The 323014-nt window shown below is 71.5% G+C and carries 277 protein-coding genes, 3 tRNA genes, 2 pseudogenes and 2 riboswitches (1 of these 284 cut by a window edge); of the genes and pseudogenes, 134 read left to right on the top strand and 148 right to left on the bottom strand.

Annotation, left to right across the window (positions count from 1 at the left end):
• Positions 1-119: 119 nt before the first annotated feature.
• The 12 genes from ettA to ABWI07_RS10645 all read right to left on the bottom strand — a co-directional run bounded on the left by ettA (position 120) and on the right by ABWI07_RS10645 (position 14313).
• Positions 120-1784, bottom strand: a complete 1665-nt coding sequence (gene ettA, locus ABWI07_RS10700; RefSeq protein ID WP_149261436.1) for an energy-dependent translational throttle protein EttA — start codon at positions 1782-1784, stop codon at positions 120-122.
• A gap of 46 nt (positions 1785-1830) precedes the next feature.
• Complete coding sequence (locus ABWI07_RS10695) at positions 1831-3120, bottom strand: sensor domain-containing diguanylate cyclase (protein ID WP_149261435.1); 1290 nt, start codon at positions 3118-3120, stop codon at positions 1831-1833.
• A gap of 386 nt (positions 3121-3506) precedes the next feature.
• Complete coding sequence (locus tag ABWI07_RS10690) at positions 3507-3974, bottom strand: single-stranded DNA-binding protein (protein ID WP_149261434.1); 468 nt, start codon at positions 3972-3974, stop codon at positions 3507-3509.
• Positions 3975-4058: 84 nt separating this feature from the next.
• Positions 4059-5771: a GTPase family protein gene (locus ABWI07_RS10685; protein WP_235037065.1), complete on the bottom strand. Its 1713-nt coding sequence runs from the start codon at positions 5769-5771 to the stop codon at positions 4059-4061.
• Positions 5768-7879, bottom strand: a complete 2112-nt coding sequence (locus ABWI07_RS10680) for a GTPase family protein (RefSeq protein ID WP_235037064.1) — start codon at positions 7877-7879, stop codon at positions 5768-5770. The genes ABWI07_RS10685 and ABWI07_RS10680 overlap by 4 nt, the downstream gene beginning before the upstream one ends.
• Complete coding sequence (gene cobA / locus ABWI07_RS10675; protein ID WP_235037062.1) at positions 7876-9114, bottom strand: uroporphyrinogen-III C-methyltransferase; 1239 nt, start codon at positions 9112-9114, stop codon at positions 7876-7878. Before cobA ends, ABWI07_RS10680 begins: the two co-directional genes overlap by 4 nt.
• A 126-nt stretch (positions 9115-9240) precedes the next feature.
• Entirely contained in the window at positions 9241-10353 is a 1113-nt protein-coding gene (cobT, locus tag ABWI07_RS10670) for a nicotinate-nucleotide--dimethylbenzimidazole phosphoribosyltransferase (RefSeq protein WP_235037061.1), read from the bottom strand.
• A complete protein-coding gene (gene cobC, locus ABWI07_RS10665; protein WP_353818407.1) occupies positions 10337-11362 on the bottom strand; it encodes an Rv2231c family histidinol phosphate aminotransferase CobC in 1026 nt (341 codons plus the stop codon). Before cobC ends, cobT begins: the two co-directional genes overlap by 17 nt.
• Positions 11359-11955: a precorrin-8X methylmutase gene (locus tag ABWI07_RS10660; protein ID WP_149261431.1), complete on the bottom strand. Its 597-nt coding sequence runs from the start codon at positions 11953-11955 to the stop codon at positions 11359-11361. The genes cobC and ABWI07_RS10660 overlap by 4 nt, the downstream gene beginning before the upstream one ends.
• A complete protein-coding gene (locus ABWI07_RS10655) occupies positions 11952-13199 on the bottom strand; it encodes a bifunctional cobalt-precorrin-7 (C(5))-methyltransferase/cobalt-precorrin-6B (C(15))-methyltransferase (RefSeq protein ID WP_353818406.1) in 1248 nt (415 codons plus the stop codon). The genes ABWI07_RS10660 and ABWI07_RS10655 overlap by 4 nt, the downstream gene beginning before the upstream one ends.
• Positions 13200-13201: 2 nt before the next feature.
• Positions 13202-13681 (bottom strand): hypothetical protein, encoded by a 480-nt coding sequence (locus tag ABWI07_RS10650; protein ID WP_353818405.1) that lies wholly within the window; start codon positions 13679-13681, stop codon positions 13202-13204.
• A complete protein-coding gene (locus ABWI07_RS10645) occupies positions 13678-14313 on the bottom strand; it encodes a GNAT family N-acetyltransferase (RefSeq protein WP_353818404.1) in 636 nt (211 codons plus the stop codon). The genes ABWI07_RS10650 and ABWI07_RS10645 overlap by 4 nt, the downstream gene beginning before the upstream one ends.
• A gap of 76 nt (positions 14314-14389) precedes the next feature.
• On the opposite strand from ABWI07_RS10645, the gene ABWI07_RS10640 reads away from it, so the two are divergent.
• A complete protein-coding gene (locus ABWI07_RS10640; RefSeq protein WP_149261427.1) occupies positions 14390-14995 on the top strand; it encodes a TetR/AcrR family transcriptional regulator in 606 nt (201 codons plus the stop codon).
• A 7-nt stretch (positions 14996-15002) separates the two neighbouring features.
• On the opposite strand, the gene ABWI07_RS10635 is transcribed toward ABWI07_RS10640, so the two are convergent.
• The gene (locus ABWI07_RS10635) at positions 15003-15506 is read right to left on the bottom strand and encodes an ATP-binding protein (RefSeq protein WP_235037079.1); all 504 of its coding nucleotides are present in this window, start codon (positions 15504-15506) and stop codon (positions 15003-15005) included.
• A gap of 213 nt (positions 15507-15719) precedes the next feature.
• Here ABWI07_RS10635 and ABWI07_RS10630 point away from each other — a divergent pair, with 213 nt between their 5' ends.
• The 4 genes from ABWI07_RS10630 to ABWI07_RS10615 all read left to right on the top strand — a co-directional run bounded on the left by ABWI07_RS10630 (position 15720) and on the right by ABWI07_RS10615 (position 19758).
• Complete coding sequence (locus ABWI07_RS10630; RefSeq protein ID WP_149261425.1) at positions 15720-16565, top strand: helix-turn-helix domain-containing protein; 846 nt, start codon at positions 15720-15722, stop codon at positions 16563-16565.
• Complete coding sequence (locus ABWI07_RS10625; protein ID WP_149261424.1) at positions 16562-16762, top strand: DUF397 domain-containing protein; 201 nt, start codon at positions 16562-16564, stop codon at positions 16760-16762. Before ABWI07_RS10630 ends, ABWI07_RS10625 begins: the two co-directional genes overlap by 4 nt.
• Positions 16763-16902: 140 nt before the next feature.
• Positions 16903-17922 (top strand): LLM class F420-dependent oxidoreductase, encoded by a 1020-nt coding sequence (locus ABWI07_RS10620; protein ID WP_149261423.1) that lies wholly within the window; start codon positions 16903-16905, stop codon positions 17920-17922.
• A 126-nt stretch (positions 17923-18048) separates the two neighbouring features.
• On the top strand, positions 18049-19758 hold the full coding sequence (locus tag ABWI07_RS10615) for an acetolactate synthase large subunit (protein WP_353818403.1): 1710 nt from the start codon (positions 18049-18051) through the stop codon (positions 19756-19758).
• A gap of 22 nt (positions 19759-19780) precedes the next feature.
• Here the strand turns inward: ABWI07_RS10615 and ABWI07_RS10610 are convergent, their stop codons facing one another.
• The 5 genes from ABWI07_RS10610 to ABWI07_RS10590 form a co-directional block, all read right to left on the bottom strand.
• Positions 19781-20581: a methyltransferase domain-containing protein gene (locus ABWI07_RS10610; protein WP_149261421.1), complete on the bottom strand. Its 801-nt coding sequence runs from the start codon at positions 20579-20581 to the stop codon at positions 19781-19783.
• A 144-nt stretch (positions 20582-20725) separates the two neighbouring features.
• Complete coding sequence (locus tag ABWI07_RS10605) at positions 20726-20932, bottom strand: hypothetical protein (protein WP_149261420.1); 207 nt, start codon at positions 20930-20932, stop codon at positions 20726-20728.
• Between the two features lie 174 nt (positions 20933-21106).
• Positions 21107-23101, bottom strand: a complete 1995-nt coding sequence (locus ABWI07_RS10600) for an ABC transporter permease family protein (RefSeq protein ID WP_353818402.1) — start codon at positions 23099-23101, stop codon at positions 21107-21109.
• Positions 23101-23784 (bottom strand): ABC transporter ATP-binding protein, encoded by a 684-nt coding sequence (locus ABWI07_RS10595; RefSeq protein ID WP_149261419.1) that lies wholly within the window; start codon positions 23782-23784, stop codon positions 23101-23103. The genes ABWI07_RS10600 and ABWI07_RS10595 overlap by 1 nt, the downstream gene beginning before the upstream one ends.
• Entirely contained in the window at positions 23781-23972 is a 192-nt protein-coding gene (locus tag ABWI07_RS10590; protein WP_149261418.1) for a hypothetical protein, read from the bottom strand. Before ABWI07_RS10590 ends, ABWI07_RS10595 begins: the two co-directional genes overlap by 4 nt.
• Positions 23973-24091: 119 nt before the next feature.
• On the opposite strand from ABWI07_RS10590, the gene ABWI07_RS10585 reads away from it, so the two are divergent.
• The 4 genes from ABWI07_RS10585 to ABWI07_RS10570 all read left to right on the top strand — a co-directional run bounded on the left by ABWI07_RS10585 (position 24092) and on the right by ABWI07_RS10570 (position 27164).
• Complete coding sequence (locus tag ABWI07_RS10585; RefSeq protein ID WP_353818401.1) at positions 24092-25285, top strand: sensor histidine kinase; 1194 nt, start codon at positions 24092-24094, stop codon at positions 25283-25285.
• 42 nt (positions 25286-25327) lie between these two features.
• Entirely contained in the window at positions 25328-25975 is a 648-nt protein-coding gene (locus ABWI07_RS10580; protein WP_200842089.1) for a response regulator, read from the top strand.
• Between the two features lie 70 nt (positions 25976-26045).
• On the top strand, positions 26046-26393 hold the full coding sequence (locus tag ABWI07_RS10575; RefSeq protein WP_235037059.1) for a hypothetical protein: 348 nt from the start codon (positions 26046-26048) through the stop codon (positions 26391-26393).
• Between the two features lie 96 nt (positions 26394-26489).
• Positions 26490-27164 carry a DUF4328 domain-containing protein gene (locus tag ABWI07_RS10570; RefSeq protein WP_149261415.1) on the top strand — a complete coding sequence of 225 codons (675 nt, stop codon included), beginning with the start codon at positions 26490-26492 and terminating at the stop codon, positions 27162-27164.
• 15 nt (positions 27165-27179) lie between these two features.
• On the opposite strand, the gene ABWI07_RS10565 is transcribed toward ABWI07_RS10570, so the two are convergent.
• The 3 genes from ABWI07_RS10565 to ABWI07_RS10555 all read right to left on the bottom strand — a co-directional run bounded on the left by ABWI07_RS10565 (position 27180) and on the right by ABWI07_RS10555 (position 31195).
• Positions 27180-30542 carry a DNA polymerase III subunit alpha gene (locus ABWI07_RS10565; RefSeq protein WP_353818400.1) on the bottom strand — a complete coding sequence of 1121 codons (3363 nt, stop codon included), beginning with the start codon at positions 30540-30542 and terminating at the stop codon, positions 27180-27182.
• Between the two features lies 1 nt (position 30543).
• Positions 30544-30819 carry a DUF6504 family protein gene (locus tag ABWI07_RS10560; protein ID WP_149261413.1) on the bottom strand — a complete coding sequence of 92 codons (276 nt, stop codon included), beginning with the start codon at positions 30817-30819 and terminating at the stop codon, positions 30544-30546.
• A 103-nt stretch (positions 30820-30922) separates the two neighbouring features.
• Positions 30923-31195 carry a hypothetical protein gene (locus ABWI07_RS10555; RefSeq protein ID WP_353818399.1) on the bottom strand — a complete coding sequence of 91 codons (273 nt, stop codon included), beginning with the start codon at positions 31193-31195 and terminating at the stop codon, positions 30923-30925.
• Positions 31196-31509: 314 nt separating this feature from the next.
• On the opposite strand from ABWI07_RS10555, the gene ABWI07_RS10550 reads away from it, so the two are divergent.
• The 4 genes from ABWI07_RS10550 to ABWI07_RS10535 all read left to right on the top strand — a co-directional run bounded on the left by ABWI07_RS10550 (position 31510) and on the right by ABWI07_RS10535 (position 36474).
• Positions 31510-32202, top strand: a complete 693-nt coding sequence (locus ABWI07_RS10550; protein ID WP_353818398.1) for a TetR family transcriptional regulator — start codon at positions 31510-31512, stop codon at positions 32200-32202.
• A gap of 111 nt (positions 32203-32313) precedes the next feature.
• Positions 32314-33276, top strand: a complete 963-nt coding sequence (locus tag ABWI07_RS10545) for a quinone oxidoreductase family protein (RefSeq protein WP_149261411.1) — start codon at positions 32314-32316, stop codon at positions 33274-33276.
• 72 nt (positions 33277-33348) lie between these two features.
• Positions 33349-34692 (top strand): DUF4389 domain-containing protein, encoded by a 1344-nt coding sequence (locus ABWI07_RS10540; protein ID WP_353818397.1) that lies wholly within the window; start codon positions 33349-33351, stop codon positions 34690-34692.
• Positions 34693-34773: 81 nt separating this feature from the next.
• Positions 34774-36474 (top strand): serine/threonine-protein kinase, encoded by a 1701-nt coding sequence (locus ABWI07_RS10535; RefSeq protein ID WP_353818396.1) that lies wholly within the window; start codon positions 34774-34776, stop codon positions 36472-36474.
• Between the two features lie 15 nt (positions 36475-36489).
• Here the strand turns inward: ABWI07_RS10535 and ABWI07_RS10530 are convergent, their stop codons facing one another.
• Positions 36490-37440: an alpha/beta hydrolase gene (locus ABWI07_RS10530; protein ID WP_235037056.1), complete on the bottom strand. Its 951-nt coding sequence runs from the start codon at positions 37438-37440 to the stop codon at positions 36490-36492.
• A 108-nt stretch (positions 37441-37548) separates the two neighbouring features.
• Here ABWI07_RS10530 and ABWI07_RS10525 point away from each other — a divergent pair, with 108 nt between their 5' ends.
• Positions 37549-39420: a serine/threonine-protein kinase gene (locus ABWI07_RS10525; protein ID WP_353818395.1), complete on the top strand. Its 1872-nt coding sequence runs from the start codon at positions 37549-37551 to the stop codon at positions 39418-39420.
• A 9-nt stretch (positions 39421-39429) separates the two neighbouring features.
• On the opposite strand, the gene ABWI07_RS10520 is transcribed toward ABWI07_RS10525, so the two are convergent.
• From ABWI07_RS10520 to ABWI07_RS10500, 5 genes are all read right to left on the bottom strand, one after another.
• Positions 39430-40068 (bottom strand): LysE family translocator, encoded by a 639-nt coding sequence (locus ABWI07_RS10520; RefSeq protein ID WP_149261409.1) that lies wholly within the window; start codon positions 40066-40068, stop codon positions 39430-39432.
• A gap of 64 nt (positions 40069-40132) precedes the next feature.
• The gene (locus ABWI07_RS10515; RefSeq protein WP_353818394.1) at positions 40133-40768 is read right to left on the bottom strand and encodes a DUF1444 domain-containing protein; all 636 of its coding nucleotides are present in this window, start codon (positions 40766-40768) and stop codon (positions 40133-40135) included.
• A 37-nt stretch (positions 40769-40805) separates the two neighbouring features.
• Entirely contained in the window at positions 40806-42317 is a 1512-nt protein-coding gene (locus ABWI07_RS10510; RefSeq protein ID WP_353818393.1) for a cobyric acid synthase, read from the bottom strand.
• Positions 42314-43219 carry a cobalamin biosynthesis protein gene (locus ABWI07_RS10505; protein WP_235037054.1) on the bottom strand — a complete coding sequence of 302 codons (906 nt, stop codon included), beginning with the start codon at positions 43217-43219 and terminating at the stop codon, positions 42314-42316. Before ABWI07_RS10505 ends, ABWI07_RS10510 begins: the two co-directional genes overlap by 4 nt.
• Positions 43194-43985 (bottom strand): phosphotransferase enzyme family protein, encoded by a 792-nt coding sequence (locus ABWI07_RS10500; protein WP_353818392.1) that lies wholly within the window; start codon positions 43983-43985, stop codon positions 43194-43196. The genes ABWI07_RS10505 and ABWI07_RS10500 overlap by 26 nt, the downstream gene beginning before the upstream one ends.
• A 105-nt stretch (positions 43986-44090) precedes the next feature.
• On the opposite strand from ABWI07_RS10500, the gene ABWI07_RS10495 reads away from it, so the two are divergent.
• Positions 44091-44167: transfer RNA gene (locus ABWI07_RS10495), tRNA-Arg, on the top strand.
• 125 nt (positions 44168-44292) lie between these two features.
• Here ABWI07_RS10495 and ABWI07_RS10490 read toward each other — a convergent pair.
• The 4 genes from ABWI07_RS10490 to ABWI07_RS10475 form a co-directional block, all read right to left on the bottom strand.
• The gene (locus ABWI07_RS10490; RefSeq protein WP_149261406.1) at positions 44293-44721 is read right to left on the bottom strand and encodes a DUF5959 family protein; all 429 of its coding nucleotides are present in this window, start codon (positions 44719-44721) and stop codon (positions 44293-44295) included.
• A gap of 128 nt (positions 44722-44849) precedes the next feature.
• Positions 44850-45974 carry a TRM11 family SAM-dependent methyltransferase gene (locus ABWI07_RS10485; RefSeq protein WP_353818391.1) on the bottom strand — a complete coding sequence of 375 codons (1125 nt, stop codon included), beginning with the start codon at positions 45972-45974 and terminating at the stop codon, positions 44850-44852.
• Positions 45975-46133: 159 nt separating this feature from the next.
• Positions 46134-46877 carry a hypothetical protein gene (locus tag ABWI07_RS10480; protein WP_353818390.1) on the bottom strand — a complete coding sequence of 248 codons (744 nt, stop codon included), beginning with the start codon at positions 46875-46877 and terminating at the stop codon, positions 46134-46136.
• 82 nt (positions 46878-46959) lie between these two features.
• On the bottom strand, positions 46960-48228 hold the full coding sequence (locus tag ABWI07_RS10475) for an MFS transporter (protein ID WP_353818389.1): 1269 nt from the start codon (positions 48226-48228) through the stop codon (positions 46960-46962).
• Between the two features lie 255 nt (positions 48229-48483).
• Here ABWI07_RS10475 and ABWI07_RS10470 point away from each other — a divergent pair, with 255 nt between their 5' ends.
• The 5 genes from ABWI07_RS10470 to ABWI07_RS10450 all read left to right on the top strand — a co-directional run bounded on the left by ABWI07_RS10470 (position 48484) and on the right by ABWI07_RS10450 (position 54037).
• On the top strand, positions 48484-49650 hold the full coding sequence (locus ABWI07_RS10470) for a cytochrome P450 (protein ID WP_353818388.1): 1167 nt from the start codon (positions 48484-48486) through the stop codon (positions 49648-49650).
• Positions 49651-50025: 375 nt separating this feature from the next.
• On the top strand, positions 50026-51387 hold the full coding sequence (locus ABWI07_RS10465; RefSeq protein ID WP_353818387.1) for a M28 family peptidase: 1362 nt from the start codon (positions 50026-50028) through the stop codon (positions 51385-51387).
• A 5-nt stretch (positions 51388-51392) separates the two neighbouring features.
• Complete coding sequence (locus ABWI07_RS10460; RefSeq protein ID WP_353818386.1) at positions 51393-52382, top strand: aspartyl/asparaginyl beta-hydroxylase domain-containing protein; 990 nt, start codon at positions 51393-51395, stop codon at positions 52380-52382.
• Between the two features lie 74 nt (positions 52383-52456).
• Positions 52457-53230 (top strand): class I SAM-dependent methyltransferase, encoded by a 774-nt coding sequence (locus ABWI07_RS10455; protein WP_353818385.1) that lies wholly within the window; start codon positions 52457-52459, stop codon positions 53228-53230.
• A 42-nt stretch (positions 53231-53272) separates the two neighbouring features.
• Positions 53273-54037, top strand: coding sequence for a sulfotransferase family protein (locus ABWI07_RS10450; protein ID WP_149261398.1), 765 nt, complete (start codon positions 53273-53275; stop codon positions 54035-54037).
• A gap of 238 nt (positions 54038-54275) precedes the next feature.
• Here the strand turns inward: ABWI07_RS10450 and ABWI07_RS10445 are convergent, their stop codons facing one another.
• The 5 genes from ABWI07_RS10445 to ABWI07_RS10425 all read right to left on the bottom strand — a co-directional run bounded on the left by ABWI07_RS10445 (position 54276) and on the right by ABWI07_RS10425 (position 70206).
• A complete protein-coding gene (locus ABWI07_RS10445) occupies positions 54276-54533 on the bottom strand; it encodes a hypothetical protein (RefSeq protein WP_353818384.1) in 258 nt (85 codons plus the stop codon).
• A complete protein-coding gene (locus ABWI07_RS10440; RefSeq protein WP_353818383.1) occupies positions 54530-54829 on the bottom strand; it encodes a DUF6247 family protein in 300 nt (99 codons plus the stop codon). The genes ABWI07_RS10445 and ABWI07_RS10440 overlap by 4 nt, the downstream gene beginning before the upstream one ends.
• 840 nt (positions 54830-55669) lie before the next feature.
• Positions 55670-62692 (bottom strand): polymorphic toxin type 17 domain-containing protein, encoded by a 7023-nt coding sequence (locus ABWI07_RS10435; RefSeq protein ID WP_353818382.1) that lies wholly within the window; start codon positions 62690-62692, stop codon positions 55670-55672.
• A 138-nt stretch (positions 62693-62830) separates the two neighbouring features.
• The gene (locus ABWI07_RS10430; RefSeq protein ID WP_149261393.1) at positions 62831-66949 is read right to left on the bottom strand and encodes a LamG-like jellyroll fold domain-containing protein; all 4119 of its coding nucleotides are present in this window, start codon (positions 66947-66949) and stop codon (positions 62831-62833) included.
• Positions 66950-67488: 539 nt separating this feature from the next.
• Positions 67489-70206, bottom strand: a complete 2718-nt coding sequence (locus tag ABWI07_RS10425) for a helix-turn-helix transcriptional regulator (protein WP_353818381.1) — start codon at positions 70204-70206, stop codon at positions 67489-67491.
• Positions 70207-70330: 124 nt separating this feature from the next.
• On the opposite strand from ABWI07_RS10425, the gene ABWI07_RS10420 reads away from it, so the two are divergent.
• Positions 70331-71578, top strand: coding sequence for a M24 family metallopeptidase (locus ABWI07_RS10420; protein WP_353818380.1), 1248 nt, complete (start codon positions 70331-70333; stop codon positions 71576-71578).
• Between the two features lie 65 nt (positions 71579-71643).
• Here the strand turns inward: ABWI07_RS10420 and ABWI07_RS10415 are convergent, their stop codons facing one another.
• The gene (locus tag ABWI07_RS10415; protein ID WP_353818379.1) at positions 71644-72114 is read right to left on the bottom strand and encodes a nucleoside deaminase; all 471 of its coding nucleotides are present in this window, start codon (positions 72112-72114) and stop codon (positions 71644-71646) included.
• Positions 72111-72926, bottom strand: coding sequence for an LLM class flavin-dependent oxidoreductase (locus ABWI07_RS10410; RefSeq protein WP_353818378.1), 816 nt, complete (start codon positions 72924-72926; stop codon positions 72111-72113). The genes ABWI07_RS10415 and ABWI07_RS10410 overlap by 4 nt, the downstream gene beginning before the upstream one ends.
• Positions 72927-73019: 93 nt before the next feature.
• Here ABWI07_RS10410 and ABWI07_RS10405 point away from each other — a divergent pair, with 93 nt between their 5' ends.
• Positions 73020-73466, top strand: coding sequence for an Lrp/AsnC family transcriptional regulator (locus tag ABWI07_RS10405; protein WP_149261388.1), 447 nt, complete (start codon positions 73020-73022; stop codon positions 73464-73466).
• A 25-nt stretch (positions 73467-73491) separates the two neighbouring features.
• Here ABWI07_RS10405 and ABWI07_RS10400 read toward each other — a convergent pair whose 3' ends face one another.
• From ABWI07_RS10400 to ABWI07_RS10390, 3 genes are all read right to left on the bottom strand, one after another.
• Positions 73492-75159 carry a SpoIIE family protein phosphatase gene (locus tag ABWI07_RS10400; RefSeq protein ID WP_353818377.1) on the bottom strand — a complete coding sequence of 556 codons (1668 nt, stop codon included), beginning with the start codon at positions 75157-75159 and terminating at the stop codon, positions 73492-73494.
• 71 nt (positions 75160-75230) lie between these two features.
• Positions 75231-75503: a DUF1876 domain-containing protein gene (locus ABWI07_RS10395; RefSeq protein WP_235037053.1), complete on the bottom strand. Its 273-nt coding sequence runs from the start codon at positions 75501-75503 to the stop codon at positions 75231-75233.
• A 116-nt stretch (positions 75504-75619) separates the two neighbouring features.
• Positions 75620-76747 (bottom strand): helix-turn-helix domain-containing protein, encoded by a 1128-nt coding sequence (locus ABWI07_RS10390; protein WP_149261385.1) that lies wholly within the window; start codon positions 76745-76747, stop codon positions 75620-75622.
• A 131-nt stretch (positions 76748-76878) separates the two neighbouring features.
• On the opposite strand from ABWI07_RS10390, the gene ABWI07_RS10385 reads away from it, so the two are divergent.
• Positions 76879-78219, top strand: a complete 1341-nt coding sequence (locus tag ABWI07_RS10385; RefSeq protein WP_353818376.1) for a flavin-containing monooxygenase — start codon at positions 76879-76881, stop codon at positions 78217-78219.
• Positions 78216-79046 (top strand): SDR family NAD(P)-dependent oxidoreductase, encoded by an 831-nt coding sequence (locus tag ABWI07_RS10380; protein WP_353818375.1) that lies wholly within the window; start codon positions 78216-78218, stop codon positions 79044-79046. The genes ABWI07_RS10385 and ABWI07_RS10380 overlap by 4 nt, the downstream gene beginning before the upstream one ends.
• 58 nt (positions 79047-79104) lie before the next feature.
• Here the strand turns inward: ABWI07_RS10380 and ABWI07_RS10375 are convergent, their stop codons facing one another.
• From ABWI07_RS10375 to pdxH, 4 genes are read right to left on the bottom strand one after another with little or no spacing between them, the layout of a single operon-like run.
• Positions 79105-79734 carry a DUF2461 domain-containing protein gene (locus ABWI07_RS10375; protein ID WP_149261383.1) on the bottom strand — a complete coding sequence of 210 codons (630 nt, stop codon included), beginning with the start codon at positions 79732-79734 and terminating at the stop codon, positions 79105-79107.
• A gap of 14 nt (positions 79735-79748) precedes the next feature.
• Positions 79749-80891, bottom strand: a complete 1143-nt coding sequence (locus ABWI07_RS10370; RefSeq protein WP_235037052.1) for a 3-deoxy-7-phosphoheptulonate synthase — start codon at positions 80889-80891, stop codon at positions 79749-79751.
• Positions 80888-82453, bottom strand: coding sequence for a (2,3-dihydroxybenzoyl)adenylate synthase (locus ABWI07_RS10365; RefSeq protein ID WP_149261382.1), 1566 nt, complete (start codon positions 82451-82453; stop codon positions 80888-80890). The genes ABWI07_RS10370 and ABWI07_RS10365 overlap by 4 nt, the downstream gene beginning before the upstream one ends.
• 10 nt (positions 82454-82463) lie before the next feature.
• Positions 82464-83054, bottom strand: a complete 591-nt coding sequence (gene pdxH, locus ABWI07_RS10360; protein WP_149261381.1) for a pyridoxamine 5'-phosphate oxidase — start codon at positions 83052-83054, stop codon at positions 82464-82466.
• Between the two features lie 56 nt (positions 83055-83110).
• On the opposite strand from pdxH, the gene ABWI07_RS10355 reads away from it, so the two are divergent.
• Positions 83111-83773, top strand: a complete 663-nt coding sequence (locus ABWI07_RS10355; RefSeq protein ID WP_353818374.1) for a methyltransferase — start codon at positions 83111-83113, stop codon at positions 83771-83773.
• Positions 83774-83810: 37 nt separating this feature from the next.
• On the opposite strand, the gene ABWI07_RS10350 is transcribed toward ABWI07_RS10355, so the two are convergent.
• The 9 genes from ABWI07_RS10350 to ABWI07_RS10310 are packed head-to-tail and all read right to left on the bottom strand — an operon-like array spanning position 83811 to position 101755.
• Positions 83811-84560, bottom strand: a complete 750-nt coding sequence (locus ABWI07_RS10350) for an ABC transporter permease (protein ID WP_353818373.1) — start codon at positions 84558-84560, stop codon at positions 83811-83813.
• Complete coding sequence (locus tag ABWI07_RS10345; protein ID WP_353818372.1) at positions 84557-85336, bottom strand: ABC transporter permease; 780 nt, start codon at positions 85334-85336, stop codon at positions 84557-84559. Before ABWI07_RS10345 ends, ABWI07_RS10350 begins: the two co-directional genes overlap by 4 nt.
• The gene (locus tag ABWI07_RS10340; RefSeq protein ID WP_353818371.1) at positions 85336-86280 is read right to left on the bottom strand and encodes an ATP-binding cassette domain-containing protein; all 945 of its coding nucleotides are present in this window, start codon (positions 86278-86280) and stop codon (positions 85336-85338) included. The genes ABWI07_RS10345 and ABWI07_RS10340 overlap by 1 nt, the downstream gene beginning before the upstream one ends.
• Positions 86281-86326: 46 nt before the next feature.
• Entirely contained in the window at positions 86327-86698 is a 372-nt protein-coding gene (locus tag ABWI07_RS10335; RefSeq protein WP_353818370.1) for a nuclear transport factor 2 family protein, read from the bottom strand.
• A 37-nt stretch (positions 86699-86735) separates the two neighbouring features.
• Positions 86736-87515 (bottom strand): thioesterase II family protein, encoded by a 780-nt coding sequence (locus tag ABWI07_RS10330; RefSeq protein ID WP_353818369.1) that lies wholly within the window; start codon positions 87513-87515, stop codon positions 86736-86738.
• Positions 87512-88648 carry a Gfo/Idh/MocA family oxidoreductase gene (locus ABWI07_RS10325; RefSeq protein ID WP_353818368.1) on the bottom strand — a complete coding sequence of 379 codons (1137 nt, stop codon included), beginning with the start codon at positions 88646-88648 and terminating at the stop codon, positions 87512-87514. The genes ABWI07_RS10330 and ABWI07_RS10325 overlap by 4 nt, the downstream gene beginning before the upstream one ends.
• Positions 88645-89679 (bottom strand): saccharopine dehydrogenase NADP-binding domain-containing protein, encoded by a 1035-nt coding sequence (locus ABWI07_RS10320; RefSeq protein WP_353818367.1) that lies wholly within the window; start codon positions 89677-89679, stop codon positions 88645-88647. The genes ABWI07_RS10325 and ABWI07_RS10320 overlap by 4 nt, the downstream gene beginning before the upstream one ends.
• Positions 89676-95126, bottom strand: a complete 5451-nt coding sequence (locus ABWI07_RS10315; protein WP_353818366.1) for a non-ribosomal peptide synthetase — start codon at positions 95124-95126, stop codon at positions 89676-89678. The genes ABWI07_RS10320 and ABWI07_RS10315 overlap by 4 nt, the downstream gene beginning before the upstream one ends.
• Complete coding sequence (locus ABWI07_RS10310) at positions 95123-101755, bottom strand: non-ribosomal peptide synthetase (protein ID WP_353818365.1); 6633 nt, start codon at positions 101753-101755, stop codon at positions 95123-95125. Before ABWI07_RS10310 ends, ABWI07_RS10315 begins: the two co-directional genes overlap by 4 nt.
• Positions 101756-102201: 446 nt before the next feature.
• Between ABWI07_RS10310 and ABWI07_RS10305 the strand changes: the two genes are divergently transcribed.
• Genes ABWI07_RS10305 through pabB form a run of 5 tightly spaced genes read left to right on the top strand, consistent with a single transcriptional unit; the run spans position 102202 to position 107977 of the window.
• Entirely contained in the window at positions 102202-102918 is a 717-nt protein-coding gene (locus ABWI07_RS10305; protein ID WP_149261372.1) for a Phenylacetic acid catabolic protein, read from the top strand.
• Positions 102897-103481 carry a hypothetical protein gene (locus ABWI07_RS10300; protein ID WP_149261371.1) on the top strand — a complete coding sequence of 195 codons (585 nt, stop codon included), beginning with the start codon at positions 102897-102899 and terminating at the stop codon, positions 103479-103481. The genes ABWI07_RS10305 and ABWI07_RS10300 overlap by 22 nt, the downstream gene beginning before the upstream one ends.
• Complete coding sequence (locus tag ABWI07_RS10295; protein WP_353818364.1) at positions 103474-105027, top strand: benzoate-CoA ligase family protein; 1554 nt, start codon at positions 103474-103476, stop codon at positions 105025-105027. The genes ABWI07_RS10300 and ABWI07_RS10295 overlap by 8 nt, the downstream gene beginning before the upstream one ends.
• Before the next feature lie 2 nt (positions 105028-105029).
• On the top strand, positions 105030-105854 hold the full coding sequence (locus ABWI07_RS10290) for an aminotransferase class IV (protein ID WP_353818363.1): 825 nt from the start codon (positions 105030-105032) through the stop codon (positions 105852-105854).
• Positions 105842-107977 carry an aminodeoxychorismate synthase component I gene (pabB, locus tag ABWI07_RS10285; protein WP_353818362.1) on the top strand — a complete coding sequence of 712 codons (2136 nt, stop codon included), beginning with the start codon at positions 105842-105844 and terminating at the stop codon, positions 107975-107977. The genes ABWI07_RS10290 and pabB overlap by 13 nt, the downstream gene beginning before the upstream one ends.
• Here pabB and ABWI07_RS10280 read toward each other — a convergent pair.
• From ABWI07_RS10280 to ABWI07_RS10270, 3 genes are all read right to left on the bottom strand, one after another.
• Positions 107922-108656, bottom strand: coding sequence for a helix-turn-helix transcriptional regulator (locus tag ABWI07_RS10280; protein ID WP_149261367.1), 735 nt, complete (start codon positions 108654-108656; stop codon positions 107922-107924). The two genes, pabB and ABWI07_RS10280, sit on opposite strands and share 56 nt — an antisense overlap.
• Before the next feature lie 399 nt (positions 108657-109055).
• Positions 109056-109496, bottom strand: a complete 441-nt coding sequence (locus tag ABWI07_RS10275) for an SRPBCC family protein (protein ID WP_149261366.1) — start codon at positions 109494-109496, stop codon at positions 109056-109058.
• A gap of 95 nt (positions 109497-109591) precedes the next feature.
• A complete protein-coding gene (locus ABWI07_RS10270) occupies positions 109592-110179 on the bottom strand; it encodes a TetR/AcrR family transcriptional regulator (protein ID WP_353818361.1) in 588 nt (195 codons plus the stop codon).
• A gap of 149 nt (positions 110180-110328) precedes the next feature.
• On the opposite strand from ABWI07_RS10270, the gene ABWI07_RS10265 reads away from it, so the two are divergent.
• Complete coding sequence (locus ABWI07_RS10265; protein WP_149261365.1) at positions 110329-111399, top strand: DUF1214 domain-containing protein; 1071 nt, start codon at positions 110329-110331, stop codon at positions 111397-111399.
• On the top strand, positions 111399-112613 hold the full coding sequence (locus ABWI07_RS10260) for a sulfotransferase family protein (RefSeq protein WP_353818360.1): 1215 nt from the start codon (positions 111399-111401) through the stop codon (positions 112611-112613). Before ABWI07_RS10265 ends, ABWI07_RS10260 begins: the two co-directional genes overlap by 1 nt.
• 30 nt (positions 112614-112643) lie before the next feature.
• Here ABWI07_RS10260 and ABWI07_RS10255 read toward each other — a convergent pair whose 3' ends face one another.
• The 3 genes from ABWI07_RS10255 to ABWI07_RS10245 form a co-directional block, all read right to left on the bottom strand.
• Positions 112644-113258 carry a class I SAM-dependent methyltransferase gene (locus ABWI07_RS10255; protein WP_353818359.1) on the bottom strand — a complete coding sequence of 205 codons (615 nt, stop codon included), beginning with the start codon at positions 113256-113258 and terminating at the stop codon, positions 112644-112646.
• 106 nt (positions 113259-113364) lie between these two features.
• On the bottom strand, positions 113365-114273 hold the full coding sequence (locus tag ABWI07_RS10250; RefSeq protein ID WP_353818413.1) for a sulfite exporter TauE/SafE family protein: 909 nt from the start codon (positions 114271-114273) through the stop codon (positions 113365-113367).
• Positions 114273-114848: a rhodanese-like domain-containing protein gene (locus ABWI07_RS10245; RefSeq protein WP_353818358.1), complete on the bottom strand. Its 576-nt coding sequence runs from the start codon at positions 114846-114848 to the stop codon at positions 114273-114275. The genes ABWI07_RS10250 and ABWI07_RS10245 overlap by 1 nt, the downstream gene beginning before the upstream one ends.
• Before the next feature lie 318 nt (positions 114849-115166).
• On the opposite strand from ABWI07_RS10245, the gene ABWI07_RS10240 reads away from it, so the two are divergent.
• Entirely contained in the window at positions 115167-115436 is a 270-nt protein-coding gene (locus ABWI07_RS10240; RefSeq protein WP_353818357.1) for a metal-sensitive transcriptional regulator, read from the top strand.
• 373 nt (positions 115437-115809) lie between these two features.
• Here the strand turns inward: ABWI07_RS10240 and ABWI07_RS10235 are convergent, their stop codons facing one another.
• The gene (locus tag ABWI07_RS10235) at positions 115810-116007 is read right to left on the bottom strand and encodes a ferredoxin (RefSeq protein WP_353818356.1); all 198 of its coding nucleotides are present in this window, start codon (positions 116005-116007) and stop codon (positions 115810-115812) included.
• Between the two features lie 107 nt (positions 116008-116114).
• Here ABWI07_RS10235 and ABWI07_RS10230 point away from each other — a divergent pair, with 107 nt between their 5' ends.
• Positions 116115-117344, top strand: a complete 1230-nt coding sequence (locus tag ABWI07_RS10230) for a cytochrome P450 (RefSeq protein WP_353818355.1) — start codon at positions 116115-116117, stop codon at positions 117342-117344.
• Between the two features lie 64 nt (positions 117345-117408).
• Here the strand turns inward: ABWI07_RS10230 and ABWI07_RS10225 are convergent, their stop codons facing one another.
• The 5 genes from ABWI07_RS10225 to ABWI07_RS10205 form a co-directional block, all read right to left on the bottom strand.
• Positions 117409-117906, bottom strand: coding sequence for a MarR family winged helix-turn-helix transcriptional regulator (locus ABWI07_RS10225; protein ID WP_353818354.1), 498 nt, complete (start codon positions 117904-117906; stop codon positions 117409-117411).
• A gap of 63 nt (positions 117907-117969) precedes the next feature.
• On the bottom strand, positions 117970-118899 hold the full coding sequence (locus ABWI07_RS10220) for an NAD(P)-dependent oxidoreductase (RefSeq protein ID WP_502912811.1): 930 nt from the start codon (positions 118897-118899) through the stop codon (positions 117970-117972).
• Positions 118900-118939: 40 nt separating this feature from the next.
• A complete protein-coding gene (locus tag ABWI07_RS10215; protein WP_353818352.1) occupies positions 118940-119779 on the bottom strand; it encodes a TauD/TfdA dioxygenase family protein in 840 nt (279 codons plus the stop codon).
• Between the two features lie 132 nt (positions 119780-119911).
• Positions 119912-120676, bottom strand: coding sequence for an enoyl-CoA hydratase/isomerase family protein (locus tag ABWI07_RS10210; RefSeq protein WP_353818351.1), 765 nt, complete (start codon positions 120674-120676; stop codon positions 119912-119914).
• Positions 120677-120827: 151 nt separating this feature from the next.
• Complete coding sequence (locus ABWI07_RS10205) at positions 120828-121580, bottom strand: FadR/GntR family transcriptional regulator (protein WP_353818350.1); 753 nt, start codon at positions 121578-121580, stop codon at positions 120828-120830.
• A 359-nt stretch (positions 121581-121939) separates the two neighbouring features.
• On the opposite strand from ABWI07_RS10205, the gene ABWI07_RS10200 reads away from it, so the two are divergent.
• Positions 121940-123202: a cytochrome P450 gene (locus ABWI07_RS10200; protein ID WP_353818349.1), complete on the top strand. Its 1263-nt coding sequence runs from the start codon at positions 121940-121942 to the stop codon at positions 123200-123202.
• Between the two features lies 1 nt (position 123203).
• Positions 123204-124172, top strand: a complete 969-nt coding sequence (locus ABWI07_RS10195; protein WP_353818348.1) for a PDR/VanB family oxidoreductase — start codon at positions 123204-123206, stop codon at positions 124170-124172.
• Positions 124173-124210: 38 nt separating this feature from the next.
• Here the strand turns inward: ABWI07_RS10195 and ABWI07_RS10190 are convergent, their stop codons facing one another.
• Genes ABWI07_RS10190 through ABWI07_RS10180 form a run of 3 tightly spaced genes read right to left on the bottom strand, consistent with a single transcriptional unit; the run spans position 124211 to position 127394 of the window.
• The gene (locus ABWI07_RS10190; protein WP_353818347.1) at positions 124211-125284 is read right to left on the bottom strand and encodes an alpha/beta hydrolase; all 1074 of its coding nucleotides are present in this window, start codon (positions 125282-125284) and stop codon (positions 124211-124213) included.
• Positions 125285-125305: 21 nt separating this feature from the next.
• Entirely contained in the window at positions 125306-126394 is a 1089-nt protein-coding gene (locus tag ABWI07_RS10185) for a zinc-dependent alcohol dehydrogenase (RefSeq protein ID WP_353818346.1), read from the bottom strand.
• 31 nt (positions 126395-126425) lie between these two features.
• Complete coding sequence (locus ABWI07_RS10180; RefSeq protein ID WP_353818345.1) at positions 126426-127394, bottom strand: substrate-binding domain-containing protein; 969 nt, start codon at positions 127392-127394, stop codon at positions 126426-126428.
• 247 nt (positions 127395-127641) lie between these two features.
• Between ABWI07_RS10180 and ABWI07_RS10175 the strand changes: the two genes are divergently transcribed.
• The 6 genes from ABWI07_RS10175 (at position 127642) to ABWI07_RS10150 (ending at position 132530) form a co-directional block, all read left to right on the top strand.
• Positions 127642-128787 (top strand): acyl-CoA dehydrogenase family protein, encoded by a 1146-nt coding sequence (locus tag ABWI07_RS10175; protein ID WP_353818344.1) that lies wholly within the window; start codon positions 127642-127644, stop codon positions 128785-128787.
• Between the two features lie 71 nt (positions 128788-128858).
• A complete protein-coding gene (locus tag ABWI07_RS10170) occupies positions 128859-129776 on the top strand; it encodes an alpha/beta fold hydrolase (RefSeq protein ID WP_353818343.1) in 918 nt (305 codons plus the stop codon).
• Between the two features lie 4 nt (positions 129777-129780).
• A complete protein-coding gene (locus ABWI07_RS10165; RefSeq protein WP_353818342.1) occupies positions 129781-130095 on the top strand; it encodes a Dabb family protein in 315 nt (104 codons plus the stop codon).
• On the top strand, positions 130092-131546 hold the full coding sequence (locus ABWI07_RS10160; RefSeq protein ID WP_353818341.1) for an aldehyde dehydrogenase family protein: 1455 nt from the start codon (positions 130092-130094) through the stop codon (positions 131544-131546). Before ABWI07_RS10165 ends, ABWI07_RS10160 begins: the two co-directional genes overlap by 4 nt.
• 67 nt (positions 131547-131613) lie before the next feature.
• Positions 131614-132099, top strand: coding sequence for a VOC family protein (locus ABWI07_RS10155; protein WP_353818340.1), 486 nt, complete (start codon positions 131614-131616; stop codon positions 132097-132099).
• On the top strand, positions 132096-132530 hold the full coding sequence (locus ABWI07_RS10150) for a VOC family protein (RefSeq protein WP_353818339.1): 435 nt from the start codon (positions 132096-132098) through the stop codon (positions 132528-132530). The genes ABWI07_RS10155 and ABWI07_RS10150 overlap by 4 nt, the downstream gene beginning before the upstream one ends.
• Positions 132531-132584: 54 nt before the next feature.
• Here ABWI07_RS10150 and ABWI07_RS10145 read toward each other — a convergent pair whose 3' ends face one another.
• Complete coding sequence (locus ABWI07_RS10145; protein WP_353818338.1) at positions 132585-133355, bottom strand: SDR family NAD(P)-dependent oxidoreductase; 771 nt, start codon at positions 133353-133355, stop codon at positions 132585-132587.
• Between the two features lie 129 nt (positions 133356-133484).
• Here ABWI07_RS10145 and ABWI07_RS10140 point away from each other — a divergent pair, with 129 nt between their 5' ends.
• Genes ABWI07_RS10140 through ABWI07_RS10130 form a run of 3 tightly spaced genes read left to right on the top strand, consistent with a single transcriptional unit; the run spans position 133485 to position 137418 of the window.
• Positions 133485-134531 (top strand): ABC transporter substrate-binding protein, encoded by a 1047-nt coding sequence (locus ABWI07_RS10140; protein WP_353818337.1) that lies wholly within the window; start codon positions 133485-133487, stop codon positions 134529-134531.
• Positions 134532-134560: 29 nt separating this feature from the next.
• The gene (locus tag ABWI07_RS10135) at positions 134561-136291 is read left to right on the top strand and encodes an ABC transporter permease (RefSeq protein ID WP_353818336.1); all 1731 of its coding nucleotides are present in this window, start codon (positions 134561-134563) and stop codon (positions 136289-136291) included.
• Positions 136288-137418, top strand: coding sequence for an ABC transporter ATP-binding protein (locus tag ABWI07_RS10130; RefSeq protein WP_353818335.1), 1131 nt, complete (start codon positions 136288-136290; stop codon positions 137416-137418). Before ABWI07_RS10135 ends, ABWI07_RS10130 begins: the two co-directional genes overlap by 4 nt.
• 89 nt (positions 137419-137507) lie before the next feature.
• On the opposite strand, the gene ABWI07_RS10125 is transcribed toward ABWI07_RS10130, so the two are convergent.
• From ABWI07_RS10125 to ABWI07_RS10100, 6 genes are all read right to left on the bottom strand, one after another.
• Positions 137508-138068 (bottom strand): cysteine hydrolase family protein, encoded by a 561-nt coding sequence (locus tag ABWI07_RS10125; RefSeq protein ID WP_353818334.1) that lies wholly within the window; start codon positions 138066-138068, stop codon positions 137508-137510.
• A gap of 109 nt (positions 138069-138177) precedes the next feature.
• On the bottom strand, positions 138178-138984 hold the full coding sequence (locus ABWI07_RS10120; protein WP_353818333.1) for an SDR family NAD(P)-dependent oxidoreductase: 807 nt from the start codon (positions 138982-138984) through the stop codon (positions 138178-138180).
• Positions 138985-139204: 220 nt separating this feature from the next.
• On the bottom strand, positions 139205-140458 hold the full coding sequence (locus ABWI07_RS10115; protein WP_353818332.1) for a CaiB/BaiF CoA transferase family protein: 1254 nt from the start codon (positions 140456-140458) through the stop codon (positions 139205-139207).
• Positions 140459-141310 (bottom strand): VOC family protein, encoded by an 852-nt coding sequence (locus ABWI07_RS10110; RefSeq protein WP_353818331.1) that lies wholly within the window; start codon positions 141308-141310, stop codon positions 140459-140461.
• An 86-nt stretch (positions 141311-141396) separates the two neighbouring features.
• A complete protein-coding gene (locus ABWI07_RS10105; protein WP_353818330.1) occupies positions 141397-141987 on the bottom strand; it encodes a MarR family winged helix-turn-helix transcriptional regulator in 591 nt (196 codons plus the stop codon).
• Entirely contained in the window at positions 141984-142811 is an 828-nt protein-coding gene (locus ABWI07_RS10100; protein ID WP_353818329.1) for a TauD/TfdA dioxygenase family protein, read from the bottom strand. The genes ABWI07_RS10105 and ABWI07_RS10100 overlap by 4 nt, the downstream gene beginning before the upstream one ends.
• 286 nt (positions 142812-143097) lie before the next feature.
• On the opposite strand from ABWI07_RS10100, the gene ABWI07_RS10095 reads away from it, so the two are divergent.
• Positions 143098-144510, top strand: a complete 1413-nt coding sequence (locus tag ABWI07_RS10095; protein ID WP_353818328.1) for an MFS transporter — start codon at positions 143098-143100, stop codon at positions 144508-144510.
• Between the two features lie 74 nt (positions 144511-144584).
• On the opposite strand, the gene ABWI07_RS10090 is transcribed toward ABWI07_RS10095, so the two are convergent.
• Both ABWI07_RS10090 and ABWI07_RS10085 read right to left on the bottom strand, forming a co-directional pair.
• The gene (locus ABWI07_RS10090) at positions 144585-145193 is read right to left on the bottom strand and encodes a TetR/AcrR family transcriptional regulator (RefSeq protein WP_353818327.1); all 609 of its coding nucleotides are present in this window, start codon (positions 145191-145193) and stop codon (positions 144585-144587) included.
• Positions 145194-145202: 9 nt separating this feature from the next.
• Positions 145203-146006, bottom strand: coding sequence for an IclR family transcriptional regulator (locus ABWI07_RS10085; protein WP_353818326.1), 804 nt, complete (start codon positions 146004-146006; stop codon positions 145203-145205).
• 209 nt (positions 146007-146215) lie between these two features.
• On the opposite strand from ABWI07_RS10085, the gene ABWI07_RS10080 reads away from it, so the two are divergent.
• Positions 146216-147439 (top strand): NAD(P)/FAD-dependent oxidoreductase, encoded by a 1224-nt coding sequence (locus tag ABWI07_RS10080; protein WP_353818325.1) that lies wholly within the window; start codon positions 146216-146218, stop codon positions 147437-147439.
• 99 nt (positions 147440-147538) lie between these two features.
• Here ABWI07_RS10080 and hcaB read toward each other — a convergent pair whose 3' ends face one another.
• Genes hcaB through ABWI07_RS10055 form a run of 5 tightly spaced genes read right to left on the bottom strand, consistent with a single transcriptional unit; the run spans position 147539 to position 151553 of the window.
• Positions 147539-148348, bottom strand: coding sequence for a 3-(cis-5,6-dihydroxycyclohexa-1,3-dien-1-yl)propanoate dehydrogenase (hcaB, locus tag ABWI07_RS10075; RefSeq protein ID WP_353818324.1), 810 nt, complete (start codon positions 148346-148348; stop codon positions 147539-147541).
• Position 148349: 1 nt separating this feature from the next.
• Positions 148350-148736 carry a non-heme iron oxygenase ferredoxin subunit gene (locus tag ABWI07_RS10070; RefSeq protein ID WP_353818323.1) on the bottom strand — a complete coding sequence of 129 codons (387 nt, stop codon included), beginning with the start codon at positions 148734-148736 and terminating at the stop codon, positions 148350-148352.
• Positions 148733-149329: an aromatic-ring-hydroxylating dioxygenase subunit beta gene (locus ABWI07_RS10065; protein ID WP_353818322.1), complete on the bottom strand. Its 597-nt coding sequence runs from the start codon at positions 149327-149329 to the stop codon at positions 148733-148735. The genes ABWI07_RS10070 and ABWI07_RS10065 overlap by 4 nt, the downstream gene beginning before the upstream one ends.
• A complete protein-coding gene (locus ABWI07_RS10060; protein WP_353818321.1) occupies positions 149326-150648 on the bottom strand; it encodes an aromatic ring-hydroxylating dioxygenase subunit alpha in 1323 nt (440 codons plus the stop codon). The genes ABWI07_RS10065 and ABWI07_RS10060 overlap by 4 nt, the downstream gene beginning before the upstream one ends.
• A complete protein-coding gene (locus ABWI07_RS10055; RefSeq protein ID WP_353818320.1) occupies positions 150645-151553 on the bottom strand; it encodes a VOC family protein in 909 nt (302 codons plus the stop codon). The genes ABWI07_RS10060 and ABWI07_RS10055 overlap by 4 nt, the downstream gene beginning before the upstream one ends.
• A gap of 154 nt (positions 151554-151707) precedes the next feature.
• On the opposite strand from ABWI07_RS10055, the gene ABWI07_RS10050 reads away from it, so the two are divergent.
• Positions 151708-152559 (top strand): alpha/beta fold hydrolase, encoded by an 852-nt coding sequence (locus ABWI07_RS10050; RefSeq protein WP_353818319.1) that lies wholly within the window; start codon positions 151708-151710, stop codon positions 152557-152559.
• Between the two features lie 39 nt (positions 152560-152598).
• On the opposite strand, the gene ABWI07_RS10045 is transcribed toward ABWI07_RS10050, so the two are convergent.
• From ABWI07_RS10045 to ABWI07_RS10030, 4 genes are all read right to left on the bottom strand, one after another.
• Positions 152599-153267, bottom strand: coding sequence for a DNA alkylation repair protein (locus ABWI07_RS10045; RefSeq protein WP_353818318.1), 669 nt, complete (start codon positions 153265-153267; stop codon positions 152599-152601).
• A 59-nt stretch (positions 153268-153326) separates the two neighbouring features.
• On the bottom strand, positions 153327-154466 hold the full coding sequence (locus ABWI07_RS10040) for a CapA family protein (protein ID WP_353818317.1): 1140 nt from the start codon (positions 154464-154466) through the stop codon (positions 153327-153329).
• Between the two features lie 282 nt (positions 154467-154748).
• Positions 154749-155294, bottom strand: a complete 546-nt coding sequence (locus ABWI07_RS10035) for a hypothetical protein (RefSeq protein ID WP_353818316.1) — start codon at positions 155292-155294, stop codon at positions 154749-154751.
• Positions 155295-155322: 28 nt separating this feature from the next.
• A complete protein-coding gene (locus ABWI07_RS10030; RefSeq protein ID WP_353818315.1) occupies positions 155323-156468 on the bottom strand; it encodes an FAD-dependent monooxygenase in 1146 nt (381 codons plus the stop codon).
• 71 nt (positions 156469-156539) lie between these two features.
• Here ABWI07_RS10030 and ABWI07_RS10025 point away from each other — a divergent pair, with 71 nt between their 5' ends.
• The 3 genes from ABWI07_RS10025 to ABWI07_RS10015 all read left to right on the top strand — a co-directional run bounded on the left by ABWI07_RS10025 (position 156540) and on the right by ABWI07_RS10015 (position 158893).
• Positions 156540-157097 carry a TetR/AcrR family transcriptional regulator gene (locus ABWI07_RS10025; RefSeq protein ID WP_353818314.1) on the top strand — a complete coding sequence of 186 codons (558 nt, stop codon included), beginning with the start codon at positions 156540-156542 and terminating at the stop codon, positions 157095-157097.
• Between the two features lie 67 nt (positions 157098-157164).
• On the top strand, positions 157165-157974 hold the full coding sequence (locus ABWI07_RS10020) for an alpha/beta fold hydrolase (RefSeq protein WP_353818313.1): 810 nt from the start codon (positions 157165-157167) through the stop codon (positions 157972-157974).
• Positions 157975-158011: 37 nt separating this feature from the next.
• Positions 158012-158893: a helix-turn-helix domain-containing protein gene (locus ABWI07_RS10015; protein WP_353818312.1), complete on the top strand. Its 882-nt coding sequence runs from the start codon at positions 158012-158014 to the stop codon at positions 158891-158893.
• 4 nt (positions 158894-158897) lie between these two features.
• Here ABWI07_RS10015 and ABWI07_RS10010 read toward each other — a convergent pair whose 3' ends face one another.
• Positions 158898-159296 carry an aldo/keto reductase gene (locus ABWI07_RS10010; RefSeq protein WP_353818311.1) on the bottom strand — a complete coding sequence of 133 codons (399 nt, stop codon included), beginning with the start codon at positions 159294-159296 and terminating at the stop codon, positions 158898-158900.
• Between the two features lie 252 nt (positions 159297-159548).
• Here ABWI07_RS10010 and ABWI07_RS10005 point away from each other — a divergent pair, with 252 nt between their 5' ends.
• The 3 genes from ABWI07_RS10005 to ABWI07_RS09995 are packed head-to-tail and all read left to right on the top strand — an operon-like array spanning position 159549 to position 162312.
• Complete coding sequence (locus tag ABWI07_RS10005) at positions 159549-160397, top strand: peptidoglycan-binding domain-containing protein (RefSeq protein WP_149261353.1); 849 nt, start codon at positions 159549-159551, stop codon at positions 160395-160397.
• Between the two features lie 41 nt (positions 160398-160438).
• Entirely contained in the window at positions 160439-161329 is an 891-nt protein-coding gene (locus tag ABWI07_RS10000) for a peptidase inhibitor family I36 protein (RefSeq protein ID WP_149261352.1), read from the top strand.
• Between the two features lie 35 nt (positions 161330-161364).
• Positions 161365-162312 (top strand): SpoIID/LytB domain-containing protein, encoded by a 948-nt coding sequence (locus ABWI07_RS09995; protein ID WP_353818310.1) that lies wholly within the window; start codon positions 161365-161367, stop codon positions 162310-162312.
• A gap of 51 nt (positions 162313-162363) precedes the next feature.
• Here ABWI07_RS09995 and ABWI07_RS09990 read toward each other — a convergent pair whose 3' ends face one another.
• The 3 genes from ABWI07_RS09990 to ABWI07_RS09980 all read right to left on the bottom strand — a co-directional run bounded on the left by ABWI07_RS09990 (position 162364) and on the right by ABWI07_RS09980 (position 165738).
• Entirely contained in the window at positions 162364-163401 is a 1038-nt protein-coding gene (locus ABWI07_RS09990; protein ID WP_353818412.1) for an NBR1-Ig-like domain-containing protein, read from the bottom strand.
• A 238-nt stretch (positions 163402-163639) separates the two neighbouring features.
• Positions 163640-164485, bottom strand: a complete 846-nt coding sequence (locus ABWI07_RS09985; protein ID WP_353818309.1) for an SAM-dependent methyltransferase — start codon at positions 164483-164485, stop codon at positions 163640-163642.
• Positions 164486-164586: 101 nt separating this feature from the next.
• Positions 164587-165738, bottom strand: a complete 1152-nt coding sequence (locus tag ABWI07_RS09980) for a DUF5753 domain-containing protein (protein ID WP_353818308.1) — start codon at positions 165736-165738, stop codon at positions 164587-164589.
• A 544-nt stretch (positions 165739-166282) separates the two neighbouring features.
• Between ABWI07_RS09980 and ABWI07_RS09975 the strand changes: the two genes are divergently transcribed.
• The 3 genes from ABWI07_RS09975 (at position 166283) to ABWI07_RS09965 (ending at position 169241) form a co-directional block, all read left to right on the top strand.
• On the top strand, positions 166283-166849 hold the full coding sequence (locus ABWI07_RS09975; protein WP_149261348.1) for a hypothetical protein: 567 nt from the start codon (positions 166283-166285) through the stop codon (positions 166847-166849).
• Positions 166850-166978: 129 nt separating this feature from the next.
• Positions 166979-167746 (top strand): peptidoglycan recognition protein family protein, encoded by a 768-nt coding sequence (locus ABWI07_RS09970; RefSeq protein ID WP_353818307.1) that lies wholly within the window; start codon positions 166979-166981, stop codon positions 167744-167746.
• 172 nt (positions 167747-167918) lie between these two features.
• The gene (locus ABWI07_RS09965) at positions 167919-169241 is read left to right on the top strand and encodes a metal-dependent hydrolase family protein (RefSeq protein ID WP_353818306.1); all 1323 of its coding nucleotides are present in this window, start codon (positions 167919-167921) and stop codon (positions 169239-169241) included.
• Here ABWI07_RS09965 and ABWI07_RS09960 read toward each other — a convergent pair.
• From ABWI07_RS09960 to ABWI07_RS09935, 6 genes are read right to left on the bottom strand one after another with little or no spacing between them, the layout of a single operon-like run.
• Complete coding sequence (locus ABWI07_RS09960) at positions 169170-170822, bottom strand: SpoIIE family protein phosphatase (RefSeq protein ID WP_353818305.1); 1653 nt, start codon at positions 170820-170822, stop codon at positions 169170-169172. The two genes, ABWI07_RS09965 and ABWI07_RS09960, sit on opposite strands and share 72 nt — an antisense overlap.
• Positions 170819-172594: an ATP-binding protein gene (locus tag ABWI07_RS09955; protein ID WP_353818304.1), complete on the bottom strand. Its 1776-nt coding sequence runs from the start codon at positions 172592-172594 to the stop codon at positions 170819-170821. Before ABWI07_RS09955 ends, ABWI07_RS09960 begins: the two co-directional genes overlap by 4 nt.
• Positions 172548-173603: an ATP-binding SpoIIE family protein phosphatase gene (locus tag ABWI07_RS09950; protein WP_353818303.1), complete on the bottom strand. Its 1056-nt coding sequence runs from the start codon at positions 173601-173603 to the stop codon at positions 172548-172550. Before ABWI07_RS09950 ends, ABWI07_RS09955 begins: the two co-directional genes overlap by 47 nt.
• A complete protein-coding gene (locus tag ABWI07_RS09945; protein ID WP_353818302.1) occupies positions 173591-174001 on the bottom strand; it encodes an anti-sigma regulatory factor in 411 nt (136 codons plus the stop codon). Before ABWI07_RS09945 ends, ABWI07_RS09950 begins: the two co-directional genes overlap by 13 nt.
• Entirely contained in the window at positions 173998-174384 is a 387-nt protein-coding gene (locus ABWI07_RS09940; RefSeq protein ID WP_353818301.1) for an STAS domain-containing protein, read from the bottom strand. The genes ABWI07_RS09945 and ABWI07_RS09940 overlap by 4 nt, the downstream gene beginning before the upstream one ends.
• Positions 174384-175217 carry an STAS domain-containing protein gene (locus tag ABWI07_RS09935; protein ID WP_353818300.1) on the bottom strand — a complete coding sequence of 278 codons (834 nt, stop codon included), beginning with the start codon at positions 175215-175217 and terminating at the stop codon, positions 174384-174386. The genes ABWI07_RS09940 and ABWI07_RS09935 overlap by 1 nt, the downstream gene beginning before the upstream one ends.
• 391 nt (positions 175218-175608) lie before the next feature.
• Between ABWI07_RS09935 and ABWI07_RS09930 the strand changes: the two genes are divergently transcribed.
• The 3 genes from ABWI07_RS09930 (at position 175609) to ABWI07_RS09920 (ending at position 178338) form a co-directional block, all read left to right on the top strand.
• The gene (locus ABWI07_RS09930; RefSeq protein ID WP_353818299.1) at positions 175609-176217 is read left to right on the top strand and encodes a DUF1989 domain-containing protein; all 609 of its coding nucleotides are present in this window, start codon (positions 175609-175611) and stop codon (positions 176215-176217) included.
• An 89-nt stretch (positions 176218-176306) separates the two neighbouring features.
• Entirely contained in the window at positions 176307-177437 is a 1131-nt protein-coding gene (locus ABWI07_RS09925) for an oxidoreductase (protein ID WP_353818298.1), read from the top strand.
• 34 nt (positions 177438-177471) lie between these two features.
• The gene (locus ABWI07_RS09920; protein ID WP_353818297.1) at positions 177472-178338 is read left to right on the top strand and encodes a polysaccharide deacetylase family protein; all 867 of its coding nucleotides are present in this window, start codon (positions 177472-177474) and stop codon (positions 178336-178338) included.
• A 15-nt stretch (positions 178339-178353) separates the two neighbouring features.
• On the opposite strand, the gene ABWI07_RS09915 is transcribed toward ABWI07_RS09920, so the two are convergent.
• Positions 178354-179910, bottom strand: a complete 1557-nt coding sequence (locus ABWI07_RS09915) for a PucR family transcriptional regulator (RefSeq protein WP_149261341.1) — start codon at positions 179908-179910, stop codon at positions 178354-178356.
• Positions 179911-180065: 155 nt separating this feature from the next.
• Here ABWI07_RS09915 and ABWI07_RS09910 point away from each other — a divergent pair, with 155 nt between their 5' ends.
• The 3 genes from ABWI07_RS09910 to ABWI07_RS09900 all read left to right on the top strand — a co-directional run bounded on the left by ABWI07_RS09910 (position 180066) and on the right by ABWI07_RS09900 (position 184227).
• Entirely contained in the window at positions 180066-181460 is a 1395-nt protein-coding gene (locus ABWI07_RS09910; RefSeq protein WP_353818296.1) for a cytosine permease, read from the top strand.
• A gap of 339 nt (positions 181461-181799) precedes the next feature.
• Positions 181800-182357 (top strand): hypothetical protein, encoded by a 558-nt coding sequence (locus ABWI07_RS09905; protein WP_353818295.1) that lies wholly within the window; start codon positions 181800-181802, stop codon positions 182355-182357.
• A gap of 142 nt (positions 182358-182499) precedes the next feature.
• Positions 182500-184227, top strand: a complete 1728-nt coding sequence (locus tag ABWI07_RS09900; protein ID WP_353818294.1) for a serine/threonine-protein kinase — start codon at positions 182500-182502, stop codon at positions 184225-184227.
• 27 nt (positions 184228-184254) lie between these two features.
• Here the strand turns inward: ABWI07_RS09900 and ABWI07_RS09895 are convergent, their stop codons facing one another.
• Both ABWI07_RS09895 and ABWI07_RS09890 read right to left on the bottom strand, forming a co-directional pair.
• Positions 184255-185799: an AMP-binding protein gene (locus ABWI07_RS09895; protein WP_353818293.1), complete on the bottom strand. Its 1545-nt coding sequence runs from the start codon at positions 185797-185799 to the stop codon at positions 184255-184257.
• 23 nt (positions 185800-185822) lie between these two features.
• Complete coding sequence (locus ABWI07_RS09890; RefSeq protein WP_353818292.1) at positions 185823-186737, bottom strand: oxygenase MpaB family protein; 915 nt, start codon at positions 186735-186737, stop codon at positions 185823-185825.
• A gap of 125 nt (positions 186738-186862) precedes the next feature.
• Here ABWI07_RS09890 and ABWI07_RS09885 point away from each other — a divergent pair, with 125 nt between their 5' ends.
• Complete coding sequence (locus tag ABWI07_RS09885; protein WP_353818291.1) at positions 186863-187480, top strand: TetR/AcrR family transcriptional regulator; 618 nt, start codon at positions 186863-186865, stop codon at positions 187478-187480.
• 24 nt (positions 187481-187504) lie between these two features.
• On the opposite strand, the gene ABWI07_RS09880 is transcribed toward ABWI07_RS09885, so the two are convergent.
• Positions 187505-188431 carry an NAD-dependent epimerase/dehydratase family protein gene (locus tag ABWI07_RS09880; RefSeq protein ID WP_353818290.1) on the bottom strand — a complete coding sequence of 309 codons (927 nt, stop codon included), beginning with the start codon at positions 188429-188431 and terminating at the stop codon, positions 187505-187507.
• A 118-nt stretch (positions 188432-188549) separates the two neighbouring features.
• On the opposite strand from ABWI07_RS09880, the gene ABWI07_RS09875 reads away from it, so the two are divergent.
• Positions 188550-189122, top strand: coding sequence for a cysteine hydrolase family protein (locus ABWI07_RS09875; RefSeq protein ID WP_235037042.1), 573 nt, complete (start codon positions 188550-188552; stop codon positions 189120-189122).
• A 58-nt stretch (positions 189123-189180) separates the two neighbouring features.
• Here the strand turns inward: ABWI07_RS09875 and ABWI07_RS09870 are convergent, their stop codons facing one another.
• Entirely contained in the window at positions 189181-189909 is a 729-nt protein-coding gene (locus tag ABWI07_RS09870; RefSeq protein WP_353818289.1) for a hypothetical protein, read from the bottom strand.
• Between the two features lie 226 nt (positions 189910-190135).
• On the opposite strand from ABWI07_RS09870, the gene ABWI07_RS09865 reads away from it, so the two are divergent.
• The gene (locus tag ABWI07_RS09865; protein ID WP_353818288.1) at positions 190136-191704 is read left to right on the top strand and encodes a cellulose binding domain-containing protein; all 1569 of its coding nucleotides are present in this window, start codon (positions 190136-190138) and stop codon (positions 191702-191704) included.
• 141 nt (positions 191705-191845) lie between these two features.
• Complete coding sequence (locus ABWI07_RS09860) at positions 191846-192280, top strand: Fur family transcriptional regulator (RefSeq protein ID WP_149261333.1); 435 nt, start codon at positions 191846-191848, stop codon at positions 192278-192280.
• A 102-nt stretch (positions 192281-192382) separates the two neighbouring features.
• Here ABWI07_RS09860 and katG read toward each other — a convergent pair whose 3' ends face one another.
• On the bottom strand, positions 192383-194596 hold the full coding sequence (gene katG, locus ABWI07_RS09855) for a catalase/peroxidase HPI (protein WP_149261332.1): 2214 nt from the start codon (positions 194594-194596) through the stop codon (positions 192383-192385).
• A gap of 30 nt (positions 194597-194626) precedes the next feature.
• The gene (locus tag ABWI07_RS09850; RefSeq protein WP_200842112.1) at positions 194627-195031 is read right to left on the bottom strand and encodes a Fur family transcriptional regulator; all 405 of its coding nucleotides are present in this window, start codon (positions 195029-195031) and stop codon (positions 194627-194629) included.
• Positions 195032-195441: 410 nt separating this feature from the next.
• Between ABWI07_RS09850 and ABWI07_RS09845 the strand changes: the two genes are divergently transcribed.
• The 5 genes from ABWI07_RS09845 to ABWI07_RS09825 are packed head-to-tail and all read left to right on the top strand — an operon-like array spanning position 195442 to position 202927.
• Complete coding sequence (locus tag ABWI07_RS09845) at positions 195442-197019, top strand: chitinase (RefSeq protein WP_149261330.1); 1578 nt, start codon at positions 195442-195444, stop codon at positions 197017-197019.
• A 10-nt stretch (positions 197020-197029) separates the two neighbouring features.
• Positions 197030-198793 carry a chitinase gene (locus tag ABWI07_RS09840; protein ID WP_353818287.1) on the top strand — a complete coding sequence of 588 codons (1764 nt, stop codon included), beginning with the start codon at positions 197030-197032 and terminating at the stop codon, positions 198791-198793.
• 53 nt (positions 198794-198846) lie between these two features.
• Complete coding sequence (locus ABWI07_RS09835; protein WP_353818286.1) at positions 198847-199722, top strand: lytic polysaccharide monooxygenase; 876 nt, start codon at positions 198847-198849, stop codon at positions 199720-199722.
• Between the two features lie 13 nt (positions 199723-199735).
• Positions 199736-200356, top strand: a complete 621-nt coding sequence (locus tag ABWI07_RS09830) for a DUF305 domain-containing protein (protein WP_149261327.1) — start codon at positions 199736-199738, stop codon at positions 200354-200356.
• 9 nt (positions 200357-200365) lie between these two features.
• Positions 200366-202927 (top strand): glycosyl hydrolase family 18 protein, encoded by a 2562-nt coding sequence (locus ABWI07_RS09825; protein ID WP_353818285.1) that lies wholly within the window; start codon positions 200366-200368, stop codon positions 202925-202927.
• A 338-nt stretch (positions 202928-203265) separates the two neighbouring features.
• On the opposite strand, the gene ABWI07_RS09820 is transcribed toward ABWI07_RS09825, so the two are convergent.
• Both ABWI07_RS09820 and ABWI07_RS09815 read right to left on the bottom strand, forming a co-directional pair.
• The gene (locus tag ABWI07_RS09820) at positions 203266-203934 is read right to left on the bottom strand and encodes a nitroreductase family protein (protein WP_353818284.1); all 669 of its coding nucleotides are present in this window, start codon (positions 203932-203934) and stop codon (positions 203266-203268) included.
• Between the two features lie 63 nt (positions 203935-203997).
• Complete coding sequence (locus tag ABWI07_RS09815) at positions 203998-204525, bottom strand: VOC family protein (protein WP_160161015.1); 528 nt, start codon at positions 204523-204525, stop codon at positions 203998-204000.
• 131 nt (positions 204526-204656) lie between these two features.
• On the opposite strand from ABWI07_RS09815, the gene ABWI07_RS09810 reads away from it, so the two are divergent.
• The 3 genes from ABWI07_RS09810 (at position 204657) to ABWI07_RS09800 (ending at position 209252) form a co-directional block, all read left to right on the top strand.
• Positions 204657-205928 carry an acyltransferase family protein gene (locus ABWI07_RS09810; protein WP_353818283.1) on the top strand — a complete coding sequence of 424 codons (1272 nt, stop codon included), beginning with the start codon at positions 204657-204659 and terminating at the stop codon, positions 205926-205928.
• Positions 205929-206000: 72 nt separating this feature from the next.
• Positions 206001-208157 (top strand): TerD family protein, encoded by a 2157-nt coding sequence (locus ABWI07_RS09805; protein ID WP_353818282.1) that lies wholly within the window; start codon positions 206001-206003, stop codon positions 208155-208157.
• A gap of 183 nt (positions 208158-208340) precedes the next feature.
• Positions 208341-209252 carry an SLAC1 family transporter gene (locus ABWI07_RS09800; protein WP_353818281.1) on the top strand — a complete coding sequence of 304 codons (912 nt, stop codon included), beginning with the start codon at positions 208341-208343 and terminating at the stop codon, positions 209250-209252.
• Here ABWI07_RS09800 and ABWI07_RS09795 read toward each other — a convergent pair.
• The 3 genes from ABWI07_RS09795 to ABWI07_RS09785 form a co-directional block, all read right to left on the bottom strand.
• On the bottom strand, positions 209225-210676 hold the full coding sequence (locus ABWI07_RS09795) for a DHA2 family efflux MFS transporter permease subunit (RefSeq protein ID WP_353818280.1): 1452 nt from the start codon (positions 210674-210676) through the stop codon (positions 209225-209227). The two genes, ABWI07_RS09800 and ABWI07_RS09795, sit on opposite strands and share 28 nt — an antisense overlap.
• Before the next feature lie 203 nt (positions 210677-210879).
• Positions 210880-211212, bottom strand: coding sequence for a hypothetical protein (locus ABWI07_RS09790; RefSeq protein WP_149261320.1), 333 nt, complete (start codon positions 211210-211212; stop codon positions 210880-210882).
• A 32-nt stretch (positions 211213-211244) separates the two neighbouring features.
• Positions 211245-211622, bottom strand: a complete 378-nt coding sequence (locus ABWI07_RS09785) for a hypothetical protein (protein WP_149261319.1) — start codon at positions 211620-211622, stop codon at positions 211245-211247.
• A gap of 371 nt (positions 211623-211993) precedes the next feature.
• On the opposite strand from ABWI07_RS09785, the gene ABWI07_RS09780 reads away from it, so the two are divergent.
• A complete protein-coding gene (locus tag ABWI07_RS09780; RefSeq protein WP_353818279.1) occupies positions 211994-213955 on the top strand; it encodes a SpoIIE family protein phosphatase in 1962 nt (653 codons plus the stop codon).
• Here the strand turns inward: ABWI07_RS09780 and ABWI07_RS09775 are convergent.
• Complete coding sequence (locus ABWI07_RS09775) at positions 213952-214902, bottom strand: suppressor of fused domain protein (RefSeq protein WP_353818278.1); 951 nt, start codon at positions 214900-214902, stop codon at positions 213952-213954. The genes ABWI07_RS09780 and ABWI07_RS09775 overlap by 4 nt on opposite strands.
• Positions 214903-215432: 530 nt before the next feature.
• Between ABWI07_RS09775 and ABWI07_RS09770 the strand changes: the two genes are divergently transcribed.
• Genes ABWI07_RS09770 through ABWI07_RS09755 form a run of 4 tightly spaced genes read left to right on the top strand, consistent with a single transcriptional unit; the run spans position 215433 to position 218505 of the window.
• Positions 215433-215867, top strand: coding sequence for a hypothetical protein (locus tag ABWI07_RS09770; protein ID WP_353818277.1), 435 nt, complete (start codon positions 215433-215435; stop codon positions 215865-215867).
• Complete coding sequence (locus ABWI07_RS09765; RefSeq protein WP_353818276.1) at positions 215854-217023, top strand: hypothetical protein; 1170 nt, start codon at positions 215854-215856, stop codon at positions 217021-217023. The genes ABWI07_RS09770 and ABWI07_RS09765 overlap by 14 nt, the downstream gene beginning before the upstream one ends.
• Positions 217020-217616 carry a hypothetical protein gene (locus ABWI07_RS09760; RefSeq protein ID WP_149261314.1) on the top strand — a complete coding sequence of 199 codons (597 nt, stop codon included), beginning with the start codon at positions 217020-217022 and terminating at the stop codon, positions 217614-217616. The genes ABWI07_RS09765 and ABWI07_RS09760 overlap by 4 nt, the downstream gene beginning before the upstream one ends.
• A 1-nt stretch (position 217617) precedes the next feature.
• On the top strand, positions 217618-218505 hold the full coding sequence (locus ABWI07_RS09755) for a hypothetical protein (RefSeq protein WP_353818275.1): 888 nt from the start codon (positions 217618-217620) through the stop codon (positions 218503-218505).
• Here ABWI07_RS09755 and ABWI07_RS09750 read toward each other — a convergent pair.
• Positions 218491-219099 (bottom strand): TetR/AcrR family transcriptional regulator, encoded by a 609-nt coding sequence (locus tag ABWI07_RS09750; protein ID WP_353818274.1) that lies wholly within the window; start codon positions 219097-219099, stop codon positions 218491-218493. The two genes, ABWI07_RS09755 and ABWI07_RS09750, sit on opposite strands and share 15 nt — an antisense overlap.
• Positions 219100-219204: 105 nt before the next feature.
• Between ABWI07_RS09750 and ABWI07_RS09745 the strand changes: the two genes are divergently transcribed.
• Both ABWI07_RS09745 and ABWI07_RS09740 read left to right on the top strand, forming a co-directional pair.
• Positions 219205-219588, top strand: a complete 384-nt coding sequence (locus ABWI07_RS09745) for a nuclear transport factor 2 family protein (protein ID WP_149261312.1) — start codon at positions 219205-219207, stop codon at positions 219586-219588.
• Between the two features lie 104 nt (positions 219589-219692).
• On the top strand, positions 219693-220166 hold the full coding sequence (locus ABWI07_RS09740) for a GNAT family N-acetyltransferase (RefSeq protein ID WP_353818273.1): 474 nt from the start codon (positions 219693-219695) through the stop codon (positions 220164-220166).
• A 100-nt stretch (positions 220167-220266) separates the two neighbouring features.
• On the opposite strand, the gene map is transcribed toward ABWI07_RS09740, so the two are convergent.
• Positions 220267-221049 (bottom strand): type I methionyl aminopeptidase, encoded by a 783-nt coding sequence (gene map, locus ABWI07_RS09735; protein ID WP_353818272.1) that lies wholly within the window; start codon positions 221047-221049, stop codon positions 220267-220269.
• A 65-nt stretch (positions 221050-221114) separates the two neighbouring features.
• Here map and ABWI07_RS09730 point away from each other — a divergent pair, with 65 nt between their 5' ends.
• Complete coding sequence (locus tag ABWI07_RS09730; protein ID WP_353818271.1) at positions 221115-221402, top strand: helix-turn-helix domain-containing protein; 288 nt, start codon at positions 221115-221117, stop codon at positions 221400-221402.
• Positions 221403-221583: 181 nt separating this feature from the next.
• Positions 221584-222243 (top strand): dihydrofolate reductase family protein, encoded by a 660-nt coding sequence (locus ABWI07_RS09725; protein ID WP_353818270.1) that lies wholly within the window; start codon positions 221584-221586, stop codon positions 222241-222243.
• A 53-nt stretch (positions 222244-222296) separates the two neighbouring features.
• Here the strand turns inward: ABWI07_RS09725 and ABWI07_RS09720 are convergent, their stop codons facing one another.
• Together ABWI07_RS09720 and ABWI07_RS09715 are read right to left on the bottom strand one after the other, a co-directional pair.
• On the bottom strand, positions 222297-222869 hold the full coding sequence (locus tag ABWI07_RS09720) for an RNA-guided endonuclease InsQ/TnpB family protein (protein WP_353818411.1): 573 nt from the start codon (positions 222867-222869) through the stop codon (positions 222297-222299).
• Positions 222870-222911: 42 nt separating this feature from the next.
• Complete coding sequence (locus ABWI07_RS09715; RefSeq protein ID WP_353818269.1) at positions 222912-223478, bottom strand: RNA-guided endonuclease InsQ/TnpB family protein; 567 nt, start codon at positions 223476-223478, stop codon at positions 222912-222914.
• A 110-nt stretch (positions 223479-223588) separates the two neighbouring features.
• Between ABWI07_RS09715 and ABWI07_RS09710 the strand changes: the two genes are divergently transcribed.
• Positions 223589-224095, top strand: a complete 507-nt coding sequence (locus ABWI07_RS09710) for a hypothetical protein (protein WP_353818268.1) — start codon at positions 223589-223591, stop codon at positions 224093-224095.
• 581 nt (positions 224096-224676) lie between these two features.
• Here ABWI07_RS09710 and ABWI07_RS09705 read toward each other — a convergent pair.
• Both ABWI07_RS09705 and ABWI07_RS09700 read right to left on the bottom strand, forming a co-directional pair.
• Positions 224677-224871, bottom strand: coding sequence for a DUF397 domain-containing protein (locus ABWI07_RS09705; RefSeq protein ID WP_353818267.1), 195 nt, complete (start codon positions 224869-224871; stop codon positions 224677-224679).
• Positions 224868-225683 (bottom strand): helix-turn-helix domain-containing protein, encoded by an 816-nt coding sequence (locus ABWI07_RS09700; RefSeq protein ID WP_353818266.1) that lies wholly within the window; start codon positions 225681-225683, stop codon positions 224868-224870. Before ABWI07_RS09700 ends, ABWI07_RS09705 begins: the two co-directional genes overlap by 4 nt.
• Positions 225684-225863: 180 nt before the next feature.
• On the opposite strand from ABWI07_RS09700, the gene ABWI07_RS09695 reads away from it, so the two are divergent.
• The gene (locus ABWI07_RS09695) at positions 225864-226214 is read left to right on the top strand and encodes an ATP-binding protein (RefSeq protein WP_353818265.1); all 351 of its coding nucleotides are present in this window, start codon (positions 225864-225866) and stop codon (positions 226212-226214) included.
• Positions 226215-226300: 86 nt separating this feature from the next.
• Here the strand turns inward: ABWI07_RS09695 and ABWI07_RS09690 are convergent, their stop codons facing one another.
• Entirely contained in the window at positions 226301-227890 is a 1590-nt protein-coding gene (locus ABWI07_RS09690; RefSeq protein WP_353818264.1) for an MFS transporter, read from the bottom strand.
• Positions 227891-228109: 219 nt separating this feature from the next.
• Between ABWI07_RS09690 and ABWI07_RS09685 the strand changes: the two genes are divergently transcribed.
• Together ABWI07_RS09685 and ABWI07_RS09680 are read left to right on the top strand one after the other, a co-directional pair.
• A complete protein-coding gene (locus ABWI07_RS09685; RefSeq protein ID WP_353818263.1) occupies positions 228110-228703 on the top strand; it encodes a helix-turn-helix domain-containing protein in 594 nt (197 codons plus the stop codon).
• 120 nt (positions 228704-228823) lie between these two features.
• Entirely contained in the window at positions 228824-229702 is an 879-nt protein-coding gene (locus ABWI07_RS09680) for a class I SAM-dependent methyltransferase (protein ID WP_502912810.1), read from the top strand.
• Between the two features lie 40 nt (positions 229703-229742).
• Here ABWI07_RS09680 and ABWI07_RS09675 read toward each other — a convergent pair whose 3' ends face one another.
• Positions 229743-230219, bottom strand: a complete 477-nt coding sequence (locus ABWI07_RS09675) for a MarR family winged helix-turn-helix transcriptional regulator (RefSeq protein ID WP_353818262.1) — start codon at positions 230217-230219, stop codon at positions 229743-229745.
• A 98-nt stretch (positions 230220-230317) separates the two neighbouring features.
• Between ABWI07_RS09675 and ABWI07_RS09670 the strand changes: the two genes are divergently transcribed.
• On the top strand, positions 230318-231400 hold the full coding sequence (locus ABWI07_RS09670) for an epoxide hydrolase family protein (RefSeq protein WP_353818261.1): 1083 nt from the start codon (positions 230318-230320) through the stop codon (positions 231398-231400).
• Between the two features lie 312 nt (positions 231401-231712).
• On the opposite strand, the gene ABWI07_RS09665 is transcribed toward ABWI07_RS09670, so the two are convergent.
• On the bottom strand, positions 231713-232441 hold the full coding sequence (locus ABWI07_RS09665; RefSeq protein WP_353818260.1) for an NUDIX domain-containing protein: 729 nt from the start codon (positions 232439-232441) through the stop codon (positions 231713-231715).
• 643 nt (positions 232442-233084) lie between these two features.
• Between ABWI07_RS09665 and ABWI07_RS09660 the strand changes: the two genes are divergently transcribed.
• Positions 233085-233765 (top strand): hypothetical protein, encoded by a 681-nt coding sequence (locus ABWI07_RS09660; protein WP_200842074.1) that lies wholly within the window; start codon positions 233085-233087, stop codon positions 233763-233765.
• Positions 233766-233800: 35 nt separating this feature from the next.
• Here ABWI07_RS09660 and ABWI07_RS09655 read toward each other — a convergent pair whose 3' ends face one another.
• Positions 233801-234211 (bottom strand): HIT family protein, encoded by a 411-nt coding sequence (locus ABWI07_RS09655; protein WP_200842073.1) that lies wholly within the window; start codon positions 234209-234211, stop codon positions 233801-233803.
• 136 nt (positions 234212-234347) lie between these two features.
• Here ABWI07_RS09655 and ABWI07_RS09650 point away from each other — a divergent pair, with 136 nt between their 5' ends.
• Genes ABWI07_RS09650 through ABWI07_RS09640 form a run of 3 tightly spaced genes read left to right on the top strand, consistent with a single transcriptional unit; the run spans position 234348 to position 238058 of the window.
• Positions 234348-236810 carry an McrB family protein gene (locus ABWI07_RS09650; protein ID WP_353818259.1) on the top strand — a complete coding sequence of 821 codons (2463 nt, stop codon included), beginning with the start codon at positions 234348-234350 and terminating at the stop codon, positions 236808-236810.
• Positions 236810-237667, top strand: a complete 858-nt coding sequence (locus ABWI07_RS09645) for an McrC family protein (protein WP_353818258.1) — start codon at positions 236810-236812, stop codon at positions 237665-237667. The genes ABWI07_RS09650 and ABWI07_RS09645 overlap by 1 nt, the downstream gene beginning before the upstream one ends.
• Positions 237615-238058, top strand: coding sequence for a 5-methylcytosine restriction system specificity protein McrC (locus ABWI07_RS09640; protein WP_353818257.1), 444 nt, complete (start codon positions 237615-237617; stop codon positions 238056-238058). The genes ABWI07_RS09645 and ABWI07_RS09640 overlap by 53 nt, the downstream gene beginning before the upstream one ends.
• 15 nt (positions 238059-238073) lie before the next feature.
• Here ABWI07_RS09640 and ABWI07_RS09635 read toward each other — a convergent pair whose 3' ends face one another.
• The 7 genes from ABWI07_RS09635 to ABWI07_RS09605 form a co-directional block, all read right to left on the bottom strand.
• Positions 238074-238328 carry a hypothetical protein gene (locus ABWI07_RS09635; protein WP_353818256.1) on the bottom strand — a complete coding sequence of 85 codons (255 nt, stop codon included), beginning with the start codon at positions 238326-238328 and terminating at the stop codon, positions 238074-238076.
• The gene (locus tag ABWI07_RS09630; protein WP_353818255.1) at positions 238325-239848 is read right to left on the bottom strand and encodes a hypothetical protein; all 1524 of its coding nucleotides are present in this window, start codon (positions 239846-239848) and stop codon (positions 238325-238327) included. Before ABWI07_RS09630 ends, ABWI07_RS09635 begins: the two co-directional genes overlap by 4 nt.
• A gap of 75 nt (positions 239849-239923) precedes the next feature.
• Positions 239924-240964, bottom strand: coding sequence for an SRPBCC family protein (locus tag ABWI07_RS09625; RefSeq protein WP_353818254.1), 1041 nt, complete (start codon positions 240962-240964; stop codon positions 239924-239926).
• A gap of 592 nt (positions 240965-241556) precedes the next feature.
• Entirely contained in the window at positions 241557-242231 is a 675-nt protein-coding gene (locus ABWI07_RS09620; protein ID WP_502912809.1) for a formylglycine-generating enzyme family protein, read from the bottom strand.
• Positions 242232-242261: 30 nt separating this feature from the next.
• A complete protein-coding gene (locus ABWI07_RS09615) occupies positions 242262-243575 on the bottom strand; it encodes a HEAT repeat domain-containing protein (protein WP_149262666.1) in 1314 nt (437 codons plus the stop codon).
• A gap of 15 nt (positions 243576-243590) precedes the next feature.
• Positions 243591-246092, bottom strand: coding sequence for a multicopper oxidase domain-containing protein (locus ABWI07_RS09610; RefSeq protein WP_353818253.1), 2502 nt, complete (start codon positions 246090-246092; stop codon positions 243591-243593).
• The gene (locus ABWI07_RS09605) at positions 246089-247231 is read right to left on the bottom strand and encodes a DUF8744 domain-containing protein (protein ID WP_353818252.1); all 1143 of its coding nucleotides are present in this window, start codon (positions 247229-247231) and stop codon (positions 246089-246091) included. Before ABWI07_RS09605 ends, ABWI07_RS09610 begins: the two co-directional genes overlap by 4 nt.
• A 55-nt stretch (positions 247232-247286) precedes the next feature.
• Here ABWI07_RS09605 and ABWI07_RS09600 point away from each other — a divergent pair, with 55 nt between their 5' ends.
• On the top strand, positions 247287-248051 hold the full coding sequence (locus ABWI07_RS09600; RefSeq protein ID WP_149262664.1) for a DUF2249 domain-containing protein: 765 nt from the start codon (positions 247287-247289) through the stop codon (positions 248049-248051).
• Positions 248052-248123: 72 nt separating this feature from the next.
• Here ABWI07_RS09600 and ABWI07_RS09595 read toward each other — a convergent pair whose 3' ends face one another.
• Positions 248124-248825, bottom strand: coding sequence for a helix-turn-helix transcriptional regulator (locus ABWI07_RS09595; RefSeq protein WP_353818251.1), 702 nt, complete (start codon positions 248823-248825; stop codon positions 248124-248126).
• A 35-nt stretch (positions 248826-248860) separates the two neighbouring features.
• Entirely contained in the window at positions 248861-252466 is a 3606-nt protein-coding gene (metH, locus tag ABWI07_RS09590; RefSeq protein WP_353818250.1) for a methionine synthase, read from the bottom strand.
• Between the two features lie 24 nt (positions 252467-252490).
• A riboswitch (S-adenosyl-L-homocysteine riboswitch) is annotated at positions 252491-252573 on the bottom strand.
• Between the two features lie 67 nt (positions 252574-252640).
• Here metH and ABWI07_RS09585 point away from each other — a divergent pair.
• Positions 252641-253270, top strand: coding sequence for a nucleoside/nucleotide kinase family protein (locus ABWI07_RS09585; protein ID WP_353818249.1), 630 nt, complete (start codon positions 252641-252643; stop codon positions 253268-253270).
• Between the two features lie 10 nt (positions 253271-253280).
• On the opposite strand, the gene ABWI07_RS09580 is transcribed toward ABWI07_RS09585, so the two are convergent.
• From ABWI07_RS09580 to ABWI07_RS09570, 3 genes are all read right to left on the bottom strand, one after another.
• Positions 253281-253655 carry a DUF6221 family protein gene (locus ABWI07_RS09580; protein WP_149262660.1) on the bottom strand — a complete coding sequence of 125 codons (375 nt, stop codon included), beginning with the start codon at positions 253653-253655 and terminating at the stop codon, positions 253281-253283.
• Positions 253656-253728: 73 nt separating this feature from the next.
• Positions 253729-254982, bottom strand: a complete 1254-nt coding sequence (locus ABWI07_RS09575; RefSeq protein WP_353818248.1) for a lipase family protein — start codon at positions 254980-254982, stop codon at positions 253729-253731.
• 80 nt (positions 254983-255062) lie between these two features.
• Positions 255063-256256: a glycosyltransferase gene (locus tag ABWI07_RS09570; RefSeq protein ID WP_149262696.1), complete on the bottom strand. Its 1194-nt coding sequence runs from the start codon at positions 256254-256256 to the stop codon at positions 255063-255065.
• An 87-nt stretch (positions 256257-256343) separates the two neighbouring features.
• Here ABWI07_RS09570 and ABWI07_RS09565 point away from each other — a divergent pair, with 87 nt between their 5' ends.
• From ABWI07_RS09565 to ABWI07_RS09535, 7 genes are all read left to right on the top strand, one after another.
• Positions 256344-257732 (top strand): type I restriction-modification system subunit M, encoded by a 1389-nt coding sequence (locus ABWI07_RS09565; RefSeq protein ID WP_353818247.1) that lies wholly within the window; start codon positions 256344-256346, stop codon positions 257730-257732.
• Positions 257725-258762: a restriction endonuclease subunit S gene (locus tag ABWI07_RS09560; protein ID WP_353818246.1), complete on the top strand. Its 1038-nt coding sequence runs from the start codon at positions 257725-257727 to the stop codon at positions 258760-258762. Before ABWI07_RS09565 ends, ABWI07_RS09560 begins: the two co-directional genes overlap by 8 nt.
• Before the next feature lie 357 nt (positions 258763-259119).
• A complete protein-coding gene (locus ABWI07_RS09555) occupies positions 259120-259608 on the top strand; it encodes an ATP-binding protein (RefSeq protein ID WP_353818245.1) in 489 nt (162 codons plus the stop codon).
• The gene (locus tag ABWI07_RS09550) at positions 259593-260429 is read left to right on the top strand and encodes an SAM-dependent methyltransferase (RefSeq protein ID WP_149262655.1); all 837 of its coding nucleotides are present in this window, start codon (positions 259593-259595) and stop codon (positions 260427-260429) included. The genes ABWI07_RS09555 and ABWI07_RS09550 overlap by 16 nt, the downstream gene beginning before the upstream one ends.
• 167 nt (positions 260430-260596) lie before the next feature.
• A complete protein-coding gene (locus ABWI07_RS09545; protein ID WP_160161090.1) occupies positions 260597-261643 on the top strand; it encodes a hypothetical protein in 1047 nt (348 codons plus the stop codon).
• Positions 261644-261669: 26 nt separating this feature from the next.
• Positions 261670-262431: a class I SAM-dependent methyltransferase gene (locus tag ABWI07_RS09540; protein ID WP_353818244.1), complete on the top strand. Its 762-nt coding sequence runs from the start codon at positions 261670-261672 to the stop codon at positions 262429-262431.
• Positions 262432-262441: 10 nt separating this feature from the next.
• On the top strand, positions 262442-263050 hold the full coding sequence (locus ABWI07_RS09535; protein WP_149262654.1) for a methyltransferase domain-containing protein: 609 nt from the start codon (positions 262442-262444) through the stop codon (positions 263048-263050).
• On the opposite strand, the gene ABWI07_RS09530 is transcribed toward ABWI07_RS09535, so the two are convergent.
• Entirely contained in the window at positions 263020-263835 is an 816-nt protein-coding gene (locus ABWI07_RS09530) for an exodeoxyribonuclease III (protein WP_353818243.1), read from the bottom strand. The genes ABWI07_RS09535 and ABWI07_RS09530 overlap by 31 nt on opposite strands.
• 223 nt (positions 263836-264058) lie before the next feature.
• On the opposite strand from ABWI07_RS09530, the gene ABWI07_RS09525 reads away from it, so the two are divergent.
• Both ABWI07_RS09525 and ABWI07_RS09520 read left to right on the top strand, forming a co-directional pair.
• Positions 264059-265207, top strand: coding sequence for an FKBP-type peptidyl-prolyl cis-trans isomerase (locus tag ABWI07_RS09525; protein WP_149262652.1), 1149 nt, complete (start codon positions 264059-264061; stop codon positions 265205-265207).
• 216 nt (positions 265208-265423) lie between these two features.
• Positions 265424-268306, top strand: coding sequence for a transglycosylase domain-containing protein (locus ABWI07_RS09520; protein ID WP_353818242.1), 2883 nt, complete (start codon positions 265424-265426; stop codon positions 268304-268306).
• Between the two features lie 35 nt (positions 268307-268341).
• On the opposite strand, the gene ABWI07_RS09515 is transcribed toward ABWI07_RS09520, so the two are convergent.
• Positions 268342-268713, bottom strand: a complete 372-nt coding sequence (locus tag ABWI07_RS09515; RefSeq protein WP_149262651.1) for a DUF8711 family protein — start codon at positions 268711-268713, stop codon at positions 268342-268344.
• 49 nt (positions 268714-268762) lie between these two features.
• Positions 268763-268879: riboswitch (SAM riboswitch) on the top strand.
• Positions 268880-268920: 41 nt separating this feature from the next.
• On the opposite strand from ABWI07_RS09515, the gene ABWI07_RS09510 reads away from it, so the two are divergent.
• From ABWI07_RS09510 to ABWI07_RS09490, 5 genes are all read left to right on the top strand, one after another.
• Positions 268921-270180 carry an aminotransferase class V-fold PLP-dependent enzyme gene (locus tag ABWI07_RS09510; RefSeq protein WP_353818241.1) on the top strand — a complete coding sequence of 420 codons (1260 nt, stop codon included), beginning with the start codon at positions 268921-268923 and terminating at the stop codon, positions 270178-270180.
• A 101-nt stretch (positions 270181-270281) separates the two neighbouring features.
• Positions 270282-274625 (top strand): SseB family protein, encoded by a 4344-nt coding sequence (locus ABWI07_RS09505; RefSeq protein WP_353818240.1) that lies wholly within the window; start codon positions 270282-270284, stop codon positions 274623-274625.
• Positions 274622-274990, top strand: coding sequence for a UCP033725 family protein (locus ABWI07_RS09500; protein ID WP_149262649.1), 369 nt, complete (start codon positions 274622-274624; stop codon positions 274988-274990). The genes ABWI07_RS09505 and ABWI07_RS09500 overlap by 4 nt, the downstream gene beginning before the upstream one ends.
• 256 nt (positions 274991-275246) lie before the next feature.
• The gene (locus tag ABWI07_RS09495) at positions 275247-276143 is read left to right on the top strand and encodes a hypothetical protein (RefSeq protein ID WP_353818239.1); all 897 of its coding nucleotides are present in this window, start codon (positions 275247-275249) and stop codon (positions 276141-276143) included.
• A gap of 547 nt (positions 276144-276690) precedes the next feature.
• Positions 276691-277110 (top strand): hypothetical protein, encoded by a 420-nt coding sequence (locus tag ABWI07_RS09490; protein ID WP_149262647.1) that lies wholly within the window; start codon positions 276691-276693, stop codon positions 277108-277110.
• 175 nt (positions 277111-277285) lie between these two features.
• Here the strand turns inward: ABWI07_RS09490 and ABWI07_RS09485 are convergent, their stop codons facing one another.
• Positions 277286-278098 (bottom strand): TrmH family RNA methyltransferase, encoded by an 813-nt coding sequence (locus ABWI07_RS09485; protein ID WP_353818238.1) that lies wholly within the window; start codon positions 278096-278098, stop codon positions 277286-277288.
• A 330-nt stretch (positions 278099-278428) separates the two neighbouring features.
• Between ABWI07_RS09485 and ABWI07_RS09480 the strand changes: the two genes are divergently transcribed.
• The 3 genes from ABWI07_RS09480 (at position 278429) to ABWI07_RS09470 (ending at position 284216) form a co-directional block, all read left to right on the top strand.
• Entirely contained in the window at positions 278429-280711 is a 2283-nt protein-coding gene (locus tag ABWI07_RS09480) for a substrate-binding domain-containing protein (protein WP_353818237.1), read from the top strand.
• 291 nt (positions 280712-281002) lie between these two features.
• Positions 281003-282517 (top strand): RNA polymerase sigma factor, encoded by a 1515-nt coding sequence (locus tag ABWI07_RS09475; RefSeq protein ID WP_353818236.1) that lies wholly within the window; start codon positions 281003-281005, stop codon positions 282515-282517.
• A 211-nt stretch (positions 282518-282728) separates the two neighbouring features.
• Positions 282729-284216, top strand: a complete 1488-nt coding sequence (locus tag ABWI07_RS09470) for an RNA polymerase sigma factor (protein WP_353818235.1) — start codon at positions 282729-282731, stop codon at positions 284214-284216.
• Positions 284217-284225: 9 nt separating this feature from the next.
• Here ABWI07_RS09470 and ABWI07_RS09465 read toward each other — a convergent pair whose 3' ends face one another.
• Positions 284226-285311: a phosphotransferase family protein gene (locus ABWI07_RS09465; protein ID WP_149262642.1), complete on the bottom strand. Its 1086-nt coding sequence runs from the start codon at positions 285309-285311 to the stop codon at positions 284226-284228.
• A gap of 438 nt (positions 285312-285749) precedes the next feature.
• Here ABWI07_RS09465 and ABWI07_RS09460 point away from each other — a divergent pair, with 438 nt between their 5' ends.
• Positions 285750-286463 (top strand): hypothetical protein, encoded by a 714-nt coding sequence (locus ABWI07_RS09460; RefSeq protein WP_200842220.1) that lies wholly within the window; start codon positions 285750-285752, stop codon positions 286461-286463.
• A gap of 5 nt (positions 286464-286468) precedes the next feature.
• On the opposite strand, the gene pdxR is transcribed toward ABWI07_RS09460, so the two are convergent.
• On the bottom strand, positions 286469-287752 hold the full coding sequence (gene pdxR / locus ABWI07_RS09455; RefSeq protein WP_502912813.1) for a MocR-like pyridoxine biosynthesis transcription factor PdxR: 1284 nt from the start codon (positions 287750-287752) through the stop codon (positions 286469-286471).
• 153 nt (positions 287753-287905) lie between these two features.
• On the opposite strand from pdxR, the gene ABWI07_RS09450 reads away from it, so the two are divergent.
• The 5 genes from ABWI07_RS09450 (at position 287906) to ABWI07_RS09430 (ending at position 290212) form a co-directional block, all read left to right on the top strand.
• Complete coding sequence (locus tag ABWI07_RS09450) at positions 287906-288556, top strand: pyridoxamine 5'-phosphate oxidase family protein (protein WP_353818234.1); 651 nt, start codon at positions 287906-287908, stop codon at positions 288554-288556.
• Positions 288557-288608: 52 nt separating this feature from the next.
• Positions 288609-289205, top strand: coding sequence for an oligoribonuclease (gene orn / locus ABWI07_RS09445; protein WP_353818233.1), 597 nt, complete (start codon positions 288609-288611; stop codon positions 289203-289205).
• 54 nt (positions 289206-289259) lie between these two features.
• Positions 289260-289335 (top strand) — tRNA-His (locus ABWI07_RS09440).
• Positions 289336-289485: 150 nt separating this feature from the next.
• A complete protein-coding gene (locus tag ABWI07_RS09435; protein WP_149262637.1) occupies positions 289486-290055 on the top strand; it encodes a response regulator transcription factor in 570 nt (189 codons plus the stop codon).
• Positions 290056-290139: 84 nt separating this feature from the next.
• Positions 290140-290212: transfer RNA gene (locus ABWI07_RS09430), tRNA-Lys, on the top strand.
• A 449-nt stretch (positions 290213-290661) separates the two neighbouring features.
• Here ABWI07_RS09430 and ABWI07_RS09425 read toward each other — a convergent pair.
• Positions 290662-291051 carry an ATP-binding protein gene (locus tag ABWI07_RS09425; protein WP_353818408.1) on the bottom strand — a complete coding sequence of 130 codons (390 nt, stop codon included), beginning with the start codon at positions 291049-291051 and terminating at the stop codon, positions 290662-290664.
• Between the two features lie 138 nt (positions 291052-291189).
• Between ABWI07_RS09425 and ABWI07_RS09420 the strand changes: the two genes are divergently transcribed.
• Positions 291190-292005 carry a helix-turn-helix domain-containing protein gene (locus tag ABWI07_RS09420; RefSeq protein WP_353818232.1) on the top strand — a complete coding sequence of 272 codons (816 nt, stop codon included), beginning with the start codon at positions 291190-291192 and terminating at the stop codon, positions 292003-292005.
• Positions 292002-292196 (top strand): DUF397 domain-containing protein, encoded by a 195-nt coding sequence (locus ABWI07_RS09415; RefSeq protein ID WP_353818231.1) that lies wholly within the window; start codon positions 292002-292004, stop codon positions 292194-292196. The genes ABWI07_RS09420 and ABWI07_RS09415 overlap by 4 nt, the downstream gene beginning before the upstream one ends.
• Positions 292197-292475: 279 nt before the next feature.
• Here the strand turns inward: ABWI07_RS09415 and ABWI07_RS09410 are convergent, their stop codons facing one another.
• Both ABWI07_RS09410 and ABWI07_RS09405 read right to left on the bottom strand, forming a co-directional pair.
• Entirely contained in the window at positions 292476-293828 is a 1353-nt protein-coding gene (locus tag ABWI07_RS09410) for a DNA cytosine methyltransferase (protein WP_353818230.1), read from the bottom strand.
• A gap of 186 nt (positions 293829-294014) precedes the next feature.
• A complete protein-coding gene (locus tag ABWI07_RS09405) occupies positions 294015-294668 on the bottom strand; it encodes a KpnI family restriction enzyme N-terminal domain-containing protein (RefSeq protein ID WP_353818229.1) in 654 nt (217 codons plus the stop codon).
• Positions 294669-294826: 158 nt separating this feature from the next.
• On the opposite strand from ABWI07_RS09405, the gene ABWI07_RS09400 reads away from it, so the two are divergent.
• From ABWI07_RS09400 to ABWI07_RS09390, 3 genes are read left to right on the top strand one after another with little or no spacing between them, the layout of a single operon-like run.
• Positions 294827-296242 carry a ParB/RepB/Spo0J family partition protein gene (locus tag ABWI07_RS09400; RefSeq protein ID WP_353818228.1) on the top strand — a complete coding sequence of 472 codons (1416 nt, stop codon included), beginning with the start codon at positions 294827-294829 and terminating at the stop codon, positions 296240-296242.
• A gap of 2 nt (positions 296243-296244) precedes the next feature.
• Positions 296245-298074, top strand: coding sequence for a DEAD/DEAH box helicase (locus ABWI07_RS09395; protein WP_353818227.1), 1830 nt, complete (start codon positions 296245-296247; stop codon positions 298072-298074).
• 28 nt (positions 298075-298102) lie between these two features.
• A complete protein-coding gene (locus ABWI07_RS09390; RefSeq protein WP_353818226.1) occupies positions 298103-298897 on the top strand; it encodes a protein NO VEIN domain-containing protein in 795 nt (264 codons plus the stop codon).
• Here ABWI07_RS09390 and ABWI07_RS09385 read toward each other — a convergent pair.
• A complete protein-coding gene (locus ABWI07_RS09385; protein ID WP_353818225.1) occupies positions 298883-299377 on the bottom strand; it encodes a very short patch repair endonuclease in 495 nt (164 codons plus the stop codon). The two genes, ABWI07_RS09390 and ABWI07_RS09385, sit on opposite strands and share 15 nt — an antisense overlap.
• Before the next feature lie 4 nt (positions 299378-299381).
• Positions 299382-299600 (bottom strand): DUF6881 domain-containing protein, encoded by a 219-nt coding sequence (locus ABWI07_RS09380; protein ID WP_353818224.1) that lies wholly within the window; start codon positions 299598-299600, stop codon positions 299382-299384.
• A gap of 89 nt (positions 299601-299689) precedes the next feature.
• Here ABWI07_RS09380 and ABWI07_RS09375 point away from each other — a divergent pair, with 89 nt between their 5' ends.
• From ABWI07_RS09375 to ABWI07_RS09355, 5 genes are all read left to right on the top strand, one after another.
• Entirely contained in the window at positions 299690-299851 is a 162-nt protein-coding gene (locus tag ABWI07_RS09375; protein ID WP_353818223.1) for a hypothetical protein, read from the top strand.
• A gap of 213 nt (positions 299852-300064) precedes the next feature.
• On the top strand, positions 300065-300196 hold the full coding sequence (locus ABWI07_RS09370) for a hypothetical protein (RefSeq protein WP_353818222.1): 132 nt from the start codon (positions 300065-300067) through the stop codon (positions 300194-300196).
• 114 nt (positions 300197-300310) lie between these two features.
• On the top strand, positions 300311-302404 hold the full coding sequence (locus tag ABWI07_RS09365) for a hypothetical protein (RefSeq protein ID WP_353818221.1): 2094 nt from the start codon (positions 300311-300313) through the stop codon (positions 302402-302404).
• A complete protein-coding gene (locus ABWI07_RS09360) occupies positions 302394-303314 on the top strand; it encodes a hypothetical protein (protein ID WP_353818220.1) in 921 nt (306 codons plus the stop codon). The genes ABWI07_RS09365 and ABWI07_RS09360 overlap by 11 nt, the downstream gene beginning before the upstream one ends.
• 18 nt (positions 303315-303332) lie before the next feature.
• Positions 303333-308819, top strand: coding sequence for a DEAD/DEAH box helicase (locus ABWI07_RS09355; protein WP_353818219.1), 5487 nt, complete (start codon positions 303333-303335; stop codon positions 308817-308819).
• A 422-nt stretch (positions 308820-309241) separates the two neighbouring features.
• On the opposite strand, the gene ABWI07_RS09350 is transcribed toward ABWI07_RS09355, so the two are convergent.
• Complete coding sequence (locus ABWI07_RS09350) at positions 309242-311047, bottom strand: RecQ family ATP-dependent DNA helicase (protein WP_353818218.1); 1806 nt, start codon at positions 311045-311047, stop codon at positions 309242-309244.
• Positions 311048-311353: 306 nt separating this feature from the next.
• On the opposite strand from ABWI07_RS09350, the gene ABWI07_RS09345 reads away from it, so the two are divergent.
• Complete coding sequence (locus tag ABWI07_RS09345; RefSeq protein WP_353818217.1) at positions 311354-311968, top strand: class I SAM-dependent methyltransferase; 615 nt, start codon at positions 311354-311356, stop codon at positions 311966-311968.
• Here the strand turns inward: ABWI07_RS09345 and ABWI07_RS09340 are convergent, their stop codons facing one another.
• Positions 311969-312913, bottom strand: coding sequence for a TIGR01777 family oxidoreductase (locus tag ABWI07_RS09340; protein ID WP_353818216.1), 945 nt, complete (start codon positions 312911-312913; stop codon positions 311969-311971).
• 172 nt (positions 312914-313085) lie between these two features.
• On the opposite strand from ABWI07_RS09340, the pseudogene ABWI07_RS09335 reads away from it, so the two are divergent.
• Positions 313086-313892: pseudogene (locus tag ABWI07_RS09335) on the top strand (serine/threonine-protein kinase); the annotation flags it as partial.
• A gap of 108 nt (positions 313893-314000) precedes the next feature.
• Positions 314001-315491, top strand: a pseudogene (dnaK, locus tag ABWI07_RS09330) (molecular chaperone DnaK); the annotation flags it as partial.
• A 41-nt stretch (positions 315492-315532) separates the two neighbouring features.
• Here the strand turns inward: dnaK and ABWI07_RS09325 are convergent.
• On the bottom strand, positions 315533-316831 hold the full coding sequence (locus ABWI07_RS09325) for a hypothetical protein (RefSeq protein ID WP_353818215.1): 1299 nt from the start codon (positions 316829-316831) through the stop codon (positions 315533-315535).
• 484 nt (positions 316832-317315) lie between these two features.
• Here ABWI07_RS09325 and ABWI07_RS09320 point away from each other — a divergent pair, with 484 nt between their 5' ends.
• The 3 genes from ABWI07_RS09320 to ABWI07_RS09310 all read left to right on the top strand — a co-directional run bounded on the left by ABWI07_RS09320 (position 317316) and on the right by ABWI07_RS09310 (position 320532).
• Positions 317316-318266, top strand: a complete 951-nt coding sequence (locus ABWI07_RS09320) for an RNA ligase family protein (protein WP_353818214.1) — start codon at positions 317316-317318, stop codon at positions 318264-318266.
• Between the two features lie 197 nt (positions 318267-318463).
• A complete protein-coding gene (locus tag ABWI07_RS09315; protein ID WP_353818213.1) occupies positions 318464-319048 on the top strand; it encodes a dihydrofolate reductase family protein in 585 nt (194 codons plus the stop codon).
• Positions 319049-319113: 65 nt separating this feature from the next.
• A complete protein-coding gene (locus ABWI07_RS09310) occupies positions 319114-320532 on the top strand; it encodes an MFS transporter (protein ID WP_353818212.1) in 1419 nt (472 codons plus the stop codon).
• A gap of 111 nt (positions 320533-320643) precedes the next feature.
• Here the strand turns inward: ABWI07_RS09310 and ABWI07_RS09305 are convergent, their stop codons facing one another.
• The 3 genes from ABWI07_RS09305 to ABWI07_RS09295 all read right to left on the bottom strand — a co-directional run.
• Positions 320644-321588 carry an NADP-dependent oxidoreductase gene (locus tag ABWI07_RS09305; RefSeq protein WP_353818211.1) on the bottom strand — a complete coding sequence of 315 codons (945 nt, stop codon included), beginning with the start codon at positions 321586-321588 and terminating at the stop codon, positions 320644-320646.
• A gap of 271 nt (positions 321589-321859) precedes the next feature.
• On the bottom strand, positions 321860-322363 hold the full coding sequence (locus ABWI07_RS09300) for a MarR family winged helix-turn-helix transcriptional regulator (RefSeq protein ID WP_353818210.1): 504 nt from the start codon (positions 322361-322363) through the stop codon (positions 321860-321862).
• Positions 322364-322409: 46 nt separating this feature from the next.
• Positions 322410-323014, bottom strand: the 3' portion of a protein-coding gene (locus ABWI07_RS09295) for a lantibiotic dehydratase (protein WP_353818209.1). Its footprint extends 1492 nt past the window's final position; only the last 605 of its 2097 coding nucleotides appear in the window; its start codon lies off the right edge, out of view; the stop codon is at positions 322410-322412.

Genomic DNA, 323014 nt, shown 5'->3' with positions numbered 1-323014 from the left:
GTCCAGTGAGTGCACATGAGCGCCTCCCGGCCAGGGCCGACAGATCCCGTTCAGGACCCAAGGTCAGTCAGTCGCTGGGTCAGACCCCCGCCGGGGGGCGCTCACCTACATCATCTCTGTCAGTCGCGGGTCAGCTTGCGGTGGGTGACCCGGTGCGGGCGGGCGGCGTCGGCGCCCAGCCGCTCGATCTTGTTCTTCTCGTAGTCGGCGAAGTTGCCCTCGAACCAGAACCAGTTCGAGCCCTCCTCCCACGCGAGGATGTGCGTGGCGATGCGGTCCAGGAACCACCGGTCGTGCGAGGTGATCACGGCGCACCCGGGGAACTCCAGGAGGGCGTTCTCCAGGCTGGACAGGGTCTCGGTGTCCAGGTCGTTGGTCGGCTCGTCCAGCAGGAGGACGTTGCCGCCCTGCTTGAGCGTCAGCGCCAGGTTGAGCCGGTTGCGCTCGCCGCCGGACAGGACGCCGGCGGGCTTCTGCTGGTCGGGGCCCTTGAACCCGAACGCCGCGACGTAGGCGCGGGACGGCATCTCGACCTGGCCGACGTTGATGTGGTCCAGGCCGTCGGAGACGACCTCCCACACCGTCTTCTTCGGGTCGATGCCGCCGCGGCCCTGGTCGACGTAGGAGATCTTGACGGTCTCGCCGACCCGCAGGTCGCCCGCGTCCGGCCGCTCCTCCCCGACGATCATCCGGAACAGCGTGGTCTTGCCGACGCCGTTGGGGCCGATGACGCCGACGATCCCGTTCGGGGGGAGGTTGAACGTCAGGTCGTCCATCAGCAGCCGGTCGTCGAAGCCCTTGGTCAGCTTGTCGGCGATGATCACCGTCTGGCCGAGGCGCGGGCCCGGCGGGATCTGGATCTCCTCGAAGTCGAGCTTGCGGTGCTTCGCGGCCTCGGCGGCCATCTCCTCGTACCGCTCCAGGCGGGCCTTGCTCTTGGTCTGGCGCGCCTTCGGGTTCGAGCGGACCCACTCCAGCTCGTCCTCGAGGCGCTTCTTGCGCTTGGCGTCCTTGTTGCCCTCGACCTTGAGCCGGTCGGCCTTCTTCTCCAGGTAGACGGAGTAGTTGCCCTCGTAGGGGTAGCAGCGGCCCCGGTCGAGCTCAAGGATCCAGGTGGCCACGTTGTCGAGGAAGTACCGGTCGTGCGTGACGGCCAGGACGGTGCCCTCGTACTTGGCGAGGAACTGCTCCAGCCACTGGACGCTCTCGGCGTCCAGGTGGTTGGTGGGCTCGTCCAGCAGCAGCAGGTCGGGCGCCTCCAGCAGCAGCTTGCACAGCGCGACGCGCCGGCGCTCACCGCCCGACAGCTTCGACACGTCGGCGTCGCCGGGCGGGCAGCGCAGCGCGTCCATCGCCTGGTCGAGCTGGCTGTCGAGGTCCCACGCGTTGCGATGGTCGAGCTGCTCCTGCAGCTTGCCCATCTCCTCCATCAGCTCGTCGGAGTAGTCCGTCGCCATCAGCTCGGCGATCTCGTTGAACCGGTCGAGCATCGCCTTGGTCTCGGCGACGCCCTCCTGGACGTTCCCGAGGACGTCCTTCTCCTCGTTCAGCGGCGGCTCCTGCTGGAGCATGCCGACGGAGAAACCGGGCATGAGGCGCGCGTCGCCGTTCGAGGGCTGTTCCAGACCGGCCATCATGCGCAGCAGCGTCGACTTACCGGTGCCGTTGGGCCCCAGGACGCCGATCTTCGCGCCCGGAAGAAAATGCAGGGTGACGTCGTCGAGGACGACCTTGTCGCCATGTGCCTTGCGCACACGCTGCATCGTGTAGATGTACTCGGCCATGTCGTCAAGACTAGGGGGTCCTGGAACCTGTTTATCGCGTCGCGCCTCAGTTGTCGGACGGCTTGGGCCCCTCCAGGGCGGGGAGGCACACCCGGTCGCGCCCCGAGGACTTGGCGCGGTAGAGCGCCAGGTCGGCCGCCGCGAGGAGTTCCAGGAGGTCCTGGCCGTGGGTGCGGAACAGCGAGACGCCCACGGAGACCGTGACCGTGACGGTGCCCTCCTCGGCCGGGACGGCGAGGCGGCGCACCCGTCCGCGGAGGCGCTCGGCGACGCGGCAGGCCTCCACGGTGTCGGCTCCTGGCAGCAGGACGACGAACTCCTCGCCGCCGAACCGGCCCACCACGTCGTAGTCGCGCAGCTGGTGGCCCAGGGTGCTGGCCACGCCGACCAGCACCTGGTCGCCGACCAGGTGGCCGTGGGTGTCGTTGACGCGCTTGAAGTGGTCGATGTCGATCAGCAGGAGGGCGACGGCGTCGTGGGTGCGCAGGGCCCTGGACAGCTCGGTGTCGGCCTCGCGCTGCCACGCGGCGGCGTTCAGCAGGCCCGTCTTGGCGTCGGTGCGCGCGGCGGCCTGGAGCTGCTGGTGCATCAGGCTGCGCTGCAGGAGCATCACCGGCGGCAGGGCGAGCAGCAGCAGCCCCAGCGACAGCGCGCTCGTGATCGCCACGAGGATGCCGACGCAGAGCTCGACCACGTCGAGCAGGAGGCTCTCGCGCGTCCACAGGACGTCCCGCCAGCGGCTCTCGGGATCGGCGGCGTGCGCGGCGACCGCGACGATCGCCGTGTTCACCACCGTGAACAGCGCCGCGCAGCCGACGGCCGCCGGGATGCCCGGGTAGGCGTCGACGACCCACTGCGGCGCGCCCTGCAGCGGATCGGGCACCACGAGGTGGAACACCACCGACGCGCCCGCCCCGGCGATCCCGTGCGCCGCGGCGACGAGCGCCCGCCTGTAGATCAGCGTCCGGCGGACGCGGAACTGCAGCAGCGCCTGCAGCGGCACCGGGATCAGCAGCGCGTACACCGGCGGCAGCAGCAGCGCTACCGGCAGCCACCAGGCCGACAGCAGGTCGCGCGCGACGCCCGCCGGCATCCCCAGCCTGCGCGTCGCCTCGATGCACACGGCGCTGCACGCCAGCAGGGCGCCGAAGGTCATCAGATCGTCGCCCCGGAACGGGGTCTCCAGGAGCCCCGCGACGGTGAGCCCCAGATGGACGGCGACGACCACCGGCACGTAGACCACGAGCAGGGACGGACGCTTGAGTCGCGCCCTGCGCCTCGGCCTGCGCGCCAGCTCCCCACCCCGGTCCTCGGCGGACGACTGCACTGCCGTCATCCTTCCCCCTTACGCACATCACGTTGTGTAATACGATAGTTGCAACGTGTGCGGAACGGGCGTGAAACAGGTACGTTCGGGAACGCCAAGCGGGTGACCGATCTGATCACCGGCGTCCGGGCCTGACATCTCACGGCGCCCGGCACATCCTGAGGGGGACCATCATGCGCGGCGTTTCCTGGATCTGACCTGCCAGAAAGCCACCAAAGCAGCGGGCACGCCCACACGGACCCACCACCTGCGACCCGCGACCTCCCCCCACCCGGACATCCCAGCCCACCCCTGCTCGCCACGAAAAACTCCGCGGCCAGGCAGGCCCCCGGGGTTCCAGCGCGCCCGAACGGGCGGCCGGGGCTTTGAGGTCGGGATCGACTGCGCGGGGTGGGTCAGGCGGCCTTGGGTTCCTCCTCCTGGTCGGTGGGGGTGGTCAGGGCCCATTGGTCGGCGGTTTCGCGGGCCAGTTGGCGGTCTTCGTCCGTCAGGGGGCCGCTGCGTTGGGCGGGGCGGTAGTCGACCGTGCCGCGGGACAGGTCGGGGCCCAGGGTGGTGGCCTCCACCTCGGCGGAGAAGCGCCACTGGTCGTCGCGTTCGTACTGGCGGATGCGCAGGCGGCCGGTGACCAGGACCGGGGTGCCGCGCTGGAGGTCGGACGCGTTGATGTTGTCGGCGAGGCCGCGCCAGCAGTTCACCGTCACGAACAGGGACTCGTCGTCCTGCCACTGGTTGGTCTGGCGGTCGAAGCGGCGGGGCGTGCAGCCCACCCGCAGCGACAGGAAGGGGTGGCCGTTGGCCGTCACGGCGTAGCGGGGCTCGGCCGCTACCCAGCCGGTGATGGTGACAAGCGCCTCGTTCATCGCGTCCTCCGTTGTCTCGCGTACGAGGACAACGGTGGCTCAGTGGCGGCGGCCCCGGCCGGGCGTCGCGGAATTGTGGATAACTCAGCCGCGACCGAGGGCGACGTCGACGTCCCGGCGGAAGCGGGCGTAGACCTCCAGGTCGTCCTCGATGGGGACGATCACCTTCTCCCGGGCGACGCGCTCGATGCCCTGGCGCATGTGGAGCTCCATCTTCTCGCCGTGTTTGGCGGACGACAGGGCGACCATGTTGCGGCAGGCGGACGCGGTGAGCCAGCCCATCCCGAACGTGCAGACGGCCAGGATGGCGACGTACGGGATCAGCCCCGCCTGGCCGAGGAGGCCGTCGGGGTCGTCGCCGCCGAGGCCGAGCAGGCCGTAGGCGACCAGGAAGCCGATCCACACCACGCTGAGGGCGGCGACCAGGATCAGGAAGTACTGCCAGGTCTTCACGAGCCACCACCAGCGCGGCACCACGTTGAACGTCGGCAGGGCCTCCTTGAGGGACTCGCCGAGCGCCTCCGGGATCTCGCCGGCGTGGGAGCGGGCCGCCGCGCGGACCGAGCGGCCCCAGTGCGGCGGCAGCTCGGCGGCCACGCCCTCGGTGACGGCCTGGAGCGCGTTGTCCACGTCGCCCTGCTGGGCGCCGATCGGGCCGGTGAAGGCGTTGCGCAGCTCCTCGCGCAGCTCGGTGAGCCGCATCCGGCGCAGCGGGTCCGACCGCAGCCGGGTGATCATGGCGGTGACGGGCCAGCCGATGAAGTCGGCGGCGCGCAGCTCGTAGGCGCTCTCCATGGCCTCGGCGACGGCGGGCGCGCCCGCGGCGTCGGTGAAGGCCTGGATGAGGTCGGCCTTGCGCCCGTCGTCGACGGTGACGGGCGGCTCGGCGTCGAAGCGGTAGCCGGTGAAGCTCTCGGCGGCCCGGTCGACGTCGGCCGACAGCCGCTCGGTGCGGGCGCGGCGGGCGGCGACGGTGTCGACGAGGGTGTCGCGGAAGCCGTGCACGCCGTCCTCGGCGACCGCGGAGGTGGTGACGATCCGCGGGTCGGCGAGCCCCTCGGCCTCCAGGAGGCGGCGCAGGTCGGCGACGCAGTCGTCGATCTCGTGCGGGGCGAGCCGGTCGACCTGGTTGAGGACGATCAGGGTGACGCCGGTGTGCCGGGCGAACGGGACGATGTAGTTGCGGTGCAGGGCCGCGTCGGCGTACTTCTGCGGGTCGACCACCCAGACCAGCAGGTCGGCGATGGTGACGAACCGGTCGACCTCGGCGCGGTGCATCGCCTGGATGGAGTCGTGGTCGGGCAGGTCGATCAGGACGAGGCCCTGCAGGGAGGCGTCGGCGCGCTCGTCGAGGGCGCTGGCGCGGGCGTAGCGGTGGCGCTTGTCGACGTCGAGCCAGTCGAGGAGGGGGCCCGCCCCGTCCAGCCCCCAGACGCACGCGTGCGCCTGCGAGGTCATCGGGCGGCGCATCCCGGTCGGCGACAGTTCGAGCCCGCAGATGGCGTTGAACAGCGAGGACTTGCCGCTGCCGGTGCCGCCGGCGAGGGTGACGACGGTGTGGTCCCCGGACAGCCGCAGCCGCTGCCCGGCACGCCGCAGCAGCGCGTCGGCGTCGTCCAGGACGGGCTGGTCGAGCCGCCCGAGCCCCGCCTGGACGAGCCGGTCGAGGCCGTTGAGCCGGTCGACCAGCGCGGGCGGGCCGGCGGGCTCGGCGGGGGCGTCGGGCGCGGGCGCGCCGGGGAGCGGGGTCTCGCCGGTTCCCGCCGGGGAGTTCGCGGGGATGGCCGAGGTGGTCATCGGGCAACCTCGAGGTTGTAGGTGGCCTGGTACAGCTGGACGGGGACGGTCTCGTCGGGGATGCCGGCCGAGTCGAGCACCTGCCCGAACCGGATGGCCTCCTCGTCGAACAGCATCCCGATGCGGCTGCGCAGGTCGGCACGGGCCTTGGCGCCCATGCCGCGCAGGGACTCGGCGCCGAACAGGGCCTTCAGCAGCCGCTGCGGGACGGCGCTGTTGCCGCCCTCCACGGCCACGTCGGACGTCCCGTAGCCGAGCAGGCCGACCATCAGGACGAGCGAGACCGCCTCGGTGTCGAACGAGACCAGCTTCGCGACCGAGCGCTTGGTGACGCCCTGGGTGCGGATCAGCTCCTGGACGTGGTCCTGCCAGGCGCTGACGGCCCGGGTGACGCGGCGCGACAGTTCCGGGGAGACGTGCCCGAGGCTCGCGTCGGCGCGGGCGAGCACCTGCGGGCCCGCCGGGTGCTCGCGCCAGCGGGCCATGACCTGCTCGGCGCCGTGCTCGGCGGACGCCATGATCAGCGACTCCAGGCCGCTGCGCAGCGCCGCCTTGAGGGCGCGCACGCGGGCCGGGCTGCGGTGCCGCCGGTTCGCGGCGCGGCCGCGCCGGGACCGCTGGACGTGCAGGGCGCGCAGCAGGTCGCCGGTGCCGGCGAAGTCCTGCCAGCGGGCCAGCACCTCGCCGCGCAGCAGCGAGCCGTTGCGGGTGGCCTCGTCCAGTTCGGCGAGGGCGGTGCCGTATCCGGCCTCGACCTCCCTGGCCAGCTCGGTGCGCTGCTCGACCTGGGCCTCGACCTGCCGGGCGACCTCGGGGACGCGGGTGCGGAAGCTGTCCAGGACGGCGGCGAGGGTGTCGCTGACGACGATCTCGCGGTCCTCGGCGTCCTCGGCGACGCCGGTCAGCCAGGAGCGGATGTCCTCGACGGTCTCCTCGGGGAGGCGGCTGTCCTCGACCCGGGTCTCCGGGATGGTGAAGCGCCGCGCGTCGCCGACCTCGTGCTCGTCCAGCATCTCGGCGAAGTGCTCGACGATCTCGCCGCCGCCCGCGCCGGCGCCCTGCGGGACGCGGGACAGCACGACGCCGATCGTGGCGCCGTTCTCCTTGGCCCGCTGGAGCATCTGCCAGACCTGGGCGTCGGCGTACCGGGCCGCGGTGGTGACGCACAGCCACAGGTCGGCGGCGGCCATCAGCTTGGTCGCGAACTCGTAGTGGTCCTCGAAGACGGAGTCGAAGTCGGGGCTGTCGAGCAGGGCGAGCCCCGGCGGGAGGACGTCGCTGGCGATGATGACCAGCTGGTCGCCCGCGATGGCGTCGGGCGCGGGGCCGCGGACCCGTCCCATGCCGGGCAGGAGCGGGCCCTCCATGAACCACTGGACGTGGTCGGGGTGGCAGACGAGGATCGGGCTGCTGGTGGTGGGGCGCAGCACGCCGGTCGCGCTGACGCGGGCGCCGACGAGCGTGTTGACCAGGGTGGACTTGCCCGCTCCCGTGGAGCCGCCGAGCACCACCAGCATGGGGGCGCCGGCGGCCTGGACGCGGGGCAGCACGTAGTCGACGAGCTGGCCGCGCAGCTCGTCGCGGGCCTCGCGGGCCTGCTCGACGCCGGGGACGTCGAGCAGGAAGTCGAACGCGCCGAGCTGCTCGCGCAGCGCGGTCAGGGCGCGCACCAGTTCGCCCTGGTTGACCGTGGCCCCGGCCCTGGGGGCGCGCCGCCTGCCGCGCTTGGGCTTGGGCTGGGCCATCGCGACGTTCTCGACTACCTCGGGCGTCTCTGCGCCTTCGGAGGTCTCGGTCTCGGGGGTCTGGACGTCCTTCGCCTCGTCCTCGGGCACGGCGTCATCTCCCGCCCTGCCCTTCTTCGAGGTCTCCTTCTTCCGTGCCGTGGCGCGGCCTCCCGTGTCCTCGACCCGCCCGCGCTCGGCGGACGCGTCCTCGCCGGACGTGTTCTCGCCGGACGCCGTCTCACCGGACGCCCCGCTCTCACCGGACGTGGCGGTCTCGCCGGTCGCCGTGGTCTCGCCGGGGGCGGGCTCCTCGACCCCGCGCCCCGAGCCGGCGCCGGCCTCCTCGTCGTGGACCGTGCTCTGCTCTGCGGGGGGTGTCACGGATCCCGTCCCAAGTCCGCTCGAATCATGTCGATCTCTCGTGCCACGTTGACCACGTCGCCCACGACCACGATCGCCGGGGGCCGGACCTCACCGGCGGCCATCTCGTCGGCCACCGTGCCCAGCGTCGCCGTCAGCGCCCGCTGGCCGGGAAGGGTGCCGTCCTGCACCACGGCCACCGGCGTGCCGGACGACCGACCATAGCGCATGAGGGCCGCCGCGATGAGCCCCATCCGCTCCACCGCCATGAGCAGGACGATCGTGCCGTTCGCGCGGGCGAGCGCCTCCCAGTCGACGGTCGAGTCGGGGTGCCCGGGCGGGACGTGCGCGGAGACGACGTGGAACTCCTGCGCGACGCCCCGGTGGGTGACCGGGATGCCGGCGGCGGACGGCACGGCGACCGCGCTGGTGATGCCGGGGACGACCGTGACGGGGACGCCGTGGCGGGCGCAGTACAGCGCCTCCTCGCCGCCGCGCCCGAACACGAACGGGTCGCCGCCCTTGAGCCGGACGACGAAGCGGCCCTGCCGCGCGTGCTCGACCAGGTACTCGTTGATGCGGTCCTGGGTGACCGTGCGGCCGTAGGGGATCTTGGCGGCGTCGATCACCTCGACGTCGGCGGCCAGCTCGTCCAGCAGCCCGCCGGGGGCGAGCCGGTCGGTGACGACGACGTCGGCCATGGCGAGCAGCTGCCGCCCCCGCACGGTGATCAGGCCCGGGTCGCCCGGCCCGCCGCCGACGAGCGCGACGCCCGCGGGCTTGCGCCGGGAGTGCCGGGATTCGAGGGCGCCGTCGCGGAGCCCTTCCACCACCGCGTCGCGGATGCCCGCGGCGCGCCGGGGGTCGCCGCCGAGCAGCACCCCGACGGTCGCGTCGCCCGCGTGCCCGCTGGCGGGCGTCCAGGCCGGGGACGACTCGGCGTCGTCGGCCCGGACGGACCAGATCCGCGCGGCGTCGGCCTCCGCCACCACGTCGCCGTTGACCTTGGCGTCGTCGGTGACGGCCTGCACCAGCCAGGCGCCGGCGCAGTCGCCGTGCTCGTAGCGCCGCCGGCGCCAGGTGATGCGGCCATGGTCGGCGAGGCCCTCCAGGGTCGCGGTGACCGAGGGGGACACGAGGACCACCTCGGCGCCGGCGTCCAGCAGGGCGGGCACGCGGCGCTGGGCGACCCGCCCTCCGCCGACGACGAGGACGCGTCGCCCGCCGAGTCGCAGGCCAAGCAGGTACGGGGGCACGGTGGTTCTCTCGGACGGGGTGGCGGACAGTGGCTTTGTGGAACAAAGGTACTCGGCCCGGGGAGTCGGTGGAGAGGGGCTCCGCCCGTTCGATAGCCGAGCGTGACTCATTCCGTGATCACGTTGTTACGGCCGCCCGGCGTCCTTCTCGCTCACCCCGGCGGAGTCGAACGTGGCGACCTCGTGCAGGACCCGCGCCGCGCCCTGGACCAGCGGCAACGCGAGCAGGGCGCCGGTCCCCTCGCCCAGCCGCAGCTCCAGGTCGACCAGGGGCCGCAGGCCGAGGGCCTCGACGGCGGCGGAGTGGCCGGGCTCGGCCGAGCGGTGTCCCGCGACGCAGGCGCCGAGGGCGTCCGGGCACAGCGCGGCCGCGACCAGGGCGGCGGCGCCGGCGATGACGCCGTCCAGGACGACGGGGACGCGCAGGGCCGCCGCGCCGAGGACGAATCCGGCGATCGCCGCGTGCTCCAGCCCGCCGACCGCCGCGAGGACCTCCATCGGCGCCTTGCCGTGCCCTTCCGCCAGCCCGTGCTTCGCCAGCGCGGCGCGCACCACCTCGACCTTGCGCGCGTGGGTGGCGTCGTCGATGCCGGTCCCCCGGCCGGTGACCCGCTCGGGCGGCAGGCCGGTGAATGCGGCGATCAGCGCGGCGGACGCGGTGGTGTTGGCGATCCCCATGTCCCCGGTGATCAGGCACCGGGCGCCCCGCGCGCGGAGCTCTCCGGCGGTCTCGATGCCCGCCTCCACGGCGCGCCGCGCCTGCTCGGCGGTCATCGCGGGCCCCGCCGTCATGTCGGCGGTACCGGGCGCGATCTTGCGGAGGAGCAGGCCGGGGGCCTCGTCCAGCTCGGCGGCGACGCCGATGTCGACCACCGTGACGTCCGCGCCGACCTGCGCGGCGAACGCGTTGACGACGGCGCCGCCGGCCAGGAAGTTGGCCACCATCTGCGCCGTGACCTCCTGCGGCCACGGCGTGACGCCCTGGGCGTGGACGCCGTGGTCGGCGGCGAACACGGCCACCGCGGCGGGCTCCGGCAGCGGCGGCGGGCACTGCCCGGCCAGCCCGGCGAGCCGGACCGACACCTCCTCCAGGACGCCGAGGGACCCGGGCGGCTTGGTGAGCCGGGCCTGGAGGTCGCGGGCGTCCCGCATGGCCGCCTCGTCCAGGGGGGCGATGGAGGCGACGGTCTCCTCGATCAGGTTCATGGCGTCCTTTCCGATGTCAGATGCCCAGCTCACCGAGCACCTCCAGCAGCCGGTCGTTGGACGGGCGGTCGCGCACGGCGATCCGCAGCCAGTCGGAGCCGAGCCCCGGGAAGGTGTCTCCGCGCCTGACGGCGTAACCGCGCTGCCTCAGCAGGGCCCTGATGCCCAGGGCGTCCGGCACGCGCAGGCACAGGAACGACGCGCGCGCTCCGGGCACGACGTACAGGCCCCTCGCCGCAAGCTCCGCGGCCAGCCGGTCGCGTTCGGCGGCGAGCTCGACGGCCCACGCCTCCCCTTCGGCGACGGCCTCGGGGCCGGAGCAGGCCTCGATGGCGGCGAGCGCCGGGGTCGACACCGCCCAGAGCGGCTGCGCCTCCGCCAGCCGTCCGATCAGGGCGGGCTCGGCCAGGACGTAACCGGCGCGCAGCCCGGCGAGGCCCCACGTCTTGGTCAGCGAGCGGATGACCACGACGCCCGGGGGCAGCCGCGCGGCGAGGCTCTCCGGCTCGCCCGGGACGCAGTCCATGAAGGCCTCGTCGACCACGACGGTCCGGCCGGGCGCGGCCAGCGCGGTGAGCGCGCCGGCCGGGTGCAGGACGGAGGTCGGGTTGGTCGGGTTGCCGATCACGACGAGGTCCGCGTCGTCCGGGACGGCTCCGGGGTCGAGGGTGAAGTCCTTCCCGAGGACCAGCCGCTCCACCTCGTGCCCGGCGCCGCGCAGCGCGGCCTCCGGCTCGGTGAACTGGGGGTGCACCACGACGGCCCGGTGCGGGGTGAGCACCCGTGCGAGCAGCACGAACGTCTCCGCGGCCCCGGCGGTGAGCAGCACCTCCTCGGTCGACCTGCCGTGCCGGGCGGCGACCGCCTTGCGGGCCGGGCGGGGGTCGGGGTAGGCGGCGAGGTCGGCGACGGACGCGCGGATGCGCTCGGCCAGCCACTCGGGGGGCGTCCCGGTGCGGACGTTGACGGCGAAGTCGGCGAGGCCGTCGCCGACCTCCGCGTCCCCGTGGTGGCGCAGGTCGACATCGGCGGGCTCGGTCACGGCCGCTCCGCCTCGTAGTAGAGCAGCGCGTTGACGGCGGCGGCCGCGACCGCGGACCCGCCCTTCTCCGAGACGTTGCTGAGCTGCGGCAGCCCGCTCGCGCGCAGGGCGTCCTTGGCCTCGCAGGCGCCGACGAAGCCCACCGGCATCCCGATCACCAGGGCGGGGCTCACCCGGCGGGTGATGATCTCGAAGAGCGCCTCCGGCGCGGAGCCGACCACCCAGACCGCGCCCGGGCCCACCTCCGAGTACGACAGCCGGACGGCCGCGGCGGACCGGGTGATGCCGGCGGCGCGCGCCATCCGGGCGGCGGCCGGGTCGGCGGCGTGGCAGACCGCCTCACGGGCGGTGATCCCGGCGGCGACCATGCCCTCGTCGGCGACGATCGGCGCACCGGCGCGCAGCGCGGCCCAGCCCTGGGCGAGGGACTCCTCCGTGGTCACCAGGTCGACCGCGTACTCCAGGTCGGCGGTGGCGTGGATCACCCGCTCGGCCACCGCCCGCCAGAGCGGCGGCATCGGGGAGAGGTCGACACGGGACCGGAGGACCTCATACGAGCGGACCTCGATCGGGTGGGGCCGGCGGACGGTCAACTGCGCTCCTCCACAACTCCGGGCAACGCGGAGATGGTCTCGATGGGGCGGCTCGTCCGGGAGGTCGGCCGCTCGGGGGTCCGGGCGTCGCGCTCGCCCCAGACGACGATCACGGGCTCCCCCGCCTCCGCCCGCGGGTCCAGCGGGGCGGCCTGGAGCCGGACGGCGTCGGCGGCGAAGCCCTGCCCGCCCAGTTCGTCCAGTATGGCGCGAACCTCGGCGGGCGTCGCCAGGACGACGATCCGTGCCGGGCGGAGGGCCGCGCAGACCTGGACGGCCTCCGGCCCGCCGCGGCCGAGGAAGACGGCGTCGGGCACGGGGAGGTGCTCGGCGCTGGACCGGACGTCGCCGGACGCCATCGCCACCTTGACGCCGTGCAGGCGGACGTTCTCCCGCACCCGCGCGCACGCGGCGTGGTCGCGGTCGACGGCGACGACGGCCGCGCCGAAGCGGGCGCACTCGATGCCGACCGAGCCGTCGCCGGACTCCACGTCCCACACCATGTCGCCGACCTTGGGGCCGAGCTTGGCCAGGACGAAGGCGCGCACCTCGGGGCGCGGGCCCGGTCCGCCGCCGAAGGCATCCGCGGGCAGCGCCCACCCGGCCGGGCCCGGCGCCGGCCCGCCGACCCAGCCCGCCTCTCCCAGCGCATGGCGGTTGTCCAGGACGAGCACGACCTCGGGGTCGTTCCACGGACGGGTGGTCGCCTCCGCGGGGCGGACGTAGACGACACGCTCCTTGGGGCCGCCCAAGTCCTCGCAGACGACGAACGAGCGCGGTGTGACGGGGAACAGCGCGCGTGCCAACTCGGATGGCCCAGCGCCCGGCTCGGTGAGGACGGCCACTTTCGGATGGGCGCGGCACGCGTTGACGGCCTGCCTCAGATGCCCGTCCTTGGCGGAGACGACGAGAGCGTCGTCCCAGGGCAGGCCTGCTTGGGCGAAAGCCCGCGCCACCAGGGGCGTCCCGGGAAAGGCTTCAGGCGCGTGCCCCTCTTCGAGCAGTTCGCGGACGACTCCGAAGTAACCGGGGTCGCCGTCCACGACGAGGACGACGTCCTCTTTACTGACGTCGACACCTTCGAGTGCTTCCAGGAAATCCGTGGTGGCGACCGTGCGGGCATCCGGCGCCAGGGGAAGCCCGTCGAGATGCCCGGCGGCGCCCACCACCAGCGTGGCGCTCTCCAGAGCCGCCTTGGCCCCCTCCAGAAGGGGCGACCCGTCGCGGCCGACGACCGTCAGCATCGCTACCTGGCCATTCGCCCGTACATGCCGACCATGCGGTCTCCTGCCGCGTCCAGGAGCACCACCTGGGCGGCGACCGGACTGGCCGCCGTGCCCGCCGCCTCTGCGGCGAGGCGTTCGAGGCCCTCGGCCGTCCTGCGGCACAGCTCGCGCCCGCACGGGCCGAGCTTGCCGGCGGCGTCCCACAGCGCGTAGACGTCCTGGGCCGCCTCGGCCTGCGCCACGCGGCCGGCCAGGGCGGGCCCGCAGTCCATGTCCAGCGTGATCGATTCCAGCAGGCCCGCGGCGCCGCCGAGGAACGCGGCCTGCTCCGCGATGCGGGCGACCATGACGACCTGCCCGTACCCGGCCTTGACCGCCTCCCGCAGCCGCTCCGCCGAGACCGGGACGAAGCTCGCCTCCGGCAGGTTCGGCAGCATCCGGCGCGCGGCCTCGCCCGCGCCCTCTCCGTACATCACGAGCGTCCTGTCAGCAGCGGTCACCTGTGCCGTCCCTCCTGGTCGTCGGCGACGAGCTTTCCCGAGGCGCCGCCGGAGCGGCGCGCTGGCGCGCCGACGAGAGGCGGATCGGTCGCGATGCGGCTGAAGACGACCATGTCGCGGCTGACGCCCTCGGCGTCGCGCTCGCCGCCGCGCGCGACGCCCTCGCGCACGTAGCCGGCCTTCTCCGCGACCCGGATCGAGGCGGGGTTGGTGACCATCGCGCGCAGTTCGATGCGGAACAGCCCGCAGGTGCCCAGCGCCCAGTCGGAGATCAGGGAGAGCGCCTCGGTGGCGTGGCCCCGCCCGCGCGCGCTCGGCCGCATCCCGTACCCGACCTCGCACGTCAGGTGCGTCCAGTTCACTCTGAACAGCCCGATGGTGCCCACCAGGGCGTCGGTCTCGCGGTCCGCCGCCGCCAGATGGACGCCCAGGCCGAACCGCTGGACCTTGTGGACGCCCTCCCGCAGGAACCAGGCGATGGGCTCGGCCTCCAGGACGTCCGGGAAGTTGGGGGGCAGGTAGTCCTCCCCGGCGCGGATCGCCTCGATCAGCGCGGGCGCGTCGTCGAGGCCGAACGGTCGCAGGACGAGCCGCTCGCCTTCCAGGCGCACGCCCTCCTCGAACGCGTTCACGCGCGCTCCCCTCACGTCGCCCGCCGCGCACCGCCGACCGTACTGCGCCGGCCGCCCCACAGAATAGGCTGTCGCGGTGAGCTACCAGCGCCTGTCCCCGGACGAGCGGCGCGCCCAGATCCTGGACGTCGCGCGGCGGATGTTCACCGAGCTGCCGTACGCCGAGGTGTCCACGGCCGCGATCGCGCGGGAGACCGGCGTGCAGCGCGGGCTGATCCACTACTACTTCGGGACGAAGCGGGAGCTGTTCCTCAAGGTCGTGCAGGGCCTGACGGCGTCGGCCGCGATGCAGGCCCCGCCGCCGGACGAGCGGCTGACGCTGCCCGCGGCGGTCGAGCTGTGCGTCGACCTGTTCCTCGACACGGCCGAGCGCAACGCGACGACGTGGTTCGCGGCGCTGGACGCCGAGGGCTTCGGTCAGGACCCCGAGCTCCTGCGCATCGTCAACCGGTTCCGGGACGAGACGGTCGAGCACATGCTCGCCGTGCTGCGGGTGCCCGAGCCGACCGAGACGCTGCGGGCCGTGCTGCGGGCCTACTCGGGGCTGGCGGACGCGGCGACGCGCCAGTGGCTCCAGGAGAAGACGCTCGACCGCGACCAGGTCCGCACGCTGCTCACCCGGTCGCTGCTCACGCTCGTCAGCGACATCGGCCCCGCGCTGGAGAAGCCCCCGCAGGGTTAGCGGCGGGCTAGGCGACGGGGGTCTCACCGGTACCGGGGACGGCGAACCAGACGGCCTTCCCCCGCACGGGCGGCCCGAGCCGGGAGAGGGTGCGCCGCAGGCCCCAGCGTCCGGCCGACAACTCCCGGACGATGCTGAGCCCGCGCCCGCAGTCGCCGGACGTCCACGAGTAGCCGGGCAGGCCGGCGTCGGCGTAGGTGTCGAAGACGGCGCACCGCACCTCGCCCGCCGCCCCGTCCCCCATGTAGAGCCACAGCTCGTGCGGGCCGTGCTCGCCGGCGTGCTGGTGGGCGTTGGTGGCCAGTTCGCTCACCATGAGCTGGGCGTCGGCGATCCCGTCCGCCGGCGCCCCGAGGGAGGCGAGGGCGTCGCGCAGGACGCGCCGGGCGTGGCCCGCGCCTCCCGGGCCGCCCGGCAGGGCCCACACCCACCCGGGCGCGCCGTCGCCACGGACGGGCTCGACGCCCGTCATGGCGTCGGCCATGGTCTCCGCCGTCAGGTCGGCTGGCATGCTCTTCACGGTTCCTCCCGCGGAATCGTGCGAGTGGGACGGACCGGGCCGGCGGACCGCGGTCGTCACTGTGGGTCCACGGCCGATCACGCATCCCAGCGTGACGTGAGATTCTCACAACCGCAACACCCTTCATGGAATTGCTCTGCCCTTCCTGCCGGGTTCGTCAATCGCGTTGTGACGGGCGCCGGGAGTGATAAAGACTCCACTCCCATGACCTACCGCCCCACCGTCCGTGGCCGCCGTCTCGCCCGGGAGCTCCGCAAGCTGCGCGAGGAGCAGGGCCTGACGCTGCAGGAAGTGGCGGACCGGCTCGACTGGTCGAGAGCCACCGTCTCCCGCCTGGAAACCAGCCAGACCCGCCCCAAACCCGGCGACATCGCCGACATCCTCGACCTCTACGGAGTGCCGAGCCCGGACCGCGACGCGCTCATCACGCTGGCCCGGCAGGCCGGCCAGCGCGGCTGGTGGACCGCCTACCAGGACGTCTTCGCGGGCAGCTACGTCGCGCTCGAGGACGAGGCCTCCCACATCCGCACCTGGGACCCGCAGCTCGTGCACGGCCTGCTGCAGATCGAGCCGTACTCCCAGGCCGTCATCAGGGCGGGCCGGCTGCTGCCCTCCGAGGAGGAGATCGAGCGCCGCATCGCCGCCCGCAAGATCCGCCAAGCCCTCCTGGACCGCGCCGACGCGCCGCGCCTGGAGGTCATCTTCGACGAGGCGGTGCTGCACCGCCCGATCGGCGGCCGGGAGGTGATGCGGGCCCAGCTGGAGGCCCTCGCCACCGCCGCGAAAATCCGCCCATCCGTGACGATCCAGGTACTTCCGTTTACAGCAGCGGAGCATGCGGGCTTGGACGGACGTTTCACCATATTGTCGTATCCGGACCCCGCAGACCCCGATATCGCCTACGTCGAGGGGACCATGGGTGACGTTTACCTTGAGAGCGCCGAGGCAATAGCAAAACATAGGGATCGCTTCCAACGGATCGTGGACGCGGCCCTGTCCCCCGAGGATTCCGCGCACCTCATCGCCGAGGCAGCAAGGAGCAGCCTGTGACCCACCTCCACCGCGAACTCACCCTGGCCGTCTGGCGCAAGTCGTCCCGCAGCGGAAGCGGAGACCAGTGCGTCGAGATGGCGGCCCTGTCCAGCGGCCTTCGCGCGGTGCGCGACTCCAAGGACCCCGCCGGCCCCGCCCTGGTGCTGACGCCGTCCGCCTGCCGGAGCCTGCTGGACACGATCAAGGAGAGCTAGCGAGCGGTGGCGGGGCCGCGGCGGAGGACGCCGCGGCCCCGTTCCGTGCCCGCCGGGGGCCGCGGCGGGCCCGCACCCCTTCCCGAGAAACTAGAACGTGTTCTAGTATCGCCGGTGCGTCGACTACCGGAGGGTGCAACGTGACCGCGGAACTCAAGCTCGGCATCAACGTCGGCTACTGGCAGCGCGACCCCGACGACCAGACCGAGACGGTCCTGGCCGCCGAGCGCTGCGGCTACGACTCGGTGTTCACCGCCGAGGCGTACGGCTCGGACGCGTTCACCGCGCTCGCCTGGTACGGCGCCCGCACGTCCCGGATCAAGCTGGGCACGGCCGTGGTCCAGATGTCGGCGCGGACCCCGGCCGCCACCGCGATGCACGCGCTCACGCTGGACGCCCTGTCGGGCGGGCGCGTCATCCTCGGGCTCGGCGCCTCCGGCCCGCAGGTCGTGGAGGGCTGGTACGGGCAGCCGTTCCCGAAGCCGCTCGCCCGCACCCGCGAGTACCTCGACATCGTGCGGCAGGTGTGGCGCCGCGACGCCCCGGTGACCAGCGAGGGCCCGCACTACCCGCTGCCCTACCCCGGCGGGTCGGGCCTCGGCAAGCCGCTGAAGTCGATCGCCCATCCCGTCCGCCCGGAGATCCCCGTCTACCTGGGCGCGGAGGGGCCGAAGAACGTCGCGCTGTCCGCCGAGATCACGCAGGGCTGGCTGCCGCTGTTCGTCGACCCCGAGCAGATCGAGCCCGTGTTCGGCGCGTCGCTGGCCGGCCGCCCGGAGGGCTTCGAGATCGCCGCGACCGTCACCACGATCGTCACCGACGACCTGGCGTCCGCGCTGGAGTTCGCCAAGATCCCGCTCGCCTTCTACATCGGCGGGATGGGCGCCAAGGACCGCAACTTCCACCTCGACCTGATCGGCCGGCTCGGCTACGCGGAGGAGGCGGGGCGCGTCCAGGAGCTGTTCCTGAGCGGCCGGCGCGACGAGGCGATCAAGGCCGTCCCGGACGGGCTGGCCGACGCCATCTCCCTCCTCGGCCCGCTCGGGCGGATCAAGGAGAGGCTCCAGCTGTGGCGCGACAGCCCGGTCACCACCCTCCTGATCGCCGGGGTGAAGGACGAGCCGACCCTGCGCGCCATCAAGGAGATGGCCGACGCCTGAGCCGCCGGGCTCCCGGACGGCGGGCCCTGGAGATCAAGAACACATCATCGCGTGGAATGGAGGTAGGGACCTGGGTGCTGCACGGAATGCACCCAGGAGAGACGCAGACTGGAGATGGGACACACGATGTCCACGCAGGAGGACGCCGCCCGGCTTCTCGTCAGGATCCTCGAGGCGGAGGGCGTCGAGTACGTCTTCGGCATCCCGGGCGAGGAGAACATCCATTTCGTCGACGCGCTGAACGACTCGCCGATCCGCTACATCCTCGTCCGGCACGAGCAGGGCGCCGCGTTCATGGCGGAGATCTACGGCCGCCTCACCGGCAAGGCGGGCGTGGCCTCCGCGACGCTCGGCCCCGGCGCGATCAACCTCCAGCTCGGCGTCGCGGACGCCACCACCAACAGCACGCCCGTCGTCGCGATCTCCGCCCAGGTCGGCCTGGACCGCATCTACAAGGAGTCGCACCAGATCGTCGACCTGGTCTCCCTGTTCCGCCCGATCACCAAGTGGTCGGAGCTCGCGCCCCGGGCGGAGGCACTGCCCGAGATGGTCCGCAAGGCGTTCAAGACGGCGCAGACCGAACGCCCCGGCGCCGTCTACCTGGCGATCCCGGAGGACGTGGAGTCGGCCAAGGTGCCCGCCGACCTCGGTCCCCTGCCGGTCAACGTCGTCCGCCCGCAGGAGCCGTCGGCGTCCCAGATCGCCCGCGCCGCCGACGTGCTCGCCCTCGCCCGGCGGCCGATCGTCCTGGCCGGCCACGGCGCCACCCGGGCCCGCGCGAGCGACGCCCTCGTGTACTTCTCCGAGCACCTCGGCCTGCCGGTCGCCACCACCTTCAACGGCAAGGGCGTCTTCCCCGACGACCACCGCAACGCCCTCGGCGCGTTCGGCTTCATGCGCCACGACTACGTCAATTACGGCTTCGACGAGGCGGACGTACTGATCGCGGTCGGCTACGAGCTCCAGGAGTTCGACCCCGTCAAGATCAACCCGAACGCGGACAAGAAGATCATCCACATCCACCAGTCGCCCGCCGAGGTCGACGACCACTACCCGGTCGAGGTCGGCATCCAGGGCGACATCTCCCGGTCGCTGCGCGCACTCGCCGACTCGGTCCACCGCCGCTTCGACGTGAACGGAACAGACCGTCCTCCAGCCCCCACCCACCACCATCCAAAGGACGAGCTCCGCTCGACCGGCCAGAGGATCCGGGAGATGCTCCGGGAGGAGCTGGCCGAGGGGGCGGCCGAGGACGGCTTCCCGCTCTCCCCCCGCCGCATCGTCGCCGACGTCCGCACCGCCATGGGCCGCGGCGACATCGTCCTCGCCGACACCGGCGCGGTGAAGATGTGGATGGCCCGCATGTACCCGACCTACGAGCCGAACACGCTGCTGGTCTCCAACGGGCTGTCGTCGATGGGCTTCGCCGTCCCCGGCGCGATCGCCGCCAAGCTCGCCCACCCCAACCGCAGGGTCCTGGCCGCGACGGGCGACGGCGCGTTCATGATGAACTCCCAGGAGCTGGAGACGGCCGTCCGCGAGAACATCCCGATCACCGTGCTGATCTGGGACGACTCCGCCTACGGCCTGATCGAGTGGAAGATGGACCTCGACCTCGGGCGCAGTTCGAACATCAGGTTCGGCAACCCCGACTTCGTCCGGTACGCCGAGAGCTTCGGCGCCCGCGGCTACCGCGTCGAGTCGGCCGCCGAACTGCTCCCCACCCTCCGCAAGGCCCTCGCGGACGACGCGGTCTCGGTCATCGCCGTCCCGGTCGACTACTCCCACAACCTGCAGCTGACCGACAAGCTGGGCGACCTCACCGGCCCCTTCTGACCGGGGCTCCGGTGACGGACGGTCACGCGCGGCAGACGATCTCGCCGTGGGTGACGGAGTACCAGCCGTCCTCGGCGGCGGCCCACGCCTTCCAGCCCTCGTAGACGCGCTGGAGTTCGGCGCGGGTGGCGTGGCCGCCCGCCACGGCGTGGTCGGCGACGGACGACCTGATCAGGCGGCCGCCCCACGACTCGCTCCACCACTCGCGCTCCTCCGGGGTGGCGTAGCACCAGGCCGAGGCGGACGCGGTGACCTCGGTGAACCCGGCGGCGCGGGCCCAGGAGACGAGGCGGCGGCCGGCGTCGGGCTCGCCGCCGTTGCCGCGCGCGACCTTGTAGTAGATCGGCAGCCAGGCGTCCATGCCGGGCGGGTCCGGGTACCAGGCCATGGTGCCGAAGTCGGCCTCGCGCACGGCGACGATCCCGCCCGGCCTGGCGACGCGGCGCATCTCGCGCAGCGCCTGGACGGGATCGCCGACGTGCTGGAGGACCTGGTGGGCGTGGACGACGTCGAACGTGCCGTCCGGATGGTCCAGGGCGTGGACGTCGGCGACCGCGAACTCGACGTTGTCCAGGGAGGCGGTGTTCCTGCGGGCCTCGTCCAGGACGGTCTCGGCGGAGTCGGCGGCGACGACTCGTCCCGGCGCGACGCGTTCGGCGAGCCCGGCGGTGATGGTGCCCGGCCCGCACCCGACGTCCAGCACCGACAGGCCCGGACGCAGGTGCTCGATCAGGTAGGCGGCGGAGTTCTCGACCGTGCGCCACTGGTGCGCGCTCAGCACGCTCTCGTGGTGGCCGTGGGTGTAGGTCGCCTTCGCGGTCATCGGGGTCGCCTCTCTGTGTCCGGGTGCCCTCCACCGTACGACCACTTCTCATAATTTGAGAAGTACGTATCATTATTTGAGATGAGCAGGCGCGAAAAAAAGGGACCGAGGTGTCGGCCTCGGTCCCTCTGCGGGGTCGGTTCGTCAGGCCGCCACGGGGACGCGGCGGCGGGGCATCGGCTGCGGGCGCACGGGCAGTGCCTCGACCACCGCGAGCGGGGGCGCGGTCTCGGCGTAGGCGTTCAGCGCCGCATGGGGAAGCTCGGTGAGCCACGGCTCCACGACGGTCCGCTCGGCGGGCCCGTACAGCCGCGGGTGAGTGAGATGGAACGTGCCGGTCGCTGCGCTCACTGCCAACGCCCCTTCCTTGGCCGGTGGGGCCGCGCCTGTGCGAACACCACCGTCTGTCACATACCCCTAGGTACGTAGTTGAAAGCAACCTGGTTCGACACTTGTTCCCGGTGTCTCCCAAATCACAAGGTCAACGCTACGCGGAGGGTCTGACATTCTCGAACCCTTATCCGGCTAGTCCGGACGGGGCGCCGGGTCCGCGGTCACGGAGCGCAACAGCGGGCGGCTCAGCGCGCTCGCGCCGATGATGCCGCCGAAGCCGAGGACGACGAACCCGGCGAGCCCCGCCAGCCCGGAGAGCCCGAACCCCTGCGCGAACGGCAGGCTGAAGAACAGGCCCGCCAGCAGGGAGCCGCCGCCCATGACGGCGAGCGGGATCAGCGTCTCCTGGCGGCGCGCCCGGTCGAGCACGGACAGTGGCGTCCCGGCGAGGCGCAGCATCGCGTACGCCTGCCTGCGGTCCAGGACGGCGGACGCCCCGGTGATGCCCGCGCTGGTGATGGCGAGCAGGAACGAGACGGCGAGGACGATCAGCGCGCCGGTGCGCAGGTCGGCCAGCAGCCGGTCCCCGGTCACCTCGTCGTCCGCCGGCGCGGTGGCCGTCCTCCCAGGGACGAGGCCGCTCAGTGCCGTGCGCGCCCGGTCGACGGCGGCGGCGCCGGAGACCTCGACGACCACCACACCGGTCGCGGTGGCAGGACCGGCGGCGGCCGGCGCGCCGTCCCCGGTCTCGGTGCGGCGCACCGACACGTCCGCGTCGAGGCCGGCGAGCCTGCCCCGCGCCTGCTCGGCGACCGCGGCGGACCGCGCGTACGGGACGGCCAGCCTCAGCTCGTCCCGCGCCTCGCCGGTGGACGCGGGGGTGTTCAGCAGGGCGAAGAACCCTGCGATGAAGCCGGTGAGCGCGACTCCGGCGACCGTCCGCCAGGCCGAGCGCGGGTCGTCCACGAGGCGGCGCCCGGCGAGCAGCCGGGCCGGGCCGCGGGCCGCCGCGACCGTCAGGTGGCCGATGACCGCCACCACCCATGGGCCCGCGAAGTTGATCGTAAGGAAGGCCAGCATGAGGAAGACCATCAGGATGACCATCCCCGCGCGGCCCATGTCGACCAGGCCGCCGCCCACCGCGCCGAACGCGGCGACGACGGCGAGCAGCGCGACGATCCGGGCCGCCCGCATGCCGGGCGGGGTCTCGCGGCGCGCGACGCCGAGCGGGCCGACGACCACGCGGCGCAGGCCCGCGACGGCGCTGGCGCCGACGAGCAGGGGCACCCCCGCGAGCACGCCCGCGAGGACGGCCGGACCCGGCCACAGGTCGCCGGCGAACCAGCCGCCGCCCGCGATCGTGATGCGGGCGAGCGCCGGGACCGCCGCCGCGTAGAGCGCGAGCCCCGCCACCGCGCCCGCCGCCGCCGTCAGCACCGCCTCGGCCGCGGTGATCGCCACGACCTGCCCCGGGGTGGCGCCGACCAGCCGCAGCGCCGCGAGCCGGGCGTCGCGGCGGGCCACGGTGAGCCGGGCCGCGGCCCCGCCGAACACCAGCAGCGGGACGACCATCAGCACCGAGGCCAGGCCCGCGAGCCACAGGTAGATGCCGGCGCCCCAGGACGCGCCGGTCGCGAACCGGTCGATGCGGGTCGGGCCTCCGCTCGTGCCCAGGTGCTCGACGGCGTCCCGGTCGGCGGTCATGGCGGGGTCGTCGGCGGTGCGCCCGACCACGGCGACGAGCTCTCCGGGATGGACGAGCGCGCCGCGTCCGAGCGTGCCCGCCCGATGGGGGAACCGCTCGGCGAGTTGGTCGGCGGGAAGCTCCCTCATCAGGCGGGCCAGTGCGGGCGACGTCCAGACCTCGCCGGGCTTCGGGAACCGGGGCATGCCGGGCGGCACCGGGGCGTCGCCCTTCAGCGCGGCCAGGTCGACGACTGTGATCGGCTTGCCCTGGACATAGTCGGTCGACAGCGCCTCTATCGCGGAGGGGTCCGCGCTCGTCCCGCCCGGATGCCGCCAGGCGTCGGCGTGGGCGCGCTGGAGGAACGCGTGGTCGGCGCCCACCGCGAACAGCAGGAGCCCCGTCGAGACGGCGACGGCGGCGAGGGTGAGGAACGTGCCGAGCATGCTGTTCCGGCCGCCGCCGCGCAGCAGCCGCCAGGAGAGTTGCACTGCCGTGCGCATCAGGCCGTCCTCCGCATGGGGTGCTGGATGCGGCCGTCGCGGACCTCCAGGACGCGGTCGCACCAGGCCGCCACGGCGGGGTCGTGGGTGACGACGACCAGGGACGCGCCGTTGTGCTTGGTCGCGTCCACGAGCAGCCGCATGGTGTCGTGGCCGGTCGCCTGGTCGAGCGCGCCCGTCGGCTCGTCCGCGAACACGACCGCCGGGCGCGGCACGAGCGCGCGGGCGATCGCGACGCGCTGCGCCTGACCGCCCGACAGCTCGCCCGGACGCCGGCGCTCCAGCCCGTCCAGTCCGAGGGGCCGGAACCAGGACCGCGCGGCCTGCTCCGCCTCCCGCCTGGACGTGCCGCCCAGCATCAGCGGCAGCGCGACGTTCTCCACGGCGGGCAGCTCGGGGAGCAGCTGCCCGAACTGGAACACGAACCCGAACCGGCTGCGCCGCAGCGCGCTGCGCCGGCGCTCGCCGAGCGTGTCGATCCGCTGGCCGAGCAGGTGCACCTCCCCCGCGTCCGGCGGCAGGATCCCGGCGAGGCAGTGCAGCAGCGTCGACTTGCCCGACCCGGACGGCCCCATGATCGCGACGGCCTCGGCGCGGTCCACGGCCAGGTCGACGCCGTCCAGGGCGACGGTCACCCCGAACCGCTTCACCAGCCCGCGGCCGGACAGGACGGGCTCGCTCACGCCGCCTCCCCCCGCTCACCCGACGGGCTCGGCTCGCCCGAGGGGCGCAGTTCCACGACGTTGTCGGGCGGACGGGTGCGGCGGCGGTTCCGGATCGACTCGGCGATCTCCATGGCGGGCATCACGACGCCGCCGTAGACCACGAAGACGGCGAACGCGGCGGCGAGGGGAAGGTAGATCAGGTACATGCCCCCAGCGTGCGCGGCGCCGCCGCCCGGCCGCATCGGACGCGGGGCCACGCCCTGAGGCGCCGTATCGGCCGAACGGCCGATACGGCGGTCCGCATCGAGTCGTACGCTGCGTGAACGTGAGCGACATAGGGGCACGGCTGGACCGCATCCACTCGGTGGGCGGCTGCCTGATGCGCGCGGCGTACGCCGGTTTCGCGGCCCTGTACCTGCTGGGGTGCGCGGCCGCCGGGATCGGGCACGCCCCGATCCTGGGGATGGTGTTCATCGCGGCGGTGGCCAACGCCGCGGCGGTCTCCGGGCGCCGCCTCCTGCTGTGGGCCGCCGCGGCCGGGGCGCTGTCGGCGTTCGGCACCCTCTACTTCGGGACGGCGGTCCGGCCGGAGCTCGCCGCCCCGAGCCTGTTCGCGGAGATCGGCGGCCTGCTGATCGTCCTCGCGCGGGTGGTGTGGAAGGCCCACCGCGACCGGCTCGTCCCGCTCGCGGTGCTGCTCGGCGCGGCGGTCCTGGCGACGCCGCTGCGCTGGTCGCTGATCGCGGCGGCGCTGTTCACCGCCCCGCTCGGCATCACCGTGGCGGTCGCGCTCGGCGTCGGCCTCTACCTGCGGGCGCTGGACGCGCGGCGGGCCAGGTCGCTGGCGGCGGCGCGGCGGGACGAGCGGCTGGAGCTGGCCCGCGACCTGCACGACTTCGTCGCCCACCACGTGACCGGCATCGTCGTCCAGGCGCAGGCGGCGCGGTTCACGGCGCAGTCGGGCGCCGCGCAGACGCAGGAGCAGCTCGACCGGATGCTCGGCGAGATCGAGAAGGCCGGCACCGAGGCGCTCACCTCGATGCGGCGCATGGTCGGGCTGCTGCGGGACGCCCAGAACGTGAACGCGCCGGACGGGGAGGCCCTCCCCTCCGGCGGCGCCGGAACCCGGCCCGTCGGCGGCCTCGCGCAGCTCGAAGAGCTCGTCGAGGGGTTCGCGCACCCGCCCGCCGGACTCACGCTGGAGCCCGGGCTCGGCACGCTGCCGCCCGAGGTCGCGGCGTCGGCGCACCGCGTCGTCCAGGAGGCGCTGACCAACGTCCGCAAGCACGCCGCCGACGCCGCGAGCGTGCGGGTCTCGCTCGCGCGGGTCGGCGGCGACGTCGAGGTCGCCGTGCGGGACGACGGGCGCGGGCGCGGCGGCAGGCGGCTGCCGTCCGGCGGGTTCGGGCTCACCGGGCTGGCCGAGCGGGTCGGCGCGCTCGGCGGGCGGCTGCACGCGGGCCCGCGCCCCGAGGGCGGGTGGGAGGTCGTCGCGCGCCTGCCCGTTCCGGACGGATGACCGTATCGGCCGATGACTGGGGATGCTGACACAATCGGCAGGGTGACCATCCGCGTACTGATCGCCGACGACCAGGAGATGGTCCGGACCGGGTTCCGGATGATCGTCGATTCGCAGCCCGACATGGAGGTGGTCGGGGAGGCCGCCGACGGCGCCGAGGCCGTCGCGCTGGCCCGCCGGCTGCGTCCCGACGTGTGCCTGTTCGACGTCCGGATGCCGCGGATGGACGGCCTGGAGGCGACCCGCGCCCTCGCCGGCCCCGGCGTCCCCGACCCGCCGCGCATCGTGATCGTCACCACGTTCGACATGGACGAGTACGTGTACGGGGCGCTGCGCGGCGGCGCGGTCGGGTTCCTGCTGAAGGACAGCGGGCCCGCGCTGCTGGTCGAGGCCGTCCGCGCGGCGGCGAACGGCGGGTCGCTGGTGTCGCCGTCCATCACCGTCCGGCTGCTGGAGCGGCTCGCGAAGCCGCCGGCGCGGCCCGTCCCGCCGCGCGAGCCGCTCACCGACCGGGAACTGGACGTGGTCCGGCTCGTGGCGCGCGGCAGGACGAACGAGGAGATCGCCGCGGAGCTGTACGTGTCGCTCTCCACGGTCAAGACGCACCTCGGCAGCGTCAACCGCAAGCTGAACACGCGGAACCGGGTCGCGACGGCCGCGTGGGCCTGGGAGTCGGGCCTCATGACCTGACGGCCCGGGCGGGGAACGCGGACGGGGGAACACGGGAGACGGGGGAGGCTGGGCACTGGCACCGGAGTCGATGAACGGGCTGCCCGTGACCGTCCTGGTCGTATGGGTGCTGTGCGCGGCGGGCTGGGGCGCGGTCCTGCTGGGCCTGCGGCGCGGCCTGCGCGGACCGGCCCGGGGGCCCGCCCTGTTCGCGCACACCGCGACCCCGGCGGCCGTCGTCCTGCTCTTCGCCCTGATCGGCTTCGGGTCGCTGCCCGCGACGATCGCGCTGACCTCCGAGTGGTGGGCGCTGCTGGCGGTGACCGGGCTCCGGCCCGAACGGCTGCTGTCCACAGGTGGCCTCGGGCGCCTCGCCGCCTGGGCCGCCGTCACCGCCGCCGCGACGTGGGCTGCGACCCGGCTCGTCCTGCACATGTGACGATCCGGTAAGGGCCCGAACCCGCGTTGGGCCGCGTCGGTCAAACGTACGTAGTATCCAAAACAGGCAATGGCAAAGGCCCTGGGGAGGTGGATCATGCCGTGTGCACTCTGCGGCGACATCATCCCGACGGAGGTCGACCGGTGCCCGGCCTGCGGCGCCTGGGCCAGGCGCCGCGACTTCCGGGCCGTCGGCGTGGCCGTGTTCATGCTGCTCGGCTTCAACGCGTTCGTGGCCCTCGGCTCGGGGATCAGCCTGCTCAGGCTGGCGCGGCCGCTGCACGGCGCGACGCACGACAGCTATGACGCCGCCGCCACCGGCAAGGCCCTCGCCCCCTACGCGGACGTGTTCACGATCGGCGCGATCATGGCGGCGGTCACCGGCCTGCTGTACCTCACCTGGCTGTGGCGGGCGTTCCAGCAGTCCCCCGGCCCGCACCGGCACCACCGCGCCTGGGTCCTGCTCGGCTGGTTCCTCCCGGTCGTCAACCTGTGGGTGCCGCCCCGGGTGGTCTACGAGGTCTGGGTGAACAGCGGCCGGTACCGGACGGCCGAGCGCCAGGGCGCCGCGCTCGTCGTCGCGGGCTGGTGGGGCTGCGCCCTGCTCGGCCTCGTCCTCGGCCGCGTGTTCACGCACGGCAGCGTCGAGACCCTCGCCGACGCCCGCCTCGACGTGCACGTCGGCGTCGCCGCGGCCGCCTTCCAGGCCCTCGCCGCCGCGCTCTGCATGGCCACCGTCTTCCAGATCACCCGGATCCAGATCACCCGGTGAGCCGGGCGGCGCGGGTCAGTCCGGAGCGGGGCCGGAGCTGCCCTGGCTGGTGTGCCAGAGGGCGGTTCCCGGGGGGCGCTTGATGGCCGGACCCGCATGGCCGATGTCGGAGTACGGCGACATCGCGAAGCCCGTGGGCTGGACGATGCGGCGGCCCACCGGACGGCCGCGGCCGTCCGTTCCCGCCATCGCCGCGCGGAGGGCCTCCGGGCCGCCGCGCCGCCACTCCTCGTGCAGGGCGTTCAGGTCCCAGCAGGCGTTCGCGGTGATCGAGACGGCGCGGGCCCCGGCGCGGCGGAGCCGCCCCCGGGCGACGAGCAGCCAGGAGCCGAACACGGTGGCGGCGCACCTGTCCTGCACCGACTCGAAAAACGTGAGGTCCACCGGGCCGGTCGCGTCGTCCAGCGTGGCGAAGATGACGCGCTGCCCCGACCTGACCGCCGGGGTCTGCGTCGCGACCTTGACCCCGGCGACCAGGACCTCGCTCTTGTCCGGACGTCCCGGCAGGTCGGCGGCGCGGACGACGCCGAGCCCGGCGAGCAGCCCGGCGTAGAAGCTCATGATGTGCCGGCTCACGTCCATGCCCAGGATGTCCAGCTCCGCCTCGACCACCTCGGCCGGCGTCATCGGCGGCAGCTCGCCCGCCGGGATCTCCTCCGCCAGGTCGGCCGCCACGTCGACCAGGGCGTCCTCTCCGTCCTCGCGGCCGAGGGGGAGCTGCCCCTCCGGGATCCGCGCGGGACGGGCGGTGACCCGGTCGAGGGCGCCGACGCGGCACAGCAGGTCGCGGCGCGGGACGCCGTCGTAGAGGGCGTCGAACGCGCCCGCCAGGACGAGCCGCTCGGCGATCGGCCGCGACACCCGGGCGCGGCGCCAGAAGTCGGTCAGCGACCGGTACGGCCGGGCCCCGGTGATCCTGCCGGTCTCCGCCTCGGAGATGCCCTTGACCTCGCTCAGCGCGACCCGGATCCCGGCCGGGCCGCCCGCCGCGACGGGTTCGGCGCGCCACTGCGCGTCCGAGCGGTTGACGTCCAGCGGGAGGATCGGGACGCCGAAGTGCCGCGCGTCGTCGAGGATGACCCGCTTGGGGTACATGCCGGGGTCGTGGGTGAGGACGCCGGCGTAGAAGGCGGCGGTGTGGTGCCGTTTCAGCCAGGCCGACTGGTAGGTGGGCAGCGCGAACGACGCGGCGTGCGCCTTGCAGAAGCCGAAGGCGCCGAACGCGGTCAGCATCCGCCAGACGCGCTCGACGGTCGCCCCGTCGTAGCCGCGCGCCAGCGCCCGCTCCCGGAACCAGTCGCCGACCACGGCCTGGCCCCGCTCGTGGTTCAGGCTCCGCCGCGCCGCCTCCGCCGTGGACAGGCCGCAGCCGGTCATCACGTCGAAGACGCGGAGCACCTGCTCGTGGAAGACGACCACGCCGAGGCTCTCCCGCAGCGCGGGTTCGAGGTCGGGGTGCGGGTAGGCGGGCTCCCGGTCCCCGGCACGGGCCTCGAGGAACGGCGTCACCATGTCGGAGTTGACCGGGCCGGGGCGGAACAGCGAGATGTCGATGACGAGGTCGTCCAGGTCGCGGGGCTGGAGCCGGCCGATCAGCTCCCGCTGGCCGGGCGACTCGATCTGGAAGCAGCCGAGCGTCCGGGACGTGCGCACCAGCGCGTACGTCGCGGGGTCGTCGCGCGGGACGTCCTCCAGCGCGATCCGCTCCCCCGTCACCCGGGCGGCCTCCGCCACCGCGTGCGCCATCGCCGACTGCATCCGCACGCCGATGACGTCGAGCTTCAGCAGCCCCATCGCCTCGACGTCGTCCTTGTCGAACTGGCTCATCGGGAACCCCACGGCGGCGCTCTCGACCGGCGTCCGGTCCCGCAGCGTCGGGTTGGACAGCAGGACGCCGCACGGGTGCATGGCGATGTGGCGGGGCAGCCCGTCCAGGCGCTCGGCGATGCGGAACAGCACCTCCAGGCGCCCCGCCGCCAGGTTGCTCTGCCGCAGCTCGGGCAGGTCGTCCAGGGCGGCGCGGATCTGGTTCGCCCGGATCCGCGGGAACGCCTTGGCGATCGCGTCGATCTCGTGCGGCGGGAGCCCGACGGCGTTGCCGACGTCGCGCAGCGCGCTGCGCGCCCGGTAGGTCTCCATCATCGACACGCACGCCGTGGCGTCCGCGCCGAACCGGTCGAACAGCGCCTGGTAGGCCTCCAGCCGCCGGGCCGACTCCACGTCCAGGTCGATGTCGGGCAGGCCCTCGCGGCTGTCGGCGAGGAACCGCTCCATCACCAGGTCGTGCCGCAGCGGGTCCAGGTCGCTGATGCCGATCAGGTGGTTGACCAGGCTGCCCGCGCCCGAGCCGCGGATCGCGCAGCGGATGCCGCGCGCCCTGATCAGCGCGGCGGCGTCGGCGACGGTGAGGAAGTACGGCGCCAGGCCCTTGCGGCCGATCACGCCGAGCTCGTGGTCGAGCCGGGCCGCGGCCTCCCGCGACCCGTCGAGCCCGCGCCGCGCCATCCCCTCCGCGCACAGGGCGGCGAGCCGGGCGTGCGGATCGCCCTCGACGGCCGGCAGGTGGACCTCGTCCATCCCGAGGTCGCGGGCCGGGTCGAGGACGCAGCGTTCCGACAGCCGCCGGGTGGCCGCGAGCAGCGCGTCGGCCTCGTCGGGGCCGCAGCTCGCCTCCGCGACCCGGCGCATCTCGGGGACCGACTTCAGGTACGCCTGACCGGTGCGGTCGTCCAGGTGCCGCCGGTCGAGCGGGACGAGGCGGCGCGTCACGTCCAGGACCTGCGCGACCGGGTGGTCGGACGGGTCCAGGTAGCGGACGGCGTTGCCCAGCACGGCGGGCACCCCGGCCTCGCGGGCGAGCGCGAGCATCCGCGCCGCCCGCGGCCCGTCGCCCCTGTCGCGGTGGTCGACGATCTCGATCACGGTCTCGGCGGTGGCCCGCCACGCCGCCAGCCGGGCCGCCGCCACGTCCGGGCGCCGCCCGGTGAGGGCCCGCCCGACGTCCGACGCCGGGCCGAGCAGGACGACGAGGCCGTCGGCGTGCGCGCCGACCATCTCCCTGGTCACCAGCGGGCGGCCGCGCCGGCCCGCCGCGTGCGCCGCCGTCACCAGCCGGCACAGCGACCGCCACCCGGCGCGCCCCTCGGCGAGGACAACGATGCGCTCGTCGCCGGTGGAGGCGACCCTGAGGTCGGCGCCGACGACGGCGCCGATCCCCGCGTCCGCGCATGCGCGGACGTGCCGGACGGCCCCGTACAGGCCGTCGCGGTCGGTCAGCGCCAGCGTCTCCATGCCGAGGACCGCCGCGCGCTCCGCCAGCGCCGCGGGCGGCGCGACGCCGAACCGGAGCGAATAGGACGAAGCGACATGAATATGCACGTCAGTCCCATACCCGGGATAGCAGCCAGCTGTCGGCGGCCACGTCATAACGCAGCTCGTAGACGCCGATCTCCCGCTCCGGGGTCGCCTCGACCCGCCAGAACTCCCGCTCGCCGGTGGCCTCGCCGTCGGGCTGCCGCTCCCGCCACCAGTCGCGGGTCGTGACCCAGTGCTCCAGCACCCGCCGGACGCTGTAGAGCCGGCCACGCCAGACGAACCGGACCGGACGCCCGTCGCTCACCCAGACGTCGACCGGATCGCCGAACACGCGCGTCATCTGCCTCCCCCTCGCGCTCACCGCACGGGGGAAGACATGCGGAACTCGAACAGACGTTCGCATCCGAGTCTAGGGAACCCCCGGCCCGGGGGGCAAGGCGGGGTCAGCCGAGAAGGGTGTGGATGCGGTCGGCGACCTCGTTGAGCCGGGCGACGTCGGCCATGCCCCCGGCGGGCCACAGGTAGTACCAGCCGTCGCCGGACGGGGTGGCGAGGACGATCAGGTGCCGCCCCGTCCCCGGCATGGAGACGGCCAGCAGCGACTCCCCGGGCCCGGCGAACCGCCAGGCGAGGCCCCTGGCCTCGACCTCGCACGCGAGCGCCGCGAGGTGACGCCGGCGCACCTCGGCGATCTCCCGCCCACCGACTACAGACACATCAGCCGCCTCAGCAGGTCCGGCCGCCGTGATGACCTTGTGCGATCACCCGGCGACGGTTGGTGACCGGTCCTCAGCATGACCCGGATCCGGGGCCCGCGGAGGGAGAATCCCAAAGGTGGGGACGGGTGTACCCCGTCCGTAAGGGGATGGTCCGCGGGAGCGGTGGGAACGGACCGGCGTGTTATGCGCCAATCACCGCACACCAGGTTTCCGGTCCCCGGAACCCGGCCCGCATGCGGAGGCCCTGTCCGTGATAGAAGCCTCTGTGAGGCGGGCATGGCCCGCGTCAGCCAAATAGAAGGAGCGAGCCGATGAGCGCCGTCCCCGCCGGCGACCCGTCAGGCCACACGGATCACGGCGTCCGCGGGCACGGCCCCGAGCAGGGCCGCGCCCTCGCCGGGCTCCGCGAGCGCAAGAAGCAGCGGACCCGCCTCGCCCTCATCGACGCGGCCCTGGACCTGTTCCTCGCCAAGGGGTACGAGGCCACGACCATCGACGAGATCGTGGCGGCGGTGGAGGTGTCGCAGCGCACCTTCTTCCGCTACTTCGGCACCAAGGAGGACGTGGTCACGAGCTTCCTCACCGAGCACGACCAGGTGCTGGCGGAGGCGCTGGCGGCCCGCCCGCCCGACGAGCGGCCGTTCACCGCGCTGTTCGAGTCGCTGCGCGTCGTGCTGCGGACGATCGCCGAGAACGACCCGGCCGACGGCGCCCGGTTCCGGCGCGTCCGGCAGGTGATCGAGGCGACGCCGGCGCTGATGGCGGCGCAGATGGCGCGGTACTCGGCGTCGGCGGAGGCGCTCGCCGCCGAGATCGCGCGCCGCGAGGGCGTCGACATGGAGCAGGACCTGCGGCCGCGGATCGTCGTGTCGTTCTACCTGGCCGCGACCAAGGTCGCGTTCGAGGACTGCGCCCGCCGCGACATCTGGGACGCCGGGACGGTCGCGTCCCGCGTGGAGGAGTCCGTGGCCCTCGTCGGCCGGACCATGCGCGACTGGGTGTGAGCCCCGGCGGCGGATTCGAGCGGATTCGAACGGCCCGCGGGCGGAATAGCCCGTAGGGGCGACCGGGTTTTCCGGGAGCGTCCACGCGAACCTACCCGTCAGGAGAACGACATGCGCGCGATCGTCATCACCCGCAGCGGCGGCCCCGAGGTCCTGGAGGCGTCCGAGCGCCCCGCCCCGGAGCCCGGACCGGGCGAGGTGCTGATCGACGTGGCGGCCGCCGGGGTCAACTTCATCGACGTGTACTACCGGACGGGCGCGTACCCGCAGGAGACCCCGTACACGCCGGGCGTCGAGGCGGCCGGGACGGTCGCGGCGGTCGGCGAGGGCGTCCGGGAGTTCTCGGTGGGCGACCGCGTCGCCTGGGCGAACGTGCAGGGCGGCTACGCGGAGAAGGCCGTCGTCCCCGCGGACAAGGTCGTCCCCGTCCCCGACGGCGTCGAACTGGAGGACGCGGCCGCGTCGCTGCTGCAGGGCATGACCGCGCACTACCTGACCCGGTCGACCTACCCGGTCCAGGAGGGCGACACCGTCCTCGTGCACGCGGGCGCCGGCGGGATGGGGCTGCTGCTCACGCAGGCGGCCACGTCGCTCGGCGCCAGGGTGCTCGCGACGGCGTCCACCCCGGAGAAGGAGAAGCTGGCGAAGGACGCGGGCGCGGACGCCACGATGGGCTACGACGGCTTCCCCGCGCGGGTGCGGGAGCTGACCGGCGGCGAGGGCGTCGCCGTGGTGTACGACGGCGTCGGGGCGCCCACGTTCGACGGGAGCCTGGACAGCCTCCGGCGGCGCGGCACCCTGGCCCTCTACGGGGCGGCGGGCGGCCCCGTCCCGCCGTTCGACCCGCAGCGCCTCAACCGGGCCGGCTCGGTGTTCCTGACCCGGCCGTCCCTCACCCACTACGTCGCGGACCGCGAGGAGCTGCTGGAGCGCGCCGCCGCCGTCTACGCGTGGGTGGAGTCCGGCGCCGTGAAGGTCCACGTCGGCCGCCGCTACGACCTGGCCGAGGCCGCCGCCGCGCACGCCGATCTGGAGGCGCGGCGGAGCACCGGCAAGCTCCTGCTGATCCCCTGACGGTCCCGGGCCGCGCCGCCGCCTCCCTTAGGCTGGCCCGGACAGACGATCTTCCAAGGAGCGCCGCCCCCCATGACGACGTACGCCGGACCGCTGGAGAAGGACGAGCCCCGCGTTCTCGGCCCGTACCGCCTGCTCGGGCGGCTCGGCCGGGGCGGCATGGGCACCGTCTACCTGGGCGCCGAGCCGGACGGGCGGCGGGTCGCGGTGAAGGTCGTCAACCGGGAGCTGGCCGGGGAGCCGGCGTTCCTCGCCCGGTTCCGCCGGGAGGTGACCGCCGCGCGGCGGGTCCACCGGTTCTGCACCGCGCCGGTGATCGACGCCGAGCTCGACCAGGACCCGCCGTACATCGTCACCGAGTACATCGACGGCCCGAGCCTGGAGAAGGCCGTCCGGGACAAGGGCCCCCTGCCGGGGTCCGACCTGGAGGGCCTCGCGGTCGGCGTCGCCACCGCGCTCGCCGCGATCCACGGCGCCGGGATCGTGCACCGCGACCTCAAGCCCGCCAACGTCCTGCTGTCCTCCACCGGCCCCCGCGTCATCGACTTCGGCATCGCCCGCGCCCTCGACGCCGCCGACGGCCCCACCCGCACCGGCCAGTTCGTCGGGACGCCGTCCTACATCGCGCCCGAGGTGCTGCGGGGCGAGCCGGTCGAGCAGGCGTCGGACGTGTTCTCGTGGGGCTGCGTGGTCGCCTACGCCGGGACGGGCCGCCCGCCGTTCCAGGGCGGCACCGTCGCCGAGACGTTCCGCCGCATCGAGCACGAGGAGCCCGACCTCGCCGGCCTCGACCCGCGGCTGCGCGACGTCGTCGCCGCCGCGCTCGGCAAGGACCCGCGCGACCGCCCGTCGGCGCGGCGGCTGCTCACCCTGCTCGTCGGGCAGGAGAAGGCCGACCTCACCCAGGCCGTGGAGACGATCTCGGAGTCGTGGCGGGGGCCGGATCCGGCCGCGGAGCCGTCCACCGCCCCCGCCGCGGACGGGGAGCGTCCGGCGGCGGTCGGCGTACCGGCTCAGAGTGCCGCGCCCGAGCCCCCCGCGACGGCGGCCCCGGCGGTGCGCGAGCCCGGCCCCGACGAGGAGACGGTCCTGGTCGAGCTGCCGTTCCCGGCCGCCTGGCGCGGCCCGCGGCGCTGGCTCACCCTGCTCCGGGGCCTGCTGGTGATACCGCACCTGGCCGTGATGCTGGTCATGTACGCGGCCCTGGTGGTCGTCATGCTGCTCAGCTGGCTGGTCATCCCGTTCACCGGCCGGTACCCCCGCGGTCTGTACGCGCTGGTCGTCGGGTGCCAGCGCTGGTCCAGCCGGGTCGTGGCGTACGCGTTCGGGCTCACCGGCGAGAAGCTGCCGCCGTTCCGGACCCTCCCGCGGGCCCGCCGCGCCCCGTCGCGCCGAACGACCCCGCCGACCCACTGAACGCGCTGACGGCTTGGCGCGTCCGAATTACCGTGGACCGCTAGGGTTCTACCGCAAAGACTCCCGATTCCCCTCAGGATCATGATGACCACGCACGCAGGAGAGAACGGGGAGACCCTGCGCCCCGGCGACCCCGGAGAGCTCGGCCCCTACAGGCTGGTCGGGCGGCTCGGCCGGGGCGGCATGGGGACGGTCTACCTCGGCGAGGACCGCGCCGGCCGCCGCGTCGCCGTGAAAATGATCAACCGGGAACTCGCCGGGGAGGGCGCGTTCCGGGAACGGTTCCGGCGCGAGGTCACCGCCGCGCGGCAGGTCCGCCGGTTCTGCACCGCGCCCGTGATGGACGCCGAGCTGGACACCGACCCCCTGTACGTCGTCACCGAGTACATCGAGGGGCCGACGCTGGAGAGCGCCGTCGCCGAGCGCGGCCCGCTGCCCGGCTCCGACCTGGAGGGCCTCGCCGTCGGCGTCGCCACCGCGCTCGCCGCGATCCACGGCGCCGGGATCGTGCACCGCGACCTCAAGCCCGCCAACGTCCTGCTGTCCTCCACCGGCCCCCGCGTCATCGACTTCGGCATCGCCCGCGCCCTCGACGCCGCCGACGGCCCCACCCGCACCGGCCAGTTCGTCGGCACCCCGAACTACCTGCCGCCCGAGCTGCTGCGCGGCGAGCAGGTCTCGCCCGCCTCCGACGTGTTCTCGTGGGGCTGCGTCGTCGCCTACGCCGGGACCGGGCGCCCCCCGTTCGCGGGCAACACGGTCCCGGAGATCTTCTACCGCGTCGTGCACGAGGAGCCGAAGCTCGACGGGCTCGACCCCGCCCTCCGCGACGTCGTCGCCGCCGCGCTCGACAAGGACCCGCGGCGGCGGCCGACCGTCCAGGAGCTGCTCGGACGGCTCGTCGGCAACGGCAAGGCCGACCCGGCCAAGCTCGCCGAGACCGTCCAGGCGAGCTGGCACGCCACCCCGGGCGAGCCGACCGCGGCGGCGCCGACCGCCCCGGCCGCCTTCCAGCAGCCGACCGCTCCGCCCGCGGCGCCCGGCGCCACCCGCCAGGACGCGCGCCCCGCCCCCGGCCCGAGCGGCGGCGGGCTCCCCCGGCGCCCGCTGCTCATCGGCGGCGCCGTCGTGGCGGCCCTCGCCCTGCTCGCCGCCGTGGGGTTCTTCGCGCTGGGCCCGGACGGCCCGCCCGACGACAACCTGGCCATGGCGTTCGCCGACGACTTCTCCAACGAGAACTCCGGCTGGGGCTCCTTCACCGGTGAGTACACCTACACGAACGGCGCCTACCGGATACAGACCGACGGCAGCGCCGGCTCGCAGTCGCGGGACGTGCCCAAGAACGAGTTCGCCCCCGACCCGATGCTGGCCACGGTCAGCGCCAAGGCCGCCCAAGGGGCCCCCGACGGCATGTACGGGGTCTACTGCCGCTCGGCCGACAGCAACTGGTACCTGTTCCTGGTCCGCAACGACGGCAAGGGCGCGGTGCTCCGCAAGGGCACCAAGGACCGCGGCACCAAGGAGCTCGCCAACCCCGACTCGGTCCCGGGCTTCAGCGAGGGCAAGTCCAACAAGCTCCAGATCGCGTGCGAGAGCGGCAACGACGGCAAGCAGGTCCGGCTGCGGCTCTGGGTGAACGGCGACCAGGTCATCGACGCGACGGACGCCGACCAGCCGCTCGGCAACGGCAAGGTCGGCCTCACCGTCGAGCGGGGCGGCAACGCCGCGCAGCAGATCATCGTCGACTTCGACGACTTCGACCTGTCGAAGATCCTTGAGTAGCCGAGCGGGCCCCGGTCAGGCCGGCAGGTAGCCGTTCGTCCAGCGGGTCAGCTCCGCGAAGACCTGCGTGCGGGCCGGTTCGGCGGACAGCACCAGGTCGTGCAGGCCGCCGTCGATCCGCACGAGCGTGACGTGCCGCCCGATCCGCGGCGCCCACTTCGCCATGTGCTCGACGTCCAGGACGGCGTCGGCGCCCGTCACGTCCAGCACCTTGCGGGTCGGGCGGACGCTGCGCGTCGACGCCATGACCAGCACCGGGACGTCCACGTCCAGGCCGCGGTGCAGGCGCAGCTGCCCCCGGCGGACGGCCGCAAGCCACGCCGCCCGCACCGGGAACCCGGCGATCGGCTTCCAGGCGAGGTCGAAGTCCCACTCGCCCTCGTGGTCGCGGTGGATGCTGCGCGGGTACCGGTCGGACACGCCCGCGGGCAGCTTCGCCTTCGGGAACCGGGGCCGCAGCGCCCGCGCCAGGCCCGCGCCGACCTTGCGCATCACCAGCGGCTCGGCGATGTCCAGGAACGGGCTGTTGAGGAACACGCCGTCGACCAGGCCCTTGCCGCTCGCCCGGTCGGCCCACAGCGCGGCGACCAGGCCGCCGGTCGAGTGGCCGTTCAGCAGGAGCGTGTCGTGCCCGTCCACGTCCCGGACGATCCGCACCGCCTCGTCGATCTCGGGGAAGTAGTCCGACAGGCTCTCGACGTAGTTCGGGGTCTGGTGCGGCCGCAGCGAGCGCCCGTACTTGCGCAGGTCGAGCGCGTAGAAGTCGAAGCCGAGGTCGACGTAGAAGTCGGCGAGGTGCCGCTGGAAGAAGTAGTCGACGAAGCCGTGCAGGTACAGCACCGCCCGCCGGGACGGGTCGCCGCCGCCGCGCCGCCGCACGAGCGTCGCCACGACCTCGCCCTCGGCGTCGCGGCCCATCGGCAGCTCGATCGCCTCGTAGCCGGGGCCGAGCACGTCCGCCGTCACGTCCAATTTTCCTCCCGCAGTCCGCGAACCATTGCCCCGTGGCCGGACGTCAAAGATTCTGACCGCAGGACACACTGAATAACAGCACACCCCCCCGGGAGCCGAGCCATGCGGACGTCCCTTCGTGATCGAGACCCGCGTCTGCTCGGCCCCTACGTTCTCACGGCCCGGCTCGGCCGGGGAGGCATGGGCACCGTCTTCCTCGGCGAGGACGAGGCGGGGCGGCAGGTCGCGGTCAAGGTCATCAACGCCGAACTGGCCGACGACGAGGCCTTCCACGACCGGTTCCGGCGGGAGGTGACGGCGGCGCGGCAGGTGAGCCGGTTCTGCACGGCCGCCGTCCTGGACGCCCGTCTCGACGGCGACCCGCTGTACGTGGTGACCGAGTACGTGAACGGGCCGTCCGTCGAGGAGGCCGTCAAGGCGGACGGGCCGCTGCGCGGCGGCGACCTGGAGGCCCTCGCGGTCAACATCGCGACGGCGCTGGGCGCGATCCACGGCGCGGGGATCGTGCACCGCGACCTCAAGCCGTCCAACGTGCTGCTGTCCCCGACCGGGCCGCGCGTGATCGACTTCGGCATCGCGCGGGCGCTGGACGCCACCGAGGGCCCGACCAGGACCGGCCAGTTCGTCGGCACGCCCGCCTACATCGCGCCCGAGCTCATGCACGGCCGGGAGATCACGCCGGCCGCCGACGTGTTCTCCTGGGGCTGCGTCGTCGCCTACGCGGGCACCGGGCGCGCCCCGTTCGGCGGCGGGAACCTACCGGAGGTCATCAACCGGGTGACGTCCGGCGAACCCGACCTGGACGGCCTCGACCCGGCCGTCCGCGACGTGGTGGCCCGGTCGCTGGCCAAGGACCCCGCCGAACGTCCCGCGGTGAAGCAGCTGATCCAGGCGCTGACCGGCGAGGACGAGCCGCCCGCGACACCGCCCACGGCCGAACTGCCCGCACCGGGCCTGGTGCCGCCCCCAGGGCCGCCCCCCGTGCCGCCTCCGGTGCCGCCTCCGGGGCCCGCGCCCGCGCCGACGCCCGCCGCCGAGCAGCCGCCCGCATCTTCACCGGAGAGCGCGGCCGAGGAGAAGGCCGCGACTCCTCCGGCGCCGGCCACCGAGCAGAGGCCCGTTCCTCCGTCGGTACCCGCCACCGAGCAGGGGTCCGTCCCCACGCCCGAGCCCGCGGTCGCGGCCATGATGAGCGCCGACTCCGTGCCCCCGACGAGCCCGGCCGGCGTCCCGGTTCCGGCGGCCCGGGCGAAGAAGCCGTTGGGCCGGTACCGCAACCACGGCCTGGTCGCCGTCGCGGCCTGCGCGGTCGTCGCCGTCTCCGGCGTGATCGGGGCCCTCGGCCTCCCGGACGGCGACAAGGCCCCGGCCGCTCCCGGATCCGGCGCGGCCGCCGTCCTCGGGGACGAACCGCCGAAGTCCAAGGACAAGGTCTTCGACGACAAGTTCAGCCACGAGGACTCCGGCTGGAAGACGGCCGCCACGCCGGACTGGGACGCGGCCTACCAGGACAAGAAGTACGAGATCCGCGTCCTCCCGAAGACCACGCGGACGATCGTCGACGCACCGACGAGCAGGACCCCCGACTCGCAGCTCATCGACGCCGAGGTCTCTCTGCAGGACCCCAACGGCGAGGCGGGGGTGTTCTGCCACGGAAGCACCGGCTACGCGTTCCTCCTCCGCTCGGACGGGCATGCCCGGATCGCCAAGCTGACCTCGTCGCAGGCGCAGACCGTGACGAGCGGCACCGTGCCCAAGCTGCGCGACGACAACCGCGTGCAGGCCGCCTGCGTCAAGCGGAAGGACGGCAACATCGACCTCGCGATGTGGGTGAACGGCGAGCCGGTCGCGTCGTCCGCCGCCACACCGCCCGCCGCCGTCCCCGGCTGGAGCGGCCTGGTCGTCCTCCGCGCCGAGGGCGCCACCGGGCGGCCGCAGGCGGTCTTCGACGACTTCGCGCTCTGCGAGGTCTGACCCGGCGCCTCAGTCCTTGCGGCCGGTCGCCGCGACGGTGACGCCGAGGCCGATCATCATCAGGCCGCCGGTGCCGCCGATCGCCGCGAGGCGCCGCGGCGACCGGGCGAACCAGTCGCGGGCCGTCCCGGCCGCGAGGCCCCACACGCTGTCGCAGAACAGCGCGATCACCGCGAAGATCGCGCCGAAGACGATCATCTGGAGCGCGACGTGCCCGTTCTCGCGCACCACGAACTGCGGCAGGACGGCCGCGAAGAACACGGTGGTCTTCGGGTTGGTCATGCCCACGATGAACCCCTGCAGCAGGGCCCTGCCGCCGCCGCGCTCCGCCTCGCTCCCGGCGATCGCCTCCTGGAGCGAGCGCCGGTGCCGGATCGCCTGCACCCCGAGGTAGACGATGTAGACCGCGCCCACGATCTTCAGCACGGTGAACACGATGACGGAGCGTTCCACGATCGAACCGATGCCCACCGCGACGGCCGAGGTCAGTACCAGGGCGGCGAGCACCCCGCCGACCACGCCCGCAAGAGCGGTGCGCCGGCCGTGCGCCAGCGCGCGGCCTACGACGAAGAGGACGGACGGTCCGGGGATCAGGATGATGGCCAGCGCCATCGCGGAGAAGGCCAGAAGCTGATGAGTCGACACCATGGACGGCACGGTACGCATCCCGGCCAGGGCGTCCCACTCAATTTTCCGGGGGCCGGGGCCGGTCTCAGACCGCGAGGACGTCCCAGGCGCCGTTGCGGCGGACCAGGAGGTTGTGCGTGAGAAGGGTCCCGGCGGGGACGTCCCATGCCGGGTCGGAGGCGTCGTCGTCCCCGCGGTCCTCGGCCCACACCTGCGCGACCGCCCAGCGGAGCTTGTCGACACCGTCCGGATGCCCGGTGCCGGACGCGACGAACACGTCCCGCGCGGGCGCCGCGACGACGAGGTCGCCGTCCACGTCCTGCGCCAGCTTCTCCAGGAAGCCCTCGTCCAGCAGCAGGCCCGACTCCAGGCTCCCGCTGCGCGCGGAACCGCCCAGCGACACCGTCACGGCGCGCGCGTCCGGGTACCAGCTGAGGCTCAGCTCGGGACGCAGGTCGCGCAGGTTGATCACCGCGTGGCGGCGCAGCTCGCCCGGCGCGACGCCGAGGTCGGCGCAGTGGCGGCGCGCCACGTGCTCGTAGCGGCGGCCGGTCGGGGCGCCCTCGTCGGCGATCTCCAGCGCGTAGGTGACGTACAGGTCGGCCGCGAACGGGTCGCGGATCGGCTCCTCGTCCGCCGGGAGCGGGAACTCCAGCTGGACCTCGGCCGGGACCCGCGCCTTCATCAGCGGGACGATCAGCTTGGACCGCGGGTCGGTCACGGGGCGTTCCTCCTGGTGCTCTGCGCGTACGAGTGGATCACCTTACCGCCGCGGAGGGCGGTTCCGGGGCTCCACCTGGCGGGACGACGGGCATGCCGCCGGGCGCCCCGCCCTCGATGATCCGCCACACGGCCTCGGTGTCCATGTGCTCCTCGACGAGGTCGCCGAGCGCGTCCAGGGTCGCCTCCCGCAACGCCTCGAACGACACGTCCGGGGCCGGGACGAAAGCCCTTCCGGCGGCCTGGGCGACGTCCGCGAGGAACGCCCTCCGGAAACCGTCGTTCTCCATGGCGCCGTGCCAGGTCGTCCCCCAGACGGAGCCTTTCCGGCACCCGTCGAGGAAAGGCTCCCCTTGCGCGGTCACGATGCCGTGGTGGATTTCGTAGGCGTGCACGGGTTCCCCGTACGCGCTCCCCTCCGGCCGCCCGAGGGTCTTCTCCTTCTTGAACTCGACTCTCGCGGGAAGAAGGGCGAGGCCCCTCGTCCTCCCCTCCTTCGACTCGACGTCGTCCACGATCTCTTCGGCGAGCATCTGGTAGCCGCCGCAGATACCGAGCACCGGCCGCCCCGATTCGGCCCTTCTCCGGACCTCCTCCGCCATTCCCCGCTCGCGGAGCCACGCCAGATCGGCGACCGTGGCCCGGGTGCCCGGCAGCACCACCAGGTCGGCCTCCGCCAGATCCCCGGCGCTCGCCGCGTACCGGACGACGACGCCGGGCTCGCAGGCCAGGGCGTCCAGGTCCGTGAAATTGGAGATGCGCGGGAACCGGACGACGGCGATGCGCAGCGTCTCCTTCCCGTACGGCCCTTTCGCGTCGGGCCGCGGCGCGTCCAATGCCAGGGTGTCCTCGGAATCGAGATACAGCCCGAGCTTCCAGGGCAGCACGCCCAATGTCGGCCGGCCCGTGAGCATCTTGAGCTGCTCCAGCCCGGGCGCCAGAAGCTCCTCCGCCCCCCGGAACTTGTTGATGACGAATCCCGCTATCAGCGCCTGGTCCGCGGGCTCCAGCAAGGCGACCGTGCCGTAGAGCGACGCGAAGACACCGCCCCGGTCGATGTCGCCGACCACCACGACCGGCAGATCCGCGGCCCGCGCCAGCCCCATGTTCACGATGTCGCCGCCCCGCAGATTGATCTCGGCGGGACTCCCGGCCCCCTCGCACACCACCACGTCGTACTTGGCCCGCAACTCGTCAAGGCTCTCCAGCACGACGCCCTTGAGCCATTCCTTGTGCGCCCCGTATTGCAGAGCGTCGACCTCCGCGACGGGCCGTCCCAGCACCACGACCTGGCTTCTGCGGTCGCTCCCCGGCTTGAGCAGCACCGGATTCATCAGCGCCGCGGGCTCCACACCCGCGGCCTGCGCCTGCATGTACTGCGCCCGCCCGATCTCCGCACCGTCGCTCGTCACCATCGAGTTCAGCGACATGTTCTGGGCCTTGAACGGCGCGACCTTCACGCCCTGCCGGGCCAACCACCGGCACAGCCCCGCCGTGACGACGCTCTTCCCCGCGTCGGACGTGGTCCCGGCCACCAGCAGCCCGCTCACCGCACGCTCCAGACCACGGCCGCCGCCGCGAACGTCACCGCCGCGGAGAGCCGGACGGCCCTCCGGATGTCCCGGACCTCGGGGGCCCGGCCGTCCCCCATCTCGGGCCGGTGCTCGACCCGTCCGCCATAGGCGTTGACCCCGCCCAGCCTCACCCCGAGCGCCCCGGCGAAAGCGGCCTCGCACCGTCCGGCATTGGGGCTCGGATGCTTCGCCCCGTCCCTTCTCAGGACGCGCCAGGCCTCCCGTCCCGAACAGAGGGCGACCAATCCCCCGGTGACCCTCGCCGGAACCCAGTTGGCGACATCATCGAGCTTGGCCGCCGCCCACCCGAACCGCTCGTACCTCGGACTCCGATACCCCACCATGGCGTCAAGCGTGTTCACCGCCCGGTACATGAGCAACCCCGGAATGCCCGCCACCGCACCCCACACCAAAGGGGCGATGGACGCGTCCGACGTGTTCTCGGCGACCGACTCCACCACCGCACGGCTCAGAGCACGGGCATCCAGCCCCCGGGGATCCCGCGCGCACAGATGGGAAAGCCGCTTCCTTGCGGCCTCCACATCTCCCCGCTCCAGCACCCGCGCCATATGGAGCCCTTCGCGGCCCAACGACGTCCCGCCGAGCACGGCCCAGGTGACCCCGGCGGTAACAAGACAATGCACGAGGGGCCGCCGACTCACCCGCTCAAGCGCGACCCCCGCGACCCCGGCGCCCCCCACCAGAGCCCCGACATAGACAGCACCCCGCCAGCGCGAATCCCCATAGATCCAGCGCTCCGCCCCGGACGCCACCCGACCGAACCCGGCCACGGGATGCCACCGCTTCGGATCCCCGAGCAGCGCGTCCAGCGCGACCCCGAGAACCAGCCCCTCACCAGAGACGCGCATCGAGTTCATCCCAGTGCCGCTCCAGCCAATCCTGCGCCCGCCGTATCCGCGGCCCCGCGCCGCCCTGCCAGATCCGCGCCCATCCCCCACCGCGCTCCGCCTTCTCCCGCATCGCCCGGTAGGACCGCTCGAACCGCACCCGCGCCACCGGCAGCACCTCCCGCCGCCGCTCCGGCTCCAGCCCGTAGGCATCACAGAAGATCCGCAGCCGCCGCCCCACATCCGCCCCGTAGAGCAAAGCGTCCCGATCGGCGGGATCCTCGATGGGCCCCCAGTGCCGCAGCGCGGTGACCACGTCGAACACCCGCGTGGTAGGCCGCGCCAGGTCAAAATCGATCAACGCGACCGGCTTCCCGCCCCGAAAGACCACGTTCTCCGGAGTCACATCGCAATGCCCGATGACCTCGGGCTTCCCGTCCAGGTTGGACGTCTCCGCATCCCACGGCGCCCCCAGCGGCGCCTCATACGACGCAACCGCCTCGTGGTACCGCCTCAGCAGCCGCGCGACGCCCCGCAACGCGTCCTCGGAGACGACCCCCGCCCCCAACGGCCGATGCGGCACCTCCCCGGGCACCCAGCTGAGCACTTCCCGCCCCAGCTCGTCGATCCCCAGCACCCGCGGCGCCCCGTCGAACCCCACGGCCTCCAGATGCCGCAGCAACCCGTGGACCGCCGGACTGTGCGCCCGCAGCGGCCGCCGCACCGTCTCCCCGACCCGCACCACACCCTCCGACACGGCCCCACCGGAGAGCGGCACCTCGATGTTCACCGCCACAGCACCCCAAGATAGAACCCCCGCCCCAGCGGTAACGCCGTTATGGATGTGGAGCCGGACGACGCGCACCCTTACACTGTGTCCCGGCGTCCCGCCGGGCGCCGAGCGCCCGTAGCTCAGCTGGACAGAGCATCGGACTTCTAATCCGACGGTCGCGGGTTCGAATCCTGCCGGGCGCGCCACCCCCTGACCTGCAGTCCCACCGCTGCCAAGATCCCGAGTTCTGTCCCGGTACGTCCCCGCGCCCGCTCGATGTTCGTTCGGCTGTCACGAACCTGTCGCCGGCACCCCCCGCGGATCGCTGCGATCAGCCTGACAGCATCGGGATCCAGTAGCTCATCACCTGGTGCAGGCGCCGGCGGTGGTCCGCGATCCAGCCGTCCGGCGGGACGAGCGGGACCCGCACGGTGACCATGGATCCGCCCTCGTCCTCCACGACCACCTCCGGACAATCGCGCTCGCCAGTGAGCCGGATGAAGACGGACGGGCCCCGGCTCATCTCCATCCAGGCGGCGTCCTCGCCGGCGTCGAGCCGGTCCAGCGCGTCGGCCCAGCTCTCCAGCCTCGAAACGTACAGCGCCAGGTCGATCCGGCCGGACACGAAGGGCGTCTTGACGACGATCTCGGCGTCGAGTCCGGCGGCCCACCCGGCCGCACGTCCCAGCACGTTGACCGTGACGCTGTTCCCCTCGTCGTCGGCGAGGGAGATCAACTCCCTCGGGGGGCCGTCGCCCATGGCTGCCCTCTCGTCGGCGATCGGTGACAAGATCCTCGCCCGGCCGGTGCAGGTGTGGCGGTCAGCGGGACATGCTGGAATTACCCAGCATGTCCCGCAGCATTGGCAACTCCACACCGCTCGTAATCTCAGCGGGGCTTCTCTTCAGTGTGGCGCGTGGTGCGTCTCCGGGCTTTGGTGGACGCTGCCGGGCGTAGGCCGACGATGAAGGATTGAGCGCCGGAGATACGGACGCCTTGGACGTGGACCGGGGCGAGGCCGTGCCGGATGGCGTCGGTCAGGGTCTCGGAGGTGGGCAGGAGGAGCACGGCCGTGCCGTCCGGTGCCAGTACGCGGCGAAGCTCTGTCCACCAGCGGGACGGGGAGCCGGCGAGCAGCCCGCGGGGGTGGACCTGGACGCCCCAGGGCGGGTTGCACAGGACGCGGTCGACGCTGGCGTCGGGGAGAGGGAGGCGCCCGGCGTCGCCACGGTCCACGCGGACGGGCACGGCGGCGGCGTTCGCCCGTGCCGCCGCGACGGCGTCGGGAGAAAGGTCGAAGCCGTACAGGCGGGCGCCGGGCCGGGCGAGCGCGGCCTCGATCAGCAGGGTTCCGGCGCCGCAGCACGGGTCCAGGACGGTGTGGTCCGGGCGGATGCCGGCCAGCACGGCCATGGCCGCGGCCAGCGGCGGGTGCAGCGTCCCCTTGATCATCCGCTGTTTGTAGGCGCGGCGGTGCAGCGGCCGGTCGCCGACCCGCATCATGAGCGCGGCGTGCGTTCCGTCCAGGGTCAGCCGCCAACCCCAGTACCCCGGCGGGGGCGCGGCGCCCGTGCGCCGCGAGTGGTAGGGGACGCCGAGCCGCTCGGCCAAAGCCGTGCCCACGATATCCTCGGCGTCGTACCGGCTGAAGGTGCGCCGCCCGAGGAAGGATGCGGAGACATCGATGCCCGGCACCTGGGTCGGCGCCTGCGTCAGTGCGCGGCGCAGGCGCACCAGCAGATCGGTGTCGGCCAGGGCGGCGAGCTCGGCCAATGCATGCAGGTCATGCTTCGTGGTCCCGATGTCGGACCGGCGCGCGGCCGACAGGAACAGGTCGTCGGCTGTGCGCAGCACCGGGATCGGCTCCGGCCGCGACGAGCGGAGACCGAAGTGGACCTCGCGATGACCGAGGCGGGTGACGGAGCCGAGCCCCGACTCCAGGACCTCGGCGGCGACCGCGGACTCCAGCCCGCGTACGCAGCGGGCGACCAGACGGGTGCGCGGAATGCGCATGATGATCGTTCTTCTCCCACGTCAGCACCCGGGGCAGCGCTCCGCCGCCCCGCCTCGCCGACGACGGGTGGTCCTCGCTTCGCCGGCGGCGTGCTAACGCAGGTGGAAGAAGAACGTCATGGGCAGCAGTTTAGACCTTTCTCCGCATCCGCCTCCCCGCTAGAGATCGAAAGCGTCCCGGACCTCCTGAAGAAGGTCGCGGTAATCGGTTCCGAAGGCGGCCGCCGCAGCCCACAGGGCATCGAGCGAGGCCTGAAGCGGGTCTGCTTCGACAGCCTCGAACAGTGCGGGTACGGCGGCGGCCTGCTGGGAGAAGTTGTGGATCCGCCCACCCGGGAGCGTGACCGTCGAACTCGGCACCTGCTCGTCGGCCCACAGCCTCGGCCAGACGTGTTCCATGTCGTCGAAGGGCGGGGGCAGGGGCTGCGCCCGGTCCATGGCGAGCAGGGCGGGGGCGATCCAATCGATGCTCGCCAGGCCCGCCACGTCATAGGCCCGGCGCGCCACCCACCGGGCGATCGCGCGCTGCACCTCCGGGTCGGCCGCGGCTATCGCCTCGCTCACGTCGCGGTCGAGCCGCGCCATGGCCAGCGCGTTACCCGACACGCGCCGAAGCCGCTCGCTGGGCAGTCGTCCGCCCCATGATCGCGCCTCGGCCCGCAGCCTGGCCTGCTCCCTCTCGTGTGCTTTCTCCACTTCGGCCAGGCGCGCCGCTTCGGCCCTTTGCTCGGCGGTCGGAGCCGGCGGCAGGCCACGCGCGAAGCCGTGCCAGTACGCCGCGTGCTCCGTGGTCTGCTTCAGCACACGATCGGCCTCGGGTGGGGCCGGCCAGAACTGCAGGAGGTAGCGGTCGATTCGCGGTTCACCCTTGAGCCTGGTGTCAGCCTCCCTGGCCGCCTGCATTCCGCTGCCGAGTCTGTCGCGTCTCACCGACAAACCAGATCTTCCTTCGCTTGCGCCCTCGACTGGCAGGAGCCTGTGCCGATCAAGGCACGGTCTTGGTGTCCGGTGAGGGAGCCGAAGGCTCGGGGTTCGCGGATGCCGGATCCAGGTCTTTGGGCGGGGGGTCCTGGGGGTCGGGTTCGGGGGGCACGCGTACCAGCCAGACGGCGGACACGACGGTGACCGCGGCCATGAGGATCAGCAGGACCCGGTAGTCGACGACCAGGGACAGTGCCGCGCCGAGGGCGATGGAGACGGTCTGCGGAGTGCTGACGACGCCCATCGCCGCGGTCAGTGCTCGGCCGCGCAGGGCGTCGGGCGTTCGCCGCTGCACCGCCATGACCAGGCCGACGGTCGTCCAGCACATGCCGAACCCGAAAAGGAACGCCCCCACCGCCACCGGGGGGATGGCGGGCGCCAGATAGACCAAGGACGCCATCGTGACCAGGGCGATGCCCAGCATCACCGTGCGCAGGTCGCCCACGCGGCGGATGGCGGCGCCCGCCGCCAGGCCGGCGCAGATCGCGCCCGCGCCCTGCACGCTGCTCAGCACGCCGACGAACGCGGGAGCGCGGTGAAGCCCGTCGTCGACGATGGAGAAGATGAGGGTCTGGGAGAAGCCCGTCACCAGCATGGCAAGGCCCAGGGCGCCCACCAGCGTGCGCAGTGGCGAGGACCGGTACAGGTGGCGCAGGCCCGAAAGCATCTCTTCGCGCAACTCCAGTGCACCGGTGACGTGACGCTGGTCGCCGGGCGCCCGGATGAGCCACACGCATACCGCGGCCACCAGGAACGTCGCCGCGTCCAGCAGAGCCACTACGTGGCCGCCCACCACTGTGAACAACGCCGCGCCGAAGAGGGGAGCCAGCAGCTTCACTCCGTCGGCGGAGGTCTGCAGCAGGCCGTTGGCGTCGGGGAGCGCGTCCTCGTCCACGATCGCCGGGACGAGGGCGGCCTGGGTGGCGGTGATGATCACAGCGGCGATGCCGTAGCAGAGGATGATCGCGTACAGCAGCCAGACCTGGCCCTCGCCGCGCACCAGCAGGCCGAGCAGCATGACGCCCGCCATCGCCAGGTTGGTCGCGATGAAGATCTGGCGCCGCGGGAACCTGTCGATGAGCACCCCGGCGAACGGGGCGAACAGGAACGGCAGGGCGACGAAGAAGAACGCGCCGCCCGCCGCGGCATTGCTGCCGGTCAGCTCCTTGACCCAGATGCCGAAGGCGATGATGAGCGCCCGGTCACCAAGGGTCGATAAGGACTGTCCGATGATCAGGAGCCGGAACCCGCGATTGGTCAGCAGAACTCTCACAGGCGACCTCCTCCTCGGCGGTGAGGCGGAACTACAAGATCATGCCACGGAGGATCTCGCGGGCATATGGAAGATCATGGCCGGATCCGGAACCTTGCAATTCTGCGTTACTCATTTACCATCAGAAAAGATCATGTGTCGGACGATCTCCGGACACCTGAGCGACAGCGCCGTCGTCCTCCCGGCAACCCGGACGGGACGCGACGAACGGGCCTGAAGCCGCTCGCCGGTAGCCGTCCGTGCGAGGAGGTCGATATGTCGGAGGCGCCGGTCGCAGATCCGGCCGCGGGACTCGCGGAGCCCGCGGCGCTGCTCGATCCCTACTCCCTCTTCGGCCGCCTGCGCGAGAGCGCCCCCGTCTACCGCAGCACCTTCCTCGACTCCTGGGTGGTGACCGGGTACGACGACTGCGCCGCGGTGCTGCGCGACACGGAATCGTTCGCCTCGGACTGGCGCCGGATCGGGGAGGTCGTGCCGGAGCCCTTGCTGAGCATCCAGTCGCTCGACCCGCCCGAGCACACGGCCATCCGGCACTTCATGGTCGACGCGGTCCGCGGTCTCGACCCGGGCATGCTGCGCGAGCGCATCGCCGCCCAGGTCCGCGCCCGCGCCGAGCGGCTGCGCGCGGGCGGGGAGTTCGACTGCGTGTCCGAGTTCACCGCGCCACTCGCGCTGGACACCGTCACCGCGGTGCTCGGGGTGCCGCCCATCGACGCCGCGTGGTTCCTGCCCGTGTCGCAGACGATCGTGGACGGCATGGACGCCGGGATCTGGCCGGAGACCGCCGAGCCCGCCGTGCAAGCCCGCGCTGAGCTGGCCGAATACACCGGCCGGTGGCTGGACGACCCGCCGGCGGACGGGCTGGTGGCGCATGTGGCGGCCAAGGCGCCCGGCTCCGGCATCGCGCGCCCGGTGCTGCTGAACACGCTGCGGGCCGTCCTGCACGCGGGGTTCGAATCGGCGGGGCGGCTGCTCAGCAACGCTCTGGTCGTCCTGCTGAGCGCGCCGGACACTTTGCCGCGTTTCGCTCAGGCTGACCTGTCACGTGCGGTGGAGGAACTGGTCCGGTACGTGACGCCGGTGCAGGCCGACGGGCGGGCGTGTGTACGGGAGACGCGCATCGGCGGCCATGCCATCGCGCCCGGCGAAGCGGTGACGCTGATGCTGGCCGCCGCGAACCGGGATCCAGCCAAGTTCGCCGAGCCCGACGAGCTGGATTTCGCCCGCCATCCCAACCCGCATCTGGGGTTCGGCCGGGGCGCCCACTCCTGCCTTGGGCAGTCGCTGGCGGTCCTCCAGGCACAGGTCGTCCTCGGCCTGCTCACGACCGAGTTCCCAGGCATCCGCCTTGCCGGCGAGCCCGTCTACCACCGAAACCTCACGTTGCGAGGCGTGGCCCGACTCAGAGTCCGCCTCGGCTGACCGACCTCAGATCCCTCTTAACAGAAAGGAGGTGGCACGGATGCGTTACCTCCACTGAGTGATGTAGAGGGTGCCCGGCATATCGGGGCACGCGCTTCCACCTGCCCCGATATGCCGGGCACGCACTATTCACCGCACCGTCGGCCTCAGAGACTCTCTGCACATGTCAACGTGGTTTCTGTTCCTGGCCTCACCTGTTTTTCTGGAGCGCTGATGAGGGTGTTTGTACGCACGAAAACCGCCTTGGTGACCGGCCTCGTCACCATAACGGCCACCATTCTTTCGGCTGCTCCACCGTCCGCGACCTCCCACGCCGCCGCAGCCACGGCCCATGGGGCGGCAGGCCGTTCGGGCGAGCCGTGGCTGGCGCGGCTGTTGGCGGGGTCCACCAGTGGCGGCGACGCGTGGCGGCACCTGCGTGTCCTTGACCGGATCGCCGCGGAGAACGGCGGGGTGCGCGCCACCGGCACGCCGGGGTTCGAGGCCTCCGCGCGCTACGCCGCCAAGGTGCTCACCGACGCCGGCTACCGCGTCCACCAGCAGCAAGTGCCGTACACCGACTATCGGGTCGACGCGGAGAGCGCGACGGTGACCGCGCCCGCCGCCCGGCAGGTGCGCGCGCTGGTCATGCGCTTTTCACCCGTCACCCCGCCCGGCGGTCTCGACGCGCAGCTCGTCGTGCCCCGGGCCACGACGGACGCCACCGCCGGATGCTCCGCCGCCGACTACGACGGACTGCCCGTGTCCGGATCCATCGTGCTCGTCCAGCGCGGATCCTGCGGCTACACGGCACAGCAGCGCGTCGCCGCCGGGCTCGGCGCCCGGGCGATGCTGATCTACCTGTCCACGCCGAGCCCGAACAACATCTACCGGCTGCACGCGTTCAACCCGCAGGCGTTCACCATCCCGGTGGCCAGCGTCACGCAGGCGCAGGCCGAACAGCTCGCTCAGGAGTCCGCGCAGCAGCAGGTGCGGATGCGTCTCGACCTGCGCGGGCACGAGGTCGCGGGAGTCACCACCAACCTGTTCGCCGAGACGCGCGGCGGCGACGACCGCACCGTCATGGCCGGCGCCCATCTGGACAGCGTGACCGAAGCACCCGGCATCAACGACAACGCCGCCGCGGCCGCCGCGCTGATGGCGACCGCGCTGCGGCTGGCTCCCCACCAGGACAAGGTGCGCCACAAAGTACGGTTCGCGCTGTGGGGGGCCGAGGAGCTCATCGACGTCGGCTCCAACTACTACGTGGGCAACCTGTCACCGGCCGAACGCGCCAAGATCGCGCTCTACCTCAACTTCGAACTGATCGCCGCGCCGAACGGGGTGCGGTTCGTCCTCGACGGGGACGCGAGCGAGCAGCCGCCGGGCACTCCGCCGGGCCCGGCGGGTTCGCAGGTCGTGGAGAAGGTCTTCAAGGACTACTTCGACCGCGCCGGACTCCCCTACGAAAGCCACGACCTGCGGGCCGTCGGCTCCGACCACGAGCCGTTCGTGGCCGCGGGCATCCCGGTCGGCGGCCTGAACGGCGGCGTCCTCGGGGTCAAGACCGCCGCGCAGGCGGCGCGGTTCGGCGGGGTGGCCGGGCAGCTGTACGACCCCTGCTACCACCAGCCATGCGACACGATCGGCAACCTCGACCGCCGGGCGCTCGACGAGAACGTGCCCGCCATCGCGTGGGCGGTGGGCCGCTTCGCCCTCGACGTCTCCGACCTGCCCGCCGCCGGCGCCCAGGAGTAGCGACCATGACGACGTACCCCCAGGCAATCGAATCGCTGACGGATCCGCCCGCCGCGTACCCGCCGTCGTCGCCGATGCGGCTCGGCTTCGACGTCGATGCGCTGCGCGCCGACCTCGACAGGCTGCGGCACCAGCGGTGGCGCGCCCAGCGCGCCTACAGCCAGGACGGCGCCGCCACGGAGTCCGGCGTGGACTGGCGCATCCTGCCGCTGCGCAGCGTCGGCGGCGATCCGGTACGGACCGATCCGGGCGGCGCGGGCCTGACCGACTTCGCCGACACCCCGTGGCTGGCCGAAGCCCCAGCTCTCGCACAGGTCATCGCCGCTTTACCGGCGCCGGTCCGGGGCGTACGGCTGATCGCCCTGGGCGCGGGTGCGACCGTCCACGAGCACCGCGACTACAAGTACGGGTTCGAGCGCGGACTCCTGCGGCTGCACGTGCCGATCGACACCAACCCGGACGCCGTCGTGGTCATCGACGGCGTGTCCGAGCACTGGACGGCAGGACGGTTGTGGTTCGGCGACTTCGGCCGAAGGCACTACGTGGCGAACGGCGGGGACCGCCCTCGGGTGCACATGGTGCTCGACTGCCTGGTCAGCCGGGAGGTCGTCGGGTTGTTGCCGGACGAGTTCCTGGAGCTGCTGCCGATGAGCGAGGTGATGTTCGCCCGCGATCCGGTGCCGCTCAGCGCATCCGAACGTGACCGGTTCCGCTGCCGGTTCCGGCTTCCGGGCGACTTCGCGCAGTGGTCGGAGGAGGAGGTCGAGGCCAGGCCCGACAGCGACGCCGAGGTCCTCGTGCACGACGGCCGGCTCGTCCTCGCCATCGACGGCGAGCCCGCCTTCGGCCTGGTGCATCTCGGGCTGGGCGAGTTCCGCCTCACCGGCTGGAGCGAGGAGCGCACCATCGCCATCGAGTCTACCGGCCAGGTGCGGATCAGGGAACGCGCCGGCCGCGCTCTCCGCGAGTGGACACGCCCGGCGCAGCCCACCTGAGGGGGTCGGACGATTCGGCCAAGCACGACCATCTGACGATGCGCCCTCTCCGACCAGACAGGCAGGTGACTCGCATGTCCTCCCCCGCCCGGGTCGCTCCGCTCGGCACCGACCCGTACGCCTTCCAGCCCGGTTACTACGATCTCTTCCGCGCCTCCCGTGGAGAGGGCGCCCTCCCCGACCCCCGGTTCTTCGCCGGCCGCGCACCCGAGGGCGGACACGCGCTGGAGATCGGCGCAGGTACGGGCCGGATCACCTTGGCCGTGGCCGAGCGAGCAGCCACCGTAGTGTGCCTGGAGCGGTCGGCGACCATGCGCGCGGTGCTGCTGGCCAAGCTCGCCGAACGCCCGCACCTGCGCGACCGCGTCACCGTGCTCGACCGCGCGGCACCCCACTTCGACCTGGCCCGCCGCTTCGACTTCGTGTACCTGGCGGGGGTGCTGGAGCACGTGCCGCACGCCGAACGGCTCGCGCTCTTCGAGGCGATCGCCGAACATCTGGCCGAGGACGGCGAGGTGGCGATGGACATGGTGCTGTCGGAACCCGTACCGGACTGGCCGGAGCACGTCACAGACGAGGCCACCCTCGGCGACTGCCGGTACGAGATGTCATGCGAGGCGCGGCCCGACGGCGACGACCAGGCGCACCTGCGGTTCGTCTACCGCACGTACCACCAAGGCGATCTGGTGGAGACCGAAGTGGTGGAACGCGCCCACTACCTGCACCGGCCGGACGCCGTCGTCGCCGACCTGGCGGCGGTCGGGCTGACCCCGACGGCAGGAACCGCCCTCCACCCCGTCGCCAACGGCGAAGACCCCGGCACTCTGGTCGCCCGCCGCACGACCTGACCGACCGAATCGTCATCACACTTCATCCTGAGGAGAGTTCGCGTGCAGGTCATCGGCATCGGTTTGCTCCGAACTGGTACGACTTCACTCGCGCTGGCCCTCGACCGGCTCGGGTACGGCCCCTGCTACAACATGCGCGTCCTCAACGCCGAGCCGGAGCGGGCCGCCGACTGGGCCGCCGCGATGGACGGGCGGACGGTCGACTGGGGGAAGGTGTTCGCGGGCTTCGGCTGCGCCGTCGGCTCACCGAGCACCGCGTTCTGGCGCGAGATCGTCGACGCGTTCCCGGACGCCAAGGTGGTGCTCACCGTCCGCGATCCGCAACGCTGGTACGACAGCGCCGCGCAGACCATGGCCGCCGTGCTCGCCAAGCCGCCGCTCCTGGTGCGGATGCTGAGCTGGCGAGGCCCGCGCCGACCCGACCCCGAAGCGGAGGTCCTCGACCGCGTGCAGCGGACGACGTGGCACCTTGAGATCGGCGGGCCGTTCGGCGAGCGCGCGGAGATGGCCGAGAGATTCGAACGGCATGTCGCCGAAGTGAAGGCGTACGTGCCCGAAGACCGGCTGCTGGTGTTCGAGGTCAAGAAAGGATGGGAGCCGCTGTGCGCCTTCCTCGGCGTACCCGTCCCCGATGAGCCGTTCCCCCGGGAGAACGACGCGGCCACGTTCAAACGACGGCAACGGCAGGCCCTGAAGAAGACCCTGGCCCCCCGAATCCTCGCCACCCTCGCCACCACCGCGCTAGCGACCGGCGCCGCAGTCACCTGGGCCCTACACCGCAAACGCCACCCAACCCAGAACAGGTAACCAAAGGCCCCCCGCCCCCCAAAGCACCGGGACACCGGGACGCCGGGGCCACCCACACTCATGGATGGTCCCGCCCGAGATTGAAGGCCGATGGCGGCGGTCGGAACCCGTCAAGGGGCCCGGGGCATCACTTCGTGATGGCTGCGCAGCCCCTGACCGCACCCGTCCGCCGCTAGGCACACGTCACGACAGGTCGGAGGCGGAAGGTGGAGGAGGAACCGGCGGCTACGCCGTGCCGCTACCCCATCCAGAGGATGTCGAGGATGCGCAGCGTCTCCGCCTTGTCATCCACCAGGCGCGTGAGCATGCCTTCGCCGCCGGCACCGAAGAAGGCATGCCGGACCGCTGTCTGATCTGCCCGTTCCGGTACCGCGTCCCATGGAGCTTCGAGGAGCTGTAGAAGGCGTTCGAGGAGCGGGCCGTTGCGGACCTCTTCGGGGAGTCCGTTCAGTTCGTACAGCGCGCGTCCGTGGAAGCCGTCGAAGCGGTACGTCACACCCGGCCTTCCCAGCCCGGTGGGGTATAGCGGACGAAGGTGTCTTCCCGTCCCTGTAGAGCGTCCTGGACCGCCTCTTCGTATCCGGGACGGGCGTAGGCGATGGCCCGCATGCGCCAGCGACGCAGCAACGTCTGCACCTGCTTGAACCGCGCCAGGTCATGAGCGGCGTCGAGCGCCTCGTCGTACTCGGCCCGGAACTGATCGCGATGCGACGGCGGAAGCGCATCGAAGATCGCAGCCGGATCCTCTCCGGGATCCCGCGACGCGGTCGGTTCCTCAGGCTGAGCGGTCATGATGCCCAATCTACCTGTGTGCCGCCCACGGCACAGGAAGCTCCCCGCGGACCCGAGAAGCAAGATCCGGAGTATGCGCCGAATGATCTTGCGTTTGCAACCACTGCCTAGCCGCCACTCCGGCCACAGCGACCAGGCGCTCGCCGGAGCGCCGCCGCGCAGGCGGTTGGCGGACTTTTATTTGCCGGACGAGGCCCAGGAATGACGTAGGTGTCCGCGCCCGGAATAGCTCGGGGCGCGGACACCCACGCAGTGAATCCGAAGGTCAGCCCGTGCAGGTCTTCGCCTCGATACCTCCGGCGCCCGGACGAAGCGGCGCAGTGCTATGTGATTTTGTCACCGACGGATCGGCGCTCATTTTGTCGACATGAGAGGATTCTTCGCATCGAATCAAACGTCTCCATTGCAGCGTCGATCCGAAAATCGGTGTGGTCCTGCCAGATATTAGCGACAAAAACGAAAAGATTCCATTAGGCAGTCGCGAATCAGTCCCCAACACAATGCCGGTTACGGGAAGCCATGACGGCATGGAAGTGGCGTCGAGCTCCTTCTACTCCCGTTCCTTGCCTTTCCTGTCGGAGGAAGTTCTCTTTGGGTAACGCTCAGGATGGACCTCGACAGCCTCCCCCGCATAGATGGCTTCGCGATCGACCCGCTCCCCGGTCGGGGCCAGGTCCGACGATCCCAACATGAATGTCCTATCCCCAATCAGGACGGCATACCTCCGCCCGCATCCCTCTCCAGAGACACCGACAACCACACCACGAGTGTCGTCCACCCCCATGGCCACAGCATCTGCCGTCCTCAGCACGGCGACGACGTCATAGAAATTAATATCTCTCACCGATGCGTAACCTCCCCCAGTGGATCAACGTTCACATGACGGCCATCTCGAGACAGCCATCCAATCTTTTCGCGTCCAGTGCGCGATAGCTGGACATCCCACTCGAACGGGTGGCCTTCAGTTCGCGACGGACCAACAGTCCATTCATTACCAAAACGGTCGACGTAGCCGTTGTTAGGTCCGCGAGGAAGAGGGTTAGCCGGATTATATCCCTCCGGGGGGAGGTATCTGATACGCCCTTTACTAGGAAGACCGAACTCATCTCCAGGTCCCGCCGCCCGCAAACGCCCCTTTATGCTCCAGCAGCCCGCGTTGTGAACTAGGACAGGTGTCGTTCCTGCATCTACATAATACGTGTGGAGGTCGACGATGGTGAGGTTGTGGACGCGCTGGTGGTGGGCGGTCCACTGCTTGGTCGCGGTGACCTGGACGTAGGTGCCGGCGTTGGTGCGGAGCCACATGCCCGGCTTGAGGTCACCAGCGTTGACCCACTTGTTGAGGTTGCCGGCGACCCAGAAGGGGTGGGCGTCGGTGGCGATGATGACGCCCCTCTTGGGACGCAGCGGGCTGGCGGGTTTCTTGAGCCCCTCGTCTGTCGGCCAGAAGGGACGGAGTCCAGTGGTGTCGATGGTGATCTGGACGAGGTTCTTTTCGCCCTTGCCGACGATCGTGTCCACGACGGGCTCGGCGCGTGTCTTGCCGGTCTCTGGATCGGTGGCGAGCACCTCATCGCCGACCTTTACATCTTCGATGGCTTTGTGACTGCCGTCCGCCATCAAAACCTCAGTGCCGGGGACGAAGCTGTTGCAGCCGTCTTTCCCTCGTCCCCGTCCGAGCATGAGGCTGTTTTCAAGCATTTCTGTGTTGCTGGCGCCCTTGACCCAGGGCCACTCGATCGATCGGCCGCTGGCAAGGGCTTCGAGCGGCGAGTTGCAATGCAGGAAGGAGCAGTAGTCGTCCCCTAGATCGTCCGCGATGTCCGGGGAGAAGCCCTGAGCGATCAGCTCCTTCTGGACTTGGCAGATGACGTCCTCTGCTCCGCAGATGCCGCTCGGTCCGTAGCTCGCATACTTGAGGAAGAGCGGGTCGTTGTGGGTGCGTCCTTCCAGGACGTTGCGGCTTCCGCCACAGCCGCCCTTCAGTCTGCAGCTGGTAATGGCGAGCGCCTGCCTGACGCGTGCCGCCTTGTGAGGGTTCAGCCAGACCGGCCAGTTGTACTGCGGGTATGGGTCACCGCAGTCCAAGCCGCAGCCGCCTCCCTTGGCGGGGGTCTTGTGGCCGACGTTCATGACCCCTTTCCCGCAGCGGTCGGGCGGGCATAGTCCGGAGGGGTCGGCGCTCGTGACGGGGTTGTTGTCGGCGTAGCTGTAGCCGTTCAGTTGCTGAGGGTCGGCCGGGTCCAGGACTGGGTCGACGGAGATGAACCGTCCGGTCGCGGGGTCGTACTCGCGGGCCCCAAGGTGGGTGAGCCCGGTGTTGTCCTTGGTTCCGCCCACGAAGCCCTTGTCCATGGCGGTGGGCCAGATGCCGACAATGGCGCCGCGGTCTTCGCCGAAGGGTGTGGACCGGCGCTGGTTGAGCTTGGACGGGTCACCGGCGGGAATGGCCAGTTGGGCGGTGTTCTGGTGGTCGCCGGCCAGGAGGGTCACGCCGGCGCCGGTGCGCATGGCGACGGTCTGGGGGCCGAAGGAGTAGTAGCGCGTGGCGGTGACGGCGCCGTTGCTGAGGCGGAGTTCCATGCCCGGCAAGTAGAGGACGGTGCCGGACTTGTCCCGACGGACGAGCCGGTTTCCGTCGGCGTCGTAGACGAACGTCGTACTGCCTTGGGCGGTGTCCGTGATCTTGGAGATCTCGCCCTGCTGGTCCCAGGAGAACTGGAGGGTGTTGGTGCCGTCCGTGCGCTGGGTGGTGTTGCCACCGGCGTCGTAGGTGTAGGTGACGTTCTGCGTGTCGCTGGTGCCGTCGACTTCCTGGGAGTAGCCGGCGAGTTGGTGTCCCTTGTAGGCGGGGTCGACTCCGGCGTCGCCGGGGTAGCGGTAGGTGCGGGTTTCTTGCCGGACGCCGCCGTCGGGCCCGGCTCCCCAGCTTTCCTCCGTGGTGCGGTTGCCGTCGGGGTTGTAGGTGTAGGCGTTCCGGTACGGAGCGGGACCGCCGATCTCGGCGGTGGCGGCGGAGGCGGCGCAGGTCGCGGTGCTCTGCGTCCACGCGTCGGTGAGCCGCCGCTGGAGGTCGTAGCGGAAGCACTGGGTGTCGGTGGTGACGCCGCCGGTGGACGCATGCCCGGTGACATCGGTGATCTGACGGACGTTGCCGGCGTCGTCGTAGGTGTGGCCGGCGTCGCGGGCGTACCCGTCGATGCCCTCACGGCTGACGGTGGCGTGGATCAGTCGGCGGGTGGCGGGGTCGTAGTCGTATCCGACGTTTACTGCTTTGCCCCCGGCCGCCAGTACGTAGCCGCGGACCTGGTTGATGTTGGTGTAGCTGGTGCCGGTTACGTACTGCGAGTTCCCGGTCAGCGTGAGCGGCCGCCCGAGGTTCTCGTTGTCATAGGTGTAGGTGAGGACTTCGGCCGGAAGGTCGCCGGCCGCGGGCAGGCTCGTCGACTGGACGGTCCCGTCCGGGTTGTAGGCGGTGTTGAACTGGTAGCTGCCGTCCAGGCCGCCGCCCTCCGCGCCATTCGGGACGGTGATGGTGGTGCGCTTGGGCCGGTTGAGGTTGTCGTAGTCATCCGTGCGGATCTTGTACTCGTAGGTGTTGCCGTCGGCACCGGTCGCCTTGCGGGAGGCGAAGGTGAGCTGGCCGGCTCGCACGGTGTCATATCCCCACAGCGCAATCAGGTCGCCCTTGTCCCCGTCGCCGTTGGCGGCATAAGTACGCAGCTTGCGGCCGAGCGCGTCGTATTCGTGGAAGACCTTGCCCGCGTTACCACGCGAATCAGTGGTGGACACGACCTGGTCGAGGTCGTTGAAAGCGGCCGTGGTGGTGCCGCGGTCGGGGTCGATGGTGGTGGTCTGGCGGCCGCGGATGTCGTAGCGGTACTCCCAGGTCTTGCCGCCCGGCCCGACCATCTTGGTCTTCCGGTCTGCCGGATCGTATTCGTACTTGGTGGAGATGTAGTCGGTGCCGTCCGGTGTGGCGGTGTTGTGCTGCCGTAGCTCGATGGTGCGGCCGCGGACGTCGGCGTAGGTGGTGGTGGGTGTCCCTCCGCTGGGTGGGGTCGTCTTCACCCAGGTGCCGAGCGCGTCGCTGCCGTAGGCGTAAGCGGTGGCGTACACCTCGGCGCCGTCACCAGCGCCGCCCAGCAGCGCCTCGCGGGTCTTACGGCCTGCACCGTCATAGCTGTACCGGGTCTGACTGTGGACCAGGCCTTGCATCTCCGGGCCGAACAGGCTCGGGGTGGGCCCGGCCTGATCGTTGTAATAGCCGTTGTAGGTGAAGGCGACCAGGCCCCGGCCGTCGTAGAGAGTGTCGGTGATGAGCCGGCCGCCGTTCTGCCCCGGCTCCTGGGTCTGGCGGGCCCGGAGGAACCCGTCATAGATCGCATAGGACGGGGTGCCCAGGGCACCGCTGTTGGTGACGGTACGGGTGCCGACGACGACGGGCGCGTTCTCGGCGATCTGGTAGGTGTACTCCGCGCTGGCGGTCTCACCGCCGGTGCGGCTGCGGTTCGGCAGCCACACTCTGATGGTGCGGCCCAGCGCGTCGTAGTAGAGGTCGGTCTTGCCGCCGGCCTCGTCGAGCTTGACGATCGGCGAGCCCCAGGCAGGGTCCAACGTGGCGCTGGTGGACAGCTGCAGGCTGGTGCCGTCCTCCTTGGTCACGGCCGGCTTGGTGACCGTGATCTTGGTGGTCAGCCCGGGCGCCGTTCCGCCGGGGGTCTGGGTGTAGGCGGTGGTGGTGACGTGGTCCTGAGCGTCCGACACAGCGGTGGGGCGGCCGTACCCGTCGAAGCCGGTGACGGCCGACAGCTTCTGGTACGTCGGGTCGGAGCCGTCGGCGGCAGCGTGCGACACCAGCCGCTCGGTGTAGGTGACCCGGCCCTTGCTGATCGACTTGAAGGCGCTCTTGGGCGCCGACGCAGTGCCGTCGTAGTAGGTGCGGGTACCCGACAGCACGTGGATGCGACGGTCGAGCCCGCTCCACAGGCAACTGCCGCGGGTGACCTCCTCCTGTGCGACCTGGTTGCGTATCCAGGCGGTGGTGTTGTCCGCATAGGTGTAACGGGTGCAGCGGTCATCGTCGCCGACCGCCAGGTCCCCGTTGTCGGACACCCAGTTGACCCGCCCGGTGTCGGCGTCGTAACTGGTGCGTACCTCGGCCTTGCGCCAAGTCCCCGGTCCTGTCGGGGTGAACGTCCGGCCGTACTCGGTGGCCACGATGTTGGCGGTGACCGTGCCCCAGGACCGCGTCTTGGACGCGGTCTGGAATCGCACCGGCAGATTCTGGTCCCACTGCAGGATCTGGCCGCCGGGCTTGTCCAACTGCACGGTGCGCAGTTCCCGGCCGGCGAAGGCGTCGTGGTCGGTGACGGTACCGCCGTCGCCGTTGTCGACGGTGACCGTGCGCTTCTGGTCAGGATCGGTCGTCGAAGTGCGGTCGCCGTGCATTCCGCGCAGGAAGTAATGGTCGGTCTGGGCGACCATGCCGTCGGCGAGGTCGGAACCGGTCAGCACGCTGACCTTGTCGTAGCCGCGCCACTGGCTCCAGGTCTTGTACTTCTCCCGTGTCAGGCCGTCGTCATCGTCGTAATGCCACGCGCCGCCCTTGGAATCGTCGTAGATGTACTTGGTGACCATGTCGGCGCTGTGGCCGGTCCGGTCACGCGCGATCACATGGGTGACGACGTACTTGTGGAACCAGTCCAGGCTGGGTTTGAGGTCACCGTCGTGGGCCCAGTAGACCGGGAAGCAGCGCTTGGTGTTGGTCTGCGGGGTCGGCAGGTCGTCGGACGTGCATTGGGCGGTGCTGTAGGCGACGGACAGTTCGCCGCCGGACTCGTCGGCGACGTAGTCCAGCCGGTAGCGCATGAGCCCGCCGGTGTCACCGGCCCGGACGCGGTTGTAGCGCTCCTCGTAGTCGAGCGTCACCTTGGGCAGCGTGACCGCGGTGCTGGCGGCATGCCCGGTGTGCTGGATGGAGGTGGCCAGCAGTGCCCGCGCGTAGTCGGCGGTGCCCCACTTGTGGGTCAGCGTCCAGGAGTCGACGTCCCGCCAGGTGCCGTCCGCCTTGATCACTTGGGTCTTGACCGACTCCAGCCGCTTGCGCGTCCAGAAGGTCGGCGAGACCGTGCCCTTGAAGTCCTTGCACTCGGTGCCGGACTTGCAGTTGAGGTCGTAGGGGACGTCCGGCCACAGGTTCGGATTGGTCTCGATCTTGGAGGGGTCGCAGTTGGCGTCGGTGTCCAGACACCGTTCCTTGCTGTTGAACACCACACGGGCCGGCGCCTTGGCCCACAGGTTGTCCGACCGCAGTCCGTACTCGATCCGGTTCAGCACACCGCCGCGGACATAGGGCGTCTCGTCTTCGGGCTTGAGGTTGCGGCCGTAGTGGTTGATCTCCTTGTCGTAGTAGTAGGTGACCGCGTTGCCGTCGGGATCGACCGCGTAGTCCAGGTTCCATCGCCACGCCTGCTGGCACCACGAATCCTTGAACGCGTCCTTGTGGCACGGCTCGTTCGCATCGTCTCCGAACACCGGGACGGTCCAGGTGGAATTGGTCTCCGGATTGCCGCTCGCCCAGTTGTCCAGCCGGTGCTTGCCGAAGTAGTAGACGGTACCGTCGGTGGTGGTGACCTTCCAGTACTCGTTGTCGTCGTCGCCATTGCCGGTTGTGGCGTCGTTGCCGGTCAGCCTCTCGACGCGGGTACCGTCATCGTTCTTCAGCCGCCATTTCCCTGCCCCGTCCGGGACCAGCTCACCTCCGTGCCCGTTCAGCTGCATCGTGGCGTTGTCGTAACCCCAGCACTGGTCGCCCGGGGAAGACCCCCACTCGTCCTTCGGCGCATCGTCGTCTTCACAGGCTTTGTAGCGGCGCTCAATGAACCCTGGCCACAGGTCGAATCCATCCCCTACCCATGAGGACTGGGCGTTGGTGTTCGACGTCAGGCCGTCGATGTTGCCCGAGGAGTAGCTGATGGCCACCTCAGGGGCCATGGTGCCGGGCACGGGCGGCACCCGCATGGGGTAGGACCAGGTGAAATCGCCCGTGTTGAGATTTACGTTCCAGGTCGACGACGCCGACAGCTTGGTGGCCTTGAAATCTCCCTGCTCACCGGCGGTTCCCGCGGCCGTGGCCAGCACCGTCGGCCCCGACGTGGCCGTCGGCTGCTGCGGTGACGCCTGCCGCGCGGCTGGATCCGATTCGGCCCGCACCTGCGCGATCAGCGTCTGGTTCTTGGTGTCGTGGGTCGTCGCCACCGGAGTGGCCGTCCGGCATTCGGCTCGTTCCGGCGTCGTGAGGACGCACGCCGGGTATTGCACGAGTTTGAGCCGGTCGGCGTAAGCACCACCGAACGCCGACGCGAACGACGCGTAGTTCAGCCCGACCCCGACCTGTCCCGGTGCCGCGGTGTCAGTGCGGGCAACCGAGATCATGACGCCTTGGACGCCGGCGCGGTCGCTCACTTTACTGTCGACGACCTGGACCCGGACCTGCTCGGCCGCCGGCAGACCTCGGGAGCCCGGACGCGAATCGAGGCGCGGCGCATCGCTCGGAGCGGTGACCCAGACGGGGAGATCACCGGCGCGGGCCCAGCGGCCCTTGCCGGGGACCTTGCTGGTCGCCGTGCCGGCCTTCGGCCAGCTCGGAGCCGGGGAAGCCTTGGTGGTCAGGCGCTTGTTCCCGGCCTTGCGCGGCCGCACGTCCAGCGCCCGGCCCTTGACCGGCTTGGCGTCCTTGAACTGACGCCGCGGCGCGGATTCGGCCCGCGCGGGCATCGGGGACGCCAGTCCGAGCGCCAGCACGGCGGCCATGCCCAGCGCGATCTTCGACCGCGCCCAGCCGTGGCCTCCCAGCAGCATCCGGGTACCGCGCTTACTCACAACGCCCTCCAAGGCCTGCCCTCATCCCTAGGGCCACCGGTGTTGTCAGCAGGAGAATGGAAGTCGGCCATTCGTGGGACAGGCTCCAGAAGGAGGCCCTCGCCCCGCTCACCGCCGTCAGTCGTAGGACTGAGGCAGAGGCGGGTTTCCGTAGGGGGTGTCGATCTGCTGAAGGTTGGCCAACGGCAGCACCTCGTGCGGGGCGAGGGCGCCCTTGACCAGCCATACGTCGCGGACAAGCCCGGCGAAGTACTCGCGGCTGGGGTCGTTGTCGGTGGTCTTGCCATCGGCGAAGCGGCGGCCGATCTGCACAGGGCCTGGTGCGTTGAACCCGATGACCCCGGTCTTCGACGATTCGGCACTCGTGTTGCCGTTGACGTAGAGGGTCATCGTGTCGGTCTCCGCGTCGTAGACCAGCGCGAGGTGATCAGGGCCGGAGTCGGTGCAGATGTTGCAGGACTGCGACTGGTAGGCGGTGACCCGGGTGGTTCCGAGGGCGTCGGTGACGGACGCCTCGATCTCCCAGCGGCCGACCCATTCGTCGGCGGGGTCGTCTCGGTCGGGGTCCCAGTTCGGGTTCTTGGCCGCCTTCGGGTTGAAGCGCACGGTGAAGGCGTTCTGGGTGTTTCCAGCCAATGAGAAGACGGTCATCGGGACGGTCGGTTTCACAGCGTCCACCCAGCCGGCGACCGAGAAACTTCCGTCGGTGCGGACTACGGGCAGCGCCGTCCTGGCCCATTCGCCGACGCCAGAGGTGTTGGCGCCGTGGAGCACCAGGCAGCCACCGTCGAGTTGGTTGCAGGTCTCACCATCGGTCTTGATCTCAGCGCCGCCGTACAGGGTGAGATCGTGGCCGGCGCCGGAGTCGTCCGGAACTACTCCGTTGGTCGGGGCGGCCGAGAGTCTCCAGCGGGCTTGGACGGTGGAGCGGTACCACCCAGCGACGTCCTGGGCGGTGACGGCCCGGTCGAACACCCGGACATCATCGATCTCGCCCCGGAAGAAGTCGGTTTTGACGCCGTTGTACTTGGCGCGGCCGATCGCGAAGGCGCCGCGGTTCACGCCCGCCCACTGGTCCCCGTCGTAGGACGTGGTCTGTTCAAGCTTGCCATCGACGTACAGGCCGATCGTTTTGGCCGATGCGTCGTAGACGCCGACCAGGTGCGTCCACTGCCCGACTACCGGGGGCTGCGCCGACAGGGCTCTGACCCCGGGCGCATCGGTCTTGTCTCCGAGCACTCCGGAGAATGCCCACCGATCGTCGATGGGCGAGTACTGGAGGTACATCGAGCTTGCGACGTCGGCGTCCTGGGAGGCGATGGTGGAGACACCGCCCTTGGCAGCCAGTTTCGCCCACGCCGATATCGCATAGTTCTTCGTCGGATCCAACAAGGGCAGTTTGGTCTCGGCGTAGCCCGTGGTCGCGGGGTCAGCGTCGGCGTTCAGCTTCAGCGACGACGACCCGACCCTCGCCGGAGTACCCAGCGTGTAGTCGGTTCCGACCATGCTCGCCTCGTTCACCGAAAGGAGGCGCCACTGCTCCCACTGCGAGCCGGTGCAGGTCTGCTGGAGGACATGCGCGCGGTTGTCCATCGATTCACCATCGATGGTCAGGCACTTGTTGCTATGTGTGGGTTTGAGGAGGAAGACGCCGTCCGCCTGCTCGACGCGCTGGAACCGCTGGCTGGACACCTCCGCGCACTCGGACTGAATGGCATGAGCGCCGTCGGCGGTGGACGCAGGTGTCCCTTCGATGTCGAGGCACTTGTCGCTCATCTTGCTGACAAAGGTGTAGGTGTTGGCGTCGACCTCGTTGAGTTTCCAGCGTTCCCAGTCGACGCCGTCGCAGTCCCACTGCATGATGTGCGTCCCGGGCGCCGATTGACCGCCTTCGACGTTCAGGCATTTGCCGGTCTTGACGTTGACGGCAGTGAAGGTGTTATTTGCTGCGATCTCCTCTCGGAGCTTGACCGTCCCGGCGGGATCGTCGAGTTTCCAATGCGCCTCTTCGCTGGCAATACGGCGGACACGGAAGGTGTAGTCGGGGGCGGTACCGGAGCGGCCGGCCCGGTCGACGGCGTGCACGTTCAACTTCCAGTCGCCGCGAACGTCTGGTGTCTTGGTAAAGGTGCAGGCCGTCGTGGTGCAGCCGGGCGTCTGCCCGAGCGTCAGCCAGGCGATCGGTTCGGCCGGGCGGCCGGGCGGGGTGAACTGGTAGCCGAACTTCACGATCGGTTCACTGCCGGGTGCCGCGGTGATGGTGAAGTCACCGGGCTGTCCCACCCCGTCGTGCTCGATGGCGTTGGCGGGGTATTTGGCGGACGTGACGATCGGCGGCGGTGGGCTGGCGTCGTCGTAGACGAACCAGCACTTGTGCCCCAAGCCACCGACATTGGTCGGGGCGTCGGCCCAGTAACCCGCGCCGAGCCAGTTGTGCCAGTCGTCGTTCTCCAGTCCGTCCTTGAAGTCGTGTCCTCGGACGGTCCAAGCGAGCGGGACGTTCTTCGGGATACCACGAGATGACGCCAGGGCGCTCATGGCCTTGGTGAACACCTGCCCGGAGTTACCGCCGCCGGAGTAGACGGGCGTCGAGTCAGGGGCCGGCGCAGCCCCGATCTTCCAGGAGAAGCCGGCCCCGTTGGAGTCGCCCCAACCGATCATGAACTCGGCCTGGACGCGGTCGCTGCCCTGCGGGTCGGCGATCTTGGCGGCCATGGTGGGCCAGACCCGCAGGCGGGGCATGGACGACACGTCGTTCGTCCCGCACGGGTAAGTGCCTCCCTCGCCCTCCAGGTGAACGTTGGTCGGAGTCTTGGGCGGCAGGTTGTACAGGACGCGGAGAACGGCATCGTTGTTGAATCTCTTCCAGCCCGTGGTGCTGCCCTCATTGGTCGCCTTCAGGCCGAGCCAGAGAGTGCCGCTGCCATTGGCCGTGTTGCCTACCTCCGTCTTGAGGGTCTCGCTGGACAGCACCACCGTATTGTTCGCGCAGCCGACGCCCTCGTTGCCGTAGTTGAAGCTCTTTTCCACCAGCTTGCGCTGCCAGAACCCGGAGGCGGCCTGCGTCCCCCAACTCGTCGAACCGCTGACACCCTTGGTCTTCCAGACCTGTGCCGCGGCGGCGGTGCAGTTGTAGGCGCCGGTCTGGTACGGCTTGAACTCCGCCCACAAGACGTTGGTCCGCATGACGGCCGAGGGGAGGACGAATTTGTAGAACAGCCGCTTGGTGATGGTGCCGCCACACTGTCCGCCCATGTACGGGTCGGCGTCCGAGCAGTACCCCATCCCCTCGTCCTCCCAGGAGGAGTCGGTGTACTTGGTCGACACCATGACCGCAGCCGACTCCCCCGGCCCCTGCCAGTCCGGGTCGATGTACAGCGGAAACGTCGTATCGGCCCCGGTGAGCAGGCCCGCATCGGGGACGAGGGTCAGCTTCCCCCGTCCTGCGGACATCCTGATGCGGCCGCGCTTCACACTGTCAGCCGGGGCCTCGGCGGCGTGGGCGCGCTCGGCGCGAGTAGTCTTCCGGACGCCGGCGCCGGCGCCCTTCCCTGAGGAGTCCCACATCATGGGCTCGGCGGCCTTGAAGACCGTCCCCCCCGCCGCCTGATCCACCATCCGAAGACCACCGGCCTTGCCGGCCTCGGCATTCATCCGGTCGGCTCTCAAGCCCATCTGGACCGTGGCCAGCCTCGGGTCCCGTGCAGCCGCTGGGGTTTTGACGACCAGAACGTGACTGAACCCACTGGGCTTGGCCCGCACTACCAAGTCCACGTCCGGGAGGACATTCTGATAGGTCGCCGCTTCACCATCCACGACCGGCGGCGGAAGTGCGCCATGTGGCCAGGTCAGGGACATGGCGCGCCCGGCTCGGCTCATCGTCACCAACGGGCCTGCGCCTCCACCGGAAAGCGCCAGACCGACGGTTGTCGCGCCTGGAGCGAGCATGCCATCGGCGCGCCGCCGCAACTTGGTGTCGATCGGCACCCACTTCCCGTCACGCAGGGTGCGGACAGGGCGGGCGCTCATCGTCGCTTCCAAGCGGCCGTCCGGCAGGGCGCGCACCTCGCGTTGCGGGCCGGTCATCGAGGTGACGGTGACGGGTCGCTTCGTCTTCAGCGCAGTCGTCACCGCCTCACCCTGAGAGGGCGCCGCCTGCGGCGCCTCCTTCGCCTGAGCTGCGGAAATGGGGGCGGCGGCGCCAGGAAGCGGCACCAGCGACAACGGCAGCGCCAAAGCGAGCGCCGTAGCCGCAGCGGCTACGGTGAACGGCCGACTTCGGACACGATGAGACCTGGACTTTTGCGCCAGAAAACGACCCAAAAAGGCCACAGAGGTCTCCCGCCCACATAAAGCCCCAATAAAGTCGCTTTAACGTAACGTGACCAATCGCGGCGCGGAAGAGTCGGAACGATCAAGTAATTGTGATCTACATCACTCGATTCTCGGTAACCCGACCTCATGACCTGCACGTCCTTGCCGAAACAGTTCGCGCCGACAATCGCGGGCCACCACTGAGAGTGATAGTTATCAACAAGTAACAAAGAGGGAATAGCAGGAGCGACCATCGAGTGGAAGCCGGATTGTGCTTCCGAAGCAGGCCTTTAATCCTTCTTCGAGTGCGCGAACTCGACGGCGGCTTCCATATCGTCGACCTGCGCCTCGGATCCTCACAGAATTCGCAACTGCGCGCCGCCCAGGGGCAACGTTCGCTCGCCGTTTACTCCTGTGGCGTGGAACGGAGCGAGCTTGGGCGATCGCTTGTCGCCGGGGGGTTAGAGGCCTAGGCGGGGGAGTTCGCTGCGGGAAGAGACGCCCAGTTTCGGGTAGGCGCGGTACAGGTGGTGGCCGATGGTGCGGGGGCTCAGGAACAGCTGGGCCGCGATGTCGCGGTTGGACAGGCCCTGGGCGGCAAGCCGGACGACCTGCAGTTCCTGCGGGGTGAGCCGGTCGAGGGCGGAGTCGTCGCGGGTGCTCGTGCCCGCCTCGCCGGTCGCCCGGAGTTCGGCCCTGGCACGTTCGGCCCACGGTGCCGCGCCCATCCCCTCGAATGCCTCCAGGGCCGGACGCAGAAGCGAGCGCGCCTCGGCCTTGCGCTGGGCCCGGCGCAGCCACTCGCCGTACAGGAGCTCGGTCCGCGCCCGCTCGAACGGCCGGCCGCCTTTGGCGTGCGCCCGCACCGCCTCGGCGAAGTACCGTCCTGCGTCCTCGACCGTGGTCAGGAGCGCGCGGCAGCGGAGCAGGACGCCCGCCGCCCACGGCTGCTCCGACGCGACGCTCCAGCCCTCGAACCGCGCGAGCGCCTCGTCCGCCCGCTCCGGCTGCCCGGCGCGGACGGCGGCCTCGACCTGGTCGCCCGCGAAGTGGACCAGGTTCATCAGGCCGAGCGGGCCGTCTCCGGTTCCGCGGGAGGCCGCCTCCAGCCGGTCGAGGGCGCGGGCGTGCCGGCCGTGGCCGAGGTCGAGCAGGGCGAGCGCCATCGAGCCCCAGGCGGCGGTGCGGGCGATCCCGGCCGTCCGGGCGCGGGCGATGGCCGGTTCGGCGAGCGACCGGCAGGCGTCCTCGTCCCCGGCGAGCGCCGCCGCCCAGGCCAGCACGCAGCGCAGATGGTCGACACGGTGCAGTTGCCCGGTGCTCTCGGCCAGCCGCACGCCCTCTTCAGCGTGCACGACGGCGTCCCTGCGGCGGCCGAGGAACATCTCCGTCACGGCCAGGTGCTCCAGCGCGTTCGGCAGCCAGCCGATCTGCCCGGTGTCGCGCGCGTCCGCGACGAGCGGCTCGTAGATCGCCAGTGCCGCCTCGTCGTCGCCGGTCAGCATGCCCATCGCCCCGGCGATCACCCGCTCCCCGGTGCCGGTCACCCCGCCGCGCCCGGCCTCGGCGAGCAGGACGCGCATGCGCGGCATCGCCTCGGCCGGGTCGCCCGCCATGAGCCGGGCGAGACCGCCGAGCGCCACCGCGCCGGGAGTTTCGCCGACCACGTCGAGCAGCCGGTCGGCGGCGCGGCGGGCGAGTGCCGGATCGCCGCCGAAGTAGCTGTTCCGGACGGCCTCCGCCAGCATCCGCGCGGCCTCGGCCGGCCGCCGGTCCGCGATCGGGTCGGCGCCCGTGAGCAGGATCGCCGCGGCGGCGAGCGGTGACCCGCGCTCGAACTCGACTCCGGCCCGGACGTGGGCCAGGCGTGCGGTGAGCGCGGCGTCGGCGGTGGCCCGGCCCGCGCGGCGCGCGATCTGCGCCGCGCGCGCGAGGTCGCCCGCCAGCAGCGCGGCCTCGGCCGCGCCGACGAGCCGGCCGGCCTGCCGCGCCGGGTCGGGGGTGAGCTCGGCCGCGCGCTCCAGCGCGGCGGTCTGCGCGGCGTACCCGCCCCGCGCCGCGGCCTGCTCGGCGGTGTCCGCCAGCCCGGCGGCGATCGGCTCGTCCGGCCCGGTCGCCGCCGCGGCGAGATGCCAGGCCCGGCGGTCGGGGTGCTGCTCGCCGAGCGCATCGGCGAGCGCCCGGTGCGCGGCCAGCCGGCGGGCCAGCGGCGCCTCCTGGACGACCGCCGCCCGCACGAGCGGGTGCTTGAAGGCGGCCGCCATCCCGGTGAACGACAGCAGGCCCGAGCGTTCGGCCTGCTCCAGCGCGGACGGCGGGGCGCCGAGGGCCCCCGCCGCGCGCAGTACGACGTCGAGGTCGCCGGTCTCCTCGACGGCCGCGACGAGCAGCAGCGTGCGGGTCCCCTCGTCCAGCCGGGCGGCCTGCGCGCCGAACGCGCGGCGCACGCGGTCGGTGAGCGGAAAAGCGCCGAGGTTGTACGACAGCGGCGGTATCGCACCGCCGCGCTGCTCGGGGGTGAGCGCGGCGGGCAGCTCGATGATCGCCAGCGGGTTGCCCTCGGACTCGGCGAGGACCCGGTCCCGGACGTGCCCCGCGAGGTCGGCGGCGTGCTCGGCGATCAGCGCGGCGGACGCCCGGCCGTCCAGCCCCCACAGCGGCAGCTCGCGCATCCCGTCCAAGCGGGTGCGGCCGCCGCCGCGGACGGCGAACAGCAGTACCACGCCCTCGCGCTGGACCCGCCGTGCGGCGAAGGTGAGCGCTTCGGCGGACGCCTGGTCGAGCCACTGCGCGTCGTCCACGACGCACAGCAGCGGGGCCAGGTCGGCGAGCAGCGACAGCACCGCGAGCCCGACGAGCAGCGGGCCGTCCTGCCCGGCGGGACCGAGCCCGAACGCGCTGCGCAGCGCCGCGGCCTGCCGTTCGGGGAGGACGTCGACCCGGTCGAGGACGGGCCCGAGCAGCAGGTGCAGCCCGGCGAACGGCAGCTCCGCCTCGGACTCGATCCCGGCGGTGCGGAGGACGCGCAGCCCGTCCGCCCGCGCGACGGCGTACTCCAGCAGCGCGGATTTGCCGATACCCGGCTGGCCGCGCAGCACCAGGGCGCCGCTGCGGCCTGCGCGGGCCTCGTCGAGCAGTCCGTCGAGAACGGCCTGTTCCGCCTCACGACCGACCATCATGGGAGGAACGTACTGAGGTCGTGCGCGTGCCCGCCAACCAGGTACCGGTAATTCGACCGATTCCTCGGCATCTCCCGCTCCGTAGCGTTCTGACCAGCAGGAAGGCCAACGCGAGGAGAGCACGATGACCGCAGGAGTTCCCGGCTATTCGACCGCCGAGCGGGACCGGCGCTGGGCGCTGGCGCGCGAGCTGATGGACGCCGAGGGCGTCGAGGCGCTCGTGGTCTACGGCGAGCACGAGTCGAGCGGTCCCGCGCCGTTCGCACCGGACGTCTACTTCACCAACGAGCGGCCCGGCGCCATCGTGGTGTTCCCCCGGGACGCCGACCCGATCTCGCTGGTGTGGTCGCCGATGCACATCGCCGACCACATCGAGGCCCGCCGCCGCGGTGAGGCGTGCTGGACCGAGCCGCGCAACATGCGCGTCGCCAAGCACGCGCCCGGCGTGGTCGAGGTGCTCAAGGAGCATGGCCTGGAGCGGGCGGCGATCGGCGTGATCGGCTTGGAGCCGTACCCGCCGTTCCACTTCAACCCGATCATGCCGCACGGGCTGTGGTCGACGGTTCTGGAGCAGCTCCCGGACGCGACGTTCAAGCCCGTCTGGCTGAGCTTCCTGCTCCGGACGCTCGTCCAGTCCGAGGAGGAGCTGGCCGCGCTCCGCCACGCGGCGGACGCCGGCGAGGCGATGGCGGCGGCGATGCTGGAGGCGGCACGGCCCGGCGCGACCGAGGCGGACGTGTACGCGGCGGGCATGGCCGCCGGATTCCGGCTCGGCGTCGCCGCGCCGGGCATGCTGATCCAGTCCGGGCCCGGCTTCGCCTGCTGGGGTCCGCCGGTGTGGTCCTACCGGCCGCAGGCGCCGCGGGTCATCGAGGACGGCGACGTGATCCTGGCGGAGGTGTTCAGCTCCTACGGGATGCGCGAGTCCCAGCACCAGGTCGCCATCGCGGTCGGCGACGTCCACGCGGACGTCGAGCAGGCCGCCAAGGCGGCGCGCGCCTCCTACGACGCCGGGGTGGCGGCGACGCGGCCCGGCGCCACCTTCGGCGACGTCGTCGCCGCGATGAAGCAGCCCGTGGAGGACGCCGGAGGCTGGAACGTGCACCCGCTCGTCCACGGCCTCGACCCCTACGGGACCGTCTGCGGCTTCGGCGGCGGCCTGCGCGAACTGCCCGAGGCGGCGGACTACGGCCTGCTCACCGAGGTGCCCACCATCGGCAGCAACCTCCCCCTGGCCCCGGGGATGGCGTTCGCGTTCGAGCCGAACTGCGTCCTGAACGGCCGCCTGGCCAACCTCGGCGGCACCGTGGTCGTCGGCGAGGACGGCGCCGTAGAACTGAACACCCTCACCACCGACCTCCTCCGCGCCTGACAGCCCCCCCCCGCCGGGTTCCAGGCCCGGCGGGGCGGCGTGGGCGGGCTCGTCGTGTTATCGCCTCACTTTTGGGTGGACGGTGCTTGTGGAGCCGGTGAGCCGAGGCGGTGGAAGTCTTCGATGGGGACGCGTGCCTCGTCGAACAGGGCCGGGCCGTGCTGTGGCACCGTCGGCCAGGTTCCCGACGGGTTGAGTTCGATGAGCTGCTCGGTGGCGAGGGCGTATACGACCCGGCCGAGCCCCGAGCGGGCGATGCCGCCGGTGCACATGCCGCAGGGCTGGCAGCTGGTGTACATGGTGGTGTCCGCCGCGGTGCGCGAGTCGAGTTCGCGGGCCGCCCAGCGGGCCAGCTTCAGTTCCGGGTGGGCGCTGATGTCGTTGTCGCGCTTAACCGTGTTGTGGGCTTCGACGAGGATCGTCCCGTCCGGGCCCACCAGGAGGGAGCCGTACGGTGCGTCGCCCAAGGTGACGGCGTGGGCCGCGATGGCGATCGCACGCCGCAGGAAGCCTTCGTCGGCAGGGGTGATCATCATCTTGTGCTCCAGTGGGTGGCCACGGCGGTGAGCGCCTTCCAGGCCTCTTCGGGCCTGCGAGTTTCCTCCGGGTCACCGCCGAAGGGGTCGAGGACGACGGTCTCGGCGCCCAGCGAGCGGAGCTGGTCGAGATCGTCGAGGATCTGGTCGATGGTGCCGACGCCGGCGAGCCGCTCCCCGTCCTCGACGGGCTTGGCGGTCAGCTGCAGGACGATGCGGGGCACGAACGCGGGCGGCGAGTGCTCCGCCAAGGCCGAGCGAAGCCACGGGAGGGTCCTCCGCAGCGGATGCCAGGGGTGGCCGAAGCGGATGGCGCGCCGGATCGCCACGTTGCTGTTCCCGCCGACCCAGATGGGCACGGAGGGGCCGGCGTCTCCACCGTCCGCGGGCAGGGCGTCGCTCAGGACCGTCAGGTATTCGTCCATCAGCCTGCCGCGCTCGGCGAACGGCACGTCGAGCGCCTCGAACTCCTGGCGCGCCCAGCCGACGCCCACACCGAGCACAAGCCTGCCGCCGCTCAGCTCGTGGAGGTTGCCGGCCATGCGCGCGACCAGGAGCGGATGCCGGTAGGGCAATATGAGCACGGTCGTGCCCAACCGCACCCTGGTGGTGATGCCGGCCATCCAGGACAGCGTGGTGAACGGCTCGTAGAACGGCTCCGGGTACTGCTCGGCCACGTCCGGGGTGATGGCCACGTGATCCGACATCATGAGCAGGTCGAATCCGAGCCCCTCCACGACCCCGACCCACTCCCGCAGCACGCCGGGATCGGTTCCAGGTCCAAAGTTCGGTACGTTCACGCCGAGTTGCATCCCGCGAGGCTATCCCGGCCCGCGACCAGGACGGAACCGATTGTTACCGGCCATATCGACGGTTTCCCGGGGATCTGCCGGTAAAGTCGTAGAATGACCGCGAATCTCGATGACGTCGACTGGGCGATCATCGACCAGCTGCAGCAGGACGCGCGGATCTCCCTCAGCGAGCTGGGACGGCGCGTGAACCTCAGTGCGTCGGCCACCACCGAACGGGTGCGGCAACTGGAGGCGCAGGGCGTCATCACCGGTTACCAGGCGACGGTCGATCTGGCCAAGGTCGGCTACCCCGTCCTGGCCCTGGTCCGGCTGAAGTACCCCGGCAACCACCACCAGCCGCTGCGCCGCCTGCTCGCCGAGCGCCGGGAGATCCTGGAGTGCCTGCGCACCACCGGAGACGACTGCTACACGCTGAAGGTGGCCGCGACCTCCATGGCGCATCTGGAGCAACTGATGGACGAGTTGGCCGGCTTCGGCAGCACGACCACCAGCGTCGTCTACAGCCAGACACTCCCCTACCGCGGCCCCGCCCGCCCCTGACCGGCAAGCGATCCGCAGCGCTCGTTCAGGTGGTGGTGGGGCGGGCGGGGCGGGGGGCGGTTATGGCGATCACTGCCATGTCGTCGTGCCGGCCGGGTCCGACCCATTCGGCGGCGAGCATGTGCACCCGCTCCACCAGTGCCTCCGGGGGCATGCCGCCGCACGGGGGCAGTTCGGCGCGCAGCCGCTCCTCGCCGAACATCTCCTCGCCCAGCGGCCCGCCGACGGCCTCGGTGATCCCGTCGGTGTACAGCAGGCAGGAGTCTCCGGGTTCGAGCGTCACCTCCGCGGTCGTCGAGTCGATGTCCTCCAGGACGCCGATCAGAGAGCCTCCGGTCCGGGCCGGTTCGACCGTCCCGTCGGTCCGGACGATCAGCGGGGTGGGGTGACCGGCGCTGGTCAGCCGCAGCCGGACCTGCTCGCCCTGCCTGCGGGCCGAGGCGAGCACGAGCGTGACGAACCTCGTCGAGTCGGTCTGCAGCAGCGTCCCGTTGAGCAGCTCCAGCACGCGCCGGTGGTCGGCCGCCATCGGCAGCAGGGCCCGCAGCGTGTTGCGGATCTTGCCGGTGAGCACCGCGGCCTCCAGGCCCTTGCCGCACACGTCCCCCACCACCACGAGCGACTCGGCATCCGGGTCGGAGGCGTCGGCGGGGTACACGTCGTAGAAGTCGCCGCCGACCAGGTCCTCGTCGCCGGAGGGCCGGTAGCGCGCCGCCAGCTCCACGCCCTCCAGTTCCTGGGTGCGCGGCGGCAGCAGGTCGCGCATCAGCGTGGCGGTGATGGACGCCTGCTCCGCGTAGAGCCGGGCGGCCGACAGTGCCGCGCCGGCACGGCTCGCGAACAGGCGGGTGGTCCGCTCCTCCCCCTCCGAGAACCCCTCGGGGGCGAACCGGCGCATCAGTATCAGCGCCCCGGCCGCGACCCCGTGGCCCGGAAGCGCGATCACCACCATCGCGCGGGGCTCCCCCAGCTCCGGGCGCGCGATCCAGTCGGGAGCGGTGCGGGGATCGATCCAACGCGGAGGCACCGGCGGAAAGGCCCGCATCGCGTCGGCCAGACCCACGACCTCCGCCGGGTCGATCGCCAGTTCCTCCCGCTCGACCCGCCCGTCGGGCCCGCAGCGGGCGACGGGGTGGCCCGGCCTCCCGGAGCGCGGGACGATCACCACGGCCGCATCGGCCAGGTGCCGGGCGGCGAGCCGCACGGTCACCTCCATGCACCGGTCCGGGTTGAGCGATGCCAGCAGCTTGCTGGACGCCTCGGCGAGGAAGGCCTGCCGTCCCCGCTCGACCGCCAGTTCCCTGGCCAGCCGCGTCTGCTCGGTGACATCGACGAGCCACCAGGCCGTCGGGCTCCCCCACGCCCCGTCCACCGGCACGGGATGGGCGTCGAACACGCGGTCGCCGATCGGTCCGCAGGCGACCGCGTCCGGGCCCGGCCGGCCGGCTCCCGGCCCCGCGAGTTCGGCTCGTGCGGCCAGGGAACCGTCGAGTGACCGCTGGGCGTCGCGCAGCCATCCCGGAACGACGTCGGCGGGCGCTGCCCCCGCCGGTACGCCCAGCAGCAGACGCGCGGCGTCGTTGAGCTGGACGACGGCCCCCGACGGGTCGAGGGTAAGGACCGCGTAGGGAGCGGATTGCAGCACCGGGTCGATCACGTCCCGCGGGCCGCCTTCACGCTGAGTCGGTCGCATCGCACCACAGCCTCCAGTGGGCTCTCCTTCCTGATCTCGAACGCCCGTGCCGCCCTCCCGGCCGGAAGCGGTCACCAGGCCTTCGGCGGCTCGGCTCTCCCTTCCGTGAGTCGGGCGATGTCCTCGTCGGCGGTGCCGTGCAGCCGGCCGGCCAGGTCCGCCAGGGCCCGTGCCACGGCGAGTTCGTCGCCGATCTCCGCCACCTCGGGATCGACCGGGTTGCGGCGTGCCCGGCCGTCCCCGGCCGTGTGCTCGTCGCCGCCGCTGAACAGCACCGCATGCGCGCGCGTCTCCCGGTCGTCCTCGCTGATGTAGATCCCTAAGCTCCACTGCTTCGTTCTCACGACGGCCCCCCTCTCGCGCCGTTCCCACCTCCATCGTCGGGTCGGCTCGAGCGCCCGCATAGAGGCAGAGGTCCCGACCCCGAACGGCCGAATGACCTGGGGCGACGCCGGGAGCGTCAGGTCGAGTCGGTGAGCCGGGTGCGGCAGAGCCACCAGGCGTTCATGGCGCCGAAGGTACTGAACGGGTCGACGCCGGTCACCTCGGCGAAGCGCTGGATCCGGTTGCGCACCGTGTTCGGGTGCACGAACAGCCTCGCGGCCGCGGCGGTGACGTCCCGGTCGCTTTCCAGCCAGGCCAGGACGGCATGCGCCACCGGCTCGGCATTGGGCCCGAGCGCCGCCCAGGCGGGCAGGTGGTGGTCGAGCAGCACCGCGGCGAGGTCCGCCCGTTCCGTGAGCGCGGCCAGCACGGCCACGTCGGCGATGTGGACCACTCCCCTCCGCCCGGCGGACTCGGCGGCGGCCAGGGCGGCGACGGCCAGGCGCCGCACCGGCGCCAGTTCCTCCGGCTCGGCGGGACCGGCGAGCCCGGCCGCGAGCCCGGCGGCCGCCAGCGCGCGGGGAGGGGTTCGGGGCAGCACCCCGACGAGCAGGTCGTTCACCACCGCGCACAGGACCGGCGGATGCTCCCGCAGGGCCCGTTCCGCCACGGCGGCGTCGTCGCGCCGGGCGACGAGCACCCACAGCCCGCCGGTGGCCGGCAGGCCCGCTTCGGCGACGGCCAGAGCGGCCGCCGAGCCGCCCTGGAGCAGGCGCCGCAGGATCGCCGCGTCCCGGTCGCCCGGCCGCGGGTCCGCGCCCGCCCGCGTGGTCCGGTGGGAGGTGATCAGCCGGGACCGGACGGCCTCGGCCCAGTCGTCGTACAGCTCCCGCGCGTCCAGCAGCCGGTCGGGGGCGACCCCCTCGGCGCGGGCGATCTCCCGGGCCCGGGCCCAGATCGCGCGTTCGGCGACGTGGACGGCGGCGAGCACCGCCTCGATCGGTATGCCCTGCCGTGCGCGGGTGACGCCGAGCTCCTCCACGAAGGACAACTCGGCCTCGGTGGGGCCGCGCCGGGCCGCCAGCGCCCGGGTCGCCGCGGCCAGGAGAGCGCGGGTGTGCCCGGCGATGTCGGACGGGGGCAGCGCCGCGACCTCCCGCACCGTCGTGCGAACGCCGGCGATCACCGACGGCAGCAGGTCCTCCTCGCCCACGACCCGCTCGATGAGGTCGATCACCGCCGACCAGCCGTCGGGTGCGTCCATGGCGCTCATGCTGCCTTGCCATGTGGCGGCCCACAACCTCGGCCCGGAACGGCGTGCCGTGGCCCATGTCCAGGCCGGTGGAGCAGACCCTACGGTTTGGTGAGCGCCACAACGTCCCGAGGAGGAACGCCATGGCCCCGCCCCGCCGCGTCGCCGTGATCGGCGCAGGAGCAGCAGGCCTCGCCACCCTGAAGACCCTCCTCGACGCCGGCTGCGAGGCCGTGGCGTACGAGAAGGGCGACCGGCCCGGCGGGCTGTGGGCCAGGGACAACAGCAGCGGGCTCTCCCCGGCTTACGCTTCGCTGCACCTGAACACGAGCAAGGGCCGCACGGAGTTCGCCGACTTCCCGATGCCCGCGGCATGGCCCGACTACCCGTCGGCCGACCACATCGCCGGCTACCTGGCCGACTATGCCGGAAGGTTCGGGCTCACGCAGCACATCCGCTTCCGCAGCACCGTGACCCGTGTCGACCGCGGCGAAGCGTGGACGGTCACGACCGAATCCGGGGACGTGGAACGGTACGACGCCGTGGTCGTCGCCAACGGCCACAACTGGGATCCGCGCTTCCCGGAGCCGATGTATCCCGGGACGTTCGACGGCGTCCAGATGCACGCCCACGGCTACCGCACCGCCGACGTCTTCCAAGGCAAGCGGGTGCTCGTCGTCGGGATGGGCAACTCCGCCATGGACATCGCCGTGGACGCCTCGTACACGGCCCGAGGCCCGGTGCTGCTCTCGGCCCGGCGAGGCGTCCACATCGTCCCGAAGTACCTGTTCGGCCGCCCGTCGGACGCGACCGGCGGCGCCCTCGCCCCCCTGCCGTGGCGACTGCGCCAGCGCGTCGCCGAGACCATGCTGCGGCTGGCCGTGGGCACCCCGCAGAGCTACGGCCTTCCGGCTCCCGCCGGCGGCCTGTTCCAGAACCACCCCACGATCAGCGACACGATCCTGCACCGCCTCACCCACGGCGAGGTGGCCGCGCGCCCCGGGATCGACCGCCTCGACGGAGACCGGGTCGTCTTCACCGACGGGACCGCCGACCCCGTCGACCTGATCGTGTGGGCCACCGGCTACCGGGTGAGCATCCCGTTCCTGTCCCCGCGCTGGCTGGGGCCCGACCCGGAAGGGCTGCCGCTCTACAAGCGGGTCTTCCATCTGGCCGACCCCAGCCTGGCGTTCGTCGGCCTGATGCAGTCCACGGGCGCGGCGCTTCCCGTGGTGGAGGCCCAGGCCAGACTGGCCGCCGCGTACCTGTCAGGTTCCTATGCCCTGCCTCCGGCTCACGAGCAGCAACGCGCCGTCGCCCGCGCCCTGCGCGCCGCCGTCAATCGCTGGGGCGAGAACGCCCGGCCCCACATGCGCATCGACTTCGACCAGTACGTCGCCGACCTGCCCCGCGAGATCGCGGCCGGCCGCGCCCGCCTCGCCCGCGGCGCGCGCCCGTTCACTCCCAAGGAGACCCTCGTATGAGCACCCGCCGCGATCCCCTCGGCATGCGCGTCCTCGTCACCGGCGCGTCCGGGACGTTCGGCCGGGCGATCTGCGCCCGGCTGCGCGAACTCGGCGCCCGCGTCGTCGGCCTGGACCTGGAGCCCCGCGAGGACGATCCGGTCACGGTCCTGGCCTGCGACATCACCGACGACGACGCCGTCCCGGCCGCGGTGGCCGAGGCGATCGACCGGCTCGGCGGCCTCGACCTGCTGATCAACAACGCCGGGATCGGCGGGCCCGCCCCCGCCGAGCTGCCCCCGGGCGCGGAGGTCCGCCGCCAGCTCGACGTCAACCTGCTCGGCACCTGGCGGGTGACCGCCGCATGCGTGGACGCGCTCGTCGCCTCCCGCGGCCGGGTCGTCATGGTCTCTTCGCGGATGGCCGTCATGCAGCTGCCGCTGGCGGCCGCGTACGGCGCGTCCAAGCGCGCGCTGGTGGCGTACGCGGACGCGCTCCGCCTGGAGATCGGCACACATGTCGACGTCACCTGCGTGTACCCGTCCGCCGTGCGGAGCCCCATCCACGACTCGACGGCCGCCGCCGGACTCTCGCTGGAGGGCATGAGCCGGTACGAGCCCCTGGAGGGCGTCGTCCGCACCGTGCTCCGCGCCGCCCTGCGCGGGCGCCCGCGCCGCGACCTGCCGACCACCCGGCGGGGAGCCGTCGAGTTCTTCCTGGCCCGCCATCTGCCCGCCCTGGCCGACCGGATCGTCGCCGGCACGCTGGCCGGCCGGGTCCGCTCCGGCGCGTTCCAGGGCGCCGAGCTGGCCGCCGGCGTCATCGCGCGTCACCGGCCGACCAGATGACCACGTCCCGTGAAGAGGGCACCCGCGCCGGGAGGGCCGCCCCCTCGATCCAGGGGCCTCAGGACGCGGTATGCGCGGAGAGCCATTCCACCAGAGGACGGAGGTCGCGCCAAGCGTCGCGGACCGCGGGCAGGGCCTGCGCTCCGGTCGCCTTGGTCTTCGGAATGCGCTTCTCGGCGCCCAGGTTCTTGTAGCGGATCAGCTCGATGCGCGGGTGGTCGGCCTTGTAGCCGCGGGGCTGGGTCTTGACCCGTTCGCCGACCAGGGAGAACCCCTGGTCGAGCAGCCGGTCCACGATCTTCTGCGCCTCGGGGCCCGACTTGTCGTCGTCGACGGCCGCCCGGTAGGCGGCGACGCCCTCGGAGGAGAAGGCGTGGAAACCCGCGCCCACGAACAGGCCGTCGGCACCGAGTTCCAGGTAGTAGCCCGCTGGGCCCTGGCCGCCCACGGTGGCGCTCTGGCTCGTCTTGTACGGCGACTTGTCCTTGCTGAACCGGGTGTCGCGCTGCGGCCTGAACAGCTTGCCCGCCCCGAACTCCTCTTCCAGCTCCTCCAGCAGCGCCTGCATCGGTCCGCGCACGGCGCTGTCGTAGTCGGCCTTGTGCGCGTGCCAGTGCTCGCGGGTGTTGTCGGCCTCCAGCTCCTTGTAGAAGTCGAAGGCCTTGCGGGGGATGCCGTCGAAGGCCATCAATTCCTCCTTCCTCACAGCAGGGCGGCGAAGCGCTCGACGACCTCGGCGGCCTGGGCGGCGTTCAGACGGGGGTCACAGGCCGTACGGTAGTGCGGCAGTGCGGGCGGCGCCCGGAACGGCTTCGGCGTGGTGGTGCACTCGGTGACGTCCTCGGGGGTCATCTCGAGATGCAGTCCCGCCGGATGCCTCCGGCGGGCCCGCATGACGCGGACGAACGCCACGATCTCGTCCAGGATCGCCTCCATGAGCCGGGTCTTCGGGCCCGCGCCGATGCGCATCGTGTTGCCGTGCATGGGGTCGCACAGCCACACGACCGGCCTGCCCCGCCTGCTCACCTCCTCCACCAGCTCGGGCAGGAGGCCGCGCACGCGCGTGCTGCCGAGGCGGACGATGAATACCAGCCGGCCGTCCTCGCCGTCGGGGTTGAGCAGGCGGGTGAGCCGCACGGCCTGCGCGGGGCTGATCACGGGGCCGATCTTGACGCCGACGGTGTTCACGACAGAGCACGCGAAGGCGACGTGCTCGCCGTCGGGCCGGCGGGTGCGGTCCCCGATCCACAGGGAGTGGGCCGAGGAGGCGTAGTCGCCGCGCACCTGCGGGCGCTCGTAGTCGAGCAGCAGCGCCTCGTGGGAGACGTAGGCCCGCTCCAGCGGCGGCCGCCCCGCCCAGGAGTCGCGCACCACCCCCAGCACCCGCTCCGCGCACTCGCGGGCGCGCAGGAGCCGGGTCGGATCGGGATGGCGGGCTCGCGAGTCGCTGGCCGGGCTGTTGACGGCGTCGCCCCGGTAGGACGGGACGAGGGTGCCGTCGGCGATGCGCTCGTAGGGGGACGAGCGGGGCTTGCCGTACTGGCCGGCCAGGCGGCCCAGCGGGACGGCCGGGCTCCCGGTGGCCGAGCGGATCACCTCGGCGAGGCCGTAGAGCTGCGCGAGCTTGGCGCGCACCTCGGCGGGACCGGACTCGCGGAAGCGCTCGGCGCAGTCGCCGCCCTGCAAGAGGAAGCCGCCGCCACTGGCGACACGGGCCACGGCCTGGCTGAGCCGGACGCACTCCGCCCGCGTGACCAGCGGCGGCATGTCGCGCAGGGTGCCGGTGACATGGTCGAGCAGCGCCCGGTCGCCCCAGTCGGGTTGCTGCGCGACCTTGCTGATCACGGCGACGCTTCCTGGAGCCGGGCCTTGTCGACCTTGCCGACCGGTGTGAGCGGCAGGCCCGGGACGACGACCACACGATCCGGGATCTTGTAGGCGGCCACGCCGCGCTCGCGCATGAACGCGGCGACCGTCTGCAAGGTGGGCGGCTCGTCGCGGGCGACGATGTAGGCGCAGGTGCGCTCGCCGAGGTAGGGGTCGGGCACCGGGACGACGGCGGCGGCCCGCACGTCCGGGTGGGCCAGCAGGTGCTCCTCGACCTCGTCGGCGGGCACCTTGTCGCCGCCGCGGTTGATGACGTCCTTGATCCGGCCGCAGATGACCAGGTGGCCCGTCTCGGTGCGGCGGGCCAGGTCGCCGGTGCGGAAGAACCCGTCGGGGGTGAACGCCCGGCTGTTGTGCTCCTCGGCGCGGAAGTAGCCCCGGATCGTGTACGGCCCGCGGACGAGCAGCTCCCCGGCCTCACCCGCCGGCACCTCGGCGCCGGTCTCGTCCACGACGCGGACCTCGTCGTACTCCGAGAGCGGCTTGCCCTGGACGGTGGTCACCAGCTCCGGCGGGTCGTCCGGAGGGCTCTGGCTGAGCAGCCCCTCGGCCATGCCGAACGACTGCTGCACCGGTCCGAGGCGCGCGCGGACGTCGCGGGCCAGCTCGGGGCTGACGCCGGCGCCGCCGAGCTGCACCAGGCGCAGGCTCGAGAGCCGGTGCCGGGTCCAGGAGGCGGCGTCCGCCCACAGCAGTGCGAGGGACGGCACCAGGCCGGTGACGGTGACGCGCTCCCTCTCGATGACGGGGAACGCGTCCTCCGGGCTCGGCGTCGGGCAGAGCGCGACGCTGCCGCCCGCGTACAGCGTGCCCAGCACGCCGGGGCAGCCGAGCGCGTAGTTGTGCGCGATGGGCAGCGCGGCCAGGTAGACGTCGTCCGGACCGAGGCGGGCGTTGCGAGCGCTGAGCCTGATGTTGCACAGGTAGTCGTCGTGGGTGCGCGGGATCAGCTTGGCGCGTCCGGTGGTGCCGCCCGACAGCAGGAAGAAGGCCACGTCCCCCGGCTCGGGCGGCGGGAGCTCGGCGGGTTCGGCGTAGAGCGCCGACAGCGGGGTGAACTCCTCCGGCTCGCCGGCGACGATCACGTGCCGCGGGCCGCGGATCTCCCGGGCCAGCGCGCGGTGGTCGAAGCCCTGGTGGACGGCGGGGACGACGTAGGCGGCGGCTTCGGTGTGCGCGGCCAGGTGCCCGATCTCGTCGCGCCGGTGCGGGGGCAGTGCGAGCACCGGGGCGGCGCCCAGCGCCAGCAGGGCGAACAGCGTGTCGATCAGTTCCGGCGTGTTGGGCATCTGCACGATCACCCTGTCGCCGCGCCGCAGTCCCAGGCCGTGGAATCCCGCGGCCAGGCGGGCGGCGCGCTCGGCGAGCTCCCGGTACGTGCGGCGGGTGCCGCCCGAGACCAGGGCGGTGCGCTCGCCGTGGGCGCGCAGCAGGACGTCGAGGGTCTGGCCGGTCCACAGGCCGAGCTCGCGGTAGCGCTCTGCGGTCTCCGCGGGCCAGGGCGTACATCCGGGGATCATCGAATCCTCCTCACGGCGCCACCCGCACCACGCGCCAGCCTTCCTCGTGGCGGCGGTAGCGCAGGCGGTCCTGGATCTCGTCGGCTCTGCGCTGCCAGAACTCCATCTCCTCCGGAGTGAGCCGGTAGCCGCCCCAGTGGGCCGGACGCGGGATCTCCTGGCCGGTAAAGCGTGCGCGCTCGGTGTCGAAGCGCTCGCGCACGGCCTGGCGGTCATCGATCTCGGCCCGCTGGTCACTGCTCCAGGCCAGCAGCTGGATGCCGCGGGGCAGGGTGGCGAAGTAGGCGTCGGACTCCACGTCGTTCAGCCTGCTGACCGGGCCCTCGGCCCTCACCTGGCGCCCCTTCTCCAGCCAGCCGAAGCAGAGCGCGGCCACCGGGTTGACGGCCACGTCGGAGGCCTTGCGGCTCCCATGATTGGTGAAGAAGACGAAGCCGTGGTCGACGTAGGCCACGTCCACCCACCGGGCCGAGGGGCGGCCGCGGTGGTCGGCCGTGGCCAGGACGGCGGAGGCGGGAGGCATCTGCGCTTCGGCCGCCCGCTGCTCCTCCTGCCAGCGCGTGAACTGCTGCAGCGGGTCGGTCGGCAACTGAGTCGGCATTCTCTTGATCCCGTCATTCAGTGGTCTTCTAGACAATATTGCCTATAATCGGCCGCATGCAACAAGTCGCGCGCACTCTCATCGACCGCCACCGAGAAATCACCAGCCCTCGCACATTCCGTCTGCTCGGCATGGAATGGGATCTCCTGCCCGGCGTCTACGCGCCCCATCTGTCGCAGTCGTCGGCGCTGTACGCCGAATGGCTGCCCTATCCGCTGCACGGCTCGTTCTGCGAAGTCGGCTGCGGCACGGGCTACGTCTCGGTGCTGGCGGCACTGCGCGGCTGCGCCTCGGTGACCGCCCTGGACGTCAGCGAGGCGGCCGCCGAGAACACCCGGCTCAACGCCCGGCGGCACGGCGCCGGGTCGAGGGTCCGCGTGGCCTGCGGCGACATGTTCGAGCCGCTGACCAGCGAGGACAGGTTCGACGCCATCTACTGGAACTCCAACTTCGTCGAGGGCGAGCCGACCGACGCCCTGGAGCGGGCCTTCTTCGACTCCGGCTACGCGGCGCACGAGGCCTTCTTCCGGGGCGCCGCCGCGCACCTGGAGCCGGGCGGCAGGCTGCTGCTGGGCTTCACCGACCTGGGCGACGAGCAGCGCGTGCGCACGCTGGCGGCCGGGCACGGCTGGCGGCCCGCATTGCTGCGCGCCGCGAAATGCGCCGCCGAAGAAGGGCATATCGAATACCGGCTCCTCGAATTCACGCGGGCCGGTTGAACCGCTCCGGCCGGGCCTCCGCGGAGGCCCGGCCGATTCATTTGTAAAGGCGCACGGCGAGCGGCACCAATATCATCGTCGCGGCCACCGCCCAGGCGGCGGTGAAAAGCACCGGCTGCGCCACCTCCCCGCCGCTGGAAAGACCGACCATCGCGTCACAGGCAAGCGACAGCGGATTGGCTCGCACCACAGGCCGCAGCCATCCGAGGAACTGGTCGACCGGCACGAATCCCGAGGAGAGGAACAGCAGCAGCGTGATGGGGCTGCTGAGCGCTCCGCTGACCGCCTGCTCGCTCTTGGCCGACATCGCCACGACGACCGCGAGCCACAGGAAGATCCAGGCGAAGAGCACGACGACCGCGAAGAAGCCGAGCGCGGCCGGCGGCCCCTGCCTGAAGCGGAACCCGACCGTGTGCGCGACCGCCGTGGTGATCGCCGCCACCAGCAGGACCCGCACCAGGTCGCCGGCGATCCGGCCGGCCAGCACGGACAGCCTGCTGATGTTCATGGCCCTGAACCGGTCGACGATGCCGGTGCGCAGATCGGTGTGGAACCCCAGGCCGGTGCCGACCGCGCCGTACGCCGCGCTGAACAGGACGATGGCCGGGGCGAGCCGGTCGATGTAGCGGCCGCCGGAGGCGTCGCCCACCAGCTCCCCGAAGACCAGCAGCATGAGGAACAGCAGGATCAGCGGGAACAGGAACGAGTCGGCGACCAGCTGCGTGCTCTTGGCGAAGCGCCGCAGGTTGCGTCCGGCCAGGACGCCCGTCTCGGTGATGACGCTCATGCCGCCCTCCTGAACGCCTGGACCGCCGCGGCCGAGAAGACCGCCAGCAGCCCGGCCAGCCACGCCACCGCCTTCAGCACCGGACCCGCCGTCGGACCGCCGTCCGCGAGGGCCCGCAGCGCGTCGAGCACCGCGGTCACCGGCTGGTGCCGCACGAACGGCTCGATCCAGGCGGGGAAGGCGTCGGCGGGCACGAAGGCCGAGGAGATCATCAGCAGCGGCAGGTAGATCACGTGCAGCGTCGACGAGACCGCCTCAGGATCGCGGGAGACCAGCCCGAGAGCGCTCGTGCCAGCCGAGACCGCGAGCGCGAAGCCCACCGCCAGCACGACGAAGCCTAGGGCCGCCGCCGGACCGGCCTGGAACCGGAAGCCCACCGCGTACCCGGTCAGGACGATCACCACGATGGCCAGCAGCGCCCGCGCGCTGTCGGCCGCCATCCGGCCCACCACCACGGCGCCCCGGCTGATGGCCAGCGACCGGTAGCGGGCCAGCATGCCGTTGCGGCGGTCGGAGGCGAAGAAGAAGGCGGCGGTGATGGCCACCGAGAACATCCACTGCACCACGATCGCCGGGGGCAGGAACTGGGCGTAGTCGACGCCGTGCGTCCGCAGCAGGTTCCGGAACAGCGCCAGGAACCCGAGGACGAAGACGACCGGGAACACCACCATCGTGCTGACGGTGTCGGCCGTCGAGTTGAGCCGGAGGTTGCGCCCGGCGAGCAGCAGCCCCTGCCCGAAGAGGTTGCCCAGGCCGGCCCCGGTCGAGGTCGCCATCAGCCGACCTCCTCGGGCTCCCGGGCGGCCTCCCCGCCGGTCAGCGCGAAGAACACCTCGTCCATCGTGGGGCGCCGCAGCATGATGTCGTCGGCCCTGATCCCCGCCTCGCGCAGCAGCGCGACGACGTCCGTCAGCGTGTCGGCGTCCGCTCCGCGCACGGTGACCACGCCGCCGGACTCGTCCACGTCACCGAACCGCTCCCGCAGCATCCGCAGCACCTGCTCGCGCGGCTCGGCGCGCACCTCGCAGACCTGCCCGCCGACCTGGTTCTTCAGCTCGCCCGGGGTGCCCTCCGCGATCACCCTGCCGTGGTCGATGACGACGATCCGGTCGGCGAGGCGGTCCGCCTCCTCCAGGTACTGGGTGGTGAGGAGCAGCGTGGCGCCCTCCGCGCGCAGCCCGGCGACCAGGTCCCACATCTCCTGGCGGCCGGCCGGGTCCAGCCCGGTGGTCGGCTCGTCGAGGAAGATCACGGGACGCCTGACCACCAGGCTGGCCGCGAGGTCCAGGCGCCGGCGCATGCCGCCGGAGTAGGACTTGACGGGCTGGTCGGCGGCATCGCTCAGCCGGAACCCGGTGAGCAGCTCCTCGGCCCGGGCGGCGGCCGCCCGGCGGTCCAGCTTGAGCAGCCGGCCGAACAGGACCAGGTTCTGCCGCCCGGTCAGCACGTCGTCGACGGCCGCGAACTGGCCGGTCAGCGCTATGGAGGCACGCACCCCGGCCGGGTCGCGCGCCACGTCGTGACCGGCCACCGACGCCCGGCCGCCGTCCAGCGGCAGGAGCGTGCTCAGGCAGTTGACCATCGTGGTCTTGCCGGCGCCGTTGGGGCCGAGCAGCCCCACCACGGCGCCCGGCCGCACCGTGAACGACACCTCCTCCAGGGCCGTCTTCTTACCGAAGTTCTTGCGGAGGCCTTCGACTTCGACTCCCCCTTCGTGCATGAGCGCTACCTCCTGTCGCGGGTTGTCCTCGTGCGGCCCGTGCCTGTCAGCCCTCCTGCTTCACCGGGGTCTGCTGGTGGAAGACGAGCTTCCAGCCGCCTTCGCCGCGCTCGTACACGCTGGTCATGTAGAGCTGGAAGGAGAAGTCCGCCTCGCTGAGCCGCACGGTGGCCCGGTAGGTGATCAGCGCCGACTCGCCGCCCAGGGGCAGCACCTTGACGTCGTCGAGCGTGTAGTCGTCGAACGGCGCCTTGTTGGCGTCGATGTCGTCGGCGAGCTCGTGGCCGGTCTGCAGGCCGTCGGGCTCGACGCAGACGGTGCGGTCGGTGACCAGTCCGCGGTAGAAGTCGCCGTTGCCGACCGAGATGGCCGCCCAGCCCTTCTCCTCCAGTTCGCGCAGTTCGTTCTCAAGGCTCATCGCGGGCTCCTTTCGTGGTGGTGGTCGTGACGGGGCTTCAGGGGGTGGAGGGCCAGCGGCCGGGCAGGCCGCAGAAGAGCAGGATCTGCTCGACCAGTTCGTCCTCCTGCGGTACCAGGTAGAAGTGGTCGCCGGGGAAGACCCGGAGCTGGAACGGCCCCCTGGTGTGGTACTCCCAGGCGGCGGCCTCTTCCGGGTCGACCTCGGGGTCCGCGTCGGAGACGCACGCGCAGACCGGGGTGCGGATCGGGGCCGTGTCCGAGGGCCGGTAGGTCTCGATCAGGCGGTAGTCGGCGGCCAGCGTCGGCAGGATCAGCGCGCGCATCGCGGGGTCGTCCAGGACCTCGTCGCTGGTGCCGCCCAGCCTGCGCAGGTCCTCCAGCAGCGCCGGTTCGCCCCCGAGGTGGACGGCGGAAGGGCGCAGCCGGTCCGGAGCCGGGCGGCCGGAGACGATCAGCCCGGCCTGGGGCCGCCCGAGCACGCTCTCCAGCCGTCTGGCCGTCTCGTGCGCCACGGCGGCGCCCATGCTGTGGCCGAACAGGGCCAGCGGCACCTCGCCCATGGACTCCAGGACCTCGGCCATCGGCTCGGCGAGCTCGTCGACGCCCTCGGCGTACGCTTCGCGCACCCGGTCCTGGCGGCCCGGGTACTGGACGCCGTACAGCTCGACGCCGACGGGCAGGCGCGCTCCCCACGTCCTGAAGAAGCCGGCGGCGCCGCCCGCGTGCGGGAAGCAGACCAGGCGCAGCCGGGGCACGTCCTGGACGCGCAGGGGACGCAGCCACCGCTCGCGCTGCCGGACGGTCGGGATGGTCATGCCGGTGATTCCTCCAGCTCCGTTCTCGCAGTGGCGATCAGCTCGTCGGCGGGCATCGGGCGGTGCGGCGGGCCGGAGAGGCGCTCGGGGAAGCCGAGGACGGAGGCCATCGCCTGCCAGGCCGAGCCGACGGACAGGTAGTACTGCCCCTCACGCATCGGATCGGTCCCGTCACTCACGGCCCTCCATGTACGCATCATCGCCCGGTGGGCGCCCTTCGGCCACAGGGTCGCGAGGATCTCCCGGTAGGTCGGGGGTGCGGCGGGACCGATCGCGCTGGTGGTCGGCAGGTCGAGGCCGGGATCGGCCGCGGCGTCGAGCCGGGTCGTGCGCCTCGCCTCGGCCGGCAGGTGGGGGCGGGGCGACCACAGGACGGGGCCGTGGGTCTCGACCAGTGTGAGCGTGCCGCCGTCCGCGCCGATGGTGACGCGGTGCAGCAGGTGGGCGTGGTTGTCGGGGTCGGCGGGGTGCAGCTGGTTCTGCACGCGCAGCGTGAACGGGACGCCGGCCAGCGTGCCGTCGATGGTGCGGAACGGGCCGCGGCCCGTGGGCGTGGGCAGGTCGAAGGGGCGCAGGCCGCCGAGCGCCCGGCCGAGGATGTCGAACAGGTGGTAGGAGACCTGGACGCCGCAGGTGGCCTCGACGTACACCGGCCGCAGGGCGCGGGCGGCGGCGATGAAGCTCCGCACCGAAGGCAGGTGCACGTAGTGGGTGTTCACCTGGTAGACGACCCGGTTGCGGCGGGCGGCGCGCAGTGCGGTGGCCAGCTCGTCGCGCAGCAGCGGCCCCTCCTGCAGGACGTGGACGCCGCGTGCCATCAGCTCGGCCGCCACCGCGGTGCCGGGGCCCCCGTTGACCTCGCCGAGCAGCACGACGCAGGCAAGGTCGACGTCGCCGGGCACGTCTTCGACGCGGGTCCAGAGCGGGACGCCCGCCTCCTCCGCGCACGCCTGGGAGCGCGAGCCGCCCTTGGCGAGGATGCCGGCGAGCTCGAAGGCCGCGCCGGGCGCGCTGAGGGCGGCCAGGTGCACCCGGCCGAAACCGGTGCCGCACACCAGCACGCGCGGGCGCCGGCTCCCCGGCGCCCCGCGACCGGCGGCGTCCAGCGCGCCCGCATCGGCGCCCGTGCTCACAGGACCCCCTCCTCGACCGGCGCTTGCGACGGGAGGGCGACGTCCACGACCGGGTCTTCGCACAGGTCCTGGAGCACGCCGGACGGGTCCAGCACGTCGGACGCGTCATGGGCGCCCGGGGGCACCCGGCCCGCGGCCGCCGCCCGCGTGGCTTTCGCCGCGAGCGCGGCGGTCAGCTCGTAGCTGTCGGCGCTGCGGACGATCAGGACCCTGCCGTCCAGGTCGAAGACGAGCTGGAAGTACGGCCGGCGGCCGAGGGCGTCGAGGCCGGCCGCGAGTTCGAGGTCCTCGGCGGCCCGCGCCGGCTCCTTGCCGCCCGCTCCGGACAGCGCCTGCAGGGTCCGGTCGCCGTCGAAGACCCCCCACCATTCGATCTCGGCCAGCTCCAGCGCGCGGGCCAGCCGCTCGGTCTCCCGGCTCAGGTAGGGGTAGACGCTGACGCGGCCGGGGAAGTGCGGCAGGGCGACGCGTTCGGCGGGACGCAGGGCGCCGCGGATCGGCTGGTGGCCGCGCCAGGCCGCCAGGGGGGTCGCGTGCTCGCCGTCCAGGGAGGCGATGTAGTCGAGCGCGGCGGCCCTGGTGAAGCGGTCGAGGCCGCCGACGTGGGCGACCAGCCGGGCGGGCCGGTCGGCGCCTTCGGCCAGCGCGCGGGGCAGCAGCGCGGACAGGCCGGGCATCATCCCCGCCGCCAGCACCGCCGCGCGGTCTCCGGCGAGCGCCGCCAGGCGGGGGCGGTCGAGCTGCTCTCCGGCCACGTCCACGTAGTGGGCCCCGGCCTTCAGCGCGGCCCGTGCCACGGTGTCGCCGATGCGGGCCGAGGGACCCGCGCAGTTCACCACGACGTCGCAGCCGGCGCAGAACCCCGCCAGCCGGGAGGCGTCGGCGATGTCCACCTCGACGGCCTCGTCACCGGGCCGGGCGGCTTCCCGCGTGCGGGCCGCGTCCCTGCCGCCCAGGCGCAGCGGTTCCGGCAGGCGGCGCACCAGCGCGCGGCCCACGGCGCCGTAGCATCCGATCACGCCGACGGTCATGGCCGCTCCCACCTCCGGGTCAGCATGGCGGCGGCCTCTTCCACGTGCGGGGGCTGGAGGCAGCTGAAGTGGTCGCCGGGGATGTCGGCGACCCTCAGCTCGCCCAGGCACAGCTCGCGCCAGAAGCCGGTCATGTCGTCGCGCAGCCACGGCAGGAAGCGGGTGTCGCCGAGCTGGCGCAGGAAGGTGATGTCCCCGGCGTACGGCTCCGGCTCGTGGGCGCCGACCGCGAGCAGGCTGTGCCGTACCACCTGGTAGAAGGTGGCTACGTGCCGTTCGATGTCGGCGTCCGAGCCGGCGTGGCGGCCCGCGGCGCGGCCGATGGCGGCCAGCCGCTCGTCCTGCGGGCGGGCGGCCTGGGCGCGGAAGGCCTCGGCGGTGGGCGCCAGCCCGCCGGTGAGCGCGGTGACGCGCCCGGCGGGCACCCGCTCCGGGTCCTCGCGGAGCAGCAGTTCGAAGACCTCGGACATGGCCTCCTCGTCGCCGGGGTATCCCGCCTCGGCGGGATCGGCGCCCATGACCTTGGCGAAGACGTACTCCACGACCAGTTCGTCCTCGATGATCCGCGGCATCGTGTAGCTGCTGACCACGGTGAGGCTGCTGACGTCGGCGCCCGCCTCGGTCAGCTGCCTGGCGATCTCCGTGGCCAGCAGGCCCCCCATGCAGTAGCCGACCACGTGGAAGGCGCCGGCGCCGGTGTCGAGCAGCGCGCGGGCGTACCGGGCGGCGCGGCGCTCGATCAGGCCGCGCGGCTCCTCCGCGAGGTAGGACTCCACGTCGGTGACCGCGAGCCCGGCCAGCGGACCGCCCTTGCCCGCCAGCAGCCGGGACAGGGCGCGGTAGGGCGCGAGCGTGCCGCTGCCCTCGTGGACGAGCACGGGCAGCGGCCCGTCGCCGGGGAGCTCGCCCCCGAGCGGGACCAGCGGGGAGCTCTCCGCGCGGCGGTCGCCCTCGTCCCGGTCGCCGTCCCTGCGCAGCTCCTCGGCGAGCGCGGCCACCGTCGGCCGGTGCAGGATCTGGCGGACCAGGTCGTCCCAGTGCGCCCGCGCCGCGGCCGGCACGCGCTCGCGCAGGGTGGCGGCCAGCTTGGCGACCACGAGCGAGTCGCCGCCGAGGTCGAAGAAGTCGTCGTCGCGGTTGACCTCGGCCACGTCGAGCACCTCGGCCCAGGTGGCGGCCAGCTCCCGTTCGAGGTCGTCGCGGGGCGGCCCGCCCGCCGAGGCGCAGCGGGCGGCGGCGCGCGGCAGCCAGGAGCGCAGCGTGGCCGTGTCCACCTTGCCGTTGCGGGTCAGCGGCAGCTCGTCGACGATCTGCAGATGCGCCGGGATCATGTACTCGGGGAGCCGCCCGGCCAGATGCCCCGCCAGCGCGGTGACGTCCAGCGGGTGCCGGTCCGTCTTGAAGCGGGCGGCGAAGACGTGCTGCCCGAGCGGATCGGTCACGTCCCCCGGTCCGGGCAGGCAGACGGTCGTGCCGGCGCCCGCCTCGCGCAGCAGCTCCAGCCACTGCCCGCGGCCGAGGAAGGTCTGGTCGAGGCCCTTGCGCGAGTCCTCGTAGTCCCACTTGCGCGGGTCCTTCTCCGGCATCATGAACTCCATCGAGGTCATGATCTGGAGGCTGTCCTTGGTGGTCTCGACGAAGACCAGCCAGCCGCCCGGCCGCAGCATCCGAACGAGCCTGCCGAGCACCCGTCCCGCGTGGCGGGAGTTGTGCAGCACGTTGACGCAGAGGATGACGTCGAAGTCGTTGGGCTTGTACCCCTGCTCGCGGAAGTCCTCGTTGATGTCGAACAGCCCGTAGCGCACCCAGGGGCGGTCGCCGAAGCGCTTGCGGGCCTCGTTGAGGAAGAAGGGCGAGACGTCGGTGAACAGGTAGTCGACGTCGTGCTCCGCCAGCGCCGGGATCATCTGCGCGCTGATGCCGCCGACGCCCGCGCCGACCTCCAGCAGCCGCAGTCCGCCGTCGTGCCGTCCGGCGATGCGGTGCATCATCTCGATGGCGGCGTGGTTGACGTAGCGGCTGATGATGTTCTCCCGGTACGCGGCCTCGGAGATCTCCAGGCGCCCTTCCGGGAAGAGCAGCGGCAGCGGGTCCATCTCGTCGCGGACGAGCTCCGGCAGATGGTCGGTGCTGGTCCGGAAGTAGGAGATCAGGGCCTCGGGATAGCTGTCCTCGCGTTGCAGCTCCGCGACCGCCTGCCAGGCGGCGTCGAGGTCGTGCCCGGTGGCGGTGCGCACGGCGCGGCGCGCGTCCCCGTCCCGCTCCAGGAAGCCCTCGTCCTCGAGGACGCGCAGCCAGCGGCGCACGAGCCGGTGGTGCCGTGGCGCGGCCCCGATGGCCTCGATGACCTGCTCCGTGGTCGCGGTGTCTCCGGGACGCTCGAACAGGCCGTGGCGCGTGAGGGCGCGCATGATGCCGACGACCGCCGCCCTGTCCAGCCGGGCCATGAACTCCATGAGTTCTTCGCGGTCGATGTGCGCGGTCTGCATGTCCCCGGCCCCGGAACCCGCGGTGCGGAGCTCCTCCGCCGGAGCCTCCGGTATCCGCGGCGACGGGGTGCGGGCCGGCTCGGCGAAGGCGGCGAGGCGGCGCTCCATCCCGTCGCCGTCCACCAGCACGTGGGCGGCGGCGACCGCGGGATGCTCCTGGACGGCCGCCTCGACCTCCGCGAGCTCGATGCGGTGTCCGCGGATCTTGACCTGCCGGTCCTCGCGGCCGAGGAACTCGATCAGCCCGTCCTCGCGGTAGCGCCCGAGGTCGCCGGTGCGGTAGAGGCGCTCGCCCGTCTCCGGATGCCGGACGAACCGCTGCCGCGTCTTCTCCTCGTCGCCCAGGTACCCCAGCGCCACTCCGGCGCCGCCGATGTAGAGCTCGCCCGCCACCCAGTCCGGGCACGGCCGCATCGCGTGGTCCAGGACATGGAAGGTCTGGTTGGCCAGGGGCTTGCCGTACGGGACGCTCGTCCAGTCCGGCGCGAGGTCGCCGATCGGGTGGTGGATCGACCAGATCGAGGCCTCGGTCGCGCCGCCGAGGCTGACCAGTTCGAGTCCGGGCAGGCGGGCCTGCACGGCCGGGGGCAGCGTGATCGGGATCCAGTCGCCGCTGAGCAGGGCCAGCCTCAGCGTGGGCAGGCCGGTGGGGTTCGCGGCCAGGTAGTGCTCCAGCATCTGGAGCTGCGCGGGGACGGAGTTCCACAGCGTGACGCCGTGGTCGGCGATCAGCCGGGCCCAGCGGCCGGGGTCGCCGCGGCCCTCGGGGCTCGGCAGCACCAGGGCGCCGCCCACGGCGAGGGGGCCGAAGACGTCGTAGACCGAGAGGTCGAAACCGAGGCTCGCCAGTCCGAGGACGCGATCGTCCGCGGTGACCGAGAAGCGGCGGTTGATGTCGGCCACCGTGTTGAGCGCCGCCTCGTGGGAGATCATCACGCCCTTGGGGTCGCCGGTGGATCCCGAGGTGTAGATGACGTAGGCGAGATCGCCGGGACGGGCGCGGCCCGGGGGCGCGGGGGCGGCAGAGGGCGGCAGCGTGTCGACGTCCACACAGCGCATTCCGGGCGGGCGCTCCGTGATGCGGGACTGGGTCAGGACGGTGGTCACCCCCGCGTCGGCGAGGATGCGGTCGCGCCGGGCGGGCGGCTGCCCGGCGTCCACGGGCAGGTAGGCGCGGCCGGCCAGCAGCGTGCCGAGCACGGCGGCGACCTGCTCCCAGCCCTTCTGCATGAGCACGGCCACGGGCGCGTCGCCCGTCCCCGCCAGGCTCTCGGCCACGGCCGTGGCCCGCGCGAGCAGCTCGCCGTAGGTGAGCGTGCGCTCCTCGGTGATGACGGCGGGCGCGTCCGGTGTGGCCGCCGCCTGCGCCACGACGGGTTCGTGGAGCAGCCCGGCGGGACGGGGCGCCGCGGTGGCGTTGGCGCGGTCGCGCCGCTCGGCCTGCGCGGCGGGCAGTCGGACCGGTGAGGCCGACTCCCAGGCGGCGTCGGAGGCGGCCAGGTCGAGCAGCAGCGCGCGCAGGGCGCCGAACAGGTCCTCGATCAGGCCGTCGGGGAAGACGCCGTCGCGCACGTCGGCCCTGACCTCCAGGACGCCGCCCTCGACCAGTGCCTGGCAGTCGATCCACACCTGGGGCGTCTGGCTCCTGCCGTACACCACCTCGGCCAGGCCGTCCATGCCTTCGTTCTCGTCGCTGAGCCCGACGGTGCTGGTGAAGACGACCGGTACCAGGGCGGCCTGCCGCCCCCGGCGGCGGGCGATCTCGCGCATCAGCTCCACGCCGGAGTAGAGCCGGTGGTCCAGGTCGTCCCAGAGCCGCTGCTGGAGGGCGCCGGCGCGGGCGGCGAAGGAGTCGCCGGCCGCGCCGTCCACCTCCAGGAGGCTGACGGTGGTGAAGTCGCCGACGAGGGAGCCCACCTGCGGGTGGAGAGGCTGGCGGTTGAGCAGCGTGAGGTTGAGGCAGAAAGCCGGCTGGCGGCTCCAGCGGCCGACGGTCTCGGCGAAGGCGGCGAGCACGGCCGTCGAGGGGGTGACCCCGTGCGCCGCCGCGCGCTCGCGCAGCCCGCGCCACCGCTCGGGGTCGAAGCGGACCTCGTGGCGGGTGAAGGAGCCGGTCGCCTGGACCTCGCGGTCCTCCCGCAGCGGCAGTTCGGGGGCGCCGGGCAGCTCGTCCAGCCGGTCCTCCCAGTAGTCCCGGTCGCGCTCGTAGGCGGCGCCGTCGCGCAGGCCGCGGGCCGCGGCCACGTAGTCGCGGAAGGTGATCTCCAGCGGCGGCAGTTCGGCGGCCGGGTCGAGGTAGAGGCGCTTCAGCTCGGTGAGCAGCAGCTGGATGCTCAGGTAGTCGGCGATCAGGAAGTCGATGGAGACGTGGAGCATGTCGCGCTCGTCGGTCCGGGTGATCCGGACGTCGAACAGCGGCCATGCCGCGGGGTCGTAAACGCGGCTGTCCATGGCGGCCCTGGTGGCGGTCACGTGCGCGTCGACCTCGGCGGCGGAGCAGCCGCGGAGGTCCGCGACCTCGACGCGGTACGGGGGCGCTTCCGGAGCGGTGACCTGGTAACCCTCCAGGTGGAAGGTGCAGCGCAGCATGTCGTGCCGCTCGACGAGCCGGTTCCAGGCGTCCTCCATCCGGCGCGGGTCCAGGTCCGCGAAGGCCAGCTCCGCGTAGACCTGGCAGGCCGTGCCGCCGTAGTCGAAGGCGTCCCCCCGGCCGAGCAGGTAGGCGGCCTGCACGTCGGTGAGCGGGAACGGCTCATGTCGGGCGGCCGGGTCCGGCGCCGGCTCGGGCGCGGCCGGGCGGCTCAGGTACTCCAGCAGTTCGTCCTTGCGGGCGGCCAGCAGCGCGCGCCGCTCGTCGGTGAGGACGCCCTGGGGAGCGCGGAACCGCAGCCGGCCCGCCTCCTCCCACAGGTGCACGCCCTCCCGGGCCAGTTCGGCGATGAGCTGACCAGCGGTCATATCATGCCCTCCTCGAAGGCTCCCTCGTCGCGATGCTGTTCGATCAAGGCCGCGTGCTCGGCGATGGTCGGCCCGGCGAACAGCGTCCGCAGCGGAAGCTCGACGCCGAACTCGATCCTGATCTCCTCGGCAAGGCGGGTGGCGAGGACGCTGTCGCCGCCGAGGATCACGAAGTTCTGGTGCCGGCCCACCTCCGGGACGTCGAGCAGCGCCTGCCAGACCCGGGCGAGGGCCTCCTCGACGGGGCCGGCGGGCGGAGCGTCCTGGGCCTGGCCGCTCCCGTGCTCCTCGGCCAGCCTGGCGAGCGCGCCGCGGTCGACCTTGCCGTTGGCGGTGAGCGGGAAGGCGGCGAGCTGGATGATCTGGTCGGGGATCATGTAGGGCGGAAGGTGCTCCCCCAGCCGGTCGTGCAGCTCGTCGGGGTCGAGGCCGTCACCGTCCGGGCCGCCTGCCGGGACGATCAGCGCGGCGAGCCTGCGGGCCGCGCTCCCGACCGTGGTGGCCACCGCCCGCTCGACCTTGGGATGGGCCAGCAGCGCCGCCTCGATCTCGCCCAGCTCGATCCGGTGGCCCCGGACCTTGACCTGGTGGTCCACGCGGCCCAGGAACTCCAGCGTGCCGTCCGGCCAGTAGCGCCCCATGTCACCGGTGCGGTACCACCGCAACCCCTCGTGCGCGACGAACTTGGCCTTGGTGGTCTCCGGGTCGCCGCGGTAGCCCTCGGCCACGCCCGCGCCGCCGATCCACAACTCCCCCGGGCCCCAGTCGGGGCAGTCGCGGCCCAGCGGGTCGACGACCCGGAAGCACTGGTTGGCCAGCGGTCGGCCGTAGGGAACCGACACCCATTCCGGCGGCACCTCCGCCGGTACGGGGCAGTAGTTCGACCAGATCGCCGCCTCGGTCGCCCCGCCCAGCGCGACCAGCCGGCACTCCGGTGCCGCCTGCGCCAGCCTTGCCGACAGGTCGAGGGGAACCCAGTCGCCCGACACCATCGCCAACCGCAGCGAGGCCAGGTGACCGTGCTCGGCGACCAGCAGCATGTCCAGCAGCGCCGGGACGGTATTCCACACCGTCACCCCGTGTTCGGCCACCAGCCGCGCCCACTGGGCGGCGTCGCGGCGCTCGTCCTCGGACACCATCACCAGCGACCCACCGGCCGACAGCAGCCCGAAGACGTCCCACACCGACAGGTCGAAATCGAGCGCCGACACCGCCAGCACACGGTCGTCCTCACCGACGCCGAAGCGGGTGTTGACGTCCAGGACCGTGTTCAGGGCGGCGCGATGGGAGACCTCCACTCCCTTGGGTTCGCCCGTCGAGCCCGACGTGAAGATCACGTATGCGCTCGCGTCCGGGTCCACCTCGACCGGAGCCGCCAGCGGCTCGCCCTCGGGAAGCTCGGTCAGCAGCAGGCGGGCGTCCGCGCGCCGCATGATCTGTTCACGCCGCGCCGGCGGCTGGTCCACGCCGATCGGCACGTACAGCGCCCCGGCCGCCAGTATCCCCAGCACCGCCGCCACCTGATCAGGCCCCTTGGGCAGCGACACCGCCACCGCGTCGCCCGTGCCCACCCCGCGCTCACGCAGGAAACCCGCCACCCGCAACGCCCGTCCGGCCAGGTCGCCGTAGGAGATGCCGGGCCGGATCGCCGGGCGAGCCGGGTCTCGGCGGGCCAGCTCGAAGAATCGGCCGTGCAGCGTGCCGTCGGGCAGCGGGGCCGCGGTGTCATTGGCCGCCGCCCGCACCGCCAGCTGCGACGCCGGCACCAGGGGCGGGGCGGGCGCCTCCCAGTCGTGCTCCAGCAGCCACTCGAACAGGCGGCCGTAACCGTCGGCCATGCCGTCCAGCACGCCCGGCGGGAACAGCTCCTCGACCGCGTCCCAGTTGACCAGCAGGCCGCCGTCCACCTCGACCACCTGATGGTCGATCCACACCTGCGGCGTCTGCGAGACGCCCCATACCGGGTCGGCGAAGAGGGTGTCGGCCAGCGCGCCGTCCTCCCCCGTCACGCCGAGCGTGCTGGTGAACACGACCGGCATCGTGACGTCGGCCGAGCCGGTGCTCTTGGCGAGTTCGCGCATCACCCACAGCGCGGACGCCTCGCTGTGCTCGAGGTCGCGCGCCACCCGGCGCTGGAGCCGGCGGGCGCTCTCCAGCCAGGTCTCCTCCGGCTCGTAGGCGACCAGCAGCAGCGAGGTGAAGTCGCCGAGGACGGCGTCGATGTCGGGGTGGACGCGGCGCCGGTCGAAGAGCGTGAGGTTGATCGTCATGTCGCGGCGGGCGCTCCACGCACCGAGCACCTCGGCGAACGCCGTGGCCAGGACGGTCGAGAGGGTGAGGCCGTGCCGCCGGGCCGTGTCCTTGACGGCCTGCCACTGCTCGGCCGGAACGCGGATCTGGCGCCGGGTGAAGCGCGGGCGGCCCAGCGATTCCGGGTCCCTGGCCAGGGGCAGCTGCGGCGCGGGCGGCAACTCGGCGACCCGGGCCGACCAGTACTCCTCGGCGCGCCGAAGCGCCTGGGCCTCGGGCTTGACCGTGAGCACGTAGTCCCGGAAGGACAGCCCGATCTCCGGCAGCCCGGCGTCCGGGTCGCGGTAGAGGGTGTCCAGTTCGTCCAGAAGGGTCATGATGCTGAGCGCGTCCAGGACGATGTTGTCGAAGCTGACGCCGAGGCGGGTGCGGCCCTCCCCGTACCGGACGGCCCGCACATCGAACAGCGGCCACCGGGTCGCGTCGATGAGCTGGTGCGACATGGATTCGCGCAGCTCGGTGAGGGCCCGCTCGCCGTCCCCGCCGCCGGCCTCGGTGACGGGGACGGTCAGCGCCGGCACCGCCGGCAGGATCCGCTGGGTGCCGTCGGGCAGGAACACCGCGCGGAGCATCTCGTGCCGTTCGATGAGCCGGTTCCATGCGGCGGTGAGGCGCTCCAGGTCCAGATCGTCGAAGTCGTACTCGGTGTAGAAGTGGCAGCCGACGCCCCCGAGGGAGAAGTCGTCGGTGCGTCCGAACCAGTAGGCGCGCTGCACGTCGGTGGGCGGGAACGGCTCGTGTCGCCGTTCCGGGTCGGCGCGCAGGGGGGACGGTGCGGAGACCTCGCTCTCGTCCCCCAGCCGCACGGTCCGGGAGAACGCGGCGAGCTCGGGGTGGTCGAAGAGGTTCGTCAGCTCGGCACCGGCCACGCCGGCCGCCTGGAGGCGGGTGATGAGGCGGGTGGCCAGCAGACTGTCGCCGCCGAGGGTGAAGAAGTTCTGGTCGCGGCCGACGGCGCGCAGCTCGAGCAGCTCGGCCCAGATCTCCGCCACGGCGGTCTCCACCCCCGGGCGGGGCGGATCGAACCGCTCGGCACGCTCGGCGAGATGCTCGGTGAGAATGTCCCGGACGGCGCCGCGGTCGATCTTGCCGTTGAGGCTGAGGGGCAGGCGGGCGGCCTGGGTGAGCTGTTCGGGGATCATGTAGGGCGGAAGGTGCTCGGCCAGATGGTCGTGCAGGTCGGCGGGGTCGAGGTCGTGGTCGAGGTCCCCCGCGGGGACGACCAGGGCGGCGAGTCTGCGGGTGGCGCCGCCGATCGTGGTGGCCACGGCCCGTTCCACCTTGGGATGGGCCAGCAGCGCCGCCTCGATCTCGCCCAGCTCGATCCGGTGGCCCCGGACCTTGACCTGGTGGTCCACGCGGCCCAGGAACTCCAGCGTGCCGTCCGGCCAGTAGCGCCCCATGTCACCGGTGCGGTACCACCGCAACCCCTCGTGCGCGACGAACTTGGCCTTGGTGGTCTCCGGGTCGCCGCGGTAGCCCTCGGCCACGCCCGCGCCGCCGATCCACAACTCCCCCGGAGCCCAGTCGGGGCAGTCGCGGCCCATCTGGTCCACGACACGGAAGCACTGGTTGGCCAGCGGACGCCCGTAGGGAACCGACACCCACTCCGCCGGCACCTCCGCCGGTACGGGGCAGTAGTTCGACCAGATCGCCGCCTCGGTCGCCCCGCCCAGCGCGACCAGCCGGCACTCCGGTGCCGCCTGCGCCAGCCGGGCGGACATGTCCAGCGGAACCCAGTCGCCCGACACCATCGCCAACCGCAGCGAGGCCAGGTGACCGTGCTCGGCGACCAGCAGCATGTCCAGCAGCGCCGGGACGGTATTCCACACCGTCACCCCGTGCTCGGCCACCAGCCGCGCCCACCGCGCCGCGTCGCGCCGCTCGTCCTCGGACACCATCACCAGCGACCCGCCAGCCGACAGCAACCCGAAAACGTCCCACACCGACAGGTCGAAATCGAGCGCCGACACCGCCAGCACACGGTCGTCCTCACCGACACCGAAACGCGCGTTGACGTCCAGCACCGTGTTCAACGCCGCACGGTGACAGACCTCCACCCCCTTCGGCTCGCCCGTCGAGCCCGACGTGAAGATCACATACGCGCTCGACCCCGGATCGACCTCGACCGGAGCCGCCAGCGGCTCGCCCTCCGGCAGCTCGGTCAGCAGCACGCGCGCACCGGCACGCTCCATGATCTGTTCACGCCGCGCCGGCGGCTGGTCCACGCCGATCGGCACGTACAGCGCCCCGGCCGCCAGCACCCCCAGCACCACCGCGACCTGATCAGCCCCCTTGGGCAGGGACACCGCCACCGCGTCGCCCGCGCACACCCCGCGCTCACGCAGGCAACCCGCCACCCGCAACGCCCGATCGGCCAACTCCCCATAGGAGACGTCCGGGCAGATCGCCACGCGCGACGGATCACGGTGCGCCCGCTCGAAGAAGCCGCCGTGCAGCGTGCCCTCGGGAACCGGCGCCGCCGTGTCGTTGACCGCCGCCCGCACCGCCGACTGCGACGCCGGCACCAGCGACGGAGCGACCGCATCCCAGTCGTGCTCCAGCAGCCACTCCATCAGGCGGCCGTAACCATCGGCCATGCCGTCCAGCACGCCCGCCGGGAACAGCTCCTCGACCGCGTCCCAGTTGACCAGCAGGCCGCCGTCCACCTCGACCACCTGGTGGTCGATCCACACCTGCGGCGTCTGGGACAGCATCGAGCCGAGGCGGCCGAGGCTCCGCTGCACGTCCGCGCCCACGAGGTCGCCCATTCCCAGGGCGCTGGTGAAGACCACCGGCGCGGTCACCTGGTCGTGCGGGCCGCCCCGGTTGAGATCGCGCAGGACTTCGACGCCGGAGTAGGCCGAGTGCGCCACGTCGCGCTGGAAGCGCGCCTGGAGCGTCGCCACCCGTTCGGCGAACGTCTGCGAGCGCGACAGGTCCACCTCGAGCAGGATGAGGTTGGAGAAGTCGGCGACCATGCGCTCCACGTCCGGATGGATCGCCTGCCGGTCGAAGAGCGGGACGTTGAGGACGAAGCGCGGCGCGCCGCTCCAGGCGCCGACGACCTCGGCCAGCGCGGCGGCCATGACCATGGGCAGCGTGACGCCGTGCGCGCGGGCGCGCTCGGCCAGCCGCCCCTTCTCCTCGGCGGTGATCCGGCGGTCGCGGCGCACCACCCGGACCCGCTCCACCCTCTCCGGACCGACGGCCAGCGGGAGCGGCGGGCCAGGGGGCAGCTCGGGCAGGCGGTCGGCCCAGTAGCGGCGGTCCGCCTCGTGCTCCTCGGCCCGCAGCAGCTCCCGCTGGGCGAGGTAGTCGGGGAAGGAGTAGGTCAGCGGCGGCAGTTCGGCGTCCTCGCCGCGGTAGAGGGCGGCCAGGTCCTCCAGGACGATCTGGATGCTGCGCACGTCCGCGACCAGCAGGTCGATGTTGACGTGCAGGCGGTGGGCGCCGTCCGGCAGCAGTGAGAGCGCCAGGTCGAGCACCTCGCCGCGCTCGACCTCCAGTCGCCGGTGCGACAGCCGTTCGCGCAGTCCGAGCAGGACCTCGTCGGCCTCTTCCGCCGTGCGCAGGTCGTGGACCGTCAGGCCCGGCCAAGGGCTGCTCGGCAGGATCTGCTGGGTGCCGTCGTCGAGGAACCGGGCGCGCAGCAGCTCGTGCCGCTCGAACAGGGCGCGGGCGGCCCTCTCCAGGGCGTCGCGGTCGATGTCCCGGCCGTCGAACTCGATGTAGAAGTGGCAGCCGACGCCGCCGAGCACCTGGCGGTCGCGGCGGCCGAACCAGTAGGCGTGCTGGAGCGGGGTGAGACCGAAGGGGGCGCCGCGGTCGACCGGTTCGGCCGCGGCGGGCGGCGGCGCGGCGGTTCCCGACCGGAGCAGGGCATGCCATGACGCGACCGTCGGGGACTCCACGAGGTCGGCGAACCTGACGTTCAGCCCCTGGCGCTGCCAGTCGTTGGCGAGCTGCATGATGCGGATGGAGTCGAGGCCCTGGGCGATGAGGTCCTCGCCATGCCCGAGATCCTCGGGACGGACGCCGAGCAGGTCGGCCGCGGCACAGGCGACCTCCTCCAGGGCGGGAGCCTGCGGCGAGGGGACGGCGGGGCTCGCGAGCGCGCTCCCGGCCCCGGGGGCGGGATCCGGCGCGGCGTCCAGAGGGACGGGCGGAGCGGCCAGCGTGTCGGTGGTCCGGAGCGGCAGCAGCCCGCGCCGGTAGCGCGTCACGAGCTCCGCCTCGTCGCCCGCCAGCGATCCCGGGTCGACGGTGGCCACCGTCTCCACGACCGCGCCGCACGCGTCGATGACGGCGCTTCGCACCTGCCTGGCCGAGGGGCCGGCGCCCGGCGCCGATTCCACCACTACGGTCAGGCCTCCGCCGTGAACGGTCTGAAAGGCGCGGCAGGGCGATCCGGTCAGCTCGCGAACGGCCGTTTCGACATCGTCGGACGAAAGCAGCCGGCCTTGCACGGACACGCAGGGGGAACGCATCGCCGTTTCCGTCATAACGCCCAACACTGGCATATCCCTAAAGACCTGACGAATCCCGGACTTTTATTTCAGGTGTCCCGAGTAGCCGTTCGACTGTTAGGCTTGCCTTACCTAACTGCCCGAACGGGAAAGGTTGATCAGCGGGAACGCGCCAACGGTGCCCGGACGACGCGCCGCCCCAGTTCGGCTACTGCTCTTTCGAGGTGCCCATCCGGGCACTTGCCTCCGCTCCGACCCCTCCATAGCTTCCGTCGATGACGTCCGGAAGGAGGGGCATGCCGCCGGCACTCACTCGGGAAGCCCAGGACGCCGCGGAGGCGCACGCGCTCGGCGACGAGTACGTCGCGGCGCTCGGAAAGATCATCAACAGCCATGTGCGAAATGAGGCGACCGGGGCGGCGGTGTTCGATGAGCCGTCCATTTCCCTGGCTCCCACTCCGCGCGAGAAGTGGCTCGCCTGCAGAATGGCCATGGAGGAGTACGGTCACCATTTAAAGTTCAACAAGCTCGCGAACGAGCTGGGGCTGGAGGACGCCGGGGACCGTCCGCCGCTCTCGGTCTTCGACTACCAGGTGGGGTCGTGGGCCGGATACGTGATGACCAAGGCGATCGTGGATCTCGCCGAGGTCGTCCTGATGGAGGACCTCTGCGAGTGCTCGTACCTGCCGCTGCGCCGGCTCTGCCGGTCGCTGATGCCGGAGGAGCGCTTCCACGTCCGGTTCGGGACCACGAGCGCCAAGCGGCTGGCCGCCGACCCGGACGCCCGCGAGGAGGTCCGCTCCTCGGCGCACCGCCTCATCGCGATGACCCTGCCCTTCTTCGGCCGCAGCGAGTCCCGGAACAACGAGGTCTTCCGCAGGTGGGGCATCAAACGGCTGACCAACGACGAGGCGCGGGCGGAGTTCGTCCGCCGCACACGGGCGCTGCTGTGCGACGACCTCGGACTGGACTACCCGGAGGTGCCGACGCGATGGCCCGGTACTACGAACTGAGCGCCCCGCCCGAGGGGCTGGCCCGCGACCTCGGCCCCGGCGGCGAGCGCGTCGCCGCGCTGCTCGACGGCGTGTCCGAGCACCTCCGGGGAGACGGTGCGAACATTCCGCGGCGGGACAAGGACCAGCTCCCGGTGGCGGTGGCGGGCGAGCCCGTGCGGGTCGTGGACGACGTCCCCGCGCCCCTCCTCGACCGGGTGGACGGCGGCTGGCTGGCCCGGCTGGAGCGCCGCCGGCACGACGCCCGGCGAAGGCTCCTCGACGCCGGCCGCGAGGACCGGCTGGACCTGGCCGAGCACGTGGCGATGCTGGTCGCCACCCCGCGGCTGCGGCCCGCCGATCCCGGCGACGCCGACGCGCTGGCGATGTCCGGTGCGGTCCTCTGGCTCCTCGGCACCCTGGTCGCCGACGCGCTGACCGGCGACCGCGACGACGCGCTCGCCGAGCTGGTCGCCCGCGGCTGGTGGCCGGTGGGTCCCGTGGACGGCGCCTTCCTCGTCGCCCCCCTCGACCTGCCGAGCCGCCCCCGCGCAGCCGTGCCAGAAAGGTCCCGCCATGCCTGAGGTCCCGCCCAGCCGCACCGCCGTGCAGGCGCCGACCGCCCCGGAGCGAGGTGGGCGGACGACCGCCGGGCCCGCGCCCGCGAACTACGCGGCGCACCTGGCCGCCAAGGCTCTGCGGGAGGGCTGGGGGCAGCGCCCCGCCTTCCACACCCCGGAACGTTCCTGGACGCATGGCGAGGTGCACGCCCTCGCCGCCTCCGCCGCTTCGGTCCTCGCCGGCCAAGGCGTCCGCCCGGGCGACAGGATCCTCATCGCGACGGGCGACGGCATCGCATGGGTGACGGCGTTCCTCGGGGCCGCGAGGCTCGGCGCGGTGGCGGTCCCGGTCAACCCCGACCTGATCCCCGAAGAGCACGCCTTCATGGCCGACGACTGCCGGGCCCGCCTCGTGGTGGCGGACGAGCGCCTCATCGACCGCTTCGACCGCCGCGCCGCCCTGACGGGCGAGCGCCTGATGCGGCTGGCCGCGAGCGCCCCCTCCGGGCCGGCCGCCGAGGTCACCGGCGACACGCCGCTGTACGCCCAGTACACCTCCGGCACGACCGGCACCCCCAAGGCGGCGCTGCACCGCCACGCCGACCCGCTGCTCTACCAGCGGGCCGCGGGCGACGGCGTGGTGGGCGTCCGACCCGACGATGTGACGCTGTCGATATCGAAGCTGTTCTTTGCCTACGGCCTGGGGAACGCGCTGGTCTTCCCGCTGTTCTCCGGCTCCTCCGCGGTGCTGCTGCCGCATCGGCCCGCGCCGGCGGAGATCGCCGAGGCCGTGGCCCGGCACGGTGTGACGCTCCTGTACGGCGTGCCGTCCGCGTACGCCAACATGGCGGCCGAATGCCCGCCCGCGGCGTTCTCCTCGGTACGGCTCGCGGTCTCGGCCGGCGAGTCCCTGTCCACAGCCCTCGGCGCCAGGACCCGCGAGCTGCTCGGCGCCCCGGTGCTGGACCAGCTCGGCTCCACCGAGGTCGGCCACGCCTTCTGCTCCAACACCGCTTGGCGGAACGAGCCCGGCACCATCGGCCGCCCCCTGCCCGGATACGAGATCGTGCTGCGCGACGAGAGCGGCGCCCCCGTCGCGCAGGGCCGCGGAGAGATATGGGTGCGGGGCGCCTCGGTCATGGCCGAGTACCTGGGCCGCCCCGAGCAGACCTCCCTGGCACTGCGCGGCGGCTGGCTGCGCACCGGGGACCTGGCGGAACACGTGGACGGCGGCGCGCTGAAGCACTGCGGCCGCAACGACGACATGGAGATGGTGGGCGGCATCACCGTCTCCCCCCTGGAGATCGAGCGCGTGCTGGCCGAGCACCCGGCGGTGTCCGAGGTGGCGGTGGCGGTCATCGCCGACGAGCACGGCGCACGCAAGCTGCGCGCCTTCGTGGTGCCCGGCCGGGAAGCGGACCCGGCCGAACTGGAGAACGAGCTGATCGCCTTGGCGAGGCGCCGGCTGGCCGCTTACAAGGTGCCGCGCAGCGTGGAGCTACGTCCGAGACTGCCGCGTACCCCGACCGGGAAGCTGCGCCGCTTCGCGGTGCGCGAGGGAAGGTGGTGACCATGCCGGACTCCCGCCTGGTGTGGAGCGAGCGGTCCGGCCTGACGCCCGCGGCCGACCGGCGGCCGGACGAGCCCGCCGTCGTCGACTCCTGGCTGGTGGCCGAGGGACGGGTCCGCGACCTGCCGCTGCACGGGCAGCGGTTCCTGCGCGCCTGCGCCGACCTGGTGCCCGAACTTCCGCCCGCCACCGTCCACCGCTTCCTGGAAGCGGTGCGGCTCTGGCTGCCGCCGCGCGGCCGCTGGTTCCCCAGGATCGAGGCGTACGGCGACCCCGAGCCCCGGCTGGCCCTCTGGGCCAGAACCGCGCCCGCCCCCGGCGCCGGGGAGGTCAGGCTATGGATCCCGCCGGATCCGGATCCCCGCACGCGGCCCGCGGTCAAGGGCCCTGACCTGCGCGTCCTGGCCGCGCTGCGCGAGCGGGCCAAGGCGGTCGGCGCAGACGACGCCGTGCTCTACGAGAGCGGGGGCACGGTACTGGAGACCGCCCACAGCGCACTGGTGTGGTGGCGCGGCGACGAGCTGTGCGTGCCCGACGCCGGGCTCTCCGTGCTCCCGTCGGTCACCAGGACGCATCTGGAGCGGCTGGCCGAGTGCTGGCGGTTCGCCGTCCGGCAGGAGAAGGCCGATCTCTCCGAGCTGCCGGGGCTGGAGACCTGGACCCTCAACGCACTGCACGGTCTTCGTCCGGTGCGCGCCTGGATCGGCGCCGACGGCCGCCCGGCGCCCGCCAAGGTCACGGCGCGGGCGGCGGACTGGCGGCGGGCCGTACGGCACCGCGCCGTGCTGCCCGCCTTCAACCTCTGGGAACTGCCGTGCGCACACTGATCGTCGACAACTACGACTCCTACACCTACAACCTGTTCCAGCTCGCCGCCCAGACCTACGGGGTCGAGCCGGTGGTGATGCCCAACGACGACCCCGGCTGGGCCGAGCTGGATCCGGGCCGCTTCGACGCCCTCATCATCTCCCCCGGCCCCGGACGCCCGCAGCAGCGGCGCGACATCGGCATCACGCTCGACCTGATCCGCGAATCCGGGCTGCCCACGCTGGGCGTCTGCCTCGGCCACCAGGCGCTGGCCTGGCTGTCGAAGGCCGACGTGGTGCCCGCCCCCGCACCCGTCCACGGCCACGTGGAGGAGATCAGGCACTGCGGACGCGACCTGTTCCGCGGTCTGCCCCAGCGCTTCCAGGCCGTGCGGTACCACTCGCTGTGCGTGGCCACCCCCGCGCCCGAGGACCTGGAGATCACCGCATGGGCCGCGGACTCGGTCGTGATGGGCCTGCGGCACCGGCGGATGCCCTGGTGGGGCGTGCAGTTCCACCCGGAGTCGGTCTCCACCGAGTACGGGCCGAAGCTGATGTCCAACTTCCGCGACCTCGCCATGGAGTACAACGGGACGGCGAGGCCGGGGGGCGCCGCCGCCCTCGCTCCGCGACCGCCGGAGGAGCCGCGCTGGGCGCTGGAGGCCGAGCGCGTCTTCGGCGTCTCCGAGGCAGAGGACGTCTTCGCCGAGCTGTTCGCGGACGAGCCGTACTCCTTCTGGCTGGACAGCAGCCGGGTCGAGCCCGGCCTGTCCCGCTTCTCCTTCCTGGGCGACGCGGGCGGACCGCACGGCGAGGTCCTGTGCTGCGCACCGGGATCCGACAGCGTGCTGGTACGGGCCGGCGGCGCTGAGTCCGCGGTCCGCGCCTCGGTCTTCGACGTGCTCGACGCCCGTATCGCGGCGCGGGCCGTCCCGAGCGATCCGGCGCTTCCGTTCGACCTGAACGGCGGCTACGTCGGCTACCTCGGCTACGAACTGAAGCGCGACTGCGGCGCCCCCGCGACGCAGGTCTCGTCCTCGCCCGACGCCGTCTGGATGTCGGCGAGCCGGTTCGTCGCGATCGACCACGAGGCCGGGGAGACCTGGGCGCTCGCGCTGACCGACGGAGGGCGCGGGAGCCGCGCCGCGGCGCGGGCGTGGGTCGCCAGGGCGGCCGACGTCTGCCGCAGGCGGAGGGAGCGGGCGCGGCCGGCCCCCCGGCCGAGCGTGGAGTTCGATCCGGAACCGTGGCTCGTCCGGCCGCGAGCGCGCTACCTGGCGGACATCGAGGAGTGCCTGCGGCTGCTGCGCGCCGGGGAGAGCTACGAGATCTGCCTGACCGACACGGCGGAGATCCCCTTCGACGGCTCGCCCTACGACCTGTACCTGGCCCAGCGGCGGCTCAACCCCGCTCCCTATGCCGCGTACCTGCGCATGGGCGAGATGCACGCCCTGTGCTCCTCCCCCGAGCGCTTCCTGAAGGTCGACAGGGACGGGGTGGCCGAGTCCAAGCCGATCAAGGGCACCGCGCCGCGCGCCCCCGAACCGCACGTGGACGCGGCCCTGCGCGACGAGCTGGCCTCCTCCGGCAAGACCAGGGCGGAGAACCTCATGATCGTCGACCTTCTCCGCAACGACCTGGGGCGCATCAGCGACATCGGCACCGTGCGGGTGCCGCGCTTCATGGCGGTGGAGTCCTACGAGACCGTGCACCAGCTCGTCTCGACCGTGCGCGGCCGCCTGCACGACGGGGTGACCGCCGTGCAGGCGGCGAGGACGTGCTTCCCCGGCGGATCGATGACCGGAGCCCCGAAGCTGCGCACCATGGAGATCATCGACCGGCTGGAGGGGCGGGCGCGCGGCCTCTACTCCGGCGCCATCGGCTTCTTCGGCCTGGACGGCACCGCCGACCTCAACATCGTCATCCGGACCGTGGTCGCGCACCCGGGCCGCCTGTCGGTGGGCGCGGGCGGCGCCATCGTGCTGGACTCCGATCCCGAGTCCGAGTACGAGGAGATGCTGCTCAAAGCGCGCGCCCCGCTGCGCGGTCTGGCCGCCCTGGCCCGCGGGGCCGGGGAGCGGCCCCTGCTCACCGGCGGCGGGCCCGCCGCGAGGTCCCGGGGACCCGAACCAGTCCGCGACTGAGCGCGACGGCGGCCGCCAGCGTCCTGTTCGAGCAGTTGAGCTTGGCCAGGATGTTGGCCACGTGCCGCTTGGCGCCGTGCTCGGAGATGCCGAGGCGGCGCGCGATCTGCTTGTTGCTCAGCCCCTCGACCATCAGGGCCAGCGCCTCCATCTCGCGATCCGTCAGTGTGGCGGGCTCGCCGTCCCCGCGCGCGGGAGGCGCCGCGGCCGGTTCGGGCTCGGCGGGTTCGAGGGGCCCGACCTCGGCGAGGAGCCTGCGCGCCACCGGATGCGGAATCGGCACCAGCCCGCTCTCCAGGTCCCCCAGCGCGTTCACCAGCGCCTCGCGGGTCAGCGTCGGCTCCAGCAGGTAGCCGTCGGCGGGCACGCTCGCCACCTGGGCGAGCGCCTCCGCGGTGGCGGCCCTCAACATCAGCAGGACGCGCACGCCGAAGCCGACGGCCGTGCTCGCGAGCTTCTCCGCCTGCCGGGGCTCGTCGCCGTGGTTCAGGACCAGCAGCGTGGGCCGGCCCGAGTGCAGCAGCTCCATGCTGTGGTCGAAGCTGCCGCTGGCGACCACGTCATCCAACATGTCCAGCTCGCGCAGCATGGCGCCCACTCCGCACCGGACCACCTCGCTCCCCAGGGAGACCAGGGCGACGCGGGAGCCGTTCCGTCCTGCCTGCCGATTCGAAGTCATCAGAACCCGTCGTCGATCAGGGGAGCCATGACCGTAACTCCATTTATGCCCCCGCCGCAAACCACTCTCTATATCGTAATACCCAAGATAAAGACCTCCATGCAGCCAAAAATGTGGACCACTCGGCGCCGTCGGCAGAACGAATGGCGCCTTTAATTGAAATTACAACCATGCACGTCGGAGGCGTCTCCATATTCGCGGAGCCTCCGGCTCGGAGACCGCATCGCACCGCGCCACGCGCGGGCCCTGCATGGAAGCCTCAAGACCGTCCCGCGTGTTCGCTCATCGTTTACTCGCAGGACGCGAAACACGTCAGCGGCGGGCGGGCCAAAGAGATATCGCCGACCGCTCGCAGTCGTCCACAATGGGATGGAGTGACGGGCCCCTACGGCGCACCGGTCACGCGCTCAGCGCGGAGTCGAGCTTGGCCAACTGGGCGTCGTAGATGCGCTGCAGGCCCTTGGGGGCGAAGGTCCGTTCGAAGAAGCCGCCGATGCCGCCCGCTCCGTCCCAGGTGGTGGCGACCTGGACGCGCGCGCCTCCGCCGGCCGGGGCGACCGTCCACGTGGTGACCATCGAGGAGTTGGCGTCCCGCTCCACCAGGCGGTCGGCGGCGGGGGCGCTCACGGTGAAGAGGCAGTCGCGCACCCGCTTGCTGGTGGCCGCGAGCTTCCAGTGCACCACCGTGCCCTCGCCCTGACCGCCTTCCCGCACCTCGTACTCGCTGAAGTGCTCCGTCAGCATCCGGGACCGCACCCCGGTGTAGTCGGCGAGCGCTCCGAGCACTTGGTCCGGGCTCGCTGCCAGCGTTCTCTCCGCGGTCACCACGACTTGTCCCATGCCGATCATTCTTTCACCGCGCCGGGCCGGCGTCGTTCAGCCTCGCCAGGCTTTGCCTTGGCGGCGGGCTCGACCTGCGGGACGAATGCTCCGCATCAGGGCTGCGCGGTGGCGGTGCCCAGGGTGGCCCGCGCGACGCGGCGGGCCTGGGCCAGAAGGCGTTCGGTGGAGTGGTGGTCGGGGTCGGTGAGGCGGAGGCGGACGAGTTCGTCGGCGACGGCGTGCAGGACGCGGATACTCAGTTCCGGATCGGCGGCATGGCCGGTGATCCTGTGGAGGTGGGAGCGGGTGACGGCGCGGGCCCGGGCGAGCCGCTGGTGGAGTTCGGGAGGTCCGCCTTCGGCGGGGAGCATGAACATCCGCCAGGTGGCGGGGGCCGCGTCGACGGCGTCCAGGATTCCGGCCAGCGCGCTGGTGAAGGGGTCCTCGTCCGGATGGACGGGACGGGCGGCCGCCTCCCGGAAGCCGGCGAAGGCATGCTCGATCTCGCGGTCGACGAGCGCGACGAGGAGACCGGGCAGGCTTTCGAACTGCTGGTAGATGACGGTGCGGGTGACGCCGCACTCCTCGGCGACCCGCTCGATGCTCACCGCGTGGTAGCCCTGCTCGACCACGATCCGGCGGGTCACGTCCAGGATCTGGGCGCGCCGCTGCGGGCCGCTCAGCCGTCGGCGTGCGGTCATGGTCCGGTGGCTCCTCGCATCTTGCCCCGATAACTTACGAACTGTAAGTTATCGCCTTGCCCGGCGGCCGTCCAGACCGGGCAGGAGCGAGGGTGAGCCATGGGGACGCCGCACCGAGCGACCGACCGGGGACCGGGCGAGGGCGGCATATGAGTCCCGACGGGCGGGCCTGGGCCGATCTGGTCGAGGCGCTGGGGGCCGCGGGACGGCGGCTCGACGACGCCGCCGCCGACCTGTCCGAGCAGGAGCGCGCCGACGGCTACCGGGCCCTGCTGCGCGGCCTGCACCACCAGCTCGCCCGGTTCGAGGTCGACCGCGAGCGCCCGGAGCTCGTCCCGTTCAACGGCTGGCGGCAGAAGTTCTTCATGGACAACCCCGACACCCGCTACTGGGTCGCCGACGTGCGCGGCGACCGGCGGTACCGCCTGACCGGCAGCACCGGCGACGCCGTCCACACCTCGATCACCGCCTACACCGGCGGGCCCGGCACAGCGACGGCCGCGGCCCGCATCGACGGCGACCGGCTCGGCATCGGCCCTTCCGGGGAGTTCTCCGTGCTCGTCGGCGGGACGCGGCCTCAGGCGGGCGCGTGGCTCCCGCTTCCCGAGGGCAACGGGCAACTCTGGGTGCGCCAGTTCCACGACGACGTCAAAACCGATCGCCATGGCTGGTGCGCCATCGAACCGGTGGCGGCGCCGCAGCCCCCGCCGCCGATCGAGGCCGCGCGGTTCCGGCACCGGTTGCGGCGGCTCGCCAAGGCCGTCGAGATGATGCCGGCGGTCTTCGCGGCGGTGGATAGGCAGGTCGAACCCAACACCGTCCACCACTGGGCGGAGATGGCGGAAGGCGCCGCCTACACCGAACCCGGCATCCACTACCTGCGCGGCGCTTGGAGACTCGACCCCGGCCAGGCGCTCCTCATCGAGGGCGAGACCGTCCCATGCCGGCACTGGAACGCCCTCCTCTACAGCCGATACCTCAACTCTCTCGACTACCGCCACCGGACCGTGTCCCTGACCGGCGCCAACGCCACGATCAGCGACGGCCGCTACCGGATCGTCCTGGCCTCCCAGGCGCCGGAGACCGGACCGGACGTCGACTGGCTCGACACCGAAGGCCGACCGTCCGGCTTCGTCGTCCTGCGCTGGCTGCACGCCGAACGCCCGCCGCCTCTGCCCCGCGTCCGCGTCCGCCGGATCGACGAGCTGGGAACCGCCTGATGACGCCGTGGCACCCTCCCCAGCGGACCCCGCAGGCCCAGGCGGTCTACGCCGCGGCCGAGTCCGACCGCGCCGCCCGGCCCGACGCGTACGCGCTCGACCCGGAACCCGTCATCGCCGCGGCGCTCCGCGACGCCGACCCCGCCGGGCTCGGCGACCCCGCGCTCTGGCGCGAAGGGCTGGACCGCTACCTGGCGTCCGCCGACGAGGACGGCCGCCTCAACGCCCTCGGCACCAGGATGGTCCGCGGGACGGCCGTCGCCGGCCTCCGCGCCCGCCTCGCGATGGACCGGCTCCGGCACACCGACCGGCCGCTCGACACGCCCCCCGTCGTCATCACCGGAGGGTGGCGGACCGGAACGACGTTCCTGTACCGGCTGCTGGCGACCGACCCCCGCCTGCGCGCACCGCTGCCCGCCGAACTGGCCGTCCCCTGGAAGTTCCGCGGCGCGGACGCCGAGCGGCGCGCGGAACTCATCGACGCCGGCGCGGCGGCCAACGACCTGCTGGACCTGCTGAACCCCGCTCTGTCGACCGTCCACGGCCACGGCCCGCGCCTGCCCGAGGAATGCGTCGTCGCGATGAACTCCGGCTTCCGCAACTGGGGGTTCAGCGCGACCGTCCGGCTGGACGGCTACAGCCGCTGGCTCGCCGGCCAGGACCTCACCGACACCTACCGGCGCCACCGGCACGTCCTGGCCACGCTCGACGACGCCGACGGCCGCCGATGGCTCCTCAAGGCCCCCGCCCACACCGCCGAGCTCTCCAGCCTGGCCGCAGCCTTCCCCGGCGCCTGCGTGATCTTCCTGCACCGCGACATCGTGCAGACCGTCGCCTCGGGGGCCAGTCTCTTCTGCGTCTTCCGCTCCACCTACAGCGACCACGTCGACCCCGCCGACGTCGGCCGCTTCCAGACCGATCAGACCGAACTGTGGCTCCGCCGCGCCCATGACTTCCGCACCGGTGACCGGGCCGGCAGCCTCACGATCGTCGACATCGACTACGACGACCTCGTCCACGACACCGCCGCCGTTCTCGACCGCGTCTACGCCGCGGCGGGCCTCGAACCCGAGGATGCCACCGGCATGATCGACCGCTACCACGCCGACCACCCGCGCACCGCCAAGGGCGCCCACCGCTACACCCCGCAGGACTTCGCGCTCGACGAGGCAGCGGTCCGGGCCCGCCTCACCCGCTGGGCGGGGCCGCCCTGAGCGGCCGGCTCACCGGGGTGATCGGGCAGGTCACGGGCGGTGGGCGAGGAGGAACGCGTCGATGGCCGTGCGGGAGCCCTCGTCGGTGGTGACCTCGCGGGTCCTGGGTTCCGCCCGCACGATCTGGAGGCCGCGGCCCTCGATGTCGGACACCGCGTCCTGCGCGGTGTAGAGCACGGCCGGATCCTGGGGGCCGCCGACACCGTGCGCGAGGTTGTCGCTGTCATGGGCCACGACGAGCAGCAGCCCGCCGGGGGCCACCGCGTCGGCGGCGGCGCGCAGGGCGCTGCGGCGCAACCGCTCGGCGACCTGCAGATAGGCGACGATCACCAACTCGGCGCCCTGGCGTGCCGGGGTGTACTCCCGTAGATCGGCCTCGACCAGGCGGATCCGGTCCGCGTGCTCACCGAGCCGCCGCTCGGCGAGCGAGCGGGCCCGCTCCAGACCGACGGCGGAGAAGTCGACCGCGGTGACCGTCCAGCCGCGCTCGGCGAGCCACAGCGCGTTGCGTCCCTCCCCTGCCGCCAGGTCGAGGGCGCGCCCCGCCGGCAGGTCCGCCGCGACCTCCTCGACCCACCGGTTGGGCCCGGCCGACCAGACCAGGTCGCTGCCGGCGTACCGGCGATCCCACTCCGCGCTGTCCACGGCCACCTCCACGTTCGACGTCCCGTTCCATCTTCGTCGCCGTCCCCCTCAGGCGCCGCGCTCATGCCCGGCGGCGCGGGAATCCCCGCGCCGCCGAGCCGGCGGATCAGTGCCGCACCCCTTCCGGCGGAGCGGCGTGCTTCGCCTCGCGGACGGCGGCCGGCCCGTGCCGTCTGGTCCTGTGCGCCAGGAGCGCGGCGGACGCGGCCACGGTGACGGCCGCCAGCACCGCCCAGCCGAGGGGGGTGGCGAACAGGGCGTGGCGGACCGGGTCGGGGGCCTGCTGGGACACCACGACCCCGGCCATCACCAGGACGAACCAGCCGAAGGCCTGGCGGAGCCGCTGCGGGTCGACGCGTCCGGCCAGGCGCGAACCGGCGAGGCCGCCCAGCACCGCGGCGGCGGTCACCGCGAGGGTCAGCGGCCAGTCGATGTGGACGCTGGAGAGGTATCCGGCCAGCCCCGCGAAGGACTTCATCGCGATGACCAGCAGCGACGTGCCGACCGCGACGGGCATGGACAGGCCGCCGAGCAGGACGAGCGCGGGAACGACGAGGAAGCCCCCGCCGGCCCCGACCAGCCCGGTGACGAGCCCGACGGTCACCCCTTCGGCCAGGATCCGGAAGATGGGCCGGTCCGCGTGAGTGCCGGTGGGAGTGCGGCGGCTGCGCAGCATCGCGACCGCGGTCACGGCCATCATCACCGCGAATGCGCCGAGCAGCACGCCGCCGGGGATGAAGGCCGCCAGCCGTCCGCCCGCGTAGGCGCCCGCCATTCCGGCGCCGCCGAACAGCAGGCCGGTGCGCCAGCGGACGCGGCCGGCCCGGGCGTGCGGCAGGATGCCCGCCAGCGAGGTCGCGCCCACCACGAACAGCGACATGGCGATGGCCTGCTTCGCCTCGACCCCGGCCACGTAGACGAGGATCGGCACGGTGAGGATGGATCCGCCGCCGCCGAGCAGGCCGAGCGAGACGCCGATGGCGAGCGATGCGATCAGGGTCAGCGCGAGTGTCATCATGGCCGCCGCTCCTTCAGCAGCTCGGCCATCGTCACGACGCTGCAGGACGGCGCCCGGTTGAACGGCAGCTTCGACAGCAGCATGCCCATCGTGCAGGTGTTGGTCAGGGCCGCGACCGTGAGGCCGGCGCCGACTCCGGCGGCGAGCCACTGGAGCCCCGGCACGACGAGGCCGCCGACGACGCCGGCCACCACGAGGGACCCGGCGACCAGGCGCACCTGCCGCTCCAGGTCCCAGCGGGACCGGTTCCGGTTGAGCGGCGCGCCCGCGGCCTCCCACGCGACGATCCCGCCGTCCAGGATGTGCACGTTGGTCATGCCCGCCTCGCCGAGCGCCTCCTCGGCCTGGGCCGCGCGGGCGCCGCTCCGGCAGACGAGCACCACCTCGTCGAGGGAGCCGCGCAGTTCGGCGCGGTGCTCCCGCAGCGTGTCGAGGGGGACGTTGTAGGAGCCGGGGATGTGCGACGCGGCGAACTCGGCGGGCGTGCGCACGTCCAGCAGGCGCGGCGCGTCCGGGGCGGCGAGGCGGTCGCGCAGCGAGGCCGCGTCGATCTTCGGGGACAAACGAGGCATACCCATCTTCTTTCGTCGTGGAGGCCGGTCCGGACCCGGGGCGCCGCTGCCGCCGCCCACCGGGGGGCGAGCAGGCCGCGGTCGCCGGACGCGCAGGTCACGGACATGTCACATACCCCAGGGGGTATGCCTCGGAGAGTAGCCGAGAAGGGAAACGATGCGCAAATACCCCAGGGGGTATCCAGGAACGCCGTGTACGGCTCGGCCCGCGGTCAGCCCGCCGGCCCCTCACGTGGGGAGCGGGGCGCGGACCGGGCCCGTCCGGCCCGCCGGATCGCGGCGCGGACCCTATACCCTGGCCGGTATGAGGAGGGCGACGTGAAATTCGAGGCGGAATCGCTGGCCGATGTCCTCGTGCGCCTGCGGCGCGCCCAGGGGCAGCTCGGCGGCGTCATCCAGATGATCGAGAACGAGCGGGACTGCAAGGACGTGATCGCCCAGCTCGCGGCGGTCTCGCGGGCACTGGACCGCGCCGGGTTCAAGATCATCGCAACGGGCCTGGAGAAGTGCGTCCAGGAAGGCGCGGACCCCGAGCAGGCCGCACTCGACCGCGCCCAGCTGGAGAAGCTCTTCATGAGCCTCGCCTGACCCGGCCCCGAGTACGACCACCGCCCCGGACGAGCGGGTCAGACCCGTAGATCTTCGCGGCAAGGCCCGGCCTTGGCGCGCCGAATCTCGCGGGTGACCGCCGGGGAGAGACCGCCCGCGAGCGGCTGCTCGAGCACGCCCCGGCGTCGCTGACCGTTCAGCCGGTGCCGAGGTCCACCCGGGAGCGCTGCTCGACCGGTTAGTGGTCCTCGTTGATTGTCACGGCCATACCGCCCGCCCCCGCCGCCGCCGCCCTGTCCGCGGCCGCGGCCGCGGACAGGTCGTCCCCGTAGTTCGGGAAGCCGGTCGTGCCGACCGCCTGGAGCCCGGGGCACCCGTGCTCGGCCCTGGTCCAGTCGCCCCAGGTGGACGCTCAGGGGCCTGCCAGGAGCCGGAGCGCCCGGGTCGGGCACGCGTCGACGGCCTCGGCGACATCGGCCAGCCGGTCCGGAGCCACCGTCTCCTCGATCAGGCGCACGGCACCGTTCTCCAGCCTGAAGTGCGTCGGTGCGATGTGCTCGCAGAGCCCCGAACCCATGCAGACACCGGGGTCAGCTCCGACACGTTGCATGCGGCTCCTCCTCTTCCCAGCCGATCGAGCGGCCTAGGACCGCCCTTGACGATCAGATGTGATCCTCATTACTTTGATTATAGTAACGCTATTTACGGAGGGCGCAGATGACCGTCGCCGCACCAACCGTCCCGATCGAGGACCCGCACTTCTACCTCGCCGATCCGTGGCCCACGTTCGACTGGATGCGGAGAGAGCAGCCCTTCTACTACTACGAGCCCCTGGACACGTTCGTCCTGACCAGGCACGCCGACATCAACGCCGTCACGCGCCGCGCCGCGGAGTTCGTCAGTTCCAGGGGCCTGTTCCTGAACGACGTGAAGTACGCGGACCAGGCCGGGGGCGAGCTGCTGACCGACAGCTTCTTCCCCAAGGGCGGCGAGCAGGTGGGGACCACCGACCCGCCCCGGCACCAGGAGCTCCGCCGCGTCATCGCCCCGGCGTTCTCGCCCCGGGCGCTGGAGCGGATGCGGGGCACGCTCACCGGAGTCGTCCGCGACCTGGTCCGCGGCATCGGGTCCGGTGAGGTGACCGACTGGATCCCCGCGGCGAGCGCCGTCCCGATCGTCGCCGCGACGCACCTCATCGGGCTTCCCGACACCGATGTGGAGCGCGTCCAGCACTGGAGCGACGAGCTGGAGAAGCTCGGCGCCGACCTCACGTTCGACGAGCTCCGCGCGGCCGCGACCGAGTTCCAGGGCCTCCAGCGGTACATCGTCGACAGCATCGAGGCCAAGCGGCGCAGCCCCGGCGGCGAGGACCTGCTGACCGTCCTGCTGGAGGCGGAGCTCGACCAGAAGAAGGTCTCCGAGGCCAACGTCGTCATGTTCGCCATGACCATGCTCGCGGCCGGGAGCGACACGACCCGCGCGCTGCTCGCCGGGCTGGTGCACGAGCTGGCCCAGCGTCCCGACCAGTGGCAGCGGCTCCGCGAGGACCGGTCACTGGTCCCGCTCGCGATCGAGGAGACGCTCCGCTGGGTGACGCCCGCGCGCGCGTTCCTGCGCACGGCGGTCGAGGACATCGAGCTCGAAGGGCAGCTCATCCGCGAGGGCCAGCACGTCTACCTGATGTACATGGCCGCCAACCGCGACGAGACGGTCTTCCCCGACCCGTACCGCTTCGACGTCGGACGGGCCGAGAGCGTCAAGCACCTCAGCTTCTCCTCCGGGGCGCACGTGTGCGCGGGATCGCGGCTCGTCCGGCTCGAGGCGCCGATCGTGCTCAACGCGCTGCTGGACGAGTTCAGCGCCGTCGAACTCGCCGCGCCCGCCACGCCCGTGGTCCACATCATCCGCAACAGCTGGACCGCGATGCCGGTGCGCTTCCACCGCTGATCCCGTCCACCGCCGATCCCCCGCGCCCCGTCGACGGATCGTCGGCGGGGCGCGCGAGCCGGCTTCAGCGTCCGAGTGCTCCGGCGTCCCGTTCCCGGACCGGCGGCACCTCGCCGAGCGGGGCGCAGTCGGCGAGGCGGAACATGATGTGCGTCGCCTGCGCCAGCACCGCCCGCTCGGCGGGCGTGACGTGGGCGTCGAGGGCGCGGGCGAGCCACGCCCCCCGGTGCTCGACGATCGAGCGGACGAGATCCTCACCGGCTTCGGTGAGGCTGAGCAGCGCCTTGCGCCCGTCGGACGGATCGGGCCGACCGGCCAGGAGCCCCTGCCGCTTCAGGGCCGACACCGTCTCGGCGATGGACTGCTGCCGGACGTGCTCGGCCTTGGCCAGCTCGCTGGCGGTCGTCGTGCCGGCCTCGGAGACGCGGCCGAGCACCGACAGCTGGGACATGGTCTGGCCGGTGGTGACCTCGGCCTGCTCGCTGCGCAGCCGGGCCCGCAGCCTGGCGGTCGCGAGCGCCAGTGCCATGGCGAGCTCCGGCGCCGTCGAATCGGTCTCCATGGGGCGACCCTACTGCTTTCTCAGGTAACCTACTCAGCTTTCCTGTGTACTTCGCCGGCCGGACTACGCGGCGCACTCGGGGTGCACGCCCGCCTCCCGGAAGGGCGGGATGAGCTCCTGGGTGCAGGCCGCGCAGCGCGGGACGGGCGGCACGTCGCCCAGGTCGTCCAGGTACCGGTCGCGCCGTCCGATCGTGTCGAGCAGCGTCCGCGCGGTGACGGCCGCCAGTGGAAGGACCAGGCCGGCCTGTCCCCCGGCCGCCGCGAAGGACGTAACGTCCTTGCGCATGACGAGGTGCGCCGGTTCCGTCCCCGGCGGCGCCTGGCGCCGGAGGCGGTCGTGGAAGCCCCACCGGCGCACCGCGCGCGAGTCCGCGGAGCTGGTGGTGAGGACCGTGCTCAGCGCGTCCTCGGTGAGCCCGTAGGCCCGGACCATCTCCATCGCCTCGATCTCCAGGGCGTAGCCCGCGATGGTCATGAAGTTCACGGCCAGCTTCACCGCCGTCCCGGCGCCCGCCGGGCCGACGTGGAAGATGTCCCGGCCGATCGCCTGGAACACGGGGCTGAGGCCGGCGACCACCGCGTCGTCCCCGCCGACCATGACCGTGAGGTCGCCGGTCCTGGCCCGTGCGACGCCGCCCGCCACCGGGGCGTCGACGACGTCCACCCCGGCCTCCGCGAGCCGGTTCTGGAGCCCCTTGACGTAGAAGGGCGTGACGGTGCTGTGGACGACCAGGGTGCCGGGCCGCCGCTCCGCCGCGGCCACCTCCTCCGCCACTTCGCCGACCTGCTGCTCGTTGAGGACGACCACCCCGACGGCGTCCACCGCCTCGGCAAGTTCCCGGACCGAGGCGGCGCCTGTGGCGCCCTGGTCGACGAGCTTCGCGACCGCTTCGGGACGGACGTCGTAGACGCGGGTCTCGATCCCCGCCCGGAGGACGGCGGCGGCGATCTGCTCGCCCATGTTGCCGAGGCCGATGATTCCGACCTTCATCAGCGGCTCCTGTTCGTCGGGTGAGGACACTGGCCGGCGCTCATGCCGCCGGGCCCCATGAGAGCCGGTCGAGGACCAGGCGGCGCAGGTGGCGCGGGTTGGCGTCGACCGAGCCCGAGCGGGCGTGCTGGACGGCGTGGTTGTCCCAGACGACGAGGTCGCCGTCGCTGTAGTGGTGCGAATGGACGTTGGACTCGTCGTAGAGGACCTTGAAGACCTGCTGCAGCAGGTCCTCGCCCTCCTCCGAGGTCGGCCCGAGCTCCTTGATGTGACTGGTGTAGAACTCGCTGACGAACACGGCCTTCCGACCGCTGTGGGGCAGGGTCACCACCATCGGGTGGACGGCGTGGCGGACGTCCGCCAGGGTCCTGCCCGCGGGGAAGTCGGCCTCCCGGACGCGGTTCGACTCCTGCTCGGGGTCGTCGTAGTCGAGGATGTGGACGGCGCTGAGCGGCTCGATCCGCCGCCGGAGCTCCTCGGGGAGCAGCTCGTAGGCGCGGACGCCGTTGGCGAAGCTCGTCGGAGGCGACGTCGGCGAGACGTCGATGGCGTAGAGCGAGGTGCCGGCGCGGGGGCGGTCGCGGTAGGCGCCGTCGTTGTGGAAGAGCAGCCTCCCCGAACCGGCCTCCGCGGCGTTCTCGACGGCCTGGTTCGTCATGAACTGGTGGTAGGCGCCGTTGTCGAACCGCTGGAGCGGGCCCAGGTAGCGGACGAACCGGTCGTGGTCCTCGCCGCTGAGGCGCTGCCCGCGGACGACCAGCAGGAAGTGGGCGGCGAACGCCTCGCGGACCGTCTCGACGCCGCGGCCGTCCAGGGGTTCGGTGAGGTCCACGCCCCGCAGTTCTGCGCCCAGCGCGGCCTTGAGTGGAACGACCTCCACGGCCATCTCCTATCTCTGATAAGACTTAACAGAGTTAGAGCGTAGGAGGTGGCCCCTCGCAAGTCAACAGGCTGCCTGTGTTCTTTGCGGGCCTCGGGCGTCCACCATGGCCGCGCCAGGGGCGGGGCCGGTTCAGCGCCGGAACCGCGCCGCGATGGCGTCGGCGGCCTCGGCGGTGCCGGCGGCCCGCGCGACGGAAGCGGTCTCCGCCCAGCCGCTGTCGACCCGCGTCTGCTCCCAGCCCTGCCTGATGAGCCGCTTGGTGCCGCCGAGCGCGAACGACGACCTGGCGAGGAGCCTGCGGGCGAGGGCGTCGGTGGTGGCGGCCAGGTCGGGAGCGTCGCAGACCACGTTGGCGATGCCCCATTCGACGGCCTCGTCCGCGGTGAGCACGCGGTCGAGAAGCGTCATCTCCAGCGCGCGGTGCTCGCCCACGCTCCTCGGCAGGAGGTAGGACAGGCCGCAGTCCGGGGTCAGGTTGACCGCGCCGTACGCGGCCAGGAACGTCGCGTCGCGGCTCGCGACGACGAGGTCGGCGGCCAGCACGAGCGCAAGACCGGCTCCGGCGGCCACGCCCTGGACGCTCGCCAGCACGGGCTTCGGCATCTCCCACACCAACTTCGCGAACGAGTCGGCGGCCGTCGCGAGCTTGTACACGTAGGTCGCGGCGGCGTCGGCGGACGCGATGGCGGCGAGGTCGCCGCCGGCGCAGAAGCGCCGGCCCGCCGCCGCCAGCACCACGAGCCGGACCGACGCGTCGTCGCAGGCCGCCCGCGCTGCGGAGCAGAGCGCCAGGGCCAGGTCGAGGTCGAGCGCGTTCGCCGTCTCGGGGCGGTTGAGGCGGATACGGGCGACCCCGTCGACGACCTGGTACTCCACCGGCGCTGTCCCGCTCACGCGAATCCCTCCAGTTCGGCCGCACAACCGAATAAGCATCCCAATCATAGTCATATTATGATGGGACGAGGGGAAGGGACCCCCGATGGTGAGACGTCGGAAGCGCCGGCGTATGCCGACCCGGCCGCGGCGCGGCCTCAGATCGAGATCGTCAGAACTCGGTGCGCGCGGCGCCGTGCGTGGCGGCCGACGCCCACTGGACGGGACGGCGCGACAGGTCCCGGTAGGCGGCGAGCCACGAGGCCCGGCCCTCTTCGAGGTGCAGGCGCATCGCCTCTTCGGCGGCGTCGGGGTCGCGGGAGACGAACGCCTTGAGCAGATTGCGGTGGGCGTCCAGCGCGACGGCGCGGTGGGCGCGCGTGAACTGCCCGGCCACGACTCCGAAGGCGAGACCGCCCGCGACCGACTCCAGCGCCGCGGAGAACAGTTCGAGCACCTTGTTCTGCGCGGCCGCGGCCACCAGTTCGTGGAACCGGAAGTTCTCCTTGCGGAACAGCTCGCGGTCGTCGAGGTTGGCGGCCATCCGCTCGTTGCAGCCGGCCATCTCGGCGAGCGTCTCGTCGTCCATGTTCTCGGCCGCCATCCGCGCCAGCCTGGGCTCCAGCGCCTGCCGGGCGGCGAAGACCTCGGAGAACGGCACGCGCTCGAACTGCAACAGCAGCGTCAGCGCCTCGCCCAGATCCGAGGCGCGGGGCCCGCGCACGACCGGCCCGCCGTCGCGGCCGGAGCGGATGGTGAGCACGCCCCTGCTCTCCAGCAGGCGCAGCGCCTCGCGCAGGGTGCTGCGGCCGACCTGGTAGGTCTCGAGCATCTCGCGCTCGTTCGGCAGCCGCGTGCCCTCGGGCAGGTTCTCCGAGACGATGCGGTTGGTGAGGTCGCGCGCGACGATCTCGGACTGCTTCATCGGCCTCTGCACAGGACCTGACACGGGGGAGCCTTTCTTCTCGGCTGTTCGCCGCCCTCCAGCCTAGTACAACCTCCCCGTAATCTGTGACCACAAAATGCAGGGAAACGCTTCCAGGCACCGCGCGCTGGACAGACGTTCCCGCCTCCAAGGCGGCTGCGAACCCAGGGTGACGCCACCGGACTCGGGAGCCCGTTGTGGCGTTCACCACATCCCTCTATACTATGCGCATGGTTACTATGCTTGGCTGTCAGACGTCCTCGCGGCGTCGGGCCGTGCCCGGCCTGGATCGGGTCCACGCCTAGCGAGCAGACAACGTCGACCTCCGGCCGTCCGGAACGCGAATCGAGGAGCTCAGCATGAGCCAAGCACAGTCCTGGGAGACGCGGAGTTTCGTCGACCTGACCGACTACCGGGAGGTCGAGGAGGTCCTGCGGCGGGGCCGCGACTTCGTCGTCGCGGGCACCAAGGCGGAGTCCGACGAGTTCGTCCACGGCAGCCTCATCGCCATCGACGGGCGCGAGCACCTGAACCGCCGCCGCGCGCTCATGAAGATGATCAGGCCGTCGCAGCCGTGGGGCGCGGAGGGCGGGCTCGTCGACGCCGTCTACGCGCACAACCTCGGGCGCGTCCGGGACGCCGCCGAGCCCGCCGACGGAATGATCCGCTTTGACCTCATCGACTTCTGCAAGCGGGTGATCTGGCGCGTCACGGCCGCCTTCGTCGGGCTGGACGGGGTCGAGGACGACGAGACGGTCGCGCGGTTCCAGCGGCTGGGGACCGACGTCGTCAGCGGCCTGACCGTCGAGTACGCCGCGCCCGAGGAGCGCCGGCGGATCCTGGAGACCGCCCGGGAGGCGCGCCGCCAGATCCGCGAGGAGATGTACGAGCCGAGCATCGCGCGCCGCGAGGCACTGATCCGCGAGGCGGGCGACGATCCGGACAAGCGCGCTGCGCTTCCCGCCGACCTCCTCACCAGCCTGCTCCTGCTCCCCGAGGACGCCCGGCTCGACGACGAACTCGTGTTCCGCGAGATGGTCGCGATGCTCTCGGCCTCGGTCAACAACCCCGTCTCTCAGGCCGCCTGGGCCGTGGACGACCTCCTCGCGTGGCTCGCCGACCATCCGGAGGACCGCGCGCGGATCGGCGAGAGGGAGTTCGTCAACCTCGCCGTCAAGGAGTCGCTGCGCCTGCACCGGGCGTCCCGGCCGTACCTGGTCCGGGTGGCCGTCGAGGACACCGTGCTGAAGTCCAGCGGCCGCTTCGTACCGGCCGGCACCTGGGTCTCCGGCTGGGTGGAGAAGGCGAACCACGACCCGTCGGTCTTCGGCGCCGACGCCGACGCCTACAACCCGCACAGGACCGTCGAGGACCCGAAGGCGCCCCATTTCGGGGTCGCCTTCGGCGCCGGGCCGCACGTCTGCCTCGGACGCCCCATGCTCCTGTGGGAGCAGGGCCCGGAGGAGTTCCAGGGGATCCAGACGAAGATGGTGCGCTTCCTTCTGGAAGGCGGTGTCGCCAAGGATCCCGAAGGCGTCCAGGAACTCGTCGGTGTGGAGGGCAGCTTCCGGTACGTCCGCTACGACGTCGTGATGCCGCTGCCCCAGAACGGGACGATCTGACATGGCCGGCGGCGCCGACGACAGGCTCAAGCTCGTCCTCGACCGCACCGAGCGGGTCGCGGAGAACGTCCTCCTGCTCCGGTTCCAGGCGGTCGGCGGCGGCCCCCTCCCCTTGTGGGAGCCGGGAGCGCACCTCGAACTCCGGCTGCCCTCCGGGCTCTCCCGCCAGTACTCCCTGTGCGGAGACCCGGCCGACACGGACTCCTACACGTTCTGCGTCCTCAAGGAGGAGCAGGGGCGAGGGGGGTCCGTCGAGATCCACCGCGATCTCAAGGCCGGCGACGAGATCGAGGCCCGCCTTCCGCGCAACCACTTCCCTCTCGTCGACGCCCCCGAGTACGTGTTCGTCGCCGGCGGCATCGGCGTCACGCCGATCAAGGCGATGGCGGAGGAGGCGGAGCGCCGCGGCGCGGCCTGGCGCCTGGTCTACGGCGGCCGCTCCAGAGCGTCCATGGCGTTCGTCCCGGAGCTCACGGCCCTCGGCGGACCGCGGACGACGGTGGTCCCCCAGGACGAGGCCGGCCTTCTCGACGTGCCCGCCATCGTGCGGGCGCTGCCCGAGGACGCGCTGCTGTACTGCTGCGGTCCGGCCGGGCTGCTCGACGCCGTGACGGACGCGTGCACGGCCGCCGGGGTCGCGGACCGGCTGCACCTGGAGCGGTTCACGGCGTCGGGGACCGCGTCGGCGCCGGACGGCGAGGACACCGCGTTCGAGATCGAGCTCGCGGCCTCGGGCGTGACGCTGACGGTCGCGGCGGACGAGAGCATCCTCGAAGTGGCCAGGTCGGTCCGGAGCGATCTCGGCTTCTCGTGCCAGGAGGGCTACTGCGGCAGTTGCGAGACCCGGGTGATCGCCGGCCGGCCGGACCACCGCGGGACCCTCATGTCGCCCGAGGAGCACGACGAGGAGGGCACCATGCTGATCTGCGTCGGCCGCTCGTGCTCGCCGAAGCTCGTCCTCGACCTGTAGGCCCGCCGGACTTCCCCAGGACTCGCCCTGGCCGGTCGTCAGCGACCGGCCAGGGCGAGCACCTCCCCGGTCACCAGTTCCGGAAGCTCCTCGGGGATGTAGTGACCGGCCCCGGTCTCGCGGACGGTCATGTCGGTGAAGTACCGCGCGTACTGGTCGGCGAACGGGTCACCGCTGGGCATGACGCCGTCGCCGTGCACCGGGAAGCGGGTCGCGAACTGCCTGCCGTAGATCAGGAGCGACGGTCCGCGGAACCGCTTGCGGCGGTCCTCGGGGCCGAAGTCGTGGAACTCGTGCCGCCACGGGTGCGCGTCGATGCCGTCGCGGTGCAGCCACATGGCCGCCACCTCCCGTTCCGAGAGCGCCTGGTAGCGCTCGCCGCCGGGCGCGTCCGGATCCGCGATGACGCGGTGCAGCGGCATGGCGTAGCGGTAGTACTGGACGGCGTTGGCCTGCGCGGACGCGTCGAGGCTCGCGACGTAGTGGTCGATGTCCGCGTCCGAGAAGAAGGGCACCTCGCGCTCGGGCTGGGTGTTGCCGTAGGCGTTTCCAGGGCGCTCCCCAAGCACGGCTCCGGCGCGGCCGCCCAAGCGGACCCGGATCATGTCCGCCGCGTGGGACGCGAGGAACGCCTCGGGCAGCGGCTCCGCCTTGAACCAGTACGGGTGGGGGATGTCGGGCGAGATGACCGTGCAGGGCGAGTCGATGAGTCCCAGGCGCGTGAACAGCCCGGGATGGTCGACGGCCGCCTTGAAGGCGATCAGGCCTCCCCAGTCATGGCCGACCACGGTGACGTCCGACAGCCCCTCCGCCCGGCAGAACTCCCGGATGTCGGCGGCGAGGAGGGCGCGGCTCACCCGGGTGCCGGGCCTGTCGGTCAGGCCGTACCCGCGCGTGTCCACCGCGTAGGCCGGGTGTCCGTGGGCGGCCAGGGCGGCGACCTGGTGGCGGAACGCGTGCGAGGTCTGCGGGAAGCCGTGGATCAGCACGATCGGAACCCGGGGCCCGCCGATGCCGGCTGCCAGGGCGTGCATGGTCAGCCCGGGGGTCCGCACGAAGACCGATCGGGGGGTCGTTCCGGCCGGGGCGGCCGGCTCCGGTGACATCCGCATGCCGTTCGCTCCTCTCGTCCGTCAGTTCTGGATGCGCACCTGGAGCGGTCGCGCCGGGTCGGCCGATCCGAGCGACTCGATGGCCGCCGCCGCCTGGTCGAGCGGATACGCCCGCGAGGGGACGGCGTCCAGGTCCCAGGCGCCGTCGTTCAGCGCCTGGACGGCCTTCCGGAGGGACCGCAGCCCCTTGCTCCGGGGACCGGTGACGGTGAGCCTCCGCCGGGCGATCAGGTCGGCCTCGACTTCGAGCCTGCGGCCCGAGCCCTTCAACCCGGCCAGGACCAGCCGCCCGTCCCGGTCGAGCACGTGGAGGCCCTGCTCGACCGCCGACGTCGAGTAGGGCGTGGTGTCGACGACGACGTCCACGCCGTACCCGAGCCCGTCCCGCAGCTCGCCGGGGTCGTCGGAGGTCGTCTCGTAGGTGTCGTGGATCCCGAACCCGGCCGCGAGCGCGAGCCGTTCCCGGTCGCGGGGAAGGCCGACCCAGGCGACGCGCTCGGCGCCCGAGTGGACCGCGACCAGCGCGCAGGCGAGGCCGCGGGGGCCCGCGCCGAGGACGGCCACCGTGGAGCCCGGGCCGGCGCGGCCGGACTCGACCGTCCACTCGAACCCGTTGGCGAGCGGGTTGTGGAACGCCGCGGCGGCCGGTGTGACGTGCTCGGCGAGCGGGAGGAGCGTGGCGCCCGGCGCGAGGTACAGGTGCGTCGCCATCCCGCCCCACAGTCCGGGCGGCTCGTCGGGCGAGACGGTCCCGTAGGAGCGGGACCGGCAGTCCCCGCCCGCCTCGCAGTCCGCGCACCGTCCGCACCGGATCGCCGAGTTGACGACGACCCTGTCCCCGACGGCGACGCCGGAGGCGCGGCGCATCTCCTCCCCCATCGCGACGACCCGCCCGACGGGCTCGTGGCCCAGCGTCATGGGCATCGGGTAGCCGTCGAGGGCCGCGTCGTAGAACTCCGCGTCGGAGCCGCAGACGCCGTTGACCTCGACGGCGAGGACGCCGTCGCGGGGTCCGGCGGCGGGGATCGGGAACTCGCGGACCTCGATCCGCCGGGGGGCGGTGAGCACCGCCGCCCGCGCGGTCGCGGCCGTCGTCGGTTCCGTGGTCATGAGGACTCCCGAGAGAAGGCGTGCGGTCGGCTCATGCGGGCTCGACCGGCAGGAAGAACTCGTCCAGCGGCACGTCGTCCCAGAGGAGGCCCTGCCGGCTCATGTAGCGCATGAGGGCGTCGAGCGTGGGCGCGTTCGCCGCGAGCCCGTACGGCCAGGGGTCCCCGCCCATGATCCGCGTCTGCTCCTCCGCCGCGTGCAGCGCCCACGGGAGGGTGAGGTACGCGACGCTGGTCGACCACAGCCGCCGCTGGGCGCGGCGCTTGCTCTCGTCGAAGACCGCGAAGAGCCGGGGCGCCAAGGAGCGGTCGCCGTCCAGGACGGCGCGCTTGACCACGAGCACGTGCATCACCGGGAAGACTCCGGACCTGGCGAAGTACCTGCGCTCCTCGGCGAACGCGTCGGCGAAGAGGCGGCGCACGCCGGGTGCCGGCGGGGCCGTGCCGGCTCCTATCCATGCGTCGATCCGGCCGCCGAGGAGGTTCTCCTGCGGGGACGTCCCCGGCGGCGCGACCGCGATCTCGACGCCGGACGGGTGCCTGACCGCCTCCTCGTCCAGTCCGGTCGCCGCGCGGTGGGTGACCCATCGCAGGTCCTCCGGTGCCAGGCCGTACTCGTCCGCGAAGAGGCCGCGCAGCCAGACCGCCATCGTCATGCCGTACTCGGGCAGCCCGACGCGCCCGCCCCGCAGGTCGGCCGGGGTGCGCAGGTCGGAGTCCTCCCGCACGTAGACGTTGGAGTGCCGGAACGCGCGCGAGATCCACACCGGGAGCGCCACGAGGTCGCAGGCGTCCCGGAGGCGGGACCGCTCGGTCATGTAGAAGGACACCGACATCTCGCCGCCCGCGAAGTCGGGCGAGTCGCGCAGGGCGGCGAAGGCGTCCTTGGGACTGGCGAGCGTCTCCAGCTCCAGGGCGATCCCGGCGCGGGCGGCGAGGTCCGGTACGTCGGCGAGACGGTCGTAACGGCCGCCGAAGACGAACCTCAGGGGCCCGCTCATCGAGCGAGGGCCCGCGCCGGCGCGGAGCGGCGCTTGATCGGCCGGTCAAACATAGTTACCATGCACATATTATAGGAGCCCGGTCAGGCCCGCCGTCAACGTGCCGGACGGGCGACCGGACGCCGGGACGGCGCCCGGCGGGGGCCGACGGGCGCCGGTTCGCGTCACCGTCCCTCCCGTCCATGCCGGACGGCGCCTCGCCGCCCGCGAGCGCCCGGCGCCGCCCGTCCGCGAAAGGGAGGACACCGTGAGCAGTTCCGCCGAGGAGTCCGCAGCGCTGGTGGACATGGTGTCCTCCTTCGCGCGGGACGTCGTGGCCCCGCGCGTGGCCGAGTACGACAGGGCCGAAAGGCTGCCCCGCGACATCCTCGACCGGATGCGCGAACTCGGGCTGTTCGGAGGCACCGTCCCCGAGGAACTGGGCGGCGCCGGGCTCGACCACGCCACCTACGCGGCGGTCATCGAGGCGATGTCGACCGTCGACCACTGCCTCGGCGTCCTGATGAGCATGCCGTCCGCGCTGGTCGGTTCCGGGCTGCTCCGCCACGGCACGCCCGAGCAGCAGAGGAGATGGCTCGTCCCGCTGGCCGCCGGCGAGGTCTTCGGATGCGCGGGCGTCACCGAGCCCCAGTCCGGAAGCAACGTGGCCGCGATGGAGACGACCTACCGCCGCGACGGCTCCGGATTCGTGATCAACGGCGCCAAGACGTGGATCACCAACATCGACATCGCCGACTTCATCGTCACCTTCGCCACGCGCGACCGCGCCCTGGGACGTGCCGGGGTCAGCGCCTTCGTGATCCCGATCGGCACTCCCGGCCTGTCGACCCGTCCGTTCGCGGACAAGCTCGGCTTCCGCCCCCTGTGCAGCGGCGAGGTCGCGCTGCAGGACGTGCGCGTGGGCCCGGAGTGCCTACTCGGCGAGGAGGGCGACGGCTACCGCATCGCCATGGGGGCCGTGGAGCGCGGCAGGCTCTCGGTCGCCGCGCGTGCGGTCGGCCTCGCCCAGGGCTGCCTCGACGACTCGATCACGTACGCGCGCGACCGGGTCATCGCCGGGACGCCCATCGGGGACCACCAGCTCATCCAGCAGAAGCTCGCCGACATGGCCACCGGGATCCAGGCCGCCCGGCTCCTCGTCCGGCACTGCGCACGGGAGATGGACGCCGGCTCCCGCGCGCGGACGGAGACCAGCATGGCCAAGATGTTCGCCTCCGACGTCGCGCAGCGGACGGCGACCGAGGCCGTCCAGATCCACGGCGCCTACGGCGTCTCGCCCGAGTTCCGCGTCGGCCGCGCCTACCGCGACGCGAAGGTCTTCCAGCTCGTGGAGGGCACGAACGAGATCCACCGGCTGCTCATCTCGCGCGCGCTGCTGAACCCGCGCGGCTGACGGTCCGCCCCGGCGGACCCCGGCCGTCCCACCGGCCGCGGGCCGACTCTCCCGCAACGAAAGGCAACCACATGGCACCTAGCGACACCGTATGGGTCGACCTCCTCGGCACTGCGTTCGAGCAGCGCTTCTACGACGTCGGCGGAGTGCGCACCCGGAGCATCGAGGCGGGCGAGGGCCCCCCGATCGTGTTCCTGCACGGCGGCGGCGGACACGCCGAGACGTGGATCCGCAATCTCGGGCCGCACAGCGGGGACCGCCGCTGCCACGCCATCGACATGCTCGGCCACGGCTACACCGACGCTCCCGAAAGCTGCGGCTACACCACCGCGGAGGTGCTCGACCACGTCGTGCGCTTCCTCGACGCCGCCGGGATCGACCGCGCCGACTTCTGCGGCGAGTCGTTCGGCGGGCGCGTCGCCGCGTGGATGGCGATCAAGCACCCCGACCGCGTGGACAAGCTGGTCCTCAACACCTCCGGCGGGCTCCCCGCGACCGGGAGGCGGCAGGCCGAGGACGTGGTCGACCTGCTCGCGCGCACCACGGCGTCGCTGCGGCACGCCTCGGACGAGGCCGTCCGCTCCCGGATCCAGTGGCTGTTCGCGGACCCCGCGCAGGTCCCCGAGGAGTTCGTGCGCATCCGGCAGGCGATCTACGCGCGGCCGGGCGTCAAGGAGTCCCTCACCAAGCTGTTCGAGAGGCTCTTCGACCCCGAGGACGCGCGGCACTACTGGCTCACCCCCGAGCGGCTGAGCCGGGTGAAGGCGCCGACGCTGGTCATCTGGAGCGACGGCAATCCGATCCACTCGTGGGAGGACGCCCGCGCGGGGTTCTCCCACATCCCCGACGTGCGGTTCCATCTGATCAAGGAGGCCGCCCACTGGCCGCAGTTCGAGCAGCCCGAGGAGTACAACCGCGTGCAGGTCGGGTTCCTGCGCGGCGAACCGGCGCAGGGCTCCCGGCCCGGGGCCGTGACGAGTGCGGGGTGACCGGATGCTGCGCCATGTGGTCCTGATGACCTGGAAGCGGGAACTCGGGGAGGACGAGGCGGCGCGGGTGCGCGCCGCGCTGGACGACCTCGGCGCCCGCTCGCCGGACGTCCGGGCGTTCAGCCACGGACCCGACGCGGGGGTGCGGCCGGGCGGCGCCGACTACGCGCTGGTCGCGGACTTCGACGACGCCGACGGCTGGCGCGCCTACAGCGCCCATCCGGCGCACGACGTGGTCCGCGACGTGATGCGCGACCTCGTCGCCTCGCAGGTCGTCGTCCAGTTCGAGGTCGCCCCCGACCGGGAGGGTGCGGCGTGAACCCGGTGAGCCGCGCCGGCGGCCAGTTCATCGGCGGGCGCTGGGAGCGCTCGGCCGCGTCCGGCCGGCTCGACGTCGAGAACCCCGCCACGGGCGAGGTCGTCGCCCGTGTGTGCGAGGGGGGCGCCGCGGACGCCGAACGGGCGGTCCACGCCGCTCGCGACGCGTTCCCCGGCTGGTCGTCGACCCCTCACAAGGCCCGGGCCCTGATCGTCCGGGAGGTGTGCGCCCGCCTCGCGGAGCAGGCGGACGAGCTCGCCGAGCTCATCTCCACGGAGGTCGGCACGCCGCTGCCGCTCTCCAGGGAGGCCCAGGTCGCCCGCCCCACAGAGGTGCTCAGATCGCTGTGCGACGCGGCCTCGGAGGTCGCCTGGACCGAGCGCGTCGACAGCACGGTGGTCGTGCGGGAGCCGCTGGGAGTGGTGGTCGCCATCACCCCGTGGAACTTCCCGCTCCACCAGGTGGTCGCCAAGGTCGGCGCGGCACTGCTGGCGGGCTGCACGGTCGTCCTCAAACCGTCCGAGCTGGCGCCGCTGAGCGCCTACGCGCTGGCCGACGCCCTGCACGAGGCGGGTCTTCCGGCGGGGGCGTTCAACGTGGTGACCGGTCTCGGCTCCACCGTCGGGGAGGCGCTGACGGCGCATCCGGACGTCGACGGCATCTCCTTCACCGGATCGAGCGAGGTCGGGCGCCGGATCGGGGCGGTGGCCGCGGCGTCGGTGAAGCGGGTGGGCCTCGAACTGGGCGGCAAGGGGCCCTCGCTGGTGCTGCCCGGCGCCGACACCGGGGCGGCGGCGACGGCGACGGCCGCCCGCTGCTTCACCAACTCCGGCCAGGTGTGCGCGGCGCTGACCCGTCTCATCGTCCCCCGGGACCGGGTCGGCGCGGCCGAGGCGGCGCTGGCCGCGTTCGTCGAGGCGCAGCGGATCGGCGACCCGTTCGCCGAAGGCGTCACCATCGGCCCCTTGATCTCGGCACCGCACAAGGAGCGGGTGCTGGCGCTGCTGGCCCGCGGGGTCAGGGACGGCGCGCGCGTCGTCGCCGGAGGCCCCGGCGTGCCGGTGCCGTCCGGCGGGCACTACGTGGCGCCGACCGTCCTGTCCGACGTCGACCGCGCGATGGAGATAGCCAGGGTGGAGGTGTTCGGGCCGGTGCTCTGCGTGCTGGCCTACGACGACGTCGATGAGGGCGTCGCGATCGCCAACGACAGCGAGTACGGCCTCGTCGGCGCGGTCTGGGGCCCGGACGCCGAGGCCGCCGCGGCGGCCTCCCGGCTGCGCGTGGGGATGGTCGGCGTCAACGGCGGCCGGCTGAACGTCCGGGCTCCCTTCGGCGGCTACAAGCAGTCGGGGCACGGCCGCGAGTTCGGCAGGTTCGGCATCGAGCACTTCCTTGAGCTCAAGTCCGTCAACTTCCCGCCCGGCGGCCGGGTCACATGGCCCGAGCCGTGAGAACTCTCCCGCGCGACCCGGCATCCGCCCTGGACGGAACGGACTCCTTCCCGATAATCTGCATACTATGAATAGAGTAGCGCCGAAGTCGCGGCAGATATGGCATGCGGGATTCATCGTGGACGAACTCGAACCCGCCATGGACGAGCTGTCGGCGGCCCTCGGCGTGAAGTGGGCGGACCTCCACACCATCAAGCGCACCATGGAGGGCCCCGGCGGAGCCGCGTGGGACCTGGACACCCGCGTGGTCTTCTCGCTCGACCTGCCCCTGTCCATCGAGCTGATCGAACCCTCGCCCGGCACGCCCAACGTCCGGCGGGGCGACTCCGCGTTCCACCACCTGGGCTACTGGGGCGACGACCTGGTGGCCGAGGAGCGGCGGATGGCCGATCTGGGCCTGCCGTGCGTCGCGTTCCTCAGCGACCAGGCCGACCCCGCGCTACGCCGGATCCTGATCACCCAGGGGCCCTACGACGTGCTGCTGGAGGCCACCAGCACGCTGACCTCGCGTCCCGGCCTCGAACACTTCTACCCCAGCGGAGGACCGCGTTGATCTGGCACATCGCCTTCGCCGTCGACGACCTGGACGACGCGATGGAGCGGTTCGGCGCCGCCCTCGCCCTCGACTGGCTCCCGGTGAAGCACTACGTCGGCGAGTCGGTCGACCAGGACGGCCGCCCCTACACCCTCAGGACCCGCCTGACCTTCGCCACCGCCGGACCGTGCGCGCTCGAACTGTTCGAGCGGGTGCCGGGCACGCCCAACGAGCCGGCCGAGGGCACCGTCTTCCACCACATGGGCTACTGGACCGAGGACCTGTCCAAGGAGCGCGAGCGGCTCGCCGCCTGCGGCTGGCTGCACCGGGGCGGGCCCACCGAGCCCGACTCCCGCGCGGCGTTCTTCGCGAGCACGCTCGGCATCTTCATCGAGGGCTGCAATTCCACCATCGAGCGTCCCGGGCTCGAGAAGTACTACCCGGCATAGCGCCGGCCGGAGGGGCGGCCCGGTCGGCGCGGACGGACCGCCCCTCCCGGCCGGTCAGGCGCTGGACCAGCCGCCGTCCACGGTCATGACGGCCCCGTTGACATTGGACGCCTCGCCGGAGGCGAGCCAGGAGACGGCGGCCGCGATCTCGTCCGCCCTCGCTTTCGGCGGCATCGTCGCCTTGGCGAGGGCGGCCCGTTCGTACGCCCATCCGGTCCGCGGCGACTCGTTCGTGCCTGCGGACGCGTGCATCCCGGACTCGACGCCGCCGGGAAGGACGGCGTTCGAGCGGATCCCCCGCGGTCCGTAGCACCAGCAGATGCTCTTCACGAGGCCCAGCACGCCGTGCTTGCTCGCGGCGTAGCTGACGCCCGCCGGGCCCGCGCCCAGGGCGGCCCGGGACGCGACGGTGACGATGGCCCCGCCCCCCTGGGCGAGCATGCGGGGCAGGACGGCCCGCGACATCCTCATCACTCCGGTCAGGTTCACGGCGATCACGCGGTCCCACACGTCGTCGTCGAGGTCGCCGAGGGGCTGGTAGCCGTCCATGACTCCCGCGACGTTGGCGAGGACGTCCACGCGCCGTCCCACGGCCGCGACCAGCGCGTCCACGTCCGGCTGCGACGAGACGTCGGCCTTGTGGAGGGTGATGTCGAGACCGGCCGCGTCGAACTCCGCCTGGGCGCGCGCCCGGGCGTCGTCGCCGCGGTTGCAGCCGTGGACGCTGGCGCCCTCCCGGGCCAGCCTGACGGCGGTCGCCCTCCCGATGCCGTTCGCGGCTCCGGTCACGATGGCGATCCGGCCGGCGTGTCGCTGGACGTCCATCCCCTCTCCCTTCACTCGGGGCGCGGGGCACGGCCCGTCGGAACAGCCCGAACCCACATCATTGACAACTATAATCACAGTAAGCATGATGAGGCATCGGTGACCTCCGTCTCACCCGCAGGAGCCCCCATGACCTCACTGATCCGCCGTACCGCCGCGACGGCGCTCGCCCTGACCACCGGCGGAGCGCTGCTCGCCGGCTGCGGCAGCGGCGCGGCCGAAGACGCCAAGCGCCCCCAGGACCCCGCACAGGCGGCCCTGTTCGACAAGGCCGCCGACGAGAAGGGCGTCCACGTCTACTCGAACCTCGAAGAGGTCCTCAACGGACGTCTCGGCGACGGCTACGCCAAGGCCGTCGGCCTGCCCGCGACCATCGAGAAGATCGCCAGCTCGTCCATCAACACGCGGTTCGCCTCGGAGGCCGAGGCCCGCGCCGTGCGCGCCGACATCCTGATCAGCGCGGACTGCTCCTTCGTCAGGGCACAGGTCGGCAAGGGCACCGTCACCGCCATGAACAAGGCGGGCGTCCCCGGCTACGACGCCTTCCCGCAGGACTTCACGTTCGACGGCGGAGCGGTCCCGTCGATCCAGACGGCGCCCTACGGGATCGGCTACAACACGAAGAAGGTCGACAAGTCGGACGTGCCGACCACCTGGGACGCCCTGCTGGCCCCCCGGTGGAAGGGCAAGATCCTCATGACCACTCCGAAGGGGTCGGTCACGCGCACCCAGGTGTACGACTTCCTCATGGAGAGCCGCGGCGAGCGGTTCCTCCGCGACCTCGGCAAGCAGGCGGCGCGCTTCTACCCCGACACCGGCCAGGCCGTGGCGGCCCTCGCCGCGGGTGAGGGCGACATCCTCATCCCGACCGCCGGCCAGGTGACCGGGGCCGGCGCGAAGAAGGGGGCGCCACTCGCCTTCACCCTTCCCGAGGACACCACCGGCGCACCGCTGTGCGTCGGCCTGAGCGCGCAGGCCCCGAACCCCAGCGGCGCCCGCCTCTTCCTGAGCTACCTGCTGTCGAAGTCCGGCAGCGAAGCGGTCAACGGAGTGGCCGACCTCTACACCGCGGGGCCGTTCGGCCAGGGCGTCGTGCTCGGCGACAAGTACAAGCAGCCGGCGACCGTGACCGAGGAGATGTCCGCCAAGGTCGGCGCTGCGCTCGGCGACGGCTGACCCGCACCATGGACGCCGTCACCCCACTCATGTCGCGATCGCGCTCGACGCGTCGGCCCACCCCGTTCAGGCTCGTCTCGCTGGCCGTCATCGCCGTGGTCGCGGCGCTGATCGCCTACCCGTTCGCGCGGGTCGTGTGGCGCCTGTTCTGGGTGGACGGCGCGCCGAGCGCCGATCCGGTCGTGCGCGCCTTCACCGCGCCGGGCGTCGGCGAGCTGGTCCGCGACTCCACGCTCGTGGTCGTCACCGCGGGCGCGTGCGCGGTCCTCGCCGGCTCGCTGCTGGCCTGGCTCAACGAGCGGACGGACGCCCGGATCCCGGGCGTCACCGACATCGTCCCGCTGATGCCGTTCCTGCTTCCCTCGATCGCCATGGCGATCGGCTGGACGCTGCTGCTCTCCCCGGGCGCGGGGCTGCTGAACGTGCTGCTCCGGAACCTGCTGGGCCTGGTCGGCGTCGAGATCGAGAACGGGCCCCTGAACATCTTCTCGATGCCCGGCATGATCTTCTGCTACTTCGTCGTGCTGGTGCCGTACGTCTTCCTGTTCGTCTCCGCCGGGCTGCGCAGCATGCCCGGGGACCTCGAAGAGCAGGCCCGCGTCGCCGGCGCGGGCACCGCCCGCGCCTTCCGGCGGGTCACGCTGCCCGGCCTCAAGCCGAGCATCGCCGCGGCCTCGGTCATCGTCGTCTGGTTCGGGTTCGCGATGTTCTCCATCCCGCTCATCATCGGCACGCCGGCGCAGATCGACGTCCTGACGGTCCGGATCGTGCGCCTCATCAACTTCACCTATCCGCCGCGGACCGACCTGGCGGTCTCGCTGAGCCTGTTCATCCTGGTGATCGTCGGAGGCGCCTGGGCCCTCCAGGTGCGCATCATGAAGAGCGGGATGTTCGCCCAGGTCGGCGGTCGCGGCGGCCATGCGAGCACGCTGCGCCTCGGGCGGCTGCGGTGGCCCGCCCGCGTCCTCGTCGCCGGCTTCCTCGTCGTCTCCGGCGTCCTGCCGGTGCTGGGCCTGCTCATCACCGCGCTCAACGGCTTCTGGACCCCTGACATCAACTGGAGCGGCCTCGGGTTCGCGTCCTTCCGGCGCGTCTGGGAGGACGGGCCGACGGTCGCGGCCTTCGGCAACAGCCTGCTGCTGGGCGCCGTGGCCGGTACGGGCATCATCCTGTTCGCCGCGCTGATGGCGGTGCACGTCCGGCGCTCCGGGGGCGTGGTGACGCGCCTGCTGGAGGCGGCCATCCGGCTGCCGATCGTGGTCTCGGGCTTCATCGTGGTCGTCGGGATGATCCTGGCGTACTCGGGGCCGCCCTTCGCGCTCCAGGGCACGTTCGCGCTGTTCGTCATCGCGTACATGGCCACGTCCATCCCCCAGGCGTCCATCGTCTCCGACGCCGCGGCCGCCCAGGTGGGCGACGACATGGCGGAGGCGGCGGCGGTGTCGGGGGCCGGGGAGGGCCGGACCTTCGGCCGCGTCCAGCTCCCGCTCATGGCCCCCGGGCTCGTCGCCGGCTGGACGCTCGTCTTCGTCAACATCACCGGCGACATGGAGGTCGCCTCGATGCTCGGCTCCAGCCGGCAGCCCGTCGTGGGGTTCCAGCTCCTCGACACCTACAACAAGGGAGAGTTCGCCGATCTCGCCGCCATGGCCCTGATGCTCGTTCTGCTCACGACGCTGTGCGTCCTGGTCGGAACCGGTCTGGGCCGGCGGCTCTCCGGCCGATCCGAACGCCGAGTCAGGACAGCGAGGAACACGTGAGCAAGGTGACGTCCGCGCGGCCCATCACCAGTCCCCTGGTGGAGGTCGAGGACCTGCGCAAGTCGTTCACGCGGCGGGACGGCCAGACCGTGCCCGCGATAGACGGGGTGTCCCTGGAGATCGCCCTCGGGGAGTTCGTCGTCCTGCTCGGGCCCAGCGGCTGCGGCAAGACGACGCTGCTGCGCTGCCTGGCGGGGCTCGAAGAGCCCGACGACGGAGAGATCCGCATGCGCGGCAGGACCCACTACTCCGGCCGGTCGCGGGTCTTCCTCCCGCCGGAGCGGCGGAACCTCAGCATGGTCTTCCAGTCGTACGCGCTGTGGCCGCACATGACCGTCTACGACAACGTCGCGTTCCCGCTGCGGCACCGCAAGGTCCCCAAGCACGACATACCCCGGCGGGTGGCGCGCACCCTGGAGCGGATCGGCATCGGGGACCTCCGGAACTCCTACCCGTCCCAGATAAGCGGGGGTCAGCAGCAGCGTGTCGCCCTGGCCAGAGCCCTGGTCACCAACGACGAGCTGGTCCTCTTCGACGAGCCGCTGTCGAACGTCGACGCGAGGGTCCGGGACGAGCTGCGCTTCGAGCTGCTGGAGATGCAGCGGGAGATCGGGTTCGCGGCCGTGTACGTGACGCACGACCAGGGCGAGGCCATGGCGATGGCCGACCGGATCGCGGTCCTCGGCGGCGGCCGGATCCGGCAGCTCGGCTCGCCCCGGGACGTGTACACGCGGCCGGCCTCCCTCGAGGTCGCGACGTTCATCGGAACCGCGAACCGGATCCCCGGCACCGTGCTGGCGGTGGACGGCGACGGGCAGATGGTCGCGGACACGCAGCTGGGGAAGGTGTGGGCGACCGACCGGGACCGCAGCCTGGAGGCCGGGGACGACGTGGTGCTGATCTGGCGCCCGGAGAGCGCGGTGGTGGCGGATGAGGCGCCCGCGGGTCCCAACACCTGGCCCGCCTCGGTTGCCGCCTCGGTGTTCGTCGGCACCCACACCGAGGCCGACCTGTCCGTGGGGCCGCTGAGGCAGCGCGTGTGGAGCGTGGGCCGCGACCTGCCCGCTGCGGGCAGCAGCGCCCACGTCTCGGTGCCCGCCTCGAAACTCCTCGCGTTCCGCGTCTGAGGTACACGCGGCGGTTCGCAAGGGCGCGCCATGCGGAAGGGCCCGGTCGGAGAGACCGGGCCCTTCTGCCGCCTGCCGCGTGGTCGCGGTCAGAGCGAGGCGATCCACTCCTTGGCCGACACGACGTCGGCCTGGCCGGGGAAGACCTTCTCCATGAGGACCCTGTGGACCTCCTCGTCGGTGTCGGCGCACGCGTCCGACAGGACGGTGATTCCGAAGTCGGCGTCGGCGGCGTGCCGGACGGTCGACAGGACGACACCGCTGGTGACGACGCCGGCGAGCACGAGGCGGGAGACGCCGAGCCCGCGGAGGAGCGAGCCGAGGTCGGTGCCGGCGAACGCGCTGACGCGGCGCTTGGTCACGACGAAGTCCTCCGCGCCGCCGCCCAGGGCGGAGTGGACCGCGGTGGCCGGCTCGGTCTCCAGGAAGGCGTCGCCGTACCCGGCGAGCGGGGCCATGCCCTTGTTCGAGGGGTTCACCTCCGGGTAGCCGGGCCGGAAGGCGACCCGGACGAGGACGACCGGGACGTTCGACGCCCGGGCGGCATCGACGGCCGCCACCGCCGCTGCCAGGGCAGGGCTCTCATCGCCTCCGACGGCCTGGAGGACGACGGGTTGAAAGTCCATGACGAGCAGGGCCTGGTCACTCATATGTGCTTCCTCATCTGTCGGGACGGGGGGCGGGGTCTGCGGCGGCCGGGCGCCGCGGCCGCGCGGTCGCGGCGCCCGGCCGAGGACGGAGCGCTCCACCGGGGAGCGTTCAGCCGAGGACGGGTCCGGCCTCCATGCCGCCGTCGACGAGCAGGTCCGTGCCGGTCACCCAGGAGCTCTCGTCCGAGGCGAGATAGAGGGCGGCGTTCGCGATGTCGCTCGGCTGCCCGCTGCGGGGGATGGGCATCTGGTCGAAGAACTCGGCCGGCACGCCTGCCGCGCGCGACATGGGCGTGTCGATCTGGCCCGGCACGATCGAGTTCACCCGGATGCCGGTGCCGCCGAAGTCGAGGGCGGCCGTCCGCACCAGCGAGGACGCCGCGGCCTTGCTGGCGGCGTAGGGGCCGAGGGACTTGCAGGCGAAGGTCACGCCCGCCATGGACGTGACCACGACGATGGCGCCGCGGCCGCCCCGCCGCATGCCGGGCGCGACCGCCTGGATGCCGTGCAGGGTGCCCATGACGTTGACCTCGAAGGCGGTCCGGAACTGCTCGGGGTCGACGGTGTCGACCGGGCCGGGGACCATGATCCCCGCCGTCTGGACGAGGATGTCGGGCTCGGCGCCGAAGGCCGCGGCGCACGCCTCGACCGCGTTCCGCCACTGCCCGGGATCGCGCACGTCGAGCGCCGTGTACCCGGCCGTGGGCCCGAGGTTCTGCGCGACCGCCTTGCCCTCGGACTCCGGCAGGTCGCACACCATGACGGAGGCGCCTTCGGCCACGAAGAGCTCGGCCACCCCCTGGCCGATCCCGCCCGCGCCGCCGGAGACGATCGCGATCCGGCCGTCCAGGCGGAGGCGGCCGGCGCGGCTCCGCGGGCCCTCTTCCGAAGCGTCGTGGGGTCGGACCGACGTCATCGCGCTGCCCTTTCGCCGAGGCATCCCCTAAAGGGGGTAAACATGCCTATGTTATGACTGTTCACGTGACCGACCATACAACCCGCGGATGTGACGAGCAATACATCCAGTCCAGGTTTCGCGCCCATCGTCCGGAGTGCGAACCAGGCCTTGAGACAACGGATACGGAGGTCCGCCGCCCGCTCGGCGCCACCGGACGGACCGGGACGGAGCGCCCCTGTCACGCGTCACCGCGCGGAATGGCGGCGGGAACGTTCGCGTCGGCAGCCGACGCCGCCCCACGCGTGGCGGCCCGTTCCCGGACGGCCCGTCTGAAGGCGGCGGTGTCCTGGCCGAGCGACCGCGCCGGGGGCAGGTCCGCGGGCCGCCGGCCGTCGAACAGGAAGGGGGCCCGCACGGACCGGACCGTCCCCTCGGTCGGGTGCTCCACCTCCTGGAACAGCGCGGCGGCGGCCAGGTGGCCGTCGGTGAGCAGGTCGGGCAGCGACCGGACGCGCGCGTGCGGGACGTCTATCTCCGCCAGGACGTCGAGCCACTCCCCCGTGGTCCGCCGGAGCAGCTCGGCGGCCACGAGGGCGTAGACCTCGTCGATGTTGGCCGTCCGTCCGGCGAGCGTGGCGAACCTGGGATCGTCCACGAGTTCGTGCCGGCCGATCCGGCTCAGGAAGGCCGTCCAGTGCCGGTCGGTGTAGAGCATCAGGCTGATGTGGCCGTCCCGCGTGGGGAAGGGCCTGCGGTGCGGCGACGCGGTCCGCGGATAGAGGGCGGGGCCGGCGACGGGTTCGTAGGTGAGACCGCCCATCTGCTCGACGGTCGTGAAGGCCACCATCGCCTCGAACATGGGGATCTTGACCGACCGCGGCGGACCGCCGGCCGCCCGCGACGCCAGCTCCGCGCAGATCGCGAGCGCCGCGTACATGCCCGCGGTCTTGTCGGCCACCGCCGTGCGCACGTAGGCGGGCTCCCCGCCGTTCCCCTGCACCCAGGCCATGCCGGACTCCGCCTGGATCGTGTCGTCGTAGGCGGGCCGGTCCTCGTAGGGCCCCGGCCCGAACCCCACCAGCTCGCAAAGCACGGTCCCGGCCGCGGTGAGCCGCTCCGGCGTGAGCCCGAGCCGCGCCGCCGCACGCGGGCGCATGTTGTGGACGACCACGTCGTACTCGGGCAGCGAGCGCGCGAGCAGCTCGCGGTCGGCGGCCCTGGAGAGGTCGAGGACGACGGACCGCTTCCCCGCGTTGAGCGCGAGGAAGATCGGGGACATGGCCGGGGTCCGCCCCGGGGTGAGGTGCCGCACCACGTCCCCGGCCGGGGGCTCGATCTTGTCGATCCGGGCGCCGAGCTGGGCGAGCAGCAGCGTGCAGAAGGGCCCGGACATGGTGCCGGTCAGGTCCAGGACGCGGACGCCGTGCAGCGGCCCGCGCGCGCTCCGGCCGGCCTCATCGGCGGGTGCGGTCCCGCGTTCGCGGCCGTCCACTCAGAACCCCGCCGGCGGCTCGTAGACGTCCTTGGCCTGCAGGCTCCGGACGAACGTCCTCGGCCGGTGGGTGCCCGGGGCGACGGTCCCGTGCTCGAAGCAGAACTCGATGCCCAGCCCTTCCGGAAGGCCCTCGAAGTAGAAGCCGATCGACCCGGAGGTCTCGTGGCGGATGAGGTCGTCGCGCAGTTCGAGGCCCGCGCGGCGGACCACCGCCCTGGCGCGCATGACGTCGTCGAAGCTCTCGGTCTGGAAGCAGACGTGGTCGACGGAACGGGGCGCCCCGGGACGGCGCTGGAGCACCAGCGAGTGGTGGGCGCCGTCGGACGCGTGCAGGAAGGCGGTGGTGTCCTCGATGAAGTCGGAGACGCCCAGCCCGAGCACGCCCGTGTAGAAGGCGAGCGCGGCGTCGAAGTCGGAGGCGGACACCGCGACGTGCACGAGGCGTTCGAGCCGCGCCCACTTCGGCTGCGCGCCGCCCGCGATGCCGGCCATCCCCCTGAACACCTCGACCTCGGTGCCGTCCGGGTCGGTGAACCGAACGGCCTCCTGGACGAAGTCCGCCCGGAAGTCGCGGGAGCGCTCGAAGTCGACTCCCGCGCCCGCGAGGGCCTTCTCGAGGTCCTCGAACGCGGCTCCGGAGTCGAGCTCGAAGGCCATCCTCACCAGGCCCGGGGGGCGGGACGGGTCCTCCCGCAGTTCGATCCAGTGGTGCTCCCCGGCGCCGCCGAGGAAGGCGCGGTCGTCCGTCCTGCCGTTGAGCTGGAGCTGCGCGCAGTTCTCGAACAGGTCGACGGCCGGGCCCAGGTCGGCGACGGCGAGGGTGATGTAGCCGAGACGCGATAGAAGCATGCTGACTCCACGGGTTCGGGGCACGACAGGCATCCGTTAAATCTAGATACCATGTGCATATTTTAGGGGGCGCGACCGTCCGCCGGTCAATCGCCGCCCGGGGTCTCCCGGTCCCCGGAGTCGGCGAGCCGTACGAGCAGGGGCACCGCCCGGGCGAGGACCTCCCGCTGCGCCGCGGTGAACTCGCGTTCGAGGACGCCTCGGATCCAGTCCTCGCGGACGCGCCGGTCCGCCTCCAGCTCCCTCCGGCCGTCCAGGGTCAGCGACACGTGCACGTTCCGGCGGTCGGCCGGATCGCGCCGGCGCGCGACCAGCCCGCGCCCTTCCAGGGTGCCGAGGCTCGACCAGACGGTCTGCGCCCGCAGGCCGTTCTCGGCGGCGAGTTCGCTGGCCGTCGCGTGCCCGCGTTCCGCCAGCCCGCTCAGCAGGACGCTCTGGGACCAGGTGAGCGTGGTCCCGCTCTCGTGCCTGACGCGCCGGATCAGCCGTCCCGCGGCGGCGCGCATGTCGGCGGCGAGCCGCGCCGCGTCGCCCGCCGGCGCCGCGGACACGACGGCGCCGGCCGTTCCGGCTTCCCGGGGCGGGATCCGCCCTCCGGTCGCGACCGGCGCGGTCGGGGCCGGGGCGGCCGGGGTCCGCGGCCGGTCCACCGCCGCGGACCCCGCCGGCCGGCTCACCAGTTCAGGGTCTTCAGGACGAGCCGGCGGAGGGTGCGCGGATTGTGGTCGACCTGGCCCGTCCGGGCGTGCTGGACCGCGCGGTTGTTGAACAGGACGAGATCGTCGTTCACGTAGTGGTGGGTGTAGATGTTGTCCTCGTCGTAGAGGGCGGCGAAGAGCATCTGGAGGAGATCCTCCCCCTCCTCGGAGTCCGGGCCGTACTCGACGATGTGGCTGGTGTTGAACTCGTTGACGAACAGCGCCTTCCGCCCGGTGTGCGGCACGGTGATCACGACCGGGTGCTCGGCGGCCTGGATGCTGGACAGGTCGGCGCCCTCGGGGTAGTCCGACAGCCGCATCCGCTTCTGCTCGGCGTCCTCGTCGTCGAGGTCGAACATGTTGTAGGCGTGCAGGCCCTCGATCCTGGCCTTGATCTCCTCCGGCAGGTTCTCGTAGGCGCGCACGCTGTTCGCGAAGGCGGTGGGAGGGGATGTGGGCGAGACGTCCTGGGCGTAGAGGCAGGTGCCGGCCGCGACGTCCTCCCGGTAGGCGCCGTCGTTGTGGAAGAGCAGCCGGCGGCTGCCGGCCAGGCTGGGGTTGTCCTCGATGACGTTGGAGAGGTACTCGACGGTCGTGCCCCACCGGAAGGTGTGCAGCTCGCCGAGCGTGGTGACGAACCGGTCCTGGTCCTCGTCGGCGAGCTTCTGGCCTCGGACGAGCACGACTCCGCCGGTGTCGAACGCCTCGCGCAGGACCTCGACCTCGTCAGGGCCGAACGGCTTGGACATGTCGACGTCCTGCAGCTCGACGCCGATGCTGCCGGGGAGTGGGACTGCCCTCATGCTGATGCCTTTCTCGACTAGCGGACAACGTCGGCCTGCCTCCGCACCACGGCGAGAGCCGCCGGCGACCGGGATCAGACCAGCCGATGTTCAGGAGTCCTGAACCTTTAGGCTGATCATATTAAGCATGTTCATGAGCCTTGACAAGAGCCCGCAGGCGCGGACCTGCCGGGACGCCCGAGGGTCACAAGTGCTGTCAGGCTCCGTCGGACAGGAAACCTGCTCAGGCTTCCTGTCCAACTAGTAATATTCTTATGATGATTATCTATTTGGGGTCTCGGATGCCATGAGCCCGTGCCCGGCACCGCCCCCGGCCGAGGACCCCGGAGCCCCCTTCGGCTGGCGGTTCTCGGCGCCGCTGATCCTGGGCGCGACCCTCAACCCGGTGAACAGCTCGATCGTCGCCACCGCGCTCGTCCCCATCGCGACGGCCATGGACTCGTCGGTCGGCCGGGCGGCCATCCTGGTGACCGTCCTGTACGTGGCCAGCGCGGTGGCGCAGCCCGCCATGGGACGGTTCGCGGACCTGCTCGGACCGCGGCGCCTGTTCCTCGCGGGCGGCCTGCTCGTGGCGGCCGGCGGCGCGGTGGGCGCCCTCGCCCCGAACATGGCGGCGCTCCTGGCCGCACGCGTCCTGCTCGGAGTCGGCACCTCGGCCGCCTTCCCGACGGCGATGCTCATGATCCGCCGACGCGCCGACGCCGCGGGCACCCCGGCCGGCGGCACGCTCGGCGCGCTCGTGCTCGCCAGTCAGGTCACCGTGCTGCTCGGGCTCCCCCTCGGCGGGCTCCTCGTCAGCCTCGCCGGCTGGCGCGCCACCTTCTGGATCAACATTCCCCTGGCGCTGGCGGTGTTCGCCATGGCCGCCCGCTGGTCGCCCGCGGACGGTCCCGTGCCGGACCGTGGCGTGCGCCGGATCGTCGCGGACCTCGACGTCCTCGGCATGGTGCTCTTCGGCGGCATGCTCTGCCTCCTGGTCGCGTTCCTCGCCGACCCGCACCCGGAACGCTGGCCATGGGCGGCCGCCTCCGCCGGGCTGGGCGCGGGGCTCCTGTGGTGGGAGCCGAGGGCCCGGCGCCCCTTCATCGACGTGCGGTCACTCCTCGGCAACACGAGCCTCACCCTCACCTACGCGAGGACCGCCGGCACGATGCTCGTCGCGTACTGCGTGATGTACGGGCTCACCCAGTGGCTCCAGGAGGACCGGGGCCTGTCGGCGACGCTGACGGGGATGCTCATCGTGCCGATGAGCGCGGCCGGCGCCCTCGTCACCCGTCCCGTCTCGAAGCGCGGCCTGGTCAGGGGGCCGCTCACCGCGAGCGCCGCCCTGGCCCTCGCCGTCGCGGCGGCCATCAGGTTCACCGGCGGCGGCACGCCGCTGGTGCTGGTCGTCGCCCTCACGACCGTGGTGGGGGTGGCGATCGGGCTCGCGACGGTCGGCAACCAGGCCGCCGTCTTCGTCCAGGCCGGCCCCCAGGAGACCGGTATCGCCGCGGGGCTGCTGAGGACCTCCGGCTACGTGGGCGCGATCGCCTCCGGCAGCCTGGTCGGCCTGGTGTTCCGGGACGGCACGGACGACGCGGGCCTGCACCGCATCGGGGACGTGCTCATCGGAGTGACCGCCCTCGTCCTCGTCCTCACGCTCCTGGACCGCAGGCTGCCGCGCGAACTCCGGTCCGGGACGGCCGGACCCCGCTGAGGCCCGCCGGACGGGAGGCGGCCGCACGGCAGGCGCGCGGTGGACGGTGATCGGGCTCACGGCGGGACCGGCGTTCACTCCGGGCCGCCGGAGGCGGCGCGGTCGCGGATCGATGCCAGCACGAGCCGGTGCAGGTCCCGCATTCCGGCCCTGATGCCGTCCTCGGAGTGGCCGGCGGTGGCCACGACGCCCGTGGTGTACACGATGTTGAGGGCCGCGAGCTCCCTGGCGCAGGCGGCCGCGTCGGCGACGCCGTAAGCGCGGGCCACCGGCTCGATGAACTCGGCCATGAGGGACAGGCCGCGCTGGTCGACCTCGCGCATGATCGCCTGCGCCTCGTCGTTGCCGTCGTCGTGCAGGCGCAGCGAGGTGAACAGCCGGAACAGCGCCCGGCGCTCGGCGACGAGGTCGGCGGCCGTCCCGTAGTAGGCGGCGAGGCGCTCGCCGGGCGGGCCCGACGGCTCGTCGGCCGCCGGCAGGCCGGCGAAGAACTCCTCGTTGCCGCGGATGAGCACCGCCCGCAGCACTCCGGCCTTGCTGCCGAAATGGTGGTAGACCGAACCGACGGGGGCACCGGATGCGGCGCAGATCTGGCTGATGGTCACGCTCGCGTAGCCTCGCGCCCCGAACAGCCGCTCCGCCGCGTCGATGACCTGGTCACGGGTGCCCTGCGGGTGGACCATGCCGGGAGCCTAACCGACCCTCGCCGCGTCGCCGGGGGTGGCGAGCCGCGCCATCGCCGGCGATCTGGAGATCGCCGCGGCGGCCTGGCGGAGCGGGCCGACCAGCACCTGGCCGCTGCCCGCGGAGGCCGGGAAGGCCACCGAGAGGGCCGCGACGGCGCGGTCGTGGACCAGCACCGGAACCGCCACGCATGCCAGCCCGTCCGCGGACTCCTCGCGGTCGACCGCGAAGCCGGCCGCCCTGATGCCGTCCATCTGGCGGCGCACCTGCTCCGCCGACGCCAGCGACGCGGCCGTCCGGCGGCGCAGCGGCTCGGTGAGGGCGACCGCGGCGCTCCCGCCTCCGGAGAAGGCCAGCAGCGCCTTGCCGACCGCGGTGCAGTGCGCCGGGAACCGGGCGCCGACCGCCGCCGGCGTGGGGACGGACTTGCGGCTGAGCAGCTTCGCCAGGTAGACGACGTCGGCGCCCCGCAGGACCGCCAGGTGCAGGGTCTGCCCGGTGTACCGGTGCAGCTCCTCCAGGTGGACGAGCGCCGCCTCGCGCAGCGCGGCCTCCGGCGGCAGCGTCCCCAGCGTGAACATGCGGAGGCCGACGCGGTACCCGCCTTCGGTCTGCTCCACGGCACCGATCTCGACCAGCATGGCCAGCACCCGGTGCGCGGTGGACTTCGGCAGGCCGCTGCAGCGCGCGATCTGGGCCAGGGTCAGTACCCGGTTCCGATGGCTGAACGCGCCGAGGACGGCGAACGCCTTCCAGAGCACGGACGGCGCGCCCCCGGCCGACGACTGGTCGATCACGAGTCGACCTCCCACGGTGAGCTGCTAGAACGAGCGCTCTAGAACAGGTATTCCAGATGGTAGGCCGCGAGATCCGGTCCGCGCAACGACCCGTTTCCGCAGCGGAGCGGCCTTTCGCGCGAGGCGTCCCGGTGTCCGGAACGTCCCGGCGCCGCCGCCGAACGTCGGCCGTAGCCTCACCGCACATCCGTCCGGCGCGGCGGCGAGCTCGTTCTGGAGGTCCAGTGGCGGCCCGGGAGCATTACCTCATCGTGGGCGGCAGCGCGGCCGGGGTCGCCGCCGCTTTCGCCCTGCGGCGAAGCGGCTTCGACGGACGGGTGACCGTCGTGGAGGCGGGCGCGGAACCGCCCTACGAGCGCCCTCCCCTGTCCAAGGGGCTCGGCGCCGGAGGGGCCGTGCCGCTCCGGCCCATCGCGCCCGCCGAGGACTACCGGACGGCGGAGGTCGACCTGCGCCTGCGGAACCGGGTGGACAGGCTCGATCCGGCGCGGCGCACGGTACGACTCCGCGACGGGAGCACGCTGCGCGCCGACCGGGTCCTGCTCGCCACCGGCGCGTCCGCGCGACGGCTCACCGTCCCGGGCGGCGGTCTGAACGGTGTCATGACCCTGCGGGACGCCGACGACGCGCGGCGGCTGGCGGCGGCGATCGGCACCGGCGGACCGGTCGTCGTCGTCGGCGGCGGGTTCATCGGCATGGAGGTCGCCGCCGCCGCGCGCGCGGCCGGATGCGACGTCACCGTGGTGGAGGCGTCCGCGCTGCCACTGGCGGGCGCACTGGGGCGGCCGCTCGCCGAGCTGGTCACGGCCTTGCACCGCGAACACGGGGTGCACGTGCGCACCGGCGCGTCGGCGGAGGCGTTCCACGGCTCCGGGACGGTGGATGAGGTGCTGCTGTCCTCAGGGGCGCGGCTACCCGCCGCCGCCGTCGTCACGGGGGTGGGCGTCGTCCCCAATGACACGCTCGCGACCGGCGCCGGAGTCCGTTGCCAGGGCGGCATCGTCGTCGACCTTCAAGGCCGGACGTCGCACCCGTGGATATGGGCGGCCGGTGACGTCACCGTGCAACCGCACCCGCACCTGGCGAGGGCCGGGCGCATCGAGCACTGGGACAACGCCCTGCGGCAGGGCGACGTGGTGGGCGCCGCCATGGCCGGCGGCCTGCGCGCCCATGACGGGCTGCCGTACTTCTGGTCCGAGCAGTACGGCCTGACCCTGCAAGTGTTCGGCAGGCCCCGCACGGGCGACGAGCTGCTGCTGCGCCCGGGCGCCGGCCCGCGGCGCTTCCTGGCGCTGTGGCGGCGCGGCGGAGCCGTCGTGGCCGCCGCAGGCCTGGACACCGTGCGGGACCTGGCCGCGGCCAGGAAGCTCATCGAGACCCGGGCCATGGTGTCCGCCGGGAAGCTGCTCGACCCGGAGGCCGACCTGCGCCTCCTCGCCCGGTCGTGAGCCGTTCCTGCGTCCGCGGCCGCCGTGGACGTCAGTGGGGGTGGGGACGCCGATGGCCGGCGGGGTAGCCGCCGGCCATCGGCAGATGCCGCCCGCGAGTCACCACTCGGTCGCGGGATTCGCCGGACGGGCCGGTGTACCGAAGCCGCTGACGTCGAACACGGTGCCCGTGACGGTCGCGGACTCCTGCCGTGCCGCGAGCAGGACGTAGGCGCCGACGTAGTCGGCCGGGCGCGCCGCCCGGTGCAGCGCGGAGTGCCGCCGGAGCAGCTCGTCGATGGGGACGGCGTCCGAGATGGAGGTGCGCTCCATGCCGAGCGCCTCCGGCCCTCGCAGATCGGTGGCCATGCCTCCGGGGGCGACTCCGTTGACGCGGATGTCGGGCGCCAGCTCGTACGCCAGTTGCCTCACCAGCCCCAGGCCCGCGTGCTTCGAGGCCACGTAGAGGGGCCCTCCGCCGGCGGGGTAGAGCGCCGCGTTCGACAGCGTGAAGATCATTGAGCCGCGGGACGCCGCCAGCGCCGGCCGCGCGGCCTTGGCGCCGAGGAGGTACGCCTTGACGTTCACCGCGAACAGCTCATCGAACCCGGTGGCCAGCGACGACGCGGGGGTGGCGGCCAGCGACCCGTTGAAGTCCCAGATCCCGGCGTTGCCGATGAAGGTGTCCAGCTTGCCGAACCGCCGGACGGCCAGCTCGCAGGCGCGTTCGTTGTCGGCGTGGTCGCGGACGTCACCCGTGAACGTGGTGACCGTCCCGCCGGCCCGTTCCTGGAGTTCCGCCAGCTTCGCCGCGGACTTGTCGACGGCCACGACCGAAGCGCCCTCCGCCGCGAACCGCTCGACGATGGCGAGACCCAGCCCGGAGCCCGCCCCGGTCACGACCACGGAGGTGTCCTTGAGCCAACCCATGTCAGCCCCCATTCCGTTCCAGGTAGTCATCCGGCAGCGCGGCGTACAGGTCCTCGCCCACGACCGCCACCTGATGCACTCTGACCGGCGCCGTCGCCGGAGGGGCGACGACGGCGCCGGTGCGCAGCGAGAACTTGGCGCAGTGCAGGGCGCATTCCACGACGCCGTCCTCGGCCCAGCCACCGGCCAGGGAGTAGTCCTGGTGGGTGCAGGTGTCGTCGACGCAGAAGAACTCGGCGCCCTGCCGGAACGCCGCGACCGGGGGCACCGTCTCGATCCGGCGTCCCTCGTCGTCCGGCACCTCTCGGGTCCGGCAGAGGCGCACCCACCGCCTCCCGCGCACCGCCGGCAGGTCCACCGACCCGCCGGTGCCGATCTCGGCGGTCACAGGAAGATGCTGATGCTCGGGGCCAGCAGAGTGGCCTGCTCCAGCACGATCTTGCGGTCGGCGATGACGAACGGGTAGCCCGTCGCCTCCCGGTCGGCGGGCCGGAGCACGTCGAACCGCTCGCCGACGAACCAGTCCTCATGGCGTTCCAGCCGGCTCCGGTAGACGTAGAAGTTGCTGGTGACGTCCAGCTCTCCGCCGTCCCGGGGACGGACCCGCACGTTGGTGATCAGCCGGCGCGTGCGCGACGGCGGTTCCTCGGACCAGGACATCCCCGATGTCAGCTGGCGGATCCGGCCGCGCAGCATGGTCAGATCGTCCTCGGCGAACGCCGACTCGCCGAGCGCGGCCACCTGGAGGTCGCGCTCGCGGATGGGACGGGTCATCCGGGTGGGCATCCAGTACAGGACGTCCTCGGCGAACAGCGCGACCCACTCTTCGAAGCGGTGCTGGTCGAGCAGCTCCGCCTCGGCGTAAAGGAACTGCTCCACCTCGTGCTGGACGTGCACGTCCGTGCCGCGGTACGCCGTCCTTCCGCGGCCGTCCGGGGTCGCCGCCGTGTCCGGGGCCGCTTCCGGGACCTGTGCGTTCATGCGGGCCGCACCTCCTCCGCCTCGCGGCGCTCGTCGAGTTCGCGGATCCGCTCCCAGGACAGCCCGCGCACCAGGTCGCTCCACCGCTGGTAGAAGCCGCGCGCCGCCGTCTCGGCATAGACATGGTTGGTCTTTCCGGGCAGGCCGTGCACGTCGCGCTCCTCGTGCCCCAGGCCCATCTGGACGTTGAACGGGACGCTCCGGGCCTTCCAGCCGCGCAGCACCCGCTGGATCTCGCTCCAGTTCTCGCCGTCGTCGGTCTCGAACACGCCGGCCGGGCTGAAGGTGCGCTGGTTCCCCTGGCGGATGGCGTCCTTCACCTCGTCCGGGGCGTCCCTGGGCACGAAGGTCCAGGCCCATACCTCGATCTGCCCGGGACCGCGCGGGTGCCAGACGCGCATCGTGGCGGCCTGCCCCAGCCAGGAGAAGTTGGGGAAGATCGTGTTGTGCGCCCACACCTTGTGCGCGCGCTCGGCGCCGATGCGGCGGAAGACCTCCTCCTTGTTCGCCGCCAGCCATTCGGTGTACACCGGCCCGAACGTCGGCTCGGGAATCGGGAAGACCGGCAGCCAGTTGCCGCCCGAGCCGTGCCCGTCGCCCGCGAACTGCCGTCCGGGCGCCTCGTAGGGCGGGAAGACCTGGAAGGCCGGGTCCTCGGTGAGCGCGAGCATCGCCGACGCATGTGCGATCGGCGCGTGGTACATGTCGCTGGCGAACTGCTCGGAGGCGAACTTCCAGTTGCAGTCGATGACCCACCTGCTGGTGCCCGGGACGAGTTCCAGCCCGCCGTCCCACCGGTCGACGACCGCGTCGAAGTAGAAGGCCATGTCGCCGAGGTAGTCGGCGAACTCCGGCGTGGACTCGGACCAGCAGCCGAAGTAGAAGCCCTTGTGGTTCGCGATCCGGGGGACCTTGTGCGCGCTCCAGCGGGCCTTGTCGATCTCCCCGTGGTACCCGGCGTCCTCGGCGGGGACGTTGATCAGGTCGCCGCCGAGGTCGTAGGCCCAGCCGTGGTAGCTGCAGGTGAAGGTCTTGGCCGTGCCCGCGTCGGCGCGGCAGATCCGCATCCCGCGGTGCCGGCACTGGTTCAGGAACGCCTTGACCGATCCGTCGCGCTGCCGCACGACCAGCACCGGGTCCTCGGCCATGTAGGTCTGGACGAAGCTGCCCGGCTTGGGCAGCTGGCTGTCGTGGGCCAGGAACAGCCAGCTGCGGCCGAACACGTTCTCCAGTTCCAGCTGGTACAGCTCGGGGTCGGAGTAGATGGCCGGTGGGACGATCCCGTCGCGGATCCCGGCGATGCCGTCAAGGTCGATCACGAGGTCACCTTCCCGGTGGTGGAGTCCGCGCCGGGCACGGCCGAGGCGTCGAAGTGGTGCCCCCACACGCTCGGGGCGTCGTAGTGGGCCACCGTCCAGTCGGCGTCGTCGACCAGCCGGCCGTTGCAGCCGTACTCGACAGCGAACCCGGACGGGGTCACCACGTAGAAGGAGGTCATGCGGTCGTTGGTGTGCTCGCCGAGGCTCATCTGGATCGGGTGGCCGCCGGCCGTGGCGAGGTCGAGGGCGCGGCCGACGGCCGCCAGCGAGTCGACTTCGAGCATCAGGTGCCCCAGCCCGGGCGGCGGCCCGGGGATCGAGGCGAAGGCGATGCTGTGGTGCCGGGGGTTGCAGTGCAGGAAGTAGCCGTCCTCCGGGCCGAGCGCGATCGTGTCGGACAGCCTGAACCCGAGGCCGTCCTGGTAGAACCGCGCGGCGGCGGCGCTGCCGTCGCTCAGCATGAAGACGTGCCCGAGCCCGAGGTCGCCGCACACGAACCGGACTCCGCGCGGGGAGACGAACGGCGCCTTGCTCATCTCGGCGCCGACGAACAACTCGATCCGGTTGCCGTCGGGATCCCGGAAGGCCACCGCGCGCCGGACCCCCCGGGCCTCCGCCAGCCCGTCGTCCTCGGTGACGGTGACGCCCCGTGCCGCCAGGCGGCTGACGACCGCCTCGAGATCCTCCTCGTCGGCCGCCTCGAAACCCAGGGCGACCAGCGCGTCCGGGCCGGGAGGGCCGTCCTGGACCTCGATGCGCCACGCGCGCTCATCGGTGCGGAACCGGACGGGGCCCGCCCCGCCGCCGTCCGCCGGCTGTGCTCCGAGGATCTGGGTGCCGAACTCGCGCCATCGGTCGAGCGGGCCGCGGGCCACCAGATACCCCAGCGCTGACACTCTGCTCATCAGTGCCTCCGTTGTGGTGTTCGCCGCAGTGTGAGATCCCGGCAACGCCGCCGCACGGATCCGTTCCGGCGAACGGAACGCCATCCGGCGTGTTCACCGACGGTCCATTAGGAAATGGGGCCCCGGCACCAATATTTCGAAAGAGGGTCGAACCATGACCGGCACGGCGACCGAGGCTCCCGCGGAGCGCTTCATCGACCTGGAGAAGTTCCGCGTCCACTACTGGGAGGCGGGGACCGGGCATCCCGTGGTCCTCCTGCACGGCAGCGGCCCCGGGGCCACCGGGCTGACGAACTTCGGCCCCAACATCGGCCCCCTCGCCCGCCGGTTCCGCGTCCTCGCGATCGACATGCCGGGCTGGGGTGACAGCGACACGCAGACGGCGGAGACCGGATACGACCATGTCGGGGTGCTCGTCGAGTTCCTGGACGCCCTGGGCGTCGGGAAGGCCGCACTGGTCGGCAACTCCATGGGCGGCATGACGTCGATCGAAGCCGCCGCGCGGCACCCGGACCGGATCTCGCACCTCGTCACCATGGGCGTCCCGGCCCCCGTCCACCTCGTCTTCTCACCCGGCGACGGCCCGACGGAAGGGCTGGCGGTGCTCTTCCACGCATACCGGGACCCGAGTCCCGCCAGCATGAGGCGGCTCGTCGAGGTGATGGTCTACGACACCTCGTTCGCCACCGACGAGCTCGCCGAAGCCCGGTCCCGCGCAGCCCTGGACAAGCCGGAGCATCTCGCGAGCTGGAACGACCGGATCGACGCCCAGCAGGGGTTCCCGTACTTCTCGCTGGGAACGCGGGTCCGGGGCATCACCGCGCCGACCCTGCTGATCCACGGACGGGACGACCGCGTCGTCTCCTACGAGAACAGCCTGCACCTCGTCTCGCTCATCCCGGACAGCCGCCTCGTCCTGCTCAACCGCTGCGGCCACTGGGCCCAGATCGAGCACGCGGCCGAGTTCAACCGCACCGTGGAGGCGTTCATCGCCGCCACCGGCTGACTCCGCCCCCGGGACGTCCCCGGCGGGCGGCGTGGTCGATCACTGCTGCTTTCGACTCACCATTTCGGTGATCCAGATGGGGGCGAACGGGGACGTGCAGTTCGGGGGCGTCGGGTAGTCCTTCAGGACCTGGAGGCGTTCGCCGATGTCGATGGCGCGGGCGCGGTGGTCGGCGTGCTCGATCCCGATCTGGGCGAGGCAGGTGTTCATCGCCCACTGCAGGCGGTCGGGGGCGTCCCGCATCTCGGCCTCGATGACGTCTAGCAGAGCCGCGAGGTCGAGGCCCTCGGGCTTCTTCGCCACGCGTTCGGCGGTGAGCGCCCAGCCGGCGCTCGCGACCACCGGGTCCGGGTCGGCGGACCAGGCCAGGCGCAGCTCCTCGCAGTGCGGGTTCTTCTTCACCACGTAGCTCACGAGCCAGTCGTGCACCTTGGGCGTGCGCGCCTCGCGCAGCATGGCGTCCAGCTCGTCGCGCTCGAACGCCTTCGGGCGGCAGATCAGGAGCGCCAGCAGTCTCGCCGCGCTGTCGTCGGTTCCCCAGAGCCCGCACGCGAGTTCGTGCTGCGTCTTCAGCCGCTTCGCGAGCGCGCGCAGCTTGCCGAGGTTCACGCCGTGGTCGTCGCCGTGCCGCTCGTTCACCTCGCGGATCTTCGGGTCCTGGAGCCCGGCCAACTCCGCCATCACCCCGGCCACCGTCGCCTCGGTCATCCGGCCTCCCGTCCGTCCCGGGTGCCCCTCACCCTACGACGCGAGGCCGCGGCAAGGGCTCAGCGTCTCCCGGGGCGTTGGAGCTTCACCGAGGTGACCTGGTCCGAAGCGTCGGGGACCTTGAATCCGAGGCTGCGGACGACTCTCGTCGTGTCGTCGATGGCCGCCTGGTCGGCCGAGTCGCCGCGGACCAGGGTCCGGAGCCTGATGGGCGGGCCGGGCGCGACGAGGGTGGGGACGAAGGAGGGCTTCTCCTTCCACCGCCGTTCGCGGGCGTCCCACGTGAAGGCGACCAGGGCGACGAGCCCTTCGTGGGTGGCCTGGATGTTCGCGACCGGATTGGCGACCTGGTTGCCCATCCCGTAGACGACCCATTTGCCGTTGATCCGCTCGAAAGGCTGAACGACGTGCGCGTGGTCGCCGAGGATCAGGTCGACATCGCGGGAGCGCAGCAGCGTCGCCGCAAGGCGCCGCTGCTCGGGGGTCGCCTCGTGCTGGTACTCCTCGCCCCAGTGGAGGCTGACCATGACGATGTCGGCACCGGACCGCTTGGCGCGGGCCGCGTCCGCGAGGATCCTGGCCGGGTCCAGCCCGTCGTTCACCAGCCAGGGCTTGCCGGACGGCTTCGGTATGCCGTTGGTGCCGTACGTGTAGGAGAGGTGCGCGACCTTGACGCCCTTCACGTCCAGGAGGTTGGTCTTCTTCGCCTCCGCCGCGCTGCGGGCCGTGCCGGCGTGCCTGACGCCCGCCTTGTCCAGGGCGTCGAGCGTGCGGCGCACCCCTGGTTCGCCCTGGTCGATGGAGTGGTTGGACGCGGTGGAGCAGGAGTCGTAGCCGAGCCCGCGGATCGCGTCCACGATCTGCGGCGGCGAGTTGAACGCCGGATAGCCGGAGAAGGGTCCCGACCGCCTGGCCAGGGGGGTCTCGACGTGGCAGATCCCCAGGTCCGCTCGACTGATCACGGGATTGAGCCGGGCGAGCATCGGCATGAAGTCGTATCCGCCCCGCTTTCTGCCGCGAGCGTCGGAGGCCGCCTGGTCGATCAGGATCCGGTGCAGCAGAAAGTCGCCGGTGGCCGCGACCGTGAATTGTGCGGTTTTAGGGTGATTCGACTTGGTCGCCCGCTGGAGTGTCGCGGGCCGGCGCTCATCGCCGTCGCATCCCGAGAGCGCGGCCAGCCCCAGCACGCCGACCAGCAAGGCGCTCGCCGCGGCCCGACCGGCACTGGGCCGCCGACCGATAGCCGATTTCCGGGTTGATATCGACATTCGCATAGTTGCTGTATCAACAGCTCACGTCGCCCGAAACGGGCATTTACCGTAAGAACGATCATCGCTGGTGATGTTTTGTCGAGATCATGTAGATCGGATGCGAAGGCGCGTGTTGCCGGGATGATGACGCGCGACGATTCGGAATGGACGATTTCCGAACTAGTGTTCTTATGGCCTTTCAGGTTCCTTGTCATGCCTGGCAGCCGGGGCTCACGGCGTGCGGGAGAGCGCCGCGATGAAGGGCTCCCGCACCGCGGGGTCGCAGTGGGCGGCTTCCAGGACGGCCTTCTCGGCGTCCGGGTCGGGCCCTGCCGGATGGTCCTGGCCGGGCCCGCACGCCATCGGCATGTCGGTCCGGCCGTCCCACGGGGGATCGCCGGGGAAGGTGACGTCGATGACCACGTCCCGACCGTCGCGGCGAAGGAGCAGGTATCGGTGGACGTCGGTCAGCCCCTCCTCGGGCACCGCGGCCGCCGGCACGGAGCCGTACCGCCTGCGCGCCAGCTCCCGATCGACGCGGTAGACCCGATGCACGAGGCGGGGGTCATGCTCCGGCCAACGCTCACGGACCAGCTTCGCCAGCAGGGCGTGCTTGGTGGAGCAGGTGCCCGTCCATTCGGACAGGACGCCCTCCGGGGAGCGGTCGCGGGGACGGCCGTAACGGATGCGCTGGACCGCCCGGACGACGTCTTCGAGACGGGCGTCGGCGGGCAGGCCGGCGCGCTGCAGGAATCCGCGGAGCAATGGCGACGTCATAGAACCGGTCCTCGGGTGGGCAGAGCGGTCACGGGGACGTGCTTTCCGGCGGGGACCAGCGGTAGAGCTGGTCCGCCTGGCGAAGGACCGCGGTGGGGCCGAGCCTGCCTCCCAGCCACACCATCGCGTTGCGCGCCGCGACCGGCACGGCACCCGAAAGGGCGGTGAGACGGGCGATCTGGAGGGAGCGGCGCATCACCGCGGTGGTGCGCGGAAGCCTCGCCGCGGTGTAGGCGGGCAGCCCTCCCCCGCCCGCCGACACCTCGTGGGCCAGCACGACCGCGTCCTCGACGGCCTGGCAGGCGCCCTGCCCGAGGTTCGGCGTCATCGGGTGGGCGGCGTCGCCCAGCAGCGCCACCCTGCCGCGGTGGAAGGACGGCAGCGGGCGTCCCATCGCGTAGAGATCATTGCGGATCAGACGGTCCGGGGACAGTGATGCCAGCAGCGCCGGGATCGGGTCGTGCCAGTCCCCGAACAGCCGGAGCAGTTCGGCGCGCTCGTCCTGGGCGCGGACACCCTCCGGGGCCTTCGCCGTGGCGTAGACGTAGGCGAGCCCGCCCGCCAGCCGGGTCATGCCGAACACGCGGCCGCGTCCCCAAGCCTCGCTTCCCGCGACGTCCCCCACGGATTCGGAGGTGACGGCCCGCCACGCGGTCAGCCCCGTGTACCGGACGGGGGACGGCCCCGGAAAGAGCACCGACCGGGCGGACGAGTGGATGCCGTCCGCCGCGACGACCAGGTCCGCCCGTTCCTCCCCCTCCCCGGTGACCACGATGCCGTCGTCCGGCGACACCGACCTGACCGTCGATCCCAACCTGAGGGTGCCCTCGGGCAGCCGTTCCGCCAGCAGATCGACGAGCGCGCTGCGCATGAGCACCACCGTCGGGTCGCCGAAGCGCGCGACCAGGGCCTCGGCACTCGTACGGCTCAGCCAAGCGCCGCCCGCCGTGCGCAGGCCGCCGTCCCCCTGCATCACCGCGAGCTCCCGCACCGCGTCACCCGCCCCTATCGTGTCGAGCGCGCGCAGGGCGTTGGGCCCGAGCGCGAGGCCGGACCCGATCGGCTCCAACGAGGGAGCCCGCTCGTGCAGGGTGACCGTCCACCCCTTCCCGCTCAGGGCCACCGCGGCCGTCAGCCCGCCGATCCCGCCCCCGACCACGATCGCGTTCGCCATCGCCGACCCCCTTCACTACATCTATAGTGCCACTACATTCATAGTGTGCACTACATGAGTAGTCTGACGTGGTGCTCACCACCCGGGCGACGCTCGTCGCCGAAGCCGCCATCACCCTGCTCGCCGAGCGCGGCATGCGCGGCCTCACCCACCGCGCCGTCGACGAGGCGGCCGGGCTCCCTCCCGGCTCCACGTCCAACGTCGCCCGGAGCCGCGCCGCACTCCTCGAACTCGCCCTCGTCCACCTCACCGAACTGGAGAAGCGCGGCCTCGCCGGCCTCGGCCCGCAGCAGGGCGGCCTCGCCGAGGCGCTGGCGCGCTTCCTGCACGGCGCCCTGCACGAGGACCGGCGCCGCACGCTGGCCCGGTACGAACTGGCGCTCGAAGCCACCCGCCGGCCGGAGCTGCGCGCGATCTACGACGCGATCGGACGCGACTTCCGCCGTGCCGCCGTCTCGCTCATGGCCGCGGCCGGCTCGACCGACCCCGACCGGCACGGGCACGCCCTCGTCGCCTTCATGGAAGGCGTGATGTTCGACGCCATCGCGGGCGCGGGACGCGAACCCGCCCTGGACGACCTCCGCCTCACCGTCCGCGAGTACCTGACCGGCGTCCTCCCTCCGGACTGAGCGCACCGCCGCTCGACCGGAACATTTGTCCAAGACCGGCGGGCGGTCGGCCGTGCATGGTCGGTGCATGAGTGAAGTCGATGTCGAGCGCTCGCATGGGATGCACGTGGTCCACGACGGGCCGCGGCAGGCGCCGCCGCTGCTGCTCCTCCACGGGTCGGGAGCCTCGGGCGCCACGTGGAACCCCATGGTCCCGGCGCTCGCCGGCCGCCACCACGTCGTCCGGGTCGACCTCCCCGGCTGCGGGCAGTCCCCGCCCGCGCCGTCGTACGACGTTCCCGACCAGGCGGACCGCGTCGCCGCCCTGCTGGACGACCTCGGGCTGAGGGGCGCCGCCGTGGCCGGGCACTCCAGCGGCGGCTACGTCGCCACCGCGCTCGCCGAACGGCGGCCCGACCTCGTGGGCTCGCTCGTACTGATCAGCAGCGGTCCGAGTCTCGACGCGTTCCTCCGGCAGCCGCTCCTCCTCCGGGTCCTGCTGTCCCCGCCGCTCGGCCCGGTCCTGTGGGCGAGGCGCTCGGACGCGATGATCCGCCGCGGGATCGCCGCGACGGCCGCGCACCCGGTGGACGTCCCGGACGACCTGGTCACCGGCGTACAAGCCATCACCTACCGCTCGATGAGGACGGTCCTGCGCCGAAACACCGCCTACGTCGCCGAGCGGAGCGTCCCCGAGCGCCTCGCCGCCCTGGAGGTGCCCGTGCTGGTGGTCTTCGGCGCCGCCGACCCCCGCTGGGATCCCTCGTCGGCGCGCCGGTACGAAGCGGTACCGAACGCGCGGGTCGAGATGCTGCCGGACGTCGGGCACCTGCCCCCTCTCGAAGCGCCCGAGGCGACCGGCGAGCTGCTGCTGGACTTCACGGCCGCGGTCCGCTGACCCGATGGCCTGCGAGCCCCCGACCTAGACTGGTCACGTGCTGCCGACCGGGACGTCCCCCGACTGGGCGGAGGTGGACATCGCCGTCCCGCGCCCGCCGGTCCGGCTGCCGGGGGTCGCCATGGCGGGGTTCCGCCAGCGCCTCCCCGCGCCCGTCGACATCGCCATGGTCGCGCACCCGTCCGTCACCCTCCTCCTCGACCTGAGCGACGGGGAGGGCATCGTCCACGGCGTCCATGGCCGGCGCCGGCACGGCAGCTTCGTCGCCGGGCTCCATCCCGCCGGCCTCCGGGTGGGCGGCCGGGTCGGCGAGTGCCTCCAGATCCGGCTGGGCCCGGTCGCGGCGGCCGCGGTCCTAGGAGCATCGGCCGAGCTCACCGGGACGGTGGTGCCTTTCAGGGACGTCTGGGGCCACGACGCCGACCGAGCGGAGGACAGGCTGCGCGCCGCCGCGACATGGGACGAGCGGTTCGCGATCGCGGCGGAGATCCTCGGCCGCCGGCCGGCCCCCCGCCCGCCGGTCGATCCCGAGGTGGCCCACATCTGGCGGCGGACGCTCACCGGCCAGGGACGGGTACGGGTCGAGGGCCTGGCGGACGAGGTCGGCTGGAGCCGCAAGCGCCTCTGGTCGCGCTTCCGGGCCCAACTCGGCATCACGCCCAAGCGCGCCGCCCGCCTCGTGCGCTTCGACCACGCCGCCCACCTCCTCGCGGCGGGCCGCGCCCCGGTCGACGTCGCCGCCGAGTGCGGCTACGTCGACCAGTCCCACCTCCACCGCGAGGTCAGGACGTTCACCGACCTGACCCCCGCAGGCGTGGCCACCGCCCCCTGGCTCGCCATCGACGACACAGCCTGGCCGCCACCGACACCGCCCCGCCTCCCCGTGGACGGCCGGCAACGCGCCCTTCGGCCGCGCTGAAGGATCAGCGGGTTCGGGAGAGGGTGTCGATGGCGGCGATGTCCTCTTTGGTGAGGGTCAGGGCTTCCAGGTCGAAGTTGGCGGCTATGTGTTCGCGGCGGGACGACCTCGGGAGGATCACGATGTCGTGTTCCAGGTGCCAGCGGAGGACGACCTGGGCGGGCGTGGCGCCGTGCCGCCGGGCGATCCCGGTGAGGACCGGATCGCGCAGGTCGGTGTTCTTCAGGCCGCTGTAGCCCTCCACGACGATCCCCCGGCGGCGGTGCTCGTCCAGCAGGGCCGGGTCGTGCTGCGCCGGGCTCCACGAGATCTGGTTGACCGCCGGCTGCCGACCGGTGGCCTCGGTCAGCAGACCGATCAGCGGCAGCGCGGTGCCACCGGGCAGGTCCACAGTCCGAGTCATGTACCGCATTCTGCCCGCGCTCGCCCCGCCGGTCGCCGACGCGGCCGTGTCAGCCGCTCCGAACACGGCTCGATGTGGGCGTCCGGACGTGTTGTTCGGCGGTGTCTCGGCTGTCAGATCTTGTGTACGCCTGTACGGAAATGCCTGGCGAACAGGCTGACAACACCGATCTTCTTGTGGACAGGTGAGCGGCCGGGTGACGGTGGTCCCCGCCGCGGGCTTCGCCCCGAGCTCCCCCCACCAGGAGACCCGATGAAGCTTCCTTCCTATGCCGCCACCTTCGTGACGGCGACCCTGCTCACCTCGCTCACGGGAACGGCCGTCACGGCCGCCGCCGCCCAGAGGGACGGCGCCGCGGCCCTTCCGAGCGTGAACATGGAGGCCGCCGTCAAGGCCGCCCAGATCGACCCGCGGCGGGCCGACGACACGCTGACCCCCGGCGCGAAGGCGAGCGTGCTGCTCGTCGAGCAGGCGCTCCGCGACCGGCACCTGCTCGACGCGAAGTGGGTGGACGGCTACTTCGGCACCACGACGATCGCGGCCTATGCGAAGTACCAGAAGTCGCTCGGCTACAGCGGTCTCGGCGCCAACGGGCTGCCGGGCAAGGCGTCGCTCACCAAGCTCGGAGCCGACCGCTTCACGGTCAGCCGGCCCATCGGACCGGGCTCCCGGGTGTCCAGCGGCGGCGTCGTGATCAACACCCGGACGCAGAGCATGCTCGCCGAGGCGAAACGGCTGGCCGGCCGGAACCTCGTGCTGGACCAGGGCTCCTACAACCCCGGCGGCGACCCCACGTCCGCGGGCACCCATGACGGCGGCGGGGTCGTCGACATCTCGGTGAAGGGGATGACCTCCGCCACCCGCACCTCGGTCGCCCGCGCGCTGCGCCAGGTCGGCTTCGCGGCATGGGTGCGCAGCCCCGCCCAGGGCGACTGGCCGTGGCACATCCACGCCGTCGCCATCAACGACACCGACCTCTCGACCCAGGCCCAGCACCAGGTCGGTGACTACTACCTCGGCCTGAACGGGCTCTCCGGCCGCGGCCCGGACGACGGCCCGAAGGTGACCATCCGCACCTGGGAGGAGTACCAGCGCCGCTGATCGATCCGTCAATCGTGTTACGCACACGCAAGGAGAACAGCATGAACACGCTCAACAAGGTCCTCACCGCGACGGCGACCGCCGCCGTCGCGCTCGGCGGGACGGCGGCGCTCGTCGTATCGCCCGCCTCGGCCGCGAGCCGCAACGGCGTCTGCGAGAGCGGCGAGTTCTGCTACTACTACAACAGCAACAACGCGGGGTCGGTCTCGGACTTCACCGGCTCGGTCGCCGACTACGGCACCACCCAGCCCTCCTGCTACGACTTCAAGGGCGCGGGCAACGGCAAGGGCAAGTGCGTCAAGAACAACGCCGCGTCGGTCTGGAACCGCAGCACCAAGACCGTCCGCGTCTACTACAACAGCAACTACGGCGGCACGTACCAGGACTTCAAGGCGGGAGCCAAGGGCAACCTGAACTCCAGCCTGAAGAACCAGAACGCCTCCCACCAGTTCTCGCCGTCGTCGCGCACGAACATGTCCTACGCGCTGTACAAGGCGAGCGGCGGCCGGATCACCTGCGGCTTCGACGGCTACACCAGCACCCCCGGCCGGCACGAGGGCATCGACATCGCCCGCAGCGTCGGCTCCGACGTGCACGCCCTGGTCAGCGGTAAGATCACCTACATCGCGCGCGGTGCCACCGGCAGCTCGGGCCTGTCCACGATCGCCGTCTACAACGCCTCGGCGAACAAGACGGTCATCTACCTGCACACCGCTCCGCGGTCGTCGCTGAGCGTGGGCCAGTCGATCAGCAAGGGACAGATCATCGCCGACGAGTCGTGGCACGGCGTGTCGTCCAGCTCGGGCGCGCACACCCACGTCGAGATGCGGCCCGGCAAGCAGACGCACGCGTCCAAGAGCGTGAACGACCCGGTCCTCGACAACCCGAACCCGACCTCGTTCTGGAACTCCCAGGGCTACAACGTCCGATAGAGCGCTGCGGCCTCCACCAGTAGAGGAAGACGACTGTGTCGACACGAACCGTGCGGCTGATCTCGCGGGCCACCGCGGCGACCGCCGCGATGGCGCTCGGCGGAGCGGCCCTCGTCTCGGCGTCCGCGCCCGCCTCCGCGGCGGGACGCGACGGCGTCTGCGACAGCGGCGAGTTCTGCTACTACTTCAACAGCAACAACGCGGGGTCGGTCTCGGACTTCACCGGCTCGGTGGCCGACTACGGCACCGCCCAGCCCTCCTGCTACGACTTCAAAGGGTCGGGCAACGGGAAGGGCAAGTGCGTGAAGAACCAGGCCGCGTCGGTCTGGAACCGCAGCACCAAGACCGTCCGCGTCTACTACAACAGCAACTACGGCGGCACGTACCAGGACTTCAAGGCGGGAGCCAAGGGCAACCTGAACTCCAGCCTGAAGAACCAGAACGCCTCGCACAAGTTCCTGAGCTCCACGCCGCCCACCGGATGCAAGACGGACGGCACCGACAGCAAGCTCCCCTCGACGATCCTGGTGTACCGGGTGTCCCTCGGCCGGGTGGACCGGGTGTCGTTCAAGACCTACGTCAAGAACGTCCTGCCCAACGAGTGGGTGTCGAGCTGGCCCGGCGAGTCGCTGAAGGCCGGCGCGATGGCCGTCAAGAGCTACGGCTGGTACTGGGCGCTGCACTCGACGCGCAAGACGTCGGGCGGCCAGTGCTTCGACGTCTACGACACCACGTCGAGCCAGGTGTACAAGCCCGGATCGGCGAAGGCGTCCACGAGCTCCGCCGTGGACGCGACGTGGGGCAAGCGGATGACCCGCGGCGGAAAGATCCTGGAAGCCCACTACTGCTCGACGACCACGGCGTGCGGCGGTTGGGTGAACGGGGACTGGATGTCGCAGTACGGCTCCCGTGACAAGGCCAACGCGGGGCAGAGCTACTCCACCATCCTCAAGGCCTACTACAGCGGGATCAGCATCTCCTGATCCCGCTCCCCCGGACCCTGGTTCCCCGCCGTGCCCCTCCGCGGCGGGGGATCAGGGTCCTTCGACGATGACCTGGAAGTTGACCGGACGGCTTCCGGGGAACGCGACCCGTCCCGCACCGTCCACCATCTTGAACCGGACGTAGCACAGGCCGGGCTGCTTGGGCGTGGTGATGTCGGTGCGGATGTCGACCACCTGGCCCGGCCGCGTGTCGGCGATCGGCACCTCGGAGATGGTCTGGCAGTTGTCGGCCTTCTGCGGGAGGTCGAGGCGGCGCAGCGAATAGCCCTCCCAGGGGACCGTCCCGGCGTTCTTGAGCCGCCACACCTTGGTCACGGACTTCCCGGCGCCGACGCGCGTGCAGTCGGGGAGCGTGATGTCCGCGACGAAACTGGCGGCATCCCCCTTGTGCGTGGGCGGAGCCGGCGCCGGGTTGGTCGCGTGCACCGGGCAGTCCGCGGGAGAGAGCGCGGCCTTGGCCCGGTTGCCGGACGCGTCGGGGCCGTCCCGCCCGGACCCGGAGCCGCGTTCGACGGCGTACACGATGACGGCCCCGGTCCCCGCGCCGATGACCGCGGTCACGAGTGCGATCTTCACCAGGCGGGCCCGCCGCGAGGACCCTCGCCCCCTCGGGACGGCGGCCGGCGGCCGGGCCCCACCCGCGATCTCGTCCGGCGGCCGCCGCACGGGCACGGTCGCCGCCGTCCCCTCGGCCAGCCCGGACGCCTGCGGCTCGATGGCGATGGACGTACCCGACGGTTCCACGGCGCTCGCGGCGGAGCCTTCGGTGGTCTCAAGAGGTAAGGCCGCCGAGGCGGCGGGCCTTCCTACGCCCGCCGACCTGACCGCCAGGTTCGCCCGCTCCCAGCGTTCGCGGTAGGCCGCCGGGTCGGCGCCGCAGGCCTTGACGAACTCGGCGGTGGTCCCCCAGCTCGGGAGCCTGTTGCCCTTCGTGGCCTCGTGCAGTGTCGTGTGCGAGATCGCCCCGGACCGGCCGGACATCTCCCGGAAAGGCGGGTTGCCCACCGATTCGCGCAGTTCTCGCAGAGCCGCCGCGAAGTCCGCGACCGCGTCCGCCTGTGCACGCATGTCGTCCACCGGGTGAAGCTAACAGCGCCCACGGCCTCCCCTCAAGCTCGAATCGATATCGGTGGCGGCCCGGCGAGACGGCACTTCTCACCCGGGTTCGGATCACCGGTAAACCGGCCCGTCTTATGAAGGGGTGGTCCGGTCTCTCACCTCGCGAGGGACGGTCGCCTGATCGACAAGAACCTTTTCATTTCCCGGCTCCGACTTCATTCTTCGGACTCCTGAGAGATCATCGCCGTCACCGAGAGTCGCCGGGCCATGCCTTTCTGGCGACGCCGCCGACCGCGTTCATCGCCCTGGGCGCACCCGGGTCGCCGAGATCAGGGCGCCAGAGCGGTATGGGAACGACGCCCGGGTCGACCACCTCCAGGCCCTCGAAGAAGCGCGCGATCTCGTCCGGGCTGCGCAGCCGGTACGGAACGGCTCCGGTGTCGTCGTAGCTCTGCTGCGCCCGGTTGAACTCGGCATCGGTGTTCGCGCCGTCGTTGAGGGCGAGGTAGCTGCCGGAGGGGAGCGCCTCCACCAGGCGCGACACGATGCCCCGGGCCTCGGCGTCGTCGGTGATGTGCCCGAGCACGCCCATGAACAGCAGGCCGATGGGCCGGTCGAAGTCCAGCAGGCTCACGGTCTGGCCGAGGATGCGGTCGGGGTCCCGCATGTCGGCGTCGATGTAGGCGGTGGCGCCTTCGGGGCTGCTGACGAGCAGGGCCTGGGCATGGGCCAGGACGAGCGGGTCGCTGTCGACGTAGATGACGCGGCATTCGGGGGCCAGCGCCTGGGCGACCTGGTGGGTGTTGTCCTCGGTGGGCAGGCCGGTTCCGACGTCCAGGAACTGCTGGACCCCCGCCTCGCCGACCAGGTAGCGGATCACGCGGCCGAGGAAGGCCCGTTCGGCCTTCGCCAGATCGAAGATCCCGGGGAAGAGGCGGGCGTACTGGTCGCCCGCCTCCTGGTCGACGGCGAAGTTGTCCTTGCCGCCGAGCCAGTAGTTCCAGATACGCGCCGAGTGGGGGACGCTGGTGTCGATCCCGCGCATGAGGTCCTTGCCGGCTCTGGCCTGGAATTCCTCGGGGCCGCTCGACATCGTGATCCTCCAGAACCCTTCGGGGGCTGATCGTTTCCTCACCCATGAGACCAGAGAACCGGGGAGGAGGACACCGGCTCGGATCCGATGGCTGGAGGTGGTCACAGGAGGCCGTGGAGAAAGCGAATGCTCTCGTCCGGGGACCGGGCGCCGACCATGAAAGTCGCGAAATGCTCGGAGAAATACAGGATGTCGCGCCGGCGATGCAGGTAGAGCCCGTACCCGGGGAACTCAAGGAAGATCATGTCATTGACGTGGGGCTCGCGGAACCGCATCACCGTCAGCGGGCCGTCCGCGAACGGCCGGTCCCCAGCCGGAATGACCTGGAGCGTGATGTTCGCATAACCCGCGAGCCCGATCAGGTGCCGGATCTGCGCGCGCAGGACCGCCGGGCTCCCCACGTCGTCGCGCAGCACGCGCTCATGCATGATCACCCACACTCTCGGCCCGCCGGGGCGGTACAGGACGTCCTGCCGGGACAGCCGCAGATCCACCCTGCGGCGCAGTTCCGGTTCGGAGATGTCCGGAAGGTCGCGCGCGATGACCAGGCGGGCGTACTCGCCGGTCTGCAGCAGGCCGGGTATCCGGAGCGGCGCGTACGCCCTGATCTCGGCCAGTTCCGCTTCCGCCAGCACGTAGAGCACGAACCAGTCCGGAATGACGTCCCGATAGGACTGCACCAGGGCCCGGCCACCGCGCTTCTGGAGTTCGGCGACGAACTGCTGGTCGACCTCGCGCGGGCGGGACTCGGCGGGGACGTCGCCCGCGGCGCCCGCCGTCGGCAGCGAGTCGGCCAGGAGGGCGCTCCAGTCCAGCGGCCCCTGGAGCTCCGCGGCCTCCGCCCCGACATCGAGGCCGCCCTCGGGGGCGCTGGCGGGACGCGCGCGGTGCGCGCTCTCGGCGGGATCGTCGGGCGCGTTCTGCGCCTCCCGGTAGCTGCGCTGGAGATCGGCCAGGGAGAACATCCCGTTCGTCTCGCGGCCTCTCAACTCGGCGTAGCGGTACAGCGTCGCCCACAGCGACTCCAGCAGTTCCCATCGCGGGATGCGCGGCCTGGACTTCTTGAAGAGGTCATTAGCGGTCGAGCGCGGAACACGCCACACTAAAACGCCGTAAAACGGGCGCTTGGCGACTTCCAACTCCGCCGAAATATTCTCGATCGTCTGATAACTGGGCACTCCCGCGACGCGGCGGTTGTGCCTCAGGAGGGAGACCACCGGCGCGAAGCGACTGCCGGGAACCCCGTCCGCCATGATCGACTCCGTCCACGCTAGGGCCCCGATGGATCTTCGGCATCGACATGCTGCCAGCTCCGACAGGGATGGTTCGGTCACATGACACATTTCGTGGCGCTGGTTACAGCGAATAACAAGAGCCCCGTTGGGGGTCCATCAGTCGACAACCGCCACGTCCCAGGAGCATCCCGGATCAATTTCGGATGTACTGGATGGTAGCTCCGTCCCGTCCGAGGCATCCGGGGTTGGACGTTCGCGCCTCACTTCCGGGCGAGAACGACCAAGGTTGACCGCGTCCGCACGAAACTCCCGAGAAGGACACGGATGCGTCCCCCGACTTGTGCTCGCGAAATGCCCCGAACCGCTATCGGACCGGTCGGCGACGACGCGTACATGGCATTGGCGCTCATGACGGTCTGGGCGATACGCACCGGTCGTCCGCTGCCGACCTCCCCCGTGCACGAACTGAGCGCGGAGGAACTCGAAGACTTCTGGGCGGACCACCTGATGTCAGACGATTCCCAGTCCCCACCGACCCCAGCCGAGTGAGCCGTCCCCGACCATGAACACCACCCTGATCGCCCTGGACATCCCCGGCTTCGGCGACGAGCGCCGCACGCATGATGTCCAGCGCCTGCTGCGCGCCACCATGTACGAGCTGCTGGCGGACTCCTTCGCCATGACGCGGCTGCCCTGGTGGTCCTGCCACCGCGAGGACCGCGGCGACGGTGCGCTGATCGTCGCACCGCCGACCGTGGACTCCTTCGCCGCGCTGGATCCCCTGGCGCACCACCTGGCGGCGCTGCTGCGGCGCTCCAACCGGCTCGCCAACGACATCACCCGCCTCCGGCTGCGGATGGCCGTGCACTGCGGCGAGGTCCAGCACGACGCCCACGGCGTCCTCGGCCAAGCCGTCACGCACCTCTTCCGGCTGCTGGACGCCCCCGCGTTCAAGCGGGCCATGGCCGGCGCCCTGGACGCCGACATCGGCATGGTCGTTTCCGACCACCTTTACCGCGCCGCGGCCGGTGACGGCGCCATCGACCCGAACGCCTACGCCCCATTGAGCGTCAACTGCAAGCAGACACGCAAAGCCAAGGCGCATCTGTGGCTACCGCCGCGGCACTAGATTCTGATCAAGCGGTCGCGTTTTCGCTCCCGAACGCGACCACCGACACGACTAGTACATATCGCGCCATTTCCACTATCTTCCCGCGAGATCGCCTTATCGGCTGATCGACTCCTGGAGGGAACGCTCATGCCCGCCGACCCGCACCTTCCCCGCCGCGGCCTGCTCAAGGGCACCACCGCCCTCGTGGGCGGCGCGTTGCTGGGCCCGCTGGCCGGGCCGCACGCCGTGGCGTCGGCGCAGGTCATGCCTCGCATCTACACCCGCGCCGAGTGGGAGGCACGGCCGCCCAAGGTGCCGGCGACCGTGCTGGACCGGGCTCCCGACCACATCGTGGTCCATCACACCGCCTCGCCGAACTCCACGGACTACTCGCTGGACCACGCCCTCGCCCTGTCCCGGTCGATCCAGGACTTCCACATGGACACCAACGGCTGGGACGACACCGGCCAGCAGCTCACCATCAGCCGCGGCGGTCATCTCATGGAGGGCCGCAACCGCGCCATCGAGGTCATCTGCGCGGAAAAGCACGTCGTCGGCGCGCACACCCTCGGCGAGAACGACCACACGATCGGCATCGAGAACGAGGGCACCTACATGACCGCGGCGCCCACCGGCGCGCTATGGCGAAGGCTCGTCCGGACCTGTGCGTGGCTGTGCGACGTCTACGATCTCGATCCGCACACGGCGATCGTCGGGCACCGCGACTACAACAGCACCGCCTGCCCCGGCGACGTCCTGTACTCCCTGCTGCCGCGGCTCCGCGACCAGGCCGCCTACTGCCTGGGTGAGCGGCGCGCGACCGAGGCGTCGCGCCCCGGACCCAGCGGCCTGCCCGGACCGCGCTTCACCTTCGACCACGGCCCGGCGCTCGGCCCCGGCGACCCCACACGCTGACCGGCCCCGCAGCAGGTGACGGCGGCGCGCCCTTGCCGAGAGCATTTTGGCCGGTGCGGGATTCACGCCGAAGGCCGGTGGCTTCGCGGAGTGGGCAAAGGTTCGTTCATCGCTGAGCGATATCCCTCGGGGGTCGGCCGCGCGCCGGTCGCCGGGCGGGCAGGACCCCGTCGTGAGCGAACAGCGGCCCGCCGGGACCATCCTGATCCGCGATGTGCGGATCTTCGACGGGGTGAACGACCGGGTGCGGACCGGGCACGTCGTGGTCGAGGGCACCAAGATCAAGACCGTGGGCGACGGGGACCCGCCCGTCCCCGGCGCGGCGGACACGGTCGTCGACGGGCGCGGGGCGACGCTCATCCCCGGCCTCAGCGACGCCCACGTCCACCTCCTCCTGGCCGGGGCCACGCAGGTCGAGCTGATGCTCGGCGGCGCGGGCGTCGGATACCTCAGGGGCGCGGCCGAGGCCCGCGCAATGCTGATGCGCGGGTTCACGACCGTGCGCGACATGGCCGGGGACACCGGTGACCTCAAGCGCCTGATCGACGCGGGCGCGCTGCCCGGCCCGCGGATCTACCCAAGCCACGCGGGCCTGTCCCAGACCGCCGGGCACGGCGACTTCGGCATGGTCTACGACGTCCCGACCGCCCTGGGCGGGACCGCCACGCGCGCCGAGCAGCTCGGGCTGATGCGAATCGCCGACGGCACCGCGCAGGTGCTCGCGGGCGTGCGCGAGCAGCTGAAGAAGGGGGCCTCGCAGATCAAGATGATGGCGGGCGGCGGGGTCGCGTCCGCCTACGACCACCTGGACGTCCTGCAGTACACCGCCGAGGAGCTGCGCGCCGGGGTGCAGGCGGCGTCCGACTGGGGCACCTACGTCGCTGTGCACGTCTACACCGGGGAAGGCATCCGCCGGGCGGTCCGTGCCGGGGTGCAGGTGATCGAGCACGGGCACTTGGCCGGGGAGGACGACATCGCCTACATGGCCGAGCACGATGTATGGCTGTGCGGCCAGCCGTTCGCCGAAACCGACCACTCCTTCCCGGATCCGGCGGCGGCCGAGAAGAACCGGCGGGTGTGCGAGGGGGTGGAGCGCGTCTTCGGGTGGGCGCTGGAGCACGGCGTACGCGTCGCGTTCGGCACCGACCTGCTGCTGGACCCTGCCAGCAGTGCCAGGCAGAGCGAGATGCTCGCCCGCATGGCCGGACTTGTGGGCGGGCCCCTGGCGGCGTTGAAGATCGCCACGTCCGGCAACGCCGAGCTGTTCCGCAAGGCCGGGCCGCGCGACCCCTACCAGAACCCGGCACCGGCCGACACCGCGGCGTACGGAGACGGGCCGCACGTCGCCCACTTGGGCGTCATCGCCGAGGGCGCCTGGGCCGACCTCCTCCTCGTCGACGGCGACCCCACCCGCGACCTGCGCCTACTGACCGACCCCGCCAACCTGAAGGTCATCATCAAGGACGGCCGCGTCCACAAGAACACCCTCCCCTGAGTCAGGGGCGCGGCGGAGGACGATGAGGGCCACGTCGTCCTCGCGGTGGCCGAACTCGGCGATGATGCGGTCGCTGTAGGCCTCCAGGTCGTCGTCCACGTCCGTGGCGATGGTCCTGAGGCGTTCGAGGTTGGCGGCCAGGGGGACGGAGCGGTCCTCGATCAGCCCGTCGGTGATGAGGACGACGGTGCCGCCCGGCGGGACGGTCGTCTCCTCCAGTCGGAGCCGCTCGGCGGGGAAGCCGAGCAGCAGGCCGCCGCGGGAGCCGTACTCGGCGCGTCCGCCGGCGATGTGGAGGGGCGGGAGGTGGCCCGCGTTGGCCACCTGGAGCCGTCCCGTCCGCGGGTCCAGGGACATCAGGCACACCGTGGCGGTCTGATCGTCGTGGTAGCGCTGCATCACGGTGTTGAGCAGCCGGAGGATGGCGGCGATGTCGTGGCCCTCTGCGGCGAAGGCGCGCATCGCGTGCCGCAATTCGGCCATGACTGTGGCCGCGTGCAGGGAGTGCCCCTGCACGTCGCCGATCGCCACCAGGACGTCCCCGTCGCGGTGAATGACGTCGTAGAAGTCGCCGCCGACCTCGGCCTGGTCGCTGGCCGGCTCGTAGCGGACGCTGAACGCCCAGCCGGGCATGGCCGGGTGGACGGCGGGCAGCAGGCTGCGTTGCAGGGTCAGCGAGATCAGGTGCTCCTCGGTGTAGGAGCGCAGCGCCTCCATCGCCAGGGCCACCGACTGCCCGAGCTGCCGCAGGAGGTGGGCGGAGTCCTCGTCGGCCGCGCCGCGGGCCTCGATCGCCACGCCGATCGCGGGGCGGTCGCGCTTGACCCGCGAGGTGACCAGGAGGATGTCGCCGTGGGAGGCGCTGTCGGGCAGCATCTCCCGCCACCGCGCCTCCGGCACGCTGACGATGCGGGTGCCGGTGTCGTCGGCGAGGCCGGCCAGTTCGGCGAGCCGCGCGGGCACGTCGGTGGCGCAGGGCCGGTTCCACGCGTCGCCGCCCAGGTGGACGGTCCGCCGCACCTGGCCGTCCGGCGGGTGGACGAACACGGCCGCGGGCACCCCGAAGATGTCGAAGGCGCCGCGCGCCGCCACCGCCGCGAGCCCGTCGAAGGTCTGGGCGGCGTTGATCGCCAGTGAGGTGCGGGTGAAGGCCGCCAGCCGCTCGGCGATGCGCTCGGCGCGCCGCCGGGCCTGGTAGTAGCGCAGGACCGCCTCGGCGGTGGCGATGAACTCGCCCGGGTCGATGGGGTCGGTCATGTAGGCGTCGGCGCCGCGCCGCAGCCCGCGGGTGCGGTCGGTGGTGTCGACGGCCGTGGCGGAGATGTGGATGACGGGCAGCGACGCCGTGGCGGGGGCGGCCTTGATCTGCTCGCAGACCTCCATGCCGTTCGCGTCGGGCAGCCGGACGTCCAGGACGACCAGGTCGACCTGGTGCTCGGCGAGCCGTTCCCAGCACTGGGCGGCGGAGGCCGCCTCCACGACGGTGTGGCCGGCGCGGCGCAGCCAGCTGCCGATGATGTAGCGCTTGGTCTCGTTGTCGTCGACGACCAGGGCGGTCCCGGTCGGTATCGAGTCGGTCATGGCGTTCGGGCCGTTCGTCGTGCTCGGGCCCGTGCCACCGCGTCGGCGAGCATGACCTGTGCGAGCTGGGCTTGGGCGAGGACGGCGTCGACCCGTTCCGGCCGCGTCCCCTCCGAGGGGGCCGCGTCCGACGAGGCGACCAGCACGACGGCGGTGGCGGGCGGCGGCGCGGCCGGCTCGCCGACCGCGTCGGCGGCGGAGATGCCGGGGCCGAGCAGGATCAGGTCGGGCGGGTCGGACGAGGCGGCGATGTCGCGGACGGCCTCCGGGTCGGCGGCCTCGCTGACGCGTTCGGCGGCGTCGCCCAGCATGTCGCGCAGCGTCCGGCGCATGGCGTCGTGCCCGTCGGCGATCAGTACGTGGGAGAGGCCGAGTTCGGCCAGGCTCTCGTACGGGGGGAGGCGCAGCGTCACCGTGGTCCCCACGCCGACCTCGCTCTCCAGCGACAGGTCGCCGCCGAGGGCCTCGGCAAGGCGGCGGGAGTAGGTGAGTCCGAGTCCCGTCCCCCCGGGCTTGCCGCCGGGCACCTGGTAGAACTCCTCGAAGACGCGCTCCTGCTCGCCTGGCGGGATACCCACGCCCGTGTCGGCGACGACGAACTCCAGGTGCCCGGGGGTGCGCCGGGTCGTCAGGCGCACCTCGCCCTCGTCGGTGAACTTGAGCCCGTTGGCCACCAGGTTGCGCAGGATGCGGGTCAGCATGACCTCGTCGGTGACCATGGTGAGGGCCCCGGCCTCGGCGGCGTCCATCCGCAGCCGCACCCCCGATTGGTCGGCCATGGGCGTCATCAGGTCCGCGAGCTGCCGCAGCACCGAGGACACCTCGACGAAGCTGCGGCGCGGCGCGAGCCTGCCCTGCTCGGCCTTGGCCATGTCCAGCAGCTCGTTCACCAGCGACAGCAGCGTCTCGCCGGCCCCGGCGATCAGCGAGACCTGGTGCCGCTGCTCCTCGGTGAGGGGCTCGGCGGCGGGGTCGAGGAGCAGCCGGGCGAGGCCGATGACGCCGTTGACGGGGGTGCGCAGCTCGTGGCTGATGTTGGCCCAGAAGCGGTTCTTGGCCTCGCCCGCCTCGCGGAGCTGGTCGGACTTCTCCTCCAGCTCGGCGTACAGCGCCACCACGCCCCGGTTGGTCTCCTCCAACTCGGTGGACAGCTCGTTGTAGAGGGCCATCACGCCCTGGTTGGTCTCCTCCAGCTCGCTGTTCAGCGAGCGGAGCTCCTCGCTCTGCCGCCGTACGTCCTCCAGCGTCCGCACCAGCTCGGCGTTCTGGGTCCGCAGCTCCTCCAGGGCGGTGGCGGGCTGGAGGCGCCCCAGTCGCGCCCGGAGGTCGGTCAGCGTCGGGCCGGCCACCGCGGCGGCGTCCGCGGGCAGGCCCTTGGCGAGCCGGACGACCCGCCGCGGTCCCGTCCCCGTCTCCTCGACGAGGTCCAGGAGGCGTGCGGCCGCGGCGTCGCCCTCCTTCGGACGTCCGGCGCCCCGCGCGGCCGCGTACTCCATCTCGATCACCAGCCGCGGCGCCGGCCCCCGCTCCAGGCAGAAGACGACCGCGACCGTGCCCGAGTGGGCGACGAGCTCCCGGCCGAGCTCGCTGAGCGCGGTGGCGACCCGGACCTGGTCCTGGAAGTCCAGCCGGACGGCGGCGGCGACGTGCCGCCCCGCCTGCCGGAGGGCGAAGACGCCCTCGTCGTCGGCCACCCGCAACCGCAGCAGCTCCTCCGCCACGGGCTCACCGCCGCCCGGGGGTCGTGACGGCGAGGACGCAGCGGTCGTCATGCCGCACTCCGGCGGACCGCAGCAGGTCCGCGGCGATCAGCAGCGGCCCGCGGGAGGGCGCGGGCAGGCCCGCGGCGTCCCACTTGTCGGTCAGCCCGTCGGAGTGCATCACCACCGCGGCGCCCCGCGGCAGCGCGTAGGTGTGCTCGCGCATCGTCCTGGTCTTCGCGCCGGCGATGCCCGGCACCGAGATCATGCCGTGCCGGCGGTCGGGGCCGAGGATCCATCCGGCGACGTTGCCCAGCCCGGCGTAGTGCACCACGTCCGCCGCCGGGTCCACCGACGCCACCGCGACCGCGCCGCCCCGGGTCGCGCCGAGCCGCTGGTGCACCTGCCGCAGCAGGTCGATGGGACGCGCCGGGAGCACGGCCTCGCGCATCGCCCTGACGGCCTCCTGGGCGGCCCGCGCCGCCATCGGCCCGTGCCCGAGGCCGTCGCAGACCATGGCGTAGACCGTCCCGCCGTCCAGCCGCGCGGCGAAGGCGTCGCCGCACTCCCGCTCCCCGTCGATCGGCCGGGTCAGGCCGGCGAACGGCGGCCCCGGCTCCGGGGAGGCGCCCCTCCCGCCGGAGGGCCGGAACCCGGCGTACAGGACGGTGCCGGCGCCCGGGAGCGAGTGCATGCCGCTGCGGTCGGCGAGCCGCTCGATCGAGCCGAGGCCCAGGCCGAGCGTGCCGGACGTGGAGTGGCCGTCCAGGCGGGAGGCGCGGACGTCGGCCATCCCGGGCCCGCGGTCCAGGCACACCACCTCCAGCGCGGCATCCTCTCCCGTCCGGACGATCCGCACCAGGATCTCTCCCCGCACCGCGTGTTTGGCGAGGTTGGAGGCCGCCTCGGTCACCGCGAGCTGGATCTGGCCGAGGCGCTCCCCGGCGAAGCCGAGCCGTTCGGCCAGGCGGACGGCCTGGCGCCGCGCGCCGGCCGCCGCGCTGGGCTCCTCGGCACGGAGCCACACCGCGTCGTCGGAGGGCGGGCTGGTCATCCATCCGGTGCCGGTCAGCGGATCCACTTGGTCACCGTCACCGTGGTGCCCTTCCCGACCTCGGTCTCCAGTTCGAACTCGTCGGCCAGGCGCCGCGCGCCCGGCAGGCCCAGGCCGAGGCCGCCTCCGCTGGTCCATCCCTCGGTCAGCGCCTGCGCCACGTCGGGGATCCCCCCGCCCTCGTCGCTGAACACGAGCCGCACGCCGGCGCGTCCCCGCGCGTTGACGACGGACTCCACGCGCGCCGTGCCGCCTCCGCCGTGCACGAAGGTGTTGCGGGCCAGCTCGCTCGCCGCCGTGACGATCTTGGTCTGGTCGACCAGCGACATCCCGGCCGACGCGGCGGCGGTCCGCACGAGCTGCCGCACGCGGACCACGTCGTCGTTGGAGGCGATGGGAAGGGAGTCGCCCGCCGGAGTCGTCACGGCCCGTCCACGGCGCCCGGGCCGACGGACGGCAGCGGAGCGCCGAGGAGCCGCATGCCCTTCTCCAGGTCCAGGGCGGTGCGCACGCCGCCCAGCGACAGCCCGAGCTCGACCAGGGTGATCGCCACCGCGGGCCGCATGCCGACGACAACCGTCTCCGCGTCCATCAGCCGCGACATCGAGGCGATGGTGGCGAACATCCTGCCGATGAAGGAGTCGACGATGTCCACCGCGGTGATGTCGATGATCACCCCTCGCGCGCCCGTCTTGACGATGCGGTCGGCCAGGTCCTCCTGGAGGGCCAGGACGCTCTGGTCCTGCAGGTCGATCTGGATCGACACCAGCAGGACGTCACCGATCTTGAGAATCGGCACCCGCTCCATCAAGCACCCGCCCCGGTGACGACCCGGGTCCCGCTGCGCTCCAGCGCCCACGCCAGGGCGTCGGCCAGCGACGCCTTCGTCGGGATGTCGCCGAACTCGATCCCGAGCGCCACGATGGTCTGGGCGATCTGCGGCCGGATGCCGGAGATCACGCACTCGGTCCCCATCAGCCTGGCCGCCATGACCGTCTTCAGCAGGTGCTGGGCCACCTCGGTGTCCACGGCCGGTACCCCGGTGATGTCGATCACCGCGTACTGCGAGCCGGTCTCCACCAGGCGCTCCAGCAGGGTCTCCATCACCACCTGCGTGCGCGCCGAGTCGAGCGTGCCCACCAGGGGCACCCCGAGGATGCCCTCCCACAGCTTCACGACCGGGGTGGACAGTTCGAGCAGCTGCTCCATCTGGTCGGCGATGACCTGCTCGCGCGCGGCGGCGTAGGTCTCGAAGGTCACCAGCCCCAGGTCGTCGATCTGGGCCGAGAACCCCGCGAACTCGCTGTAGGCCGCCACGTCCCCGACGGCGCCGACCTGCTCCAGGACCGCCTGCTTGAGCGCGAAGACGCTCACCGCGGTCTCGCTGGGGCTGAACCCCTGCCGGGCCCGGGTACGCGAGATCTCCGTCAGCGCGGCCCGGAGTTCCCCGGCCGCCTCGCTCTCCCCGCCGGCCGACCTCTCGATCAGCCCGTACAGCTCGGAGAGTTCGGTCCTGAGCTCACTCTCCGTGATCCGGCCGCGCACGCCCGCGACGGCCAGCTCGACCCACCGGTCAAGGACGGCATCCCGCTTGGAGCGCAGCAGCTCCGGAAGATGCGCGTCGCCTGTTCCCTTGCTCAAAAGCAGTGCTCCCTCTCTGACCGCCGGGTCCTCTTCGGCACGCGAGTGCCTGCGGGAAGGCTACCGCCCATAACAGAGAGAAACGGACTTTTCGCCATGATCATCCACGCGCGGCCCGAATCGGCTCCGAGTAGGGGCGGCGCCGGACGGGCGGAACGCGCACCCGGACCCGACTCGTCGGTAACTCGACGCCGCCAGGCCTCCGGCAGTGACGGAGCGTCAACGTCAGGTCGCGCCTCGCCCGCGCGGGCGGGCCCCGTCTCTTCTCCGGCCGCCGAGCGGGCCGCGGGCCGCTCAGGCCGCACACCATGGATGAAAATCCAATATCCCCGTCTGGGACTAGATGTAGCTCCATAGAAAGCCCGGCCCGGTCGATGGTGTGCTTGCCCGCATGGTGACGACGGAACGGACGATGGTGCCCGCCGGAGAAGGCCGGGCGGTGCGGGTGGGCGCCGGGCGGCGGGTACGGGTGGTGGACGTCGAGGGCGGGCAGGTCGGCGACCTGTTCGCGTTCGCCGCGGACGATCCGCGCGAGCATCTGAGCGCCGCGCACACCCGGAGCGTGACGAGCCGGCTCTTCCCCCAGGTGGGCGAGTCGTTCGTCACCGACCGCCGGCGGCCGATCCTGGCGCTGGTGGACGACACCTCGCCGGGGTCGCACGACATGCTGATCGCCGCCTGCGACCCGGCGCGGTACGAGGCCCTCGGGGTGCCGGGCCACGCCTCGTGCGCGCGGAATCTGGAGTCGGCGCTGGCGGCGCTGGGGCCGGCCGGGACGGTACCGGCCGTCGCCGTCACCCCGCAGCCGGTCAACGTGTTCATGCGGATCCCGGTGGAGGAGTCCGGGCGGCTGCGGTGGCTGGCGGCCGAGAGCCGGCCGGGGGACGCGATCACTTTCGAGGCGCTCATGGACTGCGTGGTCGTGGTGTCGGCGTGCCCGCAGGACCTGAACCCCATCAACGGCGACGGACCGACCCCGCTGGCGATCGACGTCCTGTGAGGCGGACCGGCCCGGAGCCGGTCCGCGCACGCATTGAACAAGTGCACGCGATGAACAAGGTGCACGGCAGAACGAGAAGGAGAGCGAAGATGACCGTCACGACCGCGCATCCCGCGCTTGAGCCGGGACTCGTCGGCGGACTGCGGACGTCCAACCGGATGGCGGTGGCGCCGATGACGCGGGTGTCGGCCGCGCCGGACGGCACGCCCACGCCCGAGATCGCGGAGTACTACACGGAGTTCGCCCGCGGCGGCTTCGGGCTGATCATCACCGAGGGCGTCTACACCGACGCCGCCTACAGCCAGGGCTACCTCAACCAGCCGGGCCTGGTGTCGGAGCGCCACACGGCCGCCTGGCGCGAGGTCACCACCGGTGTGCACGAGGCCGGGGGCTCCATCGTGGCCCAGCTGATGCACGCTGGCGCGCTGTCGCAGGGCAACCCCTACCGCGACGACACCGCGGGGCCGTCGGCGGTCGTGCCGCAGGGGGTCAGGATGCCCGAGTACGGCGGGCACGGGCCGTGGCCGGCGCCGAAGGAGATGAGCACGGCCGACATCAAGGAGGCCGTGGACGGCTTCGTCGCCGCGGCGGTGAACGCCAGGCAGGCCGGGTTCGACGGTGTGGAGGTCCACGGGGCCAACGGCTACCTGCTGGACCAGTTCCTCACCGACTACACCAACCTGCGCGAGGACTCCTACGGCGGGACGGCGGCCGACCGGGTGCGCCTCATGGCGGAGGTCGTCGCGGCGATCCGCGCCGAGGTGGGGCCGGACTGGTGCGTCGGGGTCCGGGTGTCCCAGACCAAGGTGAACGACTTCCGGTACCGGTGGCCGGGCGGCGCCCACGACGCCGAGGTGATCTTCGCCGCGCTGACCGAGGCGGGCGCGACCTACCTGCACGTCGCGAGCGAGGGGCGGAACTGGCTCGACTCCGCGCAGCTGGAGCGGGGGCTCACCGTCACCGGCCTGGCCCGCCGGGTCAGCGGCCTGCCGGTGATCGCCAACGGCGGGATGCACGACCCGGAGCTGTCGGCGCAGGTCCTGGCGGACGGGCACGCCGACCTGGTGTCGATCGCCAGGGGCGCCCTGGTGCACCCCGACCTGCCGCGCCGCCTCGCCGAGGGCCGGGAGCCGGAGCGCTTCGACCATGCGATGCTGTCGCCGATGGTCACCCTGGACAACGTCCGGCGCTGGCGGCTGGCGGCCCGTGCGGACGCCTGATCCGGCGGGCGGAGACGGCGAGAGGGGCGGGGGCATGAGCGGAGGCTGGCACGGCGGGGCCGCCGCGGTGGTGGCGCTGGGCTTCGACGTGGACGCCGAGACGCCGGTCCTCGCCCAGGGCGGCCGGTACGCCGCGCACGCGAGCACCATGTCGCACCAGGCCTACGGGCCGGACGTGGGGCTGCCGCGCATCCTGGACCTGCTGGACGAGATGGAGGTCCCGGCGACGTTCTTCGTGCCGGGCTGGGTGGCCGAGCAGCGCCCGGGGCTGGCCGCCTCCGTCGTCGAGCGCGGTCACGAGGTGGCGCACCACTCCTACTCCCACCGCCCGCCCACCTCGCTGTCCCCGCGAGAGGAGCGCGCGGACTTCGAGCGCGCCCTGGAGGTGTTCGACCGGCAGGGCATCGAGATCGCCGGGCACCGGGCGGCGCTGTGGGAGGCGTCCTGGACGACGGCGGAACTGGTCGCCGAGCACGGGCTGCGCTACGACTCGTCCCTGATGGGCGACGACCGGCCGTACCGGGTGCCGACCGGGGCGGGCGAGATCGTCGAGCTGCCGGTGCACTGGTCGCTGGACGACTGGGAGCAGTACGCCTACCTGCCGGAGCCGCACGTCGGCGCGGTGATCGAGTCGCCGCGCAAGGTGCTGGAGCTGTGGCAGGCGGAGCTGGACGGCATGCGGCGGTACCGGTGCCTGTTCAACCTCTGCGTGCACCCGTTCCTGTCCGGGCGCCCGGGCCGGGCGCTGGCCCTGCGCCAGTTCATCGAGTACGCGCGGGAGTGCGGCGACGTGGCGTTCGCCCGCTGCCGGGACGTGGCGGAGGCGGCGTTCGCCGATCCGGACGTCCGGCCGCGCCCCCACCGTCCGCCGCGTGTGGACCCGGACGTCCACCCGCACTGACCGCCCGCCCGCCGGTCAGGCCATGTCGGCGGCCTGGAGTGCCAGGAAGAGGTCGACGCGGTCGGCGGTGCGGGAGGTGTCGCGGCCGGTCAGCTCGGCGATCTTGGCGAGCCGGTTCCGCAGCGTGTTGACGTGCACCCGGAGGGCGGCGGCGGTGGCCTGCCAGTGCCCGTCGTGGTCGAGGAAGGCGCGCAGCGTGGCCTCAAGCTCGCCGCCCCGCCTGGCGTCGTGCTCGCGGATGGGGGCGAGCACGCCGTCGGCGAGCGTCCGCAGGGCGGCGGCGTTCTGCGTCCCGAGCAGGAGCCGGTGGGGGCCGAGCTCGGCGAAGGTCCGGACGGCGGGCCCGGCGCCGCCGCGCCGCAGGGTCCGGCAGACCTCGCGCGCCCTGATGAGCGGTTCGCGCAGCGCCGCCGGCCCCCGGACGGTCCCGCCGAGCCCCACGACGGCTCGGCGGCCGGGGAACCGCTCCCCCACTGCGGCGGCGAGCCGCTCGGCGAGGGGCGCCGCCTCCCGCTCGCCGTGCCGCCACGACAGGACCGCCACCACGTCCTGCGATCCGGCCGCCACCACCACCGGGACGCCGGTGGCGGCGAAGAACTCGCCGACCACCTCCGCCAGCCCGGGCAGGGTGGCCTCCGGGCCCGCGAACGCCGTCGTCCACACCGCGAGCGGCCCGTCCGGGTCCACCCCGAAGGCGCGCAGCCGGCCGGGCACCTCGGCGTCGCGGCTGCCGCCCGACAGCACCATCTCCAGCAGCTCGCTGGCGAACCGCAGCTCGATCGCCTGCACGGCCTGCTGCTTGGCGACCTCCAGGCTGAGGAAGCGCGCCGCCTGGTCGAGCGCGTCCTGCTCGGCGCGGGTCAGCTCGCTCACCGGACGCAGGCAGATCAGCGCCGCGTCGACGTCGCCGACCGCCCCGACCAGGTACAGCGCGGCCCGTCCCGCGGGGCCGAGGTCCAGCTCCAGCGGCGGCGGCCGACGGGTCAGGCCGGTGGCGACCGTGTGGAGCTGGGCGGCGTCCAGGTCGGCGCCGGCCGAGGCGAGCAGCCGGCCCATCCGGTCGATGACGGCGAGCGGGAGCTCGTGGTCGCGGCGCAGCACCTGCAGCACGCCCGACGCGCCCGCGCCCCGGGAGATCGCCGTGGCCAGCGCGTCCCCGCGCCGCACCATGCCGACGAGCGCGCCCTGCCGCTCCTCGGTGTAGCGGGTGGCGACCGCCTCGGAGATCGCGGTGAACGGGACGTCCGCCGCGATCTCCAGCAGGGGCACCCCCGCGGCGCGGCAGGCGGTGACCAGCTCCCCCGGCGTGGTGCGGCGCTCCGGACGCAGGCCGAACACGATGCCCGCCGCCTGCGCCCGCTGGACGTTGGCGACGAACCCGGAGGCCTCGATCCGGTCGTCCCACAGGCCGTTGGTCAGCACCAGCTCGCGCCGCCGCACGTAGCCCGAGGGGTCGGGCAGCTCGGTGTTGTGGACCCAGGCGACCGGTTCCTCAAGGGCCCCCTCAGGGCCCGGGACCAGAACGGTGAGGCCGAGCGACTCGTCCTCCAGCAGGGACGCCAGCGTGAACACCCTGTGAACCTATCCAGCCATCGCGGTCAACGCTAGAGGTTTCTCTACTTCTGGACGGGACGGCGCGGTGCTTTGGTGTGCTGTACGTCACGGACGGAGGAACCATGTCCAGCAACCAATCCGCACACCAGAGCCTTTCAGCCGAACCGGTTCGCTTGGAAGAACCGGTCCGCTTCGACGAACACGGAATCGAGCCGATCCCGGCCTCCTCCCGCGACTCCACGCCGTGGCAGCAGTTCTGGATCTGGTGCGGGGCCAACATCGCACCGATCAACTGGGTGCTCGGAGCGCTGGGCATCACGCTCGGCCTCAGCCTGCTGGAGACCCTGGTGGTCGTCGCGCTCGGCAACCTGGTCGGCTGCGCGGTCTTCGGGCTGTTCAACGTCATCGGCCACCGCACCGGCGTCAACCAGATGGTGCTCGGCCGCGGGCCGTTCGGCCGGCGCGGCGCCATCGTCCCCGGCCTGGTGCAGGGGCTGCTGACCATGGGATGGGTCGGCGTCAACACCTGGGTGGTGCTGGACCTGGTGATCGAGATCCTCGCCCAGATGGGGGTGCACGGCGGCACCGGGCTCCGCTACCTGGTGGCCGGGCTCATCATGGCCGCCCAGCTCGTCCTGGCCCTCTACGGCTTCTACGCGATCCGCACGTTCGAGAAGTACACCGTCCCGGCGACGGTGCTGGTCATGGTCGTCATGACCGGGCTGGCCCTGGGGCAGGCGGACCTCCACTGGACGACCGCGCCCGCCACGACGCCGGGCGACAAGTTCACCGCCGTGACCCAGCTGCTCACCGCCATCGGCATCGGCTGGGGCATCAGCTGGCTGCCCTACTCCGCCGACTACAGCCGCTTCGTCCGCCCGCGGTCCTCGGACCGGTCGGTCTTCTGGTCCACCGCACTCGGGATGTACGTCCCCACCGTGTGGCTGGCCGCGCTCGGCGCGTGCCTGGCGAGCGCGGGCGACGGCGGCGACCCGTCCAGCCTGGTGACCGGCACGTTCGGCGTGATGGCCGTGCCCGTGCTGCTGCTGATCATGCACGGTCCCGTGGCGACCAACATCCTGAACCTGTACTCGTGCTCGCTCGCCGCGCTGTCGGTCGGCATCCGGGTCGCCCGGTGGAAGGTGACGCTGGTGGCCGGGGCGGTGGCGTCCGCGGTGCTGGCGGTCTTCCTTCATGCCAGTAGCTTCGCCCAGGCGTTCGACCACTGGATGGCGTCCATCCTGGTCTGGATCAGCCCGTGGGCGGCCATCGTCCTGGTGGACTTCTTCGTGCTGCGGCGCGGCCGGATCGACGTGGCCACCCTCTACCGGGACGGCGGCGCGAACGCCCGGGCCCTGGTCAGCCTGGCCCTGGGACTGGTGGCGGCGTGGGCGTGGCAGTTCGGCATGGTGCCCGCACTCCAGGGGCCGATCGCGCGGACGCTCGGGCACACCGACTTCTCCTGGCTCTCGGGCGGCCTGGTCGCGGGCGGGCTGTACTACGCGCTGGCCCGGCGCGCCCATCGGCAGGCGCCTCCCGCCCCCGCCCTGGCCGAGGAGGTCTCCTGACGGAGGTCTGAGGGGACCGCTCCTTTGGCCCCCGGTCCTGCACAGCCCACGGTGAGCCGCCGAGACCATCACGGTCGGCGGCTCACCGTGCGCATACCGTCGAAACCGACCCATCCTCGACGCGCCATCCATGTCTCCCGCACGCCAGGTTGTCGCATGGCGACCCGTCGGGGGCGGGAATGAACCAGGCGTCCCCGCTCGTGGAAATACCGCTCGCCCGCCTCTAAAATCGAACATATGATCGACTGAGCGGGAACCCTTCGAGCAGGGACCGGCGCGGACCCCCGGGCCGGCAGGACCTTCGACGTACAGGACCTTCGACGTAAGGCGGACATGCCGATGGCGTTCTCCCCCGAGGTGCTCCCAGCCGCCGTCCAGGCGCTCAGCGGCGCGCCGGCCCGTCACCACCCCGTCATCATGATCACTTGCGCCCCGGACGGGCGGCCCCGGGTCTGCGTCCCGGACTGGGGCGAACTCCGCGTCGTCGGCGACCGGCACCTGCGCGTGGCGGTCTGGCCCTCCGGCCCCACCGCGGCCGACCTGGACCGCGACCCGTCCGTCCTGCTGATCGTCACCGCCCTGTCCGAGGTCTACCTCGTCGACGCCGCGGCCCGCCGGCTGGAGAACGCCGCCATGGTGTGGGCGCACTACGAGCTCACGATCACCTCGGCGCGGACCGCCGACCGCGGCACCGTCCCGGCCTCGCCGTCCTTAAGGGACGACGCCCCGGAGGAGTACCTGACCCAGCGCCCGCCGAGGGCGGCTTCCGCGTTCGGAGGAAACACCGTCGCGCGCCGACCCCGCCATCACCAGCCACCCCAGCGATCACCGTGGGCCCGCCCTCCGGAGCCCGAGCCGAAGACCCCCCACCGCCGCACCGAACGCGCACACCCCTAGGCAGGAGCGGCGGACGGAACGTCCGATCAGCGGCGGACCGCATCGCCGCTGATGATCAGCAGACCGCCGGAGCCCTCGGTGGAGGCGATCTCCACGGAAGCCCGCACCCCTGGGGATGCGCGGGACTAGTCTGCTGATCTTGATGACACATCCCATCGGACAGGCCGAGATGGAACTGGGGGGCCGGTACCGCCTGGAGGCGCTCATCGGCCGCGGCGGCATGGGCGAGGTCTGGCGCGGATCCGACCGGCGCCTGCGCCGCCCGGTGGCCGTGAAGATCCTTTCGCTGGACGCGGGGACGGACGGGACCGCGGTGGCGCGGCTGCGGCGCGAGGCCGAGACGGCGGGAACGCTGCAGCATCCGGCCGTCACCGTCGTGTTCGACATCGGCGAGCAGCCCCACCCCGGCGTTCCCGGCGGGCACCTGGTCTACCTGGTGATGGAGCTGCTGGAGGGCCGCGACCTGCGCACCGTCCTCGGCGTCGCGCCCGGCGGCCTGCCGGTTCCGCAGGCGGTGTCGCTGGCCGCGCAGGTCGCCGAGGGGCTGGCCATCGCGCACGCGCGCGGCGTGGTGCACCGCGACGTCAAACCGGCGAACCTGTTCGTCCTGCCGGACGGCCGCGTGAAGATCTGCGACTTCGGCATCGCGTGGCTGGCCGACACCACCACCCGGCTGACCGTCGACGGCGGCACTATCGGCACGCCCCGGTACATGGCGCCCGAGCAGTTCGGCGGGGCGGTCGGCCCGCGCACCGACCTGTACTCGCTGGGCTGCGTCCTGTACGAGCTGCTGACCGGTGCGCCGCCGTTCACCGGCGGGGGCGGCATGGCGCAGCTGATGTACCAGCATCTGAACGCCGTGCCCGCGCCCCTGCCCGGCTCGGTGCCCGCGGAGCTGCGCGCGCTGGTCGCCGACCTGCTCGCCAAGGATCCGGAGGCCCGCCCGGCCGACGCCGCGACGGTCGCGCGGCGGCTGCGCGCGGTCGGCGCCGAGCCCGGAGGACCGCCGCCGATGCCCCCGATGCCGCCTGGAACGGGGACGGGAACGGCTGCGCCGGTGACGCGGGTCTCCGTGCCCGACGAGGCGACCCGGACCGACGGCGGGCGGCGCCCCGGGGGCAGAGGCCTCAAGGCAGCGGCGGCGGTCGGGGCCGCGGCGCTGGTCGCGGTGGCGGGCACCGCGTTCGCGGTCGCCTCCAACGGCGGCTCGGACCCGTCCCCACCGCCTCGTTCCAGCACCCCGTCCACTCCGAGCGGCACCGCGACCACCCCGACGAACGATGGCTGGCAGGTGGTCGTGTCGAAGGAGCGAGGGGTGGCCTACGAGGTGCCGTCCACCTGGACGGCGGGGTCCTCCGGCTACGAGATGGCGTACTTCGACGCGGCGGAGCAGCCGATCATCGGGGCGGCGAGCATCGCCTACATCAAGCAGGAGAACGGGGACGGGAACGGCTGCTACCTCGCCCTCGCCGGCGTGCGCGGTGGCACGGGCGGGATCGTCGGCGCCGCGCGGGGCCAGGCCGGCGCGCTGGCCCGGGAGGCCGAGAAGCAGGCGCGCCAATGGGCCCGGGGCGCGTTCAGCGTGCGGGGCAGGCCCCCGGTCCTGGACGCGGGCGCGCACCGGACCCTCGCCCTCGCGGGAGGCGTCCAGGCCCAGCTCCACTCGTTCACGGTCCGGTCGGTGGCCGGCGCGACCGAGTGCAACGCCGCCAGAGGCGGGGCCCGCGTCCACGTCCTGACGGCCGCATCGCGGGTCCCCGGGCGCAACGGCGGACCGTTCGCGTTCTCCGTCCTCACCGGCCCGGGCATCAAGTTCGCCGACCAGGACGTGGTCGAGAGGATCCTCCGCAGCGTCCGGCCGCTGGCGTAGCGGCCGTCGCCGTGGCGTGCGACGGGGTCAGGTGAGGTTGGAGGGACGGGACTCCCAGTAGGGGGCGCGCAGTTGGCGTTTCAGGGTCTTGCCCGAGGGGTTGCGCGGGATCTCGTCGAGCCGGTCGAAGCCCCTGGGGGTCTTGTAGGCGGCCAGGTGCTCCCGGCAGAAGTCGCGGAGCTGGTCGTCGGTGACGGTGCCGTCCTTCGCCAGGACGATGGCGGCGTGGACGGACTCGCCCCACTCGTCGGACGGGACGCCGAACACGGCCGCGTCGGCCACCGCCGGGTGGGCGGTGAGGACGGCCTCGATCTCGGCCGGGTAGATGTTCATGCCGCCCGAGATGATCATGTCGGTGCGGCGGTCGCAGATGTAGTAGAAGCCCTCCTCGTCGCGGTAGGCGATGTCGCCCACGGTCAGCCAGTCCCCGAGGCTCGCGTCCCGGAACTTGCCCTCGGCCTTGTAGTAGGCGTTGAAGGTGCCGGCGCCGCGCACGTAGAGGTCGCCGGGCACGTGCGGCTCCTCGACGGGGCGGCCGTCCTCGCCGAAGAGCGCGATCTCGACGCCGGGGGCGGCGCGGCCGCAGCTGCCGGGCTTGCGCATCTGGTCCTCGGGGCGGAGCACGGTGTCCACGCCCAGCTCCGTGGACCCGTACACCTCGAACAGGGAGTCCTCGCCGATCCTGTCGACGTACCGGCGCTTGAGCTCGAAGGGCCACGGGGCGGCATTGGCGATCATGCGGCGCAGCGAGGAGAGGTCCCGGCGGCGGATCGTCTCCTCCGGCAGGTCCACCACCCGGCGGATCGGGGTCGGCGCGGAGAAAGTGGTGGTCACCCGGTACCGCTCGACGAGGTCCAGCCAGAGTTCGGGGTCGAAGTCGCGCATCACGACCACGGTCCCGCCCATGAGCTGGACGATGAGCATGAAGCTCATCGGGCCCGAGTGGTAGAGCGGGCCGGTCGTGAGGTAGACGTCGCCGGGCTCGAAGCCGATCTCGCCGACCAGCCCGAGCACCAGGGCCGGGTCGGGCTCGCCGCGCACGACGCCTTTGGGCTTGCCGGTCGTCCCGGACGTGTAGAACATCGAGGTGCCGGCCGCCGGGTCGGCGCCGCGGGCGACGGGCTCGGTGTCCGGGCTCCGCTCGGCCAGGGCGTCGAGCGAGGAGGCCCAGCCCGGTGGTTCGGAGCCCCACGCGAGCCAGGCGCGGACGCCGGTCGCGCGGTCGTGCGCCGCTTCCAGCTGGGGCGCCTGCTCCGCGTCGAACACGACCAGCGCGGCGTCGGCGTTCTCGACGACGTAGGACGTCTCCTCCGGGGTGAGGCGGTAGTTCAGCGGGACGCCGACGGCCCCGCACTTGCGCAGGGCCGAGATCAGCACGACGACCTCGGTGCTGTTGCGGCCGCACCACACGACCTTCGTGCCGGCCCGGACGCCGTGCTCGACCAGCAGGTTGGCGTACCGGTTCACCAGCGCGTTGAACTCGGCGTAGGTCAGGCGGCGCTCGTCCTCGACGACCGCGGTCTTCGCGGGGGCGGCGGCGGCCATCGCCGCGAGCGGGTCTTCGGCGGGCATGGTGATCGACCTCCTGCGGTGCTTCACATGGGCCGGTGCGCCAGGGCGCGCTCCAGCCGCTCCTGGGCGCGGGCCGCCTGCCGGGCGCGGTAGGCAATCGGCATGTAGCGGACCCGCTCGGGCAGCAGCGGCGTGCCACGCCCGATGATCTGCCCGGCCAGGCGCAGCCTGCGCTCGTCCGCCGCGGTCCACCGCAGGCCGAGCTTCTCGCGCGCCGGCGCCGGGAGGGTACCGACCGTGATCAGTCGTCCGAGCCGCCCGACGGCCGTGCTCAGCGGGGCGACCGCCGGACGCAGCGGCCCCGGCACGTTCGGCGGCACCTGGTCCATCTGCGCGAGCACCTCGTGTGCGACCTTGTGGGGGACGAGAGTGTTGGCCACCATGTCGTCGAAGTAGGCCCAGTAGTCGGGGATGCTCTCGGGCAGCATCCGCTCGGGCACCCGGAGGATCCTGCCCAGTTGGAGGAACTCCTCAAAGATCTGCTGTTCCTCGTCCGGGGTCAAGGGGGCGGCGGCGAAGTACTCGGCGGCGGTGACGGCGGCGTAGAAGCCGGTGAGGTGCACCCACGCCCACGGCTCGGCCGACAGCGCGTGGTGGCGCCGCCCTTCCTCGTCGACGGCGCTGAGCGGCTTGTGCATCTCGCGGAGCCGCTTGCCCTCCTCGATGGCGGTGCGCCCGCCGTAGACCCAGGTCTGCACCGAGGCGAAGCTGCGCGCGGCACGGCCGAGGGGGTCGGTGCGGAAGCTCGACAGCCGGTCGACCACGGTCCCGATCGCCGGGTGCATCACCTGGAGGATGAACACGCTGTTGCCCGCGATCGCCGAGGTGTAGAGCCCCATCTGCTCCCACAGCAGCGAACCGGGCCCGAACGGGGCCGGCTCGCCGGGGCGCTCCCGCTCGGCCGGCGGGTTCACGGGCGTCCAATCGGTCACCGTCATGCCGCGACCTCCTGACGAAGCGACTCCTGCCGCCGGCGGACGACCCGGCCGCCGGCGGGGCGGCTCCGGTAAGCTAAACGCGAATAAGCAGTCGCTTACAAGTCGCGTTTCGGAGGGATCGGCCGGTGGCGCGCTCACCTGGGCTCTCACCCCGCAGGACCCCCTCCCAGGACCGTTCGCGCCGCACGGTCGAGAGGATCCTGGAGGCCGCCACTCGCGTTCTGTCCGAGCGCGGGTACGACGGCGCCTCCACCAACCGCATCGCCAAGGCCGCAGGCGTCGGCAACGGGTCGCTGTACCAGTACTTCCCCAACAAGGACGCGATCGTCATCGCCGTCCTGGACCGCTTCGCGGACCGCCTCGCCGACCGGCTCGGCGCGGAGATCGAGGCCACGATGCGGCTGCCGTGGCAGGAGGCCGGGCGCGCGCTCCTGGACGTCCAGATCCGGCTGTTCGAGGAGAACGCCGACCTCCTGCGCATCGTCGTCGAGCAGGTGCCGCGGCTCGGCCCGTTCGACAAGCTCGCGGCCCTCCAGCGGCGGCTGACCGACCTGGTCCGCGTCTACCTCCTGCTCAACCGCGCGGAGTTCCGGGAGGACCTCGACATCGACGCCACGCTGTGGGTCATCACCGAGACCGTGGGGCTGCTGTCGATCAAGTACGTCCTGGACCGGCCGCCCATCCCGCACGAGCGGATGGTGGACGAGCTCGCCGACCTCGTCATCGGCTACATCCGCGGCTGATCCCGGGCGCGACCGGCCCCGCGGCTACGCGCCGACCGCGGCGCGGAACCCCTCCCGCCAGCTCGGGTAGCGCGGCTCCCAGCCGAGCTCCTTCTTCGCCTTCTCGTTCGAGACGCCCCGCGCGCTGGTCATCTTGGACACGATGAACTCGCCGGCGAGCAGGCGCCCGAGCCAGGCCGGCACCCGCATCGGCGGCTTCGCGCCCGCCACCTCGGCGAGGTAGGGCAGCCACTCCGCGACCGGCGCCGGGTCGTCGTCGGCGATGTTGTAGGCCCCCGGCGCGCCGCCCTCGATCGCCGCGAGCGTCGCGGACGCGGCGTCGGCGGTGTCGATGAACGACCAGACCCCCTCGCCACCGCCGACCACCGGCATCTGACGCTTCCGCACCATCTCCACCATGGAGTCCGAGGCGCCGGGCCCGTAGAAGGTGCCGTACCGCAGCACGATCCCCTCCGGCGACCTGAGCCGCACGGTCTCGTCCACGTACTTGATCGCCGCCACCGTCCGCGCGGCGGACGGGACGGGCCGCGTCTCGACCTCGTCGTCCTCGCTCTTCACCGGGCCGCCGGAGTGCGCGTACAGGAAGTTGTGGCCCTGCGCGACGACCCTGCGGACGCCCGCGGCCTCCGCGGCCTCCAGCAGGTTGTCGGTGCCCCGGGTCCGGAGCTCGTTGGTCGCGGCGAACTCCCGGTCGACCTTGCGCAGGCTCCCCATGTCCGCCAGCGCCGTCATCTGGTGGACGATCACGTCCGGCGCCGCGGCCCGCACCGCCGCGACCACGGCGTCGCGGTCCAGTCCGTCCAGGACGACCGCCTCCGCGCCCGTCCCGCGCAGGGCCGCCGCCTTGACGGGCGTCCTGGTGGTGGCGGTGACCTCGTGGCCCGCGGCGAGCAGTCCGGGGACGAGGTGGCGTCCCAGTGCCCCGGTGGCCCCCGTGACGAAAACTCGCATGCTCTTGTTCCTTCCCTTATGTGCTCCTCCCCTGAAGACGACCCGTCCATACGGGTCTGTGACATCCCCGCGCCGCCTTTTTCGTGGTCGAAGGGCGGGCGGACGCGCGGAAGAGGTGATGATTGCGGCCACCCTGACCGGGCAGGGCACGGCCGTGAGCACGAGCGCACTGGTCGTCATCGACATGCTGAACCCGTACGAGCACGAGGACGCGGACGCGTTGATCGAGAGCGTGCAGGAGGTGGTGGACCCCCTGCAGGGGCTGCTGGAGAAGGCCAGACGCCGGGACGACGTGCGCGTCCTGTACGTCAACGACAACTACGGCGACTTCTCGGCCGACCGGAAGGACCTCATCGACCGCGCGTTGAAGGGGCGGCGGCCCGACCTGATCGAGCCCATCGTCCCGGAGCCCGGCTGCGGGTTCATGTCCAAGGTCAGGCACAGCGCCTTCTACGGCACCGCGCTGGAGTACCTGCTGTCCCGCGAGAAGGTGGAGCAGGTCGTGCTCACCGGCCAGGTCACCGAGCAGTGCATCCTCTACAGCGCCCTGGACGCCTACGTCCGGCACTTCCGGCTCAGGGTGGTCGAGGACGCGGTCGCGCACATCGACGCGGACCTCGGCGACGCCGCGCTGCGCATGATGGAGTCGAACATGCGCGCCGAACTCGTCACCGCCGACCGCTGCTTCTGAGGCCCGGTACGCGGAACGCCCCGCCGTACGGGCGGGGCGTTCGCGCTTTGGAGCCGGGTCAGCGGACGTCGACGAAGTCGTCCAGGGACTTCTGGCGGTCGAAGTTGCTCGTGCCGGGGAAGTAGGCGCGCCAGTAGCCGTCCCGCTTGGCCGTGAACGCCTTGCGGAAGCCGCCGTCGCGGGCGGTCTTCGTCGACCCCATGTAGGCCCAGGACGCGGAGCCCTTGGGACGGAAGTAGACGCGGATCGTCTTGCCCGGGTACGAGGTGTAGCCGAGGGTGTTGTCGGCGAGCCGCTTCAGCCGGCCGGAAACGGTGATCGGGCGGCCCTTGCGCACGGGCTCCGGCGCCGCGTTGTAACTCTGGATCTTCGTGTCGTACTTCTCGTACCAGTAGTCCTCACGGCTTCCCAGGGCCTTGCCGCTCCTGTTGTAGGCGATGACCCGGACGCGCCATTTCCCGAGGTCCTCCACCTGGCTGGGGCAACCGACGCCCCAGCCGACCTGATATCCGGGCAGGACGCGCTTGTAGACCACGGCCGAGGGGGTCCGCCCGTTGGGGTCGATCAGGTAGGCCTTGGAGTAGGCGACCGTGGAGCCTTCGGTGCCCCACACCCAGACGTCCATGGCGCAGGCCTTGTTGTATTCCCCCTTTGATACGGAGAGGTGCTTCGGCACCTTGATGTGGAACTGCAGCGACTCGGCTTCCGCGGCGGTGGCGCCGGCGGCGGTGAGCACACCGGCGGCCAGGCCCAGCGCGACGGCGCCGGAAACGATTCTGGGAGGCATCGACGTACCGTCCTGTCCTGTTCTGAGACGCGGACGATCATGCCAGTGACTTCTGACATTCTCCATGGGATTTGCCGGACGGCGCGTTCCAGGGGCTTGCGGAGCGGCGGACCGATGGTTACGGTGCAGTCGGATTTTATAGGAAAGTTTCCTATCAGATCACCGCACGACCGACTCGGGGCTCGGGGGATTCCCGCTCGTCCACGTCTCCTTCCCGGGAGTGACATTGCGAAGAAGAAGGCTTCTCCCCGGTTTCCTGCTCACCGCCCTCTGCTCCCTCGTCCTCGCCCTGCTCGTCCCCGTCCAGGCCGGCGCCGCCGCCTCGGTGACGGCGACCTTCACCAAGGCCTCCGACTGGGGCTCGGGGTACGAGGCCAGGTACACGATCAAGAACGAGACCGCCTCCGCCGTCAGCGGCTGGAAGGTCGAGTTCGACCTGCCGTCCGGCTCCTCCGTCGGGACCTACTGGGACGCGCTCCTCACCACGTCCGGGCAGCACGCCGCGTTCGCCGACCGCGAGTACAACGGCAGCGTGGCCGCCGGGGCGAGCGTCTCGTTCGGCTTCATCGTCAACGGGGCGGGGACGCCGCAGAACTGCACCGTCAACGGCGCCTCCTGCACGGGCGGCGGCACGCCTCCGCCCGGCACGCCCTCCGTGCCCGGCGCGCCGACCGTGACGGCCAGGACCGACACCTCGCTGACGCTGTCGTGGCCGGCCTCCTCCGGCACCGTCACCGGCTACCGCGTCTACGAGGGCACCGCCGTCAAGGCCACCGCCACCGGGACCGGCGCCACCGTCGGCGGGCTGACCGCCTGCTCGGAGCACACCTACACGGTGAAGGCGTACAACACCGCGGGCGAGTCCGCGGCGAGCGGCCCGGTCACGGCCGCCACGACCGGCTGCACGGAGCCGCCGCCCGCGAGCCGGCGCGCCGCGCCCTACCTGTACATGGGCTGGGGCGACCCGCCGAGCCCGTCCACCGTCATGAGCGCCACCGGGATCAAGTGGTTCACGATGGCGTTCATCCTCTCCAGCGGCGGCTGCAACCCCGGATGGGACGGGCAGCGCCCGCTCAAGGGCGGCGTGGACGAGCAGGCGATCGCGCAGATCCGCGCGGCCGGCGGCGACGTGCTGCCGTCCGTCGGCGGCTGGTCGGGCAACAAGCTCGGCCCGAACTGCTCCACGCCCGAGGCGCTGGCCGGCGCGTACCAGAAGGTCATCGACGCCCACGGGCTCAAGGCCGTCGACATCGACATCGAGAACAGCGACGAGTTCGAGAACGCGGCGGTCCAGGACCGCATCCTCGGCGCCCTGAAGATCCTCAAGCGCAACAACCCCGGCCTGCAGACGATCCTGACGTTCGGCACGACCACCACCGGGCCGAACTACTGGGGCAAGCGGCTCATCGGCCAGGCCGCGGCGCTGCAGGCGGACGTGGACGTGTTCACGATCATGCCGTTCGACTTCGGCGGCGGCGCGGACATGTACGGCAGCACCGTCAACGCGTCCGAGGGGCTCAAGGCGGAGCTGAAGTCGGCGTTCGGCTGGTCGGACGCCACCGCCTACTCGCACATGGGGATCTCCGGCATGAACGGCCTGTCCGACCAGCAGGAGCCGACCTCGACCGCGACCTGGACGAAGATCCGCGACTGGGCGAAGTCCAAGGGCCTGGCCAGGCTGGCGTTCTGGTCGGTCAACCGGGACCGGCCCTGCCCGGGCGGCGGCGTGGCCGAGAACTGCAGCGGCACCGACCAGCAGCCCTGGGAGTTCACCAAGATCACCGCCGGTTTCTGACCGGCCCCCCGGCGGCCCGCGTCCCGGCTCGGGGCGCGGGCCGTGCCCGCTTCCGGCCGCGCCCGCGTCGCGGCCGCCCGGCTAGACTTGCCTCATTTGTTGACTTAAGTGAATCGCGTTTGTGAGGGAAGGTTCGGCGCCATGACCGCGTCCCAGACCCCGTCCACCGCCGAGGATCTGCGCGGTGCCGGCCTGCGGGTGACGGCCGCCCGCGTGGCCCTGCTGGACACCGTCCGGGCGGGCGACCACCTCGGCGTCGAGGCTCTGGCCGAGGGCGTGCGCGACCGCGTGGGCCACATCTCCTTGCAGGCGGTGTACGAGGCGCTCCACGCGCTCACCGCGGCGGGGCTGGTCCGGCGGATCGAACCGGCCGGGAGCCCGGCCCGGTTCGAGGGGCGCGTCGGCGACAACCACCACCACCTGGTGTGCCGCGCCTGCGGCGCGATCAGGGACGTCGACTGCGCCGTGGGGCACCCGCCCTGCCTCGACCCGGTGGACGACGCCGGATACCTGGTCGACGAGGCCGACGTCACGTTCTGGGGCCTGTGCCCGGCGTGCCGGACGGACGCCGGCTGACCCGGCCGCACCCGGAGCCCGCCCCCCGCGTCCCGCGTCCTCGCGAACGGCCCGAAAAGCGTCCGGGCCGGCCGCCGCGGCGGCCGGCCCGGACGTTTCCGATCAGGTGAGGTCGTACCGGTCCAGGTTCATGACCTTGTCCCACGCGGCGACGAAGTCCTGGACGAACTTCTCGCCCGCGTCGTCGCTCGCGTAGACCTCCGCGACGGCGCGCAGCTCGGAGTTCGCGCCGAAGACGAGGTCGGCGCGGCTCCCGGTCCACTTGAGCTCGCCCGAGGCGTCGCGGCCCTCGAACGTCTCGGAGGTCGCGGAGTCCTCGCCCGTCGCCTTCCACACCGTGCCCATGTCGAGCAGGTTGACGAAGAAGTCGTTGGTCAGCGACCCCGGGGTGTCGGTGAGGACGCCGAGCGACGACCCGTCGTAGGTGGCCCCGATGGCGCGCAGGCCGCCGACGAGGACGGTCATCTCGGGCGCCGTCAGCGTGAGCAGGTTCGCCCTGTCGATCAGGAGGAACTCGCCCGGCAGGATGTTGCCCTTCTGGAGGAAGTTGCGGAAGCCGTCGTGCGTCGGCTCCATCACCTCGAAGGACTCGACGTCGGTCTCCTCCTGGGAGGCGTCGGTGCGGCCCGGAGTGAAGGGCACCTCGACGTCGTACCCGGCGGCCTTGGCGGCCTGCTCGACCCCGGCGCACCCGCCGAGCACGATCAGGTCGGCGATGGAGACGCGCTTGCCGCCGGTCTGCTCGGCGTTGAACGCCTCCTGGACCTGCTCCAGCGTGCGCAGCACCTGCCGCAGCTCGTCGGGGTTGTTGACCTCCCAGCTGCGCTGCGGCTCCAGCCGGATGCGGGCGCCGTTGGCGCCGCCGCGCTTGTCGGTGCCCCGGAACGAGGCGGCCGACGCCCACGCGGTGGTGACGAGCTGCGAGACCGACAGCCCGGAGTCCAGCAGCCTGCGCTTGAGCTCCGCCACGTCCTCGGCGCCGACGAGCTCGTGGTCCACCGCCGGGACCGGGTCCTGCCAGATCAGCGTCTCGGACGGGATCTCCGGGCCGAGGTAGCGCGTGACCGGGCCCATGTCGCGGTGGGTCAGCTTGAACCACGCGCGGGCGAACGCGTCGGCGAACTCGTCCGGGTTCTCCATGAAGCGCCGCGAGATCGGCTCGTAGATCGGGTCGAAGCGCAGCGAGAGGTCGGTCGTCAGCATCATCGGCTGGCGGTTCAGCGTGCCGTCCTCGGGGTCGGGGACGGTGTCGGCCCCCGCGCCGTTCTTCGGCCGCCACTGGTTCGCCCCGGCGGGGCTCTTGGTCAGCTCCCACTCGTAGCCGAAGAGGACCTCGAAGAAGGTGTTGTCCCACTTGGTCGGGGTCGGCGTCCAGGTGACCTCCAGGCCGCTGGTGTAGGAGTCGCGGCCCTTGCCGGTGCCGTGCGTGCCCTTCCAGCCGAGGCCCATGTCCTCCAGCGGGGCGGCCTCGGGCTCGACGCCGATGCTGTCGGCCGGGGCCGCGCCGTGCGTCTTGCCGAAGGTGTGGCCGCCGGCGATCAGCGCGACGGTCTCCTCGTCGTTCATCGCCATGCGGGCGAACGTCTCGCGGATGTCGCGCGCCGCGGCGACCGGGTCCGGGTTGCCGTTCGGGCCCTCCGGGTTGACGTAGATGAGGCCCATCTGCACCGCGGCCAGGGGCTTCTCCAGCTCGCGCTCGCCGCTGTAGCGCTCGTCGTCGAGCCAGGCGGTCTCGGGGCCCCAGAAGACGTCCTCCTCGGCCTCCCAGGCGTCCCGGCGTCCGCCGGCGAAGCCGAAGGTCTTCAGGCCCATCGTCTCCAGGGCGACGTTGCCGGCCAGGATCATCAGGTCGGCCCACGAGATCTTGCGGCCGTACTTCTTCTTGACCGGCCAGAGCACGCGGCGGGCCTTGTCGAGGCTCGCGTTGTCCGGCCAGCTGTTGAGCGGCGCGAAGCGCTGCTGGCCCGCGCCGGCGCCGCCGCGGCCGTCGCTGACGCGGTAGGTGCCCGCGCTGTGCCACGCCATGCGGATGATCAGCGGCCCGTAGTTGCCGAAGTCGGCGGGCCACCAGTCCTGCGAGTCCGTGAGCACGCGCGCGATGTCCTGCTTCACGGCGGGGAGGTCGAGGCTCTCGAACGCCTCGGCGTAGTTGAAGTCCTCACCCAGCGGGTTCGTCATGGGCGGGTTCTTGGCGAGCAGCTTCAGGTTGAGGCGTTCCGGCCACCAGCGGTTGTTGCCGCCACCCTGGGTCGGGTGGGCGGCGCGCTCGTGGGCGACCGGGCAACCGCCTGCGGCGGCTTCGTTGTTCTCAGACATGTGATTCCTTCCAGGGCGACCGTGGGTGAATCAGGAACTCTCGGCGGTCGAGCAGTCGGGGCACAGGCCCCAGTAGACGACCTCGGCCTCGTCGATCAGGTAGCCGCGGTCGTCGGACGCCGTCAGGCAGGGGGCCTCCCCCACGGCGCAGTCGACGTCGGCGATGGCTCCGCACGAGCGGCACACGACGTGGTGGTGGTTGTCTCCGATCCGCGACTCGTAGCGGGCCACGGAACCGGACGGCTGGATGCGCCGCAGCAGGCCCGCCGCCGTCAGCGCGCGCAGCGAGTCGTAGACGGCCTGGTGGGACACCTTCGGAAGCTCCTCGCGCACGGCGCCGATGACCGACTCGGTGTCGGTGTGCGGGTGCGCGTGGACGGCGCTCAGCACCGCCAGCCGCGGGCGGGTCGCGCGCAGGGCGGCCGCACGCAGCATCTGGTGGAAGTCCAAGGAGCTGGCCACGCCCCCAGCCTGCCCCGTTATCTGGAATCAGTCAAGATATTGAATGAACCATGTTCAGGGGTGTATCGATTCTTTACCCCTGCCAGGAGGACGGATTCCCGAGCGTAGATCGGCGGCGGCGGCCGGCCACCTGGCGATGTTCGCCGTCGATCGCCGCCCGTTCCGGCGAGAGTTGCCGATTTCGAAGATCGCCGGAGCTGGTTCGGTACGCGAGCTGGGGTGGTCCCCCCGCCACGGTCCAGCACTCCCGCAAGGGTCTTGCCCGCGTCGCGGGCACTGGCTACCTTGACCCTAAATAGATAGGAAACCTTCCTATCCAATATGTGAACGATCTCGGGGTTCGGGGGAATCCGCCAGCCTTTCCGCACCGATGGAGTGAGCCCTTGCGCCCCCGCTCTGCTCTCAGCGCCCTCGCCGCCCTGCTCCTCGTCCTCACCATCGCGCCCGGCGCCCGCGCCGCCGCTCCGGGCGCCGCCACCGCCACCTTCAGCAAGCCCTCCGACTGGGGCTCCGGGTGGGAGGGACGTTTCACGCTCACCAACGGCACCGACACGGCGATCAACGGATGGCGGGTCGAGTTCGACCTGCCCTCGGGGACGTCCGTCGGGTCCTACTGGGACGCGCTCCTCACCAAGGACGGCCGGCACAGCACGTTCCAGAACCGCGACTACAACGCCGTCGTCCCGCCCGGCGGGTCGGTGACGTTCGGGTTCCTGGGGAACGGTCCCGGAAGCCCGCAGAACTGCACGTTCAACGGGAAGCCCTGCGAGGGCGGCGGGACGACCGATCCCCCGGGCTGGCTCGGCGCCCCCGGCACGCCCGCCGTCACCGCGCGGACCGACACCTCGCTGACGCTGGCCTGGCAGGCCGGCAGCGGGACGCCCGCCGGGTACCGCGTCTACGAGGGCTCCGACCTGAAGGCGACCGTCAGCGGCACCACCGCCGTGATCGGCGGCCTCGCCGCGTGCTCCACGCACGGCTACACGGTCAAGGCCTACGACGACAAGGGCGAGTCGCCCGCCAGCGCGGCCGTCACCGGGACGACCAGCGGATGCGCGACCGGCCCGCTGCCCAAGCACTTCCTGACCGGCTACTGGCACAACTTCGTCAACCCGGCGCAGGAGCTCAGGCTCTCCCAGGTCCCCGACCAGTACGACCTGGTCGCCGTGTCGTTCGGCGAGGCCACCGCCCGGTCCGGCGAGGTCTCGTTCCGGGTCGACCCCGAACTGTCCACCGCCCTCGGCGGGTACACCGACGCGCAGCTCAGGGCCGACATCGCCGGCCTGCACTCCAAGGGCAGGAAGGTCATCCTGTCGGTGGGCGGCGAGAAGGGCGCGATCCGGGTCGCCGACGGCGCCTCGGCGCAGCTCTTCGCCGACTCGGTCGCCGGGCTCATGACGCGGTATGGGTTCGACGGGGTCGACATCGATCTGGAGAACGGCCTCGACCCGACCTACATGGAGCAGGCCCTGCGGGCGCTGCGCGCCAAGGCCGGCGCCGACCTGATCATCACGATGGCGCCGCAGACGATCGACATGCAGTCGACCGGCGGGTCGTACTTCCAGCTCGCGCTGAAGATCAAGGACATCCTCACCGTCGTCCACATGCAGTACTACAACTCGGGCGCGATGCTCGGCTGCGACCAGAAGGTGTACGGGCAGGGAACGGTCGACTTCATCACCGCGCTGGCCTGCATCCAGCTGGAGAACGGGCTGCGCCCCGACCAGGTCTCGCTCGGACTTCCGGCCGGGCCGGGCGCGGCGGGCGGCGGCGTCGTGGCGCCGTCGGTCGTCAACAACGCGCTCGACTGCCTTGCCAAGGGCACCGGTTGCGGCACGTTCAAGCCGTCCCGCACCTACCCCGACATCCGCGGGGCGATGACGTGGTCCATCAACTGGGACGTCACCAACGGCGGCGGCTTCGCCGGGACCGTGGGCCCGCACCTGGACACCCTGCCGTAGGGAGCCTGAGATGAAGAAGATCTGGGTCCTCGCGGCCCTCCTCGCCGGACTGCTGGTCGGGGTCACCACCCCGGCGCACGCGGACAACGTCCTGGCCAACGCCGGGTTCGAGAGCGGTTCGCTCACCCCGTGGTCGTGCGACGGCGGATCGGTCGTGACCAGCCCGGTGCGGACGGGCGGCCACGCGCTCGCGGGAGGCGTGACGGCCGGGAGCACCGGCCAGTGCACGCAGACCGTGAGCGTGAAGGCGAACACCGCGTACACGCTGTCGGCCTGGGTGCGCGGCAGCTACGTGTACCTCGGCGTGACCGGCGGGGCGTCCACCTGGATGCCGTCCGCCGCCGACTTCACCAAGCTGTCGGTGGCGTTCACGACCGGGGCAGACCAGACGTCCGTCCAGGTCTACCTGCACGGCTGGTACGGCAACGGCGCCTACTACGCCGACGACGTCGCCCTGGACGGCCCCGGCGGCGAACCGCAGCCCGGCGTGCCAGGCGTGCCCGCGGCACCGAAGGCCGGCGCCGTCACCGACGACTCGATCGCCCTGCAATGGGGTGCGTCGTCGGGCACGGTCACCGGCTACCGCGTCTACGAGGGCGCCACGGCCAAGGCCACGGTGACCGGAACGAGCACCACGGTCTCGGGTCTGGCGGCGTGCAGCTCGCACACCTTCACGGTCGCCGCCTACAACGACGTCGGCGAGTCGGCGAAGTCCGAGGCCGTCAGCGCGCGTACCGGCGGCTGCACCGACACCGGGCTCCCGAAGCACGCGCTCATCGGTTACGTGCACGCGAGCTTCGCCAACGGCTCCGGCTACGTGCGGATGGCGGACGTCCCCGACGCGTGGGACATCATCGACCTCGCGTTCGGCGAGCCGACGTCCCCGACCTCCGGCGACATCCGGTTCACGCGGTGCCCGGCGAGCGAGTGCCCGAACGTGGAAAGCGACGAGGAGTTCATCGCCGCGATCCGCGCGAAGCAGGCGCAGGGCAAGAAGGTGCTGATCTCGATCGGCGGCCAGAACGGCCAGGTGCAGCTCACGACGGCGGCCGCGCGGGACGCGTTCGTCCGGTCGGTGTCGGCCGTCATCGACAGGTACGGGCTGGACGGCCTGGACGTCGACTTCGAGGGCCACTCGCTCTACCTGGACGCGGGCGACACCGACTTCCGCAACCCGACCACCCCGGTCATCGTCAACCTGATCTCGGCGCTGAAGTCGCTGAAGGCGAGATACGGGTCGAGGTTCGTCCTGACGATGGCGCCGGAGACGTTCTTCGTGCAGGTCGGGCACCAGTTCTACGGCGGCGCGGGCGGCGGCGACAACCGGACGGGCGCCTACCTGCCGGTGATCGACGCGATGCGGGACGACCTGACCGTCCTGCACGTCCAGGACTACAACTCCGGCCCGGTGATGGGCCTGGACGGCCAGTACCACACCATGGGCGGCGCCGACTTCCACATCGCGATGACCGACATGGTGAAGGCCGGGTTCCCGGTCGCGAACACCGGTCGCACGTTCCCCGGCCTGCGTCCCGACCAGATCGGCATCGGCCTGCCCGCGGCGGTCAGCGCCGGCAACGGGTACACGCCGCCCGCCCAGGTGCAGCAGGCCGTGAACTGCCTGGCCAAGGGGCAGGGCTGCGGCTCGTACACGCTGCGCGGCGGGACGTCCCCCGACCTGCGCGGGCTGATGACCTGGTCGGTCAACTGGGACCGCTACTACGGCTGGGAGTTCATGAACAGCCACGAGCCCTTCCTGAACGGCCTCCCCTGACCGGCCGTCCTGAACGGCCTCTCGCAGCACCCCACCCCACCGGAAGGAAACCCATGCCATCCACCCGTAGGAAGGCCGCCGCGGTGGCGGCCGCCGCGCCGGCCGCGTCCGCGCTGGTCGTGCTCGGCACGGCGACCGCCGCGAGCGCGCACGGCACGATGTCCGACCCGCCCAGCCGCGTGTACGTGTGCAGCCAGGAGGGGCCGGAGAACCCGACGTCGGACGCCTGCAAGGCGGCCGTCGCGGCCAGCGGCACGCAGGCCTTCTACGACTGGAACGAGGTGTCGCTGCTGGACGCGGGCGGGCGGCACCGGGAGATCATCCCGGACGGCCAGCTGTGCAGCGCGGGCCGGGCCAAGTACCGGGGACTGGACCTCCAGCGCGCCGACTGGCCCGCCAAGCCGATGCGGTCCGGCCAGCAGACGATCACCTACCGCGCGACCGCGCCGCACGGGGACAGCAACTTCGAGTTCTACATCACCCGGGAGGGCTGGGACCCGACGCAGCCGCTGCGCTGGGGCGACCTCGTCCCGCTGGCGAGCTTCACGCACCAGTACCCGTCCGAGTACACCAACTGGACGCTGAACATCCCGCCGCGGACGGGCCGCCACGTCCTGTACTCGATCTGGCAGCGGGTGGTGGGCAGCCAGGAGGCGTTCTACACCTGCTCCGACGTCGACTTCGGCGGGACCACCACCCCGACGCCGACGCCCACCCCGACCCCGACGCCCACGCCCACCGAGACTCCGACCCCGACACCCACTCCCACCCCCACCGGGACGCCGAGCGGCACCTGGAAGGCGGGGACGTCCTATGCGGTGGGCGACCGGGTGACCTATGACGGCATCACCTACGAGTGCCGCCAGGCGCACACGGCGATCGCGGGCTGGGAGCCGCCGGCCACGGCCGCGCTCTGGCAGCCGGTCTGACGAGCCCGGCGCGATGAGGCGCGGCCTGACGACGTCCGGCTCGCTGGCGCTGATCGCCGCGTGCGTCGTCCTGCTCGCGGTCCAGTGCGGGGCCGGCGGCGGTCCGCCGTCGCCGGTCCCCGTGCAGGCGCGCGGCGGGACCGGGTTCAACGCCACCGACGTCATGTTCCTGCAGATGATGGTCCCGCACCAGGGCCAGGGCGTGCGGCTCGCCCGGCTGGCGCGCGGCCGTCCCGTCCGCCCCGAGGTCGCGACGCTGGCCGCCGCGATCGAGACCACGCAGCTCGCCGAGATCAGGGACATGGCGGGACGGCTGCGCGGCTGGCACCGGCCGCCGACCGCCGACCCGCACTCCCGTGAGCACGACCTGCACGGCGGGATGCCCGCGACCACCGACGCCGAGTTGAAGGCGCTGGCGCGGACGCCGCCGGACCGGTTCGAGCGCGCGTTCCTCAACCTGCTGATAGCCCACCAGGACGACGCCGTCCAGCTGGCGCGGCTGGAGACCGGCAAGGGCGAGGACGCGTGGACGAGGCGGCTCGCGCAGCGCGTCGACAGGTCCCGCTCGGCTCAGATCGACCGGATGCTGGCGCTCCTCGGCTCCCCGACCCCGAAGAACCTCCCCCAGAAGTAGGTGTTCGGCATGCGCAGATTAATCGCGGTCCTCGCGGCCTTCGTCGTCGTCGCGGCCTTGGCCGTCGCGCCCGCGCGGGCGGCCGACCGGCTCACGGCGGTCTTCAGCCTGTCCGGCACGACCGGCAAGTACGTGGTCGGCAATCCGGGGACGGCCGACGTCAGCGGCTGGAAGCTCGTCTTCGAGCTGCCCGCCGGGGTGACGGCGAGCAACCCGCAGAACGCCGCGCTGTCGCAGAACGGCACGAAGGTGACGCTGACCCCGGCGTTCTACATCAACACGGTGAAGGCGGGCGGGAGCACCGAGCCCTACAGCCCGGCGTTCACGCTCAGCTCCGCCGCCCAGCCGACGAGCTGCACGGTCAACGGCGCGAACTGCGACGGGACGGGCGAGCCGGCGCCCGCGCCCACCGGGATCACCGCGGACTACACGGTCAGCGGGACGCGGGCCAAGTTCGTCGTGGCGAACCACACCGGCGCGTCGATCGGCAACTGGTCCGTCGTGTTCGACCTGCCCGCGGGCGTGACCGCGAGCAACGCCGACAACGGGACGGTCAGCCAGAGCGGCACCACGGTCACGCTCAGCCCGGTCTACTACAACTCGACGGTCGGGGCCGGGCGGACGACCGAGCCCTACAGCCCGACGTTCACCGTCAGCAGGTCCGGCGCCGAGCCGACGAGCTGCCGCGTCAACGACGCCAACTGCGACGGCGCCCCGGACACGCCGCCGAGCGCCCCGGCCGGTCTGCGGTCCACGGTGAAGACGACCAAGACCGTCTCCCTGGCCTGGGACGCGGCGAAGGCGGGCAGCCTGCCGGTCACCGCGTACGAGGTCTACAACGGGTCGGCGCTCGCGGTGACCGTTCCCGAGACGAGCGCGACGGTCACCGGCCTCACCCCGAACACCGAGTTCACGTTCACGGTGAAGGCCCGCGACCGGAAGGGGAACCTCTCCCCCGCCAGCGCGCCCGTCACCGTCAGGACCAACGACCCGGCCGCCGACACGCAGGCGCCGTCCGTCCCGTCGGGGCTGCACAGCACGGGCAAGGACTCCGCCAGCGTGAAGCTCGCCTGGACGGCCTCGTCCGACAACACCGGCGTCGCGAACTACGACGTGCTGGTGGACGGGAAGGTCGCCACGACCGTGACCGAGACGACCGCCACCGTCGCAGGGCTGTCGCCCTCCACCGAGTACGCGTTCGCCGTCCGGGCGCGCGACCTGTACGACAACCTGTCGGCGGCGAGCGCGGCGGTGAGGGCGACGACGGACGACGTGGTCTCCGACGGGTACGCGCGTGTCGGCTACTTCGTGCAGTGGGGCATCTACGGCCGCCAGTACTTCGTGAAGAACCTCGACACCACCGGCAACGCCGCCCGCCTCACCCACATCAACTACGCGTTCGCGAACATCGACCCGGTCAACCTGACATGCCTGCAAGGCGTCACGAAGGGCACCACGTCCGACCCGCAGGACCCGAGCCAGGGGGACGGCGCGGGCGACGCCGAGGCCGACTACGGGCGCCCGTTCAGCGCCGCCCAGTCGGTGGACGGCGTGGCCGACACGGGCTGGGAGAAGCTGCGCGGCAACTACAACCAGCTCAAGAAGCTCAAGGCCAAGTACCCGAAGCTGAAGGTGCTCATCTCGATCGGCGGCTGGACGTACTCGAAGTACTTCTCCGACGTCGCCAAGACCGACGCGTCCCGGAAGAAGTTCGTCGCGTCCTGCATCGACACGTACATAAAGGGCAACCTGCCCGACTACAACGGCGCGGGCGGGCCGGGCACCGCCGCCGGGATCTTCGACGGCATCGACCTCGACTGGGAGTGGCCGGGCGCCGAGGGGCACCCGGGCAACCACGTCAGTCCGGACGACAAGCACAACAACACGCTGCTGATCGCGGAGTTCCGCCGCCAACTCGACGAGCTCACCAGGTCGACCGGCAAGCGGTACCTGCTGTCGGCGTTCACCCCGGCCGACCCGGCGAAGATCGAGGCGGGCTGGGAACTGGCGGAGGTCGCCAAGTCCATGGACGTCTTCAACATCCAGGGCTACGACTTCCACGGCGCGGGCAGCGACAACTCCTGGGAGCCCAACCGCACGGGCCACCAGGGCAACCTCTACGCCGACACCGACGACCCGTACTCGTTCCACTTCAGCGTCGAGAACGCGGTGAAACCGTATCTGGACGCCGGGGTCAACCCGCGCAAGCTGACGATCGGCCTCGCCTACTACGGGCGCGGCTGGCAGAACGTGACCGACGGCGGCAAGGGCGGTGAATGGCAGGACGCCAAGGGCGCGGCGCCAGGGCAGTTCCAGGAGGAGGCGGGGACGCGCGGCTACAGCAACCTGCTCGCCAGCGTGCCCGACTGCAGGATCGTCCACGACGAGCAGGCGGTGGCGACGTCCTGCTACACCGGCGACAACGGCCAGTGGTGGACGTTCGACGACGCCTGGTCGATCCAGAAGAAGACCGCCTGGCTGCGGAGCAGGAACCTGCTCGGCGCCATGATCTGGGAGATGTCCGGCGACCCCGGCGTCCTGACCAAGGCCCTCGACGACGGCCTGAAATGAACGGCTCGATGACCTGAGCCGGACCCGCCCCCGATCCCAGGGCCGGCGTCGCCGCCCCGCTCGCGGCGCCGGCCCTGTTCCATGCCCGGGATCAGGACGCGCGAGGACGGACATGGGACTGCGCCATCCTCCCCGACGGGCGGGGGACCGGCGGTCCCGCGTGCGTCTGGCGCGTAGACGGGGGTCACACGGGGCCGCCGGGGACTCCCGGCAAGGACCTGGAGCCTTACCGCAGCTTATTGGCGTTACGCCAATAAGACAAGCCGCGTCCGGTCAGGGGGTGATCCGGGCGCGGTCTCGAAGGGCATGGCCAGGGCGCGTGCCCGGCCAGGCCGTGCTCACCAGCGGTCGATGTGGAGGATCTCCTCCAGCGGGACCCGCGGGGCCGGACGGAAGGTGTCGCCGGTGTAGTAGGCGGTGGGGATGAGCGCGCCCTGGCGGACGTCCTCGGGCAGGCCGAGCAGCTCGGCGACCTCCAGCTCGTACATCAGGTGAAGGGACGTCCACGCGGTGCCGAGCCCCCGGGCCCGGGCCGCGAGCGCGTAGTTCCAGACGGCGGGCAGCAGCGAACCCCACAGGCCCGCCTGGTTGCCCTCCGCCAGCCGCCCGCCGGGCACGTGCAGGCACGGGATCACCAGGACCGGCACGTCTCCCATGCGCTCGGCCAGGTAGGCGGCGCTCTCCCCTACGCGGCGCTGGACCTCGGCGCGTTCCGGATCGTCCTGGTAGCGGGCGGCGCCGGCGCCGCCCGCCTGCGCGTAGGCCTCGAACGCGCGCCGGTAGTGCTCGCCGATCGCGGCGCGCGTGGCGGGGTCGGTGACGACGATCCACTGCCAGCCCTGCCGGTTGCTGCCGCTCGGCGCCTGGACGGCGATCTCCAGGCACTCGCGGACGAGTTCCATGGGGACGGGGCGGTCGAGGTCGAGGCGCCTGCGCACGGTGCGCGTGGTGGTCAGCAGCTCGTCCGGGCTCAGCGGCAGCGTCGTGCGGCTCTCATCGGTCGTCATGTTCCCCATCGTCCCCAGGCGCCCCGGGGCTACCCACCGCCGGGGGCCAGGGGCCCGGCGGGATCAGTCGGCCTCGATGACCGGGTTCAGGAAGACGTCCTTCGCCTCCTGCGGGGTGAGGTCGGTGCGGCCGGTGAGGTCGTTGCGCGCGTCGGTGAACCGGAACCGGTAGCCGCCGGGCGGCAGGTGGCCGATCTCCCACCAGTTGCCGTCGAGGTCCTTGAGGTAGAAGGAGTAGACCCCGTGCTGGCGGACGGGCTTGTTGAGCTCCTTGACCCCGTACTCCTCGGCCACTTCCGCGATCCGGCGGTAGGCGTCGTCCACCTCGCCGTCGCTGCCCACGTCGATCCCGTTGTGGTAGAGCAGCGGCATGTCGGGGCGGTCGGGCTTGGACTCCACGCACACGTACGTGTGGTCGCCGCCGAGCCTTGCGTAGAGCACCGCCACCATCGGCTGGACGACCTCGAGGCCGAGGATCTCCTCGTAGAAGCGCCGGGTCGCCGCCACATCAGTGATCTTGAGCGTGCCGTGCGAAAGGAAACGCGACTTGATCGCGGGTTCTCCGGTCGAGCGGTGCGTGATCGCAGGCATTGGCCCTCCAAACCGCCGCTTTTCGGGCGACGCACAGGAAACCGTTCTCGTCCATTTCACGGCAGATATGCGTTTCAGGGAAGACCTGAGTTCGATGGTAGAGATGAGGTAAGAGCTACTACTCTGTCGGAATGCTTCCCGCCTTGGGGGTTTCCCCCGCATCGTCCAGACTTGGGTGGCTCGATGCGCTGCGGGGGGCCGCGGCCCTGGCGGTGGCGCTGCACCACGCCGGCTACGTGTACCTGCCCGACCTCCGGGTGCGGATCGCCGACTGGTTCGATCCCGGCCTCTTCGGCGTGCTGGTGTTCTTCCTGGTCAGCGGGTACATCGTGCCCGCCTCGCTGGAGCGGCGCGGCAGCGTGCGCGGATTCTGGGTCGGCCGCTTCTTCCGCATCTACCCCCTGCTGGCCGTGACGTGCTTCCTCGCCGTCCTGCCGTTCCTGCTGGGCGTGCTCGGGCTCAGGGCGGGCCTGGAGGAGTACTCCCCCGCGACGGCCGTCCTGGCGCACGCGACGATGCTGCAGGACGTCCTGAACGTCCCGAACGCGATGAACGTGCTGTGGACGCTGTCCTACGAGATGGCCTTCTACCTGCTGGTCGTCGCGCTGTTCGTGGTCGGCGGGAGCCGCCGGTCGGCGCCGGCCGCCGTCGTCCTCGCGGTGGTCGCGCTGGTGGCGGTCGCGCTGACGGCGACCGGGCTGCTGACGGGTGCGTACGCCCCCGCGGCCCTGCTGTCGCGCACCGCGGGCACGGGCCCGGTGGTCGCGGTGACGGTGGCAGCGCTGGCGGTGGCGATCCCGGCGGCGTCGTCCCGGCGCCCCGCGCCGCGGATCGCGGGCGGGCTGCTCGGCGGGCTGCTCGCCCTCGCGCTGGTCTCGGTCAACGGCCGCGTCGGCGCCTGGGAGGGCCTGCTCATGCTGGCGGCCATGTTCACGGGCACCGCCGTGCACCACGCCGAGCACGGCCAGATGACGCGGCGCGCGGCCGGAGCGACGTGCGCCGCGGTCCTGACGGGCGCGCTCGCCGCCGGGACGTGGAACGCGGCCCCCTACGGCCGGAACGCCCAGCTCGTCTGGTGCGGCGCGGTACTGGCGGCGGCCGCGACGTTCGCGGCGGCCTGGCGGCTGCGGCACCGGCGCTTCCCCGCATGGGCGACCGGTCTCGGCACCATCAGCTTCTCGGTGTACCTCCTGCATCCGCTGCTGCTGATGGTGGCGGCGCAGTTCTTCGACGTCTCCGGACGCGAGGACCCGGCCGGCCTCGCGTTCTTCCTGCTCGTGCTGATCGCGGTCAGCTGGGCCTCGCAGCGCTGGATCGAGGCGCCCGCGCAAAGGCTGGGAAGGCGCCTCGCCCGCTCGACCGCACCGGATACGCGGATGGAGCAGCACGCACTCGCGTCCTGATCCGAACGGTCAATTGACCGCGAAGAAGTTAATGACGTGCGGGAATTTATGGTGCTCTGTCACCATGGCGCGGTGAACATCTGGCTTGAGGCATTGGTCGTCCGGAACACGCATCGCATTCCCGCGCCCTCCGGCCCGTCCGGAGAAGGGGCGGCGGTGGCGCGGCAGTTCGACGCCGCGCTGATGTCGGCCGGCTTCAAGCTGTCGGGGGACGTCCTGCGCGCGCTGTCGGGGCTCTCGGAGCAGACCGTCCGGAGCCTCGCGGTGCGGACGCTCGCGACCGTCCGCGACATGGCGGGCGACCACGTCCGGCACAACTCCTACTTCCGCGACTTCCCCCGCAACGTGCCCGACACCCTGGACTTCTGGCTCGGGCTCCTTCACGAGACGATGCAGGACGCCGACCTCGCACCGGCGGCGCGCGAGTCGCTGCGAGGCGGCGTCCTCAACCTGCTGACGCTCAAGGGCTACGGCCGCTACCAGCACACCTACGAGGAGATGCTGGCCGCGCAGGACGAACTGGTCGCCGCCGCGAGCGACCGGGTGACCGTCCTGCACCTCGGGCGCGGCCTCGACGAGGAGGCCGCGGAGCTCTATCTGCGCCTTGCGGAGAGCACCACCCCGCTGGGGGAAGAGGACCTCGAGACGCTCGGGAAGCTCGCCGCGCACCACGCCTCCGGCCCGCACCCGGAGCGGATCCCCGTCCGGGAGAACCGCGCCGTCATCAACCGGGTCCGCCTGGCGCTCGGCGCCGAGCCGCTCGTCGACACGGTCACCGACGTGCTGCGCCTGGCGTGCGCGCTGTCGGACGGCGACGTGACCCTCCAGGAGCCCACGCGGTTCGCGTCGATGCCGCGTCCCACGCGCCGGGCGCTGCTCGCCGCGCTCGACGGCGTGGTCCGCGACGACCCCGGCAAGCTCGGCGACGTCGCCGCCTGGCGCGAGCCGTGGAAGCGGCTCGGCGAGCGGCTCCACCCGCACGAGTACCCGAAGTGGGCGGGGGCGGCGGACGTGTTCGCGGTCGCGCGCGGCGAGAAGAAGGCGCCGTCGTTCGCGGCGCGCTTCGAGGCGCGCCTGGCGTCCGGGGACCTCGCGGGCGCCGCGCGCGTGGCGGCGGGCGCGCCCGGGATGCTGTTCCGGTCCCTGGACCGGCTGCTGCGCCTCGCGCCGGACTCCCAGGACGCGGTGCTCAAGACGGCCGAGTCGGTGGCCGGCCGCGTGTCGGGACGGGTGCTGCTGTCGGTGCGGGAGCACCTGCTGAACCGCGCCGCCGAGACCGGGGGCACGCGGCTGTTCGCCAACCGGCTCGGCCTCGGCGTGGCCATGCCCGACACCCGCCCGCCTCTGGACACCGCCGCGGTGGAGCGGCTCTCGGCGCTGCTGGACGAGGAGATCCGCGGCCGGCTCCCCTCCGTCGGGCACCTCGTCGTCGCCCCGGACGCGCTCGACGTCGCGCTGCCGCTCAGCGGGAAGGCCGCCGGGAACGGCCTCGGCGTCCTGCCGCGCGGCTCGATGTCGCCCGTCGACGGCGCCCTGCTGCGGTTCTTCGTCTACTGGAGGCAGCACGAGACGCGGACGGACTTCGACCTTTCCGCGCTCATGCTCGATGACGACTACGACAACCCGGAATGGCTGTCCTACACCAACCTCACGAGCGTGGCGGGAGAGCATTCCGGCGATATCACCGACGCCCCCGAAGGCGCCTCGGAGTTCATCAACCTGACCCTGGCCAAGGTCAAGGCGCGGTTCATCGTGCCGCAGGTGAACATCTACTGCGGGGAGGGCTTCGAGGACGTCGAGGAGTCGTTCTTCGGGTTCATGCTGCGCGACGCGGAGCAGAAGGGCCGCCCGTTCGAGGCGCGGACCGTCCGGATGAAGTCGGAACTGCGCGGGCCCGGTCGGGTCGCGCTCCCGCTGGTGTTCCTGCGCGGCGACGACGGCCGGTGGAGCGCCAAGTGGCTGCACCTGCACCTCAAGGGCGGGACGAACTTCAACCGGGTGGAGAACAACCGGGTGACGACCTCGATGCTGCTGCGCGGGATCGTGGAGCGCCGCTTCCTGACCGTCCGCTACCTGATGGACCTCCTCGGCGCCGAGAAGACCACCCTCTGGGACGGCACGGCGCCCGGCGGACCGGTCACGTTCATCGGCCTGGAACGCCCGGAGGGCCTGCACGAGGACTCGATGGTCTACACGCCGGAGAATCTGGGTGACCTTGTCCCGGCCTGACTGCTAAGGTCGATGTGCGAGGCCATGAAGGGGCTTCCTTCTCATACTTTCAGATGATAACCAGCCCTTTCGCTTTCCTCGCTTTCGACAGAAACGGGCGCGCCTTCCGGTGCGCCCGTTCTGTTTTCCGGCGCCTTTGTCCGCCGACTGGCCCGCCCCCGGTGCGGCGGCCATAGTGGTTCCGTGGGCGAGCATCGGGCGGAGAACCCATGGGGCGCCGAGGTCATGGCGACCGGGATCGTGGCGGTCGGGCTGCACCTCGCGGGCCTCGTGTGGGCGGCGCGCGTGCTGCTGGCGGTCACCGCCCTGCTTTGGGTCGCCCTCGTGGTGGTGTTCGGCGGGCTCGTCGCGGGCGGCGGGGCGCGCCTGCGGGAGGAGACGTCCACGCCCGCCGCGCTGACGGCCGTGGCGGCGACGGGCGTCCTCGGCGACGGCGCGGCGACGATCTCCCGTCCCGTGGCGGCCGCGGTCCTGCTCGGGCTCGCGGCCGTGCTGTGGGCGGTGCTGCTGCCGCGCGTCCTGCGGCGCCTCGGCCGGCGCGTGCCCGGCGCCGCGTTCATGCTGACGGTCGCGACGCAGGCCGTCGCGGTGCTCGCCGCGACGCCGGCGATGCGGCGACCGGAGCGGTGGCTGCTGTGGCCCGCGGGCCTCCTGATCGTTCTCGGCCTGCTGCTCTACGCGCTGGTGCTGGCCCGGTTCGACCTCGGCGAGCTGGCGGCCGGCGCGGGCGACCAGTGGGTGGTGGCCGGGAGCCTGTCCATCTCCGCGCTCGCGCTCGCCAGGGCCACGGCCGACGCGGACGCACCGGCACCGCTGGATTGGGCGACGCTAGCGGTCCTCGCGGGGGCGCTCGCCTGGTACGCGGTGCTGGTGATCTGCGAGGTGCTGCGGCCCCGGACGTCCTATGACGGGCGCCGCTGGTCGACCGTGTTCCCCCTCGGCATGACGGCCGTCAGCGCGATGGCGGCGGGGAAGACCTGCGACGTCCCCTGGCTCGGGACACTCGGCGAGGTCCTGCTGTGGCCCGCCGTCGCCGTGTGGGCGGTCGTCGCGGTCGGCGCCGTCCGTCACGCGACGGCGTCCGCCTCCGGCTGAGGCCGCCGGCGCTGTTCGGCCTCCTCCTCGGCGCGGGGCCGCGGCAGGAACGGGACGATGGCGGTGCCCACCGCCGTGATGGCGGCCGCGACCACGAACGCGGCCGAGTAGCCGTCCACGAGGTCCGGCCCGGCGTGCGCGGCGGTGGTGCCGAGGACGGTGAGCCCGATCGCGCCGCCGATCGTGCGGGAGGTGTTGACGACGCCCGCGACCGCGCCCGCCTCGGCGGAGGGCACCCCGCTGGTCGAGGCCTCCACCAGCGGCGTCATCAGGAGGCCGAAGCCGAAGGCCATGGTCGCGCCCGGTCCGAGGATCGCGGTGAGGAACGTTCCATCGGCGTCCAGCACGAGGCTCTGCCAGGCGAACCCGGCCGCGGCCAGGAGCCCGCCGACGCCGGCGAGGCGCCGGACGCCGAGCCGCGCCATCAGCGGCGGCGCGAGCCGCGACCCGAGGATGATCCCCGCCGTGTGCGGGAGGAACGACAGGCCGGTGCGGACCGCGCTGTAGTGCAGGACGTTCTGCATGTAGAGCGACAGGAAGTACCAGAGCGCGAAGCCCGCCATCGTCGCGACGAGGGTCGCGAGGTTGCCGACCGCGACGCTGCGCAGCCGGAACAGCCGCAGCTGGACGAGCGGCTCGGGGGCCCGCGACTCGACCGCGACGAACGCGGCGAGCAGGACGACGCCCGCGCCGAGCGGGAGCACGCCCCTCCAGCCGTGGTCGCCGATCTCGCCGATGCCGAACGCGAGCAGCCCCACGCCCGCGGTGACGAGGACGGCGCCGGGCAGGTCGAGGCGGCGGCGCCCGGCCGCCTCGCGCTCGGCGCGCAGCCAGCGGGCGGCGATCACGGCGAGGACCGCGCCGACCGGGACGTTGATCAGCAGCACCCAGCGCCAGCTCAGGTAGTCGGTCAGCAGCCCGCCGACGAGGCCGCCGGTCGCGCCGCCCGCGGTGCCGACGGCCGTCCACGTCGCGATCGCCTTAGTCCGGGCGGGGCCCTCGGGGAACGTCGCGGTGACGAGCGACAGCGTGACGGGCGCGAGGACCGCCGCGCCGAGGCCCTGGAACGCGCGGGCCGTGACCAGCATGGCGCCGTCCTGCGCGAACCCGCCGGCGAGGCTGGCGAGGGTGAACAGGCCGAGGCCGGCGAGGAAGACGCGCTTGCGGCCGTAGAGGTCGGCGGCGCGCCCGCCGAGGAGGAGGAACCCGGCGAAGGCCAGCATGTAGGCGTTGACGACCCACTGCAGGCCGGTGACGCCGAGCCCGAGGCCCTCGCGGATGTGCGGCAGGGCGACGTTGACGACGGAGATGTCGAGGACGACGAGGAACTGGCCGATCGACGCGGCGAGCAGCGCGGCCCACCCCGGGGTCGTCGCCGTGGCCGGCCGCGCCGTCGCCTTGGCGTTGAGGTCTGCTGCGGTCATGCGTCCATGCTGGCCGCCGGGCGGGCGCGGCGCGTCGGTCGGCGGTCCCGGTCGGTCACGTCCGATCGGCCTAGGACCCCGGCCCGGTCACGGTGGCGGCTCCGTCGGGTTCTCCGCCGACCGCCTGCGTGCGACCAGGAGGGCCCACACGACGAGAAAGAGCGCCCACCCGTGTCGGGTGGGCGCTCTTTCCCTGGTTCGGATCAGGCGCGGCCGAGGTCCCGGATGGACACGATGGACGCGGTCTGGAACTTCTTGTGGCCCTTGCCGTCGGCCTTGACCGACGTCTTGTAGGTCTTGGTCGTCCAGCTCAGGCTGTACTTGATCTGGAGCTTGTGCTTGGTCTTGCAGCGGTTGTGCCAGTACACCGTCACGGAGCTGTTGCCGTCGCCGTAGGACCAGGCGAAGCACCCGGCGACGCCGCGATGGACGTCGGCGGACGCGGGAGCGGCGCCCACCCCGACGGCGAGGCCGGCGGTGACGGCCGAGGCCGCGGCGATGGCGGCGGCGCGGGTGCGCAGGCTGCGTGCGGACATGTGGTTCCCCCTCTGGCTACCGCCGGACCGGCTCAGCACGAACCCTTGGACAGGATGCTGACCTTGTTCGGGTTGCCGTTGTCGATCTTCTTGTGGCCCTTCTTCTTGGCGGGGGCCACGAAGCACTTGTTGAAGCGCGTGCCGTTCTCGCGGACGAACTCCAGCTCGATCGCGCGCTTCTGGGAGCAGTGGTTGTTGTAGTAGACGGTCGTCGAGACGTTGCCGTCGCCCCAGGAGATGTTGATCTTCTTCCCCTTGGGGGACTTGCACTTGGCGGACTTGTGGTGCGTCGCGTTGACGGACACGCCCCCGTCCGGGCGGGCCTGGGCCGACGCAGCGGCGGGAGTGACGAGCACGCCCGCGGCCAGGCCGGTGCCGACGAGGGCCGGGATGAGCTTGCGGTACTTCACGTGATCCCCTTTCGTGAGTCCAGCAGCACGCCCGCGCGGCATTGGTCCGGCCGAGGTGACCGGAACCGGCCGTGCGGACGGACCAAGGTTCGCACCGGGCGCGGCGGACCCGCAAGCGATCTTGATCCGGCCGGGCGCGGCGCGGCGGAACCGGAAGGAACCGTTCCGCGAACAAGATCATCACTGGTCGCGGACGGCTTCCGGGGCGCCCGGGAGAGCCTGCGGGGCCTGGCGTGAAATGGTCTCGGTGTGAGATGAATCTCCTCGGCGCAAGCGGGTACCGCTGCTTGCGCACCCGGTGCGTCACAAGGTGTTAACCCGGATGTGTCGGAAACAAAGGGACGCACGGAGGGTGACCATCCGGAGGGTTGATGCAGGACTCCCCAGGCGACGAGGACATGGACAGGATCACCGGCGATGCACGGATCGTCCGCGAGGTGTTCGAAGCGATCCCGGCCGCGGTGGCCGCGGTCGAGAATCCCGGCGACTACCGCCTGGTGGCGGTGAACGCCGCCTACCGCGCGCTGGTGGCGCGGGACGAGGTCCTCGGCCGCTCCGCCTCCGAGCTGTTCCCCGAGCTCGTCGCCCAGCAGCTGTTCGAGCTGTTCGACCGCCCGTTCCGCACGGGGGAGACCGTGACGGCGCGGGAGTGGCGCGTCCAGCTGCCCCGCGCGACCGGCGACGACGAGGACGTCTACATCGACTGCACGATCGTCCCGCAGAAGTCCCCCACCGGGGAGGTGGTCCGGCTCGTGGCGTTCGCGCAGGACGTCACCGAGCGGGTGCGGGACCGGCAGGCGGCGCGGCGGCGGGCGGCCGAGGCGGAGCGGGACCCGGGCGAGCCCGTCGACGTCGTCGGCGTGCTCCAGCGGCAGCTGCTCCCGGCGGGCCTGCCGATCCTGCCGGGCCTCCAGCTCGGCGGCAGCTACCTTCCCGCGGGCGGCGGGACCGCCGCGGGCGGCGACTGGTTCGACGCCGTCCCCCTGCCGGACGGCCGGACGGCCCTCGTCGTCGGGGACGTGGCCGGGCGCGGCGTCGAGGCGTCGGCGGCGATGGGGCGGATCCGCTCCGTCCTGGAGGACCGGCTCGACCACAGCGGCGACATCGGCGAGGCGCTCGCCGCCGTCGACCGGCTGGCGTCGCGGCTTCCGGCCGCGCGGGCGGCGACCCTGTGCGTCGCCGCCCTGGACCCCGCCGACGGGCGGCTGACGTACTGCACGGCGGGGCATCCGCCGCCGCTGCTGATCCCGTCCGCGGGCCCCGCCCGGTTCCTGCGCTCGTCGGGCGGCGGGCCGCTCGGCTCCGGGGCCGGCTTCCCGCTCGCCGAGGACCACCTGGACGTCGGCGACCAGCTCCTCCTCTACAGCGACGGAATCGTGCGGCGGTCGGGCGAGGAGGTCGTGGCCGGCACCGCCGAACTGGCGCGCGTCGCCGCGGACGTCGCCGCCGGCCGGGTGCTGCGCGAGGACTGGCTCGCCGCCGTCGACCGCCTCACGACCCAGACGCTGGAACTGCTGGTCAGGACGTCCGGGCATGACGACGACATCGCGCTGCTGGCCGCGCAGCGGACCGCCCCGCCGGCGCCGCTGCTGCTGGACCTGCCGGCCGAGTCGGAGGCGATCCCCGCCGCCCGCAAGGCGCTCGACGAGTGGCTGTACGACCTCGGCACCCGCGCCGAGGACGTGATCCTGCTGCGCCACGCGGTCGGCGAGCTGGTCACCAACGCCGTCGAGCACGCCTACAACGGCACGCCCGGCGCCGTCCGGGTGCGGGCCGAATGCACCGGGCGCGGCATGGTGGAGGTCGAGGTCGCCGACGACGGCCACTGGCGCGAGCCGTGGCAGCCCACCGAGGACCGCGGCCGAGGCCTGGCCATGGCGAGCGACTTCGCCGACGACCTGCACGTCGAGACCGGACCGCGCGGGACGACGGCGACCGTCCGGCACCGGCTGACCCGCCCGGCACGGCTGCTCACCGCCGGGGAGGTCGCGCCGCCGTCCGCGTCGGACGACCTGCCGGAACTGCTGCTGATCCTGGAGCAGCCCACGGCGGGGCCGCAGCGGATCCGGCTGGACGGCCCGGTCGACTCCGCCACCGCCGAGCAGCTGCGCGAGGAGCTCGTGGTGCGCACCCGCGGCGGCACCACCCCTCTCACCGTCGACCTGACCGGCGTCACCCACCTGTCCAGCGCCGGCGTCGCCGTCCTCTTCGAGGCCGAGACCCGCACCGACGCCCCGGGCCGCCCGTTCCTCCTCTACGCCCCACCGGGCAGCCCCGCCCAACACGTCATGTCGATGGTCGCCCTCCCCCACACGACGACCGAACCCGGCTAAGCGACCACGTTCACGGTGAGGGCCCCGACCCGGTACGTGCCGGGCTGCGGCCGGACGGCCTCGGCGACGGCGCGGCTCACCTCGTCCGGCAGCGTGATCTCAAGCGCGTCCTCCGCCCGGGTGTGGCCGAACTCGGGGCCCGGGAGCAGCACGACGGGCTCCCCCGGACCGCGCAGGACCAGCGGGTTCCCGTGCGGCACCCGGGCCGGCAGCACCTTGGTGAACTGCGGGACGTGCTGGACGCCGATCTCCAGCGTGACGCCGCGCGAGGTGTCGGCGGCCAGCCGCTGGAAGAACAGGAACCCGGTCCCCGACCCGTCCCGCGCGGAGCCCTCGCGCACCGCCGCCGCGACCCCGGGCACGTCGGCCAGCGACATCCGTCCGAGGTCGGTGACCAGCAGCGGCAGGTGCGGCGCCATGGCCTCGACGAGCCCCTGCACGTGCCACGACTGCGCCGCGTGCAGCTCGTCGGTGGTGAGGCCGACGAACTGCAGGAACGCGACGTCCCCCAGCGCCGTCTCCGCCCGCCCGAGCTCCGGGTCGAGCACCAGCGCCCCGGCCCGCACGGCCGAGTCCGGCCGCTCGGGATCGAGCCCGTCCGGGAACTCGATGTAGTGCCCCGGCCGGAAGTCGTTGCCGCTCTTCACCACGTACGACGCCAGATTCTCCAGATGCCCCATCGCCCAGTTCGGCGCGGCCTCCTCCCCCGCCCGCCGCGGCACCCGCAACGTGAACTCGTACCCGCGCTCCTCGTACGGCGCCGTCAGCGCGTACCCGACGAGATGCCAGTGCGGCACGGGCTCGTCCCGCGGATAGACCGCGATCGTGTTGGTGACGAACTGCCCCATCGGTACCGGCCCCATGGGCCGGTACGGCACGGGCGCGTCCCATTCCAACCGCTCCGCGTCCCCGTACCGCGCCTTGAGCACCCGTCGATCGCGTTCCACCCGTCCAGATTGAGCATCCCGTCCCCTCTCGTCGCCTACACCCCGAACCGACGCACCAACCCCACCCGCGGTTCAACTCTCCGGGCCCGGAGCCGCGCGACCGGTTGCGGCGGGATGGTCCACCGAGCGACAGCCAGCCCCTTACGACCGATATCGGCCACCCCGAAGCCGTTGCGAAAATAAATGCACACCGTCCGCTCTTCTGAAATTCCCAGGACAGTGATCTGCATCTCTCATCCCGGGTTTCCATATCTACATAGGTGCATCCTTTTCGAACAGCAGCACGAAGGACGGCGGCGGGCAGGGCGCTCATTTCCGCAGGTGCCGCCCCACACGCACGATCGGCGTTCGGGTTATGGACACGAAAGACATATCCGAAATGCTTTCGGCATGCATCCGGAACATCGGACACCGTTCCCTCGCCGCGACCTCGAAAATGCACGCCGTCACTGGAGGATCCGCCATTGCCGTCTCATAATGAGACCTGACTGAGGGACGTTTGAACGAGCCGACAAGAGGGATGTGGCGGCATGGACCCCGCGCTGGCAGGGCTCGCCGGCGCGGCGGGGGCGGCCCTGGTGGAAGCCATGACCACCGATGTCTGGGCGACCTTCAGGACGCGCATCCTGCAGATCATCGGCCGCGGCGCCCGGGCCGCCGACGAAGGACTCGTCAGGGAACTGGAGGAGTCCGCGGGCAGGCTCACCCGGCGGCCCCCACCGGAGCAGGCGATGCTAGAGGCGGAGCAGGCGCGGTGGACGGCGCTGCTGGCGGTCTTCCTGGCCGAGCACGCCGAGGCGTCGGCGGAACTCCAGGAATTCGTCACCCGGGTGCGGCGGTCACGCGCCGACACCCGCACCGGCCACGTCGTGCAGAACGTCAGGGCCGACCGGAACGCCTTCATCGCGGGCAGGGACCAGCACATATCGATGGCGATGGAGCCGCTGGACGATGACGGGCGATGAACTGGACCGTCCGGCACCCAGCCAGGACGTGTGGGCCAGACGAGACGCCTTCGTGGCGGCACGCGACATCTACGTCACCGCCCTGCTAGGCAAGACGGCGCAGGATGCCGGCGACGGCAAGGCCGCCTACCGGCGGGACCGGCCCCTCTTCGTCCAGTACACGAATCCCGAGATACTGGCGTGCTACGGAACGAAGGTCAGCGGGGAGCACGCGGGCCTCGTCCTAGCCCAGGCCCTGGATGCCACCCGGCTGGCGCTTCTCCTCACCGAGCGGCATCTCCTCGTCCCGGCCTCCTACATCTTCGAGATCCCCTGGTACCGGATCTTCCTCGGCTGCTTGGAGCCGCTGATGCACGCGGGGGCGATCCGCTACATCTCCCCCGTCCCGGACCTCACCGACTACCGGGAGATGAAGGTCCACGAGTACCGGCGCGACCCGCTCAACCCGTACCATCACGCGGAGCTCCCCCGGGCCTGCGCCGACCCGGACTTCATGTGGGCGCCCCGCCACGGCAGGGCGACCTCCGCCGGAATCGGCGACCTGTGGCGCGACGCGCTCCAGCCCGGCGGCGACCTGCACGGCATCGTGCGCGGGACCGCCCACAGATGGCGTCGGCCCTACGGACGCGCCGAACGCCTGCTGGCGAGGACCCCGGAGCGGCTGGACGGCCAAGCGTTCATCGCACGCTTCGTCGAGCGGACGCTTCCGGCCCGGCTGAACCCCGCGGAGAGCACGGCGCTCGCCTTCTTCCTCTCCCGCGCCTATCTCCGCAGTTACCTCCTCGACATGGACGCCGCCGTCCTGGTCGATCTCCCCATCGGGGACCTGACCTGCGGGCTAACCGGCATGGACGGCCGGCTGCTGCCGGCACGGCGGCTGGACACCGCCCTGCATTGGCTGAAGGCGCACGACTTCGTGCACCGCACCGCCCGCTGGGACGAACTCCTGCGGTTGAGATCGCTGCCGGAGTTCGGACTGATCGTCCAACGCGCCTATGACGAGCGCTCCGTGAACACGCTGCGGATCGCCGCGACGAAGGCCCGAAGGTACTCGGGGTTCCGGCAAGCCGGCACCTATGCCGAGGCGAGGTCGAACGTCCTCGCGGTGGCCGACGCGATGACCGATCAACAACCCGTTTGGAGAGAACGTCCATGACCATTTCCGTGTACTGCTCCGGCTCCATCGCGAAGGGGGCTTCGGACGAGAAGAAGCTCTGCTGGTCGGACGTCGAGCGACTGGAGGTCGCGAAGGGTGCCGCGCCCGCGGACGTGGTCTTCCTGAACCCCGACGACCCGATCACCGATCCGCGCAACACGCTCGGGCAGTTCGGCCGCGACATGTACCAGGTCATGGTCGCGACGGCTGTCATCGTGGACGCCCGGGAGAGGCGCGGGATCGGCATCGGCGTGGAGATGACCGCCGCCGCCCTTCTCGGCACGCCCATCATCGTGGTGGCGCCGCCGAACTCCAAGTACCGGGCCGACGAACTGGAGTACCGCGGCGTCCTGGTCCACGACTACGTCCATCCCCATGTCGCCGCCCTCGCCACCGCGGTCGCGGACGACTTCCTTTCGGCGGGAGAACTGCTCCCCCGGCTCGCATCGCAGAAGGCCTCCGAGGCGCACCACATGCCCGACTGGCTGGACGAGGCGATAACGGAGTACCGCCAGAACGTCCTGCCAGGTGACCCGCCGATGCTGGAGGCATTGGAGCGGCTGCGCGTGAAGCCGTTCGCGGGGAGCCGGTGAGGTGATAGCCGACTCGGGGAAGAGCGTCGCCGAGCCCGTCGGCGACGCCGGCCCGCGGATCTACATCGTGCGCAACGCCGCACTCGAGGACCTGCTCTTCGACCGCGGTCTGACCGGGGTCGAGTTCCGCCGGACCTGCCTTCGCATCAGCCGGCACTTCATCGCCCACCTCGCGGACGAGTTACCTCCGGACGACACCGCCGAGCTGATGATCCTCGGCAAGGGTCTGGTCTACCAACTCGGCGAGGCGGTGGCGGCGGAGACCGGTCGGAACCTGCCTGCCAACCTGATCGCCACCTCTCGCTCGGCGGTGTCCCAGGGCACCGCCAGGATCGAGGTGCCGTACGCGTGCTTCGAGGCGCCCGCCGGCACGCTGATCATCGGAGACACGGTCGCGTCCGGCGCCACGATCGTGGCGGCGCTGAGCCGCTACCTGGAGGCCCATCCGGTCCGGCGGGTCTTCGTCGTCTCCTATGCCGGGACGCTCCTCGGCGCCGCCAAGATCGCGGACTTCTGCTCCGAGCGCGGTATCGAGACCGCCTTCCTGTACGGACTGGCCGTGTTCGGCTTGGGCGCCAACGGCTTCGACCTGTCGTTCCTCCATCCGGAGACGATCACCCGCGACGACTACGTCCAGCGGGCGCGGGAGCTTTTCACCGGCAAGGCGGTCTCAGCGGTGGGGTGGGACTTCGGCGCCCAGTGCATGGCCCCGCGCAAGTACCGCCATTTGAGCTGGGTCGAGGCGGACGTCTGGGGACTCACGGACACCGAGGCGTTCGCGTTCACCGAAGAGCCCGAAGACTGGTCGGAACTCGCCCACGAGCGTGCGGCTTACGAGGGCGTCCTCCGATGCGCCGACTCCGGAGGACCTCGGTCACCGGGGGCGTAGGCCGTCCAGGATGAGTTGGGCGATGCGGGCCGAGCGTTCGCGGCTGGTCTCCGCGCCGGCGTGGCGGATCGCGGCGAAGGCTCCGGCGACAAGGGCCATCACCTCGTCGGCGGTGATATCGCCGCGCACGACGCCTGCCGCTTGGGCCCGGTCGAGCAGGTCTGCGACATGGCGGGTGAGGTCTGCCGCGACGTCCGGGGCGGCGGTGCGCAGGTCGAACTCGGCGGCCTCGAGCGCGCTCTTCACCGCCACGTTCTCGGCGCCGGAGGCCGTCATCCGGGCCAGCAGCGTGAACACCGCCTCCGGATCGCCGGTGGCGGCGAGCGCCTCCGCCTCCTTCACCAGCCCTTCCAGCATGTCGGTCGCGACGGCGAGATACAGCTCTTCCTTGGCCGGGAAGTGCCGGTGGACGGTACCGGGGCCGACACCGGCGCGGCGAGCGATCTCGTCGAGCGAGACGCCCAGTCCTTCCGTCGCGAACAGCCGCTGAGCGGTCCGCAGGACCCGCTCGCGGTTGCGGCGCGCGTCGGCCCGCAACTCCCGGTCGCGCCGGCGAGCCGCCGGCGGCTGGGGCTCAGGTGGCTGGCTGGACATGTCGGCCAGCATAACCGGGGCGGCACACCGTATAGTCTGTGATTAACCGGGGCGGCGCACCGCTTAGGCACGCCGCCCATGACCGGCCACAAGGAGACGAAGCCGATGACCACACGCGAGGACGCGACCGCCCTGGTGCGACGACTGCAGGAGTGCTTCAACAGCCGGCGATTCGACGAGGCCGCCGCCCTGCACATCCCTGACTTCTTCAGCCACCCTCTCGGCACCACGGGATTCGAGGCGGGCAAGGCGGCCTGGACGGCACTCGTCGCCCGCTTCCCCGACATCCGGGTCGTCGCCCGGGACATCCTGGTCGACGGCGACAGGGCGGCCGTCCGCTCGACCGTCGAGGGGCTCCCCCTACCGAACGACGCCGCGCAGCCCGAACTGTTCGAGATCTTCCGCTTCGAGAACGGCCGCTTCGCCGAAATGCGGGGCGCCAGCACAGGCTTCCCGACCATGACCAGCCCCAAAGAGCTACTCACCTAGTGCGCTGACCGGCGCTCTCGATCGGAGTCGGACAGAGAGCCGCGACTTGCCGAGCTTGTACGATCCCGGACTGTGCGAGTTCTCGTCGTGTGCAGGTTCCCGGCATGAATGTCGACGACCGGACCCGGATCCGCTTCGCGTCGGAGGCGGATGCGGCCGAGATCGCGCACATCCACCTGACCTCCCGGTCGGCGACCATGCCGTACCTGCCTCCCCCAGAGCACAGCCACGACCAGGTGGTCGCCTGGATAAGGGACGTCCTGCTCAAGCGATGCCGCGTCTGGGTAGCCGTGCGCGACACGCAGATCAACGGCTACGCGGCCCTCGACCACGACATGCTCGAACACCTCTACCTGCGCCCGGACATGCGCCGGCAGGGCATCGGAACAATCCTGCTCAATGAGGTAAGACGGCACAGCCCTGGCGGAGTGTCCTTGCGCGTCTTCCAGCAGAACACCGAGGCCCGCGTGTTCTACGAGCACCACGGTTTCACCGTCGTCGACACCAACGTCGGCAACCGCAACATGGAGAACCTCCCCGACATGACACTGCGCTGGAAACCAGACAGCGTGCCGTAAGCGGACGCTCCCAAAGACAATGCGGCCACGGATCGGCGAATCTCCCGACAGACGCCGGAACAGCGCGGTGCCGTGCCAGCCGACAGGCGAGGTCTCAGCCTCAGGACAGGGTCTGCGTCGGGAGGGTGAGGATTTCAGCGCCGTCTTCGGTTATGGCGATCGTGTGTTCGCTGTGGGCCGTGCGGCAGCCGGTCGCGCTTCGGAGCGTCCAGCCGTCGGCGTCGGTGACGAGTTCCGCCGTGTCGGCCATGACCCACGGCTCCAGTGCGAGGAGGAGCCCGGGGCGCAGCTTGTAGCCGCGGCCGGGGCGTCCGGTGTTGGAGACGTGCGGGTCCTGGTGCATCGTCGATCCGATGCCGTGGCCTCCGAACTCGGTGTTGATCGAGTAGCCCGCCTCGCGGAGGACCGAGCCGATGGCGTGGGAGATGTCGCCGGTGCGAGCCCCGGGCCCGGCGGCGGCTATCCCCGCCTTCAAGGCGCGCTCGGTCGCGTTGATCAGCGCGACGCTCTCCGGGGGCCGTGATTCGCCCACGACGAAGCTGATCGCGGAGTCCGCGGCGACGCCTCCCAGGGAGACGGCGAGGTCGAGTGACAGCAGATCACCGTCGGCGAGCGTGTAGTCGAAGGGCAGCCCGTGAAGGACGGCGTCGTTGACGGACGTGCAGATGTAGTGGCCGAACGGCCCGCGCCCGAAGGACGGCTCGTAGTCGACGTAGCAGGACTCCGCTCCCGCCTCGACGATCATCGCCTTGGTCCACTGGTCGATGTCCAGGAGGTTCGTGCCGACCGTGGTGCGGCTCTTCACCGTCTGCAGGATGTCAGCGACCAGGGCGCCCGTGTCCTTCGCTCGGGCCACTTCGCTGGGGTTCAGGATCTCGATCATGCGGCGCCCATCTCACGTCACCAATAACTATACCGGTCATACTATACCGGTACTATAATCGGAACATGGTCAGGTTGCCGCTCACCCCCGCGGAGCTCGAACGCGGACAGCGCCTCGGCGCCCTCCTGCGTCGAGCCAGGGGCGAGCGCTCGATTCTCGACACCGCGCTCGACGCGTGCGTCTCGCCGGAGACGCTCCGGAAGATCGAGACGGGCCGCGTGGCCACCCCCGCCTTCTCGACCATCGCGGCGATCGCCGAGGTCCTCGGCCTGTCCCTCGACGAGGTGTGGGCCGAGATCAGCCGACCCGAGCGTGATGTCGAACCGACCAGCACCGGTCGTAATACAGCGTAAGCGGGCGAGCCTCTGAAGGCTCACTTCTGCGGCTGCGCTCCAAGCCATGCCTTGAGAGATCTCCACCCATCGCCATGATCTTCGCCTGAGGTGCGGAGATGCGGTGGGTACCTGCCGGCCGTGATGAGTTCAGCGGCGTATGGCGGTCGTACTTCCGAACCCGTTACCGAGGAGGCGCCTGATGCGCAGCGTGATCTATTCGATGGCCGTCTCACTTGACGGCTACATCGTCGGGCCGGACGGCGGCTTCGGCTGGGCGGCGCCCGACGAGGAGGTCTTCCGCTTCTCCATCGACGAGATCCAAGGGGTCGGTGTCCACCTGATGGGGCGCCGGCTCTACGAGACGATGCTGTACTGGGAGACCGGCGACCAGGTCTCATCGTTCGACGACTCGGAGCGCGAATGGGCGGCACTCTGGAACCCGCTTCCGAAGGTGGTGTTCTCCACCACGCTGACGGAGGTGCGGGGCAATGCCCGCCTGGCCTCCGGTGGCCTGGCGGAGGAGATCGAGCGGCTGCGGGCCGAGCCGGGGGAAGGCAGCATCGCGATCGGCGGCGCGACCCTCGCCGGCCAAGCGGCCGATCTGGGCCTGATCGACGAGTACCGGGTCAGGGTCTACCCGGTGCTGGTCGGAGGCGGCATTCCGTACTACCCCCAGCACAAGCGCCAGGCGGATCTCGAACTCGTTGAGACCCGCACCTTCGCAAGAGTCGTCTACCTCCACTACCGCATGGCGCGCCAGGCGCGTCTTAGGACGACTGTCGCCTCTGCTTCTCGGCCTGGGCCGGAGCCGCCGGGCCGAGAGCAAGGCATACGAGGAGTTCGGCCTCATACGCCATGATCTGCCCTTGACGTCCTCCCCTGCCTGAAGGCGGGGGATTCCAACCCGGTCTCCTACGCAGGCAGGAGCAAAGATTGAGGTTCGCGGTTCACGGCCCCGCCTACCGGCTGGAGGGCTCCCCGCGCTGCCACCGTGCGTCCCACGGCGGTGTCTCGGATGTTGCGTGCGGCGTTGACGTCGGCGTGGGCCTGGTGCCCGCAGGCGACGCACCGGAACACCGCTTGGCTCTCGCGGTTCTCCGGGGCGCGGTGCCCGCAGGGGTTGCAGGTCTGCGACGTGGACGCCGGGTTCACCCGGATCACGCGGCCGGGTGCTTTGTGTTCGAGGCGGGCGGCGAGCTGCCCCCACCCGTTGGCCAGGATCCCCCGGTTGAGTCCGGCCTTGTGGCGGACGCCCGCGCCGGGGGCCCCGATGGTGCCCTTGGCCGAGCGGGTCATCGCGCGCACGTCGAGGTCCTCGACGGCGATCACCTCGAAGCGGCGCGCCAGATCTGTCGAGGTCTTCTCGACCCAGTCCTTGCGGCGGTCGGCCTCACGGGCTTTGAGCCGGGCCATGGCGGCCTTGATCCTGTTGCGGCGGTTGGACCCCCGCTTCGCGCGGGCCAGGCACCGCAGCAGCCGGTTCAGCCGCTCGGCCTCGCCGGGTGTCAGGCCCGCAACGGTCGAGGTCTACCCGGTCGACAGTGCAGCGGACACGGCCACGCCCCGGTCGACGCCGACCGCCTGCCCGTTGCCGGGCGCGGGGACCGGGTCGGGGACCGCGGCGAACGCGACATGCCACCGGCCGGCGCGGTCACGGGTCACCCGGAACGACTTCACACCCTCGGGCACGGGCCGCGACCACCGGAACACCCGCACCTCACCCGTGCGGCGCGACAGGCGCCGCACGTCCCACTGCCGCCTGCGGACCCCGACGATCCGGAACCCCTCGTGCAACCCGGCCTTGCGCCACGTCGGGCGCCGGTGCGTGCCCGCGAAGAAGTTGCTCATCGCCTGCGCGAAATCCCGCAGCGCCTGCTGCTGCACCGTCTGCGAACCGGCCGCCAGCCACGGGTTCGCGGCGCGGGCCTCGGTCAACTGGCGGGCCTGGGCGAGATACCCCGGCGCGGGACCACGGCGCGGCGTCCACCACGACTGCTGCTCCACGGCCAGGTTCCACACGAACCGGGCATGCCCGCAATGCTCCAGCAGCCCCGCCTCCTGCGGAGAGGTCGGACACAAGCGGTACCGGGACATGCGCACAACGTACAGACAGCCACCGACAAACCCGGGACGGTCCCTATGCCGCACCAAGCCGCGTTCCCTCCCCGCCCTGAAGGACAGGGCCTCCACGCTGCAGGTATCCGATGACCAACGAACAGAGCGCCTGGGACCAGTGGCTCGCCGGCCTCCCGACGCAACAGCGCGCCGCCGCGATCGCACTGCGGGACCGCTTCGCCCAAGTCGGTGCAGACGGACCGGAGGAGTGGGCCATGTCGGAGGTCTCCGAAGACATCCCCCAGCTGGCGGGCTTCCTGCTGCTGCGCCGCCTCTGGGACGAGGTCCTCGACGGATGGGGCAGTCCGGGCGCGGTGGAGAACGTCCCTGCGGCAGCTCGCCTGCTCGCCGCCGGAGCCGAACGCGACGACATCGTGCTCACCATGCAAGCCGCCGCGTTCGAGGCGGTCTTCGGCACACTGCTCGTGATCGACGATTCCAGTGCCACCACCCCGGATGACCAGCCGTATCCAGGCTGGAGTCTTCACGAGACCGACTCCACCGACCAAGACACCGGACGACGCCTGGGCGGCCTCTACGAGAGCCTCCGCATATCGGACCCGTCTGGACGCGAAGGTCAGGACTTCTTGGGCTGACACGCCCAGCACGTTCCCTCTCACTCAGGCCGCGCCCCAAGTGAGTACGCCGCCAGCCGCAAACAGGAAGGACGCCCAGTTGGAAGACGGCGGGGATCCCGAGATGGAACGCACAAGCGCCGCTCCAGGCATGGTCCTGGCTGCCCGCTGGCATGGGCGAATAGCGAGTGCGGACAGGCTGCCTGGCGCTGGGTTGGATCGCCTCTCAGACCGGACGGAACGTACGGCGCGAGGGCGGCACAGAGCGGACGGGACGGGAGGCGACGTTGATGCCAGTACCGGGTAAGCGTCAAGCGGCCAGCCTGGCCGGATAGGCGCGCGGGACGCTCTCAGCGTGGGATGGGACTTCAGGACGGCCGAGCGGCGACGTCCCGAGGGGCGGACGTTGAGGGACCGCCAAGACAAACCGTCCATCGGCAGCGTGAGCAAGCGCGCTACGGCCTGGCCGCCCACCCGAAGGACGAAGCCATATGCCAGATGGACGGGATGCGCACGGCCCCGTCTTCCGCGGAGGCGATGAAGCCCGGCGCGAGTCGAGGGGCACGCGCCCGATGTAGGAGGCCAGCCGGGCGGGAGGAGGGTCAGCGGGCCGAGACCCGCTTGATCTGCTCGATCAAGCGGGCGAACTGGGCGCCGGAGAGGGTGAGGTGTCCCCCATCCGGGTCCTTGCTGTCCCGCAATCCAATCTCGACCCCTGACGGAAGTCTTCCCAGCTCAACGCAGTGCTGGTCATCTGCTCCGCCGCTGTGAGTGCTCTTACGCCACTGGACGCTCATTCGTAACTCTCCAAGTACCGCTTGATGATCTCGCGCGAGTCTTCCAGGGAGGCCGCCTTCGCGCCGATACGGTCGAACTTAACCGACAATTCCCGGACCTCGCCAGGCGATTCGATCAAGCGGCCACCGTTCTGGGCACCCGAATACGCGATGTCCCGGCTTCCCAGGCTGAGGATCTGAAGCGAGCCGTCAACCCCCAGGTGAGCGCCCGACTTGAACGGGACGACACGCAGGCCGACCTGCGGCAGGTCGGCCATGGCGAGCAGGTGTTCAAGCTGGGCCTTCTGTACCTCCGGACCGCCGACTTCACGGGCGAGGACGCCCTCATCGATCGTCGCCCACATCTCAACCTCGGTCCCGCGACTGAAAAAGGACTTCTTCCGAGCGACGCGTTCGGCCATCTCCGCCTCGAAGTCCTTCGGAGTCCCTGCCTGGACGTAGGCCCAGGTGTACTCATCCGTCTGGAGTGCGAGTGGGATCACCTGACCGTGGTAGGTCTTGATCAGCGTCGTCTCCTGCTCGTACTTGACAAGTTGCCTCCCCCAGTTCGGATCATGTGCCATTCGGGCAAACCACAGCAATAGCTGAAAAAGCCACCCGGTTCCGTAGTACTTGTCGAGCGCCCGCATGTGATCTTCCTGCGGCCGTCGCCGCCCTGCCTCAAAGTTGGAAACAGTGCCGCGCTGGACTCCCATGATCTCCCCGCACTGAGTGAGGGAGAGACCTGCCTTCTCGCGCCAAAACCGCAGGTAGAAGGCCAGGAAGTGCCACATCGAGAGCTTGGGGTTGAGAGGGTCCCGCACGATAGGCATTTTCACACTCCCTGTATTCAGCTTGGATGACTACAGGCACACCATAAGTCGGCCGAGTGATCCTTGTCGCAGGAAATAACAATCTCGGGCAAGGACGGGACGATGGCGATGACGGCGAGCGGGGATCTACTTATGCCCCTTATGGGCACACCGTCCGCAGTAGGGCTGGCACGCACCCTTGTGGACGCGCGAATCCGCAACTGGCGCTATTTCCACATTCTCGACAATGCGCTTCTGATCGTCTCCGAACTGGTGACCAACGCGGCCCGGCAGACGCCGCACGAGGAGATCCGCCTCCAGCTCAGCCGGGACGGGCACGGCATCGTCATCGCCGTCTGGGACGCCGACTACGCCCTCCCCCAGACCAAGCCGATGAAGGAACTCACCCTCGACGACCTGGACCTGTCGGAGGAGGCGTTCGACGACAACAGCGGCTGGGGCCTGCACATCGTCCAAGCGCTGTCGGCCAAGTGCGGCGTCACTGGTGACCCGGCCGGCGGCAAGTGGGTCTGGTCACGCATCCATCCGTGATCTACCGGCTGTCGGCCGCGTGTCCGCCGCCATCAGGACGGGAGATGGCGGCGGCACGTCATCTGGCCGAAGGCCGCGCAGGGCCTTTACGAAGTAATCGTGTCGATGGGCTCCGCGTGGTCAGCCGTGGGGGCGCCGCGCTTCGGACCTCGGGCTAGGACGAAGAAGAACAGGGCTGCCATCACGGCGACGCCTGCCCACATGGACTGCTGCCAGCCCTCAACGAACGACTGCTGGGCGGCATGCACAAGTGTCGGTGCATGCGGGTCCGCGGCTTCGGCCGCTTGCATGGCGTTGGCGACGCCTTCACGGGCAGTGGCGGCGGTGCTCGGAGGGACGCCGTCGAGCTTGCCGTTGATGGCGTTGCGGTAGCCCACGGCCAGGAGGGTGCCCAGCAAGGCGACGCCCAATGCCGTACCGAGTTCCCGAGTGACGTCGTTGAGCGCAGACGCGACGCCCTGGCGTTCGCGTGGCAGGGAGGCGGTGATGGCCTCGGTCGAAGGGGTCATCGACAGGCCCATGCCGATGCCCATGGCGAGCATGCCGGGGAGGATGGACAGGTAGCCGCCGTCAACGGAGACGATGCCGGCCATAAGCGCCAGGCCGGCGCCCGCCAGCAGGATGCCCGTCGCCATGGTCGCGCGGGGGCCGACATGGGCGGCCATCTTGGGGGCTAGGCCCGAGGCCGCCATCATCAGTACGGCCATTGGCATGAGCGCGAGTGTGGACATCAGCCCCGACCAGCCCAGCACGGCCTGGAGGAAGGGGAACAGGACCACGAAGATGCCGGCCTGCACGCCGAAGACCGTCATCAGCGTGATGGACCCGCCGGCCAGGCCGCGCTCGCGGAACAGGCGCACGTCCAGCAGCGAGGCGTCCCGGCGGTGCAGCTCCCAGGTCACGAAGCAGACGGTGGCGGCGATCCCGGCGACGAGGCTGATCAGGACGGCGGGGTCGGTCCAGCCGCGCTGCGGCCCCTCCTGCAGGACGAGGACGAGGCCGATCACGGCGATGACGGAGGTCAGCGCCCCGACGATGTCGAAGGAGTGCCCGGAGGCCTCGCGGGAGTCGGGCACCGAGCGCAGCACCATGACGAGCGCGACGATGACCAGGACGACGGGCAGGACGAACAGCCACCGCCAGCTCGCCAGATCCACGAGGGCGGCGGACAGGAACATGCCGAGGATGCCGCCGCCTCCGGCGACGCCGGTCCAGACTCCGATCGCCCGGCCGCGTTCCCGGGCGGGGAAGGTGGATGTGATCACCGCGAGGGTGATCGGCATGATCATCGCCGCGCCGACGCCGCCGAGCAGGCGCGCGGCGAGCATGACCTCGGCCGACGGGGCCAGACCCGCGAGGACGCCGGCGATGCCGAAGACGCCCAGACCGGCGATCAGCATGGGTTTGCGGCCCAGCCGGTCGCCGATCGCGCCGAGCGGCAGGAGCAGGGCGGCCAGGGCGAGGGTGTACACGTTGATGATCCAGAGGATCGTGCTCTGCGATGCGTCGAAGGCTGCGGCCAGATCGGGCTGGGCGACGTTCAGCCCGGACACCGAGGCGATGACGGCCATCAACGCGACGCAGACCGCGATCAGGATCATGCGCAGTCGGCGCGGGTCCGGTGAGTCCTGGCCCGGGGCGGCGTCCCCGGCTCCGGCGGCTCCGGCAGCTCCCACCTGCGGAGACTGGTTCATACTCATGGGTTCCTCTCAAAGGGCATGCAGATTGCGCGCCGGACGAGCCGGTCACATCGGACGGGAAAGGCGGAGCCGCGTGCCACAGAGGTGCGGTCCTGTGGTGCTCCGGTGCGGGCGGATGTCGGCCGGTGGCGCCGCCGTCCGCCCCACCTGCACGGAAGCTAGTCCCGTTTGCTCACAGAGCATAGAATCTTGCTTATGACGCAAGATGATGGAGAACTGGACGGCCTGGTGCGCAAACGAATCCGCGCGCTGCGGGTCGCGCAGGGGTGGTCGCTGGAGGAGTTGGCCAAGCGCGCCCATCTCAGCCAGTCCACGCTCAGCCGCATCGAGAACGGTCGGCGGCGCCTGGCGCTGGACAGCCTCGTCACGCTCGCCCGCGCCCTGGACACCACTCTCGATCAGCTCGTCGAGGACGCGTCCGACGACGTGGTCATCAGCCCGATGATCGACAGCGCCCACAGCACGATGCGCTGGCCCATCAAGGCCGATCCCGGCATGATCGTCGTACGTCAGCGCATGACCGAGCCGCCGCCTGACAACCCGTCGCGAATGCGCGCTCACCCCGGACGCGAATGGCTGGTCGTCCTGTCCGGCACCGCGGTCCTGATGCTGGGGCACCGCCGCTTCCGCGTCGAGACCAACCAGGCCGCGGAGTTCCCCACGATGCTGCCGCACGCCATCGGCGCCGACGGCGGCCCCTGCGAGATCCTGGGCATCTTCGACCGGGACGCCCGCCGCGGTCACCAGCGCGGTGACGGCGACGACGGCGCGAACCGCCCCGAGCAGTGACGGACGCGGCGCACACCGGCCCGGTACGCAGCTTGCGCGGTCGGCAGATCAGACGGGCATCGCCTTGCGCGTTCGGCAAGCCGCGATGCCATTGACGCATGGGCGATGCAGGATGGCGGCGTGAACGCCACTCCACCGCATGCAGCGCACCCCGGCCACCACCTGGGGCATCAGCCCGATCACCCGCACGACCTCGACGGCCAGGCCGAACTCCTCGACCTGGACGCGGAGGTCCTCGCCGACCACATCGCCGGCATCACCGCCTGGCTACCCGTCCATGCGGAACCCCGTCAGATCGTGGATCTGGGCTGCGGGACGGGCACCGGCGCCCTGGCCCTGCTCGCCCAGTTTCCCCAGGCACACGTGACCGCCGTCGATTCCTCGCCCGGTTATCTCCACCGCCTCCAGGAGAAGGCGCGCGCAGAGGGGGTGGCGGATCTCGTCCACCCCGTCCAGACCGACCTCGATGCCGACTGGCCCGACCTCGGCACGCCGGACCTGGTGTGGGCCTCGGCCTCGATGCACCACATGGCCGACCCCGAGCGCGCCTTGCGCAAGGTCCACGACATCCTCGTGCCGGGGGGCCTCTTCGCCGTCGTCGAACTGGCCGGCTTCCCCCGCTTCCTGCCCGCTGACGCCCCAGAGGACCGACCGGGCCTGGAGGAGCGCTGCCACGCCGCGGCCGACCACCTCCACGCCGGACGCGTGGACCATCGCGGCGCCGACTGGGGGCCGATGCTGACCGCCGCCGGATTCACCATCGAGGGCGAACGCACCTTCTCCGTGAACATCGCGGGCTCCCGCAGCGAGGCGGTCGGCCGCTACGCCCTGGGCGGCCTGCGACGCATCCGAGCCAAGGTCGCGGATGCACTCTCAGCGGACGACCTTGCCGCGCTCGACCGGCTGCTCGACGACGACGGCCCTCACAGCATCCTGCGCCGCGACGACCTCGCGGTACGCACCGAACGCACCGTCTGGGCCGCCCGCCGCAACGAGTGAGCCGCCCGTCGTCCAGCCCTCGTCAGCGGCGGCGGATGGGTTACTTCGCGTCGTGCGGGCGGGGGTGCGAGGGGCGGTGGTGCTCGGTCAGGACGATGAGCAGGCGGGTGAGTTCGTCCTTCTGGCCGGGGGTGAAGGGGGCGAGGAGTTCGCGCTGGGCGTCGGTGACGAGCGCGTCGAGGTGCTCCAGGCGGCGATGGCCGGCGGGGGTGAGGGTGATGACGTTCCGGCGGCGGTCGGCGGGGTCGGCCTCTCGGCGGATGTATTCGGCGCCGGCGAGTTCGTTGAGGACGGCGACCATGTCGCTGCGGTAGATGCCGGTGCGGCGGCTGAGTTCGGCCTGGCTGGCGGCACCGGCCTCGGCGAGCGCGGTCAGCACGGCGAAGTGCCACTTGCGAGCGCCTTCGGCGGCCAGGCGCTCGCTGACGAGCCGGTCGGCGGCGGCCGCGGCCCCGGCGAGCAGGCGGCTGGGGATGGCGCGCAGCCGGGCCGGAGTGGGTTCGGGGGTCGGGCTCATGGGTTCTCCTCCACCTCTTGCGTTAGTGACACTAACAGTCTAGTTTCGTTAGTGACACGAACGTTAGACATCCGAACGATTTTCCTGGAGCGAAGATCATGATCAAGCCGTACCGCATCGACATCCCCCAGGCCGACCTCGACGACCTGGCCGACCGCCTCTCCCGCACCCGTTGGCCCAACGAGATCGCCGGTGCCGGGTGGGACTACGGCTTCCCGCTGGCTCGGCTGAAGGAACTCGCCGAGTACTGGCGCACCGGCTACGACTGGCGTGCGCAGGAGGCCGAACTGAACGAGCTTCCGCACTTCACCACCGAGATCGACGGCCAGAACATCCACTTCGTCCACGTCCGGTCCTCGAAGCCGGACGCGCTCGCGCTGATCCTCACGCACGGGTGGCCCGGTTCGTTCCTGGAGTTCCTCGACGTGATCGAGCCCCTGTCGCACGACTTCCACCTGGTGATTCCGTCCATCCCGGGTTTCGGTTTCTCCGGGCCGACCTCTGAGCGCGGCTGGGATGTCGTCCAGGTCGCGCGGGCCTGGGCCGAGCTGATGCGCCGGCTGGGGTACGAGCGCTATGGCGCGCAGGGGGGCGACTTCGGCGCGGGCATCTCGATGGCGCTCGGCGCGGTCGTACCCGAACAGGTCGTCGGGGTGCACGTCAACTACCTGCCGACCCGGCCGGTCCCGGACGCCGACATCGAACTGTCGGAAACGGATGAGGCCCGGCTGGACAAGGTTCGGAAGTTGATGGCGAATCGTCCGCCGTACCAGGCTCTGCAGGCGCTCACCCCGCAGACCATCGGCTACGCGCTGACCGACTCGCCGGTCGGCCAGTTGGTCTGGATCGCCGAGCGCTTCGCGCAGTGGACCGACCCCCGCTCGCAGATCAGCGACGAGCGGATGCTCACCGACATCTCGCTGTACTGGCTGACCGCCACGGCGGCGTCCTCGGCGCGCCTGGCCCGCGAGACTCCGCGGCGGATCGAGCCGTGCCCGGTACCGGTCGGCGTGGCGGTGCTCCCCCACGACATCACGCAGTCGGTGCGACCGCTGGCCGAGCGGCTGTACGACATCAGGCACTGGTCGGAGTTCGAGCGCGGCGGCCACTTCGCCGCGATGGAGGTGCCGGAACTGCTCGCCGAGGACGTCCGGGACTTCTTCCTTACCCTCCTCAAGTGACACGGGCGTCAGCTCGTCGAACTACGCGAGGAAGCCATCATGACCGGCACCGAAACCCTGATCCGCGAACGCGCATAGCGGCCGCGGCAGCGGAGCGCCGCAACGAGTGAGGCGCCCGTCGTCCAGACCCTGTCAGCGGCGGCATGTGGCTGTGGTCACGCAAGCATTCTCGCGAGAGGGCAGGTTGTGCCGTCGAACTCCGAGGTGTTGCGTCACCAGGACTCAGCACTCCAGCCAACTCCTTCGAATGGCGCGCAGGTGGGGGCGTCGCCTTTCGGACGACCCGGGGCTCTCCGCAGCGTGCCGAGCGGCTCAGTCGTCCGGGGTCCACCCGTGGACGCTGAAGGCTTCCCCGCGCTCGATCGCGGCGAGGGCCCGCGCACAGTGGGGGATCAGGTCGGCCGGTGGAGCCGCCGAGTCGATCCACAGCGCCTCCGATGCCTTATCGGGCTCGGCCGCACGCGGTTCGCCTCCCCAGCGGCGGAAGGTGAACCAGTAGTCGCTGATCGCGTGGCAGGGGCCGGGCAACGACGCCTCGGCGCGGTGCATGACGTGGCTGAACACGGCATCGTCGCGGTGAAGGGTCACGCCGGTCTCTTCCCCGGCCTCCCGGATCGCGGCCGCCAGGACGTCTTCGCCGGGCTCGATCCGTCCGGCGGGCGGGCAGAGCCAGCCGTCGCGGTAGCCGGTGTTGTGGCGGCGCAGCACCAGCACCGCGCCGTCCTCGCGCCGCAGCAACACGTGGGGCGCGATGAAGGATCCGTGCCAGCCGTTCGCAGCGACCGCGTCCGCCCCGCCGACCTCGCGGGCGGAGACGACGCCGAGCCGTTTGGCCATGTGCTGTCCGGCCTGGTCAGGACCCCCGGCCAGGTCGACCATGGGCACGGCGGCGGAAAGGATCACGTCGGCCAACTCGTCCAGCACATCCGCGGCGGTCTTGTGGATGCCCTTGCGGGGATTGCCGCCGGTCATCCCGAGGTAGGCCTCGACGACTTCGCCGACCTCTTCGGCGATCTTCATCACCAGCAGATGCGTCGGCACGTCGGCCAGATAGCCGGTCCGGATCCGGGCGGAATCGGCCCAGAAACCGCGGCAAGGCTCAGCGCCTTCGGAATTCACCACGCCGCGACCCTAGAACCCGCAGCGCCGACACATCCTCGATTCTCGAACACTCGGCCGAACCATAGGCCCCTCGGGCGGACCGGTGGTGACGAACGTCCGGCCGCGGTCGGTAAGACGCACCGAACCCGGCAGCCGCCGGAGTCGTCGGAAGCCCTGTAACGGCTTCCGAGTCGGCCGCTTCGGCCCCACGAAGCCGACAAGATCATGCAATAGTGTCGCGAGCCGATTCCGGGCCGGGTGTTCGGGACGTCCGCGGCAGCACTTGGAGGAGCTCTCGGTGACAGGACCCGCTGGTCCGCCGTGGGGACAAGGCGGACACAGGCCACCGCCTCCCCCCATTCCGCCGCAACACCGTCCACCCCCTCCCGGATATGGACCACCGCCGCCCTGGTGGCAGGGCCCGCCACCGCCGCCGCCGCAGTATCCGCCTCACCCGCAACGTCCCTACCCGCCCCAGCCCCCGCCTCCGCACCCGCCGTATCGGCCGCCCGGACCTCCGCGGCCGCCGTCGCGGGCGCGGCGGATCCTCCGGAAGCTGAACCCGTTCCTCGCCGCGCGGGCGGTGTTCCGGCCTTCACGGCCGGACCTGATCGTCGACACGCACGTCCGGAAGCTGCAGGTCGCCCGTGCCTGGGCGGGCATCGTGGTGACTCTCGCCGTGGCCGGGGTCTACAGGGCCACCGCCCCCAAGGAACTGGCGGACGAGCGGTTCGGTGACGCCTGGATCAACGTCCTGATCCTCACTTGCGTCCTGCCACTGGTCGTGGGCGCCTTCGTCGTTGCCGCCCGGCCGCCGAACCGTGGCGCTTTCGCGCGCCGGCTCCGCTACCCGTTGATAGCGGTCGCGGCGATGTTCGGCTCCATGTTCACGTTCGTGCTCGCGGCCGTACCCGATCTGGAGGGTGCGCGCGACGCGGCGGGGCCGGTGGTGATGATCCCCGTGGGAGTGGTCCTTTTCCTCTGGATGCTCCCCTTCACCCTCTACGGCATCGTCCTCTCACTGACCAACGTGTTCCGGACGGCCGACATCCACGAGGTGGTACCGCCCCTGGTGAGCGTGTCGGCGTCCTGGGTGATGGCCGTGGTCAACCTTTTCAGCGACTCCTACAAGGGAGTTCCGCAGGTCCTGGCCCTGGCACTGATGCTCGGGGCGCCGGTGACGGTATCCGCTCTCGCCTACTACGAACTGCGCAGACTCCGCCTCCTGCACGGCATCACGCTAGCCAACACACTCCTGCGCTGACCCGCACCTTCGGATGCCTCTCCGGGCTGTTCGCATCAGCGAGGCGTAGTGATCAGCTCCAGGGTGCGTTCTAGTTCGTGAGCCGGAGCCTGGTGGGAGTTCCACATCAAGCGCAGATCGTCACCATGTCGGCGCGGAACCACATGGGTGTGGAAGTGGAAGACCTCCTGCCCGGCGGCTTCTCCAGTGGAGTGGGTCACGTTCACTCCGTCTGGCGCCAGTGTCGCCTTCACCAGGGCGGCGACCCGATGCGCCATCCGAGCAACAGCCTCATGAACGGGCTCGGAGATGGTCCAGATATCGGCGGCGTGTTCACGCGGGACGACCAGCGTGTGTCCCGGCGCGGCCGGGGCGATGTCGAGGAACGCCACGGTGCGCTCGTCCTCAAGGACCCGATATGACGGCAGCCGCCCCGCAACGATCCCGCAAAAGGTGCAGTCCTTCACCACCTGATGATCACATTTCCCGACCGGAGCGCCCCGACGGGAGGGCGCCCACTGCGCAGGTGTGGCCGGATTCGGCCAGCCGCGAACCACGGATACGGGTTGAAATCACCCGGCGACGATCAGCTACGAATGGTGGATGGGTATCGGGCTGAGTGTCACCACGAACGAAACCCCCGACGGACGGACCATCGTCCACTACGACGGGCAGTCCTTCGAGCTGACTCCCTCCCCCGGTCAGGTGATCTGCCCAGCCAGTGATGGGACGGCGCTCCACCACAGTCGGAGCTGTACCCACATGGGCGGATATGAGGACAGCTGGAAGGTCTATCCCGACCCGAATCGAGACCTGTGGCTACGCCTCTCGGAGGCCGCGCCGGCAGATGACGCGCCAGGACGGCGAGCGTTCGCGGAGCAAGCCGGACTGCGCAACGGGCAGGGTCGCCCTATCCACAAGGTCTGCCAGACGTGCACGCTCGTCCCGCTCACCTCCGTCGGCAAGATCCGGACACCGGCGAGACCGCTCTCCCAGGCGATCGCCGCGTTCGACCGCGCCGCCTACGCGTCGCGACTGGCAGAGGCGAAGTCGGAGATCGCACAGGTGGTCCAGGACTTTCCGCTGGACGCTTGGCCGACCATGCCGCTCGAACGGTACGCGCTGGGAACGGATGTCTTCCGAGAGTCCTTCAGCTACCGCATGGAATACGGAACGCGGACTCTCTGCGATATCAGAGGCCGGTCCGCCGGCAAGAACATCATCTACTGGAGCAAGAAGCACGGCGCCTGGAAGTACCCGGCCGAGTACAGCGATGAGGTGGATGCCTGGAACCGAGTCCGCGCGGGTTTCATCCAGGCTTTCGAGTCTGCTCGGGACGACGGCATCGCCTACGTCGATGCCATCAAGGAGCTGCGGATGGGCTTCACGATCGCCACCAAGGCGATCTCCTGTTACGTCCCCGATGCGCTCATCCCCATCACCGGGAAGGAACACCTGCACGCGTACGCCTATCACCTGTCGGGCAGGGACGCGTCCAAGTTGGATCCCTTCGCCTCGCATGAACTGCTCAAGCAACTTGTAGAGGACGATGGGCGCTTCGCAGGCTGGCACCTGTACGAGGTGGCGTGGTTCCTGCACGAGTGGGTCAACCCCAAGCCCGATCCGACCATTCTCATGGTGGCTCCTGGCAAGGAGGGACGGTACTGGAGCGACTGCCTAGAGGGCGGGTACATCTGCGCGGGCTGGGATGAGGTAGGCGAGTTGACAAGGTTCGCGTCCGAAGAGGATTTCCGGGCGGGCTTCGAGGCCGCTGACCCGCACGGGCACAAGCCCACCAACTCGGCCAAGGCGCGTGAGCTATGGCGCTTCTTCCAGCTCCGCCCCGGCGATCGAGTGATCGCGAATCGTGGCCACAAGGAGATCCTCGGGGTGGGGACCGTGACGGCGGAGGGCTATCGATGGCGGCCTGAGCGTCCGGAGTACTTCAACACGGTGGCCGTCGACTGGGACACGAGCTACGCGCAGACGTTGCCAGTGGCGCAGCAGCTGAGCGGGCAGAAGACAGTGAGGGACGTGCCTGCGGATCTGTGGCAGACCATCCAGGCCGGAAGGCAGGGCGCGCTCGCCGAGGCTGAGCGAGTGATTCCGGATGATCCATTGTTCGACCAGCTCTCCGGCCTGCTCGCCCGGAAGGGGCAGGTCATCCTGTACGGGCCTCCCGGAACCGGAAAGACCTACGCGAGCCTGCGTTTCGCGCTGCGTTGGCTCAGCACGAACCTTGACGGATCGGAAGACGTCGACCCCGTGGCCAAGCCCGGGACACTCAAGTTCCAGAAGGGCCTCAACGCGCTTCACCAGGCCGGATACCTGACGCAGGTGACGTTCCATCCCGCGTATGGGTACGAGGACTTCATCGAAGGGTTCCGGCCTCAAGCAGGCGGAGATGGCGGGCTGCGGCTGGTGTTGCGGGACGGGATCTTCAAGCAAGTGTGCGAGGCCGCGGCGGCGAACCCGGAGCGGCCGCATCTGCTGCTCATCGACGAGATCAACCGGGGGGACATTCCGAAGATCCTCGGTGAGCTCATCACGCTGCTGGAGCGCGACAAGCGGGGGATGCGCGTCACGCTGCCGACCGGCCGGGCGTTCACCGTCCCGTCCAATGTCTACCTTCTCGGGACGATGAACACAGCGGACCGCAGCATCCGGCTGCTGGACTCCGCTTTGCGGAGGCGGTTCGCGTTCCACGAACTGCTGCCCGACACAGACCTCCTCGATGGGCAGAAGGTCGGAGACCTGGATCTGGGGCTACTGCTACGGGAGCTCAACCGCCGCGTCGTCAAGGAATTGGGGCGGGAACGCCAGATCGGGCACTCGTTCTTCATGTCAGGCAGCGAGCCCCTCGACAGCGAAGCGGATCTGGCCGCGGTCGTCCGCACCGAGGTGCTCCCGCTGCTCCAGGAGTACGCCTACGACGACTATTCGATGCTCTCCCGGTTCCTGGGGCAGGAGATCGTGGACGTGCAGGCGCACACGGTCGCCGGGCTGAGCGACGAACGGCTAGTCGAGGCCCTCTCGGCGGAGCTCCAGGAGAGCGCGGGCGAGTAGTGAAGACGGTCGTCGTCTCCGAGTACGGGAAGTGCCGGGAGAAGGGCCTCGATCCCAGCCCGGCGGACATCGCGGTCGTCGAATCCGAGGAGTTGGCCAAGCGGATCAGGTTGCGCTGGCTTCGGGACGGCACTCTGGAGGTCGAGGCGGGCTCCCACGTGGGGGTGGTGGATCTCGATTGCGTGTCCGTTCGCGTCCGGCCGAAGCTGGCGGGCTCGGAACTCGGCTTGCTGGAGATGCTCGACTACGCCGCCGGGTTGCGGTCCCTGCGGGAGTTGCCGCTTCTTCGGCGGCTCGGGACGGGGCTGAGCCTGCGGGATCTCGTGTGCCTTCTGCTGACGCGGGAGTGCGACCGGCTCCTCCGGCACGGGCTGAGGCGCGACTACCTGCGACGTGAGGAGGCTCTTCCGGCTGTCCGGGGCCGGCTGCTGGCGGAGCGGCAGGTGACGCGGCGGTTCGGGATGCTCGACCGGCTGGAGTGCCGGTATGACGAGCGGAGCAGCGACATCCTCGACAACCGGTTGTGCGCGGCGGCTCTGAATACCGCCGCGCGAACGGCGCAGGACGCGGACGTGCGAGCGGACGCACGTCGGCTCGCCGCCGACTTCTCCGGTGTCTGTGCGGCCGGGGGCTTCGATGTCCGTTCGGCGGTGGAGCGCCTCACCTATCACCGGGCCAATGAGCGCTACCGGAACGCGCATCGGTGGGCGCGGATGCTTCTGGAGGGGGCGGCGTTCACGGACCGCCACACGAAGGCCGGGCGGACGACGCACGCCTTCATGGTCGACATGATTCGAGGAGTTCGTGACGCGGTTGATGCGGGACGCCTTCAGCGGGACAAGCGTCATCGTGCGTGATCAGGAGGCGTTGCCTGGGGCGATCCGGGGTGAGAGCAGCGACTCCTACACCGAGATCCGTCCTGACATTCAACTCGTCCAGGGACGTCGGCTCTGCTCGGTGGACGCCAAGTACAAGCTGTATGCGGAGAAGCAGGTCTCCTCGTCCGACCTCTTCCAGAGTTTCGCGTACGCACAGGCCGCCGGTGGGCCCGGTGAGCCACCGCGCGCATTCATCGTCTACGCCAGTGACCGTGGCATGCCTCCGAAAACGGTCGGGCTTCATCGTCGGGACGGCGGCGTCGTGGCGCGGGTGACGCACATAGCCGTCGACATCCCCAAGGTGCTGCACGAGGAGACCGCCCGGGAGGCGTGGTTCGACGAGGTGCGGAACCTCATGGCTCGTGAGTGAATTCGGGCCTTGAGGTCATTCGAGGTCGGGGAGTTTGGCGGCTATGGCGTGGTCGATCTGGATGTTCCGGTAGGTGGTTTCCTTCTTGGCCTTGTCCGGGAGGTTCGTTCGGACGCTTCCGGAGGTGGACTCGTCGGAGGAGCCCTCGGTGAATTCCACCGAGACGTCGGGGACGGCCTCGAAGCGGAGTTCGTCCGCCTTCACCCTGGCGGTGAAGAGGATGGCCGCCGTTCGCCGGAGTTCGGCGTCGGGGAAATCGCCGGCGTTCACGAGTTCTTGCCTCCTCCCGGCTGGGAGACCATCCTCAGGAGGGCCTTTCCCAGTTCGCGGACGGACTCCTCGGTCTCCCGGAGGGCGCCCTGGAGCGCCGTGATCTCCTGCTCCCCGTCGGACGGGCCCGCGCCGTTCGGATTCTGCTTGCCCTCCGGTTCGTCCTTGTCGCTGGAGGCGTCCTCGGAGTCCGTTCCCTTCTCGCTCCGGTCGGTGGAGTTCTCGGGCTCCGCTCCCTCCTTGTCCCGGTCGGAGGAGTCCTCGGGCTCCGCTCCCTTCTCGCTCCGGTCGGAGGAGTTCTCGGGCTTCGTTCTCTCCTCGCTCTGGTCGGAGGCGTCCTTGGACTCCGCTCGCTCCTTGTCCTGGTCGGAGGCATCCTCGGGCTCCGCTCCCCCTTTGTCCTGCTCTGATGTGTCTTCGGGCTCCGGCTTCTCCTTGGCGGAGGCGTTCTCGGGCTCGTTTGGCTGGGAGTCCTCGGACGCTCTGTCCGCAGCGCCTTCGGTGGCTTCGCCTGGTTTGCTCGCGGTGTCCGCGACGCCCTGGCCTGCGGTCTCTGCGGCTTGGCCGGCGCCCTGGCCCGTGGCGGCGGTCGCCTGTCCGGCGCCCTTGCCGACGCCTTCGGCTGCGCCGCCCGCGCCCTTGCCCACGTCTCGGACGCCCTCGCCGGCACCTTCGGCGGCGCGGCCCGCGCCCCTGCCGGCCTCGCTGACGCCCTCGCCCGCGCCTTCGCCCACCTGCTCGGCGGCGCGGCCCGCGCCCTTGCCCACCTGGCCGACGCCCTCGCCTGCGCCTTCGCCCACGTGTTCTGCGGCGCGTCCGGTGCCCTTGCCCACCTGGCTGACACCCTCGCCCGCGCCTTCGCCTACCTCCTCGGCCGCGCGGCCGGCGCCTCGCCCGACCTCGCTGACGCCTTCGCCCGCGCCCTTGCCGACTTCCTTGACCGCGCCGCCCGCGCCCTCGCCGACGTCCTTGACGGCGCCGCCCGCGCCCTCGCCGACGCTCTGTACCGCGCCGCCGGCTCCGCGGCCGACGTCCTCGACGGCGCCCCTGGCGCCCTTGCCGACCTCGCCCACGGCGGAGCCGGTTCCGGAGCCGATGTCGCTGACCGCCGACTCGAGGCCGCGTCCGATGTGCTGGAGGATCTCCGGGTTGCGGTCGAGCGTGGTCAGGACGCGGTCGACGATGATGGCGACGTTGTCCAGCCGGACCTGGAGTTCGGCCTCCGCCTCGACGCCCTTGATCTCCAGCTTGACCCTGCCGAGGAACACGTCCGCGCCGACGTTCAGCTTGAGCAGGTCGAGCACCTCGGCGACGAGCGAGACGTGCGCCTCCAGGTTCTCGACCTCCAGCGAGATCTCCTCGACCTTGAGCTGCGGGACGTCGAGGTGGACGTCCGGGCCCTCGGCGGGCTGCGCCCGCCGGTCCGGTTGGATGGTCCTTCCGGTCAGGCCCTCCGACTCGTCGCGGGACTCGTTCCGCTGCCGTTCGGGCTCGGCCTTTCCGGACTCGCCGTCGCTCATCGTTCCCCCCGATGCTCGATCCTGCTCCCCCAGGGGCTACATGCCCTCTCAGCGCGGGTCCCACCGGCGCGGACGTCAGTCGCGGGTGCCGCTCGCCGCCTTCTCCTTCTCCTTCTCCTGCGCTTCTTCGGGCTTCTGCTGCCCGTCGCCCCTCTCCTCCTGGGCCTCGGGCTTCTCTTCCTTCTCTTCGGCCTTCTCCTCCTCCGGCGCCTCGGACTTCTCTTCGCCGCCGCCCTCTTCGGCCTGACGCCGCTCCTCTTCCTCCTTGAGGGCGTCCTCGTGGGTCTTGACCACCTCGCCGTCGCGGATCTCGCCGCGCCAGCCCTCGGTCTCCTCCTGGTCCAGAAGGGTCTTGGTCATCATGTGGCGCTTGATGTGCTTGAAGTCCAGGCGGAGGCGGCGCCCCTGGGCGCGCCAGAGGTTCGCGGTCTTCTCGAAGAACCCGTCCGGGTGGTACTCGGCCACCAGCAGGACCCGCGTCATGGACGGCGCCAGCTCGTGGAACGTCACGGCTCCGTCGACGTAGCCCTTGGGCCCCTTGGACTTCCAGACGATCCGCTCGTCGGGGACCTGCTCGATGATCGTCGACTCCCAGGTGCGATGGGAGAGGAAGACCTGCGCCCGCCAGTTGATCTTCTCGTCGGACTCCTGCTCGACGCTCTCGACCTTCTTGGTGAAGCTGGGGTAGTCGGCGAACTGCGTCCACTGGTCGTAGGCGACGCGCCGCGGGAGCCCCACGTCGAACTCCTCGATGATGTTGGTGACCTTCATCTTGCCCTGGCCGCCGCCCTTGCCGTCCTTGCCTCCGCCGCCGATGGCGCCCTTCACCTTGTCCTTGACCACTTCCTTCGCCCCGGTCGCGCCCGCGCTGAGGCCCGCCTTGAGTGGGGACTCGCCCTCGGCGATCTTCTTCGCTCCGGCGGCCGCCGCCTTCTCCGCGGCTCCCCCACCGTCCGAGGCGGCGTTGAGACGCTCCGTCAGGCCCTCGATCTGGCCGGTCGCCTTCGACAGCGCCCGCATCATCAGCGCCTGTGCGAACTGGCGCCCGACCTCCTTGAGCTGCTCGATGGGAAGATCCTGCGGATTGCCGCGGTCCCCCGTGCCGGCTTCCGTCATCGTTACCACTTCGCTTCATCGACGATGTCGCTTGCGGCCTACATAACCGGCGGAAATCGCCATGAAACGGTTGATGTTGCCCCTGAGCAGCGAAAACGAAAGATCTACCGGCCCCTGGCTTCGGCGCGCGGCCGTCCGCGTCCAGGTCCTGCCGGCGAACACGCCTTGCGAGGAGGGCCGCGACAGGTTCGGTCCGCAGCCGGACGCCGCCGGATCGACGGGAAGCGGGCGGCCTCGGTGTTCTCCCAACGGTCAACGATTGGCCAGCGATGCGCAACGGTCTCCCGATGGACTGTGGCCGCCACGCCCGCCGTCGCGGTGCGACCCGTTCCCGGCCGACCCGTCCTTCGAGACCGAGGCCAAGATGCTGGAGGCGCTGCGGGTCATGCGGCAGCTGCCGCACAAGCCGGTCCTGTTCGCCAACCATCCCGCCCGCTCCGCCACCGCGCCTGCGGCGGCTACTCCAACCCCGTGTTCATCAACCGCTGACGAACCCCCTAGACGGCCTCAGCGAGCTGGTCAGGGTGCCTACGGAGTAAGGGGCGATGTCCACTCACTGGGCATCGCCCCACCCCGCTGCCCGGCATCGCCATCAGTGGACGGCGGAACGCGCCACGCGGAAGCCCACGTCGTCGATCCGGAACGTCGGGTGGCTCCGGCGGCGGACGGAGGCCCGGCAGCTCCAGTGCTCGTCGGACCATCCGCCGCCTCGGAGCACCCGGTAGGCGCCGTAGACGTCCGGGTCGTAGAGGTCCCAGCACCACTCCCAGACGTCGCCCAGCATGTCGTGCAGGCCCCAAGCGTTGGGCCGCTTGCCGCCCACGTCGTGGACGCGGTCCTGGGCGTTGCCGCGGTACCAGGCGATCTCGTCGAGCGGCCCGTACCGCGGGCCGGTCGTGCCGGCACGGCAGGCGTGCTCCCATTCGGCCTCGGTCGGGAGCCGGTATCCGTCGGCGCTGACGTCCCAGTCAGCGCTCTCGCCGTCGGCATCGAGGCGATACGCCGGTGTCAAGCCCTCGCGTCGGGACAGGGCGTTGCAGAACCGGACCGCGTCCGCCCACGAGACGCCCTCGACGGGCAGCCGGTCCCCTCGTGCGGTGCTCGGCCGCTCGGCGGTGACCTGCGCGTACTGCGACTGGGTGACGGGGAACAGCCCCAGCCGGTACGGCGCGAGGTCGACGGCCCAACTGCGCCGCGTCCGACGGTCCGACAGCGTCACCGTCCCGGCCGGGACGGCGGCCATCTCGATTCCGGCGCTCTCGTCCATGAGCTGGCGATCCTACCGACGACCCGCGGGTCAGATCTCCAGGGCACCGGGAGGGTGGCCGTGACCGCGTCCGCAGGAGGTCAGCGCCAGGACGGCTTGGCCCTGGACGGACGTCTGCGGGCCCAGAGCGGACGGGTCGACAGACGCCCGCGCCGCGAAGCTGGTGGCGTGGCACTCGTCGGGGATGCCGAGCTCCTCCTTGACCTGGGAGTACCGGGCCTGGAAGGCGGCGCTGTCGTGGAGGTCGATGTCGTCGAAGGCGTCGTCGGGGAAGGGGTCGGTGTGCGGGAGGACGTAGCCGTCCTCGGCCGGGTGGGAGCCGATCTGATCGTCCGGGTCGAAGACGTCGTAGTAGCGGACGATGTCGCCGTCCTCGGCGACGCACCAGGACGTCCACTCGTCGCCGCAGCTCGCGCCGTACCAGTGGGCCGCGCCGAAGCGGCGGCTCAGGTCGCGGCAGTGCTCCTGGACGTCGGCGGGGTCAAGGTCCTCGTGGGTGGGGAAGGGGTCACCGAACAGGAGCGTCCAGCCGTCCAGGAGCGGGGTGACATAGACGCGGCGGCAGGAGCGGTGGTCTCCGCCCCAGACGTGGTGGTCGTGGTTCCAGGCGGACGCGCCGAGCCGCATCGTGACGGGCTCGGGTTCGGAAAGGCCGAAGGCGTCGAGGACGGCGTCCCGGTCGCCGCTGGGGACGGCGTACCAGCTGCCGCACAGGTGCATGGGCTCGGGCCTCTCCGTCGCCGCCTTGACGCGGATCAGCCGCCGGACGAGGGCCTGGTCGCGGTCGTCCAGCGCGGACGGGCCGCCGACCGCGGCGAGGGCCTCCAGGGCCCGGCGCCGGGCAGGGGTGCGGGAGCGCCGGATCCGGCGGAGGAGCGGGACCACGCCCGGCCCGATTCCCTCAAGCGCCCAGACGACGCGCTGCCGGACGTCGGGGTCAGGGTCGTCCAAGAGGGTGAGCAAGGCGGGAGCGTGCGGAAGGGCCGCCTCTCCCTTGAGCTGTAGGACGTAGGCGGTGTTCGCACGGACCTTCGGGCTCGGGTGGCTCAGGCCGGGGACGAAGGCCGCCAGATCGGCGATCTCCAACCCGCTGTGGGCCCAGCCGCAGCGGCGGGCGACCTCGCCGGTGGGCGCGGCCGCCATGGCCTCGACCAGGGGGTCGAGCGCGGGACGGCCGATGCGCCGCAGGACGGTGGCGCTGGTGGCCCAGTCGACCGGCGACTCCTCGTCGCAGAGGACGGCAAGGACGGGCCGCACGGCGGGTGCGCCGATGGCCACCAGGGCATCGGCCGCGGCCTTCTGGTCGGGCCCGGCCAACTGGTCGATCAGTGCCTCAGTCTCCACGCGTGGATGATGGCACTACCCGGTGACATTCACGATCCCGTGGGCTCCGGATTCCCCGTGGCGCATGTCGTGGTCCACGAAGGGGTAGTGGCCGGCCTCGGGGACGACGGTCTCCACGAAGCCGCCTTGGCCGGGCGCCAGGTCGAGTATCTGCGCGCCGCCCGCGTCCCCCTTGCGCAGGAGATAGGCGCCTTCCTTGTAGACGGTGTCGAACTGGGCTCCGACGATGTGGAAGGCGGTGCTGGACGAGGGGCCCGCGTCCACCACCCAGACGCGGACGCGGTCGCCGGTTCGGGCCGTCAACGGGGCGTGGTCGTAGCCGGCGGCGGTGCCGTTGAACATCCAGGCGTCAGGGCGGCCGTCCTGCATCTTGGCGACCTGTTCGGGGGAGCCGGGGGCACCGCGGTACAGCTCGCCCTGGACGAGGGCGTATTCGCGGTCCACACGAGGCAGGCCCGGCGGGTCGATGATGACGGCGCCGTACATGCCGTTCCCTATGTGCTGGAGCATCGGCATCGTCGAGCAGTGGTAGAGCCAGGCGCCGGCGTGCTCGGCGCGGAAGCGGTAAGTGAGGCGTTCGCCGGGCTGGATGGTGCGCATGGGGACGTCCGGCGCGAGCGATCCTGCGTGGAAGTCGATGCCGTGTCCCATGGCGGCGTCGTTGACGAGAGTGATGGTGAAGACGTCGCCGACCTTGCCGCGTAGGACCGGGCCTGGGACGGTGCCGCCGAACGTCCACATGCGCTGGCGCACGCCTGGGGCGACCTCCAGTTCCTGTTCGGTGGCGTGCAGTTCGAGACGGTGCTCCTTGCCTCCTGGGGCGGGGGCAAGGGCGGCGTTATAGGGGCGCCAGTTCGGCGACATGGGGGCCGACAGGTCGAGCGGTCCGGATGACATCGCGTGGGAACCGCTCGTCCCGTGATGGTCGCCCGTCGCGTGAGCGCCGTCCGTCACGTTGATCCGCATCGTCATGCCGGCGGCGCGGTGGCCGGCGACGGTGCACCAGCCGTCGACGGCGCTCTTCAGCGGGGGCAGGGTCAGGGTCGCGGTCCGGCCCGCCGCGAGCTTGGGCGTGGCCTGCCCGGACGCAAGGCGCAGGTCGTGGGGCTGGGCGTCCTTGTTCGTGACGCGCAGGACGAGCCGGGTGCCGGGGGCGGCGTCGATCGTCCCGGGGCGGATGCGCATGTCGGCGAGCGTCACGTCCACGACGCGGGCGCCGGACGCGGGGACCGCCCGTGTGTCGGTGCTGTGCCCGGCAGGGCCGCCGTGCGCGGTGACGCCGACGGCGAGCGCGGTGAGCAGGACGCCCGCGCTGATGCCCGCGACCGCCGGGGACGGGCGGTGCGAGCGCAGGACGGACGCGGCGGCCGGCACGACGAAGGCGGCCAGCGCGGCGACGACGGCGGCCCAAGCGGCACGGACCGTCCAGGCGGGGACCGGGAGAACGAGCAGCGGCACGGCCGCGTTGACCACCGCCACGCGGACCGGCCAGGCGCGCTCGATCAGGGCGGCGTTGGCCTTGAGGGCGGCGGGGCCGCCGCCCAGCACCACGGGGAGCAGGAACGTGAGGGCGCCCAGGAGCGTCTGGCCGACGAAGCCCACCAGGACGAGGGGCAGCAGCCCGTCCAGGCTCTGCCGGGCCGCGTCCGCGACCAGGGTCACGACGAACCAGGCCGTCCCGGCGGCGAGCATCCAGGACGCGGCGTTGTGCGGATGCCGCCGCCGCAGGGTCTGCACGAAGGGGACGAGGGAGAGCGCGGCGGCGAGCGCGTAGAGGACGAGACCGGCAGCGGCGAGCCACCGCAGTTCGACGAGGAGTCCGGTCACGGCGGCGGCCAGGCCGGGGACGGCGGCGCGCAGCGACCAGCGGGCGATCCGTTCGGTGCCGTCCTGGATCCGCGTGCGCAGGACGGTCGGCCACAGCGTGAACAGCGTGCCGAGGACCGACAGGCCGACCCAGCCGAGCAGGTTCACGTGAGCGTGGGCGTCCCGCGCGGACGCGGCGTGCCCGGACGCCATCAGCCCGCCCAGCGTGCCCCCGGCGACCAGCGCTGCGCCGGCCCACACGTACCAGGTGACGACGTGCGCGAACCTCCCGGTCAGGGCGCGCCGCCCGCGCAGCGCCAGCACCGCGACGTGCGCGGCGACGACGCCCACCACGACCGCCGCGCCGCCGACGGCGACCGCCGGGACTCCCCCGGACACCCCGCAGAGGACGGCGACGATTCCCGCGTTCAGGACCGCCAGCCGCGTGAACGGCCACCAGCGCGCAGGCGGCGGAACGCGCAGGAGCGCGGCGGCGAAATGCTCCGTCCACGTGACGATGGCGTTGGTGACGGCGCCGAGCAGGAACACGTGGATCAGCAGCCAGTGCGGTGCGGGCAGCTCTCCGTGGAGCAGGGCCGCCACGACGGTCAGCGCGAGCCACGCGAGGACGGCGCCGTTCGCGACGGCGTGTCCGGCGGCGCGGGCCGGACGGGACGGCGCCGACTTCGGCCGCACACCGATGGACGTCAAGGCGTTTCCCTTCGCTGCAGGCGGGCCGCGGCCACGGCGCAGCCGCCGAAGAGCAGGAGCGACACCTCGCCGAGGACGCCTCCCGCCGTCCGCAGGCCCGGGACGCCCGAGAGGTCGCCCGCGAGCCGCAGGAGGAGGGACGCGTGGAGCAGGGCGAGGGGCGCGTAGAGGACGGGGTGGAACGGCAGGCGCACCCGGAGCACGGCGGGCAGGATCACCGGGGCGTGCCCGAAGACCATCGACATCACGAAGCCGAGGAACACGGCGTGCAGGGCGGCGTCGTACGGCCCGCCGCCGTCCGGCCGTCCGGCGGCGAGCCAGATCGAACCGGCCACGGCGAGCCAGACATATCCGGCGAGGAGGCAGGCGGCGGCGTAGCGCGGCAGGCCCGGCATGCGGACGGTCCGGCGGGCGACGTCGCGGACGGCGAGCAGGCCGGCGAGCGCGGCCATGCCGAGGCCGGTGAGGCGCCATCCCGCGTCCGGCCAGGGGACGGAGGCGGCGGCGCCCGCCAGGACGAGGGCCGCCGCGAGGACCGGTCCGGCGGTGGCGCGGCGGCCGGCGAACGCGATCCGGGCGAGTTCGAGCCGCTCCCCCGCGATCGTGAGGACCAGGAACGCGGCGAGCCACGGGACGATCTCGATGACCGTCCGGCCGCCGATCCACAGCAGGCCGCCCGCGTACCAGGCGACGGCGCCCGCCGTCTGGACGAGCAGGTCGGGCCCGGTGCGGCGGCCGGTCAGGACCGCGATGTAGACGGCGACGAGCCAGCCGCCCGCGGCGGTGAGCAGGAGCCGCCCGGGCCGGTCGAGCCCGGCGGCGGTGGCGAGGGCGCCGGCTCCGGCGAGCGCGGGGGCGGCGTAGGCCCAGGGGCTTGCGAGGGCGACGGCGCGTTCCAGGGAGATCAGCGTGCCGAGGAAGCCGAGCGCCATCAGCGGGCCGTGCCCGGCGGCGAACCCGGCTCGCGGGAGCGGGACGTCTAGCCCCAGTAGAACGAGGGCGCCCCAGAGGGCGGCGACGAGGGAGAGCAGCGCCCCGGCGAGCATCGGGAGGCGGCGCACCGCGAGTCCGCGCCCCGCCCCGGCTCGCACGGCGGCTCCCGCCCGCGTCCCGGCCACCCCGCCCGCCTGTTTCTCCATGACAGAAGTATAAATACATATAGTGTTGTGAAAAACAGATGCAGGAGGAGTGCTCATGACCACATCGACCGCCCACCCGCAGCAGGACACCGTCCAGGCGATCCGCGACCACCACGAGCGGCTCGGCCGGACCATGGCCGACCACGCCCTCACGATCACCCGCGCGGCCGACCAGCTGGCCGCCCCCCATGACCGGCGCGACGCGCTCGCCGCGTTCTGCGAGGAGGAGGTCCTCCCGCACGCCGACGCCGAGGAGAAGACCCTCTACCGGGCCGCGGAGGACCTCCCAGAAGCGCGGCTGCTGCTGCGCGCGATGCTGGCCGAGCACGCCGTCCTGCGTGAGCGGGTAGCCGAACTGCGGGCGGCGCGGACGCCCGGCGAGGCGGTCGGCGCGGCGGCGGCGCTCAACGCGCTGTTCCAGTCGCACCTGGCGAAGGAGAACGACCTGATCCTGCCCGCGCTCGTGGACGCGGGCGTCGACCTCGCCGGGCTGCTCGCCGGCATGCGGGAGGTCCTCGGCGGCCCCGCGAAGGGCGCGGGCTGCACCTGCGGCGGCCACGACGACCCCGGCACGCCCGGCGCGACCGCCGAGGTGACCGGCGGGGAGCTGGACGTGCGGACCCTCGTCCCCGCCCAGCGGCACGCGCAGATCTTCGAGGCGTTCGGCGCGCTCGCGGCCGGGACGGCGTTCGTCCTCGTCAACGACCACGACCCGAAGCCGCTGTACTACCAGTTCGCCGCCGAGCACCCCGGCGAGTTCACCTGGGAGTACGAGGAGGCCGGGCCCGAGGTGTGGCGCGTCCGCATCGGCCGCCCCTGACCCGGCGGAACCCGCCTGGCGGCCGCGGCGCGGTGGCCGCCAGGCGTTCCGGCTGTTCAGGCGTTCCGGCCGTCAGGCGTCGGGGGCTTCGGAGTCGGTCTCGGTGCGGCTGAGGTGGGCCAGGCACAGGTGCGGCTCGACGAACGGTTCGAGCCGGTCGGCGGCCAGCGGCGCCCGCATCTCGGCGAGCGCGCCCTGGATCAGGCCGAGGTGCAGCGGGCAGACGATCTTCCGGTCGCTTTCGGCGATCTCCAGGAAGGGGCAGTGGACGAGCCGGAGCACGAGGTCGTCCCCGGCCTGCGAGTCGAAGCCGATGCCGTTCAGGAAGTCGGTCAGCCGGTCGAGCGCCTCGTCCGGCCCGACCTTCTGGAACGGCTCGGGCGGCTCGGCGAGGTAGCGCCCCCAGGCGCGCCCGGCCTCGGCCGCCGCGCCGGACGGGTCGTCCATGGTCCCGGCGACGAGGCTGGTGAGGATCTGCGCGAGCAGCCGGTAGCTGCGCACGCCCTCGCCGTCGTCGCCGCGCACCGCCCGGTAGAGCGCGCGGGGACGGCCCGGCCGCCCGCCCTCCGCGGGCCGCTCGGCGGCGCGCTCGGCGAGGCCGGCGCCGACCAGGCCGTCCAGGTGGAGGCGGACGGTGTTCGGGTGCAGCCCGGTGCGTTCGGCGGCCTCCCGGACACCGAGAGGGCCGAACGCGCGCAGGACCTCCAGGACGGCGGACCGGCTGGCGCCGAGCGGAGCGCCCGGCGCGCCGTCCACCAGCTCACGTTCACCCATTCCGCCATTTTATACAAGCGGAGTGGTAAAAACCATCAGGAGGGGTCGTAGGCCAGGTTGGGGGCCAGCCAGCGCTCGACCTCCGCGACCGGAAGGCCGCAGCGGCCGGCGTAGTCCTCGATCTGGTCCTTGCCGACGCGCCCGACGGTGAAGTAGCGCGACGCCGGGTGGGCGAAGATGAGCCCGCTGACGCTGGCGGCCGGGGCCATCGCGTAGGACTCGGTGAGCTTCATCCCCAGGCGGCTCGCGTCCAGCAGGTCGAACAGGGTCTGCTTGAGGCTGTGGTCGGGGCTCGCCGGGTACCCGAGGGCGGGGCGGATGCCGCGGAACCGCTCGGCGTGCAGGTCCTCCAGGGCGGGGTCGGCGTCCGGCTCGAACCAGGCGCGGCGGGCCTCCAGGTGGACGTACTCGGCGAACGCCTCGGCGAGCCGGTCCGCGAGCGCCTTCACCATGATCGACTTGTAGTCGTCGTTCTCCTGCTCGAACTTCGCGGCGAGGTCCTCGGCGCCGAGGATCGTCACCGCGAAGCCGCCGAGGTGGTCGCCGGACGGGGCGACGTAGTCGGCCAGGCAGCGGTTGGGGCGGCCCTCCGGCTTCGACGTCTGCTGGCGCAGCATCGGGAAGCGCGCCACGCCGGGCAGGATGATGTCGTCGCCCTCGGAGTGCGCGGGCCAGAAGCCGTAGGCGCCGTGCGCCTCGAACGCGCCGTCGGCGATGATCTGGTCGAGCAGTTCGTTGCCCTCGTCGAACAGCTCGCGCGCGACGGGCTGGTCGAGGATCGCCGGGTACTTGCCCTTCAGCTCCCAGGCCAGGAAGAAGAACTGCCAGTCGATCATCTCGCGGATCGCGGCGATCTCCGGCCGGACGATCCGCACCCCGGTGAAGTCGGGCGTCGGCAGGTCGCCGAAGTCGACCCGCTCGCGGTTCTCGCGGGCCTGCTCGACGGTGAGCAGCGGGCGGCGCTGCTTGTTCTCGTGCTGCTCGCGGAGCCGGGCCTGCTCCTCGCGGTTGGCGGCGTCCAGCGTCGCGGCGCGCCCGTCGTCGAGCAGGTCGGAGACGACGCCGACGACGCGGGAGGCGTCCAGGACGTGGACGGTCGTCGCGTCGTAGGCGGGGGCGATCTTCACGGCGGTGTGCTGCCGGGACGTGGTGGCGCCGCCGATCAGCAGCGGCAGCTTCATGTCGCGGCGCTGCATCTCCGCGGCGACCGAGACCATCTCGTCCAGCGACGGGGTGATGAGCCCGGACAGCCCGATCGCGTCGGCGTTCTCCTGGATCGCGGTCTCGAGGATCTTGGCCGCGGGGACCATGACGCCGAGGTCGATGACGTCGTAGTTGTTGCAGCCGAGGACGACGCCGACGATGTTCTTGCCGATGTCGTGCACGTCGCCCTTGACCGTCGCGAGGACGATCTTGCCCTGGCCGCGGTCGCTGTGCACGCGGCCGGCGGCGAGCGCCTCCTGCTTCTCCTTCTCCATGAAGGGCTCCAGGTAGGCGACCGACCGCTTCATCACACGGGCGCTCTTGACCACCTGGGGGAGGAACATCTTGCCGGACCCGAACAGGTCGCCGACGACCTTCATGCCGTCCATCAGCGGGCCCTCGATGACGTCGAGGGGGCGTTCGGCCTGCTGCCGGGCCTCCTCGGTGTCGTCCTCGATGTAGTCGATGATGCCGTGCACGAGGGCGTGGGAGAGGCGCTCGGCGACCGGCGCGTTCCGCCAGGACAGGTCGACCTCGCGCTTGGTGCTCTCGCCCTTGACGTTCTCGGCGAACGACACGAGCCGGTCGGTGGCGTCGGGGCGCCGGTCGAACAGCACGTCCTCCACCATTTCGAGCAGGTCGGCGGGGATGTCCTCGTAGACGGCGAGCTGCCCGGCGTTGACGATGCCCATGTCGAGGCCCGCCCGGACGGCGTGGAACAGGAACGCCGAGTGCATCGCCTCGCGGACGACGTCGTTGCCCCGGAAGGAGAACGACAGGTTGGAGATGCCGCCGCTGGTGCGGGCGCCCGGGCAGCGCTCCTTGATGAGGGGCAGCGCGTCGATGAACGCCTTGGCGTAGCCGTTGTGCTCCTCGATGCCGGTCGCGACGGCGAGGACGTTCGGGTCGAAGATGATGTCCTCGGCCGGGAACCCGACCTCCTGCGTGAGCAGGTCGTAGGCGCGGCCGCAGATCTCCACCTTGCGCTCGGTGGTGTCGGCCTGGCCCCGCTCGTCGAAGGCCATGACCACGACGCCGGCGCCGAAGTCGCGGATGCGGCGGGCCTGCTCCAGGAACGGGCCCTCGCCCTCCTTGAGGCTGATGGAGTTGACGACGCCCTTGCCCTGGACGGTCTTCAGCCCCGCCTCCAGCACGCTCCAGCGCGAGCTGTCGACCATGATCGGGATGCGGGCGACCTCGGGCTCGGTGGCGATGAGGTTGAGGAACGTCGTCATCTCCCGCTCGCTGTCGAGCAGGTCGGCGTCCATGTTGACGTCGAGCAGGTTCGCGCCGCCGCGCACCTGCTCGAGCGCCACGTCCACGGCGGCCTGGTGGTCGCCCGCCTCGATGAGCTTGCGGAACTTCTTGGAGCCGGTGACGTTGGTGCGCTCACCGATCATGACGAAGCCGGTGTCGGCGCCGATCGCGAACGGCTCCAGGCCGCTGAACCGGCTCGCCGCGCCGGGCCTGGCGACCTCGCGCGGCCCCATCCCCCGCACCGCCTCGGCGATCTTGGCGATGTGGTCGGGGCCCGTCCCGCAGCAGCCGCCGACGACGTTGACCATGCCGGACGCGGCGAACTCGCCGACCTTGGCGGCCGTCTCCTCCGGCGTCTCGTCGTAGCCGCCGAAGGCGTTCGGCAGGCCCGCGTTCGGGTGGCTGGCGGTGTAGGTGCCGGCGAGGCGCGCCAGCTCCTCCACGTGCGGGCGCATCTCGTCGGCGCCGAGGGAGCAGTTCACGCCCACGACCAGCGGCTCGGCGTGCTCGATCGAGCGCCAGAACGCCTCCACCGTCTGCCCGGACAGCGTCCGGCCGGACAGGTCGACGATGGTCACCGAGATCCACAGCGGCAGGTGCGGGGCGACCTCGCGGGCGGCGGCGATCGCGGCCTTCGCGTTCAGCGTGTCGAAGATCGTCTCGATCAGCAGCAGGTCGACCCCGCCCTCGGCGAGCCCGGCGATCTGCTCGGCGTAGGCGGCCTTGACCTGGTCGAACGTGACGGCGCGGTAGGCCGGGTCCTCGACCCGCGGGGACAGCGAGAGCGTGACGTTCAGCGGGCCGATCGAGCCGGCGACGTACCGCCCGCCGAACTCGTCGGCGGCCTGCCGGGCCAGCCGTGCGCCCTGCACGTTCATCTCCCGGACCAGGCCTTCGAGGCCGTAGTCGGCCTGCCCGATGCTGGTCGCGGTGAAGGTGTTGGTGGTCGTGATGTCGGCGCCCGCCCGCAGGTACTGCCGGTGGACGTCCAGGATCACGTCGGGCCGGGTCAGGTTCAGCAGGTCGGGGTCGCCGGTGACGTCCTTCGGGTGGTCGTCGCCGATGCGGTCGCCGCGGTAGTCGCCGGGGGTCAGTCCCGCACCCTGGAGCATCGTGCCCCAGGCGCCGTCCAGCACCGCGATCCGCTGCTCAAGGAGTTCACGCAATGGAGTTCGAGTCATGTCTTTTCGAGCACCTCCCATGGAATCTGGGAGGCGCCCTTGCGGAATCAGGTGTGTCCCGGGCCGAGCGTGGCGGGCTCTCGCCCGTTGCAGCGCCTCTCGGCCCGGTACCGAGGTTACATTCCGAGGGGCCGGTGTGTCAGGCGCGGCCCGGGTTGCGGGCAGGATGAGGTGATGCACGCACGACCGATCTCGCCGTCTCTGGTGGTCGAGGAGCTGGCCGACCGGATCGCCGCTTCGAAGGCCGGTTCCTGGTCGCGGGTGGCGATCGACGGTGCGCCGCCCGCCGCGCCCTCGGACCTGGCCGACGCGCTCGTCTCGCCGCTGCGCGCTCTGGGGCGCGACGTCGTGCGGGTGTCGGCGCGCGACTTCCTGCGCCCGGCGTCGCTGCGCTACGAGCACGGACGGGACGATCCGGACGTCTTCTACGACGAGTGGCTCGACGTGGGCGGGCTCGTCCGGGAGGTGCTGGGGCCCCTGGAGCCGTCCGGCACGGGAAGGGTCCTGCCGAGCCTGTGGGACGCGGCGCTCGACCGGGCGACGAGGGCGGACTATGTGCGCGTCCGGCCCGGCGGAGTCCTCCTCCTGGACGGTTCGCTGCTGCTCGGCCGGGGGCTGCCGTTCGAGCTGACCGTCCACCTGACGCTGTCGCCCGGCGCGCTGGCCCGCCGCACCCCCGGCGACGAGGCGTGGACGCTGCCCGCCTACGCGCGCTACGACACCGAGGTCCAGCCCGTGCGCGCCGCCGACGTCGCCCTGAAGATGGACGACCCGGGACATCCGGCGCTGATCACGGCCGCCTGACCACCGACACTCAGGGCCGCCATTCCTCCTGGTAGGCGGGGTGGTGGGCATAGGCCAGCGCGAGGAGGCGCAGGACGTTCTCCCGGACGGACTGGGCCGCGTCCAGCTCGGGGGTGCGGTGGCCCTGGCCGAGGATCCAGGCCTGCTTCTCGTACTCGTCGACGATCTGGCGCTTGGCGGCCGCCTCGGCGAGCGCGCGGGACGGGGCGTGGCGGGCGATGTGCTCGGCGTACGCGTCGTTCTCCGCCGTCGCGACGTAGGCGGGATCGTCCGTGTCGGTGCTGACCGTCCCGGAGGGGGACGCCTTCCAGGGGGAACCGGAGCAGGCGCGGGCGATCTGCTCGTCCCGGTCCAGCCGGGCGCGGAGGAACTCCACCAAATCCATAGGGCCATCCTGCCCCCTGCGGAGCGGGATGGCCCTACGGGATCGCCTTACGGGAAGGCCCTCCGGTGCGCGGTCAGGCGGCGCAGTTGCCGGTGACCGGCTTGCCGGCGAACCGGTCGGCGAGGAACGTCATCGCGTCGGGCTCGCTCCAGAGCATGCCGGTGGCGTGCTCGGCGAAGGTGTAGGTCTTCCAGGTGACGTTGGCACCCTTCGCGCACCACGCCTTGTGGAGGGTGTCGGCCTGCCCGGCCGGGATGATCTCGTCGTAGACGGCCTGCGTCTGGAGCACCGGGGCGCTCGGGGCGGTGGAGCCGAGCCTGTTGGCGTCCAGGCGCCGCCGCCACTCGGGCGTGGCCAGCGGGTCGCTGGTCGTGAAGTCGCTGATGTGCTTGAACGCGGTCTGGACGACCGTGAGGGGCCCGTCGAAGCTGACCAGGCAGATGTCCTTGGCCTTGGCCAGCAGCGCGCGGCCCTCGTCGTTGAGGTACTTCTCCAGGTCGAGCTCGGGGTAGGCGGCGTCGTAGCCGACGGCGGCCATGAACATGAGCGCGATGAACGGGGAGCCGTCCAGGCCCTTGGCGACGGCCTGCAGGTCCGCCGGGACGCCGCCCGCGAACACGCCCTTGATCGTCAGGTCGGGGGCGTAGGTCTTCGCCAGCTCCGCCGCCCAGCCGGCGGTGGTGCCGCCCTGCGAGTAGCCCCAGATGCCGACCGGCGAGCCGCCGAGGCCCGCGTCCGGGAGGCGCCGCGCGGCGCGGGCGACGTCCAGCAGGGCCCGCCCCTGGGAGGTGCCGACCTCGTAGGTGTGCTGGCCGGGGGTGCCGAGGCCCTCCATGTCGGTGACGGCGACGGCCCACCCGCGGCTGAGCGCGTCGGCGATGAACAGCTCCTCGTAGTCCATGCCCTGGGTGAGGGTGTAGGACGGGGCGCAGGCGTCGCCGAGCCCGCGCGTCCCGACGCCGTACGCGACGAGCGGCCGCTCGCCCTGGCCCGTCCACTCCTTGGTGGGGACGAGGACCATGCCCGACACGGCGTTGGCCTGCCCCTCCCCCGTCTGCGACCGGTACAGCACCTGCCAGGACTTGACGCCCTCGTACGGCGAACGGCTGATCGGGTCGACGGTGAACACTGCGGGACGCGACCGGATGACGTCACCGGGCGCGCCCGCCGGGAGCGGGGAAGGCGGCTGGTAGAACGGGTCCTCGGCCGGAGGCGCGGGAGCCTGCGGCGCCGCGGCGGCGGTGCCCTGCAGGGCGGCCGCCGTCATGGCGAGGCCGACGCACGACGCCACGGCGGCGCGCACGACCCGGCGGACGGTGTTGGACATGGCGGGTAACCCTTCGACATGGCGGCGAGACGCCCCTGCCGTCGGCATGACGGCCACCTGACCGTAACGTAATTAGACACTTACTCCAATGTCGCCGGGGGAGCATCCTCGGCGCCGGTTTTGTGCGTGGCTGACAAAGTGCGGCCCTTCCAGGCGCCGCCCTGCCCGGCGCGGTGCCGGCGCGCGGAGTCGAGCGTCATCGCCGCGTACAGCAGTGCCACGAGCGGCAGAGCCGGAGCGCGCGCGGGCGACAGGCCGTAGAAGCGCAGCATCGGCACGTAGGTGGCCGCCATGAGGGCCCAGGCGATGGCTCCCGCCGCGAGGGCGAGCCCGCCGGGGCCGGACGGTCCGGCGGCCAGTCCCGCGACCGTCGCGGCGGGCGGGACGGCGTAGAGGAGCAGCAGGCCGGCGACGGTCCCGGCGAGCAGGACGGGCGAGTAGCGCAGCTGGTGGTAGGCGCTGCGGGCGATCATCGCCCAGAGGTCGGCGAGGCGGGGGTAGGGGCGGCGGCTGGCGACGTCGCGGCCGAGGTCGAGGCGGCAGCGCCCGCCCGCGCGCTTGACCAGCCGTCCCAGCGCCACGTCGTCGATCAGCGCGTCGTGGATCCGGGCGAGGCCGCCCGCCCGCTCCAGGACGGCGCGGCGCACGAGCATGCAGCCGCCCGCGGCGGCGGCCGTGCGCGCCCCGTCGCGGCCGACGCGGCGGAACGGGTAGAGCTGGGCGAAGAAGTACACGAAGGCGGGGACGACCACCCGTTCCCAGCCCGTGCGGGTGCTGAGCGTGGCCATCTGCGAGAGCAGGTCACGGCGTCCTGCCTCGGCGGCGCGGACGAGCCTCTCCACGGTGCCGGGGGCGTGGGCGATGTCGGCGTCGGTGAAGAGGAGGAAGTCGGGTTCGCCCGCCGCCCGGACGCCCTCCGCCATCGCCCAGACCTTGCCCGCCCATCCCTGCGGGCGCTCCCTCGCGGGCACGATCGTCAGGGCCGGGTCGCCGCCCGCCAGAGAGGCGGCCGTCTCGGCGGTGCCGTCGCCGCTCCCGTCGTCGACCAGGACCACGCGGAACGCGCCCGGGTAACGCTGGGCGAGCAGCGTCGGCAGGGTCTCCGGGAGGACGGCGGCCTCGTCGCGCGCCGGGACCACGGCCACGACCTCGGGCCACGGGTCCGGCTCCGGCGCCTCGGGCAGGCCCGGTCCCGTCCGCCAGAAGCCGCCGTGCGCGAACGCCAGGTACAGCCATCCGGCCAGCGCCGCCAACGCCAGGGCGCCCACGACCATCACGTTCCGCAGCCTCGCACCGCGCCGGCGCCCCGTCCACCAACGGCGTCCCGACGGCGTGCCGGACCTGGCGCTAAAGTCACGCGGATGGACGACGTCCTGTGGAAGGCCGCCGGCAAGCTGCGCGGATCCGTCGACGCGGCGCAGTACAAGGACTTCGTCCTCGGGCTCGTCCTCCTCAAGTACGTGTCCGACTCGTCCGGCGACGGGGCCTTCCGGGTACCGGCCGGGGCGCGCTGGGCGGACCTCTCCCCCGCGTCCGAGAGGCTCGGGGAGCGGATCGACGCGGCGATGAGCGCCGTCATGCGGGCCAACCCGTCGCTGGACGGCGTGCTCCCGCAGATCTTCGCCCGGGTCGACCAGCGGCGCCTCGGCGAGCTGGTCGAGCTCATCGGCCAGGTGCGGTTCGGGGGGCGGCCCGCCCGGGACGTGCTCGGCGAGGTCTACGAGTACTTCCTCGAGCGGTTCGCGCGGGCCGAGGGCAAGCGCGGCGGCGAGTTCTACACGCCGGCGGGTGTGGTCAGGCTGCTGGTGGAGGTCCTGGAGCCGTTCCGGGGACGGGTGTACGACCCGTGCTGCGGTTCCGGCGGCATGTTCGTGCAGGCGGAGCGGTTCGTCCTGAGCCACCGGGGCCGGCTGGGCGACATCGCGGTCCACGGGCAGGAGGCGAACGAGCGGACGTGGCGGCTGGCCAGGATGAACCTGGCGATCCACGAGATCGCGGGCGACGTCCGGTGCGCCGACACGTTCTACGAGGACGCCCATCCCGGGCTCGCCGCCGACCACGTCCTCGCCAACCCGCCGTTCAACATGTCGGACTGGTACCGCGACCCCAGCGACGCGCGCTGGCGGTACGGCGTCCCGCCGGCGGGGAACGCCAACTTCGCCTGGATCCAGCACATCGTGGCCAAGCTCGGGCCGCGGGGCCGTGCGGGCGTCGTGATGGCGAACGGCTCGATGTCGTCCCGGCACTCGGGCGAGGGCGAGATCCGCGCGGCGCTGGTGGAGGCCGATCTCGTCTCGTGCGTCGTCGCGCTGCCGGACCGGCTGTTCCGCAGCACCCAGATCCCCGCCTGCCTCTGGTTCCTCGACAAGAGCAAAAGCGCGCCTGGCGAGGTGCTGTTCGTCGACGCCCGGGACATGGGGACGCTGGTCGACCGCACGGAGCGGATCCTCACCGACGCCGACATCGCCCGGATCGCCGGCGCGTACCGGGCCTGGCGCGGCCACGACCACGCGGACGTCCCCGGCTTCTGCCACGCGGCGGGGCTGGACGAGATCAGGGCGCACGACCACGTCCTCACGCCGGGGCGCTACGTCGGCGCCGCCGAGGCGGACCGCGGCGACGAGCCCGCGGCCGACCGGGTGGAGCGGCTCACCAAGGAGCTCTTCACGCACTTCGAGGAGTCTGCGCGCCTCGACCTGGTCGTCCGGGACGAGCTGGGGCGCCTCCGCGACCGGCGGTCCGATGGCTGACGTGGCGCTGGGGGAGCTCGTCACGTTCTCCAACGGCCGGTCGCACCCCGCCGCGGGCACCTGCTACCGGACGTTCGGCGCCAACGGCGTCATCGGGACGTCCGGCCGGTTCAACGCCGGGCCCGGCTCCACCGTCGTCGGGCGCGTCGGGACCTACTGCGGGGCCGTCCACTACAGCCCTGAGCGGTGCTGGGTCACCGACAACGCCATCATCGCCACGGCGAAGGACGGGGTGAACCCCCGCTACGTCTACTACCTGCTCAAGCGGCTCGGCCTGAACCGGTACCGCATCGGCTCGGGGCAGCCGCTGCTCACCCACGCGATCCTGAACGGCCTCACCGTCCGGCGGCCGAGCCGGGCGGAGCAGGACGCGGCGGCGTCCGTCCTCGGCGCCCTCGACGACAAGATCGCGGTGAACGGGCGCATCGCGGCCTGCGGGGACGCGCTGGTCCGCGCCCGCTACGACGTGGCGGCGGCCGCGGCCGAATCCGCCGTGCCGATCGGCGAACTCGGGGAACTGGTGCGCCGCCACGCGCCGCCGCACCGGATCGGGCGGGACGAGAACTACATCGCGCTGGAGCACATGCCGAAGCGGCACATGTGGCTCTCGACCTGGACCGACGCGTCCGGCGTCACCAGCGCGAAACGGCGCTTCGAGGCCGGCGACGTCCTGTTCGGCAAGCTCAGGCCCGTCTTCCACAAGGTGGGGCTCGCCTTCGTGGACGGCGTCGCGTCGACCGACATCCTCGTGGTCCGCCCGAAGGGCGACGCCCGCCGGGGCTGGCTCCTCGCCGCCCTGGCCAGCGACGAGGTCGTGGCGCACGCCTGCGCCGTCGGCGACGGCACGCGCATGCCCCGCGCCAGGTGGCAGGACATCGCGGCCTTCCCGGTCCCCTGGCCCGGCGACGGCCCCGCGCGCGCGTTCGGCCGCCTCGCCGGTGCGCTGGCCAAGCGGGCGGAGGCCGCCGCTTCGGAGAGCGCGACCCTCGCGAACCTCCGCGACACCCTGCTGCCAGAACTGATCGCCTGAAGGCGCGGGCCGCCTCGACCTCACCCTGGCGCCGCTGATCTCCGTCTGGGGCCGCAGGCCCGGCGGCTGACGCCGGGCGGGTTTTCAGACCGCCCCGGGCTCCCTGACTGGGCAGGTAAGAAGCCGCCTGTGGCGGATCATGGACGGGGCGTGACGCGTCCCAGGGTGCGGCAAGGCCCTTGCACGCGCGCAAGCGTTGGTGACTGCCCCTCGGGGCTGCGTAAGAGTGTGTGTTGTTTCACTTCCACGTCCGACATCGACTTGGCCGAAGAGCACATGTTCGCTTACAGCCCGACACGGAGACGTGAAACCAACGCCGCCATGAACGCATCAGACACATGGTCAGGGCCCCTTCTGGTGCCCGCTCCCGCTCCCTCGCTGGAGGTCGGGATCCCGTCCGCCTGGAACAACAACGGCAAATCGTCAGGGCGCCTCATCGGCGAGATCGACCTCGCCGCCACGCCGCCCGCCGTGCGGCTCGGCCGCTCCTACGTCCGCGAGCTCGTCGGCCAGCACTTCGGCGCCGACCGGTCCGAGCTCGGCGACCTGGAACTGCTGACCAGTGAGGCGATGACCAACTCGGTGCTGCACGCGCGGCCCCGCCGGGACGGGACGATCACGGTGTCGGTCCTGCACGTCGACCGGTACGTCCGGGTCGAGGTCACCGACGGCGGCGCCGCCTCCCCGGGGCAGCCGCGCCCGGTGGACGAGGCGCTGCCCGCGGGCGGGCGCGGGATGACCCTGATGAAGGCGCTCGCGACCGACTACGGCACCTGCCGCGGCCGGAACGGGACCTCCGTGTTCTGGTTCGGCATCGGCGTCCGGGACGGATGGCGGCTGCCGTGACCCCGGGGGCGGCGCTGCGACCGGCCGGCTGGACCGAACCGTCCCCTCCGGGGGGCGGGATCCGGCTCAGCACGTCGTCCGCCAGCGTCGCCCGGATGTGCAACTACCTCCTCGGCGGCAAGGACAACTACGCCGCGGACCGCGCGTCCGCCGAGCGTGCCCTGCGCAGCTGCCCGGTGGTGCTGCGGCTCGTCCAGGCGAACAGGGGCTTCCTGGACCAAGCCGCCGCACTGCTCGCCGGGGAGGCCGGGCTCCGGCAGTTCGTCGACGTCGGCTGCGGGCTGCCCGCCGCCGAGAACCTCGGCGACCTCGTCCGGCGGGCCGACCCGGCCTGCCGGGTCGCCTACGTCGACAACGACGCGATGGTCCTCGCGCATGCGCGGGCCCTGCTCGCCGTGGACGACGGCACCGGCGCCTTCGCCGGGGACGTCCGCGCCCCGGCCGCGCTGCTCGCCGACCCCGGGCTGCGGCGTCTGATCGACCTCTCCGAGCCCGTCGCGGTTTTCCTGCTCGGCGTCCTGGACTTCGTCGCCGACGAGGACGACCCGGCCGGCATCGTCGCCGCGCTGGCGGCGGGCCTCCCCCCGGGCAGCCACGTGGTGATCAGCCACGCCGTGCGGTCGCCCGAGCTGGACGCGGTCTCCGGGCCGCGTGAGGGCGTCGACACGCCGTTCCGGCCGAGGAGCGAGGACGAGATCGCCCGCATCTGCGGGAGCCTGCGGATGCTCGCCCCCTATCCGGCCCGGCTCACGGCGCCCACCTCGCTGCGCGATCCGCGCCCGCTGCCGCTCGTCGGCTGCGTCGGGCGCGTCCCGGGGTGACGGTCCGGATGCCCTCCGCGGTTCTCACGGGAAACGCTGTCCGGGCGCGGGACGAGGCCCTCGCCTGGACCGGTTACAGGACGGACATATCTGCCGATCGCCCGCCCCGGCCGCGCGGCGCTTCGCTACGATCGAAGCGCCAGCAACTGCCACATCTAGGGCGAGTGATGACAGCGGACGGCGAGCCGAAGTCTCTCTCCGACATCACCAAGGACATGGGGCTGAACATGTCCGACGTTGCGGCCTTCTCCGGACTCGACGAAAGCACGATCTTCCGGTTGTGGGACAACGTCGAATGGCTCGACCGGATCAGCGGCCGGTCGCTGCAGAGCCTCATGTCGTCCGTTCCGGGAATCGCCGAGTACTCCATGGCGCACGCCCTCCGCAAAAGGCGCGACGGGCTCGTCGCCGACCTGCACGGCGAGGGCCTCAACGTCAACCTCGACGCCCTGGAGAGATCGCCCGTCGCGCAGCCGCACCTGCTGAACGCGCTGGAGGCCGGGCTGCACATCATGCGCGGCCAGGCGACGCAGAAGACGTCGTCGTTCATCGCCCGCTTCTGGGGGCGCGAGCAGGACACCGCGCTGGAGGCGCTCTACTCCACCACGGCCGGCGAGGGCCTTCTGGACGACCCGCGGAAGCTGTACGACTCGTCCATCGACCTGGCCCCCCGGCTGAACCGCAAGACCTACTCGTTCCACTCGATCCTCGCGCTCAACATCCTCACGCACCAGGTCAGCAAGGTGACCGGGGAGCTGGAGGCCGACCTCGGGTTCGAGGTGCCCGGACGGCAGGCCGCGTTCATGATGCGCGGCGTCGTGATGGGCTCCCTGATCAGCTCGAACGACTTCGAGCTTGCCGAGCGCTACCGCAAGGAGCTCGACGCGGCGCCGGTCTATGCGGCGCTGGAGGAATGGTCGTTCCCGACCTACACCAGGGACGGCCGGATCAGCAGCGACTTCACCCTTCCGAGCTCCCTGTCGCTGCGCAACACGGCCGTCGAGGTGCTCCGCGAGATCGCCGTCTACAACGACGCCTACGTCTACTACCTGGCGTCGACGTACATCCCGCTGGCGGTGAAGCGCGACCCGGCGTTCGGCGGGAAGCTCCCCGAGCTGATCCAGGCACTGGAGCTGCGCGGGGCCGACTGCCGGGACAGAAGGATCAGACAGACCTGCGAAAAGCTGGTGCGGCGGCTCAAGGGCCTCGCCTGAACCAGGCCTTGGAGAATGGGGAGCCGGTGGAGGACACGGCGCAAGCCATCGCGAATCTGACGCGCGCGCGTTGGGAGGCGAACGCGGAGTACTGGGTCAAGGTCATCAGGGAGCGCCGCGACCGGTACCGGACCGAGCTGACCGACGCCGCCGTCCTGGACGCCGTCGGCGACTGCGCGGGCCGGCGCGTCCTGGACGCGGGATGCGGCGAGGGCTACCTGTCCCGCAAGCTCGCCTCCATGGGCGCCGACGTCACGGGGGTGGACGCGGCGCAGGGCCTGATCGACGCGGCCTCCTCGCACCCGTCGCCGGACGGCAAGACCACCTTCACCCGCGCCAGCGTCGAGGACCTGCCGCTGGAGGACGACCAGTTCGACCTCGTCCTGTGCAACCACCTGTTCAGCCACCTCCAGGACCCGACCCGCGCCATCGGCGAGTTCTCGCGCGTCCTGAAGAGCGGCGGGCGGCTGGTCCTGCTGACCCTGCACCCCTGCTTCTACGTGGAGAACGCCGAGCAGGGCGCGGCGAGCAGCGTCCCGGCGTCGCAGTACTTCGCCTCGCGGGGGATCGACCAGCGGTTCATGGTGGACGGCCTGGAATCCCCTTCGATGATCACAAGCTGGCTCCGGCCGCTGGAGTACTACGCTGGAACGCTCCGAGACGCCGGTTTCGTCATCGCGGACCTGCGCGAGCCGCATCCGACGGAAGAGCAGATGCGGGACGACCCCTGGTGGCGCAAGGGCTTCCCCACGGCCATGTTCATGCTCCTGATCGCGGAGCGCCGTTAGAGTCGTCCTCATGGAGGACGTGCCGGCGGGGTTAGCGGAGCATCCGGACAGGCTCCGGTGGAACGAGAAGTACGCGGAGGCTTCCGGGCCGTCGCGTGCCCACCCGCTCGCGGAACGCGCGCTGTCGCTGGGGATGCCCGACGGCGGGGTGCTCGACCTCGCGTCCGGGCCGTCCGGCAGCGCCCTGCTGGCCGCCTGGACGGGACGCGCCGTGACCGCCGTCGACATCTCCGAGATCGCCCTCGGGCGCCTCGGCGCCGAAGCGCGGCGGCGCGGGCTCGGGCCGCTGATCACCCTCGTCCAGGCCGACCTGGGCGAGTGGCGGCCTGGCACGGACCGGTACGCGCTCGTCCTTTGCACCGGCTTCTGGGACCGCGCCGTGTTCGAGCGCGCGGCCGGGGCCGTCCTGCCCGGCGGCCTGCTGGCCTGGGAGGCGTTCACCGAGGCGGCCCGGCGCGACCGCCCGCGCCTGCCCGCCGAATGGTGCCTCAAGCCGGGCGAGCCCGCCTCGCTGCTGCCGGACGGCTTCACCGTCCTCGACCAGTCCGACGACGCCGGCAAGCGCCGCTTCCTCGCCCGCCGCGAAGATCAGTCGAGGTCGACGACGACCGGGGCGTGATCGGAGGGGCCCTTGCCCTTGCGGGCCTCCCGGTCGACATACGCGGAACCCACCCGCGCCGCGACGTCCTCGCTCGCGTAGAACAGGTCGATCCGCATGCCCATGTTCTTGTGGAACGCTCCGGCCCGGTAATCCCAGTACGTGTAGGGATGGGGGCCCTTCATGGGCGTCGGGACGACATCGCGGAGGCCGAGGGCCCGCAGGTCGGCGAGCGCCTGCCGCTCGGCGGGCGTGACGTGCGTGGAACCGACGAAGACGGCGGGGTCCCAGACGTCCTCGTCGGTGGGGGCGACGTTGTAGTCGCCGCAGGCGACCAGCGGCGCCCCCTCGGCCAGCTCGGCCCCGAGCGCGTCGCGGAGGCCCGCGAACCACGCCAGCTTGTAGGCGTAATGGGCGGATTCGGGAGTGCGGCCGTTCGGCGCGTACAGGGACCAGACCCGGACGCCGCCGCACGTGGCGCCGATCGCGCGGGCCTCGGGTGCCAGCAGGACGGGCTCGCTCAGCTCCATCTGGCCGGCCTCGTCTTCGGCTCCGGCCTCGCCCGGAAAGCCGAGGGAGACGTCCTCGATGCCGACCCGTGAAAGGACGGCCACGCCGTTCCACCGCCCGTCGCCGTGCGCGGCGGTGGCGTACCCCAGCTCCTTTACCTCCGCGGCGGGGAAGAGATCGGCGCGGCACTTGGTCTCCTGGAGGCAGACCACGTCCGGCTTCGTCTCGTCCAGCCAGCCGAGAAGGCGCGGAAGGCGTGCCTTGACGGAGTTGACATTCCACGTCGCGAGGCGCATCCCCCCACCCTGCCATCCCCGGGCGCGTGGAAGCGTGTGTCATGCCGTCGGCGGGGATATCCTGGCGGCTTCCCCTGTCCCCTGCCAGATGACACCGCTCCTTGCGTGTGGCCGGTAGATTGCGGGTCGGCCTCCTTCTCCCGGATTTCACGCTGTGCTTAGCCCGGCCCTGGAAGGGTGGTCACGTTCGTGGTGTCGTCGAACCCGGAGCAAGTGAGGAAACATGTCCGAGGATGACAAGCCCCGGGGCAAGCCGGCGGTCAAGGCGAAGGCGAAGATCCCGAACGCCCAGAGCATCCGCAGCCCCGAGTTCACTCCGCACGGGATCAGCGCCGGCCGCGGCAGCGGGCTGAACCGGCCGTCCGCGCTGACCGCCAAGGAGGCCAAGAAGCGCCGGCTGATGATGGTCGCCGGGATCGTGGTCGCCGCGCTCGCGATCTCCGGCGGGGTGTTCTGGTGGGTCAGCCGCCCCGGGCCGAAGGTCGAGGTGACCGGCAAGTTCGCCGAGGAGCCCAAGGTCGAGATCCCGAAGAAGCTGGAGCCGACCAGGACGCTCAAGGTGAGCACGCCGATCAAGGGCGGCGGCCCCGTCGCCGCCGACGGCGACACCGTCTTCGTCCAGTTCGCCACCTACAAGTGGTCGAAGGCCAAGGACGAGGAGAACTCGCGGGTCAAGAGCTCCAGCGAGAAGGTCCGCTCCTCCTACGAGGAGAACCAGCAGCAGGGCGGCGGCGGCCCCATGAAGCTCGTCGTCGGCAAGAGCGGGCTCAAGGACATCGACAAGAGCCTCGTCGGCAAGTCCGCCGGCAGCCGGGTCGTGATGCAGCTCCCGCCGTCCAAGGAGCTCACCCAGCTGAGCCCGCAGCAGATCTCCGCCAAGGACGCGATCCTGTTCGTCATGGACGTCCAGGCGGTCGTCCCGAAGAGCCAGCAGCCGCAGGGCACCGTGCAGAAGCTGGACGACAAGTCGCTGCCCAAGGTCGAGGACAAGGGCGCCGGCAAGGAGCCCAAGGTGACGATCCCGGGCGAGGACGCACCGAAGAAGCTCGTGGCGAAGACCCTCGTCGCGGGCAACGGGCCCGCGCTCGCCAAGGGCGACGAGGCGGTCGTCAACTACACCGGCAAGATCTGGAAGTCCGGCGACAAGTTCGACTCCAGCTGGGACAACAAGCAGCCCGCGACGTTCCCGATCGGCCTGGGGCAGACCATCCCCGGCTTCGACAAGGGGCTCACCGGCGCGAAGGTCGGCAGCCGCGTGCTGCTCGTCCTGCCGCCGGACGAGGGCTACGGCAAGAAGGGCAGCCCGCCCAAGATCAAGGGCGACGACACCCTGGTGTTCGTGGTGGACGTCCTCGCGAAGGTCTACAAGTGAGCTGACCGAGGCGCGGCCGTGCGCGGGAGCGGCGGGGCACCCCATGGGTCCCCGCCGCTCGCCTTTTTTCCGAAAGGCCGCCGGTTGCGGCATCCGTCACGACAACCAGGGAGACGGATTGCCCGTCCTCCTATGGGAGACCGCGGATGAGCATTGGGCGGCCGCCGCACGGATTCCCTCAGGTATCGTCTGTAACGCATTAATCACGGGGGGGTTGTGAGCGACAGCGAGAAGATCCCGGAGAGCCGGGAACGCTCCGGGACGGGCCAGGCGGACCGGCACGACACCGAGGCCGGGGCGTCGGCCGGCACGGACGGACGCGCGACCGCCACGCTGACCGCGGATGTGAACGGCTCCGAACCCGCCATCGGAGAATCCGCCCCGGACGCCGAATTCGCCGACGAGGACGACATATCTCGGAACGACGACAAGGGTCGCGGAGAGGCCACCGACCTGGGCGACTCAGCCGAATCGACCACCGTGGATAACACCACGGACGCCCCCGCCGATGAAGCCCCCGCGTCCGAAGACGCCGCCCTCTCTGAGGATGTCTCCCCCGCCGAAGACGCCGCAGCCCCCGAAGGCGCCACCGCCTCGGAGAGCGCCGCCGCGTCCAATGATCTGACCGCCTCCGAGGCCGCCCCCGCCTCCGACGGCCTCGCCGGCCCCGAAGACGTCGCAGCAACCGATGAGGCCACCTCCTCCGAGAGCGCCGCCGCGGCTGAAGGTGCCGGCGCGGCCGAGGGGGTTGCGGCGTCCGGAGAGGCCGCCGTGTCCGAGGGTGTCGCGGCGTCCGGAGGTGCGGCCGCGCCGGATGGTGTTTACGGGGCGACCACCGGAGATACCAAGACCATGCCCGCCGCCTCCAAGCGCGACTCGACCCAGCGCGACTCCCATGCCGGAGAACCGCCGTCCGGCACAGCTCCCGGGCCCGGCGGCGGCGGAGGCAAGGGGCCCGGCAAGCCGCGCAGCCGCCGGTCGCGGTTCTTCCGCCGGTCGCTGTTCCTGATCCTCGCCTTCCTCGGGTTCTGCATCGCCGCGTTCGGCGTGGCCTACCTGTTCACGCCGGTGCCTTCGCCGCAGGAGGAGGCGATCGCGCAGGGCCCGACGTTCTACTACTCCGACGGCAAGACGCAGATCGCGAAGACCGGCGTGAACCGGGACGCGGTCAAGCTCGACAAGATCCCCAAGAGCACCCGGGACGCCGTGATCGCCGCGGAGAACCGCAGCTTCTACAGCGACCCCGGGGTGTCGGTCCAGGGGACCACGCGGGCGCTGTGGTCCACCGCGACCGGCAAGCAGCTCCAGGGCGGCTCGACGATCACGCAGCAGATGGTCCGCAACTACTACGGCGGCATCGGCAAGGACCGCTCGGTCACCCGCAAGCTCAAGGAGATCATGGTCTCCCTGAAGGTGGGCCAGGAGAAGGACAAGAACTGGATCCTCGAGCAGTACCTCAACACCATCTACTTCGGCCGCGACGCCTACGGCGTGCAGGCCGCCGCGCACGCCTACTTCGACAAGGACGTCTCGAAGCTGACGCCCGCGGAGGGCGCCTACCTCGCCGCCGCGATCCAGCAGCCGAGCAACTTCGCCGACCCGACCGGCCCCCGCCGCGCCTACGCCGAGCAGCGCTGGCGCGCGATCGTCGGCAACATGGTCCGGGACGGGGCGCTCACCTCGTCCCAGGCGGCCTCGCTGACCTTCCCCGCCCCCGGCAAGGAGAAGATCATCGACGTCCTCAAGGGCCAGCGCGGCTACATGGTGAACGTGGCCAAGAAGGAGCTCACCGAGCGCCGCGGCTACAGCGAGGACGAGATCAACCGCAGCGGGCTGAAGATCACCACGACGTTCGACAAGCGGCTGATGGACGCGATGAAGCAGGCCGTCTCGAACAACGCCCCGAACGGGATGAGCAAGAAGATCCGCACCGGCGCGGTTTCGGTCGACCCGTCCACCGGGCAGGTGCTCGCCTTCTACGGCGGCCGCGGCTACCTGGAGGAGGCACTGAGCAGTGCCTTCGGCGACTGGGCGCAGGCCGGGTCGGGGTTCAAGCCGATCGCGCTGGCGGCCGCGCTGGACGACGGCAAGACGCTGTCCACCAGCTACGACGGCAGCTCCCCGCAGTACTTCCGCGGCGCGCCCATCCACAACGACAGCAACGAGAACTTCGGGACGGTGAACCTCGTCACCGCCACCGAGCACTCGATCAACACGGCCTACGTCAACCTCGGCCAGGACATCGGCAACAAGAAGATCGCCGCGATGGCCGAGAAGATGGGCATCCCCGCGTCGCAGATGAAGCCGGACCAGCGGGACGCCGCCACGTTCCCGCTCGGCATCGTTTCGCTGCACCCCGTCCAGCAGGCGGGCGTGTACTCGACGTTCGCCTCCGAGGGCGTGCACCGGACGCCGTTCGTGGTGAAGTCCGTCACCGACAACGAGAACCACAAGCGCAAGTTCACCGAGAAGGGCGAGCGGGCGTTCAGCCAGCAGGTCGCCAGGGACGCCACCTACGCCATGCAGAAGGTCGTGCAGGGCGGCACCGGCACCGGCGCGCAGCTCCCCGACGGCCGCGACGTCGCCGGCAAGACCGGCACCACCGACAAGGGCCGCGCGATCTGGTTCAACGGGTTCATCCCGCAGATGGCGACGACGGTCGCGATGTTCCGCAGCGACGGCAAGCCGCTGAACATCCCCGGCTACGGCGCGTACGGCGGGCAGCTGCCCGCGCAGATCTGGCGCTCGTACATGTCGGACGCGGTGAACATCAAGGGCTACGAGCCCGAGTCGTTCGGGTCGCCGTCGGAGACGCCGGGCAGCGGCTTCGGCGGGCCGACGCAGGACGTCCCCCCGGGCGGGACGCAGCCGCCGGACACGGGCGGGCCGGTCGAGCCGCCGCCGTCCACGGACCGGCCCGACACCCCGACGCCCCCCACCGACCTGCCGACCATCCTCCCGCCGCAGCCGCCCGGCGACGGCGGCGGAACCGGCGACGGCGGTGGCGGCACCGGTGACGGAGGCGGAACCGGAGGCGGAACCGGCGACGGCGGCGGAACCGGCGGCGGCCCACTAGGCCGCTTCGGAACCGGCGGCTGACCGCCCCGCACCCCTTCCCGGAGCGCGGGGGATGCTCAGTCGCAGGCGTTGCCGATGGCCGTGGGCGTCTCCCTGATCACGGTGTCGAGCTGGGAGACGTCGCCGGAGCCGACGCCGGGGGCGGCGGCGCGGAGCTTGCCGGCCTCCGCCTTCAGCGCCTTGCTCAGGTCGGCGTCGTCGGCCTGCTTCGCCAGCCCGTCGAGGCGCCCGGCGAGCTGCTCGGTCGCCGGGCGCCACTGCGCGGGCTCCGCCGCCGGGACGCTCCGCACCTGGGCGACGTACTGCTGGAACGCCTTCTTCGTGTCGGTGCACACCTGGCCGGAGTTCCCGCCCAGCGCCCCGCACCCGCTGAGGGCGCCGAGCACCAGCGCTCCGCCGGCCAGCGTCGCGACCACCCCGTACCGCATCGCACCCTCCCCTTGATCTTCGATCGGCTCCGCTTATACTTCCGCATGAGGTCATGAGCGCCAGCGCCAAGCCCCGGCTTGCTGGCCGGCAACCCTTCGTCCGCGATGGGGTGCCCCGGGTGAGGACCTGGCCGGACGCGAGACCGCGTTCCGGCAAGCGCGGATCCCGACGGACGCCCCGGGGTCCCTGACCCGGAAGGTCCAGGCATGCCCACGCTGCTCGCCCGCTCCCCCATCACGACTGCTGTGACGCACCCGGAGGGGGTTCGGGTTCGCCGTCTCCCCCGCGTCATCGGGGCGGACGCCCCGGTTCCGGTGCGCGGCGGCCACCGCGTCCCCTACGCCAACTTCGACTACGCCGCCAGCGCGCCGTGCCTGGAGGCGGTCCAGAAGGCCGTCACCCGCGCACTGCCGTACTACAGCAGCGTCCACCGGGGCGCGGGGTACGCGTCCCAGGTCACCACGTCCGCCTATGAGGAGGCGCGGGAGACCGTCCGGTCGTTCCTCGGCGCGTGGCGCCGCTCGGCCGTGGTGTTCACGCGCAACACCACCGACTCGATGAACCTGCTCGCGCACGCCGTCCCCGCCGGGACGAGCGTCGTCGTCTTCGAGAGCGAGCACCACGCGTCGCTGCTGCCGTGGAGGCGCGCCGTGCGGGTGCCCGCGCCCGCCACCCCGGCCGAGGCCCTCTCCGCCGCGGACCGCGCGCTGCGCTCGTGCCCGGTCGGGCCGCGGCTGCTCGTCGTCACCGCCGCGTCCAACGTCACCGGCGAGCTGTGGCCGATCGAGGAGCTGGCCGCGGTCGCGCACCGCAACGGCGCCCGCATCGCGGTCGACGCGGCGCAGCTCGTACCGCACCGCCCCCTCGACATGACCGCGCTCGACCTCGACTACGTCGCGTTCTCCGGGCACAAGCTGTACGCGCCGTTCGGCGCGGGCGTGCTCGCCGGACGCGCCGACTGGCTGCGCGCCGCCGAGCCCTATCTCAAGGGCGGCGGCGCCAGCGCCTCGGTCGGGGCGACGACCCGGTGGGCGTCCTCCGCCGAGCAGCGGCACGAGGCGGGCTCCCCGAACGTCCTCGGCGCCGTCGCGCTGGCCGCCGCGTGCGAGGCGCTGCCGCCGTTCTGGGACGACCTCGCCGCCCGCGAGGAGGCCCTGGTGAAGCGGCTGCGGTCGGGACTGGCCGCGCTCCCCCACGTCCGGGAGCTGACGCTGTGGGGCGAGCGGGCGCCGCGCGTCGGGATCGTGTCGTTCACCGTGGACGGCTGGAACGCGCGCGACGTGGCGCTTACGCTGTCTGACGAGCACGGCATCGGCGTGCGCGACGGGAAGTTCTGCGCCCACCCCTTCGTCCGGCACCTGCTGGGCGAGGACGGGAGCGCCGTCCGCGCGAGCATCGGCATCGGGACGGTCGAGGAGCACATCGACCGGCTCCTCACCGCCCTCGCGGAGCTGACAGCGCACTGACCTGCGAACTCCCGCGCTCGGTCAGACGATTGTGCTCTTTAATCCTGTTCGCCCATGTAGCGTAGGCAGTCGCGCGGGGACGAGCACGCTAGAAACAGGGGGTGGCGACCGTGGCCGACGCGTGGCGACCCACGTCGGAACTCGAGCACCGACTGCAGGAGACCGTACGGGCCGGCGACCAGGAGAGCTACTTCCGCCTCCTCGCCGACAGCGAGCTCGTCATTCCCGTTCCGCCCGACCTGGTGGACGGCGTGCTCGCCGGGGAGGCGCAGCCGTCGTGGCCCACCCAGGAGGAGGACGGCCGGGTCCACGTCCTGGTTTACACGTCGGCGGCGGCGATGCGGGCGTGCCTCGGCCCGGCCTACCAGCACTTCATGACCGTCCGGTTCGGCGACATCGCCGAGGGCTGGCCCGACAACCGCTGGTGGCTGGCCGTCGACGCGCCCGCGCGCGGCGTCGCCGCCGCCCTGCCGATCGAGGCGCGGCTGCCCGCCTGGTTCGTCCGGCAGGTCGCCGAGGGCGACGGCCGCCCCCCGCTGGTCGGCCGCGCGACGCCGCCGTGGGAGGAGCTGCGCGACCAGCACCGCGACCTGCCCCGCGAGGCGCCGCGCCCGGAGTTCCAGCCGGCCAACGACGTGGAGCGCGAGCTGCTGCGGGCCGCCGCGAACAACGACCACGACCTGTTCCTGCAGACGCTGGCCGCCACCGACGTGCTGCTGCCCGTCCCGGACGAGACGGACTACTCGCTGCGTCCGGGCCGTCCCGGCTTCCCCTGGCAGACCCGCGAGGTCGACGGCTCCACCGTCGTCCCCGTCTTCACCTCGCCGGAACGCCTGGCCGAGGCTTCCGGGCCCGGCACCGAGCACATCACGCTGCCGTTCACCGTCGTGCTGCGGTACTGGCCGAACCACGACTGGGCGCTCGCCATCAACTCCGGCTCCCCCGCGGGCGGGACCGTCCTCGCGCAGCAGCTCCCCGGCCTCGCCACCTGGGCCGACCGGCGCGCCGCCCAGCGCATGACGGAGCGTTTCGAGCCGCAGAACGACATCGAGCAGCGGCTCTTCGACGCCGGGCGCCGGGGCGACACCGAATCCTTCTTCAAGATCCTGCTCGGCGCCCAGGTGCTCGTGCCGGTGGACGCCGAGACGCCGTGGGGCATCGTCCCCGGGGACGGCGAGTTCCCGTGGCGCCCCGTCCCCGTGCACGGCCGGACGTCGATCCAGATCTTCACGTCGCTGAAGTGGATGAACGAGGCGATCGGGTCGTCCCGCTTCATCATGCCGAGCCTTCTGGAAATGGTCACCGCGTGGCCCGACGCCTCCTGGACGCTCGTCCTCAACCCGGGCACGCCCATCGACGCGTCCATGCCGGGCGACCAGGTCCGCACCCTCAGCGGGCCGCCCGCTCCCCCGTCCGCCGCGGCGCCGCCGGCTCCGGCCGCGCCCGCGGTGCCGGTGGCCCCCGCCGTGCCGGCCGACCCGCCGCAGGCCGGTGAGCCGGGACGCCACCACGCCGACGCCCCTGCCGCGCCTCCCGCTCCGGCCGCCGGCGCCGCCGGACCGGGCCGCCACGCGAGCGCCGCGCCCACCGACGAACCCGCTGTTCCCGCACCCGGAGCGCCCGCGGAGGCGGGACGCCACCACGCGGGTCCCGGCCCTGTCGCGCAACCCGACCCTGCGGCCGGTCCCGGGCCGAGCGGTCCCGCCGAGCCGGGCCGTCCTGAGACCGCGCCTCAGGCACCGGCCCACTTCGGCGAGTTGGGCGCGACCCCTGGAGAGCCGGGCCGCCACCACTCGGCGGGCCCTGCCATGCCTCACGCCGCCTCAGCGGGCGGAAACGACACCACCGGTCCCGGTGCGCCCGAGACCGGCGCACCCGGCGTACCTCCCCAGCCCGCATCCTCCGGTGCGGACACGCCCGTCCCGCCGGACGCCGCGGGCGGCGTCCCGGCCAACGAGCCGCCGAGCCCCGCACCGGGCCTGCCGGGAGGCGCGGGCCGCCACTCGGACCCGTCCAGCACGGCCATCGACCCGGCCCTCCTGGCCGGACTGGACCCAGCGGCCGCTCCCGGCCCGACCGGCCAGGCGGGCGGCGTCATCGAGCCCGGTCCTCCCGGCTCCGCGCCTCGGGACGTCGAACTCCCGGGCCGCCACCACGCTGGCGCGCCCGGCGCGACCGACCGGCCGGGCATCGGAGCAGAGCCCGGCCTCCCCGAACCCGCACCGCAGGCCGACGAGCCGCTAGGACCCGGCGCGCCCGGAGACGCGGGTCGCCACCTCGCAGGCACGCCCGGCACCCCCGCCGACGCAATCACTCCTGAGACGCCTGCAAGCAGCGTCCCGGAGCCCGGCCTTCCCGGACCCGCACCGCGGGCCAACGAGCCGCTAGGACCGAGCGCACCAGCAGACGCGGGTCGCCACCTCGCAGGCGCACCCCGCACCCCGGCCGACGCAACAGCACCCGAAGTGCCCGCCCCTGCAAGCGGCGCCCTGGAGCCCGGGCTTCCCGGAGCCACACCTCAGGCCGACGAGCCGCTAGGACCCGGCGCGCCCGGGGACGCGGGCCGTCACCTGGCAGGCGCACCCGGGACCCCGGCCGACGCGATCACTCCTGAGACGCCTGCAAGCGGCGCCCCGGAGCCCGGCCTTCCCGGACCCGCGCCTCAGAGCAACGAGCCGCTAGGACCGAGCGCACCAGCAGACGCGGGTCACCACCTCGCGGGCGCGCCGGGCAGCCCGCTCAGCGCTGCCACTCCCGGTCCTGCGCCTCAGGACGTCGACCCCCGGGGCCCCGTGCCGGATGGCGCGGGCCGTGCCTATGCGGCCCCACCCGGGCCGGGCGCAGACCCTGGCCACATGGCCGGACGGGACGACCCCGGTGCGCCCCGCGAAACCGCGCCGGGCGGTGCCGGTGAGGTGGGCGGCCCCGCGACCGCCGGCGTCGGACCGCGCGTGCCGGAAGAGGCCGACCGTCGTGTCGCCGGTCCTGGCGAGCCCCGCGATGCGGCGCTTCCCGGGCAGGCGAGCGGACGGGACGCAACCGACCAAGGCGCGCCTTCCGCCACGGGCGGCCTCATGGAGACCGGCCCCCAGGTCAACGAACCTCCAACCCCGGAGGACGTGGAGCGCCACCAGGCAGGCATGCCGGGGACGCCGCCGCAGGACGCGGCCGACACCGCCCAGAGCGGTCGTCACGACTTCGCCGACCACGCGGCTCCAGGCGAGGACGCGAACGCGTCCCCTGCCGTGGGTGCCGCTGAGCCGGGCGGCCCCGCAGCCGTTCAGCCGACCGCAGGTCCGGCGCCCCAGGATGCCGCGCTCCCCGGCCAGGCGGACGGCCGGGACGTCACGGGTCCCGGCCGCGTCGAGGACGGCGGGAGCGCCGCACCGGCCGGCGAGGCCGCTTCGGGGCGCGCGCTGCACGCCGTCGGGGAGCCCGAGCCCGCGTTCGAGCCGGGGAACCGGATCGACCAGGAGCTCTACGAGGCGGCCGCGAGCGGCGACTCCGACGCGTTCCTGCGGGTGCTGCTGAACGCGAACGTGCTCGTGCCGATCCCCGACGACGCGCCGCTCGAGGTGACCCCGGTCCAGCGGGAGTTCCGGTGGGACGCGGCGCTGCGGGACGCGGTGTCCGTGCAGGTGTTCACGTCGCTGGTCCGGTTGCGCGAGGTGCTGCCGGAGTCCCGGTTCGTGTACGCCGACTTCCGGGAGCTGATCGGCGCGTGGCCCCGGGAGGACTGGGCCATGGTCCTCAACCCGGGGACGCACATCGGGGCGTCCCTGCACGGCGACCAGGTGCGGTCGCTCAGCGAGTGGGCGGTGCGGGTCGGGCTCGTCCCGGGGCGGCCGGAGGTTCCGCTGCCGCCGCCGCGGCGCGAGCCGGTCCCGCAGATGCCGGCGGCCGACCCGGAGGACCGCGTCTCCTCGCCGACGATCATGCAGAAGGTCGTCCCGCACGGCCATGTCTCCTGGTACCTGGAGCAGGGGTACGACCGGGTCGGTGGCTTCGTCCACTCGACGGCCGACGTGGCCGAGCTCCAGACGCCCGGGCAGCTCTACGAGGCGCTGGGGCTGCTGTACGCCGACTCCCCGTTCTCACTCGACGACGAGGGCGTGTACGTCGTCCGGTGGCCCGCGTACTGCCCCGACCTGTACCGCGTCCCGTTCGGGGGGCGGGACGAGGAGGAGATGGCGTCCTGGGGCGAGGCCGGCTGGGTCGTCGAGCGGCCGCCGTTCGTCGGCAGCGGCTTCGCGCCGGGAAGCGCCGGATCGATCCGCGAGTACAAGGTGGCCAGTGTCCGGCTGCCGTACGGGGCGGAGATGTACTACCTCGGCAGGGACCGGTCCGAGCGGTTCATCGCGATGTACGATCCCGACCGGCTCGCCTGGCTGCGGCCGGACGCGAACGCCGACGCATGGGACGGACGGACGGAGGCCGCGCAGTGATCCGGGACGGGTACGTCGCGCGCTGGCTCGGCCGCGACTTCGAGGCGGCGCCCGGCGCCGACGGCGAGGTCCGGCTGTACGCGCCCGGGCCGACGGACGGGTTCGAGGAGTTGCGGCCGGGACGCTTCCGCCGCATCGTCCCGGCGTCCGAAGTGGAGGACCTCCGCTACGTCCGGACGACGTGCCGCTGGCGCGGGGAGCGGTTCGTCATCGTCGGCGAGCATGAAACATGGATTCGTGTCGAATACGTGGGCGGGCTGGCCCCGGTCGCCGAAAGGCTGGGGCTGGAGCGCGTCGACCAGGGCATCTGGCAGGCGTGGGCGCCCGGCTCGGAGATCGAGGACGTCCGCGAGGAGTTCGTCTGACCCTGGATGGGCTTGATTTGGCCCTGGGATCCGTGTTCGCATGTCTCCCGAGGCGATCCCTCGGAACGGAAGCGTTCAACGGCGACGCGACGGAGGTGCGGCGGCAGTGATCTGCCGATCGGCGGTAAAACCGATCTTTGTTGGGCTCGGCACGGCGGCCATCCTCGCCGCCGGAGGCGCATCGGCCGTCGCCGAGGTCACGCCCTCCCCCTCCGGATCGGATCCCGCGTCCCCTGCCGCCCCAGGTGAACTCAACGTGGGCGTCGCCTCGTCGGCGACCACGCTGGACCCCGGTGACTCCCTCGACATCACGACGACGGTCAAGGCCGTTGGCGGTGACGTGGCGAACATCAGGGTCACCAACGTCACGGTGGTGTCCAAGAGCAACGGGGTGCCCCTCAAAGGCGCGACCGTGAGCGGCGCCTGCGGGGCACCGTTCGAGGCCGAAGGGTGCGCCATCGGCGACCTCGCCGACGGGAAGACCGGTGGCCCCGTCAAGTCGCACGTGACGGTGCCCGAGGAGGGCCCGAAGGCCACGACGACGTACACGATCACCGTGACCGTCGACGCGACCGACCTCTCTCCCGTCTCCGGGACCACGACCTTCAAGTACGTCGTCCCGTCCAAGCCGCCCACGAAGACGCCCACGCCGACCCCCACGCCCTCGAAGACGCCCACGAAGTCGCCGTCGCGCAAGCCCACGAAGCCGTCGACCACGCCCTCGCACTCCTCCTCGTCGGGGACGTCGCACGGCGGGTCCGGCGGAAGCGGGTCGTCCGGCTCCGGGAACGGCACCGGGGGCGTCAACACGAGCGGGTCGGTGCAGACGTCGCCCAACTCGTCGTTCGACGCGCGGAACCCGCAGGTGGCGCTGCCGTCCATCCAGGCGCCGAACCCGTCCGTCGCGCCGAGCCCGAGCGCCGGGGCGGAGACGCCGCAGAGCCGGCTCCAGGGGAACAAGACGCCCGTCGCGCAGGACCTGACGTTCGAGCGGATGGCCAGCACCCAGATCGCGTGGCTGGCGGCGCTGCTGGTGGCGTTCTCGCTCCTGCTGACGCAGCTGCGCCTGGGCCGCCGCCGGGTCCCGGCCGGGGCGCCGAGGCGGCCGAGGGGAACGCACCGGCGGCCGCGGGGCGGCATGTTCGGCCGCTGAGCCGGGCACGTCTCAGTCCTTCATCCGGCTGATCGCCGCGGGCCATGCGCCGGTCACGCGCGCGACGGGTGGCCCGCGTTCCTTGGAGGTATGCCTGTCGCGGTCGCCCCCCAGCTCGGCGCGGCGTCGGGCATGTCCCCGAAAACGGCGGAGCCCGGGAAGAGAATCTCACAAGAGGCCGCAGAACCGGTCCGGAAATATTTGGACCCTCCGGCGGCGTTCCAGCAATGCAGCCCTCTTCGCCCGCCCCAATCCGCTGATGGAGGACGCCGTTCCTCCTGCCCGCCGCCGAACGGCGCGGGATCGGCGGGCCCGTTCCAAGGCGAGCGAAAACCCGGGGCCGCACGGAGCGTCTTGACGATTATCGGCGGGCGTCCGGAAGGCCCGGCGAAACGGCGGGTACGCGGCGCGCGTACCCGCGGATTCCGCCGCCCGTCCCGGCCGACTCGCCGAGAGGAAGCGGTTTGAGGCTCTCAGAGATGGTTATTTTCCCGAAGCGGCTGTTCCTTGCCAGCGCCCTTACTGCCCCCGGAAGAGGTGACCGGTAATGGAAATTCGGACAGACGGCGGCGTGCCGGAGTCGGACGAGATCGCGAACCTGCGCGCCCAGGCCGAGGCCGGAGACCGCGACGCGGCCGGACGGCTGGGCGAACTCCTCGCGAAGCACGGCGACCTGGAGGACGCGCTGCGGGTGTGGGCCCGCGCCTACGGCGACGCCTCCCCGACGACCAGGCGACTGGCCGAACTGCTGGCCGACCGCGGCGACCTGAGGGCGGCCGTCGAAGTGTGGCAGTTCTCGGACCCGGTCCGGCAGAACCCGGCCGGCCTCCACGAGGACTTCCTCGCCGCGCTGGACACCGACGAGCTCATCGACTGGGAGGACGACCCGGAGGACTGGGCGTCCATGGAGCGCGAGCAACTGACAACCCTCCTGACCGAGCGCGGCGACGAGACCGCGCTCGCGTAGTCGCGGCCCCGGCGAACGGACGGCGCATAAAGGCTTCGGAGGTCTTGGCGGCGGCTTCTCGGTCTCGTCCGGCCGGCCATTCCCTTTCCTCGACCCGCGGCATGCGGAATCGAAGACGCGAGTCGCTTGATCCTGAAGATGAGGTGCCGAACGGATTGGCCTCCCGCGGGGGCCGTCAACGCATGAGGGTGTGGCAGGCGATGGCGGCGGCCGCGGTGACGTTGAGGGAGTCGACTCCGGCGGACATGGCGTCCGGGCTCATGGGGATGCAGACCGGTTCGTCGGCCTCGTCCAGCCAATGGGACGAGAGGCCGTCGCCTTCCGAGCCGAGCATCAGGGCGACGCGATCGCCGAGAGGAGCCTTGTCCAGCGGTGTGGCCGACTGGGCGGGGGTCAGGGCCAGGAGAGTGAATCCGGCGGCGCGCAGTTCGCCGAGGTCGTCGTGCCAGTTGGCCATGCGGGCGTAGGGGATCGCGAAGACGGCGCCCATGGAGACCTTGACCGCGCGGCGGTACAGAGGGTCGGCACACCTCGGCGACAAGATGATCGCGTCGATGCCCAGCGCCGCGGCACACCTGTATATGGAGCCCACGTTCGCGTGGTCGACCAGGTCTTCGAGGACGAGGATGCGGCGCGCTCCCGAGAGGACGGTCTCGATCGACGGCAGGGGGAGGCGTTCCATGGACGCCAGCGCGCCGCGGTGCACCTGGAAGCCGGTGATGGCCTCCATGGTGGCGTCATCGACCAGGTAGGCGGGGGCGTCGAGGCCGTCCAGGAGGTCGGCCAGCGGCTCGGTCCAGCGGCGGGCCATCAGCAGGGAGCGGACGGGGTGGCCGGCGGCGACCGCGCGGCGGATCACCTTCTCCCCTTCGGCGACGAACAGGCCGTGCTCGGCCTCAAGGCTCTTGCGGAGATTGACGTCGCGGAGCCGGACGCAGTCCGCGAGGCGCGGGTCGGCGGGGTCGGAGACGGGGATGAGGCTGGCCATCCCTCAAGTCTGCCGCCGGGCGCGGAGTGCCGGGGCGTGCCGGGAGTGTGGCCGGGTTGCATAACGGCCCGGCCGTGTCGCGGAGTGGCCCGGTCGCGTCGCGGCCGGATCCGGCCGCCGGCGGGTCCATATGTCCCACTGTGCGGGATAATCCACCTCCCCTTGTACCGCCTCGATCGCTGGGCGTGACGGTGGCGTACACTGCCAGGCTCGTCAGGCCATACGCTCATGACCTGCGTCATTATCAGTTTTGAGTCCTTTGTAACCTCTGGGGCGTACTACTACAGTGCCGGGGAACATCGGCGGGTTTCAGGTGAATCGAGGGCAGCCGTGAGCGGACGTCATCGCAATGACTTCCCGGAGGGGCCGGGTGAGGGCGGGTACGACCCGTCCAGGCCCGTTTTCGGCCCGGCCAACGACGGGTCGTCCGACTGGTTCGGCGCACGGGACAGCCAGGGCCAGCCGCTCGCCCAGCCCCAGGCCGGCCCGCAGGGCGCGCCGCCCGGCATGGCGCCGGGCGCGTCCGGCGAGACGCCCGAGTGGTTCACGCCCCGGCAGTCGTCCGAGCAGCCGGTCTACGGCTCCGGTCCCTACGGCGCCGCGTCCGGGTCGGGCGGTTACGGGGGCGGCCGGTACGGCGAGGAGCCGAGGACCGGGTCCCCGCAGGGCCGGCCCGCCGCGTCGCCGCTGGCCGGGACGGGCTACAGCGAGTACGACGCCATCAGCAGGTCGGACGGCGGCGAGTCCGGGTACTTCGGCGGGTCCGGCGGGCGCGGCGACTCCGGCGGTTACGGCGGCGGTTCTGGTGGCTCCGGCGGTTACGGCGGCGGTTCCGGGGGTTCCGGCGGCTATGGCGGCGGGTCCGGGGGCTACGAGTACGGGCGCCGCAAGCGCAAGCGCAGCGCGACCGCGCTGATCGGCCCGATGGCCGGCGCCGTGGGCCTGGCGCTGCTGCTCGGCGTGGGCGTCTACGCGTTCGCCGAGAGCGGCGGCGGCTGCTCCGGGGACGGCGCGCTGAACCTGGCCGTGGCGGCCGCGCCCGACATCGCGCCGGTCGTGGAGAAGGCCGCCGGACGGTTCAACGACGGCAAGCACAAGGTCGACGGCAAGTGCGTCAAGGCCACCGTGAAGCGGACCGAGCCGTCGTCGGTGACGACGCTGCTGTCCGGGCAGGCCGTGGCGGACGACCGGCCGGACGTGTGGATCCCCGACTCCTCCCTGTGGATCTCCCTGGCGCAGTCCGGCGGCGAGAACGGCGACAAGAGCGGCGTCGTGTCCACCAAGACCTCGCTGGCCTCGAGCCCGATCGTGGTGGGGCTGCCGCAGACGCTCGCGGCGCAGCTGAAGAAGCAGGGCATCACCGCCAGCCCGTCGTGGGACAACCTGCTGAAGGCCGCCGGCGGCGTCGCGGGCGGCGCGGTGACCAAGAACCAGATGATCCCGGCCGGAACGGTGCGGCTCGTCGTGCCCGACCCGATGCGGAACGCCGCGGGCATGGGCTCCCTGATGGTCACCAGCACGCTGCTGGCCAACGACCCGAACCGGGACTCGATCTTCACCGGCATCGTCCGGACCGTCCGGGAGAGCACCGTCCCCGACACGAAGGCGGAGTTCGACCACTTCCGCAAGGACCGCACCGGCAAGCAGCCGATCTCGCTGTCGTCGGAGCAGGCCCTCTACGCCTACAACCGGACCAAGCCGGCCGAGCCCGCGGTGGCGCTGTACCCGATCGAGGGCACGCTCTCGATGGACTACCCGTTCGCCGTCACCACCAAGGACGACGCGCGCGGCAAGGGCGCCCGCCTGCTCGAGCAGGCGATGCGGACCGAGGCGACCCGCAAGGACGTCCTCGACGCCGGGTTCCGGACGGCCGACGGCAAGGCGCCGTCCGGGTTCGGGCAGGCCGCCGGCGTCAGCCCGGCCCGGCCGCGGCAGCTGCCCTCGCCGAAGAGCGAGGACGTCGCGAAGGTCATGCAGGCGTGGGCGAAGCTGTCGCTCGGCCTGCGCCTCCTGACGCTGATCGACGTGTCCGGGTCGATGGCCGAGAAGGTCGGGCCGAACGTCAACCGGCTCCAGGCCATCGCGCAGGTCTCGCAGGGCGGGCTGAGCATGATGTCCAACGACACCGAACTCGGCCAGTGGCTGTTCTCGACGAACATGAACGGCAAGACGCCGTACAAGGAGACGGTGCCGATCGGCGCGCTCGGCGACCGGATCGGGTCCACCACGCGGCGCGGCCTCGTCCTGTCGACGCTCAACCAGATGAGGCCCAAGTCGGACGGCGACACCGGCCTGTACCGGACCATGCTGGCCGCGTACAAGATGATGAACGACTCCTACAAGCCCGAGTTCGGCAACTCGATCCTGCTGCTCACCGACGGGAAGAACGACGACCCGGACGGCCCGTCGCTGCAGGACACGCTGAAGCAGCTGAAGGGCATGCAGGACCCGAACAAGCCGATCCAGGTGAACATGATCGGGTTCGGCAAGGGCGTGGACAAGAACGAGCTGGAGCAGATAGCCGCGGCGACGAACGGCAACGTGCAGGTCGCCATGACGCCCAGCGAGATCTCCCGGATCTTCCTGAAGATGCTCTCCCGCCGGATCCAGTGATCACCGTTCGGTGATCTTCCGGATGCGCCAGGTAGTTCTGGATATTTCCCTGCGTTCGGTGTCAACCGGGCGCGGGGGTCGATCGTCAATCTATGTGGAGGCCCGACGGGGAGCGGGGCCGTCGGGCCTCCGACCTTCTTCCCTCCCTGGCCCGTGACGGGGAGGCGGCCGCCGGTCGGACGACCGATCGGGGCCGGGAGAGCGAACCGCTCCCTCTGAGATCTTCCAGCCCGTCCCCGGCGTCCCGGACGCCCGGACGAGGATTCCGAGCACAGCCCGCGGGAGGACTTCGTGTCCGGTTGGCCCAGTCTCGACCGCGCCGACGACGAGCGTCTGGCACGGACGCTCGCGGCGGGCGACCCGAGCGCCCTCATCCAGGTCATGGACCGCTACGCGGCCCGCCTGTACGACTACTGCCACGCGCTGCTGCGCGACCAGGAACAGGCGGCCGGCGCGCTCCACGACGCGCTCGTCGCCGCCTACGCGCACGTGTCCGGCCTGCGCGAGCCCGACCGCTTCCGCGGCTGGCTGTACGCGCTCGTCCGCAACGAGTGCATGCGGCGGCTGCGCGACCCGAACCGTCCCGCGCAGCGGCACGAGGCGCCCGAGGTCGAGGACGGCTTCCTCGACGACGCGGAGCACGCCCGGCGGCAGGAGGCGCGGCGGCTCGTCCACGGCGCGCTGTCCGGCCTGCGCGGACGCGAACGCGAGTCGCTCGACCTGATGCTGCGGCACGGCCTGGACGCCGGCGAGATCGGCGGCGTCCTCGGCATGGACGCGGCGCAGGCCGCGGAGCTGACCGCCGAGGCCCGCGCCCGCCTGGACGACGCGCTCGCCGCCGCCTACATCGCCCGTGCGGGACGTGACGCCTGCCCCGAGGTCGCCGCGATCGCCGACGACGCCGGATGGCCGCTGCCGCCGCCGGTCGTCCGCAGGCTCGTCCACCACATCGAGGGCTGCGGGATCTGCGGTCCCCTGCGCGACCGCACCGTCTCCGCGGCGCGGCTCCTGCAGGTGCTGCCGGTCGCGATGATGCCGACCGACCTGCGCGGGCACGTGATGGCGACCGCCACCGACCCGTCGCTGGCACCCGACTTCGACGCCATCGCGCACGCGGCCGAGCCGTTCGACGCCTGGGGCTGGCCCGGCATGGTCGAGCAGGAACCCGTGCGCGTGGCGCCCCGAGACGGCTCCGGCTCGCGCGGGGTGTGGGCCGGGCTGGCCGCTGCCGCCGCCGTCATCGCGGTCGTCGCCGCGGCGTACTACCTGATGTCCGGCTCGTCCGGCGAGCGGACGGCGGCGGAGGGGCCCTCGGGCGGGGCGTCGGCGTCCGTCGTCGAGCCGTCCTCGCCGACCGAGTCCGAGGAGCCGTCCGACACGCCCACGCCCACGCGGACCGCGACCCCGACGCCGACGACCACCTCGCCGACGCCGACCCCGACGAAGACGCGCGAGCCGTCGCGCTCGGCCCGTCCGACCGCGACCCGCACCCAGCCGAAGGCCGGACGGCTCTCGATCGGCTCCTGCACGATCGAGGGCGCTGGTCCGGGGAGCTGCAACATCCCCGTGCGGGCCGTCGGCGGAACGGCCACCTGGTCGGTCACGGGCGCGTCCGGCGGTCTCAGCGCCAGCGGCGGCGGCACGCTGCGCAGCGGGCAGGTCGGCTACGCGCGCGTCAGCGGGGTCTGCGACCCGCCCGGGGGTTCCGGAACGGTCAGCTTCTCCAACGGCGACGCGCGCACCGTCACGCTGTCGTGCCCGCCGGACGGCGGAAACGGGGGCGGAGGCGGCCAGGGCGGGCGCTGATCGGAAAAGTGACCTAGATCACGTTTTCCTCCGCAGGGGCCGTCTCACAAGGCGATACGGATACGGCGCGTACCGGATCCGTCACTAAAATCCACTCATAAGGGAGAAATTCCAGCAACTTGGTGGCAAGATCAGGCAACCGAGTCGGCCGACCAGGGGTCGGGGCTCGTCGGGGCAGATCAGTACACCGAATTCGACTGGGAGGGTTCCCGTGGCCGGTGAGCCAGGGGCCGCGCAGAATGACGACCTCAGGCTGGCGGACTCGCTGCGAGCCGGGGACGTCATCGCGCTGACCGAGGTCTACGACACCTACGCGCCGTTCCTCTTCGACTACTGCCACGGCCTGCTGCGCGACCGCACCGAGGCGGCCGGGGCCCTGCGCAACACAATCATCTCCGCCCGCGAGCACGTGGACCGGCTCACCGAGCCGGACCGGCTGCGCGGCTGGCTCTACGCGATCGCCCGCAAGGAGTGCATGCGGCGCCGCGACAGCCCGAACCGGCAGACCGGGCAGGAGGCGCCGGAGGCCGAGGACGAGCTGGCCCCCGAGCAGCTCGCCCGCCGCGAGGAGCGCCGGCTGCTCGCGCACAGCGCCCTCGCCGCGCTGAACGGGCGCCAGCGCGAGGCGATCGACCTGTCGGTCCGCCACGAGCTGGACGAGGTGGACCTGGCCGGCATCTTCGGCATGCCGCTGGAGGAGACGCTCGCGCTGGCGGAGAAGGCCCGCGAGGACCTCGCCGCCGCGCTGCACGCGGCCCTCATCGCGCAGAACCACTGGAAGGACTGCCCGAGCGTCGCGGCGCTGACCGAGTCGTGGCCGCTGTCCCCGCAGACGTCCACGGCGCTCGTCCGGCATGTGGAGAACTGCCCGGTGTGCGGGGCGCGGGAGACGCCGCCCCTGCCGCCGGACCGGCTGCTGTCGGTGCTGCCGATCGCGGCGATCCCCGCCGACCTGCGGCTGGACGTGCTGACCGCCGCGACCGCCGAGGACCGGGCCGGGAACCGCCGCGCCATCGCCGCCTGGACCAAGCCGTTCGACGAGTACGGCTGGCCGCTCCCCTACCAGCCGACCGCGCCGCGCGCCCGGGACCGCGCGCCCGCGCGGCGGCGCGCGCCGCTGCTCGCCGCCGCCGCGGTGGGCGTCGGCGTCCTGGTGCTGTTCGGCGGCGCGATGGCGTGGCTCGGCGGCGGGGACGACGGGACGAACGCGGCCGCGACCGGTCCCGTCTCACCCGGCGGCAGCACCCCGCCCGGCGGTTCGGCCGCGCCGGAGCCGATGCCGACCGACCCGACGTCCCCCACGTCGCCGACCGCCTCCCCGACCGAGTCGAAGTCGCCGTCGAAGTCGCCGTCGCCTTCGGCGTCCAAGACCGCGTCGGAGGCGCCGACGAGCAAGCCGCCGGCGCCGCCCACGTCCAGCGCGCCGAAGCCGCCGAAGCCGGGCACGCTGTCGGTGAGCGGGTGCGACATGGGCCGGGGCAGCTCCTGCACCGTCACGGTCAGGGCGGTGGGAGGCCCGGTGAACTGGCAGGTGAGCGGCACGGCCGGGCCCGTCCGGGCGGGCGGCTCCGGGCACCTCGACGCGGGCCAGAGCGGCGGCGTGCGGGTATCGCGCTCATCCGGCTTCTGCTTGGGCCAGCAGACCGGCACGGTGTACTTCTCGTCCGGCGCCTCGGCGACCGTCACCTACCGCTGCTGAGCGGGGGGCTTACCAGACCGAGCCGGCGTCGAGCGTGCGGTGTGCCCGATCCAGTAGGACGGGCACGCCGCCGCCGATCTGATCGAAGCCCTCACCGACCGTCGCCTTCTGCAGATAGCGGGCGTGGATGCCCTCCAGGATCACCGCCAGCTTGAAGCACGCGAACGCGACGTAGAAGTCGAGGTCGGCCAGGTCGAACCCGGTCAGCTCGGCGTATCGTCCGGCGAACTCGCGGCGGGTGAGGAAGCCGGGGGCGGACGTGATCGTCGCGCCGACCGGGAGCTGCTCGGCGTCGGCGGCCTCCGCCCAGTAGACGAGCGTCAGCCCGAGGTCGGACAGCGGGTCGCCGAGCGTCGACATCTCCCAGTCGACGACGGCCGCGATCTCCGGGCGCGGCTCCAGCCGGGCGAGCGCGTTGTCGAGCCGGAAGTCGCCGTGGACGAGACGCGCCGGGGCGTCCGCCGGCAGCCGCTCGGCCAGCCGGGCGACCAGCCGGTCGTACTCGGGCAGCTCGCGGGCGGCGCCGGTGGCGCGGACGGCCTCCTGCGAGCTGTCCCACTGCTTGCCCCAGCGCTTGAGCTGGCGGGCCATGTAGCCGCTCGGACGTCCGAAGTCGCCCAGCCCCACCTTCTCCACGTCGACCGTGTGGATCGCGGCGAGCGCCTCGGCAAGCGCGTCGCTGAGGCCGCGCGCCTGCTCGGGCGTGATGTCGGCGGCGTCCTCCCGCGTGCGCAGGACCCGGCCCTCGACGAAGTCCATGAGGTAGAAGCGGGCGCCGATGACCTCCTCGTCGTCGCAGAACGCCAGCGTCGTCGGCACCGGCACCGCGGTCCCCTGGCCGAGGGCCGACAGGACGCGGTACTCGCGGCCCATGTCGTGCGCCGTCGGCAGCACGTGGCCGAGCGGCGGCCTGCGCAGCACGATGCGGCGGCCCCCGTCCAGGGTGATGCCGTACGTGAGGTTCGACCGCCCGCCCGCGATCAGGTCGATCGCGGTGATCCGTCCCGATCCGGGCAGCTCGCGGGCCAGCCAGGCCGCCAGCCGGGGGACGTCGATACCGGGCACTCCGGCGGGCAGTTCTGCGTCAACGGTCATGACCCATTATTAGAACGCGGCTCGGTCGGGGGTGTGAACCCCACCCGGGTACCGCCGTGCGGTCCGTGACGCCCCGGCCACTTCCGGCCGACTTCCAGCCGCTTGTCATCCGATCTCCAGGGACGGCGATGACCTGCGCGGACGCGGGCATCTTCCGCCCCTCTTCCCGCAAGGTGAGTGATTCGACCGAACACCCGGGAGGAAAAAGGTGACACAAGGTGGAATGCTCGGACACGCGGGGTGCCCGTCTGCACTACCCAATCGAACCGGATCAAACCCGGCGCGAGGGGTCGGCAGCCGTCATCCCGCCCATTGAGGCGGCGGGCTGGACGGACGAGTCCTCGCTTGACCAAGAGAAGTAACTGACCACTCGGGGGTCTGACCGCCCGATTGGGGGGACGCACCGTGGCAGACGCATGGCTGCCAGGAGCCGGCCGCATGCCGGCGCGAAACGACGGCGGAGCGTTGCGAGGAGGTGCCCCGCGCGCCGTCTGGTGCGCCGAGGAGCACGACCCGCACACCGTCTCCGCGCGCTCGGTGGCCGCCGACCTGCTGAAGGAGGACCGGCCCGCCCACCTGGTGTGGCACCCCGGCACCGGCGAGATCGTCCAACTCCTGCCCATCACCCGCGCCGCCCGGCTGCTCGGCGGCGCGCTCGGGCGGGAGGGCCGCGTCTGCGCGCAGATCATGGTGGTGGCCCAGTCGCGGTCGCCGTTCACCGGATCTCCGCTCGCCGGCATCGACGCCATCGTCCAGTGGCTGGAGGCATGGGGAGTCGCACGGCGCTGGCCCGCCGGACCCCCGCTCCCGTCCCCGCAGTCGTACCACGCGCAGCGCAACCGCAAGGAATGGGCGCGCGGCGGGCACTACGGCGCCTCCCAGGTGCCGCTCCTGGACCGGCCCGACCCCGGCGCCATCGACGTCCGGCGCATCACCGGACCCGACACCCCGGTCGCCCCCATCCCGAAGCCCCGCCTCCCCGGAACCCCCACCGGCCCCCGGCTCGTGGCGCCGCGGCCCCGCACGCCTGAGCCCGTCCGGTCGTCCGATCCCGTCCGCACTCCGCAGAACGACGCGCCGGCCTCGCGTCCCGGACCGCTGCACCCCGCGTCGGAGCCCGTGCCCGTCGGACCGAGCGCCCTGTCGAACTGACGCCGTCACCCGACCAGCGTCCGGACGATCTCGCAGCCCTTGCGCAGCTCGGCGAGGGTCGCGGCGGAGCCGTAGCCGATCACCAGGCCGGAGGTGCGCACCGGGCCCGCGTGGTGGCGGGTCAGCGTCTCCACCAGGACGCCGCGCCGGGCCGCCTCGTCCGCGGCGCGCGAGGCCGCCGGCTCCGGGACGTCCACCACCAGGTGCAGGCCGGCCGTGTCGCCGCGCAGGGGCAGGCCGTCCAGCGCCTGCACGACCACGTCGCGGCGCCGGGCGTACTCCGCGCGCATGCGGCGGACGTATCTATCCAGGTCACCCCGTTCCAGGAGGAGTCTCAACGCGTCCTGCGGGACCACGGCGGTGCGGTCGTTCAGCTCCTCCCTCCGGAGCGCCACCTCCGCCACCAGGTCGGGACGCCCCACCAGCCAGCCGACGCCCATGTCCGCGGTGAGGATCTTGGCGGTCGTGCCCAGGTAGACGACGACCTCCGGGTCCAGGCCATAGAGGGCGGGCAGAGGCGCGACGTCGTAGCGGAACTCCCCGTCGTAGTCGTCTTCGGCGATGAGCGCCCCATTGCGCCGCGCCCAAGCCAGCAGAGCCTGCCTGCGCGGGACGGGCAGCACGCCGCCCATGGGGAACTGGTGCGAAGGCGTCGTATAGACGATGCGCAGGTCATCGGGCAAGTCGTCGGTGATGAGGCCGTGCTCGTCCACAGGACAGGGAACGATTTCGGCCCCACGTCCATTCAGCACCGCGCGTGCCCTGCCATAGCCGGGCTCCTCCACACCGACCCGGTCCCCAGGGCGGAGGACGGTCGCGGCAAGCAGATCGAGCCCGTTCGTCGCTCCCCGCGTGACCAGAAGCCCGTCCACAGGACACGCCACACCGCGGCTACGCCTGATGTAGTCGGCGAGCGCCTCCCTTAGGCCAGGCAACCCATGCGGGTCTTGACGCTGCTGAGGCGGCATCCCCGCAGCAAGACGCCATGCCCTGCGCCATGCGGGTGTATCCAGGGCCCCGATCCAGGCGAGACCGGGCCGCAGGTCGATCTCGTGTGGGCCCGCAGCCCTCCGCACTGGCTCCTTCTCCACCACCTGGGGCTTCGGCATAGGCGCGGCGGCGACGCCCTCAGTCACATACGTGCCGGACCCATGCCGTCCTTCCAGCCAGCCCTCCGCGTAGAGCTGCTCATAGGCCTCGGTGACCACCGTCCGGCTGACCCCCAGCAGACCCGCCAGAGCCCTACTGGACGGAAGCCGCTCGCCCGCGGCAAGCCGTCCCTCCCCCATGGCGGCACGCAACTGCCCGACGAGCTGCGCGCTCATCGGCTCCGGCACATCCCGCTCCACGGCCAGGGGCAGATCGATCGACAAAGTGGTCACCCGCTATCCGCGCCAAGTGGCCATACCTGCCAGGCCACTCGCCTCCTAGCGTAAACGGACATGAACCCGCTCGCCGCGACCGCCCGCACCCGCCCAGGCCGCCTGGGGGAACGTTCCAGCACTGACCGCTCCGTCCTGTACGAGATCCTCGACGACGGCATGATCTGCCACCTCGGCCTCGTCGTGGACGGCTCGCCCCGCGTCCTCCCCACCGGCTACGGCCGCCTGGACGACACCCTCTACGTCCACGGCTCCACCGGAGCGAGCAGCCTCAGGGCCGGGCCGTCCCAGGACATCTGCGTGACGGTCACCCACGTGGACGGGCTGGTCCTCGCCCGCTCCCTGTTCAACCACTCGATCAACTACCGCAGTGCCATCGTCTACGGGACGCCCCGCCTCGTCGACGACCCGGAGGAGAAGCTGACCGGCCTCCGCGTCATCACCGAGCAACTGACCCCAGGCCAGTGGGACGCGGCCCGCCAGCCCAACCGCAAGGAGCTGGCCGCCACCTCCGTCCTGGCCCTCTCCCTGGACGAGGCCTCCGTGAAGGTGCGGCAGGGCCCGCCTGAGGACGAAGAGGAGGACTACGCCCTCGACGTCTGGGCCGGCGTGGTGCCCGTCCGCCAGACGTTCGGCCCGCCGGCCCCCGATCCCCTACTCCGTCCCGGCATCCCCATCCCCGGACATATCGCCCGGCGCGTGACCTCCTAAATCGATCGCCCGCGATGCCCCGCGCAGTCGTTCATGGCCGTAGGGTAAGTGCATGAACGAGCGGCTGGTCTGGATCGACTGCGAGATGACGGGACTCGACCTGCGCAACGACGCGCTCATCGAGATAGCCGCGCTGGTCACCGACAGCGAGCTCAACATCCTGGACGAGGGCGTCGACGTGGTGATCAAACCGCCGCCCGAGTCGGTCACCCAGATGACCAAGGTCGTCCGCGACATGCACACCACGTCCGGCCTGCTGAAAGCGCTCCCCAGCGGCGTCACCCTCGCCGAGGCCGAGGACGTCGTCCTCAAGTACATCAAGACCCACGTCAAGGACGCCAAGAAGGCCCCCCTCTGCGGCAACTCCATCGCGACCGACCGCTCGTTCCTGGCCCGCGACATGCCGTCCCTGGACGCCCACCTGCACTACCGCATGGTCGACGTCTCCTCGATCAAGGAGCTGGCCCGGCGCTGGTACCCCCGCGTCTACTTCGCCAGCCCCGAGAAGAAGGGCGGCCACCGCGCCCTGGCGGACATCACGGAGAGCATCCAGGAACTCCGCTACTACCGCGCCGCCGTCTTCGTCCAGCAGCCCGGCCCCGACTCCGACACGGCGCGCTCCATCGCCGCTCAGGTGGCCTCCGGCTGACCCACCCCGAAGAAGCCGCTACACTACTGGAAGCCGGGAGCGATCCCGGCCACGGTGGGTGTAGCTCAGCTGGCAGAGCACTTGGTTGTGGTCCAAGATGTCGGGGGTTCAAGTCCCCTCACTCACCCCAGTCCTCAGGGCCTGGTCGTCCGCCGACGATCAGGCCCTGACGTCGTTCCGGTCTCGATACGGGCACTGTGCGTGCGGGTTCATCGACCTTCGTAGATCATCCGGTTATGCTCCGACTCTAGAATTGTCAACCACACGCCAAGGGCGACGGATGAGTGTGGACGAGACGGCCCCGCTGCGCGTACTCGTGGTGGACGGTGATGCCCGGGGCAGAGCTGATGTGATCTCCGTACTGGACGCCAGCGACGAGTTCCAGGTCGTCGCCGACACCCCCGACCCGGCCGCGGCGGTTCCCCTGGCCGAGCGCCTGCGTCCCGACGTCATACTCCTGGACGCGGCCGCCGTTGATCACACGACGCCTCTCTGCACCTCGTCCCGGGTCTTCGTGCTGGCCTCAGATGATCAACCCGCCGTCGAGGCCGCCCTTCGCGCCGGCGCCAGCGGCCACCTCGTCCCCGGCTCCTTCACGGCGCACGACCTCGTCCGCGGCGTCCGCCATGCGTCCCGCACCACCCTGGGGCTGTCCGCCCGCGAGGCCGAGGTCATGGACCTGATCGCCACCGGCCGGTCCAACGGCGAGATCGCCCGCCAGCTCTTCCTCAGCGAGAAGACGGTCAAGAACCACGTCAACCGCATCTACGCCAAGCTCGGCGTCAGCTCCCGGGCCACCGCGATCGCCCTGTGGCGCGGCATGATGAGCGTCCTCCCGGGCCGCGAGTAAACCGATTCGCACTGGTCCGCAGGGCCTGATACTGTTCTTCCTGTCGCGAGGGACCCCGGCCCACCGCCGAGGCCCGTACGACAGGCGCCGTTAGCTCAATTGGCAGAGCAGCGGACTCTTAATCCGCGGGTTCGGGGTTCAAGTCCCTGACGGCGCACCCGCTACCCCCAAGGGCGTACACCGATCATCGGCGTGCGCCCTGTTTGTTTTCATTGCAGCCGCCGTCGCGGTTTGGTCTCCAAAGGGCTCGGAACACTCCCCCGATGCAGGAGTCACAGCGCCGGCCGCCCGAAGAGCGGCCGACTGAACGTAGCGACATGTCGTGCTGAGTTGAGCGTGGCCCGGGATGCGCTGAATCACGTGGATGCTCACGCCCTGCTCGTCGAGCAGCACCCCCGCAGTGGGCCGCCGTCGTGCAGGCGGTAGCTGTCCGCTCCGATCGCGTAGGCGAGGCTTCCAGGCTTCCCAGTTGCACGCGCTTGGATCGGACGCCGTCTAGACCGCAGTAGGCAAGTCCCCAGCCCCTGTCAGGTGTCGCGGCGTGTCCACGCCAGGACCCCCCATGACGACGGACACGCCGCGAACATTAGGTATTCGATGGGGTGGTCACGGTTGGATGCGTGACCAGACCCACTTGCCGCCGGCCGGGTCGCCGGTGACGCCGCACTTGGTCGACAGCGCCTGGACAATGTGCAGGCCCCAGCCGCCGTTGTCGTCGAACGCCTCCTCCGACATGTCCAGGTCGTCGAGGGTGAGCTCCTTCATCGGCTTGGTCTGGGGCAGGGCGTAGTCGGCGTCCCAGACGGCGATGACGATGCCGTGCCTGTCCCGGCTGAGCTGGAGGCGAATCTCCTCGTGCGGCGTCTGCCGGGCCGCATTGGTAACGAGCTCCGAGACGATCAGAAGCGCATTGTCCAGAATGTGAAAATAGCACCATTTGCGGATCCACGCGTCCACAAGAGTACGAGCTAGCCCTACTGCGGACGGTGTTCCCATAAGGGGCATAAGCAGATCCCCGTTCGCCTTCATCACCATCGCCCCGCCCTCGCCCGAGATTCTGAATTCATGTGGCAAGGATCACTGGCAAGCTCTAGTTTCGCCTGTATCAAGAGGAACCGAAAACAGGGAGCAGCGATGGTGATCGTTCGAGACCCGCTCGACCCCAAGGTCTCCATGTGGCATTTTCTTGCCTACTACCTCCGGTTCACGAGGGAGAGGGAAGGGCTGTCACTTACCCAGTGGGGCAAGATCATTGGAATGGCGCGATCAAGTGTTTCGAACATCGAAGCCGGGCGAGCGAAGCTTCAGGTCGACTATGCCAGGCGGCTCGATGTCAAGTTCGAAACCGGTGGGCTGTTTGAGTTGCTGCTCTGGTATGCCCGGATGGCCCACGATCCGAACTGGTTCAAGCAATACAGCCAGCACGAAAGGCAGGCAGCGGAGATTAAGGTCTTCCACGGGCAGGCGGTGCCGCTGCTTCTGCAGACCGACGACTACACACGGGCCTATGGCCGCCTCAGTACAGCCAAGGACCGCGAGGGAGTACTGGCTGGGCGACTAGCCCGCAAGCGCGCCGTCCTTGAGAGGGAAGACCCTCCCTACATCTGGGCGCTGCTGGACGAGTCGGCGCTGGCCCGCCGGGTTGGAGGCGATGCGGTCATGCGGGCTCAGCTCCAACACCTCCTCGAAATGGCGGAGCGCTGGAACGTGATCTTGCGGATCGTTCCGTTCTTGGCGGGTGAGCACCTCGGCTCGGAAGGCTTCTTCCAACTGATCGGTCTCCCTGATCGCGACATCGCCTACGCGGGCGCCCAAGGCGCGGGACGCTTGATCGAAATGCCAGACGAGATCAAGGAGTTTGCTGATACTTTCGAACGTATCGGCGCAAAGGCTGACTCTCAGGACGCCTCGCGCGAGCTGATCAGGCAGTACTTGGAGAGATACACATGATGATCCAGTGGCGCAAAAGTTCGTACAGCGGCACGGCGAACGACGATGTGTGCGTTGAGCTGGCACAACTAGCGCCAGGTGCTGGGATTGGGATACGGGACAGCAAGGATCCGGACGGAGGCCACCTCACCCTCTCCGCCACCCAGTTCGCCGACCTGATCGAGCAAATCAAGCAGGCCTCGGCCCGCTGACCGCCCTCTGGCCCGGCTCGCTCCCCGTACTCCAGGGCCAGCGTCGGCATCACGTGTCGGCCCCTCATCGACCGCCGCTAGGTCGCGCCCGCGGTATGCCCCGACACTGCGGGATCGGACGAAGCTCGCTGCGGCCCTGGCACGTCTGTCCAACCGCGAGCCGCCGCCGCAGACTGAGTCCGTCCTGAGCAGTGCCAGGGACTCCGGGGCTCAGCTTCTCATCGGCAGATCCGGGCCGAAGGAACCGGCTTCCGCGTCCTCCGCCCACTGCCCTTGATATCAGCTGATCTTCGTTCGGTATTGGGCGAACAACTGGTGGCGCTGGTGGTCGTCCTGCCCTATGAACGCCTTGAAGTCACCCAGCAGAAAAGCGACCTCACCACTTGAGCGCTGCTTCTCAAGTAGCTCAAAATCATGGCTGAGATGGACGAGTCGGCGCTCCACCTCCGGCTGCTCCAGCGGCGTCCCGTTTCGTTCCAGTTCAACAACCAACTGCTCAACCGTCATCGGACGCTTTCGCCCTAGCAGAACCTTGTAAACGGGGTCGAGGGTAACCTTGGACCGCTCGACGAGCGAGCGTGGGGATCCTTCCTGCAGGAGAGCCCTTCTGATCGCTACACCGAGCGCCTTGGCAACCGGCGGCGGAAATGCGTTGCCGATCTGCCGGTATCGAGAGGTCTTGCGGCCGAGAAATTCCCATTCGGCGAAGTCATCGCCGTACCACCCCTGGATGCGGGCGACCATCTCTACGGTCAGCATCGGGTACTGGACGCCTTCGACCCTGGGGTTCGTCGGACCGGGAGGGTCATCGGCGACTCCCTTGGCATCAACGCCCATCGCTTCCCAAGCCGCCTTGGCGCGGGTCGGGCCGAGGTCGGCGCCGCCATGCTTCTTCGAGCCGCCGACGATGGTCGGAGCGATGTTGTTGGCCTGCTTGACCCAGGCTTCGAGCCTTTCCGCACTCCAGTCGCCCTGCGCCATCAAGTCACGAAGCAGTTCGCCGACTGTGAGAGGACGTTCGGCCTGCGGCTCCGGCCAGTGGAAATACCGGGCGTACTCCTCCCTCATTGCAACAAGCACAAACCTAGGGCGGAGCTGCGAGACGCCGAACTGGTCGGCTTGGAGCAGCCGCCACTCGGCAACGTAGTCGAGTTCATTAAGCCGGTCCAAGACGTGCTTCCGATACGCCGTGAACCGGTTGGCGCTCAGACCCTTGACATTCTCCAAGAGGAGGGCTTTTGGTTTCATGCGGCCACACAACTCGACCGCCCAGGCGAACAGATCGCGTTCGTCGCTGGCACCCAACTGCTTACCGGCGATGCTGAACGGCGGGCACGGAACGCCTCCAGCCAGCAGATCTACATCCTCGTACTCGCCGAAGTCCCATTTTTCATCGAGGTACCATGTCTCAGGATCGGCTACGTCGCCAACCCTTACCGTTTCCTCGGCTTCTTTCTCCTCGTATCCCAGGACTTTGACGAGATTGTGGCGAAGCGTCCGGGCTGCGTTATCGTCTAGTTCGATCGCGAGGCGGTGGCGGAAGCCTGCCCGTTCCAACCCCAGTGACTGGCCGCCCGCACCTGCGCAGATTTCTACGACCTCAAGCGGCTTGCCCTCGGCTGCTCCGGACAAGTTGTTCTCCCTCCAAGCACCCTGGGAAGCTAGACGCGGATTGCGTTGCGCTCCGCTTGTGAAATCTAGACATCCGTCCCAGCCCCAGAGCAGGGCGCTTCCCACGCCTGAGTGTTCTGGTTCATGGGGTCACGAGCAGTGTGGCAGTTTACGGCCCGAGAGGACCTACGTCGACAACGCCGCGCTCTACCGCACCTCGCCCCTCAGCACTGAGAGAACTTCGGGGCGAGCGTCCGCTGGCAGGCGCCGATACGCCGACCAGACGCGGTCGAGGGGGGTCGAGACGCGGCGGTTGCGCTCGATCCACCGGCCGAGCCGCCTCTGATCCGCCGGATCGAGGACGCGGACGTCGGCGGCGAGCTCATCAGCTCTGGCCGGAGCGTCGGAGGAGCCGGCGCGGCAGCGCTTGCACTCGGTGAGCAGCAGTACCTCCTTACGGCCGTCCGGCAGCACCGTGGTCCGCCGTGTCACTGACAGCACCGCGGTCTTATTGGGATCGTCCGGGTACTCTTCCCCACCCGAGATGCCGCAGACGGTGCACAGGAAGTCGTCGCGCTCCATGACGGCTCTGATCTCCTTGGCCGACGGCGCCTTCCGGGGGGCGGCGGCACGTCTCTCCTTCGGGTCCCAGACCGCTGCCCCGATCCTGGCGAGTCGCTGCTCCTCGGCCGTGAGGCTCGCGTCCTCAGTGTTGGCCAAGATGACCCAGCCGTAGTCGCGCAGGTCGCGGACGCGGCGGTCAATCTGGGAGACCCCAGGGAAGGCGTCCCGCAGCTGCCCCTTGGTGAAGATGTTGCCCTCCCCCACCTCTTGCACCAGCCAGAGGGCGGCACGGACCATGCCGCCTCCTTTGAGGGCCGGGTCGTCCCAGGCAAGTGCGTTCACTCTGTCTCCCCTCACCTCAAAACGCTGGCGTGCGCCGGGTCCAGCAGCCGAGAGCGCGTGGTGCCCGGGGCCCACGGCGATCGCTACGCTAGCTCACTGGAGGGACGTTATTTATGGCTGCAAGCTTTGGCATACCGCCTGAAGGCGAGACGATCAGAGCGCTCGTCCAGGAGCGGCTCAAACAGGCCGTGGCCGAGGACGGCGCCAAGGTGACGGTCGACTGGCGGGACACCGGGCAGCGGCACCTCTATGTGATCGCTATGCCAGTCAGCATGCTGTATTTCAACCCGGACACCCACCGCGTCCGGGCGCAGCGCACCCTCGACCCCGACCGCGACAGGCTGCTCAATGAGCAGCCCTGGAGCGAAGAGGGCCAGGAGTACCTCCGCTACCTGCTGACCCGGGACCCAAAGGATCCGAGCAAGACCGATCCGGATTACACGACGCTTCTCGACGAGCTGGAAGAGTTCGGCCAGCGGGACCCCGGGATCATCAGCCCTAACGGCATCCTTGTCGACGGCAATACGCGCTGCGCTGCGCTCCGAGAGCTGGGGAGAGAGCACATCCGCGTCGGCGTCCTGCCAGAGGACACCGGCCGGGCCGATATCAACAGGGTCGAGCTGTCCCTGCAGCTGCGCCGCGACAAACGCCGCGACTACTCCTACCTCAACCGGCTCATAGCGGTTGAAGAAGAGCTTGCGGCAGGGCGCAAGCAGGAAGACGTCGCCAGGCAGTTCAACATCAAGCTTCCGACCCTCCAGCGCGACCGGTGGGTCTACGAGCTCATCAGGGATGCCATCGACCGCAGCAGGACGGAGGAGGGAGCAAGCCTCCGCCTGGTGGACTTCGAAGACCACCAGGAGAAGCTGCGGGAGCTGGCGCGCGACTACGCCAAGCTGGCTGCGAGCGACCCCGACGCCGCCGAGCGGTTGAAAGAGTCGCGCCTCGCCATGGTCGTCCTCAACCTTCCCAAGACGACGCTCCGCCTTGCCGAACCGGACTTCTATGAGCGCTTTCTGGAGAAGCGGCTCCCTGATTCGCTACGTCCGGATACCGAGGAGACAGTGGAGTCGGTCGGCATACCCGGGCTCGACGATGTGGTCATCCCTGATGATGCAGCTGACGTCAAAGCCGTCCGCAGCCTCACCGACAAGCTGCTGAAGGCGGATGCGGCCAGAAGGGCTCCGGACAAGGCCCCCTCTGAGGAGATCACTGCCGCGAACGCTGTCTTCGCTGCCGCGGAGGATGTGTTCAAGACGGCCACTGCACTCGCTGGAAGAGACTTCCAGCTCCGCAAGCGCCGGATCGCCGTCCCGGAGCGGGTGACGGATGCCGCGGAGTACATCGACCAGTGCGCTGCTGAGTTCGCCGAGGCGAAAGCCAAGCGTGCATTGGACGAAGACGCGTTCGACGACGCCCTCATCACTCTGCGCGAGAGCTTGGCGCGCCTGGCCAAGCAGGCAGGCAGAACCTTCACTTCGCCTGGCGACGGCATGGATTGGCTGCTCAACGCCACAAAGGACCGGTGACTGTGGAGGCCAGCACCGGGCCGAGCCTTGAGATCGGTTTTGGGGACGACGCGGTCACAGCCCGGTTCCACGTACGCAAAGACCTCACAGCAGACCTGCGTCGTCTCGCGCTGCGGTTCCAGAGCGGCATCCAGCGCACCCCCACCATTCTCGACATCGAGATCGACGACCTGCTCAGCAACCTCCGAGCCCTCCAGGCGTGGCCGGAGCCAAAGACCGTGCAGTGGGATCCGCAACTGGGCCAACTGGTCCGTGATTCCACCGCTGACGCCCAGACGGTCGCCCAACGGCTCACATCGCCAGCGCGTCCCGAAACCGAGCTCGGACCAGACGACCTCGAGGATCTACTCGGCCCCGACTGGACAGGTGACCTCACCTCCTTTCAGCGCCGGGACATCATCAAGCTCTTGTCCCTGCGCCACGGCGCGAATTTCTCTGTGCCCGGCGCCGGCAAGACCCGCGTCGGTCTGGCTGTCTTCCAAGCTCTGCGCCAGCGGGGTGAAGTCAGGCAGATGCTGGTAGTCGGCCCGAAGTCCGCCTACGAGTCCTGGTTGTTCGAGAACGAGGTGTGCTTCAGCCAACCTCTGCGGATCTCGGTGTACGGCAAGGGCCCCGCCCCGTCGTCCGACGTGCTGATCATCAACTACGAGCGGCTGGACAGCGCACTAGAGGACCTCGGCTCGTGGCTGTCGGCACGCCCCTCTCTGCTTCTGCTGGATGAGGCCCACCGTATGAAGGCCGGCCCCAGAGGTGTGTACGGCTCAGCATGCCTGGCTCTCGGCCCCCGCGCCCGCCGACGGCTCATCCTGACCGGGACGCCCGCCCCCAACGGCGCGAAAGATCTGGAGAATCTGTTCGGGTTCGTGTGGCCGGGCTATGGGCGCCAGCAAGTAATCCAAGCTGTGGGTGGCGGCAACCTCGAAAAGGCCAGTGCGGTTCTCCGCCCTCTGTTCACACGCACCACGAAGCGCGAGTTGGGGCTCCCTCCAGTCAGGACGACGATCAGACCTCTGAAGATGCCGTCCCTGCACAACGAGATCTACGAAGCCCTCGTCGGCAGGTTCTCCGCACGCGCCACCGGGTCTGAAGCCGACTTCCTCGCCTGGGGGAAGATCACGGTCTACCTGCTGATGGCCGCGACCAGTCCCGCGCTTCTCCACGCGGGCACGACTCGCTACGAGCCCTTGGAATACCAGGTCCCGCCGCTGCAGGTGCCGAAGGGATCGCAGCTGTCCGAGCTGCTGCGGGATCTGCCGATCTACGAGTTCTCCCCCAAGTACCGCGAAGCTCTGGCCATAGTGGACGCCAACGCTGCGCAGGGCCGGAAGACCCTGGTGTGGTCCACCTTCATTCGCAGCCTCAACACCCTCGAGCGGGTCCTCAAGAAGTATCGGCCCGCGGTAGTCCACGGCGGCACTGAGGACCGGGAAGCCGAGATCGCCCGTTTCCGCAATGACCCTGACTGCATGGTGCTGCTCTCGAACCCGGCCACCCTTGGAGAGGGCATCAGCCTTCACCACCGCTGCCATGACGCGGTCTATGTCGACCGTGACTTCGCCGCCGGGCGCTTCCTGCAGAGCCTGGACCGGATCCACCGCCTCGGCTTGGACCCCGAGACGGAGACCCGAGTCACTGTCTTGGCCTCCGAGGGGACCATCGACGAGGTCGTGAAGCTGCGACTGGATCAGAAGCTCGAGTTCATGGGTACGGTGCTGGACGACCCGGGCGTGAAGCAACTCTCCGATCTCGACGAGGAGCCAGCCGTCGGCGGCGGCCTCGACGAAGCCGACCTTCAGGCACTGATGGGCCACTTCCGTGCCCGTGCCTCCTGACCCTGTCCTGCGAGCCGCGGTCCGCTGGATGGAGAAGCTGCCCACCAACGGCCGTGCGAGGTGCCGGGCACTGTTCACCACCCATGCCGAATACAGCGACATCAGCCCCATGCAGTACGACGCGGCCTACAGGTGGCTGGAGGAGACGGGGCTTTTGGACAGCTCCGACGACATCCTGCCGACCGGCCAGCGAGTCTTTCGCGCAGTGGTCTCGACCGGGGACATCTCCTGGTTCCCAGATGCCGACCTCCATGTACGCGATCCGACTGAGCTACCCATCGATGCTGGGCGGGCAGCCGGGGCGCTCGGGCTCAGCGAACTACAGGCTTACCAGGAGATCCACGCCGCCTGGGGCAAGGTGGACACTGCAAAGCGCTCGCGAATCGGCGCTGCCGGTGAAGCCGGTCTCGTAGACCTGCTCTCTACATCGACTACCGCGAGAGTCGAACACGTCGCTGCCCACTCCGACGGATGCGGCTATGACGTCGCTGTCCTCGCCGGCCGACACAGTCTGCATATCGAGGCGAAGGCCACCACACGGCGCAACCGCCTGCCGCTCTTCCTGACCCGCCGCGAATACGAGGTGATGCGGCATGACCCGTCCTGGCAGCTTGTCGTCCTCCGGCTCACAGATGAACTCGCGGTCAACGCGGTCGGCTCTGTTGACAGCAACTGGATTGAGAAGCAGGTCCCAGACGACCAAGGGCCGTACGGACGCTGGGAGTCATGCCGGATCGACGTCCCGCCCGACCAAGTGGTCAGCGGGATTCCGCGACTCGCCCCCGTCCTTGCGAGTGGAGCCTCCCCGCTACTGGCCGGGTGAAGGACGAGTCCTTTCAGCCTCGCGGCGGCGGGATCGGACCGCTTCGCAGACCGTCTGGGCGCAGTCGTCGGGCGGCTCATGCTCCCAGAACCGCAGTACGAGCCAGCCGGCCTCTGCAAGACGCGCATCCGTATCCCGGTCGCGCTCCATGTTGCGACCGATCTTCCCGCGCCAGTACTCCGGATTGGTCTTGGGCGGCACGAAGTGCTCAGGACAGCCATGCCAGAAACAGCCGTCGATGAAGACAGCGACCCTCGTGGGCCGGAAGACGAGATCTGCAGTCCGGCGCATCCCCGTGAGCGGTTTTGCGGCCACCCGGTAGCGCAGGCCCGCAGCGTGAACCAGTGACCGAAGCGCCAGCTCGGGCGACGTGTCGCGATTCCGGTTGCCCAGCATGCTGCGGCGGTTCCCTGCTGACGATGCCCACGAGCCCTCCGGGGCCTGCCAGGTTTCGCCACTCACCGCATCGCCGCCAGGCACTGACTCACTCCTCTCGCATCGCGCCGACCCGGGCCCACATCTCTTCGAAGTCCCGCTCACTGATCGCACTGGACTGGAACTCGTCCTGGGCGGCGATTTCCGCCACCGTCCCGACAGGCACTCCCAAGAGAGCAGTCGCCCCGGCTTCATGGCGCTGGTCAGCGTACTCCAAGTGAAGCGCCCCAGGGCTGCTGAGAGCTCGGCCCTGAGAGGATCGAGTCATTGCACGTCCGTCCCTCTATCCCTGGACTGTGCAGCGCGGTTCGCATAGTCGCCGGAGTTCGAGCGGACTACCCCAGCGAGTGGTCGGCGATGAACGCCGTCGCCGCCAAGCGGGGAATCACCCCGACCGAGACGGTGCGCAGGTGGGTGCGTCGGGCCAAGGCCGACGCCGACGCCCGGCCAGGGACCACGAGCGAGGAGTCGGCGGAGCTATGGTGGATGAGGCTGAAGGACGCCGAGCTGCGGTGGTGAACGAGATCCTTAAGGCCGCGGCGGGTTTCTTCGTGGCCAAACTCGGCCGACCACCCGGGAACTGACCGCGACCATCGGCACGTTCCGCAAGGTGCTCGGATTCGAGCCGATCTGAGCCAGGATCAACGCCTCTATCGGCCGGGTCCGCGATGCGCTCGACAACGCTCTGATGAGGTCAACGATCGGGTCGTCCGCCTCGTCGGGGCTGTGCTGATGGAGCAGATCGACGATTGGCCCAAGGCTCGCCCGCGCATGGGACTTGAATCCCTGACCAAAGCACACCGACGCTTCATCGGGCGCGCGGCACCCGCACTCAAGATCAACGACTGGGCGCTCGCCCCTTAACCTGCAGAAACGGGATCAGGCGGAGATCAACTCTTTCACCGCTCCGCGAGACGCGCCCTTCATCAGGGGCGGGCATCGATGCTAATAGCGAAAGATCGAGCTAGCATCGATGCCATGCCAATCGCCGCCGATACATACCTACCGCCGGAGTACCTCCGCTGGCAGGAGCGGCTTTCCCATGAGTTTTTCGGCGGGAGGGAAGGGCAGCCCGTCGTCATGTTCATCGACCTCGATGAACTTCAACGTTTGGCCGATCCGGGCGAGGACCCGCTGCGTTCGCTTGCAGCTGCCATCAAGCGTCTGGTCAACCTCAACCGCGGCACCTCGATGTTCTCTGAGGTGAAACGGGTAGAAGCAATCTGGGCCGCGGGCCCCCAGGACCAGCCGCCGCCGACATTGCCAGTGCTCGCCCTCAGCGTGCTGGCTGCCTCAGAGATGCGAAGCGACGCTTCAGGATCGCGTCACAATTACTACATTCGCCTATCCCGCGCCCTGCTACCTGACGGAACCAACTCCGAGATCGAATCTCTTCGGCACTCGCTCCGCGAGCGCGGCGCTTTCACAGACGTGGTCGGCATGTGGCAGTGCATCCACCGTTGGATAGGTCGGCAGGCAGGAGCCTCCGGCACTTCCACGATCCCCGAGCACCCGGGGCTAAGTCGTATCGGCTATCCACTGTCGCAAACGCTCATCCGCCGGAGCGACCGCGCGGTTTTGACTCGGTTCTTCGACCGCATGCAGCTCAAGCGCGCGGGTGTGCCGTCACCCGAATCGCTGCTGACCTGCCTTGAAGTCTGGACGCACCGCCGCTCCCATGGCTTCAGCCACCGCTTCATCGAGGTGCTCAGGGACCCGGACGTCCAGGACTATTTGCGCCCACTCATCCACGATCTCGCCATCGCCTGGGACGGCAAGGTCATAACCGCCGAAGGTCTCCGACGGCTCGAGTTCCGGCTAGCGCTCGACCTCGACCGAGGCAGCGCCTGGTGGGTGATCCCGCGCATGGCCGACGCACCGGGCGACACCCTGACCGGCACGATGGGTGGCAACGAGTTCAGGGTGGTCATCACCTCCGATCCGTACAGCTCCATGTTTGAAGCGGAAGGGCTGCCACCCGTTACCCCATATCTCTTGACCCAGGGTCTGATGATGCGGGGGAACCTCTATGTAGCCGAGTTCCAGCCCGCGCGCTTCTTCGCCTTGGCGGACAACGCTGATGCCGGCGGCTGGACATCGGTCGATGCCATCCAGGCATACGAGGAGCACGTCCTTGTCGCGGCACCCGATCTTCGTCCCCTGGTCGAGCGCGCCCTCGAAATGGCAGCGGACCAGGGCTGGAACCGCATGAGCGACCAGATCGCGAGCGAAATACTTGATGGCTACTCCATCTACTACGGGGTGGTGTTCTCGGATGGCGATGCTTTGGAGCGGGCCCTGCGGATGCTGCCTGCCGCGCTCGCGGCCGGCATCCGACTCGGCACGACGGCTCGCCCAAGGCTCATCAATGGGCTGCCACTGCATCGCAACCTCAGCCGCCACACCTATCTCGCAGGCGGCGAACCTGATCTGGAGCTACCCGTCGGTGCCGAGCCGCGCGACGTCAGGGTGGTGCTGGACGGGGAGAGCCAGGTCTTCCGTGCCTCGAAATTCCCAATCCCCTTCTGCCGGTTCGGCCCGTACGGGGAAGGGGACCACACCATCGAGGCGGACGGGGAGACGCTGGCCTTCGTGGTGCGCCCCGGCTCCGGGGAGGCATACGACCCGCCCGGTATCGGCGGGTTGTCTTGGAGGCGGGGCGAGCTCGTACATTCTGAGAAGCGGAGAGGCGTCTGCGGCGCCTGGACCGAAGCACCTGACGAGGCGGACATCGTGCTCGTGCGCCGGGGTGCCATAGAAAATTGGCTGGTCGATCGGACCGGGCGGGTGACACTGCTCACGGAACCGGCGCTGCCGACCTTCGCCCCCGGTGTTTCCTTCATGTACTTCGAACTCCGCCGGGACCGAGGGGCATGGCTTTTGCAGAAGCGCTTGAGCCAACGGCCGGGCGCTGAGTGGCAGGCCACCCGCCTGCAGGCTGCTGAACCGGCCTTCCGGCCCCTCAGGCCGGAAGATCGCCGGGTATGGCACGAGGCAGTTGGGTCGGTGAGTACCAGCGACCAACTGTGGCCCCTCTACGTCAGCGCATACGAGCGTGCCGATGGACGCTGACCTGCTGCTGACTTGGATGAGCGAAGTGGGTTCCGGTGACGTCCGCGACCTTCGCCAGCGCGTTGCCTGGGCGGCGCGGGCTCGGGACCGCAGCCCTAAGAGATACGAATCAGGACGATGGCTGCGCGACATCTCCGCGCTCGGCCACGCCGAGATCGATTGGCAGCGCGGCAACTGGACGATCGCACCCGCCGTGGCGCCCCTGCTTCCCGCCGCAGGCGGCACAGCGGTGCTGGCAGGCAGTCGGCGCGTCGGCCTTCTCGACCGTCTGGAAAAGTCGATCGCCGTTCAAGTCCAGCGCCCGAAAGACGGCCACGGAGAGCCGCTGCCCGCGCCAGCGACCGTGTTCCTGCAGGGAGACAACTTTGGGCAACTCCGCGACTCACTGAAGGAAGCTGGCGTCCAGTACGTCGGATGCGCAGCCCGGAGCATTGCCAGGGGTCTGCTTCGGATAACGCTCGGTGACCCTGCCGCTCCTCCAGCACGCGACGATGCAGCCGAGCACATATCGGCAAATGCGGAGGACGTGCGATTCTGCGCCGGTCTGCCGAAAGGTGACGGGCTCTGCCGGATCTCGGTCAACGGCCGTCCGAGCTACCGCTACCGCTTGAACGGTAGCTGGTACCACACGGATCACGCCACAGGCATCCTGCTCGACCGCGCCGCCCGAGGAATCAGCGTCATGCGGTTCCGGGCAGAGCGCGTCTCCGACGACGAGGAGATCGGCACGGTCTTCATCGACCAGGGTGCTCCCCTGCCGCCGCTGCAAGCACGCGCCCTGGTGCTCTGCAGTGGGTTGCCCCCGCAGTTCGGCAACCTCGCCCGCACCGCGGTCTATCGCAACGTCCCGGAAGACATCGCCAGGTTGGTAGCCGAATCCATCCGCCAGCCGATGAGCGTATTCGCCTGATCACATCCGGAGGTATCAATGGTCTCGTTCGAAGCCGAGGCGCGCCGTGGGTTGGATGTCACGGGCACCTTCGACCGCCTTCGGGAGGCGTACTTCCGGTACTACGACACCCCATTCGGACTAGCCGACGAGCGACTGCAGCGGGAACGGCGGAAGCTCTTCGACCAGGACAACGGCGCGTTCCGGCTGCCCCTGATTGAGTTGCGGCCGGAGTATGTCACAGTTGACCGCACCCTCGACGAGTCCGCCGCTGCCGCCGGGGCACCGCCAGAACTCGCCGACTTCGCCAAGCGAGGTCTGCTCCCGCCTGACCGTTCGCTCTACCTCCACCAAGAGCACGCTCTCGCAGCCGGGCTAACGCCGGGTCGGAATATGATCGTCACGGCGGGCACAGGATCGGGTAAGACCGAATCGTTCCTGCTACCCGTACTCGGCTCGCTGCTCGCCGAATCGGCTGGCTGGGACGGGGGTCCTGCCCCCCTCGATCCGTGGTGGCGCACCTCCGGTTCGGAGTTCGCCTCCCAGCGCGATGGTGAGAGGGGTCGGCCCAAGGCCGTCCGCGCCCTGATCCTTTACCCGATGAACGCCCTGGTCGACGACCAACTGATGCGTATGCGCCGGGCACTGGATAGCGATGCCGTCCGCAGTTGGCTGGACACGCATCGCCAGGGCCACCGCTTCTATTTCGGGCGCTATACCGGCGCGACGCCCGTCACCGGACACCGGACGACTGAGACCGCGCTGGAGCGCCTGCGCGAGGTGCTTCTTGCCACTGAACAGCGCGGCGCACGGGCCGCCCAGGTCGCTGCCGAGACGGGCAATGACGACGTCCGCTACTTCGTGCCACGCCTGGACGGCGCAGAGATGCGCTCGCGCTGGGATATGGTCGACGCCCCACCGGATGTCCTCGTCACCAACTACTCGATGCTCAATGTGATGCTGCTTCGCGACCGGGACAGCCACTTCTTCGACTCAACCCGAGCCTGGTTGGACGCCAGCCCTGAGCACCGGTTCACCCTGGTCGTCGACGAGCTGCACACCTACCGGGGCACCGCAGGCACCGAGGTCGCCTACCTGCTAAGAAACCTCAAGCAGAGGCTTGGTCTAACCGAACGCCCCGACCAACTGCGCGTCCTTGCTGCCTCGGCATCGATCGATGCCGAGCGTGACCAGCAGTACCTCGAAGAGTTCTTCGGCGTCGATGCCGCGAGTTTCGAGTTTGTCCCCGGCAGTCTCGCCATGCCGGACACAGCAGCAGTCGGTACAGCTGCACATGTCTCAGCACTGATCGCCTCAGAAGCTGACGGAGCGGGCGATATCGCTCGGCAGGAGGGGCTGACCGACACGCTGCGCCGCGCCTTCCTCGATGAGGATGAAGACGGTAGCGAGAATGCCCTGGCGCGCCCGCTGAGCGATCTGGCCTGCCGAGTCTTCCCCGATGCGGAACCCGCTGACGCTGAAACCGCGCTCACGAAGGTGCTCTCGGCACTGGCGGCCAACCCGCTGGACAGCGACCCCAAGGTGCGTGCTCACTACTTCTTCCGCAACGTACCGGGGGTCTGGGCCTGTAGCGATCCCAAGTGCTCAGCGGCTCCCCATACTGATAAGCCGCGTCCGGTCGGTCGTCTGTATTCCGAGCCCAACCCCCGCTGCGAGTGCGGTTCCCGTGTCCTGGAATTGCTCTACTGCCAGAACTGCGGGGACGTGCTGCTCGGTGGCTTCGCCCCTGAAGGGCAAACACAGTTGAACCGTGTCGACACCTTGCTGTTGGCCGACGTACCCGAACTGGCCAAGCTGCCTGATCAGGTGAGGCTGGAGCGCACCGCCAACAACTACCTCGTGTATTGGCCGAACCCGGCAGCGGGGCTCGACGCGCTTGACCGCAGCGAGTGGAGCCGTGACGACAACCGCGTTCGCTACCGATTCCGGCGCAGCGAACTGACGCCCACGACAGGCGGTATTCGAAACGTCGGCACCCAAGGCGGGCACACCGGGTGGACGTTCCATGCCTTCGTTCCGCCGTCGGCACGGGCACGCCGCGACCCGGCAACGATCAGCCCGTTTCCAACGCAGTGCCCCTCCTGCGGCGATGACTGGGAAATCCAATACGGACGAGGAGGAGCGCGCCTACCGCACACCGACCCGCTAACCCAACGGTCCCCCATCCGTGGCATGAGGACGGGTTTCGAGAAGATCAACCAAGTACTCACGAGCGAGCTGGCGACCGACCTGGCCACCGATGAGCGTAAGCTGATCATGTTCACAGACAGCCGTCAGGACGCTGCCAAGCTGTCGTCCGGCCTCGCCCTCCGCCACTATCAGGACCTTCTCCGTCTCCTACTGCACAATCAGTTGGCAGCGCTGGGCGATGCCTCAGCTGATGTCGCTCTCGCGAAGGCGCACTTCATCGACCGGGAACGGTCGGCCGCGTCTTGGGCAGCCATCGAACGGCTGGAGAAGCGTGATGCCGCCACCTTCGACCGGTTGCGAGATATCTGGGACGAGCGTCCCGGCACCACCTCCGAGGATGAGCCGGGGCTCATCACCCGGTTGGACCAGGGTCCGAGCATCGCAGCGTCGGCGGGCGCGATCGCCGGCCAACTGCTCAGCATGGGGCTGAATCCGGGTGGGCCGCATGCCAGTCTGCAGCTGACCTCGAACGAGCGGAAATGGACCAGTCTGTACGACTGGGACGCCACGCCGCCCGCGCCCCGCGCCAACCTTTCGCCCGAGCAGGAAGCACTCCGGGCAGATATCAACTACTCGCTGCTGAAAGAAGTCCTTGAAGGGCTGTTCTCGGGGGCGGGGCGCGACTTCGAATCCCTCGGTCTTGGCTGGTTGACGCTAGCCAATGACAGCGACCCGATCGGCATCTCATCGGCGTCCGACCTTGCGTATACCCGCGCCAGCCTGCGAGTCCTAGCAGATCTACGCCGCTTCGACGGGTTGCGATCGCCACGTCCGGAACCTCCCCGGCAGCTCCGTAACTTCTGGCGGAAAATCGAGCACAACGGCGGCCCCAGCGAAGCAGAGCTCAGCGACATCTTCCTTGCCCGCTGCGGAACCGCTGTCCGTGACTACCTGATCGACCCCGACCTTGTCGTACTCCGCAGGGCAGGGGAGGTGGCTTGGGAGTGTGGCACCTGTGGCCGGTTGCATCTCACACGAGGCTGCGGGTACTGCACCCACTGCGGGCGGGCCTTGCCGGCAGACGGCACCGCGATCGAGCCGGAGAGCGACTACTACGGCTGGAAAGCCGTCCGGGATGCTGGGCGCTTCCGGTTCAACTGCGAGGAGCTCACCGGCCAGACCGATCGCATTGATGCCCAGACGCGGCAGGCGCGATTCCAAGGAGTCTTCCTTAACACGGGCCAGCACGCCGAGGTACCGTCGGCTGACGGCATCGACCTGCTCAGTGTGACCACTACGATGGAAGCCGGTGTGGATATCGGCGCCCTCTCGGCTGTGGTGCTCGGCAATATGCCCCCCACGCGGTTCAACTACCAGCAGCGTGTCGGACGGGCTGGCCGTCGCGGAAACCCTGTCGCCATCGCCCTGACCGTCTGCCGGGGCCGTAGCCACGACGAGTACTACTTCGATCAACCCGGTCGGATTACCAACGACCCGACGCCGGAGCCGTACTTGGCGGTGGATCGCCGAGAGATCTTCAGCCGGTCGCTCAGGGCCGAGGTGCTCCGCCTGGCAATGCCGGACATCGAGAAGGCGACCAGCGAGGGTGGTGCGGATTTCACGCCGACCATCAACGTCCATGGCGCCTTTGGTCTTGTGGCGGAGTGGGCAGAGGCTCTACAGCACCTGGAGCGGTGGCTGCTCGGCAACCGCGGCCTCGTGCGCGGTATCGCGGCCGCGCTGGCCGACCGGACTCCACTCGCCACGGACTCCGCGGCCCTGGCAGATGCTTGTGTGGCCGAGCTCCCGGTCCTGATCAGCCAGGCGGCCGGGCCGGGCTCTGTCGGACACGACGAGCTGAGCCAGCGCTTGGCGGAGCAGGGTGTCCTGCCGATGTTCGGCTTCCCGACAAGCGTCCGCTACCTGTACTTGAAGCGCCCATTCCGCTCGGATCCGTGGCCTCCAGCCGACGTCATAGACCGTGACCTCGCCATGGCAGTCAGCCAGTTCGCCCCGATGAGCGAGGTGGTGCGGGACGGTCGAGTGCACACCGCCGTCGGAGTGGCAGCGTTCGAGCCGAATGGGCGTCGTCGCCCTCGGCATCCCGCGATGGACGAGCTTGGAATCGACAGGATGGTCTACCTGTGCCGGTCATGCTCTTTCCTCTCCGACGAGGATCTCGGTGACATCCCGACGTGCCCGCAGTGCGGCTATGGCCCCGAGGGATTCGCCCGGATGCCGCTCCGGGAGCCCCTAGGGTTCCGAGCCGGGGGCAAGCGGGATTTTGATGGCAACTTCTCGTGGACGCCCCGTGCCATGGCCGCGCGAGCGCTGGCTGACCTGAGCCAACTCCGTCAGACGAGCCTCGGAGCGGCATCGGCGTACAGCGGCCCGGGACGCCGGTTCGCAATCAACGACAACGGCGGCAGACTCTTCCGTTTCAAGGCAGCAGCAAAGGACGGGCTCGACTGGGGCGGTTACGTTGCCGTCGAGGCAGTCGAAAAGGGGATTCTCCCTTCGGCCGTGGCTGAGGGCGACCCCTTCGAGGTGGCGCTTGGTGCTGTTCAGCCGACCGACTTCCTGTTCCTCGGTCCGCAAACTGGCTCGTTCCCGAGCGAGGGACTGCGGCTGAACTTCTCGGCTGGTCTCCAGCCTTCCGGGGTCAGCGAGGTGACCGATGGCCGGCGGGCTGCCTGGTACTCGCTGGCGTTTCTGCTGCGCAAGGTCGCGGCCTCTGAACTCGACATCGAGCCACTCGAGCTTACCGCCGGCCTCTTCGCGGGTCTGGCCGACAACAATGAGCCCGCGCCGTACGCGTTCATCGCAGACACCCTGGAGAACGGAGCGGGCTTCTCGACTCATCTCGGGCGGGAGGATGTACTTCCAACGTTCCTGAACGCCGTCGAGCAATATCTCGACCGGTTGGCAAAGGCTGATCACGCCAGCACCTGTTCGGCGTCCTGCTACAAGTGCCTGCGCGACTACGGGAACATGTCTTACCACGCCCTCCTGGACTGGCGGCTGGCACACGACCTGCTGAAGGTCCTGCGACACGGCAGACTTTTTGTCGAGGAGCAACGACTACAGGCGGCTCTTGAGCTATGGGCACGCGGACACAACGCCACGGTGCTCAACGATGTGCCGGGCGCAGCGCGGTTCCGGCATCCGCGCCTTGGCGATCACGTCGTAATCGTCCGGCACGCCCTGGAAGCATCCGAAGGCGACTTCATGACCGAGCGCTTGGCGAGGGCCCTCGCTAGGGTCGAGATAGAAGAGAAAGGCATCCGCGGCGTGGTCTTCGTCGACGACATCACCCTCGACCGCAATCCGGGCAGAGTGTTTCAACTCTGCGACGCAATCCGGGGGGCCATATGAGCCGGCCGAGCAGGAGGACTGGCTGGCTGTCGCCGCCTGGCGCTTGGTGCCTGATCGAGTGCCCCGCATCGATTGAGGTGCGCCGGGTTAGATGATGCCGGCTTACCCGTTGCCGGTTAGCACTGGAGCGTTGGTGGGACGGTGGTGAGCGTATTCGGGGTCACCTGGGTCCTGCAGTGCGCCGGAGCGGTAGACCAGCCGCGTCCCCCGAGCATCGGTGGCAGCGTCATGACATAGCACTGGGCACGGACGGCGCCGGACCAGGGGACCACCGTGACGCGGCAAGCGTCCTACCGAACGTTCCGTACCGGCGCTGCCTGGATCACCGAGCCAGCCAATTCGCCGTCGCGATGGTGCAGCTTTCCATCGCGCGGGTCTCGTTGACGTAGCCCGTGGTGAGGGCGGTGTCCTGTGGGCTGGGGTCAGGGCGTGCCGGTGGGGGACTTCTTGCGGTCTGCGGTGGGCTTGGTTCGGCGTCCTCGGGGTGTCCGGCGGCGTGCGCGGCCGCGGCGGCCTGGTCGGGAGTCGGTAGAGGGGGCGTCGGGGTGGAGGGTTAGGAGGTCTTCGTCGCGTTGGATCGCTTCTAGGGAGAGGGTGCGGTAGCCGGCGTCTTCGAAGAGGACGGTGATTCGGTCGGGTTCTACTCGCATGACCGTTCCGGTTCCCCAGGCGGCGTGCTGCACCTCGGCGTGCAGGGGGAATGAGTTGTCGTCGGCCTGATCCGGGGATGCGGCTGATTTGTCGGGACGGGGCGGCTCGGTGCGCGCTCCGGCTCGGCATATGTCGCAGTTTCCGCATGGGCCCTCGTAGGGCTCGCCCAGGTACTCCAGTAGGAAGCGGCGGCGGCAGTCCGTTGTCTCCGCGTAGGCGCGCATCATGTCGATGCGTGAGTCATCGACGCGGCGGCGGTTCTCGTCTAGTTCCGTGGCGCGTGCCACGGCTTCCTCGGGTTGTGGGCCTTCCTGGACGTATCGCAGGTCTCCCCGGCCCGTCGTCTCCACGGCTCCGGTCTGTTCCAGCAGGTTCACCAGGTTGGTGAGCTTCGATGCGCCGACGCCCAGGGTGGTGCGCATCTCGCTCGCCGGGACGGTGCCTCCATGGGCCTGGAGGAGCGTCGCGGTCTGGAGCAGCTTCTCCTCGTCTGGTTTGCCTGCGGCGAAGAAGCGTCGCAGGCCGAGGTCCTGCGAGCGGTAGTACAGGACGGCCGCGGCGGGCTCCCCGTCCCGTCCGGCACGGCCGATCTCCTGGTAGTACGACTCCGGGGACTCAGGCGGAGCGGCGTGCAACACGTAGCGGACGTCGGGCTTGTCGATCCCCATGCCGAACGCCGAGGTGGCCACGACGACGTCGAGCTCGTCGTTCTGGAACGCCTCGTGCACTCGGTGGCGGTCCGCTGCCTTTATCCCGGCGTGGTAAACAGCTGCGCGGAGGCCCGCCTCGGTCAGCTCCTCGCCGTATGCCTCGGCATCGCGTCGGGTGGCGACGTAGACGAGGCCCAGCCCCTTTCGGCCGGCGGCGTCCTCGACCAGTGCCCGCCTCTTGTCCGTCTCCTCGTGGAACCGGCGTACCTTCAGCGACAGGTTGGGGCGGTCGAAACCGCGGACGATCTGCCGTGCATCGCCGATCCCGAGCGCCGCGATGATGTCATCGCGTACCGGTGGCGAGGCGGTCGCGGTCAGGGCGATCACCGGGGGATGCCCGAGACGCTCGACCACCCGGCCGAGCCGCTGGTAGTCCGGTCGGAAGTCGTGGCCCCACGAGGAGACGCAGTGCGCCTCGTCCACGGCGATCAAGGAGGGGCGCACGGCGGCGAGCCGCTCCACTACTGACTGCTTGGCCAACTGCTCGGGTGAGAGAAAGATGTACTCCGCTCGCCCCGCCCGGATCTGGTCCATGGCGTCCTCGCTCGCGCCGTCGGACTGGGCGGAGTTGACCATCACGGCGCCGCCGGCGTCGCGACCGGCGAGCGCGACCATCTGGTCCCGCTGCAAGGCGATCAGGGGCGAGATCACCACGGTCGGCCCGGGAAGCAGCTGGGCAGGGACCTGGTAGACGGCGGACTTGCCGCCGCCGGTCGGCATGATCAGCAGTACGTCCCGGCCCCGCAGCAGGTGCTCCATCGCCTCGCCCTGGCCAGGGCGCAGGTCCGGCCAGCCGAACACCTCCCTGGCAACCCGGCGCAGGCGGCGACGCCTGCCCATCCGACCCCAGCCGATCCGCCTGCCCATCCAAGTCCTCCTCGCGCCGTGTCGTGCCGGCGAGTTCGAGGATCGTATGCGGTACGAGACCGACCGTCCCCCCTCGACGGAAGCGACGAAACACGCGGGTCTCTCCCTCAGAAGCCTCCTCGGAAACCTTCGGTGGCCTTGGGCTGCGGAAACGCCCGCCGACCACCTGCCAACGGGTCCCCCGGCGGCGTTGCGGTGCCCCGCGTGGCCCTGCCACCGGTACCGGCATGGCCGGGGGCGCAGCGGATCAGAGCGTCGGATGAGCTCGGTTACCCTGGCGTACCGGCTACCGCGAAGGGGGCGTCGATGAGCCGCTGGTCCGATCTGACTGGTGGGAGTTCCGGGGCGTCCTACGCCGCCCGGTTCGCCGACCTCGCCGCCTCTGGGGCGGACGTGCACGGCGAGGCGCGGCTGTGCGCCTCGCTGGTTCCGCCGGGTTCGCGAGTGCTGGACGCCGGCACCGGTACCGGACGGGTCGCGATCCGGCTCGCCGAACTCGGCTACACCTGCGTCGGAGTGGACCTGGACGCCTCCATGCTGGCCGAGGCCCGCCGCACGGCCCCCGAGATGACCTGGATCAAGGCTGACCTGGCCACCCTCGAACTGCCGGACGCCGATCCCTTCGATCTCGTCGTGGCCGCGGGCAACGTCATCCCCCTGCTGACTCATGGCACCGAGCCTGCGGCCATCCGGGCACTGGCCGAGGTCCTGCGTCCAGGCGGGCTTCTCATCGCGGGGTTCGGCCTGGACGCCGCTCACCTTCCGGTGCCGCCGAGCGTGGATCTGGCCGGCTACGACGCCTGGTGCGCAGCCGCCGGGCTGAGCCTCCACCAGCGCTTCGCCACCTGGGACGGCGACGACTACCACGGCGGCGGCTACGCCGTCAGCGTCCACCGCCGGGACTCCACCGCGGACGGGTGATCACCGCGAGTGGCGGACGCGCTGGACGAGGTCTTCGGCGGCCTCCCGCCACTGAGGACGCTGGAAGGTGAAGCCTGCTTCGAGCAGGCGGCCGGGGACGACGCGGCGGCTTTTCAGCAGTAGTTCGGTGTCCGAGCGCAGTGCGAGCGCTCCGAGTTCGGCCATCCATTTCGTCGCGGGCAGGCCCACCGGGACTCCCCACGCCCTGCGTAGTTCCCGCATCAGGGAGCGTTGCGGCACGGGATTGGGGGCGGCCAGGTTCACCGGCCCGGTGATGTCGTCCCGGTCGATCAGGAACTCCACCGCGCGGACGAAATCCTGGTCATGGATCCAGGACACGTACTGCGCGCCGCCCGCGACCGGGCCGCCGAGGCCGAGCCGGGCCAGCCAGAGCAGGTAGTCGAAGACCCCGCCGCGATCGGGGCTCATCACCATGGCGGAGCGCAGGGCGACCTTGCGAGTGGACGGTGTCCCGGCCCGCTGCTGCGCCCGCTCCCAGTTCTTGGCGATCTTCACGCTGTAGGCCCAGTAGCCGGGGACTCCGGGCTCGGTGCCGCCGATGATGCCGGACGCCTCGTCGTTGGGCGCGTCGAAGCGGTGGGCGTAGATGGTGGCGGTGCTCATCTGGAGCCAGACCCGAGGGGGCTTCGCGGCGCCGGCGATCGCCGCGCCGACGACCTCGGTGGAGCGCACCCGCGAATTCATCATGTCCTGCAGGTTGGCCGGCGTGTACCGGCAGCTCACGCTGCGCCCGGCCAGGTTGATCACGACATCGCTGCCGTCGATCGCCTCGGCCCACGTTCCCAGCGTCTCGCCGTCCCAGCCGATCTCGTGCTCGCGTGCCGGGCGCCTCGTCAGGACCACGACGTCATGGCCGGTGGCGGTCAGCGCGCGATGCAAGATCGCGCCGACCTGGCCGGTTCCCCCGGGAATCACAATCCTCATCGGACCCTCTCCTTCTGCCGAAACGACCCTAACGCGAATATTTGAACGTGTTCAACACCGGGTCGCGTAGAAGCTCTGGCGCTTCCACCGAGCAGAGGCGAATCGTCTCGGCCGCCCTGCGGGTGCGGTGGAACTCTCGTAGATTCGGGGCGGGTCTTGGCGGAGGTGCTGGGTGCTGGTTGCGGGGTCGGTGGTGGCGGGCCGATACCGGGTGCTGGAGCTGCTCGGTGAGGGCGGCATGGGCCAGGTGTGGCGCGGAGAGGACGTGCGGCTGGAACGGGCGGTCGCGGTCAAGGTGCTGCTGCCCCATCTGCTGCACGGTCACGTGCGCGCGCAGGCGCTGTCGCGGTTCGAGCGCGAGGGCAGGGCGGCGGCGCGGTTGTCGCACCGCAACATCGCCGTCGTCCATGACGTCGGCGAACATGCCGGCCAGCCCTACCTGGTTCTGGAGTACTTGCGCGGGCGCGATCTGAAGAGCCTTCTGCGGGAGTTCCCCCACGGGCTGCCGGTCGAGGACGCGCTGAGCTACGGCGCTCAGACGGCCGAGGGGCTGGCGGCCGCGCACGCGGCCGGGATCGTCCACCGCGACGTCAAGCCGGCCAACCTCGTGCTCGGCGGCGACGGGACGGTGAAGATCTGCGACTTCGGGATCGCCCGGCTGCACGACGCCACCGCCGGGCTGACCGGCGACGCCAGGATCGGCACGCTGGCATACATGGCCCCAGAGCAGTTCCTGGGGCAGGCCGTCGATCATCGCGTCGACCTCTACGCGCTCGGCGCGACCCTGTTCCAGATGCTGACCGGCCGCCATGTCTTCGCCGGCGAGGACGCCCGCGCGGTGATCGCCCAGCACCTGAACGCGCCGCCGCCCGCGGCGCGCGCACTACGACCGGACATTCCGCCCCAGGTCGACGAGTGCCTTCAGGCACTGCTGACCAAGGAGCCCGGTCGGCGGCCTCAGGACGCGACGGCGGTGGCCCGACATCTGTGGGGGCTTCGGCGCTCGCGAGCTGACGGCGACCGGGCCCGAGGGAGCGCGTCTTCGCGAGCGACGGCCGGCCGCTCCGATCGGACCCGTGCGGTCGGTATCGACCTCGGCACGACCAACTCGGTCGTCACGGTCATGAAGAACGGAAGGCCCACGGTGATCGCGAACGCGGAGGGCTCGCGGACCACGCCGTCCGTCGTCGCGTTCGCCAAGAACGGCGAGGTCCTGGTCGGCGAGGTCGCCAAGCGCCAGGCGGTGACCAACGTGGACCGGACGATCCGGTCGGTCAAGCGCGAGATGGGCACCGGCTGGAAGGCCGTCATCGATGCCGAGGAATTCGTCCCGCAGCAGGTCAGCGCGTTCGTGCTGCGGAAACTGAAGCGGGACGCCGAGTCCTATCTGGGCGAGGCGGTCACCGAGGCGGTCATCACCGTGCCCGCCTACTTCTCCGACCGCCAGCGGCAGGCCACCAAGGAGGCGGGACGGATCGCGGGCCTGAACGTCCTGCGCATCATCAACGCGCCTACTTCCGCCGCGCTGGCCTACCACCTGGAGAAGGAGGACGAGGCCACCATCCTGGTCTTCGACCTCGGCGGCGGCACGTTCGACGTGTCCCTGGTGGAGGTCGGTGACGGCGTGGTCGAGGTGAGGGCCACCAGCGGCGATGACCACCTGGGCGGTGACGACTGGGACGACAAGGTCGTCGACTGGCTGGTCGAGCGGTTCAAGAACGCCAACGGCGTCGACCTGTCCAAGGACAAGATGGCGCTGCAGCGGCTCCGCGAGGCCGCGGAGAAGGCCAAGATCGAGCTGTCCTCCTCGTCGGAGACGCAGATCAGCCTGCCCTACATCGCCGCGTCCGCGAATGGTCCGCTGCACCTCGACGCGAGGCTCACCCGCGCCGAGTTCCAGGCGATGACCGCCGACCTGCTGAGCCGTTGCCGGGCTCCGTTCCGGCAGGTGATCAAGGACGCCGCGATCGGAATGGACGAGATCGACCACGTGGTGCTGGTCGGTCGGGCCACCCGGATGCCCGCGGTCTCCGAACTGGTCAGGGAGCTGACCGGCGGCAAGGAGCCGAACAAGGGCGTCAACCCGGACGAGGTCGTCGCGATCGGCGCCGCCCTCCAGGCCGGCGTGCTCAAGGGCGAGGTGAAGGACCTCCTTCCCATGGACGTCACCTCCCGAAGCCTCGGCATCGCGACCCGCGACGGGGCGACTCTCGCCTCGCTGTCGGAGAACGAGACGCTCCGCGGGTTCGTCGAGTGCGGCACCAGCATTCCCGTCAGGCGGTCGGACGTGCTCACCACGGCGGAGGACAACCAGCCTTCGGTGGAGATCCGGGTGTTCGAAGGCGAGCACGAGATCGCCGCGTACAACACCTGGCTCGGCACCTTCCAGCTCGCCGGCCTGCCCCCGGTTCCGCGCGGCGTCCCGCAGATCGAGGTCGCCTTCGACATCGACATCCAGGGAACCGTCTGCGTCAGCGCGAGGGACCTCGGCACAGGTCAGCAGCGGTCGATGGTCGTCACCGGCGCCTCGGCACTCCCCGAGTACGACATCGACCGCATGAGACGCCGAGCCGAGCAGTAAGGCCTCCTGGTCCAGGCGCCGCCCTTCGCCCTAAGAGGTCAGCCGCACTTGTTGACGGGGACGCCGTAGAGGGCGCGTTGCTTTGCGTGTTCGGCGACCGTCCAGATGCGGTCCTGGCCGCGGTAGCAGGTCAGGTCCTCGGGGCCTCTGGCGAGGCTCTGCGTGCTCTTTTTCTCCCAGCGGCCCTTGCTCTGGTTCCACACGGCGTGCAGGAGGACTCCCGGGCGGGCGCCCTTGCCTGTGGCGTTGTGGCCGAACCAGGCGTGTTCTTCGCCGCCGTTGAGATACGCGGTCACGCCGCCCTGGACCCGTTTGACCGGCAAGGTGGAGACCGCGAGCGCGCGGGCCCGTCCGTCGGCGCCGGTGGACGGCTCCCCGTTCCTCAGCCGCCAGGTGGCCATGCGGCCGTTCGGCGCGTTCCTGCCCGAGCCCTTCGGGCAGTACTCGCCGGTGACCAGGGAGTCCACCCCGCTGCGGTCGACCGACACCCAGGACCACTTGGGCGGGCCGCCGGCCTTGCAGCTCTTCAGCGGCCCCTTGCCCTTGGCGTTCACCCAGCTGCCCACCTGCGGCATCACGTACCGGTAGCCGTGGCCGTAGTACGTCTTGCCGTGCAGGCCGACCCGGCCCTTCTTCTTGGTGGTGCCGTTCTTGCTCTTGCCGAGGTCGAAGATCCGGCGCATGTCGAACACCCGCAGACCGAGCTGTGTCTCGGCGACGTAAAGGTGGTTGCCATACCAGGCGACCCCTCCCGCGTGACTCTCGATGTCCCTGTAGCTGGGCTTCTTCCCCTTCGTCATGCCGGGCATGACGAGCAGCACGTGCCGGTACGTGCGCTTCCTGAGGTTGACGAACGTGACGCGGATGTTCTTCGCCTTCGGCGCGTACCAGGTGACCACCATCGTGTACCCGGCGCTGCCCCACTTCTCGTTGTCCTTGGCGTCGGAGACGCTCGAGACGCCCTGCGGGATCCATTTCTCCTTGACGGAGTCCTCGCCGCTCGCCCAGCAGTACGTGAGCGCTTTGCCCGGAACCTGGGCCTTCTTCGGGGGACAGCCCTTCGAGCCCTCCGCGCGGAGCTTGCGGTTGCCCTTCGCGTTGAGCAGCGCCTGGACGCCGCTCTTCTTCAGCTTCTTGTCGAGCGCCCTGACGACCTTCGCCTTGCCGGCACCCCTCTTGATCACGAAGTCGGCCTTCCCGGGGGTCGCCGCCGCGGCAGCGGAGACCGGCGAGAGGGGGACGTCCGATGTGCCGGGAAATGCGAAGACACCGCCGACCATGACGACCGGCAGGGCGACGCTCACGGCGCCGACCCTCAGCTTGCGCCGGTAGTCCACTTGATCACCTCCGGAGGGTAGCGACGAACGTAACATTCGCCGAATCTCCCCCAAAGAACGCCCTATGTGATTGTGTCGCGACCATATGTCACAAGAGGGAGCTCGTCGTTGCTTCCAGCAAAGCTCACTTCACTGTCCGTAGTCAGAGAATTGAGCTTCCCTTTACTCTCTGCCGCAACCGAACACCGCGGAGTTGGGCGACCCGCCGCTGACCGTGGTGTGCCGGTCGGGAACGTCCAGCGGCTCCGCGGTTCTCCGCGAACGACTCCACGTCCATGCCGTCGGGTCCGTGCATGATCGTGTAGCGCGTCGGGTCGTCCTGACGAGCAGGTCCTGGGGCTCACCCGGCTCGGGTGGAGACCGAGCGGCGGTCTGGACTGGACGTTCGAAAACAAGTTGATCTCTGGAGGGGCGTCGGAGAGGCTGCCCGCCGGAGTGTCTCGGCCGGGTAGCAGGCGTCCGGGCGTGGAACGGAGGTCGGGGCGTGTGGTATCCGAAGATCCCGCAGCGGTTCGGCGACGGGCCGTTGCCCAGCGGGAGTTGGGTGGCTGAGGAGAAGGTGCACGGCGCCCATCTCGCGTTGGTCAGCGACGGCCGGACGGCACGGGCCGCCGGGCGGCGCGGGCTGCTGGACGAGGATCGGCTTGAGGCGTTCTTCGGGGTGACGCGTCTGTGGCCGGTTTTGGCGACAGCGGCGGCGGCAGCGGCCCGGGCGGCCGGACAGGACGTGGTCTTGTACGGGGAGCTGGCCGGCGGAGGCTATCCGCACCCCGATGTACCGCCGGTCGAGGGCATCGGCCCAGTCCAGACCGGCGTGTGGTACAGCCCTGAGCTGGTGTGGCTGGCGTTCGACGGCGCCGCCGGCACATCGTCGGGACCGCGCTGGATGAGCCGCGCGGAACTGGCGGAGCTGGTGGCCGGTGTCGGCTTGGAGTGCGTGCCCCTGGTAGGTCAAGGCCGGCGGCAAAAGCTGAGGGAACTGACGGTCGACTTTCCGACGCTGGTGCCCGGCGCGCTGGGTCTTCCCGGCCTGCCCGGTAACCGCGCCGAAGGCTACGTCCTCAAGCCCGCCGGATCCTGGGATGCGAGCGAACGGGGACCGCGGCCGGTACTGAAGGTCAAGCACCCCGACTTCGCCGAGGACGCCCGCTACAACGGCGCCCGGCCGTTCGTCCCGCCGCCCGGCGGGGTGGCAGGGATACCGGGCTGGCTGCTGGCCGCCGCGGTCGATCGGCTCACCCCGCCGCGAGTGGACGCGGCCCGCAGCAAACTCGGCCCGGCCGCCGACGCCGCCGAGTTGGCCGCCGAGGTGGCGGCCGACCTGCTCGCCGACCTCGATGACGACCTGGGCGGCCTACCCGAACTCGACCGCCGGCGCCTGGCCGCCGCGCTCATGCCCGCGGCCCTCACCCTGGCCACACTGCAAGACCGCTGAACCAGCCTTGTCTGGTCGGCCGACGCACCACCCCACAGCGCTTCGGCTTGAGCTCGGCGAACGAGGTTCCCATAGATCAGCCGCTCCCCCGCCAAGGTCGGGACCGAGATTCTGGATGGGTGTCGATTTGCGGGGTTGGGGTTCGTGTAGGGGGTGATGGGTCGCGCCAGGGGCGGCCCGGTGGAGGAGGATCGGTCATGCGGGTGGTCAGGGTCACGATGTTCGTCACGCTTGATGGGGTCGTGCAGGGGCTGGGGCGGTCGGATGAGGACACCCGGGGCGGGTTCGTCCATGGCGGGTGGGGGCCTCAGTACAACGACGAGGTCATGGGGCGCGAGATGGCCAAGGGGATGGCCAACGCCGGGGACATGCTGTTCGGGCGCCGGACGTGGGAGGACTTCTACAAGGCGTGGGGGCGGGCCACCGACGGCAACCCGTTCACCACTCACATGAACGCGGCCCGGAAGTATGTCGTGTCCAGGACGTTGGACGACGCGGACGCGTGGGAGAACTCGGTTCTGCTGCGGGGCGAGGCCGTCGAGACGGTGGCCGAGTTGAAGGGGCGGCCGGGGCCCGATCTGGCGATCAACGGGAGTGCGTCGCTCGTCCAGAGCCTGCATGCGGCCGGGTTGATCGACCAGTACACGCTGCTCATCCATCCGCTGACCCTGGGCAGCGGCAAGCGGCTCTTCGAGGGGCCCGCGCCCTTGGTCGAGTTCGAACTCACCGGGAGCGTCACCACTAGCAAGGGCGTGATCATCGCTCACTACGACCGGAGATGACCTTGTCGAGGTAAGGGGGGTTGGTTAGCTTTCGGGCTACCTTCGCCTCGGTGTTAGGACCCCCGATGCTCCCTCAGAAGGCGTCCCGCCGGCCTCGCGTGTCCGGGGCCGGCGGGGGGCCGGCGCTGGCCCTGCTGTGCGGCGCACAGCTCACGTTGGTGGTCGATGCCTCGATCGTGAACATCGCGCTGCCCAGCATCCAGCGCGGGCTCGGGTTCAGCGACGCCGGGCTCTCGTGGGTGGTCAACGCCTACACGCTCGCCTTCGGCGGGCTGCTGCTGCTCGGTGGACGGGCCGGTGACCTGTTGGGCCATCGGCGGGTGTTCTCGGCGGGGGTCGGGGTCTTCACCGTCGCGTCGCTGGTCGGGGGGCTCGCGGTCACGCCGGGATGGCTGCTCGCGGCCAGGGCCATGCAAGGGGTCGGGGCCGCGTTGGCGGGGCCGGGGGCGCTGGCACTGCTCGCGACCACGTTCCAGGACGCGGAGCGCAGGAGCCGGGCGCTGGCCGTGTTCTCCGTCGTCGCGAGCGCGGGGATGGTGGCCGGGCTGGTGCTCGGCGGTGTCCTGACGGCGTGGGCGTCCTGGCGGGCGGTCCTGTTCGTCAACGTGCCGGTGGGCTTGGCGATCATGCTGCTCGTGCCGCGGGCCGTCCGGGAGTCGGCGAGGCGGGAGGGACGGTTCGACGCGGGCGGGGCGCTCATGTGCACGGTGGGGTCGACGCTGCTGGTGTACGGGTTCATCCGGGCGGCCGAGCGGGGGTGGTCCGGGGGGCTCACGGTCGCCGCCTTCTCCGGGGCGGGCGTGCTGCTGGCGCTGTTCCCGGTGGTCGAGGCGCGGGCGCGGCAGCCGATCGTGCCGCTTTGGCTGTTCGCCGACCGGGACCGGGTGGGCGCCTTCCTCATGCGGTTCCTGCTGACGGCGGCCATGAGCGGGATGCTGTTCTTCCTGACGCTCTACGTGCAGGGGGTCCTGGGGTACGGGCCGTTGGAGACCGGGTTCGGGTTCCTGCCGACGACGGTCGCGCTGATCGCGGCCAGCCGGGCGGTCCCCTGGCTGCTCCCCCGGTACGGGCCGCGGCCGATCATGGCGGCGGGGGCCGTGCTGTGCGTTGTCGGGATGGTCTGGCTGACGCAGGTGTCGCGGGACAGTTCCTATGTCGGGATGATCCTCGGGCCGGTGCTGCTGTTCGGCGCCGGGACGGGGCTGGTGGCGGTGGCGGCGACGTTCGTGGCGATGGCGTCGGTGCCGGCCGCGGAGTCGGGGGCCGCCTCGGCGCTGCTGCAGAGCATGCAGCAGATCGGCGGGTCGCTGGGCGTCGCCGTCCTGGTCACCGTGGACCACGCGGGATCGTCGGTGGTGGACGGCATGCGGGACGCGTTCACGGCCGGGATGGGGTTCACCGCCTGCATGCTCCTGGCGCTGGTCGCCTTCCGCGTCCAGGGGCGTTCCGGGGCGGAGGGACGAAGGCGCAGCTCGCAGCCATAGCGCCATACCGTCGGACGGCAGTCCGCCCGCCTCAGGGGAGGCGGGCGGACGCGCTCGGCGGCTTCACCGGGAGGGGCGGCCACGCGGTCAAGGTGCCGGTGGGCGGTGCCGTCAGGCGCCGGGCGAGAGGACGACGACCTTGCCGGACACCTCGCCCGCGGCGGCCCTGGCGTGCAGCGCCGGCAGCTCGGCCAGCGGCACCCGCTCGGCGACGTCGACGCGCAGTTCGCCGCTGTCGACCAGGTCCACCAGCTGCGAAAGCTGTCCGGCGTCACTGCGGACGAAGAGGTTCACGCCGCGCACGCCGCGCGCCTCGTCGGAGGGCGCGGGCATCCACACCGTCGTGTTCGCGATGACCCCGCCCGGCCGGACCAGGGCAGGCAGCGCGGCCAGCTGATCCGGATCGACCGGCGCGAGGTTGAGTACGACGTCGACCGGCTCGGCCACCGCCGAGGACAGCGCTGTGGCGGTGTGGTCGACGACCTCGTCGGCGCCCGCCGCCCGGACGCGTTCGGCGCTGCGGGAGCCGGCCGTGGCGATCACGTGGGCGCCGGCCCTCTTGGCCAGCTGGACGGCGTAGCCGCCGACCGCTCCGCCCGCGCCGTTGACCAGTACGCGCTGCCCGTCCGCCAGGTCGGCGTGGTCGAAGAGCGCCTGCCATGCGGTCAGGCCCACCAGCGGCAACGCGGCGGCATCGGCCAACGGGATGTTCTCGGGCGCGGGCGTGAGCACCTCGGCCGGCGCGAGGACATACTCCGCGGCGGCGCCGACCCCCGTCATGGGCAGGAAGCCGATGACCTCGTCGCCGACCTCGAAGCCGTCGACGTCCTCGCCCAGCGCGTCGATCGTTCCGGCGACGTCGAGGCCGGGCGTGTGCGGCAGCGTCACGGGGATGGGCCCACGCATGCCACCCGCACGAATGCTGGCATCGACGGGGTTGAACGACGTCGCGGCGACGCGGATCCGGACCTCGCTGGCTCCGGGGACGGGCCGCTCCGCGTCCTCGTAGCGCAGGACGTCGGGGTCGCCGTACTCGTGGAAACGCACTGCCTTCATCGGAGCTCTCGCCTTCACTGGTAGCAGTTGCTTCAAATTCGAAGCGCTCGCGGCCACGGTACTGCTGATTCAAATTCGAAGCAAGTGACGTCCGACACCCTCGGCCCCGGCCGGGATGAGGTCGGAAGAACGTCGCGGCCTCGCGGGCTCAGCGAAGACGCCGAAGGGCACGGCGGACACGCGACCGTTGTTGTCGCGGAGGTGGGGCAGGCGGGCGGCTACATGCGCCGACAGTTGCCGCGTCGAGCCGCGGGACTGCGGCCCGGAGTCGTCACGTCCCGCGCTTGCGGCGGCGGGGGGCCGCCGAGCGGGGCGGTGCCGAGCGCATGTGGTCCCGTACCGGGACGAGCAGGTCGGCGAGGGCCTTGACGTCGTCGGGCGACAGCGGCTCGAAGAGCAGGCCGCTCACGACCTCGATGTGGCCGGGCAGCACCTTGGCGAGCAGCGCGCGTCCGGCATCGGTGATGGTGACGGTGATGCCCCGCTCGTCGTCCGCGGCGGGGGCGCGTACGACGAGGCCCGCCTTCTCCAGCAGGCCCGCCTGGTAGGTCAGGCCGCTGCGGCTGTAGACGACGCCGTCCGCCAGGTCGGTCATGCGGTGGCTGCCCGTCGGGGAGTCTCCGAGGCGGGCCAGCAGCTGGAACTGCACATAGCTGAGGTCGCCGGCCTCGCGCAGCTGCTGCTCGACCGCGTGCCGGAGCAGGCTGGTCACCTCGATGAGGGCGAAGTACGCGCCGAGCTGCGCGGGGTCGAGCGACGGCGGCGTATCGGGCATGGCCGAAGTCTACTGATGCGAATTCGAAGGGTCCGGTGCGACGCTCTCAGGGACGTTCCGGGTCGCAGAGCTGGAGGCGCAGTTCGCAGCCGTAGCGCCGTCCCGCCGCGTCGGGGAGCCACGATTCGTCCAAGTCCGGAAGCAGTTCGGTGAAGACGACGGGGACGTCGTCGCCGGACGACTCGCGGGCCGTGCGGAGCAGCGTGGCGAAGGAGGAGACGTACCGGGGGCCGGTGAAATCGACGTACACGGGCTTGACCTCCGTGCCCACCTTCGCGAAGACGCGCTCGGGCATGCCGAGGAAGCGGCGCAGGCGGCGGGCGGCGAGGTACTCGCGGGGGCCGTGCGCCGGGACGATGCCCGTCCCGCCGACGGTGGTGCGCCAGGTCTCGCGGGCGACGACGAGACGGTCCAGCGTGAGCCGCGGGTTGTGGGGGCCCGTGCCGGCGAGCTTGAACGCCTCGGTGCCCAGCCAGCCGAAGAGCAGGGCGAACACCTCGCGGAGCGGGCGCCGGAGCCCGTCCGGCCCGGTGACCTCCAGGGCTCCTTCGCGCTCGGACACGGTCAGCGCGACCAGGGGCAGGACGCGGGCCGGGTCCGCACCGGGCGCCGCCGTGAACGCCAACTGGTGGTCGGTGACGCCGAGGACCG

The organism is Actinomadura sp. NPDC000600, from assembly GCF_040492135.1.
GTDB lineage: Bacteria > Actinomycetota > Actinomycetes > Streptosporangiales > Streptosporangiaceae > Spirillospora.
The sequence above is the reverse complement of the archived record's forward strand: the minus strand, read 5'-3'. Positions and strand labels throughout refer to the sequence as shown.

What these genes read in the sequence shown, in the direction of transcription:
- ettA (WP_149261436.1), bottom strand. Translation starts at nt 1,784, where the DNA reads ATGGCCGAGTACATCTACACGATGCAGCGTGTGCGCAAGGCACATGGC.
- ABWI07_RS10695 (WP_149261435.1), bottom strand. Translation starts at nt 3,120, where the DNA reads ATGACGGCAGTGCAGTCGTCCGCCGAGGACCGGGGTGGGGAGCTGGCG.
- ABWI07_RS10690 (WP_149261434.1), bottom strand. Translation starts at nt 3,974, where the DNA reads ATGAACGAGGCGCTTGTCACCATCACCGGCTGGGTAGCGGCCGAGCCC.
- ABWI07_RS10685 (WP_235037065.1), bottom strand. Translation starts at nt 5,771, where the DNA reads ATGACCACCTCGGCCATCCCCGCGAACTCCCCGGCGGGAACCGGCGAG.
- ABWI07_RS10655 (WP_353818406.1), bottom strand. Translation starts at nt 13,199, where the DNA reads ATGCTGACGGTCGTCGGCCGCGACGGGTCGCCCCTTCTGGAGGGGGCC.
- ABWI07_RS10635 (WP_235037079.1), bottom strand. Translation starts at nt 15,506, where the DNA reads ATGCCAGCCGACCTGACGGCGGAGACCATGGCCGACGCCATGACGGGC.
- ABWI07_RS10630 (WP_149261425.1), top strand. Translation starts at nt 15,720, where the DNA reads ATGACCTACCGCCCCACCGTCCGTGGCCGCCGTCTCGCCCGGGAGCTC.
- ABWI07_RS10615 (WP_353818403.1), top strand. Translation starts at nt 18,049, where the DNA reads ATGTCCACGCAGGAGGACGCCGCCCGGCTTCTCGTCAGGATCCTCGAG.
- ABWI07_RS10610 (WP_149261421.1), bottom strand. Translation starts at nt 20,581, where the DNA reads ATGACCGCGAAGGCGACCTACACCCACGGCCACCACGAGAGCGTGCTG.
- ABWI07_RS10600 (WP_353818402.1), bottom strand. Translation starts at nt 23,101, where the DNA reads ATGCGCACGGCAGTGCAACTCTCCTGGCGGCTGCTGCGCGGCGGCGGC.
- ABWI07_RS10590 (WP_149261418.1), bottom strand. Translation starts at nt 23,972, where the DNA reads ATGTACCTGATCTACCTTCCCCTCGCCGCCGCGTTCGCCGTCTTCGTG.
- ABWI07_RS10575 (WP_235037059.1), top strand. Translation starts at nt 26,046, where the DNA reads ATGAACGGGCTGCCCGTGACCGTCCTGGTCGTATGGGTGCTGTGCGCG.
- ABWI07_RS10570 (WP_149261415.1), top strand. Translation starts at nt 26,490, where the DNA reads ATGCCGTGTGCACTCTGCGGCGACATCATCCCGACGGAGGTCGACCGG.
- ABWI07_RS10560 (WP_149261413.1), bottom strand. Translation starts at nt 30,819, where the DNA reads ATGACGCGCGTGTTCGGCGATCCGGTCGACGTCTGGGTGAGCGACGGG.
- ABWI07_RS10550 (WP_353818398.1), top strand. Translation starts at nt 31,510, where the DNA reads ATGAGCGCCGTCCCCGCCGGCGACCCGTCAGGCCACACGGATCACGGC.
- ABWI07_RS10545 (WP_149261411.1), top strand. Translation starts at nt 32,314, where the DNA reads ATGCGCGCGATCGTCATCACCCGCAGCGGCGGCCCCGAGGTCCTGGAG.
- ABWI07_RS10540 (WP_353818397.1), top strand. Translation starts at nt 33,349, where the DNA reads ATGACGACGTACGCCGGACCGCTGGAGAAGGACGAGCCCCGCGTTCTC.
- ABWI07_RS10535 (WP_353818396.1), top strand. Translation starts at nt 34,774, where the DNA reads ATGATGACCACGCACGCAGGAGAGAACGGGGAGACCCTGCGCCCCGGC.
- ABWI07_RS10525 (WP_353818395.1), top strand. Translation starts at nt 37,549, where the DNA reads ATGCGGACGTCCCTTCGTGATCGAGACCCGCGTCTGCTCGGCCCCTAC.
- ABWI07_RS10520 (WP_149261409.1), bottom strand. Translation starts at nt 40,068, where the DNA reads ATGGTGTCGACTCATCAGCTTCTGGCCTTCTCCGCGATGGCGCTGGCC.
- ABWI07_RS10505 (WP_235037054.1), bottom strand. Translation starts at nt 43,219, where the DNA reads ATGAACTCGATGCGCGTCTCTGGTGAGGGGCTGGTTCTCGGGGTCGCG.
- ABWI07_RS10490 (WP_149261406.1), bottom strand. Translation starts at nt 44,721, where the DNA reads ATGGGCGACGGCCCCCCGAGGGAGTTGATCTCCCTCGCCGACGACGAG.
- ABWI07_RS10485 (WP_353818391.1), bottom strand. Translation starts at nt 45,974, where the DNA reads ATGCGCATTCCGCGCACCCGTCTGGTCGCCCGCTGCGTACGCGGGCTG.
- ABWI07_RS10480 (WP_353818390.1), bottom strand. Translation starts at nt 46,877, where the DNA reads ATGCAGGCGGCCAGGGAGGCTGACACCAGGCTCAAGGGTGAACCGCGA.
- ABWI07_RS10470 (WP_353818388.1), top strand. Translation starts at nt 48,484, where the DNA reads ATGTCGGAGGCGCCGGTCGCAGATCCGGCCGCGGGACTCGCGGAGCCC.
- ABWI07_RS10460 (WP_353818386.1), top strand. Translation starts at nt 51,393, where the DNA reads ATGACGACGTACCCCCAGGCAATCGAATCGCTGACGGATCCGCCCGCC.
- ABWI07_RS10455 (WP_353818385.1), top strand. Translation starts at nt 52,457, where the DNA reads ATGTCCTCCCCCGCCCGGGTCGCTCCGCTCGGCACCGACCCGTACGCC.
- ABWI07_RS10440 (WP_353818383.1), bottom strand. Translation starts at nt 54,829, where the DNA reads ATGACCGCTCAGCCTGAGGAACCGACCGCGTCGCGGGATCCCGGAGAG.
- ABWI07_RS10435 (WP_353818382.1), bottom strand. Translation starts at nt 62,692, where the DNA reads ATGCTGCTGGGAGGCCACGGCTGGGCGCGGTCGAAGATCGCGCTGGGC.
- ABWI07_RS10425 (WP_353818381.1), bottom strand. Translation starts at nt 70,206, where the DNA reads ATGATGGTCGGTCGTGAGGCGGAACAGGCCGTTCTCGACGGACTGCTC.
- ABWI07_RS10420 (WP_353818380.1), top strand. Translation starts at nt 70,331, where the DNA reads ATGACCGCAGGAGTTCCCGGCTATTCGACCGCCGAGCGGGACCGGCGC.
- ABWI07_RS10415 (WP_353818379.1), bottom strand. Translation starts at nt 72,114, where the DNA reads ATGATGATCACCCCTGCCGACGAAGGCTTCCTGCGGCGTGCGATCGCC.
- ABWI07_RS10410 (WP_353818378.1), bottom strand. Translation starts at nt 72,926, where the DNA reads ATGCAACTCGGCGTGAACGTACCGAACTTTGGACCTGGAACCGATCCC.
- ABWI07_RS10405 (WP_149261388.1), top strand. Translation starts at nt 73,020, where the DNA reads ATGACCGCGAATCTCGATGACGTCGACTGGGCGATCATCGACCAGCTG.
- ABWI07_RS10400 (WP_353818377.1), bottom strand. Translation starts at nt 75,159, where the DNA reads ATGCGACCGACTCAGCGTGAAGGCGGCCCGCGGGACGTGATCGACCCG.
- ABWI07_RS10390 (WP_149261385.1), bottom strand. Translation starts at nt 76,747, where the DNA reads ATGGACGCACCCGACGGCTGGTCGGCGGTGATCGACCTCATCGAGCGG.
- ABWI07_RS10385 (WP_353818376.1), top strand. Translation starts at nt 76,879, where the DNA reads ATGGCCCCGCCCCGCCGCGTCGCCGTGATCGGCGCAGGAGCAGCAGGC.
- ABWI07_RS10380 (WP_353818375.1), top strand. Translation starts at nt 78,216, where the DNA reads ATGAGCACCCGCCGCGATCCCCTCGGCATGCGCGTCCTCGTCACCGGC.
- ABWI07_RS10375 (WP_149261383.1), bottom strand. Translation starts at nt 79,734, where the DNA reads ATGGCCTTCGACGGCATCCCCCGCAAGGCCTTCGACTTCTACAAGGAG.
- ABWI07_RS10365 (WP_149261382.1), bottom strand. Translation starts at nt 82,453, where the DNA reads ATGATCCCCGGATGTACGCCCTGGCCCGCGGAGACCGCAGAGCGCTAC.
- pdxH (WP_149261381.1), bottom strand. Translation starts at nt 83,054, where the DNA reads ATGCCGACTCAGTTGCCGACCGACCCGCTGCAGCAGTTCACGCGCTGG.
- ABWI07_RS10355 (WP_353818374.1), top strand. Translation starts at nt 83,111, where the DNA reads ATGCAACAAGTCGCGCGCACTCTCATCGACCGCCACCGAGAAATCACC.
- ABWI07_RS10350 (WP_353818373.1), bottom strand. Translation starts at nt 84,560, where the DNA reads ATGAGCGTCATCACCGAGACGGGCGTCCTGGCCGGACGCAACCTGCGG.
- ABWI07_RS10345 (WP_353818372.1), bottom strand. Translation starts at nt 85,336, where the DNA reads ATGGCGACCTCGACCGGGGCCGGCCTGGGCAACCTCTTCGGGCAGGGG.
- ABWI07_RS10340 (WP_353818371.1), bottom strand. Translation starts at nt 86,280, where the DNA reads ATGCACGAAGGGGGAGTCGAAGTCGAAGGCCTCCGCAAGAACTTCGGT.
- ABWI07_RS10335 (WP_353818370.1), bottom strand. Translation starts at nt 86,698, where the DNA reads ATGAGCCTTGAGAACGAACTGCGCGAACTGGAGGAGAAGGGCTGGGCG.
- ABWI07_RS10330 (WP_353818369.1), bottom strand. Translation starts at nt 87,515, where the DNA reads ATGACCATCCCGACCGTCCGGCAGCGCGAGCGGTGGCTGCGTCCCCTG.
- ABWI07_RS10320 (WP_353818367.1), bottom strand. Translation starts at nt 89,679, where the DNA reads ATGACCGTCGGCGTGATCGGATGCTACGGCGCCGTGGGCCGCGCGCTG.
- ABWI07_RS10315 (WP_353818366.1), bottom strand. Translation starts at nt 95,126, where the DNA reads ATGACCGCTGGTCAGCTCATCGCCGAACTGGCCCGGGAGGGCGTGCAC.
- ABWI07_RS10305 (WP_149261372.1), top strand. Translation starts at nt 102,202, where the DNA reads ATGCCGCCGGCACTCACTCGGGAAGCCCAGGACGCCGCGGAGGCGCAC.
- ABWI07_RS10300 (WP_149261371.1), top strand. Translation starts at nt 102,897, where the DNA reads ATGGCCCGGTACTACGAACTGAGCGCCCCGCCCGAGGGGCTGGCCCGC.
- ABWI07_RS10295 (WP_353818364.1), top strand. Translation starts at nt 103,474, where the DNA reads ATGCCTGAGGTCCCGCCCAGCCGCACCGCCGTGCAGGCGCCGACCGCC.
- ABWI07_RS10290 (WP_353818363.1), top strand. Translation starts at nt 105,030, where the DNA reads ATGCCGGACTCCCGCCTGGTGTGGAGCGAGCGGTCCGGCCTGACGCCC.
- ABWI07_RS10280 (WP_149261367.1), bottom strand. Translation starts at nt 108,656, where the DNA reads ATGACTTCGAATCGGCAGGCAGGACGGAACGGCTCCCGCGTCGCCCTG.
- ABWI07_RS10275 (WP_149261366.1), bottom strand. Translation starts at nt 109,496, where the DNA reads ATGGGACAAGTCGTGGTGACCGCGGAGAGAACGCTGGCAGCGAGCCCG.
- ABWI07_RS10270 (WP_353818361.1), bottom strand. Translation starts at nt 110,179, where the DNA reads ATGACCGCACGCCGACGGCTGAGCGGCCCGCAGCGGCGCGCCCAGATC.
- ABWI07_RS10265 (WP_149261365.1), top strand. Translation starts at nt 110,329, where the DNA reads ATGAGTCCCGACGGGCGGGCCTGGGCCGATCTGGTCGAGGCGCTGGGG.
- ABWI07_RS10260 (WP_353818360.1), top strand. Translation starts at nt 111,399, where the DNA reads ATGACGCCGTGGCACCCTCCCCAGCGGACCCCGCAGGCCCAGGCGGTC.
- ABWI07_RS10250 (WP_353818413.1), bottom strand. Translation starts at nt 114,273, where the DNA reads ATGACACTCGCGCTGACCCTGATCGCATCGCTCGCCATCGGCGTCTCG.
- ABWI07_RS10245 (WP_353818358.1), bottom strand. Translation starts at nt 114,848, where the DNA reads ATGCCTCGTTTGTCCCCGAAGATCGACGCGGCCTCGCTGCGCGACCGC.
- ABWI07_RS10235 (WP_353818356.1), bottom strand. Translation starts at nt 116,007, where the DNA reads ATGCAACGTGTCGGAGCTGACCCCGGTGTCTGCATGGGTTCGGGGCTC.
- ABWI07_RS10230 (WP_353818355.1), top strand. Translation starts at nt 116,115, where the DNA reads ATGACCGTCGCCGCACCAACCGTCCCGATCGAGGACCCGCACTTCTAC.
- ABWI07_RS10225 (WP_353818354.1), bottom strand. Translation starts at nt 117,906, where the DNA reads ATGGAGACCGATTCGACGGCGCCGGAGCTCGCCATGGCACTGGCGCTC.
- ABWI07_RS10220 (WP_502912811.1), bottom strand. Translation starts at nt 118,899, where the DNA reads ATGAAGGTCGGAATCATCGGCCTCGGCAACATGGGCGAGCAGATCGCC.
- ABWI07_RS10205 (WP_353818350.1), bottom strand. Translation starts at nt 121,580, where the DNA reads ATGAAGCAGTCCGAGATCGTCGCGCGCGACCTCACCAACCGCATCGTC.
- ABWI07_RS10200 (WP_353818349.1), top strand. Translation starts at nt 121,940, where the DNA reads ATGAGCCAAGCACAGTCCTGGGAGACGCGGAGTTTCGTCGACCTGACC.
- ABWI07_RS10195 (WP_353818348.1), top strand. Translation starts at nt 123,204, where the DNA reads ATGGCCGGCGGCGCCGACGACAGGCTCAAGCTCGTCCTCGACCGCACC.
- ABWI07_RS10190 (WP_353818347.1), bottom strand. Translation starts at nt 125,284, where the DNA reads ATGCGGATGTCACCGGAGCCGGCCGCCCCGGCCGGAACGACCCCCCGA.
- ABWI07_RS10185 (WP_353818346.1), bottom strand. Translation starts at nt 126,394, where the DNA reads ATGACCACGGAACCGACGACGGCCGCGACCGCGCGGGCGGCGGTGCTC.
- ABWI07_RS10180 (WP_353818345.1), bottom strand. Translation starts at nt 127,394, where the DNA reads ATGAGCGGGCCCCTGAGGTTCGTCTTCGGCGGCCGTTACGACCGTCTC.
- ABWI07_RS10170 (WP_353818343.1), top strand. Translation starts at nt 128,859, where the DNA reads ATGGCACCTAGCGACACCGTATGGGTCGACCTCCTCGGCACTGCGTTC.
- ABWI07_RS10165 (WP_353818342.1), top strand. Translation starts at nt 129,781, where the DNA reads ATGCTGCGCCATGTGGTCCTGATGACCTGGAAGCGGGAACTCGGGGAG.
- ABWI07_RS10155 (WP_353818340.1), top strand. Translation starts at nt 131,614, where the DNA reads ATGAATAGAGTAGCGCCGAAGTCGCGGCAGATATGGCATGCGGGATTC.
- ABWI07_RS10145 (WP_353818338.1), bottom strand. Translation starts at nt 133,355, where the DNA reads ATGGACGTCCAGCGACACGCCGGCCGGATCGCCATCGTGACCGGAGCC.
- ABWI07_RS10140 (WP_353818337.1), top strand. Translation starts at nt 133,485, where the DNA reads ATGACCTCACTGATCCGCCGTACCGCCGCGACGGCGCTCGCCCTGACC.
- ABWI07_RS10135 (WP_353818336.1), top strand. Translation starts at nt 134,561, where the DNA reads ATGTCGCGATCGCGCTCGACGCGTCGGCCCACCCCGTTCAGGCTCGTC.
- ABWI07_RS10125 (WP_353818334.1), bottom strand. Translation starts at nt 138,068, where the DNA reads ATGAGTGACCAGGCCCTGCTCGTCATGGACTTTCAACCCGTCGTCCTC.
- ABWI07_RS10120 (WP_353818333.1), bottom strand. Translation starts at nt 138,984, where the DNA reads ATGACGTCGGTCCGACCCCACGACGCTTCGGAAGAGGGCCCGCGGAGC.
- ABWI07_RS10110 (WP_353818331.1), bottom strand. Translation starts at nt 141,310, where the DNA reads ATGCTTCTATCGCGTCTCGGCTACATCACCCTCGCCGTCGCCGACCTG.
- ABWI07_RS10100 (WP_353818329.1), bottom strand. Translation starts at nt 142,811, where the DNA reads ATGAGGGCAGTCCCACTCCCCGGCAGCATCGGCGTCGAGCTGCAGGAC.
- ABWI07_RS10095 (WP_353818328.1), top strand. Translation starts at nt 143,098, where the DNA reads ATGAGCCCGTGCCCGGCACCGCCCCCGGCCGAGGACCCCGGAGCCCCC.
- ABWI07_RS10090 (WP_353818327.1), bottom strand. Translation starts at nt 145,193, where the DNA reads ATGGTCCACCCGCAGGGCACCCGTGACCAGGTCATCGACGCGGCGGAG.
- hcaB (WP_353818324.1), bottom strand. Translation starts at nt 148,348, where the DNA reads ATGGGTTGGCTCAAGGACACCTCCGTGGTCGTGACCGGGGCGGGCTCC.
- ABWI07_RS10065 (WP_353818322.1), bottom strand. Translation starts at nt 149,329, where the DNA reads ATGAACGCACAGGTCCCGGAAGCGGCCCCGGACACGGCGGCGACCCCG.
- ABWI07_RS10055 (WP_353818320.1), bottom strand. Translation starts at nt 151,553, where the DNA reads ATGAGCAGAGTGTCAGCGCTGGGGTATCTGGTGGCCCGCGGCCCGCTC.
- ABWI07_RS10050 (WP_353818319.1), top strand. Translation starts at nt 151,708, where the DNA reads ATGACCGGCACGGCGACCGAGGCTCCCGCGGAGCGCTTCATCGACCTG.
- ABWI07_RS10045 (WP_353818318.1), bottom strand. Translation starts at nt 153,267, where the DNA reads ATGACCGAGGCGACGGTGGCCGGGGTGATGGCGGAGTTGGCCGGGCTC.
- ABWI07_RS10035 (WP_353818316.1), bottom strand. Translation starts at nt 155,294, where the DNA reads ATGACGTCGCCATTGCTCCGCGGATTCCTGCAGCGCGCCGGCCTGCCC.
- ABWI07_RS10030 (WP_353818315.1), bottom strand. Translation starts at nt 156,468, where the DNA reads ATGGCGAACGCGATCGTGGTCGGGGGCGGGATCGGCGGGCTGACGGCC.
- ABWI07_RS10020 (WP_353818313.1), top strand. Translation starts at nt 157,165, where the DNA reads ATGAGTGAAGTCGATGTCGAGCGCTCGCATGGGATGCACGTGGTCCAC.
- ABWI07_RS10010 (WP_353818311.1), bottom strand. Translation starts at nt 159,296, where the DNA reads ATGACTCGGACTGTGGACCTGCCCGGTGGCACCGCGCTGCCGCTGATC.
- ABWI07_RS10005 (WP_149261353.1), top strand. Translation starts at nt 159,549, where the DNA reads ATGAAGCTTCCTTCCTATGCCGCCACCTTCGTGACGGCGACCCTGCTC.
- ABWI07_RS10000 (WP_149261352.1), top strand. Translation starts at nt 160,439, where the DNA reads ATGAACACGCTCAACAAGGTCCTCACCGCGACGGCGACCGCCGCCGTC.
- ABWI07_RS09990 (WP_353818412.1), bottom strand. Translation starts at nt 163,401, where the DNA reads ATGCGTGCACAGGCGGACGCGGTCGCGGACTTCGCGGCGGCTCTGCGA.
- ABWI07_RS09985 (WP_353818309.1), bottom strand. Translation starts at nt 164,485, where the DNA reads ATGTCGAGCGGCCCCGAGGAATTCCAGGCCAGAGCCGGCAAGGACCTC.
- ABWI07_RS09980 (WP_353818308.1), bottom strand. Translation starts at nt 165,738, where the DNA reads ATGGCGGACGGGGTTCCCGGCAGTCGCTTCGCGCCGGTGGTCTCCCTC.
- ABWI07_RS09975 (WP_149261348.1), top strand. Translation starts at nt 166,283, where the DNA reads ATGAACACCACCCTGATCGCCCTGGACATCCCCGGCTTCGGCGACGAG.
- ABWI07_RS09970 (WP_353818307.1), top strand. Translation starts at nt 166,979, where the DNA reads ATGCCCGCCGACCCGCACCTTCCCCGCCGCGGCCTGCTCAAGGGCACC.
- ABWI07_RS09960 (WP_353818305.1), bottom strand. Translation starts at nt 170,822, where the DNA reads ATGACCGACTCGATACCGACCGGGACCGCCCTGGTCGTCGACGACAAC.
- ABWI07_RS09955 (WP_353818304.1), bottom strand. Translation starts at nt 172,594, where the DNA reads ATGACGACCGCTGCGTCCTCGCCGTCACGACCCCCGGGCGGCGGTGAG.
- ABWI07_RS09940 (WP_353818301.1), bottom strand. Translation starts at nt 174,384, where the DNA reads ATGGAGCGGGTGCCGATTCTCAAGATCGGTGACGTCCTGCTGGTGTCG.
- ABWI07_RS09930 (WP_353818299.1), top strand. Translation starts at nt 175,609, where the DNA reads ATGGTGACGACGGAACGGACGATGGTGCCCGCCGGAGAAGGCCGGGCG.
- ABWI07_RS09925 (WP_353818298.1), top strand. Translation starts at nt 176,307, where the DNA reads ATGACCGTCACGACCGCGCATCCCGCGCTTGAGCCGGGACTCGTCGGC.
- ABWI07_RS09920 (WP_353818297.1), top strand. Translation starts at nt 177,472, where the DNA reads ATGAGCGGAGGCTGGCACGGCGGGGCCGCCGCGGTGGTGGCGCTGGGC.
- ABWI07_RS09905 (WP_353818295.1), top strand. Translation starts at nt 181,800, where the DNA reads ATGGCGTTCTCCCCCGAGGTGCTCCCAGCCGCCGTCCAGGCGCTCAGC.
- ABWI07_RS09900 (WP_353818294.1), top strand. Translation starts at nt 182,500, where the DNA reads ATGACACATCCCATCGGACAGGCCGAGATGGAACTGGGGGGCCGGTAC.
- ABWI07_RS09895 (WP_353818293.1), bottom strand. Translation starts at nt 185,799, where the DNA reads ATGCCCGCCGAAGACCCGCTCGCGGCGATGGCCGCCGCCGCCCCCGCG.
- ABWI07_RS09890 (WP_353818292.1), bottom strand. Translation starts at nt 186,737, where the DNA reads ATGACGGTGACCGATTGGACGCCCGTGAACCCGCCGGCCGAGCGGGAG.
- ABWI07_RS09880 (WP_353818290.1), bottom strand. Translation starts at nt 188,431, where the DNA reads ATGCGAGTTTTCGTCACGGGGGCCACCGGGGCACTGGGACGCCACCTC.
- ABWI07_RS09875 (WP_235037042.1), top strand. Translation starts at nt 188,550, where the DNA reads ATGATTGCGGCCACCCTGACCGGGCAGGGCACGGCCGTGAGCACGAGC.
- ABWI07_RS09870 (WP_353818289.1), bottom strand. Translation starts at nt 189,909, where the DNA reads ATGCCTCCCAGAATCGTTTCCGGCGCCGTCGCGCTGGGCCTGGCCGCC.
- ABWI07_RS09860 (WP_149261333.1), top strand. Translation starts at nt 191,846, where the DNA reads ATGACCGCGTCCCAGACCCCGTCCACCGCCGAGGATCTGCGCGGTGCC.
- katG (WP_149261332.1), bottom strand. Translation starts at nt 194,596, where the DNA reads ATGTCTGAGAACAACGAAGCCGCCGCAGGCGGTTGCCCGGTCGCCCAC.
- ABWI07_RS09850 (WP_200842112.1), bottom strand. Translation starts at nt 195,031, where the DNA reads ATGCTGCGTGCGGCCGCCCTGCGCGCGACCCGCCCGCGGCTGGCGGTG.
- ABWI07_RS09840 (WP_353818287.1), top strand. Translation starts at nt 197,030, where the DNA reads ATGAAGAAGATCTGGGTCCTCGCGGCCCTCCTCGCCGGACTGCTGGTC.
- ABWI07_RS09835 (WP_353818286.1), top strand. Translation starts at nt 198,847, where the DNA reads ATGCCATCCACCCGTAGGAAGGCCGCCGCGGTGGCGGCCGCCGCGCCG.
- ABWI07_RS09830 (WP_149261327.1), top strand. Translation starts at nt 199,736, where the DNA reads ATGAGGCGCGGCCTGACGACGTCCGGCTCGCTGGCGCTGATCGCCGCG.
- ABWI07_RS09825 (WP_353818285.1), top strand. Translation starts at nt 200,366, where the DNA reads ATGCGCAGATTAATCGCGGTCCTCGCGGCCTTCGTCGTCGTCGCGGCC.
- ABWI07_RS09820 (WP_353818284.1), bottom strand. Translation starts at nt 203,934, where the DNA reads ATGACGACCGATGAGAGCCGCACGACGCTGCCGCTGAGCCCGGACGAG.
- ABWI07_RS09815 (WP_160161015.1), bottom strand. Translation starts at nt 204,525, where the DNA reads ATGCCTGCGATCACGCACCGCTCGACCGGAGAACCCGCGATCAAGTCG.
- ABWI07_RS09810 (WP_353818283.1), top strand. Translation starts at nt 204,657, where the DNA reads ATGCTTCCCGCCTTGGGGGTTTCCCCCGCATCGTCCAGACTTGGGTGG.
- ABWI07_RS09795 (WP_353818280.1), bottom strand. Translation starts at nt 210,676, where the DNA reads ATGACCGCAGCAGACCTCAACGCCAAGGCGACGGCGCGGCCGGCCACG.
- ABWI07_RS09790 (WP_149261320.1), bottom strand. Translation starts at nt 211,212, where the DNA reads ATGTCCGCACGCAGCCTGCGCACCCGCGCCGCCGCCATCGCCGCGGCC.
- ABWI07_RS09780 (WP_353818279.1), top strand. Translation starts at nt 211,994, where the DNA reads ATGCAGGACTCCCCAGGCGACGAGGACATGGACAGGATCACCGGCGAT.
- ABWI07_RS09770 (WP_353818277.1), top strand. Translation starts at nt 215,433, where the DNA reads ATGGACCCCGCGCTGGCAGGGCTCGCCGGCGCGGCGGGGGCGGCCCTG.
- ABWI07_RS09765 (WP_353818276.1), top strand. Translation starts at nt 215,854, where the DNA reads ATGACGGGCGATGAACTGGACCGTCCGGCACCCAGCCAGGACGTGTGG.
- ABWI07_RS09760 (WP_149261314.1), top strand. Translation starts at nt 217,020, where the DNA reads ATGACCATTTCCGTGTACTGCTCCGGCTCCATCGCGAAGGGGGCTTCG.
- ABWI07_RS09750 (WP_353818274.1), bottom strand. Translation starts at nt 219,099, where the DNA reads ATGTCCAGCCAGCCACCTGAGCCCCAGCCGCCGGCGGCTCGCCGGCGC.
- ABWI07_RS09745 (WP_149261312.1), top strand. Translation starts at nt 219,205, where the DNA reads ATGACCACACGCGAGGACGCGACCGCCCTGGTGCGACGACTGCAGGAG.
- ABWI07_RS09740 (WP_353818273.1), top strand. Translation starts at nt 219,693, where the DNA reads ATGAATGTCGACGACCGGACCCGGATCCGCTTCGCGTCGGAGGCGGAT.
- map (WP_353818272.1), bottom strand. Translation starts at nt 221,049, where the DNA reads ATGATCGAGATCCTGAACCCCAGCGAAGTGGCCCGAGCGAAGGACACG.
- ABWI07_RS09730 (WP_353818271.1), top strand. Translation starts at nt 221,115, where the DNA reads ATGGTCAGGTTGCCGCTCACCCCCGCGGAGCTCGAACGCGGACAGCGC.
- ABWI07_RS09725 (WP_353818270.1), top strand. Translation starts at nt 221,584, where the DNA reads ATGCGCAGCGTGATCTATTCGATGGCCGTCTCACTTGACGGCTACATC.
- ABWI07_RS09715 (WP_353818269.1), bottom strand. Translation starts at nt 223,478, where the DNA reads ATGTCCCGGTACCGCTTGTGTCCGACCTCTCCGCAGGAGGCGGGGCTG.
- ABWI07_RS09710 (WP_353818268.1), top strand. Translation starts at nt 223,589, where the DNA reads ATGACCAACGAACAGAGCGCCTGGGACCAGTGGCTCGCCGGCCTCCCG.
- ABWI07_RS09705 (WP_353818267.1), bottom strand. Translation starts at nt 224,871, where the DNA reads ATGAGCGTCCAGTGGCGTAAGAGCACTCACAGCGGCGGAGCAGATGAC.
- ABWI07_RS09700 (WP_353818266.1), bottom strand. Translation starts at nt 225,683, where the DNA reads ATGCCTATCGTGCGGGACCCTCTCAACCCCAAGCTCTCGATGTGGCAC.
- ABWI07_RS09685 (WP_353818263.1), top strand. Translation starts at nt 228,110, where the DNA reads ATGACGCAAGATGATGGAGAACTGGACGGCCTGGTGCGCAAACGAATC.
- ABWI07_RS09675 (WP_353818262.1), bottom strand. Translation starts at nt 230,219, where the DNA reads ATGAGCCCGACCCCCGAACCCACTCCGGCCCGGCTGCGCGCCATCCCC.
- ABWI07_RS09670 (WP_353818261.1), top strand. Translation starts at nt 230,318, where the DNA reads ATGATCAAGCCGTACCGCATCGACATCCCCCAGGCCGACCTCGACGAC.
- ABWI07_RS09650 (WP_353818259.1), top strand. Translation starts at nt 234,348, where the DNA reads ATGGGTATCGGGCTGAGTGTCACCACGAACGAAACCCCCGACGGACGG.
- ABWI07_RS09630 (WP_353818255.1), bottom strand. Translation starts at nt 239,848, where the DNA reads ATGAGCGACGGCGAGTCCGGAAAGGCCGAGCCCGAACGGCAGCGGAAC.
- ABWI07_RS09625 (WP_353818254.1), bottom strand. Translation starts at nt 240,964, where the DNA reads ATGACGGAAGCCGGCACGGGGGACCGCGGCAATCCGCAGGATCTTCCC.
- ABWI07_RS09620 (WP_502912809.1), bottom strand. Translation starts at nt 242,231, where the DNA reads ATGGACGAGAGCGCCGGAATCGAGATGGCCGCCGTCCCGGCCGGGACG.
- ABWI07_RS09605 (WP_353818252.1), bottom strand. Translation starts at nt 247,231, where the DNA reads ATGGAGAAACAGGCGGGCGGGGTGGCCGGGACGCGGGCGGGAGCCGCC.
- ABWI07_RS09600 (WP_149262664.1), top strand. Translation starts at nt 247,287, where the DNA reads ATGACCACATCGACCGCCCACCCGCAGCAGGACACCGTCCAGGCGATC.
- ABWI07_RS09595 (WP_353818251.1), bottom strand. Translation starts at nt 248,825, where the DNA reads ATGGGTGAACGTGAGCTGGTGGACGGCGCGCCGGGCGCTCCGCTCGGC.
- metH (WP_353818250.1), bottom strand. Translation starts at nt 252,466, where the DNA reads ATGACTCGAACTCCATTGCGTGAACTCCTTGAGCAGCGGATCGCGGTG.
- ABWI07_RS09585 (WP_353818249.1), top strand. Translation starts at nt 252,641, where the DNA reads ATGCACGCACGACCGATCTCGCCGTCTCTGGTGGTCGAGGAGCTGGCC.
- ABWI07_RS09580 (WP_149262660.1), bottom strand. Translation starts at nt 253,655, where the DNA reads ATGGATTTGGTGGAGTTCCTCCGCGCCCGGCTGGACCGGGACGAGCAG.
- ABWI07_RS09575 (WP_353818248.1), bottom strand. Translation starts at nt 254,982, where the DNA reads ATGTCCAACACCGTCCGCCGGGTCGTGCGCGCCGCCGTGGCGTCGTGC.
- ABWI07_RS09570 (WP_149262696.1), bottom strand. Translation starts at nt 256,256, where the DNA reads ATGGTCGTGGGCGCCCTGGCGTTGGCGGCGCTGGCCGGATGGCTGTAC.
- ABWI07_RS09565 (WP_353818247.1), top strand. Translation starts at nt 256,344, where the DNA reads ATGGACGACGTCCTGTGGAAGGCCGCCGGCAAGCTGCGCGGATCCGTC.
- ABWI07_RS09560 (WP_353818246.1), top strand. Translation starts at nt 257,725, where the DNA reads ATGGCTGACGTGGCGCTGGGGGAGCTCGTCACGTTCTCCAACGGCCGG.
- ABWI07_RS09550 (WP_149262655.1), top strand. Translation starts at nt 259,593, where the DNA reads ATGGCGGCTGCCGTGACCCCGGGGGCGGCGCTGCGACCGGCCGGCTGG.
- ABWI07_RS09545 (WP_160161090.1), top strand. Translation starts at nt 260,597, where the DNA reads ATGACAGCGGACGGCGAGCCGAAGTCTCTCTCCGACATCACCAAGGAC.
- ABWI07_RS09535 (WP_149262654.1), top strand. Translation starts at nt 262,442, where the DNA reads ATGGAGGACGTGCCGGCGGGGTTAGCGGAGCATCCGGACAGGCTCCGG.
- ABWI07_RS09530 (WP_353818243.1), bottom strand. Translation starts at nt 263,835, where the DNA reads ATGCGCCTCGCGACGTGGAATGTCAACTCCGTCAAGGCACGCCTTCCG.
- ABWI07_RS09525 (WP_149262652.1), top strand. Translation starts at nt 264,059, where the DNA reads ATGTCCGAGGATGACAAGCCCCGGGGCAAGCCGGCGGTCAAGGCGAAG.
- ABWI07_RS09515 (WP_149262651.1), bottom strand. Translation starts at nt 268,713, where the DNA reads ATGCGGTACGGGGTGGTCGCGACGCTGGCCGGCGGAGCGCTGGTGCTC.
- ABWI07_RS09510 (WP_353818241.1), top strand. Translation starts at nt 268,921, where the DNA reads ATGCCCACGCTGCTCGCCCGCTCCCCCATCACGACTGCTGTGACGCAC.
- ABWI07_RS09490 (WP_149262647.1), top strand. Translation starts at nt 276,691, where the DNA reads ATGGAAATTCGGACAGACGGCGGCGTGCCGGAGTCGGACGAGATCGCG.
- ABWI07_RS09485 (WP_353818238.1), bottom strand. Translation starts at nt 278,098, where the DNA reads ATGGCCAGCCTCATCCCCGTCTCCGACCCCGCCGACCCGCGCCTCGCG.
- ABWI07_RS09465 (WP_149262642.1), bottom strand. Translation starts at nt 285,311, where the DNA reads ATGACCGTTGACGCAGAACTGCCCGCCGGAGTGCCCGGTATCGACGTC.
- ABWI07_RS09460 (WP_200842220.1), top strand. Translation starts at nt 285,750, where the DNA reads ATGCCGGCGCGAAACGACGGCGGAGCGTTGCGAGGAGGTGCCCCGCGC.
- pdxR (WP_502912813.1), bottom strand. Translation starts at nt 287,752, where the DNA reads ATGGGGGAGGGACGGCTTGCCGCGGGCGAGCGGCTTCCGTCCAGTAGG.
- ABWI07_RS09450 (WP_353818234.1), top strand. Translation starts at nt 287,906, where the DNA reads ATGAACCCGCTCGCCGCGACCGCCCGCACCCGCCCAGGCCGCCTGGGG.
- orn (WP_353818233.1), top strand. Translation starts at nt 288,609, where the DNA reads ATGAACGAGCGGCTGGTCTGGATCGACTGCGAGATGACGGGACTCGAC.
- ABWI07_RS09435 (WP_149262637.1), top strand. Translation starts at nt 289,486, where the DNA reads ATGAGTGTGGACGAGACGGCCCCGCTGCGCGTACTCGTGGTGGACGGT.
- ABWI07_RS09425 (WP_353818408.1), bottom strand. Translation starts at nt 291,051, where the DNA reads ATGGGAACACCGTCCGCAGTAGGGCTAGCTCGTACTCTTGTGGACGCG.
- ABWI07_RS09420 (WP_353818232.1), top strand. Translation starts at nt 291,190, where the DNA reads ATGGTGATCGTTCGAGACCCGCTCGACCCCAAGGTCTCCATGTGGCAT.
- ABWI07_RS09415 (WP_353818231.1), top strand. Translation starts at nt 292,002, where the DNA reads ATGATGATCCAGTGGCGCAAAAGTTCGTACAGCGGCACGGCGAACGAC.
- ABWI07_RS09405 (WP_353818229.1), bottom strand. Translation starts at nt 294,668, where the DNA reads ATGGTCCGTGCCGCCCTCTGGCTGGTGCAAGAGGTGGGGGAGGGCAAC.
- ABWI07_RS09400 (WP_353818228.1), top strand. Translation starts at nt 294,827, where the DNA reads ATGGCTGCAAGCTTTGGCATACCGCCTGAAGGCGAGACGATCAGAGCG.
- ABWI07_RS09390 (WP_353818226.1), top strand. Translation starts at nt 298,103, where the DNA reads ATGGAGAAGCTGCCCACCAACGGCCGTGCGAGGTGCCGGGCACTGTTC.
- ABWI07_RS09380 (WP_353818224.1), bottom strand. Translation starts at nt 299,600, where the DNA reads ATGACTCGATCCTCTCAGGGCCGAGCTCTCAGCAGCCCTGGGGCGCTT.
- ABWI07_RS09375 (WP_353818223.1), top strand. Translation starts at nt 299,690, where the DNA reads ATGAACGCCGTCGCCGCCAAGCGGGGAATCACCCCGACCGAGACGGTG.
- ABWI07_RS09370 (WP_353818222.1), top strand. Translation starts at nt 300,065, where the DNA reads ATGGAGCAGATCGACGATTGGCCCAAGGCTCGCCCGCGCATGGGACTT.
- ABWI07_RS09365 (WP_353818221.1), top strand. Translation starts at nt 300,311, where the DNA reads ATGCCAATCGCCGCCGATACATACCTACCGCCGGAGTACCTCCGCTGG.
- ABWI07_RS09360 (WP_353818220.1), top strand. Translation starts at nt 302,394, where the DNA reads ATGGACGCTGACCTGCTGCTGACTTGGATGAGCGAAGTGGGTTCCGGT.
- ABWI07_RS09355 (WP_353818219.1), top strand. Translation starts at nt 303,333, where the DNA reads ATGGTCTCGTTCGAAGCCGAGGCGCGCCGTGGGTTGGATGTCACGGGC.
- ABWI07_RS09350 (WP_353818218.1), bottom strand. Translation starts at nt 311,047, where the DNA reads ATGGGCAGGCGGATCGGCTGGGGTCGGATGGGCAGGCGTCGCCGCCTG.
- ABWI07_RS09345 (WP_353818217.1), top strand. Translation starts at nt 311,354, where the DNA reads ATGAGCCGCTGGTCCGATCTGACTGGTGGGAGTTCCGGGGCGTCCTAC.
- ABWI07_RS09340 (WP_353818216.1), bottom strand. Translation starts at nt 312,913, where the DNA reads ATGAGGATTGTGATTCCCGGGGGAACCGGCCAGGTCGGCGCGATCTTG.
- ABWI07_RS09315 (WP_353818213.1), top strand. Translation starts at nt 318,464, where the DNA reads ATGCGGGTGGTCAGGGTCACGATGTTCGTCACGCTTGATGGGGTCGTG.
- ABWI07_RS09310 (WP_353818212.1), top strand. Translation starts at nt 319,114, where the DNA reads ATGCTCCCTCAGAAGGCGTCCCGCCGGCCTCGCGTGTCCGGGGCCGGC.
- ABWI07_RS09305 (WP_353818211.1), bottom strand. Translation starts at nt 321,588, where the DNA reads ATGAAGGCAGTGCGTTTCCACGAGTACGGCGACCCCGACGTCCTGCGC.
- ABWI07_RS09300 (WP_353818210.1), bottom strand. Translation starts at nt 322,363, where the DNA reads ATGCCCGATACGCCGCCGTCGCTCGACCCCGCGCAGCTCGGCGCGTAC.